This window comes from Pseudomonas sp. ABC1, assembly GCF_013395055.1.
GTDB lineage: Bacteria > Pseudomonadota > Gammaproteobacteria > Pseudomonadales > Pseudomonadaceae > Stutzerimonas.
In genome coordinates this window covers 1,081,460-1,541,595 of record NZ_CP058349.1, presented here as the reverse complement: position 1 = coordinate 1,541,595, position 460,136 = coordinate 1,081,460, and the positions used below count along the sequence as shown (strand labels likewise).

The following is a 460,136-nucleotide window of genomic DNA, read 5'->3' as shown; positions in this document are numbered from 1 at the left end:
CTTCGACGTGGAAGGCATCGATGCTGCGCACAAACTGACCATCCTCGCTTCGATTGCCTTTGGCATCCCGCTGCAATTCGACAAGGCTTATACCGAGGGCATCACGCAGTTGACCACTGACGATGTCAACTATGCCGAGGCCCTGGGTTACCGCATCAAGCACCTGGGCGTAGCCCGTCGTACGGAAGAGGGCATCGAACTGCGCGTTCACCCGACGCTGATCCCCGCCGACCGCCTGCTGGCCAACGTCAATGGCGTGATGAACGCGGTCATGGTCAACGGCGACGCCGTCGGTTCCACGCTCTATTACGGTGCTGGCGCTGGCATGGAGCCGACCGCCTCCGCCGTGGTGGCGGATGTGGTGGATATCGCCCGTGCGCTGAGCTGCACCCCCGAGAGCCGCGTACCGCACCTGGCCTTCCAGCCGGACGTGCTGTCCGACCATCCGGTCCTGCCGATCGCCCGTAGCGAAAGCGCCTATTACCTGCGTATCCAGGCCAAGGATCATCCCGGCGTGCTGGCTCAGGTGGCGTCTATCCTGTCCGAGCGTGGCATCAACATCGAATCGATCATGCAGAAAGAGGCGGAAGAGCAGGATGGCCTGGTGCCGATGATCCTCGTCACTCACCGCGTGCGTGAAGAGCATATGGACGACGCCATCCGCGCCCTCGAAGCGCTGGAAGGCGTGGCCGGCAAGGTCGTGCGGATTCGCGTCGAACAACTGAATTAATCGGGCGGCAGGCGGCAGGTCGACGGACCTGCGCCTCAAGCCAACATCGAAGGTCTGAACAAATGCGCTATATCAGCACCCGTGGCCAGGCGCCCATCCTGAATTTCGAAGATGTCCTGCTGGCCGGCCTGGCCAGCGATGGCGGCCTCTATGTGCCGGAGAACCTGCCGCGCTTCACCGTCGAGGAGATCGCTTCCTGGGCGGGCCTGCCGTACCACGAGCTGGCCTTCAGGGTGATGCGCCCCTTCGTCGCCGGCAGTATCGCCGATGCCGATTTCAAAAAGATTCTCGAAGAGACCTACGGCGTATTTGCACACAACGCGGTGGCGCCCCTGCGCCAACTGGACGGCAACGAGTGGGTGCTGGAGCTGTTCCACGGCCCAACCCTGGCGTTCAAGGACTTCGCCCTGCAACTGCTCGGTCGCCTGCTCGACCATGTGCTGGCCAAGCGTGGCGAGCGCGTGGTGATCATGGGCGCCACTTCCGGCGACACCGGCTCGGCGGCCATCGAAGGCTGCAAGGCCTGCGACAACGTCGATATCTTCATCATGCACCCGCACAACCGTGTGTCCGAGGTGCAGCGCCGGCAGATGACCACCATCTTCGGCGAGAACATCCATAACATCGCCATCGAAGGCAACTTCGACGACTGCCAGGAGATGGTCAAGGCCAGCTTCGCCGACCAGGGCTTCCTCAAGGGAACGCGCCTGGTGGCGGTCAACTCGATCAACTGGGCGCGGATCATGGCCCAGATCGTCTACTACTTCCATGCCGCCATCCAGCTTGGCGCGCCGTCCCGCTCGGTGGCCTTCTCGGTGCCGACCGGCAACTTCGGCGATATCTTCGCCGGCTACCTGGCGCGCAACATGGGGCTGCCGATCAGCCAACTGGTGGTCGCCACCAACCGCAACGACATCCTGCACCGCTTCATGTCGGGCAACCGTTACGACAAGGACACCCTGCACCCGACGTTGTCGCCATCGATGGACATCATGGTGTCGTCCAACTTCGAACGTCTGCTGTTCGACCTGCATGGCCGTAACGGTGCCGCCGTGGCGCAACTGATGAGCGACTTCCGCAGCAGTGGCAAGCTGTCCGTGGAAGATGGCATCTGGCACGAAGCGCGGCGCCTGTTCGACTCGCTGGCCGTGGATGACGAGCAGACCAGCCGTACCATCGCCGAGGTCTTCGCCCAGACCGGTGAAGTCCTCGATCCGCACACCGCCATTGGCGTGCGTGCGGCCCGCGAGTGCCGCCGCAGTCTGAGCACGCCGATGGTGATCCTCGGTACCGCGCATCCGGTGAAATTCCCCGATGCCGTGGAGCAGGCCGGCGTCGGTACAGCGCTGGAGTTGCCGGCACACCTGAGCGACCTGTTCGAGCGCCCCGAGCGTTGCACGGTACTGGACAACGATCTGGCGACGGTGCAGGCGTTCGTCAGCCAGCATGGCAACCGCGGCAAGCCGCTGTAATCGGTTTGCACTGCCCGAAGGCCGCTCTCGTCGAGCGGCCTTTTTATTGGTGTGGCGTTTTTACCGGCTCCTGCCGTGTCCGTGGTGGAGGGGCTACGGCGTCTGCCAGTTCCATGCGGTAGCGCTCCGACAGCGGGCCGAACTGTTCCTGGGCGCAATAGGTGCAATAGAGCAGGCGGGTGATCCGCAAGGGCGCCGAAGGCGGCGCAGGAAGGGCCGCCAGGCGCTGGCGCAACGCCTGGGCGTCGATGCTCTGGCGATAGAGACCGAGGGTCAGGTGCGGTACGTAGGACGCGTAGCGTATTTCTTCACTGCCCTGGCTCAGGGCCTGGCGCAGAGGTGCCAGGCTGGCCTGTGGGTCTTCCAGGGCGATAAAGGCCGCACTGGCGAAGCTGTCCAGATGGCTGGCCTGCAGCTCGAATGACGAGGGCGCCAGGCGCTGCAGGCTGTCGCATTGCACGCGCAGGGCTTGTGCCGTGAAGTCGTCGGACAGGCGCTTCTCGGGCTGCTCGAAGCCGCAGACGAACAGGGTGATATGGGGCTGGCGCTGGTATTGCGGATGCAGCAGGTCGGCGAGCGCCTGGCGGACGTCGGTGATATAGGCCAGCAATGCCGGCGAATCGATTTCCATGAGCCAGACGCCATAGCGCTCGCGCCCCTGGTGCCAGTCAGGGTAATCGCCCAGGCGGCTGGGCAGTGTCGCCTGGGTGAAACCCGCCTCGGACAGCCGCAAGGCGGGCGCATTGTTCATCGCTTCGGAGCCGTCTACGCCGTGCGCTGCCACAGGGCGTAGTGCACGTTGCCGGTCTTTTTCTCCCGGTGCAGGCGCCAGTTGGCCGGTAGGCCCAGGCTGGACGGGGCGCTTTCGCTTTCGGTATAGACCCAGGCGTTCTGCGCCAGCCAGCCGTTGCGCTCCAGATGCTCGCAGGCAGGCAGCAGCAGGTCGCGGTTGAACGGCGGGTCGAGAAATACCAGGTCGAAGGTGCTGTCGGCGGGGCGATCCAGGTAACGCAGTGCATCGTCCTGTTGAACCTGGCCATTGTCGCAGCCAAGCGTTTGCAGGTGTTTGCGCAGGCTGGCCACGGCATCGCCGTTGAGGTCCAGGCACAGGGCGCGGCTGGCGCCCCGTGACAGGGCCTCGAGGAACAGCGCGCCGCTGCCGGCGAAGGGGTCCAGCACACTGGCGCCCGGCAGGTATGGGGCCAGCCAGTTGAACAGCGTTTCGCGGACCCGGTCGGGTGTCGGGCGCAACCCCTCGGCATCCGGGAAGCTGAAGCGGCGTGAGCGCCACTCGCCAGCGATGATGCGCAGGTGGCCTTCGCCTCGGGAAGGCTGGGCGTGTGCGGTGGTGCGCTTGGGTGGTCTGCTCATCAGTGCTCCGGCACTCCGGACGGCTGCTCGCGCGGGCCGTTGGTCGGTGGCGGCAGGGGCTGCTGTGCCACGCTCGGGCCGGCGCGCACGATGACAAAATCATCGGCATCGAGATGGCGGTTCATGGCGTCCTTGACCTGCTCGGTGCTGAGCGCCTGGATCTGCTGCATGAAGTCTTCCAGGTAGGTCAGCGGCAGGTCATAGAAACCGATGCTGCCCAACTGGCCGACGATATCGGCGTTGCTGGCGGTAGACAGCGGGAAGCTGCCGGCAATCTGCCGCTTGCTGCGTTGCAGCTCGGCTTCGCTCGGCCCTTCGGCGAGGAAGTCGCGTACCAGTTGCTGCACCAGTTTCAGGGTGCCATCGGCCAGCTCTGCGCGGGTCTGTACGTTGATCATGAAGGGGCCGTTGGCGCGCATCGGACTGAAGGCCGAGTAGATGCCATAGGTCAGGCCGCGCTTTTCCCGCACCTCTTCCATCAACCGGGTACCGAAGCCGCCGCCGCCGAGGATCTGGTTGCCCAGGTAGAGGGCCGCGTAATCCGGGTCGTCACGGGAAATGCCGAGCTGAGCGAGCATCAGGTGGCTCTGGCTGGACGGGTATTCGATGACATGCAGGCCGGGCTTGGCGGCCTGGGGTTTTGGCGTTGGCGGCAGCGCGGAGCCGGCGGGCAGGGCGCTGGAGATTTGCGCCGCGATGGCCTCGGCCTGCGGACGGTCGAGGTCGCCGACCAGGGCGATCACGACGTTGCCGGCGCTGTAGGCCTTTGCATGGAAGGCGCGCAACTGGTCGAGCGAGATAGCCGGGATGGATTGCTCCGTGCCCTCGCTCGGATGGGCGTAGGGGTGAGTGCCGTAGAGCTGCTGGAACAGTTCCAGGCTGGCCAGTTTGCCGGGGTTCTGCTTCTGGAACTCGAAGCCGGCCAGCAACTGGTTCTTGATGCGTTGCAGCGAAGGGGCAGGGAAGGTTGGCTGGCTGACGACCTGGGTGAACAGTGCCAGGGCGGGCTCGCGCTTGTCCTTGGCGCTCAGGCTGCGCAGGCTGGCGATGGCCATGTCGCGGTAAGCACCATTGCCGAAGCCGGCGCCCAGGCCTTCGAAGCCCTGGGCGATGGCGGTGACGTCACGGCCTTCGATGCCTTCGTCGAGCATGGCGTTGGTCAGCAGTGCCAGGCCGGGTGTGCCGGCATCCTGGCTGCTGCCGGCAGCGAAGATCAGGCGCAGGTCGAACATCGGCAGCTCACGGGATGCGACGAACAGCACCTTGGCGCCTTCCTCGGTGCGCCAGCTCTGGATGTCCAACTGGCGCCGTGGCAGCGGTTGATTGTCGAGTGCGGCCAGGGATTGCAGGCGCGGCGCCGGTTCGGCGGCGATGGCTGGTTGCGGGGCGGGTGTCGTTTCCTGCTTGCAGGCGCCCAGCGTGACGAGGCTGGCCAGTAACAGCAGGGTCAGGGGCCGGCGCAGAGGGTTCGACTCATTCATGGCGGGCTTCCTCGGGAAGAACATGGGCGACGCTCAGGCGGGCCGGGGTGAAGTAGGTGCGGGCGGCGCTCTGGATATCTTCGGGGGTGACCGACTCGAGTGCGGCCAGGTCCTGATCCATGAGCTTCCACGACAGGCCGACGCTTTCCAGTTGGCCGATGGTGTTGGCCTGCTGGGTGATCGAGTCGCGCTCGTAGACCAGGGCGGCAATGACCTGGGCACGGACACGTTCCAGTTCGTCCGCGTCCGGCGGCGTCTGCTTGAGGGCTTCAAGCTCGCGCCACAGGCCGGCTTCGGCCTCTTCCAGAGTGCGTTGCTTCTGGGTATTGGGGGCCGCGCTGAGGACGAACAGGCTGTCGCCGCGGGTGTGTGCGCTGTACCAGGCGGATGCGCCGCTCACCAGTTCTTCGCCACGTTCCAGGCGTGCAGGCAGGCGGGCGCTGGCGCCGCCGCTGAGCAGGGCCGAGATCAGGCGCAGGGCATGCACCGGACGGGCCTGCTCGGCGGTCGCCAGGGACGGCACGTTGAAGGCCATGAGCAGGCTGGGCAACTGAGTCTTGACGTGCAGCGTCAGGCGGCGCTCGCCCGGTTCGGCCAGTTCCAGTGGGCGCTTGGCCTGGGGCTGTTGGCGCTTCTCGATGGGGCCGAAGTAGCGCTCGGCCAGTTCGCGGACGTGCTTCACGGTGACATCGCCGACGACCACCAGGGTGGCGTTATTGGGCGCATACCAGGTTTCGTACCAGGCGCGCAGGTCATCGATGTTCATGCGTTCGAGGTCGGCCATCCAGCCGATGGTCGGCGTGCGGTAGCCGCTGGCCGGGTAGGCCAGCGCCTTGAAGCGCTCGAACGCCAGGGAACTGGGTCGGTCGTCGGTGCGCAGGCGGCGCTCTTCCTTGATCACTTCGATTTCACGGGCGAACTCGTCGGCGGGCAGCTTGAGGCTGGCCATGCGATCGGCTTCCAGTTCGAAGGCGACTTCCAGGCGGTCGCTGGCCAGGACCTGGTAGTAGGCCGTGTAGTCGTCGCTGGTGAAGGCGTTCTCTTCCGCGCCCAGCTCACGCAGGATGCGTGAGGCTTCGCCTGGCTCCAGTTTGCTGCTGCCCTTGAACATCATGTGTTCGAGCGCATGGGACAGGCCGGTGTTGCCGGGGGCTTCATAACTGGAGCCGATCTTGTACCAGAGCTGCGAGACGACCACGGGCGCTCGGTGGTCTTCACGCACGATGACCTTGAGGCCGTTATCGAGGATGAATTCATGGGTGGGCTGGGGCTCGGCGGCGGCCAGCAATGGAACATACAGCGCGCCCAGCATCAGGGCCGTGGCACGGCGAAGCATCGGGAACATGGCAGGGGCTCTTGGGTCTACGAAGTCGATGGTTGCGGGTGAAAAATCTGCCGGCCATGGTACTGGTGCGGCCGGGCCAGGCAAAGTCTTCGATGCTATCTGTAATCGTTACCAGCGCCATGACGGCGGCGCTGGGCTGAGAGAGGCGCGCGAACGCAGGCAATGCCGGGATCGTCGCTTTGGCTCTGGCGGTGAATGAGGTGCTAGGATACGCACTATTTGGCCAGTGCTACGGCTGGTATTTCGACCCCTTGAGAATACTTTCTCCATGTTTGGTTCCAACGACGACAAAAAGACACCGGTCGAGACCGGAGAAAAGAAAGGCCTGTTCGGCTGGTTTCGTAAAAAGCCCCAGGTAACGGATGCTCCCGAGTCCGATGAAACCGTTGCGGATGACCTTCCCGCGCCGTCCGAACCCGTGCCCGAGGCGCCGCAGCCTGAGCCTGTGAATGACGTGTTGCAGGCGCCGACCGCGCCCCACGACCCTGTTGCAGAGCCAGAGCCAGAGCCAGAGCCAGAGCCAGAGCCAGAGCCAGAGCCAGAGCCAGAGCCAGAGCCAGAGCCAGAGCCGCCCGTCCCTGTGCCGGCAGCGCCCGCCAAGCTCGGCTTTTTCGCACGCTTGCGCCAGGGCCTGTCGAAGACCAGCGCCAGCATCGGCGAGGGCATGGCCAGCCTGTTCCTGGGCAAGAAGGCCATCGACGACGACCTGCTCGAAGAGCTGGAAACCCGCCTGCTGACGGCCGACGTGGGCGTCGAGGCGACGGGCGTCATCATGCAGAACCTGACGCGCCGCGTGGCACGCAAGGAGCTGGCCGATAGCGGCGCCCTGTATACCGCCTTGCAACAGGAACTGGCCGAGCTACTGCGTCCGGTCGAACAACCCTTGCAGATCGATACCGGCAAGCAGCCCTACGTGATCCTGGTGGTGGGTGTGAACGGTGCCGGCAAGACCACGACCATCGGCAAACTGGCGAAAAAGCTGCAGCTTGAAGGCAAGAAAGTCATGCTGGCCGCAGGCGACACCTTCCGTGCCGCAGCGGTCGAGCAATTGCAGGTGTGGGGTGAGCGCAACGACATCGCCGTGATCGCCCAGCACACCGGCGCCGATTCCGCCTCGGTGATCTTCGATGCGGTACAGGCGGCCAAGGCCCGTGGCGTGGATGTCCTGATCGCGGACACCGCAGGTCGCCTGCACACCAAGGACAACCTCATGGAAGAGTTGAAGAAAGTGCATCGGGTGATCGGCAAGCTGGATGACACCGCGCCCCACGAAGTGCTGCTGGTGCTGGATGCCGGTACCGGGCAGAACGCCATCAACCAGACCCGTCAGTTCAACCAGGCGGTCAACCTGACCGGGCTGGCCCTGACCAAACTGGACGGGACCGCCAAGGGCGGTGTGATCTTCGCCCTGGCCCAGCAGTTCGGCACGCCGATACGCTATATCGGCGTTGGCGAAGGCATCGACGACCTGCGCACCTTCGAGGCCGACGCCTTCGTGTCGGCCCTGTTCGCCGAGCGGGAGGCCTGAGCCACCATGATTCGTTTCGACCAGGTCGCCAAGCACTACCCCAACGGACACGTCGGGCTGCATGAATTGTCGTTCCGTGTGCAGCGCGGTGAGTTCCTGTTCGTCACCGGCCACTCCGGTGCCGGCAAGAGCACGCTGCTGCGCCTGCTGCTGGCAATGGAGCGCCCGACCTCCGGCAAGCTGCTGCTGGCCGGCCAGGACCTGTCCCGTATCGGCAATGCGCAGATTCCCTTCCTGCGCCGGCAGATCGGTGTGGTCTTCCAGAATCACCAGTTGCTGTTCGACCGCACCGTGTTCAACAACGTGGCGCTGCCGCTGCAGATCCTCGGCCTGTCCAAGGACGAGATCAGCAAGCGCGTACTGACCGCGCTGGAGCGCGTCAGCCTCAAGGACAAGGCGGAGCAATACCCCTCCGACCTGTCCACCGGGCAGCAACAGCGCGTCGGTATCGCCCGGGCCGTGGTGCACCAGCCGGCCTTGCTGCTGGCCGACGAACCGACCGGTAACCTCGACCCGCGCCTGGCGGCCGAGATCATGGGCGTGTTCGAAGATATCAATCGCCTGGGTACCACGGTACTGATCGCCAGTCACGACCTGGCACTGATCGCACGTATGCGTCACCGCATGCTGACCTTGCAACGCGGACGCCTGATCGGCGATGGAGAGGCAGGCTGATGAGCGCGACACGCAACCCCGACAGCAAGAGCACCGAACGCGCCGGCGGCGCGCCGACGCAGACCGTACACAAGCCGGTGGACGAGCCGGATTTCCGCACACTGTTGCGGGCCTGGCTGGAGAGCCATCGTGCGAGCCTGGTGGACAGTATCAGTCGTCTGCTCAAGCACCCGATCGGCAGCCTGTTCACCTGTCTGGTGATGGCCGTCGCCCTGAGCCTGCCCATGGGGCTGGCGCTGCTGCTGGACAATACCGAGCGGCTGGGCGGCTCCTGGCAGCGGGCGGCGCAGATATCCGTCTTCATGAACCTGGACGTCTCGGCCAAGGCCGGGCAGGCGCTGCGCGATGACGTCGCCGCGATGCCGGGGGTGGCCGAGGCCGAGTGGATCAGCCGGGAGCAGGCGCTGGAAGAGTTCCAGCAACTGTCCGGGCTGGGCGAGGCGCTCAAGGAACTGCCGGAAAATCCGTTGCCGGGCGTGATCCTGGTCACGCCGGACGAAGTGGACAAAGAGCGCCTGGAGGCCTTGCGCCAGACCCTGGCCGACCTGCCGGGCGTGCAGCAGGCGCAACTCGACCTGGTCTGGGTCGAGCGCCTGGGGGCGATCCTGAAGCTGGGCGACCGCTTCGTCTTCGGCCTGACGGTCCTGCTGGTCGCGACCTTGCTGTTGGTCATCGGCAACACCATTCGCCTGCACATCGAGAACCGCCGTACCGAGATCGAGGTGGTCAAGCTGGTGGGCGGAACCGATGGCTATGTACGCCGCCCCTTCCTCTATATGGGTGTGCTGTACGGTCTGGGAGCGGGCTTGATCGCCTGGTTGCTGCTGGCCTACGGGTTGAGCTGGCTGAACGAAGCCGTGGTGAATCTGGCGGGGCTCTATGGCAGTGACTTCGGCCTGGCGGGCGTGCCGGCCAGCGATGGATTTTCCCTGGTGCTCGGCGCATTATTGCTCGGCTACATCGGCGCATGGCTGGCGGTGGCGCGGCATCTGCGCGAGCTGGCGCCACGTTGAGTGAAGGCCTAAATTTTAAAGCGTCTATTTCGTTCAAATGCAACTTTCGACGCTGCTTGTAGTCTGATCCACGGGTGCTAAACTACTGCAGCTTCATATTTGGAGGAACTGCATGACAACTTCTCTGCAACCTGTTCACGCTCTGGTTCCGGGTGCCAACCTGGAAGCCTATGTGCAGGCCGTGAACAGCATCCCGCTGCTCACCGTCGAGCAGGAACGCGAGCTGGCGGGACGCCTTTTCTATCAGCAGGATCTCGAGGCCGCCCGTCAGATGGTGCTGGCCCACCTGCGTTTCGTCGCACACATCGCGCGTAGTTACTCGGGCTATGGCCTGTCCCAGTCCGACCTGATCCAGGAAGGCAATGTCGGCCTGATGAAGGCGGTCAAGCGCTTCAACCCGGAAATGGGTGTGCGCCTGGTGTCCTTCGCCGTGCACTGGATCAAGGCCGAGATCCACGAATTCATCCTGCGCAACTGGCGCATCGTCAAGGTCGCGACCACCAAGGCCCAGCGCAAGCTGTTCTTCAACCTGCGCAGCCAGAAGAAGAGCCTGACCTGGCTGAGCAATGACGAAGTCCTGCGTGTCGCCGACGGCCTGGGCGTCGAGCCACGCGAAGTGCGTGAAATGGAAGGTCGCCTGAGCGGCCATGACATGGCATTCGACCCGGCTGCGGATGCTGATGACGAAGGAGCCTTCCAGGCGCCCGCGTACTACCTGGAAGACCATCGCTACGATCCTGCTCGGCAGTTGGAAGACTCCGACTGGAGCGATAGCTCCAGCTCCGGCCTGTATGAAGCGCTGGAAGGCCTGGACGAGCGCAGCCGCGATATCCTCCAACAGCGCTGGCTGAGCGAGGAGAAGGCAACCCTGCACGACCTGGCCGCCAAGTACAGTGTCTCGGCGGAGCGCATCCGGCAGCTTGAGAAGAACGCCATGAACAAGCTCAAGGCGTCGATCCAGGCCTGACCGAAAACGGCTCACCGTAACGACGAACGCCCCATGCACGAAAGTGCATGGGGCGTTTGCGTTCATGCATGAAATATCTGCGATCCATGGCCGTACAGGTGAGTGCCGTGACGGTTTTGCGACGCTTTCATAAATGTAATGTTGCAGCCATTAGGGGGTCATTGCGGCTGGTTACCATCCTCTCGACTTATCACGTGGAGGATCTGATCGATGAATGCATTCCGTTGGCTTGTGGCCGGTCTGGCAATGGCCGTTGTACCTGCCACGCAGGCGGCCATGTTTCCGGAGCGATTGGTGCAGGAAAGCGAGCGCTCGGCACTGGAAAGCATCCAGCGCTATGCCGATGCACGCGGCCTGGCGATGCCGGTCGTCAAGGACTACCAGTACGGTATGAAGCTGGATATCGCCAGGGCCTTCTATTTCAGCCCCCTGGTCGAGTCCTGTGCGACGGTCCCGCGCCTGATGGCCTACGAGAATACGGGGCGCGAGATCGAAGTGGTCCGCTACCAGGGCCAGGGGAGTTGTCGCAGCCAGCGGTGATCCGCTCGCGGAGGTCGGCGTGGGTCGCTGCTACGCCACGTCGACCGTCCCTGGTCTGGGGAAGTGCAGGTAGAACGTGGTGTGTCCCGCGTCGCTGCTGACCCTGGCCGAGCCTTTGTGATGGCGCATTGTCGAATGCACGATGGCTAGCCCCAGGCCGCTGCCGCCATCGCTGCGGGCCCTGCCACTGTCGATACGGTAGAAGCGCTCGAACAGGTGAGGCAGGTGCTGGGGCGCAATGACGGTGCCGGGGTTCGTCACACTGAGCACGACTTCCGATTCACGAGGGTCGATCCTCAGTTCGACAGTGCTGTTTTCCGGGCTGTGGCGTATGGCATTGGACAGCAGGTTGGAGATCGCACGCTGCACCATCAGGCGTTCGCCCTCTATCTGCGCATCGCCAGAGCGTGTCAGTCGGATGTTCCTTTCTTCGGCGCTAGTGCTGAACAGATCGAGGACAGTGTCCGCCTCGCTGCCCAGGTCGATGGAGTGGAAGTCATCCGGGCCGCTGGCATCGGCCTGAGCGAGGAACAGCATGTCGGCAACGATGCGGGTGATGCGCCTGAGTTCTTCCACGCAACTTTCCAGGGCTACCTTGTAGTCTTCCGTATCGCGTTCGCGCGACAGCGTTACCTGGGCGCGGCCCATAAGGTTGGTGATGGGGCTGCGCAGTTCGTGGGCCAGGTCGTCGGAGAACTGTGAAAGCTGGCGGACGCCATCGTCCAGGCGTTGCAACATGACATTGATGCCGTCGGCCAGCTCTCGCAGTTCCAGGGGCAGGTCCTTCTGCTCGATGCGATGGCTGAGGTCCTGTGTCGAAACCAGCGCCGCGACCCGGCGGAAGCGATGCAGCGGCGCCAATCCACGCAGTGTTACCCACCAGGCACCAGCACCGATCAGCAGCAACAGCAGGGGCAGGGCGAGCAGGGCCGAGTCGAGGTAGGCGCTGAGCAGGGCACGGTCGGCCGCGCGGTCCTGGCTGAGCAGCGCCCAGGCCTGGCTGCCATCCGCCAGGCGGACCTTGCGCACGATGGTCAGCAACTCGTTGCCGCGTTCGTCCTTCCAGCTTCGGTAGTGCGCTTCCTCGCCGATGAGCGGGCTCATCAGATGCCCTTGATTGAGTGGGCCGCCGACCTGGAACAGAAGGCGCTGTTCCGGGGGCGGGCCATAGAGGCTGAAGTACAGGTTGTTGTGCCCGCCGATCAGGTCTTGCAGTCGGTGCAGTTGCTGGGTCGCGTCCGGGTGTTCGACCCGGTCGTTCAAGGTGTGCTGTAGCTGTTCGAGCTTGTCCTTGAGGTTCTGCTGGGCAATCAGATCCAGTTGGCGGGTCAGGGACAGGTAGGCCAGTGCGCTCAGCAATACCACCAGCGCGGCGCCCATCAGCACCACGGACAGCCCCAGGCGCATGGACAGGCTGGCGGTTTTCATTCACGGCTCTCCAGGACATAGCCGACGCCGCGCAGCGTGTGGATCAGCTTGGCTTCGAACGGATCGTCGATCTTGGCCCGCAGGCGCCGGATCGAGACCTCCACGACGTTGGTGTCACAGTCGAAGTTCATGTCCCAGACCTGGGAGATGATCTGCGTCCGGGACAAGACCTCGCCACTGCGGCGCATCAACAGGTGAAGCAGGCGAAATTCCCGGGTCGTCAGGTCGATGCGCTGGCCATTGCGAAAGGCCTTGTGCCGCCCCGGGTCCAGTTCGAGATCGGCGACCCGCAGGGTGTCCGGCAGCGACGGTTGCGCGCTGCGCTTGAGTAGGGAGCGGATGCGCGCCAGCAGTTCCGGAAACTCGAATGGCTTGACCAGATAGTCGTCCGCCCCGGCATCGAACCCCTTCAACTTGTCCGACAGGCGCCCCCTGGCAGTGAGCATCATGACCCTGGTGTCATGGTGGCGACGGATGTTGGCCAGCACGTCCCAGCCGTCGATGAGTGGCAGGTTGACGTCGAGGATGACCAGGTCGTAGCTGTTCAGGCTGATCAGGCGCAGCGCATCGACACCGGTCTGCGCCGTATCCACCACGAAGCCGCTCTCCGTGAGGCCCTGGTGCAGGTACTCGGCGGTCTTCACTTCGTCTTCTACGATCAGGATGCGCATGGGGGGCTGTCCGGTGCGTGGCGGGCGGGCCGAAGGGGCCCAGTCTGGCAACAGACGAATGATAGAGGCAACGGGCGAACAGAAGGGCGGCATTACAGATTCGTAATGCCGCTGTCATCTTGCCGAGAGGGCGCCACCCCGGCATGGGGCGGCGAGCAATCAGAAGAGGTCGAGGGGCGCTTCTTCGGAGGAGGGCAGCGGGCTGCCGGGCGCCTGGTAGCCAGGTTCGAACTCGCTCATCGGCGGTGGCGAGTCCTCGCTCTTGAACACTTCGTAATAGGCGTCCGGCGTCGTCGCCGTGGCGGCCCGGCCGCTGACCGGGTCGACACGCAATGTCAGCAGACCGGCCGGCTCATCGGGCAGGTGCTCCGGCTTGCCCTTGAGTACCGCGCCCATGAAGTCGATCCAGATCGGCAAGGCCACCGTGCCACCGTATTCATTGCGGCCAAGGCTCTGCGGTTGATCGAAGCCGGCCCATACGGTGGTGACCAGGTCGGCGTTGTAGCCGGAGAACCAACTGTCGATCGAGTCGTTGGTGGTGCCGGTCTTGCCGGCCAGGTCCGAGCGGCCGAGGGCCATGGCGCGGCGTCCGGTGCCGCGCTTGATCACGTCCTGCAGCATGCTGGTCATGATGTAGGCCGTCCGTTCGTCGATGATCTGTTCGGCATGGCGCACGGGGCGCTGCTCATCCATCGGGTGGCCGGCTGCTTGGGCAAAAGTGGTGAGCACCGGTTCGCCGTCGTCGTCGAGGTCCGCGGATGGTGTGTGGGGGACCTGCAGCGGGTCCGCTTCGAATACCACCTGGCCCTGGCGATCTTCCACGCGCTGGATCAGGAACGGTTCGATCTTGTGGCCGCCGTTGGCGAACGTGCTCCAGCCGGTGGCGATCTCCATGGGCGTGAGGGTGGCCGTGCCCAGTGCCAGGGAGAGGTTGCGCGGCAGGTCCTGCGGAGCGAAGCCGAAGCGGCTGATGTACTTGATCGAGTAGTCGATGCCGATGGTCTGCAACAGCCGTATGGACACCAGGTTGCGAGACTTGTAGAGCGCCTCGCGCATGCGGATCGGGCCGAGGAAGGTGTTGTTGTCGTTCTTCGGACGCCAGACGCGATCCATGCCTTCCTCGACGAAGACGATCGGCGAGTCGTTGACCAGGCTGGCAGCAGTGAAGCCGGCATCCAGCGCGGCGGCATAGACGAAGGGTTTGAAGCTGGAACCCGGCTGACGCTTGGCCTGGGTGGCGCGGTTGTAGTTGCTCTGGCCGAAAGAGAAGCCGCCGGTCAGGGCCTGGATGGCGCCGTTTTCCGGTGCCAGCGCGACGAGCGCGGCCTGGGCCTTGGGTACCTGGCTGAACAGGGCCCGCTCTTCCTGCCAGCGGATACGGACGATATCACCCACCTTGACCACGTCGGCCGGGCGTTGCGGGCGAGCGCCCATGCTGTTGCTGTTCAGGAATGGGCGAGCCCATTTCATGCTGTCCCAGTCGACGCGCAGTTCGCTGTCGCCACGGGTCAGCACCTGGATGTGATCGCTGGCCACTACGGTGACCGCCACGGCCTGCATGCCCGACAGGGTGCGGTATTCGGCCAGTTTGCCCGACCATTTGGCGCGTGGCAGGTCGTCCATGCGTGCTTCCGGCCCGCGATAGCCGTGGCGCTGGTCGTAGTCGATCATGCCGTTCTGCAAGGCCCGGTTGGCGGCTTCCTGGCGGCTGCTGTCGATGGTGGTATAGACCCGATAGCCATCCGTGTAGGCTTCGGAGCCGAAGCGGCCGACCATGTCGAACCTGGCCATTTCTGCGATATAAGGTGCGTCCAGCTCGGGTGTCGCACCGTGGTAGCTGGCATCGACCGGCTCGGCCAGCGCCTGTTGGAAACGGGTTTCGTCGATCTTGCCAAGGCGATACATACGGGCAAGGATCCAGTCGCGGCGTTCCTTGCTGCGCGTCGCGTTGGCCAGCGGGTTGAATGCCGAGGGGGCCTTGGGCAGGCCGGCGATCATGGCCAGTTGCGCCAGGCTCAGCTCGTTGATCGACTTGCCGTAGTAGACCTGGGCCGCGGCCTCGATGCCGTAGGCGCGATTGCCCAGGTAGATCTTGTTGACGTACAGCTCGAGGATCTCGTTCTTGCTCAGCTCCCGCTCGATCTGCAGGGCCAGCAGGATTTCATTGATCTTGCGCGAGAAGCTGCGCTCGCTGCTCAGGAAGTAGTTCTTGGCCACCTGCATGGTGATGGTGCTGCCACCGGTCTGGATCTGGCCTGTTTTCAATAATTGTGTCGCAGCTCTCATAAGGCTTTTGACGTCGACGCCATAATGATTGGCGAAATTATCGTCTTCGGCGGAGAGCAGGGCGTCGATGAAATCCTGCGGAATGTCTTCGAAGCGGATCGGCGAGCGGCGCATTTCGCCGAACTCGGCGATCAGCTTGTCATCGCTGCTGTAGACCCGCAGGGGGATCTGCAACTGGATGCTGCGCAGGGCGTCGACGGACGGCAGGCTGGGGCTCAGGTACAGGAAGGCGCCGCTCAGGCAGAGCAGCAGGCCAAAGAACAGGGTGGCGCACGACCAGAGTAAGAACTTCAGAAAACGCATCAGAGAGTCTTTGAATTCGGGTGGAGGGACGGCCGCTGCCGCAGAGGCTGCCTATGGCGCAACGGGCCGCATTATACGCGCATTTTCAAACGCCCGGCGATGGATGCCGGGGCAGGCACGGGATGGCTGGCGGCGCGTCATCCCCCTGGCTGGAGCGAGGGAAGCAGCATGACAGGATTGTTCTATAGAAGGCCGGAGGCCGCCCTGGGGATCGATATTGGCTCGACCTCGGTCAAGCTCGTCGAGCTGAGTCGCAGCGCCGGAGGCTACCGCCTGGAGGCCTGGGCCCGCGAGCCGCTTGCGCCGCAGGCCATGACCGAGCGGCATATCCGCGAGCCGTCGCTGGTCGCGGCCGCGCTGGCGAGGGCCATGGCCCGGGCGCGTATTCGTTCGGCTTCCGCCGTCGTGGCGGTCTGTGGGGCGTCGGTGGTGACCCGCACCCTGGACATGGAGGCCGGCCTCGACGATGAGGAAATGAACCTCCAGTTGCGCGCGGAGGCGAATCGCCACATCCCCTACCCCATCGACGATGTCGCCATGGACTTCGAGGTCCGGGAGCAGGGTGCGCATGAGCCAGGACGTGTTTCCGTGTTTCTGGCGGCCTGTCGTCGCGAACACGTTGACCGTCGCGAGGCCGCCCTGGCCTTGGCGGGCCTGCGGGTTCGGGCCGTGGATATCGAAACCGCCGCCATCGAGCGCTTCTGGGGCTTGTCCTTTCCCGAGGGCGGGCCTGTGGAGGAGGGCCTGTGCGTGGCGCTGGTCGATCTCGGGGCGGGGATGCTTCGCCTCAGTGTCTTGCAGGCCGGGTGCATCCGTTATGGCCGGGAGCAGCCCTTCGCCGAGGGCATTACGGTCGATGATCGCGAGGGCAGGGCGGAAGCTATCACGGTGGAGGTGCTGCGGGCATTGCGGTTCTTCCAGGCCTCCAGTGTCTTGCCGGCACCCGGTTTCATCGGTCTGTTCGGCGGTGGTGCGAGCCTTGCGGGCCTGGCGGCCTCGATCAGGCAACGAAGCGGTATACCGACGGAGATTCTCGACCCGTTGCGAGTGTTGCGGCGGGGCGAGCGGGCCATCGTGCCCGTGCGGGCCGATATCGCTCCGGCATTGGCGCTGGCCTGTGGGCTGGCGCTGGGAGGTTTCAGCTGATGGCGGGCATCAACCTGCTGCCCTGGCGGGAGCGCTTGCGTCAGTCTCGCCGCCGCCGTTTCCTGACGCTGCTCGGCGTTGCCTTGGTGTGCTCCGCAGTGTTCACCCTGCTGGCAGGGTGGCGCCTGGGTGTCGCGCTGGAACGGCAGGACGCTCGCAACGACTATCTGCGTCAGCAACTTGCCAGGCTGGGCGGTGACATCGATGAGGTCGCCGCTCTGGAACATGAGCGAGGTGCACTGTTGGAGCAGGTGCAACGCTTCCATGCGCTGCAAGCCAGCCGGCCCGTCGTCGGGCGGGTGCTTGAGGAGCTGGTGCGGCTTCTGCCGGAGGGCGTGCATTTCAGTGCGCTGAAAATGAAGGATGGCGTGCTGTCCATCGAGGGCCATGCCGACTCGGATCAGGCTGTTTCCGGATTCATGCAGCGCTTGGGGCAGTCGCGTTGGCTGGCGTCTCCGGCCTTGAGCGAAGTGCGCAATGGCATGCCTGGTGACGCAGGCCCCGCTGCCAGCCAATTCCGCCTTGGTGTGCGGAGTGTGGCTGGCGGGCCGCTTGCTGAAGGCGGTGCGCCGTGAGCGGCCTGCATCTGCTGGATGCCGTGCGCGAGGTCGATTTTCCCGAGCGATTGGCACGGCCGGAAAGTTGGCCGGCCACGGTCAAGGTGCTCTGTGCAGGCTGCCTGCTGCTCGTATCCCTGTCGCTGGAATATTGGCTCTGCCTGCATGACGTGAGGGCGCGATTGGGGCAGGCCGAGGCGCAGGAGCTCTTGCTTCGGCAGCGATTCTCCAGCCAGGCCGCCCGAGCGAGCGGCCTGGAGCCGTTGCGGCAGCAGGTGATCGACCTGCGCTCGGCTCGCGATGGGGTCGTGCAGCAGTGGCCGGTCGATGGTGGCGTATCCGGTGTACTGGAGGCTATCTCGCGCAGCGGGCTGGAGAGTGGGGTGCAGATCGACGGGATCAGGTTACCGCCCGGGGCGGCATCCGCCTTTTATATAGAACAACCGATCCAGCTCTCCCTGACAGGGACGTACCACGCGCTCGCGACCTTCGTCAGTGACCTCTCCAGGTTGCCGGGAATGGTGGCCCCGCACGACTTCGACATCGGACCGGAGAAGCCGCCCACTGGCCGGCTGCGCATGGATATCCAGGCCCGAGCCTATGCCTACCGAGACAAGGACGTAAGCCAATGAAACGAGTCTGTCTGCTGACGATACTGCTGCTGGCGGGGTGCGATGAGCATGCCGCCAAGGGTGATCTGTCCGGTTTCGTGGCCGAAACCCTGGCCAGGCCGGCGCTGCCTCCCGAGCCCCTGCCGGTCTTTTCCGCATACGAGGGTTTTACCTATACCGCTGCGGCGTTGCGGCATCCCTTCCAGGCGATCCAGGGGGATGGACAAGGCGACTCTCTGGATTTCCCCGGCAATGGGCAACCTCGCGGTCTGCTGGAAGGGGCCGATATCGCCCGCTTCACCATGGTCGGTTGGCTTTCCGGGCGCACGGGGCGCTATGGGCTCGCCAAAGGCGAGGGTGGCGTCCACCGGGTGGGCGTGGGTGACTACCTGGGGACGAGCAGGGGGCGAGTCGTTGCGATCGAAGAGGCGTCGATCGAGTTGCTGGAGGTCGTTCCAGACGGTGAGGGCGGCTGGCATGAACGCCCCCGTCGACTGGTGCTGGCGGTGCGGCCATGAACGGCCTGGCAACGGTGCTGCGAGCACCGTGCGGGCGATACCTGTCGGCTTTCGGTGTGCGGTCGCTGCTGGTGCTGGCCGTTTTGCCGTGGCTATTGGGCGCTGGCACATCGGCGGCAACCCAGGATGGCGGCGAGCCCGGTGCTGCCCAGGTATTGTCCGAGGCACCGAGGGGGGAGCGGTTGTCATTGCATTTTCAGGACATCGATGTCCGTGCCGCCCTGCAGATCATCGCCGACTTTTCCGACTGGAACCTGATCGTCAGTGATGCCGTGAAAGGTACGGTCACCCTCAGGTTGCAGCAGGTGTCCGGCGAACAGGCCCTCGCACTGGTATTGCGCAGCAAGGGCCTTGGGCTGCGGCGCGAGGGCGGCGTGTTGCTGGTGGCGCCCCTCGATGAGATCGCCGAGGCCGAGCGCCAGGCGCTGGAAGTGAGCCAGCAATACGCCGAGCTGCTGCCATTGCAGCGCGAGGTGGTGCAGGTCAATTACGCCAGGGCGGCGGATATAGCCGAGCTGTTCCAGTCCGCGCCGGATGAAGCCGACTCGCCCGCCGCACGGCGGGGCTCCATTGCCGTCGACGAACGCAGCAACAGTCTCGTCGCCTACCTGTCCCGTGAGCGGCTGGAAGAGCTGCGTGGCATCGTGGCGCAACTGGATGTCCCAATACGCCAGGTGATGATCGAGGCCCGCATCGTAGAGGCGAGCGTCGATTATGACCGCAGCCTGGGTGTCCGCTGGGGCGGTAGCGTTCGCAGTGGCAATGCCTGGAGCGCCTGGGGGCGTGATGGCGTGCTTGGCGCGGACGGGATCGAATTGCAGAGTTCACCCTTCGTGGACATGGGCGCGGTGGGGGCCACGTCGGGGATCGGCCTGGGCTTCGTTGGCAACGATGCGCTGCTGGACCTGCAACTGTCGGCGATGGAGAAGAGCGGCAATGGCGAGGTGGTATCCCAGCCCAGGGTGGTGACGGCGGACAAGGAGACGGCGCGGATCCTCAAGGGGGCCGAGGTGCCCTACCAGGCGACCAATACCAATGGCGCGGTCAATACCTCCTTCCGCGAGGCTTCGCTGTCCCTGGAGGTGACGCCGCAGATCACTCCGGACAATCGCGTCATCCTGGCCGTGAGGGTTACCAAGGACGAGCCGGATTTTTCCCAGGCCGCGACCACGGGTGTTCCGGCCATCAAGAAAAATGAAGTGAATGCGAAGGTGCTGGTGGGCAATGAGGAGACCATCGTGATTGGCGGCGTCTTCTCGACGACCCAGAGCAAATCGGTGGACAAGGTACCGCTGCTCGGCGATCTGCCTTTCGTCGGGCGGTTTTTTCGCCGGGAGCTGGTGCAGGACAAGAAATCCGAGCTGCTGGTCTTCATCACTCCGCGTATCATGGGCGCTTCCGCCATTGTGATGAACCGCTGATCCGTCGATGCGCAACCTTATCCTCGTAGGCCCGATGGGGGCTGGCAAGAGCACCATCGGGAGGCTTCTCGCCAAAGAATTGCACCTGCCGTTCAAGGACTCCGACAAGGTGATCGAACAACGCACCGGGGCGAGCATCCCGCTGATTTTCGATGTCGAGGGCGAGCAGGGGTTTCGCGAGCGCGAGCATGCCGTGATCGTCGACCTGTGCCAGTTGGATGGCCTGGTGCTGGCGACCGGCGGCGGTGCGGTATTGCGCGAAGACAACCGCGCCGCACTGAAAGCGGGTGGGCACGTCATCTATCTGCGCACGTCGGTCGAGCAGCAGCTCGCCCGCACTGCTCGCGACCGCAACCGGCCCCTGCTGCAAACCGCCAATCCCGGGCAGAAGCTGGCCGAGCTGATGGCCATACGCGACCCTCTTTATAGAAGCATCGCGGACATCACCATCGAGACAGACGAGCGGCCACCCCGGAACGTCGTCGTACAGATACTGGAGCGGCTGCAGTCGCTGGGCGAAACTGCGTTATCCTAGGCGCCTTTTAACAGGGGGCATCATGCAGACTCTTAATGTCGAACTTGGCGAGCGCAGTTATCCCATCCATATCGGTCGGCAACTGCTCGACGACACGGAACTGCTGGCGCAACGGATACGCGGCCGACAGATCGCCATCGTCACCAACGAGACGGTCGCCCCCCTGTACCTGCACCGGCTGCAGCACAGCCTGCGCGACTTTGCCATAACGCCCATCGTGTTGCCGGACGGCGAGTCCTACAAGAACTGGGAAACCCTGCAACTGATCTTCGACGGACTGCTGCAGGCGCGGCATGACCGTGGCACGACAGTGGTGGCCCTGGGCGGCGGTGTGATCGGCGACATGGCCGGCTATGCCGCCGCGAGCTACCAGCGCGGTGTCGACTTCATCCAGATCCCTACGACGTTGCTGTCGCAAGTGGACTCCTCCGTGGGCGGCAAGACCGGTATCAACCACCCGCTGGGCAAGAACATGATCGGTGCCTTCTACCAGCCGCGGGCGGTGATCATCGATACCGAAACCCTCGAAACCCTGCCGGGGCGTGAGCTGTCCGCTGGCCTGGCTGAAGTCATCAAGTATGGCCTGATCTGCGACGAGCCGTTCCTTGGCTGGCTCGAGGCACACGTCGATCGTCTGCGTGCACTCGATCCCGAGGCGCTGGCCGAGGCGATCCAGCGTTCGTGCGCGGCCAAGGCACGGGTGGTTGGTGCCGATGAGCGTGAGTCCGGTGTACGCGCCACGCTCAACCTCGGGCATACCTTCGGCCATGCGATCGAAACGCACCAGGGTTATGGCGCATGGCTGCACGGCGAGGCGGTATCCGCCGGAACTGTCATGGCTCTGGAGATGTCTCGTCAACTGGGCTGGATCAGCGCCGAGCAGCGTGACCGTGCCGTGCGCCTGCTGGCCCGTGCCGGGCTGCCGGTTGCGCCACCGACCAATATGACGGCGGCCGACTTCATGCAGCACATGGCGGTCGACAAGAAAGTGCTCAACGGTCAACTGCGACTGGTGCTGCTCAAGCAATTGGGCGAAGCGGTCGTGACCGGGGACTTCCCCACCGATGCGCTACACACAACGTTGGAGGTGGATTACGCCGCCCTGACGCAACAGTTGGAATCCAGGTAATACGTTCATGTCCAGTTTGTCTGCCGACGATACCTTTCTGAACTACTACGGGTTCAGCCACGATCCTTTCGCCACGCGCGTTCCGGGGTTCAAGTTCTTCCCGGCCCAACGCAAGCCGGTGCTTGGGCAACTGCACCACCTGGCGCGTTACAGCCAGTTGCTGCTGGTCGTGAGTGGGCCTCAAGGCAGTGGCAAGACGTTGCTGCGCCAGGCCCTGGTGGCCAGTAGCAACAAGCAGACGGTACAGAGCGTGGTGATCACCCCGCAGGGGTCCGCCGACGCGGCCATCGTGCTGCAACAAGTGGCGCAGGCGCTGGGGGCGGAGCGGGCTGATTTCGACAGTGTGCTGGCGCAGATCATCCAGTTGGGGCTGACCGGGCAGGAGGTCTACCTGCTGGTGGATGATGCCGAGCGCCTGACCGGGGCCGCGGTGGAAACGCTACTGCGCCTCGCCGAGGGTAGCCATGAAGGGCGCCCGCATGTGTTCCTGTTCGGTGAGCCGGCGCTGGTGGCGAGGCTGGATGCACTGGTCGATGACCAGGAGCGTTTCCATGTCATTTCCCTGCAGCCCTATGACGAGGACGAAACCCGCGAATACCTGTCCCTGCGCCTGGAAGGTGCAGGGCGTGGCCTCGAGTGCCTCAATGAGCAGCAGATCGAGCGCATTCACGAGATATCCGAAGGCTGGCCGGGTGCGATCAACCAAGTGGCCCGGGATGAGCTGATCGAAGCGATGCAGGCGTCGCGCTCTTCGGGGCGCAAGGGCGGTTGGCTGGCAGCCCTGCCGATCAAGCATGTGGTTGCCGTTCTGGCGATTCTTTTGCTGATCGGGCTGGGCTTTTTGTTCTCCCGAGAGGCCTACGAAGAAAAAAATGCACCAAAAGTGACGAATGGCATGCCCATTAATGGTGCATTTTCGGGCGATGCTTCCGGGGACGGAAAGGACTCCACGGCGATCGAATTCGAAGGGCCGGCCGGCGAGCCACAACCGATCATTCGCGAGCCGCTGGCGGCTTCGGGCGAGGTCGATGAAGATTTTGCGGGTATCGGCCGGGACAACCCGGTGAGCATCCCGACACCAGCACCAGCACCAGCACCAGCACCAGCACCAGCACCAGCACCAGCACCCAGGCCCGCTCCTGCACCCATACCTGCTCCGGCGCCTGTGGTCAAAGCGCCTGTGGTGGCGGAAAAACCCAGGGAAACGCCTGCTCCGGTGCGGCAGATTGTCGCGGAAAAGCCGAAAGCACCTGCCGCGACGGCCTCTAATAGTAGTGGGAACTGGTATGCAAGGCAGAATGGGTCGCATTACCTGATCCAGATCCTGGGGACCGGCAACGAGCGTAATGCCCAGGAGCTGGTGCGCAAGAACGGTGCGAACTACCACTATTTCGTCAAGCAGCACCAGGGTAAGCCGCTGTACGTGGTGACTTATGGCAGTTTTACCAGCCGTGCGGCAGCCGTGGCGGCGATCAAGACGCTGCCGGCCAACCTGCAGGCCGGCAAGCCGTGGCCACGAACCTTCGCCAGTGTCCAGCAGGAAATCAGGTAAAAAAGGCAAAAAACGCCCCAAAAAAGTGCGCAATGCACTGATTTGGGGCTTGCAAAAATAAATTGTCTCGTTCCATGCCGCTTTGTAAACTGCCCTCCCTCTCGCCCTCGTGACCACGGGGCTTCGCTCTGTTCGTCCGGTAAGGGGTTGATTTACAACGTATTTAGCGGGTGGATTAGCTATGAATGCAGGTCTTTTTCGTCCTGAAGAGTTCAAGGATAACTGCGGCTTCGGCCTGATTGCCCACATGCAGGGCGAGGCCAGTCATCACCTGCTACAGACAGCCATTCAGTCGCTGACCTGCATGACCCACCGTGGCGGCATCAACGCCGACGGCAAGACCGGTGACGGTTGCGGTCTGTTGATCCAGAAGCCCGATCTGTTCCTGCGCACCGTCGCCCGTGAAACCTTCGCCGCCGAATTGCCCGAGCGCTATGCCGTGGGCATGGTGTTCCTCAATCAGGATCCGGTGCGTGCCGAAGCCGCTCGCCAGAACATGAACCGCGAAATCCTTGCCGCTGGCCTGCAACTGGTCGGCTGGCGCCAGGTACCCATCGACCCGTCCGTGCTGGGCCGGCTGGCGCTGGAGCGCCTGCCGCAGATCGAGCAGGTCTTCGTCGGTGGCGAAGGGCTGTCCGAGCAGGAGTTCGAGGTCAAGCTGTTCTGCGCACGCCGCCGTTCTTCCGTGGCCAATGCCGAAGACAGCGAGCACTACATCTGCAGCTTTTCCCAGAGCACCATCATCTACAAAGGCCTGATGATGCCGGCCGACCTGGCCGCCTTCTATCCCGACCTGAGCGACGAGCGCCTGCGCACCGCCATCTGCGTGTTCCACCAGCGCTTCTCCACCAACACCCTGCCGAAGTGGCCGCTGGCGCAGCCCTTCCGCTTCCTGGCGCACAACGGTGAAATCAACACCATCACCGGCAACCGCAACTGGGCCCAGGCGCGTCGCCTGAAGTTCGCCAATGGCCGTATTCCCGACCTGCAGGAGCTTGGCCCGCTGGTCAACCGCGTCGGCTCCGACTCGTCGAGCATGGACAACATGCTGGAACTGCTGGTCACCGGTGGCATCGACCTGTTCCGTGGCGTGCGCATGATCATTCCGCCAGCCTGGCAGAACGTCGAGACCATGGACCCGGACCTGCGTGCGTTCTATGAGTACAACTCGATGCACATGGAGGCCTGGGACGGTCCGGCCGGCGTGGTGCTGACCGATGGTCGCCATGCCGTCTGCCTGCTCGACCGCAACGGCCTGCGCCCGGCGCGCTGGGTCACCACCACCAATGGCTACATCACCCTGGCGTCCGAAGTCGGTGTGTGGGACTACGCGCCGGATGAAGTCGTGGCCAAGGGCCGTGTCGGGCCGGGGCAGATCCTCGCCGTGGACACCCAGACCGGCCAGGTGATGCACGCCGAAGATATCGACGAGCGGCTGAAGTCGCAGCACCCCTACAAGAAGTGGCTGCGCCAGCATGCGCTGCGTATCCAGTCGACCCTGAGCGACAACGATCATGGTTCGGCGCTGTACGACCAGGACCAGCTCAAGCAGTACATGAAGATGTTCCAGGTCACCTTCGAAGAGCGTGACCAGGTGCTGCGCGTGCTGGCCGAGCAGGGCCAGGAAGCGGTCGGCTCGATGGGCGACGACACGCCGATGGCCGTGCTCTCGCGTCGCGTCCGCTCGCCTTACGATTACTTCCGCCAGCAGTTCGCGCAGGTCACCAACCCGCCGATCGACCCGCTGCGCGAAGCCATCGTGATGTCCCTGGAGACCTGCCTGGGCGCCGAGAAGAACATCTTCGAAGAGACTGCCGAGCACGCCAACCGCGCGATCCTCAGCACGCCGGTGATCTCGCCGGCCAAGTGGCGCACGATCATGGAGCTGGATCGTCCCGGCTTCGAGCGGCATGTCATCGACCTGAACTACGACCCGGCACTGGGGCTGGAGGCGGCGGTACGCAATATCGCCGACCAGGCCGAGGAAGCCGTGCGTGTCGGCAAGGTGCTGCTGGTCCTGAGCGACCGCGCCATCGAGCCAGGCAAATTGCCGGCGCATGCCTCGCTGGCGGTGGGTGCCGTGCACCACCGCCTGACCGAGAAGGGGCTGCGCTGCGACTGCAACCTGCTGGTCGAGACCGCGACCGTCCGCGATCCGCATCATTTCGCGGTGCTGATCGGTTTCGGTGCGACGGCGGTCTACCCCTACCTGGCCTACGAAGTGCTGGGTGACCTGATCCGTACCGGCGAAGTGCTGGGCGACCTGTATGAAGTGTTCAAGCACTACCGCAAGGGCATTTCCAAGGGACTGCTGAAAATCATCTCGAAGATGGGTATCTCCACCATCACCTCGTACCGTGGCGCCCAGTTGTTCGAGGCCATCGGCCTGTCCGACGAGGTGGTCGAGCTGAGCTTCCGTGGCGTTGCCAGCCGCATCAAGGGGGCACGTTTCGTCGACCTCGAGGCCGAGCAGAAGCTGCTGGCGGCCGAAGCCTGGAACGCACGCAAGGCGATCCAGCAGGGCGGCTTGCTGAAGTTCGTGCACGGCGGTGAATACCACGCCTACAACCCGGACGTGGTCGGCGCCCTGCAAGCGGCCGTGCAGTCCGGCGATTATTCGCTGTTCAAGCAATACACCGCGCTGGTCGACCAGCGTCCGGTGTCCATGGTGCGCGACCTGTTCAAGGTGCGCGAGTCCGAGCAGCCGCTCGGGCTGGACGATGTCGAGCCGCTGGAAGCGATCCTGCAACGCTTCGACTCGGCCGGTATTTCCCTGGGGGCCTTGTCGCCCGAGGCGCACGAGGCGATCGCCGAGGCAATGAACCGCCTGGGTGCCCGCTCCAACTCCGGCGAGGGCGGCGAAGACCCGGCCCGCTACGGCACGCTGCGCAGTTCCAAGATCAAGCAAGTGGCCACCGGCCGCTTCGGCGTCACGCCGGAATACCTGGTCAATGCCGAAGTGCTGCAGATCAAGGTGGCCCAGGGCGCCAAGCCGGGCGAGGGCGGACAACTGCCCGGCGGCAAGGTCAACGGCCTGATCGCCCGCCTGCGCTACGCTGTGCCTGGCGTCACGCTGATTTCGCCGCCGCCGCACCATGACATCTATTCCATCGAGGACCTGGCCCAGCTGATCTTCGACCTCAAGCAGGTCAACCCGAAGGCGCTGGTGTCGGTCAAGCTGGTGGCCGAGCCGGGCGTCGGCACCATCGCCGCCGGCGTGGCCAAGGCCTATGCCGACCTGATCACTGTGTCCGGCTATGACGGCGGTACCGGCGCCTCGCCGCTCACCTCGATCCGTTATGCCGGTTCGCCGTGGGAGCTGGGCCTGGCCGAGACGCACCAGACCCTGCGCGGCAACGACCTGCGCGGCAAGGTCCGGGTGCAGACCGACGGTGGTCTGAAGACCGGTCTGGACGTGGTCAAGGCCGCCATCCTCGGTGCCGAGAGCTTCGGCTTCGGCACCGCGCCGATGATCGCCCTGGGTTGCAAGTACCTGCGCATCTGCCACCTGAACAACTGCGCCACCGGCGTCGCCACGCAGAACGACGAGCTGCGCAAGGACCACTACATCGGCACCGTGGACATGGTGGTGAACTTCTTCACCTTCATCGCCACCGAGACCCGCGAGTGGCTGGCGCGCCTGGGCGTACGCAGCCTGGGCGAGCTGATCGGCCGCACCGACCTGCTGGATATCCTGCCGGGCGAGACCGAGAAACAGGCCCACCTGGACCTGACGCCGTTGCTGGGCAGCGACCATATCCCGGCGGACAAGCCGCAGTTCTGCGAAGTCGACCGCAACCCGCCGTTCGACCAGGCGCTGTTGTCCGAGCGCATGATCGAGCTGGCTCGCGGCGCCATCGAGGCCCGCAGCGGCGGCACCTTCGAACTGGACATCTGCAACTGCGACCGCTCCGTCGGTGCGCGGGTGTCCGGCGAGATCGCCCGCCTGCACGGCAACCAGGGCATGAGCGACGCGCCGATCACCTTCCGCTTCAAGGGCACGGCGGGGCAGAGCTTCGGTGTGTGGAACGCCGGCGGCCTGCACCTCTACCTCGAAGGCGACGCCAACGACTATGTCGGCAAGGGCATGACCGGCGGCAAGCTGGTGATCACCCAGCCCAAGGGCAGTGTCTATGCCAGCCGTGACTCGGCGATCGTCGGCAACACCTGCCTGTACGGTGCCACCGGCGGCAAGCTGTTCGCTGCCGGGACCGCCGGTGAGCGCTTCGCGGTGCGCAACTCCGGTGCCCACACGGTGGTGGAAGGCACTGGCGACCATTGCTGCGAGTACATGACTGGCGGTTTCGTCTGTGTCCTGGGCAAGACCGGTTACAACTTCGGCTCGGGCATGACCGGTGGCTTCGCCTATGTGCTGGATCAGGACAACAGCTTTATCGACCGGGTGAACAACGAGCTGGTGAATATCCAGCGCATCACTGGCGAGGCGATGGAAGCCTATCGGAGCCACCTGGAGTCGGTACTGCGCGAATACGTCGAAGAAACGCAAAGCGCATGGGGCGCCGAGTTGCTGGAAAACCTGGACGACTACTACCGCCGTTTCTGGCTGGTCAAGCCCAAGGCGGCCAACCTGGCCAACCTGCTGTCGAACACCAGGGCCAATCCGCAATAAAGCAGCTCCGAGCCGCAGCCTCGTGCCAGAGGCTGCGGGCTTGCCGAACACCGTGATTGTCTTGCGGCCTGCAGCTGAAGCTTGCCGCCGCTGTTGAGAGGTAACGCCATGACCGAGCGTCTGAATAACGACTTCCAGTTCATCGAGGTCGGCCGCAAGGACCCGAAGAAGAAACTGTTGCGCCATCGCAAGAAGGACTTCGTGGAAATCTACGAACCCTTCAAGCCGCAGCAGGCGTCCGAGCAGGCGCACCGCTGCCTGGGTTGCGGCAACCCGTATTGCGAGTGGAAGTGCCCGGTGCACAACTTCATTCCCAACTGGCTCAAGCTGGTCTCGGAAGGCAACATCCTGGCCGCCGCCGAGCTGAGCCACCAGACCAATACCCTGCCCGAAGTCTGTGGCCGGGTGTGCCCGCAGGATCGCCTGTGCGAGGGCGCCTGCACCCTCAACAGCGGCTTCGGCGCGGTGACCATCGGTTCGGTGGAGAAGTACATCACCGACACCGCCTTCGCCATGGGCTGGCGCCCGGACATGTCCAAGGTCAAGCCGACCGGTAAGCGTGTCGCGGTGATCGGCGCCGGTCCGGCGGGCCTCGGTTGCGCCGATATCCTGGTGCGCAACGGCGTCACACCGGTGGTCTATGACCGCAACCCGGAAATCGGCGGCCTGCTGACCTTCGGCATTCCCGAGTTCAAGCTGGAGAAGACCGTGCTCAGCCACCGCCGTGAAGTCTTCACCGGCATGGGCGTCGAGTTCCGCCTGAACACCGAGATCGGCAAGGACGTTTCCATCGAGCAACTGCTGGCCGAATACGATGCCGTGTTCATGGGCATGGGCACCTACACCTACATGAAAGGCGGTTTCCCCGGCGAAGACCTGCCTGGCGTGCACGATGCACTGGACTTCCTGGTAGCCAACGTCAATCGCAACCTGGGCTTCGAGAAGAGCCCGGAAGACTTCGTCGACATGAAGGGCAAGAATGTCGTGGTGCTGGGCGGTGGCGACACCGCGATGGACTGCAACCGCACCTCGATCCGCCAGGGCGCCGGCAGTGTGACCTGCGCCTACCGCCGCGATGCGGCGAACATGCCGGGTTCGCGCAAGGAAGTGAAGAATGCCAAGGAGGAGGGCGTGAAGTTCCTCTTCAACCGCCAGCCCATCGCCATCGTCGGCGACGGCAAGGTGGAAGGCGTGAAGGTGGTGGAAACCCGTCTGGGCGCAGCGGATGCCCGTGGCCGCCGCAGCCCTGAGCCGATCCCCGGTTCAGAGCAGATCCTGCCGGCCGATGCGGTGGTGATCGCTTTCGGCTTCCGGCCGAGCCCGGCATCCTGGTTCGAAGGCCAGGGTGTCGCGACCGACAGCCAGGGCCGCGTCGTGGCGCCGGCCGAGGGGCAATTCAAGTTCCAGACCGGCAACCCGAAAATCTTCGCTGGTGGCGACATGGTGCGCGGCTCCGACCTGGTGGTGACCGCTATCCATGAAGGCCGCACGGCCGCTGAAGGTATCCTCGACTACCTGGGCGTGTAAGGCCGCCACAGGCTGCAAGCGACAAGCAACGCGTCATCTGCTTGTCGCTTGCAGTCGTTTCAGCGCCCCAGTTTCCGCAACTCATCCGACTCGACGACACGCGCGCCCTGGTCTTCTTCCAGGGCCAGGCGCCAGAGTGCGCGGGCCAGTGCGCAGACTTCGATGCCGTGGTACTTGCCGGGCAGCAGCTGTGACAGCGGACCGGCGAGGCGCTCGGTCAGGCGTGGCTCCAGCCGCGAGCCCAGCAATTGCGACGGGCGGGCGATGGTCAGTTGTGGCCAGCCCTGTTCCAGCAGCGCCGCTTCGGTTTCGCCCTTGATCCGTGTGTAGAACAGCGTGCTGTCGGTACTGGCTCCCAGCGAGCTGATGACCAGCAGGTGACGGACGCCCAGTACCCGTGCGCGTTTTGCGAAGGCCAGCACCAGATCGTGGTCGACGGCGCGGAACGCCTCCTGGCTGCCCGCCTGTTTCAGGGTCGTGCCCAGGCAGCAGAAGGCGATATCGAACTCACCGGACAGCGTCGGCAGCAATTGCGCCAATTCACCGACCGGATTCTGTAGCCGTGGATGGCTGGCCAGGGGCCGGCGGGTGGGCGCGAGTACGTGCTTCACCGTCGGTTCATTGAGCAGGCGGTCGAGCAGGTGCTCGCCGGTCAGGCCGGTTGCGCCGGCCAAGAGGATTCGGCGTGGCGTGGTGGTCATGGCTGTGCTCCTGGTCGTGTCTTGGTTATCAGCCGCCAGCGCTCCAGCACCCGTTCAGGTGCCCAGAGCTGGGGTTCGGATGCTTCGAACCGGTCGGCCTGTTCACGTTCGGCAACGGTGGCGCTGGCCAGTTCGAAGGCTTTTTCCAGATCGTCGGTGCGTTGCAGGGCTTCGGCGAACAGCGCCCGGCCGAAATAGGTGAAGTCGCTTTCCTCCGAACAGCCGAAGGAAACTCGGTCGGCGCGGGCGGCGGTCATGACCAGGGTGTTGTCGTTCTTCAACGGTTCGATGAAACCGCCGGAAAAGCACGCAGAGACCACCACGACCTTGGGGCGATCCGCCAGGGGCTGCAACAGTTCGGCCAGTTCGGTGGCGGGCAGGTCTTCCAGGGCCAGGCGGGGTTGCTCCAGTGCCAGACGGTGGTCGGACGAGCCGTGGCTGGTGAAGTAGAGGAAGATCAGGTCTTCCGGGCCACTGCGTTCGGCCAGGGCCAGGATGGCGCGGCGTAGGTTCTCGCGTGTGGCCAGCGGCCGGTCGGCCAGGTGGTCGCGGTGGTTGACCAGGGTGATCTGGCCGTGGGCGCCGAAGGCGCGGGAGAGCAACTCGCTGACATAGTCGGCTTCGCGCAGGAAGACGCTCTGCTGGCCGTCACCGGCGAAGGCCAGGGTGTAGAGCTCTGGCGCCGGTGTCGAGGCCGGCAGGGCGTCGATGGCCTGTTGCAGCAGCCGTTCCTGCCCAAGCAGGGCCAGCTCCAGCGGGTCGGGCAGGCGCTGGCCCTTGTCATCGCGTACGCGGCGTCCGTTGTTCCAGGTGCCTGCGAGTACCGTGCCGTCGGCCTGGGTCAATGTGCCTTCGCCATGATAGCGCCCTCGGCGGAACTGTCCCTGGTAGTGGCTACCATCGGCGCGTTGCAGGTGGCCCTGGCCATGGTAGCGCCACTGTTTGAATGCGCCGTCGTAGAGACTGCCGTCTTCGTCCGTGTAACGCCCCAGGCCGTGCATCTGGCCATCCTCGAACTCGCCGCTCCAGACCGAGCCGTGCTCGTCCTCATAGCGCCCCTGGCCGCTGAACAGGTCCTGCGCGAAGTGGCCTTCATAGCGTGCGCCGGAGGCCGCCAGGTAGCTGCCTGTGCCGTCGAGGAGCCCGTGCCGGAATGTACCGTTGAGGGTGCCATCGCTGTCGATGCGCATGCCTTCGCCGTTGAGCTGGCCGTCTTCGAACTCACCCTGGTAGATCGTGCCGTCGGCGTATTGCAGAAAGCCTGGTCCGTGGAACAACCCATGGCGGAAGCGGCCCTGGTAATGGCTGCCGTCCGGGTAGTCGAGGCGGCCTTCGCCTTGCAGCAGGCCGTCGGCCAGCGTGCCCTGGTAGCGGCTACCGTCAGGCAGCACGCCGTCGGCGGAGGTCAGTGGGGTGTCATCGCCACAGGCAACCAGCAGGCAGCCGAGCAGCAGGGGAATGAGGGGGCGCATCGAAGGTTTCCGAGTTCAGGTACGCGGCAGTATGCCGCAAAGCGTTGCCGTATGCGGGGTGCGATAGGATGTGGCGCAGATGCGGTCCGCCCCAGCCCTCTCCCGCAGGCGGGAGAGGGGGTAAATAAGGGCTGGCTCGTTGTCGTGAGTGTTTCTGGAGGACTTATGCCAGTGGATTTATCGTCTGTTTTGCCCGTGAGCGCGTTCGACGGTTGGGATGGCAGCACGGCCCAGGCCCGCGAGTTGCAATCGAGCCTGGCGCGGCAGGTGCGGCTGGAGGATGACTTCGCCCCGTTGCGCCGGGTGGCCGGGGTGGATGTCGGTTTCGAAGAGGGCGGTCGTATCACCCGTGCAGCGGCGGTGTTGCTGGATGCCGACAGTCTTCAGGTACTGGCCAGCCGACTGGTGCGGTTGCCGACGAGCATGCCGTATGTGCCTGGGTTGCTGTCGTTCCGCGAGTTGCCGGCGGTGCTTGAAGCGTTACGCGGCCTGCCCGAACTGCCGAACCTGATCTTCTCCGACGGCCATGGCATCGCCCATCCGCGTCGCCTGGGCATCGCTGCGCACCTGGGGGTGGTGACCGGGCTGCCGACCATTGGCGTGGCCAAGAAGATCCTCACCGGTGTGCATGCCGAACTGGGCGAGGAACGTGGTGCACGGGTCGAGCTGTGCGAGCGCAGGAGCGGCGAGGTCATCGGCAGTGTGCTGCGCAGCAAGCTGCGGGTCAGGCCGCTGATCGTCTCGCCGGGCCATCGGGTCAGCCTGGCCAGTGCCCCGGAACTGGTGATGCGCTTCGTCACCCGCTACCGCTTGCCAGAGCCCACGCGCCTGGCGGATCGGCTGGCGTCACGCCGGGACGAGAAATAGGCGCCGAGTTTCATGGGGCAACGGATTCGCCATGCTGTCGCAGCGCCCAGCGCACATGCTCGCGCACCAGTTCGGAGGGGTGTTCCAGGCGCGAGCGCAGTGCCTCCAGCACCGGGATGGTCGAGGGGGCATTGCCCAGTCCCACGGCCAGGTTGCGCAGCCAGCGTTCGTAGCCGGCGCGGCGCAGCGGCGAGCCTTCGGTGCGTGACAGGAACTCTTCCTCGCTCCAGCCGAACAGCTCGCTGAGCCCGGCGTTGTCGAGGCTGTGGCGCGGGGCGAAGTCGCTCTGCTCGGTGGGCCGGGCGAAACGGTTCCACGGGCAGACGATCTGGCAATCGTCGCAGCCGAACACGCGGTTGCCGATCAGGCTGCGCAGTTCCAGCGGGATCGGCCCCTTGAGTTCGATGGTCAGGTAGGAGATGCAACGCCGCGCGTCCAGCATGCGTTCGCCGACGAATGCGCCGGTGGGGCAGGCGACCAGGCAGGCGCTGCACTTGCCGCAGTGTTCGCGCTCGTGAGGATCGTCCACGGGCAGCTCGATATCGACGAACAGCTCGCCGAGGAAGAACCAGCTCCCGGCCTTGCGGTTGAGCAGCAGGGTGTTCTTGCCGATCCAGCCCAGTCCCGCCTGTTGTGCCACGGCCTTCTCCAGTACCGGGGCGCTGTCGACGAAGGCTCGGAAACCCAGCGGGCCGATCTCCGCCTGGATGCGTTCGGCCAACTGTTGCAGGCGTTTGCGAATCAGCTTGTGGTAGTCGCGGCCAAGGGCGTAGCGCGACACGTAGGCTTTCTCCGGCTCTGCCAGGCGTTGCGTCATGCGCGTGTCGCCCGGCAGGTAGTCCATGCGCAGGGAGATCACCCGCAAGGTGCCGGGCACCAGTTCATCAGGCCGGGAACGTTTGCTGCCGTGGGCGGCCATATAGTCCATTTCGCCGTGATAGCCGGCCTCCAGCCAGCGTTGCAGATGCGCTTCATGCTCGGCGAGGTCCAGGCCACTGATGCCGACCTGCTGGAAGCCAAGCTCGCGGCCCCAGTCCTTGATGGAACGGGCGAGGGCGGCGGGGTCGAGAATGGGCGCGGACATCGGAGATTTCGTTGACGGCTGACGGGTATAATTGTCGCATAGCCGCGCCTTGCGGGTCGCGGCCGCGGCGTCATTGCCCCAGGTGGGAGCCCATGCGTCGCTTTTGCCCGATACACCTGTCATGCCGCCCGTTGCGGCCAGTCCTTGAAAGGCTCATTCATGCCACAGAACACCGAACAGATGCCGGCATCCCTCTATCGCGCCGCCCAGGTGCGTGAACTCGATCGCCGCCTGATCGCTGCCGGTACGCCAGGGCTGGTGTTGATGCAGCGTGCCGCCCATGCGGCCTGGCGTGCCCTGCGCCGGCACTGGCCGACGGTCGGGTGCGTGACCGTGCTGACCGGCCAGGGCAACAATGCCGGGGATGGCTACTTGCTCGCGATCCTGGCGCAACGTGCCGGTTGGCGTGTGAAGGTGCTGGCGGTCGGCGATCCTCAGCGCCTGCGGGGCGATGCCGCGTCCGCCGCCGAGGAGGCGCGTGCCGCCGGTGTGGTCTGCCAGGACTGGCGCACCCCGGCGAGCCTGGAAGGCGTGCTGGTGGACGCTCTGTTGGGCACCGGCCTCAGTGGCGACGTACGGGCGCCTTACCGCGAGGCCATCGAAGCGATCAACGCCAGTGGTCTGCCGGTCCTGGCGCTGGACCTGCCCTCCGGGCTGTGTGCCGATACCGGCAGTGTGCTGGGCGTTGCGATCAAGGCCAGTGTGACGGTGAGTTTCATCGGCATGAAGCTCGGCCTGTTGACCGGGGAAGGCCCGGCGCTGGTCGGTGAATGCGTTTTCGATGCTCTCCAGATCGAACCGGCCATCCTCGATCAGGTGCCTGCCGTGGCCCAGCGACTGAGCGCCGCCACGCTGACGCGGTTGCCGGCCCGTTCGCCGACCGCACACAAGGGCCGCTTTGGCCGCTTGCTGGTGCTGGGGGGCGACCGTGGCACGGGTGGTGCCGCGCTGCTCAGTGCCGAGGCGGCGCTGCGTTGTGGCGCCGGCATGGTGACGCTGGCCACGCGCCCCGAACATGTCGCCGCCGCCCTGGTGCGCCGTCCCGAGATAATGGCCACGGGTGTGGATTCCACTTACCGCCTGCATGGGTTGTGCGAGCCAGCGGATGTGCTGGTGGTTGGGCCGGGGCTGGGCGTCGCGCCGTGGGGGCGTGCTTTGCTGAGCCTCGCGGCGTCGCACCCGGTGCCCCAGGTGTGGGATGCCGATGCACTCAATCTGTTGGCCGAAGGGCTGGTGAGCTTGCCGGCCGGTGCGGTGATCACGCCACATCCGGGCGAGGCGGCGCGGTTGCTGGGTTGGGGCATCGATCAGGTCCAGGCCGACCGTCCGCAGGCGGCACTGGCCCTGGCGCAGCGCTACGACTGCGTGGCACTGCTCAAGGGTGCCGGCAGCCTGCTCGCCGATGCCCAGGGGCGTCTGGCCCTGTGCGATCACGGCCACCCCGCCATGGCCGGACCGGGCCTGGGCGACGTGCTGGCAGGTGTGATCGGTGCCCTGCTGGCGCAGGGTCTGTCGCCGTTCGATGCGGCCAGTCTGGCCTGCTGGCTGCATGCGCGGGCCGGCGAGCGGCTGGGGCGCGAAGGCCGTGGCCTGACGGCAGGGGACCTGATCCCGGTTATTCGCCAACTGTTGGAGGAGCATTCGCCATGCCGGAACTGATGCTGCATGCCGAGGACGAAGACGCGATGCTGGCGCTGGGTGCCCGTATCGGCCAGGCCAGCGGTGGGCGGGGGGTGATCTACCTGCACGGCGACCTGGGGGCTGGCAAGACCACACTGTCGCGCGGCCTGCTGCGTGGTTTCGGGCACCAGGGCAAGGTCAAGAGCCCGACCTTCACGCTGGTCGAGCCGTATACGCTGGACGCTGTACAGGTCTACCACTTCGACCTCTACCGGCTGGTCGATCCGGAGGAGCTGGAGTACCTGGGCATCCGCGATTATTTCGCTGCCGACACGCTGTGCCTGGTCGAATGGCCGGAACAGGGCGCCGGCGTTTTGCCAAAGGCGGACCTGGACATTACCATTACGCCCCAAGGGGCCGGCCGCGCGCTGTGCCTGTCGCCGCGCAGCGCACGAGGTGAAGACTGGTGCGCCGTTCTGAGTATCGCGAGTCAATCAACGAAATGAGGTTGGATATGCGCATACGCGCGCTGCTGGGCGGCCTGTTGTTGCTGATGATGACCGTCCAGGCCTGGGCCGATGCCAGTGTGAACGGCGTGCGCCTGTGGCGTGCGCCGGACAATACCCGCTTGGTATTCGACCTGTCGGGTCCGGTGCAGCACACGATTTTCACCCTCGAGGCACCCCATCGGCTGGTCATCGACGTCAAGGGCGCGAGCCTGAAGACCGCGCTGGACGGCATGCCGCTGGAAAACACGCCGATTACCGGGGTGCGTTCGGCCCAGTACGACGCGCAGACCCTGCGGGTCGTCATCGACCTATCATCCCAGGTCTCGCCCAAGAGTTTCTCGCTGCCGCCGAACCAGCAGTATGGCCACCGCCTGGTGGTCGACCTGTTCGATCAGGACGCCGCGCCGCAGCGGCCCGTGGCGCCTCCAGTCGCCACCGCACCGAGCACACCGAACGTGCCGGTCTCGCCGACGCTGCCGCCGAGCAAGCTGCCGGTACTGCCCAGCAGCAAGCGCGACATCGTCGTCGCCATCGACGCCGGGCATGGCGGCGAAGACCCCGGTGCCATCGGTCCGGGACGTATCTTCGAGAAGCATGTGGTGTTGCAGATTTCCAAGGAGCTGCAACGCCAGATCAACGCCGAGAAGGGCTTCCGCGCCGAGCTGGTGCGCACCGGCGACTACTTCATCCCGCTGCGCAAACGCACCGAGATCGCCCGCAAGAAGGGCGCCGACCTGTTCGTTTCCATCCATGCCGACGCCGCGCCACGCGCTGCCGCCTTCGGTGCTTCGGTGTTCGCCCTGTCCGACCGGGGCGCGACTTCGGAGACCGCGCGCTGGCTGGCCGACAGCGAGAACCGCTCGGACCTCATCGGTGGCGCCGGCAACGTCAGCCTGGGCGACAAGGACCAGATGCTCGCGGGCGTGCTGCTCGACCTGTCGATGACCGCCTCGCTGTCCTCCAGCCTGAACGTCGGGCAGAAGGTGCTGAGCAACATGGGCAGCATCACCCCGCTGCACAAGCGGCGTGTGGAGCAAGCCGGCTTCATGGTGCTGAAGTCGCCGGACATTCCGTCGATCCTGGTCGAGACCGGCTTCATCTCCAACCCGTCCGAAGCCAAGAAGTTGCAGACCCGTGCCCACCAGCAGGCACTGGCGCGCTCGATCCATACCGGCGTGCGCCAGTTCTTCCACGAGAACCCGCCACCGGGCACCTACATCGCCTGGATGCGCGACTCCGGCAAGATCGCCAGCGGGCCGCGCGAACATGTGGTGCGCTCCGGCGAGAGCCTGGCGATCCTGGCCCAGCGCTATCAGGTCAGCCTGGCTGCCCTGCGCAGTGCCAATAGCCTGAAAAGCGACACGATCAAGGTGGGTCAGACCCTGAAGATTCCCGCGACCACCCTGGCGGCCCAGCCATGAGCGAACGCCGTCGCATCCAGTTGCTCGACCCGCGCCTGGCCAACCAGATCGCCGCGGGCGAAGTGGTCGAGCGCCCGGCCTCGGTCATCAAGGAACTGCTGGAGAACAGTCTGGATTCCGGTGCCCGTCGCATCGACGTGGACATCGAACAGGGTGGCGTAAAGCTGCTGCGGGTGCGCGACGATGGTTGCGGTATCCCCGAGGATGAGCTGCCGCTGGCCCTGGCCCGGCATGCCACCAGCAAGATTCGTGACCTGGACGAACTGGAGCGGGTGATGAGCCTGGGTTTCCGTGGCGAGGCGCTGGCGTCGATCAGCTCCGTCTCGCGGCTGACCCTGACTTCGCGCACCGCCGACGCCAGCGAAGCCTGGCAGGTGGAAACCGAAGGGCGTGACATGGAGGCGCGGGTGCAACCCGCTGCCCATCCGGTCGGCACCTCGGTGGAAGTGCGCGACCTGTTCTTCAACACCCCGGCGCGGCGCAAGTTCCTGCGCAGCGAGAAGACCGAGTTCGACCACCTGCAGGAAGTCATCAAGCGCCTGGCCCTGGCGCGTTTCGACGTGGCCTTCCACCTGCGCCATAACGGCAAGGTGGTGCAGGCGCTGCATGAAGCGCATGACGATACGGCACGCGCACGGCGGGTGGCGGCGGTGTGCAGCCCGGCCTTCCTGGAGCAGGCGCTGCCGATCGAGATCGAACGCAACGGCTTGCATTTGTGGGGTTGGGTCGGCCTGCCGACCTATTCCCGCAGCCAGGCCGACCTGCAGTATTTCTACGTCAACGGACGCATGGTGCGCGACAAACTGGTGGCCCACGCGGTGCGCCAGGCCTATCGCGACGTGCTGTTCAATGGCCGTCATCCGACCTTCGTGCTGTTTCTCGAAGTCGATCCGGCGGTGGTGGACGTCAACGTCCACCCGACCAAGCATGAAGTGCGCTTCCGTGACAGCCGCATGGTGCATGACTTCCTCTACGGCACCCTGCACCGCGCCCTGGGCGATGTGCGTCCGGAGGATCAGTTGCCGCCAGCCCAGGCCGAAACGCAACCCCGAGCCAGCGGCCTGGAGGCCGGTGAGTTTGCCGGGCAGAACGAGATGAGCCTGGCCGCCAATGTCCTCGAACGTCCACCAGCCGAACCGCAGCCGGCCTGGCGTGGTGCGGGCGCGGGCTACCAGTCCAATTACCCGGCGAAGGGCGCGATGCCGGTCGCCGAGGCCTACCGGGAATACTTCGCGCCACTCGCCGAACCCGCGGCACAGGCGGTGGCCTTGCCCGAGAGCCAGGGCGATATCCCGCCGCTGGGGTATGCCGTCGCCCAGCTCAAGGGCGTCTATATCCTCGCCGAGAACGCCCAGGGCATGGTAGTGGTGGACATGCACGCGGCCCATGAGCGCATCACCTACGAGCGGCTGAAGATCGCCATGGCCAGCGAAGGCTTGCGCGGCCAGCCGCTGCTGGTGCCGGTCAGCATCGCCGTCAGCCAGCGCGAGGCCGACTGCGCCGAGGAACACGCCGAGTGGTTCCAGAAGCTCGGCTTCGAGTTGCAGCGCCTGGGCCCGGAAACCCTGGCGATCCGCCAGATTCCCGCGCTGCTCAAGCAGGCCGAGGCCAACCGGCTGGTGATCGACGTGATCGCCGACCTGATGGAGTACGGCACCAGCGACCGCATCCAGGCGCACCTGAACGAGTTGCTCGGCACCATGGCCTGCCACGGTTCTGTACGCGCCAATCGCCGCCTGACTCTGCCGGAAATGAACGCCCTGCTGCGCGACATGGAAAGCACCGAACGCAGCGGCCAGTGCAACCACGGTCGCCCGACCTGGACGCAGATGAGCATGGATCAGCTCGACAAGCTGTTTATGCGCGGGCAGTGAGGTTGTTTGTGTGATGGGTATCGCTTTGCTCAACCCATCCCTGCACTCATAACGACCTGGAAATCCGTGCACCTGGGTCCCCGCCTGCGCGGGGACGACGGATGGGCATCGGATTCCTCCTGTTTCCCCAACCCCCGTCATTCCCGCGAAGTCCGTAGGATGGGTCGAGGAGCATAGCGACGATACCCATCGGTTCACGATTGAACGTGGGGGGCGACGATGGGTATCACCTTTGGTTCAACCCATCCTACGTGCTGGGAAATAGAAAATCCGATGCCATAGACCTAGCATCGGACTTTCAGGGAAACCTCATTCGGGACTCAAGTACTTAAGTTAACAGCATTACGTCCCAGAGATGAGTCGTTGGCTCATTTCTCAGCTAAAGTCGCACTTATCAGAAGTCGTATCGGGCACCTATAGTAAGGTTGCGTGGGCTGCCGTAATACCCGACCCCCAGATTCCCAATGGCGCTATAATATTCTTCATTTAGTAGGTTATTGATGTTTAGTGTTATGGCAATGTCTTGGTTGACTTTGTAACGTGCCATTGCATCGATTACTACATAATCACCCTGTATGGCCTTACCCCCTAAGGCTGCATAGTCTACAACCATTTTCGATGACCAACGCGCGCCGCCACCGATGGTAAGCTTTTGCCACTCTCCAGAGAAATTGTAGATGCTCCAAAGTTTCAAAGTATCCAGAGGGTGTTCCGTTGTCCTCCGGGTGCCATCGGAGTTTTCAGATCTTGAATGACTATAACTGCCGCTGAAATTCCAGTCAGGAAGTATCTCGCCGGCAATCTCAATATCAAGACCCTTGGTTTCCATGCCATCAATGGCACGGTAATAAGCAACGTTCGAAGAGTCGTAGCCTGCGAGCTCCGTAGCGTTGTCACGATTAATTTGGTAGATTGCCAAGTTAGCATTCAGTCGTCCATTGTAAAACTCACCTTTCCAGCCGGCTTCATAGTTGGAGCCTATCTGTGGTGCAATAACTTTTCCATTAATATCGTTGACATTGTTGGGGGTGAAAATGTCGGTATAACTAATGTAGATTGACTGCTCTGGTGTCAGATCATAAACCAGTCCTGCATAAGGAGTGACTTCGCCGATTTTATTGTAAGAAGTTCGTCCGCTGTAGTTGGATGCAGGGATGACAGACTGAAAGTCATATTTGTAGTCAGAAGCGCGTGCTCCTATTATGATATGTAAATCTTCGATGGGCTTGAGTCTAAGAGCTGTGTAATAGCCTTTTTGTATGATTTTATAATCTTGATAAAGATAAAGGTTGTTGGATGTTGGTTTCATGTTGTTTATTTTGGATATGTCAATAGTGGCTGATCTGTATCCGTAAGAATCATAATGGTCTCTGTAGTTGCTGTATTCATATCCTATAATTGCCTGATGTTCTCTTCCTATTAACTGGAACGGGCCTTGAAGGCTTATGGATGCTGATTTTTGGGTCTGATTGGCGATAATTGCGCTGTAAGTATATGCGCTAATAGTGTTTGTGTTTTTGTTGACAGAGGCACTGGCGTTTGCCCGTATGTTAGCGATGTTTTTTCCTTCCCTATCTACATCCATGTAATTTCCAGCAACTACCAGCTTCCAGTCGTGTTTCAGTTCTTGGTCGATATTGAAGAAGTAATTAGTTGTTTCAAACTCCATGTTTCCATGCTTGGATGCAACTGTTGTGGAATGCGAGAAGTTTGTCTGCTCTCCGTTGCTATACATCAATGGGACGCCGCTGGAGCCATGGGACTCATATTTTTGATAGTCAATGCCAACTCTAATCGTAGTGCTATCCGTGATATCTGACTCTGTCACACCATAAATAACGTCTCTTTCTTGGCTGTAGCCATCTACAAAACTATCATTTTCTTGCTTGGCCCCGACAAAACGGGCGCGTAGCTTTCCATTTTCTATCAGCGGGCTGGAGACATCCACTTGGCCCCGGTAGTCGTCCCAGTGGCCGACGCTGCTTGACAGACTGGCCTGGAATTCCTTGGTGGGTTTCTTACGTATCATATTGACCACGCCACTCGGCACTCCGGCACCGGTCAGCAATCCGGTAGCGCCACGCACGACTTCAATCCTGTCGTAAATGGACATGTCGGCGAGATTTTGCGGCATGTTCTGAGTCGCGTTTTCAACGTGGGTGGTAAGGCCGTCGAATTGATACTCACTGATTTGTTGCCCGCGCGAATAAATATTGAAGCGTTCCGCTGCATCGCGGGAAATAGTGACGCCCGGTGTTTGCTCCAGCACCTTGGTAATACTGGTCAGGTTCTGGTCATCCATCCTCTGGCGGGTAACGACGCTGATGGATTGTGGTGTTTCCCTGATCGACAAGTTCATCTTGGTGGCAGTACTGGTCGAGCCAGTAGTGTATGAACCTGTCCCTTCCGTCGTGGCTGCACCCCTGATCGAGGTGCTGGTCACGCTCGTTGCTCCCAACTCCAGCGCCGATCCTTGCGCGACCGGTTGTACGCTGATGGCGCCGCTTTCCGTGGTCAGCAGTTGCAGGCCGCTGCCGGCCAGGGCTTGGCGGACGGCTTCGTGTGTCTCCAGTTGGCCGTGGACCGGGGCGCTACGCTTGCCTTGCAGCAGCGCGGGGTCGGCGGCGATCAACTGGCCGCTCTGGCGGGCGATCTGGCGCAGGGTCTGCTCCAGAGGGGCGCTGGGCAGGGCGTAGGACTGGGTGTCGGCCAGGGCCGTGAGCGGCAGGTGGGCAAGGCTGATGGTGACCGCCAGGGCGAGGGCGTTGGGGCGTAGCCGGGGGATGTGCATGAGTGGTGTCCTTGTCGCTGTTATGTGGGCAATCACTCCTTATGTGCAACGAGTGGGCGAAACCCTTTATCCGAATGCGAAATATTTTCCTTTACCTGTGTCCTTGCCGTGAATGGCACCTCTTGGGTAGGCAGGTCCATGGCCTGGCGTTTTCGTGGAGCAAAAAGGCCTTTGCAGCGAAACACATCGATTGCCGGACGGCTGTGGGGCGTCGGGCGTAGCTGAATGAGCGGCGTTGTTGTTCCTGGTGCGCATGGCGCACTCTACGAGTCGCTAGGCCAGGTCGATCAGGGTCAGGGGGCCGTAGTGACGAACCTGGATCGGCAGGATGTCTTGCAGTGCTTGGAGGCTGCGCGGCACGTCATCCAGTGGGAATACGCCGAAGACGCGCAGGTCCGCCGCTGTCGGGGAAAGACGCAGCAGGCCGCGATGATAGGGGCGCAGGCTGTCGATCACCTGGGCCAGGGGTTGGTCGCTGACTTCCAGTTGCCCGTCGACCCAGGCGCTCAGGCGCGCCGAGGCGCCCAGCGGGGTCAGCCGGTCGCTCTCGAAATCCAGCGCCTGGCCGCTGGCCAGCACGGCCCGCTGGCCGTTGCGGGTGGTGATTTCCACGCTGTGTCGCTGCACCTCGACCAGGCTGTGCCCGGGCGCCTGGCGTACGCTGAAGCAGGTGCCGAGGGCGCGTACCAGGCCCTCGGCGGTTTCCACGATCAGCGGGCGTGTGGTGTCGCGGGCCACGTCGATCAGCAAGGCGCCCTGGCGCAGGCGCAGTAGGCGTCGCTGCCGGTCGAAGGCTAGGTCGACCACCGTGCGCGCATCCAGGGTCAACTGGCTGCCGTCGTCCAGACGCAGTCGCTTGCGTTCGCCGGTGCGGCTGCTGAGGTCGGCCAACAGCCCGTTCAGCGGCCTGTCCCGTTGCGTCACCAACAGTCCGCTGGCGCCCAGCAGCAGCGCCAGCGCGCCGCCGTCGCGCAACAGCTTGCGGCGGCTGGCGGAAAGGCTCGACTGGCGCAGCAGGCGCGTCGCCGCCTGCAATTGCCCTGGGAGGTGGCTTTCCGCGTTGGTCAGACGCTCCACCGCGGGAGCGAGGCCGCCTTGCAGTCGCTCCCAGGCCGCACGGTGGCCTGGGTTGGCGGACAACCATTGCTCGAACGCGCGCTGGTCTTCGGCGCTGGCCGTGCCCGAGCCCAGGCGGAGCATCCAGTCGATGGCCGATTCGCCGGCGGGGTCGAGCCGGCTCATGGTGTGTTGGCGAGGTAGCAATGCACCAGAGCCTGGCGTATCCAGCGCTCCACGGTGGATAGCGAGACGCCGAGGTGCGCAGCGATCTGCGGGTGGCTCATGCCTTCCAGGCGGTTGAGCAGGAAGGCGTGACGTACCTTGTCGGGCAGGTCGCCGAGGAGCTGGTCGATCAGCAGGATGGCTTCGCTCAACAGGGCCAGTTCCTCCTCCGACGGCGCGCTCGCCTCGGGCAGTTCGGCCAGCGCCGCCAGGTAGTTGCGCTCCAGCTCCTGGCGGCGCCAGAAGTCCCAGAGCATGCGCTTGGCCAGGGTTTGCAGGTAGGCGCGAGGCTCCCGTAGCTGCTCGGCCTGGCCGGAGCGCAGTACGCCGAGGAAGGTGTCCTGGGCCATGTCCGCCGCATCTTCACGTTTGCCCAGGCGACGGCGGAGCCAGCCATAGAGCCAGGTATGGTGCTCGCGATAGAGACGGTCGAGGTGGCTGTGCGGCATGGGACTGATCGGCTTTGATAGGAATGATTATTCTTGTATTTCGGCGCGGATGCCGCAAGGGATTCCTGAGTCGGAGGCAGCGCGCCAGGGGCGCCACCTGGGTTCCCGCCTGCGCGGGAACGACGATGGGTGTTTGCCCTAGCGGGGCTTTCCATGAGGGCTGTGAGCGGAGCGTGCCGTGTCCGGATCCATGGGCGGTTGCCTTGCAACGTCGTCTGGCGATGACGTTGCAAGGCGCGCTTGCTAGAAGTAGCGGGTCACGCTGAGTTTGGCATTGCGCCCTTGCACATAGGCGGAGTCGCCTGCCAGTGCTTGCCGATAGAAGCGGTTGAACAGGTTGTCCACGGTCAGGTTGATGTGGGTGCCTGCCAGCCCTGGCTGCCTGGGCGCCCACTCGGCGAAGAGGCGATGGCTGTCATAGCTGTCGTTGGCGAAGTGGTCCCATGAACTCTCGCCCGTGACGTCGTAGAGGTCGCTTGGCATACGGTCCGTCTTGCGCACGAACTCGCCCTGCCAGCCGAAGATCGCGTCGATTTCGTAGACTTTCACCCCCAGTGTCGCGACCCATTTTGGCGGCGGAATGTCACGCGCCCAGACATCCGGCCCCCAGGGGTTGGAATAGGCGCCCTGGTGTTTGCCGGTCATCCAGGCATAGGACAGGCTGGCGAACAGGCGCTGGCTGTCGTAGTAGCTCTCGATTTCCACACCTTTGATCGTCAGGTCGCCGATGTTGCGGTAGTTGGGCAATGGCAGGAGTTCCGCGCACTTGGCCGAGATGCTGCCACCTTCGATGGCCTGGCGCTCGCAGGCAATGGAGCGGAACTTGAAGATTTCGTCGCTGATACGGTTGTGGAACAGGGTGGTGCGCACCTGCAGGTTGTCGCCGGATTGCAGCAGGTCGTTCAGGGTGACGACGCTGCCTGCACGCAGGGCGCGGATGCGCTCCGGGTCGAGTTGGCGACTGGTTCCGCCGATGGTGGTGCTGTTCTGCAATTCGTATTGCTCGTCGATGACCGGGGCACGCCAGGTCTTGCTGTAGTCGGCGAACAGCCCCAGGTTGTCGTTGAGACGCCAGAACAGCGACAGACGCGGCGACCAGCCCGAGTAGCTCTTGGCGCCGTAGTCATGGCCGCGTTCGGCGTTCTGGTAGATCGGCGCCAGGTTGGCCTTGCCTTCGTTGCGCACGCTGTCGAAGCGCAGCGAGGGGGTGATGGTCAGGTTGCCGAGGGTGATGGCGTCCTTCAGGTAGGCGCTTTGCGTACGGGTGTTGCCGCGCGGCATGAAGTAGGGCTGGAACCAGCCGTAGTTGTACTGCGGTGTGGCATAGGTCGAACCGGGCAGGTACATCAGCACATCGCGCACATGGTGCTGCCAGGCCACGCCTGTGGTCAGTTCGTGCGCCAGCGTGCCGGTATCGAAGCGACTGACGTTGCGCAGTTCCATGACGGTGTCGTCGTACTCGGTGTTGATCCACTTGCCGCCCGAGGTCATCGAGTAGTTCGCGCCTTCGCGCCTTCGCGCCGTTCGTCCGTCTGTTCGGTCTTCGAGTAGGAGTAGGTGAACTCGAGGTCCAGCCAGGGGTTGTCGAGGGGCTCGTAGTCGTACTTCAGCGACCAGGTGGTGTCGGTGACTTCACGGTCCGCCATGTTGATGCGCATGGCTTTTTCCAGGTCGCCATCATTTCTGTTGATGGTGTACCAGCTCGGCAGGAAGAAGGTCACGGCGCTGAAGGGCAGGAAGGCTTCGTTGTGCGAGCGACTGAAGGACAGCCCCAGGTGGTGCTCGTCATTGAAGTGGAGGTTGGCCTTGATCAGGCCGGCCTCCAGGTTCTGGTCGCTGTAGGGGTAGCGGGCCGGGTAGCGGTAGCTTTCCCCGGCGAACTGGATGTGGTCGGCCAGCTTCACATCGTTGCCGTCGCGTTTGGTCAGGAATACCAGGGCGTCGGCGAAACCATCCTCCGTCCGGCCATAGACGGCGCCGCTGTATTTCTGCTGCTGGTCGTTGCTCTGGTAGCCGTACTTGAGCATGGCGCCGACGTTCTGGCCCTCCTTGAGCAGGTCCGGTGCGTCCTTGGTCTCCATGTGCACGCTGCCGCCGAAGCCGCCGTTGCCGGTGAAGACCGAGTGCGGGCCTTTTTCCACTTCGATGCGTTTGATCAGCTCTGGCTCGATGAAGACGGTGCCTTGCTGGTAGCGCTCGAAGCCACTCTTGGAAGCACCATTGAGGCTGATGGAGATGTCTTCCGCATCCCCCAGGCCCCAGATATTGATGGTCTGACCGCCCGGACGGATCGAGCCGCCCATGCTGACGCCCGGCAGGGTCTGCAACAACGAGGGAATGTTGTCGGCCTGCTGGCGTTCGATTTCCTTGCGGGTCAGGGTCGAGCGGCCGACGCTGTCCGGGCTGACGCTGCGTCCGTCACCCATGATGAACTGCGCGCCCAGGTCGATGGCGTTGCTGTCGGAGACTTTCTGGCGCTGGCGGATGATGAAGCCGTTGGCGGTTTTCGCATATTCCAGGTCGCTGCCGAACAGCAATTGCTGCAGTGCCGCCTCGGGGGTGTACTGGCCGCGAAGGCCGACGCTGGGCAGGTCCTGCAGCTGTTGGCGAGAGTAGGAGAGCAGTGTGCCGCTCTCGACGCCGAAGCGTGCCAGTACCGACTCCAGCGATCCGGCGGGTATGTCGAAGTGTTGCTGGCTGGCATGCGCGGGTGTCGCCGCGGTGATGCCGAGCGCGAGTGGTGTCGTGAGCAGAAGGGTGCGCAGTGCCTGGGCGAGAAGATGCTTGTGTTGTGATCTGTGTTGGCGACTCATTGGTATCCCCCGGTGGAGCCAAAGAAAGGAACTTCACTTTCATTGCCCCGCCGGAATCGAAAATGGCTCACAGAAAAGAAGAATTATTATTTCGACTGGAGGCGTACCCAGTAGCGGCTGAACGACTGGACCCGCACCGGCAGTGTTTCTTGCAGCATGGCCAGCACCTGGTCACTGCGGTGCAGTGCATAGGTACCGGAAACCGGCAATGACGCTATCGCCGGTGCGCAGTCCAGGTGCCCGGGCCGGTAGCGGCCAAGGCGTTGCAGCAATTCGCCCAGCGGCATGTCGCGGGCGACCAGCATGCCTTTGGTCCAGGACGCGGATTGTTCGTCCAGGCTGTTCCGCTGGCGCAGGCCTTCAGGCCCGAAGCGAGCCTGGTGGCCTGCCCGGATGACGCCGACAGGCTGGAGGGATTGTTCCGTGGTAATGGCGACGGCCCCCTCGAACACGCTGACTTCCGTCTCGGCTGACGTGGCGAACTGGTTGACCGAGAAGCGTGTGCCCAGTGCCTGCAAGGTGCCGTTGCGGGTGCTTACCCGAAGCGGGCGTTGGTGTGGGTCATGGGCGCTGGAGAGCAGCAATTGGCCATCGATCAGGTGGATCAGGCGCTGCTGGTCGTCATAGTGGATCGCCACCGATGTATTGGCATCCAGCTCCAGTTGGCTGCCATCGGCCAGGGTCAGGCTGCGCCGCTCCCCGGTTCCCGTGTGCAGGTCGGCTTGCCAGTGCTGCCAGAGCAGGCTATCGCGGGCGCTCCAGACGATGCTTCCGGTAGCCGCCAGGACCATCAGCGTCTTCATCAGTTGGCGCCGACTCGGCAGGGCGCGGCTGGCCAGGGTGGCGTGCGCCAGCGGCGAGGAGAAGGCCTGCAAGTTCCGGCTGAAGCCCTGCATGCGTTGCCAGGCCCGCTCATGTTCCGGGTTTGCCGCTCGCCAGTTCTGGCATTTCTGCCGCAGCCCGGGATCGTCCGGTTGCTCTTGCAGATCGAGCAGCCATTCGGCGGCCTGGCGCACCACGGCCTTGCTGATGGGAGCGTCAGTCATCGGCCAGGCAGCAGCGCTGGAGGGCTCGCACGACATGCCGTTTGACCGTGGCCACGGAAATGCCCAGCTCGGTAGCGATATCCGCCTGCTTCATGCCGTCGAGCTGCGACAGCAGGAAGGCCTTGCGCACGATGAACGGCAGTTCGCCCAGGGCACGGTCGATGGCCAGCAGCGACTCGAACAGCAGAGTGTGCAGTTCCGGTGAGGGTGCTTCTTGCTCGGGTAATTGCGCCAGGGCTTGCTGGTAGGCGCGCTCGATATGACGGTGGCGATGGAAATTCGCCAGGATGCCTTTGGCGACGGTCACCAGCAGCGCCTGGGATTCGCGAATCTCCAGATCGTGACGCTTTTTCAGCAAGCGCAGGAAAACATCATGGCTCAGGTCACTCGCATCGGCATTGCAGTCGAGGCGACGGCGCAGCCAGGTATGCAGCCAGGTGTGGTGCTCACGATAGAGCTGGTCGATATCGGCAGGAGGCATGGCGGGATTTGATATTAAATAAGAATGATTATTCTTGTGTTTTGTTCGGGGTATCGCAAGCACTTCCTGTCTGTGCCGGATCGGCGGCTTGGCTTTCCTCCTCCAGCTTGAGTAGACTCCTCCCTGTTCTTGTCGGGGTGCCCAGAGTCGTGGGCTGAGATCGGAGAGTTCCGGATCCCGTTGAACCTGATCAGGTTAAGGCCTGCGTAGGGAACAAGAGGTGTCTGCCCAGCCGCTGGTTTCAGTGGTGATCTGGCCGACGCCCCCGCACCGCGTTCGTGGTGCGCCCGCGCCCTGGCTGTTCGAGCATGCCGGCGCTTCTGTCCGAATCCCGTATGTTCCAGCAGCCAGTGCGCGGCGCTGTTTCGCCGCGCCATCAGGTTCACTCCGACATTCAGCCAGGAGCCGAGCCGATGAGCGTCAAACAACAACAGCATCTCAGTGAGTCCGCGCAGGTCGACCAGCAGTCGATCCAGCCGTTTCCCCGTTCGCAGAAAATCTACGTGCAAGGCAGTCGCCCGGATATCCGTGTGCCGATGCGCGAAATCAGCCTGGATGTGACGCCCACCGCCTTCGGTGGCGAAATCAATCCACCGGTCACCGTCTATGACACCTCCGGTCCCTACACCGACCCGAGCGTGACCATCGACGTGCGCCAGGGCCTGGCCGACGTGCGTTCGCCGTGGATCATCGACCGTGATGACACCGAGCTGCTGGCGGGACTGACCTCGCACTTCGGCCAGCAGCGCCTGAACGACGCCGAACTGACCAAGATGCGCTTCGCCCATGTGCGCAACCCACGCCGCGCCAAGCCGGGGCGTAACGTCAGCCAGATGCACTACGCACGCCAGGGCATCATCACGCCGGAGATGGAATACGTCGCCATCCGCGAGAACATGAAACTGGCCGAGCTGCGCGATGCCGGCCTGCTCAAGGAGCAGCATGCCGGGCACAGCTTCGGTGCCAGCATTCCGAAGGAGATCACGCCCGAATTCGTGCGCAGCGAGATCGCCCGTGGCCGCGCCATCATTCCGGCCAACATCAACCACACCGAGCTGGAGCCGATGATCATCGGCCGTAACTTCCTGGTGAAGATCAACGGCAACATCGGCAACTCGGCGTTGGGGTCGAGCATCGAGGAAGAGGTGGCCAAGCTGACCTGGGGCATCCGCTGGGGCTCGGACACGGTGATGGACCTGTCCACCGGCAAGCACATCCATGAAACCCGCGAGTGGATCATCCGCAACTCGCCGGTACCGATCGGCACCGTGCCGATCTACCAGGCCCTGGAGAAGGTCAACGGCGTGGCCGAAGACCTGACCTGGGAGCTGTTCCGTGACACCCTGATCGAACAGGCCGAGCAAGGCGTGGACTACTTCACCATCCACGCCGGTGTGCTGCTGCGCTATGTGCCGCTGACCGCCAAGCGTGTGACCGGCATCGTCAGCCGTGGCGGCTCGATCATGGCCAAATGGTGCCTGGCGCACCACAAGGAGAATTTCCTCTACACCCACTTCGAGGAAATCTGCGAAATCATGAAGGCCTACGACGTCAGCTTCTCGCTGGGCGACGGCCTGCGCCCCGGTTCGATTGCCGACGCCAACGACGCTGCGCAGTTCGGTGAGCTGGAAACCCTCGGCGAGCTGACCAAGATCGCCTGGAAGCACGACGTGCAGTGCATGATCGAAGGCCCCGGCCACGTGCCGATGCAGTTGATCAAGGAGAACATGGACAAGCAGTTGGAGTGCTGCGACGAGGCGCCGTTCTACACCCTGGGCCCGCTGACCACCGATATCGCCCCCGGTTACGACCACATCACCAGCGGGATCGGTGCGGCGATGATCGGCTGGTTCGGTTGCGCCATGCTCTGCTACGTCACGCCCAAGGAGCACCTGGGGCTGCCGAACAAGGATGACGTGAAGACCGGCATCATCACCTACAAGATCGCCGCCCACGCCGCCGACCTGGCCAAGGGGCATCCGGGGGCGCAGATTCGTGACAACGCGCTGAGCAAGGCGCGCTTCGAGTTCCGCTGGGAGGACCAGTTCAACCTCGGGCTCGACCCCGACACTGCCCGCAGCTTCCATGACGAAACCCTGCCCAAGGATTCGGCCAAGGTCGCGCACTTCTGCTCCATGTGCGGGCCGAAGTTCTGCTCGATGAAGATCACCCAGGAAGTCCGCGAATACGCGGCGGAGAACGGCCTGACCGACGAGCAGAAGGCCATCGAGGCCGGCTTCGCCGAGCAGGCGGACCGCTTCCGTGACGAAGGGTCGATGATCTACCGGCAGGTGTAGGAGAGGACGCCGCTCCAGGCTCACGCCTGGAGCCAGGCGTTACAGGTACGACGGCTTGAGTATGCCTTGCAGTTGACCGTAGGGAATGAGCAGCTCAGGGTGCCCGCTGGAATAGGGGGCGATGGCGTAGACGTCGTACTTGAGCAATACGCCTTCCTTGAGCAGCGCCACATGCGGGGTGCGCTGGAAGGGCCAGAACTGGATGAAGTCGTCGTCGCGGGCGAAACCGTTGTCGGCCAGCCACTTCCAGTGGGCGTCGGCGGCCTTTTCCCAGAAGGCCTTTTCCTGGCCCGGTAGCAGGACGTTTTCGAGCTGGATTTCGCGGTGTTGTTTCAGGTCGTAGTTGATGAAGCCACGGCCCGGCATGCCATGGGCGCCGCCGGTGAACAGGTAGCTGGACAGTTCGATGATGACCAGGTCGCCATGGCTCTGGCGCACCTTGGCCTGGAGGTAGCTGCTCCAGCCCGGCTCGGCTTTGGCTAGGAAGTCCTTGCGGTAGTTGTCGAGGCTGTCGGGCACCTGGTCGTCGGGAGTGAACTGCGTCATCTGGCGCAGGCGCAGGTCGACCAGCCGGGTCAGGGCGGGCTCTTCGCTGAAGGTCAGCGTATCGATGTTGACCAGCGGGCACTCTTCGCCCTGGCAACCTGGGCTGCGCACTTCCGAGCGCAGGTTTTCGGATTTCGGCTGCGCGCTTCCCAGCAGTTGGCAACCACCAAGGGTGAGGCCGAGCATGGCGACGAGCAGTGTGTTGCGTAGAAAGGTCGAGGTCATCTTGGGTCGTCTGTCGAGTGGGACGGGTGTGTTCGCTTCGACGTTGGAAGCCGGGTGAAGTTCTTGGGACTGGCCGTGGGATGGGCGTCTGCCTATCCGCAGACGCGGCTCCGTTCGTAGAAGCAATAGCCGCTGTTGCGCAGGGTCTTGATCGGCAGGGGCTGTCCGCTGAGGGTTTCGACCTTGCGCCGCAGTCGGCGCATCTGGCTGTCCAGTCGGCGTTGGTCGTAGTGCATGAAGTCGGCGCCGAGGTCCTGCACGATCTGCTCCCGGCTGACGTTGTTGCCGGCCTGCTGCATGAGGCTGTGCAGGACCAGCATGTCCTGCTGCGACAGGGGGATGTGGACGGCGTTGGGCGTCAGCAGGCGCCGGGGGCCGACTTCCAGTTGCCAGAGGGTCTTTTCCTGACGCAACTCCATCCGGCGCGCCAGTGCCGCCAGGGTCGCGGAGAGTTCTTCGAGGTCGCAGCCTTTGCTCAGGTAGTGGTCGGCGCCGATGTCGAGGCCGCCGATCTTGTCGGCGGTGGTGCCTTTGGCACTGAAGATGACGATGCCGAGCGGGTGCCCGCTCTGGCGAAGACGCTGGATGAGTTGCAGGCCGCTGCCATCGGGCAGGCCTATGTCGATCACCGCCAGGTGATGGCGGTGTGCCTGGAAGTGTTGCTCGAATTCGGCGAGGCTGGCGGTTCTCGTGGCTCTGTAGCCTTCTTCGTCGAGGAACTCACCCAGCTCCTGGCGCAGGACGGGCTCGTCTTCGAGCAATATCACATCGATCATCGGCTCTGTTCCGGGGCGTTATGTGCTTTGTATTTCCGCGGGGCATGCACGATATGACAGATCGCTCGCACGCGCACGCGGGTGTTGCAGCGTGATGGCGGAAGCGGGCGTTATACTGCGCCGCCATTCTGGCTTACAACTGCTTCGTAAGGTGTTCCATGCGTAATGATGCCCGCGATGAACTGGATGATGTCCCCAGCCTGGGTACGGCAGGCGAGCGTGATGCAGAACCGGGACGCGCCGAGCCCGAGAAACGCCCGGGGACGGGCGCCGGGACAGGCGTCCTGTGGTGCGTCATCGCGGCGTTGCTGATTTCCTTCGGTGTACTGGGCTGGTGGAGTTTCCAGCAGATCGGCCTGCTCAACATGCGCCTGGTTGCGACCCAGGAGAGTTTCGCGCGCATCAGCGAAGATGCCGCCGGCCGCTTGCAGGACATTTCCGGCAAGGTGGTGGCCGCCGAGTCCAGCGTCAACACCGAGAGCGAAGCGCTCAAGTTGCGCATCAAGCGACTGGAAAGCCAGTTGCTCGAAATCACCCAGCAACAGCAGGCCGTGGCGACCGAGCAGAAGAGTGTGCAGGGCCGCCAGGGCAATCATGACCAGCGCCTGCAGGAGCAGGAGCGCGCGTTGAGTGAAGGCGGTGAGCGGCAGAAGTCCCTCGATGAAGGCCAGCGTGCGTTGCAGGGCGAGCAGAAGGCGCTGAAAGAGGCGCTGGCCAAGGTCACCAGACAGCTCGACGAGCAGGCGCAGAGCCTGGCTGGGCAGAAGCAGAATGCCGCAACGCTGGACGGGCTTGGCAAGGACGTTGCCGCCCTCAAGGCGCGCAGCAATCCCACCCAGGCCATCAGCCGGCTGGAGCAGGACCTGCTGGTGCTGCGCAGCGAACTGGAGAATCGCCCGGCCAGTGGCGCGGGGATCGACACTGCCGAGTTCGACGCTTTCCGGGCCCAGGTCACACGCAATATCAATGCGCTGCAAAGCCAGCTCGCCAATCTGCAGGGCCAGTTGAATGCGCGTTGATTGAGCTGCGTCAATGGACTGGCTGACAGCGCCCGCTGTGCATGGAAGTTTCAGTTGTGAATATTCTGTTGTCATGTCCCGGTGATATCATCGGGGCACTTTTGCCCTATTCGGGGGCGTGGCGGACTTTCTGGCTGGTAATCCATGGCTGCATCGTGCGACTCGTTTATCCACCGTCTGACTTCTCTTCTTCCCAGTGAGCTGGAAAACACCGAACTGGGGCAACTGCTTTCGCCGAAGAAGCACTCGCTGATCCTCAATCGGCGACGGGCGACGCTGATCGTCAATCGGGTGCGCTTGTTCGCCTTCCTGTTCGCCGTATTGACGCCGCTCTGGGGGTTGGTCGACCTCGTGGTGTTCAGTTATCCGTTGTGGATGGGGCTGGCCACCTGCCGCATAGTGGCCAGCCTGGCCTTCGTCTGCCTGCTGCTGTTCTACCGGCCACGCGGCAACATGCTCGATGCCTACCGCTCGATGACTCTGTTGTTCGCCATTCCGACACTCTTCTATATCGCCTCGCACACCCTGCTGGGCGGCCAGCACCTGACCAGTTTCTCGGCGATGGTGGCCACCGGTTATGCCTTCCTGCCGTTCGTGCTGATGGCGGGGCTGGCGATCTTCCCGCTGACGCTCAAGGAAAACCTGGTCCTGGCCAGCGTGCTGCTGTTGGCCCAGGGGCTGGCCGGCTACCTGAACTGGGCGACGTTGAACTGGCCGTCCTTCGCTGGCGGCTTCTGGCTGCTGGCGCTGATCGCCGGCGTGACCGCGCTGGCCAGCATGAGCCAACTGGCGTTCATGATCGCGCTGGTGCGCCAGGCGGTGCGTGACCCGCTGACCGGGATTCTGTCGCGTGGCAGTGGCGAGGAAATCCTCGGCCTGCAATGGAATGCGGTGAAGCGCAGGAATGGTTGCCTGTCCCTGGTGTTCATCGACCTCGACCACTTCAAGGCGGTCAATGACCAGTTCGGGCACGAGGCCGGCGACCGGGTCTTGCGTGAGGCCACCAAGAATATGCTCGGCAGCCTGCGCGGCAGCGACAGCCTGTTGCGCTGGGGGGGCGAGGAGTTCCTGCTGATCATGCCGGACACGGATATACAGCAGGCTCAGCAAGCCTTGCAGCGCTTGCTGAGCAAGGGACTGGGCACGCGCCCTGACGGCCAGCCGCTGACCGCCAGCCTCGGCCTGGCCGAGCGTTGCTTCGATGGCTGCGAGGACTACCAGTCGCTGCTGGAGCTGGCTGACCGGCGCATGTACCTGGCCAAGAGCAGCGGGCGCAATCGCCTGTGCTGGCAGGACGAGAGCGAGGGTGAAACCCTGTTCAGCCTGCCACGGGCCTGACCTTGAAGACATGTTGCAGGTAGGCGACGAACGCCTCGTCCTCGCACATGGTCTTGCCTGGCGAGTCTGAAATCTTTGCCACCGGTTGGCCATTGCAGCGGGTCATCTTGATCACCATGTTGGTCGGTGTGACGCCCGGAATGTCGCAGGTCAGGTTGGTGCCGATGCCGAAGCTGACCCGGCAACGCCCCGCCAGCGCCCGGTACAGGGCCAGCGAGGTGGGGAAGTCCAGCCCGTCGGAGAACACCAGGTTGCGCGTCATGGGGTCGATGCCCAGCTTGCGGTAGTGGGCGATGGCCTTCTCCGCCCACGCCAATGGGTCGCCGGAGTCGTGGCGCAAACCGTCGAACAGCTTGGCGAAGTACAGGTCGAAGTCGGCCAGGAAGGCATCCATGGTGATGCAGTCGGTCAGTGCCGTGCCCAGTGCGCCCCGGTATTCCCTGGCCCAGCAGTCGAGCGCGGCGACCTGGCTGTCGATCAGGCGCGGGCCGAGTTGCTGGTGGGCCATGATCCACTCGTGCGCCATGGTGCCCATCGGTTTCACGCTAAGGGTCCGCGCCAGGTGCACGTTGCTGGTGCCGGCGAAATGGCCAGGAAAGTCCCGCCGCAGGCTGTCCACCACCATCGCCTGCACGGCGTAGGAGAAGCGCCGACGGGTGCCGAAGTCTGCCAGGGTGAAGCCGGTCAGCTCCTCCGGCGTCATCTGTTGTTGCAGCCACAGGTATTTTTCTTCCAGCCGCGCATGAGCCTGTTCCAGCTGGACGTGCGGGTACAGGGCGCGGTTGCGGACTTCGCTGATGATCGCCAGCAGGGGAATCTCGAACAGGATCACATGCAGCCAGGGGCCGCGCAGGCGGATCACCAGTTCGCCCTGTTCGACGCCGATCCGCACGTAGCGCAGGTCGAAGCGGAACAGGCCGAGGAAGCGGATGAAGTCCGGTTGCATGTAGGGAATGTCTTCGAGGAAGGCCAGTTCCTCGGGTTGCATTCTCAGTTCGCTCAAGGCTTCCAACTGTTCGCGCACGGCGTCCAGGTACGGCGCCAGGTTTTCGCCGGAGCGGCTGCGAAAGGCCCATTCCACCTCCGCATTGGGGTAGTGGTGCAGCACGGCCTGCATCATGGTCAGCTTGTAGAAGTCGGTGTCCAGCAGGCTTTGTACGATGCGTTCGGAAAAGGCTTGGGTCATGGCGGGCTCCGTGTCCAGGTCGTGCGTGAGGGTGGCGGGATTCTCGCATGTCGAGAGCGACGGTGCCCGCGACACGATATTGGATGCAATGCTGGGCAAAGGCTCATTTACACTATGAGCCCGGCGCAAGGCCTGTAGGGGCCTGCCCCAACCATGCCCTGGCTTGTTGGCCCGCTGCCGGGCGTCTTTATCTTTTGCGGTGTTCCCCGTGTCTTCGATCCTGTTGCGTGTGCTGTCGCTGTGGTTCTGCCTGTGCCTGCCGGTCGGGGTGCTGGCGGATGCCTTGCGTCTGGAAAGCGACATGCATTCCTCCTCGACCTCCGGGTATCTGGAGCGTTTCGACGACCCCAGTGGGCGAATGAGCGTGACGGATGTGGATGCCGCATCCGATTGGCAGCCACTGCCGCATGGCTTGAGTGCGGGGTTCAGCCCGGTGACGATCTGGCTGCGCCTGGACCTGCGGACGGCGGCGGATGCACGGCGCAACTGGGTGCTGTCATTGAGCAATGCACTGCTCGACGATGTGCAGGTCTATCTGCGCGATGGCGAGCAATGGCGGCTGATCGGCCTCAGTGGCGAGAATGTGCCGCGTGCTCTCTGGCCGGTGGAGAACCGCAGCCCGGCATTTCTGCTGCCGCCTTTGGTGCACAGCGAGCAGCGCCTGATGGTGCGCTTGCAGAGCAAGAATGCCCTGGCGGTGCGCCTGGATATCTGGGAGCAGCAGGCGTTCAACGACCACTCCCGGCGCGAGGCGCTGTTCTCCGGTGTGTACTTCGGTTTCTACCTGCTGCTTATCTGCTCCTTCGCGGTGTTCTGGCGACTGACGTCCGCCCGCGACAGCGGCCTGTTCCTCACTTATGTCGTCACTGGCGTGCTCAGCGAGACCCTGTCCCTTGGCCTGATCCAGCAGGCCACCGGATTGCCCGTCTGGTGGAGCGATCGCCTGCTGGGGGTCGCACTCATCATTGGCCTGCCGGTCGGCCTGCTGCTGGCGATGCGCCAACTGGAGTTGCAGGCACTGTACCCACGGGCCGTACGTTGGGTATTCCGCCTGTGCAGCCTGTTTGCCGGATTGATGGGGATTGTGGTCCTGCTGGGGTATTACGGCTGGGCCATGGCGCCGGCCCAGACGGTCGCCCTGCTGGCGATTCTCTTCCTGACACTGCTCGCGGTGCGGCTGTGCCTGCGAGGGTATGTGCCGGCCCGGTTCTTCCTGTTGGCATTCGGTGTGTTCTATGTCGGTATTCTCATCGGCTTCCTGCGCAACCTTGGCTACCTGCCGGTCAACACCTGGACCGAGCATGCCTCGAGTGTCGGGGCGATGTGGTACATGGGGCTGATCAGCTTGCGCATCGTCTCGCGCTACCATCGCCAGCGGCGCGAGCATGACCGGGCCCAGGGCATGTTGCTGGCCGAGTTGGCCCAGCAACACAGCGAGCGGTTGGAGCAGCAGGTCATGCAGCGTACCTCGGAGCTGCGTGAGGAAATCGGGCGGCGCGAGTGCCTGGAGCAGGAGTTGCGCAACGCGCTGTCACTGGAGCGGCAAGTGCGCGAAGAGCAGCGCGATTTCGTCGCGATGGTGTCCCATGAGTTCCGCACCCCACTGGCCATCATCACCACGACGGCACAGCGCCTGGGCGGCACGCTGGACCCTGTCGAGCAGCGCAACCAGGAGCGTTGCCAGCATATCCGCAAGGCTTCCCAACGCCTGCTGGCGCTGGTGGACGATTACCTGAGCGATGAGCGCATGACGGAGACCCAGGCCGAGCCACGGCTGGCGCATTTCGGCCTGCCGTGCCTGCTCGCTAGCCTACAGGACGAGTTCGCCACCGGGCGCATCCACCTGGACTATCGACTGCCGGGGCCAGAGCTGTATTGCGACAGTGGGCTGTTGCGTATCGCCCTGCGTAACCTGCTGGCCAATGCCGACCGCCATGCGCCGGAGCATGAGCCGGTCACGCTCGAGGTGACGGGGCAGGGTGAGTTCGTCAGCTTCCGCGTCATCAATGGTGGCGATGCCATCGGCGATGAGGAGCGTGCACGGCTGTTCCAGAAGTACTTCAGGGGTCAGGCGGCCCAGTTGAGTCCGGGAGCCGGGCTGGGGCTTTACCTGGTGCGGCGCATTGCCAGGATGCTCGGTGGCGAGGTGCGTTTGGAAGCTGCGGGGGAGGCTGGCATAGTGGCCTTCTGTTTGCTGTTGCCATGGCGGCGTACGGGCGAAGTAGCAGAGTGATCGAGTCGGGTATTGCTCAGCTTCCCTCAGTTCTATCTGGGGAGAGTCCAGTAAATTGATCCGCCTGGATGGCCATGAGCCATTGCGTCACCCGCGTCTTCGCGACAGCGTCTTTCCTGGCCTGGTTCGCCGAGGCCGCCTTGTCTACTGATTGCATGACCGATCCCCGTTCGCAGGGATGGGCCGGTCGCTCCCTTCGAGGCTTTGCGTGAAAAAAATCGCCCTGTTCGCCGATGTCCAGAACCTCTATTACACGGTGCGTCAGGCCCATGCCTGTCACTTCGACTACACCGCCCTGTGGGCGGATGTCAGTCGTCAGGGGACGATCGTCGAAGCCTATGCCTATGCCATCGAGCGGGGCGACGCCAAGCAGCAGCAGTTCCAGCGAATCCTGCGCAACCTGGGGTTCGTCGTGCGGCTCAAACCTTATATCCAGCGCAGCGATGGCTCGGCCAAGGGCGACTGGGACGTGGGTATCACCATCGACGTACTGGATGCGGCTGCCCGCGTGGACGCGGTGGTGCTGGCCTCGGGCGACGGTGATTTCGACCTGCTGCTGGAGCGGGTGCGGCGCGATGGCGTGCATGCCACCGCCTATGGCGTACCGGGGTTGACGGCACAGTCGCTGATCCGCGCCGCGGATCGCTATGTGCCGATCGAAGGGCGGCTGCTGTTGCGGTAGTACGAGGCGCAGGATGGAGCGTTAGGGCACGATCTATCCTGCGCCTCGATGCACTTACGAATCAGAAGCTGTATTTGATCGCTGCCGTCAAGTTACGCGGGGCTTCGAACGTGCCGTAGTTGCTGGCCACCGTCGAAAAGTACTCTTTGTTCAGGGCATTGTTCAGATTGAACGAGACAGTCAGATTACTGCTCACCTCGTAACGAGACATCAGATTGACTACCGCTACGCTGCCTTGCCTGTAGTCCAGGTTTTCACTGCTGTGAATGGCGCTCTACCAATTGACGCCTCCGCCAATTGTGGCTTTGTCCCAATGGCCGGGCAGGCGATAAGTGGTGAACAGTTTCAGGCTGTGGCTTGGTAGGCGTCTTAGCGTACGTTCTCCGTTTTCGTCCTCCGACCGTGCATAAGCGTAACCGGCACCCGCTTGCCAGCCTGTGGTCAGTTCTCCATTGAGTTCAAGTTCTACGCCGCGTGTCCGGGTTTCGCCATAGGTCTGATATTGGCGAACATTACGATTCCAGAAGGCCAGGTTTTCCACATCCATCTGGAATAGTGCGAGGCTGGAGGTCAGCCGTCCGTCGTAAAAGCCTGCCTTGACGCCCACTTCATAGCCTTCGCCCTGTTCGGGATCTGGCGAGGCCCCAGGCGCTCCATACAGGTACACGACGCCATCCTGTGGCTGGAAGATCTTTGTGTAGCTACCGTACACCGACCAGATATCGTCCAGCGTCTGGACAAGCCCCACATAGGGGACGAACACCTCTTCCTTGCGCTGGCTCGATGTTTCATCCAGTTTCCAGTCTGCACTCCGGCCACCAAGCAACAGGCTGGTGGCATCGCTGAGTTGGAAGCGGGCGTTCAGGAATGCACTGTACAGACGCTCTTGGGAACTTGATTTGCCCGTATTGATGAATGTGGGTTTAGGTGCGGTTTTTGCCCAGTCGTAGATATTGAAATAGGTAGGGTAGTTGGTTGGATCATGGTCAAAGTTGTCACTTCTGGAGCGTCCACGTGTCAGCGTGACGCCAGTGATCAACTCATGCTCCCGTCCGAACAAGGAAAAAATGCCACTCGTGTAGGCGTCCAGATTGTCCTGGCGGGTTTCTCCCTTCGAATGCCACGGTGAGAGTTCCATGCTATTTCCCGTCGCGGCATCGATACTGCCACTGATGCCTTGCTCGATTAAGTCTTTCCGATAGCGTGTATGGCTATATTCGACCTTGGCTACCCAGTTCGCCCCGATACGGTGTTCGAGCGAGGTGAAGACGCTGTTCGAGTCTTGATCGTAGTGGCTCCATTTAGGTGCGGCGCTGTCTTCGGGCGAGAGTTTGATGCGCTGGCCATTGGAGAAGAAAAGAGGGCGCCCCTGTATCGGCGAATCAGTCTTTTGAGTCATATGACTGAAGCCAATGGTAAGCAGTGTCTGGTCGCTCAGGTCGAGTTCACCTATACCGTACAGCGCCAGATTCTGCTGGTCGAAATTATCGACCCAGGCGCCATGTTGGCTGGAGTCTGCGACGAAGCGGGCACGTGCTGTGCCGTTATCGTTCAGTGCGCCGGAGGTATCCAGGCCCAGCCCGTAGCGATCCCATCTGCCTGCTTGGGCGGTGACTGAACTCTGCGGCGTTTCGGTCGGGCGCTTTCGAAGCAGGTTGACCGTTGCAGCAGGGGTCCCCAGCCCATTCATGATGCCCGTCGCTCCGCGGATGACTTCGATACGATCGTAGGTCGCGGTGTTCGTTAGAAAGGGGGCAACGGCGGCCGATGTCGGTACGCCATCGATCTGGTAATTACGCAGACGGGAGCCACGAGCATAGATGTCGATGCTGTCTTCTCCTCGTCCAATCGAGTTTTTCTGGACGAAGATGCCTGGTGTGGCTTCAAGCGCATCGATCAATGTATCGAGTTTCTGGTCATCCAATCGCTGTCGAGTCAGCACCGTTATGGCCTGAGGTGTTTCCTGTGGCGTCAGGTTCATGCGTGTGGAACTGCTGGTCGAGTAAGTGGTGTAAGAGCCGGTGCCCTCTGTTATCGAGCCAGGTGCCTTGCCGGAAATGTCTACTGATGACAGTTCCAATGCACTTGATACAGCCCCCAAGCCATAACTTCCGTCATCCCGTACCAGTAGGCGCAGTCCGGTTCCCTCGAGTAACCGGGTAAATCCTTCCTGCAGGTGATAGTTGCCATCCAGGCCTTTGCTGTCGTATCCGGCGGTCAGGGCTGGATCGAAACTGAGCAGGACGCCGTTCTGCCGGGCGAATGCGTTGAGGGCGTTTTCCAGGCTGCTGGCGGGAATGCTGTAGTGCTGGGGCGCCGCCAGGGTCAGGGTGGGCACGCCTGCCAGCGGCAGGCTCAAGCCGAACAGTGCATTGCGCACAAGCCTGGCCAATGGCGAGGGTCGAGGATGTTTTCTCATTTTTGTTCCTTTGCGAATGGTTGGCAGAAAGGTTTCGCAAAGGAGGCCGGACGAGTCGGTGAAACCTGCAGAAAAATCTTAAAACACCAGTCGGTATCCAATCTTTCAGCCCGCCGCCGTCACCGTGACCCAATAAGGCGAGCGGTAGACCAGCCGCACCGGCAGCGTCCGGGTGATGGCTTGCAGGGCCCTGTCACTGTCGCCCAGTGGATAGACGCCGGAAATCGGTAGCTGGGCGACGTCAGGGGCGCAGCGCAACAGGCCTGGGCGGTGGCGGGCTAATTCGCTGACCAGTTCGCCAAGGGGCATGGAGCTGGCCACCAGCTTGTTCTCGATCCAACTGGTGGCGCTTTCCTGCGCTTCGGTTGGCGTGGAGATGTGCTGCTTTGAAAACAGGCACTGCTGGTCTGCTTCCAGGCGCTGCGTGTGTGGGGCAGTGGTGCCGATCTCGACCGCGCCCTGGTAAACGGCCGCCAGGCAGTGGTCACCGAAGTCACGCAGTTGGAAACGTGTGCCGAGGGCCGTGACACGGCCATGGGCGGTGTCGACCTGGAAGGGGCGATGGCTTGGGTCGGGTGCGGTCTGGACGAGGATTTCGCCATGGTAGAGCCGCAGGCGACGTTGTTGCGGGCTGTAGTCGAAGGCCACCGCTGTGCCGCTGTTGAGGTAGAGCAGGCCACCATCGGCGAGTTCGACACGACGGCGCTCGCCGGTGCCGGTGCTGGCATCCGCCAGCCAGTCTTCCCAGGGGCGCAACTGCTGCGCGCCGAGCCCGAGCGAGCCACTGGCCAGCAGCAGGCCCAGTAGTTTCAGTGCCTTGCGGCGTTTGGCGTCATGTTGCGCGCCGTCGAGGGTGGCATGGGCGAGGGTTTGCGGCAGCCCGCTGAAACCCTGGCTGAGGCTTTCCAGTTGCTGCCACACCCGTTCGTTTTCCGGGTGCGCCTGGCGCCAGGCCTGGCATGCCGCCAGGTGCTCGGCCGGGCAGTCGCCGGAGAGCATTTGCACGCGCCAGGCAATGGCCTGGCCGAGTACGTCGGTGCCGGGGTGGTTCATGTGAAGCGCGCCAGGTAGCAGTGACGCAGGGCCAGGCCCATGTATTGCTGGATGGAACTGACGGACAGGCCCATGCGCTCGGCGATCTGCGGGTAGGTGAGACCATCCAGTTGTGACAGCAGGAAGGCCTGGCGCACCTTGGGTCGCAGGCCGTCCAGCAGGTTGTCGATTTCTATCAGGGTTTCCAGCAGGGCCTGGCGCTCCTCGGGCGAGGGTGCTTCCGGTTCTGGCATTGTGGCCAGGGCTTCGAGGTAGGCGCGCTCGAGGCTGGCGCGCCGGTAGTGGTCGATCAGCAGGCCGCGGGCGATGCTGGCCAGGTAGGCGCGTGGCTCGTTGATCTCACCGGAGGGCTGGCGCCCCAATACACGCAGGAAGGTGTCATGGCTGAGGTCTTCCGCATTCTCGCGGCTCTCCATGCGCTGCCTGAGCCAGCCCAACAACCAGCTGTGGTGCCCCTGGTACAGGTGTGTGAGGTCGGACGGTTCTTGCGGCACTTGTGTTCTGTCTCCAGCGGCGGCCAATCGTGCAAGTGAGAATACTATGCGTTTGCTCGTTTGCCGTCACGGTCTGCGGATTGTCTTGCAAGGCCGTTACGTTGGATAAGGGGTGAAAGTGGATTGGCAATATTGTCTGGGCTTTTGGCGCACACCCGTGGCAGGTGTGGTGGCCGAACTACCGGTTTCGGCCTTACGCCGAGTCACTTTCTCTTGTTTGCACAAGAGAAAGTAACCAAAGAGAATGCGCCCCCAGCATACGGCCCCTGCGCTGCGCTCCGGGGTTCCCTCGCTCCATCGCCGTTCCAGGGGCACGCCGCGAAGGGCCATCCATGGCCCATCGCGCCTCTCGCGGCATCCCTGCCGCTCAACCCCTTACACGACGATTCCGCTCAGCCTGCTGATGGGGGTGGTGAAGCTGGCGGTGACTGAGTGAACGAATTAAACCAACTTGATTTAAGTTTATGTTTAGGTTGGAGCGATAGAGGATGTTACAGACGCAGTATCCCCCCTTTCAGAAGGCTGAACGCAGGCATTGCGTAGGGGAGCGAGTGGCATGGATGCCACGAGAGGCGTAAAGGGCCAGGACGGCCCTTGTACGCCGGCCCCTGGAGCGATGCCGGAGTGAAGGAACCCCGGAGCGCAGCGCAGGGGCCGTATGACAGGGGGCGTGTTTCTTTGCTTCCTTTCTTTGCACGAGCAAAGAAAGGGAGGCGCCGTAAGGGCGCAACCGGTGGCCCGACCACCACACCTGCCACGGGTGTGCGCCAAAAGCCCAGACAATATTGCCAATCCGGTTGCATGACACCCTCTGCAGGTACAGCGTGATTGACCGGGATCACTCTCAGCTTTGCTCGGCCGGGCTCGCTCGTGGCGGCATATGGTGGGTGTTGGTGCGTTGTTCGTTCTGCCAGGACTCCAGGTGCACGTCGAACCCCCAGAGCCGGTACAGGTGTTTGAGCACGTGCTGGGTGGAGTCACCGAGCGGTTTGCGCTCGTGCTGGTAGTGGCGCAGGGTCAGCGAGCGGTCGCCGCGCCGGTCGACGTTCCACACCTGTACGTTGGGTTCGCGATTGCCCAGGTTGTACTGGGCCGCCAGCAGTTCGCGGATGTGGCGATAGCCGCTTTCATCGTGGATGGCCGGCACCAGCAGGTCGTCCTTCTGGTCGTCATCGAGGATGCTGAACAGCTTGAGATCGCGGATCACCTTGGGCGAGAGGAATTGCAGGATGAAGCTCTCATCCTTGAAGTCGCGCATGGCGAACTTGACCGTCGCCAGCCAGTCGCCGCCAGCGAAGTCGGGGAACCAGCGGCGGTCTTCCTCGGTGGGGTGCTCGCAGATGCGGCGGATGTCCTGGAACATGGCGAAGCCCAGGGCATAGGGGTTGATGCCGCTGTACCAGGGGCTGTCGAAGCCCGGTTGCTGGATGACGCTGGTGTGCGATTGCAGGAATTCCAGCATGAAGCCGTCCGTCACCAGCCCTTCGTCATAGAGGGTATTGAGCAGGGTGTAGTGCCAGAAGGTGGCCCAGCCCTCGTTCATCACCTGGGTCTGGCGTTGTGGATAGAAGTACTGGGCGATCTTGCGCACGATGCGGATGATTTCGCGCTGCCAGGGCTCCAGCAGCGGCGCGTGTTTTTCCAGGAAGTAGAGGATGTTTTCCTGGGGTTCGGCCGGGAAGCGTTTATCGTCGCGTTCATCGTCCTTGCTGGCGCCTCTGGGGATGGTGCGCCAGAGGTCGTTGACCTGCCGTTGCAGGTGTTCTTCGCGTTCCTGCTGGCGCAGGCGTTCTTCCTCGGCGGAAATGGGGTAGGGGCGCTTGTAGCGGTCGACGCCATAGTTCATCAGCGCGTGGCAGGAATCGAGCAGGGTTTCCACGGCGTCGATGCCGTGGCGTTCCTCGCACTGGTTGATGTACTGCCGGGCGAATACCAGGTAGTCGATGATCGAGCGGGCGTCGGTCCAGGTGCGGAACAGGTAGTTGCCCTTGAAGAAACTGTTGTGTCCGTAGCAGGCATGGGCGATCACCAGCGCCTGCATGGTGATGGTGTTTTCTTCCATCAAGTAGGCGATGCAGGGATCGGAGTTGATCACGATCTCGTAGGCCAGGCCCATCTGGCCGCGCGAGTAGGAGCGCTCGGTGCTGAGGAAGTGCTTGCCGTAGGACCAGTGGTGATAGCCCAGCGGCATGCCGACCGAGGCGTAGGCGTCCATCATCTGTTCGGCGGTGATCACTTCGATCTGGTTGGGGTAGGTGTCGAGGCCGTAGCCGGCGGCGATACGGGCGATTTCACGGTCGTACTCGCGGATCAGCTCGAAGGTCCATTCCGAGCCGGTCGAGATCGGCCGGCGGCGCGTCTGCTTGGTCGGGCTGCTCATGTCGTCATCCTGCGCTGGAAGAGTTCGCGGAACACCGGATAGATGTCGGCGGCGCTGATCAGTGGCTGCTGGGCGAAGCTGTCGGGGAAGTCTCGGGCGACTTGTTCGTAGGCATACCAGAGCGCCTGGTGCTCGCGGGGGGTGATTTCCACGTAGGTGAAGTACTGCACCAGCGGCATGATCCGCTCGCTCAGGATGTCCCGGCAAATGGGCGAGTCATCGTTCCAGTTGTCGCCATCCGAGGCCTGTGCCGCGTAGATATTCCACTCGTCGACCGGGTAGCGCTCGGTCATGACCTCATGCATCAGCTTGAGGGCGCTGGAGACGATGGTGCCGCCGGTTTCGCGCGAGTAGAAGAACTCTTCCTCGTCGACCTCTTTGGCACTCGTGTGGTGGCGGATGAACACCACGTCGATCTTGTCGTAGTTCCGCTTGAGGAACAGGTACAGCAGGATGAAGAAGCGCTTGGCGATGTCCTTGGTCGACTGGGTCATGGAGCCGGACACGTCCATCAGGCAGAACATCACGGCCTTGGAGCTGGGGTTGGGCTGGCGCGTCAGCAGGTTGTACTTGAGGTCGAAGGTGTCGAGAAAAGGGATGCGGTCGATGCGTGCACGCAGGTGTTCGATCTCCTGCTGCAGTGCCTGGATATCGCCGAGGTTGTCCGGCTCTTCGCGCTTCAGGCGTTCGAGTTCTGCGCAGGCTTCGCGCAGGCGGGCACGGCTGCTTCCACTCAGGGCGATACGCCGGGCGTGGGACGAGCGCAGGGTACGCACGATGTTGATGCGCGACGGGTTGCCTTCGCTGCTGATGCCGGCGCGGACGGTCTTGAAGGTATCGGCACCGGTCAGGTGGCGCTTGACCAGGTTCGGTAGCTCCAGGTCTTCGAACATGAAGTCGAGGAATTCTTCCTGGGTGATCTGGAAGACGAACTCGTCCATGCCCTCGCCGGAATCGCTGGCCTTGCCCTGGCCCGCGCCTGCGCCGCTGCCGCCCTGTGGCCGGGCGATGCGCTCGCCAGCGGTGAATTCCTTGTTGCCGGGGTGGACGATGGTCTGCCGTCCGCCCCGGCCATGGTGCAGGACGGGTTCGTCGATATCTTTGCCGGAGATACTGATCTGTTCGCCATGCTCCATGTCGGTGATGGAGCGACGCCCAACCGCTTCCTCCACGGCCTTCTTGATGTGCTCGCGGTAACGCCGCAGGAAGCGCTGGCGATTCACCGTGCTCTTGTTCTTGCCATTCAGGCGTCGATCGATCACGTAGCTCATAGACCCTCCAGGCGCTGCAGGCTGCGGGCCGCAAGCGCGTCTGCCTGCCGCCCGGCGCCTGAGGTCGCTTACTGCGATTTACGTACCCGCAGATACCATTCAGAGAGCAGGCGGACCTGTTTCTCCGTGTAGCCGCGCTCGACCATGCGCACGACGAAGTCGTTGTGTTTCTTCTGATCTTCCTTGCTGGCCTTGGCATTGAAGCTGATGACTGGCAGCAGGTCTTCGGTGTTGGAGAACATTTTCTTCTCGATCACCACCCGCAGCTTTTCATAGGACAACCAGCTCGGGTTCCTGCCATTGTTGTTGGCCCGGGCACGCAGCACGAAGTTGACGATCTCGTTGCGGAAATCCTTCGGATTGCTGATGCCGGCCGGTTTCTCGATCTTCTCCAGTTCTTCGTTGAGGGCGATGCGGTTGAGGATTTCGCCGGTCTCCGGGTCGCGGTATTCCTGGTCCTGGATCCAGAAGTCGGCGTAGAGCACGTAGCGGTCGAAGATGTTCTGGCCGTATTCGCTATAGGACTCCAGGTAGGCGGTCTGGATTTCCTTGCCGATGAAGTCGATGTAGCGTGGCGCCAGGTACTCCTTGAGGAAGCGCAGGTAGCGTTCGCGAACCTCGGCGGGGAACTGCTCTTGTTCGATCTGCTGCTCCAGCACATACAGCAGGTGCACCGGGTTGGCAGCGATCTCGTGGGCGTCGAAGTTGAACACCTTGGACAGGATCTTGAAGGCGAAGCGGGTCGACAGGCCGTTCATGCCCTCGTCGACACCGGCCGAGTCGCGGTATTCCTGGATCGACTTGGCCTTGGGGTCGGTGTCCTTGAGGTTTTCGCCGTCGTAGACGCGCATCTTCGAGTAGATGTTGGAGTTTTCCGGCTCCTTCAGGCGGCTCAACACCGAGAACTGCGCGAGCATCTTCAGCGTGTCCGGCGCGCAGTGGGCATGGGCCAGGGAACTGCTGACGAGCAGTTTCTCGTAGATTTTCACTTCGTCGGACACCCGCAGGCAGTAGGGCACCTTGACGATGTAGATGCGGTCGATGAAGGCCTCGTTGTTCTTGTTGTTGCGGAAGCTGTGCCACTCGGACTCGTTGGAGTGGGCCAGCAGGATGCCACTGTAGGGAATCGCCCCAAGGCCCTCGGTGCTGTTGTAGTTGCCTTCCTGGGTGGCGGTCAGCAGCGGGTGCAGCACCTTGATCGGCGCCTTGAACATCTCGACGAACTCCATCAGCCCCTGGTTGGCACGGCACAGCGCGCCGGAGTAGCTGTAGGCGTCCGGGTCGTTCTGCGGGAAGTCTTCCAGCTTGCGGATATCCACCTTGCCGACCAGGGCGGAGATGTCCTGGTTGTTCTCGTCGCCCGGTTCGGTCTTGGCCACGGCGATCTGGTTGAGGATCGACGGGTAGAGCTTGACCACGCGGAACTGGCTGATGTCGCCGCCGAACTCCTGCAGGCGCTTGGTCGCCCAAGGCGACATGATCGAGTTCAGGTAGCGGCGGGGGATGCCGAAGTCCTCTTCGAGGATTTGCGCGTCCTCCGCCGGGTTGAACAGCCCCAGCGGTGACTCGAACACCGGCGAACCCTTGATGGCGTAGAAGGGTACCTTCTCCATCAGTTGCTTGAGCTTCTCGGCCAGCGAAGACTTGCCGCCGCCGACCGGGCCGAGCAGATAGAGAATCTGCTTCTTCTCCTCCAGGCCCTGGGCGGCATGGCGGAAGTAGGAAACGATCTGCTCGATCGCTTCCTCCATGCCGTGGAAGTCAGCGAAGGCCGGGTAGCGGCGGATCACCTTGTTGGAGAATATCCGCGACAGCCGTGGATCGCCGGAAGTTTCCAGCAGTTCCGGCTCGCCGATGGCCATCAGCAGGCGCTCGGGGGCGCTGGCGTAGGTGGTCGGGTCCTGTTTGCACAGGTCGAGGTACTCCTGCAGCGAGTACTCCTCCTGGCGGGTCGCTTCGAATCGTTGCTGAAAGTGGCTGAAAATGCTCATGACTTCACCTCGATGCTCGGTGCGGTGTTGTCATCAGGCATTCTGGAGCCGGCCGGTCTGGCTCCGCGCGAAGAACCCGTGGCAAAAGGTTCTTGCGGCGAGCTTGGCCCTGGAGTTCCCCCGAACACCTAATGGTCGAAAACTGTGGACACGGCGGACGCTGTGCCGGTCTTCAGCCATTTGGATGGCCTGAACTGAAGGATAGTTCGGATTTTTCGAGAGGAAGGATGATTCTCTGGCTACTGACCTTGGTCGGGAGAGGCCTCAGTCGATGTCTGCTTCGGTTTCCTGAGGATACTGGCTGCGCCAGAGTTCGAAGCCGCCGTCGAGGCTGTAGACCTTGTCGAAGCCCTGGCCGACCAGATAGGCCGCCGCGCTCTGGCTGGAGTTACCGTGGTAGCAGGTGACGATCAGGTGCTGGTCGAGGTCGGCGTTGGCGATGAAGTCGGCCAGCGAATGGTTGTCCAGATGCAGTGAGCCACGGATGCGGCCGTTGGCGAAACTCTGCGGATCGCGGATATCCACCACCACGGCGCCTTGCTCGCGCAGTGCCTGTGCGTGTTCGGGGGCGATACGTTTGAAGTCGGTCATGGGAAACACTGCTCCAGGCATGGGGTGGAAAGAAAGAGTGACCAGGGACGCTGCCGGCGCTTGTGGCGTCCCCTAGGGTTTGGGGCATCCGCACTGGTGGCGTGTGCCGCTGTCGAGGTCGAGCAGGGTCAGGCAGTTGCCCCAGACGCAGCCGGTGTCCAGTGCGCGGATATTGGGCTCGTCGCAGCGACCTTCCAGGGCGGCCCAGTGGCCGAAGATCAGGATGTTGTCGCGGGTCTTGCGGTTGCGGTGGCTGAACCAGGGGGCGAAGCCTTCCGGTGCCTTGTCCAGGCCTTCCTTGCTGATCAGGTCGAGGGTGCCGTCGGCCTTGCAGAAGCGCATGCGGGTGAAATAGTTGGTGATCAACCGGAGCCTCGGGATGCCGTGCAGCTCTTTCTTCCACTTGTCCGGCAGGTTGCCGTACATGCCGTCGAGGAACGGCAACAGCATGGCGTCGTCGCGCAGGGCGAGTTCCACTTCATGGGCGCGCAACAGCGCCTTCGCCAGTGACCATTGCGGCGGAATGCCCGCATGCACCATGGCCGTGTTGCGCTGCGGATCATGGTGGATCAGCTTCTGCTGACGCAGGAAGTCGATCAGGTCGTTGCGATCCGGGGCGTCGAGGATCGGTTGCAGGGTGTCCGAACGCTTGAGCCGGCCAAAGCCGTAGGCGACCGCCAGCAGGTGCAGGTCGTGATTGCCGAGCACGCAGATGCCGGAACTGCCGAGGTCGCGCACGAAGCGCAGGGTTTCCAGGGACTTGGGGCCACGGTTGACCATGTCGCCGACCACCCACAGGCAGTCACGGGAGGCGCTGAAGCCGACCTTGTCCAGCAACGTCTTGAGGGGATCGAGGCAACCCTGCAGGTCGCCGACGGCATAGGTGGTCAATGCAGGACTCCTGGCACCGCGAGGCGGAACGGGGCGATGACGGCATCGAAGCTGTGACCGTCGACGGCGAGCATGCGGTAGCTGCCATGCATGTTGCCGACCTCGGTACTCATCAGCGTACCGCTGCTGTAGACATGGCTTTCACCTGGTTCTATGACGGGTTGTTCGCCGATCACGCCGGCGCCACGCACTTCCTGCACCTGGCCATCGCCATCGGTGATGACCCAGTGGCGCGACAGCAACTGGGCGGCGATGGCGCCGTTGTTCTCGATGGTGACCGTGTAGGTGAAGGCGTAGCGGTTCTGCTCCGGCTGCGACTGCTCGGGCAAGTAGTGCGGGCTGACGCTGACGTCGATCTGGTAGTAGGCGGTCTGGTTCATGCGCTGCCCTGGCTCAGTTGGTTGGACAGGCGAACGAACGCGGCCAGGTCGAGTTGCTCGGGTCGCAGGCTGCCATCGACTTCCGCGCGCTCGATGGCCTGGGCGTCCAGCAGGCCTTTCAGCGTGTTGCGCAGTGTCTTGCGGCGCTGGTTGAAGGCTTCGCGCACGACGCGCTCCAGTTGCCGGTGATCCTGAGCCGGGTGGGGCAGGGTGTCGTGGGGGACCAGGCGCACGATGGCCGAATCCACCTTGGGTGCTGGGTTGAAGGCGCCAGGGCCGACGTTGAACAGATGCTCCACGCGGCAATGGTATTGCACCATGATCGACAGCCGCCCCCAGTCGCCGCCGCCGGGCTGCGCGGCCATGCGTTCGACCACTTCCTTCTGCAGCATGAAATGCATGTCGCGGATCAGAGGGGCATTGTCGAGCAGGTGGAAGATCAGCGGGGTGGAGATGTTGTAGGGCAGGTTGCCGACGATGCGCAGTTCGCGGGGCTGGGGTGCGAGCCGATTGAAATCGAATTTGAGCGCGTCGCCCTGGTGCAGCCGGAAGCGCTCGTTGTCGGCGAACTTCCCTTGCAGGATCGGAATCAGGTCGAGATCGAGCTCGACCACGTCCAGTTGTGCGCCGCTGCCCAGCAGACCCTCGGTCAGTGCGCCTTGCCCAGGGCCGATTTCCACCAGGCGTTCACCAGGCTTGGCATGGATCGAGCGCAATATGCGATGAATAACGCCCGCATCGTGCAGGAAGTTCTGGCCAAAGCGCTTGCGGGCGCGGTGTTGGTGTTCGGACATGGAAAGGGCGGCTCCAAGCTTGGGCTTCAGGCTGCAAGTGATAAGCAGGCGCAATGGCCGGGCGGGCGAAGGGGCGCAGTTTAGCAGGGAAAGGCCATGCCGCGCGCAGACTGCTTTTCACGGTTTGCCCCCTCTCCCGCTTGCGGGAGAGGGCTGGGGAGAGGGTGTACAGCACAAGAGCCCTCTCCCCCGGCCCCTCTCCCATGAATGGGAGAGGGGAGACAGGCATCATGCAATTACCCAGGGCCGCCCGGTACCTATGGCTGAACAATCGCTCCCGATACGTGCCCGCTGCCGGCCATCTGGTAGGCGGTTTCCAGCGCAACTTGCAGGCTACCCGTGTCGATACGTCCTGTACCTGCCAGGTCGAGGGCAGTGCCATGATCGACCGAGGTGCGGACGATGGGCAGGCCCAGGGTGACGTTGACTGCTGCGCCGAAGCCTTTGTATTTCAGAACCGGCAACCCCTGGTCGTGGTACATCGCCAGCACGGCGTCGCAGTGCTCCAGGTGCTTTGGCGTGAACAGCGTGTCGGCGGGCAGAGGGCCGATGAGATCCAGGCCTTCGGCGCGTAGCGCCTGCAGGGCAGGTTCGATGACGTCGATTTCCTCACGCCCAAGGTGACCACCTTCGCCTGCGTGGGGGTTGAGGCCGCAGACCAGGATGCGCGGACGTGGGATGCCGAACTTCTCCACGAGGTCCTTGTGCAGGATGCGTGCGACACGCTTCAGCCGTGGCGCGGTAATGGCATCGGCGACATCGCGCAGGGGCAGGTGGGTGGTGACCAGTGCCACACGCAGGCCACGCGTGGCGAGCATCATCACCACTTGCTCGGTGTGGGTCAGTTCTGCCAGAAACTCGGTATGTCCGGAAAAAGGTATGCCCGCCTCGTTGATCACGCCCTTGTGCACCGGTGCGGTGATCATGCCGGCGAAGTGCCCGTCCAGGCAGCCCTGGCCGGCACGGCGTAGCGTTTCCAGCACATAGCTGCCGTTGGCCTTGTCCAGTTGACCGCACTGTACCGGCGCCTGCAGCGGCGTATCCCATACATAGAGGCTGCCTGCCGGTGCCGGGTGTGCAGGCCAGTTGGCGGGCGTCACTGGCAGCAGTTGGATGGTCAGCCCCAGATGGGTAGCGCGCTCGCTCAGCAACGTCAGGCTGGCGACGGCGACCAATGCATGGGGTTGAGCCTCGCGAGCCAGCAGCAGGCACAGGTCGGGGCCGATACCTGCGGGCTCCCCTGGGGTCAGGGCGAAAAGATTGGGCATGGGACGTCAAGCCTCGAACGGCACGCGACAAGTCAGGATGAAAATACGGCACTCGAAGCTCGACAGGGATGTGCAATTCTGCACACCCTGTCTTGCATGCTTAGAGCTTGACCTCGACGTACGCTTCGTCGCGGATCTGGCGCAGCCAGGTCTGCAGTTCTTCGTCGTACTTGCGGTTGCGCAACAGGTTGACTGCCTGCTGCTCACGGAAGGACTCGCTGGCATCGGTGGCGCGACGTCCCAGTACTTCGAGGATGTGCCAGCCATACGCTGTCTCGAATGGCTCCGACAACTGGCCGTTGGCACTGTTGGCCATAACACTGCGGAACTCGGGAACCAGTGCATTGGGGTCGATCCAGTTCAGGTCGCCGCCGTTGAGGGCCGAGCCCGGGTCTTCGGAGAAGCTTTTCGCCAGTTCGCCGAAGTCTTCGCCGTTCTCGATGCGTTGACGCAGGCGCTCGATCAGGCGGCGGCTTTCTTCGCTGCTGCGAATGGCGCTGGGCTTGATCAGGATATGGCGCACATGGACTTCGTCACGCAGCAGGTTTTCGCCGCCACGCTTGTCCAGCAGCTTGAGCAGAATGAAGCCCGCAGGCGTGCGTACCGGCTCGGTGACCTGGTTGATGGCCAGATCGCCCACCAGGCTGTCGAAGGGTGGCGGCAACTGGGCTGCCTTGCGCCATCCCATGTCACCGCCTTCGAGCGCGTTCTCGCTGGCCGAACGGGAAACCGCCAGTTGCGAGAAGTCAGCACCTTTCTGCAGTTGCTGGTAGGTGTCCAGTGCCGCGCGTTCCGCTGCCTGGATGGTCTGGGAGTCGGCGCCTTCCGGCAGTGGAATGAGGATGTTGCCCAGGTGGTATTCCTCGGAGAGCTGGAGCTTGCCCAGGTCGGAGGCCAGGAAGTTCTGCACTTCCTGGTTGGAGACCTGGATGCGCTCGGCGACCCGTTGCTGGCGGACCCGGCTGATGATCATTTCCCGGCGGATCTGCTCACGAGCGGTTGCCAGGCTGAGACCGTCGCTGGCCAGCGCGGCCTGGAACTGTTCCAGGGTCAGGTTGTTGCGCTGGGCGATGGTGCCCATGGCCTGGTTCAGCTCCTCGTCGCTGATGCGTATGCCCGAGCGCTCGCCCAGTTGCAGTTGCAGGTTCTCCGTGATCAGGCGTTCGAGCACCTGTTGCTGCATGACCTCTTGCGGCGGCAGTTCGGCGCCGCGCTTCTCGATGGTCTGCAGCACTTCGTTGATGCGCTGGTCCAGCTGGCTTTTCATGATCACGTCGTTGTCGACGATGGCCACGATACGGTCGAGTGGACGGACTTCGGCCAGGACCGAAGTGGCGAGGGTGCTGTTACCCAGCAGCAGGGCGCCCAGGAGCAGCGGGCGCAGGCCGTTAGAAAGCTTGATCTTCACGTTGACGATAACCTTGAATGCCTTGGTCCAGGAATGTCTCGGCGGAGCTGCCGAACATGCCGCCGAGTCCCTTGAGGACGATTTGCAGGAAGATGCCACGGTCCGGGTCGTCGTTCTGGCGAGGGTTGAGTCCGACCTCGTCATAATCGATCCAGTAGCGGTTGATCAGGCGCAGTTTCCAGCAGCAACTGTCGTACTCGAAACCACCGAAGGCTTCCAGGGTGCGGTTGCGGCTGTAGTCATGCTGCCAGCGGGCGATGACGCTCCATTGCGGCACGATGGGCCAGACGGTGGAGAAGTCGTGCTGGTTGATCTTGTAGTAGTCCTTGATATAGGTGGCGCTGCTCGGCGTACCGTAGTCCGCATCGTAGGTCCACTGGCCCGTCTCGCGGTCGAAGCGCAGGGTATCGTTGCGGTAGCGATAGCCGATATTGACGATCTTGTTCGGGTTGTCCGCTGCCTGGTAGTGGAACATGGCGCTGCCGGAACGGGTGCTGTGGCTGTCCGGGTCCCAGTTGAAGCTGGAGGTGAAGCGCCAGTCGTGGTTGTAGCGGTATTCGTACTCCAGTGCGTAGGGTGATACCGAGGATTGCGCGGCTGAACGCGTGCGGTAATCGACCCCTGGCAACTGTACCTTGCGGTCTTGGAAGTAGAACGCCTGGCCGATGCTCAGGCGCTGGCGCTCGAAGCCGTTCGGCTCGACCCAGCGGTTGGTGATGCCCAGGGACAGCTGGTTGGCATCGCCGATACGGTCGCGCCCGGAGAAGCGGTTGTCGCGCCACAGGGACGAGTAGCTGAACCCTGCCTCGCCAGTATCGAAGACCGGGATATCGTCCTGGTCCTTTTCCGGTACGTAGAGGTAGAACAGGCGTGGTTCCAGCGACTGTCGGTATTCATTGCCAAACCATGTGCTGTCGCGGTCGAAGTACAGGCCGCTGTCGACACTGAAGATCGGTATGCTGCGATCCTGATTGCTGTCGAACGAGGTTCCCGCAGCCAGGGTGGACTTGCCGATTCCGTCCAGGCTCAGGTCGTACTGGGTATAGGCGTACTTGATCTTGGGTGTCAGGAAGCCCCAGCTCCAGTTCAGCGGCAGGCTGACGCTCGGCTCCAGGTGTACACGGTCACCTTCGGCGCGGGTCAGGCCGCGCAGGCGGGCGTCGTACCAGAGGTGTTCCGGCAAGCCGGTATTACCGTCCTTGTCGGTGAAGTAGCCGTTCTTCAGGCTGCGCTTGAAGCTGACGAACTCGGTGTCATAGCCGAAACGCAGTCCGCCCGGCTGGAATGGCAGCGCGCCATTCAGGGTGACTTGTGGCAGGCGCTCGTAAGGTGTGATGTCCGTCACGGTGGCGCGTTCGTAGGCATGCAGGTTCAACCGTGCGGTGAAGCTGTCGCCACGGTAGGACAGGCTGCCGCGCTGGTTGAGGAAGTCCGGCTGCTCGAAGCCCAGTTGGCTGTCGAGGTCCTGGAAGTAATAGGGGTCGCTGATGTCGGTGTAGTCGAGTTCCGCCAGCCAGCGTGAGTCCAGGCCGGTCTTGTTCTGGATGTTGTACATCCAGCGCTGGTCTTCGTACTCCGACTGCAGTTTGCGCTCGTCTTCCTGGTCATCCAGGTAGGCGCCGCCGATCTGCCCTTCGCTGCTGCGCGTCAGGTAGCGGAATTCGCCTTCCATTAGCAGGCCGCGCTTGGTCATCAGGTGCGGGTAGAGCGTGGCGTCGAAGTTGGGCGCCAGGTTGAAATAGTACGGCGTCACCAGCGACAGACCGGTATCGCTGGAGCTGCCGATGCTTGGCATCAGGAAGCCGGACTGACGACGGTCATCGATTGGGAAGTGGATATAAGGTGTGTAGAACACCGGGAAATCCTTGACCCGCAGGGTGACGTTGGTGGCGGAGCCGAAGCCCGTCGTCGGGTCGAGGGTGACGTTGTTGCCTTTCAGGTGCCAGGCATTGTTCGCCGGCTCACAGCGTGTGTAGGTGCCGTCCTTGAGACGGATGATCGAGGTTTCCTCACGCTTGGCGTACTGCGCGCTGCCACGGGAGTGGCTCTCGTGCATCACGTATTCGGCGTTCTCGACCTTGGCTTCACCGCTGTCGAGGTAGATTTCGGCGCGATCGCCTACCAGCAGGGCGCCATTGTCACGGATACGCACGTTGCCGGACAGCTCGCCGCGGTTCTCCAGTTGGTAGAGGCTGGCTTCGTTGGACTCGGCCTGCATACTGCCCTGGCGCAGGACGACATCCCCGGCGAGGGTGGCGATTTCCTGCTCTTGTTCGTAGCGCGTGGCCTTGGCCGATACATAGGTCGGCGCCTCGCTTTTCGGCGTGTCGTCGCGCTGGCCCGGACGCCTGGGCTCGATGTAGGCGCCATGGCAGTAAGGGCCGGTCTCGGCCAGTTGCGCGGCGGTCAGCTTCTCGCGTGGTACCCAGTCGAGGTGGCTGTAGTCGCTGCTGCGCGAAAGCAGTGCGCGGCCTTTGCTCTGTGTGACCAGATGAGGCTGCTCGGCCGGCTTTTCTGCCTTGGCGGCCCGGCTTTCGCCCGGCTTGCTGGTCGCGCCAGCGCTGGCTGCGTTACTGCTCGGCCGGGGAGGCACGTCGCTGCCGGCACTCTGCGGTGCACAGCTCCAGCCGCCCGATGTCCCGGGCTGGCAGGCGAACTGCTCCGCAGCCGAAGAGACGGACGCGGCGAATGGCTGCATTGCCAGCAGGCCACCGGTTACCAGCAGGGGAAATTTCTTGTGAAACGCGGGATATTTGACTGCCATCTTCTTCTAGGGTCCGGGCTTGCGGCGAGCCATGGAGCGGTAAGGCCGCACGCCTCTCGATGGGCGGAGAAAGATTCGCGATAATAATGCATGACCCGCCTATCGGCTAGCGCCGTGGAGAGCTCCAGATATGTCGCAACATGATCACCGCTTGCAGGAACTGACCGCCTGGTTCGAACGCCAGCTTCCGGACCTGTATGCGGACAGTCCGCAAGGCAGGCTGACCTCGGCGAGCAGCGATGCCAGCTTTCGCCGGTATTTTCGTTGGGAGGAAGGGCAGGGCCGCAGCCTGATCCTCATGGACGCGCCGCCCCCGCAGGAGGATTGCCGCCCGTTCGTCAGGATGGCCGCGCTGCTGGCCGAGGCGGGTGTGCATGTGCCTCGGGTGCTGGCGCAGGACCTGCAAAAGGGTTTCCTGCTGCTGGATGACCTGGGGCGCCAGACCTTTCTCGAGGTGATCGACGCGCAGAATGCCGATGAGCTGTTCGACGTCGCCATCGATGCCCTGTTGGCCTTGCAGGCTCATCCGCTGGACGAGACCCTGCCACGTTATGACGAAGCACTGCTGCGGCGCGAGCTGGAGCTGTTCCCCGAGTGGTACGTGCAGCGTCACCTGGGCCTGGAGCTGACCACCGCGCAGCGCGAGGCCTGGGCGCGGATCAGCCGGTTGCTGATCGACTCGGCCCTGGCGCAACCGCAGGTGCTGGTGCACCGCGACTATATGCCCCGCAACCTGATGCTGAGCGAGCCGAACCCAGGCGTGCTGGACTTCCAGGATGCGGTCATCGGCCCGGTGACCTATGACATCACCTCGCTGTTCAAGGACGCCTTCGTCAGTTGGCCCGAGGCGCGCGTCGAGGCATGGCAGGCCCTCTATTGGCAGCGCGCCCGCGAGCGCGGCGTTCCTGTGCAGGACGACTGGCAGGACTTCCGCCGCGCCAGCGAACTGATGGGGGTGCAGCGCCACCTCAAGGTGATCGGTATCTTCTCGCGCATCTGTCACCGTGACGGCAAGCCGCGTTACCTGGCGGACGTGCCGCGCTTCTTCGCCTATATCCGCACCGTGCTGGAGCGCCGCCCCGAATTGCATGAACTGGGTATGCTGCTGGATGAGCTGGCGGCGTCCAGCGCTGAACCGGTGTCTCCATGAAGGCGATGATCCTGGCGGCGGGCAAGGGCGAGCGGCTGCGTCCGCTGACTCTGCACACGCCCAAGCCACTGGTGCCCGTGGCGGGCATACCGTTGATCGAGTACCACGTGCGTGCGCTGGCCGAGGCCGGCTTTCACCAACTGGTGATCAACCATGCCTGGCTGGGCGAGCAGATCGAGGCGTACCTGGGTGATGGCAGCCGCTGGGGCGTCGAGATTCGCTACTCGCCGGAGGGCGAACCGCTGGAAACCGGTGGCGGTGTCCGCCGTGCCCTGCCGTTGCTGGGTGACGAGCCTTTCCTGCTGGTCAATGGCGATATCTGGACCGATTTCCCGTTCGCCGGATTGCGTAGGCCAATCGCCGACCTGGCGCATCTGGTACTGGTGGACAACCCGGAACATAACGGCGCTGGGGATTTCGCACTGCATGAGGATCGGGTCACGGACTCCGCTGCAGCGGGTGAGCGACTGACCTTCAGCGGCATCTCCGTGCTGCGTCCGGAGCTGTTCCATGGCACGCCGGAAGGTGCCTTCAAGCTGGCGCCGCTGCTGCGCCAGGCGATGTCCGCCGGTCGTGTCTCGGGAGAGCGGCTCGTCGGCACCTGGGTGGACGTGGGCACCCACGAGCGTTTGCAGGCTGTTGAGCGCATTGTGCAGGAGCGCCGCTGAATGTTCTGGCCCATCACCTACCTGGGAGCGTTGGCGGGTGCCTTTCTGGCCAGCATTCCCGGTGCGATTCTCGGTGCCCTGCTGGGGCAGGCGCTGGACCGGCACCTGCGTATCGACTCCTGGCAGGGCTTGCGCGAGCGGCTCGGGGCGCGACCGCCGCTGAGCGATGAGCAATTGTTGTTCTTTCTGCTGGGGCGCCTGGCCAAGAGCGGCGGGCGGGTGCGTGAGTCGCATATCCAGGCCGCTCGTCGGGAAATGCAGCGATTGAAGCTGGACGCCGCCGGGCAACGGCAAGCCATCGAGGCTTTCCAGCAGGGACGGGACAGCGGCGATGGCCTGCGTGCCTTGCTGCGTCCGTTGAGCAAACGCCGCAGCGAAGCGCAATCGATCCTGCAGGCCTGCTGGCGCATGGCACGCGCCGAAGGCAGCGTAGGTGTCCGGGAGCATGAGTCGGTCCTGCTCTGGGGGGGCTGGATGGGGTGGGACAGCGATGCAGTGGCTGCGCTGGACCAGCAGCGACAGAAGGCCTCTCCATCCATCCGTGCCGGTGCCTACGAGCAGGCCTTGCGCCTGCTGGGCGTCAGCGCTTCGAGCGATATGCAAGAGGTCAAGCGCGCTTATCGGCGCCTGCTCAGCAAGAGCCATCCGGACAAGCTGGAAGGCTCCGGGGCGACACCCGAGCAGGTGCGCGAAGCGACGGAGCGAACCCGCGAGCTGCACAACGCCTATGCGCTGATCCGCGAGCGCAAGGGCGTTCGTTAGCGTCGCATGGTGCGGGTTGACCCGCTTTTATATAGAGGTGTCCCGTTCTTACGGCTGTTTTTCCAGCCAGCCGCGTACTCGCCGGTAGAGGCGCTCCTGGGCGGCGTCCGGATCCGCTGTCAGTTGCATCAGGGCGATCTGGGTGTAGTTCGCATGATCCAGGCGGCGGCTTTCGTTGCGGCGGGCGACGGCGGCCTGGCTGGCGATGGCGTCGTCCTTGTAATAGATGTCCGCGGTGGGCAGTTGCAGTGCCGGGATGGAAACCTCGGCATCGGCATCGACGGGTTGCCGGGTGGCGATGGCCAGCAGGTAATCGACGCCTGGGGTATCGGCCGTGCCCAGATACAGTGCGGCCCAGTAGGCGCCTGTTCCATGACCGAGCAGTACCAGGTGTTCGGCCTTTTGTTCCTTGGCGAACGCGATGGCAGTAGCGATGCGTTTATCTATACGTTCCTGGCGGCTTTCCTTTGGCGTCTGCGTGGCTTTGGCAACTGAGGCGTCAGGAAGTGGGGCGTCTTCCTTTACGGGGGGCGCGGTCTCTTCCGGCAGGTAGCCGGCCTCGCTGGTTGCGGGTGACGATTCGTCACCGGTTCCGGTTTGTTCGTCGTCGGCAGGCGCTGGGCTTTCCTGCTTGTTGTCTTTCTCTGCCGGAAGACTCGTGCGGGCAGCCTCGAAGTCAGGTGCGTCCGGTAGGGTCAGGCTCAGGGTATGCCAGCCGGCATCCGGTAGATTCTGGCGCAAGGGGGCGACGGCGTTGGGCCAGTCGGCATGTTCGCCGTCGCTGGGCAGTAGAATCACCACACCTTTGGGCTTGGCGGTATTGGCTGGCAACCAGAAGCCGGCAAAGGCTTCGTTATCTGCCTGTAATTGCCTGAACTGCTTGGGGAATTGCAGCTCCAGGGTCTTCGCATCGCGTTCGCTGCGTTCGCCCGCCGTTTGGTGAGGCACCGCTTTTGCGGGTGTGGCAGGCTGTTCGGCGGTCGCGGGTTCCTCCTCGGCGAAGGCCGCTGGCAGGTTGCCTGTCACCAGCGCAAGGCCCAACAGGGCAGGTATGAGGTGTACGGCGGGCATCTGTGGCGTGTCCGGTTGCTTCGTCGGTCGCCGTAGTAGGCCACAAGGCGTGATCGACAAGCCACTGGGCGTGCTCACCTTCGCGGCAGGAAAGGACTTTTCCGCCAGGGCGGTACATGTTTTGCTTTCGAATCGGGTTTTGTCGCGGAGCCTGTCCACGCTATGCGCCCGGTCGTGCCGGAAGCAGGTTCTCGTTCGCGAGTGCCTGAGCGGGGTTTTCATTGATGATCGGGTGCCAGGGATGAGTCGTTTTCTGCTGTTGTTCGTGCTCTGGGGGACGCTGACGGGGTTGGCCAGCGTGCGCGATGACGTGCTTTTTTCATCCGAGCAGAAGGCATGGCTGGCCGAGCATCGGCAGTTGCAGGTGGGGGTGATCCTGCAAGCGCCTTATGCACAACTGGAGCGACGCCAGCAACGGTTGTCGGGGGCCAACGCGCAGTTCATGGAGCGCCTGGCCCATGTGATGGGGGTCGAGCTGCGCTGGCAGTATTTCAGTACCCAGGACGAGCTGGAGCGGGCGCTGCGCGATAAACGCATCGACCTGGCGCCGGGGCTGTCCCAGACCCCGGCAGGGTTGCGCCTGTGGGACTACTCCGACCCTTACCTGCGGCTCGCCCACCTGTTGCTCGGCCGGCGTGAGGGAACCGGCAGTGTCGACCTGGACGATCTCGAACACGGCGTGCAGGTCAGCGCCTATGTGAACGGTGCGGTGCTCGACTATCTGGTCCAGGGCTATCCGCACCTGCACATAGAGGAAAGCAGCACGGCCAGCCAGGCCTTGCACGCGGTGCTGGGGCTGCAGGCGCGCTATGCGGTGCTGGGCGAGGCCCAGGTCAGTCGTCTGTCGCGGGACCCGGAGTTCGCCGAGCTGGCCATCGTCGGCGATATCGGTTTTCCCGCGTTGCTGCGGGTCGGCACCCGCAAGGACTGGCCCGAACTGGCCGGGATCGTCGATGTGGCCCTGCATGCGATTCCGGCCCGCGAGCTGGACCTGCTGCACCAGCGCTGGTTCCAGATCGCCTACCCGATGCCGTCCGGCACCCAGGACCTGCTGCGTAACCTCAGCCTGTTGTTCGGCATGTTGCTGCTGGTGCTGGGCGTGTTGCTGGCTTCGGTACGGCGCCAGCGCGACGAGTTGCAGGCCAGCCTGCTGGCGGCGCGGCAGGAGATCGAGACCCGTGAGGTGTCACGCGATGCCTTGCGCCTGGCGCAGTTTTCCCTCGACAACAGCACCCTGGGCATTCTCTGGGTCAACTGGGACAGCCATATCGGCTATGCCAACCGCGCGGTCGAGCAGATGTTCGGGTACCCCCACGGCGCATTGGTCGACCGTCCGCTGATCGACCTGGAGCCTCGGTTGCACATGGACCGCTGGTTGGACCTGTGGCGCAAGGTGCGCCAGGAGGACGAGCGCGAGGCGCACTTCGAGACCGAGTGCCGCTGTGCCGATGGCAGCATGTTGCCGGTGGATGTCTCGTTGAGCTTCATGCGCTACCGCAAGACCGAGTACCTGGTGGTCTTCGTCGCCGATGTGACCGAGCGCCGACGCGCCCTGGCCGCATTGCGGGAGAGCCAGGCGCGGTTGGAGGGGATCGCCGCCAACGTGCCGGGCATGGTGTTTCGCCTGGAGCGGGAAAGCCCCGGCGAGGCGCCGAAGTTCGCCTTTATCAGTGAGGGGAGCGAAAGCCTGGCCGGTTATTCCCCAGGCATGCTGCTGAGTGGTCAACGCGGCATCTTCAGCCTGGTGCACGAGGCCGACCAGGCTGACTACCTGGCTCGCCGCGACCGGGCGTTGGCGCATGACCGTGACTGGCAATGGCAGGGCCGCATCCTCACCCGTGGCGGCGAGTTGCGCTGGGCGGACATCAAGGCCACCGCGCGTACGCTCGACAGCGGCGCGGTGGTGTGGGACGGCATCGTCTGGGATATCAGCGAGAACAAGCGCAACGAGCTGGCGCTGGTGGAGTCGCGTCTGCAACTGCGCGAGCTGGCCGCGCACCTGGACAGCGTGCGCGAGGAGGAGAAGGCGCGCATCGCCCGGGAGGTCCATGACGAGCTGGGGCAGATGCTGACGGTGCTGAAACTGGAAACCTCCATGTGCGAGCTGAGCTACGCCTACCTCGATCCGGGGTTGCAGGGGCGACTGGGCAATATGAAGAAGTTGATTGCCCAGTTGTTCCAACTGGTGCGGGACGTGGCCACGGCATTGCGCCCGCCGATCCTCGATGCTGGGATCGGCTCTGCCATCGAGTGGCAGGCGCGGCGCTTCGAGGCGCGCACGCAGATTCCCTGCCTGGTCGAGGTGCCGGAGAGCCTGCCGCCGCTGGCGGATGCCAAGGCCATCGGTCTGTTCCGGGTGCTACAGGAGGCGCTGACCAATGTGATGCGTCATGCGCAGGCGCACACGGTCGAGTTGCGGCTGGTCCTCGAAGGCGGGATGCTGGTGTTGTCGATCAGTGACGACGGCCAGGGTTTCGAGCCTTCCAGCGTGGCGACGAGTTCCTTTGGCCTGGTGGGGATGCGCGAGCGGGTCATGATGCTGGGCGGCAGTCTGGATATAGACAGCCGGGTGGGTGCGGGCACGACGCTGTGCGTGAAGCTGGCGCTGGATGATTGATGGCAAGCAGGAGTACAGGTTGATAAGGGTTCTGGTAGCGGAAGACCACACCATCGTGCGCGAGGGCATCAAGCAGTTGATCGGCCTGGCGAAGGATCTACAGGTGGTTGGCGAGGCCTGCAATGGCGAGCAATTGATGGAGACCCTGCGACAGACGCCCTGTGACGTGGTGCTGCTGGACATCTCCATGCCTGGCGTGAATGGCCTGGAGGCGATCCCGCGCATCCGCGCACTGGCCAGGCCGCCGGCGATCCTGGTGCTGTCCATGCACGATGAGGCGCAGATGGCGGCGCGGGCGTTGAAGGTCGGCGCGGCCGGCTACGCCACCAAGGACAGCGATCCGTCGCTGTTGCTGGCGGCAGTGCGCAAGGTGGCCTTGGGCGGGCGCTATATCGATCCGGACCTGGCTGACCGCATGGTCTTCGAGGTCGGCCTGACCGACGAGCGCCCACCCCATGCGCTGCTGTCGGAACGCGAGTTCTCGGTGTTCGAGCGCCTGGTGCAGGGCGAGGGCGTCAACGAGATCGGCCAGCACCTGGGGCTCAGCGGCAAGACCATCAGCACCCACAAGGCCCGCCTGATGCAAAAGCTCGGCACCAGTTCGGTGGCCGAACTGGTGCGCTATGCGGTGGAGCACAGGCTGATCTGAAGACAGAGGCAGGCTTGGCGCGGATCGCTTGTAACTGCGCCAGAATTGCGCCGGCAGCATCAAAACGGCGCCACTTCAGCTATGTCCGCCTCCACAGAAATACTCAACAGTATCCAGGTGTCCGGGAACGGACTGACGCTGACCGAGCTATTGGCCAGGCACCCTGACATTGCTCGGAGAACAGCACAGCGGCTGATTGCAGCGCTGATAGAAAACGGTCAAATCCCGGCGCAAGGTAAAGGCAGAGCGCGGCGTTATTTCGGAGCTGTTATCCAGGCAGAAACCAGCATCCTTGCCGCCGAAACGGATAGCTTCCCGTCCTTTATCCCGCTGTCGGTAGACAGCCGGGATATCCTCGCCTACATCGACCAGCCACTTGAAGTACACAAGCCCGTTGGCTACCAGCGCGACTTCCTGGACACCTACCGGCCGAACGTAACGAGCTACCTGCCAGAATCCCTGCGCCGCCAACTGCACAGAATGGGTAAGACCACAGATGCCGAGGCGCCTGCAGGCACGTACAGCCGTGCAGTCCTGAATCGCTTGCTGATTGATTTGTCGTGGGCATCGAGTCACCTGGAGGGGAACACCTACTCGCGACTCGATACGCGACAGTTCATCGAACATGGCAAGGCCGCTATCGAAACACAGATGATCCTGAACCATAAAACGGCAATCGAGCTGTTGGTCGAGAACATCGAAAGTGCCGAGTTCAACCGCTACACCGTGATGAACCTGCACAGCGCCTTGGCCGAGAACCTGCTTGCAAACCCCGCAGATGAAGGCCGTATTCGGCAGCATGCCGTCGATATTGGGAAAAGCACCTATCGTCTTCTATCAACACCACAGCAGATCGAGGACACCCTGGGGCTTTTGCTCAACAAGGCCAATCAGATTACTGATCCGTTCGAGCAGTCCTTCTTTATGATGGTGCACCTGCCTTACCTGCAGCCCTTTGCCGACATCAACAAACGCACCTCCCGACTCGCCGCGAACCTGCCACTGTTTCGCGCCAACCTATGTCCGCTGACATTCCTGGATGTTCCGGAGCAGGCCTATAGCCGTGCCACGCTGGGCGTCTATGAAATGACACGGATAGAGCTACTGCGCGATCTGTACCTCTGGGCCTACGAACGCTCAACGCAGGAGTACCTTGCAATCAAGCAAGACCTTGCCGAACCAGATCCACTCCGGCTGACCTGGCGGGACTTGATCAAAACGACTATTCGCGAGGTTGTCACTCATCCGGAGTTCGATCCACTGGCCTGTATTCAACGCGCTGTAGCAGGGCATGTTTCAGACGGTGAGCAGCCAGAAGTGCAGGCACTGATCGTCGAGGAGCTCCGTCGACTGCACGAAGGTGTGCTTGCGCGTTATGGAGTCCGGCCGTTCGAGTTCACCCTCTGGAAATCGCGTCATGGGAATTAACGATCAGCTAGCGCCATGCGAGCCCGTGATCTGAAGTGATGTGGAGGAAGAGGAGGTAACGGAAGTTATCCCGTTACCTGGTACCAATGGCGATTAGAAGTCGTATCTGACCCCTAACGTGAGGTTGCGCGGTTCTCCGTAGAAGCCCATGTTCAGATTGCCGATGCCGGAATAGTACTTTTTATCGAAAATGTTGTTGGCATTGAGGCTGGCGGAAAGATGCTGGTTGAATTTGTAGCGGGCCATGGCATCGACCACTACAAAATCATCCTGTGTGGCTTTGTAGAAGAAGTAAGAGTAAGTGGGTGTCGTAGCAATTTTTGACTGCCAGCGAGCACCGCCACCGATGGTGAGGTTTTGCCAATCGCCAGGAAATTTATAAGTACTCCACAACTTGACTGTATCCAGCGGGTGCTCTGCCGTTCTGCGGGTGTCATTAGCATCTTCCGACCTTGAGTGGCTGTAGCTGGCGCTGACATTCCAGCTCGGTAGCACTTCACCCGTAATCTCGATGTCAATGCCGTTGGTTTTCACACCATCGATGGCACGATAATAGGCGATGTTTGAAGCATCACGGCCTGCAAGCTCGGTGGCGTTGTCACGTTTGACTTGATAGATCGCCACATTGGCATTGAGTTGGCCATCATAGAATTCGCCCTTCCAGCCGATTTCATAGTTGGAACCCACCTGCGGCTCGATTACCTTACGATTGATATCGGTAACATTATTGGGATTAAATATATCGGTGTAGCTGAAGTATACCGACTGTTGTGGTGTAAGATCATACACCAGTCCAGCGTAGGGAGTGACTTCGCCAGATTTCCTATAACCACTCTTATCGCTATAATTATAAATTGGCATTATGAAGGCGGTGTTGTATTTATAATTGGATGAGCGTGCGCCCAATATGACATAAAGTTTGTCGATAGGATTCAGGCGGAGAGCACCATAATATCCTCGTTGGATGATGTAGAAGTCTTGGATGGAGTAGGGGTTTTCTGGTAGTTGATCAGCTGTATGTATGCTAGTTAGGTTAACGGTCGTGCTGCCGTATCCGTAACTTGTCCAGTGAGATTTGTAGCGGTTGAATTCATAGCCAATAATTGCTTGGTGTTCTCTGCCGAATAGCGAGAAAGGACCTTGCAGATTGATCGCGGCAGACTTCTGGCTTAGTGGGTTGATTATTTTTGCTGTCCTAATTGCAAGGAAATTACCTGTTTCCCTATTTATACCGGTGGTCCCACCCTGGTTCATGTTGACAGAGTTTGAGAGTTCTCTGTCAACATCCATATGGCCGCCGGCTATGACCAGTTTCCAATCATTTGCCAACGCTTGGTCGATATTGAAGAAATAGTTAGTTGTTTCGATCTCTTGGTTCTGATGCTTGGAGGTGACCGTGGCTGAGCGGGACAGGTTGGTTTGTTGTCCGTCAGTATAGAATAACGGTGAATCGGCTCCGCCATTGACCTCGTATTTATTGTGGTCAATGCCAAATCGCACCTCGGTGGTATCGGTGATATCCGCTTCCATCACACCGTAATAAACATCTCGCTTTTGGCTGTAATAATCGATAAAGCTGTCATTCTCCTGTTTGGCGCCAACAAAACGGGCGCGTAGTTTACCGCTATCGATCAGTGGGCCTGAAATATCCACCGAGCCGCGATAGTCATCCCAACGACCGACGCTGCCGGCTAGGTTGGCCTGGAATTTCGCGGTGGGTTTCTTGCGCACCATATTGACCATGCCACTGACATTACCTGCACCGGTCATTAGGCCGGTGGCACCACGCACGACTTCGATCCTATCGTAGATCGACATATCGACGAGCTGTTGACTTAAGTTTTGTGTCTGACTCTCCACATGGGTAGTGAGCCCATCGAATTGATACTTGGTAATTTCACTGCCGCGCGAGTAGATATTGAAACGCTCCGAAGAGTTGCGGGCGATGGTGACGCCAGGAGTCTGCTCCAACACCTTGGTAATGCTGGTCAAGTCTTGGTCATCTATGCGCTGGCGAGTGACGACGCTGATGGATTGCGGGGTTTCGCGGATGGACAGGTTCATCTTGGTGGCTGTGCTGGTGACGCCGGTGGTGTAGGAGCCGGTGCCTTCGGTGATGGCCGAATCCTTGGCCGAGGTGTCGACGATATTGGTGGCGTCCAGCTCCAGGGCATTCTGGGCGCTCAGTTCATAACGGCCTGATGCGACGCGGATGGCGTTCAGTCCAGTCCCGCGTAACAAGATGCCCAGCGCCTGCTCCACCGAATGGTTGCCTTGCAGGGCCTGGCTTTGCCGATCCCGGGTCAGCCCGGCATCGCCCGCGAGGTAGATCCCCGCCTGGCTGGCGAACTGGTTGAGGCGTTCGGCCAGTGGGCCGGCGGGCAGGTCGTAGTGCTGCTGCTCGGCCGCCAGGCTGACGGGGGCCTGTACCGCCAGGGCGGTGCCAATCAGCAGTGGAATGGCCAGCGCGAGCGGGCGCAGGGAGGGTTGGGAGAGGTGCCTTGCCATTGGGTTTTCCTGTGTTGTCGGAGTGGGCAGAACGCGTTCTTCTCCAACTAACTCGTTCGAGTGGGGAAAACCGGAAGCGGGAATGAGAATTTTTTGAATGGAAGGCGGCTACCCAGGGCTGAGCGCCCATGACTTGCCGCCGCGTCAGCGTGCCTCCAGCGTGGTCCACCAGGGCAGGGGACGGGCGATGCGGATCGGCAGGGCGCTGGCAAGCATGTCCAGGGTCTGTTGCGGGTCGTGCAGCGGATAGGTGCCCATCACCCGCAGGTCGGCGATTTCCGGCGCGACGCCAAGGTGCCCGCGTATGTGCGGGGCCAGTTCGGCGATCAACTCCTCCAGGCGCGTATCGCTGGCTTGCAGCAGGCCGTGGCTCCAGCCCTCGCGCAGGGCCTGGGCCGGCCCACTGTCGAGGATGGACCGCCGGTCGAAGAGGCTCTGCTCCCCGGCCTGCACGACATGAACGCCGCCGTCATGGGGGCGAATTTCCACCGCGCCCTGGAACACCGAGAGCTGGGTCGCGCCGTCCCGCAGACGCACGCTGAAGCGGGTGCCCAGCGCCCGCAGGCGGCCCTGCTCGGTCTCGACGATAAAGGGGCGTGGATCGCGGGCCGTGTCGATCAGCACTTCACCGCGTAGCAAGGCCAGGTGGCGAAGGTCGGTGGTGAAGGTTTCGTTCAGGGCGCTGTCGCTGTTCAACCAGGCTTGGGAACCATCGCCCAGGCGCAAGGCCAGCACGCGGCTGGCGTTGCGATGGTCGGCGCGCCAGACCGACAGCCGCTCCGGCAGCGCGGTGTGGCGCCAGCTCAGCCAGCCCAGCACCGGGGCACCCAGCAGCAAGGCCAGGGTGCGCAGGTGCTGGCGCCGGGAGCGCAGTTGCTGCCCGGCCTGGCGCAGGGTCTGTGCATGCAGGTCGCTGCCGGGCTGTAGCGCCTGGAAGCGTTGGCTGACGCGCTCGACGTAGGCCCAGGCGCTGCGGTGGCGGTCATCTTCCGCCAGCCAGGTCTGCCATGCCTGGCGGGTATCGGCATCGTCAGCTTCGCCGTTGAGTCGGGCATACCAGCGGGCGGCCTGTTGCAGGATCGCGTGTTCGTGGGCGGCGGCGGGCATTCAGGCCAGGGCCTCGTCCAGCTCCATTTCCAGCAGCATGCAGCGGTACATGGCCTGGGCCATGTACTTGGTCACGGTGCGTTCGGAAACGCCCAGGCGTTCGCCGATGGCGCGGTAGCCAAGGCCTTCGAACTGCGACAGCAGGAAGGCTTCGGCGACCTTCTCCGGCAGCGCCGCCAGCATGCGGTGAACCTGTTGCAGGGCTTCCATGACCAGCGCCCGTCGTTCCTCTGAAGGCGCATGTTCCTGAGGGCGTTCGAGCATGACCGCGTGCCAGGCCTGCTCCACTTCGCGCCGCCGCCAGAAGTCGATGCAGACGTTGCGCGACAGGGTGCTCAGGTAGGCCCGCAGGTGCTCGTCGCTCTCGAAGGCGCGTGGCTTGGCCAGCAGGCGCAGGAAGACGTCATGGGCCAGGTCGGCGCTGTCGTCGGCATTGCCGAGGCGACGCTGCAGCCATTGGCGTACCCAGCCGTGGTGGGCCTGGTAGTAGGACTGTACCTGCTCGGGGTAGGAGGACATCGTGGCGCTCGGGGAGGTGATATGCGGATGAGAACTCTTATTACTCTATCGGGGCGCCTGTGCACTGACAACGCCTGCCACGACTTTGGTCTGTAGTCCCCGCCCTACAGGCATCTTTCCCGCCGCCTTATAACAATCTCTCCTGCCGTCCGATTTTTTCGTTCTGTCGTCCTGTTTAGTCTGTTGCCATCCAGACAGATAGACGAAAGGGTGTGGCCATGGCCGAGATTCACGATAGCGAGGTGCTGGTCAGCTTTCGCGGTGTGCAGAAGACCTATGACGGCGAGTCGCTGATCGTCAAGGACCTCAACCTGGACATCCGCAAGGGCGAATTCCTGACCCTGCTCGGGCCGTCCGGTTCGGGCAAGACCACCAGCCTGATGATGCTGGCCGGCTTCGAGACGCCGACCTCCGGGGTGATCGAACTGGGCGGACGGGCGCTGAACAACGTGCCGCCGCACAAGCGCGACATCGGCATGGTGTTCCAGAACTACGCACTGTTCCCGCACATGACGGTGGCGGAGAACCTGGCCTTCCCGTTGTCGGTGCGCGGTATCAACCGCACCGACAGCAGCGAGCGGGTCAAGCGCGCGCTGTCGATGGTGCAACTGGAGTCCTTCGCCTCGCGCTACCCCGGCCAGCTTTCCGGTGGCCAGCAGCAGCGGGTGGCCTTGGCGCGAGCGCTGGTGTTCGAGCCACAACTGGTGCTGATGGACGAGCCGCTGGGCGCGCTGGACAAGCAACTGCGCGAACACATGCAGATGGAGATCAAGCACATCCACGAGCGCCTCGGCGTGACCGTGGTCTACGTCACCCACGACCAGGGCGAGGCGCTGACCATGTCCGACCGCGTGGCGGTGTTCCACCAGGGCGAGATCCAGCAGATCGCCCCGCCGCGTGAGCTGTACGAATTCCCGCGCAATACTTTCGTCGCCAACTTCATCGGCGAAAACAACCGCCTCGATGGCCGACTGCTCAGCCGCGACGGCGAGCGCTGCGTGGTCAGCCTGGCACGTGGCGAGAAGGTCGAGGCTCTGGCGGTCAAGGTGGGCAATCCGGGCGACCCGGTGACCCTGTCGGTACGCCCCGAGCGTATCCGCCTGAACGGCGCCAGCGAAACCTGCGGCAACCGTTTCTCCGGCCGCGTGGAAGAGTTCATCTACCTCGGAGATCACGTCCGGGTGCGCCTGGAGGTCTGCGGCGCCAAGGACTTCTTCGTCAAACAGCCGATCGCCGAGCTCGACCCGAGCCTGGCGGTGGGCGATGTCATTCCGCTGGGCTGGCATGTCGAGCATGTCCGTGCGCTCGATCCCCAATTGAACAGCCTCTGATATTCAAGCCAACTGGAGCAGACGATGATGACCAAGAACACGTACAGGATGGGCGCGTTGGCCCTGACCCTGGCCTGCGCCGCACCGGCACTGGCTGCCGATCTGACCGTGGTGTCCTTCGGCGGCGCCAACAAGGCCGCGCAGGTCAAGGCCTTCTATCAACCCTGGGAAAAGGCCGGCAACGGTCGGATCATCGCTGGTGAGTTCAATGGTGAGATGGCGCGGGTCAAGGCCATGGTCGACACCAACAGCGTGTCCTGGAACCTGGTGGAGCTGGAGTCACCGGAACTGGCACGCGGCTGCGACGAAGGGCTGTTCGAAGAGCTCGACGAGGAATTGGCCGGTGCCCGCGAGGATTTCGTCGAAGGTGCCATTTCCCCTTGTGGCGTGGGCTTCTTCGTCTGGTCGACGGTGCTGGCCTACAACGCCGACAAACTGAAGAGCGCCCCGACCAGTTGGGCGGATTTCTGGGACGTGCAGAAATTCCCTGGCAAGCGCGGCTTGCGCAAGGGCGCCAAGTACACCCTGGAATTCGCGCTGATGGCCGATGGCGTGGCGCCCAAGGATGTCTATGAGGTGCTGTCCAGCCGTGCAGGCCAGGATCGTGCGTTCGCCAAGCTGGACCAGATCAAGTCGCAGATCCAGTGGTGGGAAGCCGGCGCGCAGCCGCCGCAGTTCCTCGCCTCGGGCGACGTGGTGATGAGCTCCGCCTACAACGGCCGGATCGCCGCCGTGCAGCAGGAGAGCAACCTGCAGATCGTCTGGAACGGCGGCATCTACGACTTCGATGCCTGGGCCATTCCGCGTGGCGCCAAGGACCAGGACGCGGCCAAGGCGTTCATTCAGTTCAGCGTGCAACCCGAGCAGCAGAAGACCTACTCGCAGAACATCGCCTACGGCCCGGCCAACAAGAAGGCGCTGGCGCTGCTTGAGCCGAAGCTACTGGAGCAGATGCCCACCGCGCCGCAGAACATCGCCAACCAGGTGGCCATGGACGTGGTGTTCTGGGCCGACTACGGCGAGCAACTGGAACAGCGTTTCAACGCCTGGGCCGCACGCAACTGAGTTCGAGCCCCCGCCGCAAGGATGGGGGCGCTTCCATTTTTTCCGGAGTTCGCTATGGACGCAGCCATGCCCCTGGCAGAGGGTGCCAGCCCTTCACTGAAAAAACGCCTGGCGCGTGCCGAGCGTGTCAACCGACTGAAATCGCAGTTGCTGATCCTGCCGTTGCTGGCCTTCGTGCTGCTGGTCTTCCTGGTGCCGATGCTGGCGCTGCTGGAGCGCAGTGTGGATAACCCCGAGGTGGTCGGCTCGATGCCGCGCACCGTGGTCGCCATCGAGAACTGGAATGGCAAGGGCCTGCCCGCCGAGCCGGTCTACCAGGCGCTGGCCGAGGACCTGGCCGAGGCCCGGCGCCAGCAGACCCTGGGCGACCTGTCCAAGCGCATGAACATGGAACTGGCCGGCTACCGCAGCCTGATGGCCAAGACCGCCCGTGCGCTGCCGTTCAAGGAAACCCCCGCATCCTACAAGGACGCCCTGGAGTCCATGGACGAGCGCTGGGGCGACCCGGCGTACTGGCAGGTGATCCGCCGCAATACCAGCGCCGTCACGCCGTACTACCTGCTGGCGGCCCTCGACCATCGCATCGACGAGTTGGGCGAGCTGAGCAAGGCCACGCCGGACCAGGCCATTTACCTCGACATCTTCGCCCGCACCTTCTGGATGGGCCTGGCGATCACCGCCATCTGCCTGGTGCTGGCCTATCCGTTGGCTTACCTGCTGGCGACCCTGCCGACCCGCCAGAGCAACCTGCTGATGATCCTGGTGCTGCTGCCGTTCTGGACCTCGATCCTGGTACGTGTGGCGGCCTGGATCGTGCTGCTGCAGTCGGGCGGCCTGATCAACGGTGCGTTGCAGGCGCTGGGCATCATCGACGAGCCACTGCAACTGGTGTTCAACCGTACCGGGGTCTATATCTCGATGGTGCACATCATGCTGCCGTTCATGATCCTGCCGATCTACAGCGTGATGAAGAACATCTCGCCGACCTACATGCGTGCCGCGATCTCCCTCGGCTGCCACCCGTTCGCCAGCTTCTGGCGGGTGTACTTCCCGCAGACCCTGGCCGGGGTCAGTGCCGGTTGCCTGCTGGTGTTCATCCTGTCCATCGGCTACTACATCACGCCGGCGCTGCTGGGCAGCCCGGGCGACCAGATGGTCAGCTACTTCGTGGCCTTCTACACCAACACATCGATCAACTGGGGCATGGCGACGGCGCTCGGCGGTATGCTGCTGCTGGCCACCCTGGTGCTGTATGTCATCTATAGCTGGCTGGTGGGCGCGAACCGCCTGCGCCTGGGTTGAGGAGCACGAACATGCTGAATCCCTATATGTCCCTGCCCGAGCGACTCTGGTATTACGGGCTGCGCATCATCTGCGGCCTGGTGCTGCTGTTCCTGATCCTGCCGGTGCTGGTCATCGTGCCGCTGTCGTTCACCTCGGGGACTTTTCTGGTCTACCCCATCGAGTCCTTCTCGCTGCGCTGGTACGAGGATTTCTTCAGTTCGGCGAGCTGGATGCGTGCGTTGAAGAACAGCCTGATCGTGGCCCCGGCCGCGACCCTGCTGGCGATGGTGCTGGGCACCCTGGCAGCGATCGGCCTGACCCGTGGCGAGTTCCGCGGCAAAGCGCTGCTGATGAGCATCCTGATCTCGCCGATGGTGGTGCCGGTGGTGATCGTCGGCGTCGCCAGCTACCTGTTCTTCGCGCCGCTGGGCATGGGCAACAGCTATATCTCGCTGATCCTGGTGCACGCGGTACTGGGCGTGCCCTTCGTCGTCATCACCGTGTCGGCCACGCTGCAGGGTTTCAACCACAACCTGGTGCGCGCTGCCGCCAGCCTCGGTGCCTCGCCGTTCACTGCGTTCCGCCGGGTGACGCTGCCGCTGATCGCGCCGGGCGTGGTGTCGGGGGCGCTGTTCGCCTTCGCCACGTCCTTCGACGAGGTGGTGGCGACGCTGTTCCTCGCCGGCCCGGAGCAGGTCACCCTGCCTCGGCAGATGTTCAGCGGTATCCGCGAGAACCTCAGCCCGACCATCGCGGCGGCGGCGACCCTGCTGATCGGCTTCTCCGTCCTGCTGCTGCTCACCCTGGAGTGGTTGCGCGGTCGCAGCGAACGCCTGCGCACCCAACAGGCGTAGGGTGCGCCATGCGCACCGAGACTGATAAACCGCCACTATGCTGATTTCAAGGAAACCCCGATGACTCTGACCCTGCAAGACCCCGGCCTGCTGCGCCAGCAGGCCTATGTGAACGGCCTCTGGTGCGATGCCGATGGCGGTGAGCGTACGGAAATCCGCAACCCGGCCGATGGCCGTCCGATTGGCCAGGTGCCCAATATGGGCCGTGCCGAAACCCGGCGCGCCATCGAGGCAGCCAAGGCCGCCCAGCCGGCCTGGCGCGCGCTGACCGCGAAAGAGCGCGCGGCACGTCTGCGTCTCTGGTATGAGCTGATCCTGGCCAGCCAGGATGACCTGGCGCGCATCATGACCGCCGAGCAAGGTAAACCGCTGGCCGAGGCCCGGGGTGAGATCGCCTATGCCGCGTCCTTCATCGAGTGGTTCGCCGAGGAAGCCAAACGTGTCTATGGCGACACCATCCCCGGTCACCAGGCGGACAAGCGGCTGATCGTGCAGAAGGAGCCCATTGGTGTGGCTGCCGCCATCACGCCGTGGAACTTCCCTGCCGCGATGATCACCCGCAAAGCTGGTCCGGCACTGGCCGCCGGTTGCGCCATGGTGCTCAAGCCGGCACCGCAGACGCCGTTCTCCGCACTGGCGCTGGCTGAGCTGGCCGAGCGTGCGGGCATTCCGGCCGGGTTGTTCAGTGTCATCACCGCCGACGTGGAGCGCTCCCGCGAGGTGGGTGGCGAACTCTGCGAAAACCCCATCGTGCGCAAGCTGTCGTTCACCGGCTCGACCGGCGTCGGCATCCGTCTGATGGAGCAATGCGCGCCGACCCTGAAGAAGCTGTCGTTGGAACTGGGTGGCAATGCGCCCTTTATCGTCTTCGAGGATGCCGACCTGGACGCGGCGGTCGAGGGGGCGATGGTGTCCAAGTTCCGCAATGCCGGGCAGACCTGTGTCTGTGCCAACCGCCTGTATGTGCACGAGCGTGTCTATGACGCCTTTGCCGAGAAGCTTGCCGCCGCAGTGGCGAAGCTGCGGGTCGGGCCGGGTGTCGAGGACGGCGTGACCACCGGACCTCTGATTGACGGGCGGGCGCTGGAGAAGGTGCGTGAGCACCTGGACGATGCGCTGGGCAAGGGCGCCCGGGTCATCCAGGGCGGAGCAGCGCATGCCTTGGGCGGTAATTTCTTCGAGCCGACGGTGATCACCGGTGTCACTGCCGACATGCGCGTGGCCCGGGAAGAAACCTTCGGCCCGCTGGCGCCGCTGTTCCGCTTCAGCGACGAGCAGGACGTGGTTCGCCAGGCCAACGATACCGAGTTCGGTCTGGCGGCCTATTTCTACTCCCGTGACCTGTCCCGGGTGTTCCGTGTCGCCGAGGCGCTGGAGTACGGCATGGTCGGTATCAATACCGGGCTGATCTCCAACGAAGTGGCGCCGTTCGGCGGCATGAAATCTTCCGGCCTGGGTCGCGAAGGTTCAAGATACGGGCTGGATGAGTACCTGGAAATCAAGTACCTGTGCCTGGGCATCGCGTAGGGTGCGCCGTGCGCACCGGTGATGAGCATGACGGTTCGGTGCGCATGGCGCCCCCTACCGGGAGCGATTGATTGAACGGGGCAAGGCGCGAAAGAGCGCGCGGCGCCCCCGCTGCACCCCTGAACCGGCCCATGAACGGGCCTGAAAAAGCCCCGGCAAGGCCACGCAGTCGATCATCGTATGCTGCGTCGCCCGCTACCGGAGGCTGCATCCTTGGACGGAGCCGCACGATGAGCGGCCAATGAGGACTCTATGAGCAAGACCAACGCATCCCTGTTGCAACGCCGTGCCGCCGCCGTACCGCGCGGTGTCGGACAAACCCATCCGGTGGTCGCCGAGCGCGCCGAGAACGCCACGGTCTGGGACGTGGAAGGGCGCGAGTACATCGATTTCGCGGGCGGTATCGCCGTACTCAACACCGGGCACCTGCACCCGAAAGTGGTGGCCGCGGTGCAGGAGCAACTGACCAAGCTGTCGCACACCTGCTTTCAGGTGCTGGCCTACGAGCCCTATATCGAGCTGTGCGAAGAGATAAACAAGCGCATCCCCGGCGACTTCGCCAAGAAGACCCTGCTGGTCACTTCCGGCTCGGAGGCGGTGGAGAACGCGGTGAAGATCGCCCGTGCCGTCACCGGCCGTGCCGGCGTGATCGCCTTCACCGGCGCCTACCACGGCCGCACCATGATGACCCTGGGCCTGACCGGCAAGGTCGCGCCGTATTCGGCAGGCATGGGCCTGATGCCGGGTGGCATCTTCCGCGCCCTGGCGCCGTGCGAGCTGCATGGCGTCAGCGAGGACGATTCCATCGCCAGCATCGAGCGCATCTTCAAGAACGACGCGCAGCCGCGTGATATCGCCGCGATCATCATCGAGCCGGTACAGGGCGAGGGCGGTTTCTACGTCAATTCGCCGGCCTTCATGAAGCGCCTGCGCGCGCTGTGCGACGAGCACGGTATCCTGCTGGTCGCTGACGAAGTGCAGACCGGCGCCGGGCGCACCGGCACCTTCTTCGCCACCGAGCAACTGGGCGTGGTGCCGGACCTGACCACCTTCGCCAAGTCGGTGGGTGGTGGTTTCCCGATCTCCGGCGTCAGTGGCAAAGCCGAACTGATGGACGCCATCGCACCCGGTGGTCTGGGCGGCACCTATGCGGGCAGCCCGATCGCCTGCGCGGCGGCGCTGGCGGTGCTCAAGGTGTTCGAGGAAGAGAAACTGCTGGAGCGTTCCAATGCCCTGGGCGAGAAGCTCAAGGTCGGGCTGCGGGAAATCCAGGCGCGGCATCCGGTAATCGGCGATGTGCGCGGACTGGGCTCGATGGTCGCCATCGAACTGTTCGAAGGTGGCGATGTGCACAAGCCGGCGGCGGAGCTGGTCGGCAAGCTGGTGGTGCGTGCCCGCGAGAAGGGACTGATCCTGTTGTCCTGCGGCACCTACTACAACGTGATTCGCTTCCTGATGCCGGTGACCATCCCTGACGCGCAGCTGGAGAAGGGCCTGGCCATCCTGGCCGAGTGCTTCGACGAACTGGCGTAAAGGTCGGCTGGAAGCTTCGGCTTCCAGCTCTTTGCTACACTGGCGCCCTTGCCGGCGCCAGACCGGCCTCCCATTCGCCAGCAGGAGGCGTCCATGTCCAATGACCGCCATTACTCACCCGTCGACCATCTGTTGATGCAGACCGACGCGGCCTTGCGCTCGCTCTTGCCGTTCAGTGGCCAGCCCCATCGTCCTTCGCCAGCGCTGGCCAAGGAGGAGGTCGAGTTGAGTGAGAGTCAGAGCCGGCATGTCGCCGGGCTGATGCGTATCAACCATACCGGCGAGGTCTGCGCCCAGGCGCTGTACCAGGGGCAAGCCCTGACTGCGCGTCTGCCCAAGGTGCGCAAGGCGATGGAGCACGCCGCCGAGGAAGAGATCGACCACCTGGCCTGGTGCGAGCAGCGCATCCATCAGTTGGGCAGTCACACCAGTGTGCTCAACCCGCTGTTCTATGGGCTGTCCTTCGGTATCGGGGCGACGGCGGGGTTGATCAGCGACCGTGTCAGCCTGGGCTTCGTTGCCGCGACAGAGGATCAGGTGTGCAAGCACCTGGACGAACACCTGCAAAAGCTTCCTGCCGACGACGAGAAGTCCCGGGCGATTCTGTTGCAGATGCGCGAGGACGAGGCGCAGCACGCGAACACGGCGATCAAGGCTGGAGGCTATCGCTTCCCGACGCCGGTCAAGTTCGCCATGGGCCTGATGGCCAAGGTCATGACCAAGACCACCTATCGGATCTAGCCGTCAGCGGTCAGTTACACGTCATGCGGGGCAGGGAAGCGCCTGGAGGACAGGCGCTTTTCACTTTGCTCAGGCTTGCGGCTCTGTCGCGGGGTTGCCCAGCAACTGGCCCATCTGTACCGGGCTCTGCGCGGCCAGCCCTTCGGCCCAGGCGACCTGCTCAGGGCCGAACAGCAGGATGACCGTCGAACCCAGCTTGAAGCGGCCCATTTCTTCACCTTTTTCCAGATGAACCGGTGCCCGGGCGGCTTCGTCGTAGCGCTGGACCTTGAGGGTGCGGCGTGGCGGCGTGACCAGGCCGGCCCAGACGGTTTCGATGCTGGCGACGATCATGGCGCCGACCAGTACCATCGCCATCGGGCCGCGTTCGGTGTCGAACAGGCAGACAACGCGCTCGTTACGGGCGAACAACTCAGGTACGCCCTGTGCCGTCACGCCATTGACCGAGAAGATGCGGCCCGGCACATAGACCATCTCGCGCAGGGTGCCGCTCAGCGGCATGTGCACGCGGTGGTAGTCGCGAGGCGACAGGTAGATGGTGGCGAAGTCGCCCCCCATGAACGGTGCGGCCCGTTCGGCATCGCCGCCGAGCAGTTCGATCACGCTGTAGCTGTGGCCCTTGGCCTGGAATACCCGGCCTTGCTCGATTTTCCCCAGTTGGCTGACGGCACCGTCGGCTGGCTGGAGGATGGCGCCTGGCGTCGGGTCCAGGGGACGGGCGCCGTCCTTCAGGGCACGGGTGAAGAAGGCGTTGAAGTGTTCGTACTCGGTCGGCTCCTCGACCCGGGCCAGGCTCATGTCGACCTGGAAGCGCTGGATGAACCAGCGAATGAAGCTGTTCTTGACCCAGGGCAGCCGGCATTCGGCCAGGCAGCCGGCCAGGCGCGAGATCAGGTGATGAGGCAGCAGGTACTGACTCAGGACGAACAGGCGATCTTTCATTGAGGACCTTTTCATGACTGTATCGGCGTGTCGGGCAGGTTGCCCCATTCGCCCCAGGAGCCGGCATAAGCTTTTACCCTGGGGTAGCCCAGGGCCTTGGCCAGCAGATAGGTGAAGCCGGACCGGTGGTGGGTCTGGCAGTGGGTGATGATTTCCTTGTCAGGCGTGATGCCCAGGCTTTCCAGATGTTCGGCGATATCCGTGCGTATGCGCAGGGCGCGCTGCGGGTCCATGCCGGCAGTCCACTCGAAATTGACCGCGCCGGGAATATGCCCGCCGCGTGCGGCCACCACTTTCTCGCCCCGGTATTCGGCAGGCGAGCGAGCATCCCAGACCAGCAGGTCGGGGGCGCCCAGGCGGCTTTCGATATAGGCGCGGGTCGCCGTGGGGGCTTCCTGCAAGGTCAGTGTCACTGGGCTTGCTGCGTTGGCCGGGGGTTCCTGGCTCAGTGGCAGGCCTTCGGCGACCCAGGCGTGCAGGCCGCCATTCAGGTAGTGGTAGCGCGAGTGTCCGATGCTGTCGAGCAGCCAGATGAAGCGCCCGGCCCAGCCGCCACCTTCATCGTCATACACCACGTAGACCTTGTCCGGCGAGTGGCCCAGTTCGGCGAAGAGGGTTTCAAGACGCTCCTTCGTCGGCAACAATCCCGGCGCTGGCGGTTGGCCCCACTGGGTCTGCTTGGGGTCGACGAAGTGTGCGCCGGGCAGGTGGCCTTCGGTGTAGCGGGCTACGCTGGTCAAGTCGACCAGTACCAGTTCGGGACTTTGCAGCCGCGCAGACAGGTCTGCAGGCTCGATGACCAGGGGTAGATCGCGGAAGGCGGACACGGTGGACCTCATTCGCAGGAGAAAGAACGCAGTCTAGGTGCTGTTGCGGCTCCTTCGCAAACCGTGTCGAAGCATGTCGCTGTTTTACCTGGAAAAATTTGCCAGTGCCCGCTCTATGCACTGCAGCGTCTTCTCACAGAGTTGCAACCGTGAGTCGCTGAATGGCAATCCGTTCTGATCGGTACAGACCAGTAGGGACACCGGGCTGCCGAAGGAGCGCAGCAGCAGGTGGTCGCTGTTGAACAGAGCCTTGAGCTTGCCGGGCAACAATGCGGAGTACTGCGCTGCATTGTTGGCGTCCAGGCGCAGTTTCAACGGTTTTTCCAGCAGTTTGCGCAGGATAGGACTCTGGTTTCCGCTGAGGGAAAACTGTGCCGTTTCCTTGGGAAAACCACTGGCGACCAGTGTCGTCAGGCGGCTCTCGTGGGATTCCGGTTGCATGACCAGCACACGTTGCAAACCACCTGCGAGTAACGCCTGGCTTGCGGCCTGGGCCAATTGGTGGCGGTTGGCATAGGGCGTCGGGCTTTGCAGCAACTCGGCGCAATGCTTGCGCCAGGATTCGATATCGCCCGGCGGGGTCTTCTGTGCTTGCGCCTTGCGCGGCAACTGGAAGCGGCTGTGCCAGGGCCATAGCAGCCCTTGTGCAGGTTGCCAGGGGCCGGGCAGGGGATGGTTGCGGGCGTTGATTACCGCCTGCTGGTGCACCAGTTGCTGCAATTCCGGCAATGGCAGCTGCAGGTAGAGCGCGATCAGGCGCTGCCAGCGCAGGGTGTGCTGGCTGCCCCAGCTATGGTGGGCCGCGAAGGCCAGGCCATTGGCCATGACGATGGTATTGCCCGGGTGAGTCAGCCAGCGGCGCAGTTCGGGGTCGTCATCCAGCAATTTTTGCTGTTCGAGCGGGTGTTCGTTTTCCCGGGCGATGTGCAACGCCTTGACCAGCATTTGCCGGTCTCCACTGAGCAGACGGTGGCCCTGGATGATCCACTCGGGCAGGTTCCAGTGCTCGGCCATTGCCAGGCACAGCCTGAACAGCGGTACACCGAGCAGTTCCTGCTCCACCGTGGTCGCATCTTCGCCGTTGGCCAGGACACGCTCTTCCCAGGCCTGGAAAATGTCCGGGTAGGCGGCGACCAGCGGCCACATCGGCGACAGCAGAAGCAGGCTGCCCCAGTGGATTTCCTGCCAGAGCCGCGCCAGGCGCGAGGCGAACAGGCCACTCGCCTGCTGGCTGGCGTGTTGGCTGATGACGATGATCTGCCGCAGCGGCAGTGGAATGTCGGTCGGCTGGACCGCAGGAATATTCAGCAACAATTCCTCGGTGCGCTTGAGGCCGATGCGGCTCAGGGCGATTTCCAGGCTTTCGGCCGGCGCCACGCGCTCGCCGCTGGTGCGGTTGGCCTCACGCATCACGGACAGCGCCAGTACAGGGCTCGCCTGTATCCTGTCGGCGATTTCGCGCATCGAATTGTTGCCCTGGCGCAGGGCCTGGCGCGCCCGCTCATGATTGGTCGCGAAGGCGGGCATCCTGACGGCGTCGAGGACCTGTATCCAGGCGCTGATGGTGCGGGGGCGTTGTGTCTGTGTCGTCATGGGTATTCGCCACACTGACTTTTAGGCAAAATGAGCTTCAGTCTGGCGTAAATCAGCCGAAAACCATAAGCCCTTGTTCATTCGACCATGGCCGAACCCTTCATGACGCGGTCTGGCCTCGTTTGTGCAGGATTCGCTCATCCGCTTTCAGAACGTCCTCACTATGGCAAAAATCCTCGGCATTATCATCGTCTTCGCGTCGGTTCTGGGCGGTTACCTCCTGTCCCATGGGCACATCGCCGCCCTGATCCAGCCTTTCGAGGTTCTGATCATTGGCGGCGCGGCCATGGGTGCGTTTCTGCAGTCCAACCCCGGCAGCGCCTTCATGAAGGTGTTCAAGAAGTCGCTGAGCATGTTCGGCTCGCGCTTCACGCATGCCTACTACCTCGACGTGCTCAAGCTGATCTACGAAATCCTCAACAAGAGCCGCCGCGAAGGGATGATGGCCATCGAGGCCGACCTCGAAGACCCTGCCGCCAGCCCCGTGTTCAGCAAGTACCCGGTGATCCTCAAGGACGCGCGCATGACCGAGTTCGTCTGCGACTACCTGCGCATCATGTCGTCCGGCAATATGGCGCCCCATGAGCTGGAAGGGTTGTTCGACATGGAGCTGGCCAGCCTCAAGGAAGAACTGGAACATCCGAGCCACGCGGTGACCCGTGTCGCCGATGGCCTGCCGGGGTTCGGTATCGTGGCGGCGGTGCTGGGGATCGTGATCACCATGTCGATGCTGGGCTCCGGCGATCAGAATGCCATCGGCCAGCACGTTGCGGCCGCTCTGGTCGGTACCTTCCTCGGGATTCTGGCCGCTTATGGTTTCTTCGGTCCTCTGGCCGCGAGCCTGGAGCACGATGCCAAGGAAGAGCTGAACCTGTACGAAGCGATCAAGGCCAGCCTGGTGGCGTCGGCCTCCGGCATGCCGCCGACGCTGGCCGTGGAGTTCGGGCGCAAGGTGCTGTATCCGGCACACCGGCCGACGTTCTCCGAACTCGAACAGGCGATGCGTGGCGGCTAGTGGCCGTCGCCCTGACGCGTACCGACTGAATTCCAGGCCTGAGTATGGACAATAATCAACCCATCATCGTCAAACGGGTCAAGCGCTACGCCGCTGGCCACCACGGCGGCGCCTGGAAAATCGCCTTCGCCGACTTCGCCATTGCGATGATGGCGTTCTTCCTGGTGCTGTGGCTGCTTTCGTCCACGACGCCCGAGCAGCGCAAGGCGATTGCAGGCTACTTCCAGGACCCCATCGGTTTTACTGAGAGCGCGAGCCCCTACGTAATCGACCTGGGCGGCACGCCGACACCGGCCCCCGACAAGACGCTGAATCCGACCATGGACAGTTCGGGCACCGCGACCAGCCAGGCCGGCGCCGATGCCGTGGATGCCGAGGCGCTGGCCGAAGAGATCGAGCAGGAGCGCTTGCAACTGCTTCTGCAGGAATTGCAGGACAAGGTCGACGAAAACCCGACGCTGGAGCATTCCCGCGACCAGATCCAGTTCGAGATAACCCGCGACGGCCTGCGTATTCAGATCATGGATGCGGAGAATCGCCCGATGTTCGCCCTCGGCAGTGCCCAGTTGCAGCCGTACTTCGAGGATCTGCTGTTGGCCATGGCCGACACCATCAAGGCCGTACCGAACAAGATCAGCATCAGTGGCCATACCGATGCGAAGCCGTATTCCGGTGCGTCCAACTTCGGTAACTGGGAGCTTTCCGCCAGCCGCGCCAATGCGGCGCGGCGTACGCTGGTCACCGCGGGCTATCCCGAGGCACAGGTGGCGCGGGTCGTCGGGTATGCCTCGTCGGTGCTGCTGGATGCGGAGAACCCCTACAACCCGGTCAACCGCCGCATCGATATCCTCGTCCTGACCCGCAAGGCCCAGCGAGCCATCGAAGGTGAGCAGTCGGCCAGCGATGCCTCTTCCGCCACGACGGATGAGAAATCCGCCGAAGACCTGCCCAGAGAAGAGGTGCGCGAGAAGCTCAACGTCTTCGAGGAAGGCGTGCTCAAGATGCAGTGAGTCGTGGGGCTGCTCTCGAAGGGTTGTCCTTCGAAGCCCCAGGACCGTGCAGCCATGGGGCCGTGTCGCTGACGTCAGTACTTGATGAAGTGTTCGCGGTAGTGCCGCAGTTCGGCGATCGACTCGCGTATGTCATCCAGCGCCAGGTGAGTGCCGCCTTTCTTGAAGCTGTCACGAACCTCGGGCGCCCAGCGCGCTGCCAGCTCCTTCAGGGTCGAAACGTCCAGGTTGCGGTAGTGGAAGTAACTTTCCAGCGCCGGCATATGGCGGTACAGGAAGCGACGATCCTGGCAGATGCTGTTGCCGCAGATCGGCGACTTGCCCTTGGGCACCCATTGCTCCAGAAACGCCAGGGTCCGCGCCTGTGCTTCGAGGGTGTCGATCGTGCTCTCGCGTACACGCTGGGTCAGTCCTGACTTGCCGTGCTGGTTGGTGTTCCATTCGTCCATGCCGGCGAGGGTTTCGTCACTCTGGTGTATCGCGATCACCGGGCCTTCGGCCAGCACGTTCAGGTCGCTGTCGGTGACGATGGTCGCCATTTCGATGATGACATCGGTGTCCGGGTCAAGACCGGTCATTTCCAGGTCTATCCAGATCAGGTTCTGGGCGTTCTGCATGGCGAGGCTCCTCAAGTCGGGGCGCTATTCTAGCGTGCTCGCCTGTGGGTTGTGCGTACGGGATGGCATCGCCAGATGCACAAAAGCCGCCAGGAGCTGGCGGCTTTTGCAGGTGGTGCTACGAATCAGAACGACTTGGAGACGGACAGGGTCACGTTGCTGTTGCAGTTGTCCTTGTCGCCGTACCAGGCTTCGCAGGTGCCGCCCTTGATGTCGGTGTCGGTGTAGGCCAGCAGGAAGTCCAGGCCGATGAAGTTCTTGCTGACGCCAACCATCCAGTCGTCGTACTTGGCGTTGCTGCCGGTGGCGTCGATCGGGTCTTTGGTGTCGGTGCGGCCGTAGCTGAAGTGCAGGCCGAAGTCCTGCGGCAGCGCGTAGTCGTAGCCGATCCAGGTGTAGAGTTTGCTGTCCGGGTCGTAGGCGTATTTTGTGCCCAGGGTAAAGCCGTAGGCGCTGAGGGTGCCGATGACTTCGTCACTGGTCAGCTCATTGGCTTTTGGATAGGTGTAGCGGTTCCAGGACAGGTCGTAGCCGATATCGTCGGTGATATTGCCGGCATAGCCGACGTAGTAGTCGATCTCGACGCTGGAGCCGGCGAATGCCGCGCTGTCCACGTTGGATGCCCAGGTGCCGATATAGACGCCGCTTTCATGGGCGATGTCCAGGCTGCCCTGGATGGCGCCGGTGCCGTCGGTCTGCGACTGGCCGCGCCAGATGTAGTCGGTGGCGAAGGTGGCGGTCATGCTGACGTCGAAGGTCCCCAGGCTGGTAGGGAACTCTTCGGCTGCTGCAATGCTGCTGAGGCCGACGGTGCTCGCGCCGACGATTGCCAGGGCCAGTTTTTTCATCATCATGGTCAAGACTCCATCCGGATAACATGTATGCGTTAGGTGTTGTTTCAGCCCGTGGGGCTTTGTGCTTATCCACCGTTGCGCAAAGGCTTCGGTTGATTGTCCTTACGCATATTCCTTGCCAACTCTATAAGTCATTGTTTTTCAATGAGTTGAATGTTTTTTTGGGTTGTGCATGCGCTGTCGGGGAGCAAGTTAGCGGGGCTGTGCACCGATTTTGTGCCAGGGCGGAATGACCAGCCTCCGGGGCGGTGCTCTCGCTTGCGGCATCGCTTCCGGAACAGGACACTACGCAGCCCTGAATTTCGAGCCTTCGTCATGCCTGCCTTGCCTCCAGCCATTTTCCTGATGGGCCCTACCGCTTCGGGCAAGACCGACCTTGCGCTGGAACTGGCGAAAGTGCTGCCTTGTGAGTTGGTCAGTGTCGATTCGGCGCTGGTCTATCGTGGGATGGACATCGGAACGGCGAAGCCGGAGCCACGGGTGCTGGCTGAATATCCGCATCACCTGGTGGATATCCTCGACCCTCTCGAAAGCTATTCGGCTGCCCAGTTCCGGGAGGATGCCTTGCGGGCGATGGCGCAGATCAGTGGCGCGGGTCGCATCCCACTGCTAGTGGGCGGGACGATGTTGTATTTCAAGGCGTTGCTGGAGGGGCTGGCGGAAATGCCGGCTGCCGACCCTGCGATTCGTGCCGAACTGGAAGCCGTGCTTGCCGGCGAAGGCCTCGCGGCCCTGCACCGCAGGCTGCGGCAAGTCGACCCCGAGTCCGCTGCGCGCATTCACCCGAACGATCCCCAGCGCATCCTCAGGGCACTGGAAGTGCACAGGGTTGCAGGGGTGAGCATGACGGAGCTGCGCAGCCGGCAGGCGGCGCAAAAAACGGCTGGCGAAGGCGCAGGGGCGGGTGTCTTGCCTTATACTGTCGCGCAATTGGCAATCGCTCCGGTACAGCGGCAGTTGTTGCACGAGCGTATCGAACAGCGTTTTTCACGCATGATTGAACAGGGCTTCATCGACGAGGTCGTAGCCTTGCGTGCCCGCGGCGACCTGCATGCCGACCTGCCTTCGATGAGGGCGGTGGGCTACCGGCAGGTATGGGAATACCTGGATGGCCGTCTTTCCAGAGAGGATATGTCCGACAAAGGCGTCGCCGCCACCCGGCAACTGGCCAAGCGTCAGTTCACATGGTTGCGAAGCTGGGGCGAAATACACTGGCTAGACAGTCTTCGCTGTGACAATCTGCCGCGAGCATTGAAATACCTTCAGTCGCTCTCCATATTGAGCTGACATTGTTGTTTGACCGTCTATTCTCAGGCACGTGGACCGACGGAGTGAATGTGATCCGGTGTCATGGGTCGTTCAGACCCACACGATTTAATCAAAACTGATCCTCTAAGGAGTGCGGCACATGTCAAAAGGGCATTCGCTACAAGACCCTTACCTCAACACGCTACGTAAGGAGCGCGTTCCAGTTTCCATTTACCTGGTCAACGGCATCAAGCTGCAAGGCCAGATCGAGTCCTTCGACCAGTTCGTCATTCTGCTGAAGAACACCGTCAGCCAGATGGTCTACAAGCATGCGATCTCGACGGTCGTTCCAGGGCGTCCTGTCCGTCTGCCGGCCACTGGCGATGGCGAATCCCCAGAGGCGGATGACGTTTAAGTCGGGAGCTTTCCTTGTTTTTCGAACGCCACGGCGGTGGGGAAAGGGCCATTCTGGTTCACCTGGATGGCCATGACCCTTCCTTGCGGGAAGACCCGCAAGAGTTTCAGGAACTGGCTCGCTCGGCGGGTGCTGACACGGTCGGTTTCGTCAGTGTGTCCAGGCACCAGCCTTCAGCCAAGTTCCTGATCGGTAGCGGTAAGGTCGAAGAGTTGCGCGACCTGGTTCACCAGAATGAAGCTGAACTGGTGATCTTCAATCACACCCTGACGCCCAGTCAGGAGCGCAACCTCGAACAGGTGCTGGAATGCCGCGTACTCGACCGTACAGGGCTCATCCTCGATATCTTCGCGCAGCGTGCGCGTACCCATGAAGGCAAGTTGCAGGTCGAACTGGCTCAGTTGGACCATATGAGCACTCGCCTGGTACGTGGCTGGACCCACCTTGAGCGGCAGAAGGGCGGGATTGGTCTGCGTGGTCCGGGTGAAACCCAGCTCGAAACCGACCGCCGACTTTTGCGGGTACGCATACGGCAGATCAAGCAGCGTCTGGAGAAGGTCCGCAGCCAGCGTGACCAGGCTCGTCGAGGGCGCCGGCGGGCAGATATCCCGCAAGTGTCCCTGGTCGGCTATACCAACGCAGGCAAGTCGACGTTGTTCAACGGCCTGACTGAATCGGGCGTTTATGCGGCCGACCAGCTCTTCGCCACGCTCGACCCGACCCTGCGCAGGGTCGATCTCGATGACATCGGGCCAATGATTCTGGCCGATACCGTCGGTTTCATTCGGCATCTTCCACACAAGCTGGTCGAGTCGTTTCGTGCGACGCTGGAGGAATCCAGCAGCGCAGACCTTCTTTTGCATGTCATCGATTGCCATGAGCCCGAGCGTGACCAGCAGATCGAACAGGTGCTGATGGTGCTTGGAGAGATCGGTGCGCGAGAGCTGCCCATGCTCGAGGTGTACAACAAGGTCGACTTGCTCGACGGTGTCGAGCCCATGATTCAGCGGGATGCCGATGGTGTGCCGCAGCGGGTCTGGGTTTCCGCGCGCGACGGTCTGGGGCTCGATCTGCTTCGCCAGGCGATAGGGGAGCGGCTTGGTGACGATCTTTTCATCGGCACCCTGAAACTGTCGCAAGCCCTTGGCCGTCTGCGGGCTCAACTGTTTGCGGCAGGCGCGGTGCAGGAAGAGCATTACGACGATGAAGGTGGCAGCCTGGTTTCCCTGCGGATGCCCAGGTCCGAACTCAATCGCCTGGTCAGTCGCGAAGGTCTTCTGCCTGCCGACTTCATCGAGCAACACACTTTGCAATAAAGCCTGCGGCAGCAATTTTGCTGCCGCCAGCGAGCTTTCGGTAGCATTGGCGGATGCGCAATGGCGCGTCCTTAGCTTTATTTGAATGGAGAGCGCTATGGCTTGGAATGAGCCGGGTGGCAACTCGAACAATCAGGACCCCTGGGGTAGTGGCGGCGGCAATGGTGGCAATGGCGGTCGTCGGGGCGGTGGTGACCAGAAGGGGCCGCCGGATCTCGACGAGGCTTTCCGCAAGCTGCAGGACAGCCTCAACGGTGTCTTTGGCGGCAAGAAGCGTGGTTCCGGTGGTGCCGGCAATGGTGGCGAAGGCGGCGGTCGACGTGGCGGCTTTGCGCTGCTCTGGGTCGGTCTGGCCGTACTGCTGGCCGTCTGGCTGACCAGTGCCGTCTATATCGTCGACGAACAAGAGCAGGCGGTGGTGCTGCGTTTCGGTAAGTACTACGAGACCGTTGGCCCTGGCCTGAATATCTATTTCCCGCCGATCGATCGCAAGTTCCAGGAAAACGTGACGCGCGAGCGCTCCTACAGCAAGCAGGGGCAGATGCTGACCGAAGATGAAAACATCATCGAAGTGCCGCTGACCGTGCAATACCGGGTTTCCGATCTCCAGGCCTTCGTGCTGAATGTGGATCAGCCGGAAGTCAGCCTCCAGCATGCGACGGACAGTGCCGTTCGCCATGTGGTTGGTTCGACGGCGATGGATCAGGTGCTGACCGAGGGCCGTGAGGCCATGGCGAGCGAAGTCAAGGAGCGCCTGCAGCGTTTCCTGGACAACTACCGCACCGGTATCACCGTTACCCAGGTCAACCTGCAGAGCGCTGCCGCGCCGCGTGAGGTCCAGGAGGCCTTCGACGACGTGATCCGGGCTCGCGAAGACGAGCAGCGGGAGAAGAACCAGGCCGAATCCTACGCCAATGGCGTGATTCCCGAAGCGCGAGGCCAGGCACAGCGCATGCTGGAAGAGGCAAGCGGTTATCGCGATGCCGTGATTTCCCGCTCCCAGGGTGAGGCTGACCGTTTCAGCAAGCTGGTCGCCGAGTACCGCAAGGCGCCGGAAGTCACGCGTGAGCGCCTGTACCTGGAAACCATGCAGGATGTCATGAGCAATACCAGCAAAGTGCTGGTGACTGGCGACAAGGGGCAGAACAACCTGCTTTATCTGCCGCTGGACAAGATGATCAACAGCCGTGGGGCCGGTGCTCCGTCGCAATCGGCTGGCGCGTCGGAATCCACCGGGCAGGGCACTCGCCTTCCGGTAGAGCTGGACCCGCGTGAAGTTCGTTCCAGGGAGAGCCGTTGATGAGCAATAAGTCAATTCTCGCGCTGATCGTTGGCGTGATCCTGGCGTTGGTCCTGTGGAATAGCTTCTATATCGTTTCGCAGACCGAACGTGCAGTCCTGCTGCGATTCGGCAAGATCGTCGAGCCTGATTTGCAGCCTGGGCTGCACATGAAGATTCCTTACGTGAACAGTGTGCGCAAGTTCGATGCGCGCCTGATGACGCTGGACTCGACGACGTCCCGCTTCCTCACGCTGGAGAAGAAAGCGCTGATGGTGGACTCCTACGCCAAGTGGCGAGTGGATGATGCCGAGCGCTTCTATACCGCGACGTCTGGCGTCAAGGCGATTGCCGATGAGCGTCTGTCGCGCCGCCTGGAAGCCGCGTTGCGCGACCAGTTCGGTAAGCGCACCCTGCATGAGTCCGTATCGGGCCAGCGCGACGAGTTGATGGGGCAGGTAACCAATGCCTTGAACCGTGCGGCCCAGCAGGAGCTCGGGATCGAAGTCGTGGACGTTCGCGTGAAGGGCATCGATCTGCCGCGCGAGGTCAACCGCAGTGTATTCGAGCGTATGAGTTCGGAGCGTGAGCGTGAGGCCCGTGAGCACCGTGCAAAAGGCAAGGAGCTGGCCGAAGGTATTCGTGCCGATGCCGATCGTCAGAAGCGCGTACTGCTGGCCGAGGCATTCCGCGAGTCCGAGGAATTGCGAGGCGACGGCGACGCTCGTGCAGCGGCCATTTATGCGGCCGCATACGGGCAGGACACCGAGTTCTACGCGTTCTACCGCAGTCTGCAGGCCTACCGTGAAAGCTTTGCGAGCAAGGAAGACGTGCTGGTGTTGAATCCGGACAGCGAGTTCTTCCGTTACCTGGAGAAGTCGCGCTGATCGACAGGGTCATCCGACGGGCTTGACGGCCCATCGGATGACCCATCGACAAAACATTGCTATGATCCGTGCAGCCGGGGTAGCCCCGGCTTTTTTACGCCTGCGCATTCAAGTTCGCGCACGGCGATCCATGGCACGGGGCGACCCTGCCGGCCTTGTCGCCTGTCGCGCCGGGGCTCGTTCGAACATGACGGCATGCGGCTTGGGAGCGACGGCTCCTGTTTTCGTGTGCTGGCTGGAACTCTCTGAAAGAGGTGATAGGCGAAATGGCAACGATAGACCGCTGGCTGCTGCCGGATGGCATCGAGGAGGTGCTGCCGCCCGAGGCGGCGCGTATCGAGACCGCGCGACGTCGTGTGCTGGATCTATTCCATGGCTGGGGCTACGAGCTGGTCATCACGCCCCATGTGGAGTTCCTCGAATCGTTGCTGACCGGTGCCGGTCAGGATCTGGATCTGAAGACCTTCAAAATCACCGATCCGCTGTCCGGGCGGCAGATGGGTTTCAGGGCCGATATCACGCCTCAGGTCGCGCGTGTCGATTCGCACACTCTTCGTCGCGAGGGGCCGAGCCGTCTCTGCTATGTAGGCAGTGTGCTGCATGCCAAGCCCCGGGCGCTGTCCACTTCGCGCAGTCCGATCCAACTGGGTGCCGAGCTGTATGGCGATGGCGGCGTTTCGGCGGATATCGAAGTCATCAGCCTGATGCTGGAGATGCTGGAGTTGGCCGAGGTGCCGAATGTGCACATGGACCTCGGTCATGTCGGTGTCTATCGCGGGTTGGCGAGGGCGGCTGGCTTGTCTGGCGAGGCAGAGCAGCGTCTGTTCGATGCACTGCAACGCAAGGCTGTCGATGAGGTGCGCGAGTTGACCTCCGGCCTGCCGGCAGGTCCTGCGGGCATGCTCCAGGCGCTGGCCACCTTGTGTGGCGGTCGCGATGTGCTGCGCGTGGCCCGAGAGGTGTTGGCGCAGGCGCCTGCCGATGTGCAGGTCGCTCTGGAAGGCCTGGAGCGTATTGCGGATACGCTGGCACAACGATTCCCGCAGTTGCCGCTCTACTTCGATCTTGGCGAGCTGCGTGGCTACCATTACCACACCGGCGTGGTGTTTGCCGCGTTCGTTCCTGGGGTTGGCCAGTCCATCGCCCAGGGCGGGCGCTATGACGATATCGGTGCGGATTTCGGACGTGCGCGTCCGGCAACCGGATTTTCCACGGACCTGAAAACCTTGGTCACGCTGGGCCAGGCTGAACTGACTGAGCCTTCGCTCGGTATCTGGGCACCTTTCGACATGACTCCCCAGCTGTGGGAGACCATTCGTGGCTTGCGTGCCGAAGGACAGTGTGTGGTCCAGGCTCTCGAGGGCCAGGCGCCTGACGCCGTGGCTTGCGATCGCCAACTGATCAATGACGGTGGAGCCTGGCAGGTCGTGCCGCTGGCCCGCTGATTTCATCGAGACTGACTTCAATATAATTCGCTGGCCCTGGCCGGCTTGTGCTTCGCCGAAGAGGACAAAGTGTTATGGGTAAGAATGTCGTCGTCCTGGGTACCCAGTGGGGTGATGAGGGCAAGGGCAAGATCGTCGACCTGCTGACCGACCAGGCGGCTGCCGTCGTCCGTTACCAGGGCGGCCATAATGCCGGGCATACGCTGGTCATCGATGGCAAGAAAACCATCCTGCGCCTGATTCCGTCCGGCATTTTGCGTGAGGGCACGCAATGCCTGATCGGCAATGGCGTGGTGGTCGCGCCGGATGCGCTGCTCAAGGAAATCGGCGAGCTGGAAGAGCGTGGTGTGCCGGTGCGCGAGCGCCTGCGTATCAGTCCGGCTTGCCCGCTGATCCTGCCTTACCACGTTGCCCTCGATCAGGCGCGCGAAAAAGCGCGTGGCGAAGCCAAGATCGGTACCACTGGTCGCGGCATCGGCCCGGCGTATGAAGACAAGATTTCGCGCCGTGGACTGCGCATCGGTGACCTGTTCCATCCGGAGCGCTTCGCCAGCAAGCTGCGGGAGATTCTCGAGTACCACAACTTCGTCCTGCAGAATTTCTATAAGGAACCTGCGGTCGATTACCAGAAGACGCTCGACGAGGCCATGGCCTATGCCAAGATCCTCGAGCCGCTGATGCTGGACGTTGTGACCCGCCTGCATGACCTGCGCCGTGCGGACGAGAACATCATGTTCGAAGGTGCCCAGGGTACGCTGCTGGATATCGATCATGGTACCTACCCGTTCGTGACCAGCTCCAACACCACGGCTGGCGGCGTGTCGACCGGTTCGGGCGTCGGCCCGTTGTACCTGGACTACATCCTCGGTATCACCAAGGCCTATACCACCCGTGTCGGCTCGGGGCCTTTCCCGACCGAACTGTTCGACGAAACCGGCGCCTACCTGGCCAAGCAGGGGCATGAGTTCGGTAGCGTGACTGGCCGTGCCCGTCGTTGTGGCTGGTTCGACGCAGTGATCCTGCGACGCTCCATCGAGATCAACAGTATCTCCGGCCTGTGCCTGACCAAGCTGGATGTGCTGGATGGCCTGGAAACCGTGCGCATCTGCACAGGCTACCTGGATGCCCAGGGCAATACCCTGGCGGATGCGCCGACCGATGCCGAAAGCTACGAGAACCTGCAGCCGGTCTACGAAGACCTGCCGGGTTGGTCGGAGTCGACCGTCGGTGCGCGTAGCCTGGAGGAACTGCCGGCCAATGCGCGTGCTTACATCGAGCGTATCGCCGAGCTGGTGGGTGCTCCTATCGATATCGTGTCGACCGGTCCGGATCGTAACGAGACCATCGTGCTGCGCCATCCTTTTGCCTGACAGGCATATGCGATGAAAAAAGGCCCGTAGAAATACGGGCCTTTTTCGTTTTGGGCGTTGCGCGGCTGATGAGATTCAGGTCGTCAGTGTCGGCCATATCACCAGGATGGCGCTGATTACGATCAACAGCAGGCCGAGCCTTTCTCGTGGGGATACCTGCTCTTTCAGCCAGTGCTGCGAGAGCAGCAGGGTGAAGAAAACTTCGACCTGACCAAGGGTCTTCACCAGGGCGACCTGCTCCAGATTGACGGCGGTGAACCAGCATAGAGAAGCAATGGAACTGGACAGGCTGATGCGAAATACCAGTGATGGCCTGTGCCAGAGTTTCAGCAGGGTGGCGCGGTCGCGCAACGCCAGCCAGGCGGTCAGGGCGGTGACTTGTATGCCGATGGTCCATACCAGCGCCCAGGCGGCGGTATGCATGAATGGCAGGCTTAGCTGGTGGCAGGCGTCGCGTACCCAGAGTGTGGTCAGTGCGAAGCACAGACCGCTGCCGAGTCCGAGCAGCAGGGTCGAGAGATCAAGTGTACCTGGCTCGCTGCGGCCTTTCATCAGCCATACCGCAACCGATCCTATGGCAATGCCCAGCCAGCCTATCGGCCCGAGCAGTGCGCCGAAGAAGGCGGCGCCGAGAATCGCCGCGAGTAACGCCTCACTCTTGGCCAGGCCGACACCAGCGGCGTAGCTGCGGCGCTGGAACAGCAGCACCATGAGGATAGTGGCGAGGATCTGGGCAAAGGCGGCGGCGCTCACCGCGAACAGGAAGTGGCCACTGAAATGTGGTATTTCGGTCGGGACCGCCAGTTCCAGTATCAGCAGGTAGATGCCCGCCAGTGGTAGTGCCCAGATAAAGCGTGCGAGGGTCACGCCGATGGCGTTCACTTCACGGCTGAGGACTTTCTGCTGGGCATTGCGCAGTGCCTGGGTAAAGGCGGCGAGCAGTGTGAAGGGGATCCAGAGCATGTGGGGAATTCCGGAAGGCGGGGGAGGCGAGTGTGATGGTGCGGGATGGGGCAGAATAACAGGCGAAAAAAAACCGAGCCATTGGCTCGGTTTTTCTTGAATTTGGTGCCCAGGAGAAGACTCGAACTTCCACGATCTTGCGATCACTGATACCTGAAACCAGCGCGTCTACCAATTCCGCCACCTGGGCACAGCACGACAATTGCTTGCCGTTGTTGCAGTGTTTCATTCTTTTATCGAACACGGACCACTGCGTCCGCTATACGACGAACCGACTTATCAGATCGATCCATCAGAATTTGGTGCCCAGGAGAAGACTCGAACTTCCACGATCTTGCGATCACTGATACCTGAAACCAGCGCGTCTACCAATTCCGCCACCTGGGCACGGGAAACGATGTTACTTGTTCGTTTCCGTGTTACAACGTCCTCAGGACGCTGTGGGCGCGAACTATACGGTCGAGGTCGAGGCTTGTAAAGAGCTGATCCCAAAAAAAAAATTGTATTAAAGCTGCCGTATGCTCGCGTTTCGCGCTTCAATAGATACAAGACATTGGGTCCTGTATGCATATACAAAGGTGACATCACTGAATGGCCGATTGGCAATCCCTCGATCCCGAGGCCGCTCGTGAGGCGGAAAAATACGAAAACCCCATCCCCAGCCGTGAGCTGATTCTCAAGCATCTGAGCGAAAGAGGCTCGCCTGCTTCCCGTGAGCAACTGCAGGGCGAGTTCGGGCTGTCGTCCGAAGACGATATAGAGGCGCTGCGCCGCCGCCTGCGTGCAATGGAGCGTGATGGGCAAATCATCTATACCCGACGCGGCACCTACGCGCCGGTGGACAAGCTGGACCTGGTCTGCGGACGGGTCAGCGGGCATCGCGATGGTTTTGGCTTCCTGCTGCCGGACGATGGCAGCGACGACCTGTTCCTGAGCCCGGCGCAGATGCGCCTGGTGTTCGACGGCGACCGCTGCCTGGCGCGGGTCGCCGGCATGGATCGCCGCGGTCGCCGTGAGGGCGCCATCGTCGAGGTTATCAGTCGCGCCCACGAGAGCATCGTCGGGCGTTATCAGGAGGAGAGCGGCGTCGGATTCGTCGAGGCCGACAATCCGAAGATCCAGCAGGAAGTGCTGATCACCCCCGGGCGTTCGATGAACGCCAAGCCGGGCCAGTTCGTCGAGGTGAAAATCACCCACTGGCCGACCCAGCGCTTCCAGCCCCAGGGCGACATCATCGAAGTGATCGGTAACTACATGGCTCCGGGTATGGAGATCGATGTGGCCCTGCGCAGCTTCGATATTCCCTATGTCTGGCCGGAAGCGGTGCTGCGAGAAGCGGCGCGATTCAAGGAAGAAGTCGCCGAGAAGGACAAGCTCAAGCGTGTCGACCTGCGCCATCTGCCTTTTGTCACCATCGATGGTGAGGATGCCAGGGACTTCGACGATGCGGTGTACTGCGAGAAAGTGCGGGCCTGGAAGCTGTTCTCTGGCGGTTTCCGCCTGTATGTGGCGATTGCTGACGTTTCGCACTATGTGAAAGTGGGCTCGGCACTGGACAAGGAGGCCGAGACGCGTGGCAACTCGGTGTATTTCCCTGAGCGGGTGGTGCCGATGCTGCCCGAGGAGCTTTCCAACGGGTTGTGCTCGCTGAACCCGCACGTCGATCGTCTGGCGATGGTCTGTGAGATCACGCTGAGCAAGACCGGGGTGATGACCGATTACCAGTTCTATGAGGCGGTGATCCACTCCCATGCCCGGCTGACCTACAACAAGGTCAGCAGCATGCTCGAGCAGCCACAGTCCGAGGACGGCAAGCGCTTGTGTGGCGAGTACGCCGAAGTGCTGCCGCACCTCAAGCATCTTCATGCGCTCTACAAGGTCTTGCTCAAGGCGCGTCACGTGCGCGGTGCCATCGACTTCGAGACCCAGGAAACCCGCATCATCTTCGGTGAAGGCCGCAAGATCGCGGAGATCAGGCCTACGGTGCGCAACGATGCGCATCGCCTGATCGAGGAATGCATGCTCTGTGCCAACGTGGCCACGGCCGCTTTCCTGCAGAAGCATGAGCTGCCGTCGCTCTACCGTGTGCACGATGGCCCGCCGCTGGAGCGGCAGGAGAAGCTGCGCGCCTTCCTCGGTGAGCTTGGGCTTTCCCTGCACAAGGGCAAAGAGGGGCCGACGCCGAAGGACTACCAGGCATTGCTGGAAAAAATCCAGGGGCGCGCTGATTTCAACGTGATCCAGACGGTGATGCTGCGCTCGCTCAGTCAGGCGGTCTACAGCACCGACAATAACGGGCACTTTGGTCTCAACTATGAGGCTTACACCCACTTCACCTCGCCGATCCGCCGCTATCCTGACCTGCTGGTGCATCGCGCTATCCGCAGCGTGATCCGTTCGCGCCGGGATACACCTCACGTGCGTCGTGAGGGTGCCGCCAGTATGCCCAAGGCGCGTATCTATCCATACGATGAGGCTGGCCTGGAGCAACTTGGCGAGCAGTGCTCCATGACCGAGCGCCGTGCCGACGAAGCGACGCGGGACGTGGTGAACTGGCTCAAGTGCGAGTTCATGAGCGATCGTGTCGGGGAGACATTCCCTGGCGTGATCACTGCCGTTACCGGGTTTGGTTTGTTTGTCGAGTTGACCGATATCTATGTCGAAGGCCTGGTGCACGTGACCGCCATGCCGGGTGATTACTATCACTTCGATCCGCTGCATCATCGCCTCTCCGGCGAGCGCAGTGGCCGCAGTTTCCGCCTGGGCGACAGTGTTTCGGTCAAGGTCATGCGCGTCGACCTGGACGAACGCAAGATCGATTTCGAACTGGTCGAGAACACGTCTCAGGGGCGCGACAAATCCTCTGCACGCGTGCTCGGCAATACCGATGTGAAGAAGAGCCGCGAGATCAAGAAGTCCCTGCAGAACGAGTCGCGCTCCAGTGGCAAGGGTGCGCGTACTGGCAACAAGGCCGGGGCTGGCAAGTCTTCTTCAAGCAAGCCGGCGGATAAAGGCGCCAAGGCTCGCAAGCGCAAGGCGAAGAAATGAGCGATCTGGAAAAGATATACGGCCTGCATGCCGTCGAGGCCCTGCTGCGGCAGCATCCGAAGCGCGTGAAGCAGGTCTGGCTGGCCGAAGGGCGTGGCGATCCGCGTGCGCAGGCCTTGCTGGCGCTGGCCGAGCAGGCGCGTGTGCGCGTGGGGCAGTGCGAGCGGCGAGAGATGGACGCCTGGGTCGAGGGTGTACACCAGGGCGTCGTGGCGGAAGTCAGTCCCAGCCAGGTCTGGGGCGAAGCCATGCTGGACGAGTTGCTTGATCGGGCCGAGTCGGTACCGTTGCTGCTGGTGCTCGATGGTGTGACCGACCCGCACAATCTGGGTGCCTGTCTGCGCACGGCCGATGCGGCCGGTGCGCTGGCTGTGATCGTGCCAAAGGACAAGTCGGCGACGCTCAACGCTACCGTGCGCAAGGTTGCGTGCGGTGCGGCGGAAGTCGTGCCGCTGGTGGCAGTGACCAATCTGGCGCGTAGCCTGGAGCGCCTGCAGCAGCGCGGGCTGTGGGTCGTCGGGACAGCCGGAGAAGCCGAGCAAGAGCTGTACGAGCAGGATATGACCGGGCCGACGGTGCTGGTCATGGGTGCCGAGGGCAAGGGTATGAGGCGTTTGACCCGGGAGCACTGCGATTACCTGGTGCGACTGCCCATGTCGGGCAGTGTCAGCAGCCTGAATGTGTCCGTTGCCACTGGTGTCTGCCTGTTCGAGGCCCTGCGCCAGCGTACTCGCAAGGTCTGAACCCGATCACGGAGGCCGTATGTTGCAGGACGCTCGCTATGGTGATGTGTTCCATACTTTGCCGCAGGCTTGTGCGCTGCTAGACATACGGCTCCGTGTGGTCGATGCCAATCCGGCCTACCTTGCGCTGCTAGGCCGGTCTCTCGATCAGGTTCGGGGGTGCTTCCTGCGCGATGTCTTGCCTTCCGCGTTCCCTGATGCCGAGTCGGGCTGGCTTGCAGAGCTGTTCACTTCCTGCGAGCGGGCTCTGGCGTTGACCGTTTCGGACTCATCGAGCCGTGGTGGATTCAGCCATACGCCGATTCTCGACCGGCATGGCCGCATGGAGATGTTGCTCCAGTGTCTGGATGGCAGCGTCTTGCCGTCGGCGAAGGCGTTGTCGGGTATCGCACATGAATTGAACAACCTGTTGCAGGTCATTGGTGGCAACCTTCAGTTGCTGGCGCGCAGCCTGCCGGACGATGAGTCGGCCCGCAGGCGCCTGTCGCAGATGTCTGCGGCGGTCGACTCGGCGGCTGAACTGGTGCGTGAGGTTCGGCAGAAGAGGGTGGCGGCTCCTGTTGCGGTTCGCTTGCCTCCTTCGTCGGATGGTGCGGTTTCGTCAGGCGCGTCGTTGCGTGTGCTGCTGGTCGAGGACGATTCCACCTTGCGTCTGTTGATGGGCGAAGTGATGGTGGAGCTTGGGCATCAGGTCTGCTTGAGCGAGTCGGCGGAAGATGCTTTGCAACTGTTGGTGACGCAGCCTTTCGATGTGCTTCTGACGGATATCGGCCTGGCCGGCATGAGCGGGCTCGATCTCGTGCGAGAAGTGCGCCGCCAGGGGCGAGGGCTGGCGGTGGTCATCGCCTCGGGAAGCGTGGTCGATATCGAGCGTGAAGGGCTGGCGGGTGTGCGCACCATGATCAAGCCCTACGATATCCATCAGGTGCGCACCTTGCTCGACAGTATTCGGGGCGAGTTCTGAGGCAGGGCTGGATCTGTTTCTGTCAGGTGCGGTATCCACTTCGTCCGTTGACGTGTGCGCTGGACGATAAGTCCCTACGCTGCTTGCGGTAAGCCATCAACCTCCATAGAATACCGCCCCTTGCCCGGAAGGCGGGCTGCTGCGCGCCTCTTCGAAAGCAAGAAACACCTCATTCACTCCTTGCCTGACCGCTTTGCTGGCAGGCTGCAACCCGTAAGGAGCAGTTATGCGTCATTACGAAATCATCTTTCTGGTTCACCCGGATCAGAGCGAACAGGTCGGCGGCATGGTGGAGCGTTACACCAAGCTGATCGAAGAGGACGGTGGCAAGATCCATCGTCTGGAAGACTGGGGCCGTCGTCAGCTGGCTTATGCCATCAACAACGTCCACAAGGCTCACTACATCCTGTTCAACGTCGAAGCCAGCGCCAAGGCTCTGGCCGAGCTGGAAGACAACTTCCGCTACAACGACGCGGTCATCCGCAGTCTGGTCATTCGTCGCGACGAAGCCGTGACCGAGCAGTCCGAAATGCTCAAGGCTGAAGAAAACCGTAGCGAGCGCCGTGAGCGTCGTGACCGTCCTGAAAACACTGATAGCGCCGATAGCGACGTTGACAGTGACAGCGACAACGCTGACGAGTAATCCAAAGGTTTATTGAGGAGCCTGACCATGGCACGTTTTTTCCGTCGTCGTAAGTTCTGCCGTTTCACCGCTGAAGACGTGAAAGAGATCGACTTCAAAGATCTGAACACGCTCAAAGCCTACATCTCCGAAACCGGCAAGATCGTTCCTAGCCGTATCACTGGCACCAAGGCCCGTTACCAGCGTCAGCTGGCGACTGCCATCAAACGTGCTCGCTACCTGGCCCTGCTGCCCTACACCGACAGCCACGGCCGTTGATCGGGCTGGTCGACAAAGGTAGAGGATAGATCGCATGCGCGCCTTGGCCGAGTTCATCATGCGCGGTCGCTTGCAGGCCACTCTCGTAGTGGTCGTGGCAGCGATACTGCCGTTCATGTTCTGGTTGAGTGCGGCTGCCGGTAGCCTGGTGCTGTTGCGGCGAGGCTTGAGCGATGCGCTGGGCATTCTGGTCTGGGCGCTGTTGCCGGCCCTGGCCTGGATGTACTTCGGTGATCCACGCGTCCTGCTCGTGTTGCTGGGGTCGCTGGCACTGGCGATGCAGTTGCGCAACCAGGCTCCCTGGTCACGCGTGATGTTGTACAGCATAGGGCTTGGGTTGTTGTATGCCTGGGTTTTGTCGCAGGTGTTCGCTGAGCCGATCGCTGCGCTGGCTGGTGAAGTGCAGAAAGCCCTGCCCGATGCGCTGTCGCAAGCGTATGAGCAGCTTTCCGATGAGGAAAGAGGGCGATTGGGCGCTTTGCTGGTGCCGGTACTGACCGGTTTGCTGGCTGCGCTGTTGCAGGCGCTGACCCTGCTCAGCCTGGTGCTTGCGCGTTACTGGCAGGCCCAGTTGTACAACCCGGGTGGTTTCGGCGCCGAGTTTCGGGCGCTGCGGTTTCGGGCGTTGCCCGCGATGCTGTTGCTGGCGGGGATATTGCTGGGGCCTAGCATCGATGTGCATCTGGCGGCACTGACGCCGTTGTGCAGCGTGCCCCTGGTATTCGCCGGGCTGGCGCTGGTGCACGGCCTGGTGGCGCAGAAGCGTATGCAGCGGTTCTGGCTGGTGGGGTTGTACGTGACCCTGCTGGTGTTCATGCAACTGGTCTATCCGCTGTTGGCCGTCATGGCCGTTGTCGACAGCCTGTTTGATTTTCGTGGCCGCGCCTCTCGTAAAGAGGGAGCGGGGTCTGACGGTGAAGGTTAAAAGTTAAGAGGTAAGACTCAAATGGAAGTCATCCTGCTGGAAAAGATCGCCAACCTGGGCAACCTGGGCGATAAAGTGAACGTCAAGGCCGGTTACGGCCGTAACTACCTGCTGCCGCAACGCAAAGCGACTGCTGCGACCCCGGCCAACATCGCCGAGTTCGAAGCCCGCCGCGCCGAGCTGGAGAAGGCCGCTGCCGAGAAGAAGGCATCCGCCGAATCCCGTGCCGCACAACTGGCCGAGCTGGAAGTCACCATCACCGCTACCGCGGGCGATGAGGGCAAGCTGTTCGGTTCCATCGGTACTCACGACATCGCCGATGCCCTGACCGCCTCTGGCGTCGAAGTGGCCAAGAGCGAAGTGCGTCTGCCCAACGGCACCATCCGTCAGGTTGGTGAGTACGATGTGGCTGTGCACCTGCACACTGACGTTGAAGCCAGCGTTCGGCTGATCGTCATCGCCGGCTGATGCCTGCGGCGTCTGGCACCTCGGGTGCCAGGCGGATAACATCGGGCACGTTTCCGCCTAGCGGGACGTGCCTTTTGTTTTTCTGGATACGAGTACCATGAACGACATCAGTCTTCCCCAGCAGTACGACCTGGAAACAGCGGCGCTCAAGGTTCCGCCTCACTCCATCGAGGCCGAGCAGGCGGTGCTTGGCGGCCTGATGCTCGACAACAATGCCTGGGAGCGTGTGCTCGACCAGGTATCCGATGGCGACTTCTATCGCCACGACCACCGACTTATCTTTCGTGCCGTCTATGTCCTGGCCGAGCGCAATGCCCCCTTCGATGTGGTGACATTGTCCGAGCAGTTGGACAAGGAGGGTCATCTGTCCCAGGTTGGCGGGCTGGCCTATCTGGGCGAATTGGCGAAAAACACGCCTTCCGTGGCCAACATCAAGGCCTATGCGCAGATCATCCGCGAGCGCGCCACGCTGCGTAAGTTGATCGGTATCAGCAATGAGATCGCCGACAGTGCCTATGCACCCCAGGGGCGAACTGGCGAGGAGATTCTGGACGAGGCCGAACGGCTGATCTTCCAGATCGCCGAGTCGCGGCCCAAGGTCGGTGGCCCGATCGGCATCAACGACATCCTGGTCAAGGCCATCGATCGTATCGATTCGCTGTTCAATGCGGGCGAGGCGATCACGGGCTTGTCCACTGGCTTCACCGATCTGGACGAAGCCACCAGCGGCCTGCAGGCAGCCGACCTGATCATCGTGGCGGGGCGACCGTCCATGGGCAAGACCACCTTCGCCATGAACCTGGTGGAGAACGCGGTGCTGCGCTCGGACAAGGCGATCCTCGTCTATTCGCTGGAGATGCCTGCCGACTCCATTGTGATCCGGATGCTCGCCTCTCTGGGGCGTATCGACCAGACCAAGGTGCGTACCGGCAAGCTGGACGATGACGATTGGCCACGATTGACGTCGGCGGTCAACCTGCTCAACGACCGCAAGTTGTTCATCGACGATACGGCCGGAATCTCGCCTTCGGAGATGCGTGCGCGCACCCGGCGTCTGGCGCGTGAGCATGGCGAGATCGGCATGATCATGGTCGACTACCTGCAATTGATGCAGATTCCCGGTTCCAGTGGCGACAGCCGGGTCAATGAGATTTCCGAGATCTCACGCTCGCTCAAGGGCCTGGCCAAGGAGTTCAACTGCCCGGTAATCGCCCTGTCGCAGCTCAACCGCTCGCTGGAGCAACGGCCCAACAAGCGCCCGGTCAACTCTGACCTGCGTGAGTCAGGGGCCATCGAGCAGGATGCGGACATCATCATGTTCGTCTACCGGGATGAGGTCTATCACCCTGAGACCGAATACAAGGGTGTCGCCGAGATCATCATCGGCAAGCAGCGTAACGGCCCCATCGGTACGACCCGCCTGGCCTTCCTCGGTAAATACTCACGTTTCGAGAACCTGGCGCCGGGCAGTTACCAGTTCGACGACGAGTAGGTCGCAAGGCCTGCTGCACGCTTGAGGCATGGCCGTGGGCTGCATTGAGTTCTGCCTCGGATATGCCACTTGAAGCCTGCATGGCTTCTTGCGGCCCGCCGTCTTTCGAAATCGCCCTGGCGATGGGTTGCGGTCGGTGGTGCTCGGAGTAAGATTCGGGCTCTTGCCGTTTTCAAGGACTCCTTTCATGCGCCCCCTCGTTGCAACGGTCGATATGGCCGCGTTGCGTCATAACTATCTTCTGGCCAAGCGCTGTGCTCCAGGCCGACATGCCTTCGCTGTCGTCAAGGCCAATGCCTACGGACATGGCGCGCCTCAAGTGGCCGAGGCGCTGGCGGACCTTGCCGATGGTTTTGCCGTGGCCTGCATCGAGGAAGCGCGCCAGGTGCGCCAAGTGGTGGCTGATGCTCGCTTGCTGCTGCTGGAGGGGTGTTTCGAGGCGCAGGAGTATCAGGAGGCGGCGCAGTCCGGGCTGGATGTGGTGGTGCAGGACGAGAACCAGGCGGCCCTGCTGCTCGCCGCACGACTGGAGCGACCGCTGAATGTCTGGCTGAAACTGGACTCGGGCATGCACCGCCTGGGGTTCACCGCCGAGGCGTTGCGCGAGTGCCATGCCCGCTTGCGAGGCTCGGCGAATGTCGCGGAATTGAACCTGATCAGCCATTTCGCCTGTGCCGATGAGCGCGGGCATTCGCTTATCGATGCACAGTTGGAGCGCTATTCCAGCGTGCTCGACCTGGCTTTCGACAACCGTACGCTGGCCAACTCCGCTGCCGTGCTGACCTTGCCTGCCGCGCATATGGATTGGATACGCCCCGGCATCATGCTCTATGGTGCTTCGCCATTCGCCGAACTGAGTGCCCAGACGCTGGGATTGAAACCGGTCATGCGCCTGACGGGGCGGCTGATCGCCGTGCGCGACCTGGCCCCTGGCGAGTCAGTCGGTTACGGCGCTGGTTGGATCGCCGAGCGTCCCTCGCGGATTGGCACGGTCAGTTGCGGTTATGCCGATGGCTACCCGCGCATCGCACCCTCGGGAACGCCGCTGGCGATCAGGGGGCAGCGTGTACCTCTGGCGGGAAGGGTGTCCATGGATATGCTGGCGGTGGATCTCACCGACCTTCCAGACGCGGTGTTGGGTGACGAGGTGGAGTTGTGGGGTGAGCAGGTCACCATCGATGAACTGGCGACGGCCTGCGGCACCATTGGTTATGAGTTGCTGACCAAGGTGACTGCCCGAGTGCCCAGGCGCTATATACCGTAGCGGTGCTCTGCGAGCCGGAAGCGCCGCTTCTCGGCAATGCCTTCCATGTTCCCAGCTTCTGCGGCACAGGCCCCGGCATTGCACCGGGGCCTGTGATGTCCGTCAGTCTTCTTTCTTCTGGTTGGCTGCCTGCAGGGCAGTCAGGGCGATGGTGAAGACGATGTCGTCCACCAGAGCGCCGCGTGACAGGTCGTTGACCGGCTTGCGCAGGCCTTGCAGCATCGGGCCGACGCTGATCACGTTGGCGCTGCGCTGTACCGCCTTGTAGGTGGTGTTGCCGGTGTTCAGGTCGGGGAAGACGAACACTGTGGCTTGGCCGGCGACCAGGCTGTTGGGCGCTTTCTGCTTGCCGACGCTGGCCACGGAGGCGGCGTCGTATTGCAGTGGGCCGTCGATCGGCAAGCCGGGCGAACGCTCACGGGCCAGTCGGGTTGCCTCGCGAACCTTGTCCACTTCCGCACCGCTGCCTGAGTCGCCGGTGGAGTAGCTGATCATCGCCACGCGCGGGTGAACGCCCAGGGCTACGGCGGATTCGGCGCTCTGCAGGGCGATTTCCGCCAGTTCGGTCGCGCTCGGGTTGGGGTTGACCGCGCAGTCGCCGTAGACCAGTACCTGGTCCGGCAGCAGCATGAAGAACACCGAGGACACCAGGTTGTAGCCCGGCGCGGTCTTGATCAGTTGCAGGGCTGGGCGGATGGTGTTGGCGGTGGTGTGCACCGCACCGGAAACCAGGCCGTCGACCTCGTCCAGTGCCAGCATCATGGTGCCCAGCACCACGGTGTCCTTGAGCTGCTCGTCGGCCATTTCCGGCGTCAGGCCCTTGCTCTTGCGCATCTCGACCATGGGCGCGATGTAGTCCTGGCGAATCCGGTCCGGATCGAGGATTTCCAGCCCTTCAGGCAGGACGATGCCCTGTGCGGCGGCGATGGAGCGGACTTCCTCCGGCTTGGCCAGCAGCACGCAACGGGCGATGCCGCGCTGTTGGCAGATGGCGGCGGCGCGGATGGTGCGCGGCTCGTTGCCTTCCGGCAGGACGACGCGCTTGTTGGCTTCCTGGGCGCGCTTGACCAACTGGTAGCGGAACGCGGGTGGCGACAGGCGCAGTTCGCCGCGCGGCACGCTGAGGCGATTGCGCAGGAATTCGGGTTGCAGGTGGCCGGCGATGTAGTCGGTGACGCGGGTGGCGCGCTCGATATCGTCGGACGGTGTTTCCTTGTTCAGGCCGAACAGGTTGGTGGAGGTGTCGTAGGACCCTGTCGACACGCTGAATACCGGCAGGCCGCCGTCCAGCGCCGCCTTGCACAGCTCGAGGATGCGTGGGTCCGGGTCGAAATCGCTGCACAGCAGCAGGCCGGCCAGCTTCACGCCATTGAGCGAGGCCAGGCTGGCGGCCAGGATGATGTCGTCACGGTCGCCGGGTGTCACCACCAGCACGCCGTTCTGCAGCAGTTGTACGGTATTGGGTACGGTGCGGGCGCACAGGACGATCTTGTTGACTCGGCGCTGTTCGGCTTCGCCAGTATTGATGACCTTGGCATCCAGCAGTTGCGCCACGTCGAGGGTACGCAGGGCGTTGAGTTCCTGCTCGAACGGAATGTTGCCCAGCAACTGGAAGTCCTTGCCGCCCAGGGCTGGCAGGTGGGCCTTGAGGCGTTCGACGAACGCCTCGCTGCCATCTTCGCTCTTGACCTTGTTGAGGATCACGCCCAGTACGTTGCTGGCCTGGATTCCGCCGAACTGGCGGGCCTGGATTTCGATGCGCTCGGCCGTCTGCTTGAAGGTGTCGCTGCCTTGGGCTGCGACCAGGATGACTTCGGCATCCAGGCTCTTGGCGATCTGGCTGTTGATGCGCCCGGCATAATCGGAGGCGCGGGTCGGCACCATGCCTTCGACGATCACCACGTCCTTGCCGCTGGCGACCTGCTGGTAATGACTGACGACGTCTTCGAGCAGCAGGTCGAGTTCGTCGTTGGCCAGTTGGCGTTCGACCTGTTCGAGCGGGATCGGTGTCGGTGGCGTCTGCTTGAGTGTGCGCTCGGCCAGGATGCAGGAGCGTTCGAGGCCCTGGTCGCTGGGGAAGGGCTGGGCGATGGGCTTGTAGAAGCCGACCTTGAGCCCGCTGTTTTCCAGGGCGCGGATCAGGCCAAGGCTGACGGAGTTGAGACCGCCGCCGGAGCCGGCGGGTGCGAGAAACAGAGTGTGCATGGGATCTCCTTGTGCTGGAGGAACACGATCTGCTGGGTATTGGCCGGGTGGCGTGGAAAGTGGCTCCAGCTCGCGAGATCGTGGGCGGCGTGGTGATTAAAAAGGAAAGACCCGACGTACGAAACGATCGGGTCTTGCTCATTGGGTCGTATCAGGCGTCGAGCAGGGCCAGGGTGTCGATGGCGATCTGGCGTTCCTCGTTGGTCGGCACCACCATCACGCGTGGGCTACCGGCGGCCTGGATCTCTCCGGCGACGCCACGGGTGCAGCGGGCGTTGGCTTCGTCGTCGAGCTTGAAGTTGAACAGTTTCAGGTGTTCCAGCGTGCGTGCACGGATGGCCGAGGAGTTTTCGCCGATGCCGCCAGTGAAGATCAGGCCATCCAGGCGTGGCAGGGCGCAAGCCATGCTGGCCAGGGACTTGGCGAGGCGGTAGCAGAAGACTTCGAAGGCCAGGCTGGCACCGGCATGGCCGGCGATGCGTGCTTCGTAGAGGGTGCGCATGTCGTTGGACAGCCCGGACAGGCCTTTCAGGCCGCTCTCGTGGTTGAGCATGCGGTCGACCTGATCCAGCGTCCAGCCGAGGTTGCGCGCCAGGTAGTTGTGCAGGTTCGGGTCGACGTCGCCACTGCGGGTGCCCATTGCCAGGCCTTCCAGCGGGGTCAGGCCCATGCTGGTGTCGCGGCTTTCGCCGTTGACGATGGCGCAGGTGGAACTGCCATTGCCCAGGTGGGCAGTCAGCCAGCAACTGTCATTGACCGGCAGGCCGGTGAGTTCGGCGGCACGCTTGCTGACATACAGGTGGCTGGTGCCGTGGAAACCGTAGCGGCGTACACCATGTTCCCGATAGAGGAATTCAGGCACGGCATAACGATAGGCGTGCTCGGGCATGGTCTGGTGGAAGGCGGTGTCGAATACGCTGACCTGCGGCAGGCCCGGGAACAGGGCCATGGCGGCTTCGATGCCGGTCAGGTTGGCCGGGTTGTGCAGTGGGGCCAGTTGTGCGGCAGTGCGCACGGCGTCGAGTACGGCATCGTCGATCAGCGAGGAGCCGGTGAAGTGCTCGCCACCATGCACGACGCGGTGGCCGATGCCGTCTAGGCGGCCGCCGGCGGCTTCCTGGGCCAGGGGCAACAGGCGTTCCAGTGCTGCACGGTGATCAGCATCCGGAATGTCCAGGCTTTCCTTGGTTTCGCCCAACTGCCAGTGCAGGACGGCTTCGGGGCTGCCCAGGCGTTCGGCCAGGCCTTGCAGGGGGAAGGTGGCTTGTTCCTCATTGACCAGAGCGAACTTGATCGAAGAGCTGCCACAGTTGATCACCAGGATATTACGAGCCGGCATCGGTGCTCCTTGGAATGCTGTTTGATTATTGGAAAATGCGCCAAAGGAAACTCATGCGCCGGATTCTTGCACATGTCAGGCAAAAGGGATGCCATCCGAAGGTTGTATTCGACCTACAAAAAGCATGGTCTACGAATGTGTCGGATTCCCTGGTGCCGAGGCTTTTCCGTCCGAATCTTCGGTGTGTCGTTCGCAATCGCAGTGACTGGCAGTTAGACTGCTGCGCTCATTCATTTCTACGAAAAGGTTTCGTCACATGCTGATCGCCGCCAACAAGGCTGTCTCCATCGACTACACACTCACCAATGATGCCGGTGAGGTCATCGATAGCTCCGCTGGCGGTGCGCCGCTCGTCTACCTGCATGGCTCCGGAAACATCATCGTTGGCCTGGAGCGCGCGCTCGAAGGCAAACAGGCCGGTGACGAGGTGAAGGTTGCCATCGAACCCGCCGATGCCTATGGCGAATATAGTGCCGAACTGGTGGCCACATTGAACCGTTCCATGTTCGAAGGTGTCGATGAACTGGCGGTTGGCATGCAGTTCCATGCCTCGGCGCCGGATGGTGGCATGCAGATCGTGACCATCCGTGATATCGAGGGTGACGATGTCATCGTCGACGGTAATCATCCTCTGGCGGGGCAGCGCCTGAATTTCGACGTCAAGATCGTCGATGTTCGTGAGGCCAGCGAAGAGGAAGTCGCCCATGGACATATCCATGGCGAAGGTGGGCATCATCACTGATATTGGGATACGCCTGGCGCAGTGACTGCGCACGGGTGCTTCTCGCCAGCGTGTGCTTTGGTTGTCGAAGGCGCCCCGGTTCGCCGTGGCGCTTTCTACCTTCTGGAGAAGTAAGCAAATGAGTGCATTCCACGATTTGAATCTGTCTGGTCTGGCCGGCGAGCCACTTCCGGATCTTTTCAGCAATCCGCTGACGCTGGTCGTCAACGTGGCTTCGGAATGCGGATTGACACCGCAATATGCAGGACTGGAGCGCCTCTACCAGGAGTATCGGGCTCGCGGATTCAGCGTGCTGGGTGTGCCGTGCAACCAGTTTGCGGCCCAGGAGCCGGGGACCGACGACGAGATTCGTTCGTTCTGCAGCCTTAACTACGGCGTGACCTTTCCGTTGACGTCCAAACAGGAGGTCAATGGTCCGAACCGGCACCAGCTTTATCGTCTGTTGGCAGGAGAAGGGGCGGATTTCCCAGGCGATATCACCTGGAATTTCGAGAAGTTCCTGGTGGCCAGTGATGGTCGTGTTCTGGCGCGTTTTTCTCCGCGTACCACACCCGATGATCCCGCGCTGATCCAGGCCGTCGAGGCTGGTCTGGCCTGAAGGGTTGTAACCAGGGCTCTTCATGTGGGCGATGGCCCGGCTTGTGGTTATTGCTGTCCGAGTACGGCTGCCATCAGGCCTGGGAAGCGCATGTCCAGATCCTCGCGGCGCAAGCTGTTGATGTGGGTAGTGCCCGCATGGCTGGTCTGGACCAGGCCGGCATCGCGCAATACCCGGAAGTGATGTGACATGCTGGATTTCGGACGCCCCCCATCCAGTTCACCGCACGTGGCCTCGGCAACCCTGGCCAGGTGCCGGACAATTTCCAGGCGTACCGGATCGCTCAAGGCATGGAAGATGCGTTCGAGTGTGAAGTCTTTGGCGGATGGGTGCTTGAAGGGGCGCATGGCGGCAATCATACATGGGGTTTACCGGAATGCATAAGTTCGAATATTATCGAATTTAAGTAATAAGCCATCCAAAGGGAAATCACCATGTCTGCACTGTTCTCGCCCCTGAAGCTCAAAGGCGTCACCTTGCGCAATCGAATCGCCGTTCCGCCCATGTGCCAGTATCAAGCTGTGGACGGCCTGATCAACGACTGGCACCAGGTTCACTATGCGTCCCTGGCCCGCGGTGGTGCGGGGTTGGTCGTCGTCGAAGCGACCGCGGTCTCGCCGGAAGGGCGTATCTCGCCAGCTTGTGCCGGTCTGTGGACGGATGAGCAGGCCCGGGCGTTCGTGCCTGTGGTCAAGGCGATCAAGGCGGCAGGCTCTGTTCCCGGTATCCAGATTGCCCATGCCGGGCGCAAGGCCAGCGCCAATCGTCCCTGGGACGGCGATGACCATATCGATGAGGGTGATGCCCGCGGCTGGCAGACATTGGCGCCCTCGGCCGTCGCTTTCGGTGCCAATCTGCCGCGTGTGCCGAAGGCCTTGAGCCTGGAGGAAATCGCTCGCATCCGCGCTGACTTCGTCGCGGCGGCCAAGCGGGCACTGGAGGCCGGCTTCGAGTGGCTCGAGCTGCACTTCGCCCATGGCTACCTGGCCCAGAGTTTCTTCTCCACCCATTCCAACCAGCGCACCGATGCCTATGGCGGCAGCCTGGAAAACCGCAGTCGCTTCCTGCTGGAGACCCTGGCGGCGGTGCGCGAAGTCTGGCCGGAGCATTTGCCGCTGACTGCGCGCTTTGGTGTCATCGAATACGACGGACAGGATGAGCAGACACTGGCCGAGTCGATCAAGTTGGCGCGCCAGTTCAAGGCCGGAGGATTGGACCTGCTGAGTGTCAGTGTCGGTTTCTCCACGCCCGAGGCGAATATCCCGTGGGCTCCCGCATTCCTGGCGCCGATTGCCGAGCGTGTCGCGCGCGAGTCAGGGCTACCGGTATCCAGTGCCTGGGGTATCGATACTCCGGAGTTGGCGGAGTCCGTGGTGAAGAATGGGCAACTGGATCAGGTCCTGGTCGGCAAGGCGCACCTAGCCGACCCACATTGGCCCTATCGGGCCGCACGTGCGCTGGGCGTCGAGCGCGCCTCCTGGGTGCTGCCCGCGCCTTATGCCCATTGGCTGGAGCGTTACCACAGCAATTGAGTGACTGCGTCGACCGGACTCATGTCCGGTCGAATGCTTCTGTGATATCCGCCTTTTGCATCATGCCAATACGACTTTCGTAGATACTCCGGCGGTTTGCCATGTAATAAACTCCGGCCTCCGACTCACCCAGTGGCTTGAGGCTTACATGTATTCCGATCGTATTCGCTTGTCCTCTCTGCAAAGTAAAGTCATGAGCGCCCAAGAGGCCGCTTCCTTCATCCAAGACGGCATGACTGTCGGCATGAGCGGTTTTACCCGTGCCGGTGAGGCCAAGGCGGTTCCGCTGGCACTGATCGAGCGCGCCAAGCAAGAGCCTTTGAAAATCAGCCTGGTCACTGGCGCCAGCCTCGGCAACGATCTGGACAAACTGATGGCCGAAGCCGGCCTGCTGGCCCGTCGCTCGCCCTTCCAGGCCGATCCCACCCTGCGCAAGGCGATCAACGCCGGCCAGGTCATGTTCACCGACCAGCACCTGTCGCACACCGTCGAGCAGATGCGCAGCAATCACATCCAGAAGCCTGCGGTCACCATCGTCGAAGCCGTTGCCATCACTGAGCAGGGCCACATCGTTCCGACCACGTCCGTGGGCAACTCGGCCAACCTGGCACTGTTCGCCGACAAGGTGATCATCGAGCTGAACCTGGCGCACAACCCGAATCTGGAAGGTCTGCACGACATCTACATTCCCGAGGAGCGTCCGAACCGCAAGCCGATCCCGCTGCTGAACGCCAGCGACCGTATCGGCAGCACCGCGATCCCGGTCGACCCGGACCGTATCGCCGCCATCGTCATCACCGAGCAGCCTGACTCCTATTCCACCGTCACACCGCCGGATGAAGAAACCCAGGCCATTGCCGATCACCTGATCGAGTTCTTCAAGCGCGAAGTGGCCGCCGGTCGCCTGAGCAACAGCCTGGCACCGTTGCAGGTCGGTATCGGCAACATCGCCAATGCCGTGACCTCCGGTCTGATCAACTCGCCGTTCGACAACCTGGTGCAGTATTCCGAAGTGTTGCAGGATTCCACCTTCGAACTGATCGAAGCCGGCAAGCTGCGTTTCGCTTCGGGTTGCTCGATTACCCTGTCCGAGCGCATCAATGACCGCGTATTCGGCAACCTGGAAAAGTACAAGGACAAGCTGATCCTGCGTCCCCAGGAAATCTCCAACCACCCGGAAGTCGTGCGTCGTATCGGTGTCATCGGTATCAACACTGCGCTCGAGTTCGACATCTATGGCAACGTCAACTCCACTCACGTTGGCGGCACCAAGATGATGAACGGCATCGGTGGTTCGGGTGACTTCGCCCGTAATGCCCAGCTGGCCATCTTCGTCACCAAGTCGATCGCCAAGGGCGGCAGCATTTCCAGCGTGGTGCCGATGGTCGGTCACGTCGACCACACCGAGCACGACACCAGCATCCTGGTCACCGAGCAGGGCCTGGCTGACCTGCGTGGCCTGGCGCCGCGTGAGCGTGCCCGTGCCATCATCGACAACTGCGCTCACCCGGACTATCGCGATGCGCTGAATGCCTACTTCGAGGCTGCGCTGGAGAAGGGCGGCCAGACTCCGCATGTCCTGCGTGAAGCCCTGCAGTGGCACGTCAACCTGGAAGAAACCGGCCACATGCTGACCAAGAAGTAAGTGACGGTTGGCGCGGCGAAAGCGCCACGCCACATTGAAAAACCCCGGAAGCCTGGCTTCCGGGGTTTTTTCATTTGAGCTGTAAATGTCTTCAACTGGCATGAAAATTCCCTTTTGATGCTTTCTTATTGCAGTTGATTTTCGCTACGCAAAGCCTTGCCAGGCATCGCTTTCCCTTTTGTGAAGGCTTCAGCTAGTATTCGGCCCCCTCTCTGGAAAAGGTCGAGTCGGAGTGAATGGCACCTTCCTTGCTTCATTCCTTTCTCACTATTGCGCGGGTCTCCATGGCCCGGTATTCCATGTGCTGAGCAGCGCCGAGCAATGACACAGATATCCGAACGCGTCCTCGTCCAGGCCCATCTGGCGGCCAAGCAACCCAGGCCCCTGACGCCCGATCAGGAAGCACAACTGCGTGCCGAGATCGGGGGCGAACTGAAGCGGCAGAATGCCGTGCTGGTTGCGCATTACTACTGCGACCCGGTCTTGCAGTCCCTGGCCGAGGAGACGGGTGGCTGTGTCTCCGATTCCCTGGAAATGGCGCGCTTTGGCAACCAGCACTCCGCCAGCACGGTGGTGGTCGCCGGGGTCAAGTTCATGGGCGAGACGGCGAAGATCCTCAATCCCGAGAAGCGGGTGTTGATGCCGACACTGGAGGCGACCTGTTCGCTGGACCTGGGTTGCCCGGTGGATGAGTTCAGTGCCTTCTGTGACCAGCATCCCGAGCGTACCGTGGTGGTCTATGCCAATACCTCGGCGGCGGTCAAGGCGCGGGCTGACTGGGTGGTGACTTCCAGTTGCGCGCTGGAGATCGTCGAAAGCCTGATGGATAACGGCGAGAAGCTGATCTGGGCGCCGGACAAGCACCTGGGCAATTATGTCCAGCGTGAAAGCGGTGCCGACATGCTGCTGTGGGACGGTGCCTGTATCGTCCACGAGGAGTTCAAGGCCAAGCAGCTCGAAGATATGAAGGCGCTGTACCCTGAGGCTGCGATCCTCGTGCACCCGGAGTCGCCTGAGGCGGTGGTGCGGCTCGCCGATGCGGTGGGGTCTACCAGTCAGTTGATCAAGGCAGCCCAGACCTTGCCGAATACCCACTTCATCGTGGCGACGGACCGGGGCATCTTCTACAAGATGCAGCAGCTGTGTCCGGACAAGGTGTTCGTCGAGGCGCCCACCGCGGGTAACGGTGCTGCTTGCCGAAGCTGCGCCCACTGCCCGTGGATGGCCATGAATACGCTGGAGCGCACGCTGGATTGCCTACGCACGGGCAGTAACGAAATCTTCGTCGATCCCGCATTGATTCCGCGGGCAATTCGCCCACTCAAGCGCATGCTGGACTTCACCCAGGCGGCCAGGCTAAAGCTGGTGGGCAACGCCTGAGTTGCTGAGTAGTGGCGTCTAGCGCATGTTCTCGATCATGCGTTTTTCTTCTTCCAGTTGGCGCTGCCGTGCGTCGATACGCGATGCCAGCTGGAAGTTGTTCGAACGGCGCTTGGCCAGGTCGAGCTGTTCGGTGGCCTGGCTGTAGTCGCCGACCAGTGCGAAGTACTCTGCGCGGGCCTGGTGCAGGCCGACGATATTGCCGGTCAGGCCACGCATTTCCGCGACCTGATACCAGATGTCCGGATCACGCGGGCGGTTGGCCGAGAGTTTGTCCAGCTCGCGCTCGGCTTCGCTGGTCTTGCCTTGCTTGGTCAGTGCATCGATCAGTGACTGCTGTGCGGGATAGCTGCCAGGGTAGAGGCGCAGCATGCGCTGTGCCCTGTCGAGGGCCTGCTGCAAGCGATTGGCGGTGATATCCAACTCGATGTTCGCCAGGTTGTAGAGCAGGTCGTCAGGTTGCCTCTGGAGCAGGGGCGTCAGGGTTTTCAGTGCCTCCTCCAACTGGCCGCCCTTGATCAAGGCCAGTGTCAGGCCGTAACGCGCGGCATCGAGGTTCGGGTTTTCGTCGAGCATGGCGCGGAAGCGTTTGGTGCCCAGGCCGGGCGTCGACTCGAAACGGAGCTGCACGCGGGAGCGCACCAACTGATAGCGCAGGCTGTCCTCTCGCCCCTTGCCGCTGTATTGCTCGGCACGGTTCTTGGTATCCGCGATACGCGATTCGTTGACCGGGTGGGTCAGCAGGAATTCCGGTGGTTTCTGGTCGTAGCGATATTGGCGCATCAGGCGCTCGAACATCGACGGCATGGCCTTCGGGTCATAGCCGGCCTTTTCGAGGTTGATCAGGCCGATGCGGTCCGCTTCCTGCTCATTCTGGCGCGAGAAGCGGCGCTGCGACTGAATGGCGGCAGCCTGGGTGGACAGGATCGCCGCCATGCCCGCGTCCCCGGCGCCGGCCGCGGCCGCGACCACACCGGCCAGCAGCGCCGCCATCATGGGCAGTTGCATCCGCTGTTGCGCCTCGACACCTCGGGCGAAGTGCCGTTGCGAAAGGTGGGCAAGTTCGTGTGCAAGTACCGAAGCGTATTCCGCCTCGGTCTGGGCATGCAGGAACAGCCCGCCATTGACCCCGATGATGCCGCCTGGCGCCGCGAATGCGTTGAGTTGCGGGCTGGCGATCAGTACGAACTCCAGTCTGCGGTCCTGCAACTGGCTGGTTTCCGCCAGTTTGTAGACGCTGCTTTCCACGTAGTCCTTGAGTACCGGGTCGGACAGTTGGGCGATCTGTCCGCGCAACATGCTCAGCCAAGCCCTGCCAAGCTGGTATTCCTGTTCTGGGGACACGATGCCGGAGCTGGCGTCGCCCAGTGAGGGCAAGTCATCGGACCAGGTCGGTTGCGATAGCAGGCAGGCGAGCGTCAGCAGGGCGGGGCGCAGGAATTTCATCCATCGAGGCTCATGTGTGGTTTGCAGGTTTAGGTCGGAGACAGTTGGGCAACGGCGCTACTGTAGCGTTCCTCGTCGCTGGCTGGCCAGAGCGGCTCAATGATAGGTATTCTGCGCGGCTTTGCGAGGAGGTGGATATGGTCGACATGGCTGGTGTGCCCGCGCACGATGCCGAACTGGATGCGAGCGGCTTGAGCTGTCCGATGCCGCTGCTCAAGGCCAAGCTCTCGCTCAATGGGCTGGCCAGTGGCGCCGTGCTCAAGGTGACCGCGACCGACCCAGGATCGCAGCGGGATTTCCGCAGCTTTGCCAGGCTCTCCGGGCATGAGTTGCTGCGCGACGAGGAGGTTGGCGGTGTATTTCGTTACTGGTTGAGGAAGGCCTGAACGCTGATGCGACCAGGCTCCTGCATGCGTGCCTCGCAGGCAAGCCGCGCAGTACTCCTCAGGCTTTGTTCAGTGCCTCGGCGGCATCCAGTACCGCCTGCACATGGCCTGGTACTTTCACGCCGCGCCACGCCTGGCGCAATACGCCATCACTGTCGATGAGGAAAGTGCTGCGATCGACGCCGAGGTATTCCTTGCCGTAGAGCTTTTTCAGCTTGATCACGTCGAGCAGTTGGCAGAGCTGTTCATCCTTGTCACTGATCAGCTCGAACGGAAATTCCTGTTTGCGCTTGAAGTTCTCGTGGGTTTTCAGGCTGTCGCGGGAGACCCCGAAGACCTGCGTGTTGCAAGCCAGGAAGGCGGCATGCAGGTCGCGGAAACCCTGGCCCTCGGTGGTGCAGCCAGGGGTGTTGTCCTTCGGATAGAAATAGAGGACGGTCTGTTTGCCTCGCAGCGACTCCTGGGTGATGCTCAGGTTGCTGGTGGCTTCGGCCTGAAAAGCCGGGACAGGTTGGTCGATTTCTACGGACATGGGCATTTCCTCAAGGGGTCTGCGGGCGCCAGGGTTCGATCAGGGCGTCGAGGTTCAGTGCGTCGGCGAAGTCCAGGAACTGGTCGCGCAGCCAGCTGATCTGGGTGCCCGCCGGCAGGGTCACGGTCAGCGTCGCGTTGAGCATGGTGCCGCCGGTCTGCGGTGCCTGATAGGTATCGCAGCTCAGGGCCTCCAGCTCTACCCGGTGGTCGATGAAGAACTGGCACAGCTCGTTGAGAATGTCCGGGCGATAGACCGCGCTGACGTAGGCGACGTAGGGCAGTGCCATTGGCCGTACTTCCTGAGGCTCGCTGCGCACCACATTGGCGGTGAACGCGTGCTTCTTGGACAGGCTGGGCAGCAGGCCCTCCATGCGCACCAGTGCATCCCAGCTTCCCGTCACTTCCAGGACCAGTGCACTGCACTCGCCGTGGCGAGACAGGCGTGTGCTGACCACCGAGCAGCGGCTTTCGTTGCTGGCACGGCAAAGCACATGGGTCAGCTCCATGGGATTGGCGCCAAGGGCGCTGATGACGAGGAACTGTTCGCGAGGAGTGGTTGAGGAGGGGGTGGACATGCAGCATTCCTGGAGATGGTGACTCGATCGGTCAGCCCGGCGAGCGGATCGCGAGGGCCGAAAAGCTTTAAAGAGTAGCGAAATGCGCCCGGATAGGGAATGAGCGGCTTGCTTGTGTGGCGAAATGCACGGTGTGGCCGGCTGATCCGCCGTAAAAGGATGGAATCTGCATACTCGCAAAGCGTAATGGAGCCTTGTACCATAACGCCTCCTTATTTTCCGCCAGGAGCGATTGCATGATTTCGGGCAGTATTGTGGCATTGGTCACGCCAATGGACCCAGCGGGTGGTCTTGATTGGAGCAGCCTGAGCAAGTTGGTGGACTTCCATCTGCAGGAAGGCACCAATGCAATCGTTGCGGTAGGCACGACGGGCGAGTCGGCCACGTTGTCCGTGGCAGAGCACATCGAAGTGATCCGGCGTGTCGTCGACCAGGTCAATGGCCGTATTCCGGTCATCGCCGGTACGGGCGCCAACTCGACGAGCGAGGCGGTCGAGCTGACCGCGAATGCCAAGCGCGCCGGGGCGGATGCCTGCCTGCTGGTGACGCCGTACTACAACAAGCCGACCCAGGAAGGCCTCTACCAGCACCACAAGCACATCGCCGAGGCCGTGGCGATTCCGCAGATTCTCTACAACGTGCCGGGTCGTACGGCATGCGACATGCTGCCTGACACCATCGCGCGCCTGTCGACCGTGCCGAATATCATCGGCGTCAAAGAGGCCACCGGAAATCTCACGCGTGGTCAGGAAGTGCTCGACCGTGTCGGCAAGGACTTCCTGGTATTCTCCGGCGACGACGCCACCGCAGGCGAACTCATCCTGCTGGGTGCCAAGGGCAATATCTCCGTGACCGCCAACGTAGCGCCGCGCGCCATGGCGGATCTGTGCCGTGCCGCACTGGCAGGCGACGCCGCCGGGATGCGGGCGATCAACGAGCGCCTGCTGCCGTTGCACGAGAAACTCTTCATCGAGTCCAACCCGATCCCGGTCAAATGGGCGCTGCATGAAATGGGGCTGATGCAAGAAGGCATCCGCCTGCCGCTGACCTGGCTGAGCGAGCAATATCACGGGCAGGTTGCCCAGGCTCTGCGTCAGTCCGGCGTACTGGTTTAATTACGAAGGAACATCCATGAAGCGACTGGCCGGATTCTCGACCCTGGCACTGATCATCACCGGCACCAGCGGGTGCGGCTGGTTGTGGGGCGATGACGGATATTTCCGTGATCGCGGCAGTGATTACCTGGAGGCAAGCCAGACGCCTGTGATGCAGGTGCCTGAAGGTGTTCAAGTACGAGGGCTGGACCCTCTGCTGCCGATTCCGCGTCGGGTGGCCGACCTGCCGGCCAATCCGGGCAAGTTCGAGGTGCCTCGGCCGCAGAAGCTGCCATTCGCTGCCGAGAGCAGCGACTTCAGCCTGCAAAGCTCCGAAGATGCACGCTGGCTGGTCGCGATCCGCACACCTGCGCAGGTCTGGGCATCCGTGCGCCAGTACCTGACGGACAATGGCTTCGACATCGCCGACGAGCGACCGCAGACGGGTGAGCTGGTGACTGACTGGCGTAGCGGTGGACGCCTGAACCAGGCGCTGGCGCGTAACCTCGGCTTGGAAAACGACAAGGAAATCCGTGTCCGTGTTCGTGTCGAGCCAGGCGTGCAGCGCAGTACCAGCGAGATCTTCCTGGTCAGCGTCCAGCGCCCTGAAGGCAGCGAGACGGATGTGGCCTGGCCAGAGAACTCCAGCAACAAGGAAGTCGATCGCGTATTGCTGGACGAGTTGCATGCCAGCCTGTCGCGTACTGCCCAGCAAGGCGACTCGGTCTCCCTGCTGGCCGAGCGCGACTTCGATGCGCCGAGCCGCGTAGCACTCGAGACGGATGGCAGCGGTAACCCGCTGCTGCGTCTGGACAGCACGTTCGACCGTGCCTGGTCGCGTATCGGTCGTGCGCTGGAGGCCAGCGACATCCGTGTCGACGACCTCGATCGTACGCTTGGCCTGTACTACATCAACCTGGCCGAGGGTGCCGACAAGGATGCGGACAAGCCTGGCTTCTTCGCCCGCCTCTTCGGCTTCGGCGACAGCAAGGACGATATCGAGGCGCGTGCCGAGCGTTACCAGGTGCGCCTGACCAGCATCGCCAGCGATGTGCTGATCACCGTAGAGAAGAATAGCGACACCCAGGCGCCCGCCGATGTTGCGCGTCGCGTCCTGAACCAGCTCAACGAGAGCCTGGGACAGTAATCGAGGCTCTGGCCCGTCAGGCTTTCCTGGCGGGCCCCTGCTTTTTGCCTCGGCCAACCTCCGAATACCTTCTGGATACCTGCCATGACAACGCCTAGCGGCCTGAGTCTGAAGAAAATCTATTCCGGGAAAGTCCGCGACCTCTACGAGATCGATGACAAGCGCATGCTGATGGTCGCCAGTGATCGTCTGTCGGCCTTCGACGTGATCCTCGATGAGCCGATTCCGGAAAAGGGCAAGATCCTGACGTCGATTTCCAACTTCTGGTTCGAGAAGTTGCAGGGGCTGGTGCCCAACCACTTCACCGGAGATCGTGTCGAGGATGTGGTCAGCGCCGAAGAGTTGCCGCTTGTCCAGGGGCGTGCGGTCGTGGCCAAGCGTCTGAAGCCGGTGGCCGTCGAGGCTATTGTGCGTGGCTATATCGTCGGTTCGGGCTGGAAGGAATACCAGAGCAAGGGCACCGTCTGCGGTATCCCCTTGCCTGTGGGGTTGCGTGAAGCAGCCAAGCTGGCGCAGCCGATTTTCACGCCTTCCACCAAGGCTGCCGTGGGCGATCACGACGAGAATATTTCCTACGAACAATGCGAAGCCATCATCGGCACCGAACTGGCCGCCAAGGTGCGCGATACTTCGATTGCTCTCTACAGTGCGGCCGTCGAGTATGCGGCGACCCGTGGCATCATCATCGCCGATACCAAGTTCGAATTCGGCCTGGACGAAGAGGGCACCCTGATCCTGATGGATGAGGCGCTGACGCCGGACTCCAGCCGTTTCTGGCCCGCCGACAGCTACCGTGAGGGCAGCAATCCGCCCAGTTTCGACAAACAGTTCGTACGCGACTGGCTCGAATCCACCGGCTGGAACAAGCAGCCACCTGCCCCCGCCGTACCGGCCGACGTCGCGCAGAAGACCGCCGATAAATACCGTGAAGCACTGACGCGCCTGACTGCCGAGTAAGTCAACCAGCAGCCAGGACTTGGAGGACGTGCCCACACGTCCTCCATCCGTTTGAAGATAATGAAAAAACTAGCGTTTCGGGCTTCGACAAATACGTTCCAGCTGCTATCATGCGCGCCGCTGGAGAGATGCCGGAGTGGTCGAACGGGACGGATTCGAAATCCGTTGAACAGGCAACTGTTCCTAGGGTTCAAATCCCTATCTCTCCGCCATATCTAAAGCTTAAGCCCCTGAAATTCCTAGAGTTTCGGGGGCTTTTGCTATCTGCGACATGCAAGGTGTCGAAGAAGTGTCGAAAGCGGCTTGAGATTGCAGTTAGCTCTGGATCGGCGGCCACATTCTGGCGACGTGCACCAGAGTGAGAATCCAGACTGCATCACGCTCAGTCTGATAGACAAGGCGGTAGTTCTCGTGAGGGATCAGCTCGCGAGTACCGGTGATCGCTCCCAATCTACCCTTGTCGGGAAAGTCGGCTAGGCTGGCAGCCGCAGCGCTGAATAGCTCATCCATGTGCACAGCGGCGCGGAGGTTTTCGGCTGCGATGTACTCCCAGATATCCAGACGATCCTGCAGGGCTTCGGGTGTCCAGATGACCTTCATTCTTGGCCCAGGGCCTTAGCACGGCGAGCAGCAAACTCAGTTTCAACATCGTCATTGGATCGGCCACGACCGGCTTTTACCGATGCTCTGGCAACAGCGACTTTGCGTTGCACAAACTCATCATGTTCCTTGGCTTGACGTTGCTGGCGGATGAAGTCGCGCATGAGGTCTCGCATTACCTGGGAGGCCGGCAGATGAACGGCTTGAGCGGCTGCCATAAATCCTTCGCGCAGTTCGGGTTCAAGTTTCAGGTTGAAAACGGCTTCTTTGGCCATGGTGAGTCACCTCGTATATTTGGCTATACATACAATGTATATACGTTGTGTGTATCTTAAGCCAAGCTCATGGCACAGGAAAGCACTCATCTGGTCGGGGTGATTATCGTCAGGAAGTGCTGATAGTCAGTAACAGGCCCAAGCTTTACAGCATCCTGCAGGTGATCCGGCGCCAAGTGCGTATAGCGCATGGTCATGGCCAAAGTGGTATGGCCCAGGACCTTCTGCAGCGTCAGGATATTCCCGCCGTTCATTACGAATCGACTTGCGAAGGTATGTCGCAGTACGTGCGATGACTGGCCATCAGGAACAGGCAAGCGAGACTCAGCCAGCGCCTTATCGAAGCTGTTAAGGCATTTGCTGAACTGGCCGTGCAACTTGAAGTGCCGGTGTATCTGTTGCTCTAGTTCCAGGGCGATGGGGATCGAGCGAACGCGCTTACCTTTGGTGTTTATGAACGTAACCAGCTGGTTGCGTACCTTGTCCGGTGTCAGTGCCTGAGCTTCACCCCAGCGGGCGCCTGTGGCCAAGCAGATCGCTGCGATCATTGCGACGTGAGGCGTCCGGCAATAGCTATGAATGGTGCTGAACAGGATCTCTATTTGGTCGTCAGCCAGGTAGGTCAATTCCTTTTCCTGCAGGCGGAGAGGGCGGACACGTGCCAGCGGGTTGGAGTAGTCGATTTCCCCTAACTGATGCAGCACGTTGAACACCGAACGCAGGTAGCCCAGGCGGTTGTTGAGGGTTTTTGGATTGGCACCGGCTTTGATGGCTTGCGTTCTATACTCGGCATATTCGTTGCCAGTCATATTGATGGCCACCGGATCACCTAGCTCTTTGACTAGGGCGTCCAGCAAGCGGCGCCGGGCCTCACCATCACTCAGGGTATGGGCGTGCAGAGTGGCCCAGCGATCAATGAGTTGGGAGAGCTTGCGGCGATCCTTTGGAGTAGGGGACCACTCGGGTATGTTGATGACCTTGGCCCTGCAGGTTGCCTCGAAGCGCTGGGCTTCACCCTTGGTCTTGAACGTCTTACGGAAGCGTTTGCCCTTGATAGGCTCAACATCCACCTTCCAGCGCCCGTCAGTCTGTTGGACGATGGCCATTAGACGGCTCTACCCCACCTCACATGCCGCTCTTCCAGGATGTTCTTGATGTGCTTGTATAACGCACCCTCACTCATATCTTTTGCGGCGTAGTGATCGCGAATGACCGGCCAACATTCCCATTCTTTTAGCCGGTGGAAAGCCTTTTTTGCGCCCACCCGCTCCCGTGCCAGCAGGCTAATGAAGTTTCCCAGGAACAGCTCGACGTTCTTCCCTGAGAACCCCCGGGATGTCTTGTAGCTGCGCCGGTATTCAGTTTCATCAAGCAAGGAGTCCACAGGAATATCGACACGCACATCGTCACGAATCAGCGTCCAGATAGGTTCGTAGTAGCCGGGACGGATCAACAACTTGAACTGGCGCAGGCCGTAACGCCATAAGCCATCAAGGTGCGGAGCAAAGGACGAGTAGCTGTTCGTCTCAATGGTCTGGCCGGTGTGCAGATCAAAGGAGCCAGATGCAAATTGCTGGATGACCGAGTGGTGGTAACGCAGCTCAATACGCCATACATCGTGTGCGGGGTCGTAGTTCTCCGGGTCTGCCTCATCGAAGCTATCACGGCGCTTCCAGACGGTTTCCCAGTAGTCGAGCTTATCGACAGCACGGGCCTGCTCAGTCTTGTTGTAGATGGCAAGCTGTACACCGCCAGCCGAGCCGAAAAGGAAGGATTGCCCCTTACCGTATGTAGCAGACTCCAGCGTCCACTGGATCTCCTTGATACCTGAAATATCGCGGGCTGAACGTGCACGACAGTGCATGCGAGCGACCAAATCAGACGGTGGCGTCCAACCCTGCAGGTCAAGGGCAAGGTGGACAGCACACTGATTCCGCTCGACGTTGGTCAGCACATGGCTGGCGTAGTAGTCCAGACGCTCTTGCAGGCGTTCAGGCGAAAATGCGTCGATGGCATGAGGCGATACCTCAATTTTCAGATGCGGCCCGATGTTCTCGATTTTGGCATTGAAATTCTTGATGAGCAGGACGAAACCAAGATCGGCGTTTTGCAGCTTGTACTGATAGCCAGAGTCCTTACTGACTCGCCCCGAGTGCCAACGCTGGCCAGCAAACTCAACGATGGCCCCCGGCGTCTCGAATAGGCACATGATGCCCGGCTGGATCATTCCCCGGTACAACTGGCGGACGGTGTCCACACCGCAACGCAGAAGTCGCGCCTTCGACAGATCGACAATCCGACCGGTGCCCGGATCAACGAAAATTCGGCCTTGAGCGCAGTCTTCACCGTTGAGTCCAAGACGAACAAAATTCTTAACTGTCATTTTCTGGCTCCATTACTGGGCATTACTTACCAATTCGATTTGGATTTATCTGACGTGCTACAGGGACGTCACGGGCGCGCCGCCGCGCAAGTCGCTCGTCCCTCGCTACCTACCCACCGCCGCGCCCGCTCCCGTCTTCGCCATCCATCCAACCGATGGGAGAGGTGCTTCCTGGATCACCACCGCCGGCCACTAGGGAACCCCAGGACAAGGACATACCCAGGGCGAACAGGAGGGCCAGCAGGAGCGGCAGCGTTTCAGGGGATGGAGGGAGTAACCAGAGGCGACTACGGCGCACAGGGAGGAGCGGCGAACATCGAGGGCAGTGGTGTGGCGAGTGGTTCAACACCAAGGGCTTTGCCCTTGTCATCCCACTCTTGCCGCCGAGGGCTCGGGAGCGTGGGGCGATGAAGCCACCCCACACTCCCGCATGCAGGCTATTCATGATCGCGTAGCGTCAAGGGTGCGCTGCGCCCGTGCTTCCGTTCGCCGGAACGTGACCGTTCCGACGAGCCGGGAGCGCGGCCCTTGACCCTACAGAGTTAGGAAGGGCTATGCGGCCCAGTACGTTGCCGGAACCATGCCGGTCGCGGTACCGCATCACCCTGATCGTACGAATGCACGCGAAGAACAGTTCGTTGGGATACTTATCAAGACCGCCCAGCCGCAGGGTCATGAAGTAAGAGTTCTCATACACGCCGCTAATGGGCAGCACCACGCCGACAATATGCAGGCACGACCAGAAAGGCTTCGGCACATCATCCCAGACCTGTTCGACCAACACAGTCTGGCCGACATAATCCATGGCATTCGAAGCATTCAAGATAGGATTGGGGCTATTCATGGCTGTAATCCCCTTCTTTGAATTCCTTCTTGCCGCTGAGCAGGTCGGCGCGGAGCTGGCCCAAGTTGACCATGCGGAAGTCGGAGAAGCGCACGCTGGGGATGGTGCCGTTCTCTACCCACTCCACAACCTCTTCGACCGGGATGCCGCTTATCTCGGCAAAGGTCTTCACGCTGCATAGGTCGAGGCTTTCGTCTGTCTTCTTCATTCTTCCCACTCCTGCTCAAGCAGTTTCTGAGTGAGCAAAGCAACGTTGACCATTACCAGACGACCGACCTTCTTGTGGGGGATGTAGCCGTTGCGCATCCATCCACGGACCGTATCGTGGTCATTGCTCATGCGTATCCAGTTTGCGAATTCACGCCACGGCATCATCGGCGGCGGGTTCACAAGGTCTTTCAGCGTCAGGGGGATTCCTTCCATCGCAGTGGCCTTTGTTGCACTATGTTGGTCTTTGTTTGCGCTACGTTTTGGCTGCCTCGCATCGGATGCCTTACGTAACCTACGGTCGTAATATACAACGACGGTGGGCGCTATTTGTATATTACATTCGTAGATTACTAGATCATTATGGAATCAATTGATGACCGCGTTAGAGCTCTTGTCGATAAGGCAGGGCTAGACGAGCTGGTGAAAAAGACCGAAATCAGCGGAACGCGGTGGAGGACTGTCCGCTATGACAAACGAACCAGGATCAGCACGCAGGAAGTAGAAGCTCTGACGCTTCTGTACCCGTCTTATGCCCTATGGCTGGCGAGCGGGAAGGTTGCCCCCGAGAGTGGACAGACCAGCCCCGCATACGACGAGGCCAACCGAAACTTGACCGATCAAAACGCGGGATAGCGATTACCCAGGAAGTAGCTAGGCGCTGGTACGCCCGTAAGGAAAGGAGATTCAAGGATGAAGGCTGACAGGGATGACGCCCCGGAATGGCTAACCAGCCAACCGCGCAAACGCAGCATGGGGGCAGTAGTAGTCGGGATGATAGGAATGGTCATCACCCTTGGCGCGCTCACACTGGGCGGCCAAGCCTTAATGCAGAACACCATAAAGAACCTGGCTGCAAACAATCAGCAACCAAAACCCAAACCGGTTGCCGAGATTACCCGATCAGAACCAGCGCCTAGCAAGGACTGGGGTCGGATCGTAGATCAGCAGGCAAGGCGAGACGCAATGTCTCAGCAGCAACCTGAGCAACCCACTGGCTCAGACAGCCCCGCTCTAAAACAGACCGTCTTCAATGATCAAAACTACACCCCGAGAGGGGCTGACAACGTGCTCAGCCTACGTGAGAGCTACCAGCCAGTAGAGCAGGAAAAACTGGCAGAGAAGGTGCAGGTGACGATCATTGAGCAAACACCAAGTATGAAAGATAGAGCGTGCTGGCCGCACAAAGAAAGCAGTATTGAACGGCGTAATTGCAGTTCACAAGTTGGACTTAATTATAGAGGCTAACGTTTGGTTAAGGAGCGGGCTTTAGCCCGTCCCAGTGCGCGAAGCGAACGATTTTGAACCGGTTTTTATATTTCAAAAACCACCGAACTCGACTGGCTCTAGGTTGTTTTCTTTTAATAGTTTATTTAGCAAGTCAATCGCTTCATGTCTGAGGCTGTTGAGCTGACACACAATGCTGTGATCTAGTATTTCAATAACCGTAGGGTGCTCTCGAATCAAGCCTTTAGATAAAGAGTCAGAAGCTAGGTCTCTGGCTTTTTGTAGTAGTCTGGATATTTTTTTCAGTTCTTTTGGCTTCGGCTTTGGAAGCCTGCACTGATCAATTATTCTGTTGTCTCTGTCCATGAGTCTGCCAGTTGAAACGGCATTCTGTGTCGCGGATATAGCAGATATGAAGTCTGTCGCTCTGCTTTCTAGATGGAACGGGGTTCTTAATGCCGGTCTATCGAACGCCATCGAAAGCAAAAGTAAAAAATGCTCTAGCTCATTATAGGTGCTTCGAAATTTAAGTACGTCTTCGTAATATCTGTACAATAGCTTCGGATGATTATTCAGGAATTCAACATAGTCGTCCCAGAACATGATAGAAACCTTAAACGGAAGATTTCCTTCATTTATTATCCTTACATACTCTTGTAAGTCGACATCCCTAGGGCCTGTGGTTGCAATTACAAATCTGTCTAAGGTTGGATTGAATTTTTTAGCTGATTCTATTTCTGAATCAACTTCTTCAGCTTTAAGTGTATTGGCAGGCGTAACGCTTAAGGCTTTTTGTTTTACTTTTCTTTGCTTGCACTGTATTCCAGTATGCTCGTTTGATGAATAATTGTATCCGTATACATCAACTCCAGCTTGTGACTGGCCTTGTCTTCCGTTTCTTTCGGCGTAGTCGTCAGTCCACTTGGTTTTTGCTAGGTCTAGTGTGAGCAGCTCAAAGTCTTGCCAATATGCTGGTGGCGATATGTCAACTTGAATGTTTCCCACGATTTTTCCTTGAAATATAATGTTTGGTTAAGGGGTGGGCTTTAGCCCGTCCCACTGAGCGAAGCGAACGATTTGAACCAGTTGTTATACCCGTTATTCCGGCACATATGGTCTAGTGCCTTTGCATCGTGGGTATTTTTTGCACCCCCAAAACTTACTGCCCGGGTTTTTACCTTTCTTTGCCGTTCTTAAAGACATGGGGGCGTTACACTTTGGACATTTTTTTTGATCTTTATGTGTTCTGGGTGTTCTGGGTGTTCTCGGAATTGGTGATGTTATTGGTTGGGAATTATTTGATTCAGCGGGAGCTTGATGGATTCTAGTAGCTACATTAGATGAAGTGCCTTTTGGGCTAAACGTGACATAGAACCAAAACGCTGCGGCTCCGCTTAGCAATATTGGCAAAGAACCTTTCCAGCCGGCCACCCCACCGTGATGTGAGCAAGCGCCTTGACGCCCAATAGATGATGACTTCCAGCCACTATTGCATGTGACAGGGCCGATTATAAGCTTCAGAAATATAAGTGTTAGGATAAACACTGCTGCGGTAAATTTCTTTAAATTTTTCTCAATCATTTAGGCGTGCCAAGAGGCTAATCGCTGTATGGGTATAACTATTAATTAGGCGACATTGCTGTCGCATAAAATACCCGCTGGCGTCTGATAACCTGCCTAGAATTTCGCTAAGCCCTTGATTTTAATAAAGATCAAAATGAGGGAAGCGATTTGGGCAGAAGGAAAAACGACACGCAAAGCATCCAGATTTCAGACGATCCAGGGCGTTGTGATGGCTAGACGCTACCCGGAGCCCCTAATGCTGTCTAGCTGAGTATCGAAAAAGTGTCGAAATCACCGGGCGATAGAGTGCCGCAATGGGCAGAAGGAATGAGGCGGAAACCCCTATTTTGCTGGATTTTGGCAGCGATGGGCAGCAACGGGCACCAGCTAAAACGGGTTCAAATCCCTATCTCTCCGCCATCACATATAGCAAAAGCCCCTGAAGCTCGCAGAGTTTCGGGGGCTTTTGCTTTCTGGCCGGTAGGTATTCCAAAGGCCCTCGCTTCAGGTGGCTTGCAGCTATATGTTTATGGCGAAAGCGCCTATGTACGGGAGGGGATATCCGGCGTTGCGGTCGGGGTTGGTCGTGTACAATGCGCCCCCTGCCTATGCGCCTTCTTGCCTCTCAGGAGTATCTCCGGTGTCTGTCGTATTCGTCGCTGCTTCGTTACTGCCGACGCCGTTCGGCGTTTTCACCATGCACGGATTTCTCGACCAGGACACGGGTAAGGAGCATGTCGCGCTGACCCTCGGGCAGGTAGACGATGGGGTTCCTGTGCTGGGGCGGCTGCATTCCGAGTGCCTGACCGGGGATGCGCTGTTCAGCCTGCGTTGCGATTGCGGTTTCCAGTTGGAGGCCGCCTTGCGTGCCATCGCCGAAGAGGGGCGCGGTGTGCTGCTTTACCTGCGGCAGGAGGGGCGCGGTATTGGTCTGTTGAACAAGATCCGCGCCTATGAATTGCAGGATGCCGGGGCCGATACCGTCGAGGCCAACGAGCGTCTCGGCTTTGCGGCGGATATGCGTGACTACGCTATCTGTTTGCCGATGCTAGAACACCTCGGCATTGCGTCCATCCGGCTGATGACCAACAACCCGCGCAAGGTCAAGGCGCTGGAAGGTTTTGGCATTCGCATCGCCGAGCGTCGGCCTTTGCAGGTCGGGCGGAATCCTCACAACCAGAACTACCTGCTGACCAAGGCCGGCAAGCTCGGGCACATGCTGGGTGAGTTGCACCAGAGCGAAGCCAGGGAAGACTGATGCGTTCGCGCTTGCGGGCCGAGGGCTGGATTGGCGGGCTGCTGATGGTCGCGCCGCTACTGCTGGTCGATCGTCTGCCGCACCATGATGCGGGCTATGGCCTGGTCTTTTTCCTGCTTGGGCTGGGCGTTCTCTTTCTCAGCCTGCCGCGCTTTACCGAGTACAAGCATGCGCTGATCGATATGGAGCGCGCGTTGGGGCAGGCGCGTGAAGCCGAAGCCTGGGCGCGGCTCGCCAGTGTCCGGCGCCGCGCATTGCTGGTGGCGGCTTTGCCTGCATGGCTGGGCGCCGTGGGTGCCTTGTTCGGGCTGGAGCCGATTGCCAGCTATCTGCTGGTGGCCGCCAGCCTCGTGCTCTTGCTGCTTTACCGCCTGCCCAGGCAATTGGGTTGATGCGCCGCTTCTGGCTGTTGCTCGTGCTCTGCTTGCCAGGGCTTGTACAGGCTGCCGAGCGTGTCATCAGCCTGGCACCTTCCTTGTCAGAGATCGTGGTGGAATTGGGCGCTGCCGAGCAACTGGTGGGGATGCTCGATGGCGGCGAGCGGCCGGCTGGGTTGGCCCATGTGGCGTCGGTCGGGCATATCGGGCAACTGGAGCTGGAAACGCTGCTGGCGCTCAAGCCAACGCTGGTTCTACTCTGGCCCGATAGCGTTTCCCGCACGCAATTGCGTCAGTTGAAGCAGTTCGGGGTGGAGATCCTGATCGCGCAGCCCACCACCCTTGAGCGTCTGGCACAGGAGATCGAGTTGATCGGTACACGCCTGGGTGTGGCAGACAATGGCGCCAACCTCGGCAAGCGTCTGCGAGAGGGTATTGCGGCATTGCGCCAGCGGCATGCGCGGGAGCGTCCGTTGCGGGTGTTCTACCAGATATGGGACAAGCCGCTGTATACCGTGGGCGGCCGGCAGATTATCAGTGAAGCCATTGCCGTGTGCGGTGGTCGCAATATATTCGACGATCTGCAATTGCCCGCCCCACAGGTGAACATGGAGGCCGTGCTGGCGCGCGATCCCGAGGTGATCCTGGCGGGCAGTGGTGCCCAGTTGGAGGTATGGACGGCCTGGCCGCGGTTGTCGGCGGTGCGTGAGGGGCGTCTGTTGCAGGTGCCGGACAAGGGATTGGAGCGGCCGAGCTTCCAGATGCTGGGGGCTATCGAGCAGTTGTGTGATGTGATGCGTTAGGTTCCGTGCGGAATGTGTCGAGAGAAGATCGTGTCGAGAGTCGGGCGGAAATGCCTGTTTGCTGTGGATAAGGCAGTGCTTTCCCACCATTTTCGACGCAGTTGTCTTTGTTCGAGGCTTTTCGGGCGGACCTTGTGAAGTCCACTTTTCTTTGGCAGGTCCCATGAAGCCATTTTCCGCGTTTCAGATTGCCAGTGCAGCGATCATCGGTGTCGCGTTGCTGCTGGTATTGCCGTTCAAGTTGCTGCCTGCGCTGATGGCGGGGCTGCTGGTACATGCGCTGATCAACAGCCTGACGCCGCTGCTGCAACATATGTTCGCCGGGCATCTTGGGCGTGTGCTGGCGGTGGGGCTCTTGAGCGTGGTGGTCATTCTCGGCCTCGGCCTGATATTCGCCGGTGCGTTTTCCTTCATCCTGCATGAGGTGAGCAACCCGGGGCAGTTGCTGGGCAAGCTGATGGGGCTGATCGACCGCGCCAGGGCACAATTGCCCGATTCGCTGGTGGCCTATCTCCCGGCCAATGTCGATGATATCCGCCAGACGCTCTACGACTGGCTGCGCGGGCATATCAGCGAGCTGCAATTGCTGGGGCGCGGCGCGGTGCACCTGTTCGTGACGGTGTTGATCGGCATGGTGCTGGGGGCCGTCATCGCCTTGCAGCGCATGCCGGCGCCCGAGAGCCTGAGGCCGCTGGCCGGGGCGCTGCTGGAGCGGGTGGGGCTGTTCGTCATGGCCTTTCGCAACATTGTCTTCGCCCAGGTGAAGATTTCGCTGCTCAACACGCTGTTCACCGCAGTCTTCCTGGTGGTCGTGCTGCCGTTGTTCGGTGTGCACTTTCCGCTGGTCAAGACACTGATCCTGGTGACCTTCGTCGCGGGCCTGCTGCCCGTGGTGGGTAACCTGATTTCCAATACGGTGATCTTCGTCGTTGGCCTGTCCTTGTCCATCTGGATCGCCCTGGTGGCCCTGGGGTATCTGGTGTTGATCCACAAGGTCGAGTATTTCCTCAACGCGCGGATCGTTGGCGCCCAGATCAAGGCCAAGTCCTGGGAACTGCTGCTGGCGATGCTGGTGTTCGAGGCGGCATTCGGCCTGGCGGGGCTGGTGGCGGCGCCGGTCTACTATGCCTATCTGAAGAGTGAGTTGAAGGGGCAGGGTTGGGTCTGACAGGGTACAGGCCATCTCTCCGCCCCTCTCCCATGAGTGGGCGAGGGGCGAAGAGTGGAGGGCGTCGGGTGCGATTCCCGATGCGCTGGGCGCACCCCACGGGCTCTTGTCAGAAGCGGTAGCCGACGCTGAGCTGGATGTCTTCTTCCGCCGCCGGATAGCGACTGGTCTTGCTGGCGAAGCCGTCGTAACGCTTGCCGGTGAGGTTGTTCAGGCGCAGGCGCGTATTGAACTGGCGATAGTCGTAGCGCAGGGCTGCGTTGAACAGGGTGTAGCTGCCTGCCTGGCCTTGCGTGTTGGCGTCATCCCCGGAGTAGTAGCGCTTGCCGGTGTAGACCGTCTCCAGGTAGCCCTTGAGTCCGGGCAGGAGCTGATAGGCGACATGGGCACTGGCGCTGTGGCGAGAGACCCAGGGCACCTGCTGTCCCTGGAAGGTGCCAGCCCGGTACTCGGCGTCGGTGAAGCTATATTGGGCGCCGACGCTGAGGGCGTCGCTCAACTGGCGCTCGCCTTCCAGCAGGAGGCCTTTGCGCAGGGTCTTGTCGAGGTTGATATTGGCGCCCGAGCCGGGGCCGTAGGGGCCGTTGGCGAAGGGGTCGTACATCAGCTCGTTGTCCAGGGCCAGGCGATACAGCGTGGCCTGGTAGCGCTGGCGCTGGTCCTTCCATTCGATGCCGGTTTCCCAGGAGTCGCCAGTCTGCGGCTTGAGGAATACCACCTCGGGCGCGGTGAAGGCGTTCTCGTCGACATTCGCCCAGCGCAGCACGTCTTCACGCTTGATGAAGGTGCGCAGGTTCGGGTCGATCTGCCAGCTCAGGCCGATGCTGGTGCTGCCCTCACGGTCCCGGTGCTTGCGGTTTAGGCCGTGGTTGTCGTCGTCGACTTCACTGGCGCGGTAGCCGAGGGTGGCAGTCAGTTCGTCATTGAACGTCTGGCTGAACTGTGTGTACCAGTCACGCAGGGTCTGGCGGGTCAGGGTGGCGCTCCAGGAGGCACGGTTCTCGTAGTCGCTGGTGACATGGTCGTGGCCCAGCAGCCACTCGGCCTGGCCCAGGCGATTGTCGAAGCGGCCGGTCAGGCGTGGGCTGAAGGTTTTGGTGCGGGTGTCCTGGGTGTAGTCGGAGCCTGGCCCCCAACTGCCAACACCATCCTGGTCGCTCTCGCTGTAGTCGAAGTTCAGGCCCCAGATATCGCCCAGGCGCTGTTCGAGGGCGAAGCGGTGCACCTGCGTCTTGCTGTCGAACCAGGCCTGCGAGTTGCTGAACTTGCGGTCGAGGCTGCGTTGCGCACGGGACATGGCGTTGGGGTAGAGCAGCTCGTCGTCGACGGTTTGGTATTCGTAGAGCGCATGGCCGCTGGCATGGTCATAGCGCAGGCGGCCGAAGGCATTGCTGTAGTTGCCGTTGTTATGGTCGCGGTAGTTGTCGGTGTTGCGCGTCTCGCCACTGGCATACAGCGAGAAGCCTGCCCCCAGTTGCTGGCTGACATGCCCGCGATAGGCTTCCAGGTCATGGCTGCCGCGACTGGCCTCCAGATAGGCCTCATTGTGCTGCGGCGTGCGGGTGATGATATTGATCACCCCGCCCACGGCCTGGTCGCCATAGAGCACGGTGCCGGCGCCTCGGATGATCTCGATGCGCTCGATATTGGCCAGGGGCACGCTGTTGAGATCGGGACCGGCCAGGCTGGGCTGGTTCAGGCGGCGGCCATCGACCACCACCAGGGTGTTGTTCGGTGCATTTTCGCCAAAGCCGCGCAGGCTGGGCATGGCACGGTTGCCATCGCCCATGGTGTCGCGGATCTGCAGGCCGGCCTGGGTGCGCAGCAGGTCGAGCAGGTTGTTGCTGGCGCTGGATTCGATCTGTTCCCGTGTGATCACGGCAACGCTGGCCGGGGCCGGGTTCTTCAGGTCGGTCGCGCGGGTGATGACCGTGGGGGCGAGTTCAAGTGGATCATCCTCGGCAACGGCGTGCGCTGCGAGGGGCAGCAGGCTGATGGCCAGGGCAAGACGGGACAGTTTCATCGGGTAAATCCTCAAAAGAGCGTAATGCTTTTGAGGAGGGCAGGAGCAGGCGCCCGGACGCGCCGGAGCCTGATGGTGCTGCCCTCCGCAACACCAGTGGGTTCCATGCAGGCCGGTCTCCGGGCTTTCGATCCATCCGCTCGCCTTCCCACACCGGGGTGCAGTGGCGCATGAGCGGGTGCCGAGGGTCAGTCGTGATCGATTACCGTTGCGGGGGCAGCGCCGGCCTTGCCAAGGGGCTCACCGGCTTCCCGTTTAATGCCCAGGGGGCACACCTGCAGGGATTTGAAGCGTGCGCACGATAAGGCCTGGACCTTATGTGCGCAAGGGATGGGCAGTGCTTCAGCCGGCGACCAGTACGCGGATCGCCTCCAGGCGCAGCGCGGCTTTTTCCAGCATGGCCAGGCCGTCTTCGCGCTGCTTGCGCAGGGCGTCGATTTCACTGTCGCGTACGCTCGGGTTGACCGCCTTGAGGGCGATCAGGCGTGCCAGTTCTTCATCCAGGTCGGCCGTCAGGCGATGCTGTGCTTCGCTGACGCGCTTGGCGTGGCTGGGCGCGACCTTGCCTTCGGCAACGGCGATCTGACGCGCCAGGATGTCGCGCTGTGCCTGGATGAATTTGTTGGCGCTGGCGCGGGGGACACTTTCCAACTGGTCGTTGATGGTGTCGAAGGCGACCTTGGGCGCGAGGTCGTTGCCATTGGCATCGAGCAGGCAGCGAATCGCCAGCGGTGGCAGGAAGCGCGCCAGTTGCAGGGCACGCGGTGCGACCACTTCACTGACGAACAGCAGCTCCAGCAGCACGGTCCCCGGCTTGAGGGCCTTGTTCTTGAGCAGCGCCACCGCGGTGTTGCCCATCGAGCCCGATACCACCAGGTCCATGCCGCCCAGCACCATCGGGTGTTCCCAGGTGATGAACTGCATGTCTTCGCGCGACAGCGCCTGGGCGCGGTCGTAGGTGATGGTCACGGCCTCGTCGTCGCCCAGCGGGAAGCTGGCATCCAGCATCTTCTCGCTGGGGCGCAGGATCAGGGCGTTCTCGGAGTGGTCCTCACTGTCGATGCCGAAGGCGTCGAACAGGCTCTCCATGTAGATGGGCAGGCTGTACTGGTCGTCCTGCTCTTCGATGGCTTCGACCAGGGCCGCGCCTTTCTCGCCGCCCGCGGAGTTCAGTTCCAGCAGACGGTCGCGACCGTTATGCAGCTCGGCCTCCAGGCGCTCGCGCTCGCCACGGGCCTCCTCCAGCAAGGCCTGGAAGGGGGCTGCCTCGGCATCATCGAGCAGGGCCAGCAGTTGCGGGCCGAAGCGATGTTGCAGGGCGTTGCCGGTCGGGCAGGTGTTGATGAAGGCGTTCAGGGCCTGGTGGTACCAGAGGAACAGTCGCTCATGCGGGCTGCTCTCCAGATAAGGCACGTGCAACTGGATGGTGTGGCGCTGGCCGATCCGGTCCAGGCGGCCGATCCGCTGCTCCAGCAGGTCCGGGTGGGCCGGCAGGTCGAACAGGGCCAGGTGATGGGCGAACTGGAAGTTGCGCCCCTCGCTGCCGATTTCCGAGCAGATCAGCACCTGGGCGCCAAACTCTTCGTCGGCGAAGTAGGCGGCGGCGCGGTCGCGTTCGAGGATGCTCATGCCTTCGTGGAAGACCGTGGCCGGGATGCCGGAGCGCACGCGCAGGGCATCTTCCAGGTCCAGGGCGGTCTCGGCGTGGGCGCAGATCACCAGCACCTTGTGTTTCTTCAGGCTCTTGAGCGTGTCGATCAGCCACTCGACCCGTGGGTCGAAGTTCCACCAGCGCGTTTCGGCTTCGCCCTGCTGGCTCTGGAAGGCGACTTCCGGGTACAGCTCCGCTCGTTCGCTGTCCGCTTGCGCCGCGTATTGCTCGGGGAAGGGCAGTGGGTAAGGGTGCAGCTGGCGCTCCGGGAAGCCTTGCACGGCGGCACGGGTGTTGCGGAACAGCAGGCGGCCGGTGCCGTGGCGGTCCAGCAGCTCGCGCACCAGGCGCGGAGCGGCCTCGGCATCGCCCTGGTTGACTGCGTCGAGCAGGCTGCGCCCTTCATCGCCGAGGAAGTCGAGGATGGTCTGCCGTGCCTGGTCGCTCAGGCGGCCCTGGTCGAGCAGTTCCTGCACCGCCTCAGCCACGGGTTGGTAATGGGCGCTTTCGGCGCGGAAGGCTTCCAGGTCATGGAAGCGGTTCGGGTCCAGCAGGCGCAGGCGGGCGAAGTGGCTGTCCAGGCCCAGTTGTTCCGGCGTGGCGGTGAGCAGCAGCACGCCAGGGGTGACCTGGGCCAGTTGCTCGACCAGTTGGTACTGCGGGCTGGCGCCTTCGGGGTGCCAGACCAGGTGATGGGCCTCGTCTACTACCAGCAGGTCCCAGCCTGCGGCGAACAGCGCATCCTGTGCCTGCTCGTCGTCCTGCAGCCATTCCAGCGCGACCAGCGCCAGTTGTGTGTCTTCGAAGGGGTTGCTGGCATCGCTCTGCAGGAAGCGCTCTGAGTCGAACAGGGCCACTTCCAGGTTGAAGCGCCGGCGCATTTCCACCAGCCATTGGTGCTGCAGGTTTTCCGGTACCAGGATCAGCACCCGGCCAACCCGGCCGCTGAGCAACTGGCGATGGATCACCAGGCCGGCCTCGATGGTCTTGCCGAGGCCCACTTCGTCGGCCAGCAAGACGCGCGGGGCGATGCGGTCCGCGACTTCGCGGGCGATGTGCAACTGGTGGGCGATGGGTTGCGCACGGGCGCCGGCGAGGCCGGTCAGCGTCGATTGCGACTGGGCACTCAGGTGCTGCAGGGTGTGGTAGCGCAGGCTGAACCAGCTCAGCGGGTCGATCTGCCCGGCGAACAGGCGGTCGCTGGCCAGGCGGAACTGGATGAAGTTGGAGAGTTGCGTCTCGGGCAGGGTACGGGCTTCGTTCTGGGTGTCCAGGCCGTGGTAGATCAGCAGGCCGTCGATGTCGTCGACCTCGCGGACTGTCATTTTCCAGCCTTCGAAGTGGGTCACTTCATCGCCAGGCACGAAGCGCACGCGGGTCAGTGGCGCGCTGCGGGTCGCGTATTGTCGCGTTTCGCCCGTCGCCGGGTAGAGCATGGTGAGCATGCGTCCGTCCTGTGTCAGGACGGTCCCCAATCCCAGTTCCGCTTCGCTATCGCTGATCCAGCGTTGTCCTGGTAGATACTGCTGCGCCATGCTGCCTCCCGCAGTGAAAAAAGCCGCTTATGGTAACGGAACACTGCCCACAGGGCGATGAAATATGCCACTGTAGCCAGGCTGAAACCCGCGCTTGCCCGATGACTCCAATGATTATTACGGGCATGTCGTCCCGTTGCCGCCCAGGAGATCGATATGCTGCCTCCTATTCCGTCCGGGGTGATCCAGGTCACCGCCCAGCAGGACATACCCAAGCCGCGCCCGGACATTCCGCCGGTCGTGCCTGCGCAGCCGAGCTCTTCGGAGAGCAACGTCGGCCTCGATCAGCGTAATCCCTATGAGGCGGGAGAGCTGCTGCGTGAAGAGCAGCAGAGGCGCCAGCGCCGCGCCCGTGAGAGGGTGGCTGACGAGGAAGAAGAGGAGCCAGCCCCCGAGCAGCCCGGCGATGCCGATGAGCTGCCGCGTCAGGGCGTATGGGTGGATATAGAAGTCTGAAGAGAAGACCCGCAAGAGAGACCGAGCGTGCCCGCATGAGCAATGATGAAAAACTGATCGATTTCAGCGCCGAGCGTGCCAGGCGCATCCATGACCTGAATGACCAGCGCCTGGATGAAATGCGCCGCGCCTTCGAGAAAGCCCTGCCCCTGGGCAAGACCAAGAAGCGCAGCAAGAGCAAACCGAAGAAGCGCTGAAAGCCATTCTTTCGATCTGTCTGGTGGGCGCTGGCAAGGCCGGTGGCGCCCGCATGCGGGGGACCCAGGAGCGCGGTGTTGCGGCCACCGCATGGATTCCCGCCTTCGCGCACTGCTGTCCGGTACGAATTTTGCGGTCGATGTTGAAAGGCTTGTGAAACCTGGGAGTACGGCTTAAACCGTAGAGCGCCAACTCAATCTCGCAGGTTTCACAAGGTGTTCAGAATAAGCCGGTTCCACGATCTACTCAAAGCCCTCCCACGTGGTGTATTTGATCGCGCTGTCGTTCAGCAAGACGCGGACAGTCACAGCCGACGCTTTACAAGCTGGGATCACCTAGTTGCGATGCTATACGCCCACCTGTCTGGGGCCGGCAGCCTGCGTGAGCTCGAGTCCAGCTTCAATAGCCAGCCCAATCACCACTATCACTTGGGAACGTCTGCGATCAGGCGTTCAACACTGGCCGAAGCCAATGGGAGACGCTGTCCAGAGGTTTTCGCCCAAGCGGCGCAGTACCTGATGGCGTGCACCAGTCGGCAACAACGCAGGGACACAAAAGAGCTGCTGTACCTATTGGACTCGACCTCCATCACCTTGAAGGGCTCAGGCTTTGACGACTGGACGTTATCGGATCGAACACGCCGAACTCAGGGGGTCAAAGTCCATGTGCAGTACGCCAACCACTGCGCAGTCCCTGTGGATTGCCGCTTCAGCGCCGCCAATGTCAACGATATTGAAGTTGGCAAGTGCCTGGAGATTGAGCCTTACGCCACCTATGTATTCGACAAGGGCTATTGCGATTACAACTGGTGGGCCCGCCTGGAGGAGAACAAGGCTCGCTTCGTGACACGGTTCAAGTACAACGCGGGGCTCAAGGTTCTTTCCTCGCGTGAGATTGCCAGCGGAGAACAAGGCGTGATTTTGCAGGATGAGTACGTCAGGTTTGCGCACCGACATCCTGGCGGGAAACGCATCAATCACTATGAAAAACCTTTACGCCGAATCGTCGTCCACCGCCCTGAGCATGATCGTCCGCTGATCCTGGCGACCAACGACCTAGAGAGCCCAGCGGCGGATATTGCTGAGCTTTACCGCCGTCGCTGGCGAATCGAATTGTTCTTCAAATGGATCAAGCAGCACTTGAAGATCAAGCAGTTTCTGGGACGTAGCGAAAATGCGGTACGCATTCAGATTCTCTGCGCCCTGATCAGCTACCTGCTGCTGAGCCTTCACCGGATGGTGACAGGTGAAAAGAAGAGTCTGTGGATGTTCATGGTGGAGGTGCGCTCAACACTGCTACAGCGTCCGGAGATAGAGGTTGAGCGTTATCGAAGGCGACAGGCGCAAAAACAGGAAATCGAGCAACGACAGGGACAGCTATTCCCTGCATAAGGAGTGCCGGACAGTAGTGCGCCTTCGCGGGAATGACGGGGGAGCAGGGAGCGTCTGCCGGCAGGTTGTGAACACCCTCGCAACTACACCACCGTCGTCCCCGCGAAGGCGGGGACCCAGATGCGCGGTATGGCGGCTGGCGCATGGATTCCCGTCTTCGCGGGAGTGACGGGGGACAGGGAGCGTTTATCGACAGGTTGGAACACCATCGGCCGCCCACCACCGTCGTCCCCGCGCAGGCGGGGACCCAGGTATGCAGATCCAAAGCCCCGCCTGTAGAGCTGTTCTCCGCTTATCGCCGGTCTGGCGCGTCCTTGCGACGGACTGTCGCGACCGTTTCGCCCCATATCCCTGCTTTTCTTGACCTGGATCAGTCGCCCCGGCAGCGCCGTCCGGGGCTTTCCTGGGCATTGACCTGGGTCAATTTTTTTCTGCCATTCCGGGTTAATTTCTCCACATCGGATTCAGGGACATTTGGACGGAGGTCGATCATGTTTCTCGATAATGTGGTACTCGCTGGGGTCGTCACTGTCGGAATGATGGTCGTCTTCCTGTTTGGTTTCGGTTATTTCATCTGGCGGGATTCTCAGAAGAAAAAGTGATAAATCCCGCCCGATCAGGGGCACGCAAGGCATTTAGGCGACTTCGGTCGCCTTTTTTTTTATTCTCCGAAAAGCGCGCCTGGAGCCGGCTCAAGGCCCGACGATCACCGTGCCGGTCATGCCGGCTGAAAGCACGACACCTTCGGGCAGCGGGTCGAGTTCGATACGCACCGGGATACGCTGGGCCAGCCGGACCCAGTTGAAGGTCGGGTTGACGTCGGCGGTCAGCTCGCGGCTCTGCGGGTTGTCACGGTCGTAGATGGCGCGGGCGATGCTGTCGACGCGTCCTTCGATCACTTGGCCACTCATCAGCTCGACCACCGCCCTGTCGCCTACGTGCAGGTGGGGCAGCTTGGTTTCCTCGAAATAGCCATAGACCCAGTACGAGCCCTGGTCGACTACCGCCAGCCGTGCCTCGCCGGCCCGTGCGTAATCGCCGGCATGGACGTTGAGGTTGGTGACATGCCCATCCGCCGGGGCCAGCACCTGGGTGCGCTCGAGGTTCAGACGTGCCGCTGCCAGGGCCGCTTGGGCCTGGCGATAGTCGGCGTCGGCGGCTATGGCGGTGTTGCCGGAGTCATCCAGGCTCTCCCGCGAGACCACGCGCTGGTCCATTGCCGCCCGACGCCGGGCGTTGGCGCGGCGCATGTCCAGGGTTGCCTTGCGCGCGGCCACCAGCGCTTCGGCCTGCTCGACGGCGATCTGGTAGTGACTCGGGTCGATGCGCATCAGCAGGTCGCCTTTCTTCACGGCCTGGTTGTCGCGTACCGGGACTTCGACCACCAGCCCGGAGACATCGGCGGCCACGTTGATGACATCGGCGCGCACCCGTCCGTCGCGCGTCCAGGGCGAATCCATGTAGTGGGTCCAGAGGGTCCGGCTGGCAAAGACGGCGATGGCCAGGATCACCAGTGTGACAGTCACACTGAAAAGGGTCTTGAGGTTCATGGACAGGCTCACGGTCAGCGATAGATGAACAGCGCCATGCCGGCATACAGGCAGCCGAACAGGCTGGTACGCAGCAGCGCCGGGTGCCAGACGAAGCCATACAGGCCGAGTCGGGCGAACAGTCGGTCGAGGCCCCAGGTGAGGAGCAGGGCGAGGGGCAGCAGCAGGGTCAGGCTGGGCAGGTAAACCCCGGACAGGGCGATTTCACGCGGCATGACGGGCCTCCATCGGCGGCAGGGGCGATTGCGGTTCGAGCAGGGATGAGCGGATGAAATGCAGGTAGCTCAGCGTGCGCCGCACCGGCGCCTGGTCGAAGGGAATCGCCTCCGCCTCGACGTCCTGCTGGGCCAGATCGATGGCCTGCTGCACCGACGCCAGCGCTCGTAGCCGGTTGCCCGCGTCGGGCTTCTCGAACAGGCGGATGAGCGCACGACCCAGGGCGCGTATGCCGGGTTGCCAGGGCGCCTGCGTCAGGCGCTCCTGCTCGCGGCGCAATTCGATCACGGCGCGGCCGATCTCCAGTACGAGGAAGGTCCAGCGCAGCAATTGACGCTGGACGCCAGGATCGCGCACGGACAGGCCATAGGCTTGCATGAGAATGTCGCGGGTGGCGCTCTCGAAGCCGGTGGCAAGGTTGTGCATCGGCGCGCTCACCGCGTAGGTCATGCGCCGCCGCAGGTCACCCTCCAGGCGGCGCCACATCCACGGGCTGTTGGGCGGCAGCAGCACCGCACTGATCGCCGAGACGATACTCATCGACAGCACCAGGGCGATGTAATTGTTGATCAGGCCGGCGGGGTCGAACTCGGTGTGATTGGCGGGAATCGAGCCGAGGCTGAAGAACACCAGGATGCCCAGTCCGTACCCGGCCCACGCCGGGCGTATGGAGAGCAGCGCGCCCAGGGCGAGGACCGGTGCGATGACCACGCAAAGCAACACGAAACCGTCGATTTGCGGAAGCACGAACAGACCGATGATGACCCCGGCGACACTCGCGAACGCGGTGCCGAGCGCCATCTGCCAGGCGGTACGGGCCGGTGCCGGAGAGCTGGAGATCAACGCCATGACCGCAACCGCGTTGAGCGAGAATATGCCGCCACTGGGCCAGGCACTGGCGATCCAGAAGCTGCCGAAGGCGAGGATCACCAGACCCGCGCGCACACCGGCGACCAGTGCCGCGAGGCCGTTGACGTTGGTGCGGAAGGTCTCCTGCCACTGCTCGCGCTCATGCCGGTGGCTGCCGAGGGAGGCGTGGGTCAGTGCATAGGCGTGCAGGTCGTCGAGCAGGCGGAACAGCAGTTCGACGCAGCTGTTGAAGTCCAGCAGCGCCTCTGGCGGCATGTCGCCCAGCTCGCTGCGGACTTCGCGGATGTCCTGGCGCAGCCGCTCGCTCATGCGCTCCAGCTCCACGGCCAGCGCACTGGCGCCTTCCGGCGTCAGCGGCTTGTCGCGTAACGGGCCGAGCAGCGCGATGAATGGCTTGGCGCAGTGGCGTATCTGCTCGAGCAGGGCTTCACGCCCTTGTTCGCGCAGGCGTTCGAGTAACTGGCTGAAGGCGTGGAAGCGCGTGGTCAGGCTCATGAACTCACTGTTCATACGCGCCAGCCGACGGTTGCGCATGCGCATGTGCGGGTCTTCGAACACGCTGGCGCTGCGCATCGCCTCCAGGCCGACCGCTTCGCTGACGAAGCGCAGGTTGTGTCGCTCCAGCGCCTCGCGGTCGAGCTGGCGGCCCAGGCAGTCGAGCATGAAACCGGCGAAGGCGCCGAAGCGTACATAGAGGGCATTGCGCATCGCCGCAGCGGTGGAGCGGGGGAACAACAGGGCGCTGACCAGCGCCGTGCAGCCGACCGCCAGGGATATTTCCAGCAGGCGCCAGACGGCCTGCATAAAGGCGTCTTCCGGGTGGGTGGTGGCCGGCAGGCCGATCAGCGTGGCGCTGTAGCCCGCCAGCACGCAGGCGTAGGCGCGAAAGTCGCGAAAGCGCGCGGCCCCGGCGGTGCACAGGCCGATCCACAGTGCCGCGCAGAGCAGGAACAGTACCCGCTCCTGGGCGAACAGGGCGATCAGCACCAGCATGACGCTCAAGCCGATACAGGAGCCGATCAGCCGGTAGAAACTCTTGGCGAAGACCTGGCCGCTCTGCGGTTGCATCACGATAAATACCGTGACGCAGGCGGTGCTCGGGGAGGGCAGTTCCAGGCGCATGGCCAGCCACAAGGTCAGGAAGGCTGCCGTCAGCACCTTGAGGATGTAGACCCAGTTCACGCCGTCGATCCGTGCCCATTCCAGGCAGGCACTGCGCAGGGTCGCCAGGCTGGCGTTCATGGCTTCACCGCCAGGCGCTCCGGCGTCAGTTCGGCCTCTGCCGGCGTCGCCATCTCCAGGCCGCCGCCCAGTGCCAGCGCCAGGTCGGCGCGGGCCATCAGGCGGGCGGCTTCGACCTGCTGGCGTATGAACTGCTGCTGGAACAGGCGCGTCTGGGCTTGCAGGGCGTCCAGGTAGTCGCTGAGGCCGCCTGCGTAGGTTTCCAGGGCGATCTGGTAGGTGTCGCTCGCTGCTTGTTCTGCCTGGCGGGCGAACCGCGCTTGTTGCTCGACCGAGTGCAGCCGGATCAACTGGTCGGAAATATCCTTCAAGGCTCCGACCAGGGTGCGCTCATAGCGCGCCACCGCCGCGTCGTAGTCCGCCGTCACCGCGCCCAGCCGGCTGCGCAGGCGCCCGCCGTCGAAGATCGGCAGGCTGACCGCCGGGCCGATGCTGTAGTTGGATTTGCTGCCCTTGAAGAATTCCAGCAGGCCGCCACTGACCGAATTGAAGCTGGCGCTGGCCAGCAGGTCGACGTTGGGATAGAAGTCGGCCTGGGCGACATCCACCCCTTTGGCCGCTGCCGCGATGCCCCAGCGGCTGGCCACGACATCCGGGCGCCGGCCAAGCAGTTCGGCGGGCAGGTGCGAGGGCAGACCGGAGACACCGGCCAGGCGCAGGGTTGGGCGGCGCAGCGTGGCACCGGCGCCTGGACCCAGGCCGACCAGGGCGGCCAACTGGTTATGGGCCAGCGCGATGGACTCCTCCAGCGCGTCGATCTGCCGGTGTGTTTCCGGAATGGCGACCCGTGCCTGGCTGACTTCCAGTTCAGTGCCCAGTTCGCCGGCCAGGCGTTTCTCGGCCAGTTCGAGCATTTCCTGCTGCTGCGCCAGCATGGCCTGGGCGATGTCCAGTTCGGCATGGCGCAGTGCCAGGGTCACGTAGGTACGGACGATATTGCCTTCCAGCTCCAGTTGCGCCGCCCGTGCTTCGGCGACCGCCATCCGTGCGCTGGCGCGGGCCTGCTCGCTGGCGCTGCGCTCACGACCCCAGAAGTCCAGGGCATAGCTCAGGCCCAGCGCGGCCTGGTTGTTCCAACTGGTGGTGTTGCCCAGGTCGCCCGGACCATAGAAGTAGTCGGTCGGCCAGTGGTGGCGCTGCAGGTTCGTCGTTGCATCGACCTGGGGCGACTCCGCCGCTTCGGCGACACCCGCCAGGGCGATTGCCTGGCGCACTCGTGCCGTGGCTTCCGCCAGGGTCGGGCTGCCGCGCAGGGCGCGCTCGACCCAGGTGTCCAGTTGGGGGTCGCCATAGGCTTGCCACCAGCGCACCGCTGGCCAGCCGGCATCCTGCCTGGCGCGCTCGATGGCCTGGTCGGTGAGTAAATGCCCGGCATCGAGCGGGCGTTCGGCGGGTGCGATGCCACTACTGCTGATACAGCCGGAAATTATTGAGGAAACGACAAAGATACTGATCAATGTCAGCTTGCGTCGTACAGGTGGCAACACGCTCAGGCTCCAGATGATCGTCCTTCTGGCGGGACGTCAGGTCTCACGGAAACAAATTGTAAAAACTATGCGAGGCGCATATAAGCGGGGCAGATGGCGATGGTTCATTACCGATTTCGCAACAATCGGGTGGTCATGCCTGTCAGAGACTTCTCGACTTCCCGGGGGAACATCGATGGACACCCTGCAAGCCATGCGCGTCTTCGTCAGCGTCGCGGAGACGGGCAGCTTCACCGCCGCCGCCAGGCAACTGGATACCACCGTGGCGCAGGTATCCCGTGGGGTCGCCAGCCTGGAGGCGCATCTGCGGGCGCGCCTGCTCAATCGCACCACGCGGCGCATCGCGCTGACCGAGGCGGGGGAGCGCTACCTGCTGCGCTGCGAGCAGATCCTGGCTTATGTCGAGGATGCCGAGGCGGAAGCGGGCGATGCCCATGCCCGCCCCGCCGGACGGCTGCGTATCCACAGCATGACCGGCATCGGGCAGCACTATGTGATAGGCGCCATTGCCGAGTACCGCCGGCGCTTTCCCGAGGTCAGCATCGATCTGACCATGGCCAACCGGGTGCCGGACCTGCTCGACGAAGGCTATGACGTCGCGGTGGTGGTGGCCTCGGAGTTGCCCGACTCGGGGCTGATCTCCCGCCGTATCGGCAAGACCTACAGCATCCTCTGCGGCTCGCCGGCCTACCTGGCCGAGCGAGGCCAGCCGCAGACCCTGACGGACCTGGCCGGGCACGACTGCCTGCGGTTGCTGAGCCCGGTGCTGTCGTTGGACAAATGGCTGTTCGATGGCCCGCACGGGCAGGAGATGGTACCGCTGCACAATACGCCGTTCCAGGTGAACGTCGGCGATGGCATGACCGAGGCGATCCGCCATGGCATGGGGATCGGTGTACTGCCGGTCTACTCGGCCATCGCCGGACTGCGCGACGGCAGCCTGGTGCGGGTGTTGCCGCAATATCGGCTGCAGCGGCTCAACGTCTATGCGCTGTACCCGTCGCGGCAGTACCTGGATGCGAAGATCAAGACCTGGGTGGAGTTGCTGCACGAGCGCCTGCCCGCGGCACTGGCGGTGGACGAGGCCGTCGTCAGTGGTGGGCAGTGACCCGTGCGCGCAGGCGTCAGCGTTTCTTCAGGATCACGCTGCCGATGGAATAGCCGGCACCGAATGAGCTGAGCACGCCGACACTGCCGGCCGGCAGGTCGTCCTGATGCTTGTGGAAGGCGATCACCGAACCGGCCGAGCTGGTGTTGGCGTAGGTGTCGAGGATCACTGGCGCTTCGTCTTCACTGGCATCGCGCTCCAGCAGGCGGCGCACGATCAGGTGGTTCATGCTCAGGTTGGCCTGGTGCAGCCAGAAGCGGCGCACCGTCTCGACCGGAATCTCGTTGTGATGCAGATGGTCGCCGATCAGGTCGGCGACCATCGGGCAGACTTCCTTGAACACCTTGCGGCCTTCCTGCACGAAGAGTTTGTCTGCGTCGTTGGCATGGGCTTCGTCGGCCCGGTTGAGGAAGCCGAAGTTGTTGCGGATGTTGTTGGAGAAACGGGTCACCAGGCGGGTGTCGACCACTTCCCACTGGTGCGTCGAATCGGCCAGGTCGGCCCGCTCCAGCAGGACGGCAGTGCAGGCGTCGCCGAAGATGAAATGGCTGTCGCGGTCACGGAAGTTCATGTGGCCGGTGCAGATTTCCGGGTTGACCATGAGGATCGCCCGCGCTTGTCCGAGGCGGATCGAGTTGACGGCGTTCTGGATGCCGAAGGTGGCCGAGGAGCAGGCCACGTTCATGTCGAAGCCGAAGCCTTCGATGCTCAGGGCGGCCTGGACTTCGATGGCGATGGCCGGGTAGGCGCGCTGCAGATTGGAGCAGGCGACGATGACGCCGTCGATGTCGGCGGCCGTCCTGCCAGCCCGTGCCAGTGCTTCTTCGGCGGCCTTTACCGACATTTCGCAGAGGATCGACCACTGCTCGTTGCTGCGTTCAGGGATGTGCGGGCGCATGCGCTGCGGGTCGAGAATGCCGGCCTTGTCGGTGACATGGCGACTCTTGATCCCCGAGGCTTTCTCGATGAACGCCGCGCTGGATTCGGCCAGCGGCTGTAGCGTGCCGGCTGCTATGGCTTGGGCATGCTCCTGGTTGAATGCCTGAACGTAGGCATTGAACGACTCCACGAGTTCTTCGTTGGAGATGCTCTGGGGCGGTGTGTAGAGGCCGGTGCCGCTGATGACGACGTTGTGCATGTCGATGCTCCCGATCTTTAGACGTCATTGTTCTGGCGGCTATTGTGCATGAAAAGGCGGTTTGGCCGCATGGGGCGTGATCACGGCGCGCTCTGCGTCGTGTCCGATCCGTTATCCTTGCCGCCTTCGATTGCCAGGGCCATGACCATGAAAGACCAATTGACCGAACTGATTCGCCTGATTAGCTCGGGCTGCATGCGCGAAGAAGACATTCTGCGCATCGCTGGCGAGTCCAGCGAGGCCTATGCCGACGAGCAGGCCTTCCTGCTGGCCAACCCTGACATCAACTACGGGGAGGATTTCCCGATTCCCCTCGGCGAGTGGGTCGTTGTCGGTAGCCTGCCGGATACCGTGCTGTTCCAGGCCGATGACTACGCGCAGTTGTTCGCCCAGATCGTCGCCTCGTTCGGCGAGAGCGTGAGCTTCGTGCTCACGCCCAAGCAATTGTTGAAGACCGAGTCCTTGAAGGCGCTCAACCGCATCCAGGTGCAGATGGGCAGCCTGTATCCGGAGAAGGGTGGGTATGTGCTGGTGGACTTCAGCGAGCCGCTGGACGATGAGTTGCAGGTGGTGTTGGTCTATCGCGAAGACCTGCCGCGCGTGATGCAACTGGCGGTGGAGGTGGGGATCTACGCGCAGCCTTCCCTCGAGGCGCTGACTGCCGAGAGCCAGCCGTAGCGGTCATGTCCGCTGCTTTCTGCGCAGCGGATCGAGCAGGGCCGACAGGCCGTTGTGGTCGATCTCGTGCATCAGTTCCAGCAACTGGCCGAGATCGCCACGGGGAAACCCGGTGCGGGCGAACCAGTTGAGGTAGTCACCGGGCAGGTCGGCGATGGCGCGCCCCTTGTACTTGCCGTAGGGCATGGTCTGGGTCAGCAGGCGTTCGAGGTCCTCGGGGCGCATGGGGTTCCTTGGTTCAGAGTGGGCGGTGCTTGCGGGCGTCTTTCCAGTAGTTGCGAAAACGCTCGACCAGCGCCTTGGGCGGCTCTGCGTAAAGCGGCTGGCCCAGCGCCATGGCGCTGTCGCGCAGGGCCTGGCGGCGTTGTTCGATCAGTGGTGCGAGGATGGCGCGGTTGGCCTCGTCGCCGAACAGCGCCGGCTCTCGGGCCAGCGCCAGTTGCATCATATAGAGGTCGTGTTCGTCGCCCAGGGCTTCGGCGAGTTGCTTGAGGGACTCGCAGCGCAGCTCCATCAAGCCCGGCCAGATCGGGCTGAGCAGGCGGCACTGATACCAATGGTCCTTCACGCGCTTGCGCCATTCATGAAAGCCTTCGTCGTCAGGCGTTTCGGTGAGCTTCGCCAGCTCGCGTCCACCTGCCTTGTAGGCGCGGTACAGGCCGTCGGCCAGCAGGTCGAAGCCCTTGCCGTTCAATGACCAGCCCTGCACCGCATGCAAGGCTTCCAGCAGACGCGCCTGGACACCCGAGATGACCACGCCGAGGCCGGCACTGCTCGCTTCGCCCGTGTCGGCGCGGGCTTGCAGGCGGCGCCGCACCTGGCCCATGGCTTCGCTGTCGAAGGGCTGGCCGACGTGCCGGGCCAGCAAGTCCCAGCTTTCCAGCATGGCCGTGGCATCGCGCGATTCCGACAGGTCCCGGGCGATGTCGCGCAGGCGCTGGTTTTCCAGTTCGAAGGTGGCACCCAGCGGGGTGCGTACCAGGCGCAGCAGGGCGCGCAGTTCCTTGATCCGCTTGCGGGCCTGGTGGATGCCTTCGCCCATGTCCATCGGGGGCACTGCCAGGGCGTCGATTGCAGCCTCCAGACGATCACATGCGGCCTTGCGCACCTGGGCGCTGACGGATGAACGTGGACGTAGCTGGTATGCCATGGAAGCCTGCTCCTGCCTGTGCGCTGGCGGTTGCCAGCGTTGCATCAACCGTAGCGCTTCCTGGCTTCGATAGCCAGGCCGTTGCCGATGCTGCCAAAGCGGTTGCCCTCGACGTGCCGAGCCTGCGGCAGCCTGTCTGCGACGCACTGTCGCAAGGCCGGGATGACGCTGGAACCGCCGGTGAAAAAGACGCTGTCGACGTCGCCATGACCTACGCCGGCATCGCTCAACAACTGGTCGATGCAGGTGCCGATACGCTCCAGCAGCGGCGCGATGGCCTGCTCCAGTGTGCTGCGTTCGAGCCGGGCCAGCAGGGTGGGTTCGATGCGCTGCAGGTCGATGTCCTGCCGTGGGCGCTCGGTGAGGGCGATCTTGCTGTCCTCGACCTGTATCGCCAGCCAGTGCCCGGCCCGTTGTTCGACCAGCCTGAAGAGGCGGTCGATGCCGGTGGGGTCGACGATGTCGTAGCGCATGCTTTGCAGGGCGCGCAGCGAGGCCTGGGAGTAGACCGCGTTGATGGTGTGCCAGGTGGCCAGGTTGAGGTGGGTGCTGGTGGGCATCAGGGCATCGCTTTTCATGCGGCTGCCGTAGCCGAACAGTGGCATCACGCCTTGCAGGCTGAGTTGCCGGTCGAAGTCGGTGCCGCCGATATGGATGCCACGGGTTGCCAGGATGTCCTGCTGGCGCTCGTCCAGATGGTGGCGCTCAGGGGACAGGCGGACCAGGGAAAAGTCGGACGTACCACCGCCGATGTCGACGATCAGCACGCGCTCCTCGCGCTCGATACGGGACTCGTAGTCGAACGCCGCGGCAATGGGTTCGAACTGGAAGGAAACCTCCTTGAAGCCCAGCTTGCGCGCCACCCCTTCGAGGGTGTCGGCGGCCTCCTTGTCGGCCTGTGGGTCGTCATCGACGAAGAACACTGGACGCCCTAGCACGACGGCGTCGAAGCTGCGCTCGGCCTGCTGTTCGGCGCGTTGCTTCAGGGCGCCGAGGAACAGGCCGAGAATGTCCTTGAACGGCATGGCGCTGCCCAGCACCGCGGTTTCGCTTTTGAGCAGCTTCGAGCCGAGCAGGCTCTTGAGCGAGCGCATCAGCCGCCCTTCGTAGCCTTCCAGGTACTCGGCCAGTGCCTGGCGCCCGTAGACCGGGCGGCGCTCCTCGAAATTGAAGAACACCACCGAGGGCAGTGTGTCGTGGTCATCTTCCATGGCCAGCAGCGATCCGGCGTCGGGTCGCCACCAGCCGACCGTCGAGTTCGAGGTGCCGAAGTCGATGCCGCAGGCGCGGGCGGGCGATGGAGTTTGCATGGTGTGCACCGGTGCCGGAAAAAGGGCCGCGCAGTTTAGCGGGGGAGCGGATTCTTTCAAGCAGTAGGCGTGTGTATGCCAAAAACCCTAGACCGCCTTACTGCCTATCCCCGCCAGTCCGCCAGCCAGCCGAGGCTTTGCCGGGTGCTGTCGAGGCCGGGCCAGTATTCGGCGCCGAGCCAGCCCTGGTAGTCGATGCCGTCCAGGGCCTGCAAGGCTTGGCGGAAGTCCAGGTTGCCGCTGCCGGGGGCGCCACGGCCGGGGCAGTCGGCGAATTGCACGTGGCCGATGCGTGTATTCAGTGCCTGGATGCTGGCGGGAATGTCCAGCCCCTGGCGCTCCAGGTGGTAGAGATCCAGTTGCGCCAGGCAGTTGGGGTGGTCGACGCGCTCGAGTATTTCCAGCAGGTCGTCCGGGGTGTTGATAAGGAAGCGTGGCATGTCCAGCGGGTTGATCGCTTCGCAGAGCACCGGGATGCCGAGCAGCTCGAATTCGCTGGCGCAGCGGCGCAGGTTGTCGGCCAGGGTCTGCATTGCCTGCTCGCGGCTGATGCCTTCGATCAGGCGCCCCGAGAGTACGTTGACGCAGAGCGGTCGGGCCATGGCGGCGTAGGCCAGGGCATCGCGCAGGGCCTGGCGGAATTCGTCGCGGCGCTGTGGCAGGCAGGCCAGGCCTGGGCCGCCTTCCATCAGGTCGCCAGCGGGCAGGTTGATTAGCACCAGCGGCAGGCCGGCGCGCTCCAGCCTTTCCTTCAGGCGTATCGCCGCGATTTCGTACGGGAACTGGATTTCCACGCCGTCGAAACCTGCCGCGCAGGCCGCGTCGATACGCTCGAGCAGCGGGTATTCGGTGAACAGCAGGGACAGGTTGGCGGCAAGCTTCACGGTGTCTTCCCCCTGTAGAGTTGTATCAGTGTCGCGGGATCGCGTTGCAGATTGCCCTGACTGGCGTGCTGGCGCATCAACTGCGCGGCCAGGCCGCTCATGGGCGTGGCGGAGCCTTCGGCGCGGCTCAGGCCGACGGCGGTGTCGAGGTCCTTGAGCAGGGTGCGCACATGCCATTTGACCGGCTCGAAGTCGCTGCTGGCCATCTGTGGCGCAAGTATCTGCAGCGGCCTGGAGTCGGCGAAGCCACCCGCCAGCGCGGGGGCCAGCAGGTTGGCGTCGACGCCGGCACGTTCCGCCAGCGCGACCACTTCGGCGATGACCAGGGCGTTGCAGGCCACGATCATCTGGTTGCAGACCTTGGCCACCTGCCCGGCGCCGACATCGCCCATGTACGTGAGTCGTTCGCCCAGCCGGAGCAGGTGAGGACGGACCCTCTCTATATCTTCATGGCGGCCGCCGGCCATGATCGCCAGGCTGCCGGCTTGCGCACCGGCAACACCACCGGAAACCGGCGCATCCACCCAGCGCATGCCGGTGTCTGCCAGCAACCGGGCGGCCATTTCACGGGTGGCGCCCGGTTCCAGGCTGGAGTGATCCACCAGTATCTGCCCGCTGCGGGCGCCCTCGGCGATGCCGCCCCTGGCGAATACCACATCGCGCACCGCCTGGGTGTCCGCCAGGCACAGCAGGACGATGTCCGCCTGGCAGAGTTGGGCGGGCGTCTCCACGACCGTCGCACCGAGGGCCTGCAGCGCTGCGCATTTTTCTACGGAGCGGTTCCACACCCGCAGTGAATAACCCGCGGCCAGCAGGCGTCGGCACATGGGCAGGCCCATCAGGCCTATGCCCGCGAAGGCTAGGGTCGGCAATGTCGTGGGCATGGACAGGCTTCCGGGTGTCGGGAATCCAAGGGGCTTCAAGGCCTCGGTTCAGCCGATGCTGATCGGCGGCAGGTTCTTCAGTTCGACGGTTTCCGGCTTGCGCGGTGCCAGGACTTCCGCTTCGCCTTCGACCACTTGCTCGTCATTCTGGTTGAAGACGTTGGTGGCGATGCGCACCTTGTTCTTCGGCAGCTTTTCCAGAATCTCCAGGCGAACGCTGAGGGTATCGCCGATCTTGACCGGGCGAACGAAGCGAATGGTCTGGCCCAGGTAGATAGTGCCAGGGCCGGGAATGGTGCAGGCCACCGCGGCGCTGATCAGCGCACCGCTGAACATGCCATGGGCGATAGGCTCCTTGAAGCGGGTGCCGGCGGCATAGTCGGCATCCAGGTGCACCGGGTTGCGGTCACCGGACATGGCGGCGAACAGCTGGATATCGCGTTCCTCGACCGTCTTGTCGAAGGTGGCGGTCTGGCCGACTTCCAGGTCGGCGTAGGGGGTATTGCTGAGGGTGTTCATAGCTGTTTCCGAATCCTGATCAGGCATGGTCGTTCGTACGGTTCTATATGGCGTCGAGGCTACGACAGCATGCCAGGGGTGGCCGAACCTTGCGCCAAGGGGCGGCATTCTAGGGGCTGTTGAGGTCGCAAGGCGAGTCGCATCGGTCTGCCGGGTGCTGGCGTGCGTCTGATATGAGGTCGCAGACCTGCCGGTGATGCCGCCTGTCCGGACAGGGCTGAGGCTTGCCCTGTATTCCGGTCCCATGGAGCATGCAGTGGCATGCCTTTGGGTGGGGGCCGCGTTCCAGAGCGGTTTTGTCATTTATCGGTTTGTGACTAATTGTTTATTAATGGTCATATAGTGTCTTTTTGTTCTTGTTTTGGCTCTATTCGCCCTGTTTTAAAGCTGATAACCTCGGGTCACTTTTGGCTGGAATCATTGCCAGAACGCAGACAAACAACAAAAAACAGCCGCCGCTTGCGCGGTGAAATAGCTGTCTCTCAGGAGTGGGTTCCATGACCGATAATTTCTGGAAGGACAAGTATCCCGTCGGTATTGCCAGCGAAATCGATCCAGACACATATCCGAACATCCAGTCCGTGCTCCGGCAGTCTTGCGAGCGTTTCGCGGATAAACCAGCCTTCAGTAACCTCGGCAAGACCCTGACCTATGGCGAGCTCTACAGGCTTTCCGGAGACTTCGCCGCCTATCTCCAGCAACACACCGACCTGGTGCCGGGCGATCGCATCGCGGTCCAGCTACCCAATGTCCTGCAATACCCCGTGGTGGTGTTCGGCGCCTTGCGCGCCGGCCTGATGGTGGTCAACACCAATCCGCTGTACACCGCACGGGAGATGGAACACCAATTCAATGATTCCGGCGCCAAGGCACTGGTGTGCCTGGCGAACATGGCGCACCTGGCCGAGCAGGTCCTGCCCAGGACCAGCCTCAAGACCATCGTCGTGACCGAGGTCGGCGACATGCTGCCGCCGCTGAAGCGCTTCCTGGTCAATGCGGTGGTCAAGCATGTGAAGAAGATGGTGCCGGCCTACGACCTGCCGTCTTCCATCGGTTTCCTGCGGGCGATGGCCCTGGGGCATGGCCAGACGGTGCGCGAGGCCGAACCTGACGGCGAAGATGTCGCCGTGTTGCAGTACACCGGCGGCACCACCGGCGTGGCCAAGGGCGCGATGCTGACGCACCGCAACCTGATCGCCAACATGCTGCAGTGCAAGGTGCTGATGGGTTCCAACCTGAATGAAGGCAGCGAAGTGCTGATCGCGCCGCTACCGCTCTACCATATCTACGCCTTTACCTTTCACTGCATGGCGATGATGCAGTGTGGCAACCACAACATCCTCATCACCAACCCGAGGGACTTGCCAACCTTTATCAAGGACCTGGGCAAGTACCGTTTCACCGGTTTCGTCGGCCTGAATACGCTGTTCGTCGCGCTGTGCAACAACGAAAGCTTTCGCAAGCTGGATTTCTCTGCGCTGAAGGTGACCATTTCCGGCGGCATGGCCTTGCAGCGCGCCACCGCCGAGCGTTGGCAGCAGGTGACCGGGTGTGCGGTCTGTGAAGGCTATGGCCTGACCGAGACCAGTCCCGTGGCATCGGTCAATCCGATCCAGAAGATCCAGATCGGCACCATCGGTATCCCGGCGCCTTCGACTCTGTTCAAGGTCATCGACGACGAAGGGCGCGAACTGCCGCTGGGTGAGATTGGCGAGCTGTGCGTGCAGGGACCGCAGGTCATGAAAGGCTACTGGCAGCGCCCCGACGCCACCGCCGAAGTGCTCGATGCCGACGGCTGGTTGAAGACCGGGGATATCGGACTGATCCAGGAAGATGGCTATATACGCATCGTCGACCGCAAGAAGGACATGATTCTGGTCTCTGGCTTCAACGTCTATCCGAACGAACTGGAGGATGTGCTGGCGACGCTGCCCGAGGTTCTGCAATGTGCGGCCATCGGTATTCCCGACGAGCGTTCGGGCGAGTCGATCAAGCTGTTCGTGGTGACCCGACCCGGCAAGAGCCTGACCAAGGAACAGGTGATGAAGCACATGCACGATAACCTCACCGGTTACAAACGGCCGAAAGTGGTCGAGTTCCGTGACAGCCTGCCGACGACCAATGTCGGCAAGATCCTGCGCCGCGAATTGCGTGACGAAGAGTTGCGCAAGGCCGGGCTCAAGTAACTGCCGCCGGGGAGGTGGGCCATGCCCGCTCGCCCGGCCACCACCCCGGAGGTTTTCATGGCCGTATCAAGAGTCTTCGTCACGCTGGCGCTGGCGTGTGCCAGCGGTGCTGCCCTGGCTGGCGAATGCCCTGCATTGCTGCAACATGAGCTGCCCAAGCTCCGCTCCAAGGAGATCGTCAACTTCTGCGAGCAGTTCAATGGCAAGGCGCTGGTGGTGGTCAATACCGCCAGCCACTGTGGTTTCACACCGCAGTTCAAGGGACTGGAGGCGCTTTACCAGCGCTTCAAGGCGGATGGGCTGGAAGTGGTCGGCGTGCCTTCGGATGATTTTTTCCAGGAGGACAATGACGCCGAGAAGACGGCCGAAGTGTGCTACGTCAACTATGGTGTGACCTTCACCATGACCCAGACCCAACCCGTGCGCGGCCGCGATGCCACGCCGCTGTTCCGCGAACTGGCCGAGCAGGCCGGCAAGGCGCCGAGCTGGAACTTCTACAAGTACGTGGTCGACCGCCACGGGCAGGTAGTCGCCAGTTTCTCGAGCAAGGTCAAGCCGGATGATCCGCAACTGATCGAGGCGGTGCAGAAGGCACTGTCCAACTGAGGCCGTTCTGTCTGAAACCACAGGGCGCGCCGCTCTGGTGCGCCCTGCGAGCGACTTGCCAGCAGGTCTTTTTTCAACGGCCTGCTAGAGCGGCAGCCCGGCCTTGACCCGGTACTGGTTGCGAACGGGTGTCGCGTACTGCTGGATCAGGTAAGGGCGATGTTCGGCGGGGCAGGCTTGCAGGCGTTTGTTCCATTCAGCCTGGGCACGTCCCAGTTCATCGCTGGAGAACAGTGCCGAGATGTCCGGCACGTCCAGTTGCGGGTCGCGCTCATCCCAACTGGCATAGGCCAGGTAGTGGGCCGGGAACAGCCGGTAACCTGACAATATCTGCTGGTCCATGGCGTTGGCCAGTTGCTTGGCGTCTTCCTCGGGTGCGCCCACCGGCTGGCCGAAGTGCACATGGACCCTGCCTTTGTAGCCGGTGATGCCGAGCGCGATGCTGGTGTCATCTTCCCCCGGCGTCTTCTGGTAGCTACCGGTGCTGGCTCGGATGAACAGTTCGCGGGCCTTGGCCTGGTCGCAGGGGTCGTATTCGTAGCTGATCGACACCGGCACCACGTGCAGGGCCGCCAGGGTCTCGGCGAAGACTTCGTCCTTGCGGCTCATGTGCAGCATCTTGAGGATCGCCGAGTCGGTGCGGTCGTCACCGTCCTTGGCGCGCCCTTCGGCCTGGGCGATCCAGATCGACTCGCCATCGTTGCGGATCGAGTGGTTGATGTAGGCGGAGAGCGTCTGGTAGGCCGCCAGTTTTTCCCGGCGCCCGGTGAGCGAGCGTTGCACGATGAAGCTTTTGTTCAAGCGCATCAGGTCGCTGACGAAGGGACGTTGCAGCAGGTTGTCGCCAATCGCGATCCTCGGGGTGCGCATACCTGTCTGGAAGAGCGCGTAATTGACGAACGCCGGGTCCATCACGATATCCCGGTGGTTGGCCAGGAACAGGTAGGGTTGGCCGATTTGCAGGCCATCCAGGCCCGAGTAGGTCACCCCGTCGGTGGCGCGGGAGATGGTGCGCTCCACATAGGACTCTATGCGCTGCTGCAGCATGTCCACCGAGTGGATGCCATCGAATTCCTTGTGCAGTTTCCGCGAAATCAGGGGTTTGAGCAGCCAGCCCAGCGGCCCGGCGAGCTTCGGGAAGCGGAAGCGGGCGAGGATATCGAGGAACTCGCGGTCGGCGAAAAGACGCGACATGACTGCGGGGACTTCTCTGTCGTTGTAAGGGCGGATGGCTTCGAATTCGTCCATCATGGTCTCTGTGTGGGTTGCTGCGGATAAGGCCCTGGGGGCCGTCTGGTGGCGATTATACCGGTAAGTCGCCGCCGTCGACGGCTTGTATCCCCATGTCTCTTGTGTGTTTTCGCGGCATTCGGTGGCGGTGGACTCGCGATGCTCCACGTCCGCGCACGCCGTTCCCCTGCACAGTACAATACGCCCCCCTCCATGCCCTGGCCTTGCTCATGACCCCCGACGCCCTTGGTTTCCTGCAGCAGCATCTGACACAGGCCCTGGCCTCGGTGCCGGATGAGGTACGGCGGCTGTTCCATGGGCGTGGCAGACGCTGGCCGGGGCTGGAGCAGATCACGGTGGACTGGTTGCAGGGACGGGTACTGGTCGCCCTGTTCCGTGAACCGCTGCCGGAGCAGTTGGCTGCATTGGAACGGATGCTGCTCGAGCTGACCCGTTCCCAGGCCTGGCACATCAGTGGTGCGCATGCACTGTTGGTGCAGCAGCGCTATCGCCCGGACAGTACGACCCGCTGGCTGCTGGGCGACGAAGAGCAAGGCTGCCAGGTGCGTGAAGATGGCCTGGCATTTCGCCTGGACCTCGGGCGTAACCAGAATATCGGGTTGTTCCTGGACATGCGCTATGGGCGGCGCTGGGTTCGGGAGCAGGCGGCGGGGCGGCGGGTGTTGAATCTGTTCGCCTATACCTGCGGGTTTTCGGTCGCGGCGATTGCCGGTGGTGCCGAGCAGGTGGTGAACCTCGACATGGCCCGGGCGGCCTTGGCGCGCGGGCGCGAGAACCATCGTCTGAACGATCACGACCTGAGCCGAGTGAGCTTTCTCGGACATGAACTGTTCCGATCCTGGGGCAAGGTCAATCGACTCGGCCCCTACGACCTGATCATCATCGACCCGCCGTCTTTCCAGAAGGGCAGCTTCGCCTTGGGCAAGGATTACCAGAAGATCCTGCGACGCCTTCCCGAACTGCTGAGCGAGCAGGGCCAGGTGCTGGCCTGTGTCAACGATCCGGCGACCGCGACATCTTTCCTGATCGAGGGCATGGCGCAGGAAGCCCCTGAGTTGCAGTTCTGCCAGCGCCTGGATAACCCGCCCGAGTTCGAGGACATCGATCCCGAGGCCGGCTTGAAGGTGTTGGTGTTCGCTCGTCACTGATTGATTACCCCCAGCATCGTTTCAGGTCACCCTGGCCGCTGTGGCTGCGACTGCCCAGTGCGTCGAGGCTGAGCGTGCCGCAGTCGGGGTCATGCACGCGCGGGATCGCCAAGAGTCGGTAGCCTCCCGGCCCCTCGTTCACCACCGCCTGGTAATGCCCGTGGCTCGATACCGCCAGGCCCAGATGCCTCAGGTCGGTTTCATCGGTGAGATAGCGGTTGGAATGGGCGAAGCTGGCCTCCTGGCGTGCCGCCAGTTCCAGCAGCAGGCTGCGCCCTTCGCTACGCAAGGCCTGCAGTCGGTAATGCCTGTAGTCGGGATAGGCGAGTGTGACCAGCGTCGCCACGATGGCCAGGACGACCAGCAACTCGATCAGGCTGAAGCCGGCTGCTGGCGTTCGGTTGGTGGCGCTCATCGGTATCCCTCCGGGAGCATCATCCAGCTCTGCCGTTGAACAGGGTCTATCTCTTCGCTCAGGTCGTAGCCTGTGATGGAAGAGCCTACGTTGACGAACAGCATCCCTCCGCTGGCCAGTGTGAATCCGGCCCCTGTACTTTCAAGGGCGACCGCAGCCGTATGGCCGCTGTCGGGAGCGATCTTCTCGATGCGGCCGCCGTTCCGGGCATCTATGGCATGAATCCGTGCCGGGGACTCGTTCGTGCAGGCGAGCGGGTCGTGCGACTGGCTGCTGAACAGCAGGGTGTGATGGTGGCGGGTCATGCCGGCGATGATCTGGCCGCCTGTTCCGGCGCCCTCTGTCGGCAGGTCGAGTTTCCAGCCCCGGTGCGCGGCTGGCGGTTCGTCGTGCGATGGGCCTTGCCCGGTGCCCAGGTATTGGCTGAGCAGGTTGCTGCGTCTGGCGCCGGTATCGCTTTGCCGGGTCGCCTGGCCTTTGGTCTTGCGGTCGTGGATGGCGTAGAGGCTCGCGTCCGGTGCCGGTTCGGTCTCGTCTTGGCCGATGGGGCGCCTGCCGGTACCCAGCAGAATCAGGTAGCCCAGTCCTTCCGGATGGCGGATCAAGGTGGGCGGCAACAGGATGGGTTGGCGCCGGCCTTGAGCATCATGGGCACTGAACAGCGGGGAGGCCTGGTAGGCAAGCTTGAAGTCCGAGGGCTGCACCGGGCCGATGCTGGATGGCGCGAGCGGGTCCGTCTCGCTTTCACGGGCGGGCCTGCCTGTAGGTATCAGGTCGAAGCGCCACAGGTTGCCTTGCAGGTCGCCTGCGTAGGCATAGTCGGCCAGGCCGTCACTGTTGTTGTCGGCGGCGCGGACACTGCCGAGGCCGTTGGGCGATGCGTCGGTCGAGGGTGTCGTCAGCTTGGCAAGCAGGCGGCCGCTGCGGATGTCGATGACGAGCAGTGCCGCCCGTGCATGGTGGCTGCCAGGGCCGTTACCTTGCAATACGGCCCACTGGCCGCTGTGCAGGCGGACGATCTCGGGGCGCGGCAGGCTGTAGCCAAGGTCGGGATCGCCTTGCTCGGCGCTGTCGTCGAACTCCCACAACAAGCGGATGGCATCCGGATCGGTGATGTCCAGGGCGAAGAGGGCGCGTCCTCCGGCCCCCAGGGTGCCGACCAGCACGCTACGCCAGCCGATGACATCGCCGAAGTAGGCATCCCGTACAACCGGCGAGCCATCGACGAAGAAGGCAGGCTGGTTTGCACCCAGGCGTCTGTCGGTCAGCCGGTACAGGTTGGCCATGACCGCGCTGGGGATAAAGGCGAATTCGGCAAGGCCGGTTTCCGCGTCGATGCCATGCAGCATGCCGTCATTGGCGCCGATGTAGAGGCGCTGCCTGCGCGGACCTGTTCCCGAAGGCGACTGGCGAAACCCATCGTAGCTGCGGTAACTGTCGCGGGGTTCGCGGTTCTCGATGGCATCGGCCAGGTGAGCCAGGTAGGGCGGCGGCGACACAAGGACGGGGCTGGCATTGTGGATGGCGCCGATCATGCTGGCGCGCTGGCGAAACGGGGCCTGTCCGGTGCCCTCGTGCTGGCGCTCTCCAAGAATGTATTCAAGGCGCTCCCGGCCACGGCCATCTGGAAGAGCTGATGCAGCCTCGGGGTTTCTGTGCAGTATGCTCTGCTGCTCGTTATCCAGGTTGTCCCAGGTGAAGGGTTTGAGGCCGCTGTCCGCTGTCGTGTCGGCGATCCTGATATTCAGCCGAGCGCCCTGGTTGCGCTCCCTGGCAGACCACTGGCGGCTGTTCGAGCCATTGGCCGTCCAGCGGTGTCGCTGAAGGTCGCCTGTCCAGTCCGTGCAGGAGAAACCACTGCTGTAGACGCTGTAGGCCAGTCCATCCGGCGTCATCCGGGCCGCCACGTCTGGACGGGCCGGTGCGGTTTGTAGCGTGTCGGCACCGACCTGGCCGATTATCGAGGCCACGACTGCCATGATCGACAGGGTGCATCGCATCAGTCGGCAGGGGCGTTCAAGGCGTTTCATCTTCGACGCGCCCCCGTGTACTGACCCGCAGCGTGGAGCGCAGGGTGATCGAGCGTTTGCCCTGCTCGGCGCGGCTGTTCATTTCATAGTGGAAGGTGCCCGTTCCCAGCAGGGGATCGCCGTACTCGGGGTTTTCCGTCTCCGCCCGCTGCTCGCTGCCTGGTATGGCCAGTGCGTACCAGTGGACCTGCGGGCCGATCACCTCCGAGCCATTCGGCAGATACACCTTGCGCACGCTGAAATCGGCCTGGTAGTGCGGTTGGCGCGCGAGCAGGCAATGGGCGGAGCAGGTTTGCTGGGGCTCCAGGGGCACAGCCTGGCTTGTCTGCCATTCCGCTGCCTTGAGGCCGGCCTCGGCAGCGGCCAGCAGTCGTTGTCGCTCGCCGAAATGGGCGCTGAGGCGTGTCTCCAGGGCGGCACTGCGTATGCCCGCGCTGATCAGGGCGGTGAGTGCCAGCAGGAGTGCCAGGGCCGGTAGCAGGGTCATGCCGGCTTGCCGGTGCTGCGATGATCGGGCGTTCATGGCTGGATATTCCTCAGGGCCAGGGTGACGCCGAAGTCGCGGGGCCGGTGCCTACCAGGTTGGGCATCGGTCTTGTCGGCGCAGGTCGCATCCAGGCTCGGCGGACTTCCGGCCTTTTGTGTACTGACCAGGCAGGCACGGTAGCGGATGGCCCGTATCGTCTGGCCTGGGGTGGGGGTGCTATTGAAGTGGAGGCCTGCGGTATCTCCGCCATTGGAGGCGCCATATTCGAAGCGCAAACGTTCTATGCCCTGGGCGATGGCGTCGCCGTTGCAGCGCAGTTCGTGGGTCTGGGCGTCGAATGAGAACAGGGATATGACGGGTTGGCCTGGGTAGGTGCTGTAGGGTGACGGCGGGACGTTGTCGATGGCTTTGCCATCGCAGCCATGACTGCCTGGGAGCGCAGGCTGGTAACGCAGGCAGAAGCTGCTGTCGTCGATATGGGCGATGGTCTGGCCGCTCGCCAAGGCACAGTGCTTGCCGGCCGCGCTGAATTGCTGGGCGGAGAAGATGTTTTCGACGGCCTGGTCGGGTTGGCGCCTGTAGCCTGCCTTGGCTATTTCCTGTTCCAGCAGGAGGAAGAGATGGCGGCTGTCTTCGAGATGTTCCAGTTGGTTCTGCTGGCGCAGGTAATGGAGTCGGGTCTCGGCATGGAGTTGGCTGATGCCGAGCAACAGGCTGCTGCCGATGGCCAGGCAGAGCAGGAGTTCGGTCAGCGAGAGGCCCGCCTGGCGCTCTCGGGCTTGGGCGTTCAGACCACTCATGGCTCGGTTCTCAGGCGATAGCGGCAGGTGGCTGTGGGCTGTTCGCCCGGTAACGCGCAGCCATTGCCGGCGGGCTGCCAGGCCAGTTGCAGTTCCAATGACGAACCGCCGTTGCAGAGGCCTGACTGTGACGAGTGGCACAAGTGGAATTCGTGTTCCAGTGCCCGGGCCGCTGCGAGCTTGTTTTCCACGTCCAGCGCCCAGCAAGCGATTCGCTGGGCGATCGTCAAGGGAGATCCCGAAGCTTGGCAATCGTCCAATGCGACGTCGCTGGCGGGCAGTCGCTCGAAGTGATAGGCCGGCGCGTTGGCGGCATCGGCGCGCAGTTGCTCCAACAGGTCCTGGGCCAGGAGGATGGCGCTCTGGTGCTGGGTCGCCATCAGGGTGTGACGTATCGCCTTGCCTTGCAGGGCCGCCAGACCGAGCAGTCCGGTGCTGGTCAGGAGCAGGGTCATCAGCAGTTCGACAAGGCTGAAGCCTTGCCTGTAGGGAGAAGTGGCCATCGCGCAATCCTTGCTTGGGCATGCGTGGATTATTGCGGGGTGGTGCATGCTTTTCCGTGATGCAGTCGAGGTTTTGGCGTATTCACCGCGTGGGCGGGGTGCACAGTTCGGCCTTGGCGCTGTTTTCCTGCGGGGTCGTCGTTTTCAGGCGTCCCTGGCGGTTGAGGACCAGTTGCCAGGCGACTTTCCCGCTTCGGCACTGGTAGAAACGCCCGTTGCCCGTGGGGCTGGTGCCATTGGGCAGGAAGCGCACGCGCCGGGCGAAACCGCTCCAGCGCAGAGGCTCGCGGGTCGCCAGTCGGTGATGCAGCAACACTTCATTCTGTGCCGGTCGGTGCAACGTCCAGCCGGCGGCCCAGTCGTCATCGCAGCCCTCGGCCTGTGCCGAACCGCAGAGTTCGACGCTGTCGCCGCCCAGCACGGCTTGGGCGCGTGCGTGCTGCAGGGTGTTGCGCAACTGTGCGAGCACGGCCTGCTGGCGATGTTGCGTGACCATCTGCAGCAGTGGCTGGGTGCCCAGGCCGACCAGCGTGCCGAGCAGCGCGAGGACCAGCAGCAATTCCCCAAGGGTGAAGGCAAGTTGCCGCTCATACCGTGGGTGCTTTGGACGTATCATGTTCGCCTGCCAATATTTTTTGTCGTGGGTCCTGTGTTGTAGCCCGGTTCGTCATTCGCTCGAGGTGTGAATCGCGGAAATGTGACGCAGGTAACGGGGGATGTGTGAATAGAGAAACAGTTGTAGTAGGCGCTGGTGTCATAGGCCTGTTGTCGGCCTATTGCCTGGCGCAGGCGGGGGAGCCCGTGGTAGTGCTGGAAGCGGGTTCGGTGGGGAGTGAGTCGTCGTGGGCGGGGGGGGGCATCGTTTCGCCGCTCTATCCCTGGCGCTACAGCGAGGCGGTGACGGCGCTGGCGCACTGGTCGCAAGCCTACTACCCGCGCCTGGGGGCCGAACTGCTGGCGGAGACCGGCATCGACCCGCAGGTGCATGAAACCGGCCTGTACTGGCTGGACCTCGAGGATGAGGCCGAGGCGCTGGCCTGGGCCGAGCGTCAGCAGCGGCCGCTGCGCAAGGTCGCGATGGAGGCGGTGCAGCAGGCCGTACCGCCGCTTGGTGCGGGTTTTTCCTCGGCGATCTTCATGGATGGCGTGGCCAATGTGCGCAATCCGAGGATGTTGCAGTCGCTGCGTTCCGCGCTGCTCAAGTTGCCGAATGCGCGGGTGCTGGAGCATTGCCAGGTCAAGGGCTTCGTCCGCGAAGGTTCGCGCGTGGTGGGTGTCGATACGCTCAAGGGCGAGGTGCGCGGGCAGCGCGTGCTGGTGGCTGCGGGAGCCTGGAGTGGCGAGTTGCTGGCCGGCCTGGGCATCTACCTGCCGGTGAAACCGATGAAAGGGCAGATGATTCTCTACAAGTGCGACAAGGACTTCCTGCCGAGCATGGTGATGGCCCATGGTCGCTATGCCATTCCCCGGCGCGACGGGCATATCCTGGTCGGCAGCACGCTGGAGGATGTCGGTTTCGACAAGCAACCGTCGGAGGAGGCGTTGCTCAGCCTCAAGGCTTCGGCCTGCGAACTGCTGCCGGCACTGGACGGTGCCACGGTGGTCAAGCACTGGGCGGGACTGCGCCCTGGCTCGCCGGAGGGGATTCCCTATATCGGGCCGGTCGAAGGCCACGAAGGGCTCTGGCTGAACACCGGGCACTTCCGCAATGGCCTGGTGCTGGCGCCGGCGTCCTGCCAGGTGCTGCTGGACCTGATCCTGCAGCGCGACGGCGAGATCGATCCGACGCCCTATCTTCCGAATGGCCGGTTATGAGACGTTTCAGCGAAACACTGGCGGGTGAGCGAGGTGAACGTGGCTAAGAAGGGCAGTTCTTTTTCCGATCTGGGAACTCTGGTGTATTCCACCGACGGCGGTCGGCAGCGGCCCCAGTCCGAGCCGCCGAAGCTGCCGGAAGGCGATGGTATCGCCCGTGTGCGGCGCGAGAGCAAGGGGCGTGGCGGCAAGACAGTCACCACCATCGCTGGCGTGCCCCTGCTGCCCGACGCGTTGAAGGCGCTGGCAGGCGAACTGAAACGCCGTTGTGGTACAGGTGGCTCGCTCAAGGACGGGGTGATCGAGATCCAGGGCGATCATGTCCAGGTGCTGATCGACGAGTTGCTGCAACGCGGTTTCAAGGCGAAGAAGTCCGGCGGTTGAGGCGTTTGCCCGTTTACCCGGTCCAACCCCTGTGTGCACTCATTTGGAAGGAGGCTTAGATGCCTGCAAGACGTACGCGCAAAGACGATGGTAGCCAATGGACCGCTGCGGACAGCCGCAGTGTCTACGGTATTCGCCATTGGGGCGCCGGGTATTTCGCGATCAGTGACGCCGGTCGGGTCGAGGTGTTGCCGCGCGGCCCACAGGGCACGCCGATCGACTTCACCGCGCTGATCGAGCAACTGCGCGAGGCCGGGCTGTCGCTGCCGCTGCTGGTGCGCTTCCCGGATATCCTGCAGGACCGTGTGCGCCAGCTCACCGGCGCTTTCGACGCCAATATCCAGCGCTTGGAGTACGGTGCGCGCTACACCGCGCTGTACCCGATCAAGGTCAATCAGCAGGAGGCGGTGGTGGAGAACATCATCGCCACGCAGAACGTCTCCATCGGCCTGGAGGCGGGCTCCAAGCCCGAGCTGATGGCGGTACTGGCGCTGGCGCCGAAGGGCGGCACCATCGTCTGCAACGGCTACAAGGACCGTGAGTTCATCCGTCTGGCGCTGATCGGGCAGAAGCTCGGGCACAGCGTGTTCATCGTCATCGAGAAAGAGTCCGAGGTGGCGCTGCTGATCGAGGAAGCCGCCGAGCTCAAGGTCACGCCGCAGATCGGCCTGCGTGTGCGCCTGTCCTCGCTGGCCTCGTCGAAGTGGGCGGACACCGGTGGTGAGCGCTCCAAGTTCGGTCTGTCCGCCGCGCAGTTGCTGACGGTGATCGAGCGCTTCCGCGCAGCGGGTATCGACCAGGGCATCCGCCTGCTGCACTTCCATATGGGCTCGCAGATCGCCAACCTGGCCGACTACCGCCAGGGCTTTCGCGAGGCCATCCGCTACTACGCGGAACTGCGCGCCCTGGGGCTGCCGGTCGACCATATCGACGTCGGCGGCGGGCTGGGGGTGGACTACGACGGCACCCATTCGCGCAATGCCAGCTCGATCAACTACGACATGGACGACTACGCCGGCACCGTGGTCGGCATGCTCAAGGAGTTCTGCGACCGCCAGGAGTTGCCGCACCCGCATATCTTCTCCGAGAGCGGGCGGGCGATGACCGCGCACCATGCGGTGCTGGTGATGCAGGTGACCGACATCGAACGGCACAACGACGAGGTGCCGCAGATCGACGCGGGGCTGGAGCTGCCGGAGATCGTCCAGTCGCTGGTCGACCTGCTCGGCCCGACCGACCCGGAGATGGTCACCGAGACCTACTGGCGCGCCACCCATTACCTGAGCGAGGCCGGCGCCCAGTACGCGTCGGGCAAGCTGTCGCTGGCGCAGAAGGCGCTGGCCGAGCAGAGCTACTACGCCATCTGTCGCCGCCTGTACAACCAGCTCAAGGCGCGCCAGCGCTCGCACCGTGCGGTGCTCGACGAGTTGAACGACAAACTGGCGGACAAGTACATCTGCAACTTCTCGGTGTTCCAGAGCCTGCCGGATACCTGGGCCATCGAGCAGATCCTGCCGATCGTGCCGTTGCAGCGCCTGGACGAGGAGCCGGTGCGCCGCGCCGTGTTGCAGGACCTGACCTGCGACTCGGACGGCAAGGTCAAGCAGTACATCGACGAGCAGAGCATCGAGAGCAGCATGCCGGTGCACGAGGTGCGGCCCGGCGAGGAATACTTCCTCGGTGTGTTCCTGGTCGGCGCCTATCAGGAAATCCTCGGCGACATGCACAACCTGTTCGGCGACACCGACTCGGTCAACGTCTACCAACGTGAGGACGGCAGCCACTACCACGCCGGCATCGAGACCCACGACACCATCGAGGACATGCTGCGCTACGTGCACCTGTCACCCGAGGAATTGATGACCTACTACCGCGACAAGGTGGCCAGCGCCCGGCTCGGCGCCCGGGAGCGCACCCAGTACATCGACGCCCTGCGCCTGGGGCTGACCCGTTCCTCCTACCTGACGCCCTGACTTCCAGGAGGGCCGTCCATCGGGCCAGTCGCATGCGGCTTTGCTCCCCTCGCCCATTTATGGGAGAGGGGCCGGGGGAGAGGGCTCTTGCGTCTGTTGCCCTCTCCCCAGCCCTCTCCCGCAAGCGGGAGAGGGGGTAGACGCATGCGTTGGCCTCTGTAGCGCTCTTCGCTACAGCTGTTGCGGTGAGCGCTACAGCTGTAGCGCCTCGTGGCAGGTGCCTTCTCCCTGACACTCCCCTGAACACCACGCTCCATGCGGTCTGTGCCCTGAAAGACGGAGCTGGCACAGCGGTTGCTCTGTTTCTCCCAACCCCTGATTCGAGCTCAGGGCGATAACAATAATCGGAGAAACCCCATGAGAGCGATTGGCCTCCCCATGCCTTCCAACTGCCCGCCGTCCGGCTGGCAATCCACCTTTCGGCTTCGCCCCTGCGCATTGTTCGTCGCTTTGCTGCTGGCGACGGGGCTGCCTGCCGCCCAGGCGGGCGAACGGCCCGCCAATGTCGATGGCCAGCGCATCATCGCCGCCGATCAGGAACCGGGTAACTGGATGAGCCACGGGCGTACCTATGACGAGCAGCGCTACAGCCCGCTCAAGGACATCACCGAGCGCAACGTCGACCAGCTCGGCCTGGCCTGGAGCTACAAGCTGGACATCGACCGGGGCGTGGAGGCCACGCCGATCGTCGTCGATGGCGTGATGTACACCACCGGGCCGTTTTCGGTGGTGTACGCGCTGGATGCCAGGAGTGGCGAGCTGATCTGGAAGTACGACCCGCAGTCGGACCGCAGCCGCGCTGGCGAGGCCTGTTGCGATGCGATCAACCGGGGCGTCGCGGTGTGGCAGGGCAAGGTCTATGTCGGCGTGCTGGACGGCCGCCTGGAAGCCATCGATGCCCGTACCGGCCAGCGTGTCTGGTCGGTGGACACCCGCGCCGATCATTCGCGCAGCTACACCATCACCGGCGCGCCACGGGTGGTGAACGGCAAGGTCGTCATCGGCAACGGCGGCGCTGAGTTTGGCGTGCGCGGCTATGTCACTGCCTACGATGCCGAGAGTGGCGAGCAGGCCTGGCGCTTCTACACCGTGCCGGGCGATCCGAAGCTGCCGCCCGAGGACCGTGCCATGGAGATCGCCGCCAAGACCTGGTACGGCGATGCGTTCGTCGAGCAGGGCGGCGGCGGTACCGCCTGGGACTCCTTCGCCTTCGACCCCGAGCTGAACCTGCTGTATATCGGCGTCGGCAACGGTTCGACCTGGGACCCGAAATGGCGCAGCCAGGCCAAGGGCGACAACCTGTTCCTGTCCTCCATCGTCGCGGTCGATGCCGACACCGGCGAATACGCCTGGCACTACCAGACCACGCCGGGCGACGCCTGGGACTACACCGCGACCCAGCACATGATCCTGGCTGAGCTGGAGATCGACGGCCGCGAGCGCAAGGTGCTGATGCAGGCGCCGAAGAACGGCTTCTTCTATGTCATCGACCGCGCCACCGGCGAGCTGATCTCGGCGGAGAACATCGTGCCGATCAACTGGGCCAAGGGCATCGACATGAAGACCGGCCGGCCCATCGTCGATGACGAGGCGGCGGCCTACTGGAAGGACGGCAAGCGCAAGCTGATCACGCCCGGTTTCTGGGGCGCCCACGATTGGCATCCGATGTCGTACAACCCGCAGACCGGGCTGGTCTATATCCCGGCGCACATCATGTCGGCCTATTACGAGCACATTCCGGATGCGCCCAAGCGCAACCCGTTCAAGAGCATGTACCAGCTCGGCCTCAAGACCGGGATGATGCCCGAGGGCGCCGATGAACTGCTGGAAATGGCCAAGACCTGGTCCGGCAAGCTGATCGCCTGGGACCCGGTCAAACAGGCTCCGGCCTGGGAAGTGCCCTATGTGACCATTTTCAACGGCGGCACCCTGACCACTGCCGGCAATCTGGTGTTCGAGGGCAGTGCCGATGGCCGGGTGATCGCCTATGCCGCCGACAGCGGACGCAAACTCTGGGAGCAGCCGGCGGCCAGCGGTGTGATGGCGGCGCCGATCACCTATTCGGTGGATGGCGAACAGTACGTCACCTTCATGGCCGGCTGGGGCGGTGCCTTTTCCACCTTCGCCGGCGCGCTGTCGCTGCGTGCCGGGGTGCAGCCGTTCGCCCAGGTGCTGACCTACAAGCTTGGCGGCACGGCCAAGCTGCGTGAGCCGAGCCCGCCAGCGGATGCGCCCAAGCCACCGCCCCTGACAGGCGATGCGGCGACCGTGGAGACGGGCGGCAAGCTGTATGACGCGCATTGCTCGCAGTGCCACGGCATCCATGCGGTGAGCGGTGGCGTCCTGCCCGACCTGCGCAAGCTGCCCGAAGAGGAGCACCAGCGCTTCCTCGGCACGCTGTTCGGCGGACGCATCCCCGATGGCATGCCGTCGTTCGCCGATGCCTTCACCCCCGAGCAGGTCGGCCAGATTCATCAGTACCTGATCAAGCGCGCCCACGACCTGCAGCAGGAGGGCGATGCCTGGACGCGTTTCAAACCCGAGTGACCCTTGTCCCGGCGTGTGCCGCCACGGCGCACGCCTGTCCGGATTTTCAGAGTGAGAACGACCATGAGCGATATCACCGTCTACCAGAACTACATCGATAATGCCTTCGTCGGCAGCGACAACCTGATCGACGTACGCAACCCGGCCAATGTCGAGTTGCTGGCACGCATTCCCGAGGCCTCGACCGCGCAGGTCGACCGCGCCATCGCTGTCGCCCGTGCTGCGCAGAAAGGCTGGGCGGCCAAGCCTGCGATAGAGCGGGCCGGCTACCTGCGGCGCATTGCGGAAAAGGTGCGCGCCAATGCCGGACGGCTGGCGCGCATCATCACCGCCGAGCAGGGCAAGGTGCCGGCGCTGGCGGAGGTCGAAGTCAACTTCACCGCCGATTACCTGGACTATATGGCCGAGTGGGCGCGCCGCCTGGAAGGCGAGGTGCTGACCAGCGATCGTGCCGGCGAGCATATCTTCCTGTTGCGCAAGCCGCTGGGTGTGGTGGCCGGCATCCTGCCGTGGAATTTCCCGTTCTTTCTTATCGCGCGCAAGATGGCGCCGGCCTTGTTGACCGGCAACACCATCGTCATCAAGCCCAGCGAGGAAACACCGATCAACTGCTTCGAATTTGCCCGTCTGGTTGCGGAAACCGACCTGCCGAGCGGCGTGTTCAACGTGGTCGGCGGCACAGGCGCGGGGGCGGGCAGTGCGCTGACCAGTCATGCCGGCGTCGACCTGATCAGCTTCACCGGCAGCGTCGGCACCGGCTCGCGGATCATGGCCGCCGCCGCGCCAAACATCACCAAGCTGAACCTGGAACTGGGCGGCAAGGCACCGGCCATCGTGCTGGCCGATGCCGATCTGGAACTGGCGGTGAATGCCATCAAGGCCTCGCGGGTGATCAACAGCGGACAGGTGTGCAACTGCGCCGAGCGCGTCTATGTCGAGCGCAAGGTGGCCGATGCCTTTATCGAGCGCATCGGTGCGGCGATGGCTGCGACGCGCTACGGTGACCCGCAGGTCGATGCCAACCTGGACATGGGGCCGCTGATCAACCAGGCCGGTCTCGACAAGGTGGCGCAGATGGTGCGCACGGCAGTCGGGCAGGGTGCCCAGGTGGTGACGGGTGGGGCGGTGGCGGACCTGGGCAAAGGGTTCCACTACCAACCGACGGTGCTGGCCGGTTGCCGCGCCGAGATGGAGATCATGCGCCAGGAGGTGTTCGGCCCGGTGCTGCCGATCCAGATCGTCGACAGCCTGGACGAAGCCATCGCGCTGGCCAACGACAGCGACTACGGGCTGACCTCGTCCCTCTACACGCGCAACCTCAGCGCCGCCCTCAAGGCCAGTCGCGAGCTGGACTTCGGCGAGACCTATATCAACCGCGAGAACTTCGAGGCGATGCAGGGCTTCCATGCCGGCACGCGCAAGTCGGGTATCGGCGGCGCGGATGGCAAGCACGGGCTGTACGAATACACCCATACCCATGTGGTGTACGCGCAGGAGTGACCCGGACGGCAAGCCTCAGGCCTGAGGCTTGCCGCTTCACGGGTAATCGTTGGGTGGCACGATGCCGTGCTTCTTCATGCGCCGGTACAGGGTGGAGCGGGCGATGCCGAGGTCCGCAGCGACGGCGCTGATATTCCAGCGCCGCTCGCGCAGGGTCTCCTGCAACTGGCTGGCCTCATCGTGTGCCGAGCCGGACGGGCCATCGAGCAACTGGGGAGGATTCGCCGCCCTGCCGCTTTGTTGCAGTTCCGGTGGCAGGCAGTCCAGGCTGATGCGCCCCTGCTCGGCCAGGGCCGTGGCGTAGCGCAGGCTGTTGAGCAACTGGCGGATATTGCCGGGCCAGGCCTGGCGCAGCAGCAGCGCACGGGCATCGTCGTCCAGCAGCAGGCCGGGCGCCAGGTCGCGTAGCAGGCTGTCGACCAGGGCATCGCGGTCACTGCGCTCGCGCAGCGGTGGCAGGTTGAGGGTCATGCCGCCAAGGCGGTAGAACAGGTCTTCGCGGAACTGCTTGCCCTGGATCATGCTGGCCAGGTCCTGGTGGGTGGCGGAGATCACCTGGATATCCAGCGGCGTCGGTGACTCGGCCCCGAGGGAGAGGATTTCCCGTTCCGCCAGTACCCGCAGCAGCCGTGTCTGCAAGTGCGCCGGCATGTCGCCGATCTCGTCGAGAAAGAGCGTGCCACCATTGGCCAGTTCCAGCTTGCCCTTCATGCCCTTGCGGTTAGCACCGGTGAAGCTACCGCCGCGATAACCGAATAGTTCGCTCTCGATCAGGCTTTCCGGAATCGCCGCGCAATTGAGCGCGACGAACGGGCCATTGTGCCGGGCACTGGCCTGGTGGATGGCGCGGGCGAAGGCTTCCTTGCCGGTGCCGGTTTCCCCGTTGATGAGGATGGCGATGTCCTTGTCCAGCACCTTGCGCAACCGGCGCACGCCCTCTTGCAGGCGGGCATCGCCGCCGGCCAGCCGCTCCAGCCCGGGGTGGTCATGCGCCTGGGGACGCCTGGCCACGGTGCTGCGGCTGCTCGGCGTGGCCGGCGTGCGCAGGCCGATGTCCAGCAACCCTTCGTCGATCCGGGCGCGCAGCCGTACGCCCCGTGCGCCGCCGTGGCTCAGGCTCAGCAGTTCGTCGATGCCAGCCGGCAGCAGTTGTTCGATGGAACTGCCAAGCAGATCAAGATGGTGCTGTTGCTGGTAAGTGGTGAAGGCTGCGTGGTTGGCGCCGATGATGCGGCCCTGTTCGTCCAGCGCGAGCAGTTGCTCGTTGGCCAGGTCGGCGATGTCTTCGTGGGCCTTGAGGGAGAGCGTCAGCCGGTCGCGGTAGCGCTGGCGGAAACTGGCGTTCTCGATCAGGCGAGCGTAGAGGATCACCAGTTGCAGGGTCAGGTATTGCGATTCCTTGGGGCCGTCGCTGTTCAGGCAGGTGGCGTTCAGGCAGCCGCGCAGATTGTTCTGTGCATCGTAGATCGGTGCCACCGAGCAGCTCAGGCGGAAGTTGGACACCAGGAAGTGTTCCTGCCGATGGATGGTCATCGGCTGGCCCGCTGCCAGGGTGGTGCCGATGCCGTTGGTGCCGGCGATGGATTCGTCCCAGCGGGTGCCGACCATCAGGCCGGCGCGGGTGTAGGTTTCCTGCTGGCGGGGCAGTCGGGTGTCCAGGGTCACGCCCTGTTCGTCGCTGAGCAGCACGGCGAAACCGGCCGGGTTGACGCGCTTGGCCAGCCCGCTCAGGCCCTGGCCGGCGATGGCCAGGTAGTCCTGGTGCTGCAACTGGTGTTCGCGGATTTCCGCGGCAGTGAGGACGGTCTTCTCGGCCTGGCCATGGGGGTCGAGGCGGTGCTGCATGACGCTGCGGTACCAGGAGCGGGCGATCAACCCGTCGGGGCTGATGCCTCGACCGGGAAAGTGATCGGCGACGAAGGCGGCAAGGTCGCTCGGGGCGGTTTCCAGGGCATGACGGGTCATGGGCACTCCCGTGGGCCGCGAGGCGTGCTGCGGCCTATTTTTGTTCTGGTGAGGTCGTGGATTGCTTCCTGCGGGCAGGTCAACGATACATCGCTATGGCGCAGCATACAGTCATCCGTTGGATGAATGGTGCGTGGCGGAGCGGGAATCCTCCGTGCCAGCGCCGCCAGCACGGAGGGCTTGCTTCAGAAACGGTATTCGACGGTGCCCTGCACGGTGCGGCCACGGCCCAGGGTGTAGGAGAGGTAGTCGCCGTACTGGGTGACATAGGCCACGTTGGTCAGGTTCTCCACCGAGCCACGCAGGGTCAGGCTGTCGCTTACCTTGAAACTCGCGTACAGGTCGTAGAGGGTGTAGGCGGCCCAGTCGGCATCATAGATGTTCTGGATATAACCACCGTAGTTATTTGTTTTGAGGTCAGATTGATAGCCGGGGGTGTAGCGGACGATCACACCGGCATCCAGCCGCCGGTCGAAGGCGCGTCCCCCCAGGGTCAGCGAGCCACGGTCGCCGGGGCGTTGCTGGGTCGAGGTGAAGGCCTGTGCCATCTGGCAATTGGAGTAATTGGCACTGTCGACCGGCTCTTCGTAATAATTACCCGCACTGCCTCCCACGGTTACCTGGCCACCGAGGTAACGAACCACCGAGCAAAAGTCGTTCTCACCAATCATCCGCGTCCAGCTCAGGCTGGTGTAGGCGAAACCGGCATCATAGTCGAGCTGGAACTCCAGTCCACGGAAGCGCATGGTCGCCAGGTTGTTGACATAGGCGGTATCGCCCATGTTGGCCACCGGGCTGTAGCCTGGCAGGCCACGGCCTATGGCTTGGTAGATATAGTTGTCGATCTTGCTGTCGAACCAGGCCAGTTTGGCGCCCAGGCGATCCTCGCTGAACAGCAGGCCGTTGTGCAGGGTGTTCATGCCCACTTCCCATGAGCGGGAGCGTTCCGGGTCGAGGAAAGGGTTGGGGTAGACACTGTCGGACGTGTGGGCACTGCCCATTGCCAGCGTCTCGGTAGTGGCTGCCGGACGCCAGGCCTTGCCGTAGTTGGCAAACAGTTCCAGCCAGTCGAGACCGGGCTTGATCGCGATGGCCAGGGTGGGCGACAGCTTGCCCGCTTCGCGGTCCACGTCGTATTCCTGCCAGGACCTGATTGTGCCGGGACAACGGCTGATCCGCGTCTCGGTGCAAGGGTTGTCGATGGTGAAGGGCAGTCTTTTTACCGTCAGGCCGGTAATGCCGCGCAGGCGATAGCGGTCGTAGCGCAAGCCGGCCTGCAGCGTCAGCCAGTCGTCGTAGCCGTAGTCCAGGCTGGCGAACAGGCTGCTCATGGTGCGTTTCCCGGTGGGTGTCACGCTGCTGGCCACTTCTCGGGTGGAGTCGCTGCTGGCCTTGTCGTGGAAGATGTCGAGGCCGTAGTTGGCGCTCAACTGGTGGCCGTCCAGGGTCGAGAGCAGTTGCGAGGTGTTGTCCAGTTGCAGGCCGTAGGTCTGCACGCGGGTGTCGATCTGGTAGCTCAGCGTGCGACTGACGACGTCGCTGTCATCGTCGGTGTCGACGTGGTAGAGCTTGGCCTTGAGGTCCAGCCAATCGTTGTCCTGGGGTTGCAGGCTGTAGTCTAGCGCAAGGTTGCGCGACAGCACGTTGCTCTTGCCGGCGTAGCTCCAGGCCGGGTCGGTGTTGCCCAGGGTACCGGCGTTGGGCGAGGACACCTGGGTCTGCAGGTAGCTCAGTTGCACGCGCTGGTCGCCGGGCAGGTTCAGGCCGAACTTGGCCATGCGCGAACGCATGGTGTACTCGGAGTAGAGGACTTCGCTCTTGACCCGGTCGAGGAACTGCGCGCGTGCGGCATCGCTCATCAGGTCGGAGATGCGGATGCCGCTGATGTCGCCATGCTGGCCAGGCTGGTAGTTGCCCAGGTGACGTTCGCTGGCGCCGAGCAGGATGTCGCCGAGGTCGTTGCCGATGGCGAGCATGCCGCTGCCGATGAAGTGGGTGCCGTTGTCGCCGCTGGTGGCGCTCAGGCGTCCACCGATTTCCTTGCCGGGCTCGAGGAACTCGCGGGCGTCGTAGGTGCTGAACGTGGTGATGCCACCCTCGGCGCCGGCACCGCCGACACCGCTGCTCGGGCCTTTGTTGACGGTCACACCGGACAGCAGTTCCGGGTCGATGTACATGGTGCCGTTGCGCTGGCCGTGGCCACTTTTCTGGAAGTTCTGGCGCATGCCGTCGATGTTCATGTTGACCCGGCCATAGTCCTGGATGCCGCGAATGTTCACGGACAGGGCCGGGTCCTGCTGGCTGACCGCGGAGTAGACACCGGTGGTCTGTTCGAGCATGTCGGCGGCGTGCCGTGCCGGGCGACGCTCCAGTTGTTCGCGGTCGATCACGGAGACCGAGCGAGGTGTCTTGTAGACCCAGTCGTTCGGGCTGTCGGACTGGATGTCGATATGCCCCAGATGAATGGCCTGCTCGCTCGTGGATGTCAGGTTGAACAACTGCACGCTTGGGCGCTTGCCGGTCTGCTGCTGGCTGTAGCCGATACCTGTGCCGGACAGGAGCCGCCGCAAGCCCTGCTCGATGGAGTACTGGCCTTGCAGTGGGGCGGACTCCAGCCCATTCAGCTCGACTTCACCGACCAGCAGGTCGATGCCGGCCTGGCTGGCGAAACGTAGCAAGGCTTCTCGCAGGGGCTGGGCCGGGATATCGAACGATCGTGTACTGGCCAGTGCGTTCCCGGAAGCCTCGCTGGCCATCTGTGGGGTCGCTGCCTGGGCCATGCCGGTGGATGCCGCGCAGGTGGCGAGAATGCCCAGACCCACGGCCCGCGCCAGTACCCCGATGTTCATCTGTTGCATCGTTGATCCTCTGTCATGCTAATGAAAATGCCTTGCATTAGCGTTGACGGGCGATGTTCGGAGTCAGGTAAAAATAATCGTTTTATTTTTCGAGCGATGTGGGCGGCTCATTTCACCAGCAGGGCAATGCCTGGCAGGCGCACGACTTTCAGGCCATGCTGCGCGGCCATCCGGTCCAGGCCATCGTCCAGGTTATCGAGGTGCAACAGGCCACTCACCGGGGTGTCGGCTTGTTCGCTGTCCAGCAGTTTCAGCAGGCCGGGGCGGAAGGTACCGATACGCTCCAGCGCATGGGCCAGGGGCTCCTGGCGAAACTCCAGTACGCCACGGCTCCAGTCCGCGGCCCTCTCGGGGTTTTCGTCGAGGCGCCGTATGCCGAAGGCACTGCTGTAGCGGACCGTCTGGCCCTGCTCAAGCTCTATGCGCTGCTGGTCCAGGCTCACGGCCACCCGGTGTTCGAGAATGCCGACCCAGGTGCCGGCAGAGCCTTCGTCGCGTACCAGAAAGCGCGTTCCCAGTGCCTCCGAGCGACCCCCGGCATTCTCCACGATGAAGGGCCTTGGCTCGCCGGCATTGACCGGTGCCGGCTCGAACAGCGCCTCGCCGCGCAGCAGTTTTACCCGGCGGATCTCTCGGTCGTAGGCCACGTCCAGGGCGGCATGGCTGCCGAGGTGGATCCGGCTGCCATCGTCGAGCTGGACGACACGGGTTTCGCCTGTCGCGGTACGGTAGTCCGCCAGCAGGGGTGGCAGTTCTTCCGTGGCGAAAAAGCCCAGGCATACGGCCAGGATACTGGCAGCGGCAGCGCCCCAGCGGGCCTGGCGGCGCGGGCGCCTGGGCCTGACCGGCGCTGCGGGTACAGCGGGCAGTGTCCGGGCGACGCGCAGGGGCGGCAGCGGGGGCAGTTCGGCGGTCATGGCCCAGACCCTTTCCGCCTCGGCCAATGCATCGGCATGCCGGGGGTCGATCTGGAGCCATTGCTCCAGGGCATGGAAGTCCTGTTCGTCGAGACTTTCCATGTTCTGGCGCATCGCCCACTCTGCTGCCTGCAGGAGGATGCGTTCGTCACTCATCGGCCATGCCCTTTTTTCCTCCATGAGGGGTAAGACGGCTGTGCCGTGCATTCGAGTAAAAAATCATTCCCGCTCTCCCGTGCGGGCGACGAGAAAGGCGATTGCCAGGGTCAGGTGCTTCTGCACAGAGCTGACGGATACGTCCAACTGCCGGGCGGTTTCTGCGTAGCTCAGGCCTTCGAGCCGGCACAGGCGGAAAATCTCCAGGCTGCGCGCTGGCAACTCGTGCAGTGCGCCATTGAGTCGCTCCAGTTGCTGCTGGGCTTGCACGCGCAGTTCGGGGCCAGGTGTATCGTCGGGGAGTTCTTCCAGCAGCGTATCGCCGACCTGTTCGGTACGTGCCTGGTTGTGATTGCGGCGGTGGTCGATCAACAGGTGGTTGGCGATGGTGAACAGGTAGGACAGCGGGTTGTCCGGTGGCGGTTCGTCCCGTTGCAGAAGCCGTGCGAAGCACTCCTGGGTCAGGTCTGCCGCCAGTTCCGGTTGTCGTGTCTTGAGTAGCAGATAGCGCCGCAGGCGCTCCGAGTATTCGGCATAGATGCGCTCGACTTCTTCTTCTGAGGCCATGTGATGCCGATGATCGTTCTGCCAAAATTGAAATGGTATTGTTTCTCATTGTCTTGATGGCCGGCAAGTGGCCTGCAGGCGGAGGCAGGCAGGTCATGCCTGTTCTGGCTTGTCGAACCAGGCGTCAGCACGCTGCAAGCGCAGGGCGATCACGCCGAGGCAGGCACTGCGCAACAGCATGAAGGCGAGGAAGGCCAGCCATAGCCCGTGGTTGCCCAGCGGCTGCAAGGCCCAGGCCAGGGGCAGGGCAAGGATGAAGGCGGCCAGCATCGCGTTACGCATTTCACGGGCCCGTGTGGCACCGATGAACAGGCCGTCGAGCAGGTAGCTCCAGACTGCGATCAGCGGCAGCGCGGCGAGGTAGGGCAGGTAGGTGATGGCTGACTGGCGCACTTCGGCGATATCGGTCTGCATCTGTATGAACAGGTGTCCTGCGCCCAGGAAGAACAGGCCGAACGCTAGGCTGACCAGCAACGACCAGCCGCCCGTGACCACCAGTACCCGCCACAATTGCAGGCGCTTGCGGGCGCCTATGGCGTGTCCGCTCAGGGCTTCCAGCGCATGGGCCAGACCATCCAGCGCGTGGGCTGTCAGCAGCAGCCCGTTGAGCAGCAAGGCATTGGCCGCGACGGTGGCATCGCCGAGCCGTGTGCCCTGCACCGTCAGGCCGAGGAAGACCAGTTGCAACGCCAGCGAGCGGATGAAGATATCCCGGTTCACGCCCAGCAGCGGGCGCCAGTTGCTCCAGCGCCGCAGGGCCTGCCAGTCCGCCTTGCCAGGATAGCGGCGCAAGGCCGGACGGGTCAGGCAGAGGCCGAGCAGGGCGCCGCTGTACTCGGCGATCACCGAGGCCCAGGCCGCGCCGGGCACGCCCCAGGAGAAACCGAGGATGAACAGCAGGTCGAGCAGGATATTGACCAGGTTGGTGACCAGCAGGATGGCCAGGGGAACTCGCGCGTTCTGCGTGCCGAGGAACCAGCCGACCAGTGCGTAATTGGCCAGCGCTGCCGGCAGGCCGAGCAGGCGGATATGGAAGAAATCCTCGGTGAGGTCGTTCAGCTCCGCCGAGGGTTGCATCAGGTGCAGCAGCGCCTGCTTGAACGGCAAGGCGCAGAAGCCGAGCAGCAGGGCCAGCGTTCCGGCCAGCAGCAATCCTTGCAACAGCACCTGGCGCAGGGCAGCACCATCGCCGCGCCCACTGGCTTGAGCGGTGAAGCCGGTGGTGCCCATGCGCAGGAAGCCCATCGACCACACCAGCAGCGTATAGAGGCTACCCCCAACGGCCACTGCCGCCAGTTGGTGGGCGTGGGGCAGGTGGCCGACCACGGCGCTGTCCACCAGCACCATCAGCGGCACGGAGAGATTGGACAGGATCATGGGCGCGGCCAGCGCCCAGACCCGGCGATGGGTCGGCCTGTGGCGCCAGGCGGTCGACAGATGGCGCATGCGGGGCTCCAGAGTGGCTGCGCACTATACGCGCCACGAGCGCGAGCCGCAGCCATCGGCGGGAATGACGCGCGCCTCGATGGGTGCTGTGCGTCCTGCTTCTTTCATGCCATGATGCGGCGAAAGACAAAGCGAGAAGAATCATGTTGGAAACGCTCATCCAACGTGTGCGTGATTACTCCCCGCACCTCATGCCCACCTCCAGTCGCTACCCCGAAGCCGCCGTGCTGATGCCGGTGACGCGTAGCGACGACCCCGAACTGATACTGACGCTACGCGCCAGTGGCTTGTCCACCCATGGTGGCGAAGTGGCCTTCCCCGGAGGCCGGCGTGACCCCGAGGACACCGACTTCATCAGCACCGCCCTGCGCGAGGCCGAGGAGGAGGTCGGCCTGCCGCCCGGCATGGTGGAAATCGTCGGGCCGCTGAGCAGCCTGGTTTCGACCTATGGCATCCACGTCACGCCGGTGGTTGGCATCGTGCCGGACTATGTCGAGTACCGCGCCAACGACGACGAGATTGCCTCGGTCTTCTCCGTGCCTCTGGATTTCTTCTGCCAGGACCCGCGTGAGTTCACCCACCGTATCGATTACCGTGGGCAGTCCTGGTACGTGCCCTGCTATCGCTACGAGGACTACCAGATCTGGGGGCTCACCGCGATTATGATCGTCGAGCTGGTCAACCTGGTGTACGGCGCGGGTATCGAGTTGCGTAATGCGTCCGCCTCCTTTATCGACCTGAGCCCGCGCCGTTCCCGGTGAGCTGTGACGCTTCACCGGGCGTCCTTGCTCCGGCTTCCAACTTGCGGCTTGCCGCCTGGCCTTGCATCATTGCCGACCAATCGATTGCCTGTCCCTGGACCCCACGACGATGGAAAAGGAAAAACCGGTTGCCTCGCCGTGTGTGAGCATTTGTGCACTCGATCAGCTGGATATCTGCATCGGTTGCCAACGCAGTATCGATGAGATATTGCGCTGGAGCCGGATGAACAATGACGAGCGCCGTGAGGTGCTCGTGCGTTGCCACGAGCGGGCGAAGTCCGCTGGGCTGCTTCTCTGAAACCCATTACCTGAGGAATTCCCATGCCACGTATTGGTACTCCCCTGTCGTCCAGCGCGACCCGTGTCCTCTTGTGTGGCTCTGGCGAGCTGGGCAAGGAACTGGTCATCGAGCTGCAGCGTCTCGGGGTCGAGGTGATCGCGGTGGACCGTTATGCCGACGCCCCGGCGATGCAGGTCGCCCATCGTCATCATGTGGTCGATATGCTGGATGGCGCGGCCCTGCGTGCCGTGATCGAGCAGGAAAAGCCGCATTACATCGTGCCCGAGATCGAGGCCATCGCCACGGCCACGCTGGTGGAGTTGGAGCATGAGGGCTACACCGTCATCCCGACGGCACGCGCGACTCAACTGACCATGAACCGCGAAGGCATTCGTCGGTTGGCGGCTGAAGAACTGGGCCTGCCGACCTCAGCCTATCGCTTCGCCGATACGCTGGACGAGTTCCGTGCGGGTACGCAAGCCGTGGGCTTCCCCTGCCTGATCAAGCCGGTCATGAGTTCGTCCGGAAAGGGCCAGTCCGTCCTGCGCAGCGAGGCCGATATCGAGGCCGCCTGGGACTATGCGCAAGCGGGAGGGCGTGCCGGCAAAGGGCGGGTGATCGTCGAGGGCTTCATCGACTTCGACTACGAAATCACCTTGCTGACCGTGCGCCATGCAGGTGGCACCACGTTCTGCCAGCCGGTTGGCCATCGCCAAGAGAAAGGCGACTACCAGGAGTCCTGGCAGCCCCAGGCGATGACGCCCGCGGCACGTGCAGAGGCCGAGCGGATCGCCCTGGCGGTGACCGAGGCGCTGGGGGGGCGTGGCGTGTTCGGCGTGGAGCTGTTCGTCAAAGGCGACAAGGTCTGGTTCTGCGAGATTTCCCCTCGTCCGCACGATACCGGCCTGGTCACTCTGGTGTCCCAGGACCTGTCCGAGTTCGCGCTGCATGCGCGGGCGATCCTGGGGCTGCCGATTCCGGCCATCCGCCAGTTCGGTCCGTCCGCCTCAGCGGTGGTGCTGGTGCAGGGCGAGTCGGCCAGCGTCAGCTTCGGCAATCTCGGGGCGGCGCTGGCTGAGGCGGATACGTCGCTGCGGCTGTTCGGCAAGCCTGGCGTCAGCGGACAGCGCCGTATGGGCGTGGCGCTGGCGCGTGACGAAAGCCTCGAAAGCGCCCGTGCCAAGGCGTTGCGCGCGGCGCAGGCGGTGAATGTGCAGCTCTGATAGGCGCGCAAGCGCAGGGGCACGTGCGAGCGCGCCCCGCAGTGCTGGAGGGAGTGATGCACAAACTGTGTTTTTTCGTGCCTGACAGCCATGTCGAGCAGGTCAAGGCGGCGATCTTCGATGCCGGTGGCGGGCGTCTGGGCGACTACGACCACTGCTGCTGGCAAGTGCTGGGGCAAGGCCAGTTCCGGCCGCTGGCCGGCAGCGATCCCTTCATCGGCGAGCAAGGGCGGGTGGAACGCCTGCCTGAGTGGAAGGTGGAACTGGTGCTGGAGGATGGGCTGGTCGATGCCTGTATCACGGCGCTGAGGGCCAGCCATCCCTACCAGACCCCGGCGTACGAGGTCTGGCCGGTCAGGCTCTGAGCGACAGGCTTGCCGCCAGCGTCACGGTTTCTGATACACGCGACGCTCAGTCGATATATTCGAACAGCTTGACGATACGCTGGACGCCGGAGACGCCCTGGACCAGATTGGTCGCGCGGTTGCCCTCGGCCTGGGTCACGAGGCCCAGCAGGTAGACGATGCCGTTTTCCGTGATCACCTTGATGCGCGAGCCGGGGACGCTGTTGTCGGTCAGCATCTGGCTCTTGATCTTGGTCGTCAGCCAGGTGTCGTTGCTACGCGCCAGGGCTGATGAGGGTTGCAGTATCTGCAGCTCGTTGTGCACGCGCTTGACGCGCTGGACGGCGCTGGCTTCCTGCTCGGCCCGTTGCTTGAGTTCCTGGCGGGGCGTCTGCCCCGCGAGCAGGACCACGCCGTTGTAGCTGGCGACGACGATGCGCGAGGCGTTTTCCAGGTCAGGACTGGCCTTGGCGATATTCACCGCGACCTTGGTTTCGATCAGCGAGTCGTCGATCTTGCTGCCGATGGTGCGCGTGCCCCGGTTGTCCTCGATCGGTTTGTCGCGGGTCGCGGTCAGTACCGAACTGCAGCCGGTAACCGCTACGCACAGGCTCAGTGCAATGACGGACAAGGCGCTCTTGTTCATTCCTCACTCCCGAACAGTTGGTTGTCGATCAGGTCGCACAGGCAGTGGATGGCCAGCAGGTGGACTTCCTGGATGCGTGCGGTGACCTTGGACGGTACGCGGATCTCGATGTCTTCCGGCAGCAGCAAGGACGCCATTCCGCCACCGTCGCGACCGGTCAGGGCGACCACCAGCATCTCGCGGTCGTGGGCGGCCTGGATGGCCTGGATGACGTTGGCGGAGTTGCCGCTGGTGGAGATCGCCAGCAACACGTCGCCCGGTTGGCCGAGGGCGCGAATCTGCTTGGAGAAGACTTCGTTGTAGCTGTAGTCGTTGGCAATCGATGTGATGGTCGAGCTGTCGGTGGTCAGGGCGATGGCCGGCAGGCTGGGGCGCTCGCGCTCGAAGCGGTTGAGCAGTTCCGAGGAAAAGTGCTGGGCATCGCCGGCAGAGCCGCCATTGCCGCAGGAGAGAATCTTGCCTTCGCTGAGCAGGGCATTGACCATCGCCTGGCCAGCCTGCTCGATGCTGGGTGCGAGGACCTGCATGGCTTGCTGCTTGGTGTCGATGCTCGCCTGGAACAGTTGGCGAATACGGTTTTGCATATCCATCGATAGTTGACCTTCGGTTGGCTGGCGGGCCTCATGGCCGTGGCACGGGAATGCTAGGGGCTGTTGCCGTTTCGTTGCAAGCGCGCAGGGCAGCATGTTGTGCGGGTGTCTGGGGAATCAGCAGTCGAATGCGTTGCGCAACCAGTTCGTTTCCTGCTGCGAGCCCATCGCTATGACATCGAACCGGCAGGGGTGGTTGCTCCAGCGCTTTTCCTTCTGCAGGAAGAGCTGCGCGGTGCGGATCAGCTTCTGCCGCTTGCGGGTATCGACACTCTCCAGGGCGCCGCCCCAGGCGGAATGCTTTCTGTAGCGCACCTCGACGAAGACCAGCGTATCGCCGTCGAGCATGATCAGGTCGATTTCCCCGAGGCGGCAGGACCAGTTGCGAGCCAGCAGGCGCAGTCCCTGAGTGTTCAGGAACGCCAGGGCGTGCGCTTCCGCGGCACGCCCGCTGTCCTGCCGGCCATTGTCTGTCATGGTGTGTCGTCGAGGCGCTCGATCTGGCCGTTGTGGAACTGGGCCCAGGGCAGCCTGCGCTCGATCCGGCGCTCCGGGCTGAGCGTCAGGGTGCCAGACAGGCCTTCCAGCTCGGTTTCAGGCATGGCCAGCAGTTGGTTCAAACGAGGGGCCAGCAGGTAGGCATCGGCGCCCATGGCGTACAACCGCCCCAGGCTGCTGCCGGCTTGCGGCCACTTCTGTTCGACCTGCAGGCGCAGAGGCAACTGGCTGTCCAGCAGCCAGGGTGTCTCGGCGAAGCGAATGCCTTCCAGGTCGAGGTACTGGGCGCGGTCATTGTTGGCCGAGAACAGGTGCGACGTGGCATAGACCGGCAGGTCGTCCGCGTACTGGAACACCAGGGTCGGTTTGACTTGCTGTGCCTGTTGCGGCGTTGCCGCGAGGAACAGGAAGTCCACGTCCTGGCGCCGGGTCGGGGTATCGCCGGACGTCAGTTGCAGCAGGCGTGCGATCTGTCCCGCCAGCTCGACCGGCTGGCCCAGGGATTCAGCGGCCACCAGGGTGCCGCCTTGTGCCGCCCAGCTCTGGCGGAAAGCCTGCAACACCCGATTGCCCCATTCACCTTGCGTGGTCAGTGCGATGGCGCGGCGATGGCCGTCGGCCCAGGCGCGGCGTGCGACTTCCCGGGCTTCGTCCTCGGCCGCGAGACCGAACTGGAACAGCTGTGGCGGTGCCACCTGGCCGGCGTCGCTGTAGTTGAGGGCGAGGGTGGGCAGGGGCAGCGACTGGCGTTCGGCCAGCTTGCGCACCTGTTCCTTCTCCAGCGGGCCGACGATCAGTTGCACGCCATCGCGGGAGGCACGCTGGTAGAACTCGTCGATAGAGGTAATGCGGCTGCTGTCGTAGAGCTCGATCTTCAGGTCGGAGCGGCCCGTTTCCGATTGCAGGTGGGCGGTCAGGAAGCCGTCGCGCAGTGCGCGGGCCGGACCCGCCAACGGGCCGTCGGTCGGGAGCAGCAGGGCGATGTGGTTCAGGGGCTGGTCTTCGAGTTGCAGCAGCTTGTCGAGTGGCGCGGGCAGGCGGAGGGCTGCCGGGTGCTGCGGGTATTGCTGGCGCCAACTGTCGATGGCGTTCTGTTGCTGGCCCAGCGTGCCGGCCTGCTTGAGTGCATTGCCCAGGTTCAGCCAGCCCACCAGGGTGGCGTCGCCGGTGGCGTGCAGGTCGTTGTCAGGCAAACTGGAAACCAGTCGCCAGATAGCCTCATGGTTGTCATCGGCGCTCACGCCAATGAGCAGCGGTGCCAGTTCGACACGCTCGCGTGCGGCGGCCAGCGGTTGTTTGTCGGCTTCCAGTGCCTGGGCACGAACCAGGCGGCTTTGTATCTGCTGGTTCGCGGGGAGTTCGGCGAGCCTTTCGAAGGCTGCATGCCGGAAGGCATCCAGAGCCTGCTTAGGCTGGCCGTCGGCCAGTGCCTGCTCCGCAGTCAGGGTGCGGGCGAATATCTGCTGCGCTGGTTTCAGGGTTTTCAGGTCGATCTGTCGAATGATATCGACCGCCTGCTTCAGATTGCCTTGCTGGTAGCTTTGCTGGGCGGCCGACAGTCGCAACTGGGCGGCCTTCTCCGGGGCGCTGTCCTGGGCCTGTTGCAGCAGTTGCTGCGTACTGGCCTGTGGCGTGCGTGGCAGTTCGCCGAGGGTGGAAGAGGGAGAAGACGAGCAGGCCACCACCAGGGCGGCGAGGCAAAGTGTCAACAGTGGGCGTAAGCAGGCCATCATGGGTGATATTCCTGGAAGACAATCGCGAAGAATGCCCCGATTGTACCCAAGCCTGTGCCTTGCGGGGACATTGCCGGGCTACAATGCGCGCTTTCGCCACTTTCAGACGAGGTGTGAGTCGTGACTGCTACGGATGCCCCGAATGCCACAGCGGGTACGCTTTATGTGGTCGCCACGCCAATCGGCAATCTGGAAGACATCAGTGCCCGTGCGTTGCGCATATTGCGCGAGGTTGCGCTGATCGCTGCCGAAGATACCCGTCACTCGATTCGTCTGTTGCAGCATTTCGGCATCGATACGCCACTGGCCGCCTGCCATGAGCACAACGAGCGCGAAGAGGGCGGCCGTTTTCTCACGGCCTTGCTGGCGGGGAGCCATGTGGCGCTGATCTCCGATGCCGGTACGCCGCTGATTTCCGATCCCGGTTATCACCTGGTGCGCCAGGCGCGCCAGGCCGGTGTGCGCGTCGTTCCCGTGCCAGGTGCCTGCGCACTGATCGCAGCCTTGTCGGCAGCGGGTCTACCGTCGGATCGCTTCGTCTTCGAAGGTTTCCTGCCGGCGCGCCAGGCGGCGCGACTGACACGGCTCGAAGCGCTGCGGGAAGAGTCGCGAACGATGATCTTCTATGAAGCGCCACATCGCATCGTCGAATGCCTGGCCGATCTCGAGGCCGTTTTCGGTGGGCAGCGCCAGGCGGTGCTGGGGCGTGAATTGACCAAGACCTTCGAGACGCTCAAAGGGGCGCCGCTTGCCGAGTTGCGGCCATGGGTCGAGGGCGATGCCAATCAGCAGCGTGGCGAATGTGTGGTGCTTGTGGAGGGATGGCAGGCGCCCGAGGGCGAGGATGCGGTGGATGCGCAGGCCGTGAAAGTGCTGGACCTATTGCTCGAAGAGTTGCCGCTCAAACGGGCGGCCGCGCTGGCCGCGCAGATTACCGGTGTGCGCAAGAACCTGCTGTATCAACTGGCCCTGGAGCGCAAGGCCGACTGAATGGGCGACGAGTCCGTCGTCCGGTTGCCGCTTGCGGGTGATGGCACAGGGCTGTAACCTGCGCGGCGGAGAGTCGATCGGACAGTCGCTGTTCCCTTTTGTTCCGCAAAAGGGGAGGGAGGAAAGTCCGGGCTCCATAGGGCAAGGCGCCAGGTAACGCCTGGGAGGCGTGAGCCTACGGAAAGTGCCACAGAAAATAACCGCCTAAGCGTTTCGGCGCCGGTAAGGGTGAAAAGGTGCGGTAAGAGCGCACCGCACGGCTGGCAACAGTCCGTGGCTAGGTAAACCCCGCCTGGAGCAAGACCAAATAGGGATCCATTGGCGTGGCCCGCGCTGGATCCGGGTAGGTTGCTAGAGGCAGTCAGTGATGGCTGTCGTAGAGGAATGACTGTCCTCGACAAAACCCGGCTTACAGATCGACTCTCCACCTCCTTTCCTGCTGTCTGTCGCCTTTCTTGAAATTTCTGAAAGCACTCACTCCTGACAAATTACTTTAAGTTTGTCGGGTAGCTGTTTGTTCCTCCGCGTCTTATTTCTCCAGTGCCCGTTTTTGCCCCCTCAAGTTTCCCTAAATTCCCGTCCTGTAAGGGATTTTCCCGTCAACGCCGCCTTGACGGTGGGGTAGTGCATTTCTATAGTGCGCACAAGTGGTAGAAAGTGGTGAGAAGTGGGTGAATATGGGTTCGGAAGGTTAATTCAGGGGACGGACTGCCGTGTTTCGCGGAGCAAATGCCATCAACCTCGACGCAAAAGGGCGCTTAGCGATGCCAAGCAGGTATCGCGACGAGCTCGTTTCGCGTTGTGGTGGGCAGTTGATCGTGACCATCGATGCCGTCGACCGTTGCCTCTGCATCTACCCACTGCCCGAATGGGAACTGATCGAAGCGAAGCTGCGTGAACTGCCATCCCTGCGCGAAGAAGCGCGTCGCCTGCAACGCCTGTTGATCGGCAATGCGGTGGACCTGGAGATGGATGGCACTGGTCGTGTGCTGGTGCCGCAGCGGCTTCGCGAATACGCCGGCCTGGACAAGCACGCCATGCTGGTGGGGCAACTGAACAAGTTCAACCTGTGGAACGAGGCCGACTGGAACGCTCAAGCCGATGCGGACCTGGCGGCTATAAAACAACCCGGCGGCCTGCCGGAAGAACTGCGTGATCTTATCCTGTGAATCCGAACAGCAGCTTGGCGCATATCACCGTACTGCTCGACGAGGCCATCGAGGCCCTCGCCGTGCGTGCGGATGGCCGCTACCTGGACGGTACTTTCGGGCGTGGCGGGCACAGCCGTAAGCTGTTGCTCAGGCTTGGCCCACAGGGGAGCCTGCTCGGTTTCGACAAGGACCCGCAGGCGATTGCCACGGGGCAGGCATTGGCGGCCGAGGACGGCCGCTTTGTCGTTGTGCAGAGAAGCTTTGCCGAGCTGGGCGAAGAGATCGCACAGCGTGGCTGGTCTGGAAGTGTCAGTGGCGTGTTGCTGGACCTGGGCGTGTCGTCGCCGCAACTGGACGACCCCGAACGTGGTTTCAGCTTCCAGCACGACGGCCCGCTGGACATGCGCATGAACCCTGACAGCGGCGTCAGTGCTGCGCAGTGGATCGCCAGCGCCAGCGAAGACGAGATCGCCCGCGTATTCAAGGATTACGGCGAGGAGCGCTTTGCCAAGCGTATGGCGCGTGCCGTGGTGCTGCGTCGCCAGGAAACTCCTTTCGAGCGTACCGCTGACCTGGCCCAGGTTCTGACGGTGGCGAATCCGGCCTGGGAGAAAGGCAAGAACCCTGCGACCCGCGCGTTCCAGGGGCTGCGCATTTTCATCAACAATGAGTTGGGCGATCTCGAGCGTGGTCTTGACGCCGCGCTGGATGCGCTTGAAGTCGGTGGGCGACTGGTGGTGATCAGCTTCCACTCGCTGGAAGACCGCATCGTCAAGCAGTTCATGCGCCGTCAGGCCAAGGGTGAGGCCGACACCTTGCCACGCGGCCTGCCGATCATTCCCAAGGCGTTCGAACCTCGCCTGAAGCTGTTGGGCAAGCCGGTTTTCGCATCTGAGGAAGAAGTCCGGGCCAATCCCCGCTCACGCAGTGCCGTGATGCGCATCGCGGAGAAACTCAGATGAGCCGTTCTCTGCATTCGATGCCGCGTGGCAGCCTGCTGATGCTGGTCCTCTTTATCGCCGTACTGCTGTCGGCCATCGGTGTGTCCTACAGCGCCCACTGGAATCGCCAACTGCTCAATGAGCTGTATAGCGAACTCAGCGAGCGCGACAAGGCACAGGCCGAATGGGGGCGTCTGATTCTCGAACAGAGCACCTGGACCGCGCATAACCGTATCGAGACCCTGGCCCGCGAACAATTGAAGATGCACATCCCCGAAGCGGTGGATGTAAGGCTGGTGGCACCATGAAACTGCCAGGCGCGCTCTATCCCTGGCGTTTTCGCATCGTCCTGCTGCTGCTGGCGCTGATGGTTGGTGCCATTTCCTGGCGTATCGTCGACCTGCAAGTGGTCGATCAGGACTTCCTGCAAGGCCAAGGGGATGCGCGCAGCGTCCGGCATATTCCGATTCCCGCTCACCGTGGGCTGATCACCGACCGCAACGGTGAGCCGCTGGCCGTGAGTACGCCGGTCACAACGCTGTGGGGCAACCCCCGTGAGCTGCAAGCTGTCCGTGGCCGCTGGAACGAGTTGGCCAAGGCGATTGGCCAGGATCCCGCGACCCTGTCCGCGCGCTTGCAGCAACAGGCTGCCCGCGAGTTCACTTATCTGGTGCGCGGCCTGACCCCGGAGCAGGGGCAACAGGTGCTGGACCTGAAGATTCCCGGCGTTTATGCCCAGGAAGAGTTTCGCCGCTTCTATCCCGCCGGCGAAGTGGCCGCGCATGTGATCGGTTTCACCGATATCGACGACCGTGGCCGCGAAGGCATGGAGCTGGCCTACGACGAGTGGCTGGCCGGCGTGCCAGGCAAGCGCCAGGTACTCAAGGACCGTCGTGGCCGGCTGATCAAGGACGTGCAGGTCACGCAGAACGCCAAGCCGGGCAAGACCCTGGCGCTGTCCATCGACCTGCGTCTGCAATACCTGGCCCACAGCGAACTGCGCTCCGTGGTGCAGGAGTTCGGCGCCAAGGCCGCCAGCCTGGTCATGGTCGACGTGAAGACCGGCGAGATCCTCGCCATGGCCAACCAGCCGACCTACAACCCGAACAATCGCCGCAACCTGCAGCCGGCCGCCATGCGCAACCGCGCCATGATCGATGTCTTCGAGCCGGGGTCGACGATCAAGCCGTTCAGCATCGCCGCAGCCCTGGGCACCGGCAAGTACAAGCCTGATTCGGTCGTCGACACCTCGCCGGGCAGCATGCGTATCGGTCGCTACACCATTCGCGACGTCTCCCGTGGCGGCATGCTGACACTGACCGGCATCCTGATGAAGTCGAGCAACGTCGGCATCAGCAAGATTGCCCTGAACATCGGTGCAGAGCCGGTCTACTCGGTTCTGCAACAAGCGGGTTTTGGCCAGGACACGGGGCTGGGCTTCCCCGGTGAGCGAGTGGGCAACCTGCCCAACCACCGCCGCTGGCGCGATGCCGAGACGGCTTCGCTGGCCTATGGCTACGGCCTTTCGGTCACGGCCGTGCAGTTGGCCCATGCTTATGCGTTGCTGGGCAACGATGGTGTCAACGTTCCTCTTTCTCTGCTGCGGCTGGATCGGCAGCAGCAGGGCGTCCAGGTCATCGACAAGCAGATTTCCAGTACGGTGCTGCGCATGTTGCAGGCTGTCGTCGAAGAAAATGGCGGCGGTGGCGTACGCGCCCGCGTGCCGGGCTATCACGTCGGCGGCAAGAGCGGCACGGCGAAGAAAATCACTGGCACCGGCGGTTACACCGAGGACGCCTATCGCTCCTTCTTTGCCGGTGTCGCGCCGCTGGCCAATCCACGTATCGCTGCGGTCGTGGTGGTCGACGAGCCCTCCAAGGGTGGCTACTACGGCGGCCTGGTCGCGGCGCCGGTATTCGGCAAGGTGATGGCGCGTGCGCTGCGCCTGATGAACGTCACTCCCGACAACCTGCCGGACGTGAAGACCGCGCAGGCAGTCGAAGGCAAGGGAGGGCGTATCTGATGCCGATGCCACTGAACCAGCTATTGCCACAGGCCGACAGCTCGGTACTGATCCGTGAACTGACACTGGACAGCCGCAAGGTGCGCCCGGGTGACCTGTTCCTGGCTGTGCCCGGTGCATTGCAGGACGGTCGTGCACACATCCCCGATGCGATTGCCCGGGGCGCGGCAGCCGTTGCCTATGAAAGTGAAGGTGCACAAGACATCTGGGCCGTCGGAGCCACCCTGCTGCCGGTGCGCAACCTGGCGAGCCAGTTGTCGGCGATTGCCGGACGCTTCTATGGCGAGCCGAGCCGCAGCCTGCGCCTGGCCGGTATCACCGGCACCAACGGCAAGACCAGCGTCAGCCAATTGGTGGCCCAGGCACTCGACCTGATGGGCGAGCGTTGTGGCGTCATCGGCACGCTGGGAACGGGTTTCTACGGCGAGCTGGAACAAGGGCGGCACACCACGCCTGACTCCCTCGGGGTGCAGGCAACTCTGGCGCGCCTGAAGCAGGGCGGCGCTCGTGCGGTGGCCATGGAGGTTTCTTCCCATGGCTTGCAGCAGGGACGGGTGGCGGCGCTCGATTTCGACGTGGCGGTCTTCACCAACCTGTCCCGCGATCACCTCGACTATCACGGCACCATGCAGGCCTATGGCGAGGCCAAGGCTGCGCTGTTCGCCATGCCGGGCCTGGACTGCCGGGTCATCAATCTGGACGATGACTTCGGGCGGGAACTGGCGGCGCGAGAGCATGACTCACGCCTGATCACCTACAGCCTGGACGATGCCTTGGCCTACCTTTATTGCTCGCAAGTGAGCCTGGACGACAATGGTATTCGCGCCCGCATCGTCACGCCGCAGGGCGAAGGCTCCCTGCACAGCAAGCTGCTGGGGCGCTTCAACGTCAGCAATGCGCTGGCGGCGATCGGTACCTTGTTGGCGATGGGGTATCCGCTGGATGAAATCCTGGCGGTCTTCCCTGACTTGCAGGGACCTGCAGGCCGTATGCAGCGCCTGGGCGGTCATTGCCTGCCACTGGTGGTGGTCGACTACGCCCATACCCCGGATGCCCTGGAGAAAGTCCTGCTGGCCATGCGTCCGCATGTGCAGGGTAGCCTGACTTGCCTGTTCGGCTGCGGTGGCGAGCGCGACCGTGGCAAGCGTCCGTTGATGGCCGCCGTGGCCGAGCGCCTGGCCGACCAGATACTGGTGACCGATGACAATCCGCGTGGCGAAGAGCCCGCGTCGATCCGTGAAGAAATCATGCAGGGCTTCACCGCCAAGGCCCGCGTTCGCCAGATCGCCGGGCGTGCCGAAGCCATCGCCGAAGCCATCGCGCTCAGCCAGGTTGGCGATGTCGTGCTGCTGGCCGGCAAGGGGCATGAGGACTACCAGGAAATCGCCGGCGAGCGTACGGCCTTTTCCGATCTGCTCGAGGCGCAGAGCGCGCTGGCGGCCTGGGAGGTGAACCATGCTTGAGTCCATGCGCCTCAGTGACTTGGTCATGCCGCTGTCCGGGCGTCTGCTCGGCGGCGATGCCAGTTTTGTCTCTGCCAGCATCGACAGCCGGGCGATCAAACCGGGCCAGGCCTTCGTCGCCCTGACCGGGCCGCGCTTCGATGGCCATGACTATCTCGCCGAGGTGGCTACCAAGGGCGCCGTGGCGGCGCTGGTCGAGCGTGAAGTCGAAGGGGCGCCACTGCCGCAACTGATCGTCCGCGACACCCGTCTCGCACTGGGTCAGTTGGGTGCGCTCAAGCGTTCGGCATTCGACGGCGACGTGATCGCCGTGACCGGCTCCAGCGGCAAGACCAGTGTCAAGGAGATGCTGGCCTCCATCCTGCGTGCCTGCCATGGAGAAGAGGCCGTGTTGGCGACCCGTGGCAATCTGAACAATGATCTTGGCGTTCCCCTGACGCTGCTGGAACTGACCCGTCACCACAGCAGCGCCGTGATCGAAGTCGGTGCGTCGCGCCCCGGTGAAATTGCCTACACGGTCAGTCTGGCGCGGCCACATGTCAGTGTGATTACCAACGCGGGCAGTGCCCATGTCGGCGAGTTCGGCGGGCCGGAGAAGATCGTCCAGGCCAAGGGCGAGATCCTCGATGGACTGGACGAGAACGGCGTCGCCATCCTCAACCGCGACGACAAGGCCTATGGCGAGTGGGTTGCGCGTGCCGGCCTGCGGCGTGTGCTGAGTTTTGCACTAGACGCCGACAAGGCCGATTTCCAGGCGCTCGCCATCGCCCAGGACTCGCGCGGTTGCCCCAACTTCACCTTGCGCAGCCCGGTCGGTACGGCCGTGATCCAGCTCAACCTGCTGGGTCGTCACAACGTCGCCAATGCCCTGGCTGCGGCTGCTGCCGCTCATGCGGTGGGCGTAGACCTCGAATATATCGTTGCCGGTCTGCAGGCCCTGCAACCCGTCAAGGGTCGTGCCGTTGCCCAGGTGCTGGCAACGGGCGTGCGCCTGATCGATGACAGTTACAACGCCAACCCCGCGTCCATGCTGGCCGCGATCGATGTGCTATCCGGTTTCGCCGGGCGGCGCGTGCTGGTGCTGGGTGACATGGGCGAACTGGGCGCGTGGGCCGTACAGGCACATGAAGAAGTGGGCGCCTATGCGCGCGGCAAGGTCGATGCGCTCTATGCCGTCGGCCCGCTGATGGAGAACGCGGTATCGGCCTATGGCCTGGGCGGGGTGCATTTTGCCGAGCAGGCCTTCCTGATCGAGGCCTTGCGCACCGAAAACGCCGCCAACACGACGATTCTTATAAAAGGCTCACGCAGTGCGGCGATGGACAAGATCGTCGACGCACTGGCAGAAACTGCCACGGAGAAACATTGATGCTGCTGTTGCTCGCTGAGTATTTGCAACAATTCCACAAGGGCTTCGCAGTCTTCCAATACCTGAGCCTGCGCGGAATCCTTGGCGTGCTCACGGCGCTGGTGTTGTCGCTGTGGATGGGCCCCAAGCTGATCCGTACCCTGCAACTGCGCCAGATCGGCCAGGCCGTGCGTGACGATGGCCCGCAATCGCACCTGTCGAAGAAGGGCACGCCGACCATGGGCGGCGCGCTGATCCTCAGCGCCATCGGCATCAGCACTCTGCTGTGGGCCGACCTGAGCAACCGTTACGTCTGGACCGTGCTGCTGGTGACATTCCTGTTTGGTGCCATCGGTTGGGTCGACGACTACCGCAAGGTGATCGAAAAGAATTCCCGTGGCTTGCCGAGCCGCTGGAAGTACTTCTGGCAATCGGTGTTCGGCCTGGGCGCGGCGGTCTTCCTTTATATGACCGCGCAGACGCCGGTGGAAACCACGCTGTTCCTGCCGTTGTTGAAGAACATCGAGATCCCGTTGGGCATCGGCTTCGTGGTGCTGACCTATTTCGTCATCGTCGGCTCGAGCAACGCGGTAAACCTGACCGATGGCCTGGACGGCCTGGCGATCATGCCGACCGTGATGGTCGGCGGTGCGCTCGGAATCTTTTGCTACCTGTCGGGCAACGTCAATTTCGCCGAGTACCTGTTGATTCCCTACGTACCGGGTGCCGGCGAGCTGATCGTGTTCTGCGGCGCGCTGATCGGCGCCGGCCTGGGCTTCCTCTGGTTCAACACCTACCCGGCGCAAGTCTTCATGGGCGACGTGGGTGCGCTGGCGCTGGGCGCCGCGCTGGGCACGATTGCAGTGATCGTTCGCCAGGAAGTGGTGCTGTTCATCATGGGCGGCGTGTTCGTCATGGAAACCCTGTCGGTGGTGATCCAGGTCGCCTCGTTCAAGCTGACCGGCAAGCGCGTGTTCCGCATGGCGCCGATTCACCACCATTTCGAACTCAAGGGCTGGCCCGAACCACGGGTCATCGTACGTTTCTGGATCATCACCGTGATTCTGGTGCTGATCGGCCTTGCCACGTTGAAACTGAGGTAATTGATTGTGTTGATAGCCTCCGACCAGTTCCGCATCGTTGTCGGCCTCGGCAAGAGCGGCATGTCCCTGGTTCGCCACCTGGCGAGCCGGGGCATTGCCTTTGCCGTGGTCGACACGCGCGCGAACCCGCCGGAACTGGCGAGGCTGCGCGAGCAATACCCGGACGTCGAAGTGCGTTGTGGCGAGTTGGAGGTGGACTTCCTCTGCCGCGCCGCCGAACTGCTGGTCAGCCCTGGCGTGGCGCTGAGCACGCCGGCCCTGCGGCGTGCCGCCGAATGCGGTGTGCGGCTGTCGGGGGATATCGAACTGTTCGCGCGTGAGGCGAAGGCACCGATCGTCGCCATCACCGGCTCCAACGCCAAGAGCACGGTGACCACGCTGGTCGGCGAGATGGCGGCGCAGGCGGGGCTCAAGGTGGCCGTCGGCGGTAACCTGGGTACGCCGGCCCTCGACCTGCTGGCCGATGACGTACAGCTTTATGTGCTGGAACTCTCCAGCTTCCAGTTGGAAACCACGGATCGCCTGGGCGCCGAAGTGGCCACCTGCCTCAATGTCAGCGAAGACCACATGGACCGCTACAGCGGCCTGCCGGCCTATCACCTGGCCAAGCACCGGGTCTTCCGTGGCGCGCGCCAGGTGCTGGTGAACCGTGATGATGCCCTGAGCCGTCCGCTGCTGGTCGACGATGTGAAAGTCTGGAGCTTCGGCCTGGGCCGTGCCGATTTCAACGGTTTCGGTCTGCTCGACGTCGACGGCTGCAAGTGGCTGGCCTTCCAGTTCGAGCCGCTGTTGCCGGTAAGCGAATTGAAGATCCGCGGTTCGCACAACCAGTCCAATGCCCTGGCCGCGCTGGCCCTGGGGCATGCGGTGGGGCTGCCGTTCGAGGCCATGCTGCAGACGCTGCGCACCTTTGCCGGCTTGCCGCACCGTTGCCAGTGGGTCGGTGAGCATGCCGGCGTGGCTTATTACGACGACTCCAAGGCCACCAACGTCGGCGCCGCCCTGGCCGCGATCGAGGGTCTGGGTGCGGATATCGACGGCAAGCTGGTGCTGATCGCCGGTGGCGATGGCAAGGGTGCCGACTTCTCCGCGCTACGCGAGCCGGTGGCCCGCCATTGCCGTGCGGTGGTGTTGCTCGGACGTGATGCCGGGCTGCTGGCCGAGACGCTGGACGGTGCGTTGCCGTTGATTCGGGTCGAGAGCCTGGACGATGCGGTCGCCCAGGCGGCTGCCGTGGCGCTGCCGGGGGATTCGGTGCTGCTGTCGCCCGCGTGCGCCAGCCTGGATATGTTCAAGAATTTTGAAGAGCGCGGGCGTCTGTTCGCCGCCGCGGTAGGAGGGTTGAGCTGATGCTGGCCTTCCTGCGCAGTGCCCCGTCCCCACTGTTCGGCCGTCGTGGCCTGGATGTCGACTTCCCCATGCTCGCCGGTTGCCTGGCGCTGCTCGGGCTCGGGCTGGTGATGATCACCTCGGCCTCCTCGGAAGTGGCCTCGGTCAACTCGGGCAATGCGCTGTACCACATGAGTCGCCACCTGGTTTATGTGGCCCTTGGGCTGGTCGCCGCCGCGATGACGCTGCTGGTGCCGATTGCCACCTTGCAGCGCTTCGACTGGGTGCTGCTGTTGATGGGGTTCGCTCTGCTGGTACTGGTACTGGTGCCGGGCATCGGGCGTGAAGTGAACGGCTCCATTCGCTGGATCGGTTTCGGCGCGTTCAACGTTCAGCCATCGGAGCTGGCCAAGGTTTTCGTCGTGGTCTATCTCGCCGGCTACCTGGTTCGGCGGCAGAAAGAAGTGCGTGAAAGTACCTGGGGCTTCCTCAAGCCGTTCCTGGTGTTGCTGCCGATGGCCGGCCTGCTGATGCTGGAGCCTGACTTCGGTGCCACCGTGGTGATGATGGGCTCGGCAGTGGCCATGCTGTTCCTTGGCGGTGTCGGGCTGTTGCGTTTCAGCCTGCTGGTCGCCCTGGGCGTGGGCGCCGTCTACGTGCTGGTGCAGACCCAGGAGTATCGTTTGCAACGGCTGATCGCGTTCACCGATCCCTGGGCAGACCAGTACGGTTCCGGTTATCAATTGACCCAGGCACTGATTGCCTTTGGACGCGGCGAGTGGCTTGGTGTCGGCCTGGGCAACAGTGTGCAGAAGCAATTCTACCTGCCGGAGGCGCACACCGATTTCGTGTTCTCGGTATTGGCCGAGGAGCTGGGCATGGTCGGGGCGCTGGCAACGGTCTGCCTGTTTGCCTTCGTCGGCGTGCGTGCGCTGTATATCGGTCTGCAGGCTGAGCGGGCCAAGCACTTCTTCTCCGCCTACGTCGCCTGGGGGCTGGCTTTCCTGTGGCTGGGGCAATTCCTGATCAATATCGGTGTGAATACCGGCTTGCTGCCGACCAAGGGCCTGACCCTGCCGTTCCTCAGCTATGGCGGTAGTTCGCTGGTGGTGACCTGCGCCAGCATGGCGTTGCTGCTGCGGATCGAATGGGAGGCCCGTCACTCCTTCGGCAGTGCCGAGGCAGATTTCGACGAAGAAGACTTCCAGGAGCCGGCATCGGCGCCTTCCACGCGGGAGGTGAACCATGGCCGCTAGCATCCTGATCATGGCCGCTGGCACCGGCGGGCATGTGTTCCCGGCGCTGGCCTGTGCGGCGGAGTTCCGCGCGCGTGGCTATGACGTGCACTGGCTGGGGACGCCCCGTGGCATCGAGAACGAGCTGGTGCCCGCCGCCGGCCTGCCGCTGCACCGGATTGAAATCAGCGGGCTGCGCGGTAAAGGCGTGTTGTCGCTGCTGAAAGCGCCGCTGCAACTGCTGCGCTCGCTGTTGCAGGCGCGTCGCGTGATTCGTGAAGTGCGTCCGGTCTGCGTACTCGGCCTGGGTGGCTATGTCACCGGGCCTGGCGGCCTGGCAGCGAAGCTGGCGGGTATCCCGCTGGTCATCCATGAGCAGAACGCTGTGGCCGGTACCGCCAACCGGGCGTTGTCCACCTTTGCCCAGCGGGTCTGCGAAGCATTCCCCGAGACGTTCGCTGCCAGCGACAAGCGCCGCACGACCGGCAACCCGGTGCGCCGCGAACTGTTCACCGACGCCCCGAGGGCCGCGCTGGCCGGACGTCGGGCACGCCTGTTGGTGCTGGGTGGCAGCCTGGGCGCCGAGCCGCTGAACAAGCTGCTGCCGCAAGCCCTGGCGCAGGTCGCGCCGGAGCTGCGCCCGGAAGTGTTCCACCAGGCTGGCAAACAGCACGCCGAGGTCACCCGCGAGCGTTATGCGGCGGTACAGGTAGAGGCCGGTGTGGAGCCTTTCATCCATGACATGGCCAAGGCCTACGCCTGGGCCGATCTGGTGATCTGCCGCGCCGGCGCCCTGACGGTCAGTGAACTGGCGGCTGCCGGCCTGCCGTCGTTCCTGGTGCCGCTGCCGCATGCCATCGACGATCACCAGACGCGCAATGCCGAATATCTGGCGAAGGAGGGCGCAGCCTTCCTTCTGCCGCAAGCCAAGACTGATGCGGCCCGACTGGCCGAGCAGCTTACCGAGGTCATGATGCAACCCGAACGATTAGAGGCAATGGGCGCCAGCGCACGGCGACTCGCAAAGCCCGATGCGACAGCGAATGTAGTGGACATCTGCCTGGAGGTGGCCAATGGCTAAGTCTCCTGCGGCGGTCAAGGCGGAAGTCCGGCGTATGCGTCGGATTCGCCGTATCCATTTCGTCGGTATCGGCGGTGTCGGCATGTGCGGTATTGCCGAAGTGCTGCTCAACCTGGGCTACGAAGTGTCCGGTTCCGACCTCAAGGCTTCGGCGACCACCGAGCGCCTGGCCAGCTTCGGCGCGCAGATTTTCATCGGCCACCAGGCGGACAACGTCACCGGCTCCGACGTGCTGGTGGTTTCCAGCGCGGTCAACGAGTCGAACCCGGAAGTGGCCGTGGCGCTGGAGCAGCGCATCCCGGTAGTGCCGCGTGCAGAGATGCTGGCCGAGCTGATGCGCTACCGGCATGGCATCGCGGTCGCCGGCACCCATGGCAAGACCACCACCACCAGCCTGCTGGCCTCGGTGTTCGCCGCGGGTGGCCTGGACCCGACCTTCGTCATCGGTGGCCGCCTGACTGCCGCCGGCACTAACGCCAAGCTGGGCGAGAGCCGCTACCTGATCGCCGAAGCCGACGAGAGCGACGCCAGCTTCCTGCACCTGCAACCGATGGTGTCGGTGGTGACCAACATCGACGCCGACCATATGAGCACCTATGGCGGCGACTTCGGCAAGCTGAAGAAAACCTTCATCGAGTTCCTGCACAACCTGCCGTTCTACGGCCTGGCCGTGCTTTGTGTGGACGATCCGGTGGTGCGCGAGATCCTGCCGCAGATCGCCCGCCCGACCACCACCTACGGCACCAGCGAAGATGCCGACGTGCGTGCGGTGGACATCCGCCAGGAAGGCATGCGCACCCACTTCACCGTGCTGCGCCAGGGCCGCGAGCCGATGGCGGTGTCGGTGAACATGCCGGGCAACCACAACGTCCTGAATGCCCTGGCGACCATTGCCATCGCCACCGACGAAGGCATCAGCGACGATGCCATCCTGCAAGGGCTGTCGGGCTTCGAAGGCGTCGGTCGGCGTTTCCAGGTCTATGGCGAGCTGGAAGTCGAGGGCGGCAACGTGATGCTGGTAGACGACTACGGCCATCACCCGCGCGAAGTGGCGGCGGTGATCAAGGCCGTCCGTGGCGGTTGGCCGGAGCGGCGCCTGGTGATGGTGTACCAGCCGCACCGCTTTACCCGTACCCGCGACCTCTACGAAGACTTCGTGCAGGTGCTGGCCGATGCCAACGTGTTGCTGCTGATGGAAGTCTACCCGGCCGGCGAGGAGCCGATTCCCGGTGCCGACAGCCGTCACCTGTGCCACAGCATCCGTCAGCGTGGGCAACTGGACCCTATCTATATCGAGCGTGACGTCGAGCTGGCGCCGCTGGTCAAGCCGCTGCTGCGGCCAGGCGACATCCTGCTCTGCCAGGGCGCCGGCGACATTGGTGGTCTCGCACCACAACTGATCAAAAGTCCGCTGTTCAAGAGGAAAGCCCAATGAGCGCCCTGCAATCGACCCGTGACCCACGCGCCTTTGGCCGTGTCGCCGTGCTGTTCGGCGGTCGCAGTGCCGAGCGCGAGGTTTCCCTGAAATCCGGGGCTGCAGTGCTGGACGCGTTGCGCTCGGCCGGTGTCGACGCCTTCGGCATCGACGTTGGCGACGACTTCCTGCAGCGTCTGGTCAGCGAGCGTATCGACCGTGCTTTCATCGTGCTGCATGGCCGCGGTGGCGAGGACGGCAGCATGCAAGGGCTGCTGGAGTGCGCCGGAATTCCCTATACCGGCAGTGGCATCCTCGCCTCGGCCCTGGCGATGGACAAGCTGCGCACCAAGCAGGTCTGGCAGAGCCTGGGCCTGTCCACACCGCGCCATGCCGTGCTGGCCAGCGAGGCGGACTGCCGCGCGGCTGCGCAGGCGCTCGGTTTCCCGCTGATCGTCAAGCCGGCCCACGAAGGCTCCAGCATCGGCATGGCCAAGGTGGACGACCTGCCTGGACTGGTCGAGGCCTGGCGTGCCGCCAGCGGTTTCGACTCGCAGGTGCTGGTGGAGCAATGGATCCAGGGGCCGGAGTTCACCATCGCCACCCTGCGTGGCCAGGTGCTGCCACCGATCGGCCTGGGCACGCCGCACAGCTTCTACGACTACGACGCCAAGTACCTGGCCTCCGACACCCAGTACCGCATTCCCTGTGGCCTGGACGCCGACAAGGAACAGGAACTCAAGGAACTGACCGCGCGCGCCTGCGAAGCCGTCGGCATCAAGGGCTGGGCCCGTGCCGATGTGATGCAGGACGCCGACGGGCGCTTCTGGCTGCTGGAAGTGAATACCGTGCCGGGCATGACCGACCACAGTCTGGTGCCGATGGCGGCCCGTGCCGCCGGGCTGGATTTCCAGCAACTGGTGCTGGCCATCCTCGATGAAAGCCTGGAAGTGGAGGCCTGACGCCATGATCGCCACGCTGCGTCACACTCAGCCAGCCGGAGCTCGCAAGCCGTCGCCTCGTGGCGCCAGTCGGCTGGTCGAGCCGAAGCCGCTGGGTGCGCGCCTGCCGCGTGTCGATCTGAGCGGGCTCAAGCGCCTGCTCTGGCCGTTGCTGCTGGTTGGCCTGCTGGTCAGCCTGTATGAACTGGGCGTACGCCTGATGCCCTATGCCGACCGGCCCATCGCCAAGGTCAGTGTGCAGGGCGACATGAGCTATATCAGCCAGCAGGCGATACAGCAGCGTATCGCGCCCTTCGTCGAGGCAAGTTTCTTCAAGGTCGACCTGAATGGCCTGCGCAGCAACCTCGAAGAGATGCCCTGGATCTCCCATGTGGAAGTCCGCCGCGTCTGGCCGGACCAGGTTGCGCTGCGTCTTCAGGAGCATCTGCCCATCGCGCGTTGGGGCGACGAGGCGCTGCTGAACAACCGTGGACAGGCTTTTTCGCCAAATGACCTGACACATTATGAACACTTGCCACAGTTGCATGGTCCCAAGCGCGCTGAACAGAAAGTCATGCAGCAATATCAAATGCTTAGCCAGATGTTGCGGCCTCTCGGCTTTTCCATCCAGCGTCTGGAGTTGCGCGAGCGGGGCAGTTGGTTCCTCAGCACCAACCAGGGGTTGGAGCTGTTGCTGGGACGGGATCATATCGTCGAGAAGATGCGTCGTTTCACCGCCATCTATCAGCAGGAACTGGCGCCGCAGAGTGAGAAAATTGCCCGGATCGACCTGCGCTATGCCAACGGCCTGGCCGTGGCCTGGCGCGAACCGGTCCACCTGGCGGACGAGTTGACCGCCGCCGTGAAGAATTGAGGAACGAAAGAGAATGTCCAGCGTGCAGAGTGGCAAGATGATCGTCGGACTCGATATCGGCACCTCCAAGGTCGTTGCCCTGGTGGGTGAAGTGTCGGGGGATGGCGAACTGGAAATCGTGGGTATCGGTACCCATCCGTCGCGCGGCCTGAAAAAGGGCGTCGTGGTGAATATCGAGTCCACCGTGCAATCCATCCAGCGGGCGGTCGAAGAGGCCCAGTTGATGGCGGGCTGCCGTATCCACTCGGCTTTCGTCGGCCTGGCGGGCAACCATGTGCGCAGCCTGAACTCCCATGGCATCGTGGCGATCCGTGATCGCGAAGTGAGCGGTGCGGACCTGGAACGTGTCCTGGACGCAGCCCAGGCCGTGGCGATTCCGGCTGACCAGCGCGTGCTGCACACCCTGCCGCAGGACTACGTCATCGATAACCAGGAAGGCGTGCGCGAGCCACTGGGCATGTCCGGCGTGCGCCTGGAAGCCAAGGTGCACGTGGTGACCTGTGCGGTGAACGCCGCGCAGAACGTCGAGAAATGCGTGCGTCGCTGTGGGCTGGAAGTCGACGACATCATTCTCGAACAACTGGCCTCGGCCCACGCGGTGCTGACCGATGACGAGAAGGAACTGGGCGTGTGCCTGGTGGACATCGGCGGTGGCACCACGGATATCTGCATCTTCACCGAAGGCGCCATTCGCCATACTGCGGTGATCCCGATCGCGGGCGACCAGGTCACCAATGACATCGCCATGGCCCTGCGTACGCCGACCCAGTACGCCGAGGAAATCAAGATTCGCTATGCCTGCGCCCTGGCCAAGCTGGCGGGCGCCGGCGAAACCATCAAGGTGCCGAGCGTTGGCGACCGTCCGCCGCGCGAGCTGTCGCGCCAAGCGCTGGCCGAGGTGGTGGAGCCGCGTTACGACGAACTGTTCACCCTGATCCAGGCCGAACTGCGTCGCAGCGGCTACGAAGATCTGGTGCCCGCCGGCATTGTCCTGACCGGTGGTACATCGAAGATGGAAGGTGCCGTGGAACTGGCCGAGGAAATCTTCCATATGCCGGTACGCCTGGGTTCGCCTCATCGCTTCAAAGGGCTGGCCGACGTGGTGCGCAACCCGATCTATTCGACCGCTGTCGGCCTGTTGCTCTACGGCTTGCAGAAGCAGACGGACGGCACGCCATCCGCTGGCAGCGGGACGACGGAAGAGAACAAGACATCCGTTCTGGAGCGGCTGAAAAGCTGGGTCCAGGGCAATTTCTGAGCAATGCAGTGCAGCTGTAACACAAAACTAGAAAGTTGGAAGGAGAGAGAAAATGTTTGAACTGGTCGATCACACCCCGCAAAACGCGGTCATCAAAGTCATCGGTGTCGGTGGTGGCGGTGGCAACGCAGTCAATCACATGGTGCGCAACAACGTCGAAGGCGTTGAGTTCATCTGCGCCAATACCGATGCCCAGGCGCTGAAGAAGGTCGAGGCGCGCACGGTGCTGCAACTCGGTTCTTCCATCACCAAGGGCCTGGGTGCCGGCACCAACCCGGAAATCGGTCGCCAGGCCGCTACCGAAGACCGCGAGCGCATCGCTGAAGTGCTGGAAGGCGCCGACATGGTCTTTATCACCACGGGCATGGGTGGCGGTACCGGTACCGGCGCTGCGCCGGTGATCGCGTCGGTCGCCAAGGAAATGGGCATCCTGACCGTGGCCGTGGTCACCCGTCCGTTCCCCTTCGAAGGCCGCCGCCGTATGCAGGTCGCCGATGAAGGTATCCGTGCGCTGTCCGAGTGCGTCGACTCGCTGATCACCATCCCCAACGAGAAGCTGCTGACCATCCTCGGCAAGGACGCCAGCCTGCTGTCGGCCTTCGCCAAGGCGGACGACGTATTGTCCGGCGCCGTGCGTGGCATCTCCGACATCATGCAACGTCCCGGCCTGATGAACGTCGACTTCGCCGACGTCAAGACCGTCATGGGCGAGATGGGCATGGCCATGATGGGTACTGGCTGCTCCACCGGGCCGAACCGTGCCCGTGAAGCGACCGAGGCGGCGATCCGCAACCCGCTGCTGGAAGACGTCAACCTGCAGGGCGCTCGCGGCATCCTGGTCAACATCACTGCCGGTTTCGACCTGTCCCTGGGCGAGTACGCCGCAGTGGGCGAGATCATCGAAGCCTTCGCGTCCGACGAAGCCACCGTCAAGGTCGGTGCCGTGATCGATCCGGACATGAGCGACGAACTGCATGTCACCGTGGTTGCCACTGGCCTCGGCCCGCGTGGCGAGAAGCCGGTCAAGGTGGTCGACAACACCCTGAGCGCCCCGAGCGTCGCGGCTGCCGTGATTCCGGCGCGTAACGAGCAGGCTGCGGTCAACTACCGCGAACTGGAGCGTCCGACCGTCATGCGCAACCAGGCACAGGCTGCCGCGACCGCAGCCCGCCTGAACCCGCAGGAAGACCTGGATTACCTGGACATTCCAGCGTTCCTGCGTCGTCAGGCCGATTGAATCAGTTTATCGAGGGGATAGGTGTGATCGGTATTCAGCAAACAGGGCTTCTGCTATCATCGCAGCCCTTTACTGAAAGCCATTCGCAGCGGATACAGCGAACCAAGCCATGATCAGACAACGCACACTGAAGAACACCATCCGCGCTACTGGCGTCGGCTTGCACTCGGGGGAAAAGGTCTACCTGACCCTGAAGCCTGCACCGATCGACAGCGGTATCGTGTTCTGCCGCACCGATCTCGTGCCTCCCGTGGAGATTCGCGCGCTCGCGCTGAATGTCGGGGAAACGACCATGTCTACGACGCTGGTCAGCGGTGATGTCAAGGTCGACACAGTGGAGCATCTGCTTTCGGCCATGGCCGGATTGGGCATCGACAATGCCTATGTCGAGCTTTCCGCCTCCGAAGTGCCGATCATGGACGGCAGCGCCGGCCCCTTCGTGTTCCTGATTCAATCGGCAGGCCTGCAAGAGCAGGACGCCCATAAGAAGTTCATCCGCATCAAGCGGGAAGTGACGGTGGTGGATGGCGACAAGCGCGCTACCTTCCTGCCGTTCGAGGGTTTCAAGGTCAGTTTCGAGATCGACTTCGATCATCCGGTCTTCCGCGGTCGTACCCAGACTGCCAGCGTGGATTTCTCCAGTACTTCCTTCGTCAAGGAAGTCAGTCGTGCCAGGACCTTCGGGTTCACCCGCGACCTGGAATTCCTGCGTTCGCATAACCTGGCTCGCGGCGGCAGTGTGGAAAACGCCATCGTTGTCGATGACGATCAAGTGCTTAACGAGGACGGCCTGCGTTACGAGGACGAATTCGTCAAACACAAGATACTCGATGCCATTGGCGACCTTTACCTCCTGGGGACCAGCCTGATCGGCGAGTTCCGTGGCTATAAGTCGGGGCATGCGTTGAATAACCGCCTGCTGCGCTCGCTGATGGAGCAAGAGGATGCCTGGGAGCTGGTCACCTTCGACGACCCTGAAACCGCGCCCATTTCTTATATGCGTCCGGTTGCAGCCGGCTAAGCAATACTCTCTTTCCTTTTAAGCCACCTTCGGGTGGCTTTTTTTCGTGTGCAGGAAATGCTGGTGCGATAGCCGCCAGGTGTCTTTGCGTGGTTACAACTGTGCGGCTTCTACCATCTGCCGGGCATGTGCGAGGGATTGCTCCGTCAGTTCCACGCCGCCGAGCATGCGGGCGATCTCTTCGATACGACTGTCGTCCAGCAGGCTGCTGACAGCGGTACGGGTTTCATCCTGGCCACGCGCCTTGTGCACGAACAGGTGGTGATGGCCCTGGGCTGCGACCTGGGGCAGGTGGGTGACGGTCAGGACCTGCCCGCGCTCGCCCAGGCGGCGTAGCAGCAGGCCGACGACTTCCGCGGTCGGGCCACCGATGCCGACGTCCACTTCATCGAAGACCAGTGTCGGCGTACGCGAGGTCTGGGCAGTGATCACCTGGATCGCCAGGCTGATGCGCGACAGTTCACCCCCCGAAGCCACCTTGGCCAGGGGGCGGGGCGGTTGCCCAGGGTTGGCGCTGACCAGGAACTCGACCTGTTCCAGTCCTTGCGGGGGCCGCTCGTCGGTTGCCGTGGGCTTGAGCTGGATACAGAACTTCCCGCCAGGCATGCCCAGTCGCTGGATCTCTTCTTCCACCGCTCGGGCCAGGGGCTCTATCGCGCTCTGGCGCCTGGCGCTCAATGCGTTGGCTTTCTCGTCGTAGTCGTGCGCCAGGCCCGTGAGTTCCTGTTCGAGGCGGACCAGGGTTTCGTCATCGGCATTGAGATTCTCCAGCTCCTCCAGCAGTTGTTGCTGAAGGGCGCAGAGTTCTCCGGGCTGTACCCGGTGCTTGCGGGCCAGGGTGTAGATGCTGTCCAGGCGTTCTTCCAGGAATTGCTGGCGCTGCGGGTCGTCGTCGAAATGATCGAGGAAGCGGTTGAGTTCGCCCATGGCTTCCTCGACCTGGATCTGCGCACTGGCCAGCAGGTTGCTGGCTTCGCCCAGTGCACTGGCGTTGCCCTGTACGCTGGCGAGGCGTTGCAGGCTGGCGTTGAGCAGCGACAGCACGTTGCCGGCATCATTCTCGCTGCAGATGTCCAGCACCTGCTGGCAGGTGCCGAGCAGTTGCCCGGCGTTGGCCAGGTTGCGATGTTCCTGCTCCAGTTGTTCCAGTTCGTTCTCGCCCAGGGAAAGGTTTTCCAGTTCTTCCAACTGGTAGCTGAGCAGTTGGTGGCGTGCGCGCTGTTCCTCGCTACTGTTGCTCAGGCGCTCCAGTTCCTGGCGGGTCTGGCGCCAGCGCTGGGCAGCCTGCTGGACCTGACGGGCCAGTTCCTGGTTGCCGCTGTACTCGTCGAGCAGGCGCCGGTGGGTGTCGTGTTTCAGCAGGGATTGGTGTTCGTGCTGGCTATGGATGTCGATCATCAGCTCGCCCAGCGCCTTGAGGTCGCCCTGGGGGCAGGGGGTGCTATTGATGTAGCAGCGCGAGCGGCCCTCGGCCGTGATGACCCGCCGCAGGATGCAGGGGCCGTCGTGCTCCATGTCGCGTTCGGCCAGCCAGGTGCGGGCGTCGGGTATGTCTTCGAGGTCGAAGCTGGCGAGGATGTCGGCCTTGTCCGCGCCGGTGCGCACCGCGCTGCTGTCGGTACGATCACCCAATGCCAGGCCGAGGGCGTCGAGCATGATCGACTTGCCGGCACCGGTCTCGCCGCTGATCACGCTCATGCCGCGCTTCAGTTCGAGGTCGAGGTGCTCGACGATGGCGTAGTTGCGGATGGACAGATGAACCAGCATGGCGAGGCTCCCAAGGTTGATTGCTGTGTATTTATACAGTTCTTTTTTTCGTGCTTCAAGCTGTGGGGGAGGCCATTACTGGAAGCTTTTTCCCACTCGTCGATCCTCTCCCGCAAGCGGGTGAAGGAGAAGGCGTGCCTGGTTGTACTGTCCGGACACGGACTGGTACGTCGCACCAAGGCCTGAAGCTGCTTGTGACCTGCCGCCCGCTACGCGACAATCCCTGTCTTTGATTTCTCGGACAGGTGCGAAGCTTGAACGCAGAGTTCCGCCGTAGGGCCTATCTGGATGCCATGCAGGTGACATGCTGGCTGCCGCGTACCCTGTTGCCGTTTGCCGCACCCTCCCGGCCAGCGCTGCTGGAGGTGGTCGAGGTCTCGCCTGAGCCTGTCGTCATCCCCGAGCGCTCCGTCGAGCCTGTCGTTGCCGCTGAACCGGTGGTCGCGGGTGAGGTATCGCGTCCCTTGCGGGAACGGATGATGCCGCCGGCCGTCGAGGCCGCTCCAGCGGTTGCGGAGGTTGCCACTCCGGTCGAGGTCGAGGCGCCCAGGGTGCCGCCGCCCCGGTTTTCCCTGCAATTGCTGCGTGCCGGCAGTTGCCTGCTGCTGGTGGAGCTGCCGACTGGCGAACCTTTCCAGAGCCGTGATCCTGCCTATGTGCTGCTCAAGGACATCCTCAAGGCTGCCAGACTGCCCGACCGTCCCCAGCAGGTGGGCGATGGCGAGCCGATACGCTGGCCCTTGCTGCACCGTGGCAGCCTCGACCAGGGTGCCGAAGCGGCGTGCGACTACGTGCAAGGCGTGCTCATGGCCGAACTGGAGCAGATGGGCAGCGATTGCCTGTGGCTGATCGGGCTGCCGGCGCTGCGCTTTGCTGGAGAAGTCGGCCTCGAAGCCTGCTGGCGTGAGTTGGATATCGAAGGTGTCGGACGGGCGCTGGCGATACCGGGCCTGGAGTCACTGATGGAAGAGCCGGCCAGCAAGGCCGAGCTATGGCGGACGATCAAGCGCAGTATGCCGCGTTGGGTAATGGGTTCATGAGCGATAGCGTGACATTCCGCCGTATGACCGAGGCGGACCTTGATGAAGTGCTGAGGGTCGAGTACGCAGCCTTCAGTCATCCCTGGACGCGCGGTACCTACCGCGACAGTCTGAAGAGCTACGAGTGCTGGGTGATGCTCGAAGGAAGCCAGCAGGTGGGGCATGGCGTGATCGATGTGATCATCGACGAGGCGCACCTGCTCAACCTGACGGTGAAACCGGAGAACCAGGGCCGCGGGCTGGGCCTGCGTATGCTGGAGCACCTGATGGCGCGGGCCCACGAGCGAGGGGCACATGAGTGTTTTCTCGAGCTCAGGGCAAGCAACCACCCGGCCTATCGCCTGTATGAGCGCTTCGGTTTCAATGAAATAGGACGCCGCCGCGATTACTACCCGGCTGTCGATGGCCGTGAAGATGCTCTGGTCATGGCGTGTGCGTTGCTGGATTGAGGTCTCGGCCTGTAGGGTGAGTCCGCTGCGGGTGGCGCGTTCCGTGATCCGGGTGCCGAGCGTTTTTTAATGTGCTTGCCGTCGCTGCGAAGTGGTTTGCCTGGCGGTGATGGTATGGGAGGTTGGTGTGGTTCTTTCACGACAGGGGCTGGCGTTCGCCGGGCTGGTACTGGCCATTCTGCTCTGGAGTGGCAATGCCCTGGTTGGGCGCGCCTACCACGATGACATTCCTCCCCTGAGCCTGTCCTTCTGGCGCTGGAGCCTGGCATCCGTCCTGTTGCTACCATTCGTGGCGCGCTCGATCTGGCAGCATCGCCAGGCATTGCTGGCGGCGGGCTGGCGGCTGCTGGTACTGGCCGCTGTGGGCATCGCCAGTTTCAACTCCTTGCTCTATACCGCCGCGCAGACCACGCCCGCGATCAACATTACCCTGGTCAGTACCTGCCTGCCCCTGGCCACCTTCGTCGGTGCCGGCGTATTGCTTGGGGAGTGGCCGGCGCGACGTGCCTGGTACGGGCTGGTGGTCGCATTGCTCGGGCTGGGCTATCTGATCAGCCGCGGCAGCCTGGACGTGCTGACCTCGCTGTCGTTCGCCGGCGGCGACCTGATCATGCTGGTGGCGGTGCTGGTCTGGGCGACCTATACCTTGCTGTTGCGGCTCTGGGGCCGCTACCTGACGGTGCCGCCACTGGTGTTGCTCGGTGTGCTGATGCTGCTCGGCCTGCCGTTCATCCTGCCGTTCTACCTGCTCGAGCTGAGTGTGGTCGGCGGTTTCGAGGTCAATCTGAGCAACCTCTCGGCCATCGCCTACACCGCCGTGTTCTCTTCGCTGGTGGCCTACCTGGCATGGAATCACGGTGTCAGTGTGCTGGGTGCGGCCAAGGCATCGCTGACCAACTACCTGATGCCGGTGTTCACCGCGTTGCTGGGCTGGGTGCTGCTGCATGAGCCCTTGCAGCCCTACCACCTGGTCGGTGGCGGGCTGATTTTCGCCGGGTTGATGCTGGCGACGCGGCGGGCCTGAGCCGCTGCGTCAGGCGTTTTTCTGTGAGCCTTCGCGGGTCGCCATGACCTGGTCGATGCGGTAGCTGTCGACGTCCATCACCTCGAAGGTATAGCCGCCCCAACTGACCCGGTCGGTCCGGCGCGGCACGCGCCGCAGCATGGTCATGAGAAAGCCCGCCAGGGTTTCGTATTCGTCCTCGTGCAGCATGCTGTCGATGTTCAGGGCGCGGCGCACGTCCTGGATCGGTGTGATGCCGTCGATCAGCCAGGAGTTCTCGTCACGCTGGACGATCTGCTCTTCGTACCAGGGCGAGACCAGGTCACCCATGACGATGCTCATCACATCGTTGAGGGTGATCAGGCCGACCACCAGGCTGTATTCGTTGACGATCAGCGCGAAGGTCTCGCCGGCCTGGCGGAACTGTTCGAGCATTTCCGCCAGGCTCAGGCGGTCGGGCACCACCAGCAGCTTGCGGATCAGCGTGGGGTCCTCGAAGGAGATCGGGGTGCCGCTGAGTACGCGCTGGAACAGGTCCTTGAGGCGCACATAGCCGATGATATGGTCGATGGCGCCATCGCAGACCGGGTAGAACGAGTAGGGGTCGTCGGCGATCCGCGTGCGTACCAGGGTTTCCACGTCATCGCGCAGGAAGTAGGCGATGGCGTCGCGGTGCGTCATGGCGCTGGGCAGGGTGCGGGTGTCCAGCTCGAAGATGTTCTCGATGACCTGCTGTTCGCTGGCGGCGAGGGAGCCGGACTGCGCACCGGCCTGGGCCATGGCCAGGATATCGTCCGGGGTGACGCTGTCGTCGCGCTTGTGCGGCAGGCCGGAGAGGCGGATCAGTCGGTTGGACAGCCAGGCATAGACCAGCACCAGCGGTTTCAGCAGGCGGCTGAGCATCTGCATCGGGCCGATGACGCGCACCGCCAGTTGCTCGGGGGCGGCCATGCCAATTTGCTTGGGCACCAGGTCGGTGATGACGATGAAGATCGAGGTGGTGGTGACGAAGGAGACGATGAAGCCCAGGGTCGCCGCCGGGGCGGGCTCCATAAAGCGTTCGAGCTGGGTGCTGACCAGCGGGCTGAGGAAGCCTTCGCCGACGATGCCGCCGAGAATGGCCAGGGCATTCACGCCAATCTGTACCACGGTGAAGTAGTGGCCGGGCTGGTCCTGGACCTGTATGACTTGCAAGGCACGTGGATCGCCGTCGTCGGCCATCTGCCGCAGTTTCAGTCGGCGTGAGGCGGCCAGGGCGATTTCGGCAACGGAAAAGAAGGCGCTGACGAGGATCAGCAGGGCGAGCAGGGAGATACTTTGGGTGACACTCATGATGGGCTGGCGTTGTGGAGAAGTGCCCGAGGGTAGCATGAAGCGATTGACGGCAGGTTGCAGCCAGTGCGGTCAGGGGTGGGAAGGTGTATCCGGCGCCGGATATGTCCTTTGCGTGACGTACCCGGCGCTGGAGGAGTGTTAGCCGTTCAGCGCAACAGCACTTCGATCACGCCATCGGCGCTGAGGGATATCTTGCGGGTGCCTGCTTCGACTTCGGGTGTGGGGGCTGCATCTTGCATGCTGGCCTTCATGGCCGATGCGCGCATGATCGGTGGGTAGTAGCCACCGCTATTACTGTTGAGGTTCAGGTTGACCAGTTTGTAGTCCTTGCCGCCGAGGGCCTGGGTCACGATCTGCGCGCGGGCCTTGAAGGCAGTCACAGCATCCTTGTAGAGCGCGTCTTCGTTCTGCTGGCGGACGTTGTCGGAAACGCTGAAATACATGCCGTCGAGCTTCAGGGTCTGCGTCAATTCGCCGGTGAGTTGTGAAAGGGCTGCAAAGTCGCCGCTTTCCAGTTGCAATTCGGCACGCTCGCGCCAACTGACGATTTTCTGGGTTTTCTCTTCATAGACGGGATAGCTGCTGCGGTTGCCGGTCTTGACCGTGACGCTCTTTTCCTGGCGCGCACGCTTCAGCGCCTTGTTGAGCACTTCGGTGGTCTGGGCCGCCAGCTTGGCCGGGTCGGTGTGCTGGGACTCGGTATAGAGAGTGATGTGCATGCGATCCTGCGCGACTTCGTTGCTGACTTCCGCACGCAGGGAGATCAGGTTGTAGCGGGGCTCGTCGGCGATGGCATAGCCGCTGCCCAGGGTGGCGGCCAGGAACAGCAGGGGAGCTTTGGGGAATCTGGAAGGCATGGATGTTTTCCTTGCTGAGGGTGAAAAAGATGCCAGGGACGGTAACTGAAATTATCCTGCCAGCCCAATGTTATGCGGCGTGTTGACGCATGAAGCGGGCAGTGTGCTTGGTTATACTCGCGCAATTGTTGGAGTCTCCATGTACGCATCCGTTCATTTGTTCTCTGCCAGCCGCCAGAACCTGCGGCTATTGACCCTGATCCGTTGCCTCGTGCTGGCGGCCCAGGCCGGCGCGGTGGGGCTGGCCTATGTGACCGATGTGCTGACACTGCCCTGGCTGGCATTGGGCATCACGCTGTCGGTCTCCGCGTTGCTGTGCCTGGGCACCGCGATCCGCCTCTACGGCCCCTGGCCAGTGACCGATCTGGAATACGCCGGGCACCTGGCCTGCGACCTGCTGATACACAGTGCGCTGCTTTATTACTCGGGCGGATCGACCAACCCCTTCGTCTCCTATTACCTGGTGCCGTTGACCATCGCCGCCGCGACGCTGCCCTGGCTCTACTCCATCGTCCTGTCCGGGCTAGCGCTGCTGGGCTATACGCTGATGCTGGTGTGGTACGACCCGGTCAACGTACCGCCGGTGGATCGCTCCACGCTGCTGGTCTACGGCATGTGGCTGAGCTTTGCCCTGGCAGCGGCGCTGATCACCTTCTTCGTCACCCGCATGGCCGAGGAGCTGCGCCGCCAGCAACAGTTGCAATCCCAGCGCCGTGAGGAAAGCCTGCGCGACCAGCAATTGCTGGCCGTGGCGACGCAGGCGGCCGGCGCCGCCCATGAGCTGGGCACGCCCCTGGCGACCATGAGTGTGCTGCTCAAGGAACTGCGCCAGGAGCACAAGGACCCCGTGTTGCAGGAAGACCTGAGCTTGCTGCAATCCCAGGTGCAACTGTGCAAGGAGAGCCTGCAGCAACTGGTTCGCGCCGCCGAGGCCGACCGTCGTCAGGCGATCCTGGAACAGACGGCGCGAGAGTGGGTCGAGACCGTCCTGCAGCGCTGGCATTTGATGCGCCCTGAGGCCACCTACAAGTTCCAGTGCGTGGGTGTGGGCAGTCCGCCCCACCTGATGCCGCCCGCTGATCTCAGTCAGTCCCTGCTCAACCTGCTGAACAACGCCACGGATGCCTGCCCGGACAACCTGGAAATCCGCCTGGACTGGAACGAGCAATGGATCAAGCTGGGCATCCGCGACCATGGCGCGGGTGTGCCGTTGGCGATTGCCGAGCAGATCGGCCGCCCCTTCATCACCACCAAGGGTGGCAAGGGCTTCGGTCTCGGGCTTTTTCTCAGTCAGGCCAGCGTGACCCGTGCCGGCGGCACGGTGAAACTCTACAATCACGAAGACGGCGGAACTCTGACCGAGTTGCGCCTGCCTCATGGCTCGGTTCGAGTCTGATCGCGAACATTGCGAGGAATGAAGCATGACCGACGAATTGCAGCACGATGGTGAAGAACAACCACACCTGCTGTTGGTGGATGACGATCCGACGTTCACGCGTGTGATGGCCCGTGCGATGACGCGCCGTGGTCTGCGGGTGAGTATTGCCAGCTCCGCCGACGAAGGTCTGGCGCTGGCGACACAGGATTTGCCCGACTACGCCGTACTCGACCTGAAGATGGAAGGTGACTCCGGCCTGGTGCTGCTGCCCAAGCTGCTGGCGCTGGACCCGGAAATGAAGGTGTTGATCCTGACCGGCTATTCGAGCATCGCCACGGCGGTGGAAGCCATCAAGCGCGGCGCCTGCAACTACCTGTGCAAGCCCGCGGACGCTGACGATGTGCTGGCGGCGCTGCTGTCCAAGCATGCCGACCTCGATACCCTGGTGCCGGAAAATCCGATGTCGGTGGACCGCCTGCAATGGGAGCATATCCAGCGCGTGCTGAGCGAGCATGACGGCAATATCTCGGCCACCGCCCGCGCCCTGGGCATGCATCGCCGTACCTTGCAGCGCAAGTTGCAGAAGCGCCCGGTCCGGCGCTAGTCACGGACGATCCCCGTAGGGTGTACGCGCGCTGCAGCCTACGGATGGCCCCAGCTCAGCTCGAAGTGCGAGCCGGGGGCGAAGTGGTTGTCCAGCATGTCCCAGCGTTCGACCGTGACGTGCTTGTTTGCACCTTCGTGCAGGCGCAGGCGGTTGAACGAATTGGGCGAGGTGCCGCGTACCCGTGAAGAGAAGGTGGTGCCGGCCTGGACCATCCAGATCTCCCTGGCCAGATGGGCGTACTGTTTGGAAAGCGGCAGCACATGGGGCAGGTGCACATGCCCGCCCATCACCAGGTCCAGCCCCTCGGCGGCCCAGCACTCCAGGGCGGCCTGGGCGCCGCGCTGCTGGTTGCGCACGTCGCTGGGGACCATGGCGCCGAACGGCTGGTGGGCGACCACGATGCTCAGTTTGGCCGGGTCGCGGGCGCGCAGGATGTTGGCCACTCGCTCCACCTGGCGAGGTGTCACCAGACCGTTCTTGTGGCGCCGTGGGGCCGTGGTGTTCAGGCCGATCACCAGCAGGCGTTCGTTCTCGAAGACCGGCTCCAGCTCATGGCCGAAATGCCGGCGGTAGTTGTGGTAGGGGGCGAAAAAACGCAGCGGCAGGTTGTAGAGCGGGATGTCATGGTTGCCGGGGATGACCAGGGTGTCGCCGATGCCACGCTCCTTGAGCCGCTGCATGAAGGCCGCCGCCGCCGCGAACTGACTGCCACGGGCACGCTGGGTGATGTCACCGGAAAAAACCAGCAGGTCGGCGCCGTGTTCACTGACGTGGTCCTCCAGAGCCTGCACCACTGGGGCCTGTTCCGTGCCGAAGTGGGTGTCGGATATCTGCAGGATACTGGTCATCGGTCTTTTGGCCTGTCTTGTCGTTCGAAGGCGGCATTATTCCACAAGCCTGGGTGGGAGCGGCAAATCGCGACCCCAGGTCGCCTTGCGCTGCCCCAGGCCTTGGTCTACCCTCCGCCAGCCTCAGGTGCCCAGGCCATGTGCCACAAGGGTGAAACGGGAAGCCGGTTCGATTCCGGCGCTGCCCCCGCAACGGTAGGCGAGTCGTGAAACCTCTTTCGTAGTCACTGTGCCCGTATCCGCGCATGGGAAGGCCGGGTTTCGGGAGCCGCAGGCTCCGCTCGCAAGCCCGGAGACCGGCCTGTCGCATTCACGACGGTGCGGTGGGCGCTGCTTTGGGGACGTTCGTTCGCTCTCCCATGCTCCTCCGACTGTCCAACTCGGCCCAGGTGTCGTGCGGGCGGGCACGGCGGAGCTCAAACGATAAATGGATAGATCACTCTTTCGACCAGTGGCCGGCGCGCTGCTCGGGGTTTCCTGCGTGGCTTCACTGGCGCAGGCACAGTCGGTGGAACTCGACCAGCAGGTCATTACCGCCACGCGTACGGCATTGGCGCCAACCCATACCACGGCGTCCACCAGCGTGATCACGCGCGAGGATATCGAGCGCAGTCAGGCAACCACTGTCCTGGATACGCTGCGGGGCCTCGCTGGCGTCGGCATCGTCACCAATGGTGGCCGGGGCAAGTCTTCCACCGTGCAATTGCGCGGCACCAGTGACAAGCACCTGCTGGTCCTGGTCGACGGCGTCAAGGTCGGTTCGGCCACCGATGGCACGGCAGCGCTGCACGCGATTCCGCTGGAGCAGATCGAACGTATCGAGGTGGTGCGCGGTCCTCGTTCCAGCCTCTACGGTTCCGAGGCCATGGGCGGCGTCATCCAGATATTCACCCGCAAGGGTTCGGGCGACGGGGTCAAGCCGTATTTCTCCGTCGGTGCCGGCAGTCGTTCTTCCTACAGCGGGACGGCCGGGGTCTCGGGCGGAAATGGCGCGGCCTGGTACAGCCTGGGTATCGCCAGCGAGTCCACCGATGGCATCAACGTGCGCGCCTACCGGCCGAGCGCACCAAGAAGCTATGAGCCCGATGCCGATGGTTATCGCGAGCTGTCGGCGTCCCTGCGCGGGGGCTATCGTTTCAATGACCGTTTTGAACTGGATGCGAACTGGCTGCGCAGCAAGGGCCACAGCGACCTGGACAGCCGTGCCACAAACGGCAACAGCGGGCGTGATGCCTATAAGGACGGTGAGCTGGAGGTGGTCGGCGCCCGGGCGCGGTTCTCGCCCCTGGAACCCTGGCAGGTTTCCTTGCAGGTGGCCCATAGCGAGGACCTGTCGGACCAGTACCAGGATGGCAGGTTCTACTCGCGTTTCGACAGCCAGCGCGACAGCCTTTCCTGGCAGAACGATATCAGTCTGGGCGAAGCCCAGTTGCTGACGGTGGGCTTCGATTACCAGCGTGACCGTATTGACACCACGGCCGCCTATGCCAGGGATTCGCGCAACAATAAAGGTGCTTTCGTGCAGTACCTGGCCAGTTTCGGCCGGCACGGCCTGGAGGCGGCCCTGCGCCGTGACAAGGACCAGTTCTTCGGCAGCCATGACACCGGCAGCCTGGGCTGGAACTACGAACTGAGCGACGAGGTGACCGTCAGTGCCGCCTATGGCACCGCGTTCCGGGCGCCAACCTTCAACGACCTTTATTACCCTGCCAGCGCCTCCACTGCGGGCAACCCGGACGTGCAACCGGAGGAGTCGGAGAGCTTCGAAATCGGGCTCAAGGGCAACCAGGCGTGGGGTGAGTGGAGCCTGAATGCCTTCGAGACCCGGATCGACGACCTGATCGTCTGGAGCGGCAGCGGCAGCAGCCCGATGCGGCCGGACAACGTCGACGTGGCGAGGATTCGTGGCCTGGAAAGCGTGCTGCGTACCGACTTCCAGGGATGGGACATCGTTTCCTCGCTGACTTTCCTCGACCCGCAGGACCGCAGCGACAAGAACCACGGTCACCTGCTGGCACGACGGGCCAAGCGAACGTTCAATCTGGATGTCGACCGCAGTTTCGGAACAGTGGCCGTCGGTGCGACACTGTACGCCAGCAGCTATCGTTTCGATCAGGCGGCGAATACCGATGCGCAGCGACTGCCGGGCTATGCGCTGGTCGACCTGCGTGGCGAGTACCGCTTCGACCCGGACTGGCGCTTGCAGGTCAGGTTGAGCAACCTGTTCGACCGCGAGTACGAAACCGCGCAGACTTACGAGCAACCGGGGCGCGCGGTTTACTTCACGCTTCGTTATCAGGTGCTGTGATGCTGGATGTCGGGCGAAGGAACGATGAACATGACGTCGCCGATGGCGGGTCAGAACATATTCAGGGCCGCTTTCTGGTAGCGGCACAGTGAGGGGGAGAGCCCATGCATAGTCTTTCTGCGCGTTCGCAGGTTCTGGTCGGCCTTGGGCTGGTGGTGCTGATGGCCATCACCCGTGGGCAGCATTTCGCCAGCGTGGACAACCTGCCCAGCGCTTCCTGGGCGATCTTCTTCCTGGCCGGGGTGTACCTGCGCCCGCGCTGGGCCTTCGTACTGTTCTTCGCCGAAGCGACCTTGCTCGACTTCGTCTCGCTGGCCACGGGGACTATCAGTGACTGGTGCCTGTCGCCGGTGTACTGGATGCTCCTGCTCGCCTATGGCTGCCTGTGGTTCGCTGGCCGGCTGTTCGCCGCACGTGCCCGGCCGTCCTGGCGCAGCCCGGCGTTGCTGGCGTTGGCACTGGCCGGCACGCTGGTGGTGGCGGCTTTCGTCGCGCACCTGATTTCCAGTGGTGGCTTCTACTTCTTCTCCGGCCGCTACGACGAGCCGACCCTGGCCGGTTTCATCGAGCGCATGGGCATCTACTACCCGCGCTACCTGTCCAACCTGGCCCTGTACGTGGCGCTCGTCGCGATCATGCACATCGGCGTCGCCGCCTTCATGCGTACGCAGCAGCGGGCCACGACGCTTCCGTGACTTCACCGGCCATTCCTGAACGCGCCGGCTGTCCGGCGCTGTTGATCGCCGCGCCCTCTTCGGGGCAGGGCAAGACCACCGTGACCGCGGCCCTGGCCCGCGCCTACCGCAACAGCGGGTTGCGGGTGCGCGTGTTCAAGTGCGGCCCCGACTTCCTCGATCCGACGATTCTCGCCCACGCCAGCGGCCAGCCGGTGTACCAGTTGGACTTGTGGATGGTCGGCGAGGAGGGCTGCCGGCAACTGCTCTGGCAGGCTGCACAAGAGGCCGATCTGATCCTGGTGGAAGGCGTCATGGGGTTGTTCGACGGCAAGCCCTGCGCTGCCGACCTGGCGCGTTGCTTCGGCATTGCCGTGATGGCGGTGATCGATGCGTCCGGCATGGCGCAGACCTTCGCAGCCATGGCCCATGGGCTGGCGACTTTCCAGCCCGGATTGCCTTTCTCCGGGGTGTTGGCCAATCGGGTCGGCAGCGCCGGGCATGCGCGTCTGCTGCGCGACAGCCTGCCGGAGAACATCCACTGGTATGGCGCCCTGTCGCGGGAGCAGGGGATCGAATTGCCATCTCGCCACCTGGGGCTGTTGCAGGCCGCCGAACTGGGCGATCTGGATGTGCGCCTCGAACGTGCGGCCCAGGCCTTGGGCGAAAGCGCCGAGTTGCCTCTGCCGCCGAGCGTCGAGTTCGTCCGCAGCGAGCCGGATCGCTGTGGTACGCCATTGGCTGGTGTGCGTATCGGCGTGGCGCGTGACCTCTGTTTTGCCTTCATCTACCAGGCCAATCTCGACCTGCTGCGCGAGCTGGGGGCTGAGCTGGTGTTTTTCTCGCCGCTGGCCGACGACGGGCTGCCGGAAATCGACAGCCTGTACCTGCCTGGCGGTTACCCGGAACTGTCGCTGCAACGCCTGCACGAGAACCGGGGTATGGCCGAAGCGATCCAGGCGCACCATCAGGCGGGCAAGCCCATTCTGGCCGAATGCGGTGGCATGCTTTACCTGCTCGACGGTCTGGTCGACCTGGATGGCGAGCGGCGTTCATTACTCGGCCTGCTGCCGGGCGAGGCGCGTATGCAGAAGCGCCTGGCGGCGCTGGCCCTGCAATCCGTGGACTTGCCCGAAGGGCAGCTGCGCGGGCATACCTTCCATCATTCCGCGTTGAACAGCCCCCTGGAGCCTCTGGCCCGGGGCGAGTGCCCGAACGGGCGCGGCACCTGTGAGCCGGTCTATCGCCTTGGGCGCCTGACAGCCTCCTACATCCATTTCTACCTGCCGTCCAACCCGGTGGCGGCCGCGGAGTTGTTGCGTCCATGACCCAGTACGCATTCCCCGAAGAACAACGTGCCGGTGTCTACCGGGCCATCGCCGAGCGACGCGACATGCGCCATTTCTCCGGAGGCGAGGTCGCTCCCGAGCTGCTGGCGCGGCTGCTGGAGGCTGCGCACCAGGCGCCGAGTGTCGGTCTGATGCAGCCCTGGCGGTTCATTCGCATCCGTCGCCCCGAACTGCGCCTGGCCATCCATGAGTTGGTGGAGCAGGAGCGGCAGGCGACCGCCGAGGCGCTGGGGGAGCGCTCCGATGAGTTCATGCAACTCAAGGTCGAAGGTATCCGCGACTGTGCCGAACTGCTGGTGGCTTGCCTGATGGATGGCCGCGAAGCGCATGTGTTCGGGCGCCGGACCCTGCCGGAGATGGACCTGGCCTCGCTCTCCTGTGCGATCCAGAACCTCTGGCTGGCGGCACGGGCCGAGGGGCTGGGCCTGGGCTGGGTGTCGCTGTTCGAGCCGCAGGCACTGGCCGACCTGTTGCAGGTGCCCGCCGGTGCCAAGCCGGTGGCGATCATCTGCCTCGGGCCGGTGGACGCGTTCTACCCGGCACCGATGCTGGCGCTGGAGGGCTGGCGTCAGCCACGACCATTGGCGGAGCTGCTGTCCGAGGATGGCTGGGGCACGGCGGGGGGCGAGGAATGAGCCTGGCGCTGACCTGTGTAGCCGGCGTCGCGCTGGACATCGTGCTGGGCGAGCCCCGGCGCATGCACCCGCTGGTGCTGTTCGGACGCTGGGCCGATGCACTGGAACGTCATTTCAATGTGGCCGGACGCGGTTGGCGCAGCCATGGCGTCACGGCCTGGTGCCTGGCGGTGTTGCCGCTGACGCTGCTGGCCTGGCTGCTGGCGAGCCTGCCGGGCGTCGGCTGGCTGGTCGAGGTGCTGGCGCTGTACCTGGCCCTGGGGTTGCGCAGCCTGAGCGAACACCTGTTGCCGGTGATCGCCGCCCTGCGCCAGGGCGATCTGGCGCAGGCGCGCTGGTGCGTCGGGCGAGTGGTCAGTCGCGATACCCGTGAGCTGGACGAGCAGGGCGTGGCCCGCGCCGCCACGGAAACCGTGCTGGAGAATGGTAGCGATGCGGTCTTCGCCGCGCTGTTCTGGTTCATCGTGGCGGGGGCGCCGGGTGTCGTGCTCTATCGCCTGAGCAATACCCTGGATGCCATGTGGGGCTATCGCAACGCGCGTTTCGAGCGCTTTGGCTGGGCGGCGGCGCGTATCGACGACCTGCTCAACTACCTGCCGGCACGCCTGGTCGCCCTCAGTTATGCGCTGCTCGGCAATACCCGGCTGGCACTGCGCTGCTGGCGCCAGCAGGCGCCGCAATGGGACAGCCCGAATGCCGGGCCGGTCATGGCCAGCGGTGCTGGCGCGCTGTCGGTTGGGCTGGGTGGTTCGGCGATTTACCACGGCCAGGCGCATCAGCGCCCGGCGCTGGGCGAAGGGCCACCGCCACAGGCGCGGGATATCGAGCGGGCGCTGGATCTGGTCTGGGCGGCTTTGGGGTTGTGGCTGCTGGTCGTGCTGCTGGGAGGCTGGATCTATGCTTGAACATGGAGGGCGCCTGCGCGCTGCCGCCCAGCGCTATGGCATTGCCCTGGAGGACTGGCTGGACCTGTCGACGGGCATTGCGCCCCGACACCTGCCGCTGCCAGCCTTGCCCGATGACGCCTGGAGCCGCCTGCCTGAGCCGGATGATGAACTGGAGACGCTGGCCTGCCGTTACTACGGCGCCGACGCGGTGCTGCCGGTGGCCGGTTCGCAGATGGCGATCCAGGCCCTGCCACGCTTGCGTCGCGATGCCCGGGTCGGGGTGCTGTCGCCCTGTTATGCCGAGCACGCCGAGGCCTGGCGCCGCGAAGGGCATCGGGTGCTGGAGATCAGCGAGGGCAGTGTGCACCGCGCCCTGGAAGGGTTGGACGTGCTGGTGGTGGTCAACCCCAACAACCCGACCGGCCGGCGCTTGCCGGTCGAGCAGTTGCTGGACTTGCATGCGCGCCTGGCCGAGCGGGGCGGCTGGCTGGTGGTGGACGAGGCCTTCGTCGACTGCACCCCAGAGGCCAGCCTGGCGGCCTACAGCCAGCGACCGGGGCTGATCGTGCTGCGTTCGTTCGGCAAGTTCTTCGGCCTGGCCGGGGCGCGCCTGGGCTTCGTGCTGGCAAGCACGCGTTTGCTGTCGGTCCTGGCGGAATCGCTGGGGCCGTGGACCGTCAGTGGGCCGACCCGCTGGCTGGCCAGTGCGATGCTGGCCGACCAGGCCGGACAGGCGCGGCAGCGTGAATACCTGCTGCACGCCGGCGAACGCCTGGCGGCCCTGCTGGAGCGCAATGGGCTACGGCCGGCCGGTGGTTGTGCACTGTTCCAGTGGGTGGTGAGCGAGGAGGCCGAGGGCCTCTACGAATACCTGGCCGGCCGCGCCATCCTGGTGCGGTTGTTCGTCCATACCTCCAGCTTGCGCTTCGGCCTGCCGGCGAACGAAGACGGCTGGCAGCGCCTGGAGCGGGTACTGGCCGAGCGGGAGCGTGCGGCATGACCACCCTGATGGTGCAGGGCACCACCTCCGATGCCGGCAAGAGCACCCTGGTCACTGCCCTCTGCCGCTGGCTGCGTCGCCAGGGCGTCGAGGTAGCGCCCTTCAAGCCACAGAACATGGCGCTCAACAGCGCGGTGACGGTCGACGGCGGCGAGATCGGGCGTGCCCAGGCGGTACAGGCCCAGGCCTGTGGCCTGCCGGCGCATACCGACATGAATCCGGTGCTGCTCAAGCCCAACAGCGACACTGGCGCCCAGGTCATCATCCATGGCCGCGCCATCGGCAATATGAACGCCACCACCTACCACGACTACAAGCCGCAGGCGCGCCAGGCGGTGCTGGCGTCACACCAGCGGCTGACCGAGGCCTACGCGGTGGTCATGGTCGAGGGCGCCGGCTCGCCGGCGGAAATCAACCTGCGCGCCAACGATATCGCCAACATGGGCTTTGCCGAGGCGGTGGACTGCCCGGTGATCCTGATCGCCGACATCGACCGGGGCGGGGTGTTCGCTCATCTGGTCGGCACCCTGGAACTGCTGTCGCCCAGTGAGCGCGAGCGGGTACAGGGCTTCGTTATCAATCGTTTTCGTGGTGATATCGCCCTGCTGCAGCCGGGGCTGGACTGGCTCGAACAGCGCACCGGCAAACCGGTGCTGGGCGTGCTGCCCTACCTGAAGGATTTCCACCTGGAAGCGGAGGACGCCATCGACCTGCGGCAATCGGCCAAGGCCGATGACTGCCTGCGGGTGGTGGTACCGGTGCTGCCGCGCATCAGCAACCACACCGACCTCGATCCGCTGCGCCTGCATCCGCAGGTCGACCTGCGTTTCGTTGCCGCTGGCGAGCCGCTGCCAGCGGCGGACCTGATCATCCTGCCGGGTTCCAAGAGCGTGCGCGCCGACCTCGACTGGCTGCGGCAGCAGGGTTGGGAAGCGGCCATCCAGCGTCACCTGCGCTATGGCGGACGTCTGCTGGGCATCTGTGGCGGTTTGCAGATGCTTGGCGAGTGCCTGCAAGACCCGCTCGGGCTGGAAGGGCCGGCAGGGCAAAGCCCTGGCCTGGGCCTGCTGGCGTTCTCCACCCGACTGGAGGCGCACAAGCAACTGCGCAACGTGCGTGGGCGCCTGTGCCTGGAGGATGCCGAGGTCAGCGGCTATGAAATCCATGCCGGTGTCAGCACCGGGCCGGCCCTGGCGCATGCCGCGGTACGCCTGGACGATGGCCGCAGCGATGGTGCCATCAGTGCCGATGGGCAGGTTCTCGGCACCTACCTGCACGGCCTGTTCGAACATCCCGAAGCCTGCGCGGCGTTGCTGCGCTGGGCCGGGCTGGCGCAGGTGCGGAAGGTGGATTACCAGGCACTGCGCGAGCGCGATATCGAACGCCTGGCCGACCAGGTCGAACAGCACCTGGACACGGCCCGGCTCCGTCAACTCTGTGGATTGAGCTCATGATCGAACTGATTCTCGGCGGCGCCCGTTCCGGCAAGAGCCGGTTGGCCGAGCGGCTGGCGGACGAGAGCGGCCTGGACGTGGTCTATGTCGCCACCAGCCAGGCGCTGGATGGCGAAATGGATGCGCGCATCGCCCATCACCGTGCCCGCCGCCCAGCGCACTGGGGGCTAGTCGAAGAGCCTGTGCAGTTGGCGCAGGTACTGGCCCGCGAGGCCGACGAAGGGCGCTGTCTGCTGGTCGATTGCCTGACGCTGTGGCTGACCAACCTGCTGATGCTGGACGACCCCGCTCGCCTCGCAGAAGAGCGCGAGGCGCTGCTGCACGGGTTGGCGTCGGCGCCGGGGCGTATCCTGCTGGTCAGCAATGAAACCGGCATGGGTGTCGTGCCGCTGGGCGAGTTGACCCGCCGCTATGTGGACGAGGCCGGTTGGCTGCATCAGGCGTTGGCCGAGCGCGCGCAACGTGTGGTGCTCACGGTCGCCGGCTTGCCATTGGTTCTCAAGGGGGATGCGTTATGAGTGATTGGTACGAGCAGCCCTGCAAGGCGCTGGATGATGCGGCGCGGCAACAGGCGCTGGCGCGCCAGCGACAACTGACCAAGCCGTATGGCGCCCTGGGGCGGCTGGAGGTGCTGGCGGTCGAACTGGCGGCCATGCAGGGGCGCGAGAAACCCAGCCTGGAGCGGCTGGCGATCAGCGTCTTCGCCGGTGACCACGGTGTGGTCGAGGAGGGTGTGTCGGCCTATCCGCAGTCGGTGACCGGCGAGATGCTGCGCAATTTCGTGCGCGGCGGCGCGGCCCTCAGCGTGCTGGCGCGCCACCTCGGTGCGCCGCTGGAGGTGATCGACCTGGGCACCGTGCAGTCATTGGCGCTGGAGGGCGTGCGTCACCTGAACCTGGGGGCGGGCACTGCCAACCTGGCCAGGACCGCTGCCATGACTCCAGCCCAATGCGAGGCTGCCCTGGCCGCCGGGCGCGACTCGGTGCTGCGTGGGATCGAGTCTGGAGCGCAATTGTTCATCGGCGCGGAAATGGGCATCGGCAATACCACGGTGGCCGCGGCGTTGGCCTGCGCTCTGCTGGAGGCTTCTCCGGCAGAGCTGGTTGGTCCCGGCACCGGGCTGGACGACCAGGGTGTACGCCACAAGCGCGAAGTCATCGAGCAAGCGCTGGCGCTGCATGCGGTGTCCGAACCTCTGGACATCCTGCGGCGCCTGGGGGGCTTCGAAGTGGCGGCGCTGTGCGGTGCTTACCTGGCCTGCGCCCAGGCCGGTATCCCGGCGCTGGTGGACGGCTTCATCTGCACGGCGGCGGCGTTGTGTGCGGTGCGCCTGAATCCGGACTGTCGTGACTGGCTGCTGTTCGCCCACCGTTCCGCCGAGCCGGGGCACCGTGCGGTCTTGCAGGCACTGGCAGGCGAGCCCTTGCTCGACCTTGGCCTACGCCTCGGTGAAGGCAGTGGTGCCGCCCTGGCCGTGCCGCTGCTGCGTCAGGCCTGTGCCCTGCACGGGGAAATGGCCACCTTCGCCGAAGCGGCGGTCTCGGACCGCCCGGCATGACGCTGCGCCTCGACCTGCTGCGCCATGGCGAAACCCTGCAAGGCGGTGGCTTTCGTGGCCGCATCGACGATGCCTTGAGTGAGACCGGCTGGGCACAGTTGCATACGACGGTCGCCGGTGTGGGCGGCTGGCAGCGGGTCGTCAGTTCGCCGTTGCGCCGCTGCGCCGACTTCGCCATGCACCTGGCCGACCAGCGTGCCTTGCCGCTGGAGTTGGCGACCGATCTGCGCGAACTGGATTTCGGCGATTGGGAAGGGCGCACGGCGGCCGAACTGATGGATGGCCAGAGCGAGGCACTGGGGCGCTTCTGGGACGACCCATATGGCTTCACACCGCCAGGTGGCGAGCCGTTGCTGGCGTTCCAGGCGCGGGTGATCGAGGGTGTCCGGGCGCTGGCGCGGCAGTATGCCGGACAGCACCTGCTGCTGGTCACCCACGGTGGCGTGATGCGCCTGCTGCTGGCGCAGGCCCGTGGCCTGCCACGGCAGCACCTGTTGCAGGTTGAGGTCGGGCATGCCGGGCTGTTCGCGCTGGAAGTCAGCCTGGAGAACGACGAGTTGGTGCTGGAGGAACGATGCAGCCCCTGCTGATCGCACTGCAATTCCTGACCAGCCTGCCGGTACGCCTGCCCGGTATGCCCGCGCCCGAGCAGATGGGGCGTTCGCTGCTGTATTTTCCGCTGGTCGGTGTGTTGTTGGGCTCGCTGTTGTGGTTGGCCAGCCTGGCCCTGGCGGGTGCGCCGCTGCTATTGCAGGCAGCCCTGCTGTTGACCCTGTGGATCGGTCTGAGTGGCTTTTTGCACCTGGATGGCCTGGCCGACAGCGCCGATGCCTGGCTGGGCGGCTTCGGCGAACGCGAGCGCACCCTGGAGATCATGAAAGACCCGCGCAGCGGCCCGGTTGCCATCGTGGTGCTGTTGCTGGTGCTGTTGCTCAAGTTCGCCGCGCTCGCTGCCCTGCTGGAGCAGGGAGCGGGCCTGGCGCTGGTACTGGTGCTGCTGCTGGGGCGCAGCAGCCTGCTGGCGCTGTTCCTGACCACGCCCTATGTACGCCGTGGCGGCCTTGGCGAGGCCATGGCCGAACACCTGCCGCGCCGTGCTGCCTGTGTGGTGCTGGCATTGGTGGGGGTGGTCGTGTTGTTGGCGGGTTTCTGGCTGGCGTTGCTGGTGGCGCTGTTGGTATTTGCTGGCCTGAGGCGCCAGTTGTTGCAGCGGCTGGGCGGCACCACGGGGGATACCGCCGGTGCGCTGCTGGAGTTGCTTGAAGTGCTGGTGTTGGTGGTCGTGGCGCTCTGAGTCTGTAGCCATTGTGCGCAGGCCGGTGGCTCAGGCGAAAATCACTTCCACCCGTCCTTCTTTCCGTGAGCGGGGCGCTGTCTTGATCAGAATTTGCACATCGCGCCCCAGACGGGACAGGCAATCGATCATCTTGGCTTCGCTGATCCCCCTGAATTTCCCGCGTAGCATGTCGGAAACCTTGGGCTGTGGGAGTCCCAGTATTTCTGCCGCCTGTAGCTGGGTCAGGCGCCGCGATTTGATGATTTCGCCGATCTTCGTGGCCAGCCTTGCCTTGACCTGCATTTCACTGGCATTGGTTTGGCCAATATCGGCATAGGGATTGCCACTGCTTTCTTCGATATCCGTCATTTCTCTACTCCATTGGCATGCGTTGCTGCAGCGATCAGTCGTGCCTTGATCAGTTCGATGTCGTGCTGTGGCGTCTCGATTCCTTTGTTCGACTTTTTCTGGAAGCAATGGAGGGCATAGACCACCTTGGCGAATCTGACGGTGTAAACCGCCCGATAGGTATCGCCTGCGAAGTCTTCGACAACCTCCAGAACACCCGCGCCAGAAAACCCTTTAAGGGGTTTCGCTTGAGGGTGCTTGCTGCCTTCCTGAGCCAGATGCAGGGCGTAACCGAATACGTCTTGTACATCCTCGGGCATCTTTCCAAGCTCTTTTCTACTACTGCCTATCCAGTACAGCGTTTTCATCATGGGAGCGCTCCATGTTCCCCGCAGGCGTTGAATTTATATCTATATAGGTATAGAGACAAGGGGCGTGAACCGAAACGCGACTCTCGGCACTTCACTGCAATCGCTATACTGCCGCGCATTCCCACCGGAGTTGCCCATGCCCGTTTTTTCCGAACCCATGCTCGTCTGGTCGCTGGCGGGGCTTGTCCTGTTGCTGGCGGTTGGGCTTCTGTTCATGCAGCAACGGTTGTTGGCGCGTCGTGGCGAACTGCTGCTGGCGCGGGAGCGGCAGGCGCAGGCGGAGTTGGCGCAGCAGGTCGCGCGCGAGGAGTTGGAGAGTAGCCGCCTGGCCCTGGCCGATGGCAACGAGGTGAAGTCCGCGCAACAGGCCGAACTATCGGCACTGCGCCGGGAGAATGGCTGGCTGCAAGGGCAGGCGCAGGAGCAGCGTGAAGCGCTGTCCGACCTGCAGGGCGAGCGGGATGGCTTGCGCGAAGAGTTGCGTTCGCTGAGTGCGCAGTTCGCCGCCCAGGGCAGCGAACTGCGTGAGCAGAAGGCGGCGCACCAGCAACGCCTGGAGGATTTGCAGAATGCCCGTGACGAACTGCGGGCGCAGTTCGCCGAGCTGGCCGGACGTATTTTCGACGAGCGTGAGCAGCGCTTCGCGGACACCAGCAACGAGCGCCTCGGGCAGTTGCTGGAGCCGTTGAAGGAGCGGATACAGTCCTTCGAGAAGCGGGTCGAGGAGAGCTACCAGAGCGAGGCGCGCGAGCGTTTTTCCCTGGCCGGAGAAATCCAGCGCTTGCAGCAACTCAACCAGCGTCTGGGCGACGAGGCGACCAACCTGACTCGCGCACTCAAGGGGCAGAAGACCCAGGGCAACTGGGGTGAACTGGTGCTGGAGCGGGTGCTGGAGCAGGCCGGGCTGATGAAGGACCGCGAGTACCAGACCCAGGTCAGCTTCCGCAGCCCTTCCGGCGAGCGTTTCCAGCCGGACGTGCTGATCAGCCTGCCGGGCGAGCGGCAGGTGGTGGTGGATGCCAAGGTCAGCCTGAATGCCTACCAGGCCTTTATCCAGGCCGAGGACGATACCCAGCGCGCGGCAGCGCTCAAGCAGCATGTGCTGTCGCTGCGCAACCACCTCAAGGGGCTGTCGTTCAAGGATTACCAGCAGCTCGAGGGCCTGCAGAGCCTGGATTTCGTGCTGCTGTTCGTGCCCGTGGAGTCGGCGTTCGCCGCAGCCCTGCAAGCCGAGCCGACACTGGTGCAGGAGGCCTACGCCGGCAATATCGTCATCGTCAGCCCGACCACGCTGCTGGCGACGCTGCGGGTGATCGAGAACCTCTGGCGCCAGGAGCGGCAGAACCAGAATGCCCGCGAGATCGCCGAGAAGGCTGGCGCCCTGTACGACAAGTTCAGCGCCTTTATCCAGGACCTGGACGAAGTCGGTAATCGCTTGCAGCAACTGGACAAGGCCTACCAGGCCGCGCGCGGCAAGCTCGCCGAGGGCCGTGGCAATCTGGTGAACCGGGCCGAGCAACTGCGCCACTTGGGCGCCCGCGCCAGCAAGCGGTTACCGGGTGAGTGGCTGGAGCGAGGCGAATCGTGATCCACCGCTCCATACCGTAGGGTGCGGCTGCGCACCTGTCGCGGAAGTCGGTGCGCGTGGCGCACCCTGCGTTTGTCAGAGCGCCAGCAGCGTCACCGCGCCCGCCGCGAGGCCGGCGACGATCACTGGCAGGGTGCGCAGGGCCAGTGCGCGCCCGCCGATCAGGGCAATCAGTCCGGCCTTCACCAGGCTGTTGCTGAGGGTGGCGAGGAAGATCGCCTGCACCGCGACCTGATGGTCCAGTCCGGCCTGTGCACTGCGCGCCAGGGACAGGGTGATGGCATCGACATCGGCCAGGCCCGACAGCAGTGACACCAGGTAGACACCCGAGTCGCCCATCCAGTGGCGGCCCGCTTCGACCAGGAACAGGATGAACACCAGCAGGGCGGCGAAGCGCAGGGCGGGCACCAGTTCGAAGGGGTTCTTCAGCGGCGGCTCGCCGCCTTCTTCAGGCTCCTTGCCGGCCAGTCGGTAGAAGATCAGCGCCCCGAGGCCATAGACCAGAGTGGTGACCAGCAGCGGCGCCAGCAGAGGGGCCAGCAATGCCCGGTTGACCAGCCCGACCTCCAGCAGCACCCGTGGGAACATCACCGCCGAGGTGGCCAGCAGGCCACAGGCGAGCATGGCATGCAGACTGCGATTGCCACGCAGGCGCGAGAGGGTGACGGTCATCGCGGTGGAGGAGACGATGCTGCCGACCACGGCGGTGAACAGCAGGCCATGGCGGGTGCCGAGCAGCCGGATTGCCACATAGGCGGCGAAGCCGATGCCGGCGATCAGCACCACCAGCCACCAGACGACGTAAGGGTTGAACACGTCCCAGGGGCCGTAGCCCTGGTTGGGCAGGGCCGGCAGCAGCACCAGGGATATGAACAGCAGCTTCAGGGCGCCGATCAGTTCCTCTTCGTTGAGGCGCAGCAGCGCGCTGTGCATGGCGCGCTTGAGGCTCAGCAGCAGGGCCACGGCCACTGCGCCGGCGGCGGCCAGTGCGGGTTGTTCAGCCACCGCCAGGCTGCCGAGCAGGAAGGTGATCAGCAAGGCCACCTCGCTGGTCATGCCCAGCGACTGGCGTTGTATCAGGTCGCCGACATAGGAGGTCAGCACCAGTGCGGCGAAGCCGAGGAAGATCACCGCCCAGGCGACGATGCCGAATTGCTCCGCGAGCAGCATGGCGAAGCCGCCCAGCAGGCCGGTCAGGCCGAAGGTGCGTATGCCCGCAGCCAGGTGACTGTCGTTCTCGTTGCGCTCCTGCCAGCCGCGTTCGGCACCGATCAGCAGGCCGGCGGCCAGGGCACTGGCGAAGTTGATGAGGATTTGCAGGGCCTCGGGCATGGTCGATCCTTGTTGTCTGGCTGTACGCGGCGGCTGATGCCGCCTTTCTGGTTATTTCAGGGGCAGGTGGCGGCTCATCAGGGCGCGCAGGCCGGCCGGCTTGACCGGCTTGGGCAGGAAGTCCAGCCCTGCGGCATGCACCTGTGCGATCAGTTCCCGACGCCCGTCGGCACTGATGACCACGCCCGGTACGGGCTGGCCAATGCAGGTGCGCAGCCAGGCCATCAGGTTCGGCCCGGTGTCGCCGGCGTTCAGGTGGTAGTCCACCAGCACCAGTTGCGGCTGGATGCCCTGCGCCAGCAGTTGCTCGCATTCTTCGCGATTGCGCGCGGTCCAGACCTGGCAACCCCAGCGCGACAGCAGGCTCTGCATGCCGATGAGGATGCTGTCCTCGTTGTCGATGCACAGCACCTGGGCGCCGGTCAGCGGTGTCTGCCGGGCTTCGCTCGGGAGGCGTTGCTGTGTGGCTGGCATGAGCCCTTCGGCGATGGGCACGGTGACGCTGAACACGCTGCCCTTGCCGACCCAGGAATGCACTTCCAGCGGGTGTTCGAGGACGCGGCACAGCCCGTCGGCGATGGCCAGGCCGAGGCCGAGGCCTTTTTCCGCCCGCGTCTGGTGGCTGTCCAGGCGTTTGAATTCCTCGAAGATGACCAGCAGCTTGTCCTCGGGAATGCCCGGGCCACGGTCCCAGACTTCCAGGCGCAGGGTCTTGCCACGACGGCGCACGCCGAGCAGCACCTCGCCGTTGGCATAGCGGAAGGCGTTGGTCAGGAAGTTCTGCAGGACGCGCCGCAGCAGGCGTATGTCGCTGTCCACCCGCAGGTTGCTGCCGCGTACGCGGAAGCTGATGCCCTGCTCCTGGGCCAGCGCAGTGAATTCGGCGCCCAGGGTATTGAACAGGGATGCCAGCGCGAAGGGGTTGCGGTCCGGGGTGATCCGGCGGTTTTCCAGGCGCGAGATGTCCAGCAGGTCGGTGATCAGGTCTTCCGCCGAGCGCAGCGCGCTGTCCATGTGCCGGACCAGTTGCTGGGCTTCGGCAGGCAGTGCTTCCTGTTGGTGGGAAAGGGCCGCCGAGAACAGCCGGGCGGCGTTCAGCGGCTGCATCAGGTCGTGGCTGACCGCCGCCAGGAAACGCGTCTTGGACTGGTTGGCCGCTTCCGCCGTGCTCTTGGCTTCGATCAGTGCCTTGTTCAGTTGCGACAGTTCCTGGGTCCGTTCGCTGACACGCTGCTCCAGCCCCTCGTTGGCATCCTTGAGCGCCTGCTCGGTTTCGCGGAAGGCGGTGATGTCGCTGAAACTCATGACGAAGCCGCCGCCCGGCATGGGGTTGCCGATCAGTTCCACCGCTCGGCCATTGGGGAAGACCCGCTCGGAGGTGTGGGCGCGGCCCTGGCGCATCCAGTACAGGCGCTTGGCGACATGGGTGTCCGGGTCGCCGGGGCCGCACAGGCCGCGTTCGGCGTTGTAGCGGATGACGTCGGAGATCGGCCGGCCGATGTAGATCATGCCTTCGGGGTATTCGAACATTTCCAGGTAGCGGTGATTCCAGGCCACCAGGCGCAGGGACTGGTCGACCACGCTGATGCCCTGGGTGATGTTCTCGATCGCGCCTTGCAGCAGGGCTCGGTTGAACTGCAGCACCTCGGAGGCTTCGCCGACGATGCGCACCACGTCCTCGACCTGCATGTCGCGGCCTTCCAGGGCGGCCTTGACCACGGCGCGGGTCGAGGACGCCCCCAGCACCCCGGCCAGCAGCCGTTCGGTGTGGGCGATCCACTGGCCGTCGGCCTGCTGGCGTGGCGAGAATTCATGGCCATGGCGGCGGGCGAAGCGCTGGAAGCTCTGCTCGGCGCGTTCGGCGCCGACGAAGCGCGAGGCCAGCAGAAGCAGGTCTTCCACTTGCACCGCGAGCAGGCGGCGGTTGCTGTTGGGCGAAGTCAGTTCCTGGCCGATGAAGCGGCTGGCCTGCCAGTGCTCGGCGACGCGGGTCTGGCTGAGGATGGAGACCCAGAAGAACAGGGTGAAGTTACCGGTCAGGGACAGGATGACGCCCAGTGTCAGCGCACTGATCTCGAAGCCCAGCGGGTTGCTGTGCATCCAGACCAGGCCGGGGAACATCTCCAGCGGCCAGCCGAGCAGCGGCAGCACCAGGGTGTAGATCCAGATCAGCCCGCCAGCGGTCAGGCCGGCAAACACGCCACGGCGGTTGGCCTGCTTCCAGTACAGCGCGCCGACCATGGCCGGCGCGAGCTGGGTCAGTGCGGCGAAGGCGATCTGGCCGATGGTCGCCAGGCTGGCGGAGGAGCCGAGCAGGCGGTAGCTGACGTAGGCCAGCAGCAGAATGGCGATGATGCTGACCCGGCGTACCGACAGCATCCAGTGGCGGAAGGCTTCGAAGGGTTGTTCGGCCTCTTTGCGCCGCAGCAGCCAGGGCAGCAGCATGTCGTTGGAGACCATGGTCGACAATGCCACGCTGGCGACAATGACCATGCCGGTGGCCGCCGAGGCGCCGCCGATGAACGCCAGCATGGCCAGCGCCGGGTGCGCCTCGGCCAGCGGCAGGCTGATGACGAAGGTGTCCGGGCTGACGCCAGCGGGCAGCAGCATCTGCCCGGCCAGGGCGATAGGGATGACGAAGATCGCTGCCAGCACCAAGTAGAGTGGGAAGACCCAGCGCGCCAGGCGGAAGTCGCGCGGGTCGATGTTTTCTACCACCGCCACGTGGAACTGCCGGGGCAGGCAGACGATGGCCATCATCGCCACGGTGGTCTGTACCAGCATCGATGGCCAATTGACGGTCGACACCCAGTATTCGCTCAGCGCCGGGTTGGCGTAGGCCTGGTTGAACAGATCGCCGAAACCGTTGAACAGGCCAAAGGTGATGAAGGCGCCGACGGCAAGGAATGCCAGCAGCTTGACCAGCGACTCGAAGGCGATGGCCAGCACCATGCCTCGGTGGTGTTCGGTGACGTCCAGGTTGCGCGTGCCGAACAGGATGGTGAACAGCGCCAGGGCGATGGAGACGATCAGCGCGGTGTCGCTGGCGCCGTCCGGCATGGTGTCTGAGTTGTTGCCGATCAGCAGGTTGACGCCGAGCACGATGCCTTTGAGTTGCAGCGCGATGTAGGGCAACACGCCGACCAGGCAGATCAGTGTCACCACCACCGCGAGGGTCTGCGACTTGCCGTAGCGGGCGGCGATGAAGTCGGCGATCGAAGTGATGTTCTCCTGCTTGCTGATCAGGATCATCTTCTGGATCACCTGGGGTGCGAACAGCAGCAGCAGGATCGGTCCGAGGTAGATCGGCAGGAATGACCAGAGCTGCTCGGCGGCCTGGCCGACCGCGCCGAAGAAGGTCCAACTGGTGCAGTACACCGCGAGCGAGAGGCTGTAGATCCAGGCACGGATGCGTGGCGGCATGGGGGCCTGGTTGCGGTCGCCATAGAAGGCGATGGCGAACAGAATGGCCATGTAGATGAGGGCGACCAGAGCGATCAACCCACCGGACAGCGTCATGCGGACTCCAGGTGAATAGCCCCGACACCCGCTGGGGCGGTGGCTTGCAGTGTATGATCAGGGGGCGAGTTTCGCAGCAAACCCGACGCAAATGTGACGGTTGCGACCATGGTCGCATGGGCGCTTTCCAGGCCACCTGCGAGCCTCTGGGACGGCGCTCCGGGGCATTCTGTCACTTTTTTCGAAAGCGCCGCCGTTCATGGATCAGGAGATCAGGATGTTCATGCCCAGCCCGCTCGTCCTGCAGCGTGGTGCGTTACGCCTCGACCCGATGGTCGAAGCGGATATTCCCGTATTGGTCGCCCTGGCTGACCTCAATCGCGAGGCCCTGGCCTTTCTCGACGGTCCCTTGCGGCCCGACTGGTACCGCCAGGCCCTGGCCGCCCAGCGTGAGGGCCTGGCAGTGGTGTTCACCATTCGCCTGGCCGAACGGGTCATCGGTACGACACGCTTCGCCGACTTTATCCCCGTCCTGCCCGCCGCCGAGCTGGGTTGGACCTGGATCGACCAGGCAGAGCATGGCACGGGCCTGAATGCCTCGATCAAGTACCTGCTGCTGCGCCATGCCTTCGAACAGTGGAAGCTGGTACGCCTGCAATTGAAGACCGCCGCCAGCAACCTGCGCTCGCAGAAGGCGCTGGAGAAACTGGGCGCGGTGCATGAAGGGCGTTTGCGCAACCACCGGCGACTGGCCGACGGTCGTCTCGACGACACGATGCTCTACAGCATCACCGACCGTGAATGGCCGGAATTGCGTCGGCAACTGGAGGCGGGCAAGGCCTCGGCCTGAGGCCTGATCCATGGGGCGCATCGATTGTCGGATTCTTGTAGGGTGCGCCATGCGCACCTGAATAAGTGCCGTTGCTATCCTGGGTGCGCGCGGCGCACCCTACGCGCCACCGACATTTCAGGGGTGTCGTGACCCTGTATTGTCCTCTGGCCCTTCGTTCGTACAAGGAATCCCATGCGTCCTGCCTCGTCGTTCGCCCTGCTCGGCAAGAAACGCTTCCTGCCATTGTTCGTGACCCAGTTGCTGGGTGCCTTCAACGATAACCTGTTCAAACAGGCACTGGTGCTGGCGATCCTCTATCGCATCGGCTCGGCGGTGGATGCCAATGTGCTGGTCAATCTCAGCGCCCTGTTGTTCATCCTGCCGTTCTTCCTGTTCTCGGCGTTGGGCGGGCAGTTCGGTGAGCGTTTCGAGAAATCCCGGCTGATTAGTGCATTGAAGCTCTGGGAGGTGGCGATCATGGCGATCGGTGCCGTGGCGATGTGGTTCGGGCATCTGCCGATCCTGTTGCTGGTGCTGTTCTGCATGGGCACCCAGTCGGCGCTGTTCGGGCCGGTGAAGTATTCGATCCTGCCGCAGGTGCTGGGCGAGCGGGAGTTGATGGGCGGCAACGGCCTGGTGGAAATGGGCACGTTCCTGGCCATCCTGGGCGGTACGCTGGTGGCCGGGTTGCTGATGTCCAGCGAGAGCTATGCGCTGCTGGTGGCATGCTCGGTGCTGGCGGTGGCCCTGGCCGGTTATTTCTCCAGCCGGCAGATTCCCGTGGCGCCCGCACCGCTGCCGGAGCTGCAACTGGACTGGCATATCCTGCGCCAGACCCGGCAAATCCTGCGCCTGGGTTTCAGCCAGCATCGCTCGGTGTCGCGGGCGATGATCGGCAACTCCTGGTTCTGGTTCCTCGGGGCGACCTACCTGACGCAGATCCCGGCCTTTGCCAAGACGGTGCTCAACGGCGACGAAACGGCCGTGACGCTGATCCTCACGGTGTTCTCGGTCGGCATTGCGCTGGGCTCGATGCTCTGTGCCCGGCTGTCGGCGCGCAAGGTGGAGATGGGATTGGTACCGCTGGGCGTGCTGGGACTGAGCCTGTTTGGCGGTCTGCTCTGGTGGCATGCCAGTGCCTTCAGCGCGGCCTCCGAGGTGTTGGGCGCCTGGGCGGTGCTGGCCGAGCCCGGTGCGCTCTGGATCCTGCTGGATATTCTCGGCCTGGGGCTGTTCGGCGGTATCTACATCGTGCCGCTGTATGCACTGATCCAGTCACGCAGCCCTGAGTACCAGCGCGCGCGGGTAGTGGCGGCGAACAATATTCTCAATGCGCTGTTCATGGTGTGCTCGGCGATCCTGGCGATCCTGCTGCTGGCGGTGGTCGGGTTGTCCATTGCGCAACTGTTCCTGGTGGTGTCGTTGCTCAACCTGCTGCTGGCGTTCTACCTGTTTCGCGCGGTGCCGGAGTTCCTCCTGCGCTTTGGCGCCTGGCTGCTCGGACGGGCACGGCATCAGGTGTCGGAAGAGGGCGCCGGGCACGTTCCAGAGCAGGGCGCTGCGCTGCTGCTGGCGCAGGATGGGCGCTGGTTCGATGTGCTGCTGATTGGCGGCACGTTGCGGCGCCCCGTGCATTTCTTCATGCCGGATGGCGGTGTGCGTGGTGCCTGGCTGCTGCGCTTGTGCGGGGTCACGCGGCTGGAGGGAGAAGACGTCCTGTCGGCACCGCTGGCCCGGCTGGCGGCGGGGGAGCTGGTCTGTGTTCTCGGTGCGGATGCCCTGCTCGATCCGGCCCGCCTGCAACGCCATTCGCTGTTGCGGCTGGAGCTGCGCCAGGCCGGGCCACGTTCATGGCTGATGGCGCTGTCAGTGACTGAGCTTCAAACCGATCAGGCCACAGAGAATCAGCGCGACGCTGAGCAAGCGGACCAACGCCATGGACTCACCGAACAGGATGATGCCGGCGATGACCGTGCCGATGGCGCCAATGCCGGTCCAGATGGCGTAGGCCGTCCCCAGCGGTAGGTCTTTCATGGCCAGGCCGAGCAGGGCCAGGCTGATGGCCATCGCCAGCACGGTCAGCAGGGTCGGTAGCGGTCGGGAAAAACCGTCGGTGTATTTCAGCCCGACGGCCCAGCCAACCTCGAACAGGCCGGCGAAGAAGAGAATGATCCAGGACATGGGTGGCTCCGGAAACGGTTGGACGATGGGGCCGTCCCCGGATGGAAAGCGCACTGGATAGCGCGGCGGGGTCGTCCCCACTGGCCGGCATGATAGCCGGCCCGGGGACGGAAGGCATTAGATGCCCTGCGGGATTTCCTCGCCGCCCAGCGCTTCGAACAGCGACGGCAGGAACTGCACGAGTGTCAGCATCATCAGGGTGAAGCTGGCATCCAGTTGGCTCAGGGCGTCCTCGCCGCCATCCTGTTCGGCTTGCTCCTGCAGCAGGTCTTCGAAGCGCAGGCGCTTGATCACCAGTTTGTCGTCGAGGATGAAGGACAGTTTGTCCTGCCAGGCCAGGGACAGTTGCGTCACCTGCTTGCCGGCATCCAGATGCTGCTGGATTTCGTCGCTGGTCAGGTCCTGGCGCTTGCAGCGCACCACGCCACCGTCTTCGTGGGTGTCGCGCAGCTCGCATTCATCCAGTACATAGAAGTCGGTGGCGGCCTCCTGGGTCTTGACCCATTGGGTGAGGGTGGCGCTGGGGGCGATCTTCACGCTCAACGGACGCACCGGCAGCGAGCCGATGGCCTCGCGCAAGGTGGACAGCAGGTCCTCGGCCTTCTTGGCGCTGGAGGCGTCGACCAGGATCAGGCCCTGTTCCGGCGCGATGGCGGCAAAGGTGCCGGACTTGCGGATGAAGGCGCGTGGCAGGAAGGTCTGCACGATATCGTCCTTCAGTTGGTCGCGCTCCTTCTTGTAGACCTTGCGCATCTGCTCGGCCTCGATCTCGTCGACCTTTTCCTTCAAGGCATCACGCACCACGCTGCCGGGCAGGATGCGTTCTTCCTTGCGCGTCGACACCAGCAGGAAGCCGTTGCTGAGGTGCACCAACGGCGCATCGGCGCCCTTGCCGAAGGGCGCGACGAAACCGTAGGTGCTCAGTTCCTGGCTGGCGCAGGGGCGGGCGGGTTTGCTGGCCAATGCGGTCTCAAGTGTCTCTGCGTCGAGGGGGATATCCTGCGTGAGACGATAAACGAGCAAATTGCGAAACCACATGGGATCTGGAACTCCGGTAAAGACGAAGCCGCCATTATTCCCCCGTGGGAGTGTCAGGCCAACCCCGCCCGATGAAGAGTGGAGAATCGCCTGGGCTGAATGCCAGGGTTTCTAAGTCTTTGGATCGTTTGGAAATTTTTTTTGAAAAAGAGCTTGCCAAGGTCCAAATGGCTCTCTAGAATGCGCCCCACTTCGAAGGCAAAGGGTGATTAGCTCAGCCGGGAGAGCATCTGCCTTACAAGCAGAGGGTCGGCGGTTCGATCCCGTCATCACCCACCATCGAGGTAACGCGCAGCGGTAGTTCAGTCGGTTAGAATACCGGCCTGTCACGCCGGGGGTCGCGGGTTCGAGTCCCGTCCGCTGCGCCATATAGCTTCAAGAGGTCACTGAACGCCTCTTGAATACGACGAAAGCGGCCATTGGCCGCTTTTTTCGTTTCTGCGTTTCGACATTATCCCTTCGTATCGATACATGCCTACTCCGGGGCAGGTAGCAGCCTTCATTCATGCCTGCTAAGCTCGACCGCTCGTTTTTGCTTCACTCCCATACAGCGTAAAAAGGAAACAGCATGAGACATCAGCGTTTGGCGCCTGCGATCGCCCTGGTTGGCCTGGTCCTGGCGGGCTGTGACTCGGAAACCAGCGTCAAGCTGGACACTCCGGCACAAAAAGCGTCCTACGGCATCGGTCTGAACATGGGCAAGAGCCTGGTGCAGGAAGGCATGGATGATCTCGACTCCAAGGCTGTGGCGCTGGGTATCGAAGATGCCGTGAGCAAGCAGGAGCAGAAAGTCAGCGATGAAGATCTGATGACTGCCTTCACCGCCCTGCAGGAGCGCGCCGAGGAGCGTCTCAACAAGCTGAACGAAGAAGCGCTGGCTTCCGGCAAGAAATTCCTTGAAGACAACGCCAAGCGTGACGGCGTCAAGGTGACCGAGTCCGGCCTGCAATATGAAGTGGTCAAGCAGGCCGAAGGTGCGCAGCCGAAAGCCGACGATATCGTGACCGTGCACTATGAAGGCAGTCTGGCCGATGGCACCGTGTTCGACAGCTCGATCAAGCGTGGTGAGCCGATCGACCTGCCGGTGGGCGGCGTTATCCCGGGTTGGGTCGAAGGCCTGCAACTGATGCATGTCGGCGAGAAGTTCAAGCTCTACATCCCCAGCGAGCTGGCTTATGGCGAGCAGAGCCCGAGCCCGTTGATTCCTGCCAACTCGGTGCTGGTGTTCGACCTGGAACTGCTGGGCATCAAGGATCAGCCGAAGGCTGATGCAGAACCGGCTGCACCCGTTGCGAAGTGATCGGTACGCTGATGTGAAGGTGTGCTGAATGAGCGGCGTCTCGAGAGAATCGAGGCGCCGTTTTGCGTTTAGAGGGGGTCGATGCCGATGTTCTGGCTGTCCAGCAGATTAGTGCGGATGTGCTGGATCAGGTAGCGGGCGGCTTGTGTGATGCCGCGCGCGGCGGGCGTCAGGGCGTAGAGTGTCAGTGGTTGCGGCTGTTCCTGGGGGCAGGCCAGTGCCAGGGTGCCGGCTTCGAGGTCTGCCTGGCAGCAGCACAGGGGCAGTCGTGCGAGGCCAAGGCCGGCTTTGGCGGCCTTGCGCAGCAGGTGCAGGTTCTGGGTGGTGAAGGCGGGTTCCTGCAGGCGACGCTCTTTGCTCTGCTGTCCCCAGGGGCGCTGGTTGCCATGCAGGGCGAGCAGTGCCTTGCCGGGTACGGCCTCCAGTGTCTTGGGGTGTTGCAGGCTTTCGAGCAGCGAGGGTGTGCCGACGATCACGGTGGTCAGGCTCGCCAGCTTGCGGGCAACGATGTCGCTGCTGTTTTCTGGTGCGTCCTCCAGGCTGAGCGAGAGGTCCAGGCGCTGCGAGGCCAGCTCGACCTGGGCATCCTGTGGCAGCAGGGAAAAGCTGACGCGAGGGTAGAGCAATTGGTAGCTGTGCAGTTGTTGCAGGAGCCAGTCGCTCAGTACGTCGGGCGCCGACAGGCGCAGCAGGCCGCTGGGGGAGCCGTTGGCCTGCTGGGCGCAGGTCTCGACAGCTTCCGCTGCTGCGAGCATTTCCAGGGCGTGGCGGTAGACCTGCTCACCCAGGCTGGTCATGCTGAAGGACCGTGTATTGCGGTTGAGCAACTGCAACTCAAGACGTTTTTCAAGCTGTATGATGCGTCGGCTCAGGCTGGATTTGGCGATGCCGGTCTGTTCGGCGGCGGCGGAAAAGCTGCCGGCTTCGACGACGCGGATGAACCAGTACAGCTCGCCCAGCAGGTTGGCCTGTGTCGTGGCCTGTGTTTGCTGCCTCTGGGATACGGCGTTGTCGTGATCTGGACTGTTCATTGTGCTTTCACTGTTCTGAGTCGGATCCATCTTATGCGCCGTTTCGTCGTGTGCCTTTTGAGCGAGCGGATGACAGCTTTGCCAAAAGGGATTTTCGGGGAATTCAAGCGGGATTTCGCAGGCTTTGACCCTGATGGCTTGGATTCGCTCGATGGCGTTGTGCCATTTCTGCCGCTTGGCTAATGGGGATCATCCATAACATGCATGGTAGCCACAGTTTTCTCTCCGCTTCTCCGCATATCCTGGTGATCGATGATTCGCCTGAGGATATCCGTTCGTTGCTGTTGTTGCTGCGTCAGCAGTCGTGGCGCCTGTCCGTCGCCAGTGACGCGCGGCAGGGTTACCAGCGTGCACAGGCCCTGCGCCCGGACCTGATCCTGCTCGATGTGCGCATGCCGGGCATGGATGGTTTCACCCTCTGCCGCTTGTTGCGTGAGGCGCCAGTCACCCAGTTGCTGCCGATCATCTTCCTGACGTCCTCGGGGGCGCTGGATGAGCGTCTGGAGGGGCTGACCCTGGGGGGCGTGGACTACGTGCTCAAGTCCTGTGCGCCCGAGGAAGTCCTGGCGCGGATACGCATACACCTGCAGCTTGCACAGCGCGGCAATGCTGCGCTGGTGCCGGCGCAGGCCGAGTCCGTATCCACGGACCAAGTGGTCCTGCGGGCGGCCATGCGGTTGATTGGGCAGAGCCTCGATAGCATGCCGTCGCTGGCCGAGATCGCCCGCAAGGTGGGGACGCATGACAAGCGCCTGTCGGCCATCTTTCGCGAACAGCTGGGTATGACGGTGTTTGCCTATGTCCGCGAGGAGCGCTTGCGCCGTGGACAGGAGTTGCTGGCCGATAGCGAGATGAGTGTGCAGGACATTTCCGAGCTGATCGGTTTTCGTAGCGCCTGCAATTTTTCCACGGCCTTTCGGGAGCGTCTTGGCGTGACCCCCAGCCAGTTCCGTGGCCAGTTGCAAGGCATGGAGCAGTGATTCTTGCACGCCTGTGGTGGCCACCGGCGTGTCTGTTTTTCTACAACTATAAGAATGTTCCCGGTATGACTCGTCGCCGGAAGCTGCCGAGTGCCGGTCGTGGATTTTCGGCCTGAGATAACCCTGGGGAGGGCTGGATTGTGCGCGGAAGAATGGTGCCCTGTGTGCTGGCCTGTCTGGTTGCCGTCGAAGGGTGGGGGCAGGAGGCCACGCTGTCTCTGGAGCCGGTCAATGTTTCTGCCCGTCACCGGGCGGAAGCGAGTGAGGACGTGCCCGTATCGATGACGGTGCTCGATGGCGAGCAGCTCGAGCAGGCAGGGCTGTATGGGCTGCGGGAGATCCAGCAGAAGGCGCCGGGTCTGGTCGTTTCCGGCCATGGTCCGCGTCATGCTGGTTATGGGCTGCGCGGGTTCGGTGCCACGGCGTTTAACGACGGGCTGGACAGCAGCGTCGGGATATTCGTCGACGGGGTCTACCTGGGGCGCCAGGGGATGGCCTTCTCCGACCTCCTCGATGTCGAGCGCATCGAGGTGCTCCGTGGGCCGCAGGGCACCCTGTTCGGCAAGAACTCCAGCGCCGGAGCCCTCAATATCACGACGCGCCAACCGACCTTCCATGACGAGGTGGAGGCCGAGGCCAGCTTCGGTTCGTACGGCGAGCGGCGCTACCGGGCGACCCTGTCGGGCGCCTTGTTCGACGACGTGCTGGCGGGGCGTTTCAGTTTCGTCGACAGGACGCGTGACGGTACGGTCGATAACCGCAATAACGGCAGTTCGATCAACACCATCGACAGCCAGGCCATGCGCGGGCAATTGCTATGGACTCCCAACGAGTACCTGAGCGCCCGGCTGATCGCCGAAGTGGGGCGTGATGACAGTGTCAGTGCTGTGCTGGCCAGTCACTACAGTGAGCAGAGCGATGCCCGTGCTGTCGCCATGGGCTATCAAATGCCAACCGCGGCACCTTTTGAGCGTAACGCCTGGGACAACCAGCCACTCAAGGCCAGGAGCGACCAGAATGCTCTCTCTCTGCAACTGGATTGGCAGATTGCGGATTACCTCGGGCTGACCAGTATCACGGCTTACCGGGACTGGGCCTTGCGCGATGCCCGTGATGCCGATGGCATGGACTTGTCGATCGCCTATCTGGACACGGCTCTGGATCAGCGCCAGTTCAGCCAGGAACTGCGCTTGTCCGGGGCGCTCGGGAGCAATCTGGACTATGTCGCCGGCCTTTATTACCTGCAGCAGACACTCGAGCGTGAGCATGTCGTCGAGTTCGGGGAGGATGCCGGTGCCTGGTTCGTTGCCGATCAACTGGACGAACTGCGTAATCAACTGGGCTTGAACCTGACCCATCCCAGGCAGATTCCTTCGTTCCTGCTCGGTGGCACTCGGCAGACCCTGTCGGGTGAGCAGAAAAGCGACAGCCGAGCAGTGTTCAGTCATGTCACCTGGCGTCCACGGGAGCGTCTGGAGTTGACTGCGGGCTTGCGCTACACCTATGAGCGCAAGCGGGGCTGGGTGGCGCGGGAGGCTTCGGGCGAGGTGCCCTTGAGTAGTTTGCCGCCGACTTTGCAGGCAGGCGGCGAGCTGCTGCGACAGTTAGCACTGGGAGATTATTACTACCGGCGCGATAGCGTAGGGGAGGGCGATATCTCTTCCTTGCTCGGTGCCAGCTACCGCTTCAACGATCAGGTGCTGGGTTATGCCAACTGGTCGCGCGGGCACAAGGCTGGAGGGATCAATTTCGATGTCGTCGGGCCTCAGACCCGTGCGACTTTCGATGCCGAGCAGGCCACGTCGGTTGAGGTTGGGCTCAAGACGCGCTTCTGGCAGCAGCGGGCCAGCCTGGACCTGGCGCTCTACCAGACCGATGTGGACGATTACCAGGCGCTGACCCTGAGCCAGCCCGAGCATGTCTGGCAACCGCCGCTGCGCAACAACCTGCTGAACGTCGGCAAGGCCCGTTTGCGTGGTGTGGAGCTGGACTCCCAGTGGAGGTTGCATTCACGCCTGGACATGCGCCTGGGGGTGGCCTGGAGCGATGCGCGTTATCGCAGCTTCGACAATGCCCCTTGCGGGCCGGGGACGGCGCCGTCGCTGTGCGATTACTCAGGCAAGCGCCTCTACAACGCGCCGGAATGGAATGCCACGGCCGGCCTGGACTACCGTCACCCCCTCGGGCTCGGGCTGGAGGGATTCGCCGGTCTGGATCAGAGCCTGCGCAGTGGTTATTACGGCACGCTCGAGGGCGGCAAGGGCAGTTGGCAGCCCGGTTATGGCCTGACCAATCTGCGCATGGGGCTCCGCGCTTCCGATCATGGCTGGGAGGTCGAGTTCTGGGTGCGCAACCTGTTCGACAGGGACTACGTCACGGCGGTGTATGCCACGCTCGGGCTCGGTGACTATGCCGTCACGCCGGGTGATCCGCGGACGTTGGGCATGACGATGCGTGTTCGCCTGTAGAGGTGGTCTTGTCCCTTGTGGCAAAGCCCAATGGCGTGCCGAAAGGTACGTATTGAGGGGCTTCCCGGCTTTTTGTGGAGGGAGCCTTGCTTTGCCTGAGCGTATGAGCGGCCTTCTTTTGGCTAACGCAGGGTTCGAAAATCAAGCCTTATGATGTGCCGCGCCTCTCCCTATATTGTCTGGCGACAGGCCCTCTTTTCGCGAGCGCGGAGGTGGCGATGTCCTGTAGGACCCCTCTTGGGAGGGACTGGTTCCAAGCGTGTGGATGAGCGGATGGTGCTGCCGTCTTGCGCACGCCAGGTTTGGGTGACCTTTGGGTAAGTATGTGAGTGGGTTTTGTTCTCAATTTTTATCGGTTGAGAGACCCCATCCTTATTTGCCTTTATTCATCGGATGTCGAAAGTCTTATGTTCGCACTGTATGTATCCGGCTCTGGATATTTGTCCGGAATATGACGTGACATATGTAGACTTTAGTTTGATCAGGCTGACTTGCGAGCACCTGTAGTGGTGCGAATAAAAGACAGGAAAACATTGACTGCTTTGTCAATGGACAATCCGAAAGTACTTTCTTATGATCGCGCCCCTCAATAAGCACGATCAACTGCCGATAACTTGGCTTATGCCTTGACGCAACTTGGAGACTTTTATGTATGTTGACAATCGAGACTATGAAAAATATAATGCACCGCTCACCGCTCACCGCTCACCGCTCACCGCTCACCGCTCACCGCTCACCGCTCACCGCTCACCGCTCCTAAGCTCTGGGCGACCTCTGTCCTATCGGTTCTGATCGGACTTTCAACTTTATCTTTTGGTGCGTCTGCTGCGCAGAACGATAATCTGCTGGGTGTCGTTCAAGAGTCCCTGGAGTTCAATCCTGAACTGCAAACTCGTCTTGCAGCTTTTTATGCGGCAAGTGAAGACTCTCGCGAAGCCTTTGGTGGCTACTTGCCATCAGTTGACTTGAATGCTTCTGTCGGGCAGGGCAATCGACAGTTCGATAATCGCAGTGATTATTCGCGTAACTATGCCGAGATATCCCTGACTCAGATGTTGTTCGACGGTTTCCGTGTGCGTAATCGCCTGGCCAAGGCGGAGCACACCAGCCGAGTGCGGTATTACGAACTGCTGAGTGAAGCGGAAACGAAAGCGCTCGAAGTGAGCGAGGCTTATCTGAGTGTTCAGCGTCATCGCGAACTGGTCGCCCTGGCGCAGAAAAACCTCGATAACCACCGCCGCGTGCAGACCCGTGTAGGCGAGCGTGCGCAGAGCGGCGTCAGCAACCAGGCTGACCTGCAACAGATCAATGGCCGCCTTTCCCTGGCGCGCTCCAACCTGATGACCGAGATCGCCAACCTGCAAAGCGTCACTGCGCGCTTCCAGCGCCTGGTCGGACGTCTGCCGGCCGATGGTCTGGAGCCAGTCGCTGCCGAAGCGGTGCAGGTGCCGACCGATCTGAAGGACATCCTCAACCGTGGCTACGTGAACAACCCCGAGTTGTATGCGGCCTTCGAGAACATCCGTTCCGCAGAGGCGTCCCTGGGCGAGATCAAGTCCAACCGCTACCCGACGTTCGAGCTCGGATTGCGTCACGGTCTGTACAAGAACAACAACAGCTTCGATAACCGCACCGATCCGGACCCTTACGGCAACGAGAGCATCGTCGAGTTGCGCGCCCGCTACAACCTGTTCCGTGGTGGTAGCGACCGTGCGGCCGAACGGGCTGCCTTCCGCCGTATCAACCAGGCTGAAAGCCTGCGCGACAAGGCCTGTGTCGACCTGCGGCAGACCGCGACCATCGCCTACAGCGATGTGCTGAACCTGCAGGAAAAGCGCCAGTCCCTGATCGCCCACCGCGACGGTGCCGCCAATGTCGTGGTTGCCTACCGCGATCAGTTCGACATCGGTCGCCGTACGCTGCTGGACGTGCTCGATTCCGAGAACGAAGTCTTCCAGGCCGAGCGCGCCTACGTCGATGGCAGCTATGACTTGCAGATAGCGCGCCTGCGCACGCTGCACAGCATGGGCCAACTGTTGCCGGCACTGTCCGTATCCACCGAGTCGATGCCGACCCTGGAAGACCTGCGCAGCGGCGATGTCGCTCCGGATTCCAGCCGTTACTGCGCGGCCTATCAGGGCGGTGATTGGGGTGGCGATGCCTACCTGAACCAGCCGCTTCCGGCGAACGAAGTGCTGGAGCTGAGCGGCGATGCGCTGTTCGACACCGGTAGTGCGGAAATCAAGGCCGGCTCCGTTTCGCGCCTGCAGAGCTTCGTGCAGCGCCTGACCCAGCAGGGTGGCCTGCAGTCGCTGGCTATCGTCGGGCATACCGACAATACCGGTTCGGCAGCGCTCAACCGTGAATTGTCCCTGGCGCGCGCCGTGGCCGTTCGAGACTTCCTGGTCGCCAATGGCGTCGAGCAGGCGGTGATTTCCGTTTCCGGTGCTGGCGCGGACAGGCCTGTCGCCAGTAACGCGACCGTTCATGGCCGTGCGGAAAACCGTCGCGTTGAGCTCAGTGTGAAGCGCAGCCAGTAAGTCACGGGTCGGGTCCGCAGGTGATGCGGACCCGACTGCCGCAGTGGATGGAACACGATGGAAGTTTTAGTCGATGATCCCCTGAGCGCTTGCCTGCTCTGGATCGCCCAGTCGAACGGGATTGCGACGAGCAGGGACGCCATCGTCGATGGCTTGCCTCTGCTCGGCGGTCGTCTGTCCCCTTCGGTCTTTCCGCGCGCCGCCGAGCGTGCAGGCTTCACGGCGCGGCTCGCGCGACAGGACCTGCGGCGCCTCAACGAGTTGCTGTTGCCGTGCATCGTCCTCCTGCGTGGCAACAAGGCGTGCCTGCTGGAGCGTATCGATGCGCGTGCGAAAAAGGCCTGGGTCCGCTTCCCGGAACTTGAGATGCAGGTGCAGGAAGTCGAGCTGGACGCGTTCCAGGCGGACTACACCGGCGTCGTCATGTACTGCCGGGCGGATTTCCGTCTGCTGGAAAAGCACGACATCGGCGCCAAGCGGACACTTGCCTCCAAAGGGCACTGGTTCTGGAGTGTGATCAGGGAAAACCGGATGCTTTACCGGGACGTCCTGGTCGCGGCGTTCTTCATCAACCTGTTCGCACTGGCCATGCCGCTGTTCGTGATGAACGTGTATGACCGCGTGGTGCCGAACCATGCCACCGATACCTTGTGGGTGCTGTCGTTCGGCGCGGTCATCCTGATCTGTGGTGACCTGCTGCTGCGCATGCTACGGGGTTGGTTCGTCGAACTGGCAGCGAGTCGCGCCGATACCCGGCTATCCGCCCTGATCATGGAGCGTGTGCTGGGGATGAAAATGGAGCACTGTCCGGCATCGATCGGCTCCTTTGCCTCCAGCATCAATGGCTTCGAGTCGGTGCGCTCCTTCATCGGCTCGATGACCGTCACCGCGTTGCTCGACCTGCCGTTCTTCCTGCTGTTCGTGGTCATCATCATGGTGATCTCCTGGGTGATGGCGATTCCGGTGCTGATCGGCGCCGCACTGATCATTCTCTATGCACTGTCGGTGCAGGCCAGGATGCGTCAGTTGTCCGAGGTGATGAGCAAGGCCAGCGCGCAGCGCAGTTCCGGCCTGATCGAGAGCCTGAGTGGTATCGAAACGCTGAAGAGCTTCAATGCCACCAGCCGCATGCAGAGCAACTGGGAGCAGTCGACCCAGTTTCTCTCCGCCTGCTCGGGCAAGCTGCGCCTGCTGGGCAACTCCGTGGGAACGGGGGCGTCCTGGGTGCAGCAGATGGTGGCGGTGTGCATGATCATCGTCGGTGTCTACCTGGTGATCGACGGGCAGATGACGCAGGGTGCGCTGATCGCGGCCTATATGTTGTCCTCCAGGGCGATGGCGCCGGTTTCGCAGACGGCCTCGTTGTTGACCCAGTACTACCAGGCCGCCACCGCACTGACTTCGCTCGAGCAACTCATGGCCAACGGCCAGGAGCGCAGTGCCGACAAGCCATTGGTCAGCCGTCCGAAGCTGCGCGGCGAGATCGAGCTGCGCAATGTCTCGTTCAAGTACCCGGGTGACGAGCGCGAAGTCCTGCGCGATGTGTCGCTGCACATCCGGGCGGGCGAGCGGGTGGCGATCCTGGGGCGTGTCGGCTCCGGCAAGTCCACGCTGGAGAAGCTCATCCTGGGCCTGTACCAGCCGACGGCCGGGGCGATCCTGGTCGACGGGGTGCACCTTGGGCAGATCGACCCTGCCGAACTGCGGCGCAACATCGGCTATATCCCCCAGGAAACCCGGCTGATCAGCGGCAGTGTCTACGAGAACATCACGCTGGGCGTGGACAACCCCGAGCGTCAGCGACTGCATGAGGCGATAGAGATCTCCGGACTGAAAGGCCTGGTCGGCGCCCATGCCGATGGCCTGGGCATGCAGGTGGGCGAGGGTGGCAGCCGGGTGTCCGGTGGTCAGCGACAGACCATTGCCGTCGCCCGCGCGGTCATGCCCGACAGCAGCATCCTGCTGTTCGACGAGCCGACCTCGGCCATGGACAGCACCCTGGAAAATCACGTCGCCCGCGCGCTGGGGCAGTTCAGCCAGGGCAAGACGCTGCTGCTGGTCACGCACCGCACGAGTCTGCTGACGCTGGTCGACCGGCTGATCGTGATGGATGGCGGTCGTGTGCTGGCCGATGGACCCAAGCAGAGCGTGCTGCAGGCTCTGGAAGCGGGCACTTTGCAGAAGGTGGCGCCATGAGCCAGCCGCACACTCCCGATGTGGCCGCGAAGCCGGCCGAGCAACAGGCGTTCGAGCGTCTGGAGAAGCTGTCTGCCGCAGGGGCTTCAGGCAGTTCCCTGATCGATCGCCTGTTCCGTCGGCTGTTCGCCGGCTTCCGCAATGGCTCCGCGCGTTGGGAGCAGGATGCCGAACTGGCGCTGGAGCGGCAGAAGGTGCTGCGCGCGCGTGGATTGTTGTATTCCATCGCGGCGATCTTCGGTGCGCTGTTGCTGTGGTCCGCGCTCACCCAGATCGACGAAGTGACGCGGGGCGAAGGCAAGATCATCCCGTCCCGGCAGTTGCAGATCGTGCAGTCAGTGGATGGCGGTGTGGTCGAGGAAGTCTTCGTGGAGGAGGGCGATGCCGTGAGCCGGGGAGATGTGCTGGTGCGCATCGACCCGACCCGCTTCGTCGCCAGTTTCCAGGAAGGCAGCGTGCGGGTATTCGCCTTGCGGGCCAAGGTCGAGCGGCTGAAGGCGCTGGTCGATGACCAGCCGTACCAGCCCGAGCGTACTGCGGAACTGAGCGCTGACCAGGGTGTGGTGCTGGATCAGGAGCGCAGCTATTACCTGGAGAGTCGCAAGGAACTCGAGCAGAAACTGTCGATTGCCCGCGAGCAACGCTCCCAGCGCCAGCAGGAACTGAGCGAGGTGCGGGCCCGGCTGTACGCGGCCGAGCAGGCCTACCGCATGTCCAGCCAGGAGTTGCAGGTGACCCGTCCGTTGTTGCGTTCGGGGGCGGTGTCCGAGATCGACATCCTGCGGCTCGAGCGTGACCAGGCGAGTGCCGATGGCGAACGTCGGCAGGCGGCGGCGCGTGCCCGGCAGATCGAGGCGGGTATTCAGGAGGCCGATGCGCGGCTGCGAGAGGTCGATCTGACCACCCGCAACCAGTGGCGCTCCGAACTGAGCGAGGCATCTTCCCAGCTCAACAGCCTGGACAAGAACGTCGATGGCCTGGCCGACCGGGTGAAGTTTTCTGAAATCCGTTCGCCGGTCAACGGCACCATCCAGCGTGTGCTGTTCAACACCATCGGCGGTGTCGTGCAGCCGGGGCACGCGGTGATCGAGATCGTGCCCAACGACGACCGCCTGCTGGTGGAAGCCAAGATCGCGCCCAAGGACATCGCCTTCCTGCGTCCCGGGTTGCCGGCCACGATCAAGCTGCACGCTTACGACTTCTCTATCTATGGCGGGCTGGAGGCGCAGTTGCAGCACATCAGCGCCGACACCATCACCGATGAGCGAGACAACACTTTCTATCTGGTACGTGCCATGACCACCGACGCCGAGTCTGCTCAGCGGCTGGCGGTCATTCCGGGGATGACCGCGCAACTGGACATCATCACCGGTAAGAAAAGCATTCTGGCGTATCTGCTCAAACCCATCCTGCGCGCCAAGGCCAATGCCTTGAGCGAGCGTTGATATTTATTTTTCTTGTGTGCCCGCTGCCTGGCGGCGGGGATAATTCGAATCGAGGTCCACTATGAACAATCTGGCAACCGTAGCTTCTCTCGTTGGTCAAGCCTGGGCCGTTTCGGCCAATGGCGAGCGGCGCGAGATCAAGGTCGGAGATGTGTTGCAGCGCGACGAAAAACTGGTCACCGAACCGGGCGCTCGCGTTGAACTGGATTTTGGCAACAACCAACTGCTCACCCTGCTGGGCGAACAGCAGGCAGACCTCGGCCAGATCGCGCCGAGTGCGCCGGTCCCCAGCAGTGAGACGCTGCCGCAACTGGCGAGCCTGACCCGTGACGAAGAGGCGCCGCGTGCCCCTGAGCGTCAAGGTGGCTCCAGCCAGCCGGCCGGGCACGATTTTGTCGAGCTGGTGCGCATCGGTGAAATCATCGAAGCCGACGGGATTACGCCGATCACTGTGGCGCGTATCCAGGAAATACTCCGCCCGCTGGGCATGAGCCTGCCGGACCGTGAGTTCGACACCGACTGGCGCTACGAGCACCGTGGCGAAGACAACGGCAGCCGTGGCATGCCGTCGGTCACGGTGCCGCTCTTCGCGGGCACCACGTCCTCGATCCTGACCATCCCCGAGAATGCCACGGTGCCCGCCACCGGGACGTTCGTCGTCACCGCACCGAATGGCCTGCAGAGTGTTTCCGTCGACGGCACGACCGTCACGGACATCACCCTGCGTTCGCTGGACCCGAATGATCCGACCACGCATATCGTCGTTCCCGGCAAGGAAGGCGACCTGACGTTGACCGGCTATGACCCGCTTACCGGCACGGTCACCTACACCTATCAGCAGAATGGCAACAGCAAGGACCACAGCGGCGGCGATGACAGCATCACCGATACCTTCCCGATCATCGTTACCGACCAGCGCAACCTGACCTCGCCACCGGGCGAAGTGGTCGTGCGGATTACCGACACGGCTCCAGAGGCCGTGGATGACCTGGCGACCATCGACGAAAACACCCCGACGGTGGGTGGCAACGTTATCGACGGTGCCAGCGGTGGTGGCGGCAAGGATATCCTGGGCGCCGATGACACCCTGGTGACCGGCGTCGTGCCAGGCACCGTGCCGGCAGGTTCCCACGTGCCCGACGGCAATGTCTCGACCACGGTCACCGGCCAGTACGGCAGCCTGACGCTGAACCCGGACGGCAGCTACACCTACACGCTGGACAACGACAACCCGGCGGTCAACGCGCTGAAAGATGGCAAGACCCTGGACGAGGTGTTCAGCTACACCCTGACCGATGACGACGGCGACCAGTCCACCGCCACGCTGACCATCACCATCAACGGCAAGACCGACGGCCCGCCTACCATCGTTCCGAAAGACGGTAACGGCTCCGATGACCCCTCGACCGTCGCGACCATTGGCCATGCCACGGTGCAGGAGTCCGGCCTGGTGGATGGCGACGGTTCCGAGAAGACCACGGGCGTGATCGACATCACTGCGCCCGATGGTCTGGAAAAGATCACCGTTGGTGGCCGCGAGCTCGATCTGACAACCCTGGGTGCGCTCGATCCGAGCGATCCGACCACGCATATCCGTATCCCCACACCTTACGGTGAACTGGTCATCACCGGTTTCGACGTCACCACCTCGGTGGGCGGCGTGCCAACGGTGGGCGAGCTGCACTACAGCTATGAGCTGACCACGCCTTACGACAACTCCGTGCCGGGTCGTGGTGACAATGGCCTGGACGAGGTTCCCCTGGTGGTGACCGATGCCGGTGGCGAGAGCGCCAATGGCAAGCTGGTGATCAATATCATCGACGATGCGCCGAAGGCCGAGGACGATGCCAACCGCGTCACCGAAGATGCCACGGCCCCGGTCACCGGCAACGTGATTGGCGGCTCGGGTGCGTCCAGCGATGACGAGGCCGACCGTGTCGGCGCGGACGGTGCGACCGTCACCGCCATCGGCAGCGACAACGTCACGACCAATACCTCTACGCTGAGCAACGGCGCCCTGGTCATCAAGGGCGAGTTCGGTACGCTGACCATCCACCCGGACGGCAGCTACAGCTACCAGCTGGACAATGACAACGCCGAGGTCAACGCACTCAAGAACGGCGATACCCTGAGCGAGGTATTCACCTACACCCTGACCGACGATGATGGCGATGCGGACACCGCCAAGCTGACCATCACCATCGACGGCCGTACCGATGGCACGCCCACCATCGTGCCGAAGGACGTGAACGGCAGCGATCCGTCGGACTTCACCCAACTCGGCCATGTGACCGTCCATGAGCGCGGCCTGACCGGTGCGGACAGCACTCATATCAGCGCGGGCAGCATCACCATCACCACCCCGGACGGACTGGACTCCATCGTGATCGGTGGCGAGCCTGTCAGCCTGGCGCAACTGTTGGCACTGGACCCGAGCGATGCAAGCACCCATGTCGAGATCAATACACCCGAAGGCAAGCTGACCCTGACCGGGTTCAATGCCACCACGAGTGTCGGCGGTGTGCCGACCCTGGGTGAGTTGCAGTTCAGCTACGAGCTGAAAAATGTGCAGAACACTCCGGCCACCCAGGCCGACCCGAGTGCCGGCCTGGGCAACAGTGAAAGCGTACCGCTCAAGGTGATCGACGCCGGCGGTGCGGAAGCGACCGGCAACCTGGTCATCACCATCGTCGACGATGTGCCGGTGGCGCGTGACGATGCCAGCGAAATCGATGAAAACGACCTGTCGGTCACCGGTAACGTAGTGACCGGCCAGGCCCCGGGCGATGAAGCCGATACCCTGGGCGCCGATGGCGCGGAGGTCACCGGTGTCGTATCGGGCACCGTACAAGCCGGCAGCCACGTGCCCGACGGCAATGTCTCGACCACGGTCACCGGGCAGTACGGCAGCCTGACGCTGAACCCGGACGGCAGCTACACCTACACGCTGGACAACGACAACCCGGCGGTCAATGCGCTGAAAGATGGCAAGACCCTGGACGAGGTGTTCAGCTACACCCTGACCGATGACGACGGCGACCAGTCCACTGCCACGCTGACCATCACCATCAACGGCAAGACCGACGGCCCGCCTACCATCGTTCCGAAAGACGGTAACGGCTCCGACGACCCAGCGACGGTCGCGACCATTGGCCATGCCACGGTGCAGGAGTCCGGCCTGGTGGATGGCGACGGTTCCGAGAAGACCACGGGCGTGATCGACATCACCGCGCCCGATGGTCTGGAAAAGATCACCGTTGGTGGCCGCGAACTCGATCTGACAACCCTGGGCGCGCTCGATCCGGCCGATCCGACCACGCATATCCGTATCCCCACACCTTACGGTGAACTGGTCATCACCGGCTTCGACGTCACCACCTCGGTGGGCGGCGTGCCAACGGTGGGCGAGCTGCACTACAGCTATGAGCTGACCACGCCTTACGACAACTCCGTGCCGGGTCGTGGTGACAATGGCCTGGACGAGGTTCCCCTGGTGGTGACCGATGCCGGTGGCGAGAGCGCCAATGGCAAGCTGGTGATCAATATCATCGACGATGCGCCGAAGGCCGAGGACGATGCCAACCGCATCACCGAAGATGCCACGGCCCCGGTCACCGGCAACGTGATTGGCGGCTCGGGTGCGTCCAGCGATGACGAGGCCGACCGTGTCGGCGCGGACGGTGCGACCGTCACCGCCATCGGCAGCGACAACGTCACGACCAATACCTCTACGCTGAGCAACGGCGCCCTGGTCATCAAGGGCGAGTTCGGTACGCTGACCATCCACCCCGACGGCAGCTACAGCTACCAGCTGGACAATGACAACGCCGAGGTCAACGCGCTCAAGAACGGCGATACCCTGAACGAGGTATTCACCTACACCCTGACCGACGATGATGGCGATGCGGACACCGCCAAGCTGACCATCACCATCAATGGCCGTACCGATGGCCCGCCCACCATCGTGCCTGAGGACGTGAACGGCAACAATCCGTCGGACTTCACCCAACTCGGCCATGTGACCGTCCATGAGCGCGGCCTGACCGGTGCGGACAGCACTCATATCAGCGCGGGCAGCATCACCATCACCACCCCGGACGGACTGGATTCCATCGAGATCGGCAGCACCCCCGTCAGCCTGTCGAGCCTGCTGGCGCTTGATCCGCAGGATTCATCCACCCATATCGAGATCCAGACCTCGGAAGGCAAGCTGACCCTGACCGGGTTCAATGTCACCACGAGTGTCGGCGGCGTACCGACCCTGGGCGAGTTGAAGTTCAACTACGAGCTGGAAAATGTGCAGAGTACGCCGGCCGACCCGCTCGATCCGAACGTAGGGCGTAGCAACAGCGAAAGTGTCGCGCTGAAAGTGATCGACGCCGGCGGCGCGGAAGCGACCGGCAACCTGGTCATTACCATCGTCGACGATGTGCCGGTCATTACTCCCGATGCTTCGAAGCTGGGCAGCCTGACCGTCGATGAAACCACGCTGGGTACGCCCGCGACCGACGCGACCTTCGTGGAGGGTGTCTTCGGCGTCAACTACGGTGCCGATGGTGCCGCTACGAACAATGCGCTGGTCTTTGCCCTTAATGTCGCCGCGGGTGGCGCGCCCAGTGGTGTCGTGGATGTGGCCAGCGGGCAGGGTGTCTACCTCTACAAGGAGGGGAATTACATTGTTGGCCGTGTCGCTAACACCTCGGGTGTAGCGGATGCCAGTGGCGATATAGCCTTCCATATCGTGATCAATGGCACGACGGGTTCGGTGACCCTGACCCAGGTACGGTCTCTGCAGCACCCGGATACCGGCAATCCCGACGACTCGATCAGCCTGTCGTCCTCGGTGATCACCCTGACGGCGACCGCCACGGATGCCGATGGCGATGTCGTTTCGAGTACCGCCGTCAATGTCGGTAACAAGTTCAGCTTCAAGGACGATGGTCCGAGCATCACCACCCCGCCGTCAGTTTCCACCTTCGATGAGGCGAACCTGGCCAATGGTACCCAGCCCGACGCGTCGGGAACGATCAAGACGGTTTCGCTGAATGTGAAATTTGGTGCGGATGGTGCCGGTGATGTGCGCTTCACGGATGAGCTTGTGGATTCGACCAAGGCACACCTGGAGAGCCTGAACCTGACGTCCGCCGGTCAGGCGCTGCGCTATGTCGTCAGCAACGACGGCCATACCCTGACGGCTTACCGTGGTACAGGCTCCTCGGAGCCTGTGTTCATCGCCGATATCGTTGATCCGGATACCAACCCTGCTTATCGCTTCGAGTTGAAGCTGCCGCTGGACCATATCGTGGGCGGTAGCAGTGTCGCCGAGCTCGATATTGTGTTCGACCATGTCCGTGTGACCGATCGTGACGGTGACCATGTCGATACCGTGTTCACGGTCGAGGTTGTCGATGATGCGCCGGATAGTGCTGCCCCCAGAAAGATAGCGCTGGATGAGGACTCGCAGAGCACCTTTTTTGCCAACGCCGATGCTACTAAGGGCAATACCAGCATTGGCACCGGTACCGGTACCGGCACCGGCAGTGACCCGACCACCGCCCCGAAATTCGGTACGGCAGAGGTCAACCTGGATGGCACCATCACCTATACGCCGAACGCCAATTACAGCGGCACGGACACCTTTACCTACAATACGGTCGTCAATGGCGAGACCAAGACCTTTACCGTCGAGGTGACGGTCAAGCCGGTAGCCGATGCTCCGCAGTTGCCGCATGGTAGCGAGAGCAACCCGGAAACTGTCGTGCTGCAGACACCGGAGGACACTGCTCGGGCTCTGGGTCTGAAGTTGCCGGTGATTACCGACAATGCCCGAGCTGGCAATGCCGCTGCTGACTACCCGGAGCGTTTGGGTGCGATCAGCCTGGATGATCTACCCACTGGCGCCAAGCTGTACAAGGGCGATCCCGACGACGTCGGCACACCAGGCGTCGAGCTGACCCCGGCCACCGATGGCAGCTTCACCTTCATCATCAAGGGTGTACCTGGCTACCATATTGCAGGTCTGCCAGACGCCGATGATGCAAGCCAGGGTATTTACCTCCTGACCAAGGACGAGTACGAAAAACTGTTTGTGCTGCCGAAAGAGAATGACCACACCAACTTCGACCTGACTCTGAAAGTTACCAGCTATGAAGTCGATGGCAACGGCGTGCGTCTGAACGATGGCAATAAGCAGCCGGTTGATTTGCCGGGTGCTAGCAGCAGCCAGGTCATCAAGGTCGATGTGCTGGCGGTGACGGATGAGGTGATCCTGACCGTTCAGCAGGGCAGTGCACAGCAAGATGTAACGGTTGTAGTCGATTCCTCGGACAAGTCCGCCACGGTGACCTTCAATGAGGATGCGTCATTCAACCTGAGCAATATTCTCTCTGCGACCATTAAGGATACCGATGGCAGTGAGGAGCGTCGCCTGATCCTCGAGGGGCTGCCGGATGGCACTATCGTGACGGTCGGTAGCACTGTCTACACCCTGGGGGGCACGACAACATTGCAGACCATGGATGGCAGCGATCCCCTCTATCCCAATCTGCCCTATATCAGTGTTCCGCAGAGTGGTTTGCCGAATATCACGATCCAGGCGCCCAAGGATTTCAGTGGCGATATCGAGAATGTCAAAGTGACCTTGTGGGCGCTGGACTCCGATAGCGATAGCGATGACGCAAAACCTGGGATGCCCGATGCGCCCGAGGTTGAGCATGACACCATCACACTTGATCTCTATGTCAACCCTATCGCTGGAGACTTTCAGATCCGTGGGGCGGAAGGTAATGAGGACACGGAAATCGCTTTCCTGGCGAATATCCGCGTTACGGATGAAAGTCCAGGTGCTGCGACCGGGGATGAGGAGGTCATCAAAACGTTGTCGTTCATTGTTCCTAGTGAGTGGACAGTGAACGATGCTCAGAATGAATGGAGCAATGCTTCGGGCAAGTGGAGTATGGTCACGCCAGCCACCTCGGCTGACTGGAGCGGTAGCTGGAATGGTAGTGTCTACACAATCACGTTCACTCCCGGGGTCAGTCAGGCTGATCGGGAAGCGCTGCTCAAGCAGTTCAAGGTCACTCCTCCTGCTCATAGCAGCAAAAACATCGCTCTGTCCGTTACGGTTGTCAGCGAGGACACCAATACGGTCAATGGTTCGCGTGTTACCAGTCAGGAAGTCTCTCGTACCGAGGAGTTGGAGGTAACGGTCAAGCCGGTCGCCGAGAGAGTTGATGGCGATACAGATGGCAACAGTACTCCAGACCTGACCATGAACGGTAACCATGTCTTCCAGAGGGAGGGTAAGGAAGATGACTGGTTCGATCTGTCTTCTGATATCGCGCCGTCCAGCTTCGACCTCAAGGCGCCCTGGAGCAACGAGGACGGCCGAGGTGTCGAGAATGGCGGGACTGCAGGCGAGGGTAGCGAAGAGACCTTCGCCCGCCTGACGCCCTACGATGTGACTAAGGGTGGGCCAGGGACACTCCTAGAAGGCACCTATTTCCAGTACAACGATGGCAGTGACCTTAAGGAGGTACCGTACAACGGCACGCCTGTGGATATTCCCATTGCGTTTCTGGATACCCTGAAGGTGCGTGGCCCGAACAACTTCAAGGGGGTGCTCAGCATCAAGGTCGAGGCGGTTACCATCGACTACGATGAAAATACGAACGTTGCGACCGACCCTGCGGTCTCCGGCGAAGCCTGGCTGACCAATGTGATCCTCCATCCGGTGGCCGATCAGGTGACCTTGAAGGTCGATGCCCGCATCACCGCGAATGAAGATGCTGGACGCGAGGGTGTGCTTACCAAGGAAGACACCGGCAAGCCAATCGCTCTGAATATCAACCCGACCAGCGATGATCCTACCGAGACCTTCAACGTCACGATCGAGGGTATTCCGAATGGGGCGAGCATCACCTATTGGGCAATCGAAAACGGTGTTTCGGTTGAAAAGACATTCACGGCAACTGCCGTGAACTCGAAGCTGGAAATTATCCACTTCGATAAGGCCAATCAGCCCACCCTGATTCCGCCCCTGAACAGCAACGAAACCATCGAACTGAGTGTCAAGGCGGAGTCCATCGATACCCTGACGTATATCGATAAGGACGGCGTGGAGCGGACCATCACCTCGGATCCATCGGCGCCGCATATCCTGCCGATCACCATCACCATCCTGGGCGTACCGGACAAGCCAGTGCTGGAGATCAATGACAGCCAGGTCTATATCGAGAACGATCTCGACACCGATGCCACCAACCCGAACAAGGTCGACCTCAGTAAGCTGATCACCGAGCTGCGCTCCGGTGAAACGACAGGCGATGGCTCGGAAACCATCACCCTGCGTATCAGCGGCCTGGCCGATGGCTTCTCCGTGGAAGGTGCCGGCCCGGTGGTGGGCAATGCCTCGGGTACGGATCGGGTCTGGGTGGTTACGCCGCAGCAGATCGCCGCTGGCACGGTATTTATCAAGCTGCCGGCCAACTACAGCGGCACGGTGACGTTCAATGCCCAGCCGGTAGTCACGGAAAGCGACAACCCGTCGGATACGTTCTTTGCCCCTGCCAACGTCTCGTTCAAGGTAACGCCTTCGCCTGAGGCGACGCTCAATAGCAACTCAGAGATGACGGAAGATCAGATAACCCGGCTGGATCTGTCTCCTGTCTACCAGAACGGCGACACGGACGAGGTCATCAGTGCAGTGCGCTTCGAAGCGGTGCCGGGTGTCGAGTTCTTCAGCGACGCGGCAGGGACTACGCCGCTGGTGGCAACTGGCGGCTGGTACGAGTTGACCGGTGCTGACGTGAATAGCGTCTACGCCAAGGGCCCGGCTAACTTCAGTGGCGAGATCAAGTTCGATATCGAGTACAAGGTGACCGACACTGCTGTCGATGGCACTACCGGGCCGGTCGAAACTGGCTGGCAGAGCACCGAACACACCCTGTCGTTCCAGGCCGTGACCGATCCGATCGAGCTGACACTGGCTGCCATCAATGGTGATACAGGCGCCTCTTCGGTCACGTTGACCGAGGCCGGTGACGTCACCGTTTCCCTGAATATCGCCAAGCAGCCAGATGACAATGCGGGCGGTGCCGTGGACAACATCGATGGCAGCGAACGTCTGACCCATATCCTGATCCAGGGTGTGCCGGATGGCGTCGCTGTCGAGGGTGCGCAGTTCACCGGTGCGGGCCAGTGGCTGATCCTGCTCGATACCTCGCTGCCGGAGAATACGTTCACGGGGGATATCGCCAGGAACATCGTGTTCCAGGTCAATGGTTCGGCTGGTGACATCGACAATGTGCCGATCACCATCACGACGTTCACCAAGGACACCGGCTCCAACTTGGTCGAACAGGATCAGATCACCTGGAACCTGACGGCGGCCTTTGAGCCGGGTGAGGGCACTCTGCCAAAAGTGGTGCTTAGCGAGACTGGAGCAGAGCAGACTGAGGATCAGGAGTTCTTCCTGTCGCAGGTGGTCTCGGGCAGTTTCGACACCTCGCCGACGGATATGGCGTCCTACGACATGACGATCACACTGCGCACCGCGCCGAGCGACGAGACGAGCTTCTCGGCACCCGGTATGACGAGTACCGAGGTGATCGAGAACGGTCAGCCCGTGGTGTTGTGGACGAAGACCGTCACCGGCGTCACCAACGCCACGGCAGAGAATGCCTTGAAGGCAGCCCTCGACCAGATCACCGTCAGAGCGCCAGCGGATGCCAACCGCAATCATGGCGACAGCCTGGGTCTGGATGTGACGGTGACCCTGCACAATGCCGGGGTGCGCAGTGAAGGGAACGTCAAGCCAGGCGTCGAGCTGCAGCCGGTGACCGACTCCGCGACCATTGGTATCAACGCGCCGACAGTCAAAGAAGGTGAAGAGATCACCATCACCCTCAACGTGAGCAACCCGGCGGATCAGAACGCCTGGACGATCATCGACGGCAAGCTGTACCTGCAACTCGACGGTGCCGGGTTGCCGGGCGAACTGCTGCAGGATGGACAAGCCCTGAGCACCAAGGCGGTACAAGGCGTGCCAGATCTTCCCGACGGTCAGTACTACGTGCTCGAGGGCGTGCAGCCGGGTGTCGACGTGGTGCTGAGCTATAAGCCCTCCGGCGATTACCCCAAGGGCTCGGTGACACTCAAGGCCTGGGTACAGAACGAGGAGGCTGGCAGTGTCACCGTACTGTCCGGTGGCCAGGCAAACCTGACGGTCAATCCGACCAATACCGAGCCGACTGTCGTGATTACCTCGGAGGGAACCGAGCATGATGGTGGTGTTGGCAAGTTACCGACCCAGTTGGTGATGACCGGCGATGCTCTGCCTGATGCCAGTGAGGAACTGCAGTCCGCCTTCCTCGAAGGGCTGCCGAAGGACTTTACAGTTTGGTACAGCGCCAACCCGGATGGTTCGGGGGCTGTGCTGGCCAGCAACGCCGGCGGTGGTACCTGGTCGATTCCAGTCAGTAGCAGTGCCCTGCCAGGCTACATCGGCATCCTGCCACCGGCCCACTGGAGCGGCACGCTGGAAGACCTCACGCTCTATCTCGTCAGCGGTGAAGCCGGTGCCGAGCCGACCGCCTGGCCGATCAAGTTCGACTTTACGGTCGAGCCCAAGGCCGACGGCCTGGACTTGGCACCAACCCTCAGCTTCGGCAAAGCCGGTGATGTCATCACTCTGAACCTCAACGCAGCGATGAAAGACCAGACGCCTGCCGGAGCCAGTGATGAACACAACGAGCTCACCACGCTGCAACTGAGCGGCTTCCAGGATGGCAACAAGGTGGTGTTCTACGTCAATGGTACGGAACTCGATTCCGGTCGTGTCAATTTCGGGGAGGTAGACGGCGTAGAAACCTACACCATCACCGGCCTGACGCAGGCGGAACTGGATGACTTCGGATTCCTCCATGCGCAGACCGAGGGTAGGAAGACGATCAGCGTTACGGCCTGGACCAATGAAGTCGATCGCGAAGGGCAGATCGTCGGGGCTGATAGCAGTCCGACCACTGAGAACATCACCATCAATGTTTCGGAGAAACTTCCTACCGTTAATAACGACACGCTGTTATGGACTGGCAAGGAAATCAACGGGCGTGCTGGCGACGACACCATCCAGTTGCGCTTCGGCGATGACCTGACGGGTGATGACCTGGCGAGCAAGCTGAAGAATATCGAGGTCATCGATATGCTCGGTCGCGGTGCCAGCAAGATCAGCAGCCTGAGTGTCGAGGATGTTTTCAGCATCACCGATGAGCGCAATACCCTGAAGATCCTTGGGGACAGTGAAGACACCATCAGCCTGGACGGCTGGGGGGAGGGTGTCCGAGGGGCGGAAACGACCGTCTACACGGCCACGTTCGAAAGCAATCAGATCAAGCTGGAAGTCTCCAACGCGATCATTGATTGATCCACGCGCCAGGGACGGCGCACTGCAGCGATAACCACGGCCACCTCAGGGTGGCCGTTTTCGTCTGTGCCGTTCGAATTCCGACATGGTTGGAACGAGGCGATATGCCCGGGAGTTTTCGCCACGACTCAGGGTCGAACGCCTCGATGACCTTTCATGGGGAGATACCCGATGCGATTGCTGATTGCTGCTACGACCATGGGCTGCCTGGCCGGCTGCGGATCATCCGCTACGCAAGCCCCCGAGAATGCTTTCTCGGAAACGAACGAATGCATGGAGTATCGGGCAATGATGACGGCTCCCATCCCGCCTGATGTCCACGAGCGACTGAGGCTGGCTTGCGAGCGCTCGAGAAGCGAGGCCGGTGGGATCTAGTCGCGCGGTAAGCATTTGGCCGGATGCTGTTCACATAAGAAACGGGCAAACGCAATCAGTCCCCTCGCCCCTTTGGGGAGAGGGTTAGGGAGAGGGGAACAGGCGCGCACAACCTGGAGTGAACAACATTACGGCTGATGCCGCAGGCCGAATAACCTGGGACGCAGTCCCTGGTGAGAGTCCGGCAGGCGAAAAAAAGCCCCGGCTTATGCCGAGGCTTTGAAGTTGGCTCCGCGACCTGGACTCGAACCAGGGACCCAATGATTAACAGTCATTTGCTCTACCGACTGAGCTATCGCGGAATAACGGTGCGTATCCTACTGTTTGCAAAGGGGAAGTCAAGTCCCCCTGCAAACGTGTAATGCCCTCAGAGAACGCGGACGATGGCGTCGGTCACGGCGTCGAGGTTGTGCTGGTTCAGTGCTGCCACGCAGATGCGGCCGGTGCCGATGGCATAGACGCCGAACTCTTCGCGCAGGCGGTCGACCTGTTCGGGTGTCAGGCCCGAGTAGGAGAACATGCCGCACTGGCGGGCGACGAAGCTGAAGTCCTGGGTGGCGCCCTTGGCGGCCAACTGCTCTACCATGCTCAGGCGCATCTGGCGGATGCGGTCACGCATTTCCGCTAGTTCGGCTTCCCACAGTGCACGCAGTTCAGGGTCGTTGAGCACCGCGGACACCACGGTGGCGCCATGGGTCGGTGGGTTGGAGTAGTTGGTGCGGATCACGCGCTTGATCTGCGACAGCACGCGGGCCGACTCGTCGCGGCTGCTGGTGACCAGCGACAGCGCGCCAACCCGCTCGCCATAGAGCGAGAAGGATTTGGAGAAGGAGCTGGAAACCAGGAAGTTCAGGCCCGAATCGGCGAACAGGCGGACGGCGGCGGCATCTTCTTCCAGACCTTCGCCGAAGCCCTGGTAGGCGATGTCGAGGAAGGGGATATGCCCCTTGGCACGCACCACGTCGAGTACGGCTTTCCAGTCTTCCAGGGTCAGGTCGACACCGGTCGGGTTATGGCAGCAGGCATGCAGTACCAGAATCGAACCGGCGGGCAGCGCCTGCAGGTCTTCCAGCATGCCGGCGCGATCCACGCCATGGCTCTGGGCATCGTAGTAACGGTAGCTGTGCACCGGGAAACCGGCCGACTCGAACAGGGCGCGGTGGTTCTCCCAGCTCGGGTTGCTGATGGCTACCACGGCGTCCGGGCGCAGGCGCTTGAGGTAGTCGGCGCCGATCTTCAGGGCACCGGTACCGCCCAGGGCCTGGGCCGTGACGATGCGTCCGCTGGCGATCAGCTCGGACTGCTTGCCGAGCAGCAGTTGCTGGACGGCGCTGTCATAGGCGGCGATCCCTTCGATCGGCAGGTAGCCACGCGGGGCGCTGGCGGCCAGGCGAGCCTTCTCGGCTGCGGCGACGGCGCGCAGCAGCGGGATTCGACCTTCTTCGTTGTAGTAGACGCCGACGCCGAGATTGACCTTGTTCGGCCGCGTGTCGGCATTGAAGGCTTCGTTGAGGCCGAGGATGGGGTCACGCGGCGCCAGTTCGACAGCGGAGAACAGACTCATGATGGGCAGGCTCGAAGATAGGAGTGGGTGAAACACACCCTCGCTTCGGCGCTGAGGGCGGTGCGCAAACGGGGCGATAGTATAGCGGTGTTGTGGGCGGGCCGCGATATGATAGTGGCCGGTTTTGGTGCGATTGATGCGCCTTTCTGGCGTGTCTCCGGCGCCATGCGCATGCAGAGGTGGTTATGTCCCGATTCGAACTGGTCACACGTTTCAAGCCGGCGGGCGATCAGCCCGAGGCGATCCGGCAGATGGTCGAAGGGCTCGAGGCGGGCCTGTCGCACCAGACGCTGCTCGGGGTGACCGGCTCGGGCAAGACGTTCAGCATCGCCAATGTGATCGCCCAGGTGCAGCGCCCGACCCTGGTGCTGGCGCCGAACAAGACCCTGGCCGCGCAGTTGTACGGCGAGTTCAAGGCGTTCTTCCCGAACAACGCGGTGGAGTACTTCGTTTCCTACTACGACTACTACCAGCCTGAGGCCTATGTGCCGTCGTCGGACACCTTCATCGAGAAGGATGCCTCGATCAACGACCATATCGAGCAGATGCGCCTGTCGGCGACCAAGGCGCTGCTGGAGCGTTCGGATGCGATCATCGTCACCACCGTGTCCTGCATCTACGGTCTGGGCGACCCGCAGTCCTACCTGAAGATGGTGCTGCACCTCGACCGTGGCGATCCCATGGACCAGCGCGAATTGCTGCGCCGCCTGACCGGCCTGCAATACACCCGCAACGACATGGATTTCGCCCGCGCCACCTTCCGCGTGCGCGGCGACGTGATCGACGTGTATCCCGCCGAGTCGGAGCTGGAGGCGGTGCGCATCGAGCTGTTCGACGACGAGGTGGAAAGCCTGTCGGCCTTCGATCCGTTGACCGGCGAGGTGATCCGCAAGCTGCCGCGTTTCACCTTCTACCCCAAGAGCCACTACGTCACGCCGCGCGAGACGCTGCTGGAGGCGGTGGAGAAGATCAAGCTGGAACTGGCCGAGCGCCTGGAGTACCTGCGCGGCAGCGACAAGCTGGTCGAGGCGCAGCGCCTGGAACAACGCACCCGCTTCGACCTGGAAATGATCCTGGAACTGGGCTACTGCAACGGCATCGAAAACTACTCGCGCTACCTCTCGGGGCGCGACTCCGGCGAGGCACCGCCGACGCTCTATGACTACCTGCCGGACAACGCGCTGCTGGTGATCGACGAGTCCCACGTCAGCGTTCCGCAGGTCGGCGCGATGTACAAGGGCGACCGCTCGCGCAAGGAAACCCTGGTGGAATACGGCTTCCGCCTGCCGTCGGCACTGGACAACCGCCCGATGCGCTTCGACGAGTGGGAGGCGATCAGCCCGCAGACCATTTTCGTCTCGGCCACGCCGGGGCCTTACGAGGCCGAGCATGCGGGGCGCGTGATCGAGCAATTGGTGCGGCCTACCGGGCTGGTCGACCCGCAGATCGAGGTGCGTCCGGCGTTGACCCAGGTGGACGACTTGCTCTCGGAGATCCGCAAGTGCGTGCTCAAGGAGGAGCGGGTGCTGGTCACCACCCTGACCAAGCGCATGGCCGAAGACCTGACCGACTACCTGGGTGACCACGATGTGCGCGTGCGCTACCTGCACTCGGACATCGATACCGTGGAGCGGGTGGAGATCATCCGCGACCTGCGCTTGGGTGCCTTCGACGTGCTGGTCGGCATCAACCTGCTGCGCGAAGGCCTGGACATGCCCGAGGTGTCGCTGGTGGCGATTCTCGACGCCGACAAGGAGGGCTTCCTGCGTTCGGAGCGCTCGCTGATCCAGACCATTGGCCGTGCCGCGCGCAACCTCAACGGCCGGGCGATCCTCTATGCCGACAATATGACCGGCTCCATGGAGCGGGCGATCGGTGAGACCGAGCGGCGGCGCAACAAGCAGATCGCCTTCAACGAGGCCCATGGCATCGTGCCCCAGGGGGTGCAGAAGGATATCCAGGACATCCTCGAAGGTGCCACGGTGCCGGGCTCGCGTAGCCGCAAGCGGCGTGGCGAGGCCAAGGTGGCGGAAGAGGCGGCCAACTACGAGCAGAGCCTGCGTTCGCCGAGCGAGATCAACAAACGCATTCGTGCGCTGGAAGAGCGGATGTACACCCTGGCACGGGATCTGGAGTTCGAGGCAGCCGCACAGCTACGCGACGAGATCCAGGCGCTGCGACAGCGTCTGCTGCAGGTGTAGACGGGGCTGGCGACAAGGCCCCGAATCGTCTTGTGGTGACCTCTGTCATGAAGCAGTCATGCCGAACAGGGCATGCTTCGGACTATGGAAGCATCTGCGGGCGGGTATCTTGTCGCAACGCGTTACCTGGCCAGAAGGCACGTCCAGCAAGGCTCTCAGGGTAACGAACGGGTTGCGGATTTCCCGAAATATGAGCAATGCCCTTTAGATATGCGCCGGTTATCGGCACAATTCGCGTCCACTTTTGTTCGGGGAGGCTGAAAAGCCTTCTCTGGCGACCTTCATTACCTGGGTGGATGGATGATCAAGACACCTTATTACCTCATCGATAAACAGAAACTGCTGGTCAATCTGGAGAAGATCGCCAGGGTGCGCGAACTGTCCGGCGCCCGGGCGCTGCTGGCGCTCAAGTGCTTCGCCACCTGGTCGGTGTTCGACCTGATGCAGCAGTACATGGACGGCACCACGTCCTCCTCGCTGTACGAGGTGCGCCTCGGTCGCGAGAAGTTCGCCGGTGAAACCCACGCCTACAGCGTGGCCTGGGCCGACGATGAGATCGATGAGGTGCTGGCCAACTCCGACAAGATCATCTTCAACTCCATCGGCCAGTTGCAGCGTTTCGCCGACGTATCGAGCGGCGCGGTGCGCGGCTTGCGGGTCAACCCGCAGGTGAGTAGCTCCGACTACCTGCTGGCCGACCCGGCGCGTCCGTTCAGTCGCCTGGGCGAGTGGGACCCGGAAAAGATCGAAACGGTGATCGGCCAGATTTCCGGCTTCATGTTCCACAACAACTGCGAGAATTCGAGCTTCGAGCTGTTCGGCCAGATGCTCGACGTGATCGAAGAGCGCTTCGGTCATCTGCTGCACCGGGTCGAGTGGGTCAGCCTGGGGGGCGGCATTCACTTCACCGGCGACGATTATCCCCTGGAAGCCTTCGCTGCGCGCCTGAAGGCGTTCTCCGAGCGCTATGGCGTACAGGTCTACCTGGAGCCGGGCGAAGCGGCGATCACCCGCAGCGCCTCGCTGGAAGTCTCGGTACTGGACACTCTCTACAACGGCAAGCACCTGGCGGTGGTCGACAGCTCCATCGAGGCACACATGCTCGATCTGCTGATCTATCGCCTGGATGCCAAGATGGAACCGAGCGACGGCGAGCACAGCTACATGGTGTGCGGCAAGTCCTGCCTGGCCGGGGATATCTTTGGCGAATACCGTTTCGATCGTCCGCTGGCCATCGGCGATCGTCTGTCGTTCATCGACGCGGCGGGTTACACCATGGTCAAGAAAAACTGGTTCAACGGACTAAAGATGCCGGCGATTGCCGTGCGCCAACTCGACGGTAACGTCGAGCTGGTTCGCGAATTCGGCTTTGAAGACTATCTGGGCAGCCTCTCCTGAGCATCCCGCGTGGATGTGCAGAAGGCCCGTAGGAGGAAACGACAGTAAATGAAGAGAAACGTCCTGATCATTGGTGCAGGTGGTGTGGCCAAGGTAGTGGCCCATAAATGTGCGCAGCATAACGACGAGTTGGGCAGGATCGTCATCGCTTCGCGTAACGTCGCCAAGTGCCAGGCCATCATCGACAGCGTCAAGGCCAAAGGCAGCCTCAAGGTGCCGGCCGAACTCGGGGCCTTCGCCCTGAACGCTCTGGATGTCGAGGCGACCAAGGCCCTGATCCGCGAGACCGAGTCGCAGATCGTCATCAATGTAGGATCGGCTTTTCTCAATATGTCCGTCCTGCGCGCCTGCATCGAGACCGGTGCTGCCTACCTGGACACCGCGATCCACGAGGAACCGGGTAAGGTCTGTGAAACACCGCCCTGGTACGGCAACTACGAGTGGAAGCAACTGGAGGAATGCCGCGAGAAAGGCATCACCGCGATCCTCGGTGCCGGCTTCGACCCGGGGGTGGTCAATGCCTACGCGGCGCTGGCTGCGCAGCGCCATTTCGATCGCATCGACTCCATCGATATCCTCGATGTGAATGCCGGCTCCCATGGCAAGTACTTCGCGACCAACTTCGACCCGGAGATCAACTTCCGCGAATTCACCGGGCAGGTCTGGAGCTGGCAGAACGCCCAGTGGACCAGCAACACCATGTTCGAGGTCAAGCGCACCGACGACCTGCCAGTGGTGGGTGAGCAGAACCTCTACCTGACCGGCCATGACGAAGTGCATTCGCTGTCGAAGCACCTCGACGTGCCGAACATCCGCTTCTGGATGAGCTTTGGCGATCACTACATCAATGTCTTCACTGTGTTGAAGAACCTCGGCCTGCTCTCGGAGCAACCGGTGACGACGGCGGAAGGGCTGGAAGTGGTGCCGCTCAAGGTGGTCAAGGCAGTCCTGCCGGACCCGGCCTCGCTGGCACCGGGCTATACCGGCAAGACCTGCATCGGCGACCTGGTGCGAGGCAGCAAGGATGGCAAGCCGCGTGAAGTGTTCATCTACAACGTGGCCGACCATGAAGAGGCCTACGCCGAGACCGACAGCCAGGGTATTTCCTACACCGCTGGCGTGCCGCCGGTGGCGGCGGCGAGGCTGATTGCTCGCGGCCAGTGGGACGCGCAGCGCATGGTCAACGTCGAGGAACTGCCGCCCGAGCCGTTCCTGGAACTGCTGGACAGCATGGGTCTGCCCACGCGGATCAAGGACGAACAGGGCGATCGCCCCTGGAATCAGCAGGCCTGAAGATGCCGCCGGGGCCACTATCGTGAGTGGCTCCGGCGGATCCGGATACGAAAACGCCCCGGCCGCTTGATACAGGCGACCGGGGGCGTTTTCATTATTGGCGGCTCAGAGGATGAATTCGCGTACCAGCTTGCTGCCGAAATAGGCCAGCATCAGCAGGCAGAAACCCGCCAGTGTCCAGCGGATCGCCTTGTGTCCGCGCCAGCCCAGGCGATGGCGTCCCCACAGCAGCGTGGCGAAGATGATCCAGGCAACCACCGACAGCGCAGTCTTGTGCACCAGGTGCTGGGCGAACAGGTCGTCGAGGAACAGCCAGCCGGACAGCAGCGAAGCCGACAACAGTGCCCAACCGGCGAGCAGGAAGCCGAACAACAGGCTTTCCATGGTCTGCAGGGGTGGGAAGTTGCGGATCAGTCCGGAGGGGTGTTTGTGCTTGAGGTGATGGTCCTGCAACAGCAGCAGCAAGGACTGGAACACCGCGATGGTCAGCACGCCATAGGCCAGGATCGACAGCAGGATATGCGCCAGCATGCCGGGTGTTTCGATGACCAGCGGCACATTGCCCGAGGGGGCGAATTCCGCGAACAGCGTTGTCAGGAAGCCCAATGGGAACAGCAACAACAGCAGGTTTTCCACCGGCATGCGGTACAGGCCCAGCAGAATCAGCAGGATCACGGCGGCAGAGATCAGGCTCGATGCCGTGAAAAAGTCCAGTTGAAGACCGCTGGGCAACAGAAGCTGGGAGAACAGAGCAGCGCCATGGGCGATCAGCGCGAGTGCGCCAACCACGAATAAAAGGCGTCTGTCTGGCACTTTGCGTTGTGCCAGTCGCAGGCTTTGGTAGCCCGTGGCGCCAGCGTATAGACAGGCGGCTGCGAGGCTGGGCAACAGAGGATGCATAGATTCCGTAGGGCTATTTGCAAAGGCCATGAGTTTGGCACAAACCCTTGAAGGTAAAAAGCATCTCAATGCTTTTAAGCGGCAAGGGCCGGGTGCCTGACAAATGCGCCGTGCGGGGTACCGGAGGATGAGCGAAGGCCACTATAATCCGCCCTCCCCACATCCAGCGTGGAATGGCCCATGTTCGAAAACCTGACCGACCGACTTTCCCAGACGCTTCGCCATGTCACCGGCAAGGCCAAACTGACCGAGGACAACATCAAGGACACCCTGCGCGAAGTGCGCATGGCGCTGCTCGAGGCCGACGTGGCGCTGCCGGTGGTCAAGGATTTCGTCAATCGTGTCAAAGAGCGTGCGGTGGGTACCGAGGTCTCGAAGAGCCTGACACCGGGCCAGGCGTTCGTGAAGATCGTGCGCGCCGAGCTGGAAGCCCTGATGGGCGAGGCCAACGAAGACCTGGCGCTGAACGCGGTGCCGCCGGCGGTGGTGCTGATGGCCGGTCTGCAGGGCGCGGGCAAGACCACCACGGTGGGCAAGCTGGCGCGCTTCCTCAAGGAGCGCAAGAAGAAGAGCGTGCTGGTGGTGTCGGTGGACGTCTACCGTCCCGCGGCGATCAAGCAGCTCGAGACCCTGGCCGATGAAGTCGGCGTGACCTTCTTCCCGTCGGACATCAGCCAGAAGCCTATCGACATCGCCCAGGCTGCGATCCGCGAGGCCAAGCTCAAATTCATCGACGTGGTGCTGCTGGACACCGCTGGCCGGCTGGCCATCGATGAAGAGATGATGGCCGAGATCAAGGCCCTGCACGCCGCCGTCAACCCGGTGGAAACCCTGTTCGTGGTCGACGCCATGATCGGCCAGGACGCGGCCAATACCGCCAAGGCCTTCGGCGAAGCGCTGCCGCTGACCGGCGTGGTGCTGACCAAGGTCGACGGCGATGCCCGTGGCGGTGCCGCGCTGTCGGTGCGCCATATCACCGGCAAACCGATCAAGTTCATCGGTATGGGCGAGAAGAGCGATGCACTCGAGCCCTTTCACCCGGACCGCCTGGCCTCGCGCATCCTCGGCATGGGCGACGTACTCAGTCTGATCGAGCAAGCCGAGCAGACCCTGGACAAGGAAAAGGCCGCCAAGCTCACGCAGAAGCTGAAGAAGGGCAAGGGCTTCGATCTCGAAGACTTCCGCGACCAGTTGCAGCAGATGAAGAACATGGGCGGCCTGGGCAGCCTGATGGACAAGCTGCCCTCCATCGGTGGCGTCAACCTGTCGCAGATGGGCAATGCCCAGGGCGCGGCGGAGAAACAGTTCAAGCAGATGGAAGCGATCATCAACTCGATGACACCGGCCGAGCGCCGCAACCCCGACATCATCAGCGGCTCGCGCAAGCGCCGTATCGCCCTGGGCTCCGGCACCCAGGTGCAGGACATCGGCCGCATGCTCAAGCAACACAAGCAGATGCAGAAGATGATGAAGAAGGTCACCGGCAAGGGCGGCATGGCCAAGATGATGCGTGGCCTGGGCGGCATGCTGCCGGGCGGAATGCCCAAGTTCTAAGTAGGTGCATGGGTATCGCCCCTGTGAAGCGTTGACCATTTGATCGCTCGCACTGCAGTTGCGAGTGTGGGCGTCATCTGGATGTCGGGTTGCCCCATCTGTGCGTGGTCTGCCCGGTCGCAAGACAAATCCGCAACAGACATCCTGCGCATTCTTGCCACTCCCGGCTGCTTTATCTCCGTATCTGTGCTAAAAACTGCGCCGGGCCTTTTACAGGTCCGACGTTCTCAGGGCGGGGTGCAATTCCCCACCGGCGGTAATGGCTTCTGGCCTAGCCCGCGAGCGCCTGGTACGGCTCCAGCCATCCAGGGACAAGCAGACCCGGTGTGATCCCGGGGCCGACGGTCATAGTCCGGATGAGAGAGAACGGGATCTTTCGGCGCCCGTCCGTGCGGTGGGTGTCCTGTCCCATTCGATCCGCAACGCCCTGTTTTTCACAAACAGGAGTTCACCACCATGCAAGACTTCAATCGCCTCGTTTCGGAGGCGCCATGTTCACGGGAATAATCGAAGCGATCGGCACCATCGGTGCGCTGGTATCCAGGGGCGGCGACGTGCGCGTCCAGGTGGAAACCGGCAAGCTCGACCTCGGCGACGTCAAACTGGGCGACAGCATCGCGGTCAATGGCGTCTGCCTGACCGTGGTGGAGCTGCCCGGCAACGGCTTCTGGGCCGATGTCAGTCGCGAGACCCTGGCGCGCAGCGCCTTCGTCGACCTGCGCAGCGGCAGCCGCGTCAATCTGGAGAAGGCCCTGACACCCACCACGCGTCTTGGCGGGCACCTGGTCAGTGGGCACGTCGACGGCGTCGGCGAGGTCATTGGCCGGGAAGACAATGCACGCGCCGTGCAATTCGTCATCCGCGCGCCACGGGAGCTGGCCCGCTACATCGCGCTCAAGGGCTCGATCACCGTCGACGGCACCAGCCTGACCGTCAATGCGGTGAACGGTGCCGAGTTCACCCTGACCATCGTCCCGCACACCCTGGCCGAGACCATCATGGCCGACTACCGACCTGGCCATAAGGTCAACCTGGAAGTCGACCTGCTGGCGCGCTACATCGAGCGCCTGCTGCTGGGCGACAAGGCGGCCGAGAGCGGTACGCAGGGCATCAGCGAAGCATTCCTGGCCGAACACGGCTACCTGAAGAATTGAGAGGCGACGCCACCATGGCACTTAACACGATCGAAGAACTGGTCGAGGACATCCGCGCCGGCAAGATGGTCATCCTGATGGATGACGAAGACCGCGAAAACGAAGGCGACCTGATCATCGCCGCCGAATGCGTCACCGCAGAACACATCAACTTCATGGCCAAGCATGCGCGTGGCCTGATCTGCATGCCGATGACCCGAGAGCGCTGCGAACTGCTGCGCCTGCCGCTGATGGCGCCGCGCAACGGCTCGGGGTTCGGCACCAAGTTCACCGTTTCCATCGAGGCTGCCGAAGGCGTCAGTACCGGTATCTCCGCGGCTGACCGGGCCCGCACCGTACAGGCTGCCGCCGCCAGGAACGCGGTGGCCGACGATATCGTCAGCCCAGGTCATATCTTCCCGTTGATGGCGCAGGCGGGTGGTGTGCTGTCCCGTGCGGGCCATACCGAGGCGGCCTGCGATCTGGCGCGCATGGCCGGCTTCGAGGCCAGCGGTGTGATCTGCGAGGTGATGAACGATGATGGCAGCATGGCGCGTCGTCCCGAGCTGGAGGTTTTCGCCGAGCAGCATGGCATCAAGATCGGCACCATCGCCGACCTGATCCACTACCGGCTGATCCATGAGCGCACCGTCCAGCGCGTCGCCGAGCAACCGCTGGATACCGAGCTGGGCCTGTTCAACCTGGTCACCTACCGTGACTCGGTCGAGGGTGAAGTGCACATGGCGCTGACTCTTGGCGAGGTCGAGGCCGACCAGCCGACCCTGGTGCGCGTGCACAATATGGACCCGCTGCGCGACCTGTTCCTGGTGCGCCAGGAAGGGCGCTGGAGCCTGCGCGCGGCGATGCAGAAAGTCGCCGAGGCGGGCAGTGGCGTGGTGCTGCTGCTCGGGCATGCATTGCACAACGAGGACCTGCTGGCCCATGTGCGCGAAGGCGCGCCGGGGCAGCCGGCCAAGGCCAAGGCCGCGCCGGCGACCTACAGCACGGTCGGTGCCGGTTCGCAGATCCTGCGCGACCTCGGTGTGCGCAAGATGCGTCTGATGAGTGCGCCGATGCGCTTCAATGCGATATCCGGCTTCGACCTCGAAGTTGTAGAATACCTGTCGGCCGAGTGATACACAGGGCGCCGCGCACTTCGCGGCGCCTTCGTTCTTTAATACGGATGAGTGACCCATGACCCTGAAGACCATCGAAGGTACCTTCGTCGCCCCCCAAGGCAAATTCGCCCTGGTGATTGGCCGTTTCAACAGTTTCGTCGTCGAGAGCCTTGTCAGCGGCGCCGTCGATGCCCTGGTTCGCCATGGCATCAAGGAAGACGACATCACCCTGGTGCGCGTACCGGGTGCGTTCGAGATTCCCCTGGTCGTGCAGAAGGTCGCCGAGCGTGGCGAATTCGACGCCATCATCGCCCTGGGCGCTGTGATCCGTGGTGGTACGCCGCATTTCGAATACGTCGCTGGTGAGTGCACCAAGGGCCTGGCCCAGGTGTCCATGGAATTCGGCGTGCCGGTTTCCTTCGGCGTACTGACGGTCGACTCCATCGAGCAGGCCATCGAGCGTTCCGGCACCAAGGCCGGCAACAAGGGCGCCGAAGCCGCACTCTCCGCACTGGAAATGGTCAGCCTGCTGGCGCAGTTGGAGGCCAAGTGAGCTTCAACGACGACGACAGCCTGGACGACGTTCCGGCCAAGCCCGCCAAGGGCCGTATCGCCCAGCGCCGTGTGGCTCGCCGCCTGGCGATGCAGGCGCTGTACCAGTGGCAGATGGCGGGGCAGAACCTCAACGAGATCGAAGCCCAGTTCCGTGTCGACAACGACTTTGCCGGTGTCGACGGTGCCTATTTCCATGAGTTGCTCACGGGTGTCGCGCGTATCAGCAGCGAGCTGGACGCCGTCATCGTGCCGAACCTGGATCGCCCGGTGGACGAGTTGGACCCGGTCGAGCTGGCCATCCTGCGCCTGTCCACCTATGAGCTGAAGCAACGTACCGACGTGCCTTACCGTGTGGTGATCAACGAAGGTATCGAGCTGGCCAAGGTGTTCGGCGCCACCGACGGGCACAAGTTCGTCAACGGCGTACTGGACAAGCTGGCTCCCAGCCTGCGCAGCGCCGAAGTGCGCAGCCACCGGGGTTGAGGCAGCGCCTTGCCGGGTGAGTTCGAGCTGATCCGTCGCTATTTCGCCAGCGCTGCCTGTGCCCGTGCCCAGGGTGCGGTGGCGTTGGGCATTGGCGACGATTGCGCCTTGCTGGCCCCGGGTGCGGGCCAGCAACTGGCAGTGTCGACCGACACGCTGGTCGATGGCGTGCACTTTCCCAAGGCCTGCGATGCCTTTCTGCTCGGCCAGCGTGCGCTGGCGGTTGCCGCCAGTGACCTGGCGGCCATGGGCGCGACGCCCCTGGCGTTCACCCTGGCGTTGAGCCTGCCCGAAGCCGACGAGGCCTGGCTGGCGGGCTTGGCCAGTGGCCTGGAGCTGATGGCGCAGCAGTGCGCCATGCAGTTGGTCGGTGGCGACACCACACGTGGCCCGCTGAGCCTGACCCTGACCGTCTTCGGCCAGGTTCCGGTAGGGCAGGCATTACTGCGCTCCGGCGCTCGTCCCGGGGACCTGTTGTGTGTCGGTGGCGCCCTGGGCGATGCCGCCGGTGCCTTGCCGCTGGTGCTGGAGCAGCGCCAGGCCACTCCGGAGCTGGCTGAGCCGCTGCTGGCTCGCTACTGGTCGCCACAGCCCCAGCTTGCCCTGGGCCAGGCCCTGCGTGGCAAGGCGAGTGCGGTGCTGGATATCTCCGATGGACTGCTGGCCGATTGCGGGCATATCGCCAGGGCTTCCTCGGTGCGCCTGTGCATCGAGCAGGCGCGGGTTCCGTTGTCTCTGCCTTTGCGTACTTTCTCCGGTGATACCGAAGCGTTGCGCTGTGCCTTGTCCGGTGGTGACGACTACCTGCTGGCCTTTACCTTGCCGCACGAGCATTGGGCTGCGCTGGCGGCCGAATGGCCGGGCATATGCCGGATCGGCCATGTCGAGGCAGGGGGAGGGGTGCACCTGCTGGATGAGCATGGGCGCGAGCTGGCGGCAGTGACTCAGGGTTACCAGCATTTCTGAGAGCCTGTTCTAGACTCCGCGAGTCAGGATGTGTGATACGCAGCGCTTTCTGCTGCCCAGGTCCTGCTGTCTGCTTTCGTCATTATCCGGCCGTCATTTTCCTCCCTGTTTTTCATGCATTTTATGCATGGGTCTCATGTCGAGCGCGGGGCTCTGTAAAAAATCTATAAATATCAATATGTTAGAAATTATATATTTCTTTTTGTTATTTATTGATCGTTAAAAGTTCCTTTGCGGAATAAAGGGCGCGACCGATCATTCGCACCCGTCCACCATTTCTCTGGCCTGCAATCAGGCAGCGCGAATCGGGTGGACAGGTTCAATGAGTAATTCGGGAGTTCCCATGGGCAATGTCCTAAAAGCCGATAACCTTGTCGATGCGCTGTGGCGTGATGTCCGCAAGCCGGGCGAGTTGCGTGACCTGGGCACGACAGTGCGGCAGGCGCTCGGTTTGCAGCGGCATGTGCCGGATACCGGCAAGCCGGTGCTCAGTCGCCGCGAAGCCATTCTGCTTGGCCTGTTCGCGCTGACGGTGCATGGCGCTGTCATCCTCTGGCTGGCCCAGCGCCCGGAAGCGGTGCTGCCGGAAGTGCCGCCACAGATTCCACCCATGACCATCGAGTTCACCAGCGCCGCGCCGCCCGTGGTCGAGCCGCCGCCACCGGAGCCGGTGATCGAGCCGCCACCGCCACCGCCACCGGTGGTCGAAGAGCTTGCGGTCAAGCCGCCACCCAAGAAACCGGTGCCGAAGCCCGTGCCCAAGCCGGCGCCGAAACCGGTTCCGAAGCCTGAGCCGACACCCGCTCCGCCTGCGCCACCCGCGCCGACGCCGGCTCCTCCCGCGCCCCCGGCGCCGCCAGCCCTGGCACCGGTTACGCCGCCGTCGGCCAATGCCGGCTACCTGAAGAACCCGGCGCCGGAATACCCGTCGCTGGCGCAGCGCAGGGGGTGGGAAGGCACCGTGCTGTTGCGGGTGCATGTCCTCGCCAATGGCCGTCCGAGCGATATCCAGGTGCAGCAGAGCAGTGGTCGCAGCGTGCTGGATGACGCCGCCGTGCGGGCCGTCAAGCGCTGGAGCTTCGTGCCGGCCAAGCGTGGCGATGTCGCCCAGGATGGCTGGGTCACTGTACCGCTGGATTTCCGACTGAACTGATCATCGACTGAAACGAATGGGCTGTGCCCGACGAATTAAACGCCTTGGCTTACGAATAGGAACGCATCATGAATCTGCTAGTGGACTCTCCCTTTCAATCGGTCGAACACGCAGTCATCTGGCTGCTGATCGGCTTTTCCGTGGTCACCTGGGGCCTGGCGCTGATCAAGACCATCCAGTTCAACCGCCTCAAGCGCCAGGACCGCAAGTTCCTCAAGACCTTCTGGGCGGCCACCAGCCTGGATTCGGCCGCCGAGCAGGTGCAGGACAGTTCTGGTGCAGCAGCTCAGGTGGCCCAGGCCGGTTTCTCCGCCATCCAGGTCGGTGAGAACAGCCAGCCGGACCTGGCCCACTCGATCAACCACCAGGATCGCCTGGAGCGCGCCCTGCGCCAGCAGATCCAGCGTGAGCGCCGCTCCCTGGAATCCGGCCTGGCCGTGGTCGCCTCGATCGGTTCCACGTCGCCCTTCATCGGTCTGTTCGGTACGGTCTGGGGCATCATGGAAGCCCTCAAGGGCATCAGCGCCGCGGGCAATGCCAGCCTGGAAACCGTCGCCGGTCCCATCGGTGCCGCGTTGGTCGCCACGGGCGTCGGTATCGCGGTCGCGGTGCCTGCCGTGCTGGTCTACAACTACTTCCTGCGTCGCTTGAAGCTGACCGCCGCCGATCTGGACGACTTCGCTCACGATTTCTACAGCCTGGCGCAAAAGAGCCACTTCAAGCTGATCCTGCATCCGGGCAGCAAACGTTCTCCTGGCCAAGGCGCGGCACAAGCCGTGAAGGAAGCGATCTGATGGCATTCTCGACCCAGGACAGCGATGAGGTGCTCAGCGAGATCAACGTCACGCCGCTGGTGGACGTGATGCTGGTCCTGCTGGTGGTGTTCATCGTTACGGCGCCGCTGCTGACCAACTCGATCCCGATCAACCTGCCCAAGACCGAGGCCGTGGCGCCCCCGGACCAGAAGGATCCGGTGGTGGTGAGTATCGATGCCGAGGGCAAGCTGTTCATTGGCAAGGATGAAATCCAGCCGGAACTGCTTGAGTCCAACCTGACCCAGGCCAGGACCGACGACCCTGAGATCCGCGTGCAATTGCAGGCTGACGATGGCGTCAACTACGGCGAGGTCGCCCGGGCGATGGCGGCCATCGAGCGGGCTGGCATCACCAAGCTGGCGGTGATCACGGCACGGTGAGGCACCGTCTTCGTCAGGCAAGACGCTGGGCACAGGGTTGCAGGACCCTGTGCCTTTTTGCTTTTTGGCGGGATAAGACGGTGCCTTCAGCGCGCTTCACTGGTTCCTTGTTGGTGAAGTCACGGCCAATGCTGGGGATGAGAACACGCTCAATCCGGTGCTTGCGGGCGGGTGATGACCCGCCCCAAAGGCAATTTCATGAAGCGTGTCCCCCCTCGCCCATTTATGGGAGAGGGGCCGGGGGAGAGGGTGCAGGTCTGCGGTCACGCCCCAATGACAAGCCAACCAGCGATTGCCGGGGCCAGTGTTTTTGCGAGTCGCCCGCGCTGGGGGTAGACTGCCGGCCTTTTCCTATTCGAGCCAGCCCCTGTCATGGCACTGCAAGCCACTCCGTACAAAGTCGAACTGAACCTGACCGACATCGATCGCAACGTCTATGAAAGCCTGCGCTTCACAGTAGCCCGGCATCCTTCGGAGACCGAGGAACGCATGTCGGCTCGCCTGATCGCTTATGCGCTGTTCTATCACGAGCAACTGGCATTCGGTCGAGGCCTGTCGGATGTCGACGAGCCGGCATTGTGGGAGAAGAGCCTGGATGGCCGCGTGCTGCACTGGATCGAAGTTGGCCAGCCGGACGCCGAGCGCATGACCTGGTGTTCGCGGCGCACCGAGAAGTTCAGCCTGGTCGCCTATGGCAACCTGCGGGTCTGGCAGGGCAAGGTGCTGGACAGCGTACGCAACCTGAACAACCTGAATGTGGTGGGCGTGGATCAGGATGCCCTGAGCGACCTGGCGCGCGACCTGCCGCGTTCGCTGAGCTGGAGCGTGATGATCAGCGACGGAGAACTCTTCATCACTGACGAGCGCGGGCAGCATGAGATTCCCCTGACCTGGCTGGCGGGCAGTCGCTGACATCACCATGCGTATCGAGTCCCGTCCGCTGCCGCCAACCCTGCCTGACCTCGGCGATCTGCCGCCCCTGTTGACACGCTTGTATGCCGCCCGTGGTGTGTCGCATGCCAGTGAGCTGGACAAAGGGCTGGCGCGCCTGTTGCCGTTCACCCTGCTCAAGGGCATCGAGCCGGCCGTCGAACTGCTGGCGAACGCGCTGGAGCAGCGTCAGCGCATCCTGATCGTCGGCGATTTCGACGCCGATGGCGCCACCGCGAGTACGGTCGGTGTGCTCGGTTTGCGCCTGATGGGGGCGGCGCATGTCGATTATCTGGTGCCCAACCGCTTCGAATATGGCTATGGCCTGACGCCGGAGATCGTCGCCGTCGCACTGGAGCGCCAGCCGGACTTGCTGGTGACCGTGGACAATGGCATTTCCAGCGTCGAAGGCGTGGCGGCGGCCCAGGCGGCGGGGCTCAAGGTGCTGGTGACCGACCACCACTTGCCGGGGCCGCAATTGCCCGAGGCCGAGGCCATCGTCAATCCCAACCAGCCGGGCTGCGAGTTCCCCAGCAAGTGCATCGCCGGGGTCGGGGTGATCTTCTACGTGCTGCTGGCCCTGCGCGCACGCCTGCGTGAAAGCGGCTGGTTCGAGCGCAACGGCTGGAGCGTGCCGAACCTGGGCGAATTGCTCGACCTGGTGGCACTGGGCAGCGTGGCCGACGTGGTGCCGCTGGACGCCAATAACCGCATCCTCGTACAGCAAGGGCTGGCGCGCATCCGCGCTGGCCATGCGCGCCCTGGCCTGAAGGCGATTCTCGACGTGGCGGGGCGCGATCACCGACGCATCACGTCCACCGACCTCGGCTTTATCATCGGGCCTCGCCTGAATGCCGCCGGTCGCCTGGACGACATGGCCCTTGGTATCGAATGCCTGCTGTGCGACGACGAGGCGCTGGCGCGGGACATGGCGGTGCAACTGGACCAGCTCAACCAGGACCGCAAGGCGATCGAGCAGGGCATGCAGCGCGAAGCCCTGGCCCAGCTCAAGGACCTGCCGGAAGCCGACATGCCCTTTGGCCTGTGCCTGTTCGAGGCCGACTGGCACCAGGGCGTGATCGGCATCCTCGCCTCGCGCCTGAAGGAGCGCTACCACCGCCCGACCATCGCCTTCGCCGATGCCGGCGAGGGCATGTTAAAAGGTTCGGCGCGCTCGATCCCCGGTTTCCATATCCGCGATGCGCTGGATGCGGTGGCAGCGCGGCACCCCGGCCTGATCAGCAAGTTCGGCGGGCACGCCATGGCGGCGGGGCTGTCCTTGCCGGCAGAACACTTCGAAACCTTTGCCGATGCGTTCGATGCCGAGGCGCGGCGCCAGTTGAGCGAGGACGACCTGGCCGGGCGCCTGCTTACCGATGGCACGCTCGGTATCGAGGAGTTCCACCTGGAGCTGGCGCGGGTCCTGCGCCTGGCCGGGCCCTGGGGGCAGCATTTCCCCGAGCCGTCCTTCCATGGTGTGTTCCAGTTGCAGCAGCAGCGTCTGGTCGGCGAGAAGCACCTGAAGATGGTGTTGCGCAGCGAGTGCGGCACCCTGTCCATCGATGCCATTGCCTTCAACGTCGACCGCCAGCTATGGCCGGATGCGTCGGTGCGCTGGGTCGACCTGGTCTATCGCCTCGACGTCAACGAGTTTCGTGGCCGCGAAAGCCTGCAACTGCTGGTCAGTCATATCGCAGCGCGTTGACCTGCTCGCTCGACCTCACTCTATAGGTGCGCGCGGCGCACCCTGCGTCAGCCCGGGAAGTCGTTCTTCCATTCGCGCAATGCCGCCAGCACCGCCACCGGGTCGGCCTGCTGGCAGCGGCTGAAGCGTGCCGCCGCTTCCCGCACGCGTGGCTCTGCGGTGCGCAGGAAGGGGTTGGTGGCGTGTTCGCAGGCCAGGTCCGAAGGCAGGCTGATGCCGTCGCGGGCGCGCAGTGCCTCGGTGCGTTCCAGGCGTTGGTGCAATTCGGCGTTGTCCGGTTCCACGGCACAGGCGAAGCGCAGGTTGCCCAGGGTGTATTCATGGGCGCAGTACAGCCGTGTCTCGCCGGGCAGGGCGGCGAGCTTGCCGAGTGAGTCGTACATCTGTTGCGCCGTGCCTTCGAACAGCCGGCCACAGCCGCCGGCGAACAGGGTGTCGCCACTGAACAGCCAGGGCTGCTCGCCGGGGTGGAAGTAGGCCAGGTGATCCAGGGTATGGCCGGGAACGCCGATCACCTGCACGGTGCGGCCGAGCACTTCGCAGGTGTCGCCATCGTGCAGGGGCAGGTCCAGGGCGGGGATGTCGCTGTCGGCCGGTCCCAGGACGCGACACCCGGTGCTGCGTTTCAGGGCCGCGACGCCGCCGGTATGGTCACCGTGGTGATGGGTGACCAGGATATCGGCAAGCTGCCAGTCCGGATTGCGCCGCAGCCAGTCGTGCACGGGTTCGGCATCGCCGGGGTCGACCGCGGCGCAGCACCGGGTGGTGCTGTCGCGCAGCAGCCAGATGTAGTTGTCGCTGAAGGCACGCAGCGGCTCTATGGTCAGCATGGCGGTTCTCCGCGTTGGGCGTGGCAGGCCACGCCATGGTTTCAGATCGCGCGGGTTTTCAGCGCATCAGCAATGAACTCGGCCTGCCGGATCGCCAGACTGACGATGGTCAGGGTCGGGTTTTCCGCCGCACTGGTGGTGAACTGGCTGCCATCGGAGATGAACAGGTTGGATACCTCGTGGCTCTGCCCGAATGTGTTGACCACGCCGTCGGCCTCCCGGGCGCTCATCCGGCAGGTGCCCAGGTTGTGCGTCGAAGGGTAGGGCGGGATGCGGTGGGTCTTCTTCGCGCCAACGGCCTGATACAGCGCTTCACCCTGGCGGAAGGCGTGTTCGCGCATCGCCATGTCGTTGGGGTGGTCGTCGTAGTGCACGTTGGCCACCGGCATGCCGAAGGCGTCCTTCACACCGTCGTTGAGGGTGATGCGGTTGCTGGCGCGGGGCATGTCCTCGCCCACCAGCCACATGCCGGCGAGGTGTGTGTAGTTGTCCATCACCCGGCTGAAATCGCGGCCCCAGGCGCCGGGGTTGAAGAACGCAGCCATGAACGGCAGGCCGAGGGAGATGGTTTCCATCTCGTAGCCACCGACGAAACCGCGCGATGGGTCATTGTGGCATTCGTCGCTGATGATGCCGGCCATGATGGTGCCGCGATAGAAGTGCACCGGCTCGTCGAACTCGGCGAACACCGACCCCGTGGTGTGGCGCATGTAATGCTTGCCGACCATGCCGGCGCCGTTGGCGAGGCCGTGGGGGAACAGCGTCGACGACGAGTTGAGCAGGATGCGTGGCGTTTCGATGGCATTGCCGGCGACGGCTACCGCGCGGGCCTTCTGCCGTTGCAGGCGGCCCTGGGCGTCGGCGTAGACCACTGCGTTGGCGCGCCCCCTGGCATCGTGCTCGATCCGCAGCACGTGGGCCTCTGCGCGTAATTCCAGGCGGCCGGTGGCTTCGGCGGCGGGAATCTCGGTGTAGAGCGTCGACCATTTCGCGCCCATCTTGCAGCCCTGGAAGCAGAAGCCCAGTTGCTGGCAGGGCGGACGGTTGTCGCGGGGCTTGCTGTTGATCGCCATGCGCCCGGTGGAGCAGTGCTTGTAGCCGAGCTTCTGTGCGCCGGCGTACATCACCTTGAAGTTGTTGTTGCCCGGCAGGCCGGGGCGGTCGCCGGTACGGGTCACGCCCATCTTGTCCTCGGCGCGGGTGTAGTAGGGCTCCAGTTCGGCCAGGGTCAGCGGCCAGTCGAGCAGTTGTGCGTCCGGTAGGTCGCCATAGGTTTCACGGGCGCGGAATTCGTGTTCCTGGATACGCAGGCTGGCGCCCGCCCAGTGCGTGGTGGTACCGCCGACGGTCTTGCAGATCCATGCCGGCAGGTTGGGGAAGTCCTTGGCGATGCGCCAGGAGCCGGAAGTGGTACGGGTGTCGCTCCAGGACAGTTGGCTGAAGGACGGCCATTCGTCGTTGATGAAGGTCGCCTGGCTCTGGCGTGCCCCGGCTTCCAGCAGAACCACCGGGATGCCTTTCTGGCACAGTTCGTTGGCCAGGGTGCCGCCGCCGGCACCCGAGCCGATGACCACTACCACCGAATCGTCGTCATGCTTGTAGGTCGTCATGTTCGCATCCTCAGGAGTAGGGGGCCGGGCTGGCTTCGGCGGGCGGTGCGGGCAGCCACGACAGGTCGTTGAAGCCGCGATGCAGGTAGCCGCCTTTCGGGAACGAGGCGCCTTCGTAGCCGAAGTGGTGGTAGGCCAGCTCGTTGCTGTAGAGGGAGTTCACCGCGATGGCGCGGACCTGATTGAAGAACGGCTGTTCCTGGATGGCTTCGAGAATGGCCACCTGGCGCGGTTCGTCGAGGGCGCTCCAGTTGCCACCCGCGCGTTTGTCCAGGTCGCGCACACCTTCCCGGATCAGGTCGGCGAAGCCCGGGTCCGCCGAGGCCTTGCTGTCGATCTCCTTCACCGTCAGGGCATAGACGGCGTCTTCCATGTCGTCGTGCGGATAGAGGCGGCGCAGCATGCCGAGCAGGCGCTGGCCGGTGGCGCTGTCGAGGGTGTTCAGTTGCAGCGCCCAACTGTGGCTGGGCGCGAGCAGGGCGATGGGGCCGGAGGTGAACAGCAGGGTTCCCATCAGCAGGCCGCCGCTGCCTTGCAGGAAACGGCGGCGACTCAGTGCGAGGTCGCTCATCGGGGTGTCCTCTTTCTTGTTGTTGTTTTCAGGGCGGCCAGTGCTTCGGCGCGTGCCCTTGGTTGTCATCCTAGAGCAGGTGGCGAGCCGGGCTGGTAATAGCGAATTACTACGTTGAGCGAACTGGCGGTTATTTGGCCAAGGGGGTATGGTCGAAAAGAAGCGGGAAGCGTGACCCTGAAAAGGATGGTTCGAACAACAGGCCTCGCCGGTCCGCCCGGCCACGAAAGGCCGAGAAACCGGAGTAACCCCCATGTGCCATATCTACGTTTCGACCGACCCCCGACTCTACGAATGCCAGACGCGCTCGGTGCGTATCCAGGGCGTGGTCACCAGTGTGCGACTGGAGAACGAGTTCTGGTCGATCCTCGAGGAAATCGCCGCCGGCGAAGGCTACGGCGTGCCGCAGTTCATCAATCAGGTCTACGACGAAGTCATCCTGCGCAATGGCGAGGTGAGCAACCTGGCGTCGCTGTTGCGGGTGATCTGCACGGTGTACCTGTCCAATAACCGCGAGTCCGCCGCCCCGGCCCAATTGCTTGCGCTGGCGCCCGTTCGTCGGGCCGCTGCGAGCGCGCGGCGCAGTGGCTGATCGTCGGTTGATGATGAGGCGGTCGTCGCGAGGCACTGCAACGCGGCAGGTGCTTCGCGTGTTTCCGAGCGTACAGGGGTAGTACCCGGTTGCTACCCCAGAGGCTGGCCGGATTTCTTACACTGGCCGGGTCTTTTCCAACGCGAGAGTTTCCCATGACCTTCACCACCGAGATCCAGGCCGGCGTCTGCGCCACGCCGGATGCCGCCACCCAGGATTACGTGTTCAACCACAGCATGCTGCGGGTCAAGGACCCGGAGCGGTCGCTGGACTTCTATACCCGCGTGATGGGCATGCGTTTGTTGCGTCGGCTCGATTTCGAGGAAGGCCGTTTCTCGCTGTATTTCCTGGCGACGACCAAGGGGGAAACGGTGCCGGAGGATGTCGGTGAGCGTCAGGTCTATACCTTCGGCCGGCAGAGCGTGCTCGAGCTGACCCATAACTGGGGCACCGAAGACGACGACAGCGTCTATCACAACGGCAACAGCGAGCCGCGCGGTTTCGGCCATATCTGCTTCGCCGTACCTGATATCCGTGCGGCTTGCGCCCGCTTCGAGGCGCTGGGGGTCAACTTCGTCAAGCGCCTGGACACCGGCAAGATGAAGGATGTGGCCTTTATCAGCGATCCGGACAATTACTGGATCGAGCTGGTCCAGCCCGACCTCAGCGGTGAACTCGGACGCTGATCGGCTGCGTCTGCGAGAGGTGTCCCGCGCCTCTCGCAGAAGGTCGCGGGTGCCACGCCCGCTTCATGCCCGCGCGTAGGCGCGCATGAACAGCGCCACGACATCCGACACATGCTCGAACGCCTGCTGCTCGTCCAGGGGGGCGGCGTAGCCAATCAACTGGTGAAAGTGGGCAAGCCCTTTTATCAGTGCGCAGAAATGCTCGGCGGCCCGCTCGGATTGGCGGATGTGCAACAGGCCGAGGTTGTCGATCTGCTGAAAAAGGCGCTGCAAGTCATTCAGCAACTGGCGAGGGCCGGCTTCGAAGAACAGCTTGGGCAGTTCGGAGTTCGGTTTCGACACCATGACCCGGTGCAGGCCGATGGACTCCGGGCTGCTGATGAGTTGCTGCAACGCCAGGCCGATATCCAGCAGGCGTTGCTGGACGATCTGCAGGGCTTTCTCCTGGGGCAGTGCGCCCAGGTCTTCCTCTATCTGGAACAGGTTGCAGGGCAGGCGCGTGCTGCAGATGTTGCGGATCGCCGCGTTGAACAGCGTTTCCTTGTCCATGAAGTGGCTGTAGAGCGTCAGCTTGGACACGCCGGCCTCGCTGGCGATGGCTTCCATGCTGGTGCCTTCGTAACCATTTTCGAGGAACAGCTTCTGGGCGGCCTGCAGTATCGCCTGCCGCTTGGCCGGGTCTTTGGGGCGTCCGGGGCCGGTAGGTCTTTCTGGAATCGTCATTTTTAATACTGGACTGGCTGGTTCGCTATTTCTAATATGCCGGGCAGTATACGACCCCCAGCGACAGAGAGAGCGCCATCGTGTTTCGAAATGCCTTGCGTTTTTCCAGTATCAGCCTGCTTGTCCTGGGGTTGGCGGCCTGTGGCGAGGACGCGCCCCGGCAGAGTGCCGTCAAGCCGGTGATGGTGGTGCAGCCCTCCGTCGCCAGCGAGGCGCAGGAGCGCTACCCCGGCGAGGTGCATGCGCGCTACGAGCCCGAGCTGGCGTTCCGTATCGCCGGCAAGGTGGCTGAACGGCTGGTGGAGTCGGGGGATCGGGTCAGCAAGGATCAGCCCCTGGCGCGGCTCGACCCGCAGGATGTGCGCTTGCGTCTCGACGCCGTGCGCGCCCAGGTGGCCGCCGCTGAGGCCAACCAGCGTGTGGCGCGGGCCGAATATGAACGCTACCGGGCCTTGCTCGGGCGGCAACTGGTCAGCCAGTCACGCTACGACAGCGCCGAGAACGCCTACCAGGCGGCATCGGCGCAGTTGAAACAGCTCTCCGCCGAACTCGAGGTGGCCAGCAACCAGGTCGACTACGCGGTGTTGCGCGCCACCCGTGATGGCGTAATTGCCGAGCGCCGGATCGAGGTCGGGCAGGTGCTGGCTGCCGGTCAGACTGCATTCGTACTGGCCGCCGACGGTGAGCGTGAGGTGGCGATCAACCTGCCGGAACAGGCCTTGCAGCGTTATCGCATCGGCCAGTCGGTGGAAGTGGAGTTGTGGTCGCAACCGGGAACGCGCTTTGCCGGGTCCATTCGCGAACTGTCGCCGGCAGCCGACGCCCAGACGCGCACCTATTCGGCCCGGGTCGCGTTCGACGCTCCCGAGGTCAGCGCCGAGCTGGGTCAGAGTGCCCTGGTGACCATTCGCAACGAAGCCCTGGCCAGCCTGAGCATTCCGCTGTCCGCCCTGAGCGCCGAACAGGGGCGCGCTTATGTCTGGCGCGTGCAGCCGGACAGCACGTTGGTGCGGGTCGAAGTCCGTACCGGTGGCTACGGCGAGACGTCCGTGCTGGTGCTGGACGGGCTCGGCGCGCAGGACTGGGTCGTGCTGGCCGGGGTGCAATTGCTGCACGAAGGCCAGGCGGTGCGCCCGATCGACCGCGACAACCGCCCCGTCGGCCATCCCCAGGAGTGACCCCCATGCGCTTCAATCTATCGGCCTGGGCGCTGGGCAACCGGCAGATCGTCGTGTTCGTCATGGCGCTGGTGGGCGTGCTGGGCGTGCTGTCCTACGGCAAGCTTGGGCAGAGCGAAGATCCGCCGTTCACGTTCAAGGCCATGGTGGTACAGGCCTACTGGCCTGGCGCGACCGCCGAGCAGGTGTCGCGGCAGGTCACCGAGCGTATCGAGAAAAAACTGATGGAAACGGGGGAGTACGAGCGCATCGTGTCCTTCTCGCGCCCTGGCGAGTCGACCGTGACCTTCATGGCCCGCGACTCCATGCACTCGGATGAAATCCCCGAACTCTGGTACCAGTTGCGGAAGAAGATCGGCGATATCCGGCATACCTTGCCGCCCGGCGTGCAGGGGCCGTTCTTCAACGATGAGTTCGGCACCACCTTCGGCAACATCTATGCCCTGAGCGGCGACGGTTTCGACTACGCCGTGCTCAAGGACTATGCCGACCGCATCCAGTTGCAACTGCAACGGGTGGCGAGCGTCGGCAAGGTGGAGTTGATCGGGTTGCAGGACGAAAAGATCTGGATCGAACTCTCCAACGTCAAGCTGGCGACCCTGGGTGTGCCGTTGCAGGCTGTGCAGGAAGCCTTGCAGGCGCAGAACACGATGTCCTTCGCCGGTTTCGTCGAGACGCCGTCCGACCGCGTGCAGTTGCGCGTCAGTGGCAACTTCGAGACGGTTGAGCAGATTCGCGAATTCCCGATCCGCGTGGCGGGGCGTACTTTCCGCCTTGGCGATGTGGCCGACGTGCACCGTGGTTTCACCGATCCGCCGTCGCCGCGCATGCGCTTCATGGGGCAGCCGGCCATCGGCCTGGCGGTGTCGATGAAAGCCGGTGGCGACATCCTGCGGCTCGGCGAAGCGCTCGAAAGCGAGTTCGCCCATTTGCAGGAGACGCTGCCGGCCGGTATGCAGTTGGGCAAGGTTTCCGACCAGCCGGCGGCGGTCAAGGCGGGCGTCGGCGAGTTCGTGCAGGTGCTGATCGAGGCGCTGGCGGTGGTGCTGCTGGTGAGCTTCTTCTCCCTGGGTGTGCGTACCGGCCTGGTGGTGGCGCTGTCGATCCCGTTGGTGCTGGCGATGACCTTTGCCGTCATGCACTACCTGGGCATCGGCTTGCACAAGATTTCCCTGGGGGCGCTGGTGCTGGCGCTGGGGCTGCTGGTGGACGACGCGATCATCGCGGTGGAGATGATGGCGATCAAGATGGAGCAGGGCTACGACCGCCTCAAGGCCGCCAGTTTCGCCTGGACCAGCACGGCCTTCCCGATGCTGACCGGCACGCTGATCACGGCGGCGGGCTTCCTGCCCATCGCCACCGCGCAATCGAGTACGGGCGAATACACCCGCTCCATCTTCCAGGTGGTGGCGATTGCCCTGCTGGCTTCATGGGTCGCCGCTGTGATGTTCGTGCCACTGCTCGGCGAGCGGTTACTGCCCGATCTGGCCAAGCGCCATGCGCGGGAAGAAGGACATGGCGATCCTTACGACACGCCGATGTATCGGCGGATTCGTGCGCTCATCCACTTCTGCGTGCGTTACCGCAAGACGGTGATCCTGGCGACCCTGGCCTTGTTCATCGCCTCCATCGGGTTGTTCCGGCTGGTGCCGCAGCAGTTCTTCCCGGCATCCGGGCGGCTGGAGCTGATGGTCGACCTGAAGCTGGCCGAAGGTGTGTCACTGAAGGCGACCGAGGCCGAAGTCCTGCGTCTGGAGAAGATGCTGGCGGACAAGGTGGGTATCGACAACTACGTGGCCTATGTCGGCACCGGGTCGCCACGTTTCTACCTGCCCCTCGACCAGCAATTGCCCGCGACCAGCTTCGCCCAGGTGGTGGTGCTGGCGAAGACGGTGGAAGACCGCGAGGCGCTGCGCAGCTGGCTGATCGAGCGGTTGGCGGAAGACTTCCCTACCCTGCTCGGGCGGGTGACCCGCCTGGAGAACGGGCCGCCGGTCGGCTATCCCGTGCAGTTTCGCGTGACCGGCGAGCATATCGACGTGGTGCGCCAGTTGGCGCGGCAGGTTGCGGTGAAGATGCGTGAAAATCCGCTGCTGGCGAACGTCAACCTCGACTGGCAGGAGCCGAGCAAGGTGGTGCGGCTGGAGGTCGATCAGGATCGGGCGCGTGCCCTGGGGCTGACTACCGCCGACATCGCCGGGTTCTTGCAGCGTACCTTCAGCGGCGGCACGGTCAGTCAGTTCCGCGAGGGCAATGAACTGATCGACGTCATGCTGCGCGGGACCGAGCGCGAGCGCCATGAGTTGTCGATGCTGTCCAGCCTGGCGATTCCGACACCGGGCGGGCGCAGCGTGCCGCTGTCACAGGTGGCGACGCTGGAATACGGCTTCGAAGAGGGTGTGATCTGGCACCGCAATCGCCTGCCGACGGTGACCGTGCGTGCCGATATCTATGGCAGCGAGCAGCCGGCGACCTTGACCGCCCAGGTGCTGCCGACCCTGGCTGATATCCGCGCGCAGTTGCCCGATGGCTACCTGCTGGAGACGGGCGGCTCGGTGGAGGATGCCTCGCGCGGCCAGGCCTCGGTGATGGCGGGCATGCCGCTGTTCGTGATCGTGGTGCTGAGCCTGCTGATGCTGCAGCTCAAGAGCATCTCCCGTGCGGCCATGGTGTTCCTCACCGCGCCCTTGGGGCTGATCGGCGTGGCGTTGTTCCTGTTGCTGTTCCGCCAGCCGTTCGGCTTCGTCGCCATGCTCGGCACCATCGCCCTGTCGGGCATGATCATGCGCAACTCGGTGATCCTGGTGGACCAGATCGAGCAGGACATCCGGGCCGGGCATGACCGCTTCAACGCGATCATCGATGCCACTGTGCGGCGCTTCCGCCCCATCGTACTGACGGCATTGGCCGCCGTGCTGGCGATGATCCCGCTGTCGCGCAGCCTGTTCTTCGGGCCGATGGCCGTAGCCATCATGGGTGGCCTGGTGGTGGCCACGGCACTGACGCTGCTGTTCCTGCCGGCGCTGTATGCGGCCTGGTTCCGGGTGCGCGAGGGCGAGTGAGCCTCCCGCTTCGGTCTCTATCCGTTCTCCATTGATTCGCACGGCCGTCCCCTCGGGGCGGCTGTGCGGAGCTGTCTCTGCCATTTCTGGTTGAATAATCAATTTTTGATCGGGGTCAATACGCTTTTCGTTTAAGTTATGCCGGGTTCTGCCGATAGTTGGCCTGCTTCGCGTTGCTGGTGTTGAACAAAAAGAATTTTCCAGCAGTTCACTGTGTGTTTTTTGTTGGAGATAGGCATGAATTCTTGGTTGGAAAATGTCAGTGTGACCCGCAAGCTCGGGTTGGGCTTCGGTGTGGTGCTGGTGTTGACGGGGGTGCTGGCTCTGGTTGGGTGGAGCGGCCTGAACAGCCTGACCCAGCGTAGCGACCGGATGAGCGACATCACCCAGTTGAACAATGCGTTGACCGGACTGCGCATCACTCGCCTGCAATACATGCTGGCCGATGGCGATGAGAAGGTGGCCGCTACGACCCAGGCGGCGCTCGACACCTATACCCGTCAGCAACTGGCAGTGCAGGGTGTCTTCCAGAGCCCGGAAAACATTCGGCTGTTGCAGAACCAGAGTGAACTGATCGGCCAGTACCAGGCGTCGTTCAATCGCATGCGCGAAAGCTTTGCCAATGCCCGCCAGGCGCGTGCCGCGATGGCCGACCACGCCACGAAGGCGCTGGATATCCTGGCTCAGCTCAACACAGCTACGCTGGCGCTGCCGGAGTCCGAGAGCCAGCGTTTCGAGCAGTTGCAGCGCGTTGGCGAAGTGACGGAGGCCTTGTTGGGTGTCCGTTATCAGGTGCAGGTCTACACCGGCAATGTGAACGCGGAAACGGAACAGCGCGTGGCCAGCCAGGTCGAGAGCGCCACGCGCCGTTTCGAGCGTCTCAAAGCGCTGCTGAATACCGAGCACAGCGATCGCCTGGCCGGTATCGAGAGCGCTTTCGCGGGCTATACCAAGGCGGTGCAGGCCTTCAAGGACGCCAGCAACGAGATCGTGCAGACCCGCGCGGAAATGACCGAGCAGGGCTATGGCATCGTCAGGAACAGCGAGGCGCTTTATCAGCTCCAGCTGGATGCCCGTGACGCCGACACTGCTCGCGCCCACAGCCTGCAACTGATCACGGCCCTGCTGGCGCTGGCCTTTGGTGTGATCGCCGCCTGGTACATCACGCGCCAGATTACCCGTCCCCTGGACGAGACTCTGCAAGAGGTCGAGCGTGTGGCCTCGGGCGACCTCAGCCATGAAGTGCATGTCCAGCGCCGTGATGAACTGGGTGTCCTGCAACAAGGTGTGCAGCGTATGCGCGCGACGCTGCATGAATTGATCGGTGGTATCCGTGGCAGTGTGATCCAGATTGCCAGTGCCGCCGAGGAGCTCTCCGCCGTGACCGAGCAGACCAGTGCCGGTGCGAATGCGCAGAAGGACGAAACCGACCAGGTGGCGACGGCCATGCACGAAATGTCCGCCACCGTGCACGAAGTGGCGCGCAATGCCGAGCAGGCCTCTTTGGCTGCCTCCCAGGCGGATGAGGAAGCCGCAGCGGGTGATCGTGTGGTGTCCGAGGCGGTCGGGCAGATCGAGCGCCTGGCCCAGGAGGTGGAGCGCTCTGCCGATGCAATGGCTGCGCTGCAAGGGGAAAGCCAGAAGATCGGCAGCGTGATGGACGTGATCAAGACCGTGGCCGAACAGACCAACCTGCTGGCGCTCAATGCCGCCATCGAGGCCGCTCGGGCCGGCGAGGCCGGGCGTGGTTTCGCGGTGGTGGCCGACGAGGTGCGCGGGCTGGCGCAGCGTACCCAGAAGTCCACCGAGGAGATCGAGGCCTTGATCGCCGGTCTGCAACAGGGCACCCAGCAGGTCGCCACGATCATGAACAGCAGCCGCGACCTGACCGACAGCAGCGTGACCCTGGCCCGCAAGGCCGGCGCCTCGCTGGGCAGCATCACCCGTACGGTGTCGAACATTCAGTCGATGAACCAGCAGATCGCCACGGCCGCCGAGGAGCAGAGTTCGGTGGCCGAGGAGATCAGTCGCAGTGTGATCAACGTGCGCGATGTGTCCGAGCAGACGGCGGCCGCCAACGAGGAAACCGCGGCTTCCAGTGTCGAGCTGGCGCGACTGGGCAACGAGTTGCAACTGATGGTCAGCCACTTCAAGGTGTGATGCCTTACCGCCGCAGTACTTCTCAGAGGCTACGGCGGTAGATCAGCCCCGGCTCAGGCTACATAGAGCAGGATCGCCACGAAGTGCAGCAGGCTGCCGGCGATGACGAACAGGTGCCAGATGCCATGCCAGTGGCGGAAGCGGCTGTCGTAGGCGAAGAACAGGATGCCGACGGTGTACATCACGCCGCCGGCGGCCAGCCAGGCGAAACCGGTCCCGCCCAGGTTCTGCAGCAGCGGCCTGATGGCCACCAGCACGATCCAGCCCATCACCGCATAGATCACGATCGAGAGAATGCGTGCCTCGGAGCGAGGTTTTATTTCCTGCAGCATGCCGATGGCGGCCAGCGTCCAGATGGTCCCGAACAGTCCCCAGCCCCAGGCGCCCTGCAAGGTCACCAGGCAGAAGGGGGTGTAGCTGCCAGCGATCATCAGGTAGATGGACAGGTGGTCGAGTTTGCGCATGACCACTTTGGCCCGGCCCCGGACGCTGTGGTAGATGGTCGAGATGCTGTACAGCAAGACCAGGCAGAAGCCGTAGATGCTGACGCTGATGATCTTCCGTGGCTCGCCTTCGAGGCCGGTCAGCACGATCAGCCAGACCGCGCCAATGAGTGCGAGCACGCCACCGACCAGGTGGCTCCAGGCGTTGAATCTTTCCCCGTAATACATCCGGCGCCTCGTTCATGGGAACAGGGCGCTGAGCATGACATGCTCCTGTGACGGGTAGAACCACCGCCTTGTGGATTTTGCGGGCCTGCCCACGCATCTGGGTGGATTCGCCGAGAGCATGGCGGGGCTGACCTGGGTCAAAAGGCACGGCATCTGCCGTGCCTTTTGGTTGGGGCTTTGCGACAATGCCGCCACTTTTTCAGTGGATGCTGCCATGCCTGCTCTCAAGAATGACCGTTTCCTTCGTGCCCTGCTCAAGCAACCCGTGGATGTCACGCCTGTCTGGATGATGCGCCAGGCCGGTCGCTACCTGCCGGAGTACCGCGCCAGCCGTGCCCGTGCCGGTGATTTCATGGCCCTGTGCATGAACCCGGAACTGGCCTGCGAAGTCACCTTGCAGCCGCTGGACCGCTATCCGCTGGATGCCGCGATCCTGTTCTCCGACATCCTCACCGTGCCGGATGCCATGGGCCTGGGGTTGTTCTTCGAAACGGGTGAAGGCCCGCGTTTTCGCAAGACCGTCAGCAGCATCGCCGACATCGATGCGCTGCCGATTCCCGATCCGGAGAAGGACCTGGGTTATGTGATGGATGCCGTGCGCACCATCCGCCGCGAACTGAATGGCCGTGTGCCGCTGATCGGCTTCTCTGGCAGCCCGTGGACGCTGGCCACTTATATGGTCGAGGGCGGTTCGTCGAAGGACTTCCGCAAGTCCAAGGCGATGCTCTACGAGAACCCGCAGGCCATGCATGCCCTGCTGGACAAACTGGCACAGTCGGTCACGGCCTACCTGAACGGGCAGATTCGTGCCGGTGCGCAGGCGGTGCAGATATTCGACTCCTGGGGCGGCAGCCTGTCGGCCTCGGCCTATCAGGAGTTCTCCCTGGCCTATATGCGCAAGATCGTTGATGGCCTGATCCGCGAGCATGACGGCCGCCGTGTGCCGGTCATCCTGTTCACCAAGGGTGGTGGGCTGTGGCTGGAAAGCATGGCCGACAGTGGTGCCGAAGCGTTGGGCCTGGATTGGACCTGCGATATCGGCAATGCCCGTGCCCGTGTCGGTGACAAAGTGGCGCTGCAAGGCAACATGGACCCGAGTGTGCTGTTCGCCAAGCCTGAGGCGATTCGCGCCGAAGTCGGGCGCATCCTGGCCAGCTACGGCCATGGCAACGGGCATGTGTTCAACCTGGGGCATGGCATTACCCCTGAGGTCGATCCGGCCCATGCTGGCGCCTTCATCGAGGCCGTGCACGAACTGTCGGCGCAGTACCACGCCTGATTCGTTTCAGGGGTGTTGTGACAGGTACTCGCTCAGTGCGCGCCGGGTCAGGTCGTTCAGGGTGATCTTCTGCCGGACGGCCTCCAGGCTGGCGGCCATGTGCAGATCGTGGCCGACCCGTACATTGAACGAGCCCTTGCAAGGCACTTCCGGCGCCTTGCCCTGTTCCGCGCAGGTATCGAGATAGTCGTCAACCGCCTCGCGGAAGGCGGCGGCCAGTTCCGCCACGGTCTTGCCTTCGTAGCTGACCGTGGCGCGGATGAACAGCAGTTTGCCGTAGAGGCAGTCGTCTTCGGGGCTGGCTTCGATGGAGCCGTGGTATCCCCGGTGTGTCAGTAGGCTCATGGAATCAATCCTCCCGCTCGTAGATGTTCGATGACGTGGCGTCTGGCATAAGTCTTCACGTCATTCCCTGGATGAGGCCTGTGCAGGCTGATCATGGCTGCAGGGTCTCCGTTGTCGAATTTCACCCGGCTCCCACGCCCTGGCAGTTGCAGATAGCCGAAACCTTGCAGCAGGGTTTCCAGTTCCGGCCAGGTCAGCACGACTCTCCGGTTGAGTAGCCTGACCAACAGCTTTCCATGCCTGGACATTTCGCTCTCCATTGCAACTAAATCTAGTTGCTTGTTGTGGTGTGTGTCAATGCCATTGCATCGACAGAACCCGAAGCTTCGGTGCAGGGAATGGGCTGGGCAAGGCGCCAGGCGGGCGGTGTGCGAGAAGTGTGAAGCGCTTCACTGTTGGCGCTGTGGTGGGGCGGTTTGGGGGCTGAGGTGGGGGCGTTGTGGTTTTCGCGGGCATTGCGCTCTTCAGGTGCGCATGGCGCACCCTGCGGAGGTTACGGCGCCAATGGATGGCGCCGTGTGGTGGATCAGCGCTGGAAGCGGATGTGTCCGTCCACCAGCGTGTAGCGCACGGCACCGGGCAGGCAGTGGCCGATGAAGGGGCAGTTCTGGCCTTTGGAGTACCAGACCTCGCCGGCCAGGGTGCTGCCCTGCGGGTCGAACAGAACGATATCTGCAGGTTGACCTGCCGCCAGGGTGCCAGCCGGCAGTTTCAGCGCCTGGGCCGGGCCGCTGCTCAGGCGTGCCAGCAGGGTCGGCAGGTCGAGCAGGCCATCCTGTACCAGGCTCAGCGCCAGGGGCAGTTGCAATTCGACGCTGCTGATGCCGGGTTCGGTCTCGCCGAAAGGCGCCTGCTTGGCGTCGACTTCGTGGGGCTGGTGGTGGCTGGCGATGCTGGAGATCACGCCGCTCTTGACCGCTTCGCGCAAGCCTTCGCGGTCCGCTGCGCCGCGCAGTGGCGGTTGCACATGATAGAGGCTGGAGAAACCACTCAGTGCCTCGTCGGTGAGGATCAACTGGTACAGCGCCACGTCGGCGGTTACCGGCAGGCCGCGTGCCTGGGCTTCGGCGATCATCTGTGCGCCACGGGCCGTGCTCAACTGGGTGAAGTGCGCACGCACGCCGGCCTGTTCCACCAGCAGCAGGTTGCGCGCCAGGGCGACCGTCTCGGCGCTTTCCGGGATACCGGCCAGGCCGAGCAGGCTGGCGGTCGGGCCTTCGTGGGCGAGGCCGCCTTCGGCCAGGTCGCGGTCCTGGGAGTGCAATACCACGGTCAGGTCGAAAGTGGCGGCGTATTCCAGGGCGCGGCGCAGGGTGCGGTTGCTGCTGAACTGCTCCAGGCCGTTGCCGAAAGCGACACAACCGGCGTCGCGCAGGGCTACCAGTTCGGCGAGTTGTTCGCCGGCGAGGTTGCGCGACAGGGCGCCGATGGGAAAGACCTTGGCATGAGCGGATTCACGGGCACGGTCGAGGATCATTTCGGTGACGGCGGTGGTGTCCAGCACCGGGCGTGTCTGCGGAGTGCAGCACAGGCTGGTGACGCCGCCGGCGATGGCTGCGAGGGTTTCGCTGGCGATGCTGCCCTTGCGGCTGTAGCCGGGCTCGCGCAGGGCGACCGACAGATCGACCAGGCCGGGGGCGGCGACCAGACCACGGGCATCGATGCTCTGCTCGGCCTTGAAGCCGGCAGGGGCGGCGCCAATGGCGGCGACCGTGCCGCCTTGCAGGTACAGGTCGGTGACTTCGTCGCGGCCGCTGGCCGGGTCGATCAGGCGAGCACCGAGAATTTCAATGGACATCAGTTCTGCTCCCCGGCTTCGATTTCCAGTTGGCGTTGCGCGACCTGGCCGCTCATGCTCATCGACAGCACCGCCATGCGGATGGCGATGCCGTAGGTGACCTGGTTGAGGATCACCGAGTGCGGGCCGTCGGCCACCGCCGATTCGATCTCCACGCCACGGTTGATCGGGCCGGGGTGCATGACGATTGCATCCGGGCTGGCCAGCTTCATACGCTGGGTGGTCAGGCCGTAGAGGCGGTAGAACTCGCCTTCGCTGGGCAGCAGGCCGCTCTGCATGCGCTCGCGTTGCAGGCGCAGCATGATCACCACGTCGACGCCGCGCAGGCCTTCGTCCATGTCGTTGAAGACCTTGACGCCATACTGCTCCAGGCCGACCGGCAGCAAGGTGCGCGGGGCGATCACGCGGATGTCGCGGCAGCCCAGGGTGCGCAAGGCGAGCATGTCCGAGCGTGCCACCCGCGAGTGCAGGATGTCGCCGACGATGGCCACCGAAAGGTTCTCGAACTCGCCCTTGTGGCGGCGGATGGTGAGCATGTCGAGCATGCCCTGGGTCGGGTGCGCGTGGCGCCCGTCGCCGCCGTTGATCACCGCCACGTCGGGGCAGACATGCTCGGCGATGAAGTGGGCGGCGCCGGAGTCGGCGTGGCGCACCACGAACATATCGGCGGCCATCGCCTCCAGGTTGCGCAGGGTGTCGGTCAGGGTCTCGCCCTTGCTGGTCGAAGAGGTCGACACGTTGAGGGTGATGACATCGGCGGACAGCCGCTTGGCCGCCAGTTCGAAGGTGGTGCGGGTGCGGGTGGAGTTCTCGAAGAACACGTTGCACACGGTCTTGCCGCGCAGCAGCGGCACCTTCTTCACGGCACGCGCACCGACTTCGAGGAAGGAGTCGGCGGTGTCGAGGATTTCGGTGAGCAGCTCGCGGGGCAGACCGTCGAGCGAGAGGAAGTGCCGCAACTGACCGTTGTCGTTCAGTTGCAGGGGGCGCTTGGCATCGGTGGGCGTCATCGCGTGGTTCTCAGTTGGCGGCAGTGGCGAAGGCCTGGTACTCGAGGGCGAGTGGAGCGGGGCCGAGCAATTTTACGCGCTGTTCGGGTGCCAGAGACAGTGTCGCGCCCACCACGTCGGGGCGGATCGGCAGTTCGCGGGCATCGAGGTCGAGCAGGCAGACGAAAATCACACTGGCCGGGCGGCCATAGTCGAACAGTTCGTTGAGGGCGGCGCGGATGGTGCGGCCGGTGAGCAGCACGTCATCGATCAGCACCAGGTGCTGGCCTTCCACCTCGAAGGGCAGGGCCGACGGCTGGACCTGGGGGTTGAGGCCCTTCTGGGTGAAATCGTCGCGGTAGAAGGACACGTCGAGGATGCCCAGCGGCTGCTGTTCCGCACGCAGTGCCAGCAGCGCCTGGGCGACCCACACGCCGCCGGTGCGGATACCGATGAAGCGGGGTTGCTCGATGCCGCGGCTGGTCAGCAGGCGGTCGAGGGCGGCGTTCATTTCCGGGAGCAGCCGCTCCGGGTCTGGCAGGGTCATGGAATCTCCTTGGGAGTCGGCTGGGCCGAGGGGTTCGCCTCCAGCCAGCCTTCGAGTAGCAGAGCGGCCGCCAGTGCATCGACCGGTCGCTCCCTGTAGTTGCCGCTCTGCCCCTGGCGCAGCCGGTGACCCTTGGCTTCGTAGGTGGTCAGGCGTTCGTCGTGGGTGTGCACCGGCAGGTTGAAGCGGCCATGCAGCCGCCGTGCGAATTTCTCCGCACGTTCACTCATCTCGCTCGGGGTGCCATCCATGTTCAGTGGCAGGCCCACCACCAGCGCGTCGGGCTGCCATTCCTTCATCAAGGCTTCGACCCGGCTCCAGTCCGGCGTGCCGTTCTGCGCCTTGAGTACGCAGAGCTCACGGGCCTGACCGGTCACGGCCTGGCCGACGGCGATGCCGATCTGCTTGCTGCCGAAGTCGAAGCCCAGCAGCAGACGAGGTGCGCTCATGCGTGGCCCGCCTGGGCGGTGAGCAGGCTGAGGTTGACGCCGAGGCTGGCGGCGGCCGCACTCAGGCGCTGCTCGGGCGGCAGCTCGAAGAGAATGTCGGAACTGGCCGGGCAACTCAGCCAGACGTTGTTCGCCAGTTCCGATTCGAGTTGACCGGCATCCCAGCCGGCATAGCCTAGGGCGATCAGGTGCTGGCGCGGGCCATGGCCGTCGGCGATGGCGAACAGCACATCCTGGGAGGTGGACATGGCCCACTCCGGCAGCGAAAGGGTGGCCTGGAACTGCCGCTCCGCCGAGTGCAGCACGAAGCCCCGGTCGTTCTGTACCGGGCCGCCGGAGAAGATCGGCAGCGCCAGGCATTGCACGGGCGGCAATTGCTCGGGGCGCAGTTGTTCGAGCACGTCGCTCAGGCTCAGGCCGTTTGGCCGGTTGATGACCAGGCCCATGGCGCCATCGGGGTTGTGCTCGATCAGGTAGATCAGCGTCTGCGCGAACTCGGGATCGGCCATGTGCGGCATGGCGATCAGGAAGTGATGCTTGAGGTAGGTGGGTTCGGTATTTTTCATGCCCCTAGCTTAAGCGTTGGCGCGCAGGGCGGGAAGGCGTCAACCGCTGGAGAGGCGGTCGCCGCGTTCGAAACGCCAGGTGCGGATGATTTCCACCTGGTCGTACTTCTGCGCCAGTTCACCGGTGAACGGGGCGAAGGGGGCTGCCAGGCGCACGATGCGCATGGCGGCATCGTCCAGCATCTTCTGTCCGGAGGATTCGAGGATGCGCAGCTCCAGTACGCTGCCGTCGCGGTTGATGCTGACCAGCATCCGCAGGCTGCCATAGACACGCTGGCGACGGGCGTCGTCCGGGTAGTTGAGGTTGCCGATGCGTTCGACTTTCTTGCGCCATTCGTCGCGGTACCAGGCACTGATGTCGCGCATGGTCGCGGCACTGTTCTGCCGGCTGATGCGTGGGCGTTTGGCGTAGCGCTGTACGTCCTGGGCCAGTTCCGCTTCCAGGCTGGCGATCTGCGCGCTGAGTTGCGAGCTGTCGAAGGTCGGGGCCGGTGCGGGCGCCGCTTTCGGCTCCGGGGTGTCCTTCCGCTCAGGAATAGCCACCTTCTGTTGTTGCGGGCTTTTCGTGGCCAGTGTCTTGTTTTCCACCTGTGGCGGGGTACGCGGTGGCGGCGGTGGAGGGCTGGGCGGGGTGACCTTGTTCACCTCGGTGTCCTGGAACGGCGCCAGCTCGGTGGTCTTCGGTGCGGCCTTGTGCTCCAGGGTGCCGCTGCCCTGCTGGTTGTCCTGGGCGATGAAATCAGCCTCCTTGGGCTTGTCCTCGCTCTTGAAGGTGGACAGGGTGATTTCCAGGCTTTTGCTGGTCGGGGTCGGTTCGAGCAAGGTAAAACCCAGTCCCAGGATCAACGCCAGGTGCAGGGCTGCCGCGAGGAACAGCGTGAAGCCAAGGCGATCCGCCGCTTTGACGCCGGGGGCAGCACGGGACGGGGTGGATACGGCGGGTTTCATGCGGGGCGGACTGTATCTGCGGGGCTCGGGAATGCCGTGCAGTCTGCCGAGCGGAAGGGCAAAAGTCTATGAAGCCGATGGCGGAACGGCGTTGGCGTGGGCCGTGTCCAGCGAGCGTCGCAGCGCTTCGAGGCTTTCCTGGCCGTGCTGGCGGGTATAGATAGGCCCCGTGTCCATCGGCCTGAGCCAACCCAGGCAGGTCAGGCCGGGGAAGGCCAGACCTATCCAGTTTTCCTGTTCCATGGCGGCGTCGGTCACTTGGCCAGTCGCGCCGCGATCGCATCCATCAGCCGCTCGGCGATGCGTGTATCGAAGGCGTTGTCGATCTCGCGGATGCAGGTCGGGCTGGTGACGTTGACTTCTGTGAGGTAGTCGCCGATCACGTCCAGGCCGACGAACAGCAGGCCGCGCGCGCGCAGTTGCGGGCCGACGATGGCCGCGATCTGCCGGTCGCGTTCGCTCAGCGGCTGCGCTACGCCACGACCGCCTGCGGCCAGGTTGCCACGGGTCTCGCCCTGGGCGGGGATGCGCGCCAGGCTGTAGGGCACGGGTTCGCCGTCGATCATCAGGATGCGCTTGTCGCCGTCCTTGATCGCCGGGATGTAGCGTTGCGCCATGATCGGGCGGCTGCCGTGCAGCGTCAGGGTCTCGAGGATCACCGAGAGATTAGGGTCGCCTTCGCGGTGACGGAAGATCGAGGCGCCGCCCATTTCGTCCAGCGGCTTGAGGATGATGTCGCCATGCTCGGCGGCGAAGGCGCGGATGATGTCCGCGCGCTGGCTGATCAGGGTCGGTGGCGAGCATTCGGGGAAGTGCGTGGCGAAGAACTTCTCGTTGCAGTCGCGCAGGCTCTGCGGCTTGTTGACGACGAGGGTGCCTTCCTTCTCGGCCATCTCCAGCAGGTAGGTGGTGTAGATGTACTCGTTGTTGAAGGGCGGATCCTTGCGCATCAGGATCACGTCGAGCTGCGACAGCGGCGCATCGTTCTCTTCGCCCAGTTCGAACCAGTGCTCGGGGTCGAGGAACACCTTCAGCGGGCGCATGCGGGCGCGGGCCTGTCCGGCGGCCTGGTAGAGGTCGCGCTGCTCCATGTAGTGCAGCTCCCAGCCCCTGGCCTGGGCCGCCAGCAACATGGCCAGCGAGCTGTCCTTCTTGAAGGCGATGTGTGCGATAGGGTCCATGATGATCCCGACGCGAGTGGCCATGGGCAGGTTCTCCGGAAGATGAATCGAGGGGCGGCAAGCGCGAATTGGTTGGGGAGATTGGCGCTGCTTGCGCGACAGGTCAAGGGAAAGCCGCGCTGTCGTCGCCGCTCTGTTTGCGCATTCGATGGCCCGTTTCCATGGGAGTCTGTTAAAAAGGCCACTATCTATTCGTTGAAACGCATCGATGGCAACGCGGCAGGTCTTTCAAGGGACCGCCACTATGAAGGATTGGTCGATTGGGGGCGTTATGGGGGATCGGCACGATTCTGCCGTCCAGGGACGTTTGCAGGGCGCCGAGGCGCAGGCTGCGTTACGCACGCTGCGCCAGGCATTGCAGGTAGCGCTGCTGGGGGTGATCCGTCAGCGCGACGTGCCCGCCAGCTTCGAGCGGATGGGCAAGGTCTTCGCCCGCCTCGAAGGGCTGTGCGAGGGAACGCCCCTGGTGCGGCTGTGGCAGGCTGCTGCCGGGCTGGTGGACGAACTGGCCTCGGGCGAGGCGAGCAACGACGCCGCCGCGCACGACTTGCTGCGGCAGGTTGAGCAAGAGCTGCGACGGCTGATCGAGGACGGGGAGGCCGGTGCTTCTCGCACCGCCCCGGACGCATTGCTCGACGGCTTGCTGTTCCATGCTTCGCGGCAGTCGGGTGGTGTGTCGCCAGCCGCTGTTGACGAGCCAGAGGTCGAGGCGACACCTTCGCCAGCCGTTGCCGAGGAGCGGGTAACGGTCGATACGGCGCCCGATACCTCGGCCGGGCACGGTTTCTCCACCGACTTGATCGACATGGCCTGGCTGGTGGATATCCAGGCAGAGCCGCCCGTTGTCGAACCAAGTGCCCCCATCGATCCTCCGCCCGCGGGCGATTCCTATCCGCTGGACAGCGAGCTGGCGGATACCTTCCTTGTGGAGGCCGGCACCTTCGTCGAGCGCATCGGCCAGGGCCTGCAACGCTGGTCGCTGGATATGACGCGGCAGGATGAACTGGAGGCGCTGCAACGCGACCTGCATACCTTCAAGGGCGGCGCTCGCCTGGCCAGGCAGCAGCGTATCGGCGACCTGCTGCATGAGCTGGAGCAGCATCTGCTCGATGCCCATCGGCAACCGCAGGACGAGCGATACCTGGCGGCCCTGGGCCAGAGTCATGCAGAACTGGAACAGGCCGTCGACGAACTGCGTGGGCAGCTCAGGCCTGAACCCGATCGCGATGCCGACGCGGTGGCGGCGCCCACGGCCGAGTCGGACGACATACATGACCAGGCTGCCGAACCCGACGATGTGGATGATCGGCAGCCTGTGTCGCCCCTCTCCACGGAAGGCGTGATCGCCCGCCTGCGTCTGCTGCTGCAGCAAGTGTGCGATGAACTGGGCAAGCAGGCGTCGCTCGAAGTGGACGATGCGGTCGGGCGGCTTTCTGCAACGCAGCTCGGGCCGCTGCTGGCACCACTGGAACATATGCTGCGCAACGCCATCGACCATGGCATCGAATCGCCGCAGCAGCGCCTGGCGCTGGGCAAGCCGGAGCAGGGACTGGTATGCCTGGAGGCCTGGCAGGACGGTGGGAATACCTTGCTGGCGTTGAGTGACGATGGCGCCGGGATCGACCTGGCAGCCGTGCGCGGCAAGGCCGTCGAGCTTGGCCTGTTGCCTGCGGAGCACGAGCTGGAGGCGCGGGAAGCGCTGCAACTGGTCCTTCATCACGGGCTGTCGACGGCGGGCGAGGTTTCGCCGGTGTCGGGGCGTGGCGTCGGGCTGGATGTGGTCGATGTCGAGGTCCGGCAACTGGGCGGTACGCTCGATATCGAATCGCAGCCGGGCATCGGCACGCGCTTCGTCATTCGTCTGCCTGATCCTGGCAGCACTGGTGACCCTGTCCCGGCACCCGTCGAGACGGTCGCTCCAGTGCCGGATGAGGCACCTGCCGACAAGGCGCTGCGAGTGCTGGTGGTCGACGACTCGGCCACGGTGCGCAAGGTGACCTGCCGCCTGCTGGAGCGCAATGGCATGCAGGTGTCGATCGCCCATGACGGCGACGATGCCATCGAGCGACTGCATTCAGAGCGGCCGGACATCATGCTGCTGGATATCGAGATGCCGAACCTGGGCGGCTTCGATGTCCTGGCGCGGATTCGCCAGGACGAAAGCCTGCAAGACCTGCCGGTGGTGGTGATCACCGCCAGCAGCGATGAAACCCACCGCGACCGGGCGCTGGAACTGGGTGTCGGCGCCTACCTGGGCAAGCCCTACCAGGAGGCGCAGTTGCTGGAGGCCATCGAGGCGCTGGTGCTCAGCAAAGGTTGACGCCCAGTTGCAGGATGGCCAGCCCGCCCTGTTGCCAGCCCCACAGGATCAGCGCCAGCAGCAGGGCGCCCAGGGACAGGGCCGCCAGCCACAGCAGGGCTTTCATGCCTGCGCTCCCGCCTTCTGCAGGCGTGTGACCGGTTGCTCGCGCACCGGCCAGTTCAGGGCGGCGGCCAGCAGGCTGAGCAGGATGGATATCTGCCAGACCAGGTCGTAGCTGCCCGTGTAGTCATACAGGTAGCCGCCGAGCCAGCCGCCGAGGAACGAACCCAGTTGGTGGAACAGGAAGACGATGCCGCCGAGCATGGACAGGTTGCGCACGCCGAACAGCGTCGCCACCGTGCCGTTGGTCAGCGGTACGGTGGACAGCCACAGCAGCCCCATGGCGATACCGAAGGCATAGGCGGTCCACACGCTTATCGGGAAGCTGATGAACAGCGTGATCACCACCGCGCGTGCCAGGTACAGCCCGCTCAGCAGGCGCGGCTTGGAGCGTCTGCCACCGAGCCAGCCGGCGATGTAGGTGCCAAAGACATTGAACAGCCCTACCAGCGCCAGCACGGTGGTGCCGACCAGGGCCGGTAACTGCTGGTCGACCAGGTAGGCGGGCAGGTGCACGCCGATGAACACCACCTGGAAGCCGCAGACGAAGAAGCCCAGTGCCAGCAGCCAGAAACCCGAGTGCGAACAGGCTTCGCGCAAGGCCTCGCCCAGAGTCTGTTCATTTTCGTGAGCGGGCAGCGGGCGGTCCTTGATCATGCCGGCCAGCGGGACGATCAGCGCCACCAGCAGGCCCAGCACGATCAGGGCGCTGGACCAGCCCAGCCATTCGATCAGCCCGAGACTGCCCGGCAACATGGCGAACTGGCCGAAGGAGCCGGCAGCGGCGGCGATACCCATGGCCATGCTGCGTTTCTCGGGTGGCGCGGCGCGTCCGACCACACCGAGGATGACCGAGAAGGAGGTGCCGGAAAGGCCGATGCCGATCAGCAGGCCGGCGCTCAGCGACAGGCTCAGTGGTGAGTCGCTGAGCCCCATCATGACCAGCCCGAGCGCGTAGAGCAGCCCGCCCGTGACGATCGCCTTGCGGGCGCCGAAGCGATCGGCCAGGGCGCCGGTGATGGGCTGGACCAGGCCCCAGATAAGGTTCTGCAGGGCGATGGCGAAGGCAAATGTGCCACGTCCCCAGCCGAACTCATCGCTCATCGGGGAAAGGAACAGGCCGAATCCATGCCGGGTGCCGAGGGAGAGCGCGAGCACCAGTGAGGTGCCGAGCATCAACCAGAGGCTTATGCGTGTCGTGTTGCTCATCGGATGTCCTTCTTATTGTGGTCCGGGTGGGCACATCGCCCTTGCTGGGGTGGTTATGGGGCGGGTGTCGGTGAGTCGTCGCTGAGGCTGGCAAGCAATGCGTTCAAGGCTTCCATCTGTTGCTGCGGCAGGCGTCGGTTCAGGTCGTCCTGCACCTGGCTCCAGGCTTGCAGGGCCTTGGCCAGGGCTTGCTCGCCCGCTTGTGTCAGCGCGACCGGTCGGTTGCGCCGGTCGATGCCGTCCAGCAGTACGACCAGTCCCTTGCCTTCGAGTACCCGCAGGTTACGGCCCAGCGTGCTGCGCTCCAGCCCCATGGCGTCGGCCAGGTCGGTGATGCTCGGCTGTACCAGGCGGTCGAGGTGCCGCAGCAGTGAGTACTGGGCGACGTTGATCCCGACACCGTGCAGGGCGTCGTCATAGAGTTTGCTGACGCCACGGCTGGCGCGTCGCAGTCGGGTGCAGAGGCATTCGGTCGGTAACATGGGTTAGGTGTATATACCCGTTTTGTTTTTTGGGCAACCGGGAATCACGCCGGCATACGCGCCTCTGGGGCTCTGCCTGCGTTCACTACTGTCCGGCACGTCTTTCGCTTTGCCCACGATGCGGTGGCCTTGCGCTCGTCGTTCCTGTGCGAATGCCAGGTGGCGAAGGCCCCATCCCGCCACCTGGCACCCGCACAGCCATCTTCTGCGGCGACTGTAGGAAGAAGCTCGCGGGCCTTAGCCTTGCGCACCTAGGCTCCCGCCTGCGCGGGAGCGACGGGGTGAGCCTTTTCCCTGGACCACCTCGGTATTGACCGCGAGCCCGACCTGCCCCTCGTAGCAACCTTCGCCGACAGGGATGTCGGCGTAGAGCCTCAGGGATGAGTTCATGCGTGTTGCGTAGAGGGGCTGGTCGGGGGCGCGATGCGCGGACGACAGGTCAATCTTGCGAGATCGAGTCGGCAGAACAGGTCTCAATCCGTACCTCCAGGCTTCGCAAGCCTCGCAGCATCATCGCGCGCTGGTGCTGCTCAGATATCCAGATACCCGCGCGACCATTCGTAGGCCTGCGGGGCGATGTCCCTGAGTGTCTGCAAGGCTTGCTGGCAGGCCGGGCCGGGGCTTTCGCGCAGGTGGACCAGGTAGACCGGGTAGGTGAACTCCGGGGCGCGAGGCACCCGTTCGAGCAGGCCCTGGTCGAGGTAGCGTTGTACGACCCGGGTGCGGAAGTAGCCGTGGCCGCCGTATTGCAGCAGGTACTGCAAGGCCAGTGGGCCGAGGTTGAAGGTCAGTGGGGCGCGGGCATGTTCGGGCAGGGCGGTGTCGTGCTGCTGGCGGAACACCGGCCCCCAGTCGACGTACAGGTAAGGTTGGTGATTGCCGGTACGGGCGACCTGCACCAGTTTTTCCTCCAGCACCTGCTCGACCAGCAGGCCGGGGCGGTATTCGGGCTGGTAGACCAGGGCCGCGTCGAGTAGCCCTCGTTCGAGTCTTTCCTGCAACTCACGGCCTTCGCCGACCTGCGCGTCGATGGCGTGTTCGGGCAGTTGTTGGCGCAGCTGCCGCAGCCAGACCAGCAGCAGCGGGTTGCACAGGCTGGTTTCCGCGCCGAGGCGCAGCACGTCGTCGTAACCCTGCGGCAGTGGCAGGTCGCGTCGGGCGGCTTCCCAGGTCTGTACCAGTTGGCTGGCATAGCGCACGAAACGTTCGCCATCCTCGGTCGGCCGGGCACCCGCACGGTTGCGGATGAACAGACGGCAGCCGAGTTGCGTCTCCAGGCTGCGGATGCGGGCAGTGACCGCGGTCTGGGTCAGGTGCAGGCGCTCCGCGGCAGCGATGAAGCTGCCGCTGCGGACGATTTCCAGAAAGGTGCGGGCGAGGTCGATGTCCATGTGGGCTTCATTGCGGAAAGGTTTCCATGGCCGGCATTCTAAGCCGCATGTCCCGCAAGTGTGAGAACCTGTTCATGATCTGCTGCGCGTCGGCCCTGCTGCGTTAAAAACAGGCTCGGAAAGCCGCTTGCGGCTAACGCACTTCAGTGCGGCCCCAAGGGGGCGAGCAAGGCGAGTCATGCTCATTTACAACCTGTAAACTCCGCTTCCTCGCCCGTTTGATTCGCTAGCGCTCACCCTTCGGGCCAGCCTCCGGCTGTTACTCCCGTTGGTCGTTGCGCCTTGCAGGGCTCTAGCTCGCGAGATCGTGAACAGGTTCTGAGGCCGGCACGTTCTCGATCATTTCAGGCTGAGTATCCACTCGGCCAAGGCCAGTGCTTCCTCGTCATTGACCGGGTTTGGTGGCATCGGCATTGCGCCCCAGATGCCCGAGCTGCCGTTCTTGATATGAGCCGCCAGTGTCTGTGCCGCGCCGTCGACCCCCGCATGTTTCGCCGCGATGTCCTTCAGGGCTGGGCCGACCAGCTTGACCTGGAGGTTGTGGCAAGCGCCACAGGGTTTGCTCTGGAACAGTTCCTCCCCGCTGGCGGCGTGAACGCTGGACATGCCCAGCAGGGCGCTCAGGGCGAACAGCGGTATCAGCATTCTTTTCATGATCATTCCCTCATCGACTGGATGGCTTGCCGTCTGCCTGGCAGCGGCATGCTCTTTATCTGGTTCCGATCATATACAGGGCCATTTGCCTGGCCGCTTGACCGCAATCAAGTCTCCTCCGCGTAGCGCTTGAGGCCTTCCTGGCCAGCCCCTAGCGTGCGATCAGGCAAATGAATACCGCGTGGAGGCGTTATGCAGGCGATGGTCGAGGGGGCGCCTTTCTATCAGGTGCAGGGTGACGAACAGCGTCTGTTCGAGCAGGCCTGGCAGCAGCGCATGCCGGTGCTGATCAAGGGGCCGACCGGCTGCGGCAAGACCCGTTTCGTGCAGCACATGGCGCAGCGCCTGCGCCTGCCGCTGTATACCGTGGCCTGCCATGACGACCTGACCGCCGCCGACCTGGTCGGCCGCCACCTGATCGGCAGTGAGGGCACCTGGTGGCAGGATGGGCCGCTGACGCGCGCCGTGCGTGAAGGGGGCATCTGTTACCTCGACGAAGTGGTCGAGGCGCGGCAGGACACGGTGGTGGTGCTGCACCCGCTGGCCGATGATCGCCGCGAGCTGTACCTGGAACGCACCGGAGAGACCTTGCAGGCGCCTCCCGGCTTCATGCTGGTGGTGTCCTACAATCCCGGCTACCAGAACCTGCTCAAGGGCATGAAGCCAAGCACCCGCCAGCGGTTCGTGGCCTTGCGCTTCGACTATCCCGACGCCGAGCACGAGTGGCCCATCGTCGCCCGCGAAGCCGGCGTGAGCGAGGCGCTGGCGCGGCAACTGGTCGGTCTGGGCCAGGATGTGCGGCGCCTGGAGCAGCACGATCTGCAGGAGGTCGCCTCGACCCGGCTGCTGATCTATGCCGCCCGCCTGATCGGTGCCGGCATGGACGTGCGCAGCGCCTGCCTGGCCTGCCTGGCCGAGCCGCTCTCGGACGATGTGCAGACGGTCGCTGCGCTGATGGAACTGGTCGATGTCCACTTCGGCTGACGAACTGGAGAAACGGCTGCCGGGTGACCTGGCCATGTGGTTCTTCATCCTGGCCGAACTGACGGTCTTCGGCCTGCTGATCATGACCTTCGCCGTCACCCAGCGTGTGTCCGGGTCAGCCTTTGCCACCAGCCGGGCGCTGCTGGATGGTTCCACCGGCCTGGCGCTGACCCTGAGCCTGCTGACCTCGGGCTTCTTCGCGGCCCGTGCGATGCTGCTGGTGCGCCGGGGGTGTGGGCGCGATGCCTGTGGCTGGCTGCTGGCCGCGCTGGCGTGCGGCTGCATCTACGTCGTGCTGAAAGGGCGCGAGTACGCGCACCTGCTCGATGCCGGCCTGGGGCTGGAGTACGACCGCTTCTTCACCCTCTACTGGATTCTCAGTGGCTTCCACTTCCTGCACGTACTGCCCGGCCTGCTGCTGTTCGGCTGGCTGGCGCTGCGCTGCCGCCGAGGCGTCTATGACCGTGGGCGGCACAGTGAGCTGGAGTCCTGCGTGCTCTATTGGCACATGATCGATCTGGTCTGGGTGCTGCTGTTTCCGCTGCTCTATCTGCAAAGGTAAGGACGATGGGCATCCTGTTGTGCTGGGCGGGCCTGCTCCTGCTGTCGCTGTGCAGCCTGGGGCTGGTCGCCGCGCCCGTTCCCCACTGGACCGCGCTGGCATTGGTGGTGCTGGCGCTGGGCAAGGCCTGGCTGATCATCGACGGTTTCATGGAGCTGCGCCCGGTGCGTGGGCCATGGCGTGCGCTGCTGTTGTGCTGGTCGTTGTGCATGGCACTGGCCCTGTTTCTGGCTTCTTGATCGTCATCAAGCGGTTTTGTCCGGGCCGCGCCCGAGAATGGCCCCGCCAAGCCATGAGGACATGACCATGTCGGAAACCTTCACCAAGGGGATGGCCAGAAATATCTACTTCGGAGGAAGCCTGTTCTTCATCCTGGTATTTCTGGCCTTGACCTTCCATACCGAGCAAACCCTGCCCGAACGCACCAATGAGCACTTGATGAACGAGTCGGTGGTGCGCGGCAAGCTGGTCTGGGAGCAGAACAACTGCATCGGCTGCCACACGCTGCTGGGCGAGGGCGCCTACTTCGCGCCGGAGCTGGGCAACGTCTTCCAGCGCCGGGGCGGCGAAGAGCAGTTCAACGGCTTCCTGCACGCCTGGATGGGTGCCCAGCCGCTGAACGTGCCGGGGCGCCGCGCGATGCCGCAATTCAATCTGAGCGAGCGGGAAGTGAACGATCTTGCCGAGTTCCTCAAGTGGACCTCGAAGATCGACACCAACGACTGGCCGCCAAACAGGGAGGGCTGAGAAATGAGTACTGCCAATCCGCACCTTAAATTCGCCTCGCAATCCGTGGCCAAACCTTACTTCGTGTTCGCCCTCATGCTGTTCGTCGGGCAGATCCTGTTCGGCCTGATCATGGGGCTGCAGTACGTGATCGGTGATTTCCTGTTCCCGTTGATCCCGTTCAACGTGGCGCGCATGGTGCACACCAACCTGCTGATCGTCTGGCTGCTGTTCGGCTTCATGGGGGCGGCTTATTACCTGATCCCCGAGGAAGCCGACCGTGAGCTGCACAGCCCGAAACTGGCGATCATCCTGTTCTGGGTGTTCGCCGTGGCCGGCGTGCTGACCATCATCGGCTACCTGGCGGTGCCTTACGCCACCCTCGCCAGGATCACCGGTAACGAGTTGCTGCCGACGATGGGGCGAGAGTTCCTCGAGCAGCCGACCATTACCAAGGCCGGTATCGTGGTGGTGGCCCTGGGCTTCCTCTACAACATCGGCATGACGCTGCTGAAAGGGCGCAAGACCACCGTCAGCGTGGTCATGATGACCGGCCTGATCGGTCTGGCGGTGATGTTCCTGTTCTCCTTCTTCAACCCGGAAAACCTCACCCGCGACAAGTTCTACTGGTGGTGGGTGGTGCATCTGTGGGTGGAAGGCGTGTGGGAACTGATCATGGGTTCGATGCTGGCCTTCGTGCTGATCAAGGTCACTGGAGTCGACCGTGAAGTGATCGAGAAATGGCTCTACGTGATCATCGCCATGGCCCTGATCACCGGCATCATCGGTACCGGGCACCACTACTTCTGGATCGGTGCGCCAGGTGTCTGGCTGTGGCTGGGCTCGGTGTTCTCCGCGCTGGAGCCACTACCGTTCTTCGCCATGGTGCTGTTCGCCTTCAACATGGTGCGCCGCCGTCGTCGTGAACACCCCAACCGGGCCGCTGGTCTGTGGGCGCTGGGTACCACCGTCACAGCCTTCTTCGGCGCCGGCGTGTGGGGCTTCCTGCACACCCTGGCACCGGTCAACTACTACACCCACGGTACGCAACTGACCGCCGCCCACGGCCACCTGGCCTTCTACGGTGCCTACGCGATGATCGTCATGACCATGATCTCCTACGCCATGCCGCGCCTGCGCGGAATTGGTGAAGCGCCGGACGAGCGTGCGCAGCGCATCGAGATCTGGGGCTTCTGGCTGATGACCCTGTCGATGGTGGCGATCACCCTGCTGCTGACCGTCGCCGGCGCCGTGCAGATCTGGCTGCAACGCTGGCCGGCGGATGACGAGGCGATGGCTTTCATGGCCACCATGGACCAACTGGCACCCTACTTCTGGATGCGTCTGGTGGCCGGGGTCGGCTTCGCCATCGGCTTGCTGTGCTACCTGCTGAGCTTCGTCCAGCGCGGGCGTATGGCTAAAGCCGCTTGACCGCGTAGGGTGCGCCGCGCGCACCAATAGGCGATGCGCATCCCCTGTGGTGCGCGCGGCGCACCCTACGTGGTGTCGATCATTGGGAGTGGTCATGACGTTCAGTATCGAGGTCGAGGAGTGGGTAGGCGCTGCCTGGCACCGTTTCATCACGCGCCGTGCCGACCCGGATTTCGGCCACGCACGGGTCGAGCTAGCGCAGATGCAACGCTCACTGGCCTTGCTGTACCACGCACTGGGTGGTGCCAGTGGCGTCCAGCTGGAGGCCGCGCAGCCGCGCGACCTGCTGCTGCGCCGCAGCCTGTTGCAACAGGTCGCCGGCACCTGCCGGCAGATGCCGGTGGCCTGGTGCGATGAGCAGAACCTGCGCTTGCCGCCCAGCCTGGCGGTATTCCCCACCCGCGAATTGAACCGCGAACTGTATCGCTGGCTGGCGATGCTGGCCGCGGTCGCCGATGGCATGCGCCATTGGGGGCGGGACAACCAGCGCTGGGTGCATACATTGCTGCAACGCTATCCGGCGTTGCAGCCACGTTACCGACGGCTGGTCGACGCGCACCTGCGCTTGCGGCCGCCTGTGGAAAGCCTGCCGACGGCGGCGGCGGCCCTGGAGCGCGACCTGCGCCAGGCGTTGCGCGAGCCGGGCAGCATCGAATCTTTCGCCCATGACGAGCAGGCACCCTGGCCTGTGTCGTTATGGCTGTATCCGCCCCAGGGCCAGGCGCGCAATAGCGCCAGCGAGTTGCTGGAGGAGGGCGAGGGCAGCGCCGCCAACCCCAATGGCGGCAAGCGCTCGCTACGCAAGCGTGCCTCGCGCACCGATGACGGCAGTGGCAAGGGTGGGTTGCTGCTGTTCCGCCTGGAGAACCTGTTCAGTTGGTCGGAGCATGTGCAACTGGACCGCTGCAACGATGACAGCGAAGACCTGGACGCCGCCCGCGTCGCCGAGGACCTCGACGAGTTGTCCCTGTCGCGCCAGCGCACGCGCAAGGGCGGTGGGCTGCACCTCGACCTGGACCTGCCGGCGGCGGAACAGGACGACCTGCCGCTGGGTGAAGGCCTGCCGCTGCCGGAGTGGGATTACCGCCTGGGCGCGCTGCGCGAACGTCATGCCTGCGTGCAGATGTTCCACCCGCGAGCCGCCGAGGCGGCGCCCTTGCCGGTGCGACTGGCGCCGGCGGCGAGGCGTCTGCGGCGGCAGTTCGAAGTGCTGCGCAATGACCGCCAGTGGCGACGCCAGCAGCCCCAGGGCAGCGAGACGGACCTGGCCGCCTGGCTGGACTTTCATGTGCAGCGTCGCCAGGGACAGGCGCAGGAAAAAGGCTTGTTCCTCGAACAGCGACGCACGCGCCGGGAGTTGACCTGCCTGCTGCTGGCCGACCTGTCGATGTCCACCGAATCGCACCTGAACGACCAGCAACGGGTCATCGATGTCATCGTCGACAGCCTGCTGCTGTTCGCCGAAGCATTGACGGCGGCGCGCGACGACTTCGCCCTCTACGGTTTTTCCTCGCTGCGGCGCCAGCAGGTGCGCATGCAGGAGCTGAAGGCCTTCGGCCAGGGTTACGACGAGCAGGCGCGCGGGCGCATCCTGGCCTTGCGACCGGGCTACTACACACGCATGGGGGCGGCGATCCGCCAGGCCACCCGCCTGCTCCAGCAGCGCCCGCAACGCCAGCGCCTGTTGTTGCTGGTCACCGATGGCAAGCCCAACGACCTCGACCTCTACGAAGGCCGCTATGGCGTCGAGGACACCCGCGAAGCGGTGCTGGAGGCGCGGCGGGCCGGTGTGTTGCCGTTCTGCATCACCATCGACCAGCAGGCCGGCGACTACCTGCCGTATATGTTCGGCGCCAGCGGCCATGTGCTGATTGAGCGACCACAGGACCTGCCGACCTATCTGCCGCAGCTTTATCGGCAATTGACGGTCGGTTAGTCGCGGGCTGCCCTACCGGGGCAGCCAGACGATCATCACCAGGCAGAACAGCGAGAGTGCGATACAGAACCACAGGAAGCGCCGCTGCCGGCGCTGTTGCGGACGGTGGGTTGGCAGTGGCATGCCGCAGTCGGTGCAGGTGTCGCCCTGTTCGGGTTGCGGACGCTGGCAGTAGAGGCAGGTGCGTGAGGTCATGGTGCTACTCGAACTGTTCCAGGCGCTGCCGGTCGAGGACCTGGATGGTGCGCGACTGCTGCGTGATGATGCCCTCGTCGATCAACCGGCGAATGATGCGGGAAAAGGTTTCCGGCTGGATCGACAGGTGCCCGGCGATCAGTTGTCGGGCCATTGGCAGTTCCAGTTCTTGGCCATCGCCGCGTGCCAGTTGCGTCAGCAGGTAGCGCACTACCCGGTGGGTGGCGTTCTTCAGCGACAGTGTCTCGATCTCGTTGATGCGCTGGTGCAGGCGGATGCACAGCTTGCCGAGCAGGGCGAAGGTCAGCCGCGAGTTGCTTTGCAGCAGGCGCATGTAGGTGGCGTTGGGGAAACGGTACAACTGCGCCGGGCCCAACGCCTGGGACGAGGCCACGTAGTTGGGGGTGTCCATCAGCATCATCGCCTCGGCGAAGGTATGCCGTTCGCCGATGACTTCGAAGACCTTTTCCTGGCCATCCGGGGTCAGGCGATAGATTTTCACTGCGCCGGAGATCACGAAGAAGAACGAATGCGCCGGCTCGCCCTGGAGAAACAGGATGTCGCCCTTGTCCAGGCTGAGCAGTTGGCTGTCGGCGATCAGTTCGTCCAGTTGCTCGTCGGCCAGCGGCTCGAACAGGTGGTGGCTGCGCAGAATCTGGTGGTGAACGCGGTGAAGCACCATGGGGGCATCCTGATTTTCCGGAGTGTGTAGCGATCATGCGCTGGCTGGGCGCTGTGGAGTCTAGCGGTCGGGCACGTTCGCCGTCCTTGATGGGCATCAAGGACGCTCAGTCGCTTTCCTGCCTTTCAGCGTGCCGGGAGAGGCCGGGCAGGTCGAGCAGCACGACATGCTGGCGGCCGAGTTGCAGCAGGCCCTGCTCCTTCCAGGCACTGAGCACGCGGCTGACCGTGTGCAGGGTGGTGCCGGTCATTTCCGCCAGGTCCTGGCGGGACAGCGGGAAGTCGATGCTCACCCCACTGGCGGTGGCGCGCCCCGATTGTTGCGCCAGGCGCAGCAGAGCGTGCGCCACGCGCTGCTCGACCCGCTCGGTGGACAGTTCCTGAATGCGCTGATGGGCCTCCTGCAGGCGTTGCCCGACGGTCTGCACCACATGCCCGGTCAATTGCGCACAGGCCCGGTTGAGGGCTTCCCACTGGGCGGACGGCCAGCGCAGGACGCGGCTGCTCTCCACGGCGATGGACGAGGCCGGGTAGGTGCTGAGGGCCATGGCCTTGGCGATGCCGAACAGTTCGCCGGCGTGCACATAACGCACCACCACGCGTTCGCCGGCGGGCGTCACCTGGAGGGTCTGCAGGTGGCCGCCGAGCAGCAGGAAGAAGTACTGCGCCGGTTCACCCTGGCGGAAGGCATATTCCCCCTTCTCGAAGTGACATTCCTGGGCGTGGCTCAGGGCTTCGTCGAGGGCATCCTCGTCCAGCGCGGCGAACAGCGGCAGGTTTCTGATCAGGTCGCGGTCGGTTGGCATAAGGCTCCGTCGGGCGGATGAGTGGTGGTGCGAATGGACAGACCCTACCGTGTCGGTGCCCCGATGGGGTGTGGCGAGTTGTCGCCCGGGCCCCGTTGTTTGCGCCAGGACAAAGAAGACATCGGCGGATTGTCCTGCAATGGGGGCAACAAACCACAGAAGAGAAGATCGCCATGAACGCTTGCAAACCCTTGTTGGTAGCCGCTGCCCTTGCCCTCATGTTCCCCGCGACGTCCTTGCTGGCCGACACCACCGACGGCTTGCAGAGGGTCAAGGTCGATCTGGTGGCGCCGCCACAAGTGCATGCCCATGAGCAGGCCACCAGCAGCAAACCGAAAGTGGTGCAGTTCCGCATGACCATCGAGGAAAAGAAAATGGTCATCGACAACCAGGGCACCACCCTGCAGGCCATGACTTTCGATGGCTCCATGCCGGGGCCGACCATGGTGGTGCATGAGGGGGACTATGTGGAACTGACGCTGGTCAATCCGGCCAGCAACAGCATGCCGCATAACATCGACTTCCATGCCGCCACCGGGGCGCTGGGGGGCGCCAAGCTGACCCAGGTATCGCCGGGCCAGGAGGCGGTGCTGCGCTTCAAGGCCGACCGTAGCGGCACCTTCGTCTACCACTGCGCACCGGAGGGCATGGTCGCCTGGCACGTCGTCACCGGCATGAGCGGTACGCTCATGGTGCTGCCGCGCGATGGTCTCAAGGACCCTGCCGGCAATGCGCTGAAGTACGACCGTGCCTACACCATTGGCGAGTTCGACCTCTACATACCCAAGGATGCCGATGGCAAGTACAAGGATTATCCGAGCCTGGGCGCCAGCTTCCAGGACACCCGCGATGCGATGCGCACCCTGACGCCGACCCATGTGGTGTTCAACGGCAAGGTCGGCTCGCTGACCGGGGATAACGCTCTGACCGCCAAGGTCGGCGAGACCGTGCTGTTCATCCACTCGCAGGCCAACCGCGATACCCGTCCGCACCTGATCGGCGGGCACGGCGACTGGGTCTGGGAAACCGGCAAGTTCGCCAATGCGCCGGAGAAGAACCTGGAAACCTGGTTCATCCGTGGCGGTTCGGCGGGGGCGGCGCTGTATACCTTCAAGCAGCCGGGCGTCTATGCCTACGTCAACCACAACCTGATCGAGGCGATGGAGCTGGGCGCCGCCGGCCACGTCAAGGTGGAAGGGCAATGGAACGATGACCTGATGAAACAGATCAAGGCGCCGGGCCCGATCACCTCCAAGTAAGGATGCCGTGATGAAAGCGCTGCTGGCAGTTGGCCTGGTGTTGCTCGGGGGCTGTTCCCCGGCATTGGAGATCGACGCTGTCGAGTGGGTGTCCATCGCACCGGGGGCCGTCGAGTACCAGGTGGTGGATGCCAGTGGCGTGCAGACTGAGGTGATTCAACGCGGCTTTTCCATCATGCGTCGCCAGGTCAGTCAGGCCGAGTATGCCGCCTGTGTCGAGGCGCGGGCCTGCCTGCCGCTGGATGGCGCCCTTGGACAGGCGGTAGCCAGCAACCTGCCGGTAGTCGGGGTCAGTTGGCTGGATGCCTGGAGCTATGCACAGTGGCTATCCGAGCGCACCGGCGAGCGCTACCGCTTGCCCGGCTACGGCGAGTGGGTGCTGGCGGCGGCGGAGGCCTTCGTCGACGAACGGCCGCAGGTCTTCGACGATGCACGCGACCCGGCACAGCGCTGGCTGGCCGAGTACGCGCGTGAGGCGGCACGGGAGCCGCTGGACCCGACCTTGCGGGTCTTCGGTGGTCATGGCCGCAACGGCAATGGCCTGCTGGACATGGCGGGCAATGTCTGGGAATGGACGGACACCTGCTCCGGCAATGGCGCCTTCTGCGGTATTCGTATCGCGGCGGGACGGCATCCGAGCGAACTGTCGGATTTTGTCCGCGACCCGATCAGCGGCGCCTGCTCGGTCGGGATTCCGCCCAGCCACCTGGGCTTTCGGCTGGTGCGCGAGTAAGTGGTCGTTCGATTGCGTTTGCGGGCACGTTCGGCGGCGCTACGGCCAGTGCATGGATTCCCGCCTGCGCGGGAATGACGAGTGGTGGGGTAGCTGCCAGCGGTACAGGTACGCCACCGTTCCCTCTATCTCCGTCGTTCCCGCGCAGGCGGGAACCCAGGTGCGCAGGCTCATGGGCAACGAGTTTTTCTCGTAGCCCCCACCGAAGGCGGCTGTGCGGGAGCAACAGGTCGGCTTCTTCTTGGTCATTGCAGCTCCGTAAACACATCCCCATTGCCGGTCACATGCATCCGCGAATTTATCCAGCGGGTAACTTGACATCGTCCAGGGCCAAACGTAAGTTTCAAACAACTGTTTGATGGCGTCGTGGCCACTCATACCATGGATATGTGCAGCGTTCCTCGAACCCTGGGCATACTGAGGGCCGGCGGCAAACAGCTTCTTACAAGAAAGTGACCGGCCCACCTGTCACCTGAACCAGGAACTCACCGAGGTTTACGCTATGCCAGACTACAAGGCCCCCTTGCGCGATATCCGTTTCGTCCGTGATGAACTGCTTGGCTATGACGCGCATTACCAGAGTCTGCCCGGTTGCGAAGAGGCGACCTCGGACATGGTCGATGCGATCCTCGAAGAAGGTGCGAAGTTCTGTGAACAGGTGATCGGCCCGCTGAACCGGGTTGGCGATACCGAAGGCTGTACCTGGAGCGAGTCCGGCGTGAAGACGCCGACCGGTTTCAAGGAGGCCTACCAGCAGTTCGTCGAAGGCGGCTGGCCGAGTCTGGCGCATGACGTGGAGCATGGCGGGCAAGGTCTGCCGGAGTCCCTGGGGATCGCCATCAGCGAGATGATCGGCGGCGCCAACTGGTCCTGGGGCATGTACCCGGGCCTGTCCCATGGTGCGATGAACACCCTGCATGCCCATGGTACGCCGGAGCAGCAGGCCACCTACCTGAGCAAGCTGGTGACCGGAGAGTGGACCGGCACCATGTGCCTGACCGAGTCGCACTGTGGCACCGACCTGGGCCTGCTGCGCACCAAGGCCGAACCCCAGGCCGACGGCAGTTACCGGATCAGCGGCACCAAGATCTTCATTTCCGCGGGTGAACACGACCTGGCCGACAACATCGTGCACATCGTGCTGGCGCGCCTGCCCGATGCCCCGGAAGGGACCAAGGGTATTTCGCTGTTCATCGTGCCGAAGTTCCTGCCCGACGCGGCGGGTGGCATCGGTGAGCGCAACGGTGTGTCCTGCGGTTCGCTGGAACACAAGATGGGCATCCACGGCAACGCCACCTGCGTGATGAACTTCGACGCCGCCACCGGCTTCCTGATCGGCCCGCCGAACAAGGGCCTGAACTGCATGTTCACCTTCATGAACACCGCCCGCCTGGGCACCGCACTGCAAGGGCTGGCGCATGCCGACGTGGCCTTCCAGGGCGCCATCCGCTATGCCCGCGAGCGTCTGCAGATGCGTGCCCTCAGCGGTCCGAAGGCACCGGACAAGGCTGCCGACCCGATCATCGTGCACCCGGACGTGCGGCGCATGCTGCTGACCATCAAGGCCTTCGCCGAGGGCAACCGGGCGCTGCTCTACTACGCGGCCAAGCAGGTCGACATCGTGCAGCACAGCACCGACGAGGAGCAGAAGAAGGCCGCTGATTCGCTGCTGGCCTTCCTCACGCCGATCGCCAAGGCATTCATGACCGAAGTCGGTTTCGAGGCCGCCAACCATGGCGTGCAGGTCTATGGCGGGCATGGTTTCATCGCCGAGTGGGGCATGGAGCAGAACGTGCGCGACAGCCGTATCTCCATGCTCTACGAGGGCACCACCGGCGTGCAGGCGCTGGACCTGCTCGGGCGCAAGGTGCTGATGACCCAGGGCGAGGCGCTCAAGGGCTTCACCAAGGTGGTGCACAAGTTCTGCCAGGCGAACGCCAGCAACGACGCCATCGCGCACCTGGTCGAACCCCTGGCACAACTGAACAAGGAGTGGGGCGAGATCACCCTGAAGGTCGGCATGGCGGCGATGAAGAACCGCGAGGAAGTCGGTGCCGCTTCGGTGGACTACCTGATGTACTCCGGCTATGCCTGCCTGGCCTACTTCTGGGCCGACATGGCGCGCCTGGCGGCAGAGAAACTGGCGGCCGGCACCTCGGAGCCAGGTTTCTACCAGGCCAAGTTGCAGACCGCGCGCTTCTATTACGAACGCATCCTGCCGCGCACCCGCAGCCATGTCGCCGCCATGCTGTCCGGTGCCGACAACCTGCTGGCGCTGGAAGAGGAAAACTTCTCCCTCGGTTACTGAGCAGAGGGTTTTCGCCGCCTGCCAATAGCGGTTATCGAAAGCCAGCCTGACAACGCCGCCAACCCTCGGGTTGGCGGCGTTCGTTTATCCGCCGATCTCGACGATGCCGTCACGCAAGCGTACCGGCCAGACGGGCAGGTGTTGCTCCGGGTATTCCAGGCAACTGCCGTCGCGCAGGCGAAAGTGCTGCTTGTAGAGCGGCGATGCGATCACCAGTTCGCCGCCGAGGTGGCCGACCAGGCCTCGGCCGATGACGTTGGCGCCGGATTTCGGGTCGCGGTTGCCGATGGCGAAGAGCTGCTGCTCGGTGTCCGGCAGGTAGAACAGGGCGACCTGTTCGCCACCGGCCAGGGCGACGATGCCGGAGCCGGCTACAAGGTCGTTGCTGGCGCACAGCGGTTGCCAGGTGGTCTTCAGGTTCAGGGTGGCGCTGGCCTGGCTCATCGTACGGTCTCCTCGGTCGTGGCACGTTCATCGGGGCGGGCCGGACGGCGCTGGCCGCGTTCGCGGACGAAGCGGATATCCGGGTCGCTGCCTTTCTGGTTGACGAAGGTGCGGAAGCGCTTGAGTTTCTCCTCGTCCTTGAGCGCGCCGGCCCACTCGCATTCATAGCGGTCCACCACCCGTTGCATCTGCGCTTCCAGTTCGGTGGCCAGGCCCAGGCTGTCGTCGAGGATCACCGCCTTGAGGTAGTCCAGCCCGCCTTCCAGCGACTCGCGCCAGACCGAGGTGCGTTGCAGCTTGTCGGCGGTGCGGATGTAGAGCATTAGTACGCGGTCGATGATGCGCACTAGGCTCGCGTCGTCGAGGTCGGTGGCGAACAGTTCGGCATGGCGTGGGCGCATGCCGCCGTTGCCGCAGATGTAGAGGTTCCAGCCGTGCTCGGTGGCGATCACTCCGATGTCCTTGCTCTGCGCCTCGGCGCATTCGCGGGTGCAGCCGCTGACCGCGAACTTGATCTTGTGCGGGCCGCGCAGGCCCTTGTAGCGGTTCTCCAGGTGCAGCGCCATGCCGACGCTGTCCTGTACGCCATAGCGACACCAGGTGCTGCCGACGCAGGATTTCACCGTGCGCAGCGACTTGCCGTAGGCGTGGCCGGTCTCGAAACCGGCAGCGATCAGTTCACCCCAGATCTCCGGCAGCTCGTGCAACTGGGCGCCGAACAGGTCGATGCGCTGGCCGCCGGTGATCTTGGTGTAGAGGTCGTATTTCCTGGCCACTTCGCCGATGGCGATCAGCCCTTGCGGGGTAATCTCGCCGCCGGGGATGCGTGGCACCACCGAATAGGTGCCGTTCTTCTGCATGTTGGCCATGAAGGTGTCGTTGGTGTCCTGCAGCGGGATCAGCGCCGGTTCGGTGATCGGGCGGTTCCAGCAGGAGGCGAGGATCGAACCCACCGCCGGCTTGCAGATATCGCAGCCGACCTGGCCCTTGCCGTGGCGTACCAGCAGTTCCTTGAAGCTTTCGATGCCCTCGACGCTGACGAAGTGGTACAGCTCCTGCCGGGTGTGGGCGAAGTGCTCGCACAGGCTCTTGTCCACGGCGACGCCACGGGCGCTCAGTTCGTGTTCGACCACTTGCTTGAGCAGCGCCGCGCAGCCACCGCAGCCGGTGGCGGCCTTGGTGCAGGCCTTGACCCCGGCAACGTCCGTGCAGCCACTGTCGATGGCGGCGCATACCGCGCCCTTGCTGACGTTGTGGCAGGAACAGATGGTGGCGCTGTCCGGCAGGGCGTCGGCACCGAGTGCCGGGGCGCCGCCGCCGGTGGGCATGATCAGGCTGGCCGGGTCGTCCGGCAGGCGGATGCCGTTCTGCGCGTATTGCAGCAAGGTGTCGTAGTAGCTGTTGTCGCCGACCAGTACCGCGCCGAGTACCTGGCTGCCGTCCGCCGACACCACCAGGCGCCGGTAGCTGCCCGTGGCTTCGTCGATATAGCGGTAGCTGCGGGCGCCGGGCAGCGCGCCGTGGGCGTCGCCGATGGAGCCGACATCGACGCCGAGCAGCTTGAGCTTGGTCGACATGTCCGCACCGAGGAAAGGCGCGCCTTCCTGCCCGCACAACTGGGCGGCGACGCTGCGCGCCATCTGGTAGCCGGGGGCGACCAGGCCGAACACGCTGCCGTTCCAGGCCGCACATTCGCCGATGGCATGGATCGCCGGGTCGCTGCTCAGGCAGCGCTCGTCGATGGCCACGCCACCGCGTTCGCCCAGTGCCAGGCCATTGGCACGGGCCAGTGCATCCTGCGGGCGGATGCCGGCGGAGAAGACGATCAGGTCGGTTTCGAGGTGGTCGTCACCGGCAAAGTTCATGCGGTAGCGGTATGTACTGCCCATGCTGATCGACTGGGTGGCCTTGGACAGGTGCACGCCGACGCCGAGGTCTTCGATGCGTCGCTTCAGGGCGTCACCGCCGAAGTTATCCAGTTGGACCGGCATCAGGCGCGGGGCGAATTCCACCACATGGGCTTCCAGCCCGAGGGACTTGAGTGCATTGGCCGCCTCCAGGCCGAGCAGGCCACCCCCGACCACCACGCCACGGCGCTGGCCCTGTGCGGCGGCGCGGATGGCGTCGAGATCGTCAAGGGTGCGGTAGACCAGCCGTGCCTCGCCCTCGGCACCCGCGATGGGCGGTACGAAAGGGTAGGAGCCGGTGGCCAGTACCAGCCTGTCGTAGGCGAAGGCGCCCCGGGCGGTGATCACTTCGCGGCGCTCGCGGTCGATCTCCAGCACTGGCGTACCCAGGTGCAGGGTCAGGCCGGGCTGTCGATAGAGCGCGGCATCGCCCATGGCCAGGGCTTCGCCGTCGCTGCCGTTGAAATACTCCGACAGGTGCACGCGGTCGTAGGCGCGCTGGCGCTCTTCGCCGAAGACGAGGATGCGGTAGCGATCGAGGGCGCCGTTGGCGAGCAGTTGCTCGACACAATGGTGGCCGACCATGCCGTTGCCGACGATGACCAGGCTTGGCAGGTCGTTGGTGTGGGTGTCTGGGTTCATGGGCATCTCCCCGTTCAGGGCCTGATCAGGTTTTCTATGGCGCAAAAAAAAGCGCCCTGGACCTTGGGGTCCCGGGCGCCATTGCCTGTGTTTCTCTCAGTGTGGAAGCCGCTGCTGAGCTGCGACGAAGAATATTTAGCAGAAAGCGTGCCAGGCAATAATCCGCGCACCTGGGTCCCCGCCTGCGCGGGGACGACGAGGGTATAGGGAGCGGTGGCGTACCTGTACCGCTGGCTGCGCCCCCACCTCCCGTCATTCCGATCCATGCGCCGGTCGCCGCGCCGCGTCAGTAGTATTTACTTGCTCGAAAATGCCCCCGATTGGAGCGCCCGCCTGTTTATGGTGCGCCTTGTTCCTGGGCCAGCAGCCGTTCGGCCAGGTCGATCAGGCGCAGTCCCTGGTTCATCGCTGTCCGTTGCATACGGTCATGGGCGCTCTGCTCGTCCAGTTGGTAGCGACTCATCAACAGGCGCTTGGCCTGCTCGATACGCTTGCGTTCGGCCAGGCTGCTGCGGGCGGCCTTGAGCTCATCGCCCAGGCGTTGCAGGTGGCTGGACTGCTCCTGCAACAGGTCGAGCAGCGAGTGGCGCAAGGCATCGTCCGGGGTGGCTTCGTCGAGGGTGCGGCCCTGCACGCTGAACAGCAGCGGCTGTGCGTGGCCCGCCTGCGCAGCCAATTGCCGCGACAGGCTTCGGTGGTTGTCCAGTTCCGCACTGGTGCTTTCCAGGCGTTGTCGGCAGAGCTGGCGCAGGGCCTCGGCGAGCAGCGCCTCGATGGTGTGCATGGCGTCGATCCGCTCGCTGCACAGGTCGAACCAGAGCTCTGCCAGGCCGGCGTCCACTGGCCGCTCGGCGCAGGTGTGCAAGGCCAGTTGGCGCAGGCGCTGCACCGGGCCCGCGGCGTCCTCCAGGTGTTGCCAGCGCTGGAGCGCCTCGTTGTCGGCGTATTGGGCGAAAGTCTCGCTGCAGCGCTGCTGGCCGGCGCGTAGATGGTTCATCCGCTCCTGTTGCCGTGCATCGAAAAAACCGCGTGAAAACCCCATGGCACCGCAGGCGCGTTCCTGCCCGGCCAGTTCCTTGGCCTGCATGAAGTTGAACAGGGCCACCAGGGCACGGGTCAGTTGCGGGTCGAGGGCGGTGTCGGCGGCCTCGAAGACCACCGCCAGCAGGCTGGCGATCAGCCGGGTAAAACTGTCGCTGGCGTCTTCGACACCGAGGTGCGACTCGCGGATGCGGCGGCGCAGTGCCGGCAGGTCGTCGAGGCCGTGCAGCAGGTAGGCCAGGCGGTGGTAGAGGCGGGCGCGTTCCGCGCTCGCGACGTCGAGCTGGTCGAGGTGCTCGCGGAGTCGCTGCTCCTGCCGTCGGGCTTCGTCGCTGTGCTGGTCGAGGGTGGCCAGCAGGCGGGCTTGTGGCTGGCCCAGGTAGAGATTGGAAAAGCCGCGTTCGCGTTGCAGGGCATGCACCAGGTCGCTCAACAGGCTGACCAGAGTGCACGTCTGGGCCAGGGCCTCCAGCCCTTGCAGTTCGCAACGGCGGGCGGCGAGCATGAAGCGCAGGGTCGCCGGTAGCTGTCGATCGTGCATGCTTGGCTCCGGGTCAGTAGGCGGCCAGTCTGGCCAGGGCAGGTTGTAGCTCCCCACATGCAGCCACCGTGCCGATGATCAGGATGGCCGGGCTGCGCAGGGCGAAGTCGCGGGCGTCCTCGTCCATGCGCGACAGGCTGCTGAGGCGTGCGCGCTGTTGCGCCAGCGAGGCGCGCTCGATCATCGCCACCGGGGTGTCTGCCGCCATGCCGCCGGCCAGCAGTTGGCGGCGGGTTTCCTCCAGGGTCGCCACGCCCATGTACAGCACCAGGGTGGCGCCGGAGCGTACCAGGGCCGGCCAGTCCGGTTGGCTGCCATCCTCGCTGTGGGCGGTCAGCAGGGTCACGCCGCGCGCCTGGCCGCGCAGCGTCAGCGGGATGGCGAAGGCGCTGGCGGCGGCCAGGCCGGCGGTGATGCCATTGACGATCTCGCAGCCGATGCCATGGCGCGCCAGCCAGGCCGCTTCTTCCCCGCCGCGACCGAATATGCACGGGTCGCCGCCCTTGAGCCGGACCACGCGACGGCCCTGGCGGGCGTAGCGCAACAGCAGGCGCAGGATGAAATCCTGGGGTGTCGAGCGGCAGCCGCCGCGTTTGCCGACGCGGAGAATGCGCGCTTGCGGGCAGTGTTCGAGCAGGGCCGGGTTGACCAGGTCGTCCACCAGTACGACATCGGCCCCGGCCAGCACGCGCACGGCCTTGAGGGTAATCAGCTCCGGGTCGCCGGGGCCGGCGCCCACCAGCCAGACAGGGGTATTCATCTCGGGATCTCCATTCAGTTCGTGGCGAGGCGGATCAGGCACAGGGTCAGTGCCAGCACGGCGGTGCCGAGCAGCAGCGCCAGACGCCGCCAGAAGCGCAGGCGCTGGGCCAGGCTGGCGGGTTCGCGCACGCGCAGGGTGGCCGCGCCGGGGTGACGCAGTTGGTGGATAAAACTGGACAACGCCTCATGCCGGCGCTGGGGGCGGGGGTGCACGGCCTGGCGGATCACCGCGTCGAGCCAGGCGGGGAAGGCGCCTTCGTCTTCCAGCAGCGAGCGGTAGGCCAGCCGCGCCTGTTGCGCCGGGCTGCGGGTGGCGGCCAGGCGGGTGCCATAGGGCAGTTGACCGCTGAGCATTTCGTAGGTGATTACACCCAGGGAGAACTGGTCGGACAGTTCGCTGCCGCCTTCTCCGAGAAAGTATTCCGTCGCGGCGTAGGCGGCCGATCCCAGTGGCAGGTGGCTGGTCGATGGAACGCTGGCGTTTTCGGCGTGGGCGGCGATGTGCACGGCGCCGAAGTCGATGATGCGCACGAAGCCGCTGTCGTCGATCAGGATGTTTTCCGGACGCAGGTCCTGGTGAAGAATTTCCAGCCGGTGCAAGGCCTGCAGGCCACGGGCGATCTGCTCGACGATGGCGATCACGCTGTCCAGTGGTGGCTGTGGGTTGTCGCGCAGCCACTGGCGCAGGGTTCGTCCCGGTACGAAGCTGGCCAGTGTGTAGAGGTGGCTGCGTGGGCGCTCGTGGGACACGGCACCGAGCAGGTGCGGGTTGTCCAGGCGGCGGGCCACCCATTCTTCGTTCAGCAGCCGGGCCAGGGCCTGGCGGTCGCTGGCCAGTTCGGCAGAGGGGGCCTTGATCACTACCTGCCGACCGCTGGCGAGGTCTTCGGCCTGGTAGACATGGCTGCGGCTGCCGCTGTGCAGGACGGTGCTGATTCGAAACCCGTCGAACCGCTGGCCAGGCTCCAACAATGGGGCAGGTGGCAGCTCGGCCAGTTGTTCGAACAGTTCGCCCGCTGTCGGCAAGGGCAAGGCGTACAGGCGCAGTAACTGGACGGTCAGGTTGTCCTGGCTGCCTTGTGCCAGCGCGGTTTCGACCAGTTCGCGGGCGGCTGTGTCCAGGTCCTGGCCTGGGCGTTCGATGATGCTCTGTATCTGGCTGCGCGAGAGGTGTTCATGGACGCCGTCGGTGGCCAGCAGGAACAGGTCGCCGACCTGCAACGGCAGGCGCCGGTAGTCGATTTCCACATGCCGTGCGACCCCCAGCGCCCGCGACAGGTAGCTGTGTTCGCTGGTGGTGTGCAGGCGGTGGTCTTCGCTCAGTTGCTCCAGCGTGCCGCCGCTGAGGCGATAGATGCGTGCGTCGCCGACGTGGAACAGGTGCGCGGTGGTGGACTTGAGCACCAGCGCGCTGAAGGTGCAGACGTGCCCGTGGTCGCGCGGGCCCTGGCGGCTCTGTCCGAACAGCCAGGCGTTGTTGGCGGCCACGACGCGCTGCACCGAGAGCCGCACCGACCAGCTCGGCGGTGTGCTGTAGTAGTCGGCCAGGAACCCCTGCACGGCGACCGCGCTGGCGACATGCCCGACCGCGCTGCTGCTGATGCCATCGGCCAGGGCCAGCGCCAGGCCCTTGTCCTGCAGCAGGCTGCCGCTGGGCAGGCGCAGGCCATGGGCGTCCTGGTTGATGGCTTTGCGTCCGGCACTGGAGTACTGGCCGTAGTCGATGCGCAACGGGTCGCTCATGGCGTCGCTCCGCTCAGTGCAGGGCGCGACGGGCGCCGGTGCGCACGTGGGTGGTGTAGAGCGTCAGCGCGGTGAAGGCCAGGCCGCCGACCAGGTTGCCCAGCACGGTGGGGATTTCGTTCCAGATCATGTAGTCCATGATCGACAGGTCGCCGCCCATGATGATGGCGGTGGGGAACAGAAACATATTCACCACCGAATGCTCGAAGCCCATGAAGAAGAACACCGTGACCGGCATCCACATGGCGATGAACTTGCCGCTGACCGTGGTGGAGATCATCGCGCCGACCACGGCGGTGGAGACCATCCAGTTGCACAGCACGCCGCGGAAGAAAATCGTCATCCAGCCGGCGAAGCCGTACTGCGCGTAGCCCAGTGTCCGGTCGTGGCCGATGTGCGCGATCTTTTCGCCGACGGCATTGGGTTCGGTGGAAAAGCCATAGGTGTAGATGAAGGACATCAGCAGCGCGACGGTCAGGGCGCCGGCGAAGTTGCCGAGGAAGACCCAGCCCCAGTGCTTGAGGATGGCGCCCCAGGTGACGCCGGGGCGGCGGTCGAGCCAGGCCAGCGGCGTGAGGATGAAGACCCCGGTCAGCAGGTCGTGCCCCAGCAGGTAGATCATGATCAACCCGACCGGGAAGAGCATGGCGCCGACCAGCGGCGAGCCGGTGCCGACGGTCGCGGCTACGGCGAACACCGCCGCCAGGGCGAGGATAGCGCCGCCCATGTAGGCGCGGATCAGTACGTCACGGAGGGCCATGTGGAGTTTGGCCTCTCCCGAGTCGACCATCTTGGTCGCGAATTCGGCTGGAGCAAGGTAAGCCATGGTAGTAGTCCTGTGTTGGGCTGGGAGGCGATCACGTCTGTGCGTCTTGCTGGCGAGGGGCTGGCCTTTTCCGGGGGCAAAAAAAAACGCCAGAGCCATGCCCCGTCATCCGGGGTTGGCTCTGACGCCATTGTCAGAAAAGGACAGTCATCGAGGCTGTCCGCGAAGTTGACTTAGCAAGAGGCGGGCCAGCAGTGCATCGATGCGCGAAGGCCTGTACTTCCTGCGTGCCTTGCCGGCACATCGAGGGACCATGGCGTGGACGCGGGGTTGTTCATGGTGCGTTGTGCGAATGGTTGCTCCATTCTGGTGCCGGAACGGTGTGACCGAGGAGTCCGAAACGGACGCTTCGGCCGCTGGAAGTGTTCGGCTAGACTCGGCTGACAATGACGGCCAGACCGGCTGCAAACGCTCTGCGAGGTTTATCCATGGCTGATTACCAGGCTCCCCTGCGTGACATGCGTTTTCTCCTGAACGAAGTCTTCGATGCTCCCGCGCTCTGGCGCAGCCTGCCGGCGCTGGCCGAGGTGGTGGACAAGGAAACCGCCGATGCGATTCTGGAAGAGGCCGGCAAGCTGATCGCCAATGGCGTCGCACCCTTGAACCGCAGTGGCGACGAGGAAGGCTGCCACTGGAACGACGGTGTGGTGACCACCCCTGCGGGCTATCTCGAAGCCTATCGGCAGTATGCCGAGGGTGGCTGGGTCGGCGTGGCGGGCGATCCGGCCTATGGCGGTATGGGCATGCCCAAGGTGATCTCGGCACAGGTGGAGGAAATGATGAACTCCGCCAGCCTGGCCTTCGGTCTCTACCCGATGCTGACCTCTGGCGCCTGCCTGTCGATCCACGCGCATGCCAGCGAGGCCTTGAAGAACCAGTATCTGCCCAACCTCTACGCCGGGACCTGGGCCGGCTCCATGTGCCTGACAGAGCCCCACGCCGGCACCGACCTGGGGCTGATCCGCACCCGCGCCGAGCCACGCGCAGACGGCAGCTACAGCATCACCGGTACCAAGATATTCATCACCGGCGGCGAACACGACCTGACCGAGAACATCATTCACCTGGTGCTGGCCAAGCTGCCGGATGCGCCGGCCGGTTCGAAAGGCATCTCGCTGTTCCTGGTCCCCAAGGTGCTGGTGGACGACGACGGTGCGCTGGGCGAGCGCAATGCGGTGTCCTGCGGGTCGCTGGAGCACAAGATGGGCATCAAGGCATCGGCCACTTGCGTGATGAACTTCGATGGCGCCAGTGGCTGGCTGGTCGGCGAGCCGAACAAGGGGCTGGCGGCGATGTTCACCATGATGAACTACGAGCGCCTGGGTGTCGGTATCCAGGGGCTGGCCACTGGCGAGCGTTCCTACCAGAGTGCCGTCGCCTACGCCCGTGAACGCCTGCAGAGTCGCGCGCCTGGCGGTGCAATTGCGCCGGAGCAGATCGCCGATCCGATCATCGTGCACCCGGACGTGCGGCGCATGCTGTTGACCATGAAAGCGCTGAACGAGGGTGGCCGGGCTTTCTCCAGCCATGTCGCGCTGCAACTCGACATCGCCAAGTTCAGCGAGGACGAGCAGGCCCGGCAGCGGGCCGAAGGCCAGGTGGCGCTGCTGACGCCGGTGGCCAAGGCTTTCCTGACCGATATGGGGCTGGAAACCACCGTGCATGGCCAGCAGGTGTTCGGCGGGCATGGCTATATCCGCGAATGGGGGCAGGAGCAACTGGTGCGCGATTGCCGTATCACGCAGATCTACGAAGGCACCAATGGCATCCAGGCACTGGACCTGCTGGGGCGCAAGGTGGTCAGCAATGGTGGCGAGTTGTACCGGGCCTTTTCCGATGACGTGCGAGCGTTCTGCGCCGATGCCGGTGCGGGTGTGCAGGCATTCAGCGAGCCGCTGCTGACTGCCCTGGGCGAACTGGATGAGGCGACCGACTGGCTGATCGAACAGGCGCGTCAGCGACCCCAGGAAGTCGGCGCCGCCTGTGTGGAGTACCTGCATGCCTTCGGCTACGTCGGCTATGGCTATATGTGGGCACGCATGGCCGTGGCGGCCTTGCGCCAGCCGCAGAGCGACTTCCACGTCGCCAAACTGGGCACGGCGCGTTTCTACTTCGCACGCCTGTTGCCGCGTACGCGCTCGCTGCTCGCCAGTGTCAAGGCCGGCAGCGAGTCGCTCTATCTTCTGGACGAAGAACAGTTCTGAGCAGGTGTCATGTAAGCAATGGCTTACATGCTGCAGTGCCAATTGCCACTATCGGCCTTTGGCCAGCAGGGCTAATCTGCTCGCACATGGACGTGACGCAGGAAGCGGCAAGGGAAGAAAAGGATGATCAGGGAATGACGCCAGGATGGCGTTTGATCAGGGATGTCAGGATTCAAGTCTGCAAGAACCCCGCTTCGGCGGGGTTTCTTTTTTGTGCCCGGTAAGGATCGTCGCGCAACCCGATAGCTCGGGTTGCGGCCTGCTCAGTCATGCTCCCGACGGCTGCTGCGCTCCACCATGATCCCCAGGCGCCTGGCCAGCCGGCTCAGGTTCGCACGGTCCACGCCCAGCTCTCGGGCAACCGCTGCCCATTTGTACTGATGACGCTCCAGTGCTTCGCCGATCACCTGGGACTGGAAGCGGTCGACCGCCTCGCGCAGGGGGAGGCCGTCGTACTCGATGTCGGGTTGATCCGTGTGTTTCATGCCGCGTGTCGCCCCCGGCAGGTCGAGCGCCTGGGCTTCGATGGTAAGGATGCGCTGGCGCTGGGGGTGATGCGCCTGTGAACGGAGGGCGGCGCGCCCGAGCAAGTGTTCCAGCTCCCGCACGTTGCCGGGCCAGTCGTAGGCCAGCAGGGCCTTCTGCGCCGTGCTGTCGAGACGCAGGCCACGCAGCCCCATGCGGGCACGGTTCTGTTCGAGGAAATAGCCGGCCAGCAGCAGTACGTCCCGGCCACGCTCGCGCAGTGCAGGGACCGGCAACGGGTAGACGCTCAGGCGATGGTAGAGATCGGCGCGAAATCGCCCTGCACGGACTTCGTCCGCCAGGTTGCGGTTGGTCGCGGCCAGTACCCGCACATCGACAAGGTGTTCGCGATCAGAGCCGACCCGCTGCAACTGGCCGCTCTGCAGGACGCGCAGTAACTTGGCCTGTGCCGCCAGCGGCAGTTCGCCGACTTCATCGAGGAACAGCGTGCCCTTGTCCGCCAGTTCGAACTTGCCGCTGCGTTCGCTGAGCGCGCCGGAAAAGGCGCCGCGCACATGGCCGAACAATTCGCTTTCCACCAGGGATTCCGGCAAGGCGGCGCAGTTGATGGTGATCAGCGGGCGGCGCGCGCGTGACGAGGCGGCATGGATGGCTTCGGCCACCAACTCCTTGCCGACGCCCGTCTCGCCGCTGATCAGCACGGTCAACTGGCTGTCGCCGACCAGGGTGATTTCTTCCAGCAGCTTGCGTTGTGCAGGGCTCTGTCCGATCAGCTCGCGTGGCTGGCGACCGGCCGCCTGACGGTAGGCTTCGGCCAGGTGGCGCTCATCCTCGACACGACGGTTCAGCAGGCTGATGCGCTCGCCGGCCATTACGGTGGCTGCGGTCAGCCCGGCGAAGGTGGCCAGGCTGTCCAGGTCGATCTGGCCGAAGCGCTCCGGCTCCAGCGTGTCGAGGGTCAGCAGGCCCCAGAGACGGTCCTGCAGGTAGAGCGGGCAGCCCAGGCAATCGTGCACCTCCAGATGCCTGGCCTGGCCTTCGATCAGGCCGTCATAAGGGTCGGGCAGTTCGCTGTCAGCGGGGAAGCGGGTCGGCTCGCGGCTGGCCAGCAGGCGCTGGAAGCGCGGATGCTCGTCAACCTTGAAGCGCCGGCCCAGGGTGTCGGTGGTGAGCCCGATCACCGCCAGTGGTACCAGGTAATCCCCATCCAGGCGCAGCAGGGCCACCGCTTCGCACGGCAGGAGCTGCTGCAGGGCTTGTAGCAGGCGGTGATAGCGTTCCTGCTCGGGTACCTCGCGGGCAAGATCGGCGATCAGTGGGATAAAGGTGGACAGTTGCACGTTTGCTGTCATATGGACCGCATTGAGTCATCGAGACTCTGTAGTCATAAAGACTTTTGAATTTATATCTTTATGAAAATAAAGGGAAATTTATATGGCATGAAAGCTGATTGGTCTGGAGATACTGCCAACTCGATATGGCAGACATCCATGCCCAGACGTGCCAGGAGTTCCCATGCTTTCCACCGAACATATCCATCTGATCAAGGCCACGGTGCCGCTGCTCGAGACTGGCGGCGAGGCGCTGACTCGCCACTTCTATCAAGTGATGTTCCGCGATTATCCGCAGGTGCTGCCACTGTTCAACCAGGCCAACCAGGGCAGCGGTCATCAGCAGCGCGCGCTGGCCAACGCGGTGCTGATGTATGCACGCAATATCGAGCGCCTGGAAGCGCTGGGGCCGCTGGTCGGGCAGATCGTCAACAAGCATGTCTCGCTGCAGATCCTGCCGGAGCATTATCCGATCGTCGGCAGTTGCCTGCTGCGGGCGATCCGCGAAGTGCTGGGCGAGGAGGTGGCCACCGATGCGATCATCGACGCCTGGGCCGCCGCCTATGGGCAACTGGCTGACCTGCTGATCGCTGCCGAGGAGTCGGTTTACGCCGCCAACGCCGAGGCGCCCGGTGGCTGGCGCGGTGCGCGGGATTTTCGCGTGGTACGCAAGGAGCGGGAAAGCGAGGAAATCACCTCGTTCTATCTGGCGCCCGCAGATGGCGAGCCGTTGCTGGCATTTCAGCCCGGCCAGTACATCGGCCTGAGCGTCCCATTCGAAGAGGGCGAGCAGCGCCGCAACTATTCGCTGTCATCCCGTGGTGATAGCGGGCATTACCGCATCAGTGTGAAGCGCGAGGCGGGAGGCAAGGTTTCCGGCTACCTGCATGATCAGGTGCAGGTGGGCGATACGTTGCAGGTATTCCCGCCTGCGGGTGACTTCGTCCTGCGCGACAGCGACCGGCCACTGGCGCTGATTACCGCCGGTGTCGGTATCACCCCGGCCCTGGCCATGCTTGAGCAGGCGAAAGAGAGCGGCCGGCCGATCCACTTCATTCACTGTGCCCGCCATGGCGGCGTGCATGCCTTCCGCGACTGGATCGAAACCGAGAGCGAGGCCAACCCGAACTTGACGCACCGCTTCTGCTACAGCGAGCCGAGGGAGGGTGACCAGGCCGATGCCGAGGGTTTTATCAGTGCCGAGTTGCTGGCGAGCTGGCTACCGCAGGGACGCGACCTGGATGCCTATTTCCTCGGTCCGCAGCCCTTCATGGCGGCGGTCAGGCGTCACTTGCTGGCACTCGGCGTGCCACAGGCGCAGTGCCATTACGAGTTCTTCGGGCCGGCGCAGGCACTGGAGGCCTGAGGGGCTGCTCTCCGGTGTATGCCTTCGATGTGCCGGGTAGCGTTTCCGGGCATGCACGAAACCCAGGGCCCGCGGCAACTACCGACGCGACCATGAGAAAAAGCCCAGATACCTGTCGTTCCCGCGAAGGCGCACTACTGTCCGGTACGAATTTTGCGGTCGATGTTGAAAGGCTTGTGAAACCTGGGAGTACGGCTTAAACCGTAGAGCGCCAACTCAATCTCGCAGGTTTCACAAGGTGTTCAGAATAAGCCGGTTCCACGATCTACTCAAAGCCCTCCCACGTGGTGTATTTGATCGCGCTGTCGTTCAGCAAGACGCGGACAGTCACAGCCGACGCTTTACAAGCTGGGATCACCTAGTTGCGATGCTATACGCCCACCTGTCTGGGGCCGGCAGCCTGCGTGAGCTCGAGTCCAGCTTCAATAGCCAGCCCAATCACCACTATCACTTGGGAACGTCTGCGATCAGGCGTTCAACACTGGCCGAAGCCAATGGGAGACGCTGTCCAGAGGTTTTCGCCCAAGCGGCGCAGTACCTGATGGCGTGCACCAGTCGGCAACAACGCAGGGACACAAAAGAGCTGCTGTACCTATTGGACTCGACCTCCATCACCCTGAAGGGCTCAGGCTTTGACGACTGGACGTTATCGGATCGAACACGCCGAACTCAGGGGGTCAAAGTCCATGTGCAGTACGCCAACCACTGCGCAGCCCCTGTGGATTGCCGTTTCAGTGCCGCCAATGTCAACGATATTGAAGTCGGCAAGTGCCTGGAGATTGAGCCTTACGCCACCTATGTATTCGACAAGGGCTATTGCGATTACAACTGGTGGGCCCGCCTGGAGGAGAACAAGGCCCGCTTCGTGACACGGTTCAAGTACAACGCGGGGCTCAAGGTTCTTTCCTCGCGCGAGATTGGCAGCGGAGAACAAGGCGTGATTTTGCAGGATGAGTACGTCAGGTTTGCCCACCGGCATCCTGGTGGAAAACGCATCAATCACTATGAAAAACCTTTACGCCGAATCGTCGTCCACCGCCCTGAGCATGATCGTCCGCTGATCCTGGCGACCAACGACCTAGAGAGCCCAGCGGCGGATATTGCTGAGCTTTACCGCCGCCGCTGGCGAATCGAATTGTTCTTCAAATGGATCAAGCAGCACTTGAAGATCAAGCAGTTTCTGGGGCGTAGCGAAAATGCGGTACGCATTCAAATTCTCTGCGCCCTGATCAGCTACCTGCTACTGAGCCTTCACCGGATGGTGACAGGTGAAAAGAAGAGCCTGTGGATGTTTATGGTGGAGGTGCGCTCAACACTGCTACAGCGTCCAGAGATAGAGGTTGAGCGTTATCGAAAGCGACAGGCGCAAAAACAAGAAATCGAGCAACGACAGGGACAGCTATTCCTTGCATAAGGAGTGCCGGACAGTAGTGCGCGAAGGCGGGAACCCAGGAGTGATGGCTACAAGGCCACGCCGGTTCAGGCTGGCCGTGAGGTGTCAGGCGGCAAGCAAAGGCCGGTGCCTTGCAGGCCGCAGTAGCCGTTGGGGTTTTTCGCCAGGTACTGCTGGTGGTAGTCCTCGGCGTAGTAGAAGGGAGGCAACTCGGCGATCTCCGTGGTGATGTCGCCGAGGCCGGCCTTCGACAGCTCTGCCTGGTAGCGCTGCCGGCTGGCTTCGGCCTGCCGTTGTTGCTCGCTGTCTTGGTAGAAAATTACCGAACGGTACTGGGTGCCCTGGTCGTTGCCCTGGCGCATGCCTTGGGTCGGGTTGTGGGCTTCCCAGAACGTCCTGAGCAGGCTCTGGTAGTCGATCTGCCGTGGGTCGAACACCACCTGCACCACCTCGGCATGGGCGGTCAGGCCGGAGCAGACTTCTTCGTAGCTGGGGTTCGGCGTGTGCCCGCCGGCATAACCGACGGCGGTGCTCCAGACCCCCTCTTGCTGCCAGAACAACCGCTCCGCGCCCCAGAAGCAGCCAAGGCCGAAGACCGCCAGTTGCAGCCCTTCGGGAAATGGTGGCAGCAGGGCATTGCCGGTGACGGCGTGGGTATTGTGCACGCTGATGGCTTCTGCGCGCCCTGGCAGGGCCTGTTCGGCGCTGGGTAGCATCAATTTGTGATGGGATTGTAGCGTCATGGGACACCTCCTCATGGATATAGGAACCCGTTCAACGCCTCACGGCCTGGAGTAGCCGTGCATGCCGACAGGGCGGTCGGCGGCGATCATGAACAGGCCCAAGGGCACTGGCTGGAGGCCGTGCCTGTGTTTTTCCCTTGCAGCTTGCCGCGTGCGGCGCGCCCCTGGCAACTGCTGATACCATTGTGACCATGTCTGCCTCTACCCGATTCTGGCGCGATCCCGCGATGCCCCATGTGGAGAGTCGCCGCGCCTGCCATAGCCGCGCCTGCTACAAGGCGCATAGCCATCCGACCTTTTCCATCGGCGCGATCGATCAGGGACGCAGCCGTTTCAGCGGTGCTGGCTCCGTCGCGGTGCCCTTGCAGGCCGGGACCCTGGTGTTCGTACCGGCCGAGCGTGTGCATGCCTGCAATCCTGATCCCGACACCGCCTGGAGCTACCAGATGCTGCACCTGGATGCCGCATGGCTGCGTGGGGTTCGGCAGGAGTACCTGCAGGACGAAGCCTCTAGCGGTGAGCCCGTTCGGATACTGTCCGATAAGGCGCTGTACACGGATTTCTGTCGGCTCAATACAGTGCTGTTCTCGCAGGCCGAGGTGGCCGACAAGGAGGCCGCGCTGATCGAGTTCATTGGCGACAGCGACCGGATTTCCGGGCTGAGTATCGATGCGTCGGCCTCGGTCCGGCAATCCGGGCGCCTCGATGCCGTGCTGGCTCTGTTGCGGCGGGAGCCGGCGGTCGCTCGTTCCCTGGATGAGTTGGCCGATGCAGCGGGAATGAGCCGTTATCGCTTGCTGCGCGCTTTTCGTGCCCGCACGGGGATGACGCCCCATGCCTGGCAGGTCAACCAGCGCATCAACGTCGCACGCGACCTGCTCCAGGGTGGGCAGGCGCTGGCCCAGGTGGCCCTGCACCTGGGGTTCGCCGACCAGGCCCATTTCCAGCGTGCTTTCAAGGCGCATACAGGCGTCACGCCGGGGCTTTATCGGTGCCGATGAGCCCGTGAGCCTGCTGCAATTTCCTTCAATACGAGCCACTCCTTAACGCCCACACTTCGCGCCTGACTGGCTTGAGTGTGAATGGCGATGGAGCAGTTTCTGATGGTGGCGGCGGCACATTTTCTTGCGCTGCTGTCGCCCGGTCCGGATTTTTTCCTGGTGGCACGAACGTCGATATCTGCGGGCTGGAAGGTCGCCAGCGGGGCTTGCCTGGGGATCGCGCTGGCCAACGGTGCCTTCATCCTGGCGGCCTTCACCGGAACGAGCGCCTTGAGCGCCGACAGTGTGCTGTTCGTCGCCTTGCAGCTCGCGGGCTGTGTCTACCTGCTCTACCTGGGTGTGCTGTTCATCCGGCATGCGGGCAGCGGCACGCTGGAGGGGGCGACGCCGGTTGGTCGTGCGGTGTTGCCGCTGCCACCGTCACGGGCCTGGTGCCGGGCTGCTGGCATGGGCTTTCTGTCGGGCATCCTCAACCCGAAGAATGCACTGTTCTATACCAGCCTGGCCGCGCTGTTGGGCGGTGCGGGTGAAGGGGGGCACCGGCTGCTGTATGGCATCTGGATGTTCTGCGTCGTGCTGTTCTGGGACCTGCTGGTCGCCTGTGCGATTGGCAACCGTGTCGTGTTGCGGCGCTTTGCCCAGGCACTGCCCTGGCTGGAGCGTGCCTCCGGGGTCGTACTGATCCTGTTGGGTGGCGGTGTGCTGGTCGTGTTGTCGGTGGGCTGAGTGCGTGTGGCTGGCTGGTGTAAAGGTGCGCGTCGCGCACCCTACGGGTCAGGGGTGGGTGCGGTCGCGGGCGACCTGGCGGATCGACAGGCGGATTTCCGCAGGCAGCACACGCTTTGCCACGCCTTCGGTCAGCTCGCCGAGTCGGCGCTGGTGAATCAGTCGCCCGTTGCGGTCAGGACGGGTCACGCCCTGCTGGCGCAAGCCATCGATGAATTGGCGGAACAGGCTCTTGTCGAAGAACTCCGGTGCGTTCAGGCCATGCAGCACTGACAGGCGCTGGGCCATCACGCTGGCGAGGCTTTCCAGTTGTTCAGCATCCAGCCCTCGTTGACCGTGGTCGAGCAGCAGCGAGGTGACCATATAGAAGCGTTGCAGGGTCTGCATCACGACCCTGGACAGCAGTGTCAGCAGCACGAACTCGCGCGAGCTCGGGTCCGGGCGCACATAGGCCTGCTCGTCCTGTTTCAATAGACCCTGGGCGACGAAGGCGGCCAGCCATTGGTCGATCACCTCCGGCAGCTCCTCGTCTTCCCAGCGGATGAACAGCTCTGCGCGCAGGTAGGGGTAGAGCGCACGGCTGAAACGCAGGATCTGCTCGCGGCTGATGCGCGCGTTGATCTGGAAGAAGCTGGCCAGCAGCGCGGGCAGGGCGAAGATGTGCATCACGTTGTTGCGGTAGTAGGTCATCAGGACCGCATTGGGCTCGTCCAGATAGAAGATGCGGCCCAGTGCGTCGTTTTGTTCGGCCAGCAACTGCATGGTCCTGACCTGTTCGATCAGGCTGCTGCCGTTGCCGTCGGGCAGCGTGACCCGGTCCGAGTAGGGCACCGCGCGCAACAGCGCCTGGTAGGCGTCCAGGGTCCGTTCCAGGGAGTGTTCGTCCAGTGCCAGGCGCCTTGTCGAGAGCATGACGATCGCCACCAGGTTGACCGGGTTGATGGCGGCGGCCTGGTTGATCCGCTGGGCGATGCGCGCGGCCAGGCGGTGGGTGGTCTCGTTCAGCCAGTCCGGGCGGAAGCCCTCGGCCATGGGCTGCTGGCGCCAGCCGGGCTGCTGCTGGTCGAGGAAGTCGTTCAGCGGCAGCGGCTCACCGAAGTTGACCCAGACCTGCCCGAAGCGCTGGCGCAGAGCGCCGATGACTTTGAACAGATCGAGGATGGACTCCTTCTTCTTGCTCGCGCCGCGCAGTTCGCCCAGGTAGGTACGGCCTTCCAGTACCCGTTCGTAGCCGATATAGACCGGCACGAACAGGATCGGCAGGCGCGACGAGCGCAGGTAGCTGCGCAGGGTCATGGCGAGCATGCCGGTGCGCGGTTGCAACATGCGCCCGGTGCGCGAGCGCCCGCCTTCGATGAAGTACTCCACCGGGAAACCACGGCTGAACAACGTGTGCAGGTATTCGTTGAAGACCGCCGTGTAGAGAGGCTTGTCCTTGAACGAGCGGCGCATGAAGAAGGCGCCGCCACGACGCAGCATGCTGCCGATGACCGGCATGTCGAGGTTGATCCCGGCGGCGATGTGCGGCGGCGTCAGGCCGTTGTGGAACAGCAGGTAGGACAGCAGCAGGTAGTCGATATGGCTGCGGTGGCAGGGCACGTAGACCACCTCGTGGCCGGCCACGCTCTGCTGGAGTTTCTCCACGTGGTTGACGCGGATGCCGTCGTAGATGCGGTTCCAGAACCACGACAGCAGGGTCTCCAGGAAGCGCACGGCGGTGTAGGTGTAGTCCGAGGCGATCTCGTTGCCATAGCGCAGGGCGCGGGCCTCGGCTTTCTCCAGTGAGATACCGTCGCGCTGGGCTTCCTCGGCGATGGCTTGGCGTACCTGGGCATGGTGCAGCAGGCCCTTGACCAGCGTGCGCCGGTGCGACAGGTCGGGGCCGATGACTGCCGCCTTCTGGTTGCGGAAATGCACCCGCAGGATTCGATGCACCATGCGCAGGGTGCGTTCGTGCCCTTTGTTCAGGGCGATCAGCTCCTTGAGCGGGATGGGTTCGGAGAATTGCACACGGGTCTTGCGGCCCAGCATGAGAATGCTCAGCAGGCGGCGCAGGCGTCCGGTCACGGCCCAGGAGTCGGCGAACAGCAGCTTCCAGGCGCTGGTCTCGCGGTCTGGCGATTGCCCCCAGAACACGCTGACCGGGATGATCACGGCATTCTCCAGAGTGCCCTGGCTCAGGGCGTTCACCAGCCGTACCAGCGACGGCGGTGCCGAACTGCGGCGACGACGGCCGAACCAACTGGCGGAGGGTGCGAGGAAGAACACCGCATCCGGTTCGTGCAGGGTGCCCAGGTCGACGGCGTCCAGTGGGCTTGGCCAGCCGTTCTTCTCGCATTCTTCGGCCAGCACCGCGAGGTCGCTGGCCGAGGTGCGTGGCAGGGCATAGAAGATTGCCGCGTTGCCGGAGGGTCGTTCCGTCGACTCCGGACGGATGGTTTCCGAACGTACCCAGAGGCGCAGTACACGGCGTATCAGCGCGAAATAGGCACGGCGCAGGGGCGATGAGGTCATGGTGATTCCTGAGTCCGGGTGCCTGTTCAGGCAGGTTGTGGCCCTTGCAGGCGCAACAGTTCGGTCAGCCGTTCGGCGGGGAGGGGCTTGCTGTAGTAGTACCCCTGGCCTTCATCGCAGCCCTGGCCGATCAGGTAGGCCTCCTGTTCGGCGGTTTCCACGCCCTCGGCGATGACCTGCATGTTCAGGTTGCGGCCCAACTGGATGATGGCGCGCACGATGGTGGTGTCGCCTTCGCCGCACTTGATGTCCTGGACGAAGCTCTTGTCGATCTTGATCTTGTCCACGGGCAGCTTCTTCAGGTAGTTCAGGGACGAATAGCCGGTGCCGAAGTCGTCGATGGCGATCAGCGCGCCGCAGGCCCGCAGGCAGTGCAGGCTGTGGGCCGCCGTCTGGATGTCCTGCATCAGGCTGGTCTCGGTCACTTCGAGTTCCAGCGTGCCCTCGGGCAGGCGATGAGTGGTGAGCAGATTGTCGATGGTGTCCGGCAGGGCGGCGTGGTGCAACTGCACGGCGGACAGGTTGACGGCCATGCGTAAGCCCGTGAAACCTTGCTGGTGCCAGTCGTGCAACTGGCGACAGGCCTGGTCCAGTACCCACTCGCCGATCTCGATGATGCTGCCGTTCTGTTCGGCGATGGGGATGAAGTGGTCCGGCGGGACGTTCTTGCCCTGCGGGTGGTTCCAGCGGATCAGCGCTTCCACGCCGGTGATGCGCCGACGCCGGTAGTCCCACTGCGGTTGGTAGAGCAGGTGGAATTCGCCCTTGTCCAGGGCCTCGCTCAGCGCTTTTTCCAGTTCGCGCCGTGCGCGTATCTCGCTGTCGATGCTGGCGACATAGAACTGGTAGCGGCCATGGGCGTGGCTCTTGGCCAGGGTCATGGTCTGCTCGGCTTTCTGCAGGAGTTTCTCGGTGGTGTCGCCATCTTCGGGGTAGAGGGTGATGCCGATGGTGGCACCCAGTCGTACCGAGTGCCCGTCCATGGCGATCGGCTCTTCCAGGTCATCGAGAATCTTCTGCGCCAGTTCGGCGGCCTGATAGGGTTCGGTGACTTCCGGCAGGATCAGGACGAACTGGTCGCCGCCCAGCCGCCCCAGCGTGCCCTGGCGGTTGGCCTGCTGCCGCAGACGATCGGCCAGCGCCGCCAGCAGGCGGTCGCCGTTCTGGTAGCCGAATTGTTCGTTGGCGCTCTTGAAGTCATCCACCCCGAGGCACAGGACGGCGACGTGGTGTTGCCGGTCGCGGGCTTCCTCCAGGGTCTGGGCGAGGGATTGCTGCAAGCGTTGCCGGTTCGGCAGGCCGGTGAGGTAGTCGTAGCTGCCCATGCGCTGCAGGTTGTGCTCGGCGGCGTGGCGCAATTGCATGTTGCGCTCGATGGCGGTGAGCAGGTTATTGGCCGTCGTCACCCAGAGGCCCAGTTCGTTGCGTTCGTGTCCGGGCAGCATGGGCAATTTATGCGCGCCGGGCTTGTCGGGATCGATCCGGCTCAGGTGGTCGATCAGGTTGGTCAGGGGCCGGGTCAGCAGCCATTCGTAGATCAGGAACAGTACCAGGGCCAGTATCAGCGAGCGTGCCAGCCCGGCAAGGAAGAGCACCACCGAGCGGTTGATGAAGTCATGGCCGTACTGGGCGGTGTCGAGGACGATGGTCAGGTCGCCATAGTGCTCGTTGAGGGGCGGGCGGCCTACCAGTTCGATGGCGAACTGTTGCTGCCGACCCAGGATCGGGTCGGTGATCCAGCGCAGTGGAAGCTCGGCGAATGGACGCTGTTTCTGCGCGAGCATGTCTTCGCCATCCTTGCCGATGGAGCCGGACTGCATCGACTCATGCTTGAACAGGCCCTCGATGACCTGGGTGGCCATGTCCCGGTCCAGGCTGTAGATGGCCTGGGTCGACGGATCGCGTGACATGCGCAGGATGCGCTGGGCATCGGCGTCGATCAGTTGAGCGGTCTTGTGCGCTTCCAGGGCGATCTGTGCGCAGTTGAGCAGAAGTCCCACGGCCAGGGCGGAGAGCAGAACAATCTGCAAGAGCTTTCTCGACAGGCTGTTGCGCAGTTCCTGTTTCAAGAGATTTTCCTTCTGGCTCGCCTGGCAAGTGATGAAAGTAGTGGTAGGCATGCTACCAGCGTCAACGTCCCTGAAGCCTCTGTCCGGTCTTTCGGGCGCCGGCCATATGGCGTTGGAATGGCGCAGGCCCCTGATGGCCGAATGGTTTCTCTTGACGAAGGGGAACGTCGAGCGGCGCGCTGCGCATCGACGGCGACACATCCCGGCCCCTACCGTTTGTCGGCGCCGCATGATGCCGCCAGAACGGCATTCTGCCAACCTGCCGTTGTGTCGCGTGCGAAGGATTCTGCTTGCCAGAATGGACGATGCCCGCAAGCGCGGGCATCGGGTACGACCGGGTAGCTAGGGTCAGGCCGCGAGGTTTTTCGCGACGAAGTCCCAGTTGACCAGGTTCCAGAACGCCTCGACGAACTTCGGACGGGCGTTGCGGTAGTCGATGTAGTAGGCGTGTTCCCAGACATCGATGGTCAGCAGCGGCGTGTCGCCGGCGGTCAGCGGGTTGCCGGCACCGATGGTGCTGGACAGTGCCAGGCTGCCGTCAGCCTTCTTCACCAGCCAGGCCCAGCCGGAGCCGAAGGTGCCGATGGCGGTCTTGGTGAACTCTTCCTTGAACTTGTCGAAGGAGCCGAAGGATGCATTGATCGCATCAGCCAGGGCGCCGCTCGGCTGGCCGCCACCGTTGGGGGACAGGCCGTTCCAGAAGAAGGTGTGGTTCCAGACCTGGGCGGCGTTGTTGAAGATGCCACCGGTGGAGGTCTTGACGATGGTCTCCAGGTCCTTGCCTTCGAACTCGGTGCCCGGCACCAGGTTGTTCAGGTTGGTGACGTAGGTCTGGTGATGCTTGCCGTAGTGGAATTCGATGGTCTCGGGGGAAATGTGTGGAGCGAGGGCATCTTTTGCGTAAGGCAGCGGCGGCAGTTCGAAAGCCATGGTGTATCTCCTCAAATCAGGTGTTTCGGATTGATGCAGCTGGCGCGGGAGTGCGTGGCGAAGATGAAACGGATACCTGTCCGCTCCGGCATGTTGGACACGCCTGGGGCCGTCTATGTGCGGCGTTGCAGGCAGGGTCGTTTCGCCTTTTCCCGTCGTTTGGCTGCGCGGTTTACTCAATCTCTGGCCGTCACGGTCGGCCGGTTGCGGGCTGATGGCCCGCGACCGGGGGATCATAGCACCCAGTCTGCGGCAATAACACGCGCAGGGGGTGTGGTCTCAGGGGGCGTGCCTTTCAACGTGTCGGGTAGCGCTTTCGGCTGCTGCTGGCGTTCTTGGCAGGCATCCGTGGAGGTGAGACGTGAGAAGATGTGCGCCGCGACGTTCCCTTGAATTGTCATTCCACCACTGGTTCCCGGTATAAGCCGGATAACGGAGTCCTCCATGCATCGCCTGTTAGCGGCAGTCGCGTTTTGCCTGCTGTCATCGCTCAGCCATGCCACCACCCCGAGTCATACGAACATGATCGCCACCCCCGAAGCCGTCCAGGTAGAGCTGGCGCAGGCCCACCCCAGCACCCTGTATATGCATGCCAGAAAGCTGTTCGAAGAGGGGCGGCGGGACGAGGCGGTCGTCTGGTTCTATATCGGCCAGTTGCGCTTTCGTTACCACCTGCTGGCCAATCCGGGCCTGCCGGCCGATGGCGAGCCGGCGGTAATGGATGCGCTGAATGCCACGCTGGGGCAGACCATCAACGAATGGGCCGGCGGTAAGCCGCAGCAATGGATCGCAGCCATCGAACAGGCCCTGGCCTGGGATGAAGCCCATCCGAACCCCACGACGCCGAAGGCGCGTCATGCCTCCGAGCTGGAGGAGATCCGTCAGGGGCTGCGCGGGCTGGCGGACTATATTCGCACCAACCTCGACGAAATCGCTGCGCAGCGCCGTGCCAACGGACTGGATAACGGTTCTTGAGGGCGTGGCGGTGCGCCGATCTTCTGTAAGCCCCGGTAGGGTGCGCCGCGTGCATCTGGGCGGAAAATCTCTATCAAAACGAACCCGGGTCGAGAGCGCACCGCCCGCTTTCAAAGCATGCTTTTGCCCAGGATCAACTGAGCCGCGATGGCGAACATCATCAGCGCCACCCCGAGATCGATCAGGCGCCAGGTAAGAGGCCGCGCCAGCCAGGGGGCCAGCCAGGCGCCGCCCAGGGCGAGCAGGGCGAACCAGCCCAGCGAGGCGCTGGCGGCCCCTGCGGTGTAGGCGCCGGGTTCGGGCTGTTGGGCGCCGAGGGAGCCGATCAGCAAGACCGTGTCGAGATAGACGTGGGGGTTGAGCAGGGTGACCGCCAGGGTGGCGAGCAGCACCTTGCCCAGCGGCCTGTGGCGGGCCTCTGCGCTGTGCAGCGCCTGTGGGCGCAGGCTGCGTTGCAGGGCTTGCACGCCGTACCAGATGAGGAACGCCGCGCCGCCCCAGCGGGCGATCTCCATCAGCAGCGGGCTTTCCGTGAGCAGCCTGGCCAGGCCGAAGACGCCGAGGCTGATCAACAGGAAATCGCAGACCACGCAGAGGGCCGCGACTGGGATATGGTGCTCGCGGCGCAGGCTCTGCGCGAGGACGAAGGCGTTCTGCGCGCCAATTGCCATGATCAGCCCGATGGTGACCAGTAACCCGTTGATATAGCTCTGCCAGATGCTTTCCATGATGCGCCTGCCGTTTCGAAGGATGGCAGTCTGGTGTGTCTTGTCGTATAAGAAAAAGCAATTTTGCTGATGCATCATTAGGAAAACTGATGTTCGACTACAAGCTGCTTACCGCCCTGGTCGCGGTGATCGAACAGGGCGGTTTCGAGCGCGCAGCCCAGGTGCTGGGGCTCTCGCAGTCGGCGGTGTCCCAGCGTATCAAGTTGCTGGAGGCGCGGGTCGGGCAGCCGGTGCTGCTGCGCGAGGTGCCGCCGCAGGCGACGGAGATCGGGCGGCGCCTGCTCAACCATGTGCAACAGGTGCGCCTGCTCGAGCGCGACTTGCAGGGCCAGGTGCCGGGGCTGGACGAGAACCGCCAGCCGGAACGGCTGCGTATCGCCCTGAACGCCGACAGCCTGGCGACCTGGTGGGGTGAGGCTGTGGCGCTGTTCTGCGCCGATCATCAGGTCTTGCTGGACCACGTGGTCGAGGACCAGGCCGTGGGACTCAAGCGCATGCGCGCAGGGGACGTAGCGGCTTGTGTGTGCGCCGCCGAACGACCGCTGGCCGGGGCGCGCAGTACCTTTCTCGGCTCCATGCGCTATCTGGCGCTGGCCAGCCCGGCCTTTCTCGCACGGCATTTCAAGGCGGGCGTGACGGCAGGCGAACTGACGCGCGCGCCGGCGATCGTGTTCGGGCCGGATGATTACCTGCAGCACCGTTACCTGGCGTCGGTGGGGATCAACGAGGGGTTCAACTTCCACCTGTGTCCGTCGTCCGAGGGCTTCGTCAAGCTGCTGCTGAGCGATCTGGGCTGGGGCATGGTGCCCGAGTTGCAGGTGCGCGAGGAACTGGCCAGCGGGCGGCTGGTCGAGCTACTGCCCGGCGTGCCGATCGATGTGCCGCTCTATTGGCACCACTGGCGCAATGGCGGTGAGCTGCTGGGGCAGTTGACCCGGCACCTGGCGCGTACGGCGGGGAAATGGCTGGTGCCCGAGCAGGCCTGAGGCCCTCCTAGGATTGGACAAAGCCCCCGCCCAGGACGATGCTGAGGGGCGCTCGCATGACAACGAACGACAATAAGAAGGAGAGTCCCATGCGCGAACTTGTGGAAAAGCTCAGCCAATATGCGGCTTATCACCGTGATCGTCGAAATATCCTCACCCACTTCATCGGCATCCCGCTGATCGTGCTGGCGGTCAGCATCCTGCTGTCGCGGCCAGCCTTCGTCGTTGCCGGGGTCACCCTGTCGCCGGCTCTGCTACTGGCTGCCTGGGTGTCGCTCTATTACCTGCGGCTGGATACGCGCTATGGCCTGGTCATGACTGCCCTGCTGGCACTGTGCGTGACGTTGGCGGCGGTGATCGCGACCTGGACGACCATGGCATGGTCGGCGATTGGCCTTGGTCTGTTCGTGGTGGGTTGGGTGTTCCAGTTCGTCGGCCACTATTACGAAGGCCGCAAGCCGGCCTTCGTCGACGACCTGGTCGGGCTGATCATCGGTCCGTTGTTCGTCGTCGCCGAGGCCGGCTTCCTGCTGGGCCTGCGCAAGGATGTCCAGGCCCGGATCGAGCAGCGCTTGCAGCCTGAGTGAGCGGCCCGGCAACGGCTGCGACTGCGACTGCGACACTCACGCCTGCCGGCGTTTTTGCGCGGTGCGCAGCCGTTCGATCATATAGCGCAGGTGGACGTGCAACTGGTACAGCTCGTTGGAGTAGGACAGCGGCACCTCGATCCGGCCCATCTCGCTTTCCAGTTGTTCCAGGCGTTCGATCTCGGCGTCGAGGTCATCGGGCCATTCACCCTTGTAGAGTTGCAGGTCGATCTCGCGCAGGTGCTTGTACCAGCGGTAGATGCGGGCCCGGATACGCCACTGGTAGAGCGGGCCTATGGCCTTGAACAGCGGAAACAGCAACACCAGCAGGGGAATCGCCAGGATGATGTAGCGGTCGGCCAGCGAGGCGATGCGGAAGGGCAGGTAGCGCTGCAGGATCGGCAGGCCTTTGTTGTAGTAGTACTCGGCCTCGTCGAGGGTCTGCAGAGAACGGGGTGGGGCGGCCGGGTAGCTGTCCGGCGGGTCGAGCAGGCTGCCGTTCTCCAGCACCTTGCGCGCGGCTTCGAGGATCAGCGGTGTCAGCGATGAGTGGAAGTCTTCGTTGGCCACCAGGGTCGCTACCGGGCCGAGGGTGACGATGTCCTTCGCCGGTGTGTCCATGGGCATGTTCAGCATGCCTTCGCCGACCTCCATCGCGCTCAGGTAGGGCAGGCGGGCGAGGTAGGCGCGGGTGCGGTTGAGGCTTTCCAGGCGCAGCTCGGGTTCTGCTGCGAGGCGCTGGATCAGTGCGTTTTCCGCCGGGCCGAGGAAGAAGGCGGCATCCAGCTCACCCGCGATCAAGGCATTGGCGGCGCGGCTGCCGCCGATGCGCTGCCAGTTCTCGGGATAGGCGCCTTCTTCGATTCGGTTGGCAGCGAGCAGGGCGCCGATCACCGCCTGGGTGCCGCTGCCATCGCTGCCGATGGCCAGGCGCAGGTCGGCCAGGTCGCTCAGGCGCTGGAACGTTACTGGCGTGCGCACGAACAGCCATACCGGCTCGCGGTACATCACGCCGAGGCCGAACAGATCGCCGCGCTGCCGTTCGCTCAGGGTCAGTTCCTGCCCGCTCTGCACCAGTGCCAGGCCGACGTCACCGGCGAGCAGCTTGCCGAGGTTGTCCAGCGACCCCCGGCTTTCCACCAGCTCCAGCGTGAAGCCTTCCTTGGCCAGTTCGTCGCGCAGGCGCTCGGCGAATGCGTGGTAGCCGCCGGTGGCCGCGCCAGTGGCCATCTTCGCGTGCATCGGTGGGGGCGGCGCGACGAAATAGAACAGCGCGCCCACCAGCAGTGCGATTACCGGGATCAGCCAGAAATTGGCCAGCAGCATGATCTTCAGGTCATTGAGAAGACGGCGCATGGGGCTTCCTTGTCGATGGGGGTGGTCGGAGGATAACTCCAATCTCCGGCAATGGCCGAATGGCGCCGCCGTTTTGCGTGTGCCACGGGCTCTGGAGCGGGCAGGGTCGGACGGGCGGCAGGGCTGCTCGGGCGGGGGGCGCTTTTGCCGGTGCGGGAGGCGCCGCTATGGGCTAGAATACGCGCCCTCAATCCTCCCCCTCCGAGGCTGTTCAGACGATGTTGATCCTGCGCGGTACCCCCGCTCTTTCCGCCTTCCGTCATGGCAAGTTGCTGGCCCAGTTGACCGAAAAGGTCGCAGCCGTGCGTGGCCTGTATGCCGAGTTCGCCCACTTCGCCGAAGTCGATGGCGTGCTGGGGGCTGATGAACAAGAGGTATTGTCCCGGTTGCTGAAGTATGGCCCGAAGGTGCCGGTGCAGGAGCCGACGGGTCGCCTGCTGCTGGTGGTGCCGCGTTTCGGCACCATCTCGCCGTGGTCGAGCAAGGCCAGCGACATCGTGCATAACTGTGGCCTGAGCACGATCAGTCGTATCGAGCGGGGCATCGCCTATTACATCGACGGTGAGCTGAGCGAGGCCGACGTGCAGGACGTCGCGGCACTGCTGCACGACCGTATGACCCAGGCCGTGCTGGAGCGCTTCGAGGATGCGCAGCATCTGTTCAGCCATGCGCAACCCAAGCCACTGACCGCAGTCGATGTGCTGGGTGGCGGGCGCGCGGCGCTGGAGAAGGCCAACGTCGAGCTGGGGCTGGCGCTGGCCGAGGATGAGATCGACTACCTGGTGAAGAGCTTCACCGACCTGGCGCGCAACCCCCACGACATCGAACTGATGATGTTCGCCCAGGCCAACTCCGAGCACTGCCGCCACAAGATCTTCAATGCCAGTTGGGACATCGACGGCGAGAGCCAGGACAAGTCGCTGTTCGGCATGATCAAGAACACCTATGAGCTGCACCGCGAGGGCGTGCTGTCGGCCTACAAGGACAACGCCGCGGTGATCGTCGGCAATCAGGCCGGGCGCTTCTACCCCGATGGCGAGAGCCGCGAGTACGCGGCCAACCCGCAGCCCGTGCATATCCTGATGAAGGTGGAAACCCACAACCACCCGACCGCCATCGCACCGTTCCCTGGCGCCTCCACCGGCTCCGGTGGCGAAATCCGCGACGAGGGCGCGACCGGCCGTGGTTCCAAGCCCAAGGCGGGCCTGACCGGTTTCACCGTGTCCAACCTGAACATCCCCGGTTTCCAGCAGCCCTGGGAAGTGCCCTACGGCAAGCCCGAGCGCATCGTCACCGCGCTGGACATCATGATCGAAGGCCCGCTGGGCGGCGCGGCGTTCAACAACGAATTCGGTCGTCCGGCGCTGACCGGCTACTTCCGCACCTTCGAGCAGACCATCGCCACCCCGCGTGGCGAGGAAGTGCGCGGCTACCACAAGCCGATCATGCTCGCCGGCGGCCTTGGCAATATCCGTGAAGACCATGTGCAGAAGGGCGAGATTTCCGTCGGCGGCAAGCTGATCGTGCTCGGTGGCCCGGCCATGCTGATCGGCCTGGGGGGCGGCGCGGCGTCTTCGATGGCCACCGGCACCAGCTCCGCCGACCTGGATTTCGCCTCGGTGCAACGCGACAACCCGGAGATGGAGCGCCGCTGCCAGGAGGTCATCGACCGCTGCTGGCAACTGGGCGAGAACAACCCGATCAAGTTCATCCACGACGTGGGTGCTGGCGGTCTGTCCAACGCCTTCCCGGAACTGGTCAACGATGCCGGTCGTGGCGGTCGCTTCGAACTGCGCAAGGTGCCCAACGACGAGCCGGGCATGGCGCCGCTGGAAATCTGGTGCAACGAGTCCCAGGAACGCTACGTGCTGTCGGTGGACGCCGCCGACCTGGAGCACTTTGCCGCGATCTGCGAGCGCGAGCGTTGCCCGTTCGCGGTGGTCGGCGAGGCCACCGAGGAAGCGCACCTGACCGTCAGCGACGAGCACTTCGGCAACAAGCCGGTGGACATGCCGCTCAACGTGCTGCTGGGCAAGGCGCCGCGCATGCACCGTTCGGCCAGCCGTGAAGAGGCGCTGGGCGATGACTTCGATGCGACCGCCGTCGACCTGGGCGAAGCCGTCGGCCGCGTGCTCAACCACCCGGCGGTGGCCAGCAAGAGCTTCCTGATCACCATTGGCGACCGCAGCATCACCGGCCATGTGGCACGCGACCAGATGGTCGGCCCCTGGCAGGTACCGGTGGCCGACGTGGCCGTCACCGCCGCCAGCTTCGACGTCAACACCGGCGAAGCCATGGCCATGGGCGAACGCACGCCGCTGGCGCTGCTGGACGCCCCGGCTTCCGGACGCATGGCCATTGGCGAGACGCTGACCAACCTGGTCGCCGCGCGTATCGGCAAGATTTCCGACATCAAGCTGTCCGCCAACTGGATGGCCGCCGCCGGTCATCCGGGCGAGGATGCTCGGTTGTACGACACAGTGCGTGCGGTCGGCATGGAGCTGTGCCCGGCGCTGGGCATCACCATTCCGGTGGGCAAGGACTCGATGTCGATGAAGACCCGCTGGAACGAAGGCGAGGGCGAGAAGAGCGTGACTTCGCCGCTGTCGCTGGTGGTTTCCGGCTTCGCGCCAGTCACTGACATCCGCCAGACCCTGACCCCGCAACTGCGCCTGGACAAGGGCGAGACCGACCTGATCCTGATCGATCTGGGACGCGGCCAGAACCGCATGGGCGGCTCGATCCTGGCCCAGGTCTACGGCAAGATCGGTCGCCAGGTGCCCGACGTGGACGATGCCGAGGACCTGCAAGCGTTCTTCGCGGTGATCCAGGGCCTGAATGCCGACGGCCTGTTGCTGGCCTACCATGACCGTTCCGATGGTGGCCTGCTGACCACTGCGCTGGAAATGGCTTTCGCCGGCCACTGCGGCCTCGACCTGAGCCTCGACTGCCTGGTCGATACGCCGCAGGAGATTGCCTCGCTGCTGTTCAACGAAGAGCTGGGCGCGGTGATCCAGGTGCGCCAGGGCGACACCGAAGTGATCCTCGGCCAGTTCAGCGCCGCCGGCCTGGGTGACTGCGTGTCGGTCATCGGCCAGCCGTTGAACAGCGCCGAAGTCTCCATCAGCTACCTGGGCGAGCCGGTGTTCCGTGCCGAGCGCAACCAGTTGCAGCGCCAGTGGGCCGAGACCAGCTACCGCATCCAGCGCCTGCGCGACAACGCCGAATGCGCCGAGCAGGAGTTCGACGGGCTGCTGGAAGAGGACAATCCAGGCTTGCACGCCAGGCTCACCTTCGAGGTCAGCGAGGACATCGCCGCGCCTTATATCAAGCGTGGCGAGCGTCCGCGCGTGGCGGTCCTGCGCGAGCAGGGCGTCAACGGCCAGGTGGAAATGGCGGCGGCCTTCGACCGTGCCGGTTTCGCCGCAGTCGACGTGCACATGAGCGATATCCTCGCTGGCCGCGTCAGCCTGGAGCAGTTCAAGGGGCTGGTCGCCTGTGGCGGCTTCTCCTATGGCGACGTGCTGGGCGCTGGCGAAGGCTGGGCCAAGTCGATCCTGTTCAACGCCCGTGCCCGTGAAGCCTTCATCGCCTTTTTCGAGCGCCGCGACAGCTTCGCCCTGGGCGTGTGCAACGGTTGCCAGATGCTGTCCAACCTGCACGAACTGATCCCCGGCACGGAAAACTGGCCGCACTTCGTGCGCAACCGCTCCGAGCAGTTCGAAGCGCGGGTGGCGATGGTGCAGGTGCAGGAGTCGGCGTCGATCTTCCTACAGGGCATGGCCGGCTCGCGCCTGCCGATCGCCATCGCCCACGGCGAAGGGCATGCCGAGTTCGGCAGCGAGGAAGCCTTGCTGCAGGCCGACCTGTCCGGCAGCGTGGCGCTGCGCTACGTGGACAACCACGGCAAGGTCACCGAGCGCTACCCGGCCAACCCCAACGGTTCGCCGCGTGGTATCACCGGCCTGACCAACCGCGACGGCCGCGTCACCATCATGATGCCGCACCCGGAGCGGGTGTTCCGCGCCGTCACCAACTCCTGGCGTCCGGATGGCTGGGAAGAGGACGGCGGCTGGATGCGCATGTTCCGCAATGCGCGGGTGTGGGTCGACTGATCCTCGGCTTCTAGCGCGAACGACAAAGAGCCCGGTGCATCTCGATGCCCGGGCTCTTTTGTTTCGACGGGCCATCGACCCTATGGTGCGCCATGCGCACCTGAACGACGGCTATCGCTCCCCCGGCGCGCATGGCGCACCCTACGCGGTGGGTCGCCGATGGATCGCGACGCACGAGATGACGCTCAGGGAGACGAGCAGGAAGGCGGCCGCTTCCGTCAGCGTGGGCAGCCGCTGTTCCCAGGCGAAGCCGTAGATCAGGGCGAACAGGGTTTCGAACAGGATCATCTGCCCGGTGAGGGTCAGCGGCAGCAGCCGGCTCATGCGATTCCACAAGGCGTTGCCGACGATCGAGGCGAGAAAGGCCAGGCCTGCCGCCACGCCGATCAGCCTGGCCCAGGCGTCCAGCTCATGGGCTGAGTCGTGTGTGAGCGCGGCCAGGGGGATCAGCGCGAGGGTCAGGCCTCCGGTCACCAGGCCGGTCAGCAGGTTCCAGTCGTGCGGTGTTATATGGTGCAGCCTGACCAGGCAGCGGCTGTTGGCGACGGCGAACCAGGTCCAGGACACCAGCGCGCCGAGGGCGCAGCCCAGGCCGAGCACTTGTCGCCCGAGCGAGCCTGAGGCGGGCAGTGCCAGGGCCTGCCAGCCGATGCACAGGGCACCGGCACCACAGAGTGCCAGTGGCACCTTGAGTTTTTGCAGTGGCAGGGCATTGGCGTCGCGGCTGCCGATGATCATCACGGCCACCGGCAGGAAGCCGATCACCAGCGAGGTGATGGCGATACCGGCCAGTTGCACGGCAGCGCCCAGCAGGACGTAGTAGAGGATGTTGCCGATAAGCGCCAGTCCCGCTATTGCAAGCCACTCCCGGCGGCTGACGCCCGGCAGGACCTTGCGCAGCCTGGGTGCGAGCAGTGCGAAGGCGATCAGCCCGAAGAACAGGTAGCGGCCTATCGCGAGGTAGAGCGGGCTGAAGTCCCTGACCAGTTCCGGGGCGAGGAAGACCAGCCCCCAGAGCGCACCGGCCCCGGCGCCGCAGAGGACACCGGCGGGAATATTCGATCGATTCGGCATGTTTCCCCCTGTCAAACCGCGACGATAGGGCCTGTGCCGTGAAGTGTCTTGTCAAAAACTCTCGTTTTTCGGGCTTAGTGTCTTGCCTGTCGGCGGTATTGAGCGGGTGTCATACCGCAGTGCTTGCGCAGGGCGCGGGTCAGTGCGCTTTGGTCGGAGAAGCCGGCGCGATAGGCGATTTCCGCGATGGGCAGGTCGCTGCCGAGGAGCCACTGGCAGACACATTCCAGCCGGCGTTCGCTCAGCCAGGCATGGGGCGTGGTGTCCAGTTCCTGGCGAAACAGGGCATGCAGGCGGCTCGTGCTCATGCCCGCGCGGACAGCCATGTCGGCCACGCTCCAGCCGAATGGCGCGGCCTCGGCCTGGGCGAGCAGGGAGGCCAGGCGGGATGCCGGGCGTGCGGGCGTTTCGAAGAGTGCATCGAGCAGCAAGGGTGTCCACAAGTCCGTGCGCCGGGTGGCCGAGTCGTTGGCCAGGGCGGCGGACATATAGCCGATCAGGTGGGCTGCCGCAGGTGTGACGGGCAGGAAGCCGCGCGCCGACAGCCGCTCCCGGGCTTGGGCATCGAGGCCCTGCACCGGTACATCGACGATGAGCGAGCGATTGGCGTACTGGCTTTCCTGGGCATGGCGCAAACCCGCGGGCACGCAGGCGGCCCGCATCCGGTCGAGGCGTGCGCCCTGGCCTTCGATATCGATCTCGAGCGAGCCGCTCAGCGGCAGTACGAGTTGTGCGAACGCATGGCTATGGGCATGGCTGTCGCGGCCATAGCTGCGGATCGCGAGGTCGATGGTGGTGGGGGCGGTGTCCTGCATCCTGGTGCCATCCGTCGAGGGAAGCGCTTGGTGAGTGTCTACTGCGGCATTCTTCATGGCCCTCCGCTGGCGCGCAAGCAGGGGCGCACCAGCGGCTGGGTGTGTGTTACCCGTCAGGCCCAGTTCTCGGGTTGATTGATGTAGTCGGTCAGTTCGCGCAGGCGTCCGTGATCGCGGCCGTTGAAGGCGAAGCTCAGGCGCGGCATGCATTCGAGTTCCGGCTCGTCCAGCTCCGACTCTTCGCAGGTGCGCTGCTCGAAGCCGCCACGCAGGCACAGGTCTGCGAAGTGTTCATGCAGGTGTTCGAGGGCCTGGGGATTCAACGGGTGGTTCATGCGGATGACGAAGCTCTGCTTCACGCGTCGGCTGGAGTGGAAGTTGCGATAGAAATCGGCGATTTCCCGCGTGGCATCCTCGACGTTGTCCACCCGGCGCATCAGGCGCATGTCGGTGGGTAGGACGTAGCGGTTGTCCACCAACTGCTGCTCCATGAATTTCAGTGCGTCCTGCCAGTAGCTTCCACCCGGTTCGTCCAGTAGCACGATGGGCACCAGCGGGCTCTTGCCGGTCTGGATCAGGGTCAGTACTTCCAGTGCTTCGTCCAGGGTGCCGAAGCCGCCGGGGAACAGCACCAGCGCGTCGGCTTCCTTGATGAAGAACAGCTTGCGCACGAAGAAGAAGTGGAACGATAGCAGGTTGTCGGTGCCGCCTACTGTGGCGTTGGCGTGCTGTTCGAAGGGCAGGGTGATGTTCAGCCCCAGGCTGTTGTCCAGCCCGGCGCCTTCGTGGGCGGCCGCCATGATGCCGCCGCCGGCGCCGGTGATCACCATCAGGTCGTAGCGCGCCAGGGTCTGGCCCAGCTCCCGCGCCATGGCATACAGCGGGTGTTCGAACGGTGTGCGTGCGGAGCCGAATACGGTGACCTTGCGGCGGCGCTTGAACTGCTCCAGGCGGCTGAAGGCACGCTCCATCTCGCGCATGGTCTGCAGCATGATCTTGGCGTCCCAGCGGCTGCGGTCGGCCTGGGCCATGTGCATCACCGTGGCCAGCATTTCGCGGTAGAGCGACTGGTTGGGGCTGTTGTTGGGCACCGCCAGGCCGATGAGTTCGTCGAGCCGGCTGGACAGGTCGACGGCGTTGGTCTTGACGTGGCGGGAAAGGTAATCATCCGCTTGGAACGGCATGTGAAGTCTCCATCTGTGCCTGGGCGCAGGGTGTACGGGCACACCCTGCGGCTATCCGTGAACGGGTTCTCAGAACCTGTTCACGATCTGCTGCGCGTCGGCCCTGCTGCGTTAAAAACAGGCTCAAAATGCTCATTTACCACCTGTAAACTGCGCTTTTTCGCCTGTTTTTGCCTTGCATGGCTCTAGCTCGCGAGATCGTGAACGGGTTCTCAGATCGCGACGCGATCTCCGGGTTCTGGAATATTGGCCTGCAGGCCCAGTCGCTCCTGCAATACCTGCTGCAGGGTCCGCATCTTCTCCAGCTCGCCATGCACCAGGTACAGCTCCGGGCGTGGTTCGAAATGGCTGATCCAGTCGACCAACTGCGACTGGCCGGCGTGGGCGGAGAAGCCGCCGAGGGTATGCACCTTGGCGTTGACCGCGATGCGCTGGTGCAGCAGTTTCACGGTCTTGGCGCCGTCGACGATGGTGCGCCCGAGGGTGCCCTTGGCCTGGAAGCCGGGGATCACCAGGTGACACTCCTTGCGCCACAGGTTGTGCTTGAAGTGGTGAAGGATGCGCCCGCCGTTGCACATGCCACTGCCGGCGATGATGATCGCGCCGCTCTTGAAGCGGTTGATGGTCATCGATTCTTCCGCCGTCTGGGTGTTCTTCAGGATCGGCAGCCATTTCTCGATGCGCCGGCGGCCCTTGTCGAAGTCGCCGATGGCCTCCACGCCGCTCTGGTCCAACTGGTCCTGGAAGCGTGCGTAGACCTTGTTGGCGCCGATCGCCATGGGGCTGTCGAGGAACACCGCCTGCTGCGGCAGCCGGCCTTTCTGGTAGAGCAGGCCGAGGTAGAAGATCAGGTCCTGGGTGCGCCCCACGGCAAAGGACGGCATCAGCACGTTGCCGCCGTCGCGGTGGGCTTGCTGCAGGATGTCCTCGAGTTCGTCCAGGGTGGCCTGGTGGTCGCGGTGATCGCGGTCGCCGTAGGTCGACTCCATCAGCACCATGTCGGCCTGGCGCAGGATGCTCGGGCCTTTCATCAGCGGCGCGGTGGCATTGCCGAGGTCGCCGGAGAACACCACGCGGCGTGTCTGGCCGAAGTCCTCGATATCCAGTTGCACGATGGCCGAGCCGAGAATGTGCCCGGCGTCGAAGAAGGTCACGTTCACGCCAGTGGCGACCTCGACGGTCTGCTCATAGGCGTGTGTCGTACGCTGGCCGAGCATGCGTTCGGTGTCGGCGCGGGTGTAGAGCGGCTGCACCGCCGGCTTGCCCTGGCGGGCGCGCCATTTGCTTTCCCACTCGGCGTCCTTCTCCTGGATATTGGCCGCGTCCATGAGCATCAACTCCAGCAGTTCGCCGGTGGCTTCGGTCATGTGCACCGGGCCCTTGTAGCCGGCGGCCACCAGTTTCGGCAGCAGGCCGCTGTGGTCGATGTGGGCGTGGGACAGCACCACGGCGTCGAGGGTGCGTGGGTCGAAGGCGAAAGGCGTCCGGTTGCCTTCCTCCTCCTGGCGGCGCCCCTGGTGCATGCCGCACTCCAGAAGCACCTTGGCGCCTCCATGGGTTTCAATGAGATAGCAAGAGCCTGTTACCTGTTGGATGGCGCCAAGGAAGCTGAGCAAAGCCATAATACGTTCCTGTCTGTACTACGATGGTGGCTGCATACGCGTGCTGGAGTCTTGATGCATATCAGCGATGGAACCGTACGCGCTACCTAGACTAGAACGCAACCAGTCAGCCAATGGAGTGAACCATGAGTCAGCTACTGCCCAGCCTTGCCGAGCTGGACCAACATGCCAGCGCACAGGTGGAGTTCGCCACCTGGCGCGCCGGTTATGGTCCGTTCGAGCATGCACCGGAAACCCAGGCGGCGGCCTACCGCCTGGCGCACCAACTGGTGCAGGCCGGGCTGCAACCGGATGTCGCGGCCGTCTACCGCAGCCTGCAGGCCATCGACCGCCTGGCCAGCGCCGGGCTCTGGCTGGTGGCGCACATGACCTACGCACGGCGCCTGAAACTGGACGGCGCGCCGCTGGAGGCCGACGACTTCAAGGTCAATCCCGAAGGGCACACCGGTGGTGCCCTGAACATGGTGCCGGCCTACGCCGGTTACCTGGGGTTGAATGCGCTGACCGGCAAGACCCGTGGCTGGCTGATGGGCCAGGGCCATTGCGTGGCGGCCATCGACGCCCTCAACGTGCTGTTGGGCAACCTGCACCCCGAACAGGCCGAAGCCTATGGCAATGGCGAGCAGGGCCTGAACCGTCTGCTGAGCGATTTCTACGGCTATCGCCAGGCCAGCGACGGCAGCCCCCTCGACCCGCTGGGCAGCCACGTCAATGCGCATACCGCCGGCGGCATCATCGAGGGTGGCTACCTGGGCTTCGCGGAACTGCAATACGCGCACGTGCCGCTGCCCGGTGAAACACTGGTGGCCTTCCTCTCGGACGGCGCCGCCGAAGAGCAGCGCGGCAGCGACTGGATTCCACGCTGGTGGCGCGCCGAAGACTGCGGCGCTGCACTGCCGGTGATGATCGCCAATGGCCGGCGCATCGAGCAGCGTACCCAGCTCGGGACACTGGAAGGCCTCGAAGGCTTCCGCCAGCATTTGTCGCAATGCGGTTTCGACCCCATCACCTTCGACGGGCGCGACCCGGCGGCATTCGTCTGCACCCTCTGGGAGATGGAGCACCGGCTGGCGCGGCGGGTCGAGGAGCGCGAGCGGGGCATCCTGAATTACCCGCTGCCGATTCCCTATGGTATCGCCGAGACGGTCAAGGGCTTCGGTTTCTATGGCGCGGGCAGCAATGCAGCGCACAACCTGCCGCTACCGGGCAACCCGCACAGCGATGCGGCTGCACGCGCGCTGTTCAATGAACATGCTGCCCGTCTGTTCGTCCCGCAGGACGTGCTGGCCCATGCCCTCGAACTGATCGAGGGCAGTCGCGAGGGGCGTCCGCTGGAGCGTGACAACGCCATGGCAGTGCGCCGACCGCATTCTCCGCACCTTCCCGACCTGCACTACCGCGCCGACGCCTGCTCGCCTATGTCCGCGGTGGACCGCTTCTTCGTCGACCTGACCCAGGCCAACCCCGACCTGCGCGCACGCGTGGGCAACCCGGATGAACTGGCCAGCAACCGCCTGGGCGGTGTGCTCAAGGCGCTCAAGCACCGTGTCACCGACCCCGAGAGCGATCTGGAGGCCGTGGATGGGCGCATCATCACCGCGCTGAACGAAGAGGCCGTGGTCTCGGCCTGCCTGGCCAACCAGGGTGGTCTGAACCTGGTCGCCAGCTATGAAGCCTTTTGCGTGAAGATGCTCGGTGCAGTGCGCCAGAGCATCATCTTCTCCCGTCAGCAGAAAGAAGCGGGTCGCCCCGCAGGCTGGCTCGGCTGGCCGTTGATCGCCACCTCCCATACCTGGGAGAACGGCAAGAACCAGCAGTCGCACCAGGACACCACTTTCTGCGAGGCCTTGCTGGGGGAGATGAGCGACACCGTGCGCGTGTTGTTCCCGGCGGACCACAACAGCACCCTGGCGCTGCTGCCCTCCATCTACAGTGCCCGCGGCGAGCTGGCCTGCATGGTCATCCCCAAGCGCGAGCGCCCGGCATTCTTCAGCCGTGAGCAGTCCGAGCAACTGGCGCGCGATGGCGCGATCCTGGTCAGCGAGCATGACGGCGAGGAGCCGGTGTTGCTGATCGCCAACGGCAGCTACCAGTTGAGCGAGATGTTGCGTGCGGCGAAGCGCCTGGAAGAGGCCGAGTGCGCCTATCGACTGGTCTATCTGCAGGAGCCGGGACGTTTCCGTGCACCGCGTGACCGTTGGGAGGACGCGGCACTGGCGGGCAATGCGCTGGTTTCGCGACTGTTCCCCGAGCGCATGGAGACGCGCATCCTGCTGACGCACATGCGTCCGGAAGTGGCGCGTGGGCACCTGTGGACCATCCTGCCGGATGCGCGCAAGTCGTCGGTGCTGGGTTATCGCAACCGTGGCGGTACGCTCGACGAAACCGCCATGCAGTTCGCCAACCGTGCGTGCTGGGCCAATGTCCTGGCGGCCTGTGCGCGTCTGCGCAACGTGCCACGCACCGCGCTGCTGACGCCGGAAGAAGCCGCCGCCGTGGCGGGCAAGGGTGACCCGGCGGTGCTCAGGTAGCGCTGTAGAACCTGTTCACTATCTTTCGAGGCAGCGCGTCTGCGCACCGGCTTCTAGACGCCGGTGCGCATGGCGCACCCTACATAGGCTTGGCAATCGGTATAAGGGTAGGGATGCCGTAAAGAGCGTGGATCGGTGCTTAGATCCCGCAATCCTTGGCGTTGTAGCGCTCGGTGGCGATGCGCTTCTCGGTCTTGTATTCGCTGAATTCGAAACGCAGCACCGCGCCTTGTGACAGCAGTTCGCGCAGGCCCGCGTTGTTGCAGACGCTGGCGCCGAGCTGCTTGCGCACGTCGTCCGGGTTGCTGCGCATCTGCGCGGCATGGCTGGGCTGTACGCTGAGGTGGTTGACCAGTTCGTGTTTGTCCACGCTGTAGCCCTGGTCGAGGATGTCGGCATTGATGGCGCGAGGCGTGCCGACGCTGCTTTCGCGTGCGACCTTGGTAAGTAGCTCGTCCAGTTTCTGCTCCTTCAGGGATGCCGCATGCACGGCTGGAATGGCGAGGGTGAGGGCGAGCAAGGTGGCAAGACGGTACATCAGTGATCTCCCGGAAAGCTGTTTGAGGACTGCAAGGGGTTCGACCGGAGCAGTCGGCGTCTGTTCAGTCGTGCATGAGGATAGACCAGGCGGTAGACTGCGCGCCCCCTGATCCGGTGTTGTCCAGCATGCCCCATGCCGTCGCCCGGCTGCGCGAGGAGCGACTCGCGCGTAGCCTGAAGCCATTCGTTGCCCGTGGTTCGCGGGCCGAGCGTTGTCCACGCTGCCGGATCGTGCCCAGTCATTGTGCCTGCGCCTGGCAGCCCGAGCCTGGGGCCGAGGCGGGCGTATGCCTGTTGATGTATGACGTCGAATCACTCAAGCCGACCAACACCGGCTGGCTGATCGCGGATGTGGTCGCCAGCAGCCATGCCTTTATCTGGTCGCGTACCGAAGTCGATCCGCGATTGCTCGAATTGCTGGCAGACCCGCAATGGCAACCCGTCGTGGTGTTCCCGGCGGAGTACGCCGCGCCGGAGCGGGTGGTGGACAGGGTCGACACGCCAGAAGGCAAGCGGCCGTTGTTCATCCTGTTGGACGCGACCTGGACCGAAGCCCGCAAGATGTTCCGCAAGAGCCCTTACCTGGATGGTTTCCCGGTGCTGTCGTTGCAGCCTGAAAGCCTTTCGCGCTACCGCCTGCGCCGTTCGACCCGTGGTGAGCACCTGTGCACGGCGGAGGTCGCGGCCCTGTGCCTGGAGTTGGTCGGGGAGGCGCGAGCTGCACAGGTGCTCGACAATTGGCTGGACGTATTCACCGAGCATTACCTCGGTGCCAAGCGACACTTCTCGCCGGATATCACCAACGCGGCGCATCGCGCCCTCGAGCGCGACTGAGCGCGGCAACCTTTGGGGCCCGTCCCGCTTACGGCTGTTGCAGGCTCGTGCCCACCTTGGCCTGTGGCTTGATGGGCCACAACTGGGCGATCAGCATCCCGGCGAGCATCAGCACGCAGCCCAGGTAGCCGCGCAGGTGCAGGCTTTCATCCAGGAACAGGGCGCCGGCGATGGCTGCGAAAACGGCTTCCAGCGACAGGATGATGGCGGCATGCGAGGCAATTGCATGCTTCTGCGCGACCACTTGCAACGTGTAGCCGACACCGACCGCGAACAGCCCGCCATAGAGCAGGGCCGGTGCCGCCAGGCGGATATTCTCCAGGGTGGTCTGCTCCAGCAAGAGTCCCAGCAGCAGGCTGACCACGGCGCAGGTGGCGAATTGCAGGAAGGCCAGGCGGATGGCGTCGTAGCGGCTGACGAAGAAGCTGACCAACAGGACGTGGATACCCCAGACAAAAGCTCCCGCCAACTGGATCCAGTCACCCGAAGCCACGGTGAAGCCTTCCCCGATACTCAGCAGCGCCATGCCGCCAACGGCCAGGAGCGCTCCAAGCCAGGTGCCCAGCCCGGTGCGCTGGCCGATGAAGATACCGAGGATCGGCACCACGACCACATACAGGCCGGTGATGAAGCCGGAGTTGGTGACCGAGGTGAACAGCAGGCCGACCTGTTGCAGGTTGATGCCGAGCGTCAGCGCCAGGCCCATGGCGACACCCCCGAACAGCAAACCCCGGTTGAGCAGGGGCGCGTGTGCTTGCGCCTGGTGGCGCTGGCGCAGTAGCAATGGCAGCAGGACCAGGGCGCCGAGGGCGAAGCGCAGGCCGGTGAACATGAAGGGGCCGAGGTTGTCCATGCCGATGCGCTGGGCGACGAAGGCCGTACCCCAGATCATCGCGGTGATCAGCATCAGAATATCGGCGCGTAGGCTCAGGTTGCGCATCTATCGGTGGCTCGTCGCGGGAAAAGCGCGAACTTTGCAATAAAGCACGAGACTTGACCACTTATTCCGGGCTGGGCATCCTTGTTCGGCTCGATTGACCCATGTCAGCGGCTCGCGCGCTGACCGTTGGCAGTGCGAGGCGCGTCAGTACATACTCGCGCCAGTGACATACCCACTTCTGCCGGCATGGTGCCGACAACGATCCGAAGATCGTGTCGAGACACCTAAAAAAATAAAGGTCTGCCAATGGCTGCTTACGAAATTATCATCGCCGACGACCACCCCTTGTTCCGCAGCGCCTTGCAACAGGCGCTCACCATGGGGCTGGGTGACAATGTCCGTCTGGTCGAAGCGGCCAGCATCGCTGAACTGGAAGCCCTGCTGGACCAGGGCGCGTCCTGGGATCTGGTGCTGCTGGACCTGAACATGCCAGGCGCCTACGGTTTTTCCGGCCTGGTGCTGCTGCGCGGGCAATACCCGCACCTGCCGGTGGTCATGGTCTCCGCACTGGAAGACCCGGCTGTCGTCGCGCGCTCGCGCGAGTTCGGTGCCAGTGGCTTCATTCCCAAGTCGAGCCCCCTGGAAACCATTCAGGAAGCCGTCCGTGCGGTCCTCGACGGCGACGTCTGGTGGCCGAGCAATGTCCAGGAAGTCGCTCACCTGAGCGATGAGGCCAAGGCCGCCAGCGAAGGTCTGGCCAGCCTGACGCCGCAGCAGTTCCGCGTGCTGACGATGGTCTGCGATGGCCTGTTGAACAAGCAGATCGCCTACGAGCTGAGCGTTTCCGAAGCCACCATCAAGGCCCACGTGACGGCGATCTTCCGCAAGCTGGGCGTCCGCACCCGCACCCAGGCCGCGCTGCTGCTGCAACAGATGGGCTCGATCCCGAGCTGATCGGCCCCTTCCTTTCTGCCGTTCTCAGACGATGGGCGGCAGCACGATCTCATCGCTGCGACGTACTCCCGCTGTCAGGTTCAGGCACTGCTCGATGAATTCGCGCATGGCGGCGGTCTGGTACTTCAGCGAATGCCAGATGAAGTAGAAGCGCCGGCTCAGGTCGAGTTCGGGCGTTTCCAGCGCGACCAGGCTGCCGTTACGGAACTCGTCGCGCAGTGCCAGCCTGGAGATGCAGCCGATACCGATGCCAGACTCGACGGCGCGCTTGATGGCCTCGGTATGTTCCAGTTCCAGGCGGACATTGAGCTTCCCCGGACGGTGGCGCATGGCCTGGTCGAAGGTCAGGCGGGTGCCCGAGCCTTGCTCACGCAGAATCCACGTCTCCTGGCAGAGTTCTTCCAGGGACACTTGGCCGCGCTTGGCCAGCGGGTGACGGGGCGTACAGAACACCACCAGTTCATCCTCCACCCAGGGCATGACCTCGACGTCTGGATGCTGGCAGGCACCTTCTATAAGACCCAGATCAAGTTCATGATGCGCCACCTGGTGGACAATCTGCGCCGTGTTGTGGACGTGCAGGGCGACCTTGCAGCCAGGGTGGCTCTGCATGAAATTGCCGATCAGCAGGGTGGCCAGGTAATTGCCGACCGTCAGCGTCGCGCCGACCTCCAGTGAGCCGAAGCCGCTCTTGCCATCGAGCAGGTCTTCGATGGCGCGGGCCTGGTCGAGCAGGGCCATGACCTGGGGCAGCAGTTGCCGGCCCAGAGGATTCAGGCACAGGCGCTTGCCCATCCGATCGAACAACTGGCAGGCCGATTGGCGCTCCAGCTCGGCGAGCGACGAACTGGTGGCCGACTGGGAGAGGGAGAGGTATTCGGCGGCTTTCGATACGCTTTCCTGGCGTGCCACGGCGGCGAAAACCTGTAATTGCCTCAAGGTAAAGTGCATATCTATATAACCGATAACCTATATCTTTAATATTTACTTAACGGATATTCTCTGCGTCTATAAACTACCGCGCAATAGTGCCAACCGAACGGCGCGGATCTGCAACGAGGAAACTTCAAGACATGAGCAACATGAATGTCGAGCGCGTGCTCAGCGTCCATCACTGGAACGACACGCTGTTCAGCTTCAAGTGTACCCGCGACCCGGGACTGCGCTTCGAGAACGGCCAGTTCGTCATGATCGGCCTGCAACAGCCCAACGGTCGCCCGTTGATGCGCGCCTACTCCATCGCCAGCCCGAACTGGGAAGAGAACCTCGAGTTCTTCAGCATCAAGGTGCCGGACGGCCCGCTGACTTCGCAGCTGCAGCACCTGAAGGAAGGCGACGAGATCATCATCAGCAAGAAGCCTACCGGCACGCTGGTCCTCGATGACCTGACTCCTGGCAAGCACCTCTACCTGCTCAGCACCGGCACTGGCCTGGCGCCGTTCATGAGTGTGATCCAGGACCCGGAAACCTACGAGCGCTTCGAGAAAGTGATCCTGGTACACGGCGTACGCTACGTGAATGAAGTGGCCTACGAGAACTTCATCACCCAGGTCCTGCCGCAGAACGAATTCTTCGGCGAAGCGGTGAAGGAAAAGCTGATCTACTACCCGACCGTTACCCGCGAGCCGTTCCGCAACCAGGGTCGTCTGACCGACCTGATGCGCAGTGGCAAGCTGTTCAGCGACATCGGCCTGCCGCCGATCAATCCGCAGGACGACCGCGCGATGATCTGCGGTAGCCCGAGCATGCTGGATGAAACCAGCGAAGTGCTGGACAGCTTCGGCCTGAAGGTTTCCCCGCGCATGCGCGAGCCGGGCGATTACCTGATCGAGCGGGCTTTCGTCGAGAAGTAAGTCTTGGCGGAGCGTGTCGAAGGGCCGGGAGATGCGAATCTCCCGGCCTTTTTATTGGCTGCGGTTTACAGGTAGGGTGCGCAGCATTTCTTGAACTTCGCTCCGCTGCCACATGGGCAGGGATCGTTGCGGCCTGCCGGCAGTGGCACGGTCGGGTCGATGAAGTACCAGCGCCCGTTGCGCTGCACGAAGGTCGAGCGCTCGTGGTGGGCGTGATTGCCGGCCATGTCATGCCAGCGCGCGGTAAAGCTGACGTGTGCATGCTCCGGTTGTGCGCCGAGCAGCCGGCATTCTTCGACCTCCAGCCCCAGCCAGGTGCTTTCCTGGCTCCATTGTCTGATGGCATCCAGATCGATGCGTGCCTGCTGGCTCGGCAGCGTCGTCGCATGCAGATAGTCGATCAGCCCCAGCACATAGGCGCTGTAGCGCGAGCGCATGAGCTGCTCGGGAGCTGGTGCGGGGTGCCCGGTGTGATAGCGACCGCAGCACTCCGCCAGTCGGTCGCCGCTGCCACAGGGGCAGGTGCCTGGATAGGTCGGGATGGCATTTTCCATATGAGCCTCTTGCGGGGGACGGCGGGGGTGGAGCTTTACCGTCGATACGATAACGGGGAGGTGTGCAGTCTACCTGCTGGGTGTTTGGCCGGGGCGTCCGGCCGGGGCCATCGCATGAAGCATTTCTCCCTCTCCCCAGCCCTCTCCCGCAGGCGGGAAAGGGGGTAAAGGTAGAGTGATCTTCATGGGCTTGCCCGGCGCATCCGGCAATCTTCGCTGGCGCTTCGGGCTGTGCGGGGTATCATAGCGGCCCGCCGTACTACTGAAGATACATACAGTCTTTCGTTCATGCTCAGTCCCGAACTCAAGTCCCAGATCCAGGGCGCCTACAGCCGTTTCCTCGAGGCCAAGGGCCTCAAGCCGCGCTATGGCCAGCGCCTGATGATCGCCGAGGTGGCCAAGGTGTTGGGCGCGATCAAGCATGACGACGAGGGACGGCGTGACGGTGAGCCTGCGGTGGTGGCGGTCGAGGCGGGGACCGGTACTGGCAAGACGGTCGCCTACAGCCTGGCGGCGATTCCCACGGCGAAGATGGCCGGTAAACGCCTGGTGATCGCGACGGCAACCGTGGCCCTGCAAGAGCAGATCGTGCACAAGGACCTGCCGGACCTGATGCGCAACAGCGGCCTTAACTTCAGTTTCGCCCTGGCCAAGGGGCGCGGTCGTTACCTGTGTCTGTCCAAGCTGGACATCCTGTCCCAGGAAGGCCAGGCGCAAAGTGCCACGGCGCAATTGTTCGAGGAAGAAGGCTTTCGCATCGACGTCGACGAGCGCAGCCAGAAGCTGTTCGGCAGCATGATCGAGAAGCTGGCCGGCAATCGCTGGGATGGCGACCGGGACAGTTGGCCACAGGAGCTCGAGGATACCGACTGGGCGCGCCTGACCACCGACCACAGCCAGTGCACCGGCCGGCATTGCCCCAATTTCCAGCAGTGCGCGTTCTACAAGGCGCGCGAGGGCATGACCAAGGTCGATGTGATCGTCACCAACCACGACATGGTCCTGGCTGACCTGGCCCTGGGCGGCGGTGCGGTGTTGCCGGACCCGCGTGACACCCTTTATGTCTTCGACGAAGGGCATCACCTGCCGGACAAGGCCATCGGCCATTTTGCCCACTTCACGCGCTTGCGTTCGACAGCCGACTGGCTGGCGCAGATCGAGAAGAACATGACCAAGCTGCTGGCGCAGAACCCGTTGCCAGGGGACTTCGGCCGGTTGGTGGAAGGCTTGCCCGAGCTGGCCAGGGATTTGCGGACCCAGGTGCAATTCATGTTCAGTGCCTGCGAACAACTGGCCGACTTCAAGGCTGGCGAGGACATGGATGGGCGCGAGCGCCCACGGCATCGCTTCATCGGCGGGGTGGTGCCGGAGCATCTGATCGAGCTGGGCATCGAATTGAAGAAAGGCTTCGGCAAACTTACCGACCTGTTCACCCGACTGGCCGAACTGCTCAAGGAAGCGATGGACGGCGAGGCGGGCGGCGGTATCGCCAGCCACCAGGCCGAGGAATGGTATCCGTTGTTCGGCAGTCTGCTGACCCGCTCCCAGGGTAACTGGGAACTGTGGGGCGCCTTTACCTGCGAAGACCCGGAAGGCAGTCCGCCGATGGCGCGCTGGCTGACCCTGGCGGACAGCGGGGCGCTGTTCGATATCGAGGTCAACGCCAGTCCGATCCTGGCGGCGGAAACCCTCCGGCGCAATCTGTGGAATGTCGCCTACGGCTCGCTGGTGACCTCGGCGACGCTGACGGCGTTGAATACCTTCGACCGCTTTCGCATGCGTGCCGGCCTGCCCAAGGCGGCGGTCACGGCGGTGGTGCCGAGCCCGTTCCGGCATGCCGAGGCCGGCGTACTGCGTGTGCCGGACCTCAAGGCCGATCCTCGGGACGCCACCGCGCACACGGCGGCTATCATCCGTGAACTGCCACGCCTGGTGGAGGGCGCGCGAGGGACGCTGGTGCTGTTTTCCTCGCGCAAGCAGATGCAGGATGTCTTCGATGGCCTGGAGCGCGATTGGCGTCGGCGGGTGCTGATCCAGGGCAACCTGTCCAAGCAGGAGACCCTGAACAAGCACAAGGCGCGGGTCGATGACGGGGAGCCGAGCGTGCTGTTCGGGCTGGCCAGTTTCGCCGAGGGTGTCGACCTGCCGGGTGCCTACTGCGAGCATGTGGTGATCGCCAAGATTCCCTTCGCGGTACCGGACGATCCGGTCGAGGCGGCGCTGGCCGAATGGATCGAAGCGCGGGGCGGTAATCCCTTCATGGAGATCGCCGTACCGGATGCCTCCTTGCGTCTGGTCCAGGCCTGCGGGCGTTTGCTGCGGACCGAAGAAGACCGTGGCGATATCACCCTGCTCGATCGGCGTGTGGTGACCCAGCGCTATGGCCGGGCCATCCTCGATGCCCTGCCGCCGTTCCGGCGGCAGATCGAATAGGCTTTATTGAACTGCACGATTCAAGCGGGAGTGGCTTTCTCGCCAGCAGGCGCTTCGGCCTCGCGGGGCAGGCGTAACTCGCGCATGTCCGCACCGCTCGGGTGCTGGAACACGCGCAGGCCGAACTCCGGCAGGATCGCCAGCAGGTGGTCGAAGATATCCGACTGGATGCCTTCGTACTCGGTCCAGGCCACCGTATTGGTGAAGCAGTAGATTTCCAGTGGCAGGCCATCGGCGGTCGGGCTGAGTTGGCGCGCCATCAGTGTCATGCCCTGGTGGATGCCCGGATGGCTGCGCAGGTAGCGTTCCACATAGGCGCGGAAGCTGCCGAGATTGGTCAGGCGGCGGGTGTTCACCGGCTCCTCGCCGCGCTCGGCAAGCCTGGCGTTCCAGGCTTCGATTTCCTGCTTCTTGGTTTCGACGTACTGCTCCAGCAGGTTGAAGCGGCGTAGCCGCTGGCGCTCGTCCGTGTCGAGAAAACGCACGCTCTGCTGGTCCAGGTAGAGGCTGCGCTTGATGCGCCGCCCGCCACTTTCCTGCATGCCGCGCCAGTTCTTGAACGAGTCGGTGATGAAGCGCTTGGTCGGGATGCTGGTGATGGTCTTGTCCCAGTTCTGCACCTTGACCGTGTGCAGGGCGATGTCGATCACGTCGCCATCGGCGTTCAATTGGGGCATTTCCACCCAGTCACCGACGCGAATGATGTCGTTGGAGGTGATCTGTACGCTGGCCACCAGGGACAGGATGGTGTCCTGGAAGATCAACATGAGCACTGCGGCCATGGCGCCCAGGCCGGACAGCAGGATCAGCGGCGAGCGGTCGATCAGGGCGGCGATGATCAGGATGGTGGCGATGGCGTAGATGGCGATCTTCAGGACTTGCAGGTAGCCCTTGATCGGGTGCTGGCGTGCATCCGAGCGACGCTGGTAGATCAGGTTGATGATGTCCAGCAGGGCGCCGATGGCCAGGGCGATGGTCAGTACGATAAAGCCGCTGCAGACGTTGCGCACCACCGTCACGGCGGCTTCCGGCAGGCCGGGCACCGCTCCCACGCCGATCGACAGCACCAGCGCTGGCACGATATTCGACAGGCGCTTGATGATGCCGAAGTCCTGCACATGGCCCTGACGGTTGTGTTGCAGCAGGTGATAAAGACCACGTACCAGGATGCGCTTGACCAGCCAGTTGGAGACCCAGGCGGCGACGATCAGCGCCGCGCAGGCGAGCAAGGTGTGCAGTTCGGGATGATTTTCCAGCCAGGCGAGCCAGACAGCCCATTCTTCACGCATAAACAGCTCCATAAGCAATTGACGGACCCGTGGACCATAACAAATAGGTTCGGCCCGTTGAAACCGGGAGTCTGCTTGGAGCGGCCAGGGGCGTGAGGGTTCAGCCGCGATTGGTCACGAGGTAAGCATCATGCTTTTCAATGTGTCGGATAGCACTTGCCGGTAAGCAAGACCGGTGGCGCTACCGACATCGCATGGATTCCCGCCTTTGCGGGAATGACGGGGAGTGGGGATACACGAACCCCCTGCATCCGTCGTCCCCGCGAAGGCGGGGACCCAGCGACAGGAGTCGGTGCGCAAATCAGCGAATGAATTCCTTGCTGATGGCACGGAATTCATCGGTTCCGGCCTTTTCCAGCCATTCGAAGACGACCATCTCCCGCGAGACGATGGTCGCGCCGGCCTGTCGCATGCGTTTCAGTGCCAGTTTCTTGTCGGAGGCACGGCGCGAGCTGACCGCCTCTTCGACGATAAAGACCTGGTTGCCGCGCTCCAGCAGGTCGAGCACGGTCTGCAAGACGCAGACATGGGTTTCGCAGCCGCAGATAATGAACTGCTGGCGCTCGCCCCCCGGCAGTTTGAACAGCTCCCCGCTGCGAGCCGCGGAGAACTCCAGCTTCTCCAGGATGGCGTCGGCGGCGATGCCTTCGCGCAGGCTGGCGGTGGTCAGGCCGAGGCCCTTGGTGTACTGCTCGCTCAGGAGTACCGGAATGCCGAGGCGCTGGGCGGCCCGGATCAGCCAGCCGCTGTGTTCGATCATGGCGTCGCTGTCGAGGATCACCGGCAGCAGGCGTTCCTGGATATCGATGACGAGCAGGGTGGAGTCGTTCGCTTTGATCCGCATCTTGTTGTTCTTCCTGGATTCAATGGAAAGGACGCCCTGGCGGCCATGGCCAGGGCGGCGAAACGGGAGGTTATTTTTTCACCCAGTTGCCGTCGAGCTGGATGAATTGCCCGCTGGGGGTTTTCTCGATGGCTTTCTTGCCGGCAATGACTTCCACGTCCTTGATGGCGACGCCGTTCTTCTGGGCGACACGCTGGTATTCGGCGCGGCGGGCCTGGTTGATCTGGCTGGCGATGGACTCGGCATCGCCGCTGGAGCGCACCACGCCCAGGTAGCCGTCGGGCTTCTCGCCCACCAGGCCACTGGCCTTGGCATCGCCGAGGGCGGACATGGCCTGGTTGAGGTTCATGGCTGCCGCAGGCAGGCTCAGGCACAGGGTCAGCAACAGGGTTCCAAGTGTGAATGGCTTGTTCATGGCTAGTCCTCAGAAAAGGCCGCTGTCTTCGTTGATGATCGAGTCCAGGGCCTTGTCGACCTTGATGTAGATCTCGTGCTCGATCTTCACGTTCAGGTTGATATTGATCGGTTCGCTGGGAACCGCCAGTTCGACACGCGGGGTACAGGCGCTGACGAGCAGGGCCAGGGTGAAGAGGATCAGGGGCGGTCGCATGGAGATTCTCCTGTCTCAGGGGGCGGTCTTGTCGCGTTGCAGGCTTTGCTGTACACGCCGCTGGATGGTTTCGCTCACTCTATCGCTCAATTGCAGACTGGTCAGCAGGGCGGGGATGTCTTCTTCCAGGTTGATCGAGAAATTGATCGGGCGCCCGCCTTCCAGCGTCGGGTTGTTGCCATGCAGGCGCAGGCCGAGTTGCAGCTTGCCGCGCTCATCATAGCGGACATCGCTGTCGAGACGGCTGTAGTGGAAGTCGTCCAGGGCTTGGGCGACGATTTTCATCGCCGGGTTGGATTGCCCCAGTGCCTGTATCTTCGCCGAGCGGAAGCGCAGGATGCCTCCGGGTTCGCGGGCGCTCAACAGGCCCTGGTCGACGCTGTAGCCCGCCGCCGAGCTGCGCAAGCGGGCATTGCCGTCGATGATGCCGGTGCCCGCCAGCCCCTCGGCCGGATAGGCGCGCAGCAGCTCCGGTATCTGCAGTCCTTCGAGGTGCAGGGCCAGGCGCTGCTCGCTGGCTGCCAGGTCGATATCGCCCGCGTCCAGCCAGAGGTGCCCGCCCAGCAACCGGGTTTCAGCGGTTTGCCATTGCAGGTGGCCCGCTGCCGGTTTCTGCAGGGTGGCCTGGTACTGGCCCTGCCAGCGCAGTGGGCCGATGGGAAAGCCTACATTGAGTTGTTGCAGGTTCAGTCGCGCATCCTCTACGCGCAGCGCCTGCCCCGACAGACGTGCCTGTGCCGCGATGTCCAGTCCGCTCAGTTCGCTGCGCGCATAGATGCCGGCAAGCCCTTTGGCGTCCAGTTGCAGGCTGGCGGTCATGTCGGCGGTGGGAGACCAGTCGAGCCTGGCCTTGGCGTTAAGGCGGCCATTGTCCAGAGCCAGGGTCTGTGGCCAGTCGCTGAAACTGCCTGACAGTGGGTTGCCGGCGCGGAAGAAGATTTCCTGCATGTCGGCTGTCACGGCGAGTACGCCGGTAGGGGATCTATCCACCTTCAACTGCAGGCCCAGGCCCGCATCGTTGCTTAGGGGGCCTTGCAGAGCCACCTGGCCATCATGCGCCTGCAGCTTCCCTTGCCATTGCCAGCCCTGGGGTTTGAGAGCGGTATGGGAGAGCTTCTGCACACTCAGCTCGGGAGACGCTTGCAGCGTGATGACGGGGCCTTCGGGTGTCGTGGGTTGCAGCGCTGCGAGGAGCTGTGCGTCTTTCAGCTTCAGGTGCAGTTTCTCGCCAGACCAGTCGCTGGCGTTCACCTTGCCCAGGGTCAGGTTCGAGCCGTCCGTGAGTCGCAGTTCGGCTTTTTCGCGGTCGATGCTGGCATTGAAACGCAGCGTCCCGGCCAGCGCGTTCAGCCGGTGGTCGAGGATGGCCAGGTTGCCCGCACTCAGGCGCAGTTGCCCGTCTTGCAGGTCGAGGCGGTAGTCAGGGGCGGTGGTGTGCAATTGGAGGGCGCTGTCCAGTCGCAGGTCGAGGTTGCCCTTGCTCCGTAGCTGGACGTACAGGGGCAGGGTGCCTGGCGCTTCCGGCTGTACCTGAGGCGTGACATCCAGGGTCAGTTCAGAGGGACGTGTATCCGGGGGAAGCTGCTCCAGCAGGCTGGGTGGCGGTTGCCAGGCGAGGGCTGCGCTCAGGCTGGATGGTAGCCACAGACCGTCTCGGCCCTGTATCCGGGCATTGAGATTGCCCTTGAGCAGGCCGAGTCCTGGCAGTGGCCAGTACTCGGGCAGCGCCAGGTCCAGGTTGGCCTCTCCGGAAAGGCTGTCCGTGCCGCGCAGGGGCTGGTCGAGTGCCCAGCTTGCGACCATGTGCATCTGTTCTGGAAGGCTGGGCAGCGCCTGAGGCACCTGCGGAAGCCAGGGCGAGAGCCAGGCGAGCAGCCAGGGCGCCTCCGGCAGGCTGCCCATGGTCATGCTGCCGGTCCAGCGTTCGGGGCCGGAGGTGATCAGGTTGTGCAGGAAGATACGGGGCTGCCCGTCCAGGGAAAGCCTGGCGTCCACTTGCAGGTCCGCCACCTGGCTCGGCACGGCCTGGATGGCCAGGGTCAGGCTGTGCATGTCCCGTTGTGCGGTCAGTTCGATTTCAACCGGCAGCAGTTCCTGGCCACCGTGTTGCCAGTGCAGGGCAAGGCTTTCCCGGCACTGGCCCGTGGCGCAGGGCAGTTCCAGTGCGATGTCTGGCAGCGTGCCCTGTTCCGGTATCCAGGCTGCCCATTGCTGGAGCATCGCTGGGTCGATGCTGTCTGACGCCGCAGTGGCGGCTTGCGGTTCGCCGGGGTGTATGGCGATGAGCAGGTGGTCGATATGCAGCGAACGCAGCGGCAGGGGAGAGAACAGGCTGTGCGTGTCCAGGCGCAGGCCTTGAGCTGTAAGGGCACGCTGCTCGCCGTTTGGCAGCGCCTGTTGCAGGGTGAGGCTTTCCAGTGTGATGCCGGTGCGGGCGATACCCAGGCCCTTCCAGTCGAGGGCCGTGATGCCGTTCGCTTGCTTCACCGCGTGCCAGCGCTGTTGCCCATAAAGGCCGGCGATGATCGCCAGCATGACGATCAGTGCGGCCGTACAGAGTAGCCACCTGAAGCTTTTACGCATGGAGAATCGCTCCGTTCCTGGGCGTGTGCGGCATGATTGTGCAGGGTATCCGACGGAAGGCACAAAACTTGTGCACATTTTCCGGGTGCGGCGTCAAGCGCTTATTCCTGCTTTCCGCTGCTTCCAATACTTTTGTGCTAACAATCTAACTGCATGAAATATAAGGATAATTAGTGGCTGGTGAAAAAAGCCACAATTTGACCCAAGCCCCCGTGGCAAGCGGTCGGCGGGCTTTTTTACGCAGTTTATCCACCAGGTTATCCACAGCTTCTGTGGGTTTCTCGGTATTACTCCAGAATGCCCGGTTCGAGTGTGTGGGCAAGTCTTTACCTTCTGCCAAAAAGGAGTAGAGTGCGCGCCTTCCACGGTCTCTGCCGCTGTCATCCATGAGAATCCCCACCAGCGTTTCAGTTCAGGCCAGCCGTCGACTGCCCATGCACATGGCATTGTGGTTGCTCGACAATCGGTCTCTGGGCCAGGCCCGAGGCGTCAAACGCCTGGCTGGGCGTTTGCTCAAACAACCGGCACTGGATGGCGTGGTCGTGGCGCAAAGCCGCCTTGGGCGCTTGCTCTGTCATGACTGCGATAGCCAGCGTGATCGGCGTATCGGCCTGGAGCTGCTGCGCCAGGCTGCCCGCGCCGGCGATTGCCAGGCCCAGCTGGAGCTGGGGCGTCTCTATTGCCAACCCAAGCAGCGCGAGCCGGCGCTTGCCCGCCATTGGCTGGAGCAGGCGGTTTCCCGTGGCTCGGACGAAGCCAGGACGCTGCTGCGCGAGTTGCCCTGAGACTGTCGCGCTAGCGCACCCGCATCCATTCGCTCACACCACTGTGAAGATGCCCTTCAGGACGGCGACTTTTCCGCCGTCTGCTTGCGTACCGCCAGCCAGCACAGGATCGATCCCCCGCAGACCATGACTGTGCCTTGCCAGAAGGCAGGGGAAAGTGCCGTTTGCAGAAACAGGGCGGCCAGGGCGGCGGAGAGGATCGGGGTAAAGTAGGACGCCCCGGCCAGTACGGTGATGTTGCCGTGCAGGATGCCGACGTTCCACGCGGCATAGCCGAAGCCCATGGCGCCGGCAGCCATGGCCAGCGTCAGGAGCGAGTGGGCGTTGAAGTCCATGCTGCCGCTGTCCGCGATCAGGTAGTGGCTCCAGAGCGCCAGGGCGACCAGCATGAAGAACAGCGTGATGCCATTCCGGCCATTGGCGATCCGTGCGGTTACGCTGCAATAGGCTGCCCAGATCAGCGCCCCGGAGAATGCCAGGCCGTAGCTCAGCGGGTTGTCCGTGACGTTCGCCGCCATTTCGGCCAGGTCCAGTCCCTCGTCGCCGCCCAGTACCCAGCAGATTCCGAACAGTGCCAGCAGGCTGCCGGGTATCACCAGTGCGTTCGCTTTCTGGCCGTTGAAGGCAATCGCGGCGAGCAGGGTGAAGGTCGGCCACAGGTAATTGACCATGCCCACCTCGATGGCCTGGCGGCTGCTGTTGGCATAGCCGATGGAGAGCGAGAGGCACAGTTCGTACGCGATGAACAAAAGGCTGCCCCACAGCAGGTAGCGGCGGGGGAAATCGCTCAGCCTGGGAAAGCCGATGGTCAGCAGCAGGAAGATCGACGCGACGGTGTAGATCATGGCCGCCCCGCCGATGGCGCCGAAGCTTTCGCTGACGCCACGGATCAGGCCGACGATCGAACTCCACAACAGGATCGCGACGAGCCCGATGAGGGTGGCCGTGTTCTTGTTTCGCATGGGGCCTCCGGTGGTGGAAAGGCAGTAGCTTCCAGGGGAGTGCGGTAGAAAGGCAGGCTCCTTCGAGGACGGTGCCTCGAAGGAGTGGGGTTGCGGTGTACTGCTTAGATGTCGGTCACACGTTAAAGCGGAAGTGCATCACGTCACCGTCCTTGACGATGTATTCCTTGCCTTCCAGGCGCCATTTGCCGGCTTCCTTGGCACCGGCTTCGCCTTTGTACTGGATGAAGTCGTCGTAGGCGATGACTTCGGCGCGGATGAAGCCTTTCTCGAAGTCGGTGTGGATGACGGCGGCGGACTGCGGGGCGGTGGCTCCGACCTTGACGGTCCATGCGCGCACTTCCTTGACCCCGGCGGTGAAGTAGGTCTGCAGGTTGAGCAGTTCGTAGCCGGCGCGGATAACGCGATTGAGGCCGGGCTCTTCCAGGCCCAGGGCTTCAAGGAACATGTCCTTCTCTTCGCCGTCGTCGAGCTCGGCGATTTCCGCTTCGATCTTGTTGCAGACCGGTACGACAATCGCGCCTTCTTCCTCGGCGATGGCCTTGACCACGTCGAGGTGCGGGTTGCCCTCGAAGCCGTCTTCCGCGACGTTGGCGATATACATCACCGGCTTGCTGGTCAGCAGGTGGAAGCTGCGCACCAGGCGCCTTTCTTCATCGCCCAGGTTCTTCAGCAGCGAGCGCGCTGGCTTGCCTTCGGTGAAGTGGGGGATGAGTTTTTCCAGCAGGGCCTTCTGGGCCAGGGCTTCCTTGTCGCCGCCCTTGGCATTGCGCGTGACCTTCTGCAGTTGCTTCTCGCAGCTGTCCAGGTCGGCGAAGATCAGCTCCAGGTCGATGATCTCGATGTCGCGCTTCGGATCCACCGAGTTGGAGACGTGGATGACGTTGTCGTCCTCGAAGCAGCGCACCACGTGGGCGATGGCATCGGTCTCGCGGATGTTGGCGAGGAACTTGTTACCCAGCCCTTCACCCTTGGAGGCGCCAGCGACCAGGCCGGCGATATCGACGAACTCCATGGTGGTCGGCAGCACGCGCTCCGGTTTCACGATTTCTGCCAGGGCGGCCAGGCGGGCGTCCGGCATCGGTACGATGCCGCTGTTGGGTTCGATGGTGCAGAACGGGAAGTTTTCCGCCGCAATACCCGACTTGGTGAGGGCGTTGAACAGGGTGGACTTGCCGACGTTGGGCAGGCCGACGATGCCGCAATTGAATCCCATGGTGTGTCCCTCGCGCGTATGGCGGTAAAGAGTCAGGAAGTGGCTTTCTGGCTGTGCAGTTTCTGCATGGCCTTGGCCCAGTCGCCAGCGAGCATCTCGGGGACGACGCCGAGGGCGAAGTCGATGCTGGCATCCAGCATGTCCTGCTCGCTACGCGGGGCGCGACCGAGGACGAAGTTGGAGACCATGCTGGCATGCCCGGGGTGGCCGATGCCGAGCCGCAGGCGGTAGAAATTATTTTGGTTGCCGAGCTGGGCGATGATGTCGCGCAGCCCGTTGTGTCCGCCGTGTCCGCCGCCCAGTTTGAGCTTGGCGACGCCGGGCGGCATGTCGAGTTCGTCGTGCGCCACCAGAATTGCATCCGGCGCAATGCGGAAGAAATTCGCCAATGCCGCTACGGAAAGACCGCTGCGGTTCATGTAGGTGGTGGGGATGAGCAGACGGACATCATGGCCCTGGTGGCTGAACTTGCCGACCAGTCCGGAATATTTTTTGTCGGTGGTCAGGCTGATGCGCTGTTGATCGGCCAGGCGTTCGACAAAAAGGGCGCCCGCATTATGCCGGGTCCGCTCGTATTCGCTGCCCGGATTGCCCAGGCCGACGATCAGTTGGACGGCGCTCATTATTACTGTGGCCCTTTCGTGGAAAAGCCCAGCCGGGTCACGGCTGGGCTTGTCTTGTCGCGTGACGAGTGGATTACTCGGCAGCGGCTTCTGCGGTGTCGTCCTGCACGCGGCTGGCGTGGATGTTGGCCACAGCCAGGTCGTTGCCGTGAGCCAGGGCTACCAGCTCGACGCCTTTCGGCAGTTTCAGGTCGGACAGGTGAACGATCTGGCCGACTTCAACGTTGGACAGGTCGACTTCGATGAACTCCGGCAGGTTTTGCGGCAGAACCGAAACTTCGACTTCCGATACGGTGTGGGAAACTTCGCCGCCTTGCTGCTTGACGCCAACCGAAGTGGCTTCATTAGTGAAGTGCAGCGGTACGTGTGCAGTCACTTTCTGGCCAGCGACAACGCGCACGAAGTCGGCGTGCAGGACGAAGCCTTTGGCCGGGTGGCGTTGCAGGGCCTTGATCAGTACGGACTCTTGCTTGCCTTCAACGTTCAGGGTCAGAACGTGGCTGAAGGACGCTTCGCTTTCCAGCAGCTTGGCCAGTTCTTTGGCCAGCAGGCTGATGGAGCGAGGCTCTGCCTGGCCACCGTAGATAACGGCGGGAACCAGGTTGGCGTTACGACGCAGGCGGCGGCTCGCACCTTTCCCCAGGTCGGAACGCTCTTGGGCATTCAGGGTGAAATCAGTCATTTTGTTTCTCCAGAATAACAACAACGCCCGAGGCTCTTGCGACCAGGCCCGGGCGGTTGGGTAAAGGCCTCGCAGGTTTGCGAGGCATGTTTCGTCCAGTGTGTGTTCCTTAACGGAACATCGCGCTGATCGATTCTGCGTTGCTGATGCGGCGTACCGCTTCAGCGACCACTGGAGCGATGTCCAGTTGGCGAATACGGGTACAGGACTGTGCGGCGGCCGACAACGGGATGGTGTTGGTCACCACCAGTTCGTCGAGCTCGGAGCCTTCGATGTTCTCGATGGCGCGTCCTGAAAGGATCGGGTGCGTGCAATAGGCATACACCTTGGCGGCGCCGTGCTTCTTGAGCGCTGCAGCGGCATGGCACAAGGTTCCGGCGGTGTCGACCATGTCATCCACGAGGATGCAGGTACGGCCTTCGATGTCGCCGATGATGTGCATGACTTCCGACTGGTTGGCCTTGGGCCGACGCTTGTCGATGATCGCCAGGTCTACGCCCAGGGATTTGGCCACTGCACGGGCACGTACCACACCGCCGATGTCGGGGGAGACGATCATCAGGTTCTCGAAGCGCTGTGCCTGGATGTCATCGACCAGAACTGGCGAGCCGTAGATGTTATCCACCGGCATATCGAAGAAGCCCTGTATCTGATCGGCATGCAGGTCGACGGTGAGGACGCGGTTGACGCCCACCACATCGAGCATGTCGGCCACGACCTTGGCGCTGATCGGCACGCGCGCGGAGCGAGGACGACGGTCCTGGCGGGCATAGCCGAAATAGGGTACGACAGCCGTGATGCGCGTGGCAGAGGAGCGGCGGAAGGCATCGGCCATTACCACCAGTTCCATCAGGTTGTCATTGGTCGGTGCGCAGGTCGGTTGAATCAGGAAGACGTCTTTACCGCGAACGTTTTCGTTGATTTCGACGCTGATCTCGCCATCGGAGAATTTTCCGACGTAGGCATCACCGAGGGGGATATGGAGCTGACGTACGACACGCCGGGCCAGATCGGGGTTAGCGTTCCCCGTGAAGACCATCATCTTGGACACGCGCAGTACCTGCCGGCTGAGAGTAGACCTGATGAGAAAATGGCAGGGGCGGCTGGATTCGAACCAACGCATGGCAGGATCAAAACCTGCTGCCTTACCGCTTGGCGACGCCCCTGTATCGTGTAGTGAATGCTTTCGGCATTCGTGTCTCAGGCTAGAGCTTCAAGCTTTCGGTGCAACATCGAAACATTGCTTCCCTTGGCGACAAACCCTGGCAGGGATACCGAAAGTTGGGCCGAAACTTTATCAGCTTCGAGTCTGTTTGGGAAGGCCCCAAACACACAACCTCCAGTGCCGGTTAATCTAGCTGAAACGAATTTGTTTAGCAAGATCAAAGCGTTACGAACTTCTTTGTAGCGCTTTTCAACAACCGGCTGACAGTCATTCCGACCGCCCCGCTCGAGAACGGAGCGCACTTTAATGGCGGGACTATCTCGTGTCAACAGCGGATCGGAGAAAATTTCTGCTGTGCTGACAGAGACTTGCGGAACGAGCACGAGGTACCAGGGTTCCTCGGGCTCGACGGGGGTCAGTCGCTCGCCAACGCCTTCGGCGAATGCGGCATGGCCGTGGACGAAGACGGGAACGTCCGCGCCGAGGCTCAGGCCCAGTCCGGCCAGGCTCGTACGCTCGATGCCCAACTGCCACAAATGGTCGAGGCCCAGCAGTGTGGTGGCCGCGTTCGAGCTGCCGCCGCCGAGACCGCCGCCCATTGGCAGGCGTTTGTCCAGATGGATGTCTGCGCCGAGGCGGGTGCCGCTGTGGCGCTGCAGCAGGCGCGCGGCGCGCACGATCAGGTTGTGTTCGTGGTCGACCCCTGGCAGGTCCGTGTGCAGGCGGATTTCACCATCCTGCCTTGTGCTGAAGCTCAACTCGTCGCCGTAGTCGAGAAACTGAAACAGGGTCTGCAACTCATGGTAGCCATCGGGGCGGCGTCCCAGGATGTGCAGCATCAGGTTGAGCTTGGCGGGGGCGGGCAGTGTGAGCATCAGTGGCCGAGCTGGCGTGGCTGCCAGTCCTTGATGACGAGGGTGATCTGCAGGTCCTTGCCTTGCAGGCGGATTCTTTCGGGCAGGTGGTAGCCGTCCTGCTCGGTATAGCTCAGGTACTGGACGTCCCAGCCATCCTGCGAGAGTCGCTGCAGGCGGCTGTCGGCATCCAGGCTGAGACGGCTGCGGCTATCGGGTGCCGGCAGGCCGCGCACCCACCAGAACAGGTTGGAGACTGGCAATTGCCAACCGAGACGTTCGTCCAGCAGCGCTTCTGGTGAGGCTGCTTCGAAGCGACCTTCGCCGGCTATTTCCAGGCTGACGGCATCGGGGCGGCCAGTCAGGCGGGTCGCGCCACGGCCCAGTGGACCGGACAGGCGAATGTCGAAGTAGTCCTGGCGTTGCAGCCAGAACAGTGTGCCGCTACCGGAGTCGCGTGGGGCTCGAATGCCGATCTTGCCGTTGATCTGCCAGCCATCGAGGGGGGTGATATGGCTCTTGTGGACCTGCCAGTCCTGCATGTTGCCAGTGCCTTCGACGGCTTCCTTCTGTCCCAGGCCGGCGCAGCCTGTGAGCAGCAGGCCGAGCAGTACAGTGGCCAGCGCGCGTGATAAGTGCATGTTCAAGGCGTCTCTTTGCCGGTCAGGCGTCGCAGGGTTTCTTTCAGGATGGGGCTGTCGGGCTGTTCGCTCAGTGCCGTGGACCAGATCTTGCGGGCTTCCTTGTGTTTGCCCTGGGCCCAGAGCACTTCACCAAGGTGGGCGGCCACTTCGTGGTCGCGGAAGCGGGCGTAGGCACGGCGCAGGTGGCTTTCGGCCTTGTCCAGGTTGCCCAGTTTGAAGTACACCCAGCCCAGGCTGTCGAGGATGGCCGGGTCGTCCGGGTTGAGGCGGTGAGCCTGCTCGATCAGTTCGAGCGCTTCCGCGTGCCGGTCGGTGCGTTCGGCAAGGGTGTAGCCGAGGGCGTTGAGCGCCATGGCGTTGTCGGGCTCGCGTTCGAGTATGAAGCGCAGGTCCTTTTCCAGTTGCTGGGTCTGGCCACGGCGATCGGCCAGCATGGCGCGTGTATAGAGCAGGCTGAGGTCTTCGGGGTATTCCGCCAGGGCCTGCTGGATCAATTGCCAGGAAGCATCGCCGTCCTGCAGGTCGGCCAGTGCTTCGATTTCGATCAGATACAACTGGATGGCGTAGTCCGGTTGCTCCGTGCGCGCACTGGCGAGCATCCGCGAGACGGCCTGTGGGTCGCCGGTCTCGAGAAGAATCTGGCTCTGGAACAGCTTGGCTGGCAGGTATTCGTTGCTGGGGCCGACCTGTTCGTAGGCTTGCAGGGCCAGCTCCGGCTCGCCCAGTTCCTGGTAGGCGCGGCCCAGGTTGAAGTAGGCCGGGTCCAGGTGGCTGCCACGGGCGATCAGTTCTTCCAGGTAGATGATCGCTTCCTGCCAGGCTTGTGCTTCCAGGCAGACCAGGGCCATCGAGAAGCGCAGGTCGTTGTCGTCCGGGTATTGCTGGATGAGGGTGGCGAATTCGCCGATGGCCTTTTCCAGTTGGTCATGCTCGACCAGGGTGCGTGCATAGGTCAGGCGCAGGCGTTTGTCGTCGGGGTTGCGACGCAGGCCGTTTTCCAGCAGGGGCAAGGCTTCGTCGCCGCGGTCGAGTGCTTGCAGCAAGCGGGCGCGAAGCAGGATCGAGGGCACCTGCTGCTGGGCAGTGGGCTGCTTTTCCAGCAATGCCAGGGCTTCCTCGGGGCGTTCGTCCTGTTGCAGCAGGACGGCCTTGCCGAAGACCAGTTGCGGATTCTGCGGGTACTTGACCAGGAGTCGGTCGAAGCTTTGCAGCAGGCCGGCGCGGGTATCCGGGTCGCTTTCCACCGCCGACAGGGCGAGGAAGTCGAAGTGGGTGTCGCCCTGGCCGCTCAGGACTTTCTCCATGAACTCCAGGGATTCCTCGTAGTACCCGGCGCGTGCCAGTTGTATGGCGGCGGCGCGCTGGGCGTCGAGGCTGTCCGGGGCGTTGCGGGCCCATATGAGTACTGAGTCCAGTGCCGGTTGCGCGGCGCCCATGTACTCGGCGATGCGGAAGCTGCGCTCGGCCACGCCGGCATCCTGTGTGATGCGTGCCTGGCGTACATAGTTGTCGAGGGCGATATCGAAGCGGTTGCGCTGGCCGGCGAGCTCAGCGACCAGCAGGGCGTAGAGGCTGTCCTGGGTGAAGGCGCCGTAGGTCATGGGCGCGCTGGGCACCGAGGCGTTCTGTTCGCTGGGGTCGACCGGAGGGCTGCTTTCCTGCGCGGTCGTCTGGCAACCGGCGATGAGCAACGTGGCGGCTAGGGCAAGGAGTCTGTTCATGGAAGGCACGGCTGGTTTGCGGTTGCGGGCATGATGACACAAGCCGTCAGGCAAGCCCATGGGCGGCCCGGGACGGGTTCCCGTGGCACGATCGATTCAGACAATCATGTGCGGTGGTTGTTCTCGATCTGTCGAAGTAGGAGAATTGCGCGCTCTTTTTCATGATTCAGCGATTCTGCATGGCCTTCATCGCGCTTGGTATCAATCATAAGACCGCCTCGGTGGATGTCCGCGAGCGTGTCGCCTTCACGCCCGAGCAGATGGTTGAGGCCTTGCAGGCGTTGTGTCGCCTCACGCCCACACGTGAGGCCGCGATACTCTCGACCTGCAATCGCAGTGAGCTTTACCTGCAGCAGGATGTGGCGGCGACGGACGAGGTGCTGACCTGGCTCGCCGACTATCACCGCCTCAGTCTCGACGAGTTGCGCGCCTGTGCCTATGTGCACACCGACGACAAGGCTGTGCGGCACATGATGCGCGTGGCCTCCGGGCTCGATTCGATGGTGCTGGGCGAGCCGCAGATTCTCGGCCAGATGAAATCCGCCTATGCCGTTGCCCGTGAAGCCGGAAGCGTCGGGCCGCTGCTGGGACGGTTGTTCCAGGCTACGTTCAGCACCGCCAAGGTGGTGCGCACCGACACCGCGATCGGCGAGAACCCGGTCTCGGTGGCCTTTGCCGCAGTCAGCCTGGCGAAACAGATATTCAGCGACCTGCACCGCAGCCAGGCGCTGCTGATCGGCGCCGGCGAGACCATCACGCTGGTTGCGCGCCACCTGCACGAACAGGGCGTCAAGCGCATCGTCGTCGCCAACCGGACCCTGGAGCGTGCCAGCACGCTGGCCGAGGAGTTCGGTGCCCATGCCATCCTGCTCGCCGATATTCCGCAGGAGCTGTACAACAGCGACATCGTCATCAGTTCCACTGCCAGCCAGTTGCCGATCCTTGGCAAGGGCGCGGTGGAGCAGGCGCTCAAGCGCCGCCGGCACAAGCCGATGTTCATGGTCGACATCGCCGTGCCACGGGACATCGAGCCGCAGGTCGGCGAGCTGGAAGACGTCTACCTGTACTCCGTCGACGACCTGCATGAAGTGGTCGCGGAGAACCTCAAGAGCCGCCAGGGCGCGGCGCAGGCTGCCGAGGCGCTGGTCAACATCGGCACCGATGACTTCATGTCGCGGCTGCGCGAGCTGGCGGCGGTGGACGTCCTCAAGGCGTATCGCCAGCAGGCCGAGCGGATTCGCGACGAAGAGCTGGGCAAGGCCCAGCGTTTGCTCGCCAATGGCTCGTCGGTCGAGGACGTGATGGCGCAACTGGCGCGCGGCCTGACCAACAAGCTGCTGCATGCGCCCAGCGTGCAACTGAAGAAACTGTCGGCCGAAGGCCGTATCGAGGCATTGGCCATGGCCCAGGAACTTTTCGCTCTCAACCAGGGCCCGGACAAGTCATGAAACCCTCGTTATTGAAGAAACTCGACATCCTGCAGGATCGTTTCGAGGAGTTGACCGCGCTGCTGGGCGATGCCGAAGTCATTAACGATCAGACGCGTTTTCGCGGCTATTCCAAGGAATATGCCGAAGTCGAGCCGGTGATCGAGGCTTATCGCAGCCTGCTCAGGGTGCAGGCCGATCTCGGCGATGCCCAGGCCATGCTCAAGGACAGCGACCCCGATGTGCGGGAAATGGCGGCGGAAGAGGTCGAACAATCGCGTGCGGCGCTGCAGTCCCTGGAGGACAGCTTGCAACGCATGCTGTTGCCGCGCGATCCGCGTGACGGGCGCAACGTATTCCTGGAGATTCGCGCCGGTACCGGTGGCGATGAGGCGGCGATCTTTTCCGGCGACCTGTTCCGCATGTACCTGCGCTATGCCGAAAGGCAGGGCTGGCGGGTCGAAGTGCTGTCGGAGAACCCCGGCGAGCACGGCGGCTACAAGGAAATCATCAGCCGGGTCGAGGGCGACAACGTCTACGCCAAGCTGAAGTTCGAGTCCGGTGCCCACCGCGTGCAGCGCGTGCCGGAAACCGAATCCCAGGGACGCATCCACACCTCGGCCTGTACCGTGGCGGTGCTGGCGGAGCCGGACGAGCAGGCGGCCATCGAGATCAATAGCGCCGACCTGCGGGTGGACACCTACCGCGCTTCCGGTGCGGGTGGGCAGCACATCAACAAGACCGATTCCGCCGTGCGTATCACGCACTTGCCCACCGGTATCGTCGTCGAGTGCCAGGAAGAACGCTCCCAGCACAAGAACCGCGCGCGGGCCATGTCCTGGCTGGCGGCCCGGTTGCAGGACATGCAGGACAGCGCCGCACACAAGGAAATCTCCGATACGCGCAAGCTGCTGGTCGGTTCCGGTGACCGCTCCGAGCGTATCCGCACCTATAACTTTCCCCAGGGGCGGGTCACCGATCACCGCATCAACCTGACGCTCTACTCCCTCAACGAGGTGATCGCGGGTTCGGTGGAACAGGTGATAGAGCCGTTGTTGCAGGAATACCAGGCGGATCAACTGGCTGCACTGGGCGACTGATCCATACGAGCCAGACCGATGCCGACCATCGAATCACTGTTGAACGAGGCTGACCTGCCTGACTCGCCGAGCGCCAGGCTGGATGCGCAGTGGCTGCTGGCCGAGGTGCTGGGCAAGCCGGTCAGCTACCTGCGCACCTGGCCGGAGCGTGAGGTGGAGCCGCCGCAGGTCGAGCGTTATGCCTCTTTCCTGGTGCGTCGCCGTCAGGGCGAGCCGGTGGCCTATATCCTCGGACGGCAGGGCTTCTGGAGCCTCGATCTGGAGGTGGCGCCGCATACGCTGATTCCCCGTCCGGATACCGAACTGCTGGTGGAAACGGCTTTGCAGACGCTGCCGGCCGGGCCGCAGCAGTTGCTCGACCTGGGCACCGGCACGGGCGCGATTGCCCTGGCGCTGGCCTGTGAGCGGCCCGCCTGGCAGGTTTTGGGCGTGGATCGTGTCGAAGAGGCGGTCGCCCTGGCGCTGCGCAACCGGCAGCGGCTGCACATGAGCAATGCCGATTTCAGGCTGAGCCACTGGTTCGATGCCCTGGGTGGGCAGCGTTTCCACATGATCCTGAGCAATCCGCCTTATATCCGTGCCGATGACCAGCACCTGCAACAGGGCGATGTGCGCTTCGAGCCGGCCAGTGCGCTGATTTCCGGGGCCGATGGGCTGGATGATATCCGCCATATCGTCACGACGGCCCCAGGGCATTTGCTGGCGGGTGGCTGGCTGTTGCTGGAGCATGGCTACGACCAGGCGGCGGCTGTCCGCGGCCTGTTGTTAGAGCGGGGTTTTGTCCAGGTCGCCAGCCTGTGCGATCTGGCCGGGCACGAGCGGGTCAGTCTCGGGTGCTGGCCATGTGTTGCGGAGGCCGACAATGCTGGATGACCAGGAATTGTTGCGCTACAGCCGGCAGATTCTGTTGCCGCAGGTCGATATCGCCGGGCAATTGCGCCTGCGCCAGAGCCGGGTGCTGATCGTCGGGCTGGGTGGGCTGGGCTCGCCCGTGGCGTTGTACCTGGCGGCCGCTGGCGTGGGCGAGTTGCACCTGGCCGACTTCGACGAGGTGGACGTAAGCAACCTGCAGCGGCAGGTCTTGCACGATTCGGACGCCCTGGGCAGCAGCAAGGCCGAGTCAGCGCGGCGTCGGCTTGGCGCATTGAATCCTCATGTGCGCTTGGTGGTGCATGACGAGCGCCTGGAGGCCGAGTCCCTGGCGCAGGCAGTCGCAGCGGTCGATCTGGTAATGGATTGCACGGACAACTTCGCCAGCCGCGAAGCGATCAATCGTGCTTGCGTACAGGCCCGGCGTCCGCTGGTCAGCGGCGCGGCGATCCGGCTGGAAGGGCAGGTTTGTGTGTTCGATCCGCGTGATGCCGAGAGCCCTTGCTACCACTGCCTGTATGGGCACGGTGACGAGGCGGAGCTGACCTGCAGCGAAGCGGGCGTGCTCGGCCCTCTGGTCGGGCTGGTCGGCAGCGTGCAGGCGCTGGAGGCGCTGAAGTTGCTGGCCGGTTTTGGCGAACCGTTGCGTGGTCGCTTGCTGCGGATCGATGCCCTGAGCAGCCGTTTCCGCGAGCTGCGTGTGCGGCGTGATCCATCATGCAGTGTCTGCGGCCCCGCGCACGGTGCTGTCCATGAGTGAATCGCGGGCGGTCGGGGTGTTCGATTCCGGTGTCGGTGGCTTGTCGGTCCTGCGCGAGATTCACGCACGTTTGCCCGGGCAACCGCTGATCTACCTGGCGGACAGTGCCCATGTGCCCTACGGCGAGAAAACCCCGGAGTTCATCCGCGAGCGTTGCCGCCGCATCGCCGATTTTTTGCTGGCGCAGGGGGCTTGTGCGCTGGTGCTGGCCTGCAACACCGCGACGGCGGCAGCGATCAGCGACCTGCGCAGTCTTTATCCGGGGTTGCCGTTGGTGGGCATGGAGCCGGCGGTCAAGCCTGCCGCCCAGGCCACGCGAACCGGTGTGATTGGCGTGCTGGCGACGACTGGCACGCTGCGCAGCGCCAAGTTCGCCGCCTTGCTCGACCAGGTCGGGCATGACGTCAACGTCATCATGCAGCCTTGTCCCGGGTTGGTGGAGCGCATCGAGGCCGGCGAACTGGCTTCGCCTGCGACCCGTGCCTTGCTGGCCGCCTGGGTAGAGCCGTTGCTGGCGGCTGGCTGCGATACGCTGATCCTGGGCTGCACCCATTACCCGTTCATCCGACCCTTGCTCGAAGATATGTTGCCGGCTAGTGTCAGTCTGATCGACACCGGCGCCGCCGTGGCGCGGCGGCTGGAGGGCTTGCTGGCGGAGCGTGGATTTCTGTCTGGTGGGAGCGATGATGCCCCCATCCGTTTCTGGAGCAGTGCCGCGCCACAGCGTATGGCGAGCGTACTACCGCTGCTCTGGGGGCATGAGGCCGAAGTGGGTTTTTTCGCCGGCTAAGGCCGTTGTGTACGAAAGCGCCCTATTGAGTGGAACTCGTTATTTCAGTCGCTATCTGAGAAAAACAATAGAAAAACCGTAGCACTTGATTAAGGAAGACCTGATGAAAGAGAGCATTTCAATCGCCGCCATCATGGCGTTGCTGCTGGCGCCGGTTGCGGCGCAGGCTGTTGATTTCACTGCTGCGGTCGGGCGAACGGGGGAGTCGACCAACACCTACCGCCTCGGTGCGCAGTGGGATTTCGGGCGGAGCTGGTTCGAGAGTGGCGTCGGCAAGCTGGGAGGGTACTGGGATGCCGGTTACACCTACTGGCAGGGCGACAAGACATCGAGCAACCACAGCCTGTCGCTGACGCCGGTTTTCGTCTATGAGTTCGCCGGGCGCTCGGTGAAGCCTTACATCGAGGCTGGTATCGGCATTGCCGCCTTCGAAAGCACCCGCATCGAAAACAACGACCTGGGGTCTTCATTCCAGTTCGAGGATCGCATCGGCGCGGGCCTGCGCTTCTCGGGTGGGCACGAGGTCGGTATTCGTGCGATCCACTATTCCAATGCCGGTATCAAGAAGCCCAATGATGGTGTGGAGAGCTACTCCCTGCACTACCGCCACGCGTTCTAGCGGACACCATTCCGTAGGGAAAAGCGCCCCGTCGCGCTTTTCCCTTGTCCCTCAGTCTTTATGGCTGTTCTTCGTTCAACTGCTTGCTGCGCCAGCCTTGTCCGCCCGGCAGTAGCAGGTTGAGCAGCAACGCGGTGATGGCGCACAGCGATATGCCGGAGAGGCTGAATTCGCTGCTGCCGATCACCATGCCGCCTATGCCGAATACCAGTGTCACCGAGACGATGATCAGGTTGCGCGACTCGGAGAGGTCGATCTGGTGGCGGATCAGCGTGCTCAGGCCCACCACGGCAATGGAGCCGAACAGCAGGCAGAGAATGCCGCCCATCACTGGCACGGGAATGCTCAGCAGCCCGGCGCCGAACTTGCCGACGAAGGCCAGGCCGATGGCGAATACCGAGGCCCAGGTCATGATTTTGGGGTTGTAGCTCTTGGTCAGCATCACCGCGCCGGTGACTTCGGCGTAGGTGGTGTTGGGCGGGCCGCCGAACAGGCCGGCCGCCGAGGTGGCGATGCCGTCACCCAGCAGGGTCCGGTGCAGACCGGGCTTCTTGATGTAGTTCTGTCCGGTGACACTGCCGACGGCGACGACGCCGCCGATGTGCTCGATGGCGGGAGCCAGCGCGACCGGAACCATGAACAGGATCGCGCCCCAGTGGAACTCCGGTGCGACGAATGCAGGCATGGCCAGCCAGGGCGCCTGGGCCATGGCGTTGGTGTCGACGATGCCGAACGCGAGTGACAGGCTGTAGCCGACCGCCACGCCCGCCAGGATCGGCACCAGGCGGAACAGTCCGCGACCGAGTACGGCGACCAGCAGGGTGGTCAGCAAGGCCGCCATGGAGATCAGCATGGCGGTTTCATAGGGCACCAGTTGCGCAGCGCCATCGCCGGACTTGCCCATGGCCATGTTCACTGCGACCGGCGACAGCGCCAGGCCGATGGAGATGATCACCGGTGCGATCACCACCGGCGGCAGCAGGCGGTCGATGAAGCCCGGCCCTTTGAGGCGTACCGCCAACCCCATCAGCATGTAGACCACGCCGGCTGCGACCACGCCGCCGAGCACAGCGGGCAGGCCGAATTCTCCTTTCGCGGCGATGATCGGCGCGATGAAGGCGAAACTCGATGCGAGGAATACCGGTACTTGCCGGCCTGTCGTCAACTGGAACAGCAGGGTGCCCAGGCCGGCGGTGAACAGCGCCACATTCGGGTCCATGCCGGTGATCAGCGGCATCAGCACCAGGGCGCCGAACGCCACGAACAGCATCTGTGCGCCAGACAGCGCCTGGCGCCAGGTCGGCTCGTGCGGGAGGTCGGGCATGCTCATACGTCCTTTTGCTTGGTGCCGAAGATCTTGTCCCCGGCATCGCCCAGGCCGGGAACGATATAGCCGTTCTCATCCAGGTGCTGGTCGATCGACGCGGTGTAGATGTCCACGTCCGGATGCGCCTTGGTCACCGCAGCGATGCCTTCGGGAGCCGCGACCAGGACCATGGCACGGATTTCCGTACAGCCGGCTTTCTTCAGCATGTCGATGGTGGCGATCATGGAGCCGCCGGTCGCCAGCATCGGGTCGATGATCATGGCCAGGCGGCGGTCGATCTGCGGGACCAGCTTTTCCAGGTAGGTCTGCGCCTGGAAGGTCTCCTCGTTGCGGGCGATGCCGACGGCACTGACCTTGGCGCCCGGAATCAGGTTGAGCACGCCGTCGAGCATGCCGATGCCCGCACGCAGGATGGGCACCACGGTGATCTTCTTGCCGGATATCTTGTCGACCTGTACGGCACCGCACCAGCCTTCGATTTCTTCGTTCTCCAGAGGCAGGTCACGGGTCGCCTCGTAGGTCAGGATGGAGCCGATTTCCTGGGCCAGTTCGCGAAAGTTCTTGGTGCTGATATCAGCCCGGCGCATCAGGCCGATCTTGTGGCGTACCAGTGGGTGGCGAATCTCGTGAATGGGCATGGCGGCTCCGGTTGGCAGTGAATGGGCGCTAGGGTAATGCATCCCCGTGCGTGGCGTCATCGCTTCACCGGGTCGCAATGACGCGGCCTGCGGCACTTGCTGCTGCCGGGGTGTCTGGTTATCTTCAGCGGCTTTTCCGGGCCCATGCCTGTCGAGTGGGAGCGTTGCCGATGTCCGTCGATCTTGCACATATCCGCCAGGTGATGGCCGAAGCCGATTGCCTTCACGACGAAGCGGAGGTGGAGGCTGCGATCAGGGCGGTCGCGCAACAGATCAACCAGGAACTGGCCGAGCGCAATCCCGTGGTGTTCTGCGTCATGAACGGCGGGCTGATCTTCTCCGGCAAGCTGGCCACATTGCTGGATTTCCCATTGGAGATGTCTTACCTGCAAGCCACGCGCTACCGCAACCAGACCACCGGGGGAGAGCTGTTCTGGAAAGCCAAGCCGGAGATTTCCTTCATCGACCGCGATGTGCTGATCATCGATGACATCCTCGATGAGGGGCATACCCTCAATGCCATCATCGAGTTCTGCAAGCATGCCGGGGCTGCCGAGGTACATACGGCGGTGTTGGTGGACAAACGTCATCAGCGCAAGGCGTTTCCTGGCATGAAGGCCACCTACACCGGGCTGTTCTGTGACGACCGTTACGTGTTCGGCTATGGGATGGACTACAAGGGTTACTGGCGAAATGCTCCTGGCATCTTCGCGGTCAAGGGACTTTGAGCGAAGCAGGCGGTCTGCTGCGCTGTTCCCTTTTCTCCCAGTTGGAGTGTTACCGGAGGCGGCACCCCGTGGTGGTCGGGTTCGTTGAAACCATGAGTGCTACTAAAGGCCAATCGCCGTGCGCTGCGATATGGCCCTGAATGTCAGTCGACGAATCAGTCCGTATCGAGGGTGGAAGGCTCTGCGATGCACTTTGCCGTATATGGGAATGGCAACTAAGCTCGATTCGTGACCTCTAAGGTTTCATGGTTTGCATCGCCGCCAATGGCTGAGTTGACGCGGTCATTAGCACTAAAGGATTACACGCTAAATCAAACCTTGGTGCGCTTAACCCGACGCAGACCTCTGGTTAGGGTTGAGGCACGCAGAATCCATCAGGAGCGCCTCATGACAAAAACAACAAGGCAGGATCTATTCAAACCTTCACGCGTTGCCCTGGCTATCGCCATGGGCGTTGCGACGCCAGCGTATGCAGTGAACTTCAATATCGGTGAGATCGAAGGGCAGTTCGATTCTTCGCTGTCCATCGGTGCCAGTTGGTCGATGGCCAGTCCGGACAAAGACCTGATCGGTGCCAACAATGGCGGAACCGGCTTTACCCAGACTGGCGATGACGGCCGCCTGAACTTCCGCAAGGGCGAGACCTTCTCGAAGATCTTCAAGGGTGTGCATGACCTGGAACTGCGCTACCGCGACAGCGGTGCTTTCATTCGCGGCAAGTACTGGTACGACTTCGAGCTGAAGGACGAGGGGCGGCGCTTCAAGGACATCAGCGATCACAACCGCAAGGAGGCTGCGCAATCCTCGGGGGCGCAGATCCTCGATGCCTTCCTCTATCACAACTATTCCATGGCCAACCTGCCGGGGACCGTGCGGGTCGGGCGGCAGGTGGTGAGCTGGGGCGAAAGTACCTTCATCGGTAACTCGATCAACTCGATCAACCCGCTGGATGCCGCAGCCTTCCGCCGGCCTGGCGCCGAGATCAAGGAAGGCCTGATCCCGGTCAACATGCTCTATGTTTCACAAGGGCTGAGCGACCGGCTGAGCATGGAGACCTTCTACCAGCTCGAATGGGACCAGACGGTCGTCGACAACTGCGGGACCTTCTTCTCTACGGCTGATGTGGCGCAGGATGGCTGTGTCGGTAACTACCATGTCGGCAGCGGTGCGATCGCGCCACTGCAACCGGTTGCCGCGGCCTTCGGCCAGGGCTTTGGTGTGACGCCCGAAGGCGTGGTACTGCCGCGTAGCGGGGATCGTGATGCGCGTGACTCCGGGCAGTTCGGCCTGGCCCTGCGCTGGCTGGGGGACCGGACCGAGTACGGTGCCTACTTCATGAACTACCACAGTCGCACACCGATCCTCAGTACGCAGACAGCCTCCGGCATCCTCGGCATGGCGACTAACCCGGCCTTTGGTTCCGGGCTGGCCGGCGCGTTGCTGGGGGCGGGGCTGTGTAATTCGACCGCTACCTGTAACGCTGCAGCCCAGTCGCTTGCGCCGGGGCTGTTGCAGTCCGCCGCACTTGGCAATGGCCGCTATTACCTTGAGTACCCCGAGGATATCCGCCTGTATGGCGCGAGTTTCTCGACCACCCTGCCGACCGGAACCGCCTGGAGCGGGGAAATCAGCTACCGGCCCAATGCGCCTGTACAGATCAACACCCAGGACCTGACCCGGGCGCTGCTGAACCCTCTCTCCCAAGGGTTGACCGGCGTGGGCGCATCGCCTGTGGCCACCGCCGAAGGCTGGGAGAACAAAGGTTACAACCGCAAGGAAGTCACGCAGGTGCAGACGACTTTCACCCACTTCCTCGACCGTGTGATCGGTGCCGAGCGTGTGACTCTGGTGGGTGAGCTGGGCTATGTGCATGTGGGCGGGCTGGAGAGCAAGGGCAAGGTGCGCTATGGCCGTGATGCCATCTACGGTTCGGTCGATGATGCCGCCGCGCTGGCCAGGTACGGGACTCATGGCTTCGTCACCGCCAATGCCTGGGGTTATCGCGTGCGTGCGATCGCCGACTACAACAGCGTCTTCGCCGGTATCAACCTGAAACCGAACGTGTCCTTCTCCCATGATGTCGACGGCTATGGCCCCAACGGCTTGTTCAACGAAGGTGCCAAGGCGATCAGCTTCGGTGTGGATGCCGAGTACCAGAACACCTACACCGTCAGCCTTTCCTACACGGATTTCTTCGGCGGCAAATACAACACGCTGGTCGACCGGGACTTCCTGGCATTCAGCATGGGGGTGAACTTCTGATTCATGCCACGCTGCCAGCCTCGTGCTGGCAGCACCATGCAAGGTTTGGCTAACGCTCAAGATCAAAAGGAACGGGAAGCTTATGAAAACAACAAAAAGACTGTTCGGTATCCTGGCGCTTTCGCTGCTCGCGAGCAGTGTGATGGCCGCGGTGTCCGCCGAGGATGCCGGAAAGCTGGGGACGACGCTGACCCCGCTGGGAGCGGAAAAGGCCGCTAACGCCGATGGCAGCATTCCGGCCTGGACCGGCGGCTTGCCCACTAATGCCGCGCCGCTCAAGAATGGGCACCTGACCAATCCGTTCAAGGACGAGCAGCCCAAGTTCGTCATCACCGCGCAGAATGCCGAGCAGTACAAGGACAAGCTCACCGCCGGGCAGTTGGCGATGTTCAAGCGCTATCCGGACAGCTACAGGCTGCGCGTGTTCCCGAGCCATCGCACGGCAGCGCTGCCGGATCGCATCTATGAAGTGGCCAAGAACAGTGCGCTCAATACCCGGCTTTCGGAGAGTGGCAACGGCCTGAGCAACTTCAACAGCGGCTACTACGCCTTTCCTATTCCGCAAAACGGCCTGGAAGCGATCTGGAACCACCTGACCCGCTACCGTGGCGGCAATGTGCGTCGCACCATCGTGCAGGCCACGCCCCAGACCAACGGCAGCTACACGCTGGTTAACTTCGAGGATGAGGTTGCCTTCCCCAGCGACATGACGGACCTCGACCCTGAGCGGGCGCAGAACGTCCTGCTGTTCTTCAAGCAGCGGGTCACGGCGCCATCGCGACTGGCAGGCAACGTGCTGCTGGTGCACGAGGCACTGGACCAGGTCAAGGAGCCGCGCCAGGCCTGGCTCTACAACGCAGGGCAGCGTCGTGTGCGGCGGGCGCCGCAGGTTGCCTACGATGGTCCGGGGACGGCGTCGGATGGCATGCGTACCACCGATAACTTCGACATGTTCAGTGGTGCACCCGATCGCTATGACTGGAAGCTGGTGGGCAAGAAGGAAATCTACATCCCATACAACAGCTATGAGCTTGCCTCCAGCGATGTCAAATACAAGGACATCATCAAGGCCGGCCATATCAACCAGGACCTGGCTCGCTATGAACTGCACCGTGTTTGGGAAGTCGAGGCGACGCTGAAGAGTGGAGAGCGCAACATCTACGCCAAGCGGCGCTTCTTCCTTGACGAGGACACCTGGTCCATCGTGGCATCCGAGCTGTATGACGGACGTGGGCAGCTGTGGCGTGTCGGGGAGGCTCACTCGGTGCAGTACTACCAGCACGAAGTGCCGGCCTATGTCGCAGAAACGCTCTACGACATCATTTCCGGGCGCTACATCGCCATTGGCATGAACAACGAGGAAAAACCCCAGGAGTTCGGGCACCGTGCCTCGGCCAGGGATTTCACTCCAGCGGCCTTGCGTAATGCCGGCGTCCGCTGATCGATAGAGGGACCGAAAAAGGGCGACCGTGAGGTCGCCCTTTGCATTGGTGGATATCCACCTTGCTGGGTGGTCGCCAGGATTGCAGGCGATGTTTTACATTTTGTGGCAGTAGCCCCGAAAGAGAGGGTGTAGATTTCTGGCACAGTGGCCCGCCTGGCGTTGCGAGGGTGTACCGATGCCGGGTGTCGCAATCAAGGGACTGACCATAACAAGAGAATCGCTTCCATGTCCGTACGCTTCGATCCGCATGCGGCCAGTGCGAAAACCGATGTGGCGCTGCCATTGCCCGCCCGGATGCCCCGTTTGCCTCCGGCCCATATTTCGCGTTGCCGTCTGAGTGAGCAACTGCTGGCCAGCGATTGCCGCTTGCGTCTGTTGTGCGCCCCGGCCGGTTTCGGCAAGAGCGTTCTGATCAACGAGTGCGTGCGCCAGAAACCAGCCGATACGCAAGTGCTCTGGCTGGATATCGGCGGGCGAGACTGTTCGCCCGATGAACTGCTGGCGCGCTTGTGTGCCTGCCTTGGGCGCGACCCTGAGCCGGGCCTTGCACCTGAAGCAGCCTTGATCCATCTGCTCGAGCGGGTCGCCAGGCCTCTGTGGATCGTGCTGGATGATTATCCAAGGGCGCCCTCGGCGGCGCTCGATGCCTGTATCGATCGCTTGCTCGATGTTTCCAATGAGTCGGTGCGCTGGTGGGTCAGTAGTCGGCGCCAGCCACCATGGAAGTTGTCACGACTGGTCCTGCAGGGTGATCTCCATGACCTTCAGGCCGAGGCGCTGGCGCTGGATGCCGAGGAGTTGCAGCAACTGCTGCAGGCGCACCGGGTTGCCATAGCGGAGCCTCTGGTCCAGCAACTGCTGCATGGCAGCGAGGGTTGGCCGGCAGGTGTCTGCCTGATGCTGCTGGGTGCCGATGAACAGGCACTGCGCGAACGCCTGGTCGCAGGGACGCCCTTGCTGCGTGATTACGTCCAGCGCGAAATCCTGGACGAGCAGGACGAGGATGTGCGCCAGGCATTGATTTCCCTGGCCGCCATGCCGCGTTTTTCCGAGCCACTGTGCCAGTACCTGTTCGAGGGGCAGCGTACGGACCTGTTCGAGCAACTCAGGAGTCGGCAACTGTTCATTCGACCGATCGATAGTTGTGGTGAGTGGTTTCGCCTGTGGCGACCGCTGGCGATGCTGCTGCCGCTCATGTCGGGCCAGGTGTCGACGCCTGTCCATATCCGTGCCTGCCAATGGTTCGCCGGCCGTGGAAACATGCGTGATGCTGTCGAGCATGCGCTGAAAGCCGGGCAGCCGGATGTCGCCGCCAACTTCCTGCAGCGTTACGGGCAGGAGCAATTGTTGATCGACGATAACGTCTCGTATTTTCTCAAGTGGCGTGCCGAGATGCCCCAGGACCTGTTCGGCAGCACCACGCGGCTGATCATTCTGCATGGCTGGGCGCTGATCCTGTCGGCCCGGCTGGATGAGGCCGAGGCTTGCCTGCTGGAGCTGGGGCGCTTCTTTCCCCAGCCCGATGCGCGGCGGCAGCGCCAACTGCTGGCGCATTGGCAGGCACTGAATGGGTATCTGGCTCGTTTGCGAGGCGAACCCCAGGCGCGCGAGCACTGCCTGCAAGCCATGGACGCACTACCGGAACATGCCTGGGCGCAGCGCGTGCTGTGCTGCCAGGTGCTGACGCAGCAGGCGATGGCCGAAGGGCAGGGCGAACTGGCACAGCAGTACAACAATCAGGGCATGCGTCTGGCGCGGCTCAATGGCAGTGCGCTGTACGAGGCGATGCTCAGTATCGACCGTATCCAGTTGCTGGAACTCAATGGCGAGTTGGATCGGGCTGTCAGTGTGCTGGATGACAGCCTGGATGAATTGCGCGGGCAGTTCCGGCACAGCCCGATCATCGGGCGTCTGCAATTGCTCAAGGGGCATCTGCTGGCCTGCCTTGGGGAAGATGACGCTGCATTCGCAGCCTACCAACAGGGGCGGCTGGAGACGGAGCTGTGCGCGGATGCCTATGCGTTCTTCGGTTATGTCGGCCTGGCGGAGCTGGCGGCGCGGCGACAGTTGTTCGCCAGTGCCCACCAATGGCTGCATGAAGCCGAGCGATTGTCCCAGTGGCGGCATGTGCCCGAATCACGGTTTCGCGGTATTTTCCAATTGGTCAGCGGCCTGGCCTGTTTGCACCGTGGCGAACTGGAACGGGCGCGCAATGTCTTCCAGCAGATCACTGCCCTGTATGCAGAGGGGCGCTACCTGTCTCCGTCCGGGTTTTATGAGCTATTGCCCCGGGTAAGGCGTTACCAGGCGCTGATCGAGTTGCTCGAAGGGCGTGCCGAGGCTGCGATCAGCCAGTTGCAGGCGCTGGTCGATGAACATGTGCAGCGCCAGAACCCGCTGCTGGTGTGCGAGTGTCGTTTCACTCTGGCAGAGGCGCTGCTGGGGGTGGGGCGGTCGGCGGAAGCCGAGCGGATGCTGCGTCAGGCATTGGACGATGCCGCCCGGCAGAAGCTGGTCAAGCCACTCTATGAGTTGCAGCACCGGCAGCCGCAATGGTTGGCCAAGGCGCTGCCAGGGGATGAAAGTCTGCGTGAGCGCTTGTTGAGCCTGGCGAGCCATGAGTCGGCGCCGTTGTCGCCGGGAGAGCCGCTCCTGAGTGGTCGCGAACTGATGGTGCTCCGCCTGATCGCTCAGGGGTGCTCCAACCAGGAGATCGCCGAGACACTGTTCATCTCCTTGCACACGGTCAAGACCCATGCACGTCGTATCAACAGCAAACTGGGTATCTCACGCCGCACCCAGGCGGTCGCTCAAGCCAAGGCACGCGGTTGGTTGTGAGGCATTGCCGCTCAGGCGGTCGGTTCGTCCGGCAGTTCTGCGAGGACGTCGGGGTTCTGCTTGAACGCCTTGGCGAAGATTTCCCGGTTTTTCGCCATGTAGATGCCGATGTCCTCGCATTGCTGGTCCGACAGCGTCGGCGAAACCCTGTGCAGAGTGGCGGCCAGCGCTTCGGCCAGTTCGAGCATCTTGTCGTGACGGTCGGCTTCTGCTTTATCCATGAAAAGACGCTCCAGGTCCCGGCTGCTGCGGTACACCACTTCCACGGCCATTGACCAATCTCCTGTGTGTTGTGACTGTTTTTATATACAGTATTTTGCTTGTGGGCGATTGGCAAGCGAAAGCTGATCTGGGGAAGCGGTCGAACTCAGGACGCGAAGTGCCCTTGCAGGCGCTCGGCCCGGAATTCCAGTGTCTCGGGGCGATACCCCGGGCGCAGCGGCGGGAGGGGCAGGCAGGCCTCCCAGTGTTTGCCCGGCAGCAGGTCGCCAGGCCCGCGGTAGAGCGGTGCATCATAGTTGCTGCGAACCAGATTGAGGGCCGACCCCGGCGCATAGGCGGCTATTTCCCAGCGCAGGCTTTGCAGGGGATGTGTGCTCTGGTTGAGCAGCCTCACCGCCAGGGGGCGGTCCTTTGGGCACTGTTCCGGCGCATGGCGCAGTTCAATCTCCAGACGTGCCAGCCGGTTCGCCTCCACCTGCTCCTGCCAGGCGACCCAGGCTGCGATGAGGCACAGTCCCAGCAAGGCACCGAGGGAGACAGGCAAGGCCTTGCGTGGGTATTTGAGCAGCAGAATCAACCAGAGGACGATGAGCAATAAACTGACGATCATGGGGATCTCCGTCCGGTGCAAGGCGGATCATTCGTGTTCGGTGGGCCGTGTGTGGCGTGCCAGGCGCTCCAGCGCTTCACGCAACCTGGGGTCGCTGATTCCGTCCGCAGTCGAGCGGATATTGTCGGCAGCACTGGATGTCAGCGGTGGTGCTGCCGCGGGTCGAGGTGCATCGGGGACGGGGGGCTGTACCTTGAACAGGATGCGAGTGAGCCCGGCGAAGGCCTGCATCTCGCCCAGTTGCCGTTGCAGGCGGCGTTGCTGGTAGCGCAGGCGGGTGGCCCATTGGCCATCCGTGATGACCAGCAGCAAGCAGCCGTCGCGCCAGGAGGCGACCCTGCAATGTGCCCGAGCGGCAGGCTGCAACTGGCTTTCCAGCAACTGCTGGAGCTGTTCCAGGCGACGAGCCTGCTGGAACAGCGCTTTGAGCGGCTTGGCATCCCTCAGCAGGGTGGCGGGTGCGCGAGCCGGCGACGGGCGAAATGACATGGCGTCAGCTCAGGACAAATGAGTCGGCATCTTAACAGATGCGACCTTGAGGGGCATGGCGGTCGCCGCAAGGAAGCTGTAGCCTGCCTGCTTTCCTCGAAAGCGATTCCGAGTAGAATGCCCCCTTTGCACGCATTGCCACCCCGCTGAGCAGGCGTGTCTCCATCCCAAGAATGGAAGTCCCAGTCAATATGTTTGCGCCTTTATTGAAGAAACTCTTTGGAAGCAAGAACGAGCGTGAAGTGAAGCGCATGCTCAAGGCGGTACAGGCCATCAATGCGCTGGAGCAGCAGGTGCTATCCCTCTCGGATGAGCAATTGCGCGAGAAGACCGAAGAGTTCAAGGCGCGTCTGGGCAAGGGCGAGACACTGGATCAGTTGCTGCCGGAGGCGTTCGCCGTCTGCCGCGAAGCGGGCAAGCGTGTGATGGGCATGCGTCACTTCGATGTGCAGCTGATCGGCGGCATGACCCTGCACGAAGGCCGGATCGCCGAGATGCGCACCGGTGAGGGCAAGACCCTGGTGGCAACGCTGGCGGTCTACCTCAACGCATTGTCCGGCAAGGGCGTGCATGTGGTGACGGTCAACGACTACCTGGCGCGCCGAGATGCCAACTGGATGCGTCCTCTGTACGAATTCCTCGGCTTGTCCGTGGGCATCGTCACGCCGTTCCAGCCGGGCGACGAGAAGCGGGCCGCCTACGCCGCCGACATCACCTACGGCACCAACAACGAATTCGGCTTCGACTACCTGCGCGACAACATGGCGTTCAGCCTGTCGGACAAGAACCAGCGCGAGCTGAACTTCGCCGTGATCGACGAAGTGGACTCGATCCTCATCGACGAGGCCCGCACGCCCCTGATCATCTCCGGGCAGGCCGAGGACAGCTCCAAGCTCTACATGCAGATCAACCAGCTTATTCCCCGCTTGCAGCAGCACATCGAGGAAGAGCAGGGCGTGGTGACGCAGGAAGGGCATTTCGTCGTGGACGAAAAGACCCGCCAGGTAGAGCTGAACGAATCCGGGCACCAGTTCATCGAGGAAATGCTGACCCAGGCCGGCCTGCTGGCCGAAGGCGAGAGCCTCTACTCCGCGCACAACCTCGGGCTGCTGACTCATGTCTATGCGGGCCTGCGTGCGCACAAGCTGTTCCATCGCAACGTCGAGTACATCGTCCAGAAGGACCAGATCCTGCTGATCGACGAACACACCGGCCGCACCATGCCGGGCCGTCGCCTGTCCGAGGGCCTGCACCAGGCGATCGAGGCGAAGGAAGGCGTACCGATCCAGGCGGAGAGCCAGACCCTGGCGTCCACCACCTTCCAGAACTACTTCCGCCTCTACAACAAGCTCTCCGGCATGACCGGCACCGCCGACACCGAGGCGTTCGAGTTCCAGCAGATCTACAACCTGCCGGTAATGGTCATCCCGACCAACAAGCCGCTGGCGCGCAAGGACTACAACGACCTGGTCTACCTGACCCAGGAAGAGAAGTTCGCTGCCATCGTCGTCGACATCAAGGAATGTCAGGCCCAGGGGCGTCCGGTGCTGGTCGGTACCGCGACCATCGAGTCGTCCGAGTACGTTTCCCGCCTGTTGGAGAAGGAAGGCATCGAGCACAAGGTGCTCAACGCCAAGTACCACGAGAAGGAAGCCGAGATCATTTCCCAGGCTGGTCGCCCCGGCGTGGTGACCATCGCCACCAACATGGCCGGTCGTGGTACCGACATCCTGCTGGGCGGCAACTGGGAGGTCGAAGTGGCCGCCCTGGAAAACCCCAGCGAGGAGCAGGCCGCGCAGATCAAGGCCGATTGGCAGAAACGCCACCAGCAGGTGCTGGAGTCCGGTGGCCTGCATGTGATCGCGTCCGAGCGCCATGAGTCGCGTCGTATCGACAACCAGTTGCGTGGTCGTGCCGGTCGCCAGGGCGACGTGGGGTCGAGCCGCTTCTACCTGTCGCTGGAAGACAACCTGATGCGCATCTTCGCCTCCGACCGGGTGAAGAACTTCATGAAGGCGCTGGGCATGGAGGCCGGCGAGGCCATCGAGCACCGTATGGTGACCAATGCCATCGAGAAGGCGCAGCGCAAGGTTGAAGGTCGCAACTTCGATATCCGCAAGCAATTGCTGGAATACGACGACGTCGCCAACGAGCAGCGCAAGGTCATCTACCACATGCGCAATAGCCTGCTGGCCGCCGAGAGCATCGGTGAGACCATCACCGAGTTCCGCGAAGAGGCACTGACCGCCGCAATACATGCCCACATGCCACCGCAGTCGATGCCGGAGCAGTGGGATATCGCCGGCCTGGAAGCGGTCCTCTACAGCGATTTCGGCATTCGCCTGCCGCTGCAACAATGGCTCGACGAAGACCAGAAGCTCGATGAGAACGCCCTGCACGAGAAAGTGCTGGAGGCGCTGCTGGCCGCTTATGCGGAGAAGGAAGCCCTCGCCGGTGCCGAAGCCCTGCGTTCCTTCGAGAAGCAGATCGTGCTGCGGGTGCTGGACGACCTGTGGAAGGATCACCTGTCGACCATGGACCACCTGCGCCACGGCATTCACCTGCGCGGTTATGCGCAGAAGAACCCCAAGCAGGAGTACAAGCGCGAGTCCTTCACGCTATTCCAGGAACTGCTCGACTCGATCAAGCGCGACAGCATCCGCGTGCTGTCCCATGTGCAGGTCCAGCGCGAAGACCCGGCCGAGGAAGAGGCGCGCCTGCGTCGCGAAGCCGAATCCCTGGCCCAGCGCATGCAGTTCCAGCATGAGGAGGTTTCCTCGCTGGAGCCGGAGCGCGCCGCCGACGAAGACGACGCTGCCGTCGCGCCAGTGCGTACCGAGCCCAAAATCGGTCGCAACGAGGCCTGCCCCTGTGGCTCCGGGAAGAAATACAAGCACTGTCATGGGCAGGTGCAATAACCTGTCGCTACTCTGAACCTGACGCCGCGATGACCTCGCGGCGTTTTTACTCCAGCGTTTTCATCACGACCACCGATCATTTGAAGGAGCGTTTCCATGGCTGTCGGTCTTGGCCCTCTTCCTGTATTGCACCCTGTTCCCGGTTTCGAGCTTGGCATCGCCAGTGCCGGCATCAAGCGCCCAGGGCGCAAGGATGTGGTGGTCATGCGCTGTGCCGAAGGCTCCCGCGTGGCCGGCGTGACCACCACCAATGCCTTCTGTGCGGCGCCGGTGCTGATTACCCGGGAGCGCCTGAGCAGCGATGTACGCTACCTGCTGACCAACACCGGCAATGCCAACGCCGGTACCGGTGCCGATGGCCTGGCGCGTGCGCGCCGAGCCAGTGCACGCCTGGCCGAGTTGGCGGGTGTCGATGAGCGTGCCGTGCTGCCATTCTCCACGGGTGTGATCGGTGAGCCTCTGCCGGTCGAGAAGATCGAAGCGGCCCTGCCTGCCGCGCTGGCTGACCTCAAGGAAGACAACTGGGCGCTGGCGGCGGAAGGGATCATGACCACCGACACCCTGCCCAAGGGTGCCAGCCGGCAGTTCCAGCACGATGGCGTTACCGTCACTGTCACCGGCACCAGCAAGGGTGCCGGCATGATCCGTCCGAACATGGCGACCATGCTCGGCTATATCGCCACCGATGCCAGTGTCGCCCGTGATGTGTTGCAGGACCTGGTGCGGGATGCCGCGAACAAGTCGTTCAACCGCATCACCATCGACGGCGACACTTCGACCAATGACTGCTGCATGCTGATCGCCACGGGCCGTGCCGGGCTGCCGGAAATCACCGAGGCTGCCGGCGAGTTGTTCGCCAAACTGCGTCAGGCCGTTTTCGAGGTGTTCATGGACATCGCCCAGGCCATCGTGCGCGACGGCGAGGGCGCGACCAAGTTCGTCACGGTGCAGGTCAACGGCGGCGGCAACCATCAGGAATGCCTGGACGTGGCCTACGCTGTGGCGCATTCGCCACTGATCAAGACCGCGTTGTTCGCCTCCGACCCGAACTGGGGGCGCATTCTCGCCGCGGTCGGTTATGCCGGCGTACCGCAACTGGACGTGGGGCTGATCGACGTCTTCCTCGGTGAAGTCTGCATCGCCAGCCAGGGCGCTCGCGCCACCAGCTATACCGAGGCCCAGGGTGCCGAAGTCATGGCGCGGGAGGAAATCACCATCCGCATCGAGCTGGGGCGCGGCGAGGCCAGCGAGACGATCTGGACCACCGACCTGTCCCATGAGTACGTCAAGATCAACGCCGAATACCGGACTTGATCCTTCGCAAACGGCACGCTGCAAGTCAGGCGACCAGCCGCTTGCAGCATGCCGATTGAGGTTGTCTTATGCATATCCACGTCGCCGCCGCCGTCATTCGTTCCGATGATGGCCGAATCCTGATCGCCAAGCGCCCGCTGGACAAACACCAGGGTGGCCTCTGGGAGTTTCCCGGAGGCAAGGTGGAGGCGGGCGAGGCCGTCGAGGTGGCGCTCGCTCGCGAGTTGCTAGAGGAGTTGGGCATCCGTGTCACCCAGGCGCGCCCATTGATCCAGGTGCGGCACAGCTACCCGGACAAGCAGGTGCTGCTGGACGTCTGGGAGGTCAGTGCATTCGAAGGCGAAGCCCATGGCGCCGAAGGACAGCCGCTGGCCTGGGTGCAGGCACGGGACTTGTCGGATTACGAGTTCCCGGCCGCCAACCAGCCGATCATCGCGGCAGCGCGCTTGCCGGATCGTTACCTGATCACGCCCGAGGGGCTGGAGCCACAGGCGCTGCTGAAAGGCCTGCAAGCCGCCCTGGATTCAGGCATTCGCCTGGTGCAACTGCGTGCGCCGGCGATGTTCGATGCCCAGTATCGCGACATGGCGGTGGACGCTGTTGGGCTCTGCGCCGGGCGCGCGCAACTGATGCTCAAGGGGCCGCGGGAGTGGCTGGGGGATTTCCCCTCGGCGGGGTGGCACCTGACCGCCCGGCAGTTGCGCGAGTATGCGGCCAATGGCCGCCCGTTCCCGGCGCAGCGCTGGTTGGCCGCGTCCTGTCACGATGCCGAGGAGTTGGCCCTGGCGACCGCCATGGGGGTGGACTTCGTCACACTCTCTCCGGTACAACCTACCGACAGCCACCCTGGCGCTCCGGCGCTGGGATGGGCGCAGAGCCGCGCGCTGCTGGAGGGATTCAACCATCCCGCCTACCTGCTGGGCGGCCTGGGTGCTGGCGACCTCGTGCAGGCCTTGCAGGCTGGGGCGCAGGGCGTCGCGGCGATTCGCGGTTTCTGGCCCGATTGATTTCTCATAGGCTAAGGCAATCACCCTTATTCCCTTAATCAATTAACCGTATGCGATTCATTGGGTTAAGGTAGCCCCCGTCGATTTCTCAACCACTGAATGGAGTTTCAGCGATGTCCCTTATCAACACCGAAGTCCAGCCGTTCAAAGTCAACGCCTTCCACAATGGCAAGTTCATCGAAGTCACCGAGCAGAACCTGAAAGGCAAGTGGTCGGTTCTGATCTTCATGCCGGCTGCCTTCACTTTCAACTGCCCGACCGAGATCGAAGACGCCGCCGAAAACTATGCCGCGTTCCAGAAAGCCGGCGCGGAAGTCTACATCGTCACCACCGACACCCATTTCTCGCACAAGGTCTGGCACGAAACCTCGCCTGCCGTTGGCAAGGCTCAGTTCCCGCTGATCGGTGACCCGACCCACCAACTGACCCGTGCTTTCGGCGTGCACATCGAAGAAGAAGGCCTGGCACTGCGCGGCACCTTCATCATCAACCCGGAAGGCGTGATCAAGACCGTGGAAATCCATTCCAACGAGATCGCTCGCGACGTATCGGAAACCCTGCGCAAGCTGACCGCTGCCCAGTACACCGCTGCCCACCCGGGCGAAGTCTGCCCGGCCAAGTGGAAAGAAGGCGCTGCCACCCTGGCTCCTTCGCTGGACCTGGTTGGCAAGATCTAAGTTGATCGGTCTTGCGTCGGGGGCTAGTCCCCGGTGAAACCAGAAACGCCCGGACGTGAGAACGTCCGGGCGTTTTGCGTTATGGGCGCAGTGGTTTCGGCAACTGGCGGTTTTACGCCTGCGGCTTGCTGGCGGCCTGCCAGAGGACTTCCGGTAAACCCTGGCGGCGGGCGATCAGGCGGGCCGTGACGAACAGCAGGTCGGACAGTCGGTTGATATAGGCCAGCCCAACCGGGCGCAAGGGTTCCAGTGCGTTGAGGCTCTGGCAGCGCCGTTCCGCCGTGCGGGCCAGGCTGCGGCACAGGTGCGCCTGGGCGATCAGGCGCGAGCCACCAGGCAGGATGAAATCCTTGAGTGGGCCGAGCTCCGCGTTCCACTGATCGATCAGCCGTTCCAGGCGTTCGACTTCCTCCGTCGACAGGGCGTGGTAGTCCGGCATCGCCATTTCGCCACCGAGGTCGAATAGGCGGTGCTGGCAGGGCGACAGTGCCTCGAACAGCTCTTGCAGGCTTGGCCAACGCTCCTGGCCCTCCGCCAGTTCGGCCAGCAGCAGGCCGAGTTGGCTGTTGAGGCTGTCCAGCTCACCGATGGCCTCTACGCGCGGGTGGTCCTTGGGCACGCGGCGGCCGTCGGCCAGGCCGGTTTCGCCCCGGTCGCCGGTGCGGGTGTAGATTTTCGACAGGCGATTGCCCATGTGCGACTCCTGATTCAAGTGGCGCCGTGGTTATCGGCGGGTGAGTTCAGTGGTAGGCGGATGGTGAAGGTACTGCCCTGGCCAGGCCGACTCTGCACTTCCATCTGGCCCTTGTGGTTGTTGGTGATGATGAAGTACGACACGGACAGGCCGAGCCCGGTGCCCTGGCCGACTTCCTTGGTGGTGAAGAAGGGCTCGAAGATGCGTTTGCGGATGTTCTCGGGAATGCCGCCGCCGTTGTCTTCCACCTGTATTTCCGCCCAGGGCGGGTTCAGGCCGGTGCGCAGGGTGATCTGGCCGCTGCCGGGTTCGCAGTGCTGGTGAATGGCCTGGGCGGCGTTCTTCAGCAGGTTGAGCAGCACCTGTTCCAGCTCGTTGCCGATGCAGGGCACGCGCTCCAGCCGTTCGTCGAACTCGCGAATGATGTGGATGGAGCGGAAGTCGAAGCCTTCGATCAGGTCGTAGTCGTTGCCGGCGATTTCCAGCGCCTGGTCGATCAGCGTCGACAGTGGGCACTCGGCCAGCTTGCGGTCGCTCATGCGGCTGAAACTGAGCATATGGCTGACAATCTTGGCCGCCCGCGAGCCAGCCTGCTGGATGCCGTCGAGCAGTTCGGGAATCTGCCGCAGGTGCAGGTAGCGGTTGACGGCTTCCAGCGTCATGCCGGCCTGGCTGGCAGCCTCGTGGTTCTTCTCCAGGTCGGCGGAGAGGCGGCGGCGGATATTCTGCGCGTTATGCAGGATCGCCCCCAGCGGGTTGTTGATCTCATGGGCCATGCCGGCTGCGAGACTGCCGACCGAGAGCATCTTCTCCGACTGCACCATCACTTCTTCCATGGCGATGCGCTGGGTGATGTCGTCGATGCGGATCACCACGGCCTGGTTCTCGTCGCCCATCAGCGGGTACAGGGTCAGGGTGTAGTGGTGCGGTTCCTGGTCCCGCATCCAGGTGACGCGCTCGATCCGCTTGACCAGTTGCTCCTGGGAGGAGCGGCGGATTTGCCGGAGGAAGGGCTCCAGTGACGGAAAGACCTCGAAGATCGAGCGGTTCAGCGCCTTGTCGCGGGGGATGCCGGAAAGCGCGCTGGCTTCCTGGTTCCACTGGTTGACGCGCAGGTTCTCGTCCAGGGTGATCAGCGCCGAGGGCATGGAGTCGATGATGTTCTTGAGGTAGAGCTGGAAGCGCGTGAGCTTGTGTTCGATCTGGCTGCGCACGCGCATCTGCTCTTCCAGGCGTATGTTGGAGTTGCGCGTCTGTTCGGTCATGCCCTGGGCGCGATCGAAGGCCTCCTGGGCGTCGTTGCGGGCACGCTTGAGTTGCTGCTCACGGGCCTGCATGCGCGACAGCATGGTGTTGAACGCCTCGGCCAGGCGGCCGATTTCGTCCTGGCTGGAGACGTGGGCGCGCAGGGCGTAGTTCTCTTCGCGCGTGACCTGATGCGACAACGCTTCGAGGTCGCGGATCGGCTGGGTGATCAGCCGGCGCACCTGGTGGGCGACCAATACCCAGAGCAACAGGCTGACCAGCAGAATCCCGGCGCTGGCCGTCACGGTCCCGCTGTAGAAGGCGACCGGCAGCTCGCTACTGGCCACCAGCAGCAGGTGGCCTGGCGGACCGTCTGCCTGTGGCAGCTCCACCAGGCGTGTGGCGCGCAGTTCGCCCTGGCGCCACGCGGGCAGTTGTTCGAAATGCTCCGGCAGCCCCAGGCGCTCACCACGTTGCAGCTGTGCCAGGGCGTCACCCTGGCTGTCGTAGATGATGGCTGCGCGCAGCGGGGCATAGCGGTCCAGGTGAGCCAGTACCTGCTGTGCCTGCTCCGCCGAGGACAGGGACTTCTGGCTCAGTTCCGGGCTGGACAGCAGCGAGCCGAGGGTGTGCAGGGCCTGGGGGGCGACGCTCTGGCGCGAGATCCAGTAGGCGGCACTGATGAACATCAGGTTGGAGATCAGCATCACGGCGGCGAGCAGCACCAGCAGGGCAAGCAGCAACTTGCGACCTACCGGCAGGCTTTCGATGCGTTGGCGCAGGGTCATGGCGAGGTTCAGGTGGCTGGATGTGGGTGCAGGGTAGCCGTGCCTCAGTCCGTGGGCAATCCAAGTGCGCGCAGGTGATCTCGCAACCGCTGGAGCAGCCGTTGCAGGCGAGGTAGCTCCAGGCCCTGGCGCTCGGCCTGTGCGCAGGCGTAGCCGAGCAGGTAGGCGATCTCGGTCCTGCGTCCGTTGCGCACGTCCTGGTACATCGACGAGTAGTTGTCCGCCGTGGACGATATGACGCGCAGCACGGTTTCCGGCAATTCGCGAGCCGATTCGTGATAGCCATTGCGGGTCAGCAGCAGGGCCAGCTCGTCGCACAGCTCCAGCACTTCGCCCCGTATCTGCAGCAGCTCTCCATTGCGGCATTCGTGCAGGACGGTCAGGGGATTGATGGCGCAGTTGATCGCCAGTTTCTGCCAGAGGCGCAGCAGGATGTCGGGGCTCCAGTCATGGGGGATGCCGGCCCTTTGCAGGCTGTCATGCAACCAGGCCGGCGCGCTTCGCTGGTCAGGCGAGCCCAGCCAGTTGTGTCCGTGGCCGGCGAACACGACCTGGAAGTCGGCCGGGCGGTAAGCACCCTCGGTTGCGGAGATAAAGATCGCATGCAGTCCGGGCCAGTGCCCGGCGATGCGTTGCTGGCTGCCCATGCCGTTTTGCAGCAGGAGCGTGTCGCAGCCTGGCACCAGGCGTGCGGCCACGCCGGCAATGGCGGGTTCGGCATCGTAGGCCTTGCAGGCGACCAGCAGGCGCTGGATGGGCGTATTCGCGTCGGGCAGTTCGGCGGGGATCGGGTAACGCTGTGCCTGGCCGTTTTCGATCAGGGTCAACCCGCCCGCCGCCTGGTAGGCCGCCAGCCGTTCCGGAGTGCGCAGGATCAGCCTGACATTCTGCCCGCTGCGGTACAGGCGGGTGGCCCAGAGGCTGCCAAGGCTGCCGGCCCCGAGGACATGCAGCGGGGGTAAGGCCTGTGCGTCATGTGCGTGGCTCATGCGGCGCCTGTTTCTGTGGGGAGGAATGGTCGAGCCGAACAGTTATAATGACGCCCTTTTCATATCGTCAAGCCAGGCGCCCTGTCGGTATGCTCGGGCGCGCCATTGTATAAGGAGAAGTTTCATGCCCTCGTTCGACGTCGTGTCCGAACTGGACAAACACGAAGTCACCAATGCGGTCGACAACGCCGTCAAGGAACTGGACCGTCGCTATGACCTGCGTGGCAAAGGCAGTTTCGAAGCCAAGGACCTGACCGTCAACCTGACGGCCGACGCGGACTTCCAGCTGGAGCAGATGCTGGAAATCCTCAAGCTGAGCCTGGTCAAGCGCAAGATCGACGTCCAGTGCCTGGAGTTCAAGGACGCCTATCCCTCCGGCAAAGTGGTCAAGCAGGAAGTCGTGTTGCGCGAGGGTATCGACAAGGAGCTGGCGAAGAAGATCGTCGCCCATATCAAGGACTCGAAACTCAAGGTCCAGGCGGCGATCCAGGGCGAGCAGGTGCGTGTGACCGGCAAGAAGCGCGACGACCTGCAAGAGGCGATCGCCGCGTTGCGTGCCAAGGATTTCGGCATGCCGCTGCAGTTCAACAACTTCCGCGACTGATTGCGCCCAGGACAGACCGAACGGGGGCGCCGGGCGCCCTTGTCGGACCTGTCAGTGATTGGCCGGTTGCTCGCCTTCGTCCGCCCGGCAGCTTCTGCGCCATTGCCAGATGATCAGGATCAGGGTCGGTACGCCAAGAATGGCCGTGACCAGGAAGAAGTCGCTGTAGCCCAGGCTCTCGACCATCACCCCTGAGTACCCGCCCAGCAGCCTCGGCAGCAGAAGCATCAGCGAGCTGAGCAGGGCGTACTGGGTGGCGGAGAACTTCAGGTTGGTCAGGCTCGACAGATAAGCCACGAAGGCGGTCGAGGCCAGGCCGGCGCTGAAGTTGTCGCAGGAGATGGTCACGATCAGCATCTGCAGGTTGGCGCCCATGTCCACCAGCAGCATGAACAGCAGGTTGGTCGCCGCCGAGGCCAGGCCGCCGATGAACAGGATCGGCAGGATACTGAAGCGCACGATCAGCAAGCCGCCGACGGCTGCACCCAGCAGCGTCATCACCAGCCCGAACAGCTTGCTGACACTGGCGATCTCGTCCTTGCTGAAGCCCTGGTCGATGTAGAACACGTTGGCCATTACGCCCATCACCGTGTCGGACATCCGGTAGGTGGCGATCAGCCCCAGCAGCAGCAGCGCCTCCCAGCGATAGCGCAGGATGAAGTCGGTGATCGGTGTCAGCACCGGCCCCATCAGGATTCGCCCCGGCGCACTCAGGCAACCCCAGCAGATCAGCAGGTACATGGTGCCGCGTGGCCAGTAGCCGCCCCAGTAGGACTGGCACATGCCGGTGGCGGACACCATCAGGATGATCAGCACCAGCACCGACACCGCCTGGTGCACGAAATCGAAGCGCTCCGGACGATGCTTGCGGGCCGCTTCGCACAGCATGCTGCGCACCGGAACCAGCAGGGAGCGTCCCACCGGCGAAAGCGATCCGGCGATGAACAGCGCGTAGAGCAGGGCGCGTGGCCAGGCCTGGGCAATCAGCGCGTTGATCATTGCCGGCACGGAAATCAGCAGTACCAGCAGCAGGCCGACCGCAGCGAACTGGTGGTTGAACGTGTAGCGCGAAGGGCCGCTGGGCAGTGGGGCGGTCGCGGGCGGTTCGGAAATCACCAGGCTGGTCAGCAGCCCCGGCAGGATCAGGGCGGCGAACAGCAGGTAGGTGGTGCTCCAGGCGGCCTGGCTGTATTCGAGGTTGCTGGAGCCGAGCCATTCGGCCAGGAACAGGGCGCCAGCGCTGGCCAGTAGCATGGCGACGCGGTAGCCGGTCATGTAGCTGGCGGCGAGGGTGGCTTGCAGCTTCTGTTCGGCGATTTCCAGGCGGTAGGCGTCGATGGCGATGTCCTGGGTGGCCGAGGCGAAGGCGACCACCACCGCCATGGCGATCAGTAGCCCCAGGTTGTGCTGCGGGTTGCACAGCGCCATGCCGATCAGGCCGAAGGCGATCAGTGATTGCGACAGCACCAGCCAGGAGCGGCGCTTGCCCAGCCGGCCGATCCAGGGCAGGCGCCACTGGTCGAGCATTGGCGACCAGACCCATTTGAAGGCATAGGCCAGGCTGATCCAACTGGCGAAGCCGATAGTCTCGCGCGAAACACCCGCCTCACGCAGCCAGACCGACAGCGTGGAGAACACCAGTATCGCAGGGAGGCCGGCGGCGAAGCCCAGCAGCAGCAGGGCCAGGGTCGCGGGGCTGGCATAGGCGGCGATGGCATCGCGCCAGGTTTCACGGGGCATAGGGTCGGTTCGGAAGCGTGCGTAAAACGCGCACTCTAACCGCTGTGATCGGGCAAATGCCAGCCGTACCGACGCATGTCCACCTTGCCGCTGCGGATACTGATGCCTTCGGCGCGCAGACGGGCGCGCTGCTCCTGTCCGGAGGGGCTGTCTTCGGGCAGGCTGATGCGTCCTCCCGCGGCCACGACGCGGTGCCAGGGCAGTTGGCTGCCCGCCGGCAAGCGCGACAGCAGTCGTCCGACCCAGCGTGCCGCCCGCCCGAGGCCGGCCATGGCCGCCAGTTGCCCGTAGCTCACCACATGGCCATGGGGCACCTGTGCCAGCACCAGGTAGACGGCGCTGGGGCGCGTATCTTCCGGGGCGTGTTGCGGGGTAGCGGAGTGGGGTGGTTGAGGCATGTGCGAGTCCCGTGGCGTCGGTACCTGGAAATCCATTCAGCAGACAGCTATTGCCGTGCTGCCTGGCATGCGGATAATGCCAGTCCCTGTTCTATCTGTAGATGTTCTACGCCTATGTTTTCCCGATCCTTGCTGTGCGTTGCGCTGTGCGCGCTTTCCCTGCCATCCCTGGCCGATACCGTATGGATGAAGAATGGTGATCGCCTTACGGGCAAGATCACCGTGCTCGATGGCGGCAAGCTGCTGATCGAAACCGACTACGGTGGATCCATCGCCCTGAAATGGAGCGACGTGGCGACCCTCGAGAGCGAGCGTCAGTTGCTGGTCAAACAGGGCGATGTGACCGGTGACATGGCCAAGTCGCTGCAGCCCGCCGAGGAAGGCCGGGTGACACTGGCCAACGGCGGCGAGCCGAAGACGGTCGAACTGGCGAGCATTTCCCAGCTCATGCCGCCACGGTCGCTGATTCAGGATTTCACCTGGAAGGGCAACATTGGCGTCGCGCTGGATTACAAACGCGCCGAGAACGACACCGACGACTACGACGTGGCGTTCGACACCACCGCGCGGCACGGCTTGTGGCGCCATAACGGCAAGGCCAACTACAACCGCGAATACAAGAACGACGTGACCACCACCGATAACTGGGACGCCGAGTACGCGCTGGACCGGTTTATCGATGAGCACTGGTTCTGGCAGGGGCGCCTGAGCTACAAGCGCGACAAGATCGAAGACGTCAGGCGCCAGCGTACGGTCGGTACGGGTCCTGGTTACCAGTTCTGGGATAACGAGCTGGGCGCCTTCTCCCTGGCTTCGCTGATCAACCGCAGTGACTACAAATTCGCCGACGGTGACAAGGACGACTTCTATTCGGCGGCGCTGAAGTGGAACTACAACCGCTACCTGCTGGGCAAGAGCATCGAGCTGTTCAGCACCGGTGAGGCGGGCAAGCCGCTGAGCAGCGTTGCCGACTACACCCTGGATGCCACCCTGGGTCTGCGTTACAAGGTTACCGATTGGGCTTCGCTGAATATGAAGGCCGAGAAGGACATCGTCAGTGGCGCTCAGAGCGACCTGGACGAGACGCGGTATACCATTGGGTTTGGGATTGGTTGGTAAGGTCTGAAAGGTGATGGCTCTGGGGTGTTTGAGATTTTGACATACACCCGCTGCATCTTTACCGATTGATCAACCTGTTGCGCCCTTACGGCGCCTCCCTTGACTCGCTGCGCTCGCCCTTCGGGCCAGCCTACGGCTGTTACTCCGCTTCGCTACGTTGCTTTGCTCGTGCAAAGAAAGGAAGCAAAGAAACACGCCCCCAGTCATACGGCCCCTGCGCTGCGCTCCGGGGTTCCTTCACTTCGGCATCGCTCCGGGGGCCGGCGTACAAGGGCCGTCCTGGCCCTTTACGCCTCTCGTGGCATCCATGCCACTCGCTCCCCTACGCAATGCCTGCGTTCAGCCTTCTGAAAGGGGGGAGGATGCTGCGTCTGTGACATCCCTTGCAGACAAGACCTAAAGATAAACTTAAATCAAGTTTGTTTAATTCGGTCTTCCAGTCACCGCATGCTTCACCACCCCCATCAGGAGGCCGAGCGGAGTCGTCGTGTAAGGGGTTGAGCGGCAGGGATGCCGCGAGAGGCGCGATGGGCCATGGATGGCCCTTCGCGGCGTGCCCCTGGAACGGCGATGGAGCGAGGGAGCCCCGGAGCGCAGCGCAGGGGCCGTATGCTGGGGGTGCCCTTCTTTTTGCTTACTTTTTCTTGGGCAAGCAAGAAAAAGTGAGGCGCCGTAAGGGCGCAATCGGTGGCCCAGCCACCACCTCTGCAACGGATGTACGCCCAAAGCCAAAGCAATACGGCTATCCACACTCAGCGCTTAAACGCGCCAATAAAAATCGCCGGGTCCACCCTGGCATCGTTCAGGCTGACATTCCAGTGCAGGTGCGGGCCGGTGGCGCGGCCCGTGGCGCCAACCTTGCCGAGTACGGCGCCTCGTTGCAGGCTGTCGCCGACCTTCACGTCGATCTGTGACAGGTGGCAGAACATGCTGATCAGTCCCTGGCCGTGATCGACGAATACCGTCCGGCCATTGAAGAAATAATCCCCAACCAGAATCACCTCGCCAGCGGCGGGCGCCTTGATGGGTGTGCCCTGGGGGACAGCGAAGTCCAGCCCCGAATGCGGGTTGCGTTCCTCGCCGTTGAAGAAGCGGCGTAGCCCGAAGGGGCTGGAGAGCGGGCCATTCACCGGTTTGTCGAACAGCAGGTTGCTTGGCTGGCGTGGGCTGAACAGTCGATAGGCCTTGGTCTGCTCGGCCAGTTCGCGTTCGATGCGGGCCAGGTTCTTGGCGTTGGGGGTGACTTGCTGCTGATTCTTCAGGGTGATGCGCTGTTCGCGGTAATGCCGCTCTCCGACCTCGAAGCCCAGGTTGCGGCCTTCGACTTCCACTTGCTGGGCACCTTGCTTCGTGCCCAGCGGGATGCCGACGATGGCGATCCAGCGCTTGCCGTCCTCGCGGATCACCAGTACCGGTTTGCCCTGGTAACGGGCCGTGGGTGCCTGGCTGGCGTTGCCCAGGTCGAGCACGGCGACGCCGCCGGGGAAGGGTTTGTTCAGCAGTCGGCTGATGAATCCTTCGGCATGGGCTGGCAGCGCGAGGCCGAGGGTGAGCAGCAGGAGAAGTAGGCGCATGAGCTCATTCGTCGAGGAGTGGGAGGGTGACGGGTGTCAGGTGATTGTCTTCGACACGCACGCGCAACTCGCCTTTGCCCAGGCGTGCCGTCAGGCGTTGCCCGGTATGGGTGTCGCCAGCTTCGCGGATGGCCTGGCCGCGCTCGTCGAGCAGGATCGAATAGCCGCGTCCGAGGGTGGCCAGTGGGCTGACCGCATGCAGTGTCTGCGTCTGGCCGTGCAACTGCTGGCGGCGGCGCGTGAGGGCTTCCTGCATGCTGCGCGGCAACCGTTCAGCCAGGTTGTCCAGGCGTTGCCTCAGCAGTTGCAGTGTGCGTCCTGGATGCTGCGCACCCAGGCGCGTGGCCAGTTGCGACAGTCGTTGCTGGCGCAACGATGCCTGGCGTTCGAGTGCGTGGCGCAGGCGCAGCTCCAGGTCGTCCACCCGCTGTGCCTGCTGGCGCAGGCGTTCGCCCGGGTGGCGCAGGTGCCGACGCAGGCTGTCGAAGCGCAGGCGCTCATGGCGCAGGCGTTCGCGCAGGGCGCGTTGCAGCCGCTGATGCAGGGCCTGGACGCGCAGGTGCATTTCCTGACTGTCCGGCGCCAGCAGCTCGGCGGCGGCGGAAGGCGTTGGCGCGCGGACATCGGCGACGAAGTCGGCGATGGTCACATCGGTTTCATGGCCTACGGCACTGACGATCGGCGTGACGCAGGCATGGATGGCACGCGCCACGGCCTCTTCATTGAAGCACCAGAGGTCCTCCAGTGAGCCGCCGCCACGGGCCAGGATCAGCGCGTCGAAGCCGGCGCGGTCGGCCAGTGCCAGGGCCTGGATGATCTGCTCGGTGGCTTCGCGGCCCTGCACGGCGGTGGGTATCAGCACCAGTTCCACCTGCGGGGCGCGGCGTCGGAAGACGCTGATGATGTCGCGGATGACCGCGCCAGTGGGCGAGGTGACGATACCGATGCGCTGTGGGTGGCTGGGCAGGGCTGCCTTGTCCGCAGCATCGAACAGACCTTCCTCCGCCAGACGCTCGCGCAGCGCTTCGAAGGCCAGGCGCAGGGCACCATCGCCAGCGGGTTCCAGGGTGTCGATGATCAACTGGTAATCGCCACGCCCTTCGAACAGCGAGACCTTGGCGCGTACCCGCACCGCCAGCCCGTCGCGCAGCACCTGGCGCACGCGCAGGGCATTCTGGCGGAACAGGGCGCAGCGCACCTGGGCCTGCTTGTCTTTCAGGGTGAAATAAACGTGCCCGGAGGCGGGCTTGGCCAGGTTGGAGATTTCACCCTCGACCCAGATGCCGGTGAAGACATCCTCGAGCAGCAGGCGGGCGCGGTTGTTGAGCTGGCTGACGCTGAGCACCTCGCGGTCGAGGTTCAGGCGCTGGAACGGGTCTTTGATCATGGCGGCATGATAAGCCGGCCCGTCCTTGGCGGGAACCGCCCGTTATCCGGCCAGCAGGCGATCGAGCAACCAGCTCGCCGCCGGTCCGAGAGGGCTGCGGCGCGACCAGACCACATCCACCGGCACATGCTTGGGCCAGCCGGCCACGGCCAGTTCCGCCAGTTGCCCCTTGGCATAGCCCGCTACCAGTTGCCGTGGCAGCGCGGCCCAGCCGAAGCCCTGGGCCGCCATTTCCAGCAGCAGCAGATAGTCCGGTGCGGACCAGCAGCGCGTTGCGCTGCCGGGCAGGTCGTCGCTGGGGGTTTCGCTGGCCACGACGCTGCTCAGGCGAAGGACACGCCAGGACTCCAGGTCCTGTTGAGTGATGCGTGCTTGCCTGGCCAGTGAGTGGTCATGGGCGACGAACAGGCCGAAGTCGGCACTGAGGGCCAGGCTGGCACGTGCGATGTCGGGCGGGTAGCTGCCCTGTGTCGCGAGTAGTCCGAGTTGGGCGCGCCCCTGGCTGACCAGGTCGAGCACGTCGGAGTGCTCGCCGATCACGCATTCGAACTCCAGGTCCGGGTAGCGCTCGTCCAGTTCGCGCAGGCGTGCCTCGTATTGGGCCGGCTGGTAGGCATCGGACAGGACCAGGGTCAGGCGGGTCTCCAGCCCTGCGGACAATTGCGCGGCATGGCGCGACAGCCGATCTCCGGCAGCGAGGACTTCCTCGGCATGGGGCAGCAGGCTGCGCCCTGCCTCGGTGAGCTGCAATTGGCGGGCGCCCCGCACGAACAGTTCCACGCCCAGGTCGATTTCCAGGCGCGAGATGGCTTCGCTGATGGTCGACTGGCTTTTCTCCAGGCGCCGACCGGCTGCACTGAAGGAGCCGCTGTTGGCTGCATGGGTGAAGGCCTGGAGTGCTTCGCTGGAAAATGACATATCGGTTTTACCGATGGCTGCTAATTATATGGTTTCGGATTTTGCGATGAGAATAGCGGCCACTGCATTCGATAGCGAGTTTTTCCATGAGCCATTCCAGCAATCTGTACGAGCGCACCCTGGGTGAGCGTGTCGTCCATGCACTGTCTTTCGAAATACTGGCGGTCCTGATTTCCGCGCCGGCATTGGCCTGGCTGCTGGACAAGCCGTTGGCGCACATGGGGGCGTTGACCCTGATGTTCTCCTCCATCGCCATGCTGTGGAACATGCAGTTCAACTGGCTGTTCGACCGTGCCCAGCGTCGCCTGGGTTTCGAGCGCGGCTGGTGGGCGCGCCTCAGCCATGCGCTGCTCTTCGAACTGGGCCTGATCGGTATCCTGGTGCCCCTGGCGGCCTGGTGGCTGTCGATCAGCCTGGTCGAGGCGTTCTTCCTCGATATTGGTCTGATCCTGTTCTTCCTGCCCTACACCATGGCGTTCAACTGGGCCTATGACCGCTTGTTCATGTCGCGTCGCGAGCCGGTCGCGACTTGACCCGGCGAGCGGGGGCGCTACCCTGCGCCCCTCGTATCGCAGGAGAGCGCCCATGGCCGGCCAACTGATCATCGTCCCGCAGGTTTCCAGTTTTCCCGCCCATGAAGCGCGGGCACGGCTGATCCTGCGCTGGCTGGCCAAACGCAATGTCGTCGAGGCGCTGCCCACGACCTGCGGGCGTGGCCCGCTCGGCATGGCCTATGCGCTGGCGCCCGGTGCCGCCGAGGTGGTCGAGGAGCCCCGGTACCTGCCTGTCGGGCAGCCGATCAATGGCCTGGAAGTCATCTACAAGCGTTGCATCTTCACGCCGGAGCGAGGCTTTCTGGAGGAGGCGGGTTGCCCGCACTGCCGTCAGGAAATTGGGGAAGCGCTGTTCGAAAGCCTGGACGAGTGGATGCCGGGTCATACCGATAATTTCACCTGCCCCGAATGTGGGCACGAGGACGACATCAACGGTTTCCTCTTCCTGCAACCGTGCGGTTTTTCCAACCTGGGGTTCATTTTCAACGGCTGGGAGCGGGCCGGTTTCCGTCAGGCCTTCCTCGAAGAGTTTGCCGATCGCCTGGGGTTCGCCGTGCGGGTGGTGGTAGTGGAGGCCTGATTACATGTCTCCCGCTTGGAGCTTGTGCCTCTCATGGGTATAATGCCGCGCTTCCTTTTTCCCGCCTGGGAGCTCCCGCCATGCTGCGTATCAGCCAAGAAGCCCTGACTTTCGACGATGTCCTCCTGATCCCCGGATATTCCGAGGTATTGCCCAAGGATGTCAGCCTGAAGACCCGTCTGACCCGTGGCATCGAGCTGAATATCCCGCTGGTTTCGGCGGCGATGGACACCGTCACCGAAGCGCGCCTGGCGATTGCCATGGCCCAGGAAGGCGGCATCGGCATCATCCACAAGAACATGACCATCGAGCAGCAGGCCGCCGAAGTGCGCAAGGTCAAGCGCCACGAGACGGCCATCGTCCACGATCCGGTCACCGTCACTCCGGAAACCAAGATCAGCGAGCTGCTGCGCAAGGCCTCGGAGCTGGGTTTTTCCGGTTTCCCGGTGGTGTCGGGGCGTGAGCTGGTGGGTATCGTCACCGGTCGCGACCTGCGCTTCACGCCCAACCGTGGCGATTCCGTCGCGGCGATCATGACGCCGAAGGACAAGCTGGTCACCGTCGAGGAAGGCACCGGCCTGGAAGACATCAAGACCAAGCTCTACGAGCACCGCATCGAGAAGATGCTGGTGGTCGACCGCAACTTCAACCTGCGTGGCCTGGTGACCTTCCGTGATATCGAGAAGGCCAAGATCTACCCGCTGGCGTCCAAGGACGAGCAGGGGCGCCTGCGCGTTGGCGCGGCGGTCGGCACCGGCGCCGACACCGGCGAGCGTGTCGAGGCACTGGTCAACGCGGGTGTCGACGTGGTGGTGGTGGATACCGCCCACGGGCATTCCCGTGGCGTGATCGACCGCGTGCGCTGGGTCAAGGAGAACTTCCCGCAGGTGCAGGTGATCGGCGGCAACATCGCCACCGCCGAAGCCGCGCTGGACCTGGTCAAGGCCGGAGCGGACGCGGTCAAGGTCGGTATCGGCCCTGGCTCGATCTGCACCACGCGCATCGTCGCCGGTGTCGGCGTGCCGCAGATTTCCGCTATCGCCAACGTCGCCGCGGCCCTCAAGGAAAGTGGCGTGCCGATGATCGCCGACGGCGGTATCCGCTTCTCCGGTGACCTGTCCAAGGCCATCGTCGCTGGCGCCAACGCCGTGATGATGGGTTCGATGTTCGCTGGCACCGAAGAAGCGCCGGGCGAGATCGAGCTGTTCCAGGGCCGTTCCTACAAGGCTTACCGTGGCATGGGCTCGCTGGGCGCCATGGCCCAGGCCCAGGGGTCTTCCGACCGTTACTTCCAGGACTCCTCGGCCGGCGCCGAGAAGCTGGTCCCGGAAGGCATCGAAGGCCGCGTCCCCTACAAGGGCTCGCTGTCGGCGATCATCCACCAGTTGATGGGCGGCCTGCGTTCCTCCATGGGCTACACCGGCAGCGCGACCATCGACGACATGCGCAGCAAGCCGGAGTTCGTGCGCATCACCGGTGCCGGCATGGCCGAGTCCCATGTGCATGACGTGCAGATCACCAAGGAAGCACCCAACTACCGAGTAGGCTGATCCGCTCGGCTCAACAGGCGCTGGAAGCTGGAAGCTGGAAGCTGGAGGTCGATGACCTCCGCTTTCACTTCCAGCTTCCGGCTTTCAGCTTCAAGCTCTTTCCGAAGGAAAGCCAATGTCCCATCAAGACATCCACGCCCACCGCATCCTGATCCTCGACTTCGGCTCCCAGTACACCCAGTTGATCGCCCGCCGCGTGCGCGAGATCGGCGTGTACTGCGAGCTGCACCCGTTCGACATGAGCGACGAGGACATCCGTGCCTTCGCCCCGCGCGGCATCATCCTCGCCGGCGGTCCGGAGTCCGTGCACCTTGCAGGCAGCCCGCGCGCGCCGCAGGCGGTGTTCGACCTGGGCGTACCGCTGCTGGGCATCTGCTATGGCATGCAGACCATGTCCGAGCAACTGGGCGGCAAGGTGCAGGGCTCCGACGTGCGCGAGTTCGGCTATGCGCGGGTCGACGTGGTCGGCAAGTCGCGGCTGCTCGACGGTATCGAGGACCATGTGAGTGCCGATGGCGTGCTCGGCCTCGACGTGTGGATGAGCCATGGTGACAAGGTCACCGAACTGGCGCCGGGCTTCAGTGTGCTGGCCAGTACGCCTAGCTGCCCGATCGCCGCGATGGTCGATGATGCCCGTGGCTACTACGGTGTGCAGTTCCACCCGGAAGTCACCCACACCAAGCAGGGCGGACGCATTCTTTCGCGTTTCATCCTCGACATCTGCGGCTGTGAAGCCCTGTGGACCGCCTCGAACATCGTCGAAGACGCCATTCGCCAGGTACGTGAGCAGGTCGGCGATGCCAATGTGCTGCTGGGCCTGTCCGGCGGTGTCGACTCTTCCGTGGTGGCGGCGTTGCTGCACCGCGCCATCGGCGACCAGCTGACCTGCGTATTCGTCGACAACGGCCTGCTGCGCCTGCACGAAGGTGACCAGGTGATGGCCATGTTCGCCGAGAACATGGGCGTCAAGGTGATCCGTGCCGATGCCGAGGAGAAGTTCCTTTCGCAGCTGGCAGGCGTCAGCGATCCGGAGCAGAAGCGCAAGATCATTGGCCGTACCTTCATCGAGATCTTCGACGAAGAGTCGTCGAAACTGGACAACATCCAGTTCCTCGCCCAGGGCACCATCTACCCCGACGTGATCGAATCGGCCGGCGCCAAGACGGGCAAGGCCCATGTCATCAAGTCCCACCACAACGTCGGTGGCCTGCCTGAGGACATGAAGCTCAAACTGGTCGAGCCGCTGCGCGAGCTGTTCAAGGACGAAGTGCGCAAGATCGGCCTGGAACTGGGCCTGCCTTATGACATGGTCTACCGCCACCCCTTCCCGGGGCCGGGCCTGGGTGTGCGCATCCTTGGCGAAGTGAAGAAGGAATACGCCGACCTGCTGCGCCAGGCCGACCATATCTTCATCGAGGAACTGCGCAACTTCGACTGGTACCACAAGACCAGCCAGGCCTTCGTGGTGTTCCAGCCGGTGAAATCGGTCGGCGTGGTCGGCGATGGCCGTCGCTACGCTTGGGTCGTCGCCCTGCGCGCCGTGGAAACCATCGACTTCATGACCGCCCGCTGGGCGCACCTGCCGTATGAGCTGCTGGAGAAAGTCTCCAACCGCATCATCAACGAAATCGAAGGCATCTCCCGCGTCACCTACGACGTGTCGAGCAAGCCGCCAGCGACTATCGAGTGGGAATGATCCCGCGTCCGGCCGCTGCTGCTAGAGACAGATAGGCGACACCCAAGAAGCCCGCATTTTTGCGGGCTTCTTGCATTTGCGATGGTGAATCCTGACCTGCGGCCTACAGGTGAAAGTCGCCTGCGGCTTCCGGTTGGTAAAGCACCTTCTCGATCCGGATGCGGCTGGTTCGGTCCGCGACCCGCCAGTCGATGGCGTCGCCTTCCTTGTAGCCCAGGATCGCCGTGCCGATGTCGGAGCAGACCGACAGTTTGCCTGCGCTGTCGTCCGCGTCCTGTGGGTAGACCAGGTCCACTTCCACTTTTTCGTCGTCCAGGCGCAGTATGGCCCTGGAGTTCATCGTGATGACGTTTCGCGCGACTTGCTGCGCATCGACCACGATGGCGCGCTCGATCTCGTGCTCCAGCTCGTATATGGAGTTGTCCTGTTCAAGCGTGAGCAGCCCCATGAGTCGCGCCTTGTCGATCTCGGTGACATAGATGTCGGAGGCGTCACCCTCGGCGCTTTCGCGCAAGCGCTGGAGATAGGCCGTCGAGGTCATGGAGAATGATTTCAACGTAGGCGTTTCGCTTTCGGGCAAAAAGCCGCAGCGCAGGAAGGCCCTGACCGAGCGCGTGTTGTCTGCGTGGATCCTGGCGATGAGCCGCTCGGCACGCATGTCGAAGAAGGCGAGTTTCATGCCTTCGCGAATGGCGCTGGCGCCGAGCTTGCGGCCCCAGTTGTCGCGGTCCCCGATGACCAGGACAATCTCGCAGTCCTCGCCCGTCTTGATCAGGCGGACAAACCCGACCGGCACGTTATGCCGGTCGTAGGCCATGAAGAATCGGCCACCCTGGTTGAACAGGTGGGTCAGGATAGGCAACTGGACCCGCTCTACGACCTGTTCGATAAATCGGGAGACATGGCGCGAATCGCTCAGGTAGCGGATGACGCACTCGTCTTCCAGCCAGTCCATCAGGTTGAGCGCATTTGCCCGAGTGATCTCGGGGCACAGCGCAATGAAAGGCTTATTCATCTTCACCACACTTGGTTGCAAGAATGAAAGCCCTTCATGGCGACGGCCATGACGGTTCTTTCAAAAAAACGCCCATTATAGGTTGGTACGCGCGTGGTGTGCCCGCTCTCGCGTTAGTTGTGCTGGGCAATCGCATGCGGGGCGTCGTGCTTACTCATATGAACAGGCTGTGGGGTTTCTCATGGGACGCGTACGCCTTGCCCCCTCTCCCGCTTGCGGGAGAGGGCTGGGGAGAGGGTAGAACGGCTTCATGCGACTGATCTGCCCAAGGCTGCTGCCGTTTGCGATGCATAAAAAATCCGATGCCAGAAGCCTGGCATCGGATGTCCTGAAAAGCCCTGTGAGGGCTTGAGTGTTGCATCACACCAGCAAGATCGTGACCCCGTCTGCAGGCTTGATCCGGCAGGCGGGGGCGTGCGCTGGCTGGGCTTTCAATAGCTCAGCAGGCTCACTTCCTTGACGGTGATTTCGTCCACCGGCTCACGCTGTTTCTTGATCAGGATGCGGTAGTCGCCTTTGGGCTCCAGTTCGTCGGACACATCGAGCAGGAAGGTCTTCTGTCCTTCATGGGCATGGCTGTGGCCGGAGCCTGAATCGAACCCGGCATGGTGACCCGCACCGAAGAAGGTCAACAGGCCGGCCAGTTTCTGTGTGCCGCCGGCATCGACGGTGTAGACCTCGTAGGTGTCCTCCGGCTCCTTGGTGAAGGAAACGGTGAGTTGCAGGACGAGTGGCGCCGAGGCGGCCTGGGCCGAGAGGACGGAGGCACGCGCCTTGGTGGCCTGGGGCAGCGCCAGTTCGAGCTTGCCGCCTTTCACGAGTTGCCCGGGCTTCTCGCTCCACAGCACGCGCTTGCTGTCGTTGCGCTGCTGGTTGAGTTGCAGCAGGCGTGTGTGTTTCTGGCTGTCGAGGGCTGCGATGCCGCCACGCAACTGGTCATAGACGTAGTTGGGATTGAAGGCTGCCTTGTAGGCTTCCGGGATGGTGTATTCGTGGCGTTTGCCGTCGCCGTTGTAGAACTGGTACGGCCAGGGCACCGCTTGCAGTTCGTCCAGGGTCGGACGAACGCCATTCGAGGAGTTTTCCCACTTCTGCCACAGGTAGTCGATGTTCGCGTGGTGGAGCCAGAACACCGGGTCGAAGCCGGCGGACGGCACCAGCGCCATCAGGCCACTGGTTTGCGTGCGGTAGATCGGGTTCCACATGGTCAGGTGATCGGTTTGGCCACCGATATAGACGTGCATGGCGCCGTGGGGGGCAGCATCTATCTGGCTGTTGAAGGCCGCGAAGACCCGGTTCTGGAACAGGGTGGTGGTGTCCAGGGCCTTGTCCATCTCCGCGCTGATGTTCCGGCCTTCGTTCAGGCTGGGCAGGCGTGCCTCGGCATACAGGCTGGACGCGCTGTCACGCAGGGCGGCGGGCAGCGTGCGGTTGGCCGGGTTGGTGTAGTCCCAGTAGGGCAGGGCGAAGTCGGCCTTGCCGGAGAGTGTGCGAACGATCGACTCGAAGTGCTGGATGTAGATCCGGTGCCAGACCAGGAAGTGGATTTCGGAGCCGTCCTGGTGGGTGCAGGTGTTCCAGCCCCACTTAAGCTTGCTGATCTCTGTATAGGAGGGGCAGAGCGGGTTGTCGCCGTTCGGAATGGTTGCCGGGATGGCGTGGGTGGCACCCTGGTAGTACCAACTGCGTGGGTCAGCGCAGCCCAGTGCGCGCATTTTTTTCAACGCCAGCTCCAGTGCCTGCAGGTCGCCCTTGGCGTCCGGGCTGTGGGCGCTCTTCCTGACGTAAAGCAGGCCCGTCGCATTGCTGGTTGCGGATGCTTCCGGGGTGGCGGGTTGCTGTGCCTGGGTATAGGCCGACATGACCATTGCCGAAGCGACGATCCCGATGGATAGGGCTTTCTTCATTGACTGTTCCTTGTCTTGGGGTGGTGTCCTGCCGTGTCGAATGACCAGCGGCTAGGGCCATGCTCCGTATGGCTTGCCATCGTTCCAGCGCATGGCGTGTCTACGATAGACGGCGGATGGCGAACAGGCCAGCCAATGTTTTGCGACTTTGGTCGGTGCGCGGCCTGGGCGGTCGAGCATGTGGTATTTGTGCCGCTCAGGCCTGTGCTGGCCGTGGCGGCAGGCCCGAGAGCCATTCCAGTGCATCCTGCCAGAGCGGTTCGGCCGAGGCGCGGAAGTAACCCATATGGCCTATCTGGCCACCTTGGCGGGAAGGGTCGAGGTCCAGGCGGGTGATGGGGGCCTGGCTGTAGCCTTCGAGGAAGGCGTCGCGCGATCCGGGCATGGCCCACAGGTCATCCAGGGCGTTGGCGGCGAGGATGGGCGTGTGTACTGCGGCGAACTGTCTTTCGATGCCGGCCATGGCCGGGTCGTCGAAGAAGTAGCGTGGAAAACCGCACCAATGGCGCCACTGGCGGTAGACATCGAGGGGCAGGTCTTCGCCCAGACCAAGCATTTTCCAGGGGCAGTAGCCCTTCCAGTAGGTCAGCGGCGGCAGTACCAGGCGCCACATCGCCAGGACTTTCAAGCGCTCGGCCAGCGGCATGTGTCCGTGCCAGCCCGCGCCGACACCAAAGCCGTAGAATCCCGTCACCGCCTGGTGATTGGGCAGCAGGCCGAAGCCATGGCCGCCGTATGAGTGACCGACCATGTACAACGGGACGTCATCGCCTTTCATGGCGTCCACCGCTGCCGCCAGGTCGAGACGCCCCCAGTCCAGCAGGTTCATGCGGAAGCCTTTCAGCGAGGCGGGGCGTGACAGGCCGATACCGCGATAATCCAGTGTCAGCGTTTCGAAGCCCTGGGCGCTTGCGTAGAGGGCGAAGCGCCGGTAGAAGCCCTGTGGCACCGCGGTTGCCCCGGCGATGATCAGCCGGCCACGCCGCTCGCCGCTGGCGGGGTAGCGGGTGACGGCGAGGGGGTAGCCGTCCGCTGCGGTGAGTGTCGAAGGACTTGGATTCATTGGCTCGCCTCTATTCTTATGACGACTGTTATAATTCGGGCAGGCTAGATTATTACGACTGTCATAGCAAGGGTGTCGAAATGAGTGTGCGGCAAACCGATTCACGCCAGCGGGTGGTAGAGGCCGCCGCCGGCATGCTGGCGCGGCATGGCCTGAATGCCACCAGCATCCGCGAGATGGCGCGGCGGGCGGAGGCACCGCTGGGGTCCACCTATCACCACTTTCCGGCGGGCAAGACCCAGGTGATCGTGGAGGCGGTCGACTTCGCGGGTGCCTATACGGCCCAGCAGTTGCGGCGTCATTTGCAGGCCGGGCTGTTCGAAGGGGTCGCAGGGTTCATTGCCATGTGGCGCGAGACGCTGCTGCGTTCGAACCTGCACATCGGCTGCCCGGTGCTGGCGGTGGCCGTGGAGGAACCTCTGGACGAGGTGGCGGAAGAGGCACAGGCCGCCGCAGCGCGTGCTTTCGAGGAGTGGCAGCGGATTCTCTGCGAAGCCTTCGCCCGGGAAGGATTGACGGGGGAGCAGGCGGTCGGACTGGCCACGTTGATCGTGGCCTCCGTGGAAGGCGCCATCGCGATGGCCCGTGCGTACCGGCGCATCGAGCCATTCGACCGGACCGCTGCCCGCCTGGAGCCGATCATTCGCCAGGCGCTGGTGGACTGTACAAAACCGGCTAGCGCCGCCGAATGAGCGTTCCTGGCTCGTGTATCAGCGGCGCAGCGCCGGCAGGCTGTCCAGCCAGCTCTGTGGCAAGTGCTGGCGCAGGCTCTCCGTCAGTCGGTCGCGGTGTTTCTGGTAGAGCAGGCCCAGGGCGATCAGGCCGAGGCCTATCAGGCTGACGAAGACCGGGAACAGCAGCGAGTCGGCGAACACGTCGCGTGCCAGATAGCCCAGGTAACCGGCCAGGCCGATGCCGCCGAAGACCATGAACAGTGGACGGCGCAGCAGCACGGCCATGAGCATCAGCACCAGGTTGATCAGGCAATAGAACAGTTTGCCGATCTCGCTGTTGCTTTCCATCATCGTCAGGCCGCCCCAGAACGCCAGCAGGCCGGCCAGGTAGCCCCAGAAGGCGAAGTCGCCCTGGCGGCGGCCATCCAGCCACAGGCTGACCAGCAATACCGGGATACCGAACAGCAGTGATACCAGGCTACGGTCGTTCCAGCCGAAGCTGCCGGAGAAGAACAGTCGGCCCAGGTCCATCGACATGAACCAGAGCGCCAGGGCGATCGGCATCACGATGAAGGGGAAGGGCACCAGGCGCAGCATCAGCAGCCCGCCCAGGATGGTGGCGACTTCGAGAATCAGCCATTGGCTGTTGATGTAGTGGTAGTAGTCGTCGAAACCCTGGTGTTCGCTGCCTTGCGGCCACAGGCCGAGCAGGCGCAGTGCGGCGAAGGTCACCAGCGGCACCAGGCTGACGGCCACGGCGGCCAGCAATCCCCCCGGCACGAAGTGCTGACGCCGCCACAGTACGATACCGATGCAAGCGGTCGATAGCAGATAGACGCCCCCCAGCGCCAGCAAGGCGCTGTCGCCGACATTCATCCAGGCTTCGTTGAGCAGCCAGCCAAGCGCGCCGATGACCAGCAGGGCGCCGAGGTAATAGATCACATGAGTGAGTTGGAAACTGCCGCGCAGTTGCGGCCTGCTGGCGAAGAACGCCAGCAGCGCCTGGTCCTGGCCGGGTTGCAGGACGCCAGCGTGTACGGCCTGCTCCAGGTCTTTTGCATCGATCCGCAGTGACATCGTCTCTCCTTTTTATGTGATGGGAGAGTGCTTGCCAGGGCGGTTCGATCTTTACCAAACCCTGACATCTCTCTTACCCAACCCTGGGTCAGCCATCGCTTATAGTGGCGACCGCTAGCGTGTGGGGGGACCCACACATTCCTGCAAGTAGTGTTGTCGGCGAGTCTATACCAATGAGTTTACTGCGACCGCGTTATCTGGTTCCGGTTCTGACTGTGCTGGCGCTTGGCGTTTGGCTGGCCTGGGGCCGTCTGTTCCCCACATCCTCGACCCAAGGCCTGTTGACCGCTGAAGTGGTGGCCCAGGACATTCAGCGCACGGTGATCGCCACCGGTACCTTGGAGGCCTTCAATCAGGTGAGTGTCGGTGCCCAGGTGTCCGGGCGCATCGAGTCGCTGAAGGTGGATTTCGGCGATGAGGTGAAGAAGGGCGACCTGATCGCCGAGATCGACTCGCTGACCCAGCAGAACGACCTGAAGAACGCACGCGCCGCCCTGGCCAACGTCAAGGCCCAGCGCGCCGCCAAGCAAGCTTCGCGCAAGCAGGCGCAACTGGCGTTCGAACGCCAGCGCAGCATGTCGGTGCAGAATGCCAGTTCGCGCGAGGACTACGAGACCGCCGAGGCCAACCTGGCGATGGTCAAGGCCGAGATCGATGCGCTGGATGCGCAGATCGAGCAGGCGCAGATGCAAGTCGCAACGGCCGAACTGAACCTGGGGTATACCCAGATCACCGCGCCCATCGACGGCACCGTGGTCGGAGTGGTGGTGAAGGAAGGCCAGACGGTGAACTCGGCGCAGTCGGCGCCGACGCTGGTCAAGCTTGCGCAACTGGGCAAGATGACGGTCAAGGCGGAAATCTCCGAGGCCGACGTGGTGCACGTGCAACCAGGCCTGCCGGTCTACTTCACGACCCTGGGCGAGCCTGACAAGCGTCGCGAAGCCACCCTGCGCGCCATCGAGCCTGCGCCCGACTCGATCAACAGCGAGAGCGACAGCAGCTCCAGCACCACGTCCACCGATACCGCCATCTATTACAACGGCGTGTTCGACGTGCCCAACGAGGATGGCCGCCTGCGCATCTCGATGACCGCCGAAGTGAATATCGTGCTGGACCAGGCCAAGGCCGTGCCGAGCATCCCGGTGGCGGCGCTGGGCAGCGCCAATCGCGATGGCAGCTACACCGTGCAGGTCCTGCGTGGCGACGGGCGGATGGAGCCTCGCGATATCCGCACCGGTCTCGAGGACAGCCTGAATGTGCAGGTGCTGGAAGGCCTGGCGCTGGGTGAGAAGATCGTGCTGGGGGATGCCGCACAGGGCTCTTCGACGCAGTTGCGCGGTGGGCCGGGGATGAGGTTCTAGGATGGCCCGGCCACTGCTCGAAATCGAAGGGCTGAGCCGCGAGTTCGCGGCGGGCGACCAGACCGTACGGGTTCTGGAGGATATCGACCTGCGTATCGACCAGGGCGAAATGGTCGCCATAGTCGGTGCTTCCGGCTCCGGCAAGTCGACGTTGATGAATATCCTCGGCTGCCTGGACCGGGCGACATCCGGCGTCTACCGCATCGCCGGGCGCGAGACCTCCAGCCTGGATGCCGACGAACTGGCACACCTGCGGCGCGAATATTTCGGTTTTATCTTCCAGCGCTACCACCTGCTGACCGATCTGGATGCCCGCGACAACGTGGAAATCCCGGCGATCTATGCCGGTACCGAGCCGCGCCTGCGCCGTGAGCGCAGCGAGGCCCTGTTGCAGCGCCTCGGGCTGGGCAATCGCCTGGAGCATCGTCCGGGGCAGCTTTCCGGTGGCCAGCAACAGCGCGTCAGTGTCGCGAGGGCACTGATGAACGGTGGCCAGGTGATCCTGGCGGACGAGCCGACCGGTGCCCTGGACAGCAACAGCGGGCAGGAAATGCTCAAGCTGTTGCGCGAGCTGCATGCCCAGGGCCATACGGTGATCATCGTTACTCACGACATGAACGTGGCGCAGAGCGCCGACCGCCTGATCGAAATCAGCGATGGCCGTATCGTCGCTGATCGGCGCCTGGGTGCGGGAGTCGCCAGGGCCGACGACCACGTGAGCGAACTGGCGCCGGTGGCGCTGCGCGAGCACCCCTGGCGAGCCGTGCTGGGGCAGTTCGGCGAGGCGTTCCGCATGGCCCTGCGCGCCATGCTGGCGCACAAGCTGCGCACCTTCCTGACCATGCTCGGGATCATCATCGGCATCGCTTCGGTAGTGTCCGTGGTGGCGCTGGGGCAGGGCTCGCAGCAGCAGATCATGGAGAACATTTCCTCCATCGGCACCAATACCGTGGACATCTTCCCTGGGCGTGGCTTTGGCGACCGTCGTTCGGCACGCATCCAGACGCTGGTCCCGGCGGATGCCGATGCACTGGCCAGGCAAGCCTTCGTCGACAGCGTGACGCCTTCGGTCTCCAGTTCGGGCACCCTGCGTTACCGTTCCGAGGCCCTGACGGTGTCGATCAATGGCGTGGGCGAGCAGTTCTTTCGCGCCAAGGGGTTCGATTTCGCCCAGGGGCAAGGCTTCGATACGGCGGATGTGCGGGCCTCGGCGCAAAGCGTGGTGATCGACGACAACACCTGGAAGAAGCTGTTTCCCGGCAAGGACAACGCCCTGGGCGAGGTGATCCTGCTGGGCAACGTGCCGAGCCGCATCATCGGCGTGCTGAAGCCGGCGCAGAGCATGTTCGGCAACAGCGAGTCGTTGCGCGTCTACATGCCCTACACCTCAATCATGAACCGGATGCTCGGCCAGTCCTACCTGGAAAGCATCACCGTGCGCATCAAGGATGACGTCTCCAGCGATGCCGCCGAGCAGGGCATCGTCCGCCTGCTGACGCGCCGCCATGGCACCCAGGATTTCTTCGTCATCAACACCGACACCATCCGCCAGACCATCGAGAAAACCAGCCAGACCATGACGGTGCTGATTTCCACCATCGCGCTGATCTCGCTGCTGGTGGGTGGTATCGGCGTGATGAACATCATGCTGGTGTCGGTGACCGAGCGGACCCGCGAGATCGGTGTGCGCATGGCGGTCGGTGCGCGGCAGAGCGATATCCTGCGCCAGTTCCTGATCGAAGCGGTGCTGGTGTGCCTGATCGGCGGCTCGCTCGGGGTCGCATCGGCCCTGGCGTTCGGCGCGATCTTCAGTCGCCTGTCCAGCGATTTCCCCCTGGTATTTTCCAGCGCCTCCATCGTGGCGGCGTTCCTCTGTTCCAGCCTGATCGGGGTGGTCTTCGGTTACTTGCCGGCGCGCAACGCCGCACGCCTGGACCCGGTCGATGCCCTGTCGCGAGAGTGATTCGATGCACAAGTTTCCTGTAATTGCCTTGTTGGCCCTGGCGGTGAGTGGCTGTTCCATTCTGCGTAGCGACTACCAGCGTCCTGAGCTGACGATTCCCGCCACCTGGAATGAAACGGCGGAGCAGTCGGCCGTGGCGAGTGGCGAAGACTGGTGGCGTGCCTTCCAGGACCAGCGACTGGACAGCCTGGTGGAGCAGGCCTTGAGCCGTAACAACACCCTGGGCAGCGCCCTGCTCAAGGTCCGTCGTGCCCAACTGCAGGCCGGGTTGGCACGCGATGCGCTGTTCCCGCAGCTCAGCAGCGGTTTCGATGCCGGCAAGAGTCGAAACCTGCGTGGTGACTCCACCACCACCCACAGCTACAGCTTCAACAGCAGCGTGAGCTGGGAACTGGACCTCTGGCAGCGTCTGGCCAGCGCCGAGGACGCCGCGCAACTGGAGGCCCTGGCCAGCGAAGGTGACTACCAGGCGGCACGCCTGACCCTGGTCGGCACCCTGGGCAATCTGTATTGGCAGGTTGCCTACCTCAACGAGCGTATCGCCTTCAGCCAGCAGAGCGTCGAGGATGGCGAGCGGACGCTGGCGCTGGTGCAGGTGCAATACGACAGCGGAAAGGCTTCCACACTGGAGCTGGCCGAGGCGCGCCAGAGCCTGGAAACCCTGCGCGCGAGCCACCAGTCGCTGTTGCAGCAACGGGTGGAGCAGCGCAATGCGCTGGCGGTACTGTTCGATGGTGCGATTCCCGCCGAGCTGGATGATATCCAGGGGTTGCAGCAAGCCATCCTGCCTTCGGTCGCGGCCGGTCTGCCGGCGTCCTTGCTCGGGCGTCGGCCGGACTTGCAGGCCGCCGAATTGCGTCTGCGTGGCAGCCTGGCCACGGTGGATGCGACCCGTGCCGACTATTACCCCGGCATCAGCCTGACCGGTGCCCTGGGCTTTGCCAGCAGCAGTCTGGGCAACGTATTGCAGAATCCTGTCGCGACCCTGGGAAGCGGGCTGACACTGCCCTTCCTGCAATGGAACCGCATGCAACTGAACGTGGACATCGCCAAGGTCGACTACCAGGTGGCCGCCATCGATTTTCGCCAGACCCTCTACGAGGCGCTGGCCGATGTGGAAAACAACCTGGCGGGACGCCGTCACTATGCGGAGCAGCAGGCCATGCGCGAGCGTGCCCTGGAGGCGGCCAACGAGGCCGAGCGTATCTACCGGGTACGCTACGAGGCGGGCGCGATCGACCTGCAATCCTGGCTCAGCGCACAGGAAACCCGGCGTAATGCTCAGATCACCCTACTGGAGAACAAGCGCGATCAGTTGCTGAACCATATCGCGCTGTGCCAGGCACTGGGCGGGCAGGCGGAGTGATTGGCGCGGCCCGTGCTTTCTCCCGACCGCGTGTCGCAAGACCGGGGTGATCCTGGGAGAAAGCCCAACTCCGTCGCTCCCGCGTAAGCGGGAGCCTAGGTGCGCGGGCTTATGAGCAACGAGCTTTTTCTACAGTCACCGCGGCAGGCGGCTGTGCGATGAGCGCAATGTCAGCGCGCCGTAGGAAGTAGTGCATGGCGCATCCTGGGCAACGGGGAGGCCAGCGGGAGAACGACTGGGCGCTGTGACGGTCCATTGAATTCATTACAGATTCTTTCTGTAAAGACGCCCGTGGCGTGTGCCATGGCATCGATTCAATGGAGTAGCAACGCCTTGCACATCGTTGACATGACCATGTTCTATGCGCCTGCCAGTGGCGGCGTTCGTACCTATATAGAAGCCAAACACCGGCGTTTGCAGCATTATCCCGGCATTCGCCATAGCGTCCTGGTGCCGGGCGCTGCGTATGGTGAGGCGGGCGGTGTCTATGAATTGCCCGCGCCATTGCTGCCATTCGGCAAGGGCTACCGTTTTCCGCTGCGCCGTGGTCCCTGGCGTAATTTGTTGCGCAGCCTGCACCCGGACCTGATCGAAGTCGGCGACCCCTACATGACGGCCTGGGCGGCGCTGGATGCGGGGCGTCGGCTGGATGTGCCGGTGATCGGTTTCTACCATTCCGACCTGCCGCTGCTGGCGAGCAACCGCGCCGGCGACTGGCTCGGTGAACGGCTCAATCACTACGTTGCCCATCTCTACGGGCGCTTCGACCGGGTGCTGGCACCGAGCAAAGTGATGGCGCGCAAGCTGAGCGGGCTGGGTGTGCGCAATGTCCATGTGCAACCGCTGGGTGTAGACCTGCAAGTGTTCCACCCGCGTTGGCGTGATGATCAGTTGCGCAGCTCGCTGGGGCTGGCGGATGACACCCGGTTGATGGTATTCGCCGGGCGTGGCTCGCGGGAGAAGAACCTCGATGTGTTGCTGGGCGTGGCCAGGACGCTGGGTAAGCCCTACCACCTGCTGCTGGTCGGCTCGCGCATGCCGCGCAAGGTGCCCGAGAATGTTTCGGTGATGGATGGCTTCCGCCCGGCGGCGGAGGTTGCACGCTTGATGGCCAGCAGTGATGTGCTGCTGCATGCCGGCAACCAGGAGACCTTCGGGCTGGTGGCGCTTGAGGCCATGGCATGCGGTATCCCGGTGGTGGCCGCGCGCGCCGGTGCGTTGCCGGAGATCGTGCCGGCCCATGTCGGCAATCTGTGCCGGCCTCTGGATGCACAGGACATGGCGCGTGCCGTGCGCGAACTGTTCGAGGCGGGTGCGCGTCGTATGGGCGGACAAGCCCGTCAGTACGTCGAGGCTCATCATGCCTGGGATGCGGTCATCGCTGGCCTGCTGGCCCACTACCAGGCGGTGACCGGATATGCCGAGTCGTCGGTGGTGGCCCATGGCTGAGCGCGGATTGATGCTGGTGCTGCACGACGTGGCCCCGGAAACCTGGCGGGACTACCGGCCGTTCGTCGAGCAAGTGGATGCCCACGGGCCTGTGCCGATGACCTGGCTGGTCGTGCCGGACTTCCACCGGCGCAACCCCCTGGCCAGTCATCCGGACTTCTGTCGGATGCTGGAGTCGCGTCTGGCCCTGGGCGACGAACTGGTCCTGCATGGCTTCTACCATGCCGACGACCAGCCGCCACCGCGCTCTCTGGGCGACTGGTTCATGCGACGCATCTATACCCACGAAGGTGAGTTCTACGGGCGTAGCGAAGCGTCGGCGCGTGAGCGCCTGGAGCGGGGCATGGCGCTGTTCCGGCAACTGGGCTGGCCCCTGCACGGCTTCGTGGCGCCCGCCTGGTTGATGAGTGAAGGCACCCGCAGTGCCCTGCGTGATACCGGTCTGGATTACAGCAGCGCTCCCGGTTGCCTGTACCGTCTGCCGGACTTCCAGCACCTGCCCGCGCCTGGGCTGGTCTGGAGTGCGCGCAGCGGCTGGCGTCGGGGGCTGTCGTGGGCCAATGCCGAATGGGCGCGTCACCGCCATGCCGAGGCACCGGGGCTGCGCCTCGGGCTGCATCCCGTGGACATGCGCCATGCATTTTCCCGCGATTACTGGCTGCGGACGCTGCGCGAGGAACTGGAGGGCGGGCGCCGGGCGATGACCAAGTTCGATTGGTTGCGCAGCCAGCGATGAGCCGCAGTGGCTGGGTATTGCTTTCGGCGCTGCTGGCGGCGGCCCTGATCCCGCTGTTGCTGGGAGGCGTCGGGTTGCTCGAACACCTGCGCTCCTTTCCTGTGGGCTGGCTGCTGGGCATGCTGGCGATGATCGTGCTGGGCTGGAGTCTGAATGCCCTGCGCCTGCGGTTGTTGCTGGGGCGCAAGACGCTTGGTCAGGGGCGCGCGACCGCCATCGTGATGGCCACGGAGTTCGCCATCTGCGCCACGCCGGGCGGTGCCGGTGGCCCGGTGACGCTGGCGGCGTTGCTGGCGCGGCATGGGGTGGCGCCCGCCCGAGGCGCGGCGACCTACGCGGTTGAGCAACTGAGCGACCTGCTGTTCTTTGCCTGCGCCATGATGGCTGTGCTGATCTATGGCCTCACCCATGCATTGACGCCGTACATGGATAACCTGCTGGAGAGCAGCCTGATCCTGATGGCGAGTGTGCTGGCGGGGCTCGTGCTGATGGTGCGCTTCCAGGCTGCCTTGTTGCGTGCCAGTAGCCGGTTGCTGGTGCGCCTGAAGGTCAAACGGCAGCGCAGGTGGCGCTGGGCCAGGATGTTCCTGCGTTTTCGCCAGGCCTTGCGCCGCAGCCTGGGTTTGCCTCGGCGGCTCTTGCTGAGCGTCTTTCTGCTGACGGCGATGCATGGGCTGTTGCGCTACAGCGTGCTCTACCTGACCCTGCTTGGCCTGGGCAAGGACATCGACTGGGCCTGGAGCTTCCTGGTGCAGATGCTGGCGCTCGGGGCGGGGCAATTGAGCCTGCTACCGGGTGGCGCGGGCAGTGCCGAACTGGCCTCGGCCGCGTTGCTGGCGCCGCTGGTGGGCAAATCAGGTAGCGCCGCAGCCATCCTGATCTGGCGCTTCGTGACCTACCATTTCTACCTTATCGCCGGGGCTCCGGTCTTTTTGCACCTGGCTGGAAGGCCAATGCTTGAGCGGCTCATGCGCTCGCGTGACCGCTCCTCGGAAAATGGAAACTCTTGAAAGCCATGGCCGGTCAACTTCAGGGCATGCATAAAACCACTGGAGGTTCACATGAGCAGCACGGGTGACAAGATCAAGGGCAAGGCCAACGAGGTCATCGGCAAGGTGAAGCAGAGCATTGGCGAGGCGACCGACAACGAACGGCTGAAGGGCGAAGGCTTGCAGCAGGAGCTCAAGGGCGAAGCGCAGCAGATCAAGGGCGATGCCAAGGATGCGCTGAAGAAGGGCGTGGACAAGGTCTGAAAGCGGTAGAGTGACCTCTCCGTCGGTCGACGGCGGAGAGGTCCGATCAAAGCGGGGCGCCTAGCGCTCCAGGTGCTGGATCTTGCCGGTGACGCCATCCCATTCGGCGGCATCGGGCAGCGAATCCTTCTTCTCGGTGATGTTCGGCCAGACTTCCGCCAGCTCGGCGTTCAACTCGATGTATTCCTGCATGCCATCCGGTATCTCATCCTCGGAGAAGATGGCCTGGGCCGGGCATTCCGGCTCGCACAATGCGCAATCGATGCACTCGTCCGGGTGGATCACCAGGAAGTTCGGGCCTTCGTAGAAGCAGTCCACCGGACAGACTTCCACACAATCGGTGTACTTGCACTTGACACAGTTGTCGGTGACGACGAAGGTCATTTCTAGCTATCTCCTCAGGCGTGTCGGTTGGCACGACAGTGGTATGGCGGCACCAGGCAATACCGCCCATCCAAAAAATGTGCGCGATTCTAGCAGTTTTTATATGCGGGCTGTTGACTTTCGAGCGGACTGCATTATTGCGTCGAATTCGCATCCATCACGCCAGCAGTCCCTCGAAAAATCCTGGCTCAGATACGTTGCTTCAGGCTGTACAGCAGCTCCAGCGCCTGTCGCGGCGTCATGCCGTCCGGGTCGGTGCGGTGCAGTTCTTCGATCACCGGGTGCGGCAGGCTGGCGAACAGATCGCTCTGCATTGGTGCAGGCGTCTGGCCGGGCGCCATTTTCGGCGATTCGTGGGCCAGGCTGTTGGTTTCCAGGCGCGACAGATGGTCGCGAGCACGGAGAATGACGTCTTCCGGCACGCCGGCCAACTGTGCCACCGCCAGGCCATAACTCTGGCTGGCTGGCCCCGGCAGGACATGGTGCAGGAAGACGATGCGCTCGTTGTGCTCGGTGGCCGACAGGTGCACGTTGCTGACCACCGGCTCGTTCTCCGGCAGCACCGTCAGTTCGAAGTAATGGGTGGCGAACAGCGTGAAGGCGCGCAGGTGGGCCAGTTGCTCGGCGGCTGCCCAGGCCAGCGACAGGCCGTCGAAGGTGCTGGTACCGCGCCCCACTTCGTCCATCAGCACCAGGCTGCTGTCCGTGGCGTTGTGCAGGATGTTGGCGGTTTCGCTCATTTCCACCATGAAGGTCGAGCGCCCGCCGGCCAGGTCGTCCGACGAACCGATGCGGGTGAAGATGCGGTCCACCAGTGACAGTTCGCAAGCGGCGGCGGGCACGAAACTGCCGATCTGCGCCAATAGCACGATCAGCGCGGTCTGGCGCATGTAGGTGGATTTACCGCCCATGTTCGGCCCGGTGATGATCAGCATCCGCGTGTCATCGTCCAGCTTCAGGTCGTTGGCGACGAATGGCGTCTCCAGCACCTGCTCGACCACCGGGTGACGGCCCTGCTCGATGCGCAGGCAGGGCTGTTCGGTGAAGCGCGGGCAATTCAGGTCGAGGTTGAGCGCCCGTTCGGCGAGGTTGCTCAGCACGTCCAGTTCCGCCAAGGCACCGGCCGACTCCTGCAACGGGGCGAGGTGTTCGATCAACTGCTCGATCAGTTCCTCGTAGAGTTGCTTCTCGCGTGCCAGGGCGCGGCTCTTGGCCGACAGAGCCTTGTCCTCGAACTCTTTCAGTTCTGGCGTGATGAAGCGTTCGGCGCCCTTGAGCGTCTGGCGTCGGATGTAGTCGGCGGGGGCCGACTCGGCCTGCTTGCTCGGCAGTTCGATGAAGTAGCCATGCACACGGTTGTAGCCGACCTTGAGGTTGGCCAGGCCGGTACGCGCCTTCTCCCGGATTTCCAGGTCCATCAGGTACTGGCCGGCGTTCTCGCTGAGGGATTGCAGCTCGTCGAGCTGGCTGTCGTAGCCAGTCTTGAGGACGCCACCGTCGCGGATCACTGCAGGTGGGTTGTCGATGATGGCGCGGGCCAGCAGGTCGGCCAGTTCCGGGTAGGTGCGGATGCTGACGGCCAGTTGTTCCAGGTGCGTCGCGTCCAGGTTTTGCATCGCCTGCTGCAACTGCGGCAGCGCAGCCAGGGCATCGCGCAGGCGCGCCAGGTCGCGTGGGCGGGCATTGCGCAGGCCGATCCGGGCGAGGATGCGCTCCAGGTCGCCGATGTCCTTCAGTTGCGGCTGGATGGACTCGAAACGGTAATGCTCAAGCAGGCAGGCGATGGAGCCCTGGCGCGCTTCCAGCACGGCGCGGTCGCGCAACGGACGGTGCAGCCAGCGGGTCAGCAGGCGGCTGCCCATGGCGGTCTGGCTGCGGTCGAGTACCGATTGCAGGGTGTTGTCGCGCCCGCCGGAGAGGTTGGTGTCCAGTTCCAGGTTGCGGCGGGTGGCGCCGTCGAGCACCACGGTTTCGTCCAGGCGTTCGTGGCGCAGGCGGCGCAGGTGGGGCAGCGCGGTGCGCTGGGTTTCCTTGGCATAGGCCAGCAGGCAGCCAGCGGCGCCGATGGCCAGGGTCAGGTTCTCGCAGCCGAAACCTTTGAGGTCCTGGGTGGCGAACTGCTGGCAGAGGCTCTTGTGCGCGGAGTCGCGGTCGAAGTCCCAGGGCGCGCGACGGCGCACGCCACGGCGTTTTTCCAGCGGCAGGCCCTGGGGCCAGTCATCGGGAATCAGCAGCTCGGCCGGGCTCAGGCGCTCCAGTTCGGCCAGCAGGTTTTCCCAGCCCTTGAGTTCCTGCACGCTGAAACGGCCGCTGGCGATGTCCAGCACCGACAGGCCGAACAGTTTCTCGTCACCGAGCACGGCGGCCAACAGGTTGTCGCGGCGTTCGTCGAGCAGGGCTTCGTCGCTCACCGTGCCGGGGGTAATGATGCGCACCACCTTGCGCTCCACCGGCCCCTTGCTGGTGGCGGGGTCGCCGATCTGTTCGCAGATCACCACCGATTCGCCAAGCTTGACCAGGCGCGCCAGGTAGCCCTCGGCGGCATGGAAGGGAATGCCGGCCATGGGGATGGCCTGGCCTGCCGACTGCCCGCGGGCGGTCAGGGTGATATCCAGCAGGGCCGCCGCGCGCTTGGCATCCTCGTAGAACAACTCGTAGAAGTCGCCCATGCGGTAGAACATCAACTGGTCCGGGTGCTGGCTCTTCAGCGCCCAGTATTGCTGCATCATCGGCGTATGGCCGGAGAAGTCTTTCTTGCTCATAAAATCAATCACTTACATGTGTTCTTGCCTGTTTCAGGCAGATTGGGCTTCCGGGGCCAGGCAGATGCGGTCGCGTCCTGCCTGCTTGGCCCGGTAGAGGGAAACGTCGGCGCGTTCGATCGCGTGCTCCAGGTCTTCCCGCGAGGCGACCAGCGTCAGGCCGAAGCTGAGCGTGATCTGGTTCGGGATGGCGGAGAAGTGCGTCGTCGACAGTTGTGACTGGATGCGTTGGGCGACATTCCGGGCGTGCTCGGTATCTGACTGGCTGAGCAGTATCAGGAACTCCTCGCCGCCGAAGCGAGCGACCAGGTCATTGCGGCGCACCTGGCCCGCCAGCACCTGGGCGACCTCTTGCAGCACCCGGTCGCCAGCGGCGTGGCCCCTGGTGTCGTTCACCTGTTTGAAATAGTCGATGTCGCAGGCCAGCAACGCCCAGGGTTTCTGACTCGCATCGCCCAGAGCGCTGTCTGCCGACTCGAAGAAGGCACGGCGGTTGAGCAGTTGTGTGAGCGGGTCGTGGTTGCGTTCATCGCGCAGTGCCTGCATGACGTCGCGCAGGGTGCAGGCGAGCAGGATGAACATGAACCAGATGCTGAAGAACAGGGTCCCGGCGAGTGTCAGTAGCCAGTAGCCGGAGCGCGTCAGCACCTCCACTTCATAGGTGGGGATCACGGTCATGATCAGCGCAGGGCGCAGCAGGGCATAGGCGACGCAGGCTATATAGGACCAGCGCACGATACGTTCCAGCGGGTCGCTCGGCAGTTTGCGGCGGAAGATGCTGCGTATCGGCAGCAGGTAGATCAGCGCCAATGCCAGGTTCAGGCAGATTGCCCGGGTCCAGAGCTGATCCTCGACCCGCGAGTAGTAGTAGAGCAGGACGATGGCCGTGGCACTGATGAGGCCGGCCAGCAGCCGCGAGACATCGCCGCCATGTCGCATCGCCATGCCCCGCGCCAGTGCCCAGCCGCCGCCCAGGTAGAAGACGGCGGCGAGGACCGACCATTCGGCCAGTTGTTCGTTGCTCATCAGCGATTGCATCGCCATGGCCAGCGATGGCAGCAGATAGCCGGCGGCCAGCCAGGGCAAAAAGCGCTGCTGACGCAGTACCCACCAGCAGGTGAGCAGCGCCAGGCCCAGCAGGAATATGCCGACAGGGACGATGAGGACGAAGTAATAGTCGGGGGGCGAGTTCACGGTGGTCGCAGTATGGATGTTTGGTATAGGCATCAAAATACAGGGTTCCGCCGGACTTGGGCACCGATTCGGGGCGATCCGGCTGCATGGCCCGTCTGGTGGAAATGATACTGTGCCGCTTCGCGGGCTGTGTGACAGGGTCGCGACAATGGATTCGCAGACGAGCAGAAAGCGAGGTGAATGGGGTGCTGGACGAACTGGCGAGCGAACTGGGAAACCTTTTACACCAACAGGGATTGCAGGTGACGACCGCCGAGTCCTGTACCGGTGGCGGGATTGCCGAGGCGATCACTCGGATTGCGGGCAGCTCCGCCTGGTTCGAGGCCGGTTATGTCACCTATTCCAATGCCCAGAAGACCCGGCAACTGGGGGTGCCTGCCGGTCTGTTCGAACAGGTAGGCGCGGTCAGTGGCGAGGTGGTCAAGGCCATGGCCATGGGCGCGCAGGCGGCCAGCGGCGCGTATTTCGCTGTCGCGGTCAGCGGTATCGCCGGGCCGGGTGGCGGTACGGAAGAGAAGCCGGTGGGTACCGTCTGGCTGGCCTGGGCAGCGGGCGAACGGGTGTTCTGCGAGCGGCACCTGTTCCCAGGCGACCGTCAGGCTGTCCGGTTGGCGACGGTGCGCGTGGCGCTTCAGGGACTGATCGGGCTGGCGCGAGGAGAAAAAGCGACGCAGGGCTAGGCGTGACATTTTGGCTATGTTCTAATACTGTCTACTTATACAGTTGTTGTGGCCTGTCAGCCCGTTGAGAAGCGTAGGCAGTGGCAACGCGGGTCGTTTTACGATGGCCTGCTCTGGCCCTCTTGATCAAGTGAGGATTGCAATGGACGAGAACAAGAAGCGCGCCTTGGCTGCTGCCCTGGGCCAGATCGAGAAACAGTTCGGCAAAGGTGCGGTGATGCGCATGGGCGACCATGATCGCCAGGCTATTCCGGCCATTTCCACAGGCTCGCTGGGGCTGGACATCGCCCTGGGTATCGGTGGCCTGCCCAAGGGTCGTATCGTCGAGATCTATGGCCCGGAGTCGTCGGGCAAGACCACGCTGACCCTGTCCGTCATCGCTGAAGCCCAGAAGCAGGGTGCCACTTGTGCCTTCGTCGACGCCGAGCACGCGCTGGATCCGGACTATGCCGGCAAGCTGGGCGTCAATGTCGACGACCTGCTGGTTTCCCAGCCGGATACCGGTGAGCAGGCGCTGGAAATCACCGACATGCTGGTGCGTTCGAACGCCGTCGACGTGATCATCGTCGACTCCGTGGCTGCGCTGGTGCCCAAGGCCGAGATCGAAGGCGAGATGGGCGATGCCCACGTCGGCCTGCAGGCTCGCCTGATGTCCCAGGCGCTGCGCAAGATCACCGGCAACATCAAGAATGCCAACTGCCTGGTGATCTTCATCAACCAGATCCGTATGAAGATCGGTGTGATGTTCGGCAGCCCGGAAACCACTACCGGTGGTAACGCGCTGAAGTTCTACGCCTCGGTACGCCTGGACATCCGCCGTACCGGCGCAGTGAAGGAGGGTGACGAGGTCGTCGGCAGCGAAACGCGAGTCAAGGTCGTCAAGAACAAGGTGGCACCGCCTTTCCGCCAGGCCGAGTTCCAGATTCTCTATGGCAAGGGCATCTACCGCAGCGGCGAAGTCATCGACCTCGGTGTACAGCAAGGGCTGATCGAGAAGTCCGGCGCCTGGTACAGCTACCAGGGCAGCAAGATTGGTCAGGGCAAGGCCAATGCCGCCAAGTACCTGGAAGACAACCCGGATGTGGGCAGTGCCGTCGAGCAGTTGATTCGCGATAAGTTGCTGGTCGCTTCCGCGAACACCAGCAAAGGCAATGCATCCGTGGATGACGCGCTCGACAGCGATGCCTGACTCGCGCACCAGCGGCCTCGACAACCTGGTTGCAGTACGTCGGGTCGCCATGGATCTATTGGCCAGGCGTGAGCATGGCCGGGTTGAGCTGGTGCGTAAACTGCGCCAGCGTGGAGCTGATGACGATCTGATCGAGCAGGCGCTCGATCGTCTGGCCGAGGAGGGGCTGCTGAGCGAGAGCCGCTACCTGGAAAGCTTCATTCGCAGCAGGGCCATTGCAGGCTATGGCCCTTTGCGTATTCGCGAAGAACTGGCCCAGCGTGGCCTGCCCCGCGCCGACATCGAGGTCGCGCTCTCCTGCAGCGGTTTCGACTGGGCGGAGCGGTTGCGGCAGGTCTGGGAGCGCAAATTCTCCGGATTGCCTGGGGATGCCCGGGAAAGAGCCAAACAAGGACGCTTCCTGGCCTACAGAGGGTATCCGCAGGACATGATCGGGCGCCTGCTGTCAGGGCGTTGAACCAGGCTTGGGCGACAATCTCATGCAGTGTGGCTGGACGTCGGGCGGGAAATCGCCGGGCAGATGGCCGCGACTGCCTCTCCATGCCGACCGAGCTTGCGGCTTGCCCTTGAACCTATACCGAATGCCCCCATATAGCGTGCAGGTGCGGGATGTCGCCCGCTGATGCATTGTATGGAGAACGGTATGGCAGACGAGCAGAACCTGGATAACCAGACCCCTGACCTCAATGAAGAGACGGCGGCCGAAGTGAACGGTGATCTTGCCGGGCGCGTGCAGGAGCTCGAAGAGCAGTTGGCGGCAGCCCAGGATCAATCGTTGCGTGTCGCTGCAGAACTGCAGAATATCCGCCGCCGTGCCGAGCAGGATGTCGAGAAGGCTCACAAGTTCGCGCTGGAGAAATTCGCCGGCGACCTGCTGCCAGTCCTCGACAGCCTGGAGCGCGGCCTCGAACTGTCCAGTCCCGACGACGAAAGCATCCGTGCTGTCCGCGAAGGCCTGGAACTGACGCTCAAGTTGTTCCAGGACACCGTCTCGCGTCACCAACTGCTGCCCCTCGATCCGCAGGGCGAGCCCTTCAACCCCGAGCACCACCAGGCCATGGCGATGGAGGAAAGCACCCACGCCGAGCCGAACAGCGTGCTCAAGGTGTTCCAGAAGGGTTACCTGCTCAATGGTCGCCTGCTGCGCCCGGCGATGGTCGTGGTCAGCCGTGCGCCGGCGCAAACACCACCTTCGATCGACGAACAGGCTTGAAATCCATCGGGGCATCCCCATCTTCAGGTCAAGCGTTTTAGTGTTACCGCAGCCGGTAAACGGGCGCGGAAATTCAGGAATTCGGGAGAGAAATAAATGGGCAAAATCATCGGTATCGACCTGGGGACCACCAACTCCTGCGTCTCCATTCTGGAAGGCGGCAACGCCAAGGTCATCGAGAACGCCGAAGGCGGACGTACCACGCCTTCGATCATCGCCTACGCCAACGATGGCGAGATTCTGGTTGGCCAGTCGGCCAAGCGCCAGGCGGTGACCAACCCTCACAACACGCTGTACGCGGTCAAGCGCCTGATCGGTCGTCGTTTCGACGAAGACGTGGTGCAGAAAGACATCAGCCTGGTGCCCTACAAGATCGCCAAGGCCGACAACGGTGATGCCTGGGTCGAAGTGAACGGCCAGAAAATGGCACCGCCGCAGATTTCCGCGGAAATCCTCAAGAAGATGAAGAAGACCGCCGAAGATTACCTCGGCGAGCCGGTCACCGAAGCGGTCATCACCGTTCCGGCCTACTTCAACGACAGCCAGCGTCAGGCTACCAAGGACGCAGGCCGCATCGCCGGTCTGGACGTCAAGCGCATCATCAACGAACCGACCGCTGCAGCGCTGGCCTATGGCATGGACAAGGCTCGTGGCGACCACACCGTGATCGTCTATGACCTGGGTGGTGGTACCTTCGACGTCTCGGTGATCGAGATCGCCGAAGTCGATGGCGAGCACCAGTTCGAAGTGCTGGCCACCAACGGCGATACCTTCCTCGGTGGTGAGGACTTCGATATTCGCCTGATCGACTACCTCGTCGACGAGTTCAAGAAAGAAAGCGGCATCAACCTCAAGGGTGATCCGCTGGCCATGCAGCGCCTGAAGGAAGCGGCCGAAAAGGCCAAGATCGAGCTGTCCTCCAGCCAGCAGACCGACGTCAACCTGCCGTACATCACGGCCGATGCCAGTGGTCCTAAGCACCTGAACGTGAAGATTTCCCGCGCCAAGCTGGAATCGCTGGTCGAAGACCTGGTCGCCCGTACCATCGAGCCTTGCCGTACCGCGCTGAAGGATGCCGGTATCGACGTCGGCTCCATTGATGACGTGATCCTGGTCGGTGGCCAGACCCGCATGCCGCTGGTACAGCAGAAGGTCGCCGAGTTCTTCGGCAAGGAAGCGCGCAAGGACGTCAACCCGGACGAAGCCGTGGCCATGGGTGCTGCCATCCAGGGCGCGGTACTGGCGGGTGACGTCAAGGACGTACTGCTGCTGGACGTTTCCCCGCTGACCCTGGGTATCGAAACCATGGGTGGCGTGATGACCGCGCTGATCGAGAAGAACACCACCATCCCGACCAAGAAGTCCCAGGTGTTCTCGACCGCCGACGACAACCAGTCCGCCGTGACCATCCATGTCCTGCAGGGTGAGCGCAAGCAAGCCGCGCAGAACAAGTCGCTGGGCCGCTTCGACCTGGCCGAGATTCCGCCGGCGCCGCGTGGCGTACCGCAGATCGAAGTGACCTTCGACATCGACGCCAACGGTATCCTGCACGTGTCCGCCAAGGACAAGGCCACTGGCAAGCAGCAGTCCATCGTGATCAAGGCCAACTCCGGCCTGTCCGAGGAAGAAATCGAGCAAATGGTGCGTGATGCCGAGGCCAACGCCGAGGAAGACCGCAAGTTCGAAGAGCTGGCCGGTGCCCGCAACCAGGGCGACCAACTGGTGCACGCCACGCGCAAGATGCTGGTTGAGGCGGGCGACAAGGCTTCCGAGGAAGAGAAAACCGCGATCGAGAAAGCCATCGGCGAACTCGAAGCAGCGGTCCGCGGTGACGACAAGGCCGAGATCGATGCCAAGGTCGCAGCCGTTTCCCAGGCCTCTTCCTCGCTGGCGCAGAAACTCTATGCCGAGCAGGAGCAGGCCACCGAGGCCAAGCCAGCCGCTGACGACGTCAAGGGTGGCGATGACGTGGTCGATGCGGAGTTCGAGGAAGTCAAGGACAACAAGTAAGCCGAGGCTTGCCTGTGTTGTTCCGGCCCCGGTGCATGCACCAGGGCCACATCCGCCACGCGGGAGCTTGCTCCCGCGTTGGCGTGTCTGGGGAGGAGAGGTTTCAAAGGTGTTGAAGACTTATGGCAAAGCGTGACTATTACGAGGTGCTCGGCGTCGAGCGCGGTGCCAGCGAGGCGGAGCTGAAGAAGGCCTACCGGCGTCTGGCGATGAAATTCCACCCGGATCGCAACCCGGATGACAAAGATGCGGAAGAGAAATTCAAGGAAGCCAACGAAGCCTACGAAGTGCTCTCCGATGCGAGCAAGCGCGCCGCCTATGACCAGTATGGCCATGCCGGTGTCGATCCGCAGATGGGCGGTGGCGGTGGCCACGGCGGCGCCAATTTCTCCGATATCTTCGGCGATGTATTCAGTGATTTCTTCGGCGGCCAGCGCGGCGGCCAACGTGGCGGACCGCAGCGCGGCAGCGACCTGCGCTACACACTCGAACTGAACCTGGAAGAGGCCGTACGCGGCACCACGGTCACCATTCGTGTGCCCACGCTGGTCAACTGCAAGACCTGCGATGGCTCCGGCGCCAAGAAAGGCACCAGTCCGGTCACCTGTACCACCTGTAACGGCATTGGCCAGGTGCGCATGCAGCAGGGCTTCTTCTCGGTGCAGCAGACCTGCCCGCGTTGCCATGGCACCGGCAAGATGATCACCGACCCCTGTGGCAGCTGCCACGGTCATGGCCGCGTGGAAGAGCAGAAAACCCTGTCGGTCAAGGTGCCGGCAGGTGTTGATACCGGTGACCGCATCCGCCTGTCGGGGGAAGGCGAGGCTGGCTCCCTGGGTGGGCCTGCCGGCGATCTGTATGTGGTGGTCAGTGTGCGCGAGCATGCGATCTTCCAGCGCGACGGCAAGCACCTGTACTGCGATGTACCGATCAGCTTTGCCGATGCTGCCCTGGGGGGCGAACTGGAAGTGCCGACCCTGGATGGCCGGGTCAAGCTGAAGATTCCGGAAGGCACCCAGACCGGCAAGCTGTTCCGCCTGCGTGGCAAGGGTGTCGCGCCGGTGCGTGGCGGTGGCGCTGGCGACCTGATGTGCCGTGTCGCGGTGGAGACGCCGGTCAATCTGAACAAGCGTCAGCGTGAGCTGCTCGAAGAGTTCCGCAAGACCCTCGACGGCGACGACTCCCACTCACCCAAGGCCAGTGGTTGGTTCGAGGGTGTGAAGCGCTTCTTCGGCGACGTATGACAATTGCTGCAAGCTGCAAGAGGGTTTGCAGCTTGAGGCTTGCAGCTTGGAGCTGACTCTATGCAACGAATAGCAGTGACCGGTGCCGCCGGGCGCATGGGCCGGATTCTGATCGAGGCCGTGCGGCAGGCCGATGGTGCGCAACTGAGCGCCGCCATCGACCGTCCAGACAGTAGCCTGATCGGTGCCGATGCCGGTGAGATCGCAGGGCTTGGCAAGGTGGAAGTGGCACTGGTCGGTGATCTTGGCGCGGTAGCCGCCGATTTCGACGTGTTGATCGACTTTACCCATCCCAGCGTGACCCTGAAGAACCTTGAAATCTGCCGGCAGGCAGGCAAGGCCATGGTCATTGGCACCACGGGTTTCAGTGTCGAGGAAAAACAACGGTTGGCCGAGGCGGCGAAAGAGATTCCCATCGTCTTCGCCGCCAATTTCAGCGTGGGGGTCAACCTCTGCCTGAAGCTGCTGGACACCGCTGCACGGGTGCTGGGTGACGAGGTGGATATCGAGATCATCGAAGCCCACCACCGGCACAAGGTCGATGCGCCTTCCGGTACCGCGCTGCGCATGGGCGAGGTGGTGGCCAATGCCCTCGGTCGCGACCTGCAGAAAGTCGCGGTCTACGGTCGCGAAGGCCAGACCGGCGCCCGTGAGCGCGAGACTATCGGTTTCGCCACCGTGCGGGCGGGTGATGTGGTCGGTGACCATACCGTGTTGTTCGCCGCGGATGGCGAACGTGTCGAGATCACCCACAAGGCCTCCAGCCGCATGACCTTCGCCAAGGGCGCCGTACGCGCCGCACTCTGGCTCCAGGGCCGTCCTGCCGGGCTGTACGACATGCAGGACGTGTTGGGGCTGTGAAGCCATTCGGCGTCTGACACCTGCAACTGCAATAAAAGCTCGACGGAGTGAACGCTCCGTCGAGCACACTGATCGTCTCCAGTCTCCAGTCTCCAGTCTCCAGTCTCCAGCCTCCAGCCTCCAGCTCATTGCCCTGACTGTTGATAATTGTCATAGGGCATCCGTGCCTTCTTCCTAAAGAATATTGATTCTTATTTGTGGTCTGCCATCCTGGCTGGCCACTGTTTGCAATCGGCCTGGTCATCGTCCTGGGCTTTCTTGGGGAGGGGATTGCAATGCCGTTCACGCCGAAAAAACTGGCGTTCATCATTTCGACGCTCTGGCTGGTCAGCCCGGGTGGTTTTGCCAGTGATCGGCAAGGGGTGCCAACAGAATCTGCCACGGATGCAGTTATCCAGTCGAAAGATGTCGAGGAGCTATTACCCCTGGAAGTTCAGGCGGACTATCGTACCGAAGACGAAAAAGGTCATGACGACATCTACGACAAGGACATCTCCAACCTCTACATCGATCGCAAGCAACTGGAGCGCTATCACGGCGTATCTGTTGGCGATGTCTTCTCCGGCATGAACGGTGTGTTCAACAGCGATAACCGCAACGGCTCGGCGCTGACGCCGAACATTCGAGGCATGCAGGGCAACGGCCGTATCCCGGTCACGGTGGACGGTACCGTACAGACCACCGATGTCTGGATGAACATGCAGGGCGTTACCAACCGCAGCTATGTCGATCCCAACCTCTTTCGCAGCATACATGTGGAAAAGGGGCCTTCCATGACCCGCGGGGTCAAGAGTGGCGTGGGTGGCTCGGTGCAGATCCGCACTATCGAAGCGGACGACATCATCAAGGATGACAAGAACTGGGGACTGGAAATCAAGGGCGGAACTGCCAGCAACTCGGTCAAGCCGAACATGGCTGACCCGTTCCAGTATGAAGGTATGGACTACCGGGATATTTCGGGTGCTGCTGGCCTCGGTCCGTTTAGCGTTGCAGGGGTTGGGTTTTATGAGCCACAGGCCAGCCGCCGGAAGAAGAGTGACGTCGATCTGTTCAACCTGGATGACAACAAGCTCTTTATTGCTGCTGCATTCAAGCATGAAACAGTGGATCTGTTAGCGGCCTATAGCTACGTGGAACGTGGCAACTATTTTGCCGGCAAGAAGGGGGCGGGAAACTTCGAGGGGCGAGGCGCCAGTTACGATGCGTTGGGGAATTACCAACGCAGTGGTCTGGACAGCCTTTATCCACAGTCGGCAAAAGTGTATGAGCCCGGCTGGGAGGTGTCTTATACGAGCCAAGAACTGGAAAGCCTGCTGCTGAAAAGCAACTTCTACCTGGGTGATGATCGCAAACTGTCGTTCAGCTACAGCCGCAATGACTTTGAATTTGCCGAAACGCCAAACGCCATGATCAGCAATGTGCTGTGGGATACCGAGGTCAATGGTTATATTGAACAGGCCAGGCAGCGCCTTAGTTATCCTTTCCCTAATACGGTGATCAAGCAGGATGTTTATCGACTGGGGTATGAATGGAAACCGACAGGTTCTGATTTGATCGACCTGGAAATGGCACTTTGGCATACCAACAGCGATAGTGAACGTTACCAGAACGGTGACTATACCTATCAAGTACAGCGAGCAGACAGGGCGTGGGATACATGGGTACTGTCTGAGTGGCAATGCAGAACGCTCGGCACGTCCTGTGGCGTCCCCATGCCCGTTCGCCAACCCAATACCGACGGCCAATACAATGTGCAGATGGGAACTTCCCAATTTGGCAATTCGAAACGCACGGGTTTTGATATAAGCAACCGTTTCCAGTTGCATGATGTGCTGGCGTTGACCGTGGCTGCAGATTATCAACATGAAGTGCAAAAGGAGACCAAGCCAGACTTCGATCCGGTGATGGGGTTGTTTGGCAATAGACTGATTGGCCCGGCTTCAGGTAATAGGCGCGAATACGGTGCCAGTATGAATCTGGAGTGGGAGGCTACCGAACGGTTGCAAATCAGTGCGGGAGTACGTTATGGAGAATTCTCTGCATTCGATGAGGAGCTGGATAAGCACAGGCTCAATCAGGATGAAAAATGGAAATTGAACTACATCAATACCCATCAGAAAATTTCTTATCAGCGACTGGTCAGTAATGAAGAAATCGCAACGATGGCAAATATTGCTGCGTTGTCTGCAGCCAACCGTGCGGCCACTCAGGCGTGGCGTAGTGCTGGGCGGCCAACCTCAGGTTCTCTCTATGATGATTATAGGAATGCGGCGGCAGTTTATGTGGCGGCCAATGATGAGTTTAATGATTATAAACTCGAAAATAATATAACTAGTAATAGTCCATATGTTGGGGCCGATGGTCTTCAGCGCTGGGGCGTGTATGCAGCAGTGCCACTGGTAGATGGCAAGGCGGATCGTAACCAGAACCCATTTTATAATGGCTCCATTGATCCTGATGAAATGGTGGAAAATCCACAGGGAATTGCTGGCAGCTATAACAAGTATCAAGGGCTTGGTGGCGGTGACCCCTTCGGAACCTTTGTTCAGGTTCCAGCCACAGATCCCTGGAAGCGACCGAAGAAGCGGCATGAAGAAGCCTGGTCTGGTCAGGTGGTAGCATCCTATCGGTTGACTGATCGCTCCAGGGCTTATATTCGTTATGGCAGCATGGCACGTTTCCCGAGCTTGTATGAAACGGCAACGGGTGATCGCAATAACGCAGGTGCTGCTTTCGTCAATGACAAGTTAGGTAGTCCTGAGCGTAATGAGTCTTGGGAAGTAGGCTACACCTACAACTTCAGTGGGTTGCTACCCAGCTTGCAAGTGGCTGATGTGAAGGTCAGCTATTTCGATAACATCATTCATGACTTCTATGATCGTGCACTGACCATGCAGGCCATTCAATTCGATCGCAAGGTGATGCGCGGTATCGAGTTGCAGGGACGTGCTGACAGTGGGCGCTTCTACGGCAATCTGGGTATTACCTATCACCTGCAGCAGGAACTGTGCGACAAGGATTATGCCGTGCAACTCAGTCCTGGCTACAACCGCATTCCCGAATGCATGCCGGGTGGTTTCCCCAGCACCATGTCGTTCCTCAGTTTGCAGCCGGAGTACTCCGTCACACTGGATCTGGGTACCCGATTACTTAACCAGAAACTCGACCTGGGTACTCGCCTGCGTTATCACAGTAAGGCCGATAATGACAAGCTGGATGGGCTGATGAAGGCGGGTGTAAGTGAGGCTTATAACGGCCTGTTGCGGCCTTATTACTGGGATCCGGTGAAATTGATCGATATCTATGCAGACTATCAGTTCAATGATCGCTTAAATATGCGCATGTCCGTGGAGAACGTGACCAATCGTTATTACCTCGACCCACTATCCAAGTCACCAACACCAGGCCCGGGCCGCACCTTGATGTTAGGGGCGGGAATAAATTTCTAGTTTTTGCTGGTTTTTATAAAAATCAGTGTTCACCAACCCACTCTCTTATTGGAGAAATATATGAAGAAGTTTGCTTTCACTCTGGCAGCACTTTCTTTGGCCGTTTCGGGTGCAGTTTCTGCCGCACCTGTAGGCGGGGCTTCCAGCACCCATGTGAGTATTGGTTCTTCCAATATCGCCCCGGGTGGTACTCCTGGGTATTCGGGCCTGGCATTCAGCAGCACGGGTTCGGCACCTTATTCCGGTTATGCCGATCTGTTGCAGGCGCCGATCGCTCAGGCCACCAATGGTGTGGCCGATAGCAACGGTGACCGTTGGGCGAAGCAGCCGGGTACTGCGGTGACTATCGCCCAAGTCTGGAAGAGCACTGCCAACGCCACTGCGGATATTTCCAGCTTGCGCCAAGTGATGACGCCATCTGCTCCCATGCCGGTATTCGGTGGGTTGGTGATTGGCCAGGTCAAGCGTGACCATGACGCCAATCCAGCTACTGCCAACCAGGCTTATGCATTGGGCCAGGGTGTGTACTTTGGTGAGTGGTCTCCGCAGAACAGCCCGACTACCAGTCCTAGCACCAACCTGAATATGAGCAGCGCTGATCGCACTGTCTGGTATGTAGGTGATAATGCCGTAGCTGCTACGCCTGAGCTGGTAGATGTTGAGTACAACGTAGTAGGTATTCGCCGTACCGGAGAAACTACAAGTGGCTATGGCAATAACCAGCCTAACTCTCCAGATCTGTATACCGGTGTGCTAACGGCTAACTACGATCCCACCACTGCTACTGGTGATATCACTGGTTCGATCAGTCGCTATAGTGCAACTGGGGCCGATATCGTGAACTTCGCTGGCACGGATATCCACAGCAATGGCCGATTCAGTCAAGGTAGTGCTATTGAGGGACAATTCTACAATGGTGCTGAAGCTTTAGCTGGTATCTACAAAGGCGGTTCTACAACTGATCACGTAGCCTTCGGCGGCAGCTACAACGGCAACGGCGACATCATCCCCTGAGGTTTGACCACTCTCCACTGGCGGCCACCAGCGGAGAGCGTCAAACAGGGCGACGCCGGATGAGTCTCGTTCGGTATCGCTTGGGGAGCTACCTGTGGAGGCCGGTTCGCCGGTCTCCATTCTAAATGACGCACTGTTATTGCGGAAATCATTTATGCCATGCCATTTCAGGGCGGCCTGTCTGCTTCTGGCGGGACTTGTTGTGCCAGGTGCCTGGGCGGACGACGACGATACGCTGTTCTTGCAGGAACAGACCCGCCGCAGCATCGAGCAGAAGACCCAGGCCGAGGAGGTGCTGGCGGCGCCGCCCGGTACCTTGATGTATGAGGGCCGGCGCTACCAGGTGCCTAGCACGCTGGAGGCGCTGACTCCAGCCATCTATGTCGCCATCAATACCCAGCAGTGGAGCCAGTTGCCGGAG

At 63.2% G+C, this 460,136-nt stretch carries 391 protein-coding genes, 7 tRNA genes, 1 other RNA gene, 4 pseudogenes and 4 riboswitches (2 of these 407 running past the window's edge); of the genes and pseudogenes, 223 read left to right on the top strand and 180 right to left on the bottom strand.

Annotation, left to right across the window (positions count from 1 at the left end; all coding sequences use genetic code 11):
- Together HW090_RS06775 and thrC are read left to right on the top strand one after the other, a co-directional pair.
- Positions 1-730: the 3' portion of a homoserine dehydrogenase gene (locus HW090_RS06775; RefSeq protein WP_179112796.1), read on the top strand. It extends 575 nt beyond the left edge of the window; 730 of the gene's 1,305 nt are visible here — the last part of the coding sequence; its start codon lies beyond the left edge, outside the window; the stop codon is at positions 728-730.
- 62 nt (positions 731-792) lie between these two features.
- Positions 793-2,202, top strand: coding sequence for a threonine synthase (gene thrC / locus HW090_RS06770; RefSeq protein WP_179112795.1), 1,410 nt, complete (start codon positions 793-795; stop codon positions 2,200-2,202).
- Between the two features lie 43 nt (positions 2,203-2,245).
- On the opposite strand, the gene HW090_RS06765 is transcribed toward thrC, so the two are convergent.
- The 4 genes from HW090_RS06765 to HW090_RS06750 are packed head-to-tail and all read right to left on the bottom strand — an operon-like array spanning position 2,246 to position 6,399.
- Positions 2,246-2,953: a 2'-5' RNA ligase family protein gene (locus HW090_RS06765; protein ID WP_179112794.1), complete on the bottom strand. Its 708-nt coding sequence runs from the start codon at positions 2,951-2,953 to the stop codon at positions 2,246-2,248.
- A 14-nt stretch (positions 2,954-2,967) separates the two neighbouring features.
- Positions 2,968-3,573 carry a 16S rRNA (guanine(966)-N(2))-methyltransferase RsmD gene (gene rsmD, locus HW090_RS06760; RefSeq protein ID WP_179112793.1) on the bottom strand — a complete coding sequence of 202 codons (606 nt, stop codon included), beginning with the start codon at positions 3,571-3,573 and terminating at the stop codon, positions 2,968-2,970.
- Complete coding sequence (locus HW090_RS06755) at positions 3,573-5,054, bottom strand: pitrilysin family protein (protein ID WP_179112792.1); 1,482 nt, start codon at positions 5,052-5,054, stop codon at positions 3,573-3,575. The genes rsmD and HW090_RS06755 overlap by 1 nt, the downstream gene beginning before the upstream one ends.
- Positions 5,047-6,399 (bottom strand): pitrilysin family protein, encoded by a 1,353-nt coding sequence (locus HW090_RS06750; protein ID WP_179112791.1) that lies wholly within the window; start codon positions 6,397-6,399, stop codon positions 5,047-5,049. Before HW090_RS06750 ends, HW090_RS06755 begins: the two co-directional genes overlap by 8 nt.
- 268 nt (positions 6,400-6,667) lie before the next feature.
- On the opposite strand from HW090_RS06750, the gene ftsY reads away from it, so the two are divergent.
- The 5 genes from ftsY (at position 6,668) to HW090_RS06725 (ending at position 11,122) form a co-directional block, all read left to right on the top strand.
- Positions 6,668-7,927 (top strand): signal recognition particle-docking protein FtsY, encoded by a 1,260-nt coding sequence (gene ftsY / locus HW090_RS06745; RefSeq protein ID WP_179112790.1) that lies wholly within the window; start codon positions 6,668-6,670, stop codon positions 7,925-7,927.
- Positions 7,928-7,933: 6 nt separating this feature from the next.
- Positions 7,934-8,602 (top strand): cell division ATP-binding protein FtsE, encoded by a 669-nt coding sequence (gene ftsE / locus HW090_RS06740; protein WP_179112789.1) that lies wholly within the window; start codon positions 7,934-7,936, stop codon positions 8,600-8,602.
- Positions 8,602-9,615 carry a permease-like cell division protein FtsX gene (ftsX, locus tag HW090_RS06735; protein WP_179112788.1) on the top strand — a complete coding sequence of 338 codons (1,014 nt, stop codon included), beginning with the start codon at positions 8,602-8,604 and terminating at the stop codon, positions 9,613-9,615. The genes ftsE and ftsX overlap by 1 nt, the downstream gene beginning before the upstream one ends.
- A gap of 112 nt (positions 9,616-9,727) precedes the next feature.
- Positions 9,728-10,582 (top strand): RNA polymerase sigma factor RpoH, encoded by an 855-nt coding sequence (gene rpoH / locus HW090_RS06730; RefSeq protein WP_179112787.1) that lies wholly within the window; start codon positions 9,728-9,730, stop codon positions 10,580-10,582.
- Between the two features lie 210 nt (positions 10,583-10,792).
- On the top strand, positions 10,793-11,122 hold the full coding sequence (locus tag HW090_RS06725) for a DUF2790 domain-containing protein (protein ID WP_179112786.1): 330 nt from the start codon (positions 10,793-10,795) through the stop codon (positions 11,120-11,122).
- 30 nt (positions 11,123-11,152) lie between these two features.
- On the opposite strand, the gene HW090_RS06720 is transcribed toward HW090_RS06725, so the two are convergent.
- The 3 genes from HW090_RS06720 to HW090_RS06710 form a co-directional block, all read right to left on the bottom strand.
- Positions 11,153-12,550 carry a heavy metal sensor histidine kinase gene (locus tag HW090_RS06720; RefSeq protein WP_179112785.1) on the bottom strand — a complete coding sequence of 466 codons (1,398 nt, stop codon included), beginning with the start codon at positions 12,548-12,550 and terminating at the stop codon, positions 11,153-11,155.
- The gene (locus HW090_RS06715) at positions 12,547-13,221 is read right to left on the bottom strand and encodes a heavy metal response regulator transcription factor (RefSeq protein ID WP_179112784.1); all 675 of its coding nucleotides are present in this window, start codon (positions 13,219-13,221) and stop codon (positions 12,547-12,549) included. Before HW090_RS06715 ends, HW090_RS06720 begins: the two co-directional genes overlap by 4 nt.
- 159 nt (positions 13,222-13,380) lie before the next feature.
- Positions 13,381-15,810 carry a penicillin-binding protein 1A gene (locus HW090_RS06710; protein WP_179112783.1) on the bottom strand — a complete coding sequence of 810 codons (2,430 nt, stop codon included), beginning with the start codon at positions 15,808-15,810 and terminating at the stop codon, positions 13,381-13,383.
- Between the two features lie 168 nt (positions 15,811-15,978).
- Between HW090_RS06710 and pilM the strand changes: the two genes are divergently transcribed.
- From pilM to HW090_RS06660, 10 genes and pseudogenes are all read left to right on the top strand, one after another.
- On the top strand, positions 15,979-16,956 hold the full coding sequence (gene pilM, locus HW090_RS06705) for a type IV pilus biogenesis protein PilM (protein ID WP_179112782.1): 978 nt from the start codon (positions 15,979-15,981) through the stop codon (positions 16,954-16,956).
- Positions 16,956-17,531 (top strand): PilN domain-containing protein, encoded by a 576-nt coding sequence (locus HW090_RS06700; RefSeq protein ID WP_179112781.1) that lies wholly within the window; start codon positions 16,956-16,958, stop codon positions 17,529-17,531. Before pilM ends, HW090_RS06700 begins: the two co-directional genes overlap by 1 nt.
- Positions 17,528-18,145, top strand: a complete 618-nt coding sequence (locus tag HW090_RS06695) for a type 4a pilus biogenesis protein PilO (protein ID WP_179112780.1) — start codon at positions 17,528-17,530, stop codon at positions 18,143-18,145. Before HW090_RS06700 ends, HW090_RS06695 begins: the two co-directional genes overlap by 4 nt.
- Entirely contained in the window at positions 18,142-18,642 is a 501-nt protein-coding gene (locus tag HW090_RS06690; RefSeq protein ID WP_179112779.1) for a pilus assembly protein PilP, read from the top strand. Before HW090_RS06695 ends, HW090_RS06690 begins: the two co-directional genes overlap by 4 nt.
- Positions 18,612-20,063: pseudogene (locus HW090_RS06685) on the top strand (type IV pilus secretin PilQ); the annotation flags it as partial. The gene HW090_RS06690 and the pseudogene HW090_RS06685, both read left to right, overlap by 31 nt.
- 7 nt (positions 20,064-20,070) lie before the next feature.
- The gene (aroK, locus tag HW090_RS06680) at positions 20,071-20,598 is read left to right on the top strand and encodes a shikimate kinase AroK (RefSeq protein ID WP_179112777.1); all 528 of its coding nucleotides are present in this window, start codon (positions 20,071-20,073) and stop codon (positions 20,596-20,598) included.
- 22 nt (positions 20,599-20,620) lie between these two features.
- Positions 20,621-21,727, top strand: a complete 1,107-nt coding sequence (gene aroB, locus HW090_RS06675; protein ID WP_179112776.1) for a 3-dehydroquinate synthase — start codon at positions 20,621-20,623, stop codon at positions 21,725-21,727.
- 7 nt (positions 21,728-21,734) lie between these two features.
- Positions 21,735-23,279, top strand: coding sequence for an SPOR domain-containing protein (locus HW090_RS06670; protein ID WP_179112775.1), 1,545 nt, complete (start codon positions 21,735-21,737; stop codon positions 23,277-23,279).
- Between the two features lie 181 nt (positions 23,280-23,460).
- Positions 23,461-27,909 carry a glutamate synthase large subunit gene (gene gltB, locus HW090_RS06665; RefSeq protein WP_179112774.1) on the top strand — a complete coding sequence of 1,483 codons (4,449 nt, stop codon included), beginning with the start codon at positions 23,461-23,463 and terminating at the stop codon, positions 27,907-27,909.
- A gap of 108 nt (positions 27,910-28,017) precedes the next feature.
- Positions 28,018-29,436 (top strand): FAD-dependent oxidoreductase, encoded by a 1,419-nt coding sequence (locus tag HW090_RS06660; protein ID WP_179112773.1) that lies wholly within the window; start codon positions 28,018-28,020, stop codon positions 29,434-29,436.
- A 59-nt stretch (positions 29,437-29,495) separates the two neighbouring features.
- Here HW090_RS06660 and HW090_RS06655 read toward each other — a convergent pair whose 3' ends face one another.
- Positions 29,496-30,137: an NAD-dependent epimerase/dehydratase family protein gene (locus HW090_RS06655; protein WP_179112772.1), complete on the bottom strand. Its 642-nt coding sequence runs from the start codon at positions 30,135-30,137 to the stop codon at positions 29,496-29,498.
- A complete protein-coding gene (locus HW090_RS06650; RefSeq protein WP_179112771.1) occupies positions 30,134-31,609 on the bottom strand; it encodes a C13 family peptidase in 1,476 nt (491 codons plus the stop codon). Before HW090_RS06650 ends, HW090_RS06655 begins: the two co-directional genes overlap by 4 nt.
- 165 nt (positions 31,610-31,774) lie before the next feature.
- Between HW090_RS06650 and nfi the strand changes: the two genes are divergently transcribed.
- Positions 31,775-32,476 carry a deoxyribonuclease V gene (gene nfi / locus HW090_RS06645; protein WP_179112770.1) on the top strand — a complete coding sequence of 234 codons (702 nt, stop codon included), beginning with the start codon at positions 31,775-31,777 and terminating at the stop codon, positions 32,474-32,476.
- A gap of 10 nt (positions 32,477-32,486) precedes the next feature.
- On the opposite strand, the gene queG is transcribed toward nfi, so the two are convergent.
- On the bottom strand, positions 32,487-33,560 hold the full coding sequence (queG, locus tag HW090_RS06640) for a tRNA epoxyqueuosine(34) reductase QueG (protein ID WP_179112769.1): 1,074 nt from the start codon (positions 33,558-33,560) through the stop codon (positions 32,487-32,489).
- Positions 33,561-33,719: 159 nt separating this feature from the next.
- Between queG and HW090_RS06635 the strand changes: the two genes are divergently transcribed.
- Genes HW090_RS06635 through mutL form a run of 4 tightly spaced genes read left to right on the top strand, consistent with a single transcriptional unit; the run spans position 33,720 to position 38,984 of the window.
- Positions 33,720-35,219, top strand: coding sequence for an NAD(P)H-hydrate dehydratase (locus HW090_RS06635; protein ID WP_179112768.1), 1,500 nt, complete (start codon positions 33,720-33,722; stop codon positions 35,217-35,219).
- Entirely contained in the window at positions 35,207-35,686 is a 480-nt protein-coding gene (tsaE, locus tag HW090_RS06630; RefSeq protein WP_179112767.1) for a tRNA (adenosine(37)-N6)-threonylcarbamoyltransferase complex ATPase subunit type 1 TsaE, read from the top strand. The genes HW090_RS06635 and tsaE overlap by 13 nt, the downstream gene beginning before the upstream one ends.
- An 8-nt stretch (positions 35,687-35,694) precedes the next feature.
- On the top strand, positions 35,695-37,110 hold the full coding sequence (locus HW090_RS06625; protein ID WP_179112766.1) for an N-acetylmuramoyl-L-alanine amidase: 1,416 nt from the start codon (positions 35,695-35,697) through the stop codon (positions 37,108-37,110).
- A complete protein-coding gene (mutL, locus tag HW090_RS06620; protein WP_179112765.1) occupies positions 37,107-38,984 on the top strand; it encodes a DNA mismatch repair endonuclease MutL in 1,878 nt (625 codons plus the stop codon). Before HW090_RS06625 ends, mutL begins: the two co-directional genes overlap by 4 nt.
- A 394-nt stretch (positions 38,985-39,378) precedes the next feature.
- Here the strand turns inward: mutL and HW090_RS06615 are convergent, their stop codons facing one another.
- The 6 genes and pseudogenes from HW090_RS06615 to HW090_RS06590 all read right to left on the bottom strand — a co-directional run bounded on the left by HW090_RS06615 (position 39,379) and on the right by HW090_RS06590 (position 47,845).
- Positions 39,379-41,775, bottom strand: coding sequence for a TonB-dependent siderophore receptor (locus HW090_RS06615; RefSeq protein WP_179112764.1), 2,397 nt, complete (start codon positions 41,773-41,775; stop codon positions 39,379-39,381).
- Between the two features lie 273 nt (positions 41,776-42,048).
- Complete coding sequence (locus tag HW090_RS06610) at positions 42,049-43,017, bottom strand: FecR domain-containing protein (RefSeq protein WP_179112763.1); 969 nt, start codon at positions 43,015-43,017, stop codon at positions 42,049-42,051.
- Positions 43,014-43,505 (bottom strand): sigma-70 family RNA polymerase sigma factor, encoded by a 492-nt coding sequence (locus tag HW090_RS06605; RefSeq protein ID WP_179112762.1) that lies wholly within the window; start codon positions 43,503-43,505, stop codon positions 43,014-43,016. The genes HW090_RS06610 and HW090_RS06605 overlap by 4 nt, the downstream gene beginning before the upstream one ends.
- Before the next feature lie 243 nt (positions 43,506-43,748).
- Positions 43,749-46,318: pseudogene (locus HW090_RS18105) on the bottom strand (TonB-dependent hemoglobin/transferrin/lactoferrin family receptor).
- Between the two features lie 86 nt (positions 46,319-46,404).
- Positions 46,405-47,364: a FecR domain-containing protein gene (locus tag HW090_RS06595; RefSeq protein WP_179112761.1), complete on the bottom strand. Its 960-nt coding sequence runs from the start codon at positions 47,362-47,364 to the stop codon at positions 46,405-46,407.
- Positions 47,357-47,845, bottom strand: coding sequence for a sigma-70 family RNA polymerase sigma factor (locus HW090_RS06590; protein WP_179112760.1), 489 nt, complete (start codon positions 47,843-47,845; stop codon positions 47,357-47,359). Before HW090_RS06590 ends, HW090_RS06595 begins: the two co-directional genes overlap by 8 nt.
- A gap of 123 nt (positions 47,846-47,968) precedes the next feature.
- Positions 47,969-48,075, top strand: a riboswitch (TPP riboswitch).
- Between the two features lie 183 nt (positions 48,076-48,258).
- Between HW090_RS06590 and thiC the strand changes: the two genes are divergently transcribed.
- Positions 48,259-50,142 carry a phosphomethylpyrimidine synthase ThiC gene (thiC, locus tag HW090_RS06585; RefSeq protein WP_179112759.1) on the top strand — a complete coding sequence of 628 codons (1,884 nt, stop codon included), beginning with the start codon at positions 48,259-48,261 and terminating at the stop codon, positions 50,140-50,142.
- Between the two features lie 39 nt (positions 50,143-50,181).
- Here thiC and HW090_RS06580 read toward each other — a convergent pair whose 3' ends face one another.
- Together HW090_RS06580 and HW090_RS06575 are read right to left on the bottom strand one after the other, a co-directional pair.
- Positions 50,182-50,913, bottom strand: a complete 732-nt coding sequence (locus HW090_RS06580) for an RsiV family protein (RefSeq protein WP_179112758.1) — start codon at positions 50,911-50,913, stop codon at positions 50,182-50,184.
- A gap of 92 nt (positions 50,914-51,005) precedes the next feature.
- The gene (locus HW090_RS06575; protein ID WP_179112757.1) at positions 51,006-51,689 is read right to left on the bottom strand and encodes a response regulator transcription factor; all 684 of its coding nucleotides are present in this window, start codon (positions 51,687-51,689) and stop codon (positions 51,006-51,008) included.
- Positions 51,690-51,847: 158 nt separating this feature from the next.
- Between HW090_RS06575 and HW090_RS06570 the strand changes: the two genes are divergently transcribed.
- Positions 51,848-52,708: an ATPase gene (locus tag HW090_RS06570; RefSeq protein WP_179112756.1), complete on the top strand. Its 861-nt coding sequence runs from the start codon at positions 51,848-51,850 to the stop codon at positions 52,706-52,708.
- A gap of 144 nt (positions 52,709-52,852) precedes the next feature.
- A complete protein-coding gene (locus HW090_RS06565; protein ID WP_179112755.1) occupies positions 52,853-54,046 on the top strand; it encodes a diguanylate cyclase in 1,194 nt (397 codons plus the stop codon).
- Here the strand turns inward: HW090_RS06565 and pncB are convergent.
- Positions 54,027-55,232: a nicotinate phosphoribosyltransferase gene (pncB, locus tag HW090_RS06560; RefSeq protein ID WP_179112754.1), complete on the bottom strand. Its 1,206-nt coding sequence runs from the start codon at positions 55,230-55,232 to the stop codon at positions 54,027-54,029. The two genes, HW090_RS06565 and pncB, sit on opposite strands and share 20 nt — an antisense overlap.
- 208 nt (positions 55,233-55,440) lie before the next feature.
- Here pncB and HW090_RS06555 point away from each other — a divergent pair, with 208 nt between their 5' ends.
- Positions 55,441-57,465: a sensor histidine kinase gene (locus HW090_RS06555; RefSeq protein ID WP_218673564.1), complete on the top strand. Its 2,025-nt coding sequence runs from the start codon at positions 55,441-55,443 to the stop codon at positions 57,463-57,465.
- A gap of 178 nt (positions 57,466-57,643) precedes the next feature.
- The gene (locus HW090_RS06550) at positions 57,644-58,147 is read left to right on the top strand and encodes an NYN domain-containing protein (RefSeq protein ID WP_179112753.1); all 504 of its coding nucleotides are present in this window, start codon (positions 57,644-57,646) and stop codon (positions 58,145-58,147) included.
- Positions 58,148-58,208: 61 nt separating this feature from the next.
- Here HW090_RS06550 and HW090_RS18100 read toward each other — a convergent pair whose 3' ends face one another.
- From HW090_RS18100 to HW090_RS06480, 14 genes are all read right to left on the bottom strand, one after another.
- The gene (locus tag HW090_RS18100; RefSeq protein ID WP_179112752.1) at positions 58,209-58,358 is read right to left on the bottom strand and encodes a TonB-dependent receptor; all 150 of its coding nucleotides are present in this window, start codon (positions 58,356-58,358) and stop codon (positions 58,209-58,211) included.
- A 63-nt stretch (positions 58,359-58,421) separates the two neighbouring features.
- Positions 58,422-60,566 carry a TonB-dependent receptor gene (locus HW090_RS06540; RefSeq protein ID WP_179112751.1) on the bottom strand — a complete coding sequence of 715 codons (2,145 nt, stop codon included), beginning with the start codon at positions 60,564-60,566 and terminating at the stop codon, positions 58,422-58,424.
- Positions 60,567-60,671: 105 nt separating this feature from the next.
- The gene (locus tag HW090_RS06535; protein WP_179112750.1) at positions 60,672-61,619 is read right to left on the bottom strand and encodes a FecR domain-containing protein; all 948 of its coding nucleotides are present in this window, start codon (positions 61,617-61,619) and stop codon (positions 60,672-60,674) included.
- Complete coding sequence (locus HW090_RS06530) at positions 61,616-62,113, bottom strand: sigma-70 family RNA polymerase sigma factor (RefSeq protein WP_179112749.1); 498 nt, start codon at positions 62,111-62,113, stop codon at positions 61,616-61,618. The genes HW090_RS06535 and HW090_RS06530 overlap by 4 nt, the downstream gene beginning before the upstream one ends.
- An 844-nt stretch (positions 62,114-62,957) precedes the next feature.
- Positions 62,958-64,493, bottom strand: a complete 1,536-nt coding sequence (locus HW090_RS06525) for a SpoVR family protein (protein WP_179112748.1) — start codon at positions 64,491-64,493, stop codon at positions 62,958-62,960.
- Entirely contained in the window at positions 64,490-65,764 is a 1,275-nt protein-coding gene (locus HW090_RS06520; RefSeq protein ID WP_179112747.1) for a YeaH/YhbH family protein, read from the bottom strand. Before HW090_RS06520 ends, HW090_RS06525 begins: the two co-directional genes overlap by 4 nt.
- A gap of 68 nt (positions 65,765-65,832) precedes the next feature.
- Complete coding sequence (locus tag HW090_RS06515) at positions 65,833-67,755, bottom strand: PrkA family serine protein kinase (protein WP_179112746.1); 1,923 nt, start codon at positions 67,753-67,755, stop codon at positions 65,833-65,835.
- 264 nt (positions 67,756-68,019) lie between these two features.
- On the bottom strand, positions 68,020-68,346 hold the full coding sequence (gene glpE / locus HW090_RS06510; protein ID WP_179112745.1) for a thiosulfate sulfurtransferase GlpE: 327 nt from the start codon (positions 68,344-68,346) through the stop codon (positions 68,020-68,022).
- 72 nt (positions 68,347-68,418) lie between these two features.
- Complete coding sequence (locus tag HW090_RS06505; RefSeq protein ID WP_179112744.1) at positions 68,419-69,237, bottom strand: symmetrical bis(5'-nucleosyl)-tetraphosphatase; 819 nt, start codon at positions 69,235-69,237, stop codon at positions 68,419-68,421.
- Positions 69,234-69,617 (bottom strand): Co2+/Mg2+ efflux protein ApaG, encoded by a 384-nt coding sequence (apaG, locus tag HW090_RS06500; RefSeq protein WP_179112743.1) that lies wholly within the window; start codon positions 69,615-69,617, stop codon positions 69,234-69,236. Before apaG ends, HW090_RS06505 begins: the two co-directional genes overlap by 4 nt.
- On the bottom strand, positions 69,614-70,411 hold the full coding sequence (gene rsmA / locus HW090_RS06495) for a 16S rRNA (adenine(1518)-N(6)/adenine(1519)-N(6))-dimethyltransferase RsmA (RefSeq protein WP_179112742.1): 798 nt from the start codon (positions 70,409-70,411) through the stop codon (positions 69,614-69,616). The genes apaG and rsmA overlap by 4 nt, the downstream gene beginning before the upstream one ends.
- A gap of 257 nt (positions 70,412-70,668) precedes the next feature.
- Positions 70,669-71,679, bottom strand: coding sequence for a 4-hydroxythreonine-4-phosphate dehydrogenase PdxA (pdxA, locus tag HW090_RS06490; protein WP_179112741.1), 1,011 nt, complete (start codon positions 71,677-71,679; stop codon positions 70,669-70,671).
- Between the two features lie 100 nt (positions 71,680-71,779).
- Positions 71,780-73,087 carry a peptidylprolyl isomerase gene (locus HW090_RS06485; protein WP_179112740.1) on the bottom strand — a complete coding sequence of 436 codons (1,308 nt, stop codon included), beginning with the start codon at positions 73,085-73,087 and terminating at the stop codon, positions 71,780-71,782.
- Complete coding sequence (locus tag HW090_RS06480; protein ID WP_179112739.1) at positions 73,068-75,851, bottom strand: LPS-assembly protein LptD; 2,784 nt, start codon at positions 75,849-75,851, stop codon at positions 73,068-73,070. The genes HW090_RS06485 and HW090_RS06480 overlap by 20 nt, the downstream gene beginning before the upstream one ends.
- A gap of 130 nt (positions 75,852-75,981) precedes the next feature.
- Between HW090_RS06480 and HW090_RS06475 the strand changes: the two genes are divergently transcribed.
- From HW090_RS06475 to HW090_RS06465, 3 genes are read left to right on the top strand one after another with little or no spacing between them, the layout of a single operon-like run.
- A complete protein-coding gene (locus HW090_RS06475) occupies positions 75,982-77,001 on the top strand; it encodes an aminoglycoside phosphotransferase family protein (protein WP_179112738.1) in 1,020 nt (339 codons plus the stop codon).
- Entirely contained in the window at positions 76,998-77,669 is a 672-nt protein-coding gene (gene murU, locus HW090_RS06470; RefSeq protein ID WP_179112737.1) for an N-acetylmuramate alpha-1-phosphate uridylyltransferase MurU, read from the top strand. The genes HW090_RS06475 and murU overlap by 4 nt, the downstream gene beginning before the upstream one ends.
- The gene (locus HW090_RS06465) at positions 77,670-78,431 is read left to right on the top strand and encodes a TerB family tellurite resistance protein (protein ID WP_179112736.1); all 762 of its coding nucleotides are present in this window, start codon (positions 77,670-77,672) and stop codon (positions 78,429-78,431) included. It begins immediately after the preceding gene.
- 48 nt (positions 78,432-78,479) lie between these two features.
- Here the strand turns inward: HW090_RS06465 and HW090_RS06460 are convergent, their stop codons facing one another.
- The gene (locus tag HW090_RS06460) at positions 78,480-79,502 is read right to left on the bottom strand and encodes a DUF3530 family protein (RefSeq protein WP_179112735.1); all 1,023 of its coding nucleotides are present in this window, start codon (positions 79,500-79,502) and stop codon (positions 78,480-78,482) included.
- Between the two features lie 241 nt (positions 79,503-79,743).
- Here HW090_RS06460 and HW090_RS06455 point away from each other — a divergent pair, with 241 nt between their 5' ends.
- From HW090_RS06455 to HW090_RS06445, 3 genes are all read left to right on the top strand, one after another.
- Positions 79,744-82,119, top strand: a complete 2,376-nt coding sequence (locus HW090_RS06455) for a PAS domain S-box protein (RefSeq protein WP_179112734.1) — start codon at positions 79,744-79,746, stop codon at positions 82,117-82,119.
- Positions 82,112-82,768, top strand: a complete 657-nt coding sequence (locus tag HW090_RS06450; protein WP_179112733.1) for a response regulator transcription factor — start codon at positions 82,112-82,114, stop codon at positions 82,766-82,768. The genes HW090_RS06455 and HW090_RS06450 overlap by 8 nt, the downstream gene beginning before the upstream one ends.
- An 81-nt stretch (positions 82,769-82,849) precedes the next feature.
- Positions 82,850-84,196 (top strand): Fic family protein, encoded by a 1,347-nt coding sequence (locus HW090_RS06445; protein ID WP_179112732.1) that lies wholly within the window; start codon positions 82,850-82,852, stop codon positions 84,194-84,196.
- A 93-nt stretch (positions 84,197-84,289) separates the two neighbouring features.
- Here the strand turns inward: HW090_RS06445 and HW090_RS06440 are convergent, their stop codons facing one another.
- From HW090_RS06440 to HW090_RS06430, 3 genes are all read right to left on the bottom strand, one after another.
- The gene (locus HW090_RS06440) at positions 84,290-86,704 is read right to left on the bottom strand and encodes a TonB-dependent siderophore receptor (protein WP_179112731.1); all 2,415 of its coding nucleotides are present in this window, start codon (positions 86,702-86,704) and stop codon (positions 84,290-84,292) included.
- 144 nt (positions 86,705-86,848) lie between these two features.
- Positions 86,849-87,811, bottom strand: a complete 963-nt coding sequence (locus tag HW090_RS06435) for a FecR domain-containing protein (protein WP_256930757.1) — start codon at positions 87,809-87,811, stop codon at positions 86,849-86,851.
- The gene (locus tag HW090_RS06430; RefSeq protein WP_179112730.1) at positions 87,812-88,330 is read right to left on the bottom strand and encodes a sigma-70 family RNA polymerase sigma factor; all 519 of its coding nucleotides are present in this window, start codon (positions 88,328-88,330) and stop codon (positions 87,812-87,814) included. It abuts the gene before it with no gap.
- A gap of 218 nt (positions 88,331-88,548) precedes the next feature.
- On the opposite strand from HW090_RS06430, the gene HW090_RS06425 reads away from it, so the two are divergent.
- The 7 genes from HW090_RS06425 to coq7 all read left to right on the top strand — a co-directional run bounded on the left by HW090_RS06425 (position 88,549) and on the right by coq7 (position 96,665).
- Positions 88,549-89,661 carry an ABC transporter ATP-binding protein gene (locus HW090_RS06425; protein WP_179112729.1) on the top strand — a complete coding sequence of 371 codons (1,113 nt, stop codon included), beginning with the start codon at positions 88,549-88,551 and terminating at the stop codon, positions 89,659-89,661.
- A 24-nt stretch (positions 89,662-89,685) separates the two neighbouring features.
- On the top strand, positions 89,686-90,726 hold the full coding sequence (locus HW090_RS06420) for an ABC transporter substrate-binding protein (protein ID WP_373416368.1): 1,041 nt from the start codon (positions 89,686-89,688) through the stop codon (positions 90,724-90,726).
- Between the two features lie 54 nt (positions 90,727-90,780).
- Positions 90,781-92,028 carry an ABC transporter permease gene (locus HW090_RS06415; protein WP_179112728.1) on the top strand — a complete coding sequence of 416 codons (1,248 nt, stop codon included), beginning with the start codon at positions 90,781-90,783 and terminating at the stop codon, positions 92,026-92,028.
- A gap of 11 nt (positions 92,029-92,039) precedes the next feature.
- Positions 92,040-92,864: an ABC transporter permease gene (locus HW090_RS06410; protein ID WP_179112727.1), complete on the top strand. Its 825-nt coding sequence runs from the start codon at positions 92,040-92,042 to the stop codon at positions 92,862-92,864.
- A gap of 66 nt (positions 92,865-92,930) precedes the next feature.
- Positions 92,931-94,391, top strand: coding sequence for an NADP-dependent succinate-semialdehyde dehydrogenase (gene gabD, locus HW090_RS06405; RefSeq protein WP_256930790.1), 1,461 nt, complete (start codon positions 92,931-92,933; stop codon positions 94,389-94,391).
- Between the two features lie 252 nt (positions 94,392-94,643).
- The gene (gene gabT / locus HW090_RS06400; protein ID WP_179112725.1) at positions 94,644-95,924 is read left to right on the top strand and encodes a 4-aminobutyrate--2-oxoglutarate transaminase; all 1,281 of its coding nucleotides are present in this window, start codon (positions 94,644-94,646) and stop codon (positions 95,922-95,924) included.
- Positions 95,925-96,017: 93 nt separating this feature from the next.
- The gene (coq7, locus tag HW090_RS06395) at positions 96,018-96,665 is read left to right on the top strand and encodes a 2-polyprenyl-3-methyl-6-methoxy-1,4-benzoquinone monooxygenase (RefSeq protein WP_179112724.1); all 648 of its coding nucleotides are present in this window, start codon (positions 96,018-96,020) and stop codon (positions 96,663-96,665) included.
- Positions 96,666-96,734: 69 nt separating this feature from the next.
- On the opposite strand, the gene asd is transcribed toward coq7, so the two are convergent.
- The 3 genes from asd to HW090_RS06380 all read right to left on the bottom strand — a co-directional run bounded on the left by asd (position 96,735) and on the right by HW090_RS06380 (position 100,027).
- On the bottom strand, positions 96,735-97,607 hold the full coding sequence (asd, locus tag HW090_RS06390) for an archaetidylserine decarboxylase (RefSeq protein WP_179112723.1): 873 nt from the start codon (positions 97,605-97,607) through the stop codon (positions 96,735-96,737).
- A gap of 11 nt (positions 97,608-97,618) precedes the next feature.
- Positions 97,619-98,434, bottom strand: a complete 816-nt coding sequence (locus tag HW090_RS06385) for a rhodanese-like domain-containing protein (protein ID WP_218673563.1) — start codon at positions 98,432-98,434, stop codon at positions 97,619-97,621.
- An 84-nt stretch (positions 98,435-98,518) separates the two neighbouring features.
- Complete coding sequence (locus HW090_RS06380) at positions 98,519-100,027, bottom strand: HDOD domain-containing protein (RefSeq protein WP_179112721.1); 1,509 nt, start codon at positions 100,025-100,027, stop codon at positions 98,519-98,521.
- A 163-nt stretch (positions 100,028-100,190) separates the two neighbouring features.
- Here HW090_RS06380 and motA point away from each other — a divergent pair, with 163 nt between their 5' ends.
- On the top strand, positions 100,191-101,042 hold the full coding sequence (gene motA / locus HW090_RS06375; protein WP_179112720.1) for a flagellar motor stator protein MotA: 852 nt from the start codon (positions 100,191-100,193) through the stop codon (positions 101,040-101,042).
- Between the two features lie 44 nt (positions 101,043-101,086).
- Complete coding sequence (gene motB / locus HW090_RS06370) at positions 101,087-102,052, top strand: flagellar motor protein MotB (protein ID WP_179112719.1); 966 nt, start codon at positions 101,087-101,089, stop codon at positions 102,050-102,052.
- Between the two features lie 74 nt (positions 102,053-102,126).
- On the opposite strand, the gene orn is transcribed toward motB, so the two are convergent.
- Both orn and HW090_RS06360 read right to left on the bottom strand, forming a co-directional pair.
- Positions 102,127-102,669 (bottom strand): oligoribonuclease, encoded by a 543-nt coding sequence (orn, locus tag HW090_RS06365; protein WP_179112718.1) that lies wholly within the window; start codon positions 102,667-102,669, stop codon positions 102,127-102,129.
- A 125-nt stretch (positions 102,670-102,794) separates the two neighbouring features.
- A complete protein-coding gene (locus tag HW090_RS06360) occupies positions 102,795-103,523 on the bottom strand; it encodes a TorF family putative porin (RefSeq protein WP_256930756.1) in 729 nt (242 codons plus the stop codon).
- Between the two features lie 315 nt (positions 103,524-103,838).
- Here HW090_RS06360 and miaA point away from each other — a divergent pair, with 315 nt between their 5' ends.
- From miaA to HW090_RS06325, 7 genes are all read left to right on the top strand, one after another.
- Positions 103,839-104,810 (top strand): tRNA (adenosine(37)-N6)-dimethylallyltransferase MiaA, encoded by a 972-nt coding sequence (miaA, locus tag HW090_RS06355; protein ID WP_179112717.1) that lies wholly within the window; start codon positions 103,839-103,841, stop codon positions 104,808-104,810.
- 121 nt (positions 104,811-104,931) lie between these two features.
- Positions 104,932-105,186, top strand: a complete 255-nt coding sequence (gene hfq / locus HW090_RS06350; protein ID WP_179112716.1) for an RNA chaperone Hfq — start codon at positions 104,932-104,934, stop codon at positions 105,184-105,186.
- A gap of 14 nt (positions 105,187-105,200) precedes the next feature.
- Positions 105,201-106,502 carry a ribosome rescue GTPase HflX gene (hflX, locus tag HW090_RS06345; protein ID WP_179112715.1) on the top strand — a complete coding sequence of 434 codons (1,302 nt, stop codon included), beginning with the start codon at positions 105,201-105,203 and terminating at the stop codon, positions 106,500-106,502.
- A 97-nt stretch (positions 106,503-106,599) separates the two neighbouring features.
- The gene (hflK, locus tag HW090_RS06340; RefSeq protein ID WP_179112714.1) at positions 106,600-107,802 is read left to right on the top strand and encodes an FtsH protease activity modulator HflK; all 1,203 of its coding nucleotides are present in this window, start codon (positions 106,600-106,602) and stop codon (positions 107,800-107,802) included.
- Positions 107,802-108,668: a protease modulator HflC gene (hflC, locus tag HW090_RS06335; RefSeq protein WP_179112713.1), complete on the top strand. Its 867-nt coding sequence runs from the start codon at positions 107,802-107,804 to the stop codon at positions 108,666-108,668. Before hflK ends, hflC begins: the two co-directional genes overlap by 1 nt.
- Positions 108,669-108,934: 266 nt before the next feature.
- A complete protein-coding gene (locus tag HW090_RS06330; protein ID WP_179112712.1) occupies positions 108,935-110,113 on the top strand; it encodes an ATP phosphoribosyltransferase regulatory subunit in 1,179 nt (392 codons plus the stop codon).
- 74 nt (positions 110,114-110,187) lie between these two features.
- On the top strand, positions 110,188-111,483 hold the full coding sequence (locus HW090_RS06325; protein WP_179112711.1) for an adenylosuccinate synthase: 1,296 nt from the start codon (positions 110,188-110,190) through the stop codon (positions 111,481-111,483).
- A gap of 75 nt (positions 111,484-111,558) precedes the next feature.
- Here HW090_RS06325 and HW090_RS06320 read toward each other — a convergent pair whose 3' ends face one another.
- From HW090_RS06320 to HW090_RS06310, 3 genes are all read right to left on the bottom strand, one after another.
- Positions 111,559-112,446 carry an EamA family transporter gene (locus tag HW090_RS06320; RefSeq protein WP_179112710.1) on the bottom strand — a complete coding sequence of 296 codons (888 nt, stop codon included), beginning with the start codon at positions 112,444-112,446 and terminating at the stop codon, positions 111,559-111,561.
- Positions 112,447-112,549: 103 nt separating this feature from the next.
- Positions 112,550-112,636: transfer RNA gene (locus HW090_RS06315), tRNA-Leu, on the bottom strand.
- 110 nt (positions 112,637-112,746) lie between these two features.
- Positions 112,747-112,833, bottom strand: a tRNA-Leu gene (locus tag HW090_RS06310).
- A gap of 204 nt (positions 112,834-113,037) precedes the next feature.
- Between HW090_RS06310 and rnr the strand changes: the two genes are divergently transcribed.
- The 9 genes from rnr to alr all read left to right on the top strand — a co-directional run bounded on the left by rnr (position 113,038) and on the right by alr (position 122,251).
- Positions 113,038-115,494 carry a ribonuclease R gene (gene rnr / locus HW090_RS06305; RefSeq protein WP_179112708.1) on the top strand — a complete coding sequence of 819 codons (2,457 nt, stop codon included), beginning with the start codon at positions 113,038-113,040 and terminating at the stop codon, positions 115,492-115,494.
- Positions 115,491-116,237 (top strand): 23S rRNA (guanosine(2251)-2'-O)-methyltransferase RlmB, encoded by a 747-nt coding sequence (rlmB, locus tag HW090_RS06300; protein WP_179112707.1) that lies wholly within the window; start codon positions 115,491-115,493, stop codon positions 116,235-116,237. The genes rnr and rlmB overlap by 4 nt, the downstream gene beginning before the upstream one ends.
- 19 nt (positions 116,238-116,256) lie before the next feature.
- Entirely contained in the window at positions 116,257-117,201 is a 945-nt protein-coding gene (locus HW090_RS06295) for a response regulator (RefSeq protein ID WP_179112705.1), read from the top strand.
- Positions 117,202-117,427: 226 nt separating this feature from the next.
- On the top strand, positions 117,428-117,844 hold the full coding sequence (rpsF, locus tag HW090_RS06290) for a 30S ribosomal protein S6 (RefSeq protein ID WP_179112703.1): 417 nt from the start codon (positions 117,428-117,430) through the stop codon (positions 117,842-117,844).
- Positions 117,845-117,871: 27 nt separating this feature from the next.
- Positions 117,872-118,102 carry a 30S ribosomal protein S18 gene (gene rpsR, locus HW090_RS06285; protein ID WP_131185937.1) on the top strand — a complete coding sequence of 77 codons (231 nt, stop codon included), beginning with the start codon at positions 117,872-117,874 and terminating at the stop codon, positions 118,100-118,102.
- 34 nt (positions 118,103-118,136) lie between these two features.
- A complete protein-coding gene (locus tag HW090_RS06280; RefSeq protein WP_179112702.1) occupies positions 118,137-119,027 on the top strand; it encodes a hypothetical protein in 891 nt (296 codons plus the stop codon).
- Positions 119,028-119,048: 21 nt separating this feature from the next.
- A complete protein-coding gene (gene rplI / locus HW090_RS06275; protein WP_179112700.1) occupies positions 119,049-119,495 on the top strand; it encodes a 50S ribosomal protein L9 in 447 nt (148 codons plus the stop codon).
- 97 nt (positions 119,496-119,592) lie between these two features.
- Entirely contained in the window at positions 119,593-120,987 is a 1,395-nt protein-coding gene (dnaB, locus tag HW090_RS06270; RefSeq protein WP_179112698.1) for a replicative DNA helicase, read from the top strand.
- Positions 120,988-121,174: 187 nt separating this feature from the next.
- Positions 121,175-122,251 carry an alanine racemase gene (alr, locus tag HW090_RS06265; RefSeq protein ID WP_179112697.1) on the top strand — a complete coding sequence of 359 codons (1,077 nt, stop codon included), beginning with the start codon at positions 121,175-121,177 and terminating at the stop codon, positions 122,249-122,251.
- Between the two features lie 102 nt (positions 122,252-122,353).
- Here alr and pta read toward each other — a convergent pair whose 3' ends face one another.
- Together pta and HW090_RS06255 are read right to left on the bottom strand one after the other, a co-directional pair.
- On the bottom strand, positions 122,354-124,456 hold the full coding sequence (gene pta / locus HW090_RS06260) for a phosphate acetyltransferase (protein WP_179112695.1): 2,103 nt from the start codon (positions 124,454-124,456) through the stop codon (positions 122,354-122,356).
- 151 nt (positions 124,457-124,607) lie between these two features.
- Positions 124,608-125,795, bottom strand: coding sequence for an acetate kinase (locus tag HW090_RS06255; RefSeq protein ID WP_179112693.1), 1,188 nt, complete (start codon positions 125,793-125,795; stop codon positions 124,608-124,610).
- Positions 125,796-126,051: 256 nt separating this feature from the next.
- On the opposite strand from HW090_RS06255, the gene HW090_RS06250 reads away from it, so the two are divergent.
- Complete coding sequence (locus HW090_RS06250) at positions 126,052-126,537, top strand: peptidylprolyl isomerase (protein ID WP_179112692.1); 486 nt, start codon at positions 126,052-126,054, stop codon at positions 126,535-126,537.
- A 118-nt stretch (positions 126,538-126,655) separates the two neighbouring features.
- Complete coding sequence (locus HW090_RS06245; RefSeq protein WP_179112690.1) at positions 126,656-127,135, top strand: glutathione peroxidase; 480 nt, start codon at positions 126,656-126,658, stop codon at positions 127,133-127,135.
- Between the two features lie 47 nt (positions 127,136-127,182).
- Here the strand turns inward: HW090_RS06245 and HW090_RS06240 are convergent, their stop codons facing one another.
- Positions 127,183-127,482, bottom strand: a complete 300-nt coding sequence (locus tag HW090_RS06240; protein WP_179112689.1) for a helix-turn-helix transcriptional regulator — start codon at positions 127,480-127,482, stop codon at positions 127,183-127,185.
- An 87-nt stretch (positions 127,483-127,569) separates the two neighbouring features.
- Here HW090_RS06240 and HW090_RS06235 point away from each other — a divergent pair, with 87 nt between their 5' ends.
- From HW090_RS06235 to nadA, 3 genes are all read left to right on the top strand, one after another.
- Positions 127,570-128,667, top strand: a complete 1,098-nt coding sequence (locus tag HW090_RS06235) for an NADH:flavin oxidoreductase/NADH oxidase (RefSeq protein WP_179112687.1) — start codon at positions 127,570-127,572, stop codon at positions 128,665-128,667.
- A 148-nt stretch (positions 128,668-128,815) separates the two neighbouring features.
- The gene (locus HW090_RS06230) at positions 128,816-130,312 is read left to right on the top strand and encodes an acetyl-CoA hydrolase/transferase family protein (protein WP_179112686.1); all 1,497 of its coding nucleotides are present in this window, start codon (positions 128,816-128,818) and stop codon (positions 130,310-130,312) included.
- 321 nt (positions 130,313-130,633) lie between these two features.
- Positions 130,634-131,692: a quinolinate synthase NadA gene (nadA, locus tag HW090_RS06225; RefSeq protein WP_179112684.1), complete on the top strand. Its 1,059-nt coding sequence runs from the start codon at positions 130,634-130,636 to the stop codon at positions 131,690-131,692.
- Between the two features lie 18 nt (positions 131,693-131,710).
- Here the strand turns inward: nadA and HW090_RS06220 are convergent, their stop codons facing one another.
- Positions 131,711-133,138: a M48 family metalloprotease gene (locus HW090_RS06220; RefSeq protein ID WP_179112682.1), complete on the bottom strand. Its 1,428-nt coding sequence runs from the start codon at positions 133,136-133,138 to the stop codon at positions 131,711-131,713.
- A 146-nt stretch (positions 133,139-133,284) separates the two neighbouring features.
- On the opposite strand from HW090_RS06220, the gene HW090_RS06215 reads away from it, so the two are divergent.
- The gene (locus HW090_RS06215) at positions 133,285-133,524 is read left to right on the top strand and encodes a sulfurtransferase TusA family protein (RefSeq protein WP_373416386.1); all 240 of its coding nucleotides are present in this window, start codon (positions 133,285-133,287) and stop codon (positions 133,522-133,524) included.
- Between the two features lie 58 nt (positions 133,525-133,582).
- Here HW090_RS06215 and HW090_RS06210 read toward each other — a convergent pair whose 3' ends face one another.
- Both HW090_RS06210 and HW090_RS06205 read right to left on the bottom strand, forming a co-directional pair.
- Entirely contained in the window at positions 133,583-134,056 is a 474-nt protein-coding gene (locus tag HW090_RS06210) for a peroxiredoxin (RefSeq protein ID WP_179112678.1), read from the bottom strand.
- Between the two features lie 10 nt (positions 134,057-134,066).
- The gene (locus HW090_RS06205; RefSeq protein ID WP_179112676.1) at positions 134,067-134,633 is read right to left on the bottom strand and encodes a glycine cleavage system protein R; all 567 of its coding nucleotides are present in this window, start codon (positions 134,631-134,633) and stop codon (positions 134,067-134,069) included.
- A 236-nt stretch (positions 134,634-134,869) separates the two neighbouring features.
- Between HW090_RS06205 and dapA the strand changes: the two genes are divergently transcribed.
- The 4 genes from dapA (at position 134,870) to HW090_RS06185 (ending at position 138,043) form a co-directional block, all read left to right on the top strand.
- Complete coding sequence (gene dapA / locus HW090_RS06200) at positions 134,870-135,748, top strand: 4-hydroxy-tetrahydrodipicolinate synthase (protein ID WP_179112675.1); 879 nt, start codon at positions 134,870-134,872, stop codon at positions 135,746-135,748.
- Between the two features lie 16 nt (positions 135,749-135,764).
- Positions 135,765-136,874 (top strand): outer membrane protein assembly factor BamC, encoded by a 1,110-nt coding sequence (bamC, locus tag HW090_RS06195; RefSeq protein WP_179112673.1) that lies wholly within the window; start codon positions 135,765-135,767, stop codon positions 136,872-136,874.
- Positions 136,875-136,958: 84 nt separating this feature from the next.
- Positions 136,959-137,831, top strand: coding sequence for a phosphoribosylaminoimidazolesuccinocarboxamide synthase (locus HW090_RS06190; RefSeq protein ID WP_179112671.1), 873 nt, complete (start codon positions 136,959-136,961; stop codon positions 137,829-137,831).
- Between the two features lie 122 nt (positions 137,832-137,953).
- Positions 137,954-138,043: transfer RNA gene (locus HW090_RS06185), tRNA-Ser, on the top strand.
- 103 nt (positions 138,044-138,146) lie between these two features.
- Here the strand turns inward: HW090_RS06185 and HW090_RS06180 are convergent.
- From HW090_RS06180 to HW090_RS06150, 7 genes are all read right to left on the bottom strand, one after another.
- Positions 138,147-138,431, bottom strand: a complete 285-nt coding sequence (locus HW090_RS06180; RefSeq protein WP_179112670.1) for a type II toxin-antitoxin system RelE/ParE family toxin — start codon at positions 138,429-138,431, stop codon at positions 138,147-138,149.
- Complete coding sequence (locus HW090_RS06175) at positions 138,428-138,706, bottom strand: antitoxin of toxin-antitoxin stability system (protein ID WP_179112668.1); 279 nt, start codon at positions 138,704-138,706, stop codon at positions 138,428-138,430. Before HW090_RS06175 ends, HW090_RS06180 begins: the two co-directional genes overlap by 4 nt.
- A gap of 86 nt (positions 138,707-138,792) precedes the next feature.
- Positions 138,793-139,812 carry a tyrosine-type recombinase/integrase gene (locus HW090_RS06170; protein WP_179112667.1) on the bottom strand — a complete coding sequence of 340 codons (1,020 nt, stop codon included), beginning with the start codon at positions 139,810-139,812 and terminating at the stop codon, positions 138,793-138,795.
- Positions 139,812-141,089 carry a hypothetical protein gene (locus HW090_RS06165; protein WP_179112665.1) on the bottom strand — a complete coding sequence of 426 codons (1,278 nt, stop codon included), beginning with the start codon at positions 141,087-141,089 and terminating at the stop codon, positions 139,812-139,814. Before HW090_RS06165 ends, HW090_RS06170 begins: the two co-directional genes overlap by 1 nt.
- A 457-nt stretch (positions 141,090-141,546) precedes the next feature.
- On the bottom strand, positions 141,547-141,933 hold the full coding sequence (locus tag HW090_RS06160) for a hypothetical protein (RefSeq protein ID WP_179112663.1): 387 nt from the start codon (positions 141,931-141,933) through the stop codon (positions 141,547-141,549).
- On the bottom strand, positions 141,926-142,141 hold the full coding sequence (locus HW090_RS06155; protein ID WP_179112662.1) for a hypothetical protein: 216 nt from the start codon (positions 142,139-142,141) through the stop codon (positions 141,926-141,928). Before HW090_RS06155 ends, HW090_RS06160 begins: the two co-directional genes overlap by 8 nt.
- Positions 142,138-142,356 carry a DNA-binding protein gene (locus tag HW090_RS06150; protein ID WP_179112660.1) on the bottom strand — a complete coding sequence of 73 codons (219 nt, stop codon included), beginning with the start codon at positions 142,354-142,356 and terminating at the stop codon, positions 142,138-142,140. Before HW090_RS06150 ends, HW090_RS06155 begins: the two co-directional genes overlap by 4 nt.
- 147 nt (positions 142,357-142,503) lie before the next feature.
- Between HW090_RS06150 and HW090_RS17860 the strand changes: the two genes are divergently transcribed.
- On the top strand, positions 142,504-142,776 hold the full coding sequence (locus HW090_RS17860; RefSeq protein WP_256930755.1) for a hypothetical protein: 273 nt from the start codon (positions 142,504-142,506) through the stop codon (positions 142,774-142,776).
- Between the two features lie 57 nt (positions 142,777-142,833).
- Entirely contained in the window at positions 142,834-143,388 is a 555-nt protein-coding gene (locus tag HW090_RS06145; protein WP_179112659.1) for a hypothetical protein, read from the top strand.
- A 72-nt stretch (positions 143,389-143,460) separates the two neighbouring features.
- Here HW090_RS06145 and HW090_RS06140 read toward each other — a convergent pair whose 3' ends face one another.
- Together HW090_RS06140 and HW090_RS17855 are read right to left on the bottom strand one after the other, a co-directional pair.
- The gene (locus HW090_RS06140) at positions 143,461-144,372 is read right to left on the bottom strand and encodes a hypothetical protein (RefSeq protein WP_179112658.1); all 912 of its coding nucleotides are present in this window, start codon (positions 144,370-144,372) and stop codon (positions 143,461-143,463) included.
- A gap of 93 nt (positions 144,373-144,465) precedes the next feature.
- On the bottom strand, positions 144,466-144,570 hold the full coding sequence (locus tag HW090_RS17855; RefSeq protein WP_245890969.1) for a hypothetical protein: 105 nt from the start codon (positions 144,568-144,570) through the stop codon (positions 144,466-144,468).
- Positions 144,571-145,570: 1,000 nt separating this feature from the next.
- Between HW090_RS17855 and ribA the strand changes: the two genes are divergently transcribed.
- The 4 genes from ribA to HW090_RS06115 all read left to right on the top strand — a co-directional run bounded on the left by ribA (position 145,571) and on the right by HW090_RS06115 (position 148,536).
- Positions 145,571-146,188 carry a GTP cyclohydrolase II gene (gene ribA / locus HW090_RS06130; RefSeq protein ID WP_179112654.1) on the top strand — a complete coding sequence of 206 codons (618 nt, stop codon included), beginning with the start codon at positions 145,571-145,573 and terminating at the stop codon, positions 146,186-146,188.
- Entirely contained in the window at positions 146,188-146,580 is a 393-nt protein-coding gene (locus HW090_RS06125) for a hypothetical protein (RefSeq protein WP_179112653.1), read from the top strand. Before ribA ends, HW090_RS06125 begins: the two co-directional genes overlap by 1 nt.
- A complete protein-coding gene (locus HW090_RS06120; protein WP_179112651.1) occupies positions 146,580-147,368 on the top strand; it encodes a cobalamin-binding protein in 789 nt (262 codons plus the stop codon). The genes HW090_RS06125 and HW090_RS06120 overlap by 1 nt, the downstream gene beginning before the upstream one ends.
- Positions 147,369-147,531: 163 nt before the next feature.
- Entirely contained in the window at positions 147,532-148,536 is a 1,005-nt protein-coding gene (locus HW090_RS06115; protein ID WP_179112650.1) for an AI-2E family transporter, read from the top strand.
- A 109-nt stretch (positions 148,537-148,645) separates the two neighbouring features.
- Here the strand turns inward: HW090_RS06115 and HW090_RS06110 are convergent, their stop codons facing one another.
- Together HW090_RS06110 and rapA are read right to left on the bottom strand one after the other, a co-directional pair.
- Positions 148,646-150,559, bottom strand: a complete 1,914-nt coding sequence (locus HW090_RS06110) for a TonB-dependent receptor (protein WP_179112648.1) — start codon at positions 150,557-150,559, stop codon at positions 148,646-148,648.
- 92 nt (positions 150,560-150,651) lie between these two features.
- Positions 150,652-150,853: riboswitch (cobalamin riboswitch) on the bottom strand.
- 48 nt (positions 150,854-150,901) lie between these two features.
- Positions 150,902-153,745 (bottom strand): RNA polymerase-associated protein RapA, encoded by a 2,844-nt coding sequence (rapA, locus tag HW090_RS06105; RefSeq protein WP_179112646.1) that lies wholly within the window; start codon positions 153,743-153,745, stop codon positions 150,902-150,904.
- Positions 153,746-153,901: 156 nt separating this feature from the next.
- Here rapA and HW090_RS06100 point away from each other — a divergent pair, with 156 nt between their 5' ends.
- From HW090_RS06100 to ccoM, 4 genes are all read left to right on the top strand, one after another.
- Positions 153,902-154,201, top strand: coding sequence for an aspartate-semialdehyde dehydrogenase (locus HW090_RS06100; protein WP_179112644.1), 300 nt, complete (start codon positions 153,902-153,904; stop codon positions 154,199-154,201).
- A 35-nt stretch (positions 154,202-154,236) separates the two neighbouring features.
- The gene (locus tag HW090_RS06095) at positions 154,237-154,398 is read left to right on the top strand and encodes a hypothetical protein (protein WP_179112643.1); all 162 of its coding nucleotides are present in this window, start codon (positions 154,237-154,239) and stop codon (positions 154,396-154,398) included.
- A gap of 216 nt (positions 154,399-154,614) precedes the next feature.
- Entirely contained in the window at positions 154,615-155,790 is a 1,176-nt protein-coding gene (locus HW090_RS06090) for an IS4 family transposase (protein WP_179112642.1), read from the top strand.
- 491 nt (positions 155,791-156,281) lie between these two features.
- Positions 156,282-156,392 (top strand): cytochrome c oxidase subunit CcoM, encoded by a 111-nt coding sequence (gene ccoM / locus HW090_RS17985; protein ID WP_306299185.1) that lies wholly within the window; start codon positions 156,282-156,284, stop codon positions 156,390-156,392.
- 90 nt (positions 156,393-156,482) lie between these two features.
- On the opposite strand, the gene HW090_RS06085 is transcribed toward ccoM, so the two are convergent.
- Genes HW090_RS06085 through HW090_RS06070 form a run of 4 tightly spaced genes read right to left on the bottom strand, consistent with a single transcriptional unit; the run spans position 156,483 to position 161,155 of the window.
- Positions 156,483-157,340 (bottom strand): HlyD family secretion protein, encoded by an 858-nt coding sequence (locus tag HW090_RS06085; protein WP_179112641.1) that lies wholly within the window; start codon positions 157,338-157,340, stop codon positions 156,483-156,485.
- A 14-nt stretch (positions 157,341-157,354) separates the two neighbouring features.
- Complete coding sequence (locus HW090_RS06080; protein ID WP_179112639.1) at positions 157,355-157,555, bottom strand: DUF1656 domain-containing protein; 201 nt, start codon at positions 157,553-157,555, stop codon at positions 157,355-157,357.
- On the bottom strand, positions 157,545-159,668 hold the full coding sequence (locus tag HW090_RS06075; protein ID WP_179112638.1) for an FUSC family protein: 2,124 nt from the start codon (positions 159,666-159,668) through the stop codon (positions 157,545-157,547). The genes HW090_RS06080 and HW090_RS06075 overlap by 11 nt, the downstream gene beginning before the upstream one ends.
- Positions 159,665-161,155, bottom strand: coding sequence for an efflux transporter outer membrane subunit (locus tag HW090_RS06070; RefSeq protein WP_373416367.1), 1,491 nt, complete (start codon positions 161,153-161,155; stop codon positions 159,665-159,667). The genes HW090_RS06075 and HW090_RS06070 overlap by 4 nt, the downstream gene beginning before the upstream one ends.
- A 175-nt stretch (positions 161,156-161,330) precedes the next feature.
- Between HW090_RS06070 and HW090_RS06065 the strand changes: the two genes are divergently transcribed.
- On the top strand, positions 161,331-162,263 hold the full coding sequence (locus HW090_RS06065) for a LysR family transcriptional regulator (RefSeq protein ID WP_179112637.1): 933 nt from the start codon (positions 161,331-161,333) through the stop codon (positions 162,261-162,263).
- 16 nt (positions 162,264-162,279) lie between these two features.
- On the opposite strand, the gene HW090_RS06060 is transcribed toward HW090_RS06065, so the two are convergent.
- On the bottom strand, positions 162,280-163,401 hold the full coding sequence (locus tag HW090_RS06060; protein ID WP_179112636.1) for a beta-ketoacyl-ACP synthase III: 1,122 nt from the start codon (positions 163,399-163,401) through the stop codon (positions 162,280-162,282).
- Positions 163,402-163,548: 147 nt separating this feature from the next.
- On the opposite strand from HW090_RS06060, the gene HW090_RS06055 reads away from it, so the two are divergent.
- A complete protein-coding gene (locus tag HW090_RS06055) occupies positions 163,549-164,079 on the top strand; it encodes a hypothetical protein (RefSeq protein WP_179112635.1) in 531 nt (176 codons plus the stop codon).
- 3 nt (positions 164,080-164,082) lie between these two features.
- Here HW090_RS06055 and HW090_RS06050 read toward each other — a convergent pair whose 3' ends face one another.
- The 6 genes from HW090_RS06050 to HW090_RS06025 form a co-directional block, all read right to left on the bottom strand.
- Positions 164,083-164,304: a DUF3820 family protein gene (locus tag HW090_RS06050; protein WP_179112634.1), complete on the bottom strand. Its 222-nt coding sequence runs from the start codon at positions 164,302-164,304 to the stop codon at positions 164,083-164,085.
- Positions 164,305-164,317: 13 nt separating this feature from the next.
- On the bottom strand, positions 164,318-165,229 hold the full coding sequence (locus HW090_RS06045) for a CHAD domain-containing protein (protein ID WP_179112633.1): 912 nt from the start codon (positions 165,227-165,229) through the stop codon (positions 164,318-164,320).
- 44 nt (positions 165,230-165,273) lie between these two features.
- Complete coding sequence (locus HW090_RS06040) at positions 165,274-166,539, bottom strand: Hsp70 family protein (RefSeq protein ID WP_179112632.1); 1,266 nt, start codon at positions 166,537-166,539, stop codon at positions 165,274-165,276.
- A gap of 104 nt (positions 166,540-166,643) precedes the next feature.
- Positions 166,644-167,423, bottom strand: coding sequence for a hydroxypyruvate isomerase family protein (locus HW090_RS06035; protein WP_179112631.1), 780 nt, complete (start codon positions 167,421-167,423; stop codon positions 166,644-166,646).
- Positions 167,420-168,307, bottom strand: coding sequence for an NAD(P)-dependent oxidoreductase (locus tag HW090_RS06030; protein WP_179112630.1), 888 nt, complete (start codon positions 168,305-168,307; stop codon positions 167,420-167,422). Before HW090_RS06030 ends, HW090_RS06035 begins: the two co-directional genes overlap by 4 nt.
- A gap of 48 nt (positions 168,308-168,355) precedes the next feature.
- Complete coding sequence (locus HW090_RS06025) at positions 168,356-168,826, bottom strand: MaoC family dehydratase (protein ID WP_179112629.1); 471 nt, start codon at positions 168,824-168,826, stop codon at positions 168,356-168,358.
- A 497-nt stretch (positions 168,827-169,323) separates the two neighbouring features.
- Here HW090_RS06025 and fadD1 point away from each other — a divergent pair, with 497 nt between their 5' ends.
- Positions 169,324-171,012 (top strand): long-chain-fatty-acid--CoA ligase FadD1, encoded by a 1,689-nt coding sequence (gene fadD1, locus HW090_RS06020; RefSeq protein WP_179112628.1) that lies wholly within the window; start codon positions 169,324-169,326, stop codon positions 171,010-171,012.
- 57 nt (positions 171,013-171,069) lie between these two features.
- Positions 171,070-171,618, top strand: a complete 549-nt coding sequence (locus tag HW090_RS06015; RefSeq protein ID WP_179114842.1) for a glutathione peroxidase — start codon at positions 171,070-171,072, stop codon at positions 171,616-171,618.
- An 84-nt stretch (positions 171,619-171,702) separates the two neighbouring features.
- On the opposite strand, the gene HW090_RS06010 is transcribed toward HW090_RS06015, so the two are convergent.
- Positions 171,703-172,869 (bottom strand): 1-acyl-sn-glycerol-3-phosphate acyltransferase, encoded by a 1,167-nt coding sequence (locus HW090_RS06010; RefSeq protein ID WP_179112627.1) that lies wholly within the window; start codon positions 172,867-172,869, stop codon positions 171,703-171,705.
- A gap of 209 nt (positions 172,870-173,078) precedes the next feature.
- On the opposite strand from HW090_RS06010, the gene HW090_RS06005 reads away from it, so the two are divergent.
- Positions 173,079-174,017, top strand: a complete 939-nt coding sequence (locus HW090_RS06005; protein WP_179112626.1) for a class I SAM-dependent methyltransferase — start codon at positions 173,079-173,081, stop codon at positions 174,015-174,017.
- Between the two features lie 4 nt (positions 174,018-174,021).
- Here HW090_RS06005 and HW090_RS06000 read toward each other — a convergent pair whose 3' ends face one another.
- The 6 genes from HW090_RS06000 to HW090_RS05975 all read right to left on the bottom strand — a co-directional run bounded on the left by HW090_RS06000 (position 174,022) and on the right by HW090_RS05975 (position 178,868).
- Entirely contained in the window at positions 174,022-174,432 is a 411-nt protein-coding gene (locus tag HW090_RS06000; RefSeq protein ID WP_179112625.1) for a type IV pilin protein, read from the bottom strand.
- Positions 174,429-176,462, bottom strand: coding sequence for a pilus assembly protein (locus HW090_RS05995; RefSeq protein ID WP_179112624.1), 2,034 nt, complete (start codon positions 176,460-176,462; stop codon positions 174,429-174,431). Before HW090_RS05995 ends, HW090_RS06000 begins: the two co-directional genes overlap by 4 nt.
- Positions 176,449-176,985, bottom strand: coding sequence for a PilX N-terminal domain-containing pilus assembly protein (locus HW090_RS05990; RefSeq protein ID WP_179112623.1), 537 nt, complete (start codon positions 176,983-176,985; stop codon positions 176,449-176,451). The genes HW090_RS05995 and HW090_RS05990 overlap by 14 nt, the downstream gene beginning before the upstream one ends.
- A complete protein-coding gene (locus HW090_RS05985) occupies positions 176,982-177,749 on the bottom strand; it encodes a prepilin-type N-terminal cleavage/methylation domain-containing protein (protein WP_179112622.1) in 768 nt (255 codons plus the stop codon). The genes HW090_RS05990 and HW090_RS05985 overlap by 4 nt, the downstream gene beginning before the upstream one ends.
- Positions 177,746-178,252 carry a type IV pilus modification protein PilV gene (pilV, locus tag HW090_RS05980; protein ID WP_179112621.1) on the bottom strand — a complete coding sequence of 169 codons (507 nt, stop codon included), beginning with the start codon at positions 178,250-178,252 and terminating at the stop codon, positions 177,746-177,748. The genes HW090_RS05985 and pilV overlap by 4 nt, the downstream gene beginning before the upstream one ends.
- An 82-nt stretch (positions 178,253-178,334) precedes the next feature.
- Positions 178,335-178,868, bottom strand: a complete 534-nt coding sequence (locus HW090_RS05975; RefSeq protein ID WP_179112620.1) for a GspH/FimT family protein — start codon at positions 178,866-178,868, stop codon at positions 178,335-178,337.
- A 104-nt stretch (positions 178,869-178,972) separates the two neighbouring features.
- Between HW090_RS05975 and thiO the strand changes: the two genes are divergently transcribed.
- The 5 genes from thiO to aldA all read left to right on the top strand — a co-directional run bounded on the left by thiO (position 178,973) and on the right by aldA (position 186,471).
- Positions 178,973-180,067, top strand: a complete 1,095-nt coding sequence (thiO, locus tag HW090_RS05970) for a glycine oxidase ThiO (RefSeq protein ID WP_179112619.1) — start codon at positions 178,973-178,975, stop codon at positions 180,065-180,067.
- A gap of 39 nt (positions 180,068-180,106) precedes the next feature.
- On the top strand, positions 180,107-180,451 hold the full coding sequence (locus tag HW090_RS05965; protein ID WP_179112618.1) for a translation initiation factor Sui1: 345 nt from the start codon (positions 180,107-180,109) through the stop codon (positions 180,449-180,451).
- Between the two features lie 59 nt (positions 180,452-180,510).
- The gene (gene speA, locus HW090_RS05960; RefSeq protein WP_179112617.1) at positions 180,511-182,424 is read left to right on the top strand and encodes an arginine decarboxylase; all 1,914 of its coding nucleotides are present in this window, start codon (positions 180,511-180,513) and stop codon (positions 182,422-182,424) included.
- A gap of 357 nt (positions 182,425-182,781) precedes the next feature.
- A complete protein-coding gene (locus HW090_RS05955) occupies positions 182,782-184,971 on the top strand; it encodes a PQQ-dependent dehydrogenase, methanol/ethanol family (protein WP_179112616.1) in 2,190 nt (729 codons plus the stop codon).
- Between the two features lie 63 nt (positions 184,972-185,034).
- Complete coding sequence (aldA, locus tag HW090_RS05950; RefSeq protein WP_179112615.1) at positions 185,035-186,471, top strand: aldehyde dehydrogenase; 1,437 nt, start codon at positions 185,035-185,037, stop codon at positions 186,469-186,471.
- A 36-nt stretch (positions 186,472-186,507) separates the two neighbouring features.
- On the opposite strand, the gene HW090_RS05945 is transcribed toward aldA, so the two are convergent.
- From HW090_RS05945 to HW090_RS05925, 5 genes are all read right to left on the bottom strand, one after another.
- Positions 186,508-188,436 (bottom strand): sigma-54-dependent Fis family transcriptional regulator, encoded by a 1,929-nt coding sequence (locus HW090_RS05945; protein ID WP_179112614.1) that lies wholly within the window; start codon positions 188,434-188,436, stop codon positions 186,508-186,510.
- Between the two features lie 185 nt (positions 188,437-188,621).
- Positions 188,622-191,285 carry a TonB-dependent hemoglobin/transferrin/lactoferrin family receptor gene (locus HW090_RS05940; RefSeq protein WP_373416385.1) on the bottom strand — a complete coding sequence of 888 codons (2,664 nt, stop codon included), beginning with the start codon at positions 191,283-191,285 and terminating at the stop codon, positions 188,622-188,624.
- 116 nt (positions 191,286-191,401) lie between these two features.
- Positions 191,402-192,367 (bottom strand): FecR domain-containing protein, encoded by a 966-nt coding sequence (locus tag HW090_RS05935; protein ID WP_179112612.1) that lies wholly within the window; start codon positions 192,365-192,367, stop codon positions 191,402-191,404.
- A 63-nt stretch (positions 192,368-192,430) separates the two neighbouring features.
- Entirely contained in the window at positions 192,431-192,934 is a 504-nt protein-coding gene (locus HW090_RS05930; protein ID WP_179112611.1) for an RNA polymerase sigma factor, read from the bottom strand.
- Between the two features lie 93 nt (positions 192,935-193,027).
- Positions 193,028-194,380: an MATE family efflux transporter gene (locus tag HW090_RS05925; protein WP_179112610.1), complete on the bottom strand. Its 1,353-nt coding sequence runs from the start codon at positions 194,378-194,380 to the stop codon at positions 193,028-193,030.
- A 143-nt stretch (positions 194,381-194,523) separates the two neighbouring features.
- On the opposite strand from HW090_RS05925, the gene HW090_RS05920 reads away from it, so the two are divergent.
- The 4 genes from HW090_RS05920 (at position 194,524) to HW090_RS05905 (ending at position 197,009) form a co-directional block, all read left to right on the top strand.
- On the top strand, positions 194,524-195,141 hold the full coding sequence (locus HW090_RS05920; RefSeq protein WP_179112609.1) for a CoA pyrophosphatase: 618 nt from the start codon (positions 194,524-194,526) through the stop codon (positions 195,139-195,141).
- Between the two features lie 109 nt (positions 195,142-195,250).
- Positions 195,251-195,439 (top strand): DUF1289 domain-containing protein, encoded by a 189-nt coding sequence (locus HW090_RS05915; protein ID WP_179112608.1) that lies wholly within the window; start codon positions 195,251-195,253, stop codon positions 195,437-195,439.
- Between the two features lie 23 nt (positions 195,440-195,462).
- Positions 195,463-196,644 (top strand): formate-dependent phosphoribosylglycinamide formyltransferase, encoded by a 1,182-nt coding sequence (gene purT, locus HW090_RS05910; RefSeq protein WP_179112607.1) that lies wholly within the window; start codon positions 195,463-195,465, stop codon positions 196,642-196,644.
- 56 nt (positions 196,645-196,700) lie between these two features.
- On the top strand, positions 196,701-197,009 hold the full coding sequence (locus tag HW090_RS05905) for a YqfO family protein (RefSeq protein WP_179112606.1): 309 nt from the start codon (positions 196,701-196,703) through the stop codon (positions 197,007-197,009).
- Positions 197,010-197,055: 46 nt separating this feature from the next.
- Here the strand turns inward: HW090_RS05905 and HW090_RS05900 are convergent, their stop codons facing one another.
- The 4 genes from HW090_RS05900 to HW090_RS05885 form a co-directional block, all read right to left on the bottom strand.
- On the bottom strand, positions 197,056-197,634 hold the full coding sequence (locus HW090_RS05900; protein ID WP_179112605.1) for a BON domain-containing protein: 579 nt from the start codon (positions 197,632-197,634) through the stop codon (positions 197,056-197,058).
- On the bottom strand, positions 197,631-198,224 hold the full coding sequence (locus HW090_RS05895) for a phosphoheptose isomerase (protein ID WP_179112604.1): 594 nt from the start codon (positions 198,222-198,224) through the stop codon (positions 197,631-197,633). The genes HW090_RS05900 and HW090_RS05895 overlap by 4 nt, the downstream gene beginning before the upstream one ends.
- A gap of 117 nt (positions 198,225-198,341) precedes the next feature.
- Positions 198,342-198,701, bottom strand: coding sequence for a YraN family protein (locus HW090_RS05890; protein WP_179112603.1), 360 nt, complete (start codon positions 198,699-198,701; stop codon positions 198,342-198,344).
- A complete protein-coding gene (locus HW090_RS05885; protein ID WP_179114841.1) occupies positions 198,698-200,452 on the bottom strand; it encodes a penicillin-binding protein activator in 1,755 nt (584 codons plus the stop codon). Before HW090_RS05885 ends, HW090_RS05890 begins: the two co-directional genes overlap by 4 nt.
- A gap of 123 nt (positions 200,453-200,575) precedes the next feature.
- Between HW090_RS05885 and rsmI the strand changes: the two genes are divergently transcribed.
- The 18 genes from rsmI to lpxC all read left to right on the top strand — a co-directional run bounded on the left by rsmI (position 200,576) and on the right by lpxC (position 219,864).
- A complete protein-coding gene (gene rsmI / locus HW090_RS05880; RefSeq protein WP_179112602.1) occupies positions 200,576-201,445 on the top strand; it encodes a 16S rRNA (cytidine(1402)-2'-O)-methyltransferase in 870 nt (289 codons plus the stop codon).
- A 69-nt stretch (positions 201,446-201,514) separates the two neighbouring features.
- Positions 201,515-201,873, top strand: an RNA gene (gene rnpB, locus HW090_RS05875) — RNase P RNA component class A.
- Positions 201,874-202,158: 285 nt separating this feature from the next.
- On the top strand, positions 202,159-202,614 hold the full coding sequence (gene mraZ / locus HW090_RS05870) for a division/cell wall cluster transcriptional repressor MraZ (RefSeq protein WP_179112601.1): 456 nt from the start codon (positions 202,159-202,161) through the stop codon (positions 202,612-202,614).
- The gene (gene rsmH, locus HW090_RS05865; protein WP_179112600.1) at positions 202,611-203,558 is read left to right on the top strand and encodes a 16S rRNA (cytosine(1402)-N(4))-methyltransferase RsmH; all 948 of its coding nucleotides are present in this window, start codon (positions 202,611-202,613) and stop codon (positions 203,556-203,558) included. Before mraZ ends, rsmH begins: the two co-directional genes overlap by 4 nt.
- Positions 203,555-203,845, top strand: a complete 291-nt coding sequence (gene ftsL / locus HW090_RS05860) for a cell division protein FtsL (RefSeq protein WP_179112599.1) — start codon at positions 203,555-203,557, stop codon at positions 203,843-203,845. Before rsmH ends, ftsL begins: the two co-directional genes overlap by 4 nt.
- A complete protein-coding gene (locus HW090_RS05855; RefSeq protein WP_179112598.1) occupies positions 203,842-205,560 on the top strand; it encodes a penicillin-binding protein 2 in 1,719 nt (572 codons plus the stop codon). Before ftsL ends, HW090_RS05855 begins: the two co-directional genes overlap by 4 nt.
- Positions 205,560-207,023, top strand: a complete 1,464-nt coding sequence (locus tag HW090_RS05850) for a UDP-N-acetylmuramoyl-L-alanyl-D-glutamate--2,6-diaminopimelate ligase (RefSeq protein WP_179112597.1) — start codon at positions 205,560-205,562, stop codon at positions 207,021-207,023. The genes HW090_RS05855 and HW090_RS05850 overlap by 1 nt, the downstream gene beginning before the upstream one ends.
- On the top strand, positions 207,016-208,392 hold the full coding sequence (murF, locus tag HW090_RS05845; RefSeq protein WP_179112596.1) for a UDP-N-acetylmuramoyl-tripeptide--D-alanyl-D-alanine ligase: 1,377 nt from the start codon (positions 207,016-207,018) through the stop codon (positions 208,390-208,392). The genes HW090_RS05850 and murF overlap by 8 nt, the downstream gene beginning before the upstream one ends.
- Entirely contained in the window at positions 208,392-209,474 is a 1,083-nt protein-coding gene (gene mraY, locus HW090_RS05840) for a phospho-N-acetylmuramoyl-pentapeptide-transferase (protein WP_179112595.1), read from the top strand. Before murF ends, mraY begins: the two co-directional genes overlap by 1 nt.
- A 3-nt stretch (positions 209,475-209,477) precedes the next feature.
- Positions 209,478-210,824: a UDP-N-acetylmuramoyl-L-alanine--D-glutamate ligase gene (gene murD / locus HW090_RS05835; RefSeq protein WP_179114840.1), complete on the top strand. Its 1,347-nt coding sequence runs from the start codon at positions 209,478-209,480 to the stop codon at positions 210,822-210,824.
- Positions 210,821-212,059 carry a putative lipid II flippase FtsW gene (gene ftsW, locus HW090_RS05830; protein ID WP_256930789.1) on the top strand — a complete coding sequence of 413 codons (1,239 nt, stop codon included), beginning with the start codon at positions 210,821-210,823 and terminating at the stop codon, positions 212,057-212,059. The genes murD and ftsW overlap by 4 nt, the downstream gene beginning before the upstream one ends.
- The gene (gene murG / locus HW090_RS05825) at positions 212,049-213,119 is read left to right on the top strand and encodes an undecaprenyldiphospho-muramoylpentapeptide beta-N-acetylglucosaminyltransferase (RefSeq protein ID WP_179112593.1); all 1,071 of its coding nucleotides are present in this window, start codon (positions 212,049-212,051) and stop codon (positions 213,117-213,119) included. Before ftsW ends, murG begins: the two co-directional genes overlap by 11 nt.
- Complete coding sequence (gene murC / locus HW090_RS05820) at positions 213,112-214,554, top strand: UDP-N-acetylmuramate--L-alanine ligase (protein ID WP_179112592.1); 1,443 nt, start codon at positions 213,112-213,114, stop codon at positions 214,552-214,554. The genes murG and murC overlap by 8 nt, the downstream gene beginning before the upstream one ends.
- Positions 214,551-215,495: a D-alanine--D-alanine ligase gene (locus tag HW090_RS05815; protein WP_179112591.1), complete on the top strand. Its 945-nt coding sequence runs from the start codon at positions 214,551-214,553 to the stop codon at positions 215,493-215,495. Before murC ends, HW090_RS05815 begins: the two co-directional genes overlap by 4 nt.
- A gap of 4 nt (positions 215,496-215,499) precedes the next feature.
- Positions 215,500-216,348 (top strand): cell division protein FtsQ/DivIB, encoded by an 849-nt coding sequence (locus tag HW090_RS05810; protein ID WP_179112590.1) that lies wholly within the window; start codon positions 215,500-215,502, stop codon positions 216,346-216,348.
- Between the two features lie 13 nt (positions 216,349-216,361).
- A complete protein-coding gene (ftsA, locus tag HW090_RS05805) occupies positions 216,362-217,606 on the top strand; it encodes a cell division protein FtsA (protein WP_179112589.1) in 1,245 nt (414 codons plus the stop codon).
- 52 nt (positions 217,607-217,658) lie between these two features.
- The gene (gene ftsZ / locus HW090_RS05800) at positions 217,659-218,843 is read left to right on the top strand and encodes a cell division protein FtsZ (RefSeq protein ID WP_179112588.1); all 1,185 of its coding nucleotides are present in this window, start codon (positions 217,659-217,661) and stop codon (positions 218,841-218,843) included.
- Between the two features lie 109 nt (positions 218,844-218,952).
- Positions 218,953-219,864: a UDP-3-O-acyl-N-acetylglucosamine deacetylase gene (gene lpxC, locus HW090_RS05795; protein WP_179112587.1), complete on the top strand. Its 912-nt coding sequence runs from the start codon at positions 218,953-218,955 to the stop codon at positions 219,862-219,864.
- A gap of 93 nt (positions 219,865-219,957) precedes the next feature.
- On the opposite strand, the gene recN is transcribed toward lpxC, so the two are convergent.
- Positions 219,958-221,631: a DNA repair protein RecN gene (recN, locus tag HW090_RS05790; RefSeq protein WP_179112586.1), complete on the bottom strand. Its 1,674-nt coding sequence runs from the start codon at positions 221,629-221,631 to the stop codon at positions 219,958-219,960.
- A gap of 254 nt (positions 221,632-221,885) precedes the next feature.
- On the opposite strand from recN, the gene HW090_RS05785 reads away from it, so the two are divergent.
- The 3 genes from HW090_RS05785 to HW090_RS05775 all read left to right on the top strand — a co-directional run bounded on the left by HW090_RS05785 (position 221,886) and on the right by HW090_RS05775 (position 224,144).
- Positions 221,886-222,671, top strand: coding sequence for an energy transducer TonB (locus HW090_RS05785; protein ID WP_179112585.1), 786 nt, complete (start codon positions 221,886-221,888; stop codon positions 222,669-222,671).
- A complete protein-coding gene (gene rimI, locus HW090_RS05780; protein ID WP_179112584.1) occupies positions 222,668-223,120 on the top strand; it encodes a ribosomal protein S18-alanine N-acetyltransferase in 453 nt (150 codons plus the stop codon). Before HW090_RS05785 ends, rimI begins: the two co-directional genes overlap by 4 nt.
- A 127-nt stretch (positions 223,121-223,247) precedes the next feature.
- On the top strand, positions 223,248-224,144 hold the full coding sequence (locus tag HW090_RS05775) for a DMT family transporter (RefSeq protein ID WP_256930754.1): 897 nt from the start codon (positions 223,248-223,250) through the stop codon (positions 224,142-224,144).
- A gap of 9 nt (positions 224,145-224,153) precedes the next feature.
- Here HW090_RS05775 and HW090_RS05770 read toward each other — a convergent pair whose 3' ends face one another.
- Positions 224,154-225,455, bottom strand: a complete 1,302-nt coding sequence (locus tag HW090_RS05770; RefSeq protein WP_179112582.1) for a hemolysin family protein — start codon at positions 225,453-225,455, stop codon at positions 224,154-224,156.
- Between the two features lie 149 nt (positions 225,456-225,604).
- A complete protein-coding gene (locus tag HW090_RS05765; RefSeq protein WP_179112581.1) occupies positions 225,605-226,315 on the bottom strand; it encodes an SIMPL domain-containing protein in 711 nt (236 codons plus the stop codon).
- 139 nt (positions 226,316-226,454) lie between these two features.
- On the opposite strand from HW090_RS05765, the gene HW090_RS05760 reads away from it, so the two are divergent.
- Both HW090_RS05760 and HW090_RS05755 read left to right on the top strand, forming a co-directional pair.
- Positions 226,455-227,711: an ATP-binding protein gene (locus tag HW090_RS05760; RefSeq protein WP_179112580.1), complete on the top strand. Its 1,257-nt coding sequence runs from the start codon at positions 226,455-226,457 to the stop codon at positions 227,709-227,711.
- A gap of 25 nt (positions 227,712-227,736) precedes the next feature.
- Complete coding sequence (locus HW090_RS05755) at positions 227,737-228,297, top strand: response regulator transcription factor (RefSeq protein WP_179112579.1); 561 nt, start codon at positions 227,737-227,739, stop codon at positions 228,295-228,297.
- Positions 228,298-228,335: 38 nt separating this feature from the next.
- On the opposite strand, the gene HW090_RS05750 is transcribed toward HW090_RS05755, so the two are convergent.
- Positions 228,336-229,148, bottom strand: coding sequence for a metallophosphoesterase (locus HW090_RS05750; protein WP_179112578.1), 813 nt, complete (start codon positions 229,146-229,148; stop codon positions 228,336-228,338).
- 108 nt (positions 229,149-229,256) lie between these two features.
- Positions 229,257-229,468, top strand: a riboswitch (cobalamin riboswitch).
- A gap of 107 nt (positions 229,469-229,575) precedes the next feature.
- Between HW090_RS05750 and btuB the strand changes: the two genes are divergently transcribed.
- The 11 genes from btuB to HW090_RS05695 all read left to right on the top strand — a co-directional run bounded on the left by btuB (position 229,576) and on the right by HW090_RS05695 (position 240,307).
- A complete protein-coding gene (btuB, locus tag HW090_RS05745; RefSeq protein WP_179112577.1) occupies positions 229,576-231,456 on the top strand; it encodes a TonB-dependent vitamin B12 receptor in 1,881 nt (626 codons plus the stop codon).
- Between the two features lie 104 nt (positions 231,457-231,560).
- Positions 231,561-232,151 (top strand): hypothetical protein, encoded by a 591-nt coding sequence (locus HW090_RS05740; RefSeq protein ID WP_179112576.1) that lies wholly within the window; start codon positions 231,561-231,563, stop codon positions 232,149-232,151.
- The gene (locus tag HW090_RS05735) at positions 232,148-233,458 is read left to right on the top strand and encodes a cobyrinate a,c-diamide synthase (RefSeq protein ID WP_256930753.1); all 1,311 of its coding nucleotides are present in this window, start codon (positions 232,148-232,150) and stop codon (positions 233,456-233,458) included. Before HW090_RS05740 ends, HW090_RS05735 begins: the two co-directional genes overlap by 4 nt.
- Positions 233,455-234,114, top strand: a complete 660-nt coding sequence (bluB, locus tag HW090_RS05730; protein ID WP_179112575.1) for a 5,6-dimethylbenzimidazole synthase — start codon at positions 233,455-233,457, stop codon at positions 234,112-234,114. The genes HW090_RS05735 and bluB overlap by 4 nt, the downstream gene beginning before the upstream one ends.
- Positions 234,111-235,019, top strand: a complete 909-nt coding sequence (gene cbiB / locus HW090_RS05725; RefSeq protein ID WP_179112574.1) for an adenosylcobinamide-phosphate synthase CbiB — start codon at positions 234,111-234,113, stop codon at positions 235,017-235,019. Before bluB ends, cbiB begins: the two co-directional genes overlap by 4 nt.
- Complete coding sequence (gene cobD, locus HW090_RS05720) at positions 235,012-236,001, top strand: threonine-phosphate decarboxylase CobD (protein ID WP_179112573.1); 990 nt, start codon at positions 235,012-235,014, stop codon at positions 235,999-236,001. Before cbiB ends, cobD begins: the two co-directional genes overlap by 8 nt.
- Positions 235,998-237,455 (top strand): cobyric acid synthase, encoded by a 1,458-nt coding sequence (locus HW090_RS05715; protein WP_179112572.1) that lies wholly within the window; start codon positions 235,998-236,000, stop codon positions 237,453-237,455. The genes cobD and HW090_RS05715 overlap by 4 nt, the downstream gene beginning before the upstream one ends.
- On the top strand, positions 237,452-237,973 hold the full coding sequence (gene cobU / locus HW090_RS05710) for a bifunctional adenosylcobinamide kinase/adenosylcobinamide-phosphate guanylyltransferase (protein ID WP_179112571.1): 522 nt from the start codon (positions 237,452-237,454) through the stop codon (positions 237,971-237,973). Before HW090_RS05715 ends, cobU begins: the two co-directional genes overlap by 4 nt.
- Positions 237,970-239,013, top strand: coding sequence for a nicotinate-nucleotide--dimethylbenzimidazole phosphoribosyltransferase (gene cobT, locus HW090_RS05705; RefSeq protein ID WP_179112570.1), 1,044 nt, complete (start codon positions 237,970-237,972; stop codon positions 239,011-239,013). The genes cobU and cobT overlap by 4 nt, the downstream gene beginning before the upstream one ends.
- Positions 239,010-239,603 (top strand): histidine phosphatase family protein, encoded by a 594-nt coding sequence (locus HW090_RS05700; RefSeq protein ID WP_179112569.1) that lies wholly within the window; start codon positions 239,010-239,012, stop codon positions 239,601-239,603. Before cobT ends, HW090_RS05700 begins: the two co-directional genes overlap by 4 nt.
- A complete protein-coding gene (locus HW090_RS05695; RefSeq protein ID WP_179112568.1) occupies positions 239,588-240,307 on the top strand; it encodes an adenosylcobinamide-GDP ribazoletransferase in 720 nt (239 codons plus the stop codon). Before HW090_RS05700 ends, HW090_RS05695 begins: the two co-directional genes overlap by 16 nt.
- Before the next feature lie 30 nt (positions 240,308-240,337).
- On the opposite strand, the gene HW090_RS05690 is transcribed toward HW090_RS05695, so the two are convergent.
- Together HW090_RS05690 and HW090_RS05685 are read right to left on the bottom strand one after the other, a co-directional pair.
- On the bottom strand, positions 240,338-240,658 hold the full coding sequence (locus HW090_RS05690) for a helix-turn-helix domain-containing protein (protein ID WP_179112567.1): 321 nt from the start codon (positions 240,656-240,658) through the stop codon (positions 240,338-240,340).
- Positions 240,655-240,957 carry a type II toxin-antitoxin system RelE/ParE family toxin gene (locus HW090_RS05685; RefSeq protein ID WP_218673572.1) on the bottom strand — a complete coding sequence of 101 codons (303 nt, stop codon included), beginning with the start codon at positions 240,955-240,957 and terminating at the stop codon, positions 240,655-240,657. Before HW090_RS05685 ends, HW090_RS05690 begins: the two co-directional genes overlap by 4 nt.
- Positions 240,958-241,222: 265 nt before the next feature.
- Between HW090_RS05685 and rmuC the strand changes: the two genes are divergently transcribed.
- The gene (gene rmuC / locus HW090_RS05680; protein WP_373416384.1) at positions 241,223-242,596 is read left to right on the top strand and encodes a DNA recombination protein RmuC; all 1,374 of its coding nucleotides are present in this window, start codon (positions 241,223-241,225) and stop codon (positions 242,594-242,596) included.
- Between the two features lie 75 nt (positions 242,597-242,671).
- Here rmuC and HW090_RS05675 read toward each other — a convergent pair whose 3' ends face one another.
- Together HW090_RS05675 and HW090_RS05670 are read right to left on the bottom strand one after the other, a co-directional pair.
- Complete coding sequence (locus tag HW090_RS05675) at positions 242,672-243,928, bottom strand: MgtC/SapB family protein (RefSeq protein WP_179112564.1); 1,257 nt, start codon at positions 243,926-243,928, stop codon at positions 242,672-242,674.
- Positions 243,929-243,979: 51 nt separating this feature from the next.
- Positions 243,980-247,447, bottom strand: a complete 3,468-nt coding sequence (locus tag HW090_RS05670; protein WP_179112563.1) for a PAS domain-containing hybrid sensor histidine kinase/response regulator — start codon at positions 247,445-247,447, stop codon at positions 243,980-243,982.
- Between the two features lie 217 nt (positions 247,448-247,664).
- On the opposite strand from HW090_RS05670, the gene HW090_RS05665 reads away from it, so the two are divergent.
- Both HW090_RS05665 and HW090_RS05660 read left to right on the top strand, forming a co-directional pair.
- Positions 247,665-248,237 (top strand): GNAT family N-acetyltransferase, encoded by a 573-nt coding sequence (locus HW090_RS05665; RefSeq protein ID WP_179112562.1) that lies wholly within the window; start codon positions 247,665-247,667, stop codon positions 248,235-248,237.
- Between the two features lie 174 nt (positions 248,238-248,411).
- Positions 248,412-249,983, top strand: a pseudogene (locus HW090_RS05660) (MFS transporter); the annotation flags it as partial.
- 102 nt (positions 249,984-250,085) lie between these two features.
- On the opposite strand, the gene sugE reads toward HW090_RS05660, so the two are convergent.
- Together sugE and rdgC are read right to left on the bottom strand one after the other, a co-directional pair.
- A complete protein-coding gene (gene sugE / locus HW090_RS05655) occupies positions 250,086-250,400 on the bottom strand; it encodes a quaternary ammonium compound efflux SMR transporter SugE (protein WP_179112561.1) in 315 nt (104 codons plus the stop codon).
- 117 nt (positions 250,401-250,517) lie between these two features.
- Positions 250,518-251,438, bottom strand: coding sequence for a recombination-associated protein RdgC (rdgC, locus tag HW090_RS05650; RefSeq protein ID WP_179112560.1), 921 nt, complete (start codon positions 251,436-251,438; stop codon positions 250,518-250,520).
- A 203-nt stretch (positions 251,439-251,641) separates the two neighbouring features.
- Here rdgC and HW090_RS05645 point away from each other — a divergent pair.
- The 3 genes from HW090_RS05645 to HW090_RS05635 all read left to right on the top strand — a co-directional run bounded on the left by HW090_RS05645 (position 251,642) and on the right by HW090_RS05635 (position 252,738).
- A tRNA-Val gene (locus HW090_RS05645) sits at positions 251,642-251,717 on the top strand.
- Between the two features lie 12 nt (positions 251,718-251,729).
- A tRNA-Asp gene (locus tag HW090_RS05640) sits at positions 251,730-251,806 on the top strand.
- A 200-nt stretch (positions 251,807-252,006) separates the two neighbouring features.
- Positions 252,007-252,738 carry an FKBP-type peptidyl-prolyl cis-trans isomerase gene (locus HW090_RS05635; protein WP_179112559.1) on the top strand — a complete coding sequence of 244 codons (732 nt, stop codon included), beginning with the start codon at positions 252,007-252,009 and terminating at the stop codon, positions 252,736-252,738.
- Positions 252,739-252,806: 68 nt separating this feature from the next.
- Here the strand turns inward: HW090_RS05635 and HW090_RS05630 are convergent, their stop codons facing one another.
- Positions 252,807-253,769 carry a LysR family transcriptional regulator gene (locus tag HW090_RS05630; protein ID WP_179112558.1) on the bottom strand — a complete coding sequence of 321 codons (963 nt, stop codon included), beginning with the start codon at positions 253,767-253,769 and terminating at the stop codon, positions 252,807-252,809.
- A gap of 33 nt (positions 253,770-253,802) precedes the next feature.
- On the opposite strand from HW090_RS05630, the gene HW090_RS05625 reads away from it, so the two are divergent.
- The 7 genes from HW090_RS05625 (at position 253,803) to HW090_RS05595 (ending at position 274,820) form a co-directional block, all read left to right on the top strand.
- Positions 253,803-253,952, top strand: coding sequence for a hypothetical protein (locus HW090_RS05625; RefSeq protein ID WP_179112557.1), 150 nt, complete (start codon positions 253,803-253,805; stop codon positions 253,950-253,952).
- A 17-nt stretch (positions 253,953-253,969) separates the two neighbouring features.
- Positions 253,970-254,749, top strand: coding sequence for a response regulator (locus HW090_RS05620; RefSeq protein ID WP_179112556.1), 780 nt, complete (start codon positions 253,970-253,972; stop codon positions 254,747-254,749).
- 164 nt (positions 254,750-254,913) lie between these two features.
- Positions 254,914-257,217 carry a TonB-dependent receptor gene (locus HW090_RS05615; RefSeq protein ID WP_256930752.1) on the top strand — a complete coding sequence of 768 codons (2,304 nt, stop codon included), beginning with the start codon at positions 254,914-254,916 and terminating at the stop codon, positions 257,215-257,217.
- 788 nt (positions 257,218-258,005) lie between these two features.
- Positions 258,006-259,757 (top strand): TolC family outer membrane protein, encoded by a 1,752-nt coding sequence (locus HW090_RS05610; RefSeq protein WP_306299188.1) that lies wholly within the window; start codon positions 258,006-258,008, stop codon positions 259,755-259,757.
- A gap of 57 nt (positions 259,758-259,814) precedes the next feature.
- Complete coding sequence (locus HW090_RS05605) at positions 259,815-261,953, top strand: type I secretion system permease/ATPase (protein WP_179112554.1); 2,139 nt, start codon at positions 259,815-259,817, stop codon at positions 261,951-261,953.
- Positions 261,950-263,398 carry an HlyD family type I secretion periplasmic adaptor subunit gene (locus HW090_RS05600; protein ID WP_179112553.1) on the top strand — a complete coding sequence of 483 codons (1,449 nt, stop codon included), beginning with the start codon at positions 261,950-261,952 and terminating at the stop codon, positions 263,396-263,398. Before HW090_RS05605 ends, HW090_RS05600 begins: the two co-directional genes overlap by 4 nt.
- Before the next feature lie 61 nt (positions 263,399-263,459).
- The gene (locus HW090_RS05595; protein WP_179112552.1) at positions 263,460-274,820 is read left to right on the top strand and encodes a VCBS domain-containing protein; all 11,361 of its coding nucleotides are present in this window, start codon (positions 263,460-263,462) and stop codon (positions 274,818-274,820) included.
- Positions 274,821-275,421: 601 nt separating this feature from the next.
- Here the strand turns inward: HW090_RS05595 and HW090_RS05590 are convergent.
- Together HW090_RS05590 and HW090_RS05585 are read right to left on the bottom strand one after the other, a co-directional pair.
- Positions 275,422-275,497 (bottom strand) — tRNA-Asn (locus HW090_RS05590).
- A gap of 65 nt (positions 275,498-275,562) precedes the next feature.
- A complete protein-coding gene (locus tag HW090_RS05585; RefSeq protein WP_179112551.1) occupies positions 275,563-276,759 on the bottom strand; it encodes an amino acid aminotransferase in 1,197 nt (398 codons plus the stop codon).
- Between the two features lie 185 nt (positions 276,760-276,944).
- Here HW090_RS05585 and uvrB point away from each other — a divergent pair, with 185 nt between their 5' ends.
- The 3 genes from uvrB (at position 276,945) to HW090_RS05570 (ending at position 281,651) form a co-directional block, all read left to right on the top strand.
- Positions 276,945-278,960: an excinuclease ABC subunit UvrB gene (uvrB, locus tag HW090_RS05580; RefSeq protein WP_179112550.1), complete on the top strand. Its 2,016-nt coding sequence runs from the start codon at positions 276,945-276,947 to the stop codon at positions 278,958-278,960.
- A gap of 300 nt (positions 278,961-279,260) precedes the next feature.
- Positions 279,261-280,358: a carboxynorspermidine decarboxylase gene (locus HW090_RS05575; protein ID WP_179112549.1), complete on the top strand. Its 1,098-nt coding sequence runs from the start codon at positions 279,261-279,263 to the stop codon at positions 280,356-280,358.
- Between the two features lie 48 nt (positions 280,359-280,406).
- Positions 280,407-281,651, top strand: a complete 1,245-nt coding sequence (locus tag HW090_RS05570; RefSeq protein ID WP_179112548.1) for a saccharopine dehydrogenase family protein — start codon at positions 280,407-280,409, stop codon at positions 281,649-281,651.
- A gap of 105 nt (positions 281,652-281,756) precedes the next feature.
- Here HW090_RS05570 and HW090_RS05565 read toward each other — a convergent pair whose 3' ends face one another.
- The gene (locus HW090_RS05565) at positions 281,757-282,551 is read right to left on the bottom strand and encodes an inner membrane protein YpjD (protein ID WP_179112547.1); all 795 of its coding nucleotides are present in this window, start codon (positions 282,549-282,551) and stop codon (positions 281,757-281,759) included.
- A gap of 180 nt (positions 282,552-282,731) precedes the next feature.
- On the opposite strand from HW090_RS05565, the gene ffh reads away from it, so the two are divergent.
- The 11 genes from ffh (at position 282,732) to recJ (ending at position 293,343) form a co-directional block, all read left to right on the top strand.
- Complete coding sequence (ffh, locus tag HW090_RS05560; protein ID WP_179112546.1) at positions 282,732-284,105, top strand: signal recognition particle protein; 1,374 nt, start codon at positions 282,732-282,734, stop codon at positions 284,103-284,105.
- Positions 284,106-284,324: 219 nt separating this feature from the next.
- A riboswitch (FMN riboswitch) is annotated at positions 284,325-284,477 on the top strand.
- 119 nt (positions 284,478-284,596) lie between these two features.
- Entirely contained in the window at positions 284,597-285,259 is a 663-nt protein-coding gene (locus HW090_RS05555; RefSeq protein ID WP_179112545.1) for a riboflavin synthase, read from the top strand.
- 14 nt (positions 285,260-285,273) lie between these two features.
- A complete protein-coding gene (ribBA, locus tag HW090_RS05550) occupies positions 285,274-286,374 on the top strand; it encodes a bifunctional 3,4-dihydroxy-2-butanone-4-phosphate synthase/GTP cyclohydrolase II (protein WP_179112544.1) in 1,101 nt (366 codons plus the stop codon).
- A 58-nt stretch (positions 286,375-286,432) separates the two neighbouring features.
- On the top strand, positions 286,433-286,909 hold the full coding sequence (ribE, locus tag HW090_RS05545; RefSeq protein ID WP_131184551.1) for a 6,7-dimethyl-8-ribityllumazine synthase: 477 nt from the start codon (positions 286,433-286,435) through the stop codon (positions 286,907-286,909).
- On the top strand, positions 286,906-287,394 hold the full coding sequence (gene nusB, locus HW090_RS05540) for a transcription antitermination factor NusB (protein ID WP_179112543.1): 489 nt from the start codon (positions 286,906-286,908) through the stop codon (positions 287,392-287,394). Before ribE ends, nusB begins: the two co-directional genes overlap by 4 nt.
- A 9-nt stretch (positions 287,395-287,403) precedes the next feature.
- Complete coding sequence (gene thiL / locus HW090_RS05535) at positions 287,404-288,360, top strand: thiamine-phosphate kinase (protein WP_179112542.1); 957 nt, start codon at positions 287,404-287,406, stop codon at positions 288,358-288,360.
- A 343-nt stretch (positions 288,361-288,703) separates the two neighbouring features.
- Complete coding sequence (locus tag HW090_RS05530) at positions 288,704-289,513, top strand: energy transducer TonB (protein ID WP_179112541.1); 810 nt, start codon at positions 288,704-288,706, stop codon at positions 289,511-289,513.
- Positions 289,514-289,581: 68 nt separating this feature from the next.
- Positions 289,582-290,307 carry a MotA/TolQ/ExbB proton channel family protein gene (locus HW090_RS05525; protein ID WP_179112540.1) on the top strand — a complete coding sequence of 242 codons (726 nt, stop codon included), beginning with the start codon at positions 289,582-289,584 and terminating at the stop codon, positions 290,305-290,307.
- Complete coding sequence (locus HW090_RS05520; protein ID WP_179112539.1) at positions 290,307-290,708, top strand: biopolymer transporter ExbD; 402 nt, start codon at positions 290,307-290,309, stop codon at positions 290,706-290,708. The genes HW090_RS05525 and HW090_RS05520 overlap by 1 nt, the downstream gene beginning before the upstream one ends.
- A 372-nt stretch (positions 290,709-291,080) precedes the next feature.
- Positions 291,081-291,620 carry a YaeQ family protein gene (locus HW090_RS05515; RefSeq protein ID WP_179112538.1) on the top strand — a complete coding sequence of 180 codons (540 nt, stop codon included), beginning with the start codon at positions 291,081-291,083 and terminating at the stop codon, positions 291,618-291,620.
- Between the two features lie 7 nt (positions 291,621-291,627).
- Positions 291,628-293,343: a single-stranded-DNA-specific exonuclease RecJ gene (gene recJ / locus HW090_RS05510; protein WP_179112537.1), complete on the top strand. Its 1,716-nt coding sequence runs from the start codon at positions 291,628-291,630 to the stop codon at positions 293,341-293,343.
- Between the two features lie 47 nt (positions 293,344-293,390).
- Here recJ and gloB read toward each other — a convergent pair whose 3' ends face one another.
- Genes gloB through HW090_RS05495 form a run of 3 tightly spaced genes read right to left on the bottom strand, consistent with a single transcriptional unit; the run spans position 293,391 to position 296,354 of the window.
- A complete protein-coding gene (gene gloB, locus HW090_RS05505; protein WP_179112536.1) occupies positions 293,391-294,173 on the bottom strand; it encodes a hydroxyacylglutathione hydrolase in 783 nt (260 codons plus the stop codon).
- Between the two features lie 41 nt (positions 294,174-294,214).
- A complete protein-coding gene (locus HW090_RS05500; RefSeq protein WP_179112535.1) occupies positions 294,215-295,783 on the bottom strand; it encodes a GMC family oxidoreductase in 1,569 nt (522 codons plus the stop codon).
- Positions 295,784-295,793: 10 nt separating this feature from the next.
- Positions 295,794-296,354, bottom strand: a complete 561-nt coding sequence (locus HW090_RS05495; protein WP_179112534.1) for a tat (twin-arginine translocation) pathway signal sequence — start codon at positions 296,352-296,354, stop codon at positions 295,794-295,796.
- A gap of 253 nt (positions 296,355-296,607) precedes the next feature.
- Between HW090_RS05495 and HW090_RS05490 the strand changes: the two genes are divergently transcribed.
- Positions 296,608-296,946, top strand: a complete 339-nt coding sequence (locus HW090_RS05490; protein ID WP_179112533.1) for a ribbon-helix-helix domain-containing protein — start codon at positions 296,608-296,610, stop codon at positions 296,944-296,946.
- 155 nt (positions 296,947-297,101) lie between these two features.
- Positions 297,102-297,632, top strand: coding sequence for a lactoylglutathione lyase (gene gloA, locus HW090_RS05485; RefSeq protein WP_179112532.1), 531 nt, complete (start codon positions 297,102-297,104; stop codon positions 297,630-297,632).
- Between the two features lie 63 nt (positions 297,633-297,695).
- Here the strand turns inward: gloA and HW090_RS05480 are convergent, their stop codons facing one another.
- Complete coding sequence (locus tag HW090_RS05480) at positions 297,696-298,355, bottom strand: TetR/AcrR family transcriptional regulator (RefSeq protein WP_179112531.1); 660 nt, start codon at positions 298,353-298,355, stop codon at positions 297,696-297,698.
- Between the two features lie 80 nt (positions 298,356-298,435).
- Here HW090_RS05480 and HW090_RS05475 point away from each other — a divergent pair, with 80 nt between their 5' ends.
- From HW090_RS05475 to HW090_RS18090, 4 genes and pseudogenes are all read left to right on the top strand, one after another.
- Positions 298,436-299,533 carry an efflux RND transporter periplasmic adaptor subunit gene (locus tag HW090_RS05475; protein ID WP_179112530.1) on the top strand — a complete coding sequence of 366 codons (1,098 nt, stop codon included), beginning with the start codon at positions 298,436-298,438 and terminating at the stop codon, positions 299,531-299,533.
- Between the two features lie 5 nt (positions 299,534-299,538).
- Complete coding sequence (locus HW090_RS05470; protein ID WP_179112529.1) at positions 299,539-302,595, top strand: efflux RND transporter permease subunit; 3,057 nt, start codon at positions 299,539-299,541, stop codon at positions 302,593-302,595.
- 237 nt (positions 302,596-302,832) lie between these two features.
- Positions 302,833-303,852: pseudogene (locus HW090_RS18095) on the top strand (methyl-accepting chemotaxis protein); the annotation flags it as partial.
- Between the two features lie 39 nt (positions 303,853-303,891).
- On the top strand, positions 303,892-304,755 hold the full coding sequence (locus HW090_RS18090; RefSeq protein ID WP_373416383.1) for a methyl-accepting chemotaxis protein: 864 nt from the start codon (positions 303,892-303,894) through the stop codon (positions 304,753-304,755).
- 53 nt (positions 304,756-304,808) lie between these two features.
- Here the strand turns inward: HW090_RS18090 and HW090_RS05460 are convergent, their stop codons facing one another.
- Positions 304,809-305,426, bottom strand: coding sequence for a hemolysin III family protein (locus tag HW090_RS05460; RefSeq protein ID WP_179112527.1), 618 nt, complete (start codon positions 305,424-305,426; stop codon positions 304,809-304,811).
- Between the two features lie 214 nt (positions 305,427-305,640).
- On the opposite strand from HW090_RS05460, the gene hemE reads away from it, so the two are divergent.
- Positions 305,641-306,705, top strand: coding sequence for a uroporphyrinogen decarboxylase (gene hemE, locus HW090_RS05455; protein WP_179112526.1), 1,065 nt, complete (start codon positions 305,641-305,643; stop codon positions 306,703-306,705).
- A 6-nt stretch (positions 306,706-306,711) separates the two neighbouring features.
- Here hemE and HW090_RS05450 read toward each other — a convergent pair whose 3' ends face one another.
- The 10 genes from HW090_RS05450 to gshB form a co-directional block, all read right to left on the bottom strand.
- Positions 306,712-307,050, bottom strand: coding sequence for a type II toxin-antitoxin system HicB family antitoxin (locus tag HW090_RS05450; protein ID WP_179112525.1), 339 nt, complete (start codon positions 307,048-307,050; stop codon positions 306,712-306,714).
- Entirely contained in the window at positions 307,047-307,298 is a 252-nt protein-coding gene (locus tag HW090_RS05445) for a type II toxin-antitoxin system HicA family toxin (protein WP_179112524.1), read from the bottom strand. Before HW090_RS05445 ends, HW090_RS05450 begins: the two co-directional genes overlap by 4 nt.
- A 278-nt stretch (positions 307,299-307,576) precedes the next feature.
- Complete coding sequence (locus HW090_RS05440; RefSeq protein WP_179112523.1) at positions 307,577-308,848, bottom strand: dihydroorotase; 1,272 nt, start codon at positions 308,846-308,848, stop codon at positions 307,577-307,579.
- Positions 308,848-309,858, bottom strand: coding sequence for an aspartate carbamoyltransferase catalytic subunit (locus tag HW090_RS05435; RefSeq protein ID WP_179112522.1), 1,011 nt, complete (start codon positions 309,856-309,858; stop codon positions 308,848-308,850). The genes HW090_RS05440 and HW090_RS05435 overlap by 1 nt, the downstream gene beginning before the upstream one ends.
- A 10-nt stretch (positions 309,859-309,868) precedes the next feature.
- Positions 309,869-310,384 (bottom strand): bifunctional pyr operon transcriptional regulator/uracil phosphoribosyltransferase PyrR, encoded by a 516-nt coding sequence (pyrR, locus tag HW090_RS05430; RefSeq protein WP_179112521.1) that lies wholly within the window; start codon positions 310,382-310,384, stop codon positions 309,869-309,871.
- Complete coding sequence (gene ruvX, locus HW090_RS05425; RefSeq protein WP_179112520.1) at positions 310,381-310,833, bottom strand: Holliday junction resolvase RuvX; 453 nt, start codon at positions 310,831-310,833, stop codon at positions 310,381-310,383. Before ruvX ends, pyrR begins: the two co-directional genes overlap by 4 nt.
- Positions 310,830-311,399, bottom strand: a complete 570-nt coding sequence (locus HW090_RS05420; protein WP_179112519.1) for a YqgE/AlgH family protein — start codon at positions 311,397-311,399, stop codon at positions 310,830-310,832. Before HW090_RS05420 ends, ruvX begins: the two co-directional genes overlap by 4 nt.
- A gap of 39 nt (positions 311,400-311,438) precedes the next feature.
- Positions 311,439-312,347, bottom strand: coding sequence for an energy transducer TonB (locus HW090_RS05415; protein WP_179112518.1), 909 nt, complete (start codon positions 312,345-312,347; stop codon positions 311,439-311,441).
- A 66-nt stretch (positions 312,348-312,413) separates the two neighbouring features.
- On the bottom strand, positions 312,414-312,590 hold the full coding sequence (locus HW090_RS05410) for a hypothetical protein (protein WP_179112517.1): 177 nt from the start codon (positions 312,588-312,590) through the stop codon (positions 312,414-312,416).
- Between the two features lie 11 nt (positions 312,591-312,601).
- Positions 312,602-313,552, bottom strand: a complete 951-nt coding sequence (gene gshB, locus HW090_RS05405) for a glutathione synthase (protein ID WP_179112516.1) — start codon at positions 313,550-313,552, stop codon at positions 312,602-312,604.
- A 247-nt stretch (positions 313,553-313,799) separates the two neighbouring features.
- On the opposite strand from gshB, the gene HW090_RS05400 reads away from it, so the two are divergent.
- Positions 313,800-315,848, top strand: coding sequence for a response regulator (locus tag HW090_RS05400; protein ID WP_179112515.1), 2,049 nt, complete (start codon positions 313,800-313,802; stop codon positions 315,846-315,848).
- Positions 315,849-315,950: 102 nt separating this feature from the next.
- Here HW090_RS05400 and HW090_RS05395 read toward each other — a convergent pair whose 3' ends face one another.
- The 4 genes from HW090_RS05395 to HW090_RS05380 form a co-directional block, all read right to left on the bottom strand.
- Positions 315,951-317,126 (bottom strand): MFS transporter, encoded by a 1,176-nt coding sequence (locus HW090_RS05395; RefSeq protein WP_373416382.1) that lies wholly within the window; start codon positions 317,124-317,126, stop codon positions 315,951-315,953.
- 86 nt (positions 317,127-317,212) lie between these two features.
- Entirely contained in the window at positions 317,213-317,641 is a 429-nt protein-coding gene (locus tag HW090_RS05390; protein WP_179112513.1) for a MarR family winged helix-turn-helix transcriptional regulator, read from the bottom strand.
- A 530-nt stretch (positions 317,642-318,171) separates the two neighbouring features.
- Positions 318,172-319,032: a LysR family transcriptional regulator gene (locus tag HW090_RS05385; RefSeq protein WP_179112512.1), complete on the bottom strand. Its 861-nt coding sequence runs from the start codon at positions 319,030-319,032 to the stop codon at positions 318,172-318,174.
- A 339-nt stretch (positions 319,033-319,371) separates the two neighbouring features.
- Positions 319,372-319,686, bottom strand: a complete 315-nt coding sequence (locus tag HW090_RS05380; RefSeq protein ID WP_179112511.1) for a c-type cytochrome — start codon at positions 319,684-319,686, stop codon at positions 319,372-319,374.
- 201 nt (positions 319,687-319,887) lie between these two features.
- Here HW090_RS05380 and HW090_RS05375 point away from each other — a divergent pair, with 201 nt between their 5' ends.
- From HW090_RS05375 to HW090_RS05350, 6 genes are all read left to right on the top strand, one after another.
- Positions 319,888-320,670 (top strand): CbbQ/NirQ/NorQ/GpvN family protein, encoded by a 783-nt coding sequence (locus HW090_RS05375; protein ID WP_179114837.1) that lies wholly within the window; start codon positions 319,888-319,890, stop codon positions 320,668-320,670.
- Positions 320,654-321,232 (top strand): cytochrome c oxidase subunit 3, encoded by a 579-nt coding sequence (locus HW090_RS05370; protein ID WP_179112510.1) that lies wholly within the window; start codon positions 320,654-320,656, stop codon positions 321,230-321,232. Before HW090_RS05375 ends, HW090_RS05370 begins: the two co-directional genes overlap by 17 nt.
- Positions 321,233-321,237: 5 nt before the next feature.
- Positions 321,238-321,471, top strand: a complete 234-nt coding sequence (locus HW090_RS05365; protein ID WP_179112509.1) for a cytochrome C oxidase subunit IV family protein — start codon at positions 321,238-321,240, stop codon at positions 321,469-321,471.
- 67 nt (positions 321,472-321,538) lie between these two features.
- The gene (locus HW090_RS05360) at positions 321,539-321,979 is read left to right on the top strand and encodes a cytochrome c (protein ID WP_179112508.1); all 441 of its coding nucleotides are present in this window, start codon (positions 321,539-321,541) and stop codon (positions 321,977-321,979) included.
- A 3-nt stretch (positions 321,980-321,982) separates the two neighbouring features.
- Positions 321,983-323,389: a cbb3-type cytochrome c oxidase subunit I gene (locus HW090_RS05355; RefSeq protein ID WP_179112507.1), complete on the top strand. Its 1,407-nt coding sequence runs from the start codon at positions 321,983-321,985 to the stop codon at positions 323,387-323,389.
- A 94-nt stretch (positions 323,390-323,483) separates the two neighbouring features.
- A complete protein-coding gene (locus HW090_RS05350; protein ID WP_179112506.1) occupies positions 323,484-325,325 on the top strand; it encodes a nitric oxide reductase activation protein NorD in 1,842 nt (613 codons plus the stop codon).
- Between the two features lie 12 nt (positions 325,326-325,337).
- Here the strand turns inward: HW090_RS05350 and HW090_RS05345 are convergent, their stop codons facing one another.
- From HW090_RS05345 to HW090_RS05335, 3 genes are all read right to left on the bottom strand, one after another.
- The gene (locus HW090_RS05345; protein ID WP_179112505.1) at positions 325,338-325,520 is read right to left on the bottom strand and encodes a protein DnrP; all 183 of its coding nucleotides are present in this window, start codon (positions 325,518-325,520) and stop codon (positions 325,338-325,340) included.
- 4 nt (positions 325,521-325,524) lie between these two features.
- Positions 325,525-326,202 carry a Crp/Fnr family transcriptional regulator gene (locus HW090_RS05340; protein WP_179112504.1) on the bottom strand — a complete coding sequence of 226 codons (678 nt, stop codon included), beginning with the start codon at positions 326,200-326,202 and terminating at the stop codon, positions 325,525-325,527.
- 106 nt (positions 326,203-326,308) lie between these two features.
- Positions 326,309-327,007: a Crp/Fnr family transcriptional regulator gene (locus HW090_RS05335; RefSeq protein WP_179112503.1), complete on the bottom strand. Its 699-nt coding sequence runs from the start codon at positions 327,005-327,007 to the stop codon at positions 326,309-326,311.
- A gap of 218 nt (positions 327,008-327,225) precedes the next feature.
- On the opposite strand from HW090_RS05335, the gene nirK reads away from it, so the two are divergent.
- The 3 genes from nirK (at position 327,226) to HW090_RS05320 (ending at position 331,307) form a co-directional block, all read left to right on the top strand.
- A complete protein-coding gene (gene nirK, locus HW090_RS05330; protein ID WP_256930787.1) occupies positions 327,226-328,266 on the top strand; it encodes a copper-containing nitrite reductase in 1,041 nt (346 codons plus the stop codon).
- A gap of 10 nt (positions 328,267-328,276) precedes the next feature.
- The gene (locus HW090_RS05325) at positions 328,277-328,999 is read left to right on the top strand and encodes an SUMF1/EgtB/PvdO family nonheme iron enzyme (protein WP_179112501.1); all 723 of its coding nucleotides are present in this window, start codon (positions 328,277-328,279) and stop codon (positions 328,997-328,999) included.
- 502 nt (positions 329,000-329,501) lie between these two features.
- Positions 329,502-331,307 (top strand): phenylacyl-CoA dehydrogenase, encoded by a 1,806-nt coding sequence (locus HW090_RS05320; protein ID WP_179112500.1) that lies wholly within the window; start codon positions 329,502-329,504, stop codon positions 331,305-331,307.
- Positions 331,308-331,391: 84 nt separating this feature from the next.
- Here HW090_RS05320 and nirD read toward each other — a convergent pair whose 3' ends face one another.
- The 6 genes from nirD to HW090_RS05290 all read right to left on the bottom strand — a co-directional run bounded on the left by nirD (position 331,392) and on the right by HW090_RS05290 (position 339,213).
- Positions 331,392-331,751: a nitrite reductase small subunit NirD gene (gene nirD / locus HW090_RS05315; RefSeq protein ID WP_179112499.1), complete on the bottom strand. Its 360-nt coding sequence runs from the start codon at positions 331,749-331,751 to the stop codon at positions 331,392-331,394.
- Positions 331,748-334,300 carry a nitrite reductase large subunit NirB gene (gene nirB, locus HW090_RS05310; RefSeq protein ID WP_179112498.1) on the bottom strand — a complete coding sequence of 851 codons (2,553 nt, stop codon included), beginning with the start codon at positions 334,298-334,300 and terminating at the stop codon, positions 331,748-331,750. The genes nirD and nirB overlap by 4 nt, the downstream gene beginning before the upstream one ends.
- 337 nt (positions 334,301-334,637) lie before the next feature.
- Positions 334,638-335,882: a nitrate regulatory protein gene (locus tag HW090_RS05305; RefSeq protein WP_179112497.1), complete on the bottom strand. Its 1,245-nt coding sequence runs from the start codon at positions 335,880-335,882 to the stop codon at positions 334,638-334,640.
- A 13-nt stretch (positions 335,883-335,895) separates the two neighbouring features.
- Positions 335,896-336,642, bottom strand: a complete 747-nt coding sequence (gene cobA, locus HW090_RS05300) for a uroporphyrinogen-III C-methyltransferase (RefSeq protein WP_179112496.1) — start codon at positions 336,640-336,642, stop codon at positions 335,896-335,898.
- 14 nt (positions 336,643-336,656) lie between these two features.
- Positions 336,657-338,387, bottom strand: coding sequence for a bifunctional protein-serine/threonine kinase/phosphatase (locus tag HW090_RS05295; RefSeq protein WP_179112495.1), 1,731 nt, complete (start codon positions 338,385-338,387; stop codon positions 336,657-336,659).
- 13 nt (positions 338,388-338,400) lie between these two features.
- The gene (locus HW090_RS05290) at positions 338,401-339,213 is read right to left on the bottom strand and encodes a formate/nitrite transporter family protein (protein WP_179112494.1); all 813 of its coding nucleotides are present in this window, start codon (positions 339,211-339,213) and stop codon (positions 338,401-338,403) included.
- 428 nt (positions 339,214-339,641) lie between these two features.
- On the opposite strand from HW090_RS05290, the gene HW090_RS05285 reads away from it, so the two are divergent.
- Positions 339,642-341,417: an acyl-CoA dehydrogenase C-terminal domain-containing protein gene (locus tag HW090_RS05285; protein WP_179112493.1), complete on the top strand. Its 1,776-nt coding sequence runs from the start codon at positions 339,642-339,644 to the stop codon at positions 341,415-341,417.
- Between the two features lie 263 nt (positions 341,418-341,680).
- Here the strand turns inward: HW090_RS05285 and norR are convergent, their stop codons facing one another.
- Entirely contained in the window at positions 341,681-343,255 is a 1,575-nt protein-coding gene (gene norR / locus HW090_RS05280; RefSeq protein WP_179112492.1) for a nitric oxide reductase transcriptional regulator NorR, read from the bottom strand.
- Between the two features lie 163 nt (positions 343,256-343,418).
- Between norR and hmpA the strand changes: the two genes are divergently transcribed.
- Together hmpA and HW090_RS05270 are read left to right on the top strand one after the other, a co-directional pair.
- On the top strand, positions 343,419-344,600 hold the full coding sequence (gene hmpA, locus HW090_RS05275) for an NO-inducible flavohemoprotein (protein WP_179112491.1): 1,182 nt from the start codon (positions 343,419-343,421) through the stop codon (positions 344,598-344,600).
- Between the two features lie 238 nt (positions 344,601-344,838).
- Positions 344,839-346,014 (top strand): IS4 family transposase, encoded by a 1,176-nt coding sequence (locus tag HW090_RS05270; RefSeq protein ID WP_179112490.1) that lies wholly within the window; start codon positions 344,839-344,841, stop codon positions 346,012-346,014.
- Between the two features lie 65 nt (positions 346,015-346,079).
- On the opposite strand, the gene msrA is transcribed toward HW090_RS05270, so the two are convergent.
- Complete coding sequence (gene msrA, locus HW090_RS05265) at positions 346,080-346,736, bottom strand: peptide-methionine (S)-S-oxide reductase MsrA (RefSeq protein ID WP_179112489.1); 657 nt, start codon at positions 346,734-346,736, stop codon at positions 346,080-346,082.
- Between the two features lie 191 nt (positions 346,737-346,927).
- Here msrA and HW090_RS05260 point away from each other — a divergent pair, with 191 nt between their 5' ends.
- Together HW090_RS05260 and HW090_RS05255 are read left to right on the top strand one after the other, a co-directional pair.
- On the top strand, positions 346,928-347,737 hold the full coding sequence (locus HW090_RS05260; RefSeq protein WP_179112488.1) for an AraC family transcriptional regulator: 810 nt from the start codon (positions 346,928-346,930) through the stop codon (positions 347,735-347,737).
- An 87-nt stretch (positions 347,738-347,824) separates the two neighbouring features.
- On the top strand, positions 347,825-348,463 hold the full coding sequence (locus HW090_RS05255) for a LysE family translocator (RefSeq protein WP_179112487.1): 639 nt from the start codon (positions 347,825-347,827) through the stop codon (positions 348,461-348,463).
- A gap of 48 nt (positions 348,464-348,511) precedes the next feature.
- On the opposite strand, the gene plsB is transcribed toward HW090_RS05255, so the two are convergent.
- The 3 genes from plsB to sodB all read right to left on the bottom strand — a co-directional run bounded on the left by plsB (position 348,512) and on the right by sodB (position 353,976).
- Positions 348,512-350,977 carry a glycerol-3-phosphate 1-O-acyltransferase PlsB gene (plsB, locus tag HW090_RS05250; RefSeq protein ID WP_179112486.1) on the bottom strand — a complete coding sequence of 822 codons (2,466 nt, stop codon included), beginning with the start codon at positions 350,975-350,977 and terminating at the stop codon, positions 348,512-348,514.
- Positions 350,978-351,003: 26 nt separating this feature from the next.
- Complete coding sequence (locus HW090_RS05245; protein WP_179112485.1) at positions 351,004-353,046, bottom strand: bifunctional diguanylate cyclase/phosphodiesterase; 2,043 nt, start codon at positions 353,044-353,046, stop codon at positions 351,004-351,006.
- Between the two features lie 348 nt (positions 353,047-353,394).
- Positions 353,395-353,976, bottom strand: a complete 582-nt coding sequence (gene sodB / locus HW090_RS05240; RefSeq protein WP_179112484.1) for a superoxide dismutase [Fe] — start codon at positions 353,974-353,976, stop codon at positions 353,395-353,397.
- Positions 353,977-354,420: 444 nt separating this feature from the next.
- Here sodB and HW090_RS05235 point away from each other — a divergent pair, with 444 nt between their 5' ends.
- Positions 354,421-354,951, top strand: coding sequence for a hypothetical protein (locus HW090_RS05235; protein ID WP_179112483.1), 531 nt, complete (start codon positions 354,421-354,423; stop codon positions 354,949-354,951).
- 110 nt (positions 354,952-355,061) lie between these two features.
- Here HW090_RS05235 and HW090_RS05230 read toward each other — a convergent pair whose 3' ends face one another.
- Entirely contained in the window at positions 355,062-355,679 is a 618-nt protein-coding gene (locus HW090_RS05230; RefSeq protein ID WP_179112482.1) for a LysE/ArgO family amino acid transporter, read from the bottom strand.
- 89 nt (positions 355,680-355,768) lie between these two features.
- On the opposite strand from HW090_RS05230, the gene HW090_RS05225 reads away from it, so the two are divergent.
- Together HW090_RS05225 and HW090_RS05220 are read left to right on the top strand one after the other, a co-directional pair.
- A complete protein-coding gene (locus tag HW090_RS05225) occupies positions 355,769-356,665 on the top strand; it encodes a LysR family transcriptional regulator ArgP (protein ID WP_179112481.1) in 897 nt (298 codons plus the stop codon).
- A gap of 89 nt (positions 356,666-356,754) precedes the next feature.
- On the top strand, positions 356,755-357,252 hold the full coding sequence (locus HW090_RS05220) for a DUF962 domain-containing protein (protein ID WP_179112480.1): 498 nt from the start codon (positions 356,755-356,757) through the stop codon (positions 357,250-357,252).
- Between the two features lie 36 nt (positions 357,253-357,288).
- On the opposite strand, the gene HW090_RS05215 is transcribed toward HW090_RS05220, so the two are convergent.
- Positions 357,289-358,608: a TAXI family TRAP transporter solute-binding subunit gene (locus tag HW090_RS05215; RefSeq protein ID WP_179112479.1), complete on the bottom strand. Its 1,320-nt coding sequence runs from the start codon at positions 358,606-358,608 to the stop codon at positions 357,289-357,291.
- 218 nt (positions 358,609-358,826) lie between these two features.
- Between HW090_RS05215 and purL the strand changes: the two genes are divergently transcribed.
- The gene (purL, locus tag HW090_RS05210) at positions 358,827-362,723 is read left to right on the top strand and encodes a phosphoribosylformylglycinamidine synthase (RefSeq protein ID WP_179112478.1); all 3,897 of its coding nucleotides are present in this window, start codon (positions 358,827-358,829) and stop codon (positions 362,721-362,723) included.
- A gap of 141 nt (positions 362,724-362,864) precedes the next feature.
- On the opposite strand, the gene HW090_RS05205 is transcribed toward purL, so the two are convergent.
- From HW090_RS05205 to HW090_RS05190, 4 genes are all read right to left on the bottom strand, one after another.
- Positions 362,865-363,797, bottom strand: a complete 933-nt coding sequence (locus HW090_RS05205) for a DMT family transporter (protein WP_179112477.1) — start codon at positions 363,795-363,797, stop codon at positions 362,865-362,867.
- Positions 363,798-363,871: 74 nt separating this feature from the next.
- The gene (locus HW090_RS05200; RefSeq protein WP_179112476.1) at positions 363,872-364,612 is read right to left on the bottom strand and encodes an AraC family transcriptional regulator; all 741 of its coding nucleotides are present in this window, start codon (positions 364,610-364,612) and stop codon (positions 363,872-363,874) included.
- Between the two features lie 113 nt (positions 364,613-364,725).
- Entirely contained in the window at positions 364,726-365,796 is a 1,071-nt protein-coding gene (locus tag HW090_RS05195; protein ID WP_179112475.1) for a TIGR00730 family Rossman fold protein, read from the bottom strand.
- A 212-nt stretch (positions 365,797-366,008) separates the two neighbouring features.
- The gene (locus HW090_RS05190) at positions 366,009-367,418 is read right to left on the bottom strand and encodes an MBL fold metallo-hydrolase RNA specificity domain-containing protein (RefSeq protein WP_179112474.1); all 1,410 of its coding nucleotides are present in this window, start codon (positions 367,416-367,418) and stop codon (positions 366,009-366,011) included.
- A 125-nt stretch (positions 367,419-367,543) separates the two neighbouring features.
- Here HW090_RS05190 and HW090_RS05185 point away from each other — a divergent pair, with 125 nt between their 5' ends.
- Positions 367,544-369,949, top strand: a complete 2,406-nt coding sequence (locus tag HW090_RS05185) for a xylulose 5-phosphate 3-epimerase (RefSeq protein WP_179112473.1) — start codon at positions 367,544-367,546, stop codon at positions 369,947-369,949.
- Between the two features lie 139 nt (positions 369,950-370,088).
- On the opposite strand, the gene HW090_RS05180 is transcribed toward HW090_RS05185, so the two are convergent.
- Positions 370,089-370,487: a PA3611 family quorum-sensing-regulated virulence factor gene (locus HW090_RS05180; protein WP_179112472.1), complete on the bottom strand. Its 399-nt coding sequence runs from the start codon at positions 370,485-370,487 to the stop codon at positions 370,089-370,091.
- Positions 370,488-370,615: 128 nt separating this feature from the next.
- Here HW090_RS05180 and HW090_RS05175 point away from each other — a divergent pair, with 128 nt between their 5' ends.
- The gene (locus HW090_RS05175) at positions 370,616-371,323 is read left to right on the top strand and encodes a tRNA-uridine aminocarboxypropyltransferase (protein ID WP_179112471.1); all 708 of its coding nucleotides are present in this window, start codon (positions 370,616-370,618) and stop codon (positions 371,321-371,323) included.
- A 28-nt stretch (positions 371,324-371,351) separates the two neighbouring features.
- Here the strand turns inward: HW090_RS05175 and HW090_RS05170 are convergent, their stop codons facing one another.
- Positions 371,352-372,263, bottom strand: coding sequence for a DMT family transporter (locus HW090_RS05170; protein ID WP_179112470.1), 912 nt, complete (start codon positions 372,261-372,263; stop codon positions 371,352-371,354).
- Between the two features lie 246 nt (positions 372,264-372,509).
- On the opposite strand from HW090_RS05170, the gene erdR reads away from it, so the two are divergent.
- The gene (gene erdR, locus HW090_RS05165) at positions 372,510-373,157 is read left to right on the top strand and encodes a response regulator transcription factor ErdR (RefSeq protein ID WP_179112469.1); all 648 of its coding nucleotides are present in this window, start codon (positions 372,510-372,512) and stop codon (positions 373,155-373,157) included.
- Positions 373,158-373,181: 24 nt separating this feature from the next.
- Here the strand turns inward: erdR and HW090_RS05160 are convergent, their stop codons facing one another.
- Complete coding sequence (locus HW090_RS05160; RefSeq protein ID WP_179112468.1) at positions 373,182-374,108, bottom strand: LysR family transcriptional regulator; 927 nt, start codon at positions 374,106-374,108, stop codon at positions 373,182-373,184.
- A 122-nt stretch (positions 374,109-374,230) separates the two neighbouring features.
- Here HW090_RS05160 and fpr point away from each other — a divergent pair, with 122 nt between their 5' ends.
- On the top strand, positions 374,231-375,010 hold the full coding sequence (gene fpr, locus HW090_RS05155) for a ferredoxin-NADP reductase (RefSeq protein WP_179112467.1): 780 nt from the start codon (positions 374,231-374,233) through the stop codon (positions 375,008-375,010).
- Between the two features lie 65 nt (positions 375,011-375,075).
- On the opposite strand, the gene HW090_RS05150 is transcribed toward fpr, so the two are convergent.
- The gene (locus HW090_RS05150) at positions 375,076-375,564 is read right to left on the bottom strand and encodes a YchJ family protein (RefSeq protein ID WP_179112466.1); all 489 of its coding nucleotides are present in this window, start codon (positions 375,562-375,564) and stop codon (positions 375,076-375,078) included.
- Positions 375,565-375,852: 288 nt separating this feature from the next.
- On the opposite strand from HW090_RS05150, the gene dinG reads away from it, so the two are divergent.
- Complete coding sequence (gene dinG / locus HW090_RS05145; protein WP_179112465.1) at positions 375,853-377,997, top strand: ATP-dependent DNA helicase DinG; 2,145 nt, start codon at positions 375,853-375,855, stop codon at positions 377,995-377,997.
- Positions 377,998-378,017: 20 nt separating this feature from the next.
- Here the strand turns inward: dinG and HW090_RS05140 are convergent, their stop codons facing one another.
- The 5 genes from HW090_RS05140 to HW090_RS05120 all read right to left on the bottom strand — a co-directional run bounded on the left by HW090_RS05140 (position 378,018) and on the right by HW090_RS05120 (position 383,323).
- Entirely contained in the window at positions 378,018-379,286 is a 1,269-nt protein-coding gene (locus tag HW090_RS05140; RefSeq protein WP_179112464.1) for a mechanosensitive ion channel family protein, read from the bottom strand.
- Between the two features lie 301 nt (positions 379,287-379,587).
- Positions 379,588-380,130, bottom strand: coding sequence for a hydrolase (locus tag HW090_RS05135; RefSeq protein ID WP_179112463.1), 543 nt, complete (start codon positions 380,128-380,130; stop codon positions 379,588-379,590).
- Positions 380,131-380,200: 70 nt separating this feature from the next.
- A complete protein-coding gene (locus tag HW090_RS05130; protein ID WP_179112462.1) occupies positions 380,201-380,545 on the bottom strand; it encodes a YdbL family protein in 345 nt (114 codons plus the stop codon).
- A 9-nt stretch (positions 380,546-380,554) separates the two neighbouring features.
- On the bottom strand, positions 380,555-380,740 hold the full coding sequence (locus HW090_RS05125; RefSeq protein WP_179112461.1) for a YnbE family lipoprotein: 186 nt from the start codon (positions 380,738-380,740) through the stop codon (positions 380,555-380,557).
- A gap of 15 nt (positions 380,741-380,755) precedes the next feature.
- The gene (locus tag HW090_RS05120; RefSeq protein ID WP_179112460.1) at positions 380,756-383,323 is read right to left on the bottom strand and encodes a YdbH domain-containing protein; all 2,568 of its coding nucleotides are present in this window, start codon (positions 383,321-383,323) and stop codon (positions 380,756-380,758) included.
- A gap of 386 nt (positions 383,324-383,709) precedes the next feature.
- On the opposite strand from HW090_RS05120, the gene HW090_RS05115 reads away from it, so the two are divergent.
- Positions 383,710-384,108: a tetratricopeptide repeat protein gene (locus tag HW090_RS05115; protein ID WP_179112459.1), complete on the top strand. Its 399-nt coding sequence runs from the start codon at positions 383,710-383,712 to the stop codon at positions 384,106-384,108.
- A gap of 56 nt (positions 384,109-384,164) precedes the next feature.
- Here HW090_RS05115 and yddG read toward each other — a convergent pair whose 3' ends face one another.
- The 9 genes from yddG to HW090_RS05070 all read right to left on the bottom strand — a co-directional run bounded on the left by yddG (position 384,165) and on the right by HW090_RS05070 (position 391,975).
- Complete coding sequence (yddG, locus tag HW090_RS05110) at positions 384,165-385,070, bottom strand: aromatic amino acid DMT transporter YddG (RefSeq protein ID WP_179112458.1); 906 nt, start codon at positions 385,068-385,070, stop codon at positions 384,165-384,167.
- A gap of 115 nt (positions 385,071-385,185) precedes the next feature.
- On the bottom strand, positions 385,186-386,286 hold the full coding sequence (ychF, locus tag HW090_RS05105; RefSeq protein ID WP_179112457.1) for a redox-regulated ATPase YchF: 1,101 nt from the start codon (positions 386,284-386,286) through the stop codon (positions 385,186-385,188).
- Positions 386,287-386,318: 32 nt separating this feature from the next.
- Positions 386,319-386,909: an aminoacyl-tRNA hydrolase gene (gene pth / locus HW090_RS05100; RefSeq protein WP_179112456.1), complete on the bottom strand. Its 591-nt coding sequence runs from the start codon at positions 386,907-386,909 to the stop codon at positions 386,319-386,321.
- 73 nt (positions 386,910-386,982) lie between these two features.
- The gene (locus HW090_RS05095) at positions 386,983-387,591 is read right to left on the bottom strand and encodes a 50S ribosomal protein L25/general stress protein Ctc (RefSeq protein ID WP_179112455.1); all 609 of its coding nucleotides are present in this window, start codon (positions 387,589-387,591) and stop codon (positions 386,983-386,985) included.
- Positions 387,592-387,700: 109 nt separating this feature from the next.
- Positions 387,701-388,642 (bottom strand): ribose-phosphate pyrophosphokinase, encoded by a 942-nt coding sequence (locus tag HW090_RS05090; protein ID WP_179112454.1) that lies wholly within the window; start codon positions 388,640-388,642, stop codon positions 387,701-387,703.
- Positions 388,643-388,682: 40 nt separating this feature from the next.
- A tRNA-Gln gene (locus tag HW090_RS05085) sits at positions 388,683-388,757 on the bottom strand.
- A gap of 34 nt (positions 388,758-388,791) precedes the next feature.
- Positions 388,792-389,631: a 4-(cytidine 5'-diphospho)-2-C-methyl-D-erythritol kinase gene (gene ispE, locus HW090_RS05080; protein ID WP_179112453.1), complete on the bottom strand. Its 840-nt coding sequence runs from the start codon at positions 389,629-389,631 to the stop codon at positions 388,792-388,794.
- Positions 389,631-390,251 (bottom strand): lipoprotein insertase outer membrane protein LolB, encoded by a 621-nt coding sequence (lolB, locus tag HW090_RS05075; RefSeq protein WP_179112452.1) that lies wholly within the window; start codon positions 390,249-390,251, stop codon positions 389,631-389,633. The genes ispE and lolB overlap by 1 nt, the downstream gene beginning before the upstream one ends.
- 2 nt (positions 390,252-390,253) lie before the next feature.
- A complete protein-coding gene (locus HW090_RS05070) occupies positions 390,254-391,975 on the bottom strand; it encodes a tetratricopeptide repeat protein (protein ID WP_179112451.1) in 1,722 nt (573 codons plus the stop codon).
- Positions 391,976-392,154: 179 nt separating this feature from the next.
- On the opposite strand from HW090_RS05070, the gene hemA reads away from it, so the two are divergent.
- The 6 genes from hemA to HW090_RS05040 all read left to right on the top strand — a co-directional run bounded on the left by hemA (position 392,155) and on the right by HW090_RS05040 (position 397,541).
- A complete protein-coding gene (gene hemA, locus HW090_RS05065) occupies positions 392,155-393,423 on the top strand; it encodes a glutamyl-tRNA reductase (protein ID WP_179112450.1) in 1,269 nt (422 codons plus the stop codon).
- The gene (prfA, locus tag HW090_RS05060; RefSeq protein ID WP_179112449.1) at positions 393,420-394,502 is read left to right on the top strand and encodes a peptide chain release factor 1; all 1,083 of its coding nucleotides are present in this window, start codon (positions 393,420-393,422) and stop codon (positions 394,500-394,502) included. The genes hemA and prfA overlap by 4 nt, the downstream gene beginning before the upstream one ends.
- Before the next feature lie 18 nt (positions 394,503-394,520).
- On the top strand, positions 394,521-395,375 hold the full coding sequence (gene prmC, locus HW090_RS05055) for a peptide chain release factor N(5)-glutamine methyltransferase (protein ID WP_179112448.1): 855 nt from the start codon (positions 394,521-394,523) through the stop codon (positions 395,373-395,375).
- Positions 395,365-396,132 (top strand): molybdopterin-synthase adenylyltransferase MoeB, encoded by a 768-nt coding sequence (locus tag HW090_RS05050; protein WP_179112447.1) that lies wholly within the window; start codon positions 395,365-395,367, stop codon positions 396,130-396,132. Before prmC ends, HW090_RS05050 begins: the two co-directional genes overlap by 11 nt.
- Positions 396,125-396,922 (top strand): glutamate racemase, encoded by a 798-nt coding sequence (gene murI, locus HW090_RS05045; protein WP_179112446.1) that lies wholly within the window; start codon positions 396,125-396,127, stop codon positions 396,920-396,922. Before HW090_RS05050 ends, murI begins: the two co-directional genes overlap by 8 nt.
- Positions 396,923-397,025: 103 nt before the next feature.
- Entirely contained in the window at positions 397,026-397,541 is a 516-nt protein-coding gene (locus HW090_RS05040) for an acyloxyacyl hydrolase (protein ID WP_179112445.1), read from the top strand.
- A 58-nt stretch (positions 397,542-397,599) separates the two neighbouring features.
- Here the strand turns inward: HW090_RS05040 and HW090_RS05035 are convergent, their stop codons facing one another.
- Complete coding sequence (locus HW090_RS05035; RefSeq protein WP_256930750.1) at positions 397,600-398,865, bottom strand: uracil-xanthine permease family protein; 1,266 nt, start codon at positions 398,863-398,865, stop codon at positions 397,600-397,602.
- Between the two features lie 2 nt (positions 398,866-398,867).
- Entirely contained in the window at positions 398,868-399,506 is a 639-nt protein-coding gene (gene upp / locus HW090_RS05030) for a uracil phosphoribosyltransferase (RefSeq protein WP_179112443.1), read from the bottom strand.
- A gap of 170 nt (positions 399,507-399,676) precedes the next feature.
- Here upp and HW090_RS05025 point away from each other — a divergent pair, with 170 nt between their 5' ends.
- The 4 genes from HW090_RS05025 (at position 399,677) to HW090_RS05010 (ending at position 406,778) form a co-directional block, all read left to right on the top strand.
- Positions 399,677-400,234: a hypoxanthine-guanine phosphoribosyltransferase gene (locus HW090_RS05025; protein WP_179112442.1), complete on the top strand. Its 558-nt coding sequence runs from the start codon at positions 399,677-399,679 to the stop codon at positions 400,232-400,234.
- Positions 400,235-400,621: 387 nt separating this feature from the next.
- Entirely contained in the window at positions 400,622-402,496 is a 1,875-nt protein-coding gene (locus tag HW090_RS05020; protein ID WP_179112441.1) for a DUF1302 domain-containing protein, read from the top strand.
- Positions 402,497-402,578: 82 nt separating this feature from the next.
- Entirely contained in the window at positions 402,579-403,937 is a 1,359-nt protein-coding gene (locus tag HW090_RS05015) for a DUF1329 domain-containing protein (protein ID WP_179112440.1), read from the top strand.
- A gap of 228 nt (positions 403,938-404,165) precedes the next feature.
- Positions 404,166-406,778 (top strand): LuxR C-terminal-related transcriptional regulator, encoded by a 2,613-nt coding sequence (locus HW090_RS05010; RefSeq protein WP_179112439.1) that lies wholly within the window; start codon positions 404,166-404,168, stop codon positions 406,776-406,778.
- Positions 406,779-406,789: 11 nt separating this feature from the next.
- Here HW090_RS05010 and HW090_RS05005 read toward each other — a convergent pair whose 3' ends face one another.
- From HW090_RS05005 to HW090_RS04995, 3 genes are all read right to left on the bottom strand, one after another.
- Positions 406,790-407,050 carry a YebG family protein gene (locus HW090_RS05005; protein ID WP_179112438.1) on the bottom strand — a complete coding sequence of 87 codons (261 nt, stop codon included), beginning with the start codon at positions 407,048-407,050 and terminating at the stop codon, positions 406,790-406,792.
- 95 nt (positions 407,051-407,145) lie between these two features.
- Complete coding sequence (locus HW090_RS05000; protein ID WP_179112437.1) at positions 407,146-407,610, bottom strand: multidrug transporter; 465 nt, start codon at positions 407,608-407,610, stop codon at positions 407,146-407,148.
- Positions 407,611-407,637: 27 nt separating this feature from the next.
- Positions 407,638-408,099 carry a DciA family protein gene (locus HW090_RS04995; RefSeq protein WP_179112436.1) on the bottom strand — a complete coding sequence of 154 codons (462 nt, stop codon included), beginning with the start codon at positions 408,097-408,099 and terminating at the stop codon, positions 407,638-407,640.
- A gap of 191 nt (positions 408,100-408,290) precedes the next feature.
- Between HW090_RS04995 and secA the strand changes: the two genes are divergently transcribed.
- From secA to ahpC, 4 genes are all read left to right on the top strand, one after another.
- Positions 408,291-411,017 carry a preprotein translocase subunit SecA gene (gene secA, locus HW090_RS04990; protein ID WP_179112435.1) on the top strand — a complete coding sequence of 909 codons (2,727 nt, stop codon included), beginning with the start codon at positions 408,291-408,293 and terminating at the stop codon, positions 411,015-411,017.
- Between the two features lie 96 nt (positions 411,018-411,113).
- A complete protein-coding gene (gene argJ / locus HW090_RS04985) occupies positions 411,114-412,331 on the top strand; it encodes a bifunctional glutamate N-acetyltransferase/amino-acid acetyltransferase ArgJ (protein WP_179112434.1) in 1,218 nt (405 codons plus the stop codon).
- A gap of 68 nt (positions 412,332-412,399) precedes the next feature.
- Positions 412,400-413,338, top strand: coding sequence for a Nudix family hydrolase (locus tag HW090_RS04980; RefSeq protein WP_179112433.1), 939 nt, complete (start codon positions 412,400-412,402; stop codon positions 413,336-413,338).
- Between the two features lie 113 nt (positions 413,339-413,451).
- The gene (gene ahpC, locus HW090_RS04975) at positions 413,452-414,015 is read left to right on the top strand and encodes an alkyl hydroperoxide reductase subunit C (protein ID WP_179112432.1); all 564 of its coding nucleotides are present in this window, start codon (positions 413,452-413,454) and stop codon (positions 414,013-414,015) included.
- A gap of 112 nt (positions 414,016-414,127) precedes the next feature.
- On the opposite strand, the gene HW090_RS04970 is transcribed toward ahpC, so the two are convergent.
- The 3 genes from HW090_RS04970 to HW090_RS04960 are packed head-to-tail and all read right to left on the bottom strand — an operon-like array spanning position 414,128 to position 417,731.
- The gene (locus HW090_RS04970; protein ID WP_179112431.1) at positions 414,128-414,709 is read right to left on the bottom strand and encodes a cob(I)yrinic acid a,c-diamide adenosyltransferase; all 582 of its coding nucleotides are present in this window, start codon (positions 414,707-414,709) and stop codon (positions 414,128-414,130) included.
- 14 nt (positions 414,710-414,723) lie between these two features.
- Positions 414,724-416,742 carry a HAMP domain-containing sensor histidine kinase gene (locus HW090_RS04965; protein WP_179112430.1) on the bottom strand — a complete coding sequence of 673 codons (2,019 nt, stop codon included), beginning with the start codon at positions 416,740-416,742 and terminating at the stop codon, positions 414,724-414,726.
- A gap of 44 nt (positions 416,743-416,786) precedes the next feature.
- The gene (locus tag HW090_RS04960) at positions 416,787-417,731 is read right to left on the bottom strand and encodes a putative 2-dehydropantoate 2-reductase (protein ID WP_179112429.1); all 945 of its coding nucleotides are present in this window, start codon (positions 417,729-417,731) and stop codon (positions 416,787-416,789) included.
- A gap of 124 nt (positions 417,732-417,855) precedes the next feature.
- Between HW090_RS04960 and HW090_RS04955 the strand changes: the two genes are divergently transcribed.
- The gene (locus tag HW090_RS04955; RefSeq protein WP_179112428.1) at positions 417,856-418,335 is read left to right on the top strand and encodes a YajQ family cyclic di-GMP-binding protein; all 480 of its coding nucleotides are present in this window, start codon (positions 417,856-417,858) and stop codon (positions 418,333-418,335) included.
- Between the two features lie 51 nt (positions 418,336-418,386).
- Here the strand turns inward: HW090_RS04955 and HW090_RS04950 are convergent, their stop codons facing one another.
- Together HW090_RS04950 and HW090_RS04945 are read right to left on the bottom strand one after the other, a co-directional pair.
- A complete protein-coding gene (locus HW090_RS04950; protein ID WP_179112427.1) occupies positions 418,387-420,075 on the bottom strand; it encodes an AmpG family muropeptide MFS transporter in 1,689 nt (562 codons plus the stop codon).
- A gap of 35 nt (positions 420,076-420,110) precedes the next feature.
- On the bottom strand, positions 420,111-420,473 hold the full coding sequence (locus tag HW090_RS04945; protein ID WP_179112426.1) for an MGMT family protein: 363 nt from the start codon (positions 420,471-420,473) through the stop codon (positions 420,111-420,113).
- Positions 420,474-420,587: 114 nt separating this feature from the next.
- Between HW090_RS04945 and HW090_RS04940 the strand changes: the two genes are divergently transcribed.
- The gene (locus HW090_RS04940) at positions 420,588-421,592 is read left to right on the top strand and encodes a DUF481 domain-containing protein (RefSeq protein ID WP_179112425.1); all 1,005 of its coding nucleotides are present in this window, start codon (positions 420,588-420,590) and stop codon (positions 421,590-421,592) included.
- 752 nt (positions 421,593-422,344) lie between these two features.
- Here HW090_RS04940 and HW090_RS04935 read toward each other — a convergent pair.
- The 3 genes from HW090_RS04935 to HW090_RS04925 are packed head-to-tail and all read right to left on the bottom strand — an operon-like array spanning position 422,345 to position 425,471.
- Positions 422,345-423,166: a M23 family metallopeptidase gene (locus HW090_RS04935; protein ID WP_179112424.1), complete on the bottom strand. Its 822-nt coding sequence runs from the start codon at positions 423,164-423,166 to the stop codon at positions 422,345-422,347.
- A gap of 4 nt (positions 423,167-423,170) precedes the next feature.
- Entirely contained in the window at positions 423,171-424,553 is a 1,383-nt protein-coding gene (gene xseA, locus HW090_RS04930) for an exodeoxyribonuclease VII large subunit (protein WP_179112423.1), read from the bottom strand.
- 42 nt (positions 424,554-424,595) lie between these two features.
- Entirely contained in the window at positions 424,596-425,471 is an 876-nt protein-coding gene (locus tag HW090_RS04925; RefSeq protein WP_179112422.1) for a LysR family transcriptional regulator, read from the bottom strand.
- An 86-nt stretch (positions 425,472-425,557) separates the two neighbouring features.
- On the opposite strand from HW090_RS04925, the gene HW090_RS04920 reads away from it, so the two are divergent.
- The 4 genes from HW090_RS04920 to guaA all read left to right on the top strand — a co-directional run bounded on the left by HW090_RS04920 (position 425,558) and on the right by guaA (position 429,851).
- On the top strand, positions 425,558-426,004 hold the full coding sequence (locus HW090_RS04920; RefSeq protein WP_179112421.1) for a multidrug/biocide efflux PACE transporter: 447 nt from the start codon (positions 425,558-425,560) through the stop codon (positions 426,002-426,004).
- Between the two features lie 52 nt (positions 426,005-426,056).
- Positions 426,057-426,605, top strand: a complete 549-nt coding sequence (locus HW090_RS04915; protein ID WP_179112420.1) for a sugar ABC transporter ATPase — start codon at positions 426,057-426,059, stop codon at positions 426,603-426,605.
- Between the two features lie 80 nt (positions 426,606-426,685).
- A complete protein-coding gene (guaB, locus tag HW090_RS04910) occupies positions 426,686-428,155 on the top strand; it encodes an IMP dehydrogenase (protein WP_179112419.1) in 1,470 nt (489 codons plus the stop codon).
- A 115-nt stretch (positions 428,156-428,270) separates the two neighbouring features.
- Positions 428,271-429,851: a glutamine-hydrolyzing GMP synthase gene (gene guaA, locus HW090_RS04905; RefSeq protein WP_179112418.1), complete on the top strand. Its 1,581-nt coding sequence runs from the start codon at positions 428,271-428,273 to the stop codon at positions 429,849-429,851.
- Positions 429,852-429,954: 103 nt separating this feature from the next.
- Here the strand turns inward: guaA and HW090_RS04900 are convergent, their stop codons facing one another.
- The 3 genes from HW090_RS04900 to HW090_RS04890 all read right to left on the bottom strand — a co-directional run bounded on the left by HW090_RS04900 (position 429,955) and on the right by HW090_RS04890 (position 433,836).
- Positions 429,955-430,866: a bifunctional GNAT family N-acetyltransferase/nucleoside diphosphate kinase regulator gene (locus HW090_RS04900; RefSeq protein WP_179112417.1), complete on the bottom strand. Its 912-nt coding sequence runs from the start codon at positions 430,864-430,866 to the stop codon at positions 429,955-429,957.
- Between the two features lie 431 nt (positions 430,867-431,297).
- Positions 431,298-432,773, bottom strand: a complete 1,476-nt coding sequence (locus tag HW090_RS04895; RefSeq protein WP_179112416.1) for a tyrosinase family protein — start codon at positions 432,771-432,773, stop codon at positions 431,298-431,300.
- Between the two features lie 196 nt (positions 432,774-432,969).
- On the bottom strand, positions 432,970-433,836 hold the full coding sequence (locus HW090_RS04890) for a serine aminopeptidase domain-containing protein (RefSeq protein WP_179112415.1): 867 nt from the start codon (positions 433,834-433,836) through the stop codon (positions 432,970-432,972).
- A gap of 80 nt (positions 433,837-433,916) precedes the next feature.
- Between HW090_RS04890 and HW090_RS04885 the strand changes: the two genes are divergently transcribed.
- A complete protein-coding gene (locus HW090_RS04885) occupies positions 433,917-434,528 on the top strand; it encodes a TetR/AcrR family transcriptional regulator (RefSeq protein WP_179112414.1) in 612 nt (203 codons plus the stop codon).
- Between the two features lie 18 nt (positions 434,529-434,546).
- Here the strand turns inward: HW090_RS04885 and HW090_RS04880 are convergent, their stop codons facing one another.
- Positions 434,547-435,587 (bottom strand): DUF2157 domain-containing protein, encoded by a 1,041-nt coding sequence (locus tag HW090_RS04880; RefSeq protein ID WP_179112413.1) that lies wholly within the window; start codon positions 435,585-435,587, stop codon positions 434,547-434,549.
- Positions 435,588-435,760: 173 nt separating this feature from the next.
- Here HW090_RS04880 and HW090_RS04875 point away from each other — a divergent pair, with 173 nt between their 5' ends.
- The 7 genes from HW090_RS04875 (at position 435,761) to HW090_RS04845 (ending at position 443,715) form a co-directional block, all read left to right on the top strand.
- The gene (locus tag HW090_RS04875) at positions 435,761-436,948 is read left to right on the top strand and encodes an efflux RND transporter periplasmic adaptor subunit (protein ID WP_179112412.1); all 1,188 of its coding nucleotides are present in this window, start codon (positions 435,761-435,763) and stop codon (positions 436,946-436,948) included.
- A 1-nt stretch (position 436,949) separates the two neighbouring features.
- Positions 436,950-438,911 carry a MacB family efflux pump subunit gene (locus HW090_RS04870; RefSeq protein ID WP_179112411.1) on the top strand — a complete coding sequence of 654 codons (1,962 nt, stop codon included), beginning with the start codon at positions 436,950-436,952 and terminating at the stop codon, positions 438,909-438,911.
- 4 nt (positions 438,912-438,915) lie between these two features.
- Positions 438,916-440,277, top strand: a complete 1,362-nt coding sequence (locus HW090_RS04865) for an efflux transporter outer membrane subunit (protein WP_179112410.1) — start codon at positions 438,916-438,918, stop codon at positions 440,275-440,277.
- A gap of 333 nt (positions 440,278-440,610) precedes the next feature.
- A complete protein-coding gene (locus HW090_RS04860; RefSeq protein ID WP_179114836.1) occupies positions 440,611-441,726 on the top strand; it encodes a glycosyltransferase family 1 protein in 1,116 nt (371 codons plus the stop codon).
- Positions 441,719-442,462, top strand: coding sequence for a DUF2334 domain-containing protein (locus HW090_RS04855; protein WP_179112409.1), 744 nt, complete (start codon positions 441,719-441,721; stop codon positions 442,460-442,462). Before HW090_RS04860 ends, HW090_RS04855 begins: the two co-directional genes overlap by 8 nt.
- On the top strand, positions 442,459-443,472 hold the full coding sequence (locus tag HW090_RS04850; RefSeq protein ID WP_179112408.1) for a lysylphosphatidylglycerol synthase transmembrane domain-containing protein: 1,014 nt from the start codon (positions 442,459-442,461) through the stop codon (positions 443,470-443,472). The genes HW090_RS04855 and HW090_RS04850 overlap by 4 nt, the downstream gene beginning before the upstream one ends.
- Positions 443,473-443,523: 51 nt before the next feature.
- Positions 443,524-443,715 carry a CsbD family protein gene (locus tag HW090_RS04845; RefSeq protein ID WP_179112407.1) on the top strand — a complete coding sequence of 64 codons (192 nt, stop codon included), beginning with the start codon at positions 443,524-443,526 and terminating at the stop codon, positions 443,713-443,715.
- Positions 443,716-443,775: 60 nt separating this feature from the next.
- On the opposite strand, the gene fdxA is transcribed toward HW090_RS04845, so the two are convergent.
- The 3 genes from fdxA to HW090_RS04830 all read right to left on the bottom strand — a co-directional run bounded on the left by fdxA (position 443,776) and on the right by HW090_RS04830 (position 448,055).
- Entirely contained in the window at positions 443,776-444,099 is a 324-nt protein-coding gene (gene fdxA / locus HW090_RS04840) for a ferredoxin FdxA (RefSeq protein ID WP_179112406.1), read from the bottom strand.
- Positions 444,100-444,287: 188 nt separating this feature from the next.
- Positions 444,288-446,861, bottom strand: coding sequence for a DNA mismatch repair protein MutS (mutS, locus tag HW090_RS04835; RefSeq protein WP_179112405.1), 2,574 nt, complete (start codon positions 446,859-446,861; stop codon positions 444,288-444,290).
- A 33-nt stretch (positions 446,862-446,894) separates the two neighbouring features.
- Entirely contained in the window at positions 446,895-448,055 is a 1,161-nt protein-coding gene (locus HW090_RS04830; protein ID WP_179112404.1) for a GGDEF domain-containing protein, read from the bottom strand.
- A 107-nt stretch (positions 448,056-448,162) separates the two neighbouring features.
- Here HW090_RS04830 and HW090_RS04825 point away from each other — a divergent pair, with 107 nt between their 5' ends.
- From HW090_RS04825 to HW090_RS04780, 10 genes are all read left to right on the top strand, one after another.
- Positions 448,163-448,735 carry a CinA family protein gene (locus HW090_RS04825; RefSeq protein WP_373416381.1) on the top strand — a complete coding sequence of 191 codons (573 nt, stop codon included), beginning with the start codon at positions 448,163-448,165 and terminating at the stop codon, positions 448,733-448,735.
- Between the two features lie 142 nt (positions 448,736-448,877).
- Entirely contained in the window at positions 448,878-449,924 is a 1,047-nt protein-coding gene (recA, locus tag HW090_RS04820) for a recombinase RecA (protein WP_179112403.1), read from the top strand.
- Positions 449,917-450,381: a recombination regulator RecX gene (gene recX / locus HW090_RS04815; RefSeq protein WP_179114834.1), complete on the top strand. Its 465-nt coding sequence runs from the start codon at positions 449,917-449,919 to the stop codon at positions 450,379-450,381. Before recA ends, recX begins: the two co-directional genes overlap by 8 nt.
- Positions 450,382-450,567: 186 nt before the next feature.
- The gene (gene grpE, locus HW090_RS04810) at positions 450,568-451,137 is read left to right on the top strand and encodes a nucleotide exchange factor GrpE (RefSeq protein WP_179112402.1); all 570 of its coding nucleotides are present in this window, start codon (positions 450,568-450,570) and stop codon (positions 451,135-451,137) included.
- Positions 451,138-451,233: 96 nt separating this feature from the next.
- On the top strand, positions 451,234-453,147 hold the full coding sequence (dnaK, locus tag HW090_RS04805) for a molecular chaperone DnaK (RefSeq protein WP_179112401.1): 1,914 nt from the start codon (positions 451,234-451,236) through the stop codon (positions 453,145-453,147).
- A 122-nt stretch (positions 453,148-453,269) separates the two neighbouring features.
- Positions 453,270-454,391, top strand: a complete 1,122-nt coding sequence (gene dnaJ / locus HW090_RS04800) for a molecular chaperone DnaJ (RefSeq protein WP_179112400.1) — start codon at positions 453,270-453,272, stop codon at positions 454,389-454,391.
- A 60-nt stretch (positions 454,392-454,451) separates the two neighbouring features.
- Positions 454,452-455,252 carry a 4-hydroxy-tetrahydrodipicolinate reductase gene (gene dapB, locus HW090_RS04795; RefSeq protein WP_179112399.1) on the top strand — a complete coding sequence of 267 codons (801 nt, stop codon included), beginning with the start codon at positions 454,452-454,454 and terminating at the stop codon, positions 455,250-455,252.
- A 275-nt stretch (positions 455,253-455,527) separates the two neighbouring features.
- Positions 455,528-458,701, top strand: a complete 3,174-nt coding sequence (locus tag HW090_RS04790) for a TonB-dependent receptor domain-containing protein (protein WP_179112398.1) — start codon at positions 455,528-455,530, stop codon at positions 458,699-458,701.
- A 60-nt stretch (positions 458,702-458,761) separates the two neighbouring features.
- Positions 458,762-459,715 (top strand): hypothetical protein, encoded by a 954-nt coding sequence (locus HW090_RS04785; RefSeq protein ID WP_179112397.1) that lies wholly within the window; start codon positions 458,762-458,764, stop codon positions 459,713-459,715.
- A 202-nt stretch (positions 459,716-459,917) separates the two neighbouring features.
- Positions 459,918-460,136, top strand: partial view of a surface lipoprotein assembly modifier gene (locus HW090_RS04780; protein WP_179112396.1) — the start only. The gene runs 1,209 nt beyond the window's last position; only the first 219 of its 1,428 coding nucleotides appear in the window; its start codon is at positions 459,918-459,920; its stop codon lies beyond the right edge, outside the window.

Coding starts and splice junctions, on each gene's coding strand:
- thrC (WP_179112795.1), top strand. CDS start 793: ATGCGCTATATCAGCACCCGTGGCCAGGCGCCCATCCTGAATTTCGAA.
- HW090_RS06765 (WP_179112794.1), bottom strand. CDS start 2,953: ATGAACAATGCGCCCGCCTTGCGGCTGTCCGAGGCGGGTTTCACCCAG.
- rsmD (WP_179112793.1), bottom strand. CDS start 3,573: ATGAGCAGACCACCCAAGCGCACCACCGCACACGCCCAGCCTTCCCGA.
- HW090_RS06755 (WP_179112792.1), bottom strand. CDS start 5,054: ATGAATGAGTCGAACCCTCTGCGCCGGCCCCTGACCCTGCTGTTACTG.
- HW090_RS06750 (WP_179112791.1), bottom strand. CDS start 6,399: ATGTTCCCGATGCTTCGCCGTGCCACGGCCCTGATGCTGGGCGCGCTG.
- ftsY (WP_179112790.1), top strand. CDS start 6,668: ATGTTTGGTTCCAACGACGACAAAAAGACACCGGTCGAGACCGGAGAA.
- ftsE (WP_179112789.1), top strand. CDS start 7,934: ATGATTCGTTTCGACCAGGTCGCCAAGCACTACCCCAACGGACACGTC.
- ftsX (WP_179112788.1), top strand. CDS start 8,602: ATGAGCGCGACACGCAACCCCGACAGCAAGAGCACCGAACGCGCCGGC.
- rpoH (WP_179112787.1), top strand. CDS start 9,728: ATGACAACTTCTCTGCAACCTGTTCACGCTCTGGTTCCGGGTGCCAAC.
- HW090_RS06725 (WP_179112786.1), top strand. CDS start 10,793: ATGAATGCATTCCGTTGGCTTGTGGCCGGTCTGGCAATGGCCGTTGTA.
- HW090_RS06720 (WP_179112785.1), bottom strand. CDS start 12,550: ATGAAAACCGCCAGCCTGTCCATGCGCCTGGGGCTGTCCGTGGTGCTG.
- HW090_RS06715 (WP_179112784.1), bottom strand. CDS start 13,221: ATGCGCATCCTGATCGTAGAAGACGAAGTGAAGACCGCCGAGTACCTG.
- HW090_RS06710 (WP_179112783.1), bottom strand. CDS start 15,810: ATGCGTTTTCTGAAGTTCTTACTCTGGTCGTGCGCCACCCTGTTCTTT.
- pilM (WP_179112782.1), top strand. CDS start 15,979: ATGACAGGATTGTTCTATAGAAGGCCGGAGGCCGCCCTGGGGATCGAT.
- HW090_RS06700 (WP_179112781.1), top strand. CDS start 16,956: ATGGCGGGCATCAACCTGCTGCCCTGGCGGGAGCGCTTGCGTCAGTCT.
- HW090_RS06690 (WP_179112779.1), top strand. CDS start 18,142: ATGAAACGAGTCTGTCTGCTGACGATACTGCTGCTGGCGGGGTGCGAT.
- aroK (WP_179112777.1), top strand. CDS start 20,071: ATGCGCAACCTTATCCTCGTAGGCCCGATGGGGGCTGGCAAGAGCACC.
- aroB (WP_179112776.1), top strand. CDS start 20,621: ATGCAGACTCTTAATGTCGAACTTGGCGAGCGCAGTTATCCCATCCAT.
- HW090_RS06670 (WP_179112775.1), top strand. CDS start 21,735: ATGTCCAGTTTGTCTGCCGACGATACCTTTCTGAACTACTACGGGTTC.
- gltB (WP_179112774.1), top strand. CDS start 23,461: ATGAATGCAGGTCTTTTTCGTCCTGAAGAGTTCAAGGATAACTGCGGC.
- HW090_RS06660 (WP_179112773.1), top strand. CDS start 28,018: ATGACCGAGCGTCTGAATAACGACTTCCAGTTCATCGAGGTCGGCCGC.
- HW090_RS06655 (WP_179112772.1), bottom strand. CDS start 30,137: ATGACCACCACGCCACGCCGAATCCTCTTGGCCGGCGCAACCGGCCTG.
- HW090_RS06650 (WP_179112771.1), bottom strand. CDS start 31,609: ATGCGCCCCCTCATTCCCCTGCTGCTCGGCTGCCTGCTGGTTGCCTGT.
- nfi (WP_179112770.1), top strand. CDS start 31,775: ATGCCAGTGGATTTATCGTCTGTTTTGCCCGTGAGCGCGTTCGACGGT.
- queG (WP_179112769.1), bottom strand. CDS start 33,560: ATGTCCGCGCCCATTCTCGACCCCGCCGCCCTCGCCCGTTCCATCAAG.
- HW090_RS06635 (WP_179112768.1), top strand. CDS start 33,720: ATGCCACAGAACACCGAACAGATGCCGGCATCCCTCTATCGCGCCGCC.
- tsaE (WP_179112767.1), top strand. CDS start 35,207: ATGCCGGAACTGATGCTGCATGCCGAGGACGAAGACGCGATGCTGGCG.
- HW090_RS06625 (WP_179112766.1), top strand. CDS start 35,695: ATGCGCATACGCGCGCTGCTGGGCGGCCTGTTGTTGCTGATGATGACC.
- mutL (WP_179112765.1), top strand. CDS start 37,107: ATGAGCGAACGCCGTCGCATCCAGTTGCTCGACCCGCGCCTGGCCAAC.
- HW090_RS06615 (WP_179112764.1), bottom strand. CDS start 41,775: ATGCACATCCCCCGGCTACGCCCCAACGCCCTCGCCCTGGCGGTCACC.
- HW090_RS06610 (WP_179112763.1), bottom strand. CDS start 43,017: ATGAGCCGGCTCGACCCCGCCGGCGAATCGGCCATCGACTGGATGCTC.
- HW090_RS06605 (WP_179112762.1), bottom strand. CDS start 43,505: ATGCCGCACAGCCACCTCGACCGTCTCTATCGCGAGCACCATACCTGG.
- HW090_RS06595 (WP_179112761.1), bottom strand. CDS start 47,364: ATGACTGACGCTCCCATCAGCAAGGCCGTGGTGCGCCAGGCCGCCGAA.
- HW090_RS06590 (WP_179112760.1), bottom strand. CDS start 47,845: ATGCCTCCTGCCGATATCGACCAGCTCTATCGTGAGCACCACACCTGG.
- thiC (WP_179112759.1), top strand. CDS start 48,259: ATGAGCGTCAAACAACAACAGCATCTCAGTGAGTCCGCGCAGGTCGAC.
- HW090_RS06580 (WP_179112758.1), bottom strand. CDS start 50,913: ATGACCTCGACCTTTCTACGCAACACACTGCTCGTCGCCATGCTCGGC.
- HW090_RS06575 (WP_179112757.1), bottom strand. CDS start 51,689: ATGATCGATGTGATATTGCTCGAAGACGAGCCCGTCCTGCGCCAGGAG.
- HW090_RS06570 (WP_179112756.1), top strand. CDS start 51,848: ATGCGTAATGATGCCCGCGATGAACTGGATGATGTCCCCAGCCTGGGT.
- HW090_RS06565 (WP_179112755.1), top strand. CDS start 52,853: ATGGCTGCATCGTGCGACTCGTTTATCCACCGTCTGACTTCTCTTCTT.
- pncB (WP_179112754.1), bottom strand. CDS start 55,232: ATGACCCAAGCCTTTTCCGAACGCATCGTACAAAGCCTGCTGGACACC.
- HW090_RS06550 (WP_179112753.1), top strand. CDS start 57,644: ATGGGCCGGTCGCTCCCTTCGAGGCTTTGCGTGAAAAAAATCGCCCTG.
- HW090_RS18100 (WP_179112752.1), bottom strand. CDS start 58,358: ATGTCTCGTTACGAGGTGAGCAGTAATCTGACTGTCTCGTTCAATCTG.
- HW090_RS06540 (WP_179112751.1), bottom strand. CDS start 60,566: ATGAGAAAACATCCTCGACCCTCGCCATTGGCCAGGCTTGTGCGCAAT.
- HW090_RS06535 (WP_179112750.1), bottom strand. CDS start 61,619: ATGAACCACCCCGGCACCGACGTACTCGGCCAGGCCATTGCCTGGCGC.
- HW090_RS06525 (WP_179112748.1), bottom strand. CDS start 64,493: ATGAGCAGCCCGACCAAGCAGACGCGCCGCCGGCCGATCTCGACCGGC.
- HW090_RS06520 (WP_179112747.1), bottom strand. CDS start 65,764: ATGAGCTACGTGATCGATCGACGCCTGAATGGCAAGAACAAGAGCACG.
- HW090_RS06515 (WP_179112746.1), bottom strand. CDS start 67,755: ATGAGCATTTTCAGCCACTTTCAGCAACGATTCGAAGCGACCCGCCAG.
- glpE (WP_179112745.1), bottom strand. CDS start 68,346: ATGACCGACTTCAAACGTATCGCCCCCGAACACGCACAGGCACTGCGC.
- apaG (WP_179112743.1), bottom strand. CDS start 69,617: ATGAACCAGACCGCCTACTACCAGATCGACGTCAGCGTCAGCCCGCAC.
- rsmA (WP_179112742.1), bottom strand. CDS start 70,411: ATGTCCGAACACCAACACCGCGCCCGCAAGCGCTTTGGCCAGAACTTC.
- pdxA (WP_179112741.1), bottom strand. CDS start 71,679: ATGCCCAATCTTTTCGCCCTGACCCCAGGGGAGCCCGCAGGTATCGGC.
- HW090_RS06480 (WP_179112739.1), bottom strand. CDS start 75,851: ATGGCAGTCAAATATCCCGCGTTTCACAAGAAATTTCCCCTGCTGGTA.
- HW090_RS06475 (WP_179112738.1), top strand. CDS start 75,982: ATGTCGCAACATGATCACCGCTTGCAGGAACTGACCGCCTGGTTCGAA.
- murU (WP_179112737.1), top strand. CDS start 76,998: ATGAAGGCGATGATCCTGGCGGCGGGCAAGGGCGAGCGGCTGCGTCCG.
- HW090_RS06465 (WP_179112736.1), top strand. CDS start 77,670: ATGTTCTGGCCCATCACCTACCTGGGAGCGTTGGCGGGTGCCTTTCTG.
- HW090_RS06460 (WP_179112735.1), bottom strand. CDS start 79,502: ATGCCCGCCGTACACCTCATACCTGCCCTGTTGGGCCTTGCGCTGGTG.
- HW090_RS06455 (WP_179112734.1), top strand. CDS start 79,744: ATGAGTCGTTTTCTGCTGTTGTTCGTGCTCTGGGGGACGCTGACGGGG.
- HW090_RS06450 (WP_179112733.1), top strand. CDS start 82,112: ATGATTGATGGCAAGCAGGAGTACAGGTTGATAAGGGTTCTGGTAGCG.
- HW090_RS06445 (WP_179112732.1), top strand. CDS start 82,850: ATGTCCGCCTCCACAGAAATACTCAACAGTATCCAGGTGTCCGGGAAC.
- HW090_RS06440 (WP_179112731.1), bottom strand. CDS start 86,704: ATGGCAAGGCACCTCTCCCAACCCTCCCTGCGCCCGCTCGCGCTGGCC.
- HW090_RS06435 (WP_256930757.1), bottom strand. CDS start 87,811: ATGCCCGCCGCCGCCCACGAACACGCGATCCTGCAACAGGCCGCCCGC.
- HW090_RS06430 (WP_179112730.1), bottom strand. CDS start 88,330: ATGTCCTCCTACCCCGAGCAGGTACAGTCCTACTACCAGGCCCACCAC.
- HW090_RS06425 (WP_179112729.1), top strand. CDS start 88,549: ATGGCCGAGATTCACGATAGCGAGGTGCTGGTCAGCTTTCGCGGTGTG.
- HW090_RS06420 (WP_373416368.1), top strand. CDS start 89,686: ATGATGACCAAGAACACGTACAGGATGGGCGCGTTGGCCCTGACCCTG.
- HW090_RS06415 (WP_179112728.1), top strand. CDS start 90,781: ATGGACGCAGCCATGCCCCTGGCAGAGGGTGCCAGCCCTTCACTGAAA.
- HW090_RS06410 (WP_179112727.1), top strand. CDS start 92,040: ATGCTGAATCCCTATATGTCCCTGCCCGAGCGACTCTGGTATTACGGG.
- gabT (WP_179112725.1), top strand. CDS start 94,644: ATGAGCAAGACCAACGCATCCCTGTTGCAACGCCGTGCCGCCGCCGTA.
- coq7 (WP_179112724.1), top strand. CDS start 96,018: ATGTCCAATGACCGCCATTACTCACCCGTCGACCATCTGTTGATGCAG.
- asd (WP_179112723.1), bottom strand. CDS start 97,607: ATGAAAGATCGCCTGTTCGTCCTGAGTCAGTACCTGCTGCCTCATCAC.
- HW090_RS06380 (WP_179112721.1), bottom strand. CDS start 100,027: ATGACGACACAGACACAACGCCCCCGCACCATCAGCGCCTGGATACAG.
- motA (WP_179112720.1), top strand. CDS start 100,191: ATGGCAAAAATCCTCGGCATTATCATCGTCTTCGCGTCGGTTCTGGGC.
- motB (WP_179112719.1), top strand. CDS start 101,087: ATGGACAATAATCAACCCATCATCGTCAAACGGGTCAAGCGCTACGCC.
- orn (WP_179112718.1), bottom strand. CDS start 102,669: ATGCAGAACGCCCAGAACCTGATCTGGATAGACCTGGAAATGACCGGT.
- HW090_RS06360 (WP_256930756.1), bottom strand. CDS start 103,523: ATGATGATGAAAAAACTGGCCCTGGCAATCGTCGGCGCGAGCACCGTC.
- miaA (WP_179112717.1), top strand. CDS start 103,839: ATGCCTGCCTTGCCTCCAGCCATTTTCCTGATGGGCCCTACCGCTTCG.
- hfq (WP_179112716.1), top strand. CDS start 104,932: ATGTCAAAAGGGCATTCGCTACAAGACCCTTACCTCAACACGCTACGT.
- hflK (WP_179112714.1), top strand. CDS start 106,600: ATGGCTTGGAATGAGCCGGGTGGCAACTCGAACAATCAGGACCCCTGG.
- hflC (WP_179112713.1), top strand. CDS start 107,802: ATGAGCAATAAGTCAATTCTCGCGCTGATCGTTGGCGTGATCCTGGCG.
- HW090_RS06330 (WP_179112712.1), top strand. CDS start 108,935: ATGGCAACGATAGACCGCTGGCTGCTGCCGGATGGCATCGAGGAGGTG.
- HW090_RS06325 (WP_179112711.1), top strand. CDS start 110,188: ATGGGTAAGAATGTCGTCGTCCTGGGTACCCAGTGGGGTGATGAGGGC.
- HW090_RS06320 (WP_179112710.1), bottom strand. CDS start 112,446: ATGCTCTGGATCCCCTTCACACTGCTCGCCGCCTTTACCCAGGCACTG.
- rnr (WP_179112708.1), top strand. CDS start 113,038: ATGGCCGATTGGCAATCCCTCGATCCCGAGGCCGCTCGTGAGGCGGAA.
- rlmB (WP_179112707.1), top strand. CDS start 115,491: ATGAGCGATCTGGAAAAGATATACGGCCTGCATGCCGTCGAGGCCCTG.
- HW090_RS06295 (WP_179112705.1), top strand. CDS start 116,257: ATGTTGCAGGACGCTCGCTATGGTGATGTGTTCCATACTTTGCCGCAG.
- rpsF (WP_179112703.1), top strand. CDS start 117,428: ATGCGTCATTACGAAATCATCTTTCTGGTTCACCCGGATCAGAGCGAA.
- rpsR (WP_131185937.1), top strand. CDS start 117,872: ATGGCACGTTTTTTCCGTCGTCGTAAGTTCTGCCGTTTCACCGCTGAA.
- HW090_RS06280 (WP_179112702.1), top strand. CDS start 118,137: ATGCGCGCCTTGGCCGAGTTCATCATGCGCGGTCGCTTGCAGGCCACT.
- rplI (WP_179112700.1), top strand. CDS start 119,049: ATGGAAGTCATCCTGCTGGAAAAGATCGCCAACCTGGGCAACCTGGGC.
- dnaB (WP_179112698.1), top strand. CDS start 119,593: ATGAACGACATCAGTCTTCCCCAGCAGTACGACCTGGAAACAGCGGCG.
- alr (WP_179112697.1), top strand. CDS start 121,175: ATGCGCCCCCTCGTTGCAACGGTCGATATGGCCGCGTTGCGTCATAAC.
- pta (WP_179112695.1), bottom strand. CDS start 124,456: ATGCACACTCTGTTTCTCGCACCCGCCGGCTCCGGCGGCGGTCTCAAC.
- HW090_RS06255 (WP_179112693.1), bottom strand. CDS start 125,795: ATGCCGGCTCGTAATATCCTGGTGATCAACTGTGGCAGCTCTTCGATC.
- HW090_RS06250 (WP_179112692.1), top strand. CDS start 126,052: ATGCTGATCGCCGCCAACAAGGCTGTCTCCATCGACTACACACTCACC.
- HW090_RS06245 (WP_179112690.1), top strand. CDS start 126,656: ATGAGTGCATTCCACGATTTGAATCTGTCTGGTCTGGCCGGCGAGCCA.
- HW090_RS06240 (WP_179112689.1), bottom strand. CDS start 127,482: ATGCGCCCCTTCAAGCACCCATCCGCCAAAGACTTCACACTCGAACGC.
- HW090_RS06235 (WP_179112687.1), top strand. CDS start 127,570: ATGTCTGCACTGTTCTCGCCCCTGAAGCTCAAAGGCGTCACCTTGCGC.
- HW090_RS06230 (WP_179112686.1), top strand. CDS start 128,816: ATGTATTCCGATCGTATTCGCTTGTCCTCTCTGCAAAGTAAAGTCATG.
- nadA (WP_179112684.1), top strand. CDS start 130,634: ATGACACAGATATCCGAACGCGTCCTCGTCCAGGCCCATCTGGCGGCC.
- HW090_RS06220 (WP_179112682.1), bottom strand. CDS start 133,138: ATGAAATTCCTGCGCCCCGCCCTGCTGACGCTCGCCTGCCTGCTATCG.
- HW090_RS06215 (WP_373416386.1), top strand. CDS start 133,285: ATGGCTGGTGTGCCCGCGCACGATGCCGAACTGGATGCGAGCGGCTTG.
- HW090_RS06210 (WP_179112678.1), bottom strand. CDS start 134,056: ATGTCCGTAGAAATCGACCAACCTGTCCCGGCTTTTCAGGCCGAAGCC.
- HW090_RS06205 (WP_179112676.1), bottom strand. CDS start 134,633: ATGTCCACCCCCTCCTCAACCACTCCTCGCGAACAGTTCCTCGTCATC.
- dapA (WP_179112675.1), top strand. CDS start 134,870: ATGATTTCGGGCAGTATTGTGGCATTGGTCACGCCAATGGACCCAGCG.
- bamC (WP_179112673.1), top strand. CDS start 135,765: ATGAAGCGACTGGCCGGATTCTCGACCCTGGCACTGATCATCACCGGC.
- HW090_RS06190 (WP_179112671.1), top strand. CDS start 136,959: ATGACAACGCCTAGCGGCCTGAGTCTGAAGAAAATCTATTCCGGGAAA.
- HW090_RS06180 (WP_179112670.1), bottom strand. CDS start 138,431: ATGAAGGTCATCTGGACACCCGAAGCCCTGCAGGATCGTCTGGATATC.
- HW090_RS06175 (WP_179112668.1), bottom strand. CDS start 138,706: ATGGCCAAAGAAGCCGTTTTCAACCTGAAACTTGAACCCGAACTGCGC.
- HW090_RS06170 (WP_179112667.1), bottom strand. CDS start 139,812: ATGGCCATCGTCCAACAGACTGACGGGCGCTGGAAGGTGGATGTTGAG.
- HW090_RS06165 (WP_179112665.1), bottom strand. CDS start 141,089: ATGACAGTTAAGAATTTTGTTCGTCTTGGACTCAACGGTGAAGACTGC.
- HW090_RS06160 (WP_179112663.1), bottom strand. CDS start 141,933: ATGAATAGCCCCAATCCTATCTTGAATGCTTCGAATGCCATGGATTAT.
- HW090_RS06155 (WP_179112662.1), bottom strand. CDS start 142,141: ATGAAGAAGACAGACGAAAGCCTCGACCTATGCAGCGTGAAGACCTTT.
- HW090_RS06150 (WP_179112660.1), bottom strand. CDS start 142,356: ATGGAAGGAATCCCCCTGACGCTGAAAGACCTTGTGAACCCGCCGCCG.
- HW090_RS17860 (WP_256930755.1), top strand. CDS start 142,504: ATGGAATCAATTGATGACCGCGTTAGAGCTCTTGTCGATAAGGCAGGG.
- HW090_RS06145 (WP_179112659.1), top strand. CDS start 142,834: ATGAAGGCTGACAGGGATGACGCCCCGGAATGGCTAACCAGCCAACCG.
- HW090_RS17855 (WP_245890969.1), bottom strand. CDS start 144,570: ATGTCTTTAAGAACGGCAAAGAAAGGTAAAAACCCGGGCAGTAAGTTT.
- HW090_RS06125 (WP_179112653.1), top strand. CDS start 146,188: ATGCGTTCGCGCTTGCGGGCCGAGGGCTGGATTGGCGGGCTGCTGATG.
- HW090_RS06120 (WP_179112651.1), top strand. CDS start 146,580: ATGCGCCGCTTCTGGCTGTTGCTCGTGCTCTGCTTGCCAGGGCTTGTA.
- HW090_RS06115 (WP_179112650.1), top strand. CDS start 147,532: ATGAAGCCATTTTCCGCGTTTCAGATTGCCAGTGCAGCGATCATCGGT.
- HW090_RS06110 (WP_179112648.1), bottom strand. CDS start 150,559: ATGAAACTGTCCCGTCTTGCCCTGGCCATCAGCCTGCTGCCCCTCGCA.
- rapA (WP_179112646.1), bottom strand. CDS start 153,745: ATGGCGCAGCAGTATCTACCAGGACAACGCTGGATCAGCGATAGCGAA.
- HW090_RS06100 (WP_179112644.1), top strand. CDS start 153,902: ATGCTGCCTCCTATTCCGTCCGGGGTGATCCAGGTCACCGCCCAGCAG.
- HW090_RS06095 (WP_179112643.1), top strand. CDS start 154,237: ATGAGCAATGATGAAAAACTGATCGATTTCAGCGCCGAGCGTGCCAGG.
- ccoM (WP_306299185.1), top strand. CDS start 156,282: ATGTTTCTCGATAATGTGGTACTCGCTGGGGTCGTCACTGTCGGAATG.
- HW090_RS06085 (WP_179112641.1), bottom strand. CDS start 157,340: ATGAACCTCAAGACCCTTTTCAGTGTGACTGTCACACTGGTGATCCTG.
- HW090_RS06080 (WP_179112639.1), bottom strand. CDS start 157,555: ATGCCGCGTGAAATCGCCCTGTCCGGGGTTTACCTGCCCAGCCTGACC.
- HW090_RS06075 (WP_179112638.1), bottom strand. CDS start 159,668: ATGAACGCCAGCCTGGCGACCCTGCGCAGTGCCTGCCTGGAATGGGCA.
- HW090_RS06065 (WP_179112637.1), top strand. CDS start 161,331: ATGGACACCCTGCAAGCCATGCGCGTCTTCGTCAGCGTCGCGGAGACG.
- HW090_RS06060 (WP_179112636.1), bottom strand. CDS start 163,401: ATGCACAACGTCGTCATCAGCGGCACCGGCCTCTACACACCGCCCCAG.
- HW090_RS06055 (WP_179112635.1), top strand. CDS start 163,549: ATGAAAGACCAATTGACCGAACTGATTCGCCTGATTAGCTCGGGCTGC.
- HW090_RS06050 (WP_179112634.1), bottom strand. CDS start 164,304: ATGCGCCCCGAGGACCTCGAACGCCTGCTGACCCAGACCATGCCCTAC.
- HW090_RS06045 (WP_179112633.1), bottom strand. CDS start 165,229: ATGGCATACCAGCTACGTCCACGTTCATCCGTCAGCGCCCAGGTGCGC.
- HW090_RS06040 (WP_179112632.1), bottom strand. CDS start 166,539: ATGCAAACTCCATCGCCCGCCCGCGCCTGCGGCATCGACTTCGGCACC.
- HW090_RS06030 (WP_179112630.1), bottom strand. CDS start 168,307: ATGCCCACGACATTGCCGACCCTAGCCTTCGCGGGCATAGGCCTGATG.
- HW090_RS06025 (WP_179112629.1), bottom strand. CDS start 168,826: ATGAACACCCTCAGCAATACCCCCTACGCCGACCTGGAAGTCGGCCAG.
- fadD1 (WP_179112628.1), top strand. CDS start 169,324: ATGACCGATAATTTCTGGAAGGACAAGTATCCCGTCGGTATTGCCAGC.
- HW090_RS06015 (WP_179114842.1), top strand. CDS start 171,070: ATGGCCGTATCAAGAGTCTTCGTCACGCTGGCGCTGGCGTGTGCCAGC.
- HW090_RS06010 (WP_179112627.1), bottom strand. CDS start 172,869: ATGATGGACGAATTCGAAGCCATCCGCCCTTACAACGACAGAGAAGTC.
- HW090_RS06005 (WP_179112626.1), top strand. CDS start 173,079: ATGACCCCCGACGCCCTTGGTTTCCTGCAGCAGCATCTGACACAGGCC.
- HW090_RS06000 (WP_179112625.1), bottom strand. CDS start 174,432: ATGAGCGCCACCAACCGAACGCCAGCAGCCGGCTTCAGCCTGATCGAG.
- HW090_RS05995 (WP_179112624.1), bottom strand. CDS start 176,462: ATGAAACGCCTTGAACGCCCCTGCCGACTGATGCGATGCACCCTGTCG.
- HW090_RS05990 (WP_179112623.1), bottom strand. CDS start 176,985: ATGAACGCCCGATCATCGCAGCACCGGCAAGCCGGCATGACCCTGCTA.
- HW090_RS05985 (WP_179112622.1), bottom strand. CDS start 177,749: ATGAGTGGTCTGAACGCCCAAGCCCGAGAGCGCCAGGCGGGCCTCTCG.
- pilV (WP_179112621.1), bottom strand. CDS start 178,252: ATGGCCACTTCTCCCTACAGGCAAGGCTTCAGCCTTGTCGAACTGCTG.
- HW090_RS05975 (WP_179112620.1), bottom strand. CDS start 178,868: ATGATACGTCCAAAGCACCCACGGTATGAGCGGCAACTTGCCTTCACC.
- speA (WP_179112617.1), top strand. CDS start 180,511: ATGCCTGCAAGACGTACGCGCAAAGACGATGGTAGCCAATGGACCGCT.
- HW090_RS05955 (WP_179112616.1), top strand. CDS start 182,782: ATGAGAGCGATTGGCCTCCCCATGCCTTCCAACTGCCCGCCGTCCGGC.
- aldA (WP_179112615.1), top strand. CDS start 185,035: ATGAGCGATATCACCGTCTACCAGAACTACATCGATAATGCCTTCGTC.
- HW090_RS05945 (WP_179112614.1), bottom strand. CDS start 188,436: ATGACCCGTCATGCCCTGGAAACCGCCCCGAGCGACCTTGCCGCCTTC.
- HW090_RS05940 (WP_373416385.1), bottom strand. CDS start 191,285: ATGAACATCGGGGTACTGGCGCGGGCCGTGGGTCTGGGCATTCTCGCC.
- HW090_RS05935 (WP_179112612.1), bottom strand. CDS start 192,367: ATGAGTGACGAACGCATCCTCCTGCAGGCAGCAGAGTGGGCGATGCGC.
- HW090_RS05930 (WP_179112611.1), bottom strand. CDS start 192,934: ATGGCCTCAGAAGAAGAAGTCGAGCGCATCTATGCCGAATACTCGGAG.
- HW090_RS05925 (WP_179112610.1), bottom strand. CDS start 194,380: ATGCGCCATCTGTCGACCGCCTGGCGCCACAGGCCGACCCATCGCCGG.
- HW090_RS05920 (WP_179112609.1), top strand. CDS start 194,524: ATGTTGGAAACGCTCATCCAACGTGTGCGTGATTACTCCCCGCACCTC.
- HW090_RS05915 (WP_179112608.1), top strand. CDS start 195,251: ATGGAAAAGGAAAAACCGGTTGCCTCGCCGTGTGTGAGCATTTGTGCA.
- purT (WP_179112607.1), top strand. CDS start 195,463: ATGCCACGTATTGGTACTCCCCTGTCGTCCAGCGCGACCCGTGTCCTC.
- HW090_RS05905 (WP_179112606.1), top strand. CDS start 196,701: ATGCACAAACTGTGTTTTTTCGTGCCTGACAGCCATGTCGAGCAGGTC.
- HW090_RS05900 (WP_179112605.1), bottom strand. CDS start 197,634: ATGAACAAGAGCGCCTTGTCCGTCATTGCACTGAGCCTGTGCGTAGCG.
- HW090_RS05895 (WP_179112604.1), bottom strand. CDS start 198,224: ATGGATATGCAAAACCGTATTCGCCAACTGTTCCAGGCGAGCATCGAC.
- HW090_RS05890 (WP_179112603.1), bottom strand. CDS start 198,701: ATGACAGACAATGGCCGGCAGGACAGCGGGCGTGCCGCGGAAGCGCAC.
- HW090_RS05885 (WP_179114841.1), bottom strand. CDS start 200,452: ATGGCCTGCTTACGCCCACTGTTGACACTTTGCCTCGCCGCCCTGGTG.
- ftsL (WP_179112599.1), top strand. CDS start 203,555: ATGAGCCGTTCTCTGCATTCGATGCCGCGTGGCAGCCTGCTGATGCTG.
- HW090_RS05855 (WP_179112598.1), top strand. CDS start 203,842: ATGAAACTGCCAGGCGCGCTCTATCCCTGGCGTTTTCGCATCGTCCTG.
- HW090_RS05850 (WP_179112597.1), top strand. CDS start 205,560: ATGCCGATGCCACTGAACCAGCTATTGCCACAGGCCGACAGCTCGGTA.
- murF (WP_179112596.1), top strand. CDS start 207,016: ATGCTTGAGTCCATGCGCCTCAGTGACTTGGTCATGCCGCTGTCCGGG.
- mraY (WP_179112595.1), top strand. CDS start 208,392: ATGCTGCTGTTGCTCGCTGAGTATTTGCAACAATTCCACAAGGGCTTC.
- murG (WP_179112593.1), top strand. CDS start 212,049: ATGGCCGCTAGCATCCTGATCATGGCCGCTGGCACCGGCGGGCATGTG.
- murC (WP_179112592.1), top strand. CDS start 213,112: ATGGCTAAGTCTCCTGCGGCGGTCAAGGCGGAAGTCCGGCGTATGCGT.
- HW090_RS05815 (WP_179112591.1), top strand. CDS start 214,551: ATGAGCGCCCTGCAATCGACCCGTGACCCACGCGCCTTTGGCCGTGTC.
- HW090_RS05810 (WP_179112590.1), top strand. CDS start 215,500: ATGATCGCCACGCTGCGTCACACTCAGCCAGCCGGAGCTCGCAAGCCG.
- ftsA (WP_179112589.1), top strand. CDS start 216,362: ATGTCCAGCGTGCAGAGTGGCAAGATGATCGTCGGACTCGATATCGGC.
- ftsZ (WP_179112588.1), top strand. CDS start 217,659: ATGTTTGAACTGGTCGATCACACCCCGCAAAACGCGGTCATCAAAGTC.
- lpxC (WP_179112587.1), top strand. CDS start 218,953: ATGATCAGACAACGCACACTGAAGAACACCATCCGCGCTACTGGCGTC.
- recN (WP_179112586.1), bottom strand. CDS start 221,631: ATGCTGGTTCATCTGTCCATCCGCAACTACGCCATCGTCGAGCACCTC.
- rimI (WP_179112584.1), top strand. CDS start 222,668: ATGAGCGATAGCGTGACATTCCGCCGTATGACCGAGGCGGACCTTGAT.
- HW090_RS05770 (WP_179112582.1), bottom strand. CDS start 225,455: ATGAGTGTCACCCAAAGTATCTCCCTGCTCGCCCTGCTGATCCTCGTC.
- HW090_RS05765 (WP_179112581.1), bottom strand. CDS start 226,315: ATGCCTTCCAGATTCCCCAAAGCTCCCCTGCTGTTCCTGGCCGCCACC.
- HW090_RS05760 (WP_179112580.1), top strand. CDS start 226,455: ATGTACGCATCCGTTCATTTGTTCTCTGCCAGCCGCCAGAACCTGCGG.
- HW090_RS05755 (WP_179112579.1), top strand. CDS start 227,737: ATGACCGACGAATTGCAGCACGATGGTGAAGAACAACCACACCTGCTG.
- HW090_RS05750 (WP_179112578.1), bottom strand. CDS start 229,148: ATGACCAGTATCCTGCAGATATCCGACACCCACTTCGGCACGGAACAG.
- btuB (WP_179112577.1), top strand. CDS start 229,576: ATGGATAGATCACTCTTTCGACCAGTGGCCGGCGCGCTGCTCGGGGTT.
- HW090_RS05740 (WP_179112576.1), top strand. CDS start 231,561: ATGCATAGTCTTTCTGCGCGTTCGCAGGTTCTGGTCGGCCTTGGGCTG.
- bluB (WP_179112575.1), top strand. CDS start 233,455: ATGACCCAGTACGCATTCCCCGAAGAACAACGTGCCGGTGTCTACCGG.
- cbiB (WP_179112574.1), top strand. CDS start 234,111: ATGAGCCTGGCGCTGACCTGTGTAGCCGGCGTCGCGCTGGACATCGTG.
- cobD (WP_179112573.1), top strand. CDS start 235,012: ATGCTTGAACATGGAGGGCGCCTGCGCGCTGCCGCCCAGCGCTATGGC.
- HW090_RS05715 (WP_179112572.1), top strand. CDS start 235,998: ATGACCACCCTGATGGTGCAGGGCACCACCTCCGATGCCGGCAAGAGC.
- cobU (WP_179112571.1), top strand. CDS start 237,452: ATGATCGAACTGATTCTCGGCGGCGCCCGTTCCGGCAAGAGCCGGTTG.
- cobT (WP_179112570.1), top strand. CDS start 237,970: ATGAGTGATTGGTACGAGCAGCCCTGCAAGGCGCTGGATGATGCGGCG.
- HW090_RS05700 (WP_179112569.1), top strand. CDS start 239,010: ATGACGCTGCGCCTCGACCTGCTGCGCCATGGCGAAACCCTGCAAGGC.
- HW090_RS05695 (WP_179112568.1), top strand. CDS start 239,588: ATGCAGCCCCTGCTGATCGCACTGCAATTCCTGACCAGCCTGCCGGTA.
- HW090_RS05690 (WP_179112567.1), bottom strand. CDS start 240,658: ATGACGGATATCGAAGAAAGCAGTGGCAATCCCTATGCCGATATTGGC.
- HW090_RS05685 (WP_218673572.1), bottom strand. CDS start 240,957: ATGCCCGAGGATGTACAAGACGTATTCGGTTACGCCCTGCATCTGGCT.
- rmuC (WP_373416384.1), top strand. CDS start 241,223: ATGCAGCAACGGTTGTTGGCGCGTCGTGGCGAACTGCTGCTGGCGCGG.
- HW090_RS05675 (WP_179112564.1), bottom strand. CDS start 243,928: ATGCCCGAGGCCCTGCAAATCCTCATCAACTTCGCCAGTGCCCTGGCC.
- HW090_RS05670 (WP_179112563.1), bottom strand. CDS start 247,447: ATGACGCTGTCCGGTGGGTTGATCGCTCTGGTCGCCCTCATCTACATG.
- HW090_RS05665 (WP_179112562.1), top strand. CDS start 247,665: ATGTTCATGCCCAGCCCGCTCGTCCTGCAGCGTGGTGCGTTACGCCTC.
- sugE (WP_179112561.1), bottom strand. CDS start 250,400: ATGTCCTGGATCATTCTCTTCTTCGCCGGCCTGTTCGAGGTTGGCTGG.
- rdgC (WP_179112560.1), bottom strand. CDS start 251,438: ATGTGGTTTCGCAATTTGCTCGTTTATCGTCTCACGCAGGATATCCCC.
- HW090_RS05635 (WP_179112559.1), top strand. CDS start 252,007: ATGAGACATCAGCGTTTGGCGCCTGCGATCGCCCTGGTTGGCCTGGTC.
- HW090_RS05630 (WP_179112558.1), bottom strand. CDS start 253,769: ATGAACAGTCCAGATCACGACAACGCCGTATCCCAGAGGCAGCAAACA.
- HW090_RS05625 (WP_179112557.1), top strand. CDS start 253,803: ATGCGCCGTTTCGTCGTGTGCCTTTTGAGCGAGCGGATGACAGCTTTG.
- HW090_RS05620 (WP_179112556.1), top strand. CDS start 253,970: ATGCATGGTAGCCACAGTTTTCTCTCCGCTTCTCCGCATATCCTGGTG.
- HW090_RS05605 (WP_179112554.1), top strand. CDS start 259,815: ATGGAAGTTTTAGTCGATGATCCCCTGAGCGCTTGCCTGCTCTGGATC.
- HW090_RS05600 (WP_179112553.1), top strand. CDS start 261,950: ATGAGCCAGCCGCACACTCCCGATGTGGCCGCGAAGCCGGCCGAGCAA.
- HW090_RS05595 (WP_179112552.1), top strand. CDS start 263,460: ATGAACAATCTGGCAACCGTAGCTTCTCTCGTTGGTCAAGCCTGGGCC.
- HW090_RS05585 (WP_179112551.1), bottom strand. CDS start 276,759: ATGAGTCTGTTCTCCGCTGTCGAACTGGCGCCGCGTGACCCCATCCTC.
- uvrB (WP_179112550.1), top strand. CDS start 276,945: ATGTCCCGATTCGAACTGGTCACACGTTTCAAGCCGGCGGGCGATCAG.
- HW090_RS05575 (WP_179112549.1), top strand. CDS start 279,261: ATGATCAAGACACCTTATTACCTCATCGATAAACAGAAACTGCTGGTC.
- HW090_RS05570 (WP_179112548.1), top strand. CDS start 280,407: ATGAAGAGAAACGTCCTGATCATTGGTGCAGGTGGTGTGGCCAAGGTA.
- HW090_RS05565 (WP_179112547.1), bottom strand. CDS start 282,551: ATGCATCCTCTGTTGCCCAGCCTCGCAGCCGCCTGTCTATACGCTGGC.
- ffh (WP_179112546.1), top strand. CDS start 282,732: ATGTTCGAAAACCTGACCGACCGACTTTCCCAGACGCTTCGCCATGTC.
- HW090_RS05555 (WP_179112545.1), top strand. CDS start 284,597: ATGTTCACGGGAATAATCGAAGCGATCGGCACCATCGGTGCGCTGGTA.
- ribBA (WP_179112544.1), top strand. CDS start 285,274: ATGGCACTTAACACGATCGAAGAACTGGTCGAGGACATCCGCGCCGGC.
- ribE (WP_131184551.1), top strand. CDS start 286,433: ATGACCCTGAAGACCATCGAAGGTACCTTCGTCGCCCCCCAAGGCAAA.
- HW090_RS05530 (WP_179112541.1), top strand. CDS start 288,704: ATGGGCAATGTCCTAAAAGCCGATAACCTTGTCGATGCGCTGTGGCGT.
- HW090_RS05525 (WP_179112540.1), top strand. CDS start 289,582: ATGAATCTGCTAGTGGACTCTCCCTTTCAATCGGTCGAACACGCAGTC.
- HW090_RS05520 (WP_179112539.1), top strand. CDS start 290,307: ATGGCATTCTCGACCCAGGACAGCGATGAGGTGCTCAGCGAGATCAAC.
- HW090_RS05515 (WP_179112538.1), top strand. CDS start 291,081: ATGGCACTGCAAGCCACTCCGTACAAAGTCGAACTGAACCTGACCGAC.
- recJ (WP_179112537.1), top strand. CDS start 291,628: ATGCGTATCGAGTCCCGTCCGCTGCCGCCAACCCTGCCTGACCTCGGC.
- gloB (WP_179112536.1), bottom strand. CDS start 294,173: ATGCTGACCATAGAGCCGCTGCGTGCCTTCAGCGACAACTACATCTGG.
- HW090_RS05500 (WP_179112535.1), bottom strand. CDS start 295,783: ATGACGACCTACAAGCATGACGACGATTCGGTGGTAGTGGTCATCGGC.
- HW090_RS05495 (WP_179112534.1), bottom strand. CDS start 296,354: ATGAGCGACCTCGCACTGAGTCGCCGCCGTTTCCTGCAAGGCAGCGGC.
- HW090_RS05490 (WP_179112533.1), top strand. CDS start 296,608: ATGTGCCATATCTACGTTTCGACCGACCCCCGACTCTACGAATGCCAG.
- gloA (WP_179112532.1), top strand. CDS start 297,102: ATGACCTTCACCACCGAGATCCAGGCCGGCGTCTGCGCCACGCCGGAT.
- HW090_RS05480 (WP_179112531.1), bottom strand. CDS start 298,355: ATGACGATTCCAGAAAGACCTACCGGCCCCGGACGCCCCAAAGACCCG.
- HW090_RS05470 (WP_179112529.1), top strand. CDS start 299,539: ATGCGCTTCAATCTATCGGCCTGGGCGCTGGGCAACCGGCAGATCGTC.
- HW090_RS18090 (WP_373416383.1), top strand. CDS start 303,892: ATGCGCGCGACGCTGCATGAATTGATCGGTGGTATCCGTGGCAGTGTG.
- HW090_RS05460 (WP_179112527.1), bottom strand. CDS start 305,426: ATGTATTACGGGGAAAGATTCAACGCCTGGAGCCACCTGGTCGGTGGC.
- hemE (WP_179112526.1), top strand. CDS start 305,641: ATGCCTGCTCTCAAGAATGACCGTTTCCTTCGTGCCCTGCTCAAGCAA.
- HW090_RS05450 (WP_179112525.1), bottom strand. CDS start 307,050: ATGAGCCTACTGACACACCGGGGATACCACGGCTCCATCGAAGCCAGC.
- HW090_RS05445 (WP_179112524.1), bottom strand. CDS start 307,298: ATGTCCAGGCATGGAAAGCTGTTGGTCAGGCTACTCAACCGGAGAGTC.
- HW090_RS05440 (WP_179112523.1), bottom strand. CDS start 308,848: ATGTCCATTGAAATTCTCGGTGCTCGCCTGATCGACCCGGCCAGCGGC.
- HW090_RS05435 (WP_179112522.1), bottom strand. CDS start 309,858: ATGACGCCCACCGATGCCAAGCGCCCCCTGCAACTGAACGACAACGGT.
- pyrR (WP_179112521.1), bottom strand. CDS start 310,384: ATGACCCTGCCAGACCCGGAGCGGCTGCTCCCGGAAATGAACGCCGCC.
- ruvX (WP_179112520.1), bottom strand. CDS start 310,833: ATGAGCGCACCTCGTCTGCTGCTGGGCTTCGACTTCGGCAGCAAGCAG.
- HW090_RS05420 (WP_179112519.1), bottom strand. CDS start 311,399: ATGAAAAATACCGAACCCACCTACCTCAAGCATCACTTCCTGATCGCC.
- HW090_RS05415 (WP_179112518.1), bottom strand. CDS start 312,347: ATGAAACCCGCCGTATCCACCCCGTCCCGTGCTGCCCCCGGCGTCAAA.
- HW090_RS05410 (WP_179112517.1), bottom strand. CDS start 312,590: ATGGAACAGGAAAACTGGATAGGTCTGGCCTTCCCCGGCCTGACCTGC.
- gshB (WP_179112516.1), bottom strand. CDS start 313,552: ATGGCCACTCGCGTCGGGATCATCATGGACCCTATCGCACACATCGCC.
- HW090_RS05400 (WP_179112515.1), top strand. CDS start 313,800: ATGGGGGATCGGCACGATTCTGCCGTCCAGGGACGTTTGCAGGGCGCC.
- HW090_RS05395 (WP_373416382.1), bottom strand. CDS start 317,126: ATGCTCGGCACCTCACTGGTGCTCGCGCTCTCCCTCGGCACCCGGCAT.
- HW090_RS05390 (WP_179112513.1), bottom strand. CDS start 317,641: ATGTTACCGACCGAATGCCTCTGCACCCGACTGCGACGCGCCAGCCGT.
- HW090_RS05385 (WP_179112512.1), bottom strand. CDS start 319,032: ATGGACATCGACCTCGCCCGCACCTTTCTGGAAATCGTCCGCAGCGGC.
- HW090_RS05380 (WP_179112511.1), bottom strand. CDS start 319,686: ATGAAAAGAATGCTGATACCGCTGTTCGCCCTGAGCGCCCTGCTGGGC.
- HW090_RS05375 (WP_179114837.1), top strand. CDS start 319,888: ATGGTCGAGGGGGCGCCTTTCTATCAGGTGCAGGGTGACGAACAGCGT.
- HW090_RS05370 (WP_179112510.1), top strand. CDS start 320,654: ATGTCCACTTCGGCTGACGAACTGGAGAAACGGCTGCCGGGTGACCTG.
- HW090_RS05365 (WP_179112509.1), top strand. CDS start 321,238: ATGGGCATCCTGTTGTGCTGGGCGGGCCTGCTCCTGCTGTCGCTGTGC.
- HW090_RS05360 (WP_179112508.1), top strand. CDS start 321,539: ATGTCGGAAACCTTCACCAAGGGGATGGCCAGAAATATCTACTTCGGA.
- HW090_RS05355 (WP_179112507.1), top strand. CDS start 321,983: ATGAGTACTGCCAATCCGCACCTTAAATTCGCCTCGCAATCCGTGGCC.
- HW090_RS05350 (WP_179112506.1), top strand. CDS start 323,484: ATGACGTTCAGTATCGAGGTCGAGGAGTGGGTAGGCGCTGCCTGGCAC.
- HW090_RS05345 (WP_179112505.1), bottom strand. CDS start 325,520: ATGACCTCACGCACCTGCCTCTACTGCCAGCGTCCGCAACCCGAACAG.
- HW090_RS05340 (WP_179112504.1), bottom strand. CDS start 326,202: ATGGTGCTTCACCGCGTTCACCACCAGATTCTGCGCAGCCACCACCTG.
- HW090_RS05335 (WP_179112503.1), bottom strand. CDS start 327,007: ATGCCAACCGACCGCGACCTGATCAGAAACCTGCCGCTGTTCGCCGCG.
- nirK (WP_256930787.1), top strand. CDS start 327,226: ATGTTCCCCGCGACGTCCTTGCTGGCCGACACCACCGACGGCTTGCAG.
- HW090_RS05325 (WP_179112501.1), top strand. CDS start 328,277: ATGAAAGCGCTGCTGGCAGTTGGCCTGGTGTTGCTCGGGGGCTGTTCC.
- HW090_RS05320 (WP_179112500.1), top strand. CDS start 329,502: ATGCCAGACTACAAGGCCCCCTTGCGCGATATCCGTTTCGTCCGTGAT.
- nirD (WP_179112499.1), bottom strand. CDS start 331,751: ATGAGCCAGGCCAGCGCCACCCTGAACCTGAAGACCACCTGGCAACCG.
- nirB (WP_179112498.1), bottom strand. CDS start 334,300: ATGAACCCAGACACCCACACCAACGACCTGCCAAGCCTGGTCATCGTC.
- HW090_RS05305 (WP_179112497.1), bottom strand. CDS start 335,882: ATGCACGATCGACAGCTACCGGCGACCCTGCGCTTCATGCTCGCCGCC.
- cobA (WP_179112496.1), bottom strand. CDS start 336,642: ATGAATACCCCTGTCTGGCTGGTGGGCGCCGGCCCCGGCGACCCGGAG.
- HW090_RS05295 (WP_179112495.1), bottom strand. CDS start 338,387: ATGAGCGACCCGTTGCGCATCGACTACGGCCAGTACTCCAGTGCCGGA.
- HW090_RS05290 (WP_179112494.1), bottom strand. CDS start 339,213: ATGGCTTACCTTGCTCCAGCCGAATTCGCGACCAAGATGGTCGACTCG.
- HW090_RS05285 (WP_179112493.1), top strand. CDS start 339,642: ATGGCTGATTACCAGGCTCCCCTGCGTGACATGCGTTTTCTCCTGAAC.
- norR (WP_179112492.1), bottom strand. CDS start 343,255: ATGACAGCAAACGTGCAACTGTCCACCTTTATCCCACTGATCGCCGAT.
- hmpA (WP_179112491.1), top strand. CDS start 343,419: ATGCTTTCCACCGAACATATCCATCTGATCAAGGCCACGGTGCCGCTG.
- msrA (WP_179112489.1), bottom strand. CDS start 346,736: ATGACGCTACAATCCCATCACAAATTGATGCTACCCAGCGCCGAACAG.
- HW090_RS05260 (WP_179112488.1), top strand. CDS start 346,928: ATGTCTGCCTCTACCCGATTCTGGCGCGATCCCGCGATGCCCCATGTG.
- HW090_RS05255 (WP_179112487.1), top strand. CDS start 347,825: ATGGAGCAGTTTCTGATGGTGGCGGCGGCACATTTTCTTGCGCTGCTG.
- plsB (WP_179112486.1), bottom strand. CDS start 350,977: ATGACCTCATCGCCCCTGCGCCGTGCCTATTTCGCGCTGATACGCCGT.
- sodB (WP_179112484.1), bottom strand. CDS start 353,976: ATGGCTTTCGAACTGCCGCCGCTGCCTTACGCAAAAGATGCCCTCGCT.
- HW090_RS05235 (WP_179112483.1), top strand. CDS start 354,421: ATGCATCGCCTGTTAGCGGCAGTCGCGTTTTGCCTGCTGTCATCGCTC.
- HW090_RS05230 (WP_179112482.1), bottom strand. CDS start 355,679: ATGGAAAGCATCTGGCAGAGCTATATCAACGGGTTACTGGTCACCATC.
- HW090_RS05225 (WP_179112481.1), top strand. CDS start 355,769: ATGTTCGACTACAAGCTGCTTACCGCCCTGGTCGCGGTGATCGAACAG.
- HW090_RS05220 (WP_179112480.1), top strand. CDS start 356,755: ATGCGCGAACTTGTGGAAAAGCTCAGCCAATATGCGGCTTATCACCGT.
- HW090_RS05215 (WP_179112479.1), bottom strand. CDS start 358,608: ATGCGCCGTCTTCTCAATGACCTGAAGATCATGCTGCTGGCCAATTTC.
- purL (WP_179112478.1), top strand. CDS start 358,827: ATGTTGATCCTGCGCGGTACCCCCGCTCTTTCCGCCTTCCGTCATGGC.
- HW090_RS05205 (WP_179112477.1), bottom strand. CDS start 363,797: ATGCCGAATCGATCGAATATTCCCGCCGGTGTCCTCTGCGGCGCCGGG.
- HW090_RS05200 (WP_179112476.1), bottom strand. CDS start 364,612: ATGCAGGACACCGCCCCCACCACCATCGACCTCGCGATCCGCAGCTAT.
- HW090_RS05195 (WP_179112475.1), bottom strand. CDS start 365,796: ATGCCGTTCCAAGCGGATGATTACCTTTCCCGCCACGTCAAGACCAAC.
- HW090_RS05190 (WP_179112474.1), bottom strand. CDS start 367,418: ATGGCTTTGCTCAGCTTCCTTGGCGCCATCCAACAGGTAACAGGCTCT.
- HW090_RS05185 (WP_179112473.1), top strand. CDS start 367,544: ATGAGTCAGCTACTGCCCAGCCTTGCCGAGCTGGACCAACATGCCAGC.
- HW090_RS05180 (WP_179112472.1), bottom strand. CDS start 370,487: ATGTACCGTCTTGCCACCTTGCTCGCCCTCACCCTCGCCATTCCAGCC.
- HW090_RS05175 (WP_179112471.1), top strand. CDS start 370,616: ATGCCCCATGCCGTCGCCCGGCTGCGCGAGGAGCGACTCGCGCGTAGC.
- HW090_RS05170 (WP_179112470.1), bottom strand. CDS start 372,263: ATGCGCAACCTGAGCCTACGCGCCGATATTCTGATGCTGATCACCGCG.
- erdR (WP_179112469.1), top strand. CDS start 372,510: ATGGCTGCTTACGAAATTATCATCGCCGACGACCACCCCTTGTTCCGC.
- HW090_RS05160 (WP_179112468.1), bottom strand. CDS start 374,108: ATGCACTTTACCTTGAGGCAATTACAGGTTTTCGCCGCCGTGGCACGC.
- fpr (WP_179112467.1), top strand. CDS start 374,231: ATGAGCAACATGAATGTCGAGCGCGTGCTCAGCGTCCATCACTGGAAC.
- HW090_RS05150 (WP_179112466.1), bottom strand. CDS start 375,564: ATGGAAAATGCCATCCCGACCTATCCAGGCACCTGCCCCTGTGGCAGC.
- dinG (WP_179112465.1), top strand. CDS start 375,853: ATGCTCAGTCCCGAACTCAAGTCCCAGATCCAGGGCGCCTACAGCCGT.
- HW090_RS05140 (WP_179112464.1), bottom strand. CDS start 379,286: ATGCGTGAAGAATGGGCTGTCTGGCTCGCCTGGCTGGAAAATCATCCC.
- HW090_RS05135 (WP_179112463.1), bottom strand. CDS start 380,130: ATGCGGATCAAAGCGAACGACTCCACCCTGCTCGTCATCGATATCCAG.
- HW090_RS05130 (WP_179112462.1), bottom strand. CDS start 380,545: ATGAACAAGCCATTCACACTTGGAACCCTGTTGCTGACCCTGTGCCTG.
- HW090_RS05125 (WP_179112461.1), bottom strand. CDS start 380,740: ATGCGACCGCCCCTGATCCTCTTCACCCTGGCCCTGCTCGTCAGCGCC.
- HW090_RS05120 (WP_179112460.1), bottom strand. CDS start 383,323: ATGCGTAAAAGCTTCAGGTGGCTACTCTGTACGGCCGCACTGATCGTC.
- HW090_RS05115 (WP_179112459.1), top strand. CDS start 383,710: ATGAGAATCCCCACCAGCGTTTCAGTTCAGGCCAGCCGTCGACTGCCC.
- yddG (WP_179112458.1), bottom strand. CDS start 385,070: ATGCGAAACAAGAACACGGCCACCCTCATCGGGCTCGTCGCGATCCTG.
- ychF (WP_179112457.1), bottom strand. CDS start 386,286: ATGGGATTCAATTGCGGCATCGTCGGCCTGCCCAACGTCGGCAAGTCC.
- pth (WP_179112456.1), bottom strand. CDS start 386,909: ATGAGCGCCGTCCAACTGATCGTCGGCCTGGGCAATCCGGGCAGCGAA.
- HW090_RS05095 (WP_179112455.1), bottom strand. CDS start 387,591: ATGACTGATTTCACCCTGAATGCCCAAGAGCGTTCCGACCTGGGGAAA.
- ispE (WP_179112453.1), bottom strand. CDS start 389,631: ATGCTCACACTGCCCGCCCCCGCCAAGCTCAACCTGATGCTGCACATC.
- lolB (WP_179112452.1), bottom strand. CDS start 390,251: ATGCACTTATCACGCGCGCTGGCCACTGTACTGCTCGGCCTGCTGCTC.
- HW090_RS05070 (WP_179112451.1), bottom strand. CDS start 391,975: ATGAACAGACTCCTTGCCCTAGCCGCCACGTTGCTCATCGCCGGTTGC.
- hemA (WP_179112450.1), top strand. CDS start 392,155: ATGGCCTTCATCGCGCTTGGTATCAATCATAAGACCGCCTCGGTGGAT.
- prfA (WP_179112449.1), top strand. CDS start 393,420: ATGAAACCCTCGTTATTGAAGAAACTCGACATCCTGCAGGATCGTTTC.
- prmC (WP_179112448.1), top strand. CDS start 394,521: ATGCCGACCATCGAATCACTGTTGAACGAGGCTGACCTGCCTGACTCG.
- HW090_RS05050 (WP_179112447.1), top strand. CDS start 395,365: ATGCTGGATGACCAGGAATTGTTGCGCTACAGCCGGCAGATTCTGTTG.
- murI (WP_179112446.1), top strand. CDS start 396,125: ATGAGTGAATCGCGGGCGGTCGGGGTGTTCGATTCCGGTGTCGGTGGC.
- HW090_RS05040 (WP_179112445.1), top strand. CDS start 397,026: ATGAAAGAGAGCATTTCAATCGCCGCCATCATGGCGTTGCTGCTGGCG.
- HW090_RS05035 (WP_256930750.1), bottom strand. CDS start 398,865: ATGCCCGACCTCCCGCACGAGCCGACCTGGCGCCAGGCGCTGTCTGGC.
- upp (WP_179112443.1), bottom strand. CDS start 399,506: ATGCCCATTCACGAGATTCGCCACCCACTGGTACGCCACAAGATCGGC.
- HW090_RS05025 (WP_179112442.1), top strand. CDS start 399,677: ATGTCCGTCGATCTTGCACATATCCGCCAGGTGATGGCCGAAGCCGAT.
- HW090_RS05020 (WP_179112441.1), top strand. CDS start 400,622: ATGACAAAAACAACAAGGCAGGATCTATTCAAACCTTCACGCGTTGCC.
- HW090_RS05015 (WP_179112440.1), top strand. CDS start 402,579: ATGAAAACAACAAAAAGACTGTTCGGTATCCTGGCGCTTTCGCTGCTC.
- HW090_RS05010 (WP_179112439.1), top strand. CDS start 404,166: ATGTCCGTACGCTTCGATCCGCATGCGGCCAGTGCGAAAACCGATGTG.
- HW090_RS05005 (WP_179112438.1), bottom strand. CDS start 407,050: ATGGCCGTGGAAGTGGTGTACCGCAGCAGCCGGGACCTGGAGCGTCTT.
- HW090_RS05000 (WP_179112437.1), bottom strand. CDS start 407,610: ATGATCGTCAGTTTATTGCTCATCGTCCTCTGGTTGATTCTGCTGCTC.
- HW090_RS04995 (WP_179112436.1), bottom strand. CDS start 408,099: ATGTCATTTCGCCCGTCGCCGGCTCGCGCACCCGCCACCCTGCTGAGG.
- secA (WP_179112435.1), top strand. CDS start 408,291: ATGTTTGCGCCTTTATTGAAGAAACTCTTTGGAAGCAAGAACGAGCGT.
- argJ (WP_179112434.1), top strand. CDS start 411,114: ATGGCTGTCGGTCTTGGCCCTCTTCCTGTATTGCACCCTGTTCCCGGT.
- HW090_RS04980 (WP_179112433.1), top strand. CDS start 412,400: ATGCATATCCACGTCGCCGCCGCCGTCATTCGTTCCGATGATGGCCGA.
- ahpC (WP_179112432.1), top strand. CDS start 413,452: ATGTCCCTTATCAACACCGAAGTCCAGCCGTTCAAAGTCAACGCCTTC.
- HW090_RS04970 (WP_179112431.1), bottom strand. CDS start 414,709: ATGGGCAATCGCCTGTCGAAAATCTACACCCGCACCGGCGACCGGGGC.
- HW090_RS04965 (WP_179112430.1), bottom strand. CDS start 416,742: ATGACCCTGCGCCAACGCATCGAAAGCCTGCCGGTAGGTCGCAAGTTG.
- HW090_RS04960 (WP_179112429.1), bottom strand. CDS start 417,731: ATGAGCCACGCACATGACGCACAGGCCTTACCCCCGCTGCATGTCCTC.
- HW090_RS04955 (WP_179112428.1), top strand. CDS start 417,856: ATGCCCTCGTTCGACGTCGTGTCCGAACTGGACAAACACGAAGTCACC.
- HW090_RS04950 (WP_179112427.1), bottom strand. CDS start 420,075: ATGCCCCGTGAAACCTGGCGCGATGCCATCGCCGCCTATGCCAGCCCC.
- HW090_RS04945 (WP_179112426.1), bottom strand. CDS start 420,473: ATGCCTCAACCACCCCACTCCGCTACCCCGCAACACGCCCCGGAAGAT.
- HW090_RS04940 (WP_179112425.1), top strand. CDS start 420,588: ATGTTTTCCCGATCCTTGCTGTGCGTTGCGCTGTGCGCGCTTTCCCTG.
- HW090_RS04935 (WP_179112424.1), bottom strand. CDS start 423,166: ATGCGCCTACTTCTCCTGCTGCTCACCCTCGGCCTCGCGCTGCCAGCC.
- xseA (WP_179112423.1), bottom strand. CDS start 424,553: ATGATCAAAGACCCGTTCCAGCGCCTGAACCTCGACCGCGAGGTGCTC.
- HW090_RS04925 (WP_179112422.1), bottom strand. CDS start 425,471: ATGTCATTTTCCAGCGAAGCACTCCAGGCCTTCACCCATGCAGCCAAC.
- HW090_RS04920 (WP_179112421.1), top strand. CDS start 425,558: ATGAGCCATTCCAGCAATCTGTACGAGCGCACCCTGGGTGAGCGTGTC.
- HW090_RS04915 (WP_179112420.1), top strand. CDS start 426,057: ATGGCCGGCCAACTGATCATCGTCCCGCAGGTTTCCAGTTTTCCCGCC.
- guaB (WP_179112419.1), top strand. CDS start 426,686: ATGCTGCGTATCAGCCAAGAAGCCCTGACTTTCGACGATGTCCTCCTG.
- guaA (WP_179112418.1), top strand. CDS start 428,271: ATGTCCCATCAAGACATCCACGCCCACCGCATCCTGATCCTCGACTTC.
- HW090_RS04900 (WP_179112417.1), bottom strand. CDS start 430,866: ATGAATAAGCCTTTCATTGCGCTGTGCCCCGAGATCACTCGGGCAAAT.
- HW090_RS04895 (WP_179112416.1), bottom strand. CDS start 432,773: ATGAAGAAAGCCCTATCCATCGGGATCGTCGCTTCGGCAATGGTCATG.
- HW090_RS04890 (WP_179112415.1), bottom strand. CDS start 433,836: ATGAATCCAAGTCCTTCGACACTCACCGCAGCGGACGGCTACCCCCTC.
- HW090_RS04885 (WP_179112414.1), top strand. CDS start 433,917: ATGAGTGTGCGGCAAACCGATTCACGCCAGCGGGTGGTAGAGGCCGCC.
- HW090_RS04880 (WP_179112413.1), bottom strand. CDS start 435,587: ATGTCACTGCGGATCGATGCAAAAGACCTGGAGCAGGCCGTACACGCT.
- HW090_RS04875 (WP_179112412.1), top strand. CDS start 435,761: ATGAGTTTACTGCGACCGCGTTATCTGGTTCCGGTTCTGACTGTGCTG.
- HW090_RS04870 (WP_179112411.1), top strand. CDS start 436,950: ATGGCCCGGCCACTGCTCGAAATCGAAGGGCTGAGCCGCGAGTTCGCG.
- HW090_RS04865 (WP_179112410.1), top strand. CDS start 438,916: ATGCACAAGTTTCCTGTAATTGCCTTGTTGGCCCTGGCGGTGAGTGGC.
- HW090_RS04855 (WP_179112409.1), top strand. CDS start 441,719: ATGGCTGAGCGCGGATTGATGCTGGTGCTGCACGACGTGGCCCCGGAA.
- HW090_RS04850 (WP_179112408.1), top strand. CDS start 442,459: ATGAGCCGCAGTGGCTGGGTATTGCTTTCGGCGCTGCTGGCGGCGGCC.
- HW090_RS04845 (WP_179112407.1), top strand. CDS start 443,524: ATGAGCAGCACGGGTGACAAGATCAAGGGCAAGGCCAACGAGGTCATC.
- fdxA (WP_179112406.1), bottom strand. CDS start 444,099: ATGACCTTCGTCGTCACCGACAACTGTGTCAAGTGCAAGTACACCGAT.
- mutS (WP_179112405.1), bottom strand. CDS start 446,861: ATGAGCAAGAAAGACTTCTCCGGCCATACGCCGATGATGCAGCAATAC.
- recA (WP_179112403.1), top strand. CDS start 448,878: ATGGACGAGAACAAGAAGCGCGCCTTGGCTGCTGCCCTGGGCCAGATC.
- recX (WP_179114834.1), top strand. CDS start 449,917: ATGCCTGACTCGCGCACCAGCGGCCTCGACAACCTGGTTGCAGTACGT.
- grpE (WP_179112402.1), top strand. CDS start 450,568: ATGGCAGACGAGCAGAACCTGGATAACCAGACCCCTGACCTCAATGAA.
- dnaK (WP_179112401.1), top strand. CDS start 451,234: ATGGGCAAAATCATCGGTATCGACCTGGGGACCACCAACTCCTGCGTC.
- dnaJ (WP_179112400.1), top strand. CDS start 453,270: ATGGCAAAGCGTGACTATTACGAGGTGCTCGGCGTCGAGCGCGGTGCC.
- dapB (WP_179112399.1), top strand. CDS start 454,452: ATGCAACGAATAGCAGTGACCGGTGCCGCCGGGCGCATGGGCCGGATT.
- HW090_RS04790 (WP_179112398.1), top strand. CDS start 455,528: ATGCCGTTCACGCCGAAAAAACTGGCGTTCATCATTTCGACGCTCTGG.
- HW090_RS04785 (WP_179112397.1), top strand. CDS start 458,762: ATGAAGAAGTTTGCTTTCACTCTGGCAGCACTTTCTTTGGCCGTTTCG.